Origin of the sequence: uncultured Pseudomonas sp. (assembly GCF_913774235.1) — a bacterium.
Classification (GTDB): domain Bacteria; phylum Pseudomonadota; class Gammaproteobacteria; order Pseudomonadales; family Pseudomonadaceae; genus Chryseomonas.
This window is the reverse complement of sequence record NZ_CAJYDW010000012.1, coordinates 566,643-946,312: the sequence shown is the minus strand read 5'-3', so window position 1 is coordinate 946,312 and position 379,670 is coordinate 566,643. Positions and strand designations below refer to the sequence as shown.

Genomic DNA, 379,670 nt, shown 5'->3' with positions numbered 1-379,670 from the left:
CGTGCTCTACCAACTGAGCTATTCCCGCAATATGGCGTCCCCTAGGGGACTCGAACCCCTGTTACCGCCGTGAAAGGGCGGTGTCCTAGGCCACTAGACGAAGGGGACGAAACCTCTTTCTGCAAGGCCTTTCACCTTGCGTCCACCTGCCAAGAGGCAGCTGGACTATATTTGGAGCGGGAAACGAGACTCGAACTCGCGACCCCGACCTTGGCAAGGTCGTGCTCTACCAACTGAGCTATTCCCGCAATTTTGGCGTCCCCTAGGGGACTCGAACCCCTGTTACCGCCGTGAAAGGGCGGTGTCCTAGGCCACTAGACGAAGGGGACCAGGTAGAATCCCTTGGGATTCTGGCCTACCACTCGGCTGACGCTTGCCGCCGTTGGGAGTGCGCGCATTCTAGGGAGCCTTACCCTGGGCGTCAATAGCTGATTAAATACTTTTCAAATCAACGACTTCGCTCGCGCGACAAAAGGCGGGCAAGCACCATGGAGAAGGGCATGTCCTCAACGATGATTGCAGCGGTAGTAGGGCTCGGGGTGCTGTTGATCATCATGATCGCCTTCGTCAACCAGAAGCTGGAAGCCGGTCGCCTGGAGAAGCAGCGCCTGGTCGCCGACCTCACCGACCGCATCAAGCGTTGCGCCCAGCTGTCCGCCAGCCTGCCCGGCCAGCTGATGACCCCGCCCCTCAAGCAACTGTTCAACCATATCGAACTCGGCATGATCGCCCGGCTCGCTGCCCTGCAGCCGCTGTCGGCCAGCCTAACCTCGCGCAAGACGGAACTGGACGAGGCCATCGCCAAGGGCGATGACATCGAAGTGACCAACGTCGCGCGACCGGTACACACCGAAGCCCGGGTAAAGGAAGTACGCGGCTATATCGAAATGCTGCACGCCCTGGTGGCCCACGCCAGCCAGATCGGCATCCTCGACGGCCAGGAAGCCCAGCGCTGGGTGGGCGAAATGCGCTATCTGCTGACGGTGAGCTACGTGGAGTTCTTCCGCTACCAGGCCGACCAGCAGATCAAGAACGAGCACTTCATCCAGGCGCGACAGGCGTACGAGCGCGCCATCATGCAGATTCGCAAACAACAGCAACCCGAACGCTACACCGAGATGCTGGCCTATCTAGAAGAACAGATCGCCCAGGTGAAACGCCAGCAGAGCGAGCTGGCCGAACAGGCCAGCAGCAGCGCCAACGAGCTGTCGGACAGCGTGGATACGCTCAAGGATGACAGCTGGCGCAAGAAGAACGATTACGAATGAGGGCTTCCCTGCCCTACTGTCTCCCGTTCAGCAGTCGGTAGCGGCCAGGAAGACCGCCACCAGCCGCTCGATCCCCGCCTGATCTGTGGCGCTGAAACGCGCCGGGTTGGGGCTGTCCAGATCCAGCACGCCAATCAGCCGATCATCCTTGACCAGCGGCACCACCAGCTCACTGCGTGAGGCGGCGTCGCAGGCGATATGTCCTGGAAAAGCATGTACGTCCTCGACGCGCTGGGTCTGCCGCTCCCGCGCCGCAGCGCCACAGACGCCCTTGCTGAAGGGAATGCGCATACAGGCGACCTTGCCCTGGAAAGGCCCCAGCAGCAGTTGGTCCTGGCCGTCGACAAGATAGAAGCCGGCCCAGTTGAGATCGGGCACCTCCTGGAAGATGAAGGCCGACAGCTGGGCGGCATTGGCCACCAGGTTGCGCTCGTCGGCCAGCAGTGCCTCGGCTTGCGCCGCCAGCATGGCATAGCCTTCCAGCCCGGCGCCGACGCCCGAGAGTTCTACCGTCATGCTTGCTCCAATAGCTTGAGCCCGACCCACTGCCGGGCGAATTGATAGGCGCAGCGACCATTACGGTTGCCGCGTCCGGACGCCCAGCGGATCGCTTCGCGGTCGGCATCCTCCGACCACTGCAGGGCAAGCCCGGACTTGCCGGCCAGGGTCGTGCACCAATGGCGGACCACGGCGAGGTAGTGATCCTGGGTGAACGGATAAAAGGATAGCCACAGGCCGAAGCGATCCGACAGCGCGATCTTGTCCTCGGCCGCTTCGCTCGGGTGCAGCTCGCCGTCGACATGTTCCCAGTTGGCATTGTCGCTCTGCCGCTCGGCCACCAGGTGCCGGCGGTTGGAGGTGGCATAGAGCAGCACGTTGTCCGGCGCCTGCTCCAGGGAACCGTCGAGTACGCTCTTGAGCACCCGGTAATCGTCACTGCCGGCATCGAAGGAAAGATCATCACAGAACAGCACGAAGCGCTGCGGTTGCCCGGCGATCTGCTCCACGACTCGCGGTAGATCGGCCAGGTCGTCGCGCTCGATCTCGATCAGGCGCAGACCCTGGCCGGCATATTCCGCCAGCAATGCCCGGATCAGCGACGACTTGCCAGTCCCGCGCGCACCCCAGAGCAAACTGTGATTCGCCGGCAAGCCGGCAACGAACTGGCGGGTGTTGCGGGACAGCTGGTCGCGCTGCCGATCGATGCCGAGCAGATCGGTCAGGCGCAATTCGAGATTGACCTCGAGCGGCTGCAGGTAACCACCATGCCCCTCATGGCGCCAGCGCGCCGCATAGCAGTGCTGCCAATCCAGCGGCTCACGGCGATGCGGCAGCAGTGGCTCGAGGCGTTCGAGCACCTGTTGTGCCTGGAGGAGAAAGGCTTCTAGGGAAGAACTCACGAGAAAGATCCTTGACGACTAGGTTGACGGCACAGGCGATCAGTCCGCCTATCCGAACAATATTGTATGACTTTTATCAGGCATCTCGCCCTTCACGACCTACTGCGCCAGCAGCCGCTGGACATGCCGCTCCAGCCGCTCGGGCTTGGTGATGGGCGCGAAGCGCCTTATCCGCCCACGCTCGGGGTCGATCAGGAACTTGGTGAAGTTCCAGCGAATGGGACGCCCTAGCAGCCCGGGAGCCGCACGTTTCAGCGCGGTGAACAGCGGGTGGGCGGCCTCGCCATTGACCTCGAGCTTGGCCATCACCGGAAAGCTGACGCCGAAACGGGTGACGCAGAACGTCTGGATCTGGGCGTCCGCATCCGGTTCCTGGGCTCCGAACTGATTGCAGGGAAAGACGATGACCCGCAGGCCCTGTTCCAGGTAGCGCTGCTGCAGCTCTTCGAGCCCGGCGTACTGTTCGGTGAAGCCACAACGGCTGGCGGTATTGACCACCAGGTAGGCCCGGGCCGGCCAGTCGGCCAGCCGGGCGGACTGGCCATCGGCCATGCGAAAGGGAATCTGCAGGATCTCCGAGGTCACGCGGACTCCCTGGGCTCAAGGTCGAGGGCGACCGAGTTGATGCAATAGCGCAGGCCGGTCGGCGGCGGACCGTCGGGGAAGACGTGCCCCAGATGCGCATCGCAACGAGCGCACAACACCTCGATGCGGTGCATGCCGTGACTGAAGTCTTCCTTCTCCTGCACGGCATCAGGAGCTATGGGCGCATAGTAGCTGGGCCAACCACAGCCGGAATCGAATTTGCTGGTGGAATCGAACAGCGCCAGTTCGCAGCAGGCGCAGCGATAGACGCCAGGGGTCTTGGTGTTGCAATAGGCGCCGGTGTAGGGCGCTTCGGTCGCGGCCAGGCGACAGACACGAAACTGATCGCCGGTCAGGCGCTCGCGCCAGTCTTCCGGGCTACGCTGTACTTTTTCCATGATGACCTCTCTGGATGCCGGCGCATCTTTTGTATCGGGCGATGCGGCCGTATGATTCCCGCTCAGTCTGGCATCCACCCCCGGATGCTGCCAAGCGCCGGTCGGCGTCCGCCTCCATCCCGTCTTTCTCGCCCTTTTTTTCAGGATTCAGTCCACCATGCAGGTCTCCAAGTCGAACAAGCTCGCCAATGTCTGCTACGACATCCGCGGCCCGGTCCTCAAGCATGCCAAGCGCCTCGAGGAAGAAGGCCACCGCATCCTGAAGCTCAACATCGGCAATCCGGCGCCCTTCGGTTTCGAGGCGCCCGAGGAGATTCTGCAGGACGTCATCCGCAACCTGCCCACCGCCCAGGGCTACAGTGACTCCAAGGGCCTGTTCAGCGCGCGCAAGGCGGTCATGCAGTATTGCCAGCAGAAGCGCATCGAGGGCGTGGGCATCGAGGATATCTACCTCGGCAACGGCGTCTCCGAGCTGATCGTCATGGCCATGCAGGCGCTGCTCAACAACAACGACGAGGTGCTGATCCCGGCGCCGGACTATCCGCTGTGGACCGCCGCGGTCAGCCTGGCCGGTGGCAAGCCGGTGCACTACCTGTGCGACGAACAGGCCGACTGGTTCCCGGACCTGGCCGACATGGAAGCCAAGATCACCAGCAACACCAAGGCGCTGGTACTGATCAACCCCAACAACCCCACCGGCGCCGTCTATTCCAAGGAGGTTCTGGAAGGCATCGTCGAACTGGCACGGCGGCATAACCTGGTGCTGTTCTCCGACGAGATCTACGACAAGATCCTCTACGACGAAGCCGTGCACATCTCCACCGCCTCCCTGGCGCCGGACGTGCTGTGCCTGACCTTCAACGGCCTGTCCAAGTCCTATCGCGTCGCCGGCTTCCGCTCCGGCTGGTTGATCGTCTCGGGGCCCAAGCATCGCGCCCAGAGCTACATCGAGGGCCTGGACATCCTCGCCAACATGCGGCTGTGCGCCAACGTGCCCAGCCAGCATGCGATCCAGACCGCCCTGGGCGGCTACCAGAGCATCAACGACCTGGTGCTGCCCAACGGCCGCCTGCTGGAACAGCGCAACCGCGCCTGGAAGCTGCTCAACGACATCCCCGGCGTCAGTTGCGTGAAGCCGATGGGCGCGCTCTACGCCTTCCCGCGTATCGATCCCAAGGTCTGCCCCATCCACAACGACGAGAAGTTCGCCCTCGACCTGCTGCTGTCGGAAAAACTGCTGATCGTCCAGGGCACCGCCTTCAACTGGCCCTGGACCGACCACTTCCGCGTGGTCACCCTGCCCCGCGTCGACGACCTGGAACAGGCCATCGGCCGGATCGGCAACTTCCTCGGCGGCTACTCCCAGTAGGCCACCAAAGCATTTCCGCGTCTTTCACCCGTCTGGCCGCTGCCGCGGCGCCAGACGGCACTGGCCCTCGGCCTCGCTTTGCCGAGTGGGTGGTCGCTTATCCGGGCGACACAGTTTGCAATAGTGGAGACGTTGAATGGATCCGGGCCGAACCTTATATAGCCGGCAGATAAACCTGTGAGGAGCTGTACCCCACCATGATGCGCATTCTGTTGTTTCTGGCTACCAACCTGGCGGTGCTGATCGTTGCCAGCATCACCTTGAAGGTGCTTGGCGTGGATCGCTACACCGGTCAGAACTATGGCAGTCTGCTGGTGTTCTGTGCCGTGTTCGGTTTCGCCGGCTCGCTGGTCTCGCTGTTCATCTCCAAGTGGATGGCGAAGATGAGCACCCGCACCGAAGTCATCAGCCAACCCCGTACCCGTCACGAGCAATGGTTGCTGCAGACCGTCGAAGAGCTGGCCCGCGAGGCCGGCATCAAGACGCCGGAGGTCGGCATCTTCCCGGCCTACGAGGCCAACGCCTTCGCCACCGGCTGGAACCGTAACGACGCCCTCGTCGCGGTCAGCCAGGGCCTGCTGGAGCGTTTCTCGCCTGACGAAGTACGAGCGGTACTGGCCCACGAAATCGGTCACGTCGCCAATGGCGACATGGTGACCTTGGCGCTGATCCAGGGCGTGGTGAACACCTTCGTGATGTTCTTCGCGCGGATCTTCGGCAACTTCGTCGACAAGGCTATCTTCAAGAACGAAGAGGGTCATGGTATCGCCTACTTCGTGACCACCATCGTAGCCGAGCTGGTGCTGGGCATCCTGGCGAGCATCATCGTCATGTGGTTCTCGCGCAAACGCGAATTCCGCGCCGACGAAGCCGGTGCCCGCCTGGCCGGCCCCAACGCCATGATCGGCGCCCTGCAGCGCCTGCGCGCCGAACAGGGTATTCCGGTGCAGATGCCCGACACCCTCAATGCCTTCGGCATCAACGGTTCGCTGAAGAATGGCCTGGCCGGTCTGCTGATGAGCCACCCGCCGCTGGAAGACCGTATCGAAGCCCTGCGTCGCTACGGCCAACGCTGAGCGTGACGTGAAACCCAAGCCCCGGCCTCGGCCGGGGTTTTTCATTGGCGGGTCAGCGCCCTGATGGCCTCAGCCAATCCTTCGCCGGTCAGGGGGAACATCCGCTGCCCCATGAGCTCCCGCAATAGACCGATGGAAGTGCTGAAGTCCCAGCCGTCGCGCGGATAGGGATTGAGCCAGGCAGCCCGGGGAAAGTGCTGGCACAGCCGCTGAATCCAGAGCGCGCCGGGCTCTTCGTTCCAGTGCTCGACGCTACCGCCGGGATGGGTGATCTCGTAGGGTCCCATGCTGGCATCGCCAACGATCACCAGGCGATAGTCCGCCCCGTAACGACGTAGCAGCTCAGCGGTCGGCAGGCCCTCTTCGTGCCGTCGGGCATTGTCCCGCCAGACCCGCTCGTAAACGCAGTTGTGGAAGTAGTAGTACTCCAGGTGACGAAACTCGAGACGGCAGGCACTGAAGAGCTCGCTGCAGAGGCGTACGTGCAGATCCATGGAGCCGCCTACGTCGAACAGTAGCAACACCTTGGTCGCGTTATGGCGTTCCGGGCGATAGCGGACGTCCAGCAAACCGCCCTCCTTCGCCGTGGCCGCCACCGTGGCATCCAGGTCGAATTCGGCCGCGGCGCCCTGCCGAGCGAAGCGCCGCAGGCGGCGCAACGCCAGTTGCAGATTGCGTCGGTCCAGCGGAGCCTGATCATCGAGGTTGCGATAGTCCCGTTGCTCCCACACCTTGGCCGCCCGCCCCTGACGAGTACCGGCCTCGCCGATGCGCACGCCGAAGGGGTTGTAGCCCCCGCTGCCAAAGGGACTGGTCCCCCCGGTGCCAACCCACTTGTTGCCGCCGGCATGCCGCTCACGCTGCTCCGCGAGGCGCTGCTGCAGGGTATTGAGCAACTCATCCAATCCGCCCAATGCCTGCAGCCGCTGGCGGTCCTCTGCGGATAGCAGCCGTTGAAGCTCCAGTCTTAGCCAGTCCGCGGGAATCGCCTTCGTCTCCGACGAGCGCTCAGCTCTGGCCATCTCGCCGGCGAAGACCTGGTCGAAACGGTCGAAGAAGCGCTCGTCCTTGACCAACAGGGTCCGCGCCAACAGATAGAAAGCCTCGGGATCGACCACCGCGATACCGGCATCCAGCGCAGCGTGCAGGTCCAGCAGTTCGCCGATGGAGACCGGAATGCCGGCCGCTCTCAGGCGGGTGAAGAAGTCGAGGAACATGCCGATCCTCAGCTCCGGCGGCGGCGCATGAAAGCCTGGCGTTCGAGCAGTTGCAGGTCCTGCTCGTTCTTCAGCAGGGCGCCGGCCAGGGGGGGCAGGCTACCCTCGCCCTGCAGAGCTGCCTGGGCGGTTTCATCACCCAGCAGCAAGGCCAGCCAGTCCACCAGCTCGGAGGTGGAGGGCTTCTTCTTCAGTCCAGGCACGTTACGCAGGTCGTAGAACAGGTCCAGCGCCTCCTTCACCAGGCGTCCTTGCAGATTCGGGTAATGGACCTGGACGATCCGCTCCAGGGTCTCGCGCTCGGGAAAGCGGATGAAATGAAAGAAGCAGCGGCGCAGGAAGGCGTCCGGCAGCTCCTTCTCGTTGTTCGAGGTGATGATGATGATCGGCCGTCGCTGGGCACGAATGGTCTCGCCGGTCTCGTAGACATGGAATTCCATGCGATCCAGCTCGAGCAGCAGGTCGTTGGGAAACTCGATGTCGGCCTTGTCGATCTCGTCGATCAGCAGGACCACCCTGTCCTCCGCGGTGAAGGCGTCCCACAGCTTCCCCGGCTTGATGTAGTGGGCGACATCCTGCACCCGCGGGTCACCCAGTTGGGAGTCGCGCAACCGACTCACCGCATCGTATTCGTACAGTCCCTGCTGCGCCTTGGTGGTGGACTTGACGTGCCAGGTGATCAGCCGCGCATCCAGGCTGAGCGCCACCTGCTCGGCGAGCAGGGTCTTGCCAGTGCCCGGCTCACCCTTCACCAGCAAGGGACGCCCGAGCTGGACGGCCGCATTGACCGCCAGACTGAGCTCGGTGGTGGCCACATAACGGTCGGTACCCTGAAAAGCCATCGTCGATCCTCATCGCCTCTTTCGCCTGACGATAGCATGCCGCGCCCAGGCTGGACGTCCTCCGGCGCAAGGCCTAGGCTGCGAGCTTTCTGCGCCCGACAGGATTCGCCATGAGCCGCATCTTCGCTGACAACGCCCAGTCAATCGGCAACACGCCACTGGTCTACATCAACCGCCTCGGCCCCAAGGGGGTCACCCTGCTCGCCAAGATCGAAGGGCGCAACCCGGGCTATTCGGTCAAGTGCCGCATTGGTGCGAACCTGATCTGGGATGCCGAAGCCAAGGGCCTGCTCAAGCCTGGCATGAGCCTGGTGGAGCCGACCTCCGGCAACACCGGCATCGGCCTGGCCTATGTCGCCGCCGCGCGCGGCTATCGCCTGGTGCTAACCATGCCCGCATCCATGAGCCTGGAACGCCGCAAGGTGCTCAAGGCCCTGGGCGCGGAGCTGGTCCTCACCGAGCCGGCCAAGGGCATGAAGGGCGCCATCGAGAAGGCCCGGGAGATCGCCGAGAGCGAACCGGACCGTTACTTCATGCCGCAGCAATTCGACAACCCGGCCAATCCGGCCATCCATGAGAAGACCACCGGGCCCGAGATCTGGAACGATACCGACGGAGCCATCGATGTCCTGGTGGCCGGCGTGGGCACGGGTGGCACCCTCACCGGCATCTCGCGCTTCATCAAGAAAACCAAGGGCAAGCCGATTCTTTCGGTGGCCGTGGAACCGGAGACCTCACCGGTCATCAGCCAGACCCTCGCCGGCGAAGAGGTGAAGCCCAGCCCACACAAGATCCAAGGCATCGGCGCTGGCTTCGTGCCGGGCAATCTCGATCTCGCCATGGTGGATCGTGTCGAACAGGTCAGCGATGACCAGGCCAAGCTGATGGCCCAGCGCCTGATGCGCGAGGAAGGCATCCTCTGTGGCATCTCCTGCGGTGCCGCCATGGCCGCTGCAGTCCGGCTGGCCGAGGCCCCCGAGATGCAGGGCAAGACCATCGTGGTCATCCTGCCGGATTCCGGCGAGCGCTACCTATCTACCATGCTGTTCGACGGCCTGTTCGAGGAACAGGAGCTGGTTCAGTAACGTCCGCCAAGGTGCCGATTGGGGCGGTAGCCGCCAATCGGCACAACGGCTACCATCCCCTCGGTTGTCCAGAATTTTCAACGGAGGGAACAAGATGTCGAACACTGGCTATCCGGCGTCCTACTATGCGGCCAGCGCCCATCTCGGGCCCGACCGCCCTTCCCTTCAGGGTAGTCTCAGCACCGATGTCTGCGTCATTGGTGGTGGCTATACCGGCCTGTCCACCGCACTGCACCTGCGGGAGAAAGGCTATGACGTCGTCCTGCTCGAAGCCCAGCGCATCGGCTTCGGTGCCTCGGGTCGCAACGGCGGCCAGATCGTCAACAGCTACAGCCGTGACCTGGACACCGTGGAAAAGAGCGTCGACGCCTCCGCCGCCCAGTTGCTCGGACGCATGGCCTTCGAAGGAGGAGCCATCATCCGTGAGCGCGTGCAACGCTACGGTATCGATTGCGACCTCAAGGATGGCGGCATCTTCGCCGCCCTGAACGACCGGCAGATGGGGCACCTGGAGGCTCAGCAGCGGCTGTGGCAACGCTATGGCTATGACCGCCTGCAATTGCTCGATCGTGACGCCCTGCAGCAATGCGTGGCTTCCGAACGGTATGTAGGGGGTATGCTGGATCTCGGCGGTGGCCATCTTCATCCGCTCAATCTCGCCCTCGGCGAAGCGGCGGCCTTCGAGTCCCTGGGCGGCATCATCCATGAGCATTCTCCCGCGACGCGCATCGACCAGGCTGAACGACCCGTGGTGCACACGTCCCAAGGCCGCGTGACGGCGCGTTTCGTGGTAGTGGCGGGCAATGCCTACCTGGGCAATCTCGTCCCGGAACTGGCCGCCAAGTCCATGCCTTGCGGTACCCAGGTGCTGGCCACCGAGCCGCTGACCGAGGAGCAGGCACGCAGCCTACTGCCCCAGGATTACTGCGTGGAGGACTGCAACTACCTGCTCGACTACTTCCGCCTCTCCGCCGATCGCCGGCTGATCTATGGCGGCGGCGTGGTCTACGGCGCGCGCGATCCGGCCAACATCGAGCGGCTGATCATGCCCAAGCTGGAACAGACCTTTCCGCAACTCAAGGGCATTCGCGCCGAGTACGCCTGGACCGGCAACTTCCTCCTTACCCTGTCGCGGCTGCCGCAGATGGGCCGGTTGGGCAATAACGTCTACTACTCCCAGGGTTGCAGCGGCCACGGCGTGACCTTCACTCATGTCGCCGGCAAGGCCCTGGCGGAAGCTATCGCCGGCCAGGCGGAGCGCTTCGATGCCTTCGCCCAGCTGCCGCACTACCCCTTCCCAGGCGGCCAACTGCTGCGGGTACCCTTCTCCGCCCTGGGCGCCTGGTACTACAGCCTCAGGGATCGCCTGGCGATCTAACCTCCAGCCAAAAAAAAGCCCGGTTTCCCGGGCTTTCTTCTATCAGAGATGCTTGATCTCGGCCTTGGCATCCAGGGCTCGACGATAGGCCGCGAAATCGACCTGTCCGGCCCGCGACGCCAGGTAGCGCCGGTACAGGGCCTTATCCTCGGTGCTGAGGGCTTCCTTGGGTACGCCAACGCCCTGCAGGCGCAGCACCACGAAGTCGCCGTTCTGCAGGCTGACACCGGCGTAGGATGGCTGCTTGCCGCTCTCCGGCTTGGCCATACGGAACACCGCCTGGAGCACCTGGGGATCGATGCCGTCCTGATTGCGGGTGGCCGCCTCGACGGTACGCCAGTCGCCGGCTGGTGCCTTGCCACCGTCGCGCAGGGTCTTGAGCTGCTCTTCACCAGCGGCCTTGGCCACGGCCGCAGCCTTCTCCTGGGTCAGACGGGTGACGATCTCGCCCTTCACCTGCTCCAACGACTGCAGTTGCGGCGTACGATGCTCCTTGTCGCGCAGCACCACCAGGGTTTCCGGATCGAGCTGCAAGGCAGCGCTGTTGGCGCCGTTACGCATGACGTCTTCGCTGAAAGCCGCCTCGATCACCTGGCGGTTGGCGGTGACACCTTCGCCGCCTTCGCGCCCGAAGGGGGCACTGGTCTTCACCTGCAACCCCAGCTCCTGGGCCGGCTGGCCCAGATCGGACGACTCGTAGGCGGAGCTTTCCAGCTTGCGACCCGCCTCGACGAACAGTCGATCGGCATCCTCGGCCTTGAGCTGTTGTTCTAGACGCGGACGGACGCTGGCCAGGGTCGGTACTTCCGGCGCCTGTACGCCTTGCAGCTTGATCAGGTGCCAGCCGAAGCTGGTACGCACCGGTGCGGACACCTGCTGGGGTGCCAAGGCGTAGAGGGCTTCCTCGAAGGCCGGGTCGTAGACGCCACGACCGGCGAAGCCCAAGTCCCCACCATTGGCGGCCGAACCGGGGTCCTGGGAAAACTCCTTGGCGAGCTTGGCGAAGTCCTCGCCCTTGTTCAGGCGCTCCTGGATCTGCTTGATCTTGGCCTTGGCTTGTTCGTCGGTCTGCTTGTCGTTGACCTCGATGAGGATATGCGCCGCGTCACGCTGCTCCGACAGATTGGCGATCTCGGACTTATAGGCAGCCTGCAGACGACTCTCGTCGACCTTGGCCTTGGCCAGGAAATCGCTCTTCTTCAGCTCCACGTACTCGATGACCACCTGCTCGGGGGTCATGAAGTCGTTCTTGTGGCTGTCGTAGTAGGCCTGGATTTCCTCCTGGGTCGGGACGATGCCGTTGCTCGAGGCCTTGACGGTGCGCATGGCGAAGTCGCGAGTCTGGCGTTCGAGGGCGGCGAAGGCCTCGATGTCCGCGTCGGTGACGAAGTTGCTACCGACGATGCCGGCACGCAACTGGCCGATCAGCATCTCATCGCGCAGCAGGTCGCGGAACTGCAGACGGGTGTAGTTCATCTGGCGCACGGCCTGATCGAAACGCTGCGGATCGAAACGGCCCTCGGTCTGGAACTCGGGGGTGTTCAGGATCAGTTGATCCAGCGCCTGTTCGGAGAAGGCGAAGTGATCGGCCTTGGCGGCTTGCAGGATGAGCTGCTTATCGATCAGAGCCTTGAGTGCGGATTCGCGCAGCAGGCGGTCATCCAGCGTGGACGGGTCGAAGCCCTGGCCCAGTTGCTGTTGCAGTTGGCGACGCTGCATTTCCACTGCCTGGGCGAGATCGGTCTGCTTGATCTCGTCACCGTTGACCAGCGCCACGGCGCCCTGGTGGCCGGTCGCGCGGATGATCGCTTCGAAGCCGGTGAGTGCCATCAGCAGGATGATGAATCCTATGATGACTTTGGCAATCCATCCCTGAGAACGGTCCCTGATGTTTTGTAGCATGTTCCCCCCACGAGCTGTGGCCGGACCGGCCATGGCGAAATCGTCGAATACCAAATAGCGAAAAGGCGCATCTCGAGATGCGCCTTTTCGTCGATCAAGGACCTTGCATCCAGCAGGACAGCGGCGCACCCAGAACGAATTCCGGCGGCCCGCCTATCGAGCCCGCAGCGCCATCAGTGGGTACTGACGCGCTCCTTGCCCTCCTGCTCCCGCTTCTCGTCCTTGCTGACGAGCTCCGGACCATCGTCCGGGAGCGGTTCCGGGGTGTATTGCAGCGCAACCTCCAAGACCTCGTCAATCCATTTGACCGGCTTGATCTGCAAGTCGGCCTTGATGTTGTCCGGGATGTCCCGCAGATCACGCACGTTTTCCTCGGGAATGATCACGGTGCGGATGCCGCCACGGTGCGCCGCCAGCAGCTTTTCCTTGAGTCCACCGATGGCCAGCACCTGACCCCGCAGGGTGATCTCGCCGGTCATGGCCACATCGGCGCGTACCGGGATGCGCGTCGCGGCCGAGACCAACGCCGTGCACATGCCGATACCGGCGCTCGGGCCGTCCTTGGGCGTGGCGCCTTCGGGAACGTGGATGTGGATGTCGTGCTTCTCGTGGAAGTCCTTGGGAATGCCCAGGCTGCGACCGCGACTCCGCACCACGGTCAGGGCCGCGGTGATGGATTCGGCCATGACATCGCCAAGGGAGCCGGTCTTGATCATCTGGCCCTTGCCGGGGACAACCGCGGACTCGATGGTCAGCAGTTCGCCACCCACCTGGGTCCAGGCCAGGCCGGTGACCTGACCGATCTGATCCTGCTGCTCGGCCAGGCCGTAGCGGAACTTGCGCACGCCCAGCCAGTGCTCGAGGGAATCCACGGTGACGCTGGCGGTACGCGCCTTGCTCAGGGCGTGCTCCTTGACCACCTTGCGGCAGACCTTGGCCACCTGGCGCTCCAGGCTGCGCACGCCCGCTTCGCGGGTGTAGTAGCGAATGACGTCGCGCAATGCGGCCTCGTCGAACTCCACCTCACCCTTCTTCAGGCCATTGGCCTTGATCTGCTTGGGAATCAGGTAGCGGGTGGCGATGTTGACCTTTTCGTCTTCGGTGTAGCCGGGCAGCCGAATGACTTCCATGCGATCCAGCAGCGGCGCCGGGATATTCATGGAGTTGGCGGTACAGACGAACATGACGTCGGAGAGGTCGTAGTCCACTTCGAGATAATGGTCGTTGAAGGTATGGTTCTGCTCGGGATCGAGTACTTCCAGCAACGCCGATGCCGGGTCCCCGCGCATGTCGTTGCCCATCTTGTCGATTTCGTCGAGCAGGAACAGCGGATTGCGCACCCCGACCTTGGTCATTTTCTGGATCAGGCGACCCGGCATGGAGCCGATGTAGGTACGGCGGTGACCCCGGATCTCGGCTTCGTCACGCACGCCGCCCAAGGCCATGCGCACGAACTTGCGGCCAGTGGAACGGGCGATGGACTCGGCCAGGGAGGTCTTGCCCACCCCGGGCGGACCGACCAGGCAAAGCACCGGGCCACGGACCTTCTTCACGCGCTTCTGCACGGCGAGGTATTCGAGGATGCGTTCTTTGACTTCCTCGAGACCGTAGTGGTCCTTGTCGAGGACTTCCTCGGCACGTCCCAGATCCAGACGGACCTTGCTCTCGGCCTGCCACGGGACATTCACCAGCCAGTCGATGTAGGAGCGCACCACGGTCGCCTCGGCGGACATGGGCGACATCTGCTTGAGCTTGTTCAGCTCAGCAGTGGCCTTGGCCAGGGCGTCCTTGGGCAGCCCAGCGGCTTCGATGCGGCGCTTGAGGTCATCGACCTCGTTGTGCCCTTCGTCGATATCACCCAGCTCTTTCTGGATGGCTTTCATCTGCTCGTTGAGGTAGTACTCGCGCTGGCTGCGCTCCATCTGCTTCTTGACGCGGCCACGGATGCGCTTCTCGACCTGCAGCAGGTCGATTTCCGCATCCAGCAGGGCCAGCACGTGCTCGACGCGCGCACCCAGCTCGGTGATCTCCAGGATCTCCTGCTTCTGCTCGATCTTCAGCGCCATGTGCGCCGCCATGGTATCGACCAGGCGGCTGGGGTCTTCGATGCTGTTCAAGGACGACAGCACCTCGGCGGGGACCTTCTTGCCCAGTTGCACGTACTGTTCGAACTGGCTCATCAGGCTGCGCGAGAAGACTTCGGACTCACGATCCGGCGCCTCGCTGTCATCGATCAGGGTGACCAGGGCCCGTGCGTAATTCTGGTTTTCGACGAAGGAGTCGATCCGCCCACGCTGCTCGCCTTCGACCAGGACCTTGACGGTGCCATCGGGCAGCTTCAGCAGTTGGAGGACGGTGGCGACGGTACCCATGTGGTACATGTCGTCCGCGGCGGGATCGTCATCGCCGGGATTCTTCTGGGCGACCAGCAGAATCTGCTTGTCGCCGGCCATGGCGGCTTCCAGGGCCTCGACGGACTTTTCCCTTCCGACGAACAGCGGGATGACCATGTGGGGATAGACCACTACGTCACGTAGGGGCAGCAGGGGAAGTTCTATCGTCGTAGTCATGGGATACGGGTCTCGGCAAATAATCGGCCGCAGATGCGGTTAAGGCCTCGGTTTTCTCTAACATGAGGTTGACCGCCGCAAAATACAACCGTTGCGGAAATGAAAAAGGGGCCGAAGCCCCTTTTGTCATGCGTCTGGTGCCGCCTTCGCCGGCTCGTTGTTCTCATAGATGAGCAACGGCTGGGAACTGCCATCGATGACGCTCTCGTCGATGACCACCTTGCTGACATCCTTCTGCGAAGGAATCTCGTACATGGTCTCGAGCAGGATGCCTTCGAGGATGGATCTCAGGCCACGGGCGCCGGTCTTGCGCTCCAAGGCCTTGCGAGCGACCGCCTTGAGTGCATCGGGGCGGAACTCCAGATCGACGTCTTCCATCTCGAACAGCTTGGCGTACTGCTTGGTGAGGGCGTTCTTCGGCTCGGTGAGGATCTGCATCAGTGCCGGCTCGTCCAGCTCGTCCAGGGTCGCGATGACCGGCAGACGACCGACGAACTCCGGAATCAGACCGAACTTCACCAGATCCTCGGGCTCGGCATCCCGCAGGGATTCGCCGATCTTCTTGCCCAGCTCCTGGCTGCGCACCTCGGCATTGAAGCCGATGCCGCCACCTTTGGTGGAGCGATTCTGGATGACCTTCTCCAGGCCAGCGAAGGCGCCACCGCAGATGAACAGGATGTTGCGCGTATCGACCTGCAGGAATTCCTGCTGGGGATGCTTGCGGCCACCCTGGGGCGGTACCGAGGCCACGGTACCCTCGATCAGCTTTAGCAGTGCCTGCTGCACACCCTCGCCCGAGACGTCACGGGTGATGGAGGGGTTGTCGGACTTGCGCGAGATCTTGTCGATCTCGTCGATGTAGACGATGCCCATCTGGGCCTTTTCCACATCGTAGTCGCATTTCTGCAGCAGTTTCTGAATGATGTTCTCGACGTCTTCACCCACGTAACCGGCTTCGGTCAGAGTGGTGGCATCGGCGATGGTAAAGGGGACGTTGAGCAGCCGCGCCAGCGTTTCTGCCAGCAACGTCTTGCCGGAACCGGTCGGGCCGATCAGCAGGATGTTGCTCTTGCCCAGCTCGACGTCGTCCTTCTTCTCACGCTGATTCAGACGCTTGTAGTGGTTGTAGACGGCAACCGCGAGGACACGCTTGGCACGCTGCTGACCAATGACATACTGGTCGAGGATGCCACTGATTTCCTTCGGCGCCGGCAGCTTGTGCGCATTGCTCTCGGCCTGGGCTTCCTGGACTTCCTCGCGGATGATGTCATTGCACAGGTCGACGCATTCGTCGCAGATGAAGACGGAGGGTCCAGCGATCAACTTGCGTACTTCGTGCTGACTCTTGCCACAGAAGGAGCAGTAAAGCAGCTTGCCGTTATCGTCGCTATTGCGCGTATCTGTCATTCGATCGATCCAATGGAATGTGCTTACATCAACAAGATGGAGCCAATTGCACGGTTTTTCAAGCCTACCTGCCCAAACGACCGGCGCCTGGGCAGGTGGTCGAGGCGGGGTCAGGCGGGGATGTTGCGCTTCTCGAGGACCTTGTCGATCAGGCCGTAGGCAACGGCTTCGGGGCCACTCATGAAGTTGTCACGGTCGGTATCGCGAGCGATCACGTCCATCGGCTGACCGGTGTGATGCGCCAGCACCTTGTTCAGACGCTCACGGATGGTGAGAATTTCACGGGCGTGAATCTCGATGTCCGAAGCCTGACCCTGGAAGCCGCCCAGGGGCTGGTGGATCATCATCCGCGAGTGCGGCAGGCAGAAACGCTTCTCGGCGGCGCCGCCGGCGAGCAGCAGCGCGCCCATGCTGCAGGCCTGGCCGATGCAGATGGTGGAAACGTCCGGCTTGATGAACTGCATGGTGTCGTAGATCGACATGCCAGCGGTCACCGAACCACCCGGGCTGTTGATATAGAGGTGGATGTCCTTGTCAGGATTCTCGGCCTCCAGGAACAGCAGCTGGGCGACGACCAGGTTGGCCATGTAGTCCTCGACCTGGCCGACCAGGAAGATGACGCGCTCCTTGAGCAGTCGGGAGTAGATGTCATAGGCGCGCTCGCCACGGGCGGATTGCTCCACCACCATGGGTACCAGACCGCCAGCGGCTTGAATATCGGGCATGGATTGCATGTAAGAATTGCGGGACATGTCCTGCACTAGCTCCCTATCTGGATGACCTGTCAAAAACACATAAGCCAGCTCGAGGCTGGCTTATGCGGACTAGCGAGTTCAGGCAGATCAGGCTGCTTGCGGAGCCTCGGCCGGTTTGACCGCGTCCTCGTAGGAGACCTGCTTGTCGGTGACTTTTGCCTGCTTAAGGACAGTATCCACGACTTGTTCTTCCAGTACAACCGAACGCACTTCGTTCAGTTGCTGCTCGTTCTGGTAGTACCACTTCACTACCTGCTCGGGCTCCTGGTAGGCCGCGGCCATCTCTTCGATCAGCTCGCGGACGCGGGCGTCATCGGGCTTGAGCTCGAACTGCTTGACCATCTCGGCGATGATCAGGCCCAGCAGCACGCGGCGCTTGGCCTGCTCGGTGAACAGCTCGGCCGGCAGTTGGTCGGGCTGGATGTTGCCACCGAACTGCTGGACGGCCTGGACGCGCAGACGATCCACTTCGTTGCTGATCAGGGCAGCCGGTACGTCGATCTGGTTGGCGGCCAGCAGACCGTCCATGACCTGGTTCTTGACCTTGGTCTTGAGCGCCTGGCGCAGTTCGCGCTCCATGTTCTTGCGCACTTCGGCACGGAAACCTTCGACGGTGGTCTCTTCCACGCCGAATTGCTTGAAGAAGGCTTCGTTCAGCTCGGGCAGCTCGGGCGCGGCCACTTCCTTGACGGTGACCTTGAACTGCACGGCTTTGCCGGCCAGGTCCAGGTTCTGGTAATCCTCGGGGAAGGTCAGGTCGAGCACGCGCTCGTCACCAGCCTTGGCGCCGACCAGGCCATCTTCGAAACCAGGGATCATGCGACCGGAGCCCAGGACCAGCTTGGTGCCTTCGGCGGAACCGCCGGCGAAGGCTTCGCCGTCCTGGGTGCCGACGAAGTCGATGGTGACCTGGTCGTCGTTGGCGGCAGCGCGGTCAACGGCTTCGTAGCGGGTGCCCTGCTTGCGCAGCACGTCGAGCATCTTGTCGATGTCGGCGTCTTCGACACTGGAGTCCTGACGCTCGATCTCGATGCCGTCCAGGCCCTTCACTTCGAATTCGGGGAAGACTTCGAAGGTGGCGACGTATTCCAGATCCTTGCCCTTCTCGAACACCTTGGGTTCGACGGCGGGGGCGCCAGCCGGGTTGAGCTTCTGCTCGACGACGGCTTCGTAGAAGGTTTCCTGAATGAGATCACCCAAGGCTTCCTGACGAGCCGAGGCTTCGTAGCGCTGGCGAATGACGCTCATGGGTACCTTGCCCGGGCGGAAACCGGGAACCTTGGCGCGTCGGGCAGTCTGCTGCAGACGCTTGTTCACTTCGGTTTCGATACGCTCGGCCGGCACGCCAATGGTCATGCGACGCTCGAGAGCAGAGGTGTTTTCAACGGAAACTTGCATGGATATTCCTCGTGGCACAAGAACAGGCCGGCTTTCCGGCCCCCCAGAATCAAGGGCGACCATTCTAGAGACAGTCTCAAGCGAAGTCACCTGACTTGATCCAGAGCTGCGATTCCCGCCGCTGCAGTAGCGAGCCAGGCGATCACCGAAGGCTGCGGCGCCCAGCCTCAGAGCAGACAGTCCGGTGAAATCAGCCCCTAGCTCGCTGGCCGCGGCGCTCTCGCCGTATGGCAGGGACGAGAAACGGGGCATCACGGGATTGCCAGGACCGACCAGGACCTGGCCTCAACGCCCGGACGCTGAAAGATGGATGATACTGATGCTATTTAAGGCCGCAGTGTCGCATCGCCTGCGGTCACTCGATGGCGGGCAGCGTCTTGCCGCGGATGCGCCGCGCCAGGGAATCGTAGATTTCCCGGCAACCTTCGGCCCAGAAGCGGTCGGGATCGTCCTGGGGCTCCAGGGCGACGGAGAATTCGCCCTCGCGCTCCTTCAGCACGAAGTGATCGTTGGTATAAAAGAACGACAGGCCGATGGCGAAGGTCTGGGGCGTGCCGGCCAGGTCATCGACGATCACCGTGAGGTCATAGCGGGCATAGACCTCCAGTTCGCGCACGATGTTGCCATCGACACGCTTTTCCAGGCCCAGGCCGGCATCCACCTGATCCGCCGGGGTCAGGCCCAGGTAGCGGGTGAAGCAGTCCGGCAATTCCTGCAGGCGGCGCTCCAGTCCCTGCCAATAGGCTTCTTCGCGTTCGGCCGCCTTGCTCAGCGCCTGACTCAATGCCTGATATCGTTCCATTGCCGTTCCCATCTATTCACTGGAGGCCGTCGACGGACGACCGACAGCTCTGAGACCCCAGCCGGGTCCCGGGGTGCCGCACCGATCGGCGACGGGCTTCAGGGCGTGGGCCAGCCCAGTACCGGCGCGCGGGTGTCACCCAGCAGGAAGTCGCGATTGGCGTCGGTGCAGGCACGCAGGTAATCGGTGACCAGGGTGATGCGCCGCAGGCGGCGCAGGTCTTCGCGGTAATAGAGCCAGAACTGCCGGGTGATCTGGATCTGCTCCGGCAGCAGCGCCACCAGGCGCGGATCGGGTTCGGCGACGAAGCACGGCAGGATGGCCAGGGCGTGCCCGCACAGAGCCGCCTGGTACTGGGCGATAACGCTGGTGCTGCGCAGGCCGCTGCTAGCTTCGGGCAGGATCCGCTCCAGATAGAGCAGCTCGGGACTGAAGGCGAGATCATCGACGTAGGTGATGAATCTGTGGCTCTGCAGATCTGCCAGCTGCTCGATGGGCGGATGACGCGCAAGGTAGGCCGGCGTCGCGTAGAGGCGCAGCCGATAGTCGCACAGCTTGCGGCAGACATAGGGCCCGCGTTCGGGGCGCTCCAGGGTGATGGCGATATCGGCTTCGCGGCGCGACAGATTGATGAAGTGCGGCACCGGCAAGACGTCTAGGGCGATGCCGGGATAGCGCTCCTGGAAGAAACTCAACTGGGGCGCGACGAAGTAGCTACCGAAGCCTTCGGTGGCGCCGATGCGCACCTGGCCGGAGGGTGCCAGCCGGGTATCGGAGATCTGCTCGCAGGCCGTCTGCAGGGTACTTTCCAGGGTTTCGGCGTGCACCAGTAGACGCTGCCCTTCCATGGTGAGGCTGAAACCGGTGCTGCGCGACTTTTCGAACAGCAGCGCGCCCAGCGCCTTTTCCAGCGCGGCGATCCGCCGCGAGACGGTGGTGTAGTCGACCCCCAGCCGCCGCGCCGCGGCGCTGGCCTTCTGGGTACGCGCCACTTCGAGAAAGAATCTGAGATCGTCCCAGTCGAGACGCCCAGCCGGGTTATTGGATTTTTGCATATCGGTCGGGCGTTTTTGTCGGAAGCCAGGGGACTTTTGCCGGAACTATACTGCTTACCAGGTCGCGTCACGAGCGGTGATGGCGCGAACCTCTGCTAGCCAACAATAATAAAGAGCAGGCCACCATGACCCACCCTCACGCCCCATCCCGGCGCCAGGCCGGACGCTGCCCTACCCTCCCACCGCTGCAGGTCGCGGAGTATCGCCCATGACGGCCGGCGACGCCTTTCGCGAAGCGCGGGACTTCCTGCTGCGCCACCGCACCGACTACGCCACCGCCGTGCGCGATTTCCGCTGGCCGCAGTTGGAGCAATTCAACTGGGCACTGGACCATTTCGATCGCCTGGCCGAGGAGCAGTCCGGTCCGGCGCTATGGCGACTGGATGCCGAAGGCCGGGAGGAGCGCTATAGCTTCGCCGAGCTGCGACTGGCGTCGAATCGCGCCGCCAATTTCCTCCGCGCTCAGGGTGTTCGCCGCGGCGAGCGCATATTGGTGATGCTGGGCAATGAGGTGGCGCTCTGGGAGACCCTGCTGGGCGCCTTCAAGCTGGGCGCCGTGGTAGTACCTGCCACCACCCTGCTCAGCGACGCCGATCTGCAGGATCGGGTACAGCGCGGGCGCATCGCCCACCTGGTGGTGGGCAGCGCTCACACCGAACGCTGCGCCAGTCTGGATGCTGGCCTCACCCGCATCTGCGTCGGGGCGCCGGTGGCCGGCTGGCAACCCTATGCGCCAGCCGCCTGTGCCAGCGATTTCCTGCCGGATGGCCCGACCCGCGCTACGGATCCGCTGCTGCTGTATTTCACCTCGGGGACCACCTCGCGGCCCAAGCTGGTCTTGCACAGCCACAGCAGCTACCCGGTCGGGCACCTGTCCACGCTCTACTGGATAGGCCTGCAGCCCGGCGACGTCCATCTCAACATCTCGTCCCCCGGCTGGGCCAAGCATGCCTGGAGTTGCGTCTTCGCGCCCTGGAACGCCGGCGCCTGTGTGTTCATCCATGACGTACCGCGCTTCAAGCCCCAGGCGCTGCTGGAGGTGTTGGCGCGCTATCCGGTGACCAGTCTCTGCGCGCCGCCCACAGTGTGGCGCATGCTGATCCAGGAAGATCTCGCGGCCTATCGCGACCGGCTGCAGCTGCGTGAGCTGGTCGGGGCGGGCGAGCCGCTCAATCCCGAGATCATCGACAGCTTGCAGGACGCCTGGGGGCTGACACTGCGCGACGGCTTCGGCCAGTCGGAAACCACGGCGCTGGTGGGCAACACGCCCGGCCAGCCGCTCAAACCCGGCTCCATGGGCCGGCCCCTGCCCGGCTGCCAGATCCAGCTGTTGGACGCCGATGGCCGGGCGGGCGACGACGGCGAGGTAGCGTTGGCGCTCCAGCCACGTCCGGCCGGGCTGATGCTGGGTTACGAAGACAGCCCGGAGAAGACCGCCGAGGTGATGCGCGACGGCCACTACCGTACCGGCGATACCGCGGTGCGTGACGCCGAGGGCTACATCACCTTCGTCGGCCGGGCCGATGACGTCTTCAAGTCGGCGGACTATCGCATCAGCCCCTTCGAGCTGGAAAGCGCGCTGATCGAGCATCCGGCGGTGATGGAGGTGGCCGTGGTGCCGAGTCCCGATCCGCTGCGCCTCAGCGTGCCCAAGGCCTTCGTCATCCTGGCCGCCGGCCACGCGCCTTCGCCCACGCTCGCACAGGAGCTGCTCGGCTTCGCCCGTGGCTGCCTGTCGCCCTACAAGCGGGTGCGGCGCCTGCAATTCGTCAGCGAACTACCCAAGACGCTGTCCGGCAAGATCCGCCGCATCGAGTTGCGCCTGGGCGAGGCCCAGCGCCGCGCCAGCAGCATCGCCGACCTCCACGACTACGCCGAAGAAGACTTCGCCGACCGCCCTGCTCCCGCTTCCGCCGCCACTGCCCAGGAATCCCTGTCATGACCCAGACCGCCATCAAAGAAGTGCCGCTGCTGATCGACGGCCAGTTCGTCACCTCCACCAGTCGCGAAAGCCGCGAGGTGATCAATCCGGCGACCCAGGAGGTGCTGGCGCGGGTGCCCTTCGCCACAGCTGAAGAGGTGCAGCGCGCCGTGGCCAGCGCCAAGGCGGCCTTCGCCACCTGGCGCAAGACGCCCATCGGCGCCCGGGCGCGCATCTTCCTGCGCTATCAGCAATTGATCCGCGAACATATGAGCGAACTGGCCGCGCTGCTCACCGCCGAGCAGGGCAAGACCCTGGCCGACGCCGAGGGCGATGTCTTCCGCGGCCTGGAGGTGGTGGAGCACGCGGCGGCCATCGGCAACCTGCAACTGGGCGAACTGGCCAACAATGTCGCCAGCGGCGTGGACACCTACACCCTGCTGCAACCCCTGGGCGTCTGCGCCGGCATCACCCCCTTCAACTTCCCGGCGATGATTCCGCTGTGGATGTTTCCCATGGCCATCGCCTGCGGCAATACCTTCGTCCTCAAGCCGTCGGAGCAGGATCCGCTGGTGACCATGCGCCTGGCCGAGCTGGCGCTGGAAGCCGGGGTGCCGCCCGGGGTGCTCAACGTGGTCCATGGCGGACCGGCAGTGGTGGATGCGCTGTGCGATCACCCGGATATCAAGGCGCTGTCCTTCGTCGGCTCCACTCGCGTCGGCACCCACGTCTATCGCCGCGCCAGCGAAGCCGGCAAGCGGGTCCAGTGCATGATGGGCGCCAAGAACCACGCGGTGGTAATGCCCGACGCGCCCCGCGAGCAGACCCTGGCCAATCTGGTGGGCGCCGCCTTCGGTGCGGCCGGTCAGCGCTGCATGGCGGTCTCGGTGGTAGTGCTGGTAGGAGAAGCCAACAACTGGGTGCCGGATCTGGTAGCCAAGGCGCGCAGCCTAAAGGTGGGGGCAGGTAACGAGCACGGCACCGACGTCGGCCCGCTGATCTCCTGCCAGGCGCTGGACCGGGTCAGTGGCCTGATCGAACGCGGGGTGAGCGAAGGCGCGACCCTGGAGCTGGATGGTCGCAACATCCAGGTCGAGCGCTATGAGAAGGGCAACTTCGTCGGCCCCACCCTGTTCTCCGGCGTGACCCCGGAGATGACGCTGTACCGCGAAGAGCTGTTCGGCCCGGTGCTCTGCGTGATGCACGCGGCCACCCTCGACGAGGCCATTGCCCTGATCAACGCCAACCCCAACGGAAACGGCGTCGCCCTCTTCACCCGTTCCGGTGCCGCGGCGCGGCGCTTCCAGGAAGATATCGACGTCGGGCAGGTGGGCATCAACGTGCCCATCCCGGTACCGGTGCCGCTGTTCTCCTTCAGCGGTTCGCGGGCCTCCAAGCTGGGCGACCTGGGACCCTACGGCAAGCAGGCGGTGCTCTTTTACACCCAGACCAAGACCATCACCACGCGCTGGCCGGACGAGCAAGAGGTTGGCGGAACCGGGGTCGTCAATACCACCATCACCCTCAAATAAGGGAGTCGCCAGCATGCACATTGGATTTCTGGGACTGGGCAACATGGGCGCCCCCATGGCCCGCAACCTGCTCAAGGCCGGCCATCGGCTGACCGTATACGACGTCTCCGCCGCGGCCCTCGCTGCCCTGCAGGCCGAGGGTGCCGAGGTGGCCGCCTCCCCTGCCGCGGTAGCGGATGGTGGCGCCGAGGTGATCATCACCATGCTGCCCGCGGCCGCCCATGTGAAGACGGTCTATCTGGGCGAAGACGGGCTGATCGCCCACGCCCGGCCGGGCACCCTGCTGATCGACTCCTCTACCATAGATCCACTCAGTGCGCGTGCCGTGGCCTCGGCCGCCGCCGAACGTGGACTGGAACTGCTGGACGCTCCGGTCTCCGGTGGCACCGGCGGCGCTGCGGCCGGCACCCTTACCTTCATGGTCGGTGGCAGCGAAGCCGGGTTCCAGCGGGCCCAGCCGCTACTCGCCGCCATGGGCCGCAACCTGGTGCACTGCGGCGCCAGCGGCAACGGCCAGGTGGCCAAGGTAGCCAACAACCTGCTGCTGGGCATTTCCATGGTCGGGGTGGCCGAGGCCATGGCCCTGGGCACCCGCCTGGGCATGGATGCCAAGACCCTGGCTGGGGTGATCAATACCAGCAGCGGGCGCTGCTGGAGTTCGGAGGTGAACAATCCCTATCCCGATGTCCTGCCCCAGGCGCCCGCCTCCCGCGGCTACCAAGGAGGCTTCGCCGCCGACCTGATGCTCAAGGACCTGGGCCTGGCCACCGAGGCGGCCCGCGCCGTGCGCCAGCCGGTGATCCTCGGGGCGGTGGCGCAGCAGCTGTATCAGAGATTCAGCCGCGCCGGTGGCGGTGGCCTGGATTTCTCGGCCATCATCCAGGACTACTTGGACGGGGACGGTGCATGAGCGAGGCCAAGGTACTGCTGGAAAGACGCGGAGGGGTCGGCTACCTGACCCTGAATCGCCCGGCCGGGCTCAATGCCCTGGACCTGGAGATGGTTCGCGCCCTGCACGGGGCGCTGCATGATTGGGAGTACGACGCCGCCGTGCGGGTGCTCGTGCTGCGCGGCAACGGGCCCAAGGCCTTCTGCGCCGGCGGTGATGTCCGGGCGCTGTACGACAGCTATCAGCGCGGCGACGATCTACACCTGACCTTCTTCAATGAAGAGTACGCCCTCGACCTGGCCCTGCACCGCTATCCCAAGCCGATCCTGGCCCTGGCCCATGGGCTGGTACTGGGCGGCGGCATGGGCCTGGTGCAGGCGGCGCGGCTGCGGATCGTCAGCGAACGGACGCGGATGGCCATGCCGGAGACGGCCATCGGCTATTTTCCCGATGTTGGCGCCAGTCACTTCCTGCCGCGCCTGCCCGACCACCTGGGCCTCTATCTAGGTTTGACCGGCGTGCAGATCGGCCCGGCCGACGCCCTGGCGGCAGGCCTGGCCGACGTCTTCATTCCCGAAGCGGCGAACGCCGAACTGCTGCAGCGATTGGAAGCAGCCACCGCCCAAGGCCCGACCGATCTGGCCGCCCTGCTCCGCGAATTCGCCGCTGCACCCGCCGAGGACGCGCGCCTGACCGATCTGCGCCCGGCCATCGCCGAGCATTTTGCCGCCGCGACCGTCGGTGAGCTGCGCGAAGGTCTCCACGCGGAAAGCCGTCCCGCTTTCCAGGACTGGGCGCGCGAGACGCTCGCCACCCTGGATGCCCGTTCGTCGCTGGCCGTTGCCACCACCCTGGAGCTGCTGCGCCAGGGCAGCGGCCTGTCGCTGGAACAGTGCTTCGCGCTGGAACTGCACCTGGATCGCCGCTGGTTCGAGAAGGGCGAGATCGTCGAGGGGGTACGCGCCATGCTGGTGGACAAGGACCGCACGCCGCATTGGAACCCGGCCCGCTGGGAGGATCTCGATCCCCACCGGGTCAGCGCCTTTTTCGCCGATTTTCGCCACGCCTGAGCGAGACCTCTGCCATGCATGACATCGAACTCACCGAAGAACAACGCATGATCCGCGACCTGGCCCGGGACTTCGCCCGCCGCGAAGTGGCACCGCGTGCTCGCGATTGGGAGAAGGCCGAATGGATCGACGACGCCATCGTCGCGCAGTTGGGCGAACTCGGCCTGCTGGGCATGGTGGTGCCGGAACAATGGGGCGGCAGCTACCTGGACTACGTCGCCTATGCTCTGGCGGTGGAGGAAATCTCCGCCGGTGACGGCAGCCTGGGCGCGCTGATGAGCATCCACAGCTCGGTGGGCTGTGGCCCTCTGTTGCGCTACGGCAGCGCCGAACAGCAGGATCGCTGGCTACCCGACCTGGCGGCCGGCAAGGTGATCGGTTGCTTCTGCCTGACCGAACCTCAAGCCGGCTCAGAAGCCCACAACCTGCGCACCCGAGCGGTGCTGGACGGCGACAGCTGGGTACTCAGCGGCAGCAAGCAATTCGTTAGCAACGGCCGGCGTGCCGGGCTGGCCATCGTCTTCGCGGTGACCGATCCGGAGTTGGGCAAGAAGGGCCTGTCAGCCTTCCTGGTACCCACCGACACCCCCGGCTTTCGCGTCGAACGCACCGAACACAAGATGGGTCTGCGCGCCTCCGACACCTGTGCCGTCACCCTGGACAACTGCCGTATCCCGGCGGCCAACCTGCTGGGCGAGCGTGGCAAGGGGCTGGCCATCGCCCTCTCCAACCTGGAAGGCGGTCGTATCGGCATCGCTGCCCAGGCGCTGGGGATCGCCCGCGCGGCCTTCGAAGCAGCGCTGGGCTATGCCCGCGAGCGCATCCAGTTCGACAAGGCCATCATCCAGCACCAGAGCATCGCCAACATGCTGGCGGACATGCACACCCGGCTCAACGCCGCGCGCCTGCTGATCCTCCATGCCGCGCGCCTGCGCACAGCCGGCCAGCCCTGCCTCAGCGAAGCCTCCCAGGCCAAGCTGTTCGCCACCGAGATCGGCGAATGGGTCTGCTCCAAGGCCATCCAGATCCATGGCGGCTATGGCTACCTGGAGGACTATCCGGTGGAGCGCTACTACCGCGACATTCGCATCACCCAGATCTATGAAGGATCGAGCGAAATCCAGCGCCTGCTGATCACCCGCGAACTCGATCGCTACGAAATGTGAGGGCGTCCGGGATGCTGGCCGTGACCTGTCCAGCAAAAGCCGAAGTTGACATCTCCAGGTCATCTGGACGGCCTGCGACGGGTGCTACGCTCAGGGCTGGGGTCGCGCTGGTACCCCGCTTTCGCCAAGGATCAACGCTATGGCCTCCCTGCTCGCCTGCATCGATGGTTCCCCCCACGCCGAGAGCGTCTGCGATCACTCCGCCTGGCTGTCGCGGCGGCTGGATGCGCCGGTCACCCTGTTGCATGTGCAGGAAGCCGCCGCCAGCGGGCAGAAGGTCGCCAACGGCGCCCCGGTGTTTGTCGACGACGAGGGCAGCGGAACGGCCAAGGCCCTGCTGCTGAACGCCCGCCAGCGCCTGCTGCAGCAGGGACTGACCCTCCCCGCCCAGATCCTGCAGCGCCCCGACGGTCTGATCGACACCCTGAAGACCCTGGAAGCCGATACCCGCCTGCTGGTGATCGGCAAGCGCGGCGAGCGTTCCGGCGCCAATGGCATCGGCAGCCAGCTGGAAGCCGTGGTGCGCGCCGTGCACCGACCGATCCTGGTGTGTTCCGGCCCGTTCAAGACGCCCCGCCAGTTCACCATCGCCTACGATGGCCGGGAAGCCACCCATCAGGGCGTGCTGGCCCTGGCCCGCAGCCCCTTGCTGGCGGGCATGAGTGGCACCCTGCTGCGCGTCGGGGAAGACGATCCCACCCTGCGCAAACGCCTGGAAGACCTGGCGCTGCTGCTGCGCAGCGCCGGCTGCCGCATCGACACCACGGTGGCCAGGGGTGACGTGGAACGCATCGTGCCGCGCCACCTGGACGAGCGCCGCGCCGATCTGCTGATCATGGGCGCCTACAGCCATTCCTCGGTCTGGCGCTTCCTGCGCGGCAGCCGGACTACCCAGCTGCTGCACAAGACCGAGGTGCCGCTGCTGTTGTTGCGCTGAGCGGCAGTCCATCCGTCTGGCACGCGCTTCGTCGGCAAGCCGACAGCCAGGCTCAAGCCTCTGCGCTCGCCGCCGAAGCAGCTTAGGTAGGGTCCGGCCATCCGCCGGACCCCTGGCGCGTCGGTAGGCCCCCATGAGCACCCATGTCATCCATTTCACCGGTCCCATCAACTCCACCAGCTGCGGCCAGCTGATCGCCCACTGCTCCCAAGCGGTCCAGCAGGATGCCTCGCGTATCCTGCTCAAAATCGCCACCATGGGCGGCGATTGCAGCTACGGCTTCACGATGTACAACTTTCTGTTGTCCCTGCCGGTACCGGTGCATACCCACAACTTGGGCACCGTGGAATCCATGGGCAACATCCTGTTCCTAGCCGGTCAGCACCGCACCGCCAGCCGGCACAGTAAGTTCCTGTACCACTCCTTCTATTGGAACCTGAACAATTCGGTCGATCATGCGCGCATGGCCGAGTACGCCATGTGCCTGGATTACGATCTGGACCTGTACGCTCGCATCGTCGCCGAGCGCACCGCCGGCGCGGCGGAAGCCCTGGACATCCATAGCTGCCTCAAGGCCAACGCCCGGCTGCTGAGCCCGGAAGCGGCCCTTACGACCGGGGTCATCCACGCGGTGGACGAATGCGCGCCGCAGCCCGGTGACGTCACCAGCTTCATTCATCTCTGACCGGCAAAAAAAGACCCGAGGGTGATGATCCCTCGGGTCTGGTCTGAAGCGTCACTTATCAGCGGCTGAAGGACACCAGCTTGTTGGGATAGCCGACGCTGGCATCCAGGCGGCTCGTGTCGAGGAAGATCCCGAGGTTGCTGGCACCGCTCTGGACGTAGCTGATCTTGACCACCTGGCCATTGCTCAACCGCACCGAGCCACCTACCTTGAAGCTCGAGCGATTTTCCGCGGTGGCCGGGATCGAGACGGCAGCGGCGCGACGGTAGATGCCGCGGTTCCAGTCGGCGTTGGTGAAGTCATTGATGGCCGAGCTGACGCTGGCAGTGCTGGTCACTCCAGTGGGCGAGACCGTCACCGTCTTCGGATAGCCCACGGCGTTGCCGTTGAAGGGTGCGCCCTCGGTGAAGACGCCCAGGCTGGTGCCGGCCTGTACCGAGGAAATCCGCCGCACCTGGCCATCCGCGGTGGTCAGGTAGGCGCCGGCCTTGAAGGCGGCGCGGTTCACCGCGGTACCAGGTACCGAGACGGCGGCCTTGCTACGGAACACGCCCTTGAGCCAGTCCGGGTTGGTGAAGTCGTTCAGTACCGAGGTCACGGTGCCGGCGGTGGCCGGCGTCTCTACCCCGGCGTTGCTGCCGCTGTTGCCGGAGCTGCCGCTGTTGCCACCGTTGTCCACGACACCGGTATTGCCGCCCGTGGAGCCACTGCTACCCGTACCGCTACTCCCGGTCGAGGGTGTGGTGCTACCGCTGGCGACCGGGCCGATGGCCGTGCAGCTGCTGTCGTCCAGGTACTTGCGCAGGGTCGGCCACTGCGGGCGCTCCTGGCCGTTGATGGGCTCCACCGACATGAAGTAGCTGCCCCAGCCAGGGCCCGCCGCCCAGTAGGACGCCGGGATGCAGTTCTGCTTGAGGTAAGCCAGCATGTTATCCATCAGCAGGTTCCAGCGCGGGTTGTTGTCCGGCACCCCGAATTCACCGATGTAGCCACGCTTGCCGTTCTTCTTCAGCCAGTCGACGAAGGGCTTGACGCGGGTGACGCCGTAGTTGGCATCGAGCTTGTTGACGTCGGTCTTGTCGTAGCTGCCGCCAGCGTCTTCGTCGAAGTAGGAATGTGCCGAGAAGATGATGTTGTTGGCGGGGTCCTTGAGGCCCAGCAGCGCGTCGTTGAACTCCGCCCAACGGGTAGCGCTGGACCAGCCATTGCCCTCGACGATGACCGGCCGCGAGCTGTCCACCGCGCGCACGCCATTGATGCCGTACTGGGCCGCGGTAGGCCAGTAGGCCATGGCGTCGTGGGGCTCGTTCATGATGTCGTAGGCGTACAGCGACGACTGGCCGCTCCACTGCCGCGCGATATGGGTCATGATCTCCTGATAGCGGGCATAGGGCACACCGCTGGTCCCGATCACCTGGCCGCGATAGCGGGCGTAGTTGTGCAGGTCGAGGATGATCTTGATGCCATGCTTCTGCGCGTAGCCGAAGGTCTGGTTCACCAGGGCCACGTAGGCACTGTCCAGCGGCCCGCCCAACTGCGGCTGCAGGCGCTCCCAGATGATGGGGAAGCGGATCAGCTTGACGCCCCGGGCACTCCACTGCTGGAAGTAGGCCTCCACCGGGAAGATGTAGTTGGTGCCGTTGATGCCGGGCAGCACCTGGGGTGCGAAGCCGGCGCCGGACAGGTTCAACCCGACCAGGCTGACGGGTTCCGCCTGGGCGACCGCGGCAGACAGGGCGATGACGGTAGCGACCGCGGCGAGCGGGCGACGGAGGGCGGTGACGAAGGGGCGGATAGGAGTCATGGACAGATACTGCTTTGGGAGGCGTGGCGTCGATGTCCTTTGTGTACGAGCAAAGCCTGGGTTCAAGGTAAGGCCACTGGGACGTGACAAATATCTCTGCGTCCTGCAGTTGGTCTGACTAATACAAGTCATATGCCAGCTATTTTCTGACGCAGGCTTAATTCCACGATCTTCCGCCACGGGCAGCGCTAAAAACACCAGACTAGAGGCGTTGCGTAAAACGTAACCAAATATGCGTGACACAGCGTCGCAGGGCGGAAACGCCGCCTTTGGTGAAAGAATTAATACCTTTAGACGGAAATCTGACGCCAGAGACTAGCCCTTACTCAAGCAGGGAATTTTCTCTTGGCACCGCTTTCCAAGGCTCAGCAACGTCTTGTATATAAGGTCCAGTCATGCGCGCAGAACAGCCGGGAACCCCAGTCTTCCGCCCCACTCTCCTGGTGGTGGACGACGAGCCTCTGGTAGCGGACTTCGTCCGTGAGATCCTCGAACCCGAAGGCTTCAACATCATCGCCGCTGACTCCGCCGATGCCGCTCTGCCGATTTTGGAAAAGGAAGAGGCCAACATCGACATCCTCCTGACGGACATCCGCATGCCCGGTTCCATGGACGGCGCGCAACTGGCAAACCTGGTGTGCCAGCGCTGGCCAGACATGCCCATCATCGTCATGTCCGGCTACGAGACGCCGTCCACGGCGAGCATCAAGTGCAAGGTGCGCTTCCTGCCCAAGCCCTGGTCCATCGGTCAGCTGATCGATACCGTCAACGGCGTCGCCTACTCCGTCACACCCAGCGTTTGACCCTTCGGTCGCAGGTCGCTTGAGGAACCGCGGCGGTGTGAATAGTGTCACATCGCCACCTCAACGATCAGTCTGGCCCGCCATGTACGTCCTGACCCAGCGTTTCGTTTCCTGCCTCAAGAACATCGATTGTCTATTCGGCCCCCTGGCACCCGACGGCGCCCTGCCCGTGCGCATCAGCGATACTGAAGGTCGGCGCTTCGTCACCCTGATACTCGACATCGCCCAATTGCAGGACGTGCGCTATTGCGAGCAACAGGCGCAGCAGGCCCGTCGCTCGCTAGCCCTTTGAGCCACCCTCAGAGTGGCGGTGCCGGTCGCAGCAACACCGCCTTGAGTGAAAAGGCCGAGGTCACGCTGGCCACCCCGGGAATGCAGGTCAGGGTCTCGGCGAGAAAGTGCTGATAGGCCGCAAGATCCTGCACTACCACCCGCAGCACATAGTCCGCATCGCCGGTCATCTGGAAACAGCTCATCACCTGGGGCGCCTTGACGATCTCCCGTTCGAAGGCACGCAGGTAGTCGGTGGATTGCTTTTCCAGGCGTACCGAAACGAAGACACTGACGCTGCCGGCCAGGCGCGTCTCGTCGAGTTGGGCGTGATAGCCCTGGATGTATCTCTCCTCCTCCAGCCGCTTGACCCGGCGTAGCGTCGGGGTCAGCGATAGCCCGATTTTCTGTGCCAGATCGCGCCAGCTTAGGCGACCATCGGCGGACAGGGCATTGAGGATGCGCAGGTCGATGCGGTCCAGACCAGCCATGGTGCAAAACCTCTACTGTTGTTCTTGTAGAGAGTTCAATAGCACCAAAATCTCGCTCTGCCCACCTCGAAATTGCGGCAAAACGGCTAGCAATGCCGGCCTATACTCAGGTGACCCAATAACAAGAATGCCGAGGCCTCCACCATGTGGCACCCTGCATCGCACCCGGACGGCCAACCCGTCCCGCGACCCGTCCGTACCCCCTACCTTCCGGAGGCACGGTCATGAGCGACTACCCTCCCCTGCAGTTGCACGTCCCCGAACCCAGCGGCCGTCCAGGACGCCCCACCGACTTCAGCTACCTGCAACTCTGCCCGGCCGGCCGCGCCGATAAACCGCCGGTGGACGTGGCGCCAGTAGATACCCGCGAGCTGGCTACCCAGCTGATCCGCATCCTCGACGACGACGGCAAGGCTGTCGGCCCCTGGGCCACGGAAGAAGCGCCCGAGCTACTGCTGCAGGGACTGCGCGCCATGCTCAAGACGCGGCTGTTCGATGCGCGGATGCTCAAGGCGCAGCGGCAGAAGAAGCTCTCCTTCTATATGCAGTGCCTGGGCGAGGAAGCCGTCGCCGTCGGCCAGACCCTGGCCCTGCGCCCGGACGACATGCATTTCCCCACCTATCGCCAGCAGGGCATCCTCATCACTCGCGAGGCGCCGCTGGAGGAAATGATCTGCCAGTTGCTGTCCAACGCCCGCGACCCGCTCAAGGGGCGCCAGCTGCCGGTGATGTATTCCTACCGCGACCTCGGCTTCTTTTCCATTTCCGGCAACCTGGGCACCCAGTACATCCAGGCGGTGGGCTGGGCCATGGCTTCGGCGATCAAGGGTGACACCCGCATCGCCGCCGGCTGGATCGGCGACGGCGCCACCGCCGAAGGCGACTTCCACGCGGCCCTCACCTTCGCCCATGTCTACCGGGCGCCGGTGATCCTCAACATCGTCAACAACCAGTGGGCCATCTCCACCTTCCAGGCCATCGCCGGCGGTGAAGGCATCACCCTGGCCACCCGTGGCCTGGGCTATGGCATCGCTGCCCTGCGGGTGGATGGTAACGACTTCCTCGCCGTCCTGGCCGCCTCGCGCTGGGCCGCCGAACGCGCCCGGCGCAACCTGGGACCGACCCTGATCGAGTGGGTGACCTATCGCGCCGGCCCCCACTCCACCTCGGACGATCCGTCTAAGTACCGGCCTGCCGACGATTGGACACACTTCCCCCTGGGCGACCCCATCGACCGCCTCAAGGCGCACCTGATCGGCCGGGGTCTCTGGTCGGACGAACAGCACCAGGCGCTGAGCGCCGAGCTGGAAGCCGAGGTAGCCGCCGCGCAGAAGGCCGCCGAGGCCCATGGCACCTTTGCCAGCGAGCTCTCCCCCAGCGCCGCCGACATGTTCGAGGAGGTCTACCAGGACCTGCCGCCGCACCTGCGTCGCCAACGCCAACAGCTCGGGAAGTGATGCCATGACCATACAACAGGAAACCGACCTGCCGACCCAGGCCGGCAGCCACAGCACCCTGACCATGATCCAGGCCATCCGCTCGGGGCTGGACGTGATGCTCGAACGCGACAACAACGTGGTGGTATTCGGCGAGGACGTGGGTTACTTCGGCGGCGTCTTCCGCTGCACCGAAGGCCTGCAGGCCAAGTACGGCGCCGCGCGGGTGTTCGATGCGCCCATCTCGGAAAACGGCATCGCCGGCGCCGCGGTGGGCATGGGCGCCTATGGCTTGCGGCCGGTGGCGGAGATCCAGTTCGCCGACTACGTCTACCCGGCCATCGACCAGATCGTCTCCGAGGCGGCGCGGCTGCGCTATCGCTCGGTGGGCCAGTTCATCGCGCCGCTGGTGTTCCGCATGCCCTGCGGCGGCGGCATCTACGGCGGCCAGACCCACAGCCAGAGCCCCGAGGCCATGTTCACCCAGGTCTGCGGCCTGCGTACCGTGATGCCCTCCAATCCCTACGATGCCAAGGGCCTGCTGATCGCTTCCATCGAGAGCGACGACCCGGTGATCTTTCTCGAACCCAAGCGGCTCTACAACGGCCCCTTCGATGGCCACCACGACCGCCCGGTGACGCCCTGGTCAGGCCATCCGGCCAGCGCCGTGCCGGACGGCTACTACCGCGTCGAGCTGGAGCGCGCCGCCGTGGTCCGTCCGGGCCAGCAGGTCACGGTGCTGACCTATGGCACCACGGTCTGGGTGGCCCTGGCGGCAGCCGCTGAGACCGGCATCGACGCCGAGGTGATCGACATCCGCAGCCTCTGGCCGCTAGATCTGCAGACCCTCACCGACTCGGTGAACAAGACCGGCCGCTGCGTCGTGGTCCATGAAGCCACCCGCACCTGCGGCTATGGCGCCGAGCTGGTGTCTCTGATGCAGGAACATTGCTTCCACCGCCTGGAAGCACCCATCGAGCGGGTCACCGGTTGGGACACGCCCTACCCGCACGCCCAGGAATGGGACTACTTCCCCGGTCCGGCGCGGGTCGGCGCCGCGCTCAAGCGCGTGATGGAGGTCTGAGATGGGTACCCATGTCATCAAGATGCCCGACATCGGCGAAGGCATCGCCGAGGTGGAACTGGTCAAGTGGTACGTGGCGGTAGGGGATGAAGTCAGCGAGGACCAGACTCTCGCCGATGTCATGACCGACAAGGCCATGGTGGAGATTCCTTCGCCCGTGGTGGGGCGGGTGCTGGCTCTGGGCGGCGAGCCCGGCCAGGTGCTGGCGGTCGGCGCCGAACTGATTCGCCTGGAAGTAGCCGGCGACGGCAACCAGCGCGAGGCCAGTCGTCCCGCACCAGTGGAATCCGCTCCGGCGCCGGCACCCAAGGCGGAAGTGCCCAAGCCTGAACCTCTACCGGCCGCCGTCCCGTCGCACCCTGCGCCCGTAGCCCAGCGCGATGACGACCGACCGGCGTCCCGCCCAGCCCCCGGCAGCCCGCCGCTGGCCTCCCCGGCGGTACGCCAGCACGCCTGGGACCTGGGCATCGAGTTGAGATTCGTCACCGGCAGCGGCCCGGGCGGTCGCATCCTGCACAACGACCTGGAAGCCCATGTGCAGCAGCGTGACGCCGGTCTGCCGCCGACCACCGGTGGTGGCGGTGGGCTGGCGAAGCGCAGTGGCGAGGAACGCATTCCGCTGATCGGCCTGAGACGCAAGATCGCCGAGAAGATGCAGGCCGCCAAGCGGCATATCCCCCACTTTACCTATGTCGAAGAGGTGGACGTCACCGAGCTGGAAGCCTTGCGCGCCAACCTCAACCAGCGCTGGCAGGGTCGTCGTGCCCACCTCACTCTGCTGCCTTTCCTGGCGCGGGCCCTGGTGGTGGCGGTGCGGGATTTTCCGCAGATGAACGCGCGCTTCGACGAGGAAAGCAGCACTGTGACACGCTATGGCGCCGTGCATCTGGGTATCGCCACCCAAGGTGAGCAGGGCCTGGCGGTGCCGGTGGTGCGCCACGCCGAGGCGCTGGATCTCTGGGGCTGCGCCCAGGAGGTGGCGCGCCTTGCCACCGCGGTGCGCGCCGGCAAGGCCAGCCGTGAAGAACTGGGCGGCTCCACCCTGACCATCAGCAGCCTCGGTCCGCTGGGTGGCATTGCCTCCACGCCCATCATCAACCACCCCGAGGTGGCCATCATCGGCGTCAATCGCATCGTCGAGCGCCCGGCCTTCCGCAATGGCCTGGTGGTGCCGCGCAAGCTGATGAATCTCTCCGCCTCCTTCGACCACCGGCTGATCGATGGCCAGGACGCCGCCAGTTTTATCCAGGCCGTGCGCCAACTGCTCGAACAACCCGCCACCCTCTTCCTGGAGTAGCCATGGACACCCGACTCCTCATCATCGGCGGCGGCCCCGGCGGTTATGTCGCCGCCCTGCGCGCCGCCCAGTTGGGCATCACCACCACCCTGGTGGAAGGCGCCGCCCTGGGCGGTACCTGCCTCAACGTCGGCTGTATCCCTTCCAAGGCGATGATCCATGTCGCCGAGGAATATCACCGTGCCTGTGGTCGTGCCGAGCAAGGCTCTCTCGGCATCCGCCACGGCCGTCCGGAACTGGATCTCGGTCAGGCCGTGGCCTGGAAGAACGGTATCGTCGATCGGCTCACCACAGGCGTTGCCGGCCTGTTGAAGAAGCAGGGGGTGACGGTCATCGAGGGTTGGGCGGAGATCCTCGACGGCAAGACCGTGGAAGTGCAGCGGCAAAGCGGCGAGCGCCTGCGCATCCGTACCGAACACCTGGTGCTGGCCATGGGTTCGACCTCCGTGGAGTTGCCCAACCTGCCCTTCGGCGGGCCGGTGATCTCGGCCACCGAGGCGCTGTCACCCTCGGAGATACCCGAGCACCTGGTGGTGGTGGGTGCCGGCTACATCGGCCTGGAACTGGGTATCGCCTATCGCAAGCTGGGTGCCCAGGTCGCAGTGGTGGAAGCCCAGTCGCGGCTGCTGCCGGGGTACGACGCCGAACTCACCGCACCGCTACGCCAGAGGCTGGAACGACTGGGTATCGAGCTGCACCTGAATTGCCGAGTCGCCGGCCTGATGGACGACGGCACGGGGCTGCGGATGACCACCGCCGACGGCCAGGAGCAGGTGCTGCCCGCCCAACGCATCCTGGTGGCTGCCGGACGCCGCCCTCGTACCGAAGGCCTGGAGCGGCTGCCGCTGGACTATGACGGCCGCTTTATCCGGGTCGACGATGGTTGCCGGACCAGCATGACCGACGTCTGGGCCATCGGTGACCTGACCGGCGAACCGCTGCTGGCCCATCGCGCCATGGCCCAGGGTGAGGTGGTGGCGGAACTGATCGCCGGCAAGCGGCGACGCTTCGCCCCGGTGGCTATCCCGGCAGTCTGCTATACCGATCCGGAGATCGTGGTGGTGGGCCTTACCCCCGAGCAGGCCAAGGCCCAGGGTCTGGAAACCAAGGTCGCCAGTTTTCCCTTCGCCGCCAATGGCCGCGCCCTGACCCTGGAGGCGCCGGAAGGCTTCGTGCGGGTGGTGGCGCGCGCCGATGACCATCGCATCCTCGGCTGGCAGGCCACCGGGCAGCAGGTGGCGGAATTGGCCACGGCCTTTTCCCACAGCCTGGAAATGGGCATGCAGCTGGAAGACGTGGCGGCCACCCTGCATCCCCACCCCACGCTAGGCGAGGCGGTGCAGGAGGCGGCGCTGAAGGCGCTGGGCCGGGCGTTGCATCTGTGATCAAGCTACCCCGCACGGTACGCCGTGTGGGGTGATTTCCCTCAGCGATCAGTTAATGCCCGTGGCGGCCTTGCACAAGAGGCCCACCACCACAGGAAGGCCAGCCAACGTCAATCCGTCTCCAGTTGCGCCCTGATCGCCGCCACGTCGATAAGCGAGCGCACCTCGCGGATACGTCCTTCCTCGAAGCGATAGAAGACGTGTTCGCTGAAGCGGACGCGCCGGCCATTCACGGCCAGGCCGAATAGCTCGCCCCGCGGATGGCAATCAAAGTCCAGCTGCGCCGCCAGCCAGGGCGGCTCCACTACCAGTAACCGTGAGACGAATTGCAGATCGGGTATGGCGGCATGATCGCCTTCGAGCATGGCCCGGTAGCCGGCCAGCCCCAGTGAACGGCCGTTATGCTCGACCGCCGGGTCAACATGGAGCTCCAGCTCGGACCAGGCCTGGCGGTTGAGGCAGTCGAGATAGGCCCGATAGCGTTGGCCTAGGATTTCGAGTGACATAGAGAGCTTTCCTAGAAGTGAATGCACCGGAACCGCTGCAGCGATCCAGCGTAACCCTCACTAGCGATGTTCGAACTTCGCCGGCCGCTTCTCGACGAAGGCGGTCATGCCTTCCTTCTGGTCGGCGCTGGCGAACAGCGAGTGGAAGACGCGCCGCTCGAAGCGGATACCCTCGGCCAGGCTGCTTTCGAAGGCGCGATTGACGCTCTCCTTGAGCAGCAGCGTCGCCGGCAACGAACGCGAGGCGATGCCGCGGGCGGCTTCCAGGGTGCGCTCCAGCAACTCATCGGCGGGAAACACCTGGGCGACCAGGCCGGCACGTTCGGCTTCGTTGGCGTCCAGCTGGCGCCCGGTGAGGCACAGCTCCATGGCCTTGGCCTTGCCCAGGGCGCGAGTCAGCCGCTGGGTGCCGCCGATACCGGGAATGACCCCCAGGGTGATCTCCGGCAGGCCGAAGCGTGCCGTGTCGGCGGCGTAGATGAAGTCGCATAGCAACGCCAGCTCGCAGCCACCGCCCAGGGCGTAGCCGGCCACGGCGGCGATCAGCGGTTTGCGTCGTTCGGCGATGCGGTCGGCGACGCGGAAGTAGTCGTCCAGATAGATCTGCGGATAGCCCTGGCCGACCATTTCCTTGATGTCGGCGCCGGCGGCGAAGGCCCTGGCCGAGCCGGTGAGCACCACGCAGCCCACCTCGGGGTCAGCGTCCAGGCGCGCCAGCAAGGCGTCCAGGTCGCTGAGCAACTGGGCGTTGAGGGCGTTGAGGGCCTTGGGCCGATTGAGGGTGATGAGGGCGACCCGCGCCTGGATGTCCAGCAGCAGGGTCGGTTCGGCGGAGGCATCGCTCATGATCTTGTCCTTCTAGTCGTTAAGTTCCAACGCCAGGGCGGTGGCCTCGCCACCGCCGATGCAGATGGCCGCCACACCGCGGCGCAGACCACGCTGACGCAGGGCATGCAGCAGGGTCACCAGGATGCGGGCACCGGAGGCACCGATGGGATGGCCCAGGGCGCAGGCCCCACCCTGCACGTTCAGCCGCTGCGGGTCCAGCCCCAGTGCGTCCTGGGCGGCCAGGGCCACCACAGCGAAGGCTTCGTTGATCTCGAACAGGTCGACATCCTTGAGCTGCCAGTCGATGCGGCCAAGCAGCGTCTGGATGGCGCCGATGGGTGCGGTAGGAAAATCGCTCGGTGCACCGGCGTGGGCGGCGTGGCCGCGGATCGTCGCCAAAGGCGTCAGGCCTTCGCGGGCCGCGGTGCTGGCGCGCATCAGCAGCAAGGCCGCAGCGCCATCGGAAATGGAACTGGCATTGGCGGCGGTCACGGTTCCACCGTCGCGAAAGGCCGGCTTGAGTGTCGGAATGCGAGCGGGATCGGCGCGACGCGGTTGCTCGTCGGTGTCGACCAGCACGCTTTCCTTGCGCCCCCTCACCTCGACCGGGACGATCTCGGCGGCGAAGGCGCCACTGGCCTGGGCCTGGCGCGCCCGCTCGAGGGACTGCAGGGCATAGGCATCCTGGCGTTCGCGAGCTATGCCCAGTCGCGCCGCGCAATCCTCGGCGAAGGTGCCCATCAGGCGACCGGGCTCGTAGGCGTCTTCCAGGCCGTCGAGGAACATGCTGTCGATGAGGGCCCCATGGCCGAGGCGATAGCCGCTGCGCGCCTTCTCCAGCAGATAGGGCGCCCGGCTCATGCTTTCCATACCGCCGGCCACCACCACCTCGGCGCTGCCGGCGCGCAGCAGGTCATGGCCGAGGATGGCCGCCTGCATGCCGGAGCCGCACATCTTGTTCAGGGTGGTACAGCGGGTGCTCTGCGCCAGCCCCGCACCAAGGGCCGCCTGTCGCGCCGGTGCCTGGCCGAGGCCAGCGGGCAGGACGCAGCCCAGGAGCACCTCGTCGACCCGTTCCGGTGACCAGCCACCCTGCTCCAGCACCGCGCGGACCACGGCGCTGCCCAGTTGCGGCGCCGCAAGCGCTGCCAGCTCACCGCCCAGGGCACCCATGGGCGTGCGAGCGGCGGCGACGATGACGACCGGATCTTTCATGCGGATCTCCTAGCGGGGGGCCATGCGCAGCGCACCGTCGAGACGGATCACCTCGCCGTTGAGCATAGGGTTTTCGATGATGTGACGGACCAGGGCAGCGAATTCCTCACCGCGTCCGAGCCTTGGGGGAAAGGGCACATTGGCGGCCAGGGCCGCGCGCACCTCCGGCGTCATGCCGGCCATCATGGGCGTCTCGAATACCCCCGGTGCTATGGTCATGACGCGAATACCCTGCCCTGCCAATTCACGGGCGGCCGGCAAGGTGAGCGAGGCGACCCCGCCCTTGGACGCGGCGTAGGCAGCTTGGCCGATCTGGCCGTCGAAGGCGGCGATGGAGGCGGTGTTGATGATCACCCCCCGCTCGCCCCCGGCATCGGCGTCGCCCTTGGCCATCGCCGCCGCCGCCAGCCGCAGGACATTGAAGCTGCCCACCAGGTTGACGGTGACGATCCGGGCGAAGGCGGCCAGATCGTGGGGGCCGTTGCGACCGAGGATACGCGCCCCGCCGACGATGCCGGCGCAACTGATCGCCCCGTGCAAGCCACCCCAGCGCCCCAGGATGGCTTCGACCGCCGCCGTCAGCGCCTCGGCATCGGTCACGTCGACCGACAGGGCGAAGGCCTGATCGCCGAGGCGTTCGGCCTGTGCCTGCACCGCCTCGGCCTGCAGATCCAACAAGGCCACCCGGGCGCCGGCCGTCACCAATAGCTCCGCAGTTGCGGCGCCCAGGCCGGAACCGGCACCTGTGACGAGGAAGGTTCGCTCATCGATACGCATGCTCGCACTCCAGAAGAGACTGCCCGCATCTTCGATCGCGCCCAGAGGGCGGACAAGGGCCGAATCGCTCACCAGAGCTGAGCGATTCGGCCACCCCTCACCAGGGCAATGCCTGGCCCTGATAGTCGAGGAAGGCGCAACCTGCCTGACCCGCGCGGGATTCGATGACCATCATCAGCCCGGCCACGCTGGCGCTGATCGCCACCGGCGCGCTCGCCCCGCCCAGCTCGGTCTGCACCCAGCCCGGGTGCAGCGCCAGCACCGCGAAGGACGGCTGGCAACCAGCCACCCAACTCTGCAGCAGGCTGTTCAGCGCCGCCTTGCTGGCGCCATAGAGCGGCATCGCTGCGGCGAAGGCCCGGGCGAGCCCGTCACGGTCGGTGGTCTGGTGGACGAAACCGCGGGCTTCGAGGGTGGCGAGGAGGTCTTGCGAGGTGCTGTCCATGGAGGTCTCCCATGGCTGGACGGGGCCAGGGAGACCGGGAGAAGTTGTCTTGACCGAGCCGCCCCAGGCGGTTCGGTCATGCAGCGCAGTACCTACCACCCGCTGTTGGTCAGGTAGTGGTATAGGCGCTGATGGGGCAAAGGAAGATACGCATGGAGCGCCTCGCTACCGGCTCGTCCAGCCGTTGGCAACTCGCTGGTGCACGACCCGACCGCACCGCTCGCTCCGCCGCTTCGACCAAACGTCGTACCTCTGCCCACGCCACTGAACAAACCGCCAGAGTAAGGCTCCGACAGCTGTCCTTTGCCAGCCGTATCGAGATGCAGAGATGAATCCGTCCACTCCCGCCGCTCAGGTGGCCCCTACCGTTTTCGTCATGCCAGGCAGGCCTGGACAGGGAAAAGTCCTTGTGTGAGAGGATCTCGCTGATGAAAAGAATAACGCCGGGCAACCTGATGCTGATCCTGCTTTGCCTTACCGTGCTGGCCTATGCCACCAATCTCATGGGCTAGATCCTGTACGAAAAGTCGCCGAGCGAAAGTCAGGCGAAGCCTTTTTCAACGAAGCATCGCCAAGCGCAGGCATTTTTCGAACAGAACCTAGCCGGGGCCTCCGGGGCAGCTGATCTGGGCAGTTGCCGGACCTGAAACGGCGAATGCCGGTTGCCCTTCGCCACGACCTGGCCTAGCGTTCAGCATTCGACTAGTCAGAAAGCTGCCGTGCAATGCCCAGTCAAACCTCCAGCGCCATCGAAAGCATCGAATTGCTGGCGTCGCTCGACGCCGTCACCACCCTGCTCCGCGTCGTCTGTGACCTCAGCAGGCTGAAATTCGCCGCGGTGGCGGAAGTCTCCGAGCAGCGCTGGACCGCCTGCGCCGTCCACGACCGCCTGGACTACGGCCTGGCGGTGGGTACCGAGCTGGAACTCGAGGCCACCTTCTGCAGCCATGTGCGCTCCTCCCACGACCCGGTGATCATCGCCGACGTGGCACAGGATCCCGCCTATTGCGACCATCCGCTGCCAAAGCTCTATGGCTGGGGCAGCTATGTCTCGCTGCCGGTGTTCCGTCCTAACGGCACCTTCTTCGGCACCCTGTGCGGCTTCGATCGCGTGCCCGCCCCACTGCTCGCCCAGCCGTCCACGATAGTGACACTGGAGGGCTTCGCCCGCCTGCTGGGCGAGCTGATCGCCCGTGAGGAACAGCGGCGCGACGAAACACCCGGCCCGCGCAGCGACAGCGATCTGCACGCGCTTCGCGAACAATTGCTGACCCTCTTCGAGGGCGACCTTCGGCAACCCCTGCAACGCCTTTCGCTGGCCGCGGCCGAGTGGGCCGAGCAACTTCCCGCCGTGCGCCCCTGGCAGGCCGACGTCCGGCGACTGGCACGCCGCAGCGCCGACGGGGCGGATTTCGTCCGCGCGCGGCTGGGACATGGCCCGCTGTTGAAGCCGACACTGGTGAACGGAGTGAACGAAGGCTTCGAGGCGCTGATCGCCGAGCTCGTCGTGCGCCACCTGGACCGTAGCTTCAGTACCGCCCTGCCGGCCTTGCCAGGCGCCCTGCGCCTCGATCTACCCCAGCTGTTGCGCGCCCTGGAGGCGATGCTGGAATTCGGCGTCGCGGGCAGCACGCCCGGAGCCGTCGTCCACCTGCAGGGAGAGATCAAGGAGCGCACCTATCGCGTGCAGGTGGAATACTCGGGCCCGCCACTGGAGCCTGCGACCCTACCCCAACTGTTCCAACCGCGGCTGGTCACCCCAGGGACCGACGGCTCCCCGCACCTGGAGCTCGGGCTCTACCTCGCCCAGGAAATCGCTCGAGGCCATGGCGGCGCCCTTACCGCCCGGACCCAGGACGGCCGCAATCGCCTCACCCTGACCCTACCCACCGCTTTGGACTGAAACCCTTGTCACTACCCTCCCCCCTGCTGGTGATCCGTCACGGCGAAACCGACTGGAATGCCAGCGGGCGCCTACAAGGGCACCAAGACATCCCGCTGAACGCACGCGGCCGCGCCCAGGCCCAAGCCGTGGGCTGCGCACTGCGCGACCGCCTCGATGTGACCACCTTCGCCTGCCTGAGCAGTCCGCTGGCGCGGGCGAGCGAGACCCTGGCGCTGATCTTGGCGCAACTGCCAGGTACGCCGCGCCACCTGGGCACCGACGACCGCCTGATGGAAAAGGCCTTCGGCGAATGGGAGGGCCTCGACGGGCCGACCATCGCCGCACGCTATCCCCGCGAACATGCCGAACGCGCCCGCGAGCCCTACCGTTTCAGAGCGCCAGGCGGCGAAAGCTACGCGGATGTCGCCGAGCGCCTGCGCCCGCTACTGGCCAGCCTCGCCGGCCCCACCCTGCTGGTGGCCCACGGCGGACTGATCCGCAGCCTGCTGGTGGCGACTGGCCTGGCCGCCTCCCAGGAGGCCACCCAACTGGTCATCCACCAGGGCCGCTGGCTTGAACTCGATGCGAGCGGCTATTGCTGGTACAGCGCCGCCGGCTGGGCGGAGGAAGCGGCGGACCCGGAAGCCCGCCTCAGCTCAGCCGCCGGGCGAACTGACTGACCGCTCCCACCACCTGGCGGGCGCCGTCCTGGATCTCGGTGATGCGGACGCCAGCGTCACCCGCCAGTTGCAGTCCCTGCTCCGCCTGCTGCCGGCTGGCCGCCATGTTGGCCACTGCCGTCTGGGCCAGTTGCTGATTCTGCTGCACCACGCCTACGATCTCCTCGGTGGCCTTGCTGGTGCGTCCCGCCAGTTGCCGTACCTCGTCCGCCACCACGGCGAAACCACGGCCCTGCTCGCCTGCCCGCGCCGCCTCAATGGCCGCGTTGAGCGCCAGCAGATTGGTCTGCTCGGCGATGCCGCTGATGGTCTTGACGATGGCACTGATCACCAGCGACTGCTTGCCGAGGTCCTCGATGCCATTGGCGGCGACCTGGATCTCCTCGGCGATGCGGGTCATCACCGCGACGGTGTCCTGCACCACGGCAGCACCCTGGCGTGCGCTCTCGTCGGTCGTCTGGGAGATGTCGAAGGCCACCCGCGCCGCTTCGGCCACGGCCAGCTCCTGCTCCACCTGCTCGGTGATAACGGTGGCGAACTTGATCACCTTGTACAGCTCACCGCGCGTGTTGAGCACCGGGTTGTAGGAAGCCTCCAGCCAGACCGTACGACCATGGCTGTCGATGCGCTTGAAGCGACTGGCCACATAGTCACCGCGATTGAGCCGGTCCCAGAAGGCCCGGTACTCGGCGGATTCGGACTCTTCGCGGCTGCAGAACATCCGGTGATGCTTGCCGACGATCTGCGCCAGCGAATACCCCATGCCCTGCAGGAAGCGTTCGTTGGCGGTGAGCACCTCGCCGGACAGGTTGAATTCGATCACCGCGGTGGACCGCAGCAGGGCGTTGATGATGCCGGAGTGCTCGGTGGAGGTTTCCACCTGAGCGGTCCGGTCGTAGGCATAGCAGCGGATCTGCTTGACCTGGCCCTGGGTATCGCGCACCGGGGTCCAGATCGCATAGAGCCATGCCACGCCGCCGGCTCCCCGCAGCAGGCGATAGATACCGCTGACCTGCCGCCCTTCAGTGAAGCTCTGCTTCAACTCGCGATAGCAGTCCATGCATTTCACGTAGTCAGGAATGAGATCGTCGAGTTTTCGTCCATTCAGGCTACCAGGCGCGTAGCCCAGGCACAGGCCGAAATTCTCGTTGAAATCCTCGATCTGCCCCTGGGCATCCAGCAACAGATGGAGCGAGTCCTGATGGAACGCCGCGCTGACCTGTCGGTGCTCGGCCAGCTCCGCTTCGAGTTCAGCGATACGACGTTTCAGATTATTGTTGAACATGGGATCACCCGGAGAAGGAAGGAACATCCTTTGGTTCGACGCGCCAGGACATTTCTTGACGCCTCGCCGGACGAGTTGTCCGCCCCCGTCCCGCACGCGACGCCGGGCGGCGGTGGACACCCGCACTCCGCCGCCAAACCGCAGCGGCTCTAGCCTGCACCCATCATCTCGGTTGGAAGTTGTTGGTCGCCGTGCACGGCTGGGAAAAGCGCCCCTGACTACCGTTCAGCGAACCGACCAGCGGTCAAGCATGGGTGGCGGCCGTTGGGCAGGTTACGGGCGGCCGCGTCCCCGCTTCGAGGCGGCGCGCCAGGCCGGACAGGTCGATCAGGGTCGCCTGGCGGCTGTTGCCCTGCGCGCCGACACCGACCCAACTCTGTGCACGCAGCGCCGGCGCCAAGCCGCCTTCGAGGGCCGGTTGCCAGCTGCGCGCCAGGGCGTCCTCGCGCAGGCCGGTGAAGGTGTCGATGGCTTCCACCCGCTCGACGACGAAACCCAGCCGCCGGTGCTGTCCCGCGACCACGATCACCTGGTCGCTACTCCGGGTCTCGACGGCCTGCTCGCCCGCCAGGGTCCGCAGGCAGATCAGGGTGATCTGCTGGCCGCGAACCTCCATCATGCCCAGCAGCCGGGGATCGGGCTGCCCCAGGCGCAGGTAGTGCACGGGCAGCGGCAACACCTCGGCCACCTGCTCCAGCGGCACGGCGAACGCCAACCCGGCGAGGAACGTCAGGCAGGGCTGGCGACGAGCCTGGCTGCGCTGCTCGACCAGCAGATTACGGTCGGTCCTGTAGATACGCGCATAGGCCAGCGTGGCCTGCAGACGCCCGAGTGCCAGGTGATCGATCACCACCGCGGCCTCGCCCTGCTGATCGGTGAAGATCCCGCGCAGCAACTCCGGCTGCTGCAGACCGAAGCCGAGCAGTGGCGCGCAATGCGCCGGGTCACGCCGCCACATGCCGAGCAACCGGTCGAAACCGAAGGCCACGCGGTACTCCCCTTGCTCCCCGGCCACCAGCACCAGCAACTGCTGGCGCTGCCTCGGCGCCGAGCCGGCCAGCCCCAACAGCTCGCACAGTTCCAGCACCGGCAACCGCTGGCCGCGCAGCTCGACCTCCTGGCGACAGCAGTCGCTGGCGAATTCGCTGGGGCTCAGCTGCGGCCGGTCTACCAGTTCCTGCACCACCGCCGCATCCAGGCACAGGCGGCGGCCATCGCATTCGAACAGCAAATAGAGCCGCTCCTGGCCACTGCCGGCCCCGGCCAGTTCCCGCCGGTCCCGCCGGTCCCGCGGCGATTCGCTACTGAGCTCGAAATCCGGCAGCGCGACCAGGGCATCCAGGTCGAGCAGATGCACCAGCCGTCCACTGCCTGGGTCGAGGTGGATTCTTCCCAGCAAGCGGCCAGCCGGGCCCTGCAGGCGATCGATCAGCTCTTCTGCCAGCCGCAGCACGTCCACCACGCCATCGACACTCAAGCCGAAGCGACCGCCGCCATGGTGGATCACCGCGACCCGGCGCGGCGTGTCCGGCGGCGGCAATCCCAACAGCCGATGGCCATCCACCAAGGGCAGCGGCCGGCCGCTCAGCTCGAACAGGCCGAGCAACCAGGGCGCAGGACTGGGATGGGCGGTCAGGCGCTCCGGCCAGGACACCACCCGTTCCAGTGCCAGGGCGGGCACGGCGACCTCCAGCTCGCCGATCCGGACCACGCCCTGGGCCAGACTCACGAACGCCCTCCCGATAGCGTCGGGCTCGCCGCAGTGGTCGCCGCATCCAGCTCCTGGATCAGCTGATTCACCCGCGCCGCATCGTCCAGCTGCAGCGCCGTGGAGCCATTGATCGCCTCGATGGACTGCTGGGTCTTGCCCATGCCTTCGGCGATCAGGCCAAAGGCTTCCCCGACACTGCGCGAGATCTCGCTGCCCTGGGCGATGCTCTTCACCGAGTCCAGGATCAGCTTGTTGATCTCCTTGGTCGCCTGGGACGACTTCTCCGCCAGCTTGCGCACCTCGTCGGCCACTACCGAGAAGCCCAGGCCATGCTCCCCGGCCCGCGCGGCCTCGATGGCGGCGTTGAAGGCCAGCATGTTGGTCTGGTTGGCGATGTCGCTGATCACCTGGACAATGTCCTGAATGCCACCCGCGGTGGTGCCTATGGTGTCCATGGCCTCGAGCGAGCGGTTCAATGTCAGCGAACCGCGCTCCGCCTCCTCCAGGGTGCGGCGGGCGATGCGATTGGCTTCGTCGGTGGTCTCGGCGATCTGGTTGATCGAACGGGTCAAGGCATGCAGCGACAGATTCATCTGCTCGATCTTCTGCCGTACGTGCTGCTCCATCTCGACCTGACGGGTGATGTCGGTGGCGAATTTCACCACCTTGTAGACCTGGCCCTCGGCATCGAAGATCGGGTTGTAGGTCGCCTGGATCCAGATCCGCTGGCCGAACTTGCTCAGCCGCATGAAGCGGCCACCGAATACCTCGCCCTGCGCCAGCCGCGCCCAGAAGTCGCGGTACTCGCCCGAAGCGACGTACTCGTCCTCGCAGAAAATACGGTGATGCTGATGGCGGATTTCCTCCAGGCGATAGCCGAGGGTCGCCAGGAAATTGCGGTTGGCGTCGAGGATCTTGCCGGTGAGGTCGAACTCGATCACCGCCTGGCCCCGGTCGATGGCCGCCACCTTGCCGGCGTAATCGCTGTTGCGGATCTGGCTTTCGGTGATGTCCACGGCGAACTTCACCACCTTGCACGGCTTGCCGTCGGCGTCGAAGATCGGATTGTAGGTGGCCTGGATCCAGATCTCCTCGCCGCGGCTATTGCGTCTCTTGTACACCCCGGCGTCGAATTCGCCCCGCGCCAGTTTGTCCCAGAACAGCCGGTATTCTGCCGAGCGGGCGTAGTCATCGGAGCAGAAAATCCGGTGGTGCTTGCCCACCACCTCGTCGGCCTGGTAGCCCAGGGCCAGGAGGAAATTGCGGTTGGCGGTGAGTACCGTGCCGTCAAGGGAAAACTCGGCGATCGCCTGGGACCTGTCGATGGCCGCCACCTTCCCCTCGTAATCGCTGTTGCGCAGCTGGCTCTCGGTCACGTCGCTGGCGAACTTCACCACCTTGTAGGGATGCCCCTCGGCATCGAGGATGGGGTTGTAGGTCGCCTGGATCCAGATCTGGCGGCCATCGCTGGCGCGTCTCTTGTACAACCCAGTATCGAAATCGCCACGCCCGAGCTTTTCCCAGAACAGCCGATAGCCTGGCGAGCGGGCATAGTCCGGCTCGCAGAAGATCCGGTGGTGCTTGCCCCGCACCTCTTCCAGGCTGTAGCCGAGCGCGGTCAGGAAGTTCTCGTTGGCGTCGAGGATGTTGCCGTGCAGATCGAACTCGATCACCGCCTGGGCGCGGTCGATGGCCGCCATCTTGCCCTGGAACTCGGCCGCCTGCAGTTGCGCATCGGTCACGTCGGTGGCGAACTTGACCACCTTGTAGGGTTTACCGTCGACATCGAGAATGGGGTTGTAGGTCGCCTGGATCCAGATCGGTCGGCCATCACGGCGGATGCGCTTGTACACGCCAGAGTCGAATTTCCCCTGGCCCAGCCGATTCCACAGCAGGGCGTAGTCCGCCGACCGCGCGTAGTCGGCTGGACACATGAGACTGTGATGGCGACCGCGCAGCTCTTCCAAGGCGTAGCCAGTCATGCCGAGGAAATTATCGTTGGCCCAGAGCACGTTGCCCTGCAGGTCGAATTCGATCACCGCCTGGGATCTATGGATGGCGGCGATCTTGCCTTCGTACTCAACCGCCTGCAGGCGACTCTCGGTGATGTCGGTGGCGAACTTGATGATGCGCACCGGCCGCCCCTCCGCGTCGAGCAGCGGATTGTAGGTCGCACGGATCCACACCACGCGACCGTCCTTGCGCTGGCGGCGGTAGACGCCGCTGTGGAATTCGCCCCGTCCCAGCGTCTCCCAGAAGCTCTGGTAATCGCCCCTCTCCAACACCTCTGGCGGACAGAACAACCGATGGTGACGGCCACGTACCTCGTCCAGGGCGTAGCCGAAGGTCTGCAGGAAGTTGTCGTTGGCGTGCAGCACCGTTCCCTCAAGATCGAACTCGATGATGGCCAGAGATCTATCCAGGGCCTGGCGCAGAGCCTGATAGGCGGAAGCTACATCGACGGCGGAAGGCTCGGCAGCGGTAGTGGTCATGGGCAGCTCCAAAGAGAGTTCTTGTGCCCAGGCTATCGGCAATTGCGATAACAAATTGAGCAAAGAGCCATCACCGAAGCTTTAATTTTTGCTCATCCAAGTGCGGCAGCCGACGAATGGTCACCAGATGCACGGCGTCGCGTCAGACCACCAGCTTGGCCCCTATGACCATCAGCATGACAGCCAGGCAAGGCCTGAGCACCCCATCCGGTACCCGCCCGGACAGATGACTGCCGAGAAAGATGCCCGGCAGCGAGCCGAGCAGCAGGAAGCCCAGCACGTGCCAATCCAGATTGCCCAGGCCGGCATGGCCCAGCCCGGCCACCAGGGTCAGGGGTACCGCATGGGCGATCTCGGTGCCCACCAGGCGACGGGTAGCCAGCAGCGGATAGAGCATGAACAGCGCCACCGTCCCCAGGGCACCGGCGCCGATGGAGGTAAGGGTAACCATGAAGCCCAGCACGGCACCGGTGAGCACCGTCAGCCCATTCAGACGCCCGGCGCTCAGATGGAAGCCATCACCGGCGTGGCGGCTGGCGAAGGCGAATATCTGCTTCTTGAAGAGGATGGCGCTGGCCGTCAGCAACAGCACGATGCCCAGGGCATGCTTGATGAGCGCATTGGTGGCGTGCTGGTCGCCCGGCAGCAGCGCGAGGGCGCCCAGGGTCAGGGCCGCGGTCGGCACACTGCCCGCGGCCAGCCAACCGGTCACCGACCAGTCGATGTTGCGATTACGCTGGTGAACCCAGACCCCGCCCGCCTTGGTGATGGCCGCGTACAGCAGATCGGTGCCCACCGCCGCAGCGGGATTGATGCCGAACCAGAGCAGGATCGGCGTCATCAGGGAGCCACCGCCCACACCCGTCATGCCGACGATGAACCCTACTACCAGCCCCGCGATGACGAAGCCTAGTACACCTACTTCCATTACCGTCCCGATTGCCGTTGTCGGCTCATTCAGAGGCCGCACAGCATAACCACTAGGGTTATGCCAGCATATATTGAAAAGGTCTTTGCTTATAACTTTTCATTAGGCGCTGGCTACGCCCAAGCGCCGGGTGCGATTACCGCTGCCGGTTCAGGCGAGGTGAGGTTCACGCAGCGGCGGCAAACTGCAGGCTCATCGCCATCAGGGTGCGCGATGAGCAGCGAGATAGGCATCGATCTCGTCCTGACCATACCCCGCTCGGCGGGCATGGGCCTCCACGGCATCCCGGCAGGCAGCCTCGGTGACGCTCTTCGGTAGCGGCGTACCACAGGGCGTCAGAGTCGCCAGGGCAAGAAAGGTCGACAGGTCCTGCTTGTGCTCCTCGGCGACCGGATGGGTTCCCGTCGTCGGGGCATGGGCGGCGACCGGTGGAGCGGTAGTCGCCACCACCGCGGGCTCGCTACCGGTGGAATCGCTCCTGTGCGTGGTCAGCACCGCCGCCACGACCAGCACACCGAATCCCAGACTCAACAGCAACAGCTTGCGCGTCGAATTCCCACTCATGGTCATCATCGTCCCTACTGCTCGATTCCAGTCGCTCATATCCGAATCGATTGAGACCACGAGCGACCGAAAGGTTCTTCCGAAGAAGTCATACAATACTTTTTCAGCCGTATTCAGCCTGGTTGCCGCATGCCACACTCGGAGGTCAAAGGGGACAGGAGGGACTCATGCCGCAGAAGGACTTCACCGATCCACGCCTGCGCCAGCTCGCGGCGGATCTGTCGCTCGCCGACCGCCTCGCGGAAGCCGGCGAGCCAGACCTGAACGCCGAATTGAAGCGCCGCGTCCGCGAGGATCTGGAAAGGGCCCTGCGCGAGGTGGGGCAGCTCAGCGAAGAACAGGCGCTCTGGTTACGTTGGGCGACCAACTGAAAAGATCGCCGGCCGTTTCGTACCTGCACGTCGTTTCGCTGTAACTAACGGCTGCTAGCTTGGGGCTGTTCACCTCCCTGGAGTTCGGTATGAAAGCGGATTACGAAATCAGTGACGACATCGCCCAGGTGGTCGGTGGCACCCTGATGAGCCTGATCCTGTTCAGCAGCGGCGTCATCGGCGGTGCCTTCTTCCTGCTGGGCTGAATCCTCGGGTAGACGCCCCATTCCGACGCCAGGGTAATGACCTGCGTCTCGGATAATCGGCGTCCATCCAGGCGTCGGAAGGTCGCTTCGATTATTTGCAATAACCGTCCCGGGCGTTACTCTGGGGCTATTCGAATAACAAGAAGCGCCGACGCCTGGAGAATCGAACCATGCGAACCCAGCTCACCCGCTCGATCACCCTGTTCGATGGTCGAGGCCTGATACCTTCGACGACATCCCGCATTGCGCCGCGCAGCCAGGACCGCCCTCCGCAGGTTCATTCGGAAAGGACCCTCAACACGCTGCTGCTCGGCTTGTCGCTCACCTACCTTGGCGCCATCTTCAATCCGCTACTCCAGCATCTTTATTAGCCACGCCGAAGTCGGCGCCGGATAGCCTCGACGAAACGCCGAGCCCGAGCCTCGCCTGACCGCTTGTCGGACATCCTGGGTGACTCACGACAGGACCACAATGAACCACGGGAGCCGGCTCCCCTCGACAAGCCGGGGATGACAGTCCGCTCCGGGCGAATCTCAGGCACAAAAAAACCGGCGCTAGGCCGGTTCTTTTGGAGTGCATCTTTGATTGGTGCGGACGGAGAGACTCGAACTCTCACACCTTGCGGCGCCAGAACCTAAATCTGGTGTGTCTACCAATTCCACCACGTCCGCGAGACGCTTAAAGACGAACGCCAGACACGAGGTCTGGCGTTCGCAGAATATGGGGTGGACGATGGGAATCGAACCCACGACACCAGGAGCCACAATCCTGTGCTCTACCAACTGAGCTACGCCCACCATATCGCTTTTGCTTGCCGTCGCCGAACCGCCAATGGCGCGCCCGGCAGGACTCGAACCTGCGACCATCCGCTTAGAAGGCGGATGCTCTATCCAGCTGAGCTACGGGCGCCTGTTCGGCAGCTGCCCTGGCCGAGACTTCATTGGTGTGAAGCCTCTGGCTTTGCCCTTCGTCAGTGACTTGGGCTGTGCTCGGCAAGCGGGGCGCATGTTATAAAGCTCCCGCCTGCCCGTCAACAAATTTCTAAAAAAATTTTAAGCAGAAGAATGAGTTAGCCGCTGCTGAGCGGTCGCTGTTGCCAGCAGGCCCGTCCATGCGAAAATACGCGACCTTTTTCCTGTCACCCCAGAAATCGCCCATGACCGCCCAACTGATCGACGGCAAGTCCATTGCCGCCCGCCTGCGCCAGGATATTGCCCAGCGAGTCTCTCAACGTCGTAGCGCCGGACTGCGCGCCCCAGGTCTCGCCGTCATCCTGGTCGGCGACGATCCGGCCTCACGGGTCTATGTGGCGCACAAGCGCAAGGATTGCGAGGAGGTCGGCTTCGACTCCTATGCCCATGACCTGCCGGCCACCGCTCGCCAGGAAGACCTGGAAGCCCTCATCGATCGTCTCAACGACGACACCAGCGTGGACGGCATCCTGCTGCAACTGCCCCTGCCCGCACACCTGGATGCCACGCCGCTGCTGGAGCGTATCCGCACTGACAAGGACGTGGACGGTTTCCACCCCTACAACCTGGGGCGCCTGGCGCAACGCAACCCCCAACTGCGCCCCTGCACGCCCAAGGGCATCATGACCCTGCTGCACAGCACCGGGGTCGATCTCTATGGCCTGGATGCCGTGGTCGTCGGCGCGTCCAACATCGTCGGTCGCCCCATGGCGCTAGAACTGCTGCTGGCCGGCTGCACCGCGACGGTCACCCATAGATTCACCCGTTCGCTCGAACATCATGTGCGCCAGGCGGACCTGGTGGTGGTCGCCGTCGGCAAGCCGGGGCTGGTCAAGGGCGAATGGATCAAGCCCGGTGCCATCGTCATCGATGTCGGCATCAATCGTCAGGCCGATGGCCGGCTGGTGGGAGACGTGGAATACGAAAGCGCTCGCGAGCGCGCCAGCTGGATCACCCCGGTACCGGGCGGGGTCGGCCCCATGACCCGCGCCTGCCTGCTGGAGAACACCCTCTACGCCGCCGAGCAACTGCACGGCTGACACCAACAAAAAACGGGCCCACAGGGCCCGTTTTTCATTTCTCTGCCGATCAGGGCAGCCAGGACTTCACGCGATCCGGATGCGCGGCGATCCAGGCCTTGGCAGCCTCTTCCGGCTTCTTGCCCTCTTCCACCGCCAGCATCACCTCGTTCACTTCGCCCGGCTGCCAGGCGAATTTCTTCAGGAAGTCCCAGACCGGCTTGGCCTTGGCTTCCAGGGCGGGGTTGACGACGGTATCCACGTGCTCGGAACCGCCGAACACACCCTTGGGATCTTCGAGGAACTTCAGCTTCCACTTGGCGAACATCCAGTGCGGCACCCAGCCCGTCACCACTACCGGCTTCTGGTCTTTCTCGGCGCGGGTCAGTTCGGCGATCATGCCGCTACCCGAACTGGCCACCAGCTTGTAGTCCAGACCGTAGTCCTTGATCGCCTGGTCGGCCTTGAGCATAACGCCGGCACCGGCATCGATACCGACGATGCGGCCACCGAAGTCGTCCTTCATCCCTTGCAGATCGGCGATGGAGTTGGCCTTGACATACTCGGGGACGATCAGGCCGATCTTGGCATCGGGGGTGTTGACGTTCAGATCGACCACCTGGTCTTTCATCTTGTCGTAGTAGGCACCGTGGGTGACCGGCAACCAGGCGGAAAGCATGGCGTCGAGCTTACCGCGAGCGACACCCTGCCACATGATGCCCGCGGCCACCGGCATGAGCTTGACTTCGTATCCCAGATTCTGGCGGATCACTTCAGCTGCGGTGTGGGTCGTGGCCACGCTATCGGCCCAGCCATCGACGTAGCCGATGGTGATTTCCGGCTTGGCCGCCTGGGCCAGGCTCATGGCCGTGGTCAGCGCGACACCCAGTCCCATCCCTAACAGTTTCTTCACCATGCTCATGCAGCAGTCCTCTCGCAGTGGAATTCCGGGCGATCGCCCCACACCAATGATTCGACTTACGCAAGCTGGGCACTACCATCTGCACGACGCATAGCGACCGGTTAACGACAACAGCCGCACTTTCCACGACAGCGGATGTCGCTTGACGCCACGTCCAGACCACTCTGTAATCGACGCCTCGCGAAAAGCTGCGCACGTCGATGCAACCTATCGCCGGCCCGTTGTCTTACTAACGCTCTCAGCCCTCTGAAAGGACTCTGTCCATGCGTCTTCCCCTGCGCGTCGCCGCCCTGCTGGGCGCGCTGCTTTCCGGCCTCTACGGTACCGCGCATGCGGCGAACGAAGTGGATGCCGCCACCTACGGCTATCCGCTGGTGAACCCCTTCGAAGCCACCATCGTCACCACCCCGGAAAAGCTCCGCCCCGAGTTGCCGCCGGAAAGCACCATCGATCAGGACGACTACAGCATCAACCTGAGGCCTGAGCGCGAGCACCAACTCCCTGGCAACTTCTGGCCGGTGAAGAAGTTCCACTACCGGCTCGCCCGCCAGGATCATCCTGCCCCCTTGATCTTCCTCATCGCGGGCACCGGCGCCAACTATTCCTCCAGCACCCAGGAATACCTCAAGCGGCTCTACTACGCGGCTGGCTACCACGTCGTGCAACTGTCGTCGCCCACCAGTTGGGACTTCATGGCGTCGGTCTCGCGCACCGCCACGCCGGGCTATACCCCGCAAGACGCCGAAGATCTCTATCGGGCGATGCAGGCGGTCCGCGCCCAGCATCCCAAGCTACCCATCACCGAGTACTTCCTGACCGGCTACAGCCTGGGCGGCCTGGACGCCGCTTTCGTCTCCTATCTCGACGAGACCCAGCGCAGCTTCAACTTCAAGAAGGTGCTGATGGTCAATCCGCCGGTCAACCTGCTGACCTCGGTGCGCAACCTTGATCGCCTGGTACAGACCGAGGTGAAGGGCGTCACCAACAATCGCACCTTCTACGAACTCATCCTGGCCAAGCTGACTCGCTACTTCCGTGACAAAGGCTACGTCGACTTCAACGACGCCGTGGTCCGCGACTTCCAGCGCTCGCCGGAACGCCTGAGCAACGAAGAGCTGGCGATGCTGATCGGCTCGTCCTTCCGCTTCTCGGCGGCGGACATCGCCTTCACCTCCGACCTGATCAACCGGCGCGGGCTGATTACGCCGCCCACCTACCCTATCAACGAAGGCACCAGCCTGACGCGCTTCTTCGCCCGCTCGCTGCAGTGCGACTTCGATTGCTACATGACCGAGCAGGTGATGCCGTTCTGGCAGAAGAACTTCAAGGGACAGAACCTCGACGACCTGGCGCGCAAGTCCAGCCTTACCGCCCTGGAGGACTACCTGAAGGACAGCGACAAGATCGGCGTCATGCACAATGCCGACGACATCATCCTCGGTCCCGGCGACCTCGGCTTTCTGCGCAAGACCTTCGGCGACCGTCTGACCGTCTATCCCCACGGCGGTCATTGCGGCAATCTCAACTACCGCGTCAATGCCAACGCCATGCTGGAGTTCTTCGCCCGTGGTTAAGTCCCTGCTCGCTCTACTCCTGCTGGCCAGCGCCTCGACCTTCGCCGCCGAATCGAGCCCGCCGCCTTCCTCGACCCTGACCATAGGTTCCGCCACCATGCCCGCCGCGCCAGTGGGGGCCGATGGTTTTACCAACCCGTTGTCCACGCTCAAGTACAACCCGGGCCTGGACCAGCGCGAATTCGAACGGGCCTCGCTGGTGGCCCTGGATATCTATGATCCGTTCGAATCCTGGAACCGCTACGTCTATCACTTCAACTATCGCCTGGACGAATGGGTGCTGCTGCCCGTCGTCAATGGCTACCGCTGGATCACGCCGCATTTCGTCCGCTCGGGCGTGAGCAACTTCTTCAGCAACCTGGGCGACGTCAACAACCTGCTCAACAGCCTGCTGCAGTTCAAGGGCCGTCGCGCCCTCGATACCACCGGCCGCCTGTTGCTGAACACCACCGTGGGCGTGTTCGGCCTATGGGATCCGGCGACCAAGATGGGGCTGATAAAACAGCCGGAAGACTTCGGCCAGACCCTGGGCTTCTATGGCGTCGGCAACGGCCCCTACCTGATGCTGCCGATCCTGGGTCCGTCGAACCTGCGCGACACAGGCGGTTTGGCGGTGGACTTCGCCGCGGAGAGCCAGGTGAACTTCCTCAACGTCAGCGACGAGAGCAGCCGCCACCCGGAGATCATCCTGCTGCGTGGCATCAACCTCAGATACGTGACCGACATGAGATACGGCCAGCTCAACTCACCCTTCGAGTACGAGAAGATCCGCTATTTCTACACCAAGGCGCGTGAACTGCAGATCGCCGAGTGAGGCTCAGGCATCGCCCAGGAAGGCCCGGAGCTCCGGCAACCGGGCCTGGGCATCGGCCCGGCCCAGCGCCATGAGCTCCTGGCAATAGGCGGACTCGAACAGCAGGTAGCTCAGCAGGGCGCTGCCTGACGGCCGATTCACCCCGACACCCCGCAACAGTTGCCGCAGAGCCGGCGGCATGCGCTTACGATGCCGGGCGGCCAGATCGCCGAGCGGCTCGCTCGGTGAGATCACCAGCATCTCGACCGGTCGACACAGGCGCCCGGTCACCGGATCCCCCACCGGCAAGGCATTGCTCAGCAGATTGAGGCGCCGCAGCGTCTCGGTGTCGCTGTCCAGGGCATCGACGAAGGTGCTGTTGAGCAGATGACCACCGATCTGCGCCACGCTGGGTGGCCTGCCCTGCACGCCGCGTTCGTTGCCTCCCGGCGCCCCCAAGCCGATCACCAGGATGCGATCCGCCCCCAGGTGCAAGGCCGGACTGATGGGCGCGGTCTGCCGTACCGAACCGTCGCCCAGGTATTCGCGCCCGATCTTCACCGGCGGGAAGAATAGCGGAATGGCGGTACTGGCCATCAGATGATCCACCGCCAAACGGGCCGGCACGCCTACCCGCCGATGCCGGAACCAGGGATCGAGCGCGCCCTGACTCTGATAGAAAGTCATCGCCTGCCCCGAGGCGTAGCCGAAGGCACTCACGGCCACCGCCCGCAGCGCCCGATGACGCAAGGCCGCGGTGATGCCGGAGAAATCCAGCTCCCGCGTCAGCAAGGCCCGCAGCGGCGTGTTGTCGAGCAGCGCCAGGGGTTCCTGGCGCCAGGCTCCGAAGAGCGTCTGCAGACCGAAGCGCGTTGCCTGGCGCGTCGCTCCGAGCCAGTCGCTGCGATAGATCATCCCGGTCTCCAGGCCCGACCATACCGCCGCCAGGCGCTGCACCGCGCGCCCGAAGTCCAGCGCGCCGCAGCCGAGCACCGCCGCATTGAGCGCGCCCGCCGAGGTCCCGACCAGGATAGGAAAAGGATTGTGCGCGGGAACGCGCAGGGTTGCCGCCACGGTCTGCAACACCCCGACCTGATAGGCCCCGCGAGCCCCGCCACCGGCCAGGATGAGTCCCGTGCGCTGCTCGGGCGATCCGCTCATCTAGCGCCTCTTCTTGGGATAGAGCTTAGGCTCGCCCGGCGGACGCGTCTTGAAGCGCCGGTGTGCCCAGAGGTATTGCTCCGGCAAGGCGCTGACGCAGCGCTCGACCCACTGGTTGATGCGCAGGCAGTCGGCCTCCTCGCTCTCGCCCGGGAAATCCGCCAGCGGCGGATGGATGACCAGCCGATAGCCGGAGCCATCCGCCAGGCGCTCCTGGGTGAAAGGCAGTACCCGCGCACGGCCCAGGCGGGCGAACTTGGTGGTCGCGGTGACGGTGGCCGCGGGAATGCCGAACAGCGGCACGAACAGGCTCTGCTTGGCGCCGTAGTCCTGGTCCGGCGCGTACCAGATGGCCCGCCCGGCGCGCAGCACCTTGAGCATGGCGCGCACATCCTCGCGCTCGATGGCGGTGGCATCCAGGTTGTGGCGCTCGCGTCCGCGCCGCTGGATGAAGTCGAACACCGGATTCTTGTGCTGGCGATACATGCCATCGATGGTGTGGCGCTGGCCGAGCAGCGCAGCGCCAATCTCCAGAGTGGTGAAGTGCAGCGCCATGAGGATCACGCCCTGCCCCTCGCGCTGGGCGGCCTGCAGGTGCTCCAGCCCCTCGATATGGGCCAGCCGGGCCAGACGTTGGCGCGGCCACCACCAGCTCATGGCCATCTCCAGCAATGCCATGGCGCTGCTGGCGAAATTGCGCCGCAGCAGGCGATCACGCGCCTGGTCATCCAACTGCGGAAAGCAGAGTTCCAGATTGCGCCGGGCGATCGCCCGGCGCTGGCCGGCGACCCGGTAGAACACCCAGCCCAGGGCGTCGGCCAAACGCAACAGGACGGCATAGGGCAACTGCACCAGCAGCCAGAGCAGGCCCAGGCCCAGCCAGAGCGGCCAGTAGCGGGGATTGAGGAAGGCTGGGCGGAAAGACGGCCGCTGCATCGGAACTCCTGCATGAAAAAGTCGCGCCATTCTACAGGCCTCGTGCAGTTTTCCCGTAGCCTTCACAGTCAGAACCCCCTTCGCCCGGCGAGGGTTGCGACACGCGGGGCATCCCGTTATAAGTCCCGCCATCCAAGCACAAGTACCCACCATGACCGCAGCCGACCCTTCCGATAGCGACTCCGTCTTCCAGCTCAAGGGCAACATGCTCGCCGTGACCGTCCTGGAGCTTCTCCGCAATGACCTGGGGCGCCTGGACCGGCAACTGACCCAGAAGGTCGCCCAGGCGCCGAACTTCTTCCAGGAAACGCCACTGGTGCTGGCGCTGGACAAGCTGGGCGAGGACGAAGGTCAACTCGACCTCGGCGCCCTCCTCGACCTCTGCCGCCGGCACGGTCTGCGGACCCTCGCCCTGCGCGCCAGTCGCAGCGAGGATCTGGCGGCGGCCAACGAATACGACCTGCCGATCCTGCCGCCCAGTGCCGGCGGCCGCGAACGCCAGATCGAACCGCGCGACCGCGAACCGGCCAAGCCGGTGGAGCCACCCAAGCCGCCGGCACCGACCATCAATCCGACCAAGATCATCACCGCCCCCGTGCGTGGCGGGGTACAGCTGTACGCCCCCGCAGGCGACCTGGTGGTGCTGGCGCCGGTCAGTCCGGGCGCCGAGCTGCTCGCCGATGGCAACATCCACGTCTATGGCCCGATGCGCGGACGCGCCCTGGCTGGCGTCAAAGGTGATACCAAAGCGCGCATCTTCTGCCAGCAGCTGACCGCCGAACTGCTGTCCATCGCCGGCCAGTACAAGGTGGCCGAAGACCTGCGACGCCACCCACAGTGGGGCAATCCGGTGCAGGTCAGTCTGGTGGGAGATGTGTTGAACATCACCCGCCTTTAACGGATACTTCCGCGAATTTTTCGCACTTGGCGGATGCGCCGCCAACGCTCGAACGAAGCGCGAAACGCCTGCAATCTCGTCATCGAGGGCGTCGAGTCGCTTCAGTTATTACTTTCGATCAAGGTGAATCAGTTTGGCCAAAGTACTCGTAGTCACCTCCGGCAAGGGCGGCGTCGGCAAGACCACCAGCAGCGCCGCCATCGGTACCGGTCTCGCCCTGCGCGGACACAAGACCGTCATCGTCGACTTCGACGTCGGTCTGCGTAACCTCGACCTGATCATGGGGTGCGAGCGCCGAGTGGTGTATGACTTCGTCAACGTGATCAACAACGAAGCCACCCTGACCCAGGCCCTGATCAAGGACAAGCGTCTCGAAAACCTGTTCGTGCTGGCCGCCAGCCAGACCCGCGACAAGGACGCCCTGACCCAGGACGGCGTCGAGCGCGTGATCAACGAACTCAAGCAGACCTTCGATTTCATCGTCTGCGACTCCCCCGCCGGCATCGAGAAAGGCGCCCACCTGGCGATGTATTTCGCCGATGAGGCCATCGTCGTCACCAACCCCGAGGTGTCCTCGGTGCGTGACTCCGACCGCATGCTCGGCCTGCTGGCCAGCAAGTCGCGCCGCGCCGAAAAGGGCGAGGAAGCCATCAAGGAGCACCTGCTGCTGACCCGCTACAACCCCGAGCGCGTCACCAAGGGCGAGATGCTCGGCGTCGAGGACGTGGAAGAGATCCTGTCCATTCGCCTGCTAGGCGTGATCCCCGAATCCCAGGCGGTGCTCAAGGCATCGAACCAGGGTATTCCGGTGATTCTCGACGAACAGAGCGACGCCGGTCAGGCCTACAGTGATACCGTGGAGCGACTGCTCGGCAAGGAAGTGGCCTACCGCTTCCTCGACGTGAAGAAGAAAGGCTTCCTGCAACGTCTGTTCGGAGGTGGTAGCGAATGAACATCTTCGACTTCTTTCGCGATCGGAAGAAGCAGAACAGCGCTTCGATAGCCAAGGAACGGCTACAGATCATCGTCGCCCACGAGCGCGGTCGCCACGCCCAGCCGGACTACCTGCCGCAGCTGCAGAAGGACCTGCTGGAGGTCATCCGCAAGTACGTGCCGATCGAGCAGGACCAGATCCAGGTGGAACTGGAGAACCAGGGCAGTTGCTCCATCCTGGAACTCAACATCACCCTGCCCGACCGCTAAGGCGAGCGAAGCAGGACGACGGCGGCCCTCGGGCCGCCGTTGGCGTTTAAGGCGTGTCGAATCCGCGGTGCCTGCAGTGCCGGCCATCGAGATTCGACCCAAGGCCCCCTAGGAATCCCATGCCCCTCTCCAACATCCGTATCCTTCATCAGGACGCTGCCCTGCTGGTGGTAGACAAGCCCACCTTGCTACTGTCCGTGCCTGGCCGCGCCGAAGACAACCGTGATTGCCTGGTGACCCGCCTGCAGGAAAACGGCTACCCCGAGGCGCGCATCGTGCATCGCCTGGATTGGGAAACCTCCGGTGTCATCGTGCTGGCGCGGGATGCCGACAGCCATCGCGAGCTGTCACGCCAGTTCCATGACCGCGAGACGGAAAAGGCCTACACCGCGCTCTGCTGGGGCGAGCCGGAAGCCAACAGCGGCCGGATCGAGTTGCCGCTGCGCTACGATCCGCCGACCAAGCCGCGTCACGTGGTCGATCACGAACTGGGTCGCCATGCCCTGACCTTCTGGCAGGTACTGGAGCGCCACGGACACTACAGCCGGGTGGAGCTCACGCCCATCACCGGTCGCTCCCATCAGCTGCGGGTGCATATGCTGAGCATCGGCCATCCGCTGCTGGGCGATCAGCTCTATGCCCAGGGCGAGGCCCTGGCCGCCTATTCGCGGCTGTGCCTGCACGCCAGTCTGCTGGTGCTCACCCATCCCACCAGCGGCGAGCGGATGAGATTCACGAGCCCAGCGCCGTTCTGATCCATCCCTAGGCACCAAGGTGCCGGCGCCGCCATCCCAGGAGCAGACCTATATGTCGGACTGGACAGCCTACTACGCCGCCACGGCAGGCGGCGGTCCGCGCGACACCTTGCTACACGGCTTGAGCCTCTGGCAGGGCGCGCCCGGAGCCGCCGTTGATCTCGGCTGTGGCACCGGGCGCGATACCCTGGAGTTGCTGGAGCGTGGTTGGGAGGTGCTGGCCACCGACGCCGAAGCCGAGGCGCTGGTCGAACTGCGCCAGCGCGTGCCCGCCGCTCTGGGCTGCCGATTGCACACACGCCACGCCCGCTTCGAGACGCTGGTGCTGGACCGCTACGACCTGGTCAATGCCAGTTTTTCCCTGCCCTTCTGTGCTCCCGCCCATTTCCCCACTCTCTGGGCGCAGATCACCGCTGCGACTCGCCAAGGTGGCCTGCTCTGCGGCCAACTCCTCGGCACAAGGGACAGCTGGGCCAACCGCGGTGTGACGGTGGTGGATGCTGCCGAGCTGGCCGAGCTGCTTCGTGGGTGGGAGGTGCTGCACCACCGCGAAGAAGAAGAGGACGGTCACACCGCCGTCGGCAAGCCCAAGCATTGGCATATCCACCATCTGGTACTGCGCCGCCAGTGACTGCCTAGGTCACCTCGAGCCAGGGCGCTACCCTCGACTCCCCTCGGTACAGAACCTAGACTGGACGCCTTGTCGTCCGGAGTCATCCATGCGTACCGATCAGATCCAAGGCCTCGTCGATTTCCTCGCCAGCTCCCCCACCCCCTTCCACGCCACCGCCAGCCTCGCTCGCCGCCTCGAAGCAGCGGGTTACCAGCGCCTGGACGAACGCGAGACCTGGGCGGTGCAGCCGGGGGGCCGCTATTACGTCACCCGCAACGACTCCTCGCTGATCGCCGTGCGGCTCGGTGGCAAGCCTCTGGAACGCGGTCTGCGCCTCGTGGGCGCCCACACCGACAGCCCCTGCCTCAAGGTGAAGCCGCAACCCGAGCTCTATCGCCAGGGATTCTGGCAGCTGGGCGTGGAGGTCTATGGCGGCATGCTGATGGCGCCCTGGTTCGATCGTGATCTGTCGCTGGCTGGCCGGGTGACCTTCCGCGCCGAGGGCCGGGTACAGAGCCGGCTCATCGACTTCCGCAAGCCGCTGGCGATCATCCCCAACCTCGCCATCCACCTCAACCGCGAGGCGAACCAGGGTTGGGCCATCAATGCCCAGAACGAGCTACCGCCGATCCTGGCGCAGTTGCCCGCAGGCGAACGCCGTGACTTCCGTGCACTGCTGGCAGCCCGCCTGCAGCAGGAGCACGACATCGACGCCGCCGAGGTCCTGGACTTCGAGCTGAGTTTCTACGACGTGCAACCGGCCGCCCTGGTCGGTCTGGACGACGACTTCATCGCCGCCGCCCGCCTGGACAACCTGCTGTCCTGCCATGCCGGTCTGGAAGCCCTGCTGGCGAGCGAGGGCGACGAGAACGCCGTGCTGGTCTGCACCGATCACGAGGAAGTGGGCTCCACCTCCTGCTGCGGCGCCGATGGCCCCTTCCTCGAGCAGGTGCTGCAACGGCTGCTGCCCGCCGGTGATGCCTACACCCGCACCCTGCAACGCTCCCTGCTGATTTCCGCTGACAATGCCCATGGCGTGCATCCGAACTATGCCGAGAAGCACGACGGCAATCACGGACCGCGGCTGAACGCCGGGCCGGTGATAAAAGTGAACGCCAACCAGCGCTACGCCACCAACAGCGAGACCGCCGCCTTCTTCCGCGATCTCTGCCAGCGCGAAGAGGTGCCAGTGCAGAGCTTCGTGGTGCGCAGCGACATGGCCTGCGGTTCCACCATCGGCCCCATCACCGCCGGCCAACTGGGCGTGCGCACCGTGGACATCGGCCTGCCCACCTTCGCCATGCACTCCATCCGCGAATTGGCCGGTAGCCGCGACCTGGGTTATCTGATCAAGGTGCTGACCGCGTTCTACGCCAGCTCCGAACTGCCACTCTGAAGCTCGGCTAGTCCGGCACCTCGACCCTGACCTGGATGGCGTCGTGCCGCCAGAACTCCAGGTCGCAGTCGATCAGGCGCCCCTGCTGATCGTGGTTGATGCGGGTGATGTGCAGCGCCGGGCTACCCTGCGCCACCCGCAGCGCCTGGGCCGCCTCCGGCAACAGCGCCGTGGGCAGGATCTCGAAGCGCACCTCGCCGTAGCGGATGTCGTAGCGGTCCCGATAGAGTTCGGTGAGGGAGCGTTGCAGGTCATGCTCCAGCAGACCGGGAAAATAGGCCGCATTGAGGTAGTGCTCCACATAGAGCACCAGCCGGCCATCCACGCGCCGCACCCGGCGAATCTGGTAGACGCTGGACAACGCCGGCAACTCCAGCAAACGGCAGATCTCCGCCGAGGCCAGCATCTGCCGCGCCGCCAACACCTCGGTCGCCGGTACCCGCCCCTGGGCCTCCACCATGGCATGGAAATGAGTTCGCGCCAGTGGATTGTAGGCCAGCCGCGGCGGGGCGACGAACCAGCCACGCCGTTCTTCGCGATAGATCAACCCCAGGGCCTCCAGCTGCAGCAAGGCCTCGCGCAGGGTGATGCGCGTGGTGGCGAAGAGTTCGCTCAACTGGCGCTCGGATGGCAACTTGCCCATGGCCGGCAGCAGCCCATGGGCGATCTGCTCCCGCAAGGCCTGGCGAATCGCACCGGCGCCTGACGCACTTATTTGGACTAGACCAGTTTCGGATTGGTGCACCCGTTACTCCTCGACTAGGGTTTCGCTTGAGACTAAGACGGCCAGATGACCGTCAGGTGACGGCTGCAGACCCCGTGCCAGCAGTAACAGCGGGCGGATTGCCATCAAATCGTCACACCTGACTCCTAAATTGGCCTGTGTCTTGCTGATCTAGACCAAGCCCTCGAACCTGGAGCACCCGTATGACCCGTCTGCTTGCTTCCTTGTTGGCCACTGCCGTTGCCGTACAGGCCGGTACCGCTTTTGCCGCTACCGCCGATCTCAAAGCCCTCGAAGACGCCGCCCGCAAGGAAGGCGAGGTGAACAGCGTCGGCATGCCCGACACCTGGGCGAACTGGAAAGGGACCTGGGACGATCTGGCCAAGAAGTATGGCCTCAAGCACCAGGATACCGACATGAGCTCCGCCCAGGAGATCGCCAAGTTCGCCGCCGAGGGCGAGAACGCCTCGGCCGACATCGGTGACGTCGGTGCTTCCTTCGGCCCCATCGCCGTGCAGAAAGGCGTTACCCAACCCTACAAGCCCAGCACCTGGGAGCAGATCCCCGCCTGGGCCAAGGACAGTGACGGTCACTGGGCGCTGGCCTACACCGGCACCATCGCCTTCATCGTCAACAAGCAGACCGTCAAGGACGTACCCCACTCCTGGGCCGACCTGCTCAAGGGTAACTACAAGGTCACCATCGGCGACGTCAGCGCGGCCTCCCAGGCGGTCAGCGGCGTCCTGGCGGCAGCCTACGCCAACGGCGGCGACGAGAAGAACATCAAGCCGGCGCTGGACTTTTTCGCCAAGCTGGCCAAGCAGGGCCGCCTGTCCTTCACCAATCCGGTGGTGGCCAACATCGAGAAGGGTGAAGTGGAGGTCGGGGTGGTCTGGGACTTCAACGCCCTGAACTATCGCGATCAGATCGACCGTTCGCGCTTCGAGGTGCTGATCCCGTCCGACGGCTCGGTGACCTCCGGCTACACCACCATCATCAACAAGTACGCCAAGCACCCCAACGCCGCCAAGCTGACACGTGAATACATCTTCTCCGACGCTGGCCAGATCAACCTGGCCCAGGGCTACGCCCGGCCGATCCGCGCCGAGCACCTGACCCTGCCGGCCGATGTCCAGGCCAAGCTGCTGCCCCAGGCTCAGTATGCCAAGGCGCGGCCCATCGCCGACGCCAAGGCCTGGGAAGAGACCGCCAAGCGCCTGCCGCGCCTCTGGCAGGAACACGTTCTTATCAACATGCAGCAGTGACGTCATGAAGGTCATCCTGGTCGTGCTGGACGGACTTGCCCTGAGAGTCGCCGAACACGGACTCGGCTTCCTCCAGGCGCTCTGCCTGGCCGGCCGGGGTCGCCTCTACCGGCTGGAGTGCGAGTTGCCCTCGCTCTCCCGCCCGCTCTACGAGTGCCTGCTCACCGGGGTACCGCCGGTGCGCAGTGGCATCGTCCACAACGGCGTGGATCGGCTGTCCAACCAGACCAGCCTCTTCCACCTGGCCCAGGCCGCCGGCCTCACCACGGCGGCGGCGGCCTATCACTGGGTCAGCGAACTCTATAACCGCAGCCCTTTCGATCGGGCGCGAGACAGACACGTCAGCGACACCGGCCTGCCCATCCAGCACGGTCATTTCTACTACGCCGACCACTACCCGGATTCCCATCTGTTCGACGATGCCGAGCACCTGCGCCTGGCCCATGACCCGGACATCCTGCTGGTGCATCCGATGAACATCGACGACGCCGGTCACAAGCACGGCCTCTCCAGCCCGGAATACCGCAACGCCGCGCGCCGCGCCGACGGCCTGCTCTCCCACTACCTGCCGACCTGGCTGGACGCCGGCTACCAGGTACTGGTGACCGCCGACCACGGCATGAACGACGACCGCAGTCACGGCGGAACGCTGGCGGAGGAGCGCGAAGTCCCGCTATTCGTCTTCGGTGCCGGCTTTTCCCTGGGCGACGCCAGCCCCGCTCAGGTGGAGATCTGCGGCACCGTCTGCACCCTGCTGGGCCTCGTCCACGACAAGCCGCTGTGCCGGGAGCTGCTGGCATGAAGCGCCCCTGGCTCGCCCTGCTGCTGACCCTGCCCTTCCTGCTGGTGTTCGGCGCCTTCCAGCTGGCACCGCTGGCCTGGATCGCCCTCAACAGCTTCAACTCCAGCGAAAGCGGCTGGGGCCTGGGCAACTACGCCGAGATTCTCGGCTCGCCCTTCTACCTGCAGGCCATCCGCTTCTCCCTGGAGATCTCGCTCTGGTCCAGCGTCTGCGGCCTGCTGATCGCCCTGGTCGGCGCCTACTCGCTGACCCGGGTGGACTCGCGGCTGCGTGGCTTCGTGGTGGCCTTCACCAACATGACCAGCAACTTCGCCGGGGTGCCCCTGGCCTTCGCCTTCATCATCCTGCTGGGCATCAACGGCTGCCTGACCCTGGCCCTCAAGCAACTCGGCGTGATCGAGGGCTTCAATCTCTACACCAAGGGCGGCCTGATCCTCATCTATACCTATTTCCAGATTCCCTTGGGCGTGCTGCTGCTGTTTCCCGCCTTCGAGGCCTTGAAGCAGGACTGGCGCGACGCTGCCGCCTTGCTCGGCGCCGGCACCTGGCAGTATTGGCGGCACATCGGCCTGCCAGTCCTCAGTCCAGCACTAGTCGGCACCTTCATCATCCTGCTAGCCAACGCCCTGGGCGCCTATGCCACGGTCTATGCCCTCACCACCGGCAACTTCAACGTGGTGCCGGTGCGCATCGCCGCCCTGGTCTCCGGCGACATCTACCTGGAACCCAACCTGGCCGCAGCGCTGGCCATGCTGCTGGTGGCCTTCATGACCCTGATCACCCTCGTCCATCAATGGCTGCTGCGGCGGAATCGTCATGTCCAGAACTGAGCGCCTCTATCATCGGACAGTGGTCTGGCTGCTGTTCCTGATCCTGGTCGCGCCCCTGGCCGCGACGCTCGTCTATTCCCTGGCCACCCAGTGGTCGGCGACGCTGCTGCCAGCAGGCTTCACCTTCAAGTGGTATCTGCAGCTCTGGAGCGACCCCCGCTTCCTCGCCGCTTTCGGCCGCTCCCTGGCGATCTGCTTCGGTGCCCTGGTGCTGTCCTGCGTGCTGATCCTGCCGACCATGTTCGTCATCGCCTACCACTTTCCGCGGCTGGACGCGCTGATGAACGTGCTGATCCTGCTGCCCTTCGCCGTGCCGCCGGTGGTCTCGGCGGTGGGCCTGTTGCAGCTCTATGCGAGTGGGCCGCTGCCGCTGACCGGCACGCCCTGGATCCTGGTGTTCTGCTACTTCACCATCGCCCTGCCCTTCATGTACCGCGCCATCAGCAACAACCTGCAAGCACTCAATCTGCGTGACCTGATGGACGCCGCCCACCTGCTCGGCGCCAGCTCCTGGCGCGCCGCCCTACTGGTGGTGCTACCCAACCTGCGCACCGGGCTGATGGTGGCGCTGTTCCTGTCGTTCTCCTTCCTCATCGGCGAATTCGTCTTCGCCAATCTCCTGGTGGGGACGCGCTACGAGACGCTGCAGATCTATCTCTACAACCTGCGCAACGGCAGCGGCCACCTGACCAGCGCCCTGGTGATCTCCTACTTCCTCGCGGTCCTGCTGATGACCTGGATCGCCAATCGCCTGAATCGGGAGCGGACATGAGCTATCTCGCGGTCAAGGGACTGCACAAGCGCTACGGCGCCAACACCCTGTTCACCGACATCGAATTCCATGCCGAACAAGGCGAGCTGGTCACCCTGCTCGGTCCCTCCGGCTGCGGCAAGTCCACCCTGCTGCGCTGCCTGGCCGGCCTCACCGAGGTCGACCGCGGCAGCATCGTGCTGGCCGGTCAAGACATCACCCAACTGCCGCCCCAGCGCCGCGGCATCGCCATGGTGTTCCAGAGCTACGCCCTGTTTCCCAACATGACCGTGGCGCAGAACGTCGCCTTCGGCCTGCGCATGCAGCGGCTGGCACAGGACGAAGTCCGCCAGCGAGTGAGCGAGGCCTTGACGCTGGTGGAGCTGGAAGGCTTCGCCGAGCGCTATCCGCACCAGCTCTCCGGTGGCCAGTGCCAGCGCGTGGCGCTGGCGCGCTCGCTGATCGTGCGGCCGCGCCTGCTATTGCTGGACGAGCCCCTCTCGGCGCTGGACGCGCGTATCCGTCGCCACCTGCGCGAGCAGATCCGCGCCATCCAGCAGGAGCTGGGGCTGACCACGGTGTTCGTCACCCACGACCAGGAAGAGGCCCTGACCCTATCCGATCGCATCGTGCTGATGCGCGAGGGCCGCATCGTCCAGAGCGGCGATGCCGAGACCCTCTACACCGCGCCGGTAGACGCCTTCGCCGCCGGCTTCATCGGCAACTACAACCTGCTCAGCGCCGACCAGGCCAGCCGCCTGTTCGGCCAGACCTTCCAGCGCCAGGTGGCAATTCGTCCCGAAGCCATTCGCCTCGGCGTCGCGGGTGGCATCGCCGGACGCATCGTCGGCCACAGCCTGCTCGGCAACGTGATCCGCTACCGGATCGCCACCGAAGCCTGCGAACTCAATGTCGACGTTCTCAATCACGGCCCGACGGCCTTGCAGCCGAACGGCACAGCCGTCACCCTGGCCGTCGATTCCGACAGCCTGAGAGAAGTGGCATGACCCTGGCGATTTTCGATCTCGACGAAACCCTTATCGATGGCGACTGCTCCAGCCTCTGGAGCCAGCAGATGGGAGTGCTCGGCTGGGTCGACCGCGAGTCCTTCGTGCGGCGCGACAGCGAGCTGATGGCGGCCTATGCCCAGGGCGAACTGGCCATGGAAGACTACATGGCCTTCCACCTCGAACCCCTGGTGGGCCGCACGCCCGAGGAAGTGGACTTCGAGGTCGGACCCTGGGTCGAGGACGTCATCGAACCCTTGATCTTCAGCGATGCCATGAAGTGCATTGCCGCCCATCGAGCGGCCGGAGACCGGGTGATCATCGTCTCGGCCTCCGGGGTTCACCTGGTGGAACCCATCGCCGAACGGTTGGGCGTGGAAGAGGTACTGGCCATCGACCTGCAGGTCAGCCACGGCGTCTACAGTGGCCAGGTGGAGGGCGTCATGACCTTCCGCGAAGGCAAGCTGACCCGTCTGCTGGAACTGCTCGGCGGCGACCGCGGCCTGCTGGATACCGCCAGTTTCTACTCCGACTCGCGCAACGACCTGCCGCTGCTCGAAGCGGTGGGCAAGCCGCACGTGGTGAACCCGGACCCGGTCCTGCGCGAGCGCGCGGCCCAGGCCGGCTGGCCGATCCTCAGCTGGCGGTAGCCAACATCGCGGCCATGGGCCGCTCCTACAGGCTCGACGTAACCGTAGGAGCGGCCCATGGCCGCGATGAAGACAGTTGTTCCTACAGCAGACTCAATCCGTAGGAGCGGCCGCATCGGCAGACCACCGCCATGGCCGCGATCACCTCAGGCTTGGAGGATCACTCCAAGCCTTCGTCCAGCACCAATACCACCTTGCCGTTCACCTCGTTGCTTTCCAGGGCGGCGAAGGCGGCCTCGGCGTTCTGTGCGGCGAAGCGCCGTTCGAGGTTGACGCTCAGTTGGCCTTGGGCGAACAGCGGCCAGACTTTCTCCTCCAAGGCCAGCATGGTCTTGGCCTTGAACTCCACCGATCTGTTGCGCAGCGTCGAGCCGATGAGGCGGATGCGCTTGCCGAGGACCTTGGCCAGATCCAGCTCGGCCTCACGCCCACCCATGAGACCGATCAGCACCCAGCGACCGTCCCGGCCCAGTAGGTCCAGGTTGAGCGGTGCATAACCTGCCCCGACCGGATCGAGGATCACATCGAAGGGCGCGAAGTCCCGCAGGCCTTCCAGGTCGGTCTTGCGCAACACTCCACCCTCGGCGCCGAGCCGCTCGCAGTGCGCCAGCCGCTCCTGGGAGCCGACACTGACCCAGCAGGGGTTGCCGAAGGCCTTGCACAGCTGGATGGCCGCCGAACCCACGCCGCTGGCGCCAGCGTGCAACAACACCTTCTCGCCCGGCTGCAGCGCAGCCAGATCGAACAGATTGCTCCAGGCGGTGGCCCACACTTCCGGCAGCGCTGCCGCCTCGATCAACGATAGACCCGCCGGCACGGCCGCGGCCTGGCGACCATCGACCACCACCTCGCTGGCCATGCCACCTCCGGCGAGCAGCGCGCAGACGCGGTCACCCACCTGCCAGCGGGAATCCGCGGTGGTCTCACTGACCACCCCGGCACATTCGAGGCCCAAGGTGGCGGGCGCGCCCGGTGGCGGTGGATAGTTGCCCGCCAATTGCAGCAGGTCGGCGCGGTTCAGGCCCGCTGCCGCCACCTTGATGCGAATTTCTCCAAGCGCCAGCGCGCGAGCGCTATAGGCCTGCCATTCCAGTTGCCCTTCGATACCTTGCAATGCGTTCACGGTGCCTCCATAGTGGCTCAGGCTTTGACGAAAAGCGCCTGCGCCGGCGGGTTCTGCGGGAGTCGAGCGGACCGGAAGACGCGGGGCTGTCACAGCCGTCGCTTCCCAGCGCTCTCAACCTTCAGACCTCAGACCACCGCCAGACGACTTTCGTCAGCGCCCGTCATACTTCCCAGGCCGCGGAACCGCCCGACCCGGGAACGGCCTATAGCCTATTCCTTTCCGTGCATTAGTCGAATACACATGAAGCAGCTCTTGTCCCGTACCGCCCTCGTTGTCCTGCTTGGCGTCAGCGCGACGCCCCTCTTCGCCAAGCCCAACTCACCGGTTAGCGTCGACAAGCTGCAACCCGACCGCGACCAGGTCATCGCCAGCCTCAACATCGTCGAGCTGCTCAAGCGCCACCATTACAGCAAGCCGCCGCTCAACGATGCCCAGTCGATCAAGATCTACGACAGCTATCTGAAGATGCTCGATCCCGCCCGGCTGTATTTCAATGCCGCCGACATCCGCGAATTCGATGCCTCGCGCACCCGCTTCGACGACTACCTCAAGCAGGGCAATCTCGAACCGGGCTTCGCCATCTATCGCCGTTATGCCCAGCGCATGACCGAGCGCCTGAACTACGGCCTGGGGCTGCTCAACGCCGGTATCGGCAAGCTCGACTTCACCGTCGACGAGTCCTTCAACACCAACCGCGAGAAGGCCGCGTGGCCAGCCGATACCGCGGCACTGGACGACCTCTGGCATCGCAAGCTCAAGGACGAGGTGCTGCGCCTGCGCCTGTCCGGCAAGACCGACCAGCAGATCCAGCAGCAGCTGACCAAGAGATACAAGAACCAGCTGGCGCGGCTCAACCAGACCCGCAGCGAAGACGTCTTCCAGACCTACATCAACGCCTTCGCCGAGTCCTACGACCCGCACACCCAGTACCTCTCGCCGGAAAGCGCCGAGAACTTCGACATCAACATGAGCCTGTCGCTGGAAGGCATCGGCGCGGTGCTGCAGAACGACAATGACTACGTGCAGATCCTGCGCCTGGTGCCGGCCGGCCCGGCGGACAAGTCCAAGCAGATCGCTCCGGCGGACAAGATCGTCGGGGTCGCCCAGGGCGACGGCGAGATGGTCGATGTCATCGGCTGGCGTCTGGACGAAGTGGTCAAGCTGATCCGCGGACCCAAGGGTTCCAAGGTACGCCTGGAGATCATCCCGGCGAGCAACGCGCCGAACGACCAGAAGACCAAGATCGTCACCATCACCCGCGAAGCGGTGAAGCTCGAAGAGCAGGCCGCGCAGAAGCACGTGATCGACGTGCCCCACGAAGGCAAGCACTACAAGCTCGGCGTGATCGACGTACCGGCCTTCTACCTGGACTTCAAGGCCTATCGCGCCGGCGATCCGAACTACAAGAGCACCACGCGCGACGTGAAGAAGCTCATCGGCGAGCTGCAGAAGGAAAAGGTCGACGGCATCGTCCTGGACCTGCGCAACAATGGCGGCGGCTCGTTGCAGGAAGCCACCGAGCTGACCGGTCTGTTCATCGACCAGGGCCCCACCGTGCTGGTGCGCAATGGCGATGGCAAGGTCGAGGTACTGGCCGACGACGAAGGCGGCGCCTTCTACAAGGGACCCCTGACCGTCCTGGTCAATCGCCTGTCCGCCTCGGCCTCGGAGATCTTCGCCGGTGCCATGCAGGACTATCACCGCGCCCTGATCGTCGGTGGCCAGACCTTCGGCAAGGGCACCGTGCAGACCATCCAGCCGCTGAACCACGGTGAACTCAAGCTGACCATCGCCAAGTTCTACCGCGTCTCCGGTCAGAGCACCCAGCACCAGGGCGTGCTGCCGGACATCGACTATCCGGCGGTGGTGGATACCAAGCAGATCGGCGAAAGCGCCCTGCCCGACTCCATGCCCTGGGACACCATAGCCCCGGCGGTGACTGGCCTGAGCAATCCCTTCGCTGCCTACCTGCCGGAACTGGTCAAGCGCCACGATGTGCGGGTGCAGAAGGACCCCGACTTCATCTTCGCTCGCGAGCGGCTGAAGCTGGCCCAGGAGCTGGCGGCGGACACCACCGTCAGCCTCAACGAGCAGAAGCGTCGCGCCGAGCAGACCGCCCTGGACAACCGCCAACTGGCAATGGAGAACCAGCGCCGTCAGGCCAAGGGTGAGGCTCCGCTCAAGGAGCTGAAGAAGATCGACGAGGACAACCCGGCGGTCGATGACGACAAGACCATGCCGCAGGACGATGCCTACCTCATGGAGTCGGGTCATGTGCTGCTGGACTATCTCGACCTCAGCCAGACTCCGCCCAAGCGCTGACATCAAAATGTAATATGTCTGTCGTGAAATGCCCGGGGGCCGCCACAAGTGGCCCCCGGGCATTTTCGTTTTCGCGTTCTGACAGGCTGACCATGACACTGAACGACCAGGCTGGGGTGTTGGATCGCATTCTCGCCAACCGGGAGCTGCATTCGCTCTTTCAACCCATAGTGTCCCTGAGCGAAAGACGCATCCTCGGTTACGAGGCCCTGATTCGTGGCGCCTCCAATACGCCGCTGCACTCACCGCTGCCGCTCTACGCCACCGCTCGCCAGGCCGGTCGCCTCTCCGAGCTGGAAATCGCTGCTCGCCAGCAGTCCTGCCAGAGTTTTCGCGAGCTGGCGCTGGATGGCCTGCTGTTCCTCAACGTCTGCCCGGAAACCCTGCTCGAACCCGCCCATCAGCCGGGCCAGACGCTCAAGCTGCTGCAACGCCTGGGTCTTTCCCCGGCCCAGGTGGTGATCGAACTCACCGAGCAGTCGCCCATCGACGATTTCGCCCTGCTGGCCACCGCCCTGCATCACTATCGCGCCATGGGCTTTTCCATCGCCCTCGATGACCTGGGCGCCGGCTATTCCAGCCTGAGAAGCTGGTCGGAGCTGCGCCCGGACTTCGTCAAGATCGACCGCCACTTCATCGAGTCCATCCATCGCGACAAGGTGAAGCGCGAATTCGTCGGCTCCATCCTGAAGATGGCCGAGGCCTCGCGGGCCCAGGTGATCGCCGAGGGCATCGAGACCCACGAAGAGCTGTCCACTCTGGCGAGCATGGGCGTCGACCTGGTGCAGGGCTACCTGCTGGGTCGGCCGACGGCGGCGCCGCCCCGGGAAATCCAGACCTTGCTGCCGGTGATCGCCACCCGCGGTTCCGACCTCGCCGAGGAATCCACGACGGTGGCCAGCCTGAGGGTCGAGCAGGTAGCGGTGGGCCAGGACATGCTCATTCCCGACGTCCTGGAACGCTTTCGCCTGCAACCCAGCCTGAATACCCTGGCCGTGGTGGACGAGGATGATCGCCCCGTGGGGATCGTCCATCACCATGAATTGAGTTCGGCGCTGCTCAAGCCCTTCGCCCACGAGGTGTTCGCCCGCAAGCCCATCGCCCGGCTGATGAACCAGGACTTCCTGGCCACCGAGAGCAGCCAGTCGCTGCAGCAGGTCAGTCGGCTGCTCACCGCCCGCGCCAGGCAGCGGATCGAAGAGGATTTCATCATCACCGAGGACGGCCGCTACGTGGGGGTCGGCCGGGTGATGGACGTGCTGCGACTGATCACCGAGCAGCGCATCCAGCAGGCCAAGCACGCCAACCCCCTCACCCAGTTGCCCGGTAACGTGCCGATCCAGCAGTGCCTGACCCGGCTACTCGAGCAGCAGCGCGAAGCCGTGGTGTGCTACGTCGACATCGACGGTTTCAAGCCCTTCAACGATCTCTATGGCTACGCCAAGGGCGACGAGGTACTGCTCTGCCTGGCGCAGACCCTGTCGGAGCGCCTTGACCCGCAACAGGATTTCGTCGGCCACATCGGCGGCGATGACTTCCTGGTGGTCCTGGGTTCGACGGACTGGCGCCGCCGGCTGAATGGCCTGATGGCGGCCTTCCAGGAGCGCTGCCGGCATTTCTATCGCAGCGAACACCTGGAGGCTGGCTGCTTCCTCGCCTACGACCGTGACGGGCGGCGGCGGGAGTATCCACTGCTGTCGCTGTCCCTCGGCGTGGTTGAATTGGACAAGGACGCCGGCAAGCGGGTAGACGCCAGCGGCCTGGCGGGTCTCGCTTCCGAAGCCAAGCGCAATGCCAAGACGATCCCCGGCTACAGCCTGCACCTGATGCGCGCCTGACCCTCAGGCCTGATGGTGATCGGGGTAGAGGTGCTCGAACACCCGGGTGACTTCGGCGGCGTGCCAGCTGACTGCATCAGCCGCTTGGGGCGCACCTTCCAGCGCCCCCAGGCGCAACGCGCAGTCGAAGAAGCCCTCTCGTGGCAGGCGGCTGCCGCTCTGGCTGACCACCAGGGCGCTGCGCAGCGGCCGCCCTTCGCGGCGGTCGAGGGCGGCCAGGTACTCCAGGGCGGCGGTCAGGGTCATCATGGCGGGCTGCGGTAGCCCCACCCGTTCGATCACCGAGCGGTAGGTCAGCAGGCTACGGCTGCGGCGGGCGCTTTCCAGTTCGTCCAAGAGGGCCAGCCAGTGCTGGCGGCTGATACGTAGGCTCAAGAGCGGTCAGTCCCGCAATTGGTCGAGGGCGACACCCGGTGCGGGACGCTCGTGCTTGTCGGGCAGCGCCGCCAGGGCGGCCTGCTGGGTAGCGGACCTGTTGTCGCGCCAGGCGCGGAAGGCGTCGAGCTCATCACTACATGCCTTGCCGATCCAGGCCAGCACGGCCAGGTCGTCGAGCAGGCCGAACATCGGTACCCAGTCGGGGATGAGATCGATGGGCAGGAGGAAGTAGACCAGACCGCCAGCCACAGTCAGCAGCGTCTTGCGACTCACGCCGCGATACTGGCCACGCCACCAAGCCAGCAGCAACTGGTGGAACAGCCCCAGGGTCTCCCGGGCTTCACCCAGCTTGAGGCCCCGCTTGCTGGTCTTGCGTGCCACGCCCAGCAGCAGCGCAGGCAGGCGCCCGCGGATCAGCAGGCGCTGGGCGAGTCCCAGATAGCGATCAAAATTCTTCGGTGGCTTCATGGGCACCTCGAGCGGTGGAAACACGATTCAGGGGGCCTTCCCTGGCGCGGGGCCGGTACGCAAGGAATCTGATCGCAAAGGGCCGGCAGGGTTTCCGGGCCCCAATGCAAAACGCCCTGCAAAGCAGGGCGTTAGAGGGCGCGAACCGGCTTACTTCTTGGCCGGTGCTTTCTCGGCCGGCGCCTTCTCGGCGGCGGCTGGCGCCTGGTCGGCGGCCGGGGCGTCGTCGGCGTCCGCCGCGGCGGCGTCCTTGATGCCCAGCAGCTCCAGGTCGAACACCAGCACCGAGTTGGCCGGAATCGCCGGGCTCGGGCTCTGGGCGCCGTAGGCCAGCTCGGAAGGGATGTACAGCTTGATCTTCTCGCCGACGTGCATCAGTTGCAGCGCCTCGACCCAACCCGGGATCACGCCGTTGACCGGCAGATCGATCGGGGTGCCACGCTTGATGGAGCTGTCGAATACGGTACCGTCGACCAGCTTGCCCTCGTAGTGCACGGTGACCACGTCAGTCGGCTTGGGCTGCGGGCCGTCGGCCTTCTTGACCACTTCGTACTGCAGGCCGGAAGCGGTGGTGATCACGCCAGGCTTCTTGCCGTTCTCTTCGAGGAATTTCTTGCCGGCCTTGGCATTGTCTTCACTGACCTTGGCCATCTTCTCTTCGGCGCGCTTCTGCAGGGCGGCGAAGGCCTCGGTCAGCTGCTGATCGGTCAGCTTCTGGTCTTTCTTGCCAACGGCGTCTTCGATGCCCAGGGCGACGGCCTTGGGATCCAGGTCATCGATACCTTCCTGGGCCAGGCTCTTGCCCATGTTCAGGCCGATACCGTAGGACGCCTTCTGGGCCGGGCTTTCCAGCTCGACCTTGGGCTTGGAGTCGCAGCCGCTCAGAACCAGACCCACCAGGGCCACCGCTGCTGCCAACCGATACTGTTTCATGTTGATTCCTTATCCGTGCGCACTGTGCGCGTTCAAATAACTGATCGAGCTTACAAGGAGACCTGCTCGCTTGCCATCGCCAGGCCTCTAAATGGCTGCAAAGGATAAGATTTCAAGCTTATGTCTGCCTGAACATTGCGTGAACGGAGTGCGCGCTATGCTTGGCGAGCCACTGCGACCGCCAGCCGCATGGGCGCGACCGGCAGCCCTGCAGACGTTAAACTGGCGCCTTCTTCAGCGCTTGATAGAGACGTTCATGTTCGAGCCCAATGATCTGAATCGTTCACCTCTCGACCTTGCCCAGGAATCACGCAAGGCGGGTGGCTACGGTCTGCTGTACTCGGTGCTGCTGGCCATCGGCATCCTGCTCTACCACCACTGGGTACCGACGGCCTTCCCCGGCAGCCTGCTGCAGATGTCCATGGCGCTGCCCATCATCCTGTTCGTCGGCAGCGCCATCTACTACCTGACCATGGTGCGCAAGTGCGAGCGCCTGCAACGCGAGGAAGACGAAAAGGCTGGCAAGGGCAAGAGCAAACGCCGCTAGCCGTGCTGAACGTCGCCGCCACGACCCGGTCGATTGCAGACGGCGACCGGCGCGGGAGGCGCGATGCTGACCATCACCGATCTGCACAAGAGCTATCCGACACCCCAGGGACCCCTGCCGGTCCTGCGCGGGGTGGATCTGCATCTCGGCCAGGGCGAGAGCCTGGCCCTGATGGGCGAATCCGGTAGCGGCAAGAGCACCCTGCTGCACCTGGTCGCCGGCCTCGACCGCGCCGACAGCGGACGCATCGAGGCGGCCGGGCAGACCTTGTCCGACCTGAACGAAACAGCCCTGGCGCGCTGGCGCCGCGAGGGCATTGGACTGATCTTCCAGCAATTCAACCTGATCGCCAGCCTGTCGGTGGCCGACAACCTCGCCTTCCAGGCCCGCCTTGCCCAACGTCACGATCCGCGTTGGCAGCAGGTCCTGGCCGAACGCCTGGGCCTTGCAGGACTACTAGATCGCTATCCCGAGCAGCTATCCGGCGGCCAGCAGCAGCGCGTCGCCCTCGGGCGCGCCCTGGCCTCGCGCCCGCCCCTGCTACTGGCCGACGAGCCCACCGGCAATCTCGACGAGGGCAGCGGCGACCAGGCCCTGGCGCTGCTGCTGGAGCTGGTCGCCGAGACCGGCTCCAGCCTGTTGATGGTGACCCACAGCGCCCGTATCGCCGGCCGGCTGGATAGAACGTTGCAACTGGAACGGGGCAGGCTGATCCTGGCGGACGAGCGTGGCGCATGAGGTTGCTCTACTGGAGCCTGCACGGCCTGCTCAGCCACTGGCGGCGGCATCCGCTGCAACTGGCCGGGCTGATCGCCGGATTGTGGCTGGCCACCGCCCTGCTGATCGGCGTACTGGCGCTCAATGCCCAGGCGCGGCAGAGCTATGCCCAGGCCAGCGCGCTGTTCGGCGCCGATCAATCCAGCCTGGAAGCCCGCGATGGCGGTCGGTTTCCCCAGGCGCTGTTCGTCGAACTGCGCCGGCAGGGCTGGCCGGTGTCGCCCGTTCTGCAGGGGCGTCTGGCCCTCGCCGAGCGCGAGCGGCCGGTGCCCCTGATCGGCCTGGAACCGGTCAGCCTGCCCGCCGATCGCGGTGTGGCGGCCAGGGCTTCGCCCGAGACGCTGCTGGAGTTCCTAAGCCCGCAGGGCGCTACCTGGATCGCCCCGGAAACCCTGCGTGAATGGCGCCTCCGCGACGGCGCCGTGCTGCACCGCACGGATGGCGAGCCGCTGCCGCCGCTGCGCAGCCGTATCGGCCTGGCGCCCGGCACCCTGGTCATGGACATCGGCCAGGCCCAGCGGCTGCTGGCGGCGCCGGAGCTGTTGTCCCGGCTGATCCTGCCCAAGACCTTCCAGCGCGACCTGCCGCCGCTGGCAGGCCCACCGCTGCAGCGGGTCGAGAGCGACCAGGGCAGCGAGCTCGACCGCCTGACCGACAGCTTCCACCTCAATCTGCTGGCACTGGGCCTGCTGGCCTTCGCCGTGGGGCTGTTCATCGTCCAGGCGGCAGTCGGTCTGGCCCTGGAGCAACGCCGGCCGCTGCTGCGTACCTTGCGCGCCTGCGGGCTGTCGGCCGCGACTCTGGTACTGGCGCTAGCCCTGGAGTTGAGCCTCATCGCCCTGGTGGCCGGCGGGCTCGGCGTAGTCAGTGGCTATGGCCTGGCCGCACTGCTGTTGCCGGACGTGGCGGCCAGCCTGCGTGGCCTCTATGGCGCGGAAGTCGCCGGCACCCTGACCCTGAGCCCGGCCTGGTGGCTCGTCGGACTCGGCCTCAGCCTGGGTGGCGCGCTGCTGGCCGGAGCCGCTGGCCTCTGGCGCGCGGCGCGGCTACCCCTACTGGCCCTGGCCCAGGGCGAGGCCTGGCGTGCCGCCCATGGTCGTTGGCTCAGACGCCAGGCCATGGCCGCCGCGCTGGCAGCCCTGGTCGCCCTCGGCTTGCTGCTGGGCGGCGACAGCCTGGGCAGCGGACTGGCCCTGCTCGGCTGCCTGTTGCTGGCGGCGGCGCTGGCGTTGCCACCCTTGCTCAGCGCCTTGCTCGATCTCCTCCTCGGCAGGGCGCGCCGTCCCCTGCTGCGCTGGTTCCTCGCCGATGCGCGCCAGCAACTGCCAGGCCTGTCCCAGGCGCTGATGGCACTGCTCCTCGCCTTGGCCGCCAATGTCGGCGCCGGCAGCATGACCGAGGGCTTTCGCCGCACCTTCGACGGCTGGCTGGACCAGCGCCTGGCCGCCGAGCTCTATCTGCGCCCCCAGGATGACCGCCAGGGAGCCAGCCTGCTTGCCTGGTTGCCTGGGCAACCCGGCGTCCGCGCGGCGCTGCCGGTCCATGAGGTGGAGACGACCTTGCAGGGCCAGCCCACCACCCTCAGCGGCGTGGTGGACGACGCCCTCTATCGCCTGCACTGGCCGTTGCTGGACGGCTCTGCGGCAAGCTGGACAGCCTTCTTCGCCGGCGACGGCGTGATGCTCAGCGAGCAACTGGCGCGGCTACTGCAGGTCGCCAAGGGGCAGAGGCTCGAACTGGTGGGGAGCCAGGGCCGCTGGGCCGCCCCCATCCTCGCCACCTATGCCGACTACGGCAATCCTCGCGGTCATCTGCTGCTGTCGCAACAGCGGCTACGGACGCTCTGGCCGGACGCCGGCCTGGTCCGCATCGTCGTGCGCATGGCGCCGGAGCAGGTGGACGCCCTGCGCGGCGAGCTGCAGCAACGCTTCGCCCTGGACGCCAGCCGCTCCGTCGACCAGGGTCAGTTGCGCCGCTACGCCGATCAGGTCTTCGAGCGCACCTTCAGCGCCACCGCCGCGCTCAACGCCCTGACCCTGGCGGTGGCCGGTCTGGCGTTGTTCATTGCCCTGCTCGGTCAGGCGCAGCGCCGCCTTGGCCAACTCGCCCCGCTGTGGGCACTGGGGATCGAACGTCCACGGCTGGTCCTGCTTAGCCTTGGGCAACTACTGGGGCTCGCCGTCCTCACCCTGGCCCTGGCCATTCCGTTGGGCATCCTGCTCGCCTGGTGCCTGGTCGCCGTGGTGAACGTCCAGGCCTTCGGCTGGCGCCTGCCGCTGCAGGTGTTCCCCGGACAACTGCTGGCGCTGTCCGCCATCGCCCTGCTGGCGACCCTGCTGGCCGCCGCCTGGCCGCTGCTGCGCCTGCAGCGCAGCCAACCCCTGGACCTACTGCGAGAACTTGGCAATGAACGCTAGGGCGCTGTTGCTCGTCCTCCTCCTGCTCGTCGGTTGCGATGAACAGCCCCCCGCCGAAGGCTTCGCCGGCCTCGGTCAGGGCAGCGAGAACTTCGCCCCGGTGGTGCCGGGCAAGGTCTTCAGCTTTCCCGCCGACCACGGTGCCCATCCGGACTTTCGTATCGAGTGGTGGTACGTGACCGCCAACCTCAGCGATGCCCAGGGCCATCGCTACGGCGTGCAATGGACGCTGTTCCGCAACGCCCTACGACCCGGCGCCGACCAGCCCGGCTGGAGCAATGGCAACCTCTGGCTCGGGCACGCCGGCCTCACCAGCGAGACCCGGCAATTCTCCGCCCAGACCCAGGGTCGCGGCGGCGTCGGTCAGGCGGGCGTGATCGCCGCCCCCTTCTCGGCCTGGATCGACGACTGGCGCCTGACCGGCGACCTCAACGGCCAGGCCCAGGTAACCGCCCGCGGCCCGGGTTTCGCCTATCGCCTGGACCTCGCCGCAACCGGCCCGCTGGTACTCCAAGGCGAAGGCGGCGTCAGTCGAAAATCCGCCAGCGGCCAGGCGTCCTACTACTACAGCCAGCCATTCTTCCAGGCCCAGGGCGAACTGGAGATCGAAGGCCGGCGCGTGCCGGTCAGGGGCCTGGCCTGGTTGGATCGAGAATGGAGCAGCCAGCACCTGGCCGCCGACCAGCTGGGCTGGGACTGGTTTTCCCTGCACCTCGACGACGGTCGCCAGTTGATGCTCTACCGCCTGCGCCAGGCCGACGGCCAGCACTATCTGTTCGGCAACCTGATCGCCGCCGATGGCCACAATCAGCCGCTGCATCCCGGCGACATCCGCCTCGCGCCCCTGGCCACCCACCCGGTAGCCGGACGCCAGGTGCCGGTGCGCTGGTCCATCGCCCTGCCTGGCCAGGGCCTCGAACTGCGCATTGCCGCAGTCAACCCCAATGCCTGGATGGCCCTGGGCACGCCCTACTGGGAAGGCCCGGTCAGCGTCGACGGCAGCGCCCAGGGGGTGGGCTATCTGGAAATGACCGGCTATTAGTGCAGCACATTGGCAAGGAACTGGCGGGTGCGTGACTCCTGCGGTGCGCCGAACAGCTGCGCCGGTGCGCCACTTTCCAGGATGCGTCCACCGTCGAAGAACAGTACCCGGTCCGCCACCTCGCGGGCGAAGCCCATCTCATGGGTGACCACGATCATGGTCATGCCCTCGCGCGCCAGGTCCTTCATGATCGCCAACACCTCGTTGACCGTCTCCGGATCCAGGGCCGAAGTCGGCTCGTCGAACAGGAGCAGCTGCGGCTGCAGGGCCAGTGCCCGAACGATAGCCACCCGCTGCTGCTGGCCGCCGGAGAGCTCCACTGGATAGGCATCGGCCTTGTGCGCCAGCCCTACTCGCTCCAGCAACGCCCGCGCCTGGCGATCGGCCTCGGCAGCGCTGAGGCGTCCCAGCTTGACGGGCGCCAGGGTCAGGTTGCGGAGCACCGTGAGGTGCGGAAACAGGGTGTAGTCCTGGAACACCATTCCTACCTTCTGGCGAAGGGTCGCCAGGGCGCGACGGTCGCCGGCATGCACCGGTACACCGTCCAGCTCCACGGTGCCGGCCGAGGGCTCCTCAAGGCTGTTGAGGCAGCGGATGAGCGTCGACTTGCCCGAGCCGCTGGGACCTATCACCACCACCACCTCACCGGCCGCGACATCGAGGTCCACCCCACGGACGATCTGTTGCTCGCCGAAGCTCTTGGTCAGTCCCCGGACCCTCAGCAAGGTGCTCACTGGGTCAGCGCCCGCAGGTTGGCAGCCAGGCGTGCCTGACTCTGCGCCTGCCGCGCACGCCGAGCCGCTTGTCGTTCCCGCTCCAGGGTGAGGCGTGCCCGCGCAGCCGCCAGGGTCCGCATGAGCGCAGGCGCACCGGGGCCTCCCGGCGATTGCCGCGAGGCGACGTTGGCGGTGGGATCCAGACTGTCACCGACCCGCGCGGCATCCAGCCCCAGGGGCCGCCCGATCACCGCCTGGGCGGCCTGGTCCAGCATGGCGCCGTCGATGGCGTTGGCCGGCAGACCTGCATCCAGCGCCTGGCGCACCACGGCCCCCACCACATGGTGCGCCTCGCGAAACGACAGCCCGCCCTCGCGCACGATGAGATCGGCCAGGCCCGTGGCCGTGGAGAAGTCCAGGGCGCTGCGTTCCAGACCTCGCCTGGCCTGAGGCTCCGCCGTACGCAGTACCAGGTCCAGCAGCTGCAGGCAGCGCAGCGTTTCCGCCGCCGCCTCCCAGAAACCGCGGGTGCCCTCGCGATTGGCATCGCCACTGTGGCTGAAGTGGGTGCCCTTGACCGTCATGGTGGCAGCCATCAGCAATCCGGCGATGTGGCCACTACGGCCCTTGAGGTACTCCAGCACGACCGGATTCTTCTTCTGCGGCATGATGCTGGAGGTGCCGGCGACGCTGTCGGGAAATTCCACCAGGCCGAATTCATGGGTCGTCCAGACGAAGTAATCCTGGGCGACCCGACTCCAGAACACCGCCAAAAGACTCAAATGGGACAGGCCTTCGAGGATGAAATCCCGCGAGGCCACGGCGTCCAGGGCGTTATCCAGATAACCGTCGAAGCCCAGCAGCTCGGCGGTGCGCGCCCGGTCGATGGCGAAGGGGGTACCGGCAAAGGCCGCTGCGCCCAGCGGACTCTGATTCATGCTGTCGAGGGTCGCGGCCAGCCGCAGACTGTCCCGCTCCAGCGCCTGGGCCACGCCGGCCAGATAGAAACCATAGGTGATCGGCTGCGCCGGCTGCAGGTGGGTATGCCCCGGCATCACCGTGGTGGCATGCCGCTCCGCGCCCTCCAGGGCGGTCGCACGGACCTGTTGCAGTGTCTCCAGCAGCTCGGCGAGGACATCCCGCGCCCGCAGGCGATCGAGGGTGGCGAGGATGTCGTTGCGGCTGCGACCGATGTGCAGGCGACCGCCGATATCGGCGCCCAGACGCTCGATCAGCGCGGCCTCGTAGTTGAAGTAGGCATCCTCGCGCAGCGGATCCAGGGGTACTGCCCCGGGGCCTGCCGTCTCCAGTTCGAGGATGCCGCGAGCCAGGGCCGCAGCCTGGGCACGGTCGATCAATCCCTGCTCGGCAAGCATCACCACATGGGCCTTGTTGACGTCGCCCAGATAGGGAAAGCCTTCGGCGAAACCGGCCAGGCGCGGCGCGTAGATGAAGTCGCAGACCTCGGGCGCGGTGGCCTCCCGGAGACGACGGCTGACCTTGGATTCTTGCATGGGATGCCTCACTAGGACGGATTACGGGTCTGCGGACGACCCAGACGCCGCTCGAGGTAGCGACTGAGCCAACTGAGCAGCGAGCAGATGACGAAATAGACCAGCAGCACCGTGCCGTAGACCGTGAAGGCGGGACTGGCACCGGTCATCATGGTGGTACGCTCGATCAGGGTCTGGCCGGTCTTGAGGAACTCGCCCACCCCGACCAGGGCGCCGAGGGAGGTGGCCTGAACCAGCAGGGTGAGCAGCCCCGTGTAGGCCGGGAGAATGGCCTTGAGCGACTGCGGACCCAGGATGTGCAGGTAGATGCGCCAGCGTGGCAGACCTAGCGCCCAGGCACTCTTCCACTGGTGCCGGGGCACGGCCAGCAAGCCACCACGGACGATTTCGATGCCGTTGGCACTGCCCCAGAGCGTCAGGCCGGTGGTGACCGCGGCGAAGGGCGACAGATCCAGCCCGAGAAGGGGTGCGCCGAAGAAGATGAAGAAGACGTTGACGATCAAGGGGATCGAGCGGAATAGCTCCACATAGCTATGGATCAGCCAGCCCAGCCAGCGCTGCGGCAGCGTGGCCAGCACCCCGAACACCACCGAAACCAGGGTGGTGAAGAGCAGCACGACCAGCGCCAGCTGCAAGGTCATCAGCAGGCCCTTGACCACGAAATTCCAGTTTTCCAGAAAGAAGCTCATGGGTGCCTCATTGCCGGAACGGCCGTTGCAGGTGGGCGGACAGCCGTTGCGTTGCCAACGCGAGCACCGCCACCAGGCCCAGGTAAAGCACACAGATGGCGCTGAACATCTCCAGGGCGCGGAAATCCGTGGCAATGCGATCCACCGCGACAAAGGTCAGCTCGGCCAAGCCGATGGCCTGCAGGTAGGAGGAGTTCTTCAGCAGCGAGATGGCGGTATTGAGCACCGCTGGCAAGGCCGTGCGCACCGCGATGGGCAAGGCGATCAGGCAGAAGTACTGCCAGGGCTTGAGATTGAGGGCCAGACTGGCCTCGCGCATGCCCCGCTCCACCGTGGCCAGGCCACCACGCAGATTCTCGATCTGATAGGCACCGGCCCAGAGCGACAGGCAGAGCACCCCCGACCAGAACAGCGATAAGCCCAGACCTATCGCCGGCAGGCCGTAGAAGATGAAGAAGAGCTGCACCAGGATCGGCGTATTGCGGATCACCTCGACATAGAGGGTAACCAACTGTGCCAGCAGCGGGACGCGAAAGAGCCGCACCGCGCCGCCGACGACGCCTATCACCAGAGACAATCCGATCGCCAGCAGCGAAACCTTGAGCGTCATCACCAGGCCGTCGAGCAACGCCGGCCACTGGGCCACGAGATAGTCGAGGTCGAAGTCCATGACCGCGCTCCTAGTGGCGTTCTGCGGGACGCGGCTCTTCGAATACGCTCAGGTAGTAGCTGCGAATGTTTTCCGGCACCAGTCGCTCCACCCAGGGACGAAACAGGTGTTCCTCGTGCATCCGCGCCACCGCGGCGCTGAGATAGTCACGCCACTGCGCCTCGTTCTTGCGCACGCCAATGGCGGCATCGGAGATCTGGAAAGGCTCCCCCACCAGCCGAACGCTATCGTCATGGGCGGTCACCACTACCAGGGTCGCGGCATCATGGGTGTAGGCGTCGACCCGGCCCTGGCGAAACGTCTGCAGCGCATCGGCGGCGCTGTTCATACGCAAGGTCTTGACCTCAGGCTCATGGTCCTCGAACCACTTGGCCTGTACCGAGCCTTTGAGCGTAGCCAGCGTCTTGCCCCGGAGGGCGGCGATGGAATCGATGCCGCTGTCCTTGCGCACCAGCACATCGCTGGCACCCCAACGGTAGGGGGTGGTGAAGTCGATTACACGTTGCCGCTCCGGGGTCACCCCGAGGGTGGCGATCAGCATGTCCACCTTGCGGCCGAGCAACTGAGGCACCCGATTTTCGGCGGTAACACAGGTAAAGCTCACCTTGTCCCGCGAACCCAGCGCCCACTCGGCGATCTGCCGGGACATCTCCACCTCCACACCGGCGAAGTCGCCGTTGCTGTCCTGGTAGCCATAGGGTGGCTGGTCGCAGCGTACCCCGGCGCGCAGCAGGCCAGCCTCGGTGAGGGTGGTGGGTACGGGTGGCAGGGAAGCAGCCTGAGCGAAGCCGACAAGGCCGAGCGCCAGAACGGCTAGGGAAAACGCGCGATACGACATGTTGCCTCCTAGAAGAAAGGTGACTACCGCCGGCAGCGGCCGGAGACAGGACTCTGAGGGCAGATCGGAAGATGCAGCGGGGTCGTCGGTGCTGGCGTTCATCGCGCCTTGGCTCTTTTGTAAGACTTATGGCGTCATGCTGGCAAATGCCAATACGCTAGGCAGGCATACGGATTTGATATGGGGTGAGTGGATGAACATGAAACAGGTGGAGGCTTTTCGCGCGACGATGCTGTCTGGCTCCATGACCGCAGCCGCCGAGGCCCTGCACACCTCGCAACCCAATATCAGCCGGCTGATTGCCCAACTGGAACGCAGCTGCGGTTTCCGCTTGTTCGAGCGTATTGCCGGCCGCCTGCTGCCCACCGAAGAAGGCACGGCCCTGTTTCGCGACGTGGAGCGCGCCTTCGTGGGTCTGGACAGCCTGCAAGCATCGGCGCGCGCCATCGCCCAAGGCGGTATCGGGCGTCTCCGCCTCGCCGCGGTACCCTCGCTGTCCCTTACCCTGCTGCCCCGGGTGGTGCAACGCTTTCGCGAGCGCTATCCGCAGGTGGCCATCACCATCCACACCAGCGATTCGCCTACGGTGGCGCACTGGGCGGCCTCGCAATTCTGCGATCTGGGGCTGGCCTCCTATGTGGGTGAGCAACTGCCGGGCGTGGCGGCGGAGTTGCTCAGCGACGTGCCCGGGGTCTGCGTCTTCCCGCGCGGACATCGTCTGAGCCAACTCACCGCGGTGACACCGGCCGACCTAGCCGGCGAGGAATTCATCTCCCTGGTGCCGGGCGATAGCACCCGCACGCGCATCGATCGCCATTTCCAGGAGCCGGCGGAGCGACGGCGACTGAATCTGGAGACGCCCTACGCCGCCACCATCTGCGCCATGGTCGGCCTCGGCCTGGGCGTCAGCATCGTCAGCCCGCTGGTGGCACAGGACTACCTCCATGCCGGTCTTGACTGGCGCCCCTTCCAGCCGGCGATCCGCTTCACCAGCTACCTGCTGCTGGCCGACCACCGCCCGGCGGGCACCCTGGCCATGGCCTTCGCCGCGGAAACGCGAGCCACTCTTCACGAGGCGGTACGCCAGTGGCAGTGACCGGAACTCCCGGCCCCGCTCCCGCCTCGAATCCATACCTACCCCTGCCGCTGCGCAGGGCTCGTTAGCGTGATAACCGAGGTGTGTCGATGAATGTCAAAGAGCTGAATCAGCAGGTCAAGGCCGGCGCGGTCAAGGAAGTCAACCTGGTGTCCATGGAAGGCGGCTCCTACGTCATCCATGCGCTGGTGGAAGGTACCTCGGTACCGGTCGCCGATGACAAGGGCGCTACCCTGCACGTGGCCTCGGTGGAAGAGGCGCGGCGCATCCTCGACGACGTTAAGGATGTCCGCCTGTTCATCGCCCAGCCGGCGGTCTATGAAGAGATGGTCGGCCAGCCGGTGAGCCAGACCGATTCGCGCGAAGAGATCCCGCTGCGCTCGAAGATCGAAAATCGCTGAGCCGCCCGTCTCAACCGTCGCCGGCGTCCAATGGCCACAGCTCTCCACCCTGACCCCGGGTGTCTTTGACCGACGGCGTCCTCTCGCACTCAGCCCTGGCACGGCGCCTGGCCAGGCAAATTTGTTATATTATAACAAATCCACTATCGCCTGAGGATAACGTCATGTCCGTTGCCACGCCTGGCTACGCACCCGCTCGCTCCAACGAAGAAATCGCCTGTCTTGCCGGCGCCAAGGCCGCCTTGCACACCTGGGCCGCGACCGTCGCCACCCGCGATGTGGAAGCCATTCTCGCGCTCTACGCCCCGGACGCCATCCTGGTGCCGACCCTATCCAACGAAGTCCGGGATTGCCAGGACAGCCGGCGCGAATACTTCCGCAACTTCCTCGCCAACGAAGGGCTGGTCTGCGATATCCAGATCTTCAAGAAGCGCGTGAGTCACAAGCTGAGCACCGTGGTGGTCGGCGGCCTCTATGTGTTTCATTACCGTGAAGGCGATAGCGCCGTGAGCGTCCCTGCACGCTTTCTTTTCACCTTCGAGCAGATCGACGGCCGCTGGCTTATCACCGGCCACCACTCCTCCCGAGAGGCCTGAGCTAGAGCGGTTGCATTTTGTAAAACTGCAATCCTTGCCGAATGTGCGCGAGTTCGAAATCCTGTCCTGGTGACCCGGGCCCCTCTGACGGTGCAAGCCGCCATGTCGAGTCATAGTCTTGAAACTTGACTAAGGAGGGGCTCATGAACGCCCTGCATACATTCTTCTTCGCCGACTTCCTCGGCACCGCCACCTGGATGTGGCTCACCTTCTTCGCCGTCGTCATCGCCCTGCTGGCCTTCGACCTGGGTGTGCTCCACAAGGAGAACAAGCCCATCGAGGTCAAGGAGAGCCTGCTGCTCTCCGCCGGTTACATCACGGCAGGCCTGCTGTTCGCCCTCTTCGTCTGGCAGCTCAAGGGCGCCGATGCCAGTCTCGACTACGTCACCGGCTTTCTCATCGAGAAATCGCTGTCCATGGACAACGTCTTCCTGATGGCGGTGATCTTCGGCTTCTTCGCCATCCCCCGTGAATATCAGCACCGGGTGCTGTTCTGGGGCATCCTCGGGGTAATCGTGCTGCGCGCCATCATGATCGGCCTGGGCGCGGCGCTGATCCACCAGTTCGACTGGATCCTCTATCTCTTCGGCGCCTTCCTGGTGATCACCGGGGTCAAGATGCTGTTCGCCAAGGTGGACGAGGAGCCCAACCTCGACGACAACGTCTTCATCAAGTTCCTGCGCAAGAAACTGCGGGTGACCGATGAGCTGCATGGCGAGCACTTCTTCGTGCGCCAGCCCGACGCCAGCGGCAAGGCGGTGCTCTGGGCTACTCCGATGTTCCTCGCGCTGATCGTGATCGAGTGCGCCGACCTGGTGTTCGCGGTGGACAGCGTACCGGCCATCTTCGCCATCACCCAGGACCCCTTCATCGTCTACACCTCTAACGTCTTCGCCATCCTCGGCCTGCGTGCCCTGTACTTCGCCCTGGCGGCGATGATCCATCGCTTCGCCTACCTCAAGTACGCCCTGGCGCTGGTGCTGGTGTTCATCGGCTGCAAGATCTTCCTGGTGGGCATCATCGGCAAGATCCCGCCGGCGATCTCCCTGAGCGTCACCCTGGGCCTGCTGGCCGGCGGTGTGCTGGTCTCGCTGTACAAGACCCGCGGCGAGGCCAAGCAGGCTTCCGCCCATCGCGATGCACGCGAATCGCTTAACAAACCTTCGTGAGCAAGGAGAAGACGACCATGACACTCAAAGCCTCCCTCGCCCTGGCCAGCATCCTGGTGCTGCTCGGCCTCGGCGGCTGCGACAGCGCCGAGAAGGCGGCCGACAGCTTCGCCACCAAGGTGGAGCAGGCCGCCCGCGAACAGGCCCGGGAAACCCTGGGCGGTACCCTCGACGAACTCAACAAGAAGGTCGACGAGGCCCAGAACCAGACGCGCGCCTGGCTGGATCAGCATCGGCCCAAGCAACAGGAAGAGGCGCAGCAACCCAGAGCCGCCCGGTCGGGGGAAGGGGTGGAGACCTGAGGACTTGCTCGCAATTATCGCGGCCATGGGCCGCTCCTACAGAAGGTGATGCTTTTGTAGGAGCGGCCCATGGCCGCGATAGCCCGTCGACAGAGACGTAGCCACTACAGTACCGCCACGATCTCCTGGCGGTGCACCTTGCCCGCCACCGTCACTTCCACCTCATCGCCCTCCTCCCGGCCAAGCAGCGCCTGCCCCAGGGGCGCGCGTGGCGAGATCACCAGCACCTCATCGGTATCCAGCCTGATCTTGAGTCCTGCCGCATCCGGGCCTAGGAACAGCCAGCGGCTGCCGGTCGGCGTGGCCAGTTCGATCAAGGCGCCAACGCGAATGCCATCGGTCATGGCGGTTGGCGTCAGCGCCCGGTAGGCGGCCAGGGACATTTCAATTTCATGCAGCCGCCGCCGCTGGCCATCGGCGAGATAGGCCGCCTCCAGCCCGCGGGTATCGTACTTGTTCTCGGCCTTGCTCTCGCTGTGGGTAGCCGCCTCGTGGCTGGCCGCCAATTGCTGGCTTATGACGTCGCGGTCGGCTTCCAGCGCCTGGAGAATGAGGGTGAGCAGTCGTGCTTTGTCCATGAAACCGTCGCCGGGGCAAAGGGTGCGAGCCTAAGGCTTATAGCCACGTCCCGCCACCATCCTCATACGCCCGTCCGCCCGCCAGAACCCGCACGCGGGCCGCCGGTCAGTACAAGGCAGGATGTAACAGGACATAACAGATGCGCACCCGTACCGGTCTCACCCTCCTGGCCCGCGGCGGCTATGCCGCCCGCGGCCTCGTCTATCTGATCATCGGTGTGCTGGCACTGCTGGCCGCACGCGGCTCCGGTCAGCCGGCGGACAGCCATGACAGCCTGGAGACTCTGCTCGCCCAGCCCTTCGGGCATTTCCTGGTCGCTGTGGTAGTGGTCGGTCTGGTCGCCTTCGCGGCCTGGCGCATCCTCCAGGCCATACGCGATGTCGATAACCACGGCAGCAAGCCCAAAGGCCTGGTCATCCGCGCCGGCCTGCTGGTGGGGGGCCTCACCTATGGCGCCCTGGCCTTCTTCGCCCTGGGTCTGCTGGTCAGCGGTCTGCGCCAGGGCGGCGGCTCGGGCGGAGAAACCAACGATCTGCTGCAGACAATCCTCGGCTGGCGCTATTCCAACCTGCTGGTGTACGTCGCCGCGCTGATTCCCCTGGGGGTGGGCATCGCTCACTTCGTGAAGGGCTGGAAGGCCAGCTTCGAGCGCTACCTGGAAGCCAGTCCGGAGCAACTGCGGCTGATCCGTCCCATCGGCCGCTTCGGCCTGATCGCCCGCGGCGTGGCCTTCGTCGAGATCGCCGTCCTGCTGGTGGTCAGCGGCTCGCGCTATCAGGCGCTGCATCCGCCGGGCATGAAGGATGCCCTGAACGGCCTGCAGGACCTCCCCTTCGGCGGCCTGATCCTGTCGATCGTGGGCCTCGGACTGATCGCCTTCGCCTGCTACAGCTTCGCGGAAGGCTATTGGCGGCGCATCGACATGGATCTGCCGGACGTGGGCGGGTCGCTACGCCAGGTGCTGCCACGCTAGACCAGGGCCAGCCGCTCGCGCATGGCGCGCCAGTGGCTGCCTTCCCAGAACAGTTTGTCGCATAGCGGACAGTTCAGGAAACGCAGGTGGCGCTCCCGCACCCGCGGCGGGAGTCGCTCGGCGACCTCCTCCAGGGTCACGGCCTGCAAGGGCGAATTGCAGGCCAGGCAGCGCGAGAAGGGCGCGGCCCAGGTACGCAGAGCCAGGCGCTCGTAGAGTTCATGCAACTGTGCCTCGGGACGCAAGGCATGCACGTAGCAGCCATAGACCACCTGCCGGCGCTTGAGCAGCTCGCGATCCCGAGTGAGCAGGATGCGCTCTTCGCGCCGGGCGAGATCGGCCAGGGCGGGATCGGCGTAGGCGTTGTCGTAGAGGGTATCGAAGCCAGCCATGCGCAACCGCCGCGCCAGGGCACCCAGGTGGGCATCGGCGACGAAGCGCGGCCGCCCTGGCGGCTGGTTGCGGATCGGGCCGGACGCCGGGGCAGGATGGACAACGACCTCGTCGCCCTCGCCCAGCCGGCGTGTCAACTCGGCAGGTTCGCCGTTGACCAGCAGCAGTCCGACCTCGGTATGGGGAACGCCGAGGGCCTCGATCTGATGCTTGGCGCTCACCACCGCGGCGCACTCGACCCAGGTCGCCCGTCCCCGATGGGCCGGGGCCAGGAAACGTTCGAGTGTGCCATGGAAGCGGAAACGGGCCTGGGTCATGCCCTCACTATGCCAGCGCTCGACCCGGCCCGGCGTGGCGTCCGATGGATGACCCGCGTCAGGCCTCCACCAGGCTCCACTGCTTGTTCAGCCGCTTATCCGACACCGGCAGCCGCGTCCCCAGCTGCTGGGCCCATAGCGATACCCGGTACTCTTCCAGCATCCAGCGATAGAGTTCCAGGTTGGCGTCGCGCTTGCCCTCCTGGCCATGCTTGGCGGCGCGGGCGCGATACTGTTCCCACAGCCCGGCCAGTTCGCCGCTCCAGACGCGATCGCGCTGCACCTGGCCGCCGAGCTTGTCGAAACGCTGCTCGATGGCCTTGAGGTAGCGCGGATATTCCTTGAGCCATTCCAGCGGGGTATCGCGGACGAAGCCGGGATAGACCAGATTGCCCAGCTGCGCCTTGATGTCGTTCAGGGCGACGGCCTGGGCCAGGTCGATGCGACCCTTGAACTTCTTCTGCAGGCCGTGCCAGAGCTTGAGGATGTCCAGGGTCAGGCGCGCGATGCGTTCGGCCTGTTCGGTCCAACCGGCCTTGCGCCGTTCGGCCAGGGAGGCCAGGCCGGCGCCGTCCCGCGGCAGCTCGGCTTCATCGGCGAGGATGGCGGCGTCCAGGCTGGCCAGCAGGATGTCTTCCACCAGCGCCTCCGGCCGACCCAGTTCGCGGTGCAGCAAGCCCAGCTCGGTGAGCCCGGGCAGCTTGCCGCGCAGGAATTTGGCTTGCTCCGCCAGTTGCTGCAAGAGCAGCCGCTGCAGCGCACGACGATGTTGGTACGCGGCTTCGGCTCCCGTGGAAAAACGGCTTTCGCGGACCGTGCCCTGCTCGTCGACCAGCGCCGGATAGACCGTCATCGATAGCCCGGCCACCTGCTGCTGGGTCTTGGCCGCCACCTCGGCGAAGGCCTTGGCCTCCACCGGGCGCTGCTCCTGGCGTTTCTGCGTCGGCAGGGCCAGGGCCGCCTGGCTTTGCTGGGCGAAGCGCGCTGTCACCTCGGCCAGGTCGCGGCCTTCGCCCAAGGGCTTGCCCTGGGCATCGACCACTTCCAGGTTCATGCGCAGATGGGGGTCGAGTCCGGCCTCGGCTTCCGGCCAGGCCTCGTCCGGAATGCGTGCCCCGGTCATGCGTTGCAACTCGCGTCCAAGCGCCTCGTGCAGCGAGCCTTCGCCGAAGGAAATCTTGTCCAGGGCGGCGCGGACGAAATCCGGCACCGGCACGAAGTTCTTGCGCAGCGCCTTGGGCAGGTTGCGTACCAGGGCCACGCAGCGGTCGTAGAGCAAACCCGGCACCAGCCAGTCGAGGCGCTGCGGCGGCAACTGCGGCAACAGCGGCGCCGGTACCCGCAGAGTGACGCCATCACGCGGATGGGTCGGGTCGAATTCGTAGGACAGCGGCAGGGTCAGCTCGCCCAGACGCAGGGTGTCCGGGTATTGGGCGGCGGTGACCTCGCTGGCTTCGCGGGCGAGAACGTCTTCCTCGCGCATGATCAGCAGGTCGGGCTGCTTGGCGCTCTCGCGGCGATACCAGCTGTCGAAGGTAGCGGTCTGGTACACGTCCGCCGGCAGGCGCGCGGCGTAGTAGTCGAACAGCGTCTCCTCGTCGGCGAGGATGTCGCGGCGCCGCGCCTTGGCTTCCAATTCGTCCAGGCGCTCCAGCAGTGCCCGGTTGGCCGCCAGGCACTTGGCGCGACTGTTGATCTCGCCACGGACCAGCCCCTCGCGGATGAACAACTCGCGGGCAGCGGGCGGATCTATGGGACCGAAATGCACCGGACGGCGCCCGACCACGATCAGGCCATAGAGGGTGACCTGTTCAAAGGCCACCACCTGGCCGCGCTTCTTCTCCCAATGGGGTTCCAGATGGGTCTTCTTGACCAGGTGCCCGGCCACCGGCTCGATCCAGTCGGGCTCGATCTTGGCCACCATGCGGGCGAACAGCTTGGTGGTCTCGACCAATTCGGCGGCCATGATCCAATTGGGCTTCTTGCGGCCGATGACACTGCTGGGATGGATCCAGAAACGGCGCTGGCGGGCCCCAAGGTAATCGCCGTCTTCGCTCTTCTGGCCGATCTGGCTCAGCAGACCGGCGAGGATGGCCTTGTGCAGCGCCGCATAGCCCCGGGCGCGTACCGCCGCCTCGCTGGCCTCGGCCTGCTGCTGGGCCTTGGCATTGACGTGCTTGTCGGTGGTGGGGGCGGGTCTGGTGCGGGCTTCTGCCGGTGCTGGCGCCGGAATGTCGGTCTTGCGCGCCTTGAGCCCCAGCTCGCGGCAGAGCAGATTGAGCTGGCGATGGGCATCACGCCATTCGCGCAGCCGCAGGTAGTTAAGAAAATTCTTGCGGCACCAGCTGCGCAGGGCATTGGAACCCAGCGCCTGGCGCTGCTCTTCGAAGCCCTGCCAGAGATTGACCAGGGCGGCGAAGTCGGAATCCGGGTCCTTCCACTGGGCGTGGGCCTGATCGGCCTGAGTCTGGCGATCCGCCGGACGCTCCCGTGGGTCCTGCACCGACAGGGCGCTGGTGACGATCAACACCTCATCGAGACTGCCCTGCTCCGCCGCTTCCAGCAGCATGCGGCCCAGTCGCGGGTCGATGGGCAGCCGCGCCAGTTGCCGACCGAGCGGCAGCAGGCGGCCCTCGACGTCCACCGCCGAGAGTTCCTGCAGGAGGGTGAAGCCGTCCTTGATCGCCTTGCCATCCGGCGGCTCGATGAAGGGGAAATCCTCGATGCGGCCCAGACGCAGATGCAGCATCTGCAGGATCACCGCGGCCAGGTTGGTACGCAGGATCTCCGGATCGGTGAAGGTCGGCCGACCGAGGAAGTCCTCCTCGCTGTAGAGGCGAATGCAGATACCCGGCTCCACCCGCCCGCAACGGCCCTTGCGCTGGTTGGCGCTGGCCTGGGAGATGGCCTCGATGGGCAGCCGCTGGACCTTGGCTCTATAGCTGTAGCGACTGATGCGCGCCGTGCCACTGTCGATCACGTAGCGGATACCCGGCACCGTGAGCGAGGTCTCGGCGACGTTGGTGGCCAGCACGATCTTGCGACCGGGACGCGGTTGGAAGATCTTCTGCTGCTCGGCTGGCGTCAGTCGTGCATAGAGCGGCAGCACCTCGGTGAATTTGAGCTGGGCCTTGCGTAATACCTCGGCGCAGTCGCGGATCTCGCGTTCGCCAGGCAGGAAGACCAGCACATCGCCCGGGCGCTGGCCGACGCTACGCTCATGGGCTTCGATCTCGTCCAGCGCCTGGAGGATGCCCTGGTCCACCGAGAGGTCGTCCACCAGTCGCTCGCCGTCTTCGTCCACCTCCGAGCTGAGCGGCCGGTACCAGGTTTCCACCGGATAGGTCCGCCCGGATACCTCGACGATGGGTGCGCCGTCGAAATGCTGCGAGAAGCGCTCCAGGTCGATGGTGGCCGAGGTGATGATCAGCTTGAGATCGGGGCGGCGCGGCAGCAGGGTCTTGAGAAAGCCCAGCAGGAAGTCGATGTTGAGGCTGCGTTCGTGAGCCTCGTCGACGATGAGAGTGTCGTAGCGTTCGAGGAAGCGGTCGTGCTGGGTCTCGGCCAGCAGGATGCCGTCGGTCATCAGCTTGATCAGGCTGGCGTCGGTACTCTGGTCCTCGAAGCGCACCTGATAGCCCACCAATTCACCCAGGGGCGAGCCGAGTTCCTCCGCCACCCGGGCCGCCACGCTGCGCGCCGCCAGTCGCCGCGGCTGAGTGTGGCCGATCAGCCCGTGCACTCCCCTGCCCAATTCCAGACAGATCTTGGGCAACTGGGTGGTCTTGCCCGAGCCGGTTTCACCGGCGATCACCACCACCTGATGGCCTTCGATGGCGCGCTTGATCTCCTCGCGCTTGGCGGCGATGGGCAGGGCGTCGTCGTAGCGGATGGTCGGCACGCTGGCACGCCGCGCCGCGACCTTGGCGCAGGACGCCTGGAAACGCTCCAGCCACTGGGCCTCGCGGGCCGGGTCGGGTTGCTTCTGCAAGGCTTGAAACTGGCGTTTCAGGCGCTGGCGGTCGGCATTGAAGGCCTGATCCAGATTGGCGGCGAGACGGGCAACGGAGGGGGTATCGGTCATGAAACTCTTTCGACGGCGGTCGCTTGGACCGGTAAGTGTAAAAGAGTTGGGGGGTGCGGCGGGGCTTTACAAGAAGATGGCTCGGAAAAGAGCCGGTGAAACGGACGCTGCGCGACGAGCGTCGCGCAGCGTGAGGCAGGGATCAGCGCTTGGCCTGGGCAGTGGCCATGTTCAACTTAGCCGGCGGCGTGCGCAGGGCCATGTCGAGGGACTGCAGGGCCTTCCAGGCATCCTGTTGCAGATCGGCCGGATCGGCATGATCGAACTTGACGTTCTCGGCGGCAGGGGGCAACGGCGGACGGCTACCGTAGATCAGCGTATAGAACACCGAGGCGGTCAGGTAGGTACCGGTGAAGGACGGATGGCTGCCGTCGGACAAAAACAGGCCGGGTTGCGGCTGGTCCGCCAGGGCCTTCTGCCAGGCCTGTCCTACCGGAGCCAGCAGCGCGCCGGTCTCCTTGGCCAGGGGGGTATAGACGCTGTCCAGCTGGGCCTGCATGGCCGGATTGTTCTGCCGGGCCCAGGTCAGGTACAGGATCGGCTGGGCACCGTCCTTCCGGGCGAGGTCGGCGATCAGGCGCACGTACTGACGGGTGAGGTCCGGGTTCTTCACCGGCATCATGCTGTGATCCTGGATCACCACATAGTCGTAGTTCGCCTTGGCCAGTTCGTCCTGGACGTCATGGCGCTTCCAGTGCTCTTCGAGACTGGCGCCGTTGAAGGTGATGTGCTTGACGTCCAATGGTCGCGGCTGCCCGGCATCGACGGACATTTGACGGACCATGGCCGGCAGATCGTTGACGAAGGTATAGCTGTTACCCACGAACAGGACGCGGATGGGCTCGCCGGCCTGTGCCTGACCGAGTACGGTGGAGCCGAGCAGCAGGAGGCCCAGTACGGCCTGGCGGACGCGAATTCGCATGGTGAGTCCTCAAGGAAAGAGGTCGGATGGATGACGGCAAACTGCCGCCTGCGGTTTATACCCGAAGCTCTTGCGAAAACCATGCTCGCGGCGTCGGCGCAACGCTACCAGTCGACGAGAGGTAGCGCTGCGGCGGCTTGAGGGTAACGCGGTTACGCCTTCTTGAGCTCGGCGTCACGCAATTCGCGGCGCAGGATCTTGCCGACGTTGGTGGTCGGCAGGCTGTCGCGGAACTCCACCAGCTTGGGCCGCTTGTAGCCGGTGACGTGATCGTGCATGTGCTTGAGCACCTGCTCGGTGGTCAGGGAGGCACCGGGCTTGGGCACCACGAACACCTTGATCTTCTCTCCCGCCACCTCGTCGGGGATGCCGATGGCGGCGCATTGCAGCACGCCGGGCAGTTGCGAAAGCACCTCTTCCAGCTCGTTGGGATAGACGTTGAAGCCGGACACCAGAATCATGTCCTTCTTGCGATCGACGATGCGCAGGTAGCCGTCCGGCTCGATCACCGCGATGTCACCGGTACGCAACCAGCCCTCGGCATCCAGCACCTCGGCGGTGGCCTCGGGGCGCTGCCAATAGCCCTTCATCACCTGGGGCCCCTTGACGCATAGCTCGCCCGGGGTATCGAAGCCCAGGGCCACGCCATCGGCGTCCACCACCTTGCAGTCGGTACCCGGCACCGGTACGCCGATGGTGCCCAGGCGCAGGCGCTCCAGGGGGTTGAAGCTCACCACCGGACTGGTCTCGGTCATGCCGTAGCCTTCGCAGATGCCACAGCCGGTGACCTCCTGCCAACGTTGCGCCACGGTCTGCTGCAGCGGCATGCCACCGGAAAAGGTGACCTTGAGTCCGGAGAAGTCCAGCTGGCGGAAGTCTTCGTTATTGCACAGCGCGGCGAACAGGGTATTGAGGCCGACGAAGCCGTTTAAGCGCCACTGTTTGAGTTCCTTGACCATGGCCGGCAGGTCGCGCGGGTTGGTGATCAGGACGTTATGGTGCCCCTGGGTCAGCATCGCCATGCAGTGAATGGTGAAGGCGTAGATGTGGTAAAGCGGCAGGGGGGCGATCATCACCTGGGCAGCGCCGCCCAGGTACTTGGTCATCAGCACCTGGCACTGCAGCATGTTGGCCACCAGGTTGCCGTGAGTCAGCATGGCGCCCTTGGCGATGCCGGTGGTGCCACCGGTGTACTGCAGCACCGCCACGTCGTCACTGGCCGGATCGGCTTCGGTGAAGTCGACGTGCTCGCCCTTGGTCATGGCATCGACGAAGCGAATGGCATGGGGGATGCGGTACGGCGGCACCATCTTCTTGACGTGGCGCACCACGGCGTTGACCAGCAGCCGCTTGAAGGTCGGCAGCAGGTCCCCGACCTCGGTGACGATGACGTGGCGGATGTCGGTCTGCGGCAGCACCTGTTCGGCCAGGTGGGCCATGTTGGCCAGGCAGACCAGGGCGCGCGCGCCGGAATCCTTGAACTGGTGCTGCATCTCGCGGGCGGTGTACAGCGGATTGGTATTGACCACCACCAGCCCGGCCCGCATGGCGCCGAACACCACCACCGGATACTGCAGCACATTGGGCATCTGCACGGCGATGCGGTCACCCGGCTGCAGATCGGTATGCTTTTGCAGGTAGGCGGCGAACTGCCCGGACAGCTCATAGAGTTCGCGGTAGCTCAGGGTGCGGCCCAGGTTGCTGAAGGCCGGGCGGTCGGCGTAGTTCTGGCAGGCCTCGCGAAATACCGCCATGACGTTGCGATAACGCCCGGGATCTATGTCTGTCTGGATGCCCTCGGGATATTTGTCACTCCAGAAATTCGGCATCATGCAGCCCGCTCCTGCTCTTTGGTTATTGTTCGTGGGAGAGTGCCGGGTCAGCGCTGATCCGGCCCTGCGAGCCTAGCAGTTTTGCCCAGGCCGCAACAGCATCAATATCCGCCCTTGCCGTCATACAGTGACCGACCGGTCTATTACAGTCACGCTATCTTGGCGCTTTTCGCGGCGATGATTAGCCTCGCCGCCCGGGCATGCGTAGAATGCCCCGTTTCGCGGCGTTCGCCGCCTTGCCACTGCTGCCGGAGCGCGTCATGAGCCTGACCGAAAACATTCCTTATGAAGCCCTCGAGATCGGTCAGAAGGTGACAGTCACCCGTACCATCGAACAGCGCGACGTGCTGCTGTTCGCGGCCCTCTCCGGCGATTGCAACCCACTGCACCTGGACGCCGAATTCGCCGCCAAGACGCTGTTCCGCGAGCCCATCGCCCACGGCATGCTCAGCGGTGCCCTGATCAGCGCGGCGGTGGCCTGCAACCTGCCTGGCCCGGGTACGCTCTATGTCGACCAGACCATGACCTTCGAGAAGCCGGTGAAGCTGGGCGATACCCTCACCGTGGAAATCGAGGTGCTGGAGAAGCTGCCGAAGTTCCGCGTGAACCTGGCTACCCGCGTGTTCAACCAGCACGGTGACAAGGTGGTGGATGGCGTCGCCAAGGTCGTCGCCCCGCGTAAGACCGTGCAGGTACAACAGGTCGAGCTGCCCCCCGTCACCGTCGGCTGAGACCGTCCCTCCCCGCTTCAGCTCAGATCGGCCAGACCCCGTTGCAGCGGGGGCTGCAGGCTGAAGTCGCTGAAGGCCACCTCCATGCCGCCACGTTCTGGCGTGCCGCATACCGGACCCACGCGATACTCGGCTGCCGCCGGCAAGCTCGCCAGGCGCAGCAGCGGCCAGCGCTGACCGTCCAGGGAGGCCTGTACCCGCAGGGTGCCCTGGGTCAGGGTGATGCGCAGCCAGAGGTCTTCGCGCTCGCCCAGCGGCATGCCCAAGGCGAGATCCGAGCGGCCCAGGGTCAGGACGCTGAGCAGTTGCGGGGTCTCGTCGAAGTAGCCGATGCCGGCGCGCAACCAGTGCTGTCCGTCGAGGAGGACCATGAGGCCGGCGTAGTCGCCCTGGTTCTTGCAGCGCGCCACTACGCGCACCTGGGCGGTGAAGCCGCTGGTGACCCGCGCGCCGAAGAAATGCCCGCTGTGGCGCTCGGCGCCGTCGTGGGTATGGCGCCAGAAATCACTGTGCCGATCGGTGATGACCCTCAGCCGGTCGGCTTCGGCCAGCCAGGTCTCCGGCTCGTTGGTCCAGTGGCAGATGTCGAACATGGGGCTCTCCTGGCATCCTCGCGCTTGGAGTACGGCGAGCACCGCAAGTTCTAGTGCGGTGCTTCAGAAGTTCGCGCAAGAATTGGCGAGTGATTTTTTGACCTGGGCCAGGCGCCGCGACGAGTCATAGCAGGGCTATGGCGAGGAGTGGCAACGCCGCACAGGCCGAAAAAGCGCCGCCAAAATTGTGCAGTTAACTTCTGAAGCACCACACTAGTACCCGGCTTTGAGAATGGCCGCCGCGATCTGACCCAGGCCGATTTCCTGCTCCACCGCACCGAGCTTCATGGCTTCCTTGGGCATGCCGTAGACCACGCAGCTGTCCTCGTCCTGACCGAGGGTACGGCCGCCGGCCTCGCGGAGTTCCTTGAGTCCCCGGGCGCCGTCGTCGCCCATTCCGGTCATGATGATGCCCAGGGCATTGCTGCCGGCAGCCCTGGCCACCGAGCGGAACAGCACGTCCACCGAAGGCCGGTGCCGGCTCACCGGCGGGCCGTCGATGACGTCCACCAGATACTGGGCACCGCTGCGCTTGAGCAGCATGTGGCGACCGCCCGGGGCGATGAGCACCCGGCCGGGCAGGACGCGATCACCGTGGCGGGCTTCGCGCACCTCCAATTCGCAGAGACGATCCAGGCGCTCGGCGAAGGCGGCGGTGAAGCGCTCGGGCATGTGCTGAACCACCACGATACCCGGGCAGACCCGCGGCAAGGTGGTGAGCACGGCTTCCAGCGCCTGGGTACCGCCAGTAGAGGTGCCCAGGGCGACGATGCGCTCGGTGGTACGGGCCATGGCGGCGCTGCCGCCCGCCGGCAGAATGGCGTCGGCGCTGAGCTTGGGCGGCGGTGCCACGGGCGCGGCGCGGGGTGCGAGTCGCTTGAGGTTGGCCCGCGCGGCGGCCTTCACCGCGCTGACCAGATCATCCGAGGCATCCTTGAGGAACTGCTTGAGGTTGGCCTGGGGCTTGGTCACGATGCTCACCGCGCCCGCAGCCATGGCCTGCAGGGTGGTAGCGGCGCCCTTTTCGGTGAGGGTGGAGCAGATCACCACCGGCGTGGGGCGCTCGGCCATGATCTTCTTGAGGAAGGTGATGCCGTCCATGCGCGGCATCTCCACGTCCAGCACCAGGACGTCGGGCCACTGCTTGCGCATCTTGTCCTGGGCGAACACCGGATCGGCGGCGACGCCTATGACCTCGATGGCAGGGTCCTCGGCGAGACTCTGGGCGAGTACCTGACGCACCACCGCGGAATCGTCGACGATGAGGACCTTGATCTTGTTCATGAGGTAGTTCTCGTGAGCGGCGGAGTGTAGGTCACCTCCACCTGTTGTATGAGTACGCGGCCATCGACGAGGCTGAGGGACAGTTTGCGATGACCGTCGCCCCTGACGTGCGTCCGGATGGAGCGCAAACCGACGCGGGCGAGCTGGGCCAGCGCAGTGTCGACATTGAGGTCGCCGATGTTTTTGACCCGCCCGCGCAGGATCTGCGGAAACATGTTGCCACCGCCGTACAGGTGCACCTGATACCCCGGCAGATCACCACCATGGCGGGCGATGGCGGCCAGCATCAAGTCCAGGGACTCGTCGACGTAATGGCCGTCGGGGGCCACGCCCGGTGCGGGTCGGTGACGGGAGGGTAGCAGCGCATGGGTCATGCCACCCAGGCGACGATCCGGGTGCCAGAACACGAAGGACACGCAGGAGCCCAGGATGGTACGCACCAGCCTGTCGCCCTGGCCGAAATACCACTCGCCAGGACGGAGAAAGAGCTCCGGCGGGCTGGACATCGCCTCAGACCGGTCGCTGGTAGATGGAGGGACTGACCATTTTCAGGGCATCGGTTACGCCATTCAGACTTTCCGAGTGGCTGATGAAGAAGTATCCCCCGGGTCTCAGGGTGCGCACCAGCCGTTCCACCACCTGGCGCTTGGTGGGGATGTCGAAATAGATCATGACGTTGCGCAGGAAGATGATGTCGAAGGTGCCCAGTTCGGGCAGTGAGTTGTTCAGGTTGATCTGCCGGAAGGAGATCCGGGAGGCGAGCCGCGGGTCCACCAGGAAGGTACCTTCGTTTTCACCGACGCCCTTGAAGCAGTGGCGCCGGAGCAACGCGGGTGGAATGCCTTCCGCTTCCGTCAGCGGATACTGCCCCTTGCGCGCCGTGGCCAGCACCCGGGTGCTGAGGTCGGACGCGAGGATTTCCCAGGGTCGCTCACCCAGCCCTTCGGCCAGGGTCATGGCCAGGGTATAGGGTTCCTCGCCCGAGGAGCAGGCACCGCTCCAGAGCCGCAGCGGTTGCCGACGATCCCAGGTCGGCAGCACCTTCTCGCGCAGGAAATCGAAGTGCTTGGGTTCGCGGAAGAAGTAGGTTTCGTTGGTGGTCAGCAGATCCACGGCCATCTGGCATTCCGCCTGGTCGCGCTGGATCAGCTGGAAGTAGGCGTCGTAGCTCGGCGTGCCTCGCTGGCGCACCCGCTTGGCCAGGCGACCGCTCACCAGCGGGCGCTTGGCATCGGACATGCTGATGCCGGCGACCTTGAAGATGAAGCTGCGGAATTGCCGGAATTCGCTGTCACTGAGCGCGGGAAGATCCATCTTGGCCTCGTTCAGGCAGCGGACATGTCGGCGAGCTGGGCGAGGTCGTCCTCACCCAGGACACGGTCCATGTCGAGCAGGATGATGAAGCCTGCACCCTGCTTGGCCATGCCCAGGATGAAGTCGGTACGGATCGAAGCGCCGAAGCGGGGCGCCGGCTCGATGGCCTCGCTGGCCAACTCCAGCACCTCGCAGACGGCGTCGACCACGATGCCGAAGACCTGGGCGCGCTCACCGACCTGGATTTCCAGGACCACGATGCAGCTGCGGCGGGAAGTCTCGGTCAGTTGCTGGTGGAAGCGCATGCCGAGGTCCACCACCGGCACGGCGGCGCCACGCAGGTTGATGACACCGCGCAACGCTGGCGGCAGCATGGGCACCGCCGTGACGGCGCCGTATTCGATGATCTCCCGGACGCAACCGGTAGGTACGCCATAGAGATCACCCGCCAGCTGGAAGGTCAGGAATTGCCGGGACAGCGCCGCGCCGTTCATCAGGCATGCTCCTCGAAGCGGACGAAGCCGTCCGGTGCGGTCGCACCGCGCGCCGCCCGGCGTGGGCGCGACGAGGTAGGCTCGACCGCCGCCAGCGCGGCTTTCTTGAGGGTCTGGCGGGGTACCGCCGAACTGGTCGCAGCCGTGTCGCTCAGGGTGAAGTATTCCATTAGTTGCTGCAGCTGTTCGGCTTGGCCGCTCATCTCCTCGGAGGTGGCCGCCAGCTCTTCGGAAGCCGAGGCGTTCTGCTGGGTGATCTGGCTCAGCTGCATCATGGCGCTGTTGATCTGCTCCACCCCGGCGGTCTGTTCTTCGGAGGCCGCGGTGATTTCCTGGACCAGGTCGGAGGTCTTGTTGATGGAGGGGACCATCTCATCCAGCAGGGACCCGGCGCGCTCGGCCAGGGCCACGCTGCTCTTGGCCACGGTGCCAATTTCCTGGGCTGCGATCTGGCTGCGCTCGGCCAGTTTGCGCACCTCGGCGGCCACCACCGCGAAGCCCTTGCCGTGCTCCCCGGCACGGGCCGCTTCGATGGCCGCGTTGAGCGCCAGCAGGTTGGTCTGGTAGGCGATGTCGTCGACGATGCCGATCTTGTCGGCGATGGTCTTCATGGCCACCAGGGTATCCCGCACCGACTGACCACCCTCGACCGCCTCGCGGGCAGCCTTGCCGGCCATGCCGTCGGTGACCTTGGCGTTCTCGGTATTCTGGGCGATGGACGCCGACATCTGCTCGATGCTGGCGCTGGTCTCTTCGACCGACGCCGCCTGCTCGGTGCTGGCCTGGCTCATGCTCTGAGCAGTGGCGGAGACTTCCTCGGAGGCACTGGCCAGGCCATCGGCCGAGCTGCGCACGTCGCTGATGATCTGCGCCAGGGTGATGGTCATGGTGCGAACCGAGGCCAGCATGCTGGTGGTGTCACCCTCGCGGGTCTTCACCTCGACGGTCAGATCGCCTTTGGCGACGCGTTGCACCACCTCGGCGGCATAGGCCGGCTCGCCACCCAATTGGCGGATCAGGCTGCGGGTGATCAGGTAGCCGAGCAGGATGGACAGGAGCACGGCAACGACGCCGATTACCATCATCAGGTTGCGGGCGTCCACGTAGGCAGCGGCGGCTTCTTCGCCGGAGGCGGTCATGCGTTGGGCTTGGTGCTCGTTGAGCGCGCTGGCCGCCGAGACCAGTTCGGTATTGTTCGGCGCGAACACGTTGAGCAGAAAATCCCGCGCCTGACCACGATCAACATCCAGCAGACGGAAGAATTCGGTGTACTTGTCTTGCAGGCGCTGACGACTCTCGATGACAGCATTGAGCTTGCGCTTGCCCTCGTCGCTCTGTACGCGCCGACCCAGCTCGGCCAAGGTCTCCGCATTTTCGGCGCGCACCCGCTTGATGTCTTCCAGGGTCTTGGTCCTGGCCTGGATATCGGCGCTGTCCTGCAACAGCAGGTTGCGCATCATGCGGCCGGAATCCAGGGTGTTGCGGGTAAGGGTGTTGGCCAGCACGGTCAGCGGGAAGTTGCGCTGCGACATGGTGTCGGCCGCTTCCTTCATTTTTTCCATGTTCAGCATTGCAACGCCCATGACCAGCAACAGCATGAAGATGGCGACCCCGAAACCGACCGCCAGTTTGGTAGAGACGCGAAGATTGTTGAGCATAGGATAAGCGCCTCCAGCGCCGAGTCCGATTGAATAGAGCGGCGGCGCCACGGCGGGCGCCAGATTTAATTTCCGGTGTTGGGTCCTGGGGCCAAGCCCTGGGCCACATTCGCCAACTCCGTGACATCCAGCACCCGCTGGACATCGAGCAGGATTAGGAAGCCCTCGCCCAGCTTGACCATGCCGGCGATGAAGTGGGGTTCCAGACGGCTGCCGAAAGCCGGCGCCGGACGTATCTGCGCCGGTTCGATCTCCAGCACCTCGCTCACCGCATCCACCACCACACCCAGCACCTGGGTGTCTTCGGCATCGGCCACCTCGAGGATGACGATGCAGGTCCGCGGACCGACCCGGGTCGGCGTCCCGCCGAAGCGGGCCTCCAGGTCGATGACGGGCACCACGGCGCCACGCAGGTTGATCACGCCACGGATGCACGGCGGCATCAGCGGCACCTGGGTCAGTTGGCCGAATTCGAGGATCTCGCGCACGACCAGGGTATCCACGGCATAGGTCTCGCCAGCCACCACGAAGGTCAGGTGCTGGTGGCCCAGGGTGTCCTGGGCGATGTCTTCAAGGGTCAGGGCATTCATGTTCCATCACTCCGGGAAGCGGACATAACCAGCCGGCAGACCACCAGCGGCCTTGGGCGCTCGCACGACTGGTTGCGCCGCTCGCGCGGGGCGTACCTGGTCGATGGCACGGTTCAGGTCCTGGGCGGCACGAGTGCCGTCGCCGGTGTGGAAGAAGCCCATCAGGCGTTGCAGTTGCTCGGCCTGGCCGCTCATTTCTTCGGCGGTGGCCGCCAACTCCTCGGAGGCCGAGGCGTTCTGCTGGGTGATCTGGCTCAGTTGCATCATGGCGCTGTTGATCTGCTCTACTCCGCTACTTTGTTCTTCGGACGCGGAGGCGATTTCTTGCACCAGATCGGAGGTTTTGCTGATGGACGGCACCATTTCGTCGAGCAATGACCCGGCGCGTTCGGCCAGGGCCACGCTGCTCTTGGCTACGGTGCCGATTTCCTGGGCGGCCACCTGGCTGCGTTCGGCCAGCTTGCGCACCTCGGCGGCCACCACGGCGAAGCCCTTGCCGTGCTCGCCGGCACGGGCCGCTTCGATGGCCGCATTGAGCGCCAGCAGGTTGGTCTGGTAGGCGATGTCGTCGACGATGCCGATCTTGTCGGCGATGGTCTTCATCGCCACCAGGGTCTCGCCCACCGCCTGGCCACCCTCGCCCGCCTCACGCGCGGCCTTGCCGGCCATGCCGTCGGTGACCTTGGCGTTCTCGGTGTTCTGGGCGATGGAGGCCGACATCTGCTCGACGCTGGCGCTGGTCTCCTCGACCGATGCCGCCTGCTCGGTGCTGGCCTGACTCATGCTCTGGGCAGTGGCGGAGATCTCTTCCGAGGCGCTGGCCAGGGCATCGGCCGACAGACGCACGTCCCCGATGATCTGGTTCAGCTTGTCGACGGTACCGTTGATGGAGTTCTTCAACTCCAGCAGTTGCCCTTGGTAATTACCCTGCACGCTCTGACTCAGGTCGCCCTGGGCCAGGCCGCTCATCACGGCCATGGCCTCGTTGACCGGGGCGACGATGGCGTCCAGGGTGCCGTTGATGCCGGCGACGATGCGGCGGAAGTCGCCCTGGTGGGCACTGGCATCGGCGCGGCTGTCCAGCCGCCCGGCCATGGCGGCCTGGCTCAGCTGGTTGGCGTCCTCGACCAGGCGCTGGATGTTGCTGCGCACCTGTTCGAGGTTGTCGTTGATCACCGCCTTCTGGCCAGGGAAGCGCTCCAGCGGCGCTGACAGATCGCCCTCACCGAAGCTCTTCACGCAGGCCATGGCCTTGCGCGAGTCGTCCAGGTGGCCGGCAACCATGGCATTCACGCCTTCGGCCATGCTGCGGAAGGTGCCTTGGAAGCGCTCTACGGGAATGCGGACAGCGGTCTCGCCACGGTCGTGGGCGCTCGCCATGGTGGTCATTTCCGCCACCAGGCCGCGCAAGGTGTCGACCATGTTCTGCATGGCCGCCATCAGGCTGGTCTTGTCACCGGCGCGCAGCTTGAGGTCATCCGGCAGATCGCCTGCGGACACCCGAGCGGCTACCGTAGCCACTGTGGCCGGCTCGCCGCCCAGTTGGCGCAGCAGGTTGCGGGTGATGAAGAAGCCCAGCAGGCCCACCGCCACCAGCGTGGCCAGGGCGATGACCAGCGCCAGCAACGTGGCCTGGCCCTTGGTCTTGACCGCGACAGCCACACCCTGCTGTGCCAGACCCTGGTTGTAGTCGACGTGCTGGTCGATGGCACCGTTGACCGCATTCAGGACACTCGCCTGGCTGCGCATCAACGCCTGGGCTTCGTCGTTGCGATTCTGCCGCGACAGGGCGATCACCTTGTCGCCCAGGGCGAACAACCCCGCGACCGCAGTGCGATCGGCGGCCAGCAGCGCTCGGTCGCGATCATCCGAGAGGAGGCCTTCGTACTTGCTCAGGCTCTGCTCCAGGCGTTGCTTGGCAGCGGCGATGTCCTGCTCGACAGCGGTCATGGACTGTTCATCGGAAGACAGCACATGGCGGTAGATGGACGCGACATAGTCGGAGCGACTGTCATTGACGTCACCCAAGGCCCGCAGGCTGGGCACGGTGTTGTCGTTACCGTAGTTGGCGGCGTCGAACACCTTCTCGATCTGGTATTGCCCCACCCCGGCCAGTAGCAGGATGCCCATGAGGGCGAAGAGCACCAGCAACAGCATTTTCTTGATGACGGTCATGTCAGCCTTCTCCAAGCAGCCGCCCGCAACGGTCGGCCAAAGTTGAAACGTTAGGAATCGAAGGTGGTATAGCCTTCGGGAATGTTCGCCGAAGTGCCGGTGCGGAGTGTCTGGCCCGGCATCCGGGCGCTCTTGGGCGAGGCAGCGCTGAGCGCGCGCTCCAGGTCCTGCGTCGCTCGGGTTCCTCCGCTATGGAAGAAGCTCATCAGCCGTTGCAGTTGCTCGGCCTGGCCGCTCATCTCCTCGGAGGTGGCCGCCAGTTCTTCGGAGGCCGAGGCGTTCTGCTGGGTGATCTGGCTCAGTTGCAGCATGGCGCTGTTGATCTGGCTCGCGCCACCGCTCTGCTCTTCGCTGGCTGCCGCGATTTCCTGCACCAGCTCGGAGGTCTTGCCGATAGAGGGTACGATCTGGTCCAGCAGGGTGCCGGCACGTTCGGCCAGGGCCACACTGTTCTTGGCCACGTCGCCGATTTCTTGGGCGGCCACCTGGCTGCGCTCGGCCAGCTTGCGCACCTCGGCGGCCACCACGGCGAAGCCCTTGCCATGCTCGCCGGCGCGGGCCGCTTCGATGGCCGCGTTCAGCGCCAGCAGGTTGGTCTGGTAGGCGATGTCGTCGACGATGCCGATCTTGTCGGCGATGGTCTTCATCGCCACGGTGGTATTGCGTACCGCCTCGCCGCCTTCGCCGGCCTCGCGCGCGGCCTTGCCGGCCATGCCGTCGGTGACCTTGGCGTTCTCGGTGTTCTGGGCGATGGAGGCCGACATCTGCTCGATGCTGGCGCTGGTCTCCTCGACCGATGCCGCCTGCTCGGTGCTGGCCTGACTCATGCTCTGGGCGGTGGCGGAGATCTCTTCCGCGGCGCTGGCCAGGGCATCGGCCGACAGGCGTACGTCACCGATGATCTGGTTCAGCTTGCCGACGGTGCCATTGATGGAGTTCTTCAATTCCAGCAACTGGCCCTGGTAGTTGCCTTCCACGGTGCGACTCAGATCGCCCTGGGCCAGACCGCTCATCACGGCCATGGCTTCGTTGAGCGGCGCGACGATGGCGTCCAGGGTGCCGTTGATGCCGGCGACGATGCGGCGGAAATCACCCTGGTGGGCAGCGGCGTCGGCACGGGTGTCCAGCCGACCGGCCATGGCGGCCTGGCTCAGTTGCTGGGCATCGTCGATCAGGCGCTGGATGTTGCCGCGCACCTGCTCGATGTTGTCGTTGATGAAGGCCTTCTTGCCGGGGAAGCGCTCCAGCGGCGCCGACAGATCACCCTCGCCGAAGGCCTTGATGCAGGCCATGGCCTTCTTCTTGACCGCGATGTGACCCGCCACCATGGCATTGATGCCATTGGCGATCTCGCGATAGGAACCCTGGAAGCGTTCGGCATCGATGCAGACGTCGATATCGCCCGCGTCGTGCTCGTGGGACATGTGCTGCATCTCGCTCATCAGCGCCTGGATGTTGCTGCGCAGCTGCTCGATGTTGTCGTTGATGAAGGCCTTCTTGCCGGGGAAGGGTTCCAGCGGCGCCGACAGATCGCCCTCGCCGAAGGCCTTGATGCAGGCCATGGCCTTCTTCTTGACCGCGATGTGACCCGCCACCATGGCATTGATGCCGTTGGCGATCTGGCGATAGGAACCCTGGAAGCGCTCGGCATCGATGCAGACGTCGATGTCGCCCGCATCGTGCTCGTGGGACATGTGCTGCATCTCGCTCATCAGCGCCTGAATGTTGCTGCGCAGCTGCTCGAGGGCGTCGGTCATGTAGGCTTTCTGACCGGGGAGGCGATCCAGCGTGACGGACAGGTCGCCCTCGCCGAAACTCTTCACGCAGGCCATGGCCTTGCGCGAGTCCTCCAGGTGACCGGTCACCATGGCATTCACGTCGTTCGCCAGCCCCAGGAAGGTACCCTGAAGCCGCTCGGTGGACAGGCGGACATCGATGTCGCCCCGCTCGTGGGCGCTGGCCATGCGGGCCATCTCCCCTTCCAGCCCACGCAACCGCCCAATCACGTTGTGCATGGCCGCCAGCAGACTGGTCTGGTCATCGGCGCGTACGGCGAAGTCATCGGGCAACTCGCCCTCGGCGACACGTCTCGCTAGCGCGGTGACCATGGCGGGTTCGCCGCCGAATTGGCGCAGCAGATTGCGGGTGGCGAAACCCAGCAGCACCAGGGCCGCCAGGGTAGCCAGGCCGAGGAACAGCAGGAGCATCGTCGTCTGGCTCTTGGCCTGCAGCGCGACCTGCTGGCCCTGCTGAGCGAGGCTGCGGACGTAGCGGCCATGCTCTTGCAGGGCCTTGCCGAGCGCACTCGACAGGTCCGCCTGACTCCGCAGCAGGGTCTGGGCCTCGGCGGCACGGTTCTGCGTCAGCAGGCTCAGGACCTGTTCGCTCAGCGTGATCAAGGCACTGGCGCTGGCGCGGTCGGCAGCCAAGGACGTCCGTTCGCGGTCATCCGCGACCAGATTGTCATAGTGGGCGAGCCCTTGCTCGATACGCTGCCTGGCGCTGACGACCTGCTGTCCAGCCACTGCCACCTCTGTCGCCTCGTTCGCCAGCGCACCGCGGTACAGGGCCGCTACCAGTTCGGCACGGCTGTTGTCGATCTCTTCGAGTGCCTCGAGGCGCGTGCTGGCACTGTCGCTACCGGAGGTGAGCCCGGTGACGAGCTGTTCGCTCCGATAGTGCGCTACCCCGACCAGCAACAGAACGCCCAAGGCGGCTGCACCCAGCAGGGCTTGTAGTTTTTGTCTTGTAGTCATGGAGGCACTCTCGGAAAGGCCGTACAGGACGGCCGTATAGGGTCAGAGGGGTAGTCAGGACTCGAAGGGGGCGAAGCCTTCCGGCACGTTCCCACTGGTACCGGTTCGCTTGACCGGCAGGCTGGCCCGTGCCGCCCTTGGCCTGGTCGTCGCCAAGGCGCGATCCAGATCCTGCACCGCGCGTGCCTCGCCGGTGTGGAAGAAGCTCATCAGGCGTTGCAGTTGCTCGGCCTGGCCGCTCATTTCCTCCGAGGTAGCCGCCAGCTCTTCCGAGGCGGAGGCGTTCTGCTGGGTGATCTGGCTCAGTTGCAGCATGGCGCCGTTGATCTGGCTCGCCCCACCGCTCTGCTCTTCGCTAGCCGCAGCGATTTCCTGCACCAGTTCGGAGGTCTTGCTGATGGACGGCACGATCTGGTCCAGCAGGGTGCCGGCGCGCTCGGCCAGGGCCACGCTGCTCTTGGCCACGGTGCCGATTTCCTGGGCCGCCACCTGGCTGCGTTCGGCCAACTTGCGCACCTCGGCGGCCACCACCGCGAAGCCCTTGCCATGCTCGCCGGCGCGGGCCGCTTCGATGGCCGCGTTGAGCGCCAGCAGGTTGGTCTGGTAGGCGATGTCGTCGACGATGCCGATCTTGTCGGCGATGGTCTTCATGGCCACCAGGGTCTCGCCCACCGCTTGACCACCCTCGCCCGCCTCGCGCGCCGCCTTGCCGGCCATACCGTCGGTGACCTTGGCGTTCTCGGTGTTCTGGGCGATGGAGGCCGACATCTGCTCGACGCTGGCGCTGGTCTCCTCGACCGACGCCGCCTGCTCGGTGCTGGCCTGGCTCATGCTCTGGGCGGTGGCGGAAATTTCTTCCGAGGCGCTGGCCAGGGCATCCGCCGACAGGCGCACGTCACCGATGATCTGGTTCAGCTTGCCGACGGTGCCGTTGATGGAGTTCTTCAGTTCCAGCAATTGGCCCTGGTAGTCGCCGTTCACGGTACGGCTCAGGTCGCCCTGGGCCAGGCCGCTCATCACGGCCATGGCCTCGTTGACCGGGGCGACGATGGCGTCCAGGGTGCCGTTGATGCCGGCGACGATGCGGCGGAAGTCGCCTTGGTGGGCACTGGCATCGGCGCGGCTGTCCAGTCGCCCGGCCATGGCGGCCTGGCTCAGTTGGTTGGCGTCCTCGACCAGGCGCTGGATGTTGCTGCGAACCTGTTCGAGGTTGTCGTTGATCACCGCCTTCTGGCCAGGGAAGCGCTCCAAAGGAACCGACAGATCGCCCTCGCCGAAGCTCTTCACGCAGGCCATGGCCTTGCGCGAGTCCTCCAGGTGACCGGCGACCATGGCATTGACCCCTTCGGCCATGCTGCGGAAGGTGCCTTGGAAGCGCTCCACGGGGATACGGGCATCGGTCTCGCCGCGGTCGTGTGCCTGGGAGACCTGGTTCATCTCGGCCACCAGGGTCTGGATGTTGCCGCGTACCTGCTCCAGGTTGTCGTTGATCACCGCCTTCTTGCCGGGGAAGCGTTCCAGTGGCGCCGACAGATCGCCCTCGCCGAAGCTCTTCACACAGGCCATGGCCTTGCGCGAGTCCTCCAGGTGACCGGCGACCATGGCGTTGACGCCTTCGGCCATGCTGCGGAAGGTACCCTGGAAGTTCTCGGTCGCGATGCGGGCGTCGGTCTCGCCACGATCATGCTCAGCCGACATCCGCGACATGTCCGCCACCAGTCCGCGCAGGGTCGTCACCATGAGCTGCATGGCAGCCATCAGGCTCTTGTCGTCGCCCTGGCGCAGACGCAGGTCGTCGGGCAGGTCGCCCGCTGCGACCCGTGTGGCGACAGCTGCCACGGCACTCGGCTCGCCGCCCAGCTGCCGCAGCAGGTTGCGGGTGATGAAGAAACCGAGCAGACCGATGCCCAGCAGGGTCGCCAGGGCGATGCCGATGGACAGCAGGGTCGCCTGATGACGGGTCTGGCTGGCGACTTCCGCTTGGGTGGCGCCGAGTTTCTGGTTGTAGGCCCGGTGGGCGTCGAGCATGTCGCCGACATGGACGATGACGTTGCGATTGTCTTCCAGGAGCTGCTTGACCTCTTCATCCCGGCTGGCACGAGACAGCGGAAGCACCTTGGTCGCGAGCTGATTCAGCGCAGCGACAGCCTGGACATCGTCTTGGAGCATGCGCCGATCGGTGTCATCGGAAATCAAGGACTCATAGTTCTTCAGCGCCTCAGCCGTGAGTCGCTGATCCTCGGCCAGTTCTTTCTCGACGGCAGCGGTCGCCACCTCGCCCGTGGCGGCCAGATGCCGGTAGAGGTCGGTGATGATGTCCGCCGAGTGGGCGTCCATGGCGTCGATGGCCAGGATCGACGGTACGGTGTTCTCGTTGCCGTAGTTGGCGCGGTCATAGACCGTCGCCAACTGAACGTAGGCGAACCCGGCCAGCAGCACGATCCCGAGCAGGGCCGACACCACCAGCAACGCCATCCTCTTACTTACAGTCATGTCGAACGTCCTATCAGGAAAGGGTGGCTGCCGCGGCAGCCCGCGCGGCGCCCTGGGATACCTGGCCGATCAGGCCGGGTACGCTGAGGATCAGGGCCACGGCGCCGCTGCCGAGGATGGTGAAGCCACCCAGGCTGCGGTTATGGCCGAACAGCGGCCCCAGGGGTTTGATGACGGTCTGGAATTCGCCGAGCAACTGGTCCACCACCAGGCCGGCACGGCGGCCGGCGTAGTTCACGACCACCACGTTCTGGCGCCGCGGCGGAGTCTCCTCGATGGCGAACAGCTGGCGCAGGCGCAGCACCGGGAGGACCTCGCCGCGCAGGTCCAGGTAGTCGTTGCCACGGCCCTGGGCACCGGTGGCGTCGGTGAGTTCGATGCACTCCTCCACCGCATCCAGGGGCACCACGTAGGTGGCACTGCCGACACCGATGAGGAAGCCGTCGATGATCGCCAGGGTCAGCGGCAGCCGGATGGTCACCCGGGTCCCGCGCCCCTCTTCGCTGGTGAGATCGACGCTGCCGCGCAGGGCGGTGATGTTGCGCTTGACCACGTCCATGCCGACGCCGCGGCCGGACAGGTTGCTGATCTGCTCGGCGGTGGAGAAGCCGGGCTCGAAGATGAGGTTGAAGACGTCGCGATCCGGCAGCACCTGGCCTTCGGCGATGAGGCCCCGCTCGGTGGCCTTGCGCAGGATGCGCTCGCGGGACAGGCCGCCGCCGTCGTCGGTGACCTCGATGACGATGCTGCTGGACTCGTGGTAGGCGTGCAGCCCCACGGTCCCCTGGGCCGGTTTACCCCGCGCCAGACGCAGCTCGGCGGACTCGATGCCGTGGTCCATGGCGTTGCGGATCAGGTGGGTCAGCGGATCGCCGATCTTCTCCACCACGGTCTTGTCCAGCTCGGTGTCACCGCCGCTGATGCTCAGGGTGATGTCCTTGCCGAGTTCCTTGGAGACGTCGCGCACCACGCGCTGGAAGCGGTTGAAGGTGGTCCCTATCTGGACCATGCGCAGGGTCAGGGCGGTGTCGCGCACCTCCTCGACCAGTCGCGACAGCACCCCGGTGGATTCCACCAGCTCGGCCAGGCCGCTCTGCTGGGCGATGAGCTGGGTTCCGGCACCGGCGATGATGAGCTCGCCGATGAGGTCGATGAGCTGGTCGAGCTTGGTCGCGTCGATGCGGATCAGTTGATTGTCGCCCGCAGGTGCGCTGCGCTGTTCCTTGACCTTGCGCTGCTTGTTCAGCGCCGCGTCTATCACCGGCGGATTGACCAGGTGGGCTTCGAGCAAGGCCTCGCCGATGGGCTGCCGCGGCAGGTCCGGATTGGACTGACGACGTAGCACGTCGTCCAGTTCATGGGGCGTCAGGGTGCCGCAGCGCACCAGGATCTCGCCCAGGCGCAGATCTTCCTCGGGCAGGTCTTCGATCAGCTTGCAGTAATCGCTGCTGCGGCTGTGGGGCGGCAGGATGCGAATGTCGCTGTCTTCACGAACGAACTCGAAGGCCCCTTCGATGGTTTCCTTGTCGGCGTCGCTCTCGAAGGCCACTTCGAAGCCCAGGTAGCAGGTCTCGGGGTCCATTTCGGCGGCGGCGGGGATGGCGTCGACGAGGGTGACGATATTGACGATGCGGCCGAAGCTGTTGAGGTAGCGCACGAAGGCCAGGGGGTCCATGCCGTTGCGCAGCATGTCCGGCCCGAAACGCAGCGACAGGTGCCAATGGCTCGCTGCCACGCCGTCAGGCGTGAGAATGGGTGCCCGCGCCGCGCTAGCCGGGGCGCTGGCTTTGGCGCCCGTCGGGGTGAGGTAGTGTTCCAGCCGCTGTACCAGCGCGGCACCGGCCGCCTGGAAGTCGGCCTCGGGCTCGCTGCCGGAGGACACCCGGGCGATCAGCCCGTTGAGGTGATCGCAGACTTCCAGGAACAGCGCGGACAGCGTCTCGTCGAACGCCAGCTCGCCGCTGCGGATGCGGTCGAGCACGCTTTCGGCGACATGGGTGAAGGCGACGACATGATCCAGGCCGAACAGCCCCGCCGAGCCCTTGATGGTGTGGGCCGCACGGAAAATGGCATTGATCAGCTCCATGTCCTCCGGCGCCTGCTCGATCTGCAGCAGCGCCGTCTCCATCTGCACCAGCAGTTCCTCGCTCTCGGCGATGAAGGTCTTGAGAATCTCGTCCATGTTCATGCGGCCACCTCCTCGGTCGGGGTGGGCATGAAGAACTGGGTCAGACCGGCCAGCTCCAGCAATTCGGTGATCGCCGGGCTGGGGTCGATCAGCTCCAGAGCGCCGCCCAGATTGCGCGCTTCCCGCTGCGCCAGCAGGAGCAGCTGCAAGCCGGCCGAGTCGAACTCGTCGACCTCGGCCAGTTCCAGGGCCAGGGTGACACCGGCGGCCAGGGGCTCCATCAGCAGCGGCTTGCTGTCCGCTGCGGTGTAGATGGTCAGGGGCCCGGAGAGGGGTAAGCGAGTACGAACGACGTCGTTCATGGGCAACCTCCGCGGGCTATCAGGGCATGATCAATTTGGAAACCGCCGCCAACATCTGCGCCGGCTGGAAGGGCTTGACCATCCAGGCCTTGGCGCCGGCGGCCTGGCCGGCGGCCTTCTTGGTGGCGTCCGATTCGGTGGTCAGCATGATCACCGGGGTGAACTTGTAGGCCGGCAGCTTCTTGGCCGCGGTGACGAAGGTGATGCCGTCCATGTTGGGCATGTTCACGTCACTGATGATCAGGTGGATCTTGCGGCCATCCAGCTTGGTGAGGGCGTCGCGGCCGTCACAGCCTTCGATGACGTCATAACCGGCACCCTTGAGGGTCATGGCGACCACCTGGCGGATGGAAATGGAGTCGTCGACGATCAGAATGGTCTTGTTGCTCATAGCGGGAGCTTCCCTGTTAGAAGAAGGTGATATCGGATTCGGCGGTGGCGGCGGGACGTTTGCCGTGGTGTACGGCGACCTGCTCGGCCATGGTGTAGGTGCGGGCCAGCTCGGCGAGCCAGGCCTTGGTATCGAGAGGAGGCAGCGCTTGGCCGTTGGCCGCTAGGGCGCGCCGTTCGGCGACCAGGCGCTCCAGACGGGCCTGGTCGTCACGGACGTGGCCGAGCATCTGGCTGACCCGATCCTGGAATTGCAGGGCGACCAGGACCTCGGCGATGGCGCCACCGACGGCCGAGGCGTTTTCCGCCAGGGCATCGCTACGCTCGACCACCTCGCGGGTGGTGCCACCGAAGGCACCGATGACCTGCTCGATGGTCTCGCCGGACTGGTTCAGGGTGCCGGTATCGCGCTCGGCATGGCGCTGCGACAGTTCGAGGGTGCGAGCGATGGCGCCGTTCACGGTCTCCACGGTCTCGCCGATCTTCTGGCCGGTATCGCCGGACAGGGTGGAGAGCTTGCGCACCTCGTCGGCGACCACCGCAAAGCCGCGACCGGCCTCGCCGGCGCGTGCCGCTTCGATGGCGGCGTTGAGCGCCAGGAGGTTGGTCTGGCGCGCCACGTCGCCGACGTCCTTGGCCATGCTCTTGAGCTGCTCGGTGAGCGAGGCCAGGCCGTTGACCTCGTTGAGCAGGGCACCCTTGCTGGAGAGCGCCTCGCGCAAGGACTGCAGGATGCCGTCCAGCTGGTTCTGGCTGGCGGCCATCAGGTTCACCAGGCGATCACCGCCGCCCTGGTCGTTGCCCGCCACGCTCTCGATACGGCCGGCCAGCTCGGCGAAGCGGCTGGTCAGACTGACGATTTCCTGCTCGGTGTGAGCACGCGCGGCCTCGATCTGCTCGGACCACACGGGAAGCACGGCGATGCAGAGATTTTCCAGCGCCTCGTCGCGGGCCAGGCTGAGTTCCTCGCCTACCGCCTGGGCAGCCTGCAGCTCACCCTGCAGGGTGGCGGCGCGCTGGTATTGCCAGATGGCGGCGCCTGCCGCCAGGGCGATCTGGACGCCACCGAGGACGAGGGTCGTGGTCGAGAGCCCGGCAACGCCGAACAGCGAGAATACCGACGTTGCACCCAGAACGGCTGGCGTCAGCAGGAAGGGTGGAACTCGGATGTCTGAAATATGTGTGGCCACTGTCAAGTACCGGTCTAGACGCCCTAAAGCGAGAGAGTGTGACCGGGTTATCACGGCTTGGCAGGGAAAACTTTAGGGAACTCGAAAAATAAATTAATAATATCAAAATGATATTGTTTCTAAATGATTCTAAAACTCATCGCGGCGCCTGGCGCGCGCTAGCCGATGAGCCACCGCCCCCGCCTCCACCAGGACTTCCTGCACATAAGCCAGATGCCGGTTGGCTGCCTCCCGCGCGGCCTCGGCGCGTCCGTCGACAATGGCTTCGTAGAGTGCCCGATGCTGTTCGAGCAACCGCTCGCGGGTTTCGCCGCGCTGGGCATGCATGCCGCCGATGTTGGTCACCATGTGGTGCCGGAGCAGCTCGAAAAGACTGCGGATGCTGTGTAGATAGACGGCATTGTGACTGGCCTCGGCGATGGCCATGTGAAAGGCCGCATCGGCCTCCCCCTCCTCTTCCCGACTGATGGTCTCGCGTCGGCGGTAGCAGTCCTCCAGGCGTTCCCAGGCCAGCTTCAGCCGCGCCAGATCCGGCTCGGTGGCCCGCTGCGCGGCGTAATAGGCGCAGGCGCTCTCCAGGGTGTGGCGAAACTCCAGCAGATCGCGCCGCGTCTCTTCGCGGCTCTCCAGCAAAGGCAACAGCGGATCGGTGAAGGCGCTGTTCAGGGCTTCGGTGACATAGGTGCCGCCGCCCTGCCGACTGAGCAGCAACCCGCGCGCCACCAGTTTCTGGATCGCCTCGCGCAGCGACGGTCGTGATACCCCGAAGCGCTCGGCCAGGGCGCGTTCGGCCGGCAGGCGCTCGCCGGGTCGCAGTGAGCCTTCGGCGATCAGCGCTTCCAGATGCTTGACGATGTCGTCCGACAGACGACGTTGCTTGACCGGTTCGAAACCCATGAAAAACCTCGAGAAAAGCCCGTGGGCGGCGGCCCGGGACACCGCTGGGCAGCCGCTGGCCGACTAAAGTCGCAGCCCGTCGATTTGACAGGCGCAAAGACCCCGCTTAACGTGCGTGAAGTCGCCCTTGTAAATTGGTCTTACCAATTTTTGCCACAGGTCGCGATGCCGTGCAACCCCGTCCTGCCGCCTCCCTACAAAAACAATCAAGGAGCACCCGATGGAAACCTGGCAACAAGTCTATCTACCGCTCGGTAGCCTGGGCCTTTCGGCCTTCGTCGCCGCCCTACCGATCCTGTTCTTCTTCGTCGCCCTCGCCGGCCTGCGTCTCAAAGGCCACGTGGCCGGCGCCCTGACCCTGGCGATCGCCCTGGTCATCGCCCTGTTCGTCTACCACATGCCGGTGGACAAGGCGCTGGCGTCGGCCGGTTACGGCTTCCTCTACGGCCTCTGGCCCATCGCCTGGATCATCGTCACGGCGGTGTTCCTCTACAAACTGACGGTCAAGTGCGGCCAGTTCGACATCATCCGCAGCTCGGTGCTGTCCATCACCGATGACCAGCGTCTGCAGGTGCTGCTGATCGGCTTCTGCTTCGGCGCCTTCCTGGAGGGTGCGGCCGGCTTCGGCGCGCCGGTGGCCATCACCGCCGCGCTGCTGGTGGGCCTGGGCCACAATCCGCTGAAGGCCGCCGGCCTCTGCCTGATCGCCAATACCGCGCCGGTGGCCTTCGGCGCCCTGGGCATCCCCACCATCGTCGCCGGCCAGGTGACCGGCATCGACGCCTTCAAGATCGGCGCCATGACCGGTCGCCAGCTGCCACTGTTGTCGCTGCTGGTGCCCCTGTGGCTGATGTTCATGATGGATGGCATGCGCGGCCTGCGGGAAACCTGGAAACCGGCGCTGATCTGCGGCGGCACCTTCGCGGTGTTCCAGTACCTGACCTCCAACTTCATCGGCCCGGAACTGCCCGACATCACCTCGTCGCTGGCGGCCATGATCGCCCTCACCGCCTACCTGAAATTGCGTCAGCCGCAGCACGCCACCGCCGGTGCCACCACCGTGGTCGGCGGCGGTGGTGCCGCCATGCTGGGCGGCGGGGTTGGCTTCGGCAGCGGCGGTCGCCTGCCGCCGGAGCACTCCCTGGGCACCGTGATCAAGGCCTGGTCGCCCTTCCTGATCCTCACCGTGGTGGTGACGATCTGGACCACCAAGGCCTTCAAGGCGCTGTTCGCCAGCGGCGGTGCCCTCTATGCGCTGGTGATCAATGTGCCGGTGCCCTACCTGGACAAGCTGGTGCTCAAGGCGGCGCCCATCGTCGCCACGCCCACCCCCATGCCGGCGGTCTACAAGCTCGACCTGCTGTCGGCCTCGGGCACCGCCATCCTGATCTCGGCGCTGATCTCCATGGCCATCTTCCGCATCAAGCCCTCGACCGCCCTGGGCGTGTTCAAGGAAACCCTGGTGGAGTTGCGCAAGCCGATCCTGTCCATCGGACTCGTGCTGGCCTTCGCCTTCGTCGTCAACTACTCGGGCATGTCCACCACCCTGGCCCTGCTGCTGGCCGGTACCGGCGCACTGTTCCCCTTCTTCTCGCCGCTGCTGGGTTGGCTGGGGGTGTTCCTGACCGGTTCAGATACCTCGTCCAACGCCCTGTTCGGCTCGCTGCAGGCCACCACCGCGCACCAAATCGGCGTCTCCGACACCCTGCTGGTAGCGGCCAACAGCTCCGGCGGTGTGACCGGCAAGATGATCTCGCCGCAATCCATCGCCGTGGCCTGCGCCGCCACCGGCATGGTGGGCAAGGAGTCCGACCTGTTCCGCTTCACCGTGCGCCACAGCATCGGCTTCGCCGTGCTGGTCGGGTTGATCACCCTGGCGCAGGCCTATGTGTTCACCGGCATGCTGGTGCACTGATCGCGCGGTTCCCGGCGGCGGCTCCGGTCGCCGCCGGTTCTCCTTACAACCGGGCCAACCCGGAGTGACGCCTGATGAACGACCTCTTCCATAACGCCGCCCCCAACGCTACCCGTACCGCGCCGCCCCTGGCGCCGCCGCGGACCTATCCGCACGAGAAACCGACCCAGGTCTATCTGTTCGGCACCTGCGTGGTGGACCTCTTCTATCCCGAAGCCGGCATGGACAGCATTCGCCTGCTGGAGCGCGAAGGCATCCGCGTGCATTTCCCCCAGGCGCAGAGTTGCTGCGGCCAGCCGGCCTATACCTCGGGCTACACCGAGGAAGCCCGCGCCGTCGCCCGCACCCAGCTGGCATTGTTCGCCGAGCCCTGGCCGGTGGTGGTGCCCTCCGGCTCCTGCGCCGGGATGCTGCGCCATCACTATGCCGAGCTGTTCGCCGACGAGCCGGAGACCCTGCGTCAGGTGCAGGATCTGGCCGAGCGCACCTACGAGCTCGCGGAATTCCTGCTGCACGTCTGCCAGGTCGACTACCAGGATCGCGGCGCTCCGACCAAGGTGGCGCTGCACACCTCCTGCAGCGCCCGCCGCGAGATGCAGACCCATGTGCACGGCCGCGCCCTGCTCGGCCAGCTAGAGGCCGTGGAGCGTGTCGACCATGACCACGAAAGCGAATGCTGCGGCTTTGGCGGCACCTTCTCGGTGCGGATGCCGGACATCTCCGGTGCCATGGTGGCGGACAAGACCCGTGCCCTGCAGGACAGCGGCGCGGCCCAGGTGCTCACCGCCGACTGCGGGTGCCTGATGAACATCAACGGCGCCCTGGAAAAGCAGCGCGCCGCCCTGCGTGGCGAACACCTGGCGAGCTTTCTCTGGCGCCGTATCGGAGGTGCCACATGAACGAGATGCTGAAGATCCCCCTCACCGACGTCAGCGAAGCGCCTCCCTTTAAGACCCGTGCGCGGCAGGCCCTGGGCGACGACCAGCTCAGGCGCAACTTCCGCACGGCCATGGATTCGCTGATGACCAAGCGCCTGGCCAGCATGAGCGATGCCGACGAGCGCGAGCGCCTGCGCGAACTGGGCAATCGCACCCGTGCCCGGGCGCTGTCCAAGCTGCCGGAGCTGCTGGAACGCCTGGAGGCTAACCTCACGCGCAATGGCGTCCAGGTGCACTGGGCCGAGACCACGGCCGAGGCCAACGCCATCGTCCAGCAGATCGCCGAGCGCCATGCGGCCAAACTGCTGATCAAGGGCAAGTCCATGGTCAGCGAAGAGATGGACATGAACCACGTCCTCGGCGCCCAGGGCATCGACTGCCTGGAGTCGGACATGGGCGAGTACATCATCCAGCTCGCCGGCGAGAAGCCGTCGCACATCATCATGCCGGCCATCCACCTCAACCGGCAGCAGGTCGGCACCCTCTTCCACGAGCATCTGGACGAGCCCTACACCACCGACGTCGACGAACTCATCCAGACCGGCCGGCGGGTGCTGCGGCAGAAATTCTTCGAGGCCGACATCGGCATCTCCGGGGTCAACTTCGCCGTCGCCGAGACCGGCACCCTGCTGCTGGTGGAAAACGAGGGCAACGGGCGGATGTCTACCACGGTGCCGCCGGTGCACATCGCCGTGACCGGCATCGAGAAGGTGGTGGAGAATCTGCGCGACGTGGTGCCGCTGCTGTCGCTGCTGACGCGCTCCGCCCTGGGCCAGCCCATCACCACCTACGTCAACATGATCTCCGGGCCACGCAAGGCCGAGGAACTGGACGGCCCGCGCGAGGTGCACCTGGTGCTGCTGGACAATGGTCGCAGCCAGGCCTTCGCCGACAGCGAATTGCGCCAGACCCTCAACTGCATCCGCTGCGGCGCCTGCATGAACCACTGCCCGGTCTATACCCGCATCGGCGGCCATGCCTATGGCGAGGTCTATCCCGGCCCCATCGGCGCCATCATCACCCCGCACCTGGTGGGTCTGGAGCGCGCGCCCGATCATCCCAGCGCCTCGTCGCTGTGTGGCGCCTGCGGCGAAGTCTGCCCGGTCAAGATCCCGATTCCGGCGCTGTTGCGGCGATTGCGCGAGGAAAACGTCAAGGCGCCCGACGCCGAGCCGCACCTGCTGCGCGGCCAGGGCAGCAAGTTCTCCGCCCGCGAGCGCTGGACCTGGCATGCCTGGCAGAATCTCTATACCTCGCCGCTGCTCTATCGCGGCTTCAGCTATCTGGCCACCCGCTTCGGCCGCTTCACCCCCGGCCAGCTCGGCCCCTGGACGGAGCACCACAGCGCACCCAAACCTGCCCGTCGCTCGCTCCACGAGCTGGCTCGCGACCACCTGGAGAAACGCCCATGAGCGCCCGCGACAACATCCTCGCCAAGCTGCGCGGCAGTCTGCAGGGCACCCAGCCGCTGGCCGATAACTTCGACGAAGCCCTGGTGACCGAACCCTGGCGCTATCCACCCGCAGAGCGCATCTCCCGCCTGCGCACCCTGATGGAGACGGTGCATACCGAAACCCACCTGACCACCACGGCGGACTGGCCGGCGCTGGTCGAGCGCGTCCTCGCCGAGCGGGGTCTGGACCAACTGCTGATCGCCCCTGGCACGCCCCATGGTGCGCGCCTGGTGGAGCGCTGGCAGAGCGATGGCCAGCCGCGCTGGAAGGCCTACGACCGCCCGGTGGAAGAATGGAAGGCCGAGCTGTTCAACGACACCCCGGCCAGCCTCACCGGCACCCTGGGCGCCCTGGCTTCCACCGGCAGCCTGGTGCTCTGGCCGGATCGCCAGGAACCACGCCTGATGAGCCTGGTACCACCGCTACACATCGCCCTGCTCCGGGCCAGCACCGTGGTGGACAACTTCTACGAACTGCAGCGACAGCACCGCTGGCAGGACGGCATGCCGACCAATGCCCTGCTGATCTCCGGGCCGTCCAAGACCGCCGACATCGAGCAGGTGCTGGCCTATGGCGCCCATGGGCCGAGGGATCTGGTGGTGCTGATCGTCGAGGATGAGTGATGGGTTGTGCCCCCTCACCCCAACCCTCTCCCCCTAGGGAGAGGGGGCAGTTTCGTTAAACGCGGGAATCTGGCCTTAACCCCGCGTGGAAAACGCTACGCGGTTTTCCACCCTACGGCGGGCATGCGAGGGTGAAAAACGGCACAGCCTTGTCCACGAATTCACCGATCTTCCGGGCGCAACTGAGCCGACAATCCCTGGCTCACTCCACCTGCCCGATCCGCTGCTCATCCGGCCAGAACAGCGCCGCCTGCCCTAGGCGGCGTCCCTCGGCATCGACCAGATTCCACACCACGCCCGCATGGATCATGAATGGCCGCCCCGTCCGGTGCACCCGCCAGCCGGCATAATCCGTGGCGAAACCCTGGCGACCCACCGTTTCCATCAGCACCTGCCGCGCCGCCCGATCCTTCGGCGAGGCGCTCAGCCGTGAAGGCATGCCGATGAACTCGGCCCGGGAATAGCCAAAGCAGCAGAGGGCCTGGTGGTTGGCGTAGCAGAACAGCGGATCGCCTTCGCTGCCGTGGGCCAGCAGGGCATAGGGCGCCCGCTCATGCAGCCAGGCAGGCAGGTCGGCCTCAGGCAAGTCGACAGGACGCGGCAGCGGCTGGCCGAGCCAGTGGCGGTAGGAGGCTTCCACCAGCGGAAGCAGGCTGAGATCGGTCGTGGACAAAGGGGCGGCTCCTGGGTGGTGGAACCCACGCATTCAAGAGCAAGCCGGCGAGCTTGGGAAGCCCGGGGCCACCGCAGCAGGACGCTGCGGTGGCCAAGGCGGCGCGGTTTACTTCACCGCGGTGAGGTCGATGCGCACCACGCTTTCCGGCGCGGTGTTCATGTATTCCTTGTCGAAGGGCGTCTTCACCGTCGCATACAGCGTCTGGCCATCAGGGCTGACCAGCAGGCTGTTGGGATTGGGCTTGAGGTCGTAGGCCTTCTTCTCGGCGTAGGTGGTGGCGTCGAGGATCAGCAGCCGACCGCTTTCGCGCTGGGTGATGTACAGCTCGTTGCGTTTGGTATTGAGCTTGATCGCCAGGGCATCGCCCACCGCCAGGCGCTTGATCACCTTGCCGCTGCGGATATCGAAGACCAGCACGGTCTTGGCTTCGGAATTGTCGGTGACGAACAGTTGATGGTTCGCCCGATCCTCGGCCAGGTTCAGCAGCAGGTACTTGCCGCCGTCGCCCGGCGTCCAGCGCTGCTCGATCTTGCGGGTACGCGGATTGATCACCAGCACTTCGCCGCTGCCGTTGGCCGCATAGAGACGCCCGGTGTCCTCCGAGTACAGCAGCCCGGTCACCCATTTGCCGGCATTGGGGATGCGCGCCTTGAGGGTCAGGGTCTTGGCGTCCACCACCCAGATCACGCCCGGATCGCCGACGCCGCCGACATAGAGGTTGCCGTCGAGAAGGATGACCTGGCGCGGATTGACCGGATGGCCGTCGCGGCCCATCTCGTTGAACTTCAGGCGCTTCTCCACCTTGCCGGTACGCAGGTCGATGCGCGTCAGGCCGCCGTCCAGGGAGTTGGTGACGAATAGGGTTTCGCCAGCGGCATCGGTGGTCAGGGCGAAATTCTTCAGGTCGGTGTGGATCTGCCCGGTGATGGCCAGGGTCGCCGGATCGAGCTGGTAGATCACCCCACCGGTGACGCCCTTGGTCAGTTGCGCGGTCGCGGCATAGACTGCTTGCTTGGCCGGGCTGTAGGCCAACTCGTAAAGGCCATAGCCGAGCTCGATGCGCTTGAGTTCGGCGGGCGCCTGGGGCGCGACAGGTTGCGCGGCGACGGGAGCGGGCGCGGGTGGCGGTGGCGTCGGTGCCTCCGGGCGATTGGAACAGGCCGCCACTGCCAGCGACAGCAGCGCCAGGGCGCCCAGCGTCGAGACCTTGTTGAAAGACACCGCCATTTGCTTCTCCTAAGAATCAAGTACGAGGGATCGCTGCGATCACGAAATGATAAACGTTCGCACTATGCCTAAGGAGCAAAGGTCAGACAAGATCGAAGAATTTCAATCTCTTGCCTGGTTGGAGTCGCCGTCCCCTACCCCGCCGCTCTGGTCCAGGGCTTTGAGCCGCCCCTGCCGATCCAGCCGAAATCGCGAAAAATCCTCGGCCAGGTGCAGCTCGCCCGAGTAGTGAGCCGCGGCTTCCTGGCGCAGCTCCTCGATGGACGGCGACCGCCCAGGATCGGCCTGATAGCGCGGGCTGAAATGAGTCAGCAGCAAGGCCGGCAACCGCTGCGCCTCCGCGAAACCAGCGATACCCGCGGCGCTGCTGTGGCCCCAGCTCTGGCCGGTCTTGTCCACCTGTGCCTGGGTATAGGTCGCTTCGTGGACCAGCACCTGGGCACCGTGGCAGGCCTCGGCCAGCAGCCCGGGATCGTCGTTATCGCCCGCTACCACCAGCCGCCGCTCGCCGTAGGCGGCCTGCAGGAAATCGGCACTGAGCAGCAGGCGCCCTTGGTGAATCACGTCTTCTCCCGCCTGTAGCCGTCCCCACAGGGGGCCGCGGGGCACCTGGGCAGCGGCCAGGGCAGAGGGATCGAGGCGCTGCGGTCGACGGGTCTCGCGAAAGCGGAAGGCGTGGCTGGGCACACGGTGGGAAAGCGCAAAGGCATCGATGTCCCAGCCGCCCAGGGCCAGGCCGGTGAAGTCTTCCAGGGCGTGGAACTGCATCTCGAACGGCAGATGCAAGGCGGTCAGCGCCTGGGTGGCGGCGAGCCAGGCCTGTACCGCTCGGGGAGCGATCAGGACCAGCGGCTGGCTGCGTCCGGTCATGGCGGCGCTGGCCAGCAGCCCCGGCAGGCCATAACAATGATCGCCATGGACATGGGTGATGCAGAGGGCGCGCAGATCCGCTGCCGACAGCGGCGTACGCAAAAGTTGATGCTGGGTGGCCTCGCCGCAGTCGACCAGGAACCAGCCCTTGCCCTGGTCCTCGATCAAGGCGACGGCCGAGACGTTGCGCCGCCGGGTCGGCACGCCGGCGGAGGTGCCGAGAAAGAGGATGTCCATGGACACTCCGCAAAACCGGCAGTCTAGCGCGATCGGCCAGGTGTCGCTCTAGCAACAGCGCTGGTACAGCCGTGCTGTCCCCGAGGCAGCACGCGTGCGGAAAAGCCTGTCAGATCAGGCCCTGGAGGGCTGGCAATACTCTTGCAATGGCTCTGGCGTAGACCTTTTCATCCGCCGAGGATCATCATGAATCTGCCCGCTCGTCATCTGCCCCCCACCCGCACCGATGCGCCCGACTACGAACGCCTGGCCGCCCGCTTCCGGCCGATCTTCGAGCGCATCGCCGAGGGTGCCCTGGAGCGCGAACGTACCCGCACCCTGCCCTACGCCCCCGTCGCCTGGCTGAAGGAAGCCGGCTTCGGCGCCGTGCGGGTGCCGGTGGAGTTCGGCGGCAGCGGCGCCAGCCTGCCGCAGCTGGTGCACCTGCTGATCGAACTGGCGGCTGCCGACAGCAACCTGCCCCAAGCCCTGCGCGGCCATTTCGCCTTTGTCGAGGATCGCCTCAACGCCCACGCCAGCGCCTCCCAGCAGGTCTGGTTCGAACGCTTCGTCGCTGGCGAGCTGGTGGGTAACGCCTGGACCGAGATCGGCACCGTCAAGCTCGGCGAGGTGATCACCCGCGTCAGCCAGCAGGATGGCGAGTGGCGCCTCAATGGCACCAAGTACTACAGCACCGGCAGCCTGTTCGCCGACTGGATCGACGTCTACGCCCAGCGCGACGATACCGGTGGCGACGTCATCGCCGCCATCCGCACCGACCAGCCGGGCGTGCGCCAGTCCGACGACTGGGACGGCTTCGGCCAGCGCACCACCGCCAGCGGCACCTCGGTGTTCGAGGACGTGCGGGTGGAGCCGGAAAACCTCATCGACTTCGCCACCCGCTTCAAGTATCAGACCGCCTTCTACCAACTGGTGCTGCTGGCCGTGATCACCGGTAGCGGCCAAGCCGCCGTGCGTGACTTCGCCAAGGCGGTGAAGGCGCGCACGCGGGTCTACAGCCATGGCAATGCCGACGCGGCCAGCGCCGATCCCCAGGTACAGCAGGTGGTGGGCAAGGCCTCGGCCTTCGTCTATGCCGCGGAGGCGGCCACCCTGAGCGCAGCGGCAGCGGCCCAGGTCGCCTATGAGGCGCGCTATGCCGAGGATGCCGCCGCCGAGCACCAGGCCAACATCGCGGCCGAACTGGAATCTGCCCAGGCGCAGTCAGCGGTGGCCGACCTGGTGTTGCGCGCCACCAGCGACCTGTTCAACGCCCTGGGGGCTTCGGCGACCAGCCTGAGCAAGGGACTAGACCGGCACTGGCGCAATGCCCGCACCGCCGCCTCGCACAATCCGCTGATCTACAAGGAACGCATCATCGGCGCCTGGGAGATCGAGGGGACGGAACCGCCCTACGTCTGGCAGATCGGCGGCGGCAGCAAGCAGGGCTGACGTCCAGCCGTCGTTCAAGGCAAAACGGCAACCCGCGGGTTGCCGTTGCGTCAGCCGACCCCGCGCGGGATCAGTTCGACAGTTGCCGGGCGAACCGCCCTACCGCCCCGACCACCCGCTGGGCGCCATCCTGGATCTCCACGATCACCTGCCCGGCCTGACCGGCCAGTTCCAGCCCCTGCTCGGCCTGGCGGCGACCGCTCTCGATCACCGTCACCGCTTCGCTGGCCAGTTGCTGGTTCTGCTGCACCACCCCGACGATCTCCTCGGTCGCCTTGCTGGTGCGCGACGCCAGTTGCCGGACCTCGTCGGCCACCACGGCGAAGCCGCGGCCCTGTTCGCCGGCCCGGGCGGCCTCGATGGCGGCGTTGAGTGCCAGCAGATTGGTCTGTTCGGCGATACCACTGATGGTCTTGATGATGGTGCCGATCACCTGAGACTGGTTGTCCAGCGCCTCGATGCCCTTCACCGCTTCCTGCATCTGATCGGCCAGGGCGCGCATCACCTCCACCGTCTGCTGCGCCACCACCGCGCCCTTGCGGGCGGTGTCGTCGGTCTGCTGGGAGGTCTCGAAGGCCACGCTGGCAGCCTCCGACACCGCCTGTTCCTGCTCGACCTGCTCGGTAATCACGGTGGCGAACTTGACGATCTTGTACAGCCGGTCGTGGGCATCGATCACCGGGTTGTAGGACGCCTCCAGCCAAACATCCCGGCCGTGGGCGTCCAACCGCTTGAAGCGGTCGACGACGAACTCGCCGCGGCGCAGCCGCGCCCAGAACTGCTGGTAGGCCTCGGAATTGGCCTCCGCCGGCTCGCAGAACAGCCGGTGGTGCTTGCCCTTGATCTGCGTCAGCGAGTAGCCCATGGCCTGCAGGAAACGATCATTGGCGTCGAGTACCTCGCCCTCGAGGTTGAACTCGATGACCGCCGTGGAGCGACGCAGCGCCTTGAGCAGGCTTTCGTGCTCGCGGGACGTCTCTATGGTGCGGGTCAGGTTGTTGCAGAACAGCCGGAAGCGATTCACCTGGCCCTGGCTGTCGTGAAAGGGATGCAGGATGCCGCGGAGCCAGGCTTCGCGCCCGTCGCCACGCGTGAGGCGTAGAGCGCCACTGAAATGCTCGCCACGACTCAGACTCTGCTGCAGACGACGGCTGTGTTCCTCGTTCTTGATGTGCGCCGGGATCAGGTCGGTCAGGGGCCGGCCAACCAGGTCCGCAGCCCGTAGGTCCATTTCCTTCTCGAAATTGGCGTTCACCGAGGTGATGTAGCCGCGGCCATCCAGTTCGGCACCGATCATCTCGGCGTTCAGCTCCTCCTTCAGTCGCAAGAAGGAGTTCGACTGCTCGCGCAGGCGCTGCAGTTCCTGCTTTAGTTTCTTATAGAACATCGCGCGCACCTGCTGGGCGTATTGACTAGCCGTGGTATCGCCTCGCCCGACCAATCCTTTAGCGCGGTGAAGGGGGGGAAGACCGAGTGGCCGCTTTACACGATGGGTGGCCAGCCGCGGGCAGACTATTACGTAATAACCAAAAAATATTTCATATCCAGGTTTGCGCGGCTTTAAGTTCTAACGCCTGCAGACCTGCCAACCGACAAGAGTCGCCATGACCTATCCCGCGCTGGAAATCCTCACGCCCCTGCTATCCACCTTCGCCGCCACCGCCGTCGAGCGGGATCGCCAGGGCGGCACGCCCAAGGCCGAGCGGGACGCCTTGCGCCAGAGCGGCCTGCTGGCCCTGAGCATTCCGCACGAGTTGGGCGGCCTGGGCGCCCCCTGGGATGAAACCCTGGAAACCGTGCGCCAACTCGCCCGGGTCGACAGTTCGCTGGCCCATGTCTTCGGTTTCCATCATCTGCTGCTGGCGACCGCCCAGCTGTTCGGCCAGCCGGCGCAGTGGCGACCCTGGCTCGAACGCACCGCCCGCGAGGCGCTGTTCTGGGGTAACGCGCTCAACCCGCTGGACCGCCGCACCCTCGCCCGCCGGCAGGGCGATGCCTGGCAGGTGGATGGGCAGAAGAGCTTCTGCAGTGGCGCCCTGGATTCCGATCTGCTGCTGCTCTCGGCACTGGAACACGACGACCAGGGCCGCTTGCTGATCGCCGTGGTACCGACCGGGCGTGCGGGTATCCAGTTGTTCGATGATTGGGATAACAACGGCCAACGCCAGACCGACAGCGGCAGCGCCCGTTTCGACGCCGTACGCGTCGAAAACGATGAATGGCTGCTCGAGCCCGGTCCGCTCAGCACCCCCTTCGCCTGCCTGCGGCCGCTGCTGGCCCAGCTGATCTTCGCCAACATCTTCCTGGGCCTAGGCGAAGGCGCCTTCGCCGAAGCCCAGCGCTATACCCGCAACCAGGCTCGTCCCTGGTTCAAGTCCGCGGCCGCCAGCGCCAGCGAAGACCCCTACGTCCTGCGTCACTACGGCGAATTCTGGGTCGCCCTGGAGAGCACCCGCCTGCTGGTGGAGCGCGCCAATCGCGGCTTCGCACAGGCCTGGCACCAGGGGACGGCGCTCTCCGCGGCGGCACGCGGCGAGCTGGCCATCGCCATCGCCACCGCCAAGGTCGCCGCCAGTCGCCATGGCCTGGATCTCACCAGCCGGCTATTCGAGGTCGGTGGTGCTCGTGCCACTGCCGGGGCGCTGCGGCTGGATCGCTACTGGCGCAACCTGCGCACCCAGACCCTGCACGACCCGCTCGACTACAAATTGCACGAACTGGGCGACTGGGCGCTGAACGAACGCCTGCCCACTCCCAGCTTCTACTCCTGAAGAGGACTTGCCCATGACCCTGCTGACCCTGACGCGCACCCCCGAGGTGCCTCGCTACCGGGCCACCGCTCAGGTCTTCACCGATCCGCGCTCGCGGGAGCTGCTCGCCCACTTGGAAAAGATCGCGCCCAGCGAGGCCAGTGTCCTGGTGATCGGCGAGACGGGCACCGGCAAGGAGCTGATCGCGCGCCACATCCATGCCCTGAGCCACCGCCACGCCGGCCCCTTCGTCGCCGTCAACTGCGGCGCCTTCGCCGAGAGCCTGGTCGAGGCCGAACTCTTCGGCCATGAGAAAGGCGCCTTCACCGGCGCCCTGGGCGCCCGTGCCGGCTGGTTCGAGGAGGCCAATGGCGGCACCCTGTTCCTCGACGAGATCGGCGACCTGCCGCTGTCGGTGCAGGTCAAGCTGCTGCGGGTGCTGCAGGAGCGCGAGGTGGTACGCCTCGGCTCCCGGCGCAGCATCCCGCTGGATGTCCGCATCATCGCCGCGACCAACGTGCCGCTGGAACGCGCGGTAGCGGAAGGCACCTTCCGCGAAGACCTCTGGTATCGCCTCAACGTGGTCAGCCTGCCGCTGCTGCCGTTACGCCAGCGCCAGGGCGACATCCTGCCCTTGGCCCGCCACTTCCTCCATGTCTATGCCCAGGCGCCGGTGGCCCTGAGCCCGGCGGCGGAGCGGCGCCTGCTGGACCACCCCTGGCCCGGTAACATCCGCGAACTGGAAAACACTCTGCAGCACGCCCTGCTGCTCAAGCCCCAGGGCGTGCTGCAGGCCGAGGACCTGCACTTCGTCCAGCGTACTGCACGTACGCCGAGCCAGCCCCAGCCGCCGGCCCAGGCGCCCACCGAGGCCCTGCTCACCGAGGCCTTCGCGCAACTCTTCGAAGAGCAGCCCGAGGCCCTGCACGAACGTGTCGAGGACGCCCTGGTCCGCGCCGCCTATCGCTTCTGCCACCGCAACCAGGTCCATACGGCGCGGCTGCTCGGACTGAGTCGCAACGTCACCCGCGCCCACCTGATCCGCATCGGCGAACTGGTGGTCAACCATCGGCGTCCGCTGGCACCCCGGCCGGAACGCGAGGTGCAGTTTTCCATCTGACCGCCGGGACGGCGCAACCGGGGTACCCGCCCGGCGAGGGTATCCCTACACTGGCGTTTTCGTCCTGAGAGGTCCGCCATGACCACCCGTACCCTGCTGCATCGTCATCCCGCCCGCCGCGATGACATCGGCGATCTCCATACCCGCCGTCCCCTGCCGGGGCCCGGCCTACCCCATCTGGATCCCTTCCTCTTCCTCAACCACCACGGCCCCCAGGTCTATCCGCCACACAACGCCGGCCTGCCCTTCGGCCCCCACCCGCACCGCGGCTTCGAGACGGTGACCTTCATCCTCGCCGGCTCCCTGGCTCACCGCGACAGCGGCGGCCACGAGAGCGTCATCGACGCGGGCGGCATCCAGTGGATGACCGCCGGCAGTGGCCTGGTGCACGCCGAGCTGTCCCCGGCCAGCTTCAAGCGCGACGGCGGCGAGCTGGAGATCCTGCAGCTGTGGGTCAACCTGCCGGCGCGGCTCAAGTTCACACCGCCGGCCTACCATGGCGTCTCCGCCGGAGAAATGCCCCTGATCGAGGCCGATAGCGGCCGGGTACGCCTCCGCCTGGCGTCCGGTACGTACCAGGACGTCCAGGGCGCCGTGCGCACCCCGACGCCCATCACCTTGATGACCGTCGAACTCGCGCCGGGCGGCGTCGCGACCCTGCCGGCCCCGCCTGGCAACTCGGTGTTCTGCTATGGCGTGCGCGGCACCGTGCAAATCGCCGGACGCGACGAAGCCCCCTGGCAACTCTTCGAATTCGCCGATGACGGCGATCACATCGAACTCGCCAGCCGGGATGGCGCCGTCCTGCTCTACGGCTATGCGGCGCCCTTCGCCGAGCCCATCGTCGCCCACGGGCCCTTCGTCATGAACAGCGCCGAGGAGATCCGCCAGGCAATCCGCGACTACCAGGCGGGGCTGTTCGGTGAGGTACCGGACTGAGTCCTCGGTCATCCGCCCTGACCGTCGAAGGTCCGCTCGACGCCCCGGATTCTCACTGCAACTGGCCTCGGGGCTCGCTAGAATCCACATTTTTTCGAGGACAGCGACATGGACAACGGCCTGAAGATCCAGGATCTGCACGAGGGCGACGGCAAGGCCGTGGTCAAGGGCGCCCTGATCACCACTCACTATGAAGGCTGGCTGGACGACGGCACCCTGTTCGATTCGTCCCGGGCCAAGGGGCGCCCCTTCCAGTGCGTCATCGGCACCGGACGGGTAATCAAGGGCTGGGATCTGGGCCTGATGGGAATGCAGGTAGGCGGCAAGCGCCGGCTGGAAGTGCCAGCAGCCCTGGCCTATGGCGAACGCCAGGTCGGTGCGCTGATCAAGCCACATGCCAACCTGACCTTCGAAATCGAATTGCTGGAAGTGCTGACCCGGGACGATTGAGGGCGGGCCACCAACAGAGTCACGGCGGAAAGCGCCTCAGCCGGGGGCCTTGACGTTATTGCGCACCAGCTCCAGCTGGGCTTCGAGCGAGCTGAGCCGGGCATATTTCTTGGTATAGATGACGAACTGTTCCTGGAAGCTCTGGCGACTCCGATCCAGCTCCTGACGATGGTTGCGAATCTGCTCTTCCAGATTCTGCACCCGCTGCTGGGTGGTTTGCGTCATGGCACCTACTCCTTGTGCGAAAAGTGTCGTTTCCGACTCTAACCGCGGGTCGATAAGTCGAGCTATAGCCATTCGTCGTCCTTGCGAACCCTGTTCCAGAGCCACTTCACAGTGGCCTTTGGCCGCCAGCGGATGCGAAAAGTCCGACTACGCCCCTCCTTTCCGTCAATACGAACGGCGATGAAACCAGTAGCCTCATCGCCGTTCACCTGCAGAGCGTTACCCTCAACGCGGTCCTATCGCGGTACAGCTGTTGCTCGCATCCACGTACTTCTTCAGCGTGGGCCATTGCGGCCGCTCGGCCCCGTTCACCGGCTCCACCGCCAGTGGCGAGGAACCCCAGCCCGGGCCGGCGGCCCAGTAGGTCAGCGGCATGCAGTTCTGCTGCAGATAGGCCAGCAGATTGTCGGCAGCCGCCAGCCAACGGCTGTCACCCGCCGGCACCCCGAACTCCGCGATCATGCCGCGCTTGCCATTGCGCTTGAGCCATTCGACGAAGGGCTTGACGCGATTGACCCCCACCTGCGGATCGAAGCTGCTCATGTCCTGGGCCGCGTAGTTGCCGCTGCCGTCCTGGTCCAGGTAGACGTTGGCCGCATAGATCAGGTTGTTGGCCGGGTCCTTCAGATTCAGCAGAGCGTTGCTGACGCCCGGCCAGTTGGCCGCGCTACCCCAGGCGTTGCCCTGGACGATCACCGGATGGGTACGGTCCATGGTACGGACGCCATCGATCCCGGACTGCGCCGTTACCGGCCAGCCACTGTCGGCGCCATTGGGCTTGCCCATGATGTCATAGCCATAGAGTGCGGCATGGTTGCCCCACTGGTAGGCCAGGCGATACATCAGATCCCAGTAGTTGAAGTTGGTGACGGTTCCGGTACCGATCAGGGTGCCCTTGTAGCGGCCGCCGTTATCCAGTGCCAGGATCACCTTCATGTTGTACTTCTTGGCCAGCTCCAGTACCTGGGTGATCTGCTGGGTGTACCCCTGCTCCAGGCTGCCGAAGAAGCGCGTCTGCAGCCGTTCCCAGATCACCGGGAAGCGGATCAGCCGCACGCCCTTGGCGCTCCACTGCTGGAAGTTCGCCTCACCGGGCATGATGTAGCTGACGTTGACCACGCCGGGCAACACCTGGGGCGCGAAGGCGGCCCCCGAGAAGTTCAGGCCAACCAGGTTCAGCTTGTTGGCGTTCGCCGGTGTCGTACTGGAACCCGTGGGCGTCGAGGACGATCCGCTGGGCGTCGGCACCGTGGTGGTCGGCGTGGTGCTACCAGTACTGGCGGCGGGGGTGTTCACGGCCGGCGTTACATTGCCTGCGCTGCTGCCCGAGCCGGAACCCGAGGTGCTACCCGAGCTGCCGGTCGACCCCGTCGTGGTGCCACTGCTGCCGGTACCCGGCACGCTGACGGCCGCGCCGGAGGTGGTGGCACCGGTGCGCAAGGTCTTCGGATAGCCGAAGAGATTGCCATCCAGCTGCGGGCTCTCGATGAACACGCTCATGTTGCTGCCCACGACCTGGGCGTAGGTCACCTTGTAGCTCTTGCCATCCGCCGGGGTGATGAGGGCGCCGACCTTGAAGGCGTCCACGTTCACCGCCGATGCCGGGATGGAGAAACCGGCAGCCTTGCGATAGACGCCGTGCAGCCAGTCTTCGTTGGTAAAGTCGTTGATCGAGGTCGTCACGCCGGTAGTGGTCGAACCGCCCGTGCTGCCAGTCCCAGCTGCAGCACCCGTGCCTGCTGTGCCACCACTGGTGGAGCCGGAGCCGCCGGTGCTGCTGCCCGCACCACTGTTGTTGCTGGAACCGCCCGCCGTACCCGTACCGCTGGCCGGCGTGGTCGCCGCGCCACTGCCCAGGGGGCCGATGGCGGTACAGCTGCTGTCGTCGATGTACTTGCGCAGGGTCGGCCACTGCGGGCGGTCGACGCCATTGATCGGCTCCACCGACAGGAAATAGTTGCCCCAGCCCGGGCCAGCAGCCCAATAGGTGGCCGGAATGCAGTTCTGCTTGAGATAGGCCAGCATGCGATCCATCAGCGGCAGCCAACGGGGATCGTTATCCGGCACGCCGAACTCGCCGATCATGCCCTTCTTGTTGTTCTTCTTCAGCCACTCGACGAAGGGCCGCACGCGCTCCACGCCGTAATCCTGGCTGAGCTTGCCGACGTCGATCCCGGTGTAGTTGCCGCCGGCGCTTTCGTCGAAATAGGAATGCGCCTGGAAGACCAGGTTGTCAGAGGGGTCCTTGAGCGCCAGTAGGGCGTCGTTCCACAGCGGCCAGCGGGTCGCCTCCGACCAGCCATTGCCTTCGATCATGATGATCCGGGTCTTGTCCACCGCGCGTACGCCATCGATGCCGTACTGGGCCGCGATCGGCCACTGCGCCATGGAATCGTGGGGCTCGTTCATGATGTCGTAGGCGTACAGCGACGGCTGATTGCTCCAGCGCTGGGCGATACGGGTCATGATCTCCTGATAGCGGGTGTAGGGGACCGCGGCACTGCCGATCACCGAACCGCGATAGAAGGTGTAGTTGTGCAGGTCGAGGATGATGCGCATGCCGTACTTCTGCGCGTTGGCGAAGGTCTCGTCCACCAGGGCGGCATAGGTCGGGTCCAGCGGACCGCCCAGCACCGGCTGCAGTCGCTCCCAGATGATCGGGAAACGGATCAGCTTGATGCCCTTGGCGCTCCACTGCTTGAAGTAGGCCTCCACCGGGAAGATGTAGTGGGTACCGTTGACCCCTGGCAGCACCTGGCCGGCGAAGCCGGCGCCGGAAAGATTGAGCCCCACCAGGTTGACCTGTTCGGCCTTGACGGTGGGCATGATCGCCAGAGCGGCGACGAGGGGCAGCGCGCGCGCTGTCCAGCGGGGGAATTTCAGGAAGGATGGTTTCATCATCACCAACTGCGCTAGATCGACACGTGAACGCACTCCCTGAACAACGGCCGATATGAAGTGAGAGAAGGACCTCGCTGACAATCTTCAGCGAGACGACGCCTCCAGGCATGTTCACTCATTCAAGCGATATGCCAACTTCCCTCCCCAACCCCTGCGGCCAGCATTTAGCCACTACATAAAATACATACAAGCTATTGATTTATAAAGTTTTATTAATATAACCGTTCGTCAGCGAGACGATTGAAGTAACACGGCAGCCACAATCGAAACGGAACTTGTGGTCGGGTCGTCAGTTTTTTTTCCACATTTCAGCGACAGCGGCCAAAAAGTTCCCGAAGGTGCCAAAAAAAGTAAGTCACCAAATAACGATAACTGCGTCACATATATCTGTACGGGGAACCGACGTCCCGGTCAGCCGGTCACGGCTACATCCCCTGCTCAGGAACCCACCATGGCCGCCCTCACCCTCGCCACCTACAACGTCAACGGTATCCGGGCGCGACTTCCCATCCTCCTCCAGTGGCTGGAGCGGGAGCAGCCGGATATCGTCTGCCTGCAGGAACTCAAGGCCAAGAGCCTCGATTTCCCGCAAGCGGAGCTGGCAGCGGCGGGCTACGACGCACTCTGGGAAGGCCAGCCGTCCTGGAACGGTGTCGCCATCCTCGCGCGTGGCGACCAGCCCCTGGAGATCCGTCGCGGCCTGCCGGGCTTGGCGGACGATCCCCAGCGGCGCTATCTGGAAGCGGCGGTGAAGGGCATCATCGTCGGCTGCCTCTATCTCCCCGACGGCAATCCCTGGCCAGGGCCCAAGTTCGAATACAAGCTGGCCTGGTTCGAGCGCCTGCTCGAGCATGCCCAGGGGCTGCTGGACAGCGGCCATCCGGTGGTCCTGGCCGGCGACTACAATGTCGTCCCCACCGACCGCGACATCTACGATCCGAAGTCCTGGCGCAAGGACGCCCTGCTGCAACCGGAGAGCCGCGCCTGTTTCCAGCGCCTGCTGGACCAGGGCTGGCTGGATGCCCTGCGCGCCCGCCATCCCGACGCGGCGATCTACACCTACTGGGATTACTTCCGGCAGCGCTGGCAACGCAACGCCGGGCTGCGCATCGACCACCTCCTGCTCAGTCCGTCGCTCGCGCCCGGCCTGCAGGATGCTGGCGTGCATCGCTGGGTGAGGGATCTGGAGAAGACCAGCGATCATGCGCCGACCTGGATCAGCGTCGCGGCGCCGACCTGAGGTGCTTTACGCGTCGCGGAGCAGGTCGTTGGCGTTGAGCAGGGCGTAGAGAATTTCTGGACGCTGCGTCAGGCCACGGCGAACGGCGGCCGGGATCGACTGATGCAGCTTGCGGCACAAGCCCGGACGTGGCTGTAGCTCGATCGACAAGCCCCGGGCGCTGCGCACCTCTCCGGGCCCCGGCGCGATCTCCAGGCAGATGCCCAGTTGCTCCTGCAGCCGCTGTTGCAGCCGTTGCAGATCGGCCAGGCTGCTGACCGCCTCGAGGCGCTGGAGCAGCCGCAGCTCCTCCTGGCGATTGAGCAGCAAGGGCCGCGCATCGCGAGTCGGATCGGCCAGTACGGCATCCCGATCACAGCTACAGACACCGGGCGGACAGGGAGCACGCAGAGAGGCCATCGCAACCTCCGCCGCGCTAGGCGCGATAGGCCCAATGGACCAGGCCGAAGCCCAGCGCCGTCATCGCCAGCGAACCGCTCAGATGGGCTCCCACGGTGGCCAGCGCCCAGCCGGGCTTGCCTTCCTGCAACAGGGTGATGACTTCCGCGGAGAAACTGGAGAAGGTGGTCAAGCCGCCACAGAAGCCCGTGGTGATGAGGGTACGCCAGACCGGGTCCAGATCCGGCACCTTGGCGAACCAGGCCAGGGCCAGACCGATGACCAGGCAGCCGATGAGATTGACCGCCAGGGTGCCCAGGGGCAACGCCGGAAAGAGCCCATTCAACTTCAGGGCGAACAACCAGCGCAGCACGCACCCCAGGGCGCCGCCCACGATCACCGCCAGCAGAGAAAAAGCCAAAGCAGCGCCTCTTAACCTAAGGATTGATCGGCAGGAACAGGAGCACCAAGCTCCGGCGTTCCTGGTCAGGCCACGATTCTATACCGCCGCCACCTGCCGGATGATCCTCATTTCAAATAGCAAAATGCGATAAACGAATGAAAAATACTTATTTTTAGCTATAAATCTACACCGCTATCATGGGACTTTGCGTTGTAGTGATACCGGCATGCCTACCACCTCTTCCGACCTGTTGATCGTTCCCGCGGAACAACAGAGCAACCTGACCATCCGCGCCAAGGCGCTGGCCTTCGCCGATCCCCGCTCACGGCACCTGCTCGCGCAGCTCGATGAGCTGGCCCCCCAGGTACAGCCCGTAGTGCTGACCGGCGAATGGGGGACCGGCCGCGAATTGCTCGCCCGCCGACTGCACGAGCGCAGCGGCCGCACCGGCTTGTTCAGCAGCCTGAACTGCGCCTCTCTGAGTCGGCGCCATGGCGCCGCCGAGTTGTTCGGCTATGTTCCGCGCGCCTACGCCGGCACCTCGGGCAGTCGCGTGGGCTGGTTCGGTACCGCCAATGGCGGCAGCCTCTATCTGGACGAAATCGCCGACCTGCCCCGGGAGCTGCAGCAGGAACTGGCGAGGGTTCTGCACGATGGCAGCATCCTGCGTCTGGGCAGTAGTCAGCGTACCGAGGTCGATGTGCGCCTGATCGTCGGCTCCAGCGTGGAGTTGGCACAAGCGGTCGAGGCCGGGCATTTCGAGATCCGGCTGTGGGAGCTCATCGGTCCGGGGCTCGTCTCCATCCCGCCGCTGCGTGAGCGTCCGGCCGACCTGCTGCCCCTCGCCCGCCATTTCCTCGCTCAGCACGCTGAACGTCTTGGCTGCGCGCCACCCGCCCTGACGTCCGACGATGAAAACGCCCTGATCGCCTATCCCTGGCCAGGAAACATCCGCGAACTTGAACAGGTTCTCCATACCGCGCTGCTGACCGCCTCGACGACAGGGCTACAGCTTGGCAAGCTGCTCACGCGCCTGTAACGGCGCTGAACTACACCGACGAACGGCAGTCCTAGCCGCGTATCCAGTCCACCGGGTGAACCATGACCGCCACGTCCGCCAGATCGATGCCCACTCCGCCATAGCCAGCGGCCTCATTCTTCCTCAGGAAGATGATCGGAACCTAGAATTGTCACCAATGGCGGCAGGCCTCGGTTCGCGTGGGAAAAGCCCCAAGGCTTTTCGAGCATCGATTTTCGGACGAACGCCTTCCGCTGAAGGCGTCCAGGCAAGCTTTCATGAATATTGTGATCACCGGCCGTTCCGGCCAGGTTTCGCGTGCCCTGCAGCGCGAGTTCGGCGGCACCCATTCGCTCACCGTCATCGGCCAGGCAGAGCTCGATCTGAGCCAGACCCATCGGCTGCGCGACACCTTTGATCGACTGACTCCCGACCTCGTCATCAATGCGGCGGCCTATACCGCCGTCGACCAGGCCGAACGGGATGTCGACCGTGCCGCCGCCATCAACGCCCAGGCGCCACAGATCCTGGCCGAATGGGCCCGCGAACGGGATATCCCCTTCGTGCACTACTCGACCGACTACGTCTTCGACGGCAGCCGCGGCCGCCCCTATACCGAGGACTGCCCACCCGCGCCCCTGAGCGTCTACGGTCGCTCCAAGTTGGCCGGGGAGCAGGCCGTGCTGGCGGCCGGGGGGCGAGCCCTGGTGCTGCGCACCTCCTGGGTCTACTCCCACGACGGTCCCTGCTTCTTCAATACCATGCGCCAGTTGCTCGCCGAGCGCGACGAGCTGCACGTCGTGGACGATCAACTGGGCGCGCCCACCTGGGCCCCCACCATCGCCCGAGCGACGCGCCATCTGGTCGAGCGTCTTGTCGAACGCCGGGACAGCAGCGGGCTCTACCACCTGACCAACGCCGGCCAGACCTCCTGGCACGGATTCGCCCACGCCATCGCCGAACGCCTGGCCGAACGCGGCGAGCTGCGGGCCCGCCTCTATCCCACCGCCACCGACAACTATCCGACCCCCGCGACCCGGCCTCGCTACTCGCGCCTGGATTGCAGCAAGGCCCAGGCGCTACTGCCCTTCGCCCTGCCCGACTGGCGCGAGGATTTCGCGCGTTGCTGGGCCCGCGTCGCGGACGAGGCTTCCGGGCGCTGACGACCAGCGGTGGCGACCGGTCCGCGATCCGGCAACGCCAGGCGCGGGCGCTTCGCGCTTCCCCACCTGGGCAGGCTTTGATGATCCCGGACCGGATGGCCCTGGCGGGTGGTGAGAGTGCTGCTGTCATCGCTCACGGGGTCTCCTGCGGTTCACCGCGAACACAGGAGTGACCGACCACCGTGCCAGCTATCCATCGACAGACGAGCTGGCGCTCAGCGAAACGACGCCACGGCCAGCGACCATCTGGAGCTCTAGCGAGTACCTCTCGTCCGTTCGACGGAAAAAGGCTCTGACCGCGCTATCGATCCCATCCAGACTCCCCGTAAGCAGTCGATAAGACACTTGGCGATACTCTCGAACAAGCAGCCGTCCGGAGGCCCCAATGCCCGAAGAAGACTACGACAGCGAACCGCTCCCCAGCGTCCGGCGAGTACCGGCCGCCGACCTGAATGAAATGGCCGTCGCCGTCGCGGCGGCCATCTCCATGTGGGCGCTCGCCACCCTGATCACCTTGGCTGCCGGTCATCACGGCAGCGGCCCCACAGATAGGGTGAACCTGCTGACACTGGCGGCGGGGATACTGGGTTTCGCCATTCGGCGCTGGCAACTTAAGCCGCGGCAACGCCGGCTGAACAGGCGCAGACTCCTGTCCTAGAGGGAATAATCTGCCAACTTGTTCTCATCTCGAGCGGAACTGGCTATCATCCAGAGCTTGAAATCATGGCAGGGATGCTCATGTCTTATCTGGTCTTGACCCGCCGCACCAACGAAGTCATCAACCTCTCTCTCAAGCCAGGGGCCAATGAAGAACAGGTGCTGGATCAGCTGTTCAATGGCGGCATCAATGTGCGCATCCTGAAAGTTCAGGGCGACCGCGTTCAGGTCGGCATCCAGGCGCCGGCCGACATCAGCATCATGCGCCAGGAACTGCTGCCGTTCTGAGCTGAGGTTCAGACCGGCCCGGGGTTGTGGGCATACTCGAAGCGCCCTTCCAGCCCTCGCCATTCCACGCCCTGCCAGAGTTCGGGTGCCAGCGTGCCGTCCGCTCGCAGGTCCGCCCGATAATGGGCGAAGAACGGCTGGCCATCGCGCAGCACGATGACGTTGTGGCGCTCTTCGATCTGGGCGATGAGATCCAGGACCGCCTCCGACGCCCGGCCACCGCTCAGGCAATAGCAGCTGCCGTACTGATGCAGCATGCTCTGGAAGCGGTAGCGATAGAGGGTGCAGCGATCGGTCTCGAGGTGCACACTCTGCCCCCTGGCGTCCTGCAGGGCATGGTGGACGCAATGCTCGCAGTCCTCGAACTCCTGACGGGACTCGACCCACTCGCCGAGAAACTGCTTCTTCCACCGCCAGACCAACAGCCCACGATCTTCAGGCCGGGAATACACGCTGACCTTGTAGAACATCGCTCGACTCCTCTTTTATTGTTATTCGCTGCAGCCACACCTGGAAGCCAGGCGTGCAGGGCCGCAGCCCGTGCTCTAGTGCACACTTCCAGCATCGCTCGATTCCAGCGAGCCGTCCAGATATCGAGCAGCCCTGCGCCTGCCGTCCGGCGGTACCGGTCCTGTGCACGGACGCAATATGTCTCACTGCGCAGAAGGGCATGTATCGCCATGGCCTCGCTCGGCGCCAGTGCGACTGATCGCACCCAACGGCGCGCCAGAGCGGCCAGGCAGAGGCGGTGGAGCGATCACCGAGCCAAATTACGGCCAATAAAAAACCCCGAAGTGCCTGGCACGCTCGGGGTTTTCGGATATGGCGGAGAGATAGGGATTTGAACCCTAGGAGCCATTGCTGACTCAACGGATTTCGAATCCGTCCCGTTCGACCACTCCGGCATCTCTCCAACGCGGCGCATCATACCAGCCATGCATGCAAAAGCGAACAAGCAATTGCAAAAAAAGCTCTGGTATCAGCGGCTTGCGTTTAGAGCGGGACGCCCAGGCGTTGGGCGACCTCTTCGTAGGCTTCGATCACGCCGCCTAGGCCCTGGCGGAAGCGATCCTTGTCCATCTTCTTGCGGGTGGCCTTGTCCCACAGGCGGCTGCCGTCAGGGCTGAATTCGTCGCCCAGAACGACCTTGCCATGGAACAGACCGAATTCCAGTTTGAAATCCACCAGCAGCAGACCGGCGTCGTCGAACAGCTGCTTGAGGATGTCGTTGATGCGGAAGGTCAGCGCCTTCATCTCGGCCAACTGGTCGAGGGTGGCCCAGCCGAAGGCCTGGACGTGGCTTTCGTTGACCATGGGATCGTGCAGGGCGTCGTTCTTCAGGAAGAGTTCGAAGGTCGGCGGAGTGAGCTCCAGGCCCTCTTCCACGCCCAGGCGGCGTACCAGGCTACCAGCGGCGAAGTTACGGACGACGCACTCCACCGGGATCATGTCCAGCTTCTTGACCAGGCACTCGTTGTCGCCCAGCAGCTGTTCGAACTGGGTCGGGATGCCGGCGGCTTCCAGCTTCTGCATGACGAAGGCGTTGAACTTGTTGTTCACCATGCCCTTGCGCTCGAGCTGTTCGATGCGCTCGCCATCGAAGGCAGAGGTGTCGTTGCGGAACAACAGGACCAGGCGGTCGGGATCGTCGGTGGTGAATACCGACTTGGCCTTGCCACGGTAGAGTTCTGCGCGTTTTTCCATCTTGGACTCCGGTTCGAATGGCTTGCAGGCTGTGGACGAACGCAGGTGAGACGAGCGGTTCGGGACGAGTACAGCCGGGAAGCGCAGTTTACATAGGATCGGGGATCTTTTGGCCGTGCAGCGAGGCGTGGCCACTAAAGAAAACTCGACTGGCAGCTCAGGCGATGGCCTGCCACGCCAGCCCCTGCTGCTGGTCGGCGATCTGCAACCAGTCCGCATCGCAACCCAGTACCTGGGTAAAGCAGGCGCGGGCCAGCCAGGGATTGTTGTTCTTCTCGCTCAGGTGGGCGAGCACCAGGTGCTGTAGGCCTGGACAGGCCAGGTCCAGCACCAGGTCGGCCGACTGCCGGTTGTTGAGATGCCCGCGCACCCCGCCGACTCTTGCCTTGAGATGATAGGGATAGGGGCCGTTGGCCAGCATGGCACTGTCGTGATTGGCCTCGATCACCAAGGCATCGAGCCCACGGTAATGCTGGAGCACACCCGGCGTGGCTTCACCGAGATCGGTGAGCACGCCCAGGCGCTTGCGGCCATCGTCGAAGACGAACTGCGTCGGCTCCAGGGCGTCATGGGAGACCTGCACCACCGTCACCTCCAGCGCATCCAGCACCAGCCGCTCGCCATCCACCAGCAGGCCCTGAGCCGCCACCGGCTTGCGCAGGCCACGCCCGGTGCCGGCGCTGTAGTAGACCGGCACCCTGTGCTTGCGCGCCAACAGCTCGACGCCCTGGACATGATCGGAGTGTTCGTGGGTGATCAGGACGGCATCCAGCTGGGCAGGTACCACACCCAGCCGGGCCAGGCGACGCTCGGCTTCCCGCAGGGAGAAGCCGCAGTCGATCAGGACGTAGCTGTTATGGCTGTGCACCAGGGTCGAGTTGCCCCGACTGCCGCTGCCCAGGATTGCGAAGCGCATACTGCATGCTCGTCTGAAGCTTCTTCAGCACGCCTTCGGCGATATCCTGGGGTGCTGCGGTGTTGATGGTCTTGTCCAGGGTGACCTGAACGGCATTGCCGACCTGAGTGAGACGGACCTGGAAGCGCCGTGCGCGGGCGTCTTCCTCTTCCTTGGTCTCGCCCTTGCCGAACAGACGACCGAAGAAGCCCGGCTTGCGCTCGTCCGGCTTCTGCGCGCCCTCGGCGAGGTTGACGTAATACACGCCCAGGCTGCGATCCATGTCGTCGACGCGGATGTCGGCGCCTTCGATGGCGCGGCCGACGCTGGACCAGGCACGGTTCAGGTCGCTGTCCAGCACCAGCATGGGCACGCCGCTACCGTCGACCTCGTAGGTGACGCGCTCGGGGGTATCGTAGCCGCCAGCGGCCAGCAGGGACACCGAACCGCCACCCTCGGCGTTGCGATCCAGACCGGCCAGCACCTGATTCAGCAGGGCATCGTCGAGCGCCGAGCTGTTCTGGCTGCTGGACCAGGACGGATCGCTGGAGCTGCCCTGGCTGCGGGTCTGGGTCTGAACGAAGATTTCACTGCTGCCGGACTGCACGCCCGGCTCGATGCGCAACCGCGCGCGCAGCTCCTTGCCAGGCTCCAGGCGACCGTTGGTACTCAGGGCACGGGCCAGCGGCGTGGTCAGCTCGGTGGGCGACTGCCAGGCGGTGATCAGCTCACCCGTCTGCGGACGCTCCTCGGCAATGCGGAAGCCGTTATCGGTGAAGTACTGACGGGCCGTCGGCCAGATAGTGGCCGGGACCTTCTGCGCGGCGAGCCAACGGGCATTGCCGCTGCGCTGGACGCTGAATTGCTCGCTGCCACTGCCCTGGACGCTCAGCGCCTGGGGCCGCGGCACTTCGAAGCCATAGGAACGGTTCTGGGTGTCTGCCACGTTGGCCGGAACCGGCAGCAGCGGGTCCAGCGGCTTGGACTGCAGATCGGTCGGGACCTGCATCGGACCGGTTTCGCGGGCCTCGAGGTAGTCGTTGCCGCGATCACGGAAATAGCCGTGTTCGCCCCACAACCAGCTGCAACCACTGGCACTCGCCACGGCCAGGCCCAGCGTCGTCAATCCGAGAATACGTTTCATCGCCTGCTTCCTAATCACGCCAGCACTCCCGCCTGACGCAGGGCCTGACGTACCACTTCATGGCAGCGCGAGCTGAGCCAGGTCAGGGGCAGACGGATACCGGCGTCGATCATGCCCATTTCATGCAGGGCCCACTTCACCGGGATCGGATTCGATTCGATGAACAGATTCTTGTGCAGCGGCATGAGCTTCTCGTTCAACGCGCGTGCGGTGTCAGCATCGCCACGCATGGCGGCGGCGCAGAGGTCGCTCATCGCCCGGGGGGCAACGTTGGCGGTCACCGAGATGTTGCCCTTGCCGCCCAGCAGCATGAGCTCGGCCGCGGTGGCGTCGTCACCAGAGTAGACCAGGAAATCCTTGCTCACCCGGGAGAGGATGTCGCGTGCCCGGGCCAGGTCGCCGGTGGCTTCCTTGATGCCGATGATGTTCGGCACCTTGGCCAGGCGCTCGACGGTCTCGGCCAGCATGTCGCAGGCGGTACGGCCCGGCACGTTGTAGAGGATCTGCGGGATGGCGACGGTTTCGGCGATCATGCGGAAGTGCTGGTAGAGCCCTTCCTGGGTCGGCTTGTTGTAATAGGGCACGACCAGCAGGCAGGCATCGGCCCCGGCGTCCTTGGCGGCGCGCGTCAGGTCGATGGCCTCGCGGGTGGAATTGCCACCGGTGCCGGCGATGACCGGAATGCGGCCCTTGACCTGCTCGACCACATGACGGATCACGGCGACGTGCTCGTCGACATCGACCGTCGCCGACTCGCCCGAGGTGCCCACCGCGACGATGGCGTCGGTGCCTTCGGCGAGATGGAAGTCCACCAGCTTGGTCAGGCTATCCCAATCGATACGCCCCTGGGCGTCCATGGGGGTGACCAGCGCCACCATACTCCCCGCAATCATGCAACCGCTCCTGCCGGAAAAAGAGAGCGGTAATGGTACTGACGCCTCTGCGCCAGCACAAGCAACGCGCCCCGACGGGCATTCCCCCCGCGAGCGCTTTTCGCTACCCTTTCGCCTTTGCTAGTGTGCTGTTTCAGAAGTTAACTGCACAATTTTGGCGGCGCTTTTTCGCCCTGGGCGTTGTTGCCACTCCTCGCCATAGCCCTGCTATGACTCGTCGCGGCGCCTAGCCAAGGTCAAAAAATCGCTCGCCAATTCTTGCGCGAACGTCTGAAACACCACACTAGTCGTATCCCCCTGCCAGGAACCCCAATGTCCGCTACCCCCCCGATTCGCGAACAATTTCTCGTCATCAGTGCCATGGGCGCCAATCCCATGGAGCTGACCAACGCGCTCTTTCGCAGCTGCATGGACAATCGCTGCGCCGTGGTCAGCAGCCGCCTGAGCCGGCACGGAGAATACAGCGCGTTGATCCTGCAGGTCTCCGGCAACTGGGATGGCCTGGCGCGCCTCGAAGGCAGCCTTGCCGGCCTCGGCAAACGCCACGGCTTTACCGTGGGGGTCACCCGTAGCGCCGCGCTGGAGAATCGTCCCCAGGCCCTGCCGTACGTCGTTTATGTCAGCGCCGCCTATCGCCCCGACATCCTCAACGAACTCTGCCAGTTCTTCGCCGACCACAAGATCGAGGTGGAGAACCTGGTGTGCGACTCCTACCAGGCGCCCCAGACCGGCGGCACCATGCTCAACGCCACCATCACCGTTACCCTGCCCGCCGGCACCCAGATCAGCTGGCTGCGCGACCAGTTCCTGGACTTCGCCGACGCCCTGAACCTCGACGCCTTGATTGAGCCCTGGCGACCGCAGAACAACTGAACCTCCGGAGGATCTGTCCATGAGCGTGACCCTCGACCAGCCGCTTCCCACCTTCCAGGCCCAGGCCACCAGTGGCCTCGAGGTCTCGCCTGACAGCCTGCGCGGTCGCCAGACGGTGTTGTACTTCTATCCAAAGGACAACACCCCGGGTTGCACCACCCAGGGCCAGGGCTTTCGTGACCTGCACGAGCAGTTCGCCGCCGCCAACACTCAGATCCTCGGCATTTCCCGCGACAGCCTGCGCACCCACGAGAACTTCCGCACCAAGCAGGGCTTCCCCTTCGAGCTGATCAGCGACAAGGACGAGACGCTGTGCAATCTCTTCGCGGTGCTGCAGCCGAAGAAGCTCTATGGCAAGGAGTACATCGGTGTGGATCGCAGCACCTTCCTGGTGGATCGTGACGGCGTGGTGCGCAAGATCTGGCGTAACGTGAAGGTGCCTGGCCACGTCGCCGAGGTACTGGCTGCCGCCCGGGCGTTGAACGAGGCCTGATCAGGCCTTGCGCAGCCAGTAGCGGAAGGTTTCTCCTGCCACCTCTTCGCCCACCAGGGCATGACCCGACAACTTGGCGAAGGTGCGAAAATCCCGTTGCGAGCCGGCATCGGTGGCGATTACCACCAGTACCTCGCCAGGCGCCAGCCGATTGAGTTCCAGCTTGGCCTTGAGCAGCGGCATGGGGCAGCTCAGACCGCTGGCGTCCAGCTGGGCGGTCACGGCGCCGGTGTAGGGTTGGCTCATCTCGGCCATGGGCTTCTCCGGTACGGGGTACGACAACGCCCGCGCTTGCTAGGCACTCGGACGGCGGGCGGCTAAAGTAGCGCTTTTGCGACCATGAGTCATGCCATGAAAGTCCTGCGCCCCGCCCTGCTGTCCCTGGCGCTGCTTACCGCGCCGTTCCTGGCGCACGGCGCGAACGACCTGCCCTCGCTGGGCGACGCCAGTTCTTCGATCGTTTCGCCCGAGCAGGAGTTTCAGATGGGCCGCGCCTGGCTGAGCATGTTGCGCGGCCAGGTACCGACCATCAACGATCCGCAGCTCAAGCAATTCGTCGAACAGACCGTTTACAAGCTGGCCGAGACCAGCGACCTGCAGGATCACCGTCTGGTCTTCATCCTGATCAAGGACCCCGAGATCAACGCCTTCGCCGCCCCCGGTGGGGTGATCGGGGTGAATGGCGGGCTGTTCCTCAAATCGGAGACCGAAGCCGAGTACGCGGCGGTCATGGCCCACGAGTTGGGTCACCTGATCCAGCGCCACTTCGCCCGCGGGGTGGAAAACCAGCAGCGTATGCAACTGCCGCTGATGGCCGCCCTGCTCGCCGGCATTGTGGCCGCGGCGGCGGGCAGCGGCGATGCCGGGATCGCCGCCATCGCCTCGACCCAGGCGGCGGCGATCCAGAGCCAATTGCGCTTTTCCCGGCTCAACGAGCAGGAGGCCGACCGGGTCGGCATCGTCAACCTGGAGCGTGCCGGCTACGATCCGCGCGCCATGCCGGAGATGTTCGGCCGGCTCGCCCGCCAGTACCGCTATGACCGCACCCCACCGGAGTTCCTGCTGACCCACCCGGTCACCGACAGCCGGATCGCCGATACCCAGGCGCGCGCCGAGCGCTTTCCCAAGGGCGGCGTCGAGGACAGCAAGCGCTTCCAGCTGATGAAGGTGCGCGCCCAGATGTACTTCGAGGAAACCGCCGGCCTGCTGGTGAAGCGCTATCGCGCCCAGTTGCAGGACAACCCGGACAACGACGCCGTGCGCTACGGCCTGGCCATGGGCCTGACCCGCCAGGGCCAGCTCAACGAGGCCCGCGACACCCTGGCACCGCTGCTGCGCAAGGCCCCGGACGACGTCAGCTACAACCTCGCCCAGGTCGACCTGGACATCACCGCCAATCGCCTGCCTGAGGCGCAGAAGCGGGTCCAGCGGCTGATGGAGCTCTATCCGGGCGATTTGGCCGTGACCCTGGCCCAGGTGGACATACTCAATCGGACCCAGAAGGCCAAGGACGCCAGCCAGTTGCTGGACAAGCTGCTCAAGCAGCGGCCGATCGATCCGGACATCTGGAATCTGGCCGCGGACATTCGCGGCCAGGCTGGTGATCTGATCGGCGTGCACCAGGCCCGCGCCGAATACTTCGCTCTGACCGGCGACTACAAGCAGGCCATCCAGCAGTTGGGCTTCGCCAAGCAGCGCGCGGCCAGCAACTACCAGCTCGCAGCGCGGATCGACGCTCGCCAGCAGGAGATGATCGCCCAGCGCAAGCTGAGCGAAGAGATCCTACGCTGAGTCTTAGGCGTTGCCCTTGACCCGCAGCTGCATGGCCTGGGTGAAGTCGAGCATGCGCTTGAGCGGCTTGACCGCCTTGGGAATCAGCGCCGGATCGACCAGCACCTCGCCGGAGCCGTCGAGCAGGCAGTTGAGGGTGCGCTCGAGGGTGTTCATCGCCATCCAGGGGCAATGGGCGCAACTGCGACAGGCGGCGCCGTTGCCGGCGGTAGGTGCCTCGATGAAGACCTTGTCCGGGCAGGCCTGCTGCATCTTGTAGAAGATGCCGCGGTCGGTGGCGACGATGAATTCACGATTGGGCAGCGTCTGGGCGGCCTTGATCATCTGGCTGGTGGAACCGACGTGGTCGGCCAGCTCGATCACCGCCTCGGGCGATTCCGGATGCACCAGGATGGCGGCCTCGGGGTAGAGGCGCTTGAGGTCTTCCAGCTGGCTAGCCTTGAATTCCTCGTGGACGATGCAGGAGCCTTCCCAGAGCAGCATGTCGGCGCCGGTCTCACGTTGGATATAGCGACCCAGATGGCGATCGGGCGCCCAGAGGATGGTCTCGTCGTTGTCCATCAGGTGCTCGACGATGTCCAGCGCGCAGCCGGAGGTCACCACCCAGTCGGCCCGGGCCTTCACGGCAGCGGAGGTATTGGCGTAGACCACCACGGTGCGCTCGGGATGCTGGTCGCAGAAGGCGGAGAATTCCTCCACCGGGCAACCCAGGTCCAGGGAGCAGGTGGCTTCCAGGGTCGGCATCAGCACCCGCTTTTCCGGGTTGAGGATCTTGGCCGTCTCGCCCATGAACTTGACCCCGGCCACCACCACGGTGGACGCCGGATGACGATTGCCGAAACGGGCCATTTCCAGGGAGTCGGCCACACAGCCACCGGTTTCCTCGGCCAGGGCCTGGATCAGCGGATCGGTGTAGTAGTGAGCCAGCAGCACCGCGTTCTGCGCCTTGAGTTCGCGGGCAATGGCGGTCTTGTAGGCCGCGATCTCGTCCGGCCCGAGCGCCTTGGGCTGCTTGGCGGCCAGATGGGCCTGGACCAGGAGACGTTCGGAAATCTGCGCCATGGCGGGTACCTGAAAACGAGGATCGTCAAGGCCGCGAATCATAGCAGCATCCTTGCCGACTCCCTACGGTCGAGCGGGACGATGATCGTCGAGGGGCGCCCATCTGTCAGCACTGCCTGAACCGGCAAGATGCGAGCCATCCCCTTAGCCGTCGTTCCTGCGCCCCACCAGCCATCTCACCGTCTGCAAGATGGCTCACGCTGGCCTGGCGGGCAGTCAGAGAACCTGCAAACGTTCCGCCTCCAGCCTCACCCGGGCGCCGTAGGGCCAGGCCTGGTTTTCCGGGCCATGACCGCTGGGCAGCCCGCGATAGAGTGCGATGCCCCGCGGGGCCAGCCATTCGGCGAAGATCTCGTCCAGCGATTGCTCGACATTGCGAGGCGGGCAATCGGTGAAGGTGCCCAGGCAGACTGCGCCGATGCGGTGCTCGGTCAGGCTACCCAATACCTGGCAGAGGCTGCGCTCCAGGCGATAGAAGGGTTCGCCGACGTCTTCGAGCATGAGGATGGCACCGTCATGGGGCCGCAAGGCGGCGGCGGTGCCGACCACGCTGGCGAGGGTGGTCAGGTTGCCACCGATCAGTTCACCTGCGGGGACGTGGGCCGGACCGGCCAGTCGCTCCAGGCTCCAGGCCGGGCGCGCGCCGGCGCACAGTTCCAGCACCGATTCCAGCGAGCGGGTCCGCGCCGCCTGGGCGGTCGGGTCTGCTTCGGTGCGCCCCCAATCCAGTGCACCAGGCCCATGAATGGCGGTAAGGCCGCGGCGATGGAAGGCTTCCAGCAGCACGGTCAGGTCCGAATAGCCGATCAGCGGGCGGCCCTTGCTGCTGGATAGCCGCGACCAGTCCAGCCAGGGCAGCAACTGGGCGGAGCCGTAGCCGCCGCGCAGGCACCAGACGGCATCCACGTCGGCCTGGCTGAAGGCCCAGTGCAGGTCCGCCGCCCGCGCTTCGGCGGTGCCGGCCAGGTAGCGATGCCGCTCCAGAGCATGCTCGCCGAGCAACGGTTCGATGCCGGCGGCCTGCAACCGCGCCATCGCGGCCTCGACCAGCTCCGGCTTCACGGCACCAGCCGGGCTGACCAGCGCCACTCGCCGCAGCGGGGTCATTCCAGCACCTCCACCGGCATGCCGGCTTCGATGACGCCGCGCCCCAGCGGGATGACGTTCATGCCGAACAGCATGCGGTTGTCGACGAAGCGGTATTCGCGCAGCGCCGTGAGAGGCTGACGATCGGGATCCTTCTCGCCGGTCAGCGGATCCTGGGTGACGACGATGCAGCGCGAACACGGACAGGCGACGGCGAAGTCGACGCTGCCGATACGCAAGCGCTGCCAGCCATCCTCGGCATAGGCGGCGGCGCCCTCCACCACCAGATTCGGCCGGAAACGCAGCATTTCCAGGGGCTTGCCCACTCGCGCCACGAGATCGGCCAGGGAGGCCTCGCTGGTCAGTAGCAGCGGAAAGCCATCGGCGAAGTGCACCTGCTGGCCGGGTTCGGCGAAATCGGTATTGATCTGGCGGGCAAAGGGTGCGGCGATGTGCACCAGGCGGCAGCGACGACCGAGGAAGTCGCTCAGCCAGGCATCCGCTTCAGCAGCGACGGGCGCTTGCAGGGTATCGCGCCAGATGGTCACGCCCAGGCGCTCGCCCTTGGGGTCGGGAACCGACACCTCGATCGGCTCACGGCCGGGCGCGCTCAGACGCAGGCGATCGGTACCCAGCCAGCGGGCTTCGATATGATTCATTTGCGCCAGTTGGCGCAGCGTCAGGAAGCGACCGCTGTCGGCATCCACCACCATCCAGCGCCGGTCACCGACCAGACCCAGGGCGTCCACCTCGGCGCGCGCCAGGGTTTCCACGGCCGTCGACTTGACGGGATAACGGTAGAGGGCACTTAGGTGCGACATGGGCGCGGCTTCCTGGCGGCGGACAAGGGCCGCCAGTGTAAGGGAGGTGCCGGACCGGCGAAACCGCAGGGATCAGCTCTCTTCGGCCAGCGCCAGGCGCCGGCGGACTTCCTCGACCAACAGATCGGGCTGGAACTTGGACAGGAAGGCGTTGCAACCCACCTTCTTGACCATGGCTTCGTTGAAGCTGCCCGACAGGGAAGTGTGCAGCACCACGTAGAGGTCGGCGAGGCGAGGGTCCTGGCGGATCTCGGTGGTCAGGCGATAGCCGTCCATTTCCGGCATCTCGGCATCGGTCAGCACCATCAAGAGCTTGTCGGTCAGCACCAGGCCTTCATCGGCCCAGGCCTTGAGCTTGCGCAGGGCTTGCAGGCCGTCGGTGGCGATGTGGAATTTCAAGTCCAGTTGCACCAGGGTATCGCGCAGCTGACCAATGGCGGTGCTGGAGTCATCCACCAGCAGCACCTCGCGACCGCGGGCCTTCGCCAGCAAGGGATCGGCCAGGCGCTCCTGGGAGACCTTGACGTTGTAGGGGACGATTTCGGCCAGCACCTTCTCGACATCGATGACCTCCACCAGCTTGTCTTCGATGCGGGTGATGGCGGTCAGGTAGTGCTGGCGCCCGGAGCCGCCAGGCGGTGGCTGGATGCTGTCCCAGTTCAGGTTGATGATGCGGTCGACGCCGCCCACCAGGAAGGCCTGCACCGAGCGGTTGTACTCGGTGACGATGATGGTGCTGTTTTCATCGGGGGTGATGGGGCGCATGCCGATCGCAGCCGCCAGGTCGATCACCGGCAGGGTCTGGCCGCGCAGATGGACGACCCCGCAGACCACCGGATGGCGCTTGGGCATCAGCGTCAGGCGCGGCAGCTTGAGCACCTCCTGCACCTTGAACACGTTGATGGCGAACATCTGCCGGCTGGACAGCTGGAACATGAGAATTTCCAGGCGGTTCTCGCCGACCAACTGGGTCCGTTGATCGACGGTATCGAGAATGCTGGCCATGGAAAATCCACTCCAAAGATAGGTCAGGTGAAAGGCTATCGGCGGCGCTCGCCGAGTCTTTAGCCCCGAAAACGACGAAGCCGCCTGAACAGGCGGCTCCATCGACCTACAAAGCCCTCAGGCGCGCGGCAGGGTCACGCCGCGCTGCCCCTGATACTTGCCACCGCGATCCTTGTAGGAGACCTCGCAGGCCTCATCGGATTGCAGGAACAGCATCTGGGCCACACCCTCGTTGGCGTAGATCTTCGCCGGCAGGGTGGTGGTGTTGGAGAACTCCAGGGTCACGTGGCCTTCCCACTCGGGTTCCAGCGGGGTGACGTTGACGATGATGCCGCAGCGGGCATAGGTGCTCTTGCCCAGGCAGATGGTCAGGACGTCGCGCGGGATGCGGAAGTATTCCACGGTGCGCGCCAGGGCGAAGGAGTTCGGTGGGATGATGCAGACGTCGCTGACCACGTCGACGAAGCTCTTGTCATCGAAGTTCTTCGGGTCGACCACCGCCGAATGGATGTTGGTGAAGACCTTGAATTCGTTGGCGCAGCGGACGTCGTAGCCGTAGCTGGACACCCCGTAGGAGATCACCCGGCTGTCGTCCGCGCCGCGCATCTGGCGCTCGACGAAGGGCTCGATCATGCCGTGCTCCTGGGCCATGCGGCGAATCCACTTGTCCGATTTGATGCTCATGGCAGGTCTAGCTCCGGGGCGAAAAAATTGACCGCGCATTCTAGTGGATAGCGGCGCGGTCTCAAAGACGAACGGACGAAATCAGTCGTCGCTGACGGTGATGGTCGGCATGCCGCTACCGGCCTGGCCACCCTGGGCGATGCGTGCTCCGACCTTGCGCGCCAGCTCCTGGTAGATCAGCGCGATCTGGCTGTCGGGATCGGCGATGGCCGTGGGGCGACCGGCATCGGCCTGCTCGCGGATGGCCATGGCCAGCGGCAGCGAGGCCAGCAGGTCCACGCCGTACTGCTCGGCCAGCCGGCTACCGCCACCTTCGCCGAACAGGTGCTCGGCGTGGCCGCACTGGGAGCAGATGTGCACCGCCATGTTCTCCACCACCCCGAGCACCGGGATGTTGACCTTCTGGAACATCTCCACGCCCTTCTTGGCATCCAGCAGCGCCAGGTCCTGGGGGGTGGTGACGATCACCGCGCCGGCCACCGGCACCTTCTGCGCCAGGGTCAGCTGGATGTCGCCGGTGCCCGGGGGCATGTCGATCACCAGGTAGTCGAGGTCATTCCAGGCGGTTTGGGTAATCAGCTGGATCAGCGCGCCGGAAACCATCGGCCCGCGCCAGGCCACCGGGGTCTTGTCGTTGGTCAGGAAGGCCATGGACATGACCTCGACGCCATGGGCCTGCAGTGGGATGAACCACTTTTCGTCACGCACCTCGGGACGGGTGCCCTCGGCGAAGCCGAACATGATGCCCTGGCTGGGGCCATAGATGTCGGCGTCCAGCACGCCCACCCGGGCGCCTTCGCGCGCCAGCGCCAGGGCCAGGTTAGCGGCGGTGGTGGACTTGCCCACCCCGCCCTTGCCCGAAGCCACGGCGATGATGTTCTTGACGTTGCCCATGGCTTCCAGCTGCGGCTGGGCGGCGTGGGGGGCGATGGTGCAGTCGATCTGAATCTCTGCGGTCTCGACCCCGGGCACGTTCTCCAGCGCGGTCTTGAGCACCTGGGCCAAACCACCCTTGAACAGTCCGGCGGCATAGCCCAGCTCGAAGCGGGCACGCACGCGGCCGCCATCCAAGGCGAGGTCGCGTAGGGCGCCGGCGCTGAGCAGGTCCTGTTCGAGATAGGGATCATGGTACTGGCGCAGCGCGGCCTCGATGGCCTCGCGGGTCGGAGCGGTCATGCAGACTCCCGGAAACAGCGGATAGGAAAAAGCGGCTGCCGCCTATGCTACCCACTGTCCTTGCTAAAGCCTATCCACGCGGCGCTACACTCCGGGCTTATTTCCCTCTCGCGGAGCCCCGTGTGAACACCCCTTCCCTGCACATCAGTTCCACCTTCGACAGCGGCGCCGTCGAGGTGCTGTCCCTGGCCGACCCCGCCGACATCCGCCTGCGCATCCGCCCGGACACGGCCTCGCCCTTCACCCAGTGGTTCCACTTCCGCCTGGAAGGCGCCCGCGGCCTGCCCTGCCAACTGAGCTTCGACAACGCCGGCGAGTGCGCCTACCCCGACGGTTGGCGCGACTATGGCGTGGTAGCCAGCTATTGCGGCCAAGAGTGGTTCCGCATCCCCACCCGCTACGACGGCAAGACCCTGAGCTGGACGGTCACCCCAGAGCACGACAGCCTGTTCTTCGCCTATTTCGAACCCTATCCGGAGAGCCGTCACCTCGCCTTCATAGGCGAAGCCCAGCGGCACCCCGCCGTCCGTCTGGAAACCGTGGGGCGGTCGCTGCTGGGGCGCTCGCTGGACCTGCTGCGCATCGGCACGCCAGGCACCGGCAAGAAGAACATCTGGATCATCGCCCGGCAGCATCCCGGCGAGCCCATGGCGGAATGGTTCGTCGAAGGGCTACTGCGCCGCCTGCTGGGTATGGGCGAACACCAGGGCGATCCGGTTGGCGCCAAGCTGCTGGAGCACGCGGTCCTGCACGTAGTACCGAATATGAACCCCGACGGCTCGGCGCTGGGCAACCTCAGAACCAACGCCGCCGGTGCCAACCTCAACCGGGAATGGCTGGAGCCGGACGAGCAGCGCAGTCCTGAGGTGCTGGCGGTGCGCCGCGCCATCGCCGCCACCGGCTGCGATCTGTTCCTCGACATCCACGGCGACGAAGCCCTGCCCTATGTCTTCGTCGATGGCTGCAATGGCCTGCCCAATTTCGGCGAGCGCGAAGAAGCCGAGCAACAAGCCTTCCTGCAACGCTTCCTGCGCGCCAGCCCGGATTTCCAGACCAAGTACGGCTATCCCCGCGGCCACTTCGGCAGCGAGACCCTGAAGCTCGCCACCAAGTACGTCGGCCATACCCACGGCTGCCTGGCGCTGACCCTGGAGCTGCCGTTCAAGGACAACGCCAACGATCCGCGCCCGGACGTCGGCTGGAACGGTGCCCGCAGCGCTGCCCTGGGTGCGGCCATGGTGAGCGCCCTCCATTGGCACTTGGCCGATATCTGAGTACCGACCTGCCCTCGCCCGTCCCCCACGGATGAAACCGACCGGCCATTTCGCTATGATGGTCGGTCACCTTATCAGCGTCGCGATCCAGCCAAGACCATGACCGAGCCCCGCAAGATTCTCGTCACCAGCGCCCTGCCCTACGCCAACGGTTCCATCCACCTCGGCCACATGGTCGAGTACATCCAGACCGACATCTGGGCCCGCTTCCAGCGGCTGCGCGGCAACCAGTGCACCTACGTCTGCGCCGACGACGCCCACGGTTCGGCCATCATGCTGCGCGCAGAGCGCGAGGGCATAACGCCCGAACAGCTGATCGACAACGTCAAGCGCGAGCACAGCGCGGACTTCGCCGACTTCGGCGTGGCCTTCGACAACTTCCACTCGACCCACGCGGAAGAGAACCGGGAACTGTCCCGCGCCATCTACCTGAAGCTGCGCGAGAACGGTCACATCGCTACCCGTCCGGTGACCCAGTACTTCGACCCGGACAAGCAGATGTTCCTGGCCGACCGCTTCATCAAGGGCACCTGCCCCAAGTGCGGCAGCGCCGACCAGTACGGCGACAACTGCGAGAAGTGCGGCGCCACCTACGCCCCCACCGAGCTGAAGGACCCGAAGTCGGCCATCTCCGGCGCGACCCCGGTGCTGCGTGAATCCGAGCACTTCTTCTTCAAGCTCCCCGACTTCAGCGACATGCTCAAGGGCTGGACCCGCGGTGGTGCCCTGCAGGAGTCGGTCGCGAACAAGATCGCCGAATGGCTTGACGCCGGCCTGCAGCAGTGGGACATCTCCCGGGACGCGCCCTACTTCGGCTTCGAGATCCCCGACGCCCCGGGCAAGTACTTCTATGTCTGGCTGGATGCGCCCATCGGCTACATGGCCAGCTTCAAGAACCTCTGCGACCGCCGCGACGACCTGGACTTCGACGCCTACTGGAACAAGGACAGCACCGCCGAGCTGTACCACTTCATCGGCAAGGACATCGTCAACTTCCATGCGCTGTTCTGGCCGGCCATGCTCGAAGGTGCCGGCTATCGCAAGCCGACCGCGCTGAACGTCCACGGCTTCCTCACCGTCGACGGCCAGAAGATGTCCAAGTCCCGTGGCACCTTCATCAAGGCGCGCACCTACCTGGACCACCTCAATCCCGAGTACCTGCGCTACTACTTCGCCGCCAAGCTCTCGCGTCACGTCGAAGACATCGACCTGAACCTCGAAGACTTCGTGCAGAAGGTCAATTCCGACCTGGTGGGCAAGGTGGTCAACATCGCCAGCCGTTGCGCCGGCTTCATCCACAAGGGCAATGCCGGCCTGCTGGTGGACGCCCAGGCCGCGCCCGAGCTGGAAGCCGCCTTCCGCGCCGCCGCGCCGAGCATCGCCGAGGCCTACGAGACCCGCGACTTCGGCCGTGCCATGCGCGAGATCATGGCCCTGGCCGACCGGGCCAACGCCTGGATCGCCGACCAGGCACCCTGGAGCCTGGCCAAGCAGGACGGCAAGGCAGACGAGGTCCAGGCCATCTGCGCCCAGGGTATCGAGCTGTTCCGCCAGTTGGTGATCCTGCTCAAGCCGGTATTGCCCAACCTGGCCGCTGCCGCCGAGGCCTTCCTCAACGTCGCGCCCCTGACCTGGGCCGACCTCGACACCCGCCTGGCCAACCATCAGCTCAACGCCTTCCAGCCCCTGCTCACCCGCATCGAACCCGCCAAGGTCCAGACCATGATCGACGCTTCCAAGGAAGACCTGGCCGCCCAGGCCGCGCCCCAGCCCGCCGGCAACGGCGAACTGACCAAGGCCCCGCTGGCCGAGACCATCGACTTCGATACCTTCTCCAAGGTCGATCTGCGCATCGCCCTGATCGAGAAGGCCGAATTCGTCGAAGGCGCCGACAAGCTGCTGCGCCTGACCCTGGACATCGGCGATGCCAAGCGCAACGTCTTCTCCGGCATCAAGAGCGCCTACCCCGAGCCGAGCCAGCTCGAAGGCCGCCTGACCCTCTACGTCGCTAACCTGGCGCCGCGTAAGATGAAGTTCGGCGTCTCCGAAGGCATGGTCCTGGCCGCCGGCCCCGGCGGCACCGAGATTCACCTGCTCAGCCCCGACAGTGGCGCCAAGCCCGGCCAGCGGGTGATGTGATAGCGACGGCGCCTCAGGGCGCCGTTCTTCTCCCTGTTATGACCATGAACGCTCAAGCCCAACTCATCACCGCCATCGACGCCCTGCTGCCTCAGACCCAGTGCGGCAAGTGTGGCCATCCCGGTTGCCAGCCCTATGCGGCGGGTATCGCCGCGGGCGAGGCGCACAACAAGTGCCCGCCCGGTGGCACGGCGACCATCCTCGAACTTTCGGCCTTGCTCCAGCGGCCGGCGCTGCCGCTGGACTCGCCCTATCCGGTGACGCCCAGCCAGCGTGCGGTGATCCGCGAGGATGAGTGCATCGGCTGCACCAAGTGCATCCAGGTTTGCCCCACCGATGCCATCCTCGGCGCGGCCAAGCTGATGCATACGGTGATCGAGAGTGAATGCAGTGGTTGTGAGCTGTGCCTGGCGCCCTGCCCGGTAGACTGCATCGATCTGGTGGCGGTACCGGCCCCGGTTGACCGCCCAGCGGAGCGTCGACGCGCGCAGTACTTTCGGCGCCGCTTCGACGCCCGCCAGGTGCGCCTGCAGCGCGACCGCGATCGGCTCGAGGCCGAGCGCCAGCGACGTCAAGCGCCTCCTGTAGCCTCCCCAGCGGCGGAGCAGCCAGCCGCGACGGAGTCTTCGCTCAAGCCCTTGAAGATCGCCGCGGCCATGGCCCGCGTCGCCCTGCAAAAGGCCGAGCGGCAACTGGCCCAGTACGGTACGCCCGCCCTGGAGGCCCAGGTACAGCAGTTGCGCGAAGCGGCCGAGCAGGCCCAGGCCGCCCTGGACAAGGCTCAGCAAGCGCCTGCCATCGCCAGCGCATCGGTCTCGGCAGTGCCGGCTGCCAACCCCGCCGCCCTCAAACAGGCACGGGTCGCCGCCACCCTGGCCCGCGCCCAGCTCACTAAGGCCGAACGGGCCTTTGGTGCCACTCCCTCACCCGAGCAGAGCACCCAGCTGGAAACCCTACGCAACGCTGCTCAACAGGCCGCCCGTCACCTCGCCGCCTTGGAAGAACACACCACGCCATGAACGCCGCCAAACGCCTGGAGATCTTCCGTCGCCTGCACGAAGACAACCCCGACCCCAAGACGGAGTTGTCCTATGCCTCGCCGTTCGAACTGCTGATCGCCGTGATCCTCTCCGCCCAGGCCACCGACGTCAGCGTCAACAAGGCCACCGCCCGTCTCTATCCGGTGGCCAATACGCCCCAGACCATCTTCGATCTCGGCGTGGAGGGGCTGTCGGAGTACATCAAGACCATCGGCCTCTACAACAGCAAGGCCAAGAACGTCATCGAGACCTGCCGGCTGCTGCTGGAACGCCACGGCGGCGAGGTGCCCGAGACCCGCGAGGAATTGGAGGCGCTGCCCGGTGTGGGTCGCAAGACCGCCAACGTGGTGCTCAACACCGCCTTCCGCCAGGTCGCCATGGCGGTGGACACCCATATCTTCCGGGTCAGCAACAGAACCAACCTCGCTCCAGGCAGGAACGTGGTGGAAGTCGAGCTCAAGCTGCTCAAGGTTGTACCCAAGGACTACCTACTGGATGCCCATCACTGGCTGATCCTCCACGGCCGCTACGTTTGCCAGGCGCGCAAACCCCGTTGCGGCAGCTGTCGTATCGAAGATCTCTGCGAATACAAGGCGAAAACATCGGACGATTGAAAAAGGGCTTACCAAAGCCCTTCCGCGATTGAAAAAATCTTTTTTACCGGCTTCCGCTTTGTCGCTATAAGGTCGGCGAAAAGGTTCGCAGCCCCGTCGATGACTGGCGTGTGACCCTGTCCAGCCTTGCAGGAGTTACCCATGGCCGAAGACAAAAGCGACATCGATGTAGACGAAGATTTCGAGAGCGATGGCGAGGCGCCCGAAGCCGTCGAGCCCGTCGTCAGCAAGACCAACCTGACCAAGCGCCGGCTGATCGACAACATGCTCGAAGAGCGCCGACTGAAACGGCAAATCTCCGAATATGACTTCGATCTGTGAGCCATAAAAAAAACCCAGCCTAGGCTGGGGTTTTTGCACGCTGGACCACCCTTACAGCAGGGTACGGCCCTTGCCTGCGGCAATGCGCATGCGCAGGGCATTGAGCTTGATGAAGCCTGCAGCGTCCGCCTGGTTGTAGGCGCCGCCGTCCTCTTCGAAGGTGGCGATGTTGGCGTCGAACAGCGACTCGTCGGACTTGCGACCGACGACGATGACGTTGCCCTTGTACAGCTTCAGGCGCACTACGCCGTTCACATTGGCCTGGGAGGCATCGATCAGCTGCTGCAGCATCAGGCGCTCGGGGCTCCACCAGTAGCCGGTGTAGATCAGGCTGGCGTACTTGGGCATCAGCTCGTCCTTGAGGTGAGCCACCTCGCGGTCGAGGGTGATGGACTCGATGGCGCGGTGCGCCTTGAGCATGATGGTACCGCCGGGCGTCTCGTAGCAGCCACGGGACTTCATGCCGACGTAGCGGTTCTCGACGATGTCCAGGCGACCGATGCCGTTCTCGCCGCCGATGCGGTTGAGTTCGGCCAGCACGGTGGCCGGGCTCAGCTCCTTGCCGTCGATGGCGACGATGTCGCCATTGCGGTAGGTCAGCTCCAGGTAGGTCGGAGTGTCCGGCGCGGCTTCCGGGGACTTGGTCCAGCGCCACATGTCCTCTTCGTGCTCGGTCCAGGTGTCTTCCAGCACGCCGCCCTCGTAGGAGATGTGCAGCAGGTTGGCATCCATGGAGTACGGCGACTTCTTCTTGCCGTGGCGCTCGATCGGGATCTGGTGCTTCTCGGCGTAGTCCATCAGCTTCTCGCGGGACAGCAGGTCCCACTCACGCCAGGGTGCGATCACCTTGACGCCTGGCTTGAGCGCGTAGGCGCCCAGCTCGAAACGCACCTGGTCGTTGCCCTTGCCGGTGGCGCCATGGGAGATGGCGTCGGCGCCGGTCTCGTTGGCGATCTCGATCAGGCGCTTGGCGATCAGCGGGCGGGCGATGGAGGTACCCAGCAGGTACTCGCCTTCGTAGACGGTGTTGGCACGGAACATCGGGTAGACGAAGTCGCGGACGAATTCTTCGCGCAGGTCGTCGATGTAGATTTCCTTGACGCCCATGGCCTTGGCCTTGGCGCGTGCCGGTTCGACTTCCTCGCCCTGGCCCAGGTCAGCGGTGAAGGTCACCACTTCGCAGTTATAGGTATCCTGCAGCCACTTGAGGATCACCGAGGTGTCCAGGCCGCCGGAATACGCCAGGACTACCTTCTTCACATCCGCCATGCCGTTCGCTCCCGTGTGTTGCGTTGAGTCGGAAAGCGACAATTCTACTGGTCGCCTCGCTGCTTTTACAGGGGCGCGACGCACTCTGATGTCTGGGCGACATGCGGTTGGGACGGATCAGCCCTTGGGCTTGGGCGGCGGTGCCGGAGTGGGCGCCGGCGGCTCAGCGGGATTGGCCGCTGTGCTGGTAGGGGTCGCCGACGCCGGGGCGCTACTCGGCGGCACCCGCGAGAACACCAGGGTCACCCGCCGGTTCAGCGCTCGATTGGCCTTGCTGTTGTTGGGCGCCACTGGATATTGCTCGCCGAAGAAGCGCAATTCGATCTGCTCCGCAGCGAAGCCCTTGGCCTTGAGATACTCCATCACCGCGATGGCACGCAGGCGCGATTCCTGACGATTGTCCAGGCGCGTGCCCTGGTTGTCGCTATAGCCGGAGACGATGACGTGATTGACCGTCGGATCGGCTTTCAGGTAGTCGTCGATGAGGTCGAGCTTGGCCTTGGCCACGTCGTCCAGGGTATCGCCGCCACCGGGAAAATTGATCTGCGAGCGGCGGATCTGCTCGAAGTTGACCGCCAGCAGCTTCTGGGTGCAGGCCTGGAATTGCTGGTAAGCCGGTTCGAAACGCACTGGCAACAGCCGCACCTCGACCCGGTCGTCCAGGGCGCCTGAGCGACTCACCTGAGGCATGCGCCCCTCCATCAATCCCACCAGCAGCCGCTGAGCCTGCTGCGCGCTGGTCGCCAGGGCCTGTTCGCCTTCCACCACCTGCACCGAACCTAGACTGATGTCGCCCAGCCCCGGCTTCCAGGGCACTGCCGCCGCCTTGAGAGTAGCGCTGCCGGCCGGCAGCCACTGGCCGCTGGGGCGCAGCTCGAACACCGTGGCCTCGCCGGCGCGGCGCAGGAAGCCGCCACTGCCGAAGCGCGGGATGGCCTGTACCAGCCGACAGGCGAAGATATCGCCCTCCACCTTCCATTCCACGCTCTCGAGCCGGCTCTGGAAGGTCGTCCCCCAGGCCGGTACGGCGAGCAGTAGGGTGGTGAGGATGAGGGAGTGCGGGCGCACGGCGAGGCTCCGGGAGCGAAAGGTACTTGGGCTTCTTATCGGTCGGGCAGGCGGAAAACTTGAGTACCGATGGGCCTCACGGGTGCCGGCTATCCGCCTTTTCCGGTAGCATTTCCCTACTTTCCCGCAGCCTGGAATCCCGCATGACCGACCGGATCACCCTCGCCCGTCCCGACGACTGGCACATTCACCTGCGCGACGGCGCCGCCCTGCAGCAGACCGTCGCCGACGCCGCCCGCGAATTCGGTCGCGCCATCGTCATGCCCAACCTGGTGCCGCCGGTGCGCAATGCCGAGCAGGCCGCCGCCTATCGCGAGCGCATTCTGGCAGCACGTCCGGCCGGCAGCCGCTTCGAGCCGCTGATGGTGCTTTATCTCACCGACCGTACCAGCCCGGAAGACGTCCGCACGGCCAAGGCCAGCGGCTTCGTGCATGCCGCCAAGCTCTATCCGGCCGGCGCCACCACCAATTCCGATTCCGGCGTGACCTCGCTGGACAACCTCTTCCCCACCCTGGAAGCCATGGCCGAGGTCGGCCTGCCCCTGCTGGTGCATGGCGAGGTCACCCACGCCGAGGTGGACGTCTTCGACCGCGAGAAGAAATTCATCGACGAGCACCTGGTGCGCATCGTCCAGCGCTTCCCGACGCTGAAGGTGGTCTTCGAGCACATCACCACCGGCGACGCCGCAGCCTTCGTCCGCGAAGCCCCGGCCAACGTGGGCGCCACCATCACCGCCCACCATCTGCTGTACAACCGCAACCACATGCTGGTGGGCGGTATCCGGCCGCATTTCTATTGCCTGCCGATCCTCAAGCGCAACACCCATCAGAGCGCCCTGCTGGACGCCGCCACCAGCGGCAATCCGAAGTTCTTCCTGGGCACCGACTCGGCGCCCCACGCCCGTCATGCCAAGGAAGCGGCCTGCGGCTGCGCTGGCTGCTACACCGCCTACGGCGCCCTGGAGCTCTATGCCGAGGCCTTCGAGAGCCGCAATGCCCTGGAGCGCCTGGAAGGCTTCGCCAGCCACTTCGGCGCGGACTTCTATGGCCTGCCGCGCAACACCGAGACCGTCACCCTGGTCCGCGAGGACTGGCAGGCGCCCGCGTCCCTGCCCTTCGGCGATCACGAGGTGATTCCCCTGCGTGCCGGCGAGACCCTGCGCTGGCGCCTGGAGGTAGGCGCATGAGCATGGACGAGACCTTCAGCGACGAACTGGACGCCAGCCAGCCGATGTCCGATTCGCGCATCCCCATGGCGCGACGCTTCCGCGGCTATCTGCCGGTGGTGGTGGACGTCGAGACCGGCGGCTTCAACGCCGCCACCGATGCCCTGTTGGAAATCGCCGCCACCACCGTGGCCATGGACGACGAAGGCGTGCTCTATCCGGACCACACCTACTTCTTCCGCGTCGAGCCCTTCGCCGGTGCCAACATCGAGCCGGCAGCCCTGGAATTCACCGGTATCAAGCTCGACCATCCGCTGCGCATGGCGGTCGGCGAAGAGCAGGCGCTCAGCGAGATCTTCAAGGGCGTGCGCAAGTCGCTCAAGGCCAGCGGTTGCAAGAGAGCCATCCTGGTCGGCCACAACAGCAGCTTCGACCTGGGTTTTCTCAATGCCGCGGTGCTGCGCTGCGGCCTGAAGCGCAATCCCTTCCACCCCTTCTCCAGCTTCGACACCGCGACCCTCGCCGGCCTTGCCTATGGCCAGACGGTACTGGCGAAAGCCTGCCAGGCAGCCGGGATCGAGTTCGACAACCGTGAAGCCCACTCGGCCCGCTACGATACCGAGAAGACCGCCGAGCTGTTCTGCGGCATCGTCAACCGGTGGCGTGAAATGGGCGGCTGGGTCGATCTCGATTGACCACTCGTCGCCTGAACCGCCTTTGATGAGATTTTGTCGCCTACAACTTTGACAATCATTCTCATTGTCATTAGCTTTGGCGGCACCTCCACTCATTCAGCAGGCGATCCATGTACGTGTGTCTTTGCCGTGGCGTGACCGACAAGCAGATTCGTGAAGCCATCTATGACGGCTGCTGCAGTTATCGGGAAGTTCGGGAAAGCACCGGTTGCGCCACCCAATGCGGTAAATGCGCCTGCCTCGCCAAGCAGGTGGTCAAGGAGACCCTTGGCGAGCTGCATGGTGCCCAGCAGCTCGCCTATGCCCTGGACGTTCCCCGCGTCTGAACGAATTTTTTGATGAAAGAGCCGGACCTTGTGTCCGGCTTTTTTATTGTCTAATCAACCGCTTACGCAAAGGATGGAAAAGCTTTCGATTACCGTTCGATTTTCGTCGATTTTTCAACGACTTAAGCTTTTGACAAAGGCCTTTTCGACGCTCAGACTCGCGGCAATCCCACCCCATTCGCAGGTCAGGCCATGAAAGGCGATATCACCGTCATCCAGCATTTGAACAAGATCCTCGGCAACGAACTGGTCGCCATCAACCAGTATTTCTTGCATTCGCGGATGTACAACGACTGGGGTATCCGCAAGCTCGGCCACCACGAGTACAAGGAATCCATCGACGAGATGAAGCACGCCGATCGCCTGATCGAGCGCATCCTGTTCCTGGAAGGCCTGCCCAACCTGCAGGACCTGGGCAAGCTGATGATCGGCGAGAACACCCAGGAGATGATCCAGTGCGATCTGCGCCTGGAGATCAGTGCCGTGGCCGACCTGCGCGAAGCCATCACCTATTGCGAAAGCGTGCGCGACTACGTGAGTCGCGACATGCTCAAGGACATCCTCGAATCCGAGGAAGAGCACATCGATTGGCTGGAGACCCAGCTGACCCTGATCGCCAGCGTCGGCATCGAGAACTACATCCAGTCGCAGATGCACGACGACGACGATTGATCGACGCGCATCCATAAAAAAAGCCCGCCTAGTGCGGGCTTTTTTTATGGGCCAGGAACCTCAGGCGTCCTTGGTTTCCACGGCTTGCTTGATCAGGGTCTGCAGCTCGCCCTTCTCGTAAAGCTCGGCCAGGATGTCGCTACCGCCGACCAGTTCACCGCCGACCCACAGCTGCGGGAAGGTCGGCCAGTTGGCGTACTTGGGCAGATTCGCGCGGATTTCCGGGTTCTGCAGGATGTCGACGTAGGCGAACTTCTCGCCGCAGGCCATCAGTACCTGGGCGGCACGGGACGAAAAACCGCACTGGGGCGCGTTCGGCGAACCCTTCATGTAGAGCAGCACGGGATTGTTGGCAATCTGGTCTTTGATGGTATCGATGATGTCCACGATGCACCTCGCTAATACGGTGGGACGATTGTAACGGAAAGGCCCGTCAGACGCCGGAATTTCCATGCGGGCGTGCCTGTGCCGATGACCTCGAATGGGTAATCGACCGCGTGCCGGCCACACCGTTCGCGACAGCGCACCGATCAATGGCCGGCAAACTTTGCCACCGGGCCTGTGGTCAGGTTAAGGGTAGGCGCCGCTCGGTGCGCCCGTTCCAAGATCCCAGGAGAACTTCATGAGCCTGTTCAGCAAGATCCTTTCCAAGCTTGGCATCGGCGAAGCCCAGGCGGACACCCCCGCCGCAGCGCCCTCCACCAGCGCGACCGACACCGCCACGCCGGCTGGCAGCACAGCTCCGGCTGGTGGCGCAGCGCCCATCAGTCAGGTGGATGTCACCGCCAAGCTCGATGCCCTGGCCGCCCAGAAGGGCGAACAGCTCAACTGGAAGACCTCCATCGTCGATCTGCTCAAGCTGCTCGACCTGGACAGCAGCCTCGCTGCTCGTCAGGAGCTGGCCAAGGAGCTGAACTGCCCTGCCGACAAGCTGGGCGATTCCGCCCAGATGAACATGTGGCTGCACAAGGCCGTTCTGCAGAAGCTCGCCGATAACGGCGGCAACGTGCCGGCCGATCTGCTGTAAGACTCGCCGAGAGCTTGGCCCCCATCGCGCGCCCGATCTGCCGGAAAAGCTCAGGCGTGCGATGGTGGTAAAATGCGACATGAACTTATACCATTTCGCCTTTGGTCTTTCCGCCGTTCGAAACGGCATGGTCTCAGGTTCGCCGCGCCCCCGATGGGCGGCCGTTACCGGGATGGGACGCTAGGGTAACGAAATGACGGTTCGCCATTTTCTTTCTTTCATGGACTGTTCCCCCGCGGAACTGCGCCAGCTCATCAACCGCGGCATCGAACTCAAGGCCCTGCGCAGCCGGGGCGTCCTGCACGAGCCCTTGCGCAACCGTGTTCTGGGCATGATCTTCGAGAAGGCCTCGACCCGTACCCGCCTCTCCTTCGAGGCCGGCATGATCCAGCTCGGCGGCCAGGCGATCTTCCTGTCTTCCCGCGATACCCAACTCGGCCGCGGCGAACCGGTACCGGACAGCGCCCGGGTCATGTCCAGCATGCTCGACGGAGTGATGATCCGCACCTTCGCCCACGAGATGCTCACCACCTTCGCTGCCAACTCCAAGGTACCGGTGATCAACGGTCTGTCGGACGATCTGCATCCCTGCCAACTGCTGGCCGACATGCAGACCTTCTTCGAATACCGCGGTGACATCCAGGGCAAGACGGTGGCCTGGATCGGCGACGGTAACAACATGTGCAATAGCTACATCGAGGCGGCCGAACAGCTGGACTTCCAGCTGCGCATCGCCTGTCCGGAAGGCTACGAACCCAATCCGCGCTTCCTCGCACGTGCGGGCGACCGCGTACGGGTGGTGCGCGATCCGCGCGAAGCCGTGGCTCAGGCCCACTTGGTCAGCACCGATGTCTGGACCTCGATGGGCCAGGAAGAGGAAACCCGCCTGCGCCTGGCTGCGTTCAAGCCCTACCAGGTAACCGCGGAGCTGCTCGACGTCGCAGCACCCGATGTGCTCTTCATGCACTGCCTGCCGGCCCATCGCGGCGAAGAGATTAGCCATACCCTGCTCGATGATCCCCGCGCCGTGGTCTGGGACGAAGCCGAGAATCGCCTGCACGCGCAGAAGGCCCTGCTGGAATTCCTCATCAAGCCGCCGCTGCACGCCTGATCGAGGCAGAGGCTTCGGGCATAGCTGATTACCCGAAGCCTCTCACTCAGAGCAGCAGGCGCCCGCTGAACACCGTCACCGCGCGTCCGGCGATACTGACGCGATCCCCATCCAGACGACACCAGAGCTGCCCACCCCGGGCCGACAGCTGCTGGGCGGTGAGCATCCGCTTGGCCAGTCGTCGCGACCAGTAGGGAATCAGGCTGCAATGTGCCGAGCCGGTGACCGGGTCTTCAGCCACCCCCACCGCCGGCGCGAAGAAGCGCGACACGAAATCGACCTCCTGGCCGCGGGCCGTGATGATGATGCCCTGCCAGGGCAACCGGGCGATGGCGGCCAGGTCCGGTGTACAGTCACGCACCGCCTGCTCGGACTCCAGCAGCACCAGCAATTTATCGGCCGCCAGGGCATCCACCGGCGACACCCGCAGTGCCCGCTCCAGCTCAGGCGTAACCCCCAGCTCCGAGGGCACCAGCGCAGGAAAATCCAGCGCCAGCAAACCGCCTGGCTCACGGAACACCCTCAGGGTGCCGGACTGGCTGATGAACTCCAGACGATCACCCGCCTCGCCGTAGATCTCGAACAGCACGTGCGCCGAGGCCAGGGTGGCGTGGCCGCAGAGCGGTACCTCTACCCGAGGTGTGAACCAGCGAATCCGCCAGGTATCTCCCTCACGGACCACGAAGGCGGTTTCCGAAAGGTTGTGTTCGGCAGCGATGCGCTGCAACAGCTCGTCGGCTGGCCAGCTCTCCAGGCGATACACGGCGGCGGGATTGCCACGGAAGAACTGATCGGTGAAGGCATCGACCTGATGGAAGTCTAGGGGCATGCACGCTACCTGAGCAGAGAGGAAGAACGGCGAAAGTCGGTGCTGCCCAGCGTCCCGCCTGGGCTGGGCCGGCGGCGATGGGCAATAGCTCAGACCTGGCAACGTGGAATTCGTCTCGCGGACCCATATGACCAAGGTAGCAGCCACCGTCGCCTTGGCAATGAATTGTCGAACGTCGTCACTGTTTTTGCGCTCAGGAGCTTTGACAGCTTTCGAATTTGAAATTAGATTTTCGGTTGCGAACAAATAGCTATCCAGCTACCCCTTAATAAATACAACAACACGAGGCTCCCCAATGAGTACTCCCCTCGCTCCAACCTTACGCGGTCAATGTATCGCCGAGTTCCTCGGCACTGCCCTGCTCATCTTCTTCGGTACCGGTTGCGTGGCCGCGGCGAAGGTCGGCGGTGCGACGCTTGGCTTGTGGGAAATCAGCATCATCTGGGGCGTCGGCGTGAGCATGGCGGTCTATCTCGCCGCCGGGGTCTCCGGCGCGCACCTCAGCCCTGCCGTCACCATCGCCCTCTGGCTGTTCGGCGGTTTCGAAAGACGCAAGGTCCCGGCCTACATCCTGGCCCAGGTTGCCGGCGCCTTCTGCGGCGCGGCGCTGGTCTACGGCCTCTACAGCAGTCTGTTTTTCGATTATGAACAGGCGCACCACATGATCCGCGGCAGCCAGGCGAGCCTGGAGTTGGCCGGCGTCTTTTCCACCTATGCCAATCCTTCGCTGTCGATCGGTCAGGCCTTCCTGGTGGAAACCGTCATCACGGCTATCCTACTGGCGATGATCATGGCCCTCACCGACGACGGCAACGGCCTGCCCCGCGGCCCGCTGGCACCCCTGTTGATCGGCCTGCTGATCGCCGTGATCGGCGGCTCCATGGGTCCGCTGACCGGCTTCGCCATGAACCCGGCACGGGATTTCGGGCCGAAGCTGATGACCTTCTTCGCCGGCTGGGGCGAAATCGCCTTCACCGGTGGCCGCGACATCCCCTACTTCCTGGTGCCGATCTTCGCGCCCATCGTCGGGGCCTGCCTGGGCGCCGCCGGTTACAAGGCGCTGATCTGCCGACACCTCCCCGGCCTGGCCTCGGGCGCCTGCGACGTGCCGGCCAAGGCCGAGGCTGCCGCCCCTGAAGTCTCCAGCGCTTCCAAAGCGTCCTGATCGCTGCGAATCACAATAAGGAATACGACCATGACCGACCAGAACAAGCAGTACATCGTCGCGCTCGACCAGGGCACCACCAGTTCCCGTGCCATCGTGCTGGATCGCAACGCCAACGTGGTGACCATCGCTCAACGCGAATTCGCGCAGATCTATCCGCAAGCCGGCTGGGTCGAGCATGATCCGATGGAAATCTGGGCCACCCAGAGTGCCGTCTTCGTCGAAGCCCTGGCCCAGGCCAGTATCAGCAACGACCAGGTAGCCGCCATCGGCATCACCAACCAGCGCGAAACCGCCATCGTCTGGGACAAGACCACCGGCCGCCCCATCTACAACGCCATCGTCTGGCAGAGCCGCCAGAGCACCGCGATCTGCGACCAGCTCAAGCGTGATGGCATGGAAGACCATATCCGCAAGACCACCGGTCTGGTGATCGACCCCTACTTCTCCGGTACCAAGATCAAGTGGATCCTCGACCATGTCGAGGGCAGCCGTGAACGCGCCCGTCGCGGCGAGCTGCTGTTCGGCACCGTGGACACCTGGCTGATCTGGAAGATGACCCAGGGCCAGGCCCATGTGACCGACTACACCAACGCCTCGCGCACTCTGCTGTTCGATATCCACAAGCGCGAGTGGGACGCCACCATGCTGGAGGTGCTGGATATCCCCCGCGAGATGCTGCCGGAGGTGAAGTCCTCTTCCGAGGTCTATGGCCAGGCGCATCTGGGTAGCGGCCAGACCACCGGCATCCCCATCGCGGGTATCGCCGGCGACCAGCAGGCGGCGCTGTTCGGCCAGATGTGCGTAGAGCCCGGCCAAGCCAAGAACACCTACGGCACCGGCTGCTTCCTGCTGATGAACACGGGTGAAAAAGCCGTGCAGTCCCAGCACGGCTTGCTCACCACCATCGCCTGCGGCCCGCGCGGCGAGGTCAACTATGCCCTGGAAGGCGCCATCTTCAATGGCGGCTCCACCGTGCAGTGGCTGCGTGACGAACTCAAGGTGATCAACGATTCCCTGGATTCGGAATACTTCGCCACCAAGGTGACCGACAGCAACGGCGTCTACCTGGTACCCGCCTTCACCGGCCTGGGCGCCCCCTATTGGGACCCCTATGCCCGCGGTGCGCTGTTCGGGCTGACCCGCGGCGTCAAGGTCGACCACATCATCCGGGCCACCTTGGAATCCATCGCCTTCCAGACCCGTGATGTGCTGGATGCCATGCAGCAGGATGCCGGCGAGGCGCTCAAGTCGCTACGCGTCGACGGTGGCGCCACCGCCAACAACTTCCTGATGCAGTTCCAGGCGGATGTCCTCGGCACCCACGTCGAGCGCCCGGTAATGAAGGAGACCACCGCCCTGGGCGCCGCCTACCTGGCGGGCCTGGCTACCGGCTTCTGGAGCAGCCTGGACGAACTGCGCAGCAAGAGCACCATCGAGCGCGTCTTCGAGCCGGCCTGCGATCCGAGCAAGCGCGATCATCTCTACAAGGGCTGGAAGAAGGCGGTCGAGCGCACCCGCGGCTGGGCACTCGACTGAGTCGAAGCTGATCCGGACGCTGCCGGCATCTGCCTGATGGCGTTCCTGACGACACCCAACCAGACCGGCGTCTTCCGACGCCGGTCTTGCTTTGCGCGACAAGCGCTTTTCACTGGTAAAGACCTCCGGCATCCTCTGTGAATTTACTCGATCACCTCAAGGAAGCCGCAATGAGCCTGGCGCCTCGCCAACAGCAGATTCTCGAACTGGTCCGTGAGCGCGGCTACGTCAGCATCGAAGAACTGGCGCAACATTTCTCCGTCACCCCCCAGACCATCCGTCGCGACATCAACCAGCTCGCCGAAGCCGGCCTGCTGCGTCGTTACCATGGCGGCGCCGCCCATGATTCCAGCGTGGAAAACACCGAGTACAGCATGCGTGCCGGCCAGATGCGCGAAGAGAAGCGCCTGATCGCCGAAGCCGTGGCCGCCGCGGTGCCCGACCATGCCTCGCTGTTCATCAACATCGGCACCACCACCGAAGCCATCGCCCATGCCCTGCTCGGGCATCGTAGCCTCAAGGTCATCACCAACAATCTGCACGTGGCGAACATCCTCAGCGCCAAGGACGACTTCGACGTCCTCATCGCCAGCGGCAAGGTACGCAGCGATGGTGGCGTGGTCGGCCAGGCCACCGCCGACTTCATCAAGCAGTTCAAGGTCGACTACGCCCTGGTCGGCATCAGCGGCATCGACGAGGACGGCACCCTGCTGGACTTCGACTACCAGGAAGTCTGCGTCTCCCAGGCCATCATCCACAACGCCCGCCAGGTGTTTCTCGCCGCCGACTCCAGCAAGTTCGGCCGCAACGCCATGATTCGCCTGGGCAGCCTGGAGCAGATCGACCACCTCTTTACCGAGCGGGAGCCCTCCCCGGCCTTTGCCCGCTGTCTGAGGGAGTGGCAGGTGAAGGTGGAAGTGGCACGTCCGCGCTGACGCCCCTGGCGACGACCATTCGTCGCCAAACCTTCGCATGTATTCGTTTTTTTTCGTTTTAGCGGTCTCAGAAGAGGAGTCCAGCTAGAACAGGCATTTTCTCTGGGCTATTATGTTCGAAACCGAATAATTATGTTCGTTTCAAAGGAGGCTCCATGGCCCAGGCACCTAGCGCAACTTCTCCTACCTACGATCTCGCCGTGATTGGCGGCGGCATCAATGGCGTGGGCATCGCTGCCGATGCTGCGGGCCGGGGGCTGTCGGTGTTCCTTTGCGAACGTGACGATCTGGCGAGCCATACCTCCTCCGCCAGCAGCAAGCTGATCCACGGCGGTCTGCGCTATCTCGAGCACCACGAATTCCGCCTGGTGCGGGAAGCCCTCGCCGAACGTGAGGTGCTACTGGCCAAGGCGCCCCATATCGTCAAGCCAATGCGCTTCGTGCTGCCGCATCGACCGCATCTGCGTCCGGCCTGGATGATCCGTGCCGGCCTGTTCCTTTATGACCATCTGGGTAAGCGGGAAAAGCTACCGGGCTCCCGTGGTCTGAAGTTCGACGCCCACGGACCGCTCAAGGCCGAGATCAAGCGCGGTTTCGAATACTCCGACTGCTGGGTGGACGACGCCCGCCTGGTGGTGCTCAATGCCATGCAGGCACGGGAGAAAGGTGCCGAGATCGTCACCCGCACCCGCTGCGTCAGCGCGCGCCGCGTGGACGGCCAGTGGGAAGTGGAACTCGAGGGGCCGGCAGGTCGCCAACAGATTCGCGCCAAGGCCCTGGTGAACGCCGCCGGCCCCTGGGTAGCCAGCTTCATCCGCCAGGATCTGCAACAGAAGTCGCCCTATGGCATTCGCCTGATCCAAGGCAGCCACGTCATTGTGCCCAAGCTGTACGAAGGCGAGCAGGCCTACATTATGCAGAACGAAGATCGTCGCATCGTCTTCGCCATTCCCTATCTCGGCCAGTACACCATGGTCGGCACCACGGATCGTGAATACCAGGGCGACCCGGCCAAGGTGGCCATCACCGAGCAGGAAATCGACTACGTACTGGGCGTGGCCAATGCGCACTTCCGCAAACAGCTCAGCCGCGACGATGTGCTACACAGCTTCTCCGGTGTTCGTCCGCTGTGTGACGACGAATCGGACAATCCTTCCGCCATTACCCGCGACTACACCCTGTCGTTGGCCGAAGAACAGGGTGCACCCCTGCTCTCGGTATTCGGCGGCAAGCTGACCACCTATCGCAAGCTCGCCGAATCGGCGATGGCTCAGTTGCAGCCCTACTTCCCCACCTTGGGCGGCAGCTGGACCGCCATGGAGCCGTTGCCCGGCGGCGAAGCCATGACCACGCCCCAGGCACTGACGCGCGAATTGCTGGACAAGGTCAGCGGCCTGACGCCTGCCCTGGCACAGCGTTGGGCGACCACCTACGGCAGCCGGGTCTGGACGCTACTGGGCGATGCCCGCTCGGTAGACGAGCTGGGTAACGTGCTGGGCGCCGACCTGCACGTACGCGAGGTGGAATACCTGCAACGTCACGAATGGGCGACCAGCGCCGATGACATCCTCTGGCGACGTACCAAGCTGGGCCTCACCTTCACCGCGGCCGAGCGTTCGGCGCTGGAAGCCTTCCTCGCCCACTCCACACCGCTGATCCAGGCCGCCAAGGGCAGCAACGCTGCCTGATCACCGACAGTACTGACTGGAGCCTCCTTCGACGTTCCGGTCAGTTGCGTAAACGGCGATCTGAGACGGCGCCAACTTCGGGCATAGGCAGCAACATGAAAAACGTTCATGATGAGCTGTCACTCTCTGTGCCCGAGCCATGTTCGAACTCCGCCATCTCAAGACCCTGCACGCGTTACGCGAATCCTCCAGTTTGGTGGAAGCTGCAGAGCGCCTGCATCTGACGCAGTCCGCCCTCTCGCACCAGTTCAAGGAGCTGGAAGAGCGCCTAGGCACGCCCCTGTTCATCCGCAAGACCAAGCCCATCCGCTTCACCAGTGCCGGCCTACGCCTGTTGCAGACCGCCGATGCGGTGCTGCCCCATCTGCGCAGCGCGGAGCGGGACCTGGCACGCCTGGTCGGGGGCACGGCGGGCCGGCTGCACATGGCCATCGAATGCCACAGCTGTTTCCAGTGGCTGATGCCCACCATCGATCAATTTCGTGATTCCTGGCCGGAAGTGGAGCTGGACCTGGCGTCAGGCTTCTCTTTTGCCCCCCTGCCGGCGCTGGCGCGGGGCGATCTGGATCTGGTGGTGACGGCTGATCCGGTGGACCTGTCCGGGGTGACCTATGTGCCGCTCTTCACCTACGAGGCCCTGCTGGCGGTAGCCAACCAGCATCCCCTGGCGCAGCGTGCCTACATAGTGCCCGAGGACCTGGCCCAGGAAACCCAGATCACCTATCCGGTGGAACGGGACCGTCTGGACATCTTCACCCGCTTCCTCGATCCGGCCGATGTCGAGCCGCTGTCGATTCGCACGGCGGAGATGACGGTGATGATGCTGCAACTGGTGGCGTCGGGCCGTGGCGTCTGCTGCCTGCCCAACTGGGCGATCCACGAATACAGTTCGCGCGGCTACGTCACGGCGCGGCGGCTGGGCGAGAAAGGTCTCTATGCCACGCTCTACGCGGCGATCCGCGAAGACATGCTGGAGGCGCCTTTCATGCAGGATTTCCTGCTGACGGCCAAGGACACCTCCTTCGCCACGCTCGAAGGGGTCAGCAGCGCGCGCTGAACCGGCGCGCTGCCATTCGGCCCTACTTGCTGTTGCCACCCGGGAAGCCGGCGAATCTCTTGTTGAAGCTCGAGACGCGACCTTCGACCTTCATCTGGCGCTGCTCACCAGTGTAGATGGGGTGGGAGGCACTGGACACGTCGAGGCTGATATAGGGGTAGGTCTGGCCCTCGTACTCCTGGGTACGGTCGCTCTCGGCAGTGGAGCGGATCAGGAAGTAGGTGTCCGAGGTGGTGTCATGGAACAGCACCGGACGATAGTTGGGATGGATACCGGGTTTCATATAGCGTCTCCTGCTTTGGGCACCTGTGACGGAATGTCCTCGGCGCGCCCAATAAAGATACATTATAACATATATCAGAAGCTCTTGCAGCCCTGCCTGTGACGTCAGCGACAGCTCTGGGCCTTGCCATGGAACCATCCGCCGCGCTTGGGGCTCGTAACCTGAGGCCCTGACTGGCGGCAGCTCCACGTTCCATGAGACCCGTCGCCGGTCGATGCGTGCGGCCAGGCCGCTGGCTTCCGGCAGACGACCTGCCCTCCCCCGGCCCCTGGCCGCACGCCCAAAGCCCTGCATTGGCTTCTCAAGGATCACGAGAAGTCCACACGCATCGGATGCGCACGCCGAGTCCGGGACTGGACTCGATGCGCCGCATCCCAAGGATTCAAGAGGCACAGAACCATGTGCGGCATCGCCGGAGAGCTTCGTTTCGATCATCAACCCGCAGCCCTGAGCGCGGTGGAGCGCATCACCCATCGCCTGGACCAGCGTGGACCCGACGCCTGGGGCTTCCACAGCCAGGGACCGGTCGCCCTGGGCCATCGGCGGCTGAAGATCATGGATCTGGCGGAAGCCTCGGGCCAACCCATGATCGAGCCCGAACTGGGCCTGGCCATGGTGTTCAACGGCGCCATCTACAACTACCCGGAATTGCGCAGCGAGCTCGAAGCCAAGGGTTATCGCTTCCATTCCGGTGGCGATACCGAGATCCTGCTCAAGGCCTACCATGCCTGGGGCAAGGACATGCTACCCAAGCTCAACGGTATGTTCGCCTTCGCCATCTGGGAGCGCGATAGCGGCCGGCTGTTCATCGCCCGCGACCGCCTGGGCATCAAGCCGCTGTACCTGTCGCTCACCGACCAGCGCCTGAGATTCGCCTCCAGCCTGCCGGCGCTACTGGAGGCCGGAGATATCGACACCCGCATCGATCCGGTCGCCCTCAACCACTACCTGAATTTCCATGCCGTGGTCCCGGCCCCGCGTACCATCCTGCAGGGGGTGCAGAAGCTGCCACCGGCGACCTGGATGACCTTCGACGCCTCCGGTAAGCAACAGCAGGAAACCTGGTGGAACCTGGACTACGGTCCCCACGAGGACGAACGCCGCTTCACCCTGGATGACTGGGCAGAGCGCGTCCTGCACGGCCTCAAGGATGCCGTGGCGATTCGTCAACGGGCCGCGCGGGAAGTGGGCGTGCTGCTGTCCGGCGGTGTTGACTCCAGCCTGCTGGTCGGCCTGCTGCACGACTCGGGCGTCAAGGACCTGCTGACCTTCTCCATCGGCTTCGAAGATGCCGGTGGCGAACGTGGCGATGAATTCCAGTACTCGGACCTGATCGCCAATCACTACGGTACCCGCCACCGCCAACTGCGCATCGCCGAAGACGAGATCATCCAGCAGTTGCCGCGGGCCTTCTCCGCCATGAGCGAGCCCATGGTGAGCCATGACTGCATCGCCTTCTACCTGCTGTCGCGGGAGGTCTCCAAGCACTGCAAGGTGGTGCAGAGCGGCCAGGGTGCGGACGAGCTATTCGCCGGCTACCACTGGTATCCCCAGGTGCATGGCGCCGCCGATCCCTTCGCCGCCTATCGTGCCGCCTTCTTCGACCGGGACTACGCCCAGTACACCGCTACCGTGCAGGCCGGTGTGCGCCTGGAGGAAGATGCTGCCGAAGCCTTCGTCCGCCAGCACTTCGCCAAGCCGGGTGCAAGTGCCGGAGTCGACAAGGCCTTGCGTCTGGATAGCACCGTGATGCTGGTGGACGACCCGGTCAAGCGGGTCGACAACATGACCATGGCCTGGGGCCTGGAAGCCCGGGTGCCCTTCCTCGACTATCGCCTGGCCGAACTCTCGGCACGCATCCCCGCCGAGTTCAAGCTGGGCGATGGCGGCAAGCAGGTACTGAAAGCGGCGGCGCGCAAGGTCATTCCCCATGAGGTGATCGACCGGCCCAAGGGCTATTTCCCGGTGCCGGGCCTCAAGCACCTGGAAGGCAATACTCTCACCTGGGTCCGCGAACTGCTGCTGGACCCCAGCCAGGATCGCGGCCTGTTCGAGACCGCCGAGATCGATCGCCTGCTGACCAATCCGGCGGATCGCATCACGCCCCTGCGTGGCTCCAAGCTCTGGCAACTGGCGGCGCTCAACCTCTGGCTGAGCGAACACGGACTGTGAGGGTGCAAGACGCATGAAAGCCACGAGCTACAACCAACGCCTCCAGCGCGCCCAGACACCCTCCTACGAACGTCTGCAGGCGCGCCTGGCGGAAGGCGACCATCCCGACTGCCAGCCGCTGTGCCTGCACTGTGGCTGGGGCCGGTTGCTGGTGGGCCACACCTATCCCGACCCCGCCAGCCTGGCCAAGGAGCTGCTGGCCGAAACGCCGGGCGAGCGCGACATCGCCCTCTACGTCGCGGCGCCGCACCAGGTGCTGGCCCAGGCGCCGCAGCAGCTGTTCCTCGATCCTTCGGATACGCTGCGCCTCTGGTTCAGCGACTATCGCCCCGCCCGCCGCATCTACCGCGGCTTTCGTATTCGCCGTGCCTGCTCCGAACAGGACTGGAGCGAGATCAACCGCCTCTACCAACAGCGCCACATGCTGCCAGTGGATACCGAGCGCCTCACGCCCCGGCACAAGGGCGGCCCGGTCTATTGGCTGGCGGAAGACGACGACAGTGGCGCCATCATCGGCTCGGTGATGGGCCTGAATCACGTCAAGGCCTTCCAGGACCCCGACGGCGGCTCCTCGCTCTGGTGCCTGGCGGTCTCGCCGGACTGCAGTCGTCCCGGCGTCGGCGAGGCGCTGGTCCGCCATCTGGTCGAACACTACGCCAGTCGCGGCCTGGCCTACCTGGACCTGTCGGTGCTGCACGACAACCAGCAGGCCAAGCGCCTCTACGACAAGCTGGGCTTCCGCCCGCTGCAGACCTTCGCCATCAAGTGCAAGAACGGCATCAACCAGACGCTGTTCCTCGGCCCCGGCCCGGGCGCCGATCTCAATCCCTACGCCCGGATCATTGTCGACGAAGCCCTGAGACGCGGCATAGAAGTCCAGGTGGACGACGCCGAAGGCGGCCTCTTCACCCTTATCCAGGGCAACCGGCGCATCCGCTGCCGCGAATCCCTCACCGACCTCACCTCTGCCGTTACCATGACCCTCTGCGCCGACAAGGTGCTGACCAGTCGCACCCTGGCCCGTGCCGGGCTGCGGGTGCCGGAGCAACGGCTGGCAGGCACTGACGACGAGAACGCCGCCTTCCTGGAGAAGCATGGCGCCCTGGTGGTCAAGCCGGTCAACGGCGAGCAAGGCAAGGGCGTGGCCGTGGATATTCGTGACGCCGAGCACCTCGCCGCCGCCATCCAGGCGGCTCGTCGCTACGATGATCGTGTATTGCTGGAGAGCTTCCACCAAGGCCTCGACCTGCGCGTGGTGGTGATCGGCCACGAGGTAGTGGCCGCGGCCATCCGCCGGCCGGCGGAAATCGTCGGTGACGGCCAGCACAGCGTCAGAGAATTGATCGAAGCCCAGAGTCGCCGGCGCCAGGCCGCCACCGGCGGCGAGTCGCGCATCCCCATGGACGAGGAAACCGAGCGGGCCATCCGCGGCGCCGGCCATGATTGGGACAGCGTGCTACCCACCGGGACCCACCTGGCGGTACGCAAGACCGCCAACCTGCACACCGGCGGCATCCTCGAAGACGTCACCGACAGTCTCCATCCGGTGCTGGCCGACGCCGCCATTCAGGCGGCCCGGGCACTGGATATCCCGGTCACCGGCATGGACCTGCTGGTCCCCGCCGCTGACTCGCCCGACTACGTCATCATTGAAGCCAACGAAAGACCGGGCCTGGCCAACCACGAACCGCGCCCCACCGCCGAACGCTTCATCGACCTGCTGTTCCCGCTGTCCCGGGAGGTTCCGCTATGACCCAACTACCCGAACCAGATCTGGATTACCTGCGCAAGGTCCTGCTGGACATGCTGGCGATCCCCAGTCCCACCGGCTTCACCGACACCATCGTCATGTACGTCGCCGAGCGGCTCAACGAACTCGACATCCCCTTCGAGCTGACCCGCCGCGGCACCATCCGCGCCACCCTCAAGGGCCACAAGGAAAGTCCGGATCGCGCGGTCTCCGCGCACTTGGACACCATCGGTGCCATCGTGCGCGAGATCAAGGACAACGGCCGCCTGGGCCTGGCCGCGGTCGGCCACTGGTCGAGTCGCTTCGCCGAAGGCAGCCGCGTCAGCCTGTTCACCGACGATGGCACCCTGAGGGGTAGTGTGCTGCCGCTACTGGCGTCCGGGCATGCCTTCAACACCGAGATCGACAAGATGCCGGTGAGCTGGGACCACATCGAACTACGACTGGACGCCGTGACCAAGAGTCGCCACGAGACGGAGCAACTGGGCGTGCAGATCGGCGATTTCGTCGCCTTCGATCCCCTGCCGGAATTCACCGACAGCGGCTATATCAGCTCGCGCCATCTCGACGACAAGGCCGGTGTCGCGGCCCTGCTCACCGCATTGAAGATGCTCAAGGAATCTGGCCAGACGCCACCGATCGACTGCCATCCGCTGTTCACCATCACCGAGGAAGTCGGCTCGGGTGCGGCGGGTGCCCTGCCCTGGGACGTCAGCGAATTCGTCGGCATCGACATCGCCCCGGTGGCACCGGGGCAACGTTCCGACGAGCACCGCGTCAGCGTGGCCATGCAGGATTCGGCGGGCCCCTATGACTATCACCTGTCGCGGCACCTGCTGCGGCTGGCCGAGCGCAACGACATCCCGGTACGGCGCGACCTGTTCCGCTACTACTACAGCGATGCCCACTCGGCGATCAGCTCCGGGCAGGACGTAAGGGTCGCCCTGCTGGCCTTCGGCTGCGATGCGACCCATGGCTACGAGCGCACCCATATCCTCAGCCTGGCCGCACTCAGCCAGCTGCTGACCGGCTACATCCTCAGCCCGCCGGTGTTCGACAGCGATGCCCAGCCCGCCGATAGCTCCCTGGAGCGCTTCGGCCACCAGTTGCTGCCGGAAGACACCCACCTAGACAACCAGACGCAGCTGCCGCCGCTGGAAGAGGTCGTCGGCGACGGCAGCAAGTAGCGTTCGAGTACGGCGCCTGGGGTATCCTGGGCGCCTTTTTTCAGGCAGTTCCCAATGATCATTCCCCACGACCAGCTCGCCGCCGCCACCCTCGACAATCTGCTGGAAGACTTCGTCACCCGCGACGGCACCGATAACGGTGACGATACGCCCTTGGCGACCCGCACCCAGCGTGCCCGTCGGGCATTGGAAACCGGCGAGGCCGTGATCCTCTTCGATCCGGACAGCACCCTCTGCCAGTTGGTGCTGCGCCGCGACGTGCCGCGCGAACTGCTGGACGACTAAACCGCCCCTCCGGCAAGCTTGCTGGCCTTTCCAGCCAGCAGCCCCCTATGCGCCTAGACGACCTCGGCCCTCGGTTATGCATCCTGGGGCCTTCCAACAGTGGCAAATCCACCCTGGCCGACGCCATAGGCCGGGCGCGCGACCTGCCGGTGGTACATCTCGATCAGCTTTACCACCTGCCCAATACCGACTGGCAACCACGGCCGACGGTGGAGTTCATCGCCTTGCACGACGCCGCCATCCAGGCGCCACGCTGGGTCCTGGACGGTAACTACAGCAGCTGCCTGCCGCAACGCTTGGCGCAGGCCACCGGCCTGATCCTGCTGGACGCTCCGACCCCGCTCAGCCTGCTGCGCTATCTAAGGCGTTGCTGGTTCGACCAGGACAGGTGTGGCGCCCTGGAAGGTGGCCGGGACAGCGTCAAATGGCAGATGCTGCAGTACATCGTCGGCACCGCCCGGACCAACCGACAGCGCTACCGCCAGTTGTACGCCAGCCTGGAGCTGCCGCGCCTGGCGTTGGGGCCTGCCGAGCTCGATGCCTTCTATCATCGCGAAGGCCTGGAGCGATAAGCGCTCGTCTCGAGCAGCTATCAGGTGGTAGCGCGCGGCACCAACAGGATCACCAAGGCTCCCGCCACGCACAGCAGCCCTCCGGCCAGGTCCGTCCAGGTCGGCCGGGTGCGTTCGACCAGTGCCAGCCAACCCAGGGACGCCACGACATAGATACCGCCGTAGGCGGCATAGGCCCGCCCCGCGTAGGCTGCCTCGATCCGCGTGAGCAACAACGCGAAGAGCACCAGGCTGGCCAGTCCCGGGGCTATCCACCAGGGGCTGCGATCCAGCCGCAGCCAGAGCCAGAAGGCGTAGCAGCCGGCGATCTCGAACAGCGCTGCCAGTAGAAACCAGAGGTAGTTCAGCATCGCGCGGTACCGTCCTCCTGGCGATAGGGCAACGCCTCGGCAGCTTGGCGCGCATAGGCACGGACCCCGGCGCGCTCCTGGTCGAGAAAGTCCGCCACCGCCTCTCGCAGGCCCGGATGCACCAGGTAGTGCCAGGAGTGGGTGAGGGTCGGCTCGAAGCCGCGAATCAGCTTGTGCTCGCCCTGGGCCCCGGCGTCGAAGCGCTGCAGCCCTTCGGCGATGGCGTACTCGATACCCTGGTAGAAGCAGGTCTCGAAATGAAGGCAGTCGAACTCCTGTAGGCAGCCCCAGTAGCGGCCGTAGAGGGTCGTTTCATCCTTGAGATAGAAGGCCATGGCCACGGGCCGATTGCCTTGGTGGACGAGCACCACGCGGATGGCCTGGGGCAGGCGCTCGGCCAGCAGGCTGAAGAAGGCCCGCGTCAGGTAGGGATCCTGGCCGCGCACCTCGTAGGTATTGGCGTAGCAGGCATAGACGAAATTCCACTCCGCTTCGCTCAACTCGCTCCCCGTGCGCCAATCGAAATTCACGCCGAGGCCGGCCACCTGATCGCGCTCCTTGCGCAGTTGCTTGCGCTTGCGCGAGGTCAGGGCCGCGAGGAAATCGGCGTAGTCCCGGTAGCCGCGGTTGTGCCAGTGAAACTGACAGCCGATACGCGCCAGCCAGCCCTCGCGATTCCGGAGCAGGTCGTCGGCCTTGGGATCGGTGAAGTTGACGTGCAGGCTGGACAGCTCCAGACCGGCCAGGCTGCCCGTGGTGGCGTCGAGCAGGGTCGCACAGGCGGCCGGCTCACCCAGCAGGCGCGCGCCCTGCACCGGCGAGAAGGGCACGGCAGCCAGCAGCTTGGGATAGTAGTCGATCCCGGCGCGGCGGCAGGCATCCGCCCAGGCCCAGTCGAAGACGTATTCGCCATAGGAGTGCAGCTTGAGATAAGCCGGCATCGCGGCCAGCAGCTGTCCCTCGGCGTCCTTGAGGATCTGGTGCGCCGGCTGCCAGCCGGTACCCTTGCCGAGGCTACCGCTGTCTTCCAGGGTGGCGAGGAACTCATGGCGTAAAAACGGCTGGTCGTCCGCCAGCAGCGCGTTCCACTGGTCCGCGGGCAATTGGGCCAGGCTGTGCAGATACTCGACGATCATCCCACTCCCCTCGCTTGGACTCGACGTACAGGTCTAACACAGTTGAGCGCCGCGATGGGCATCTGGGAAAGACCCTGACGACTGGCTTTCGTGCGGACGAAAAAAAACCGCCGTGAGGCGGTTTCCTTCGAGTGTGGCGTCCCCTAGGGGACTCGAACCCCTGTTACCGCCGTGAAAGGGCGGTGTCCTAGGCCACTAGACGAAGGGGACGAAACCTTCTACCGATTTCCCCCGCAGGCGAAACCGAAATTTGGTGGAGCTAGACGGGATCGAACCGTCGACCTCTTGCATGCCATGCAAGCGCTCTCCCAGCTGAGCTATAGCCCCGTCGGTCAGGACGGGGCGCATGTTAAGAGGCCTCGTCCTCACTGTCAACACCAAAAAGCAAAAAAGCTGCTAGTAACAGACACTTATGCCCTGCTCCGGTCAAATCGCCCGGGACAGGGCCGCGCGTTGGGCGCGTGCCGCCAACAGATAGGCGAACTTGCCATCGCTGGCTGACAGCTTGCGCAGAACCTTCTTGTCCAGGGCGCGATAGGCACCCATTTCCAGCGCCGTACGTCCCGAGCTGCCGATCACCATACCGGGATTGGCCACCATCAGTCTGGCGGCCTGCTCCACGGCTTTGGCGTAGCTCTTGCGGTCGTTCAGGTCGTCATCCTGTAGCGGCAGCAGCATGCGCAGCCACTCGGCCCAATAGAACTCGAGGAACTCCGAGGGCAGGACCCGGCCGTCAGGCGTGCGCGGTTTGTCGTAGCCGATCTGCCGGGTGAAATACACCAGGGCCCGGTAGGGATCGTTCGCCATGGCGTTCAAGCCGAGGGACAGGGGCAACTGCTCGGGGAGGATCGGCCGGCCCTGGAGGTCCTTAAGCCAGGCCTTGCGCTCGTCGAGCAGGCGAATCCAGAACTCCGCCGGGCTGGCGCTCTGGCTGAAGTCATCGGTCACCCGCACCCAGACCCAGGTGTCGGGACCACCCCCGGGCTGCTCCCAGAAGGCGGAAAAGGTGTGATGGCCATCGGTGAGATAGGGCTGCTGCCCCGGCCCGATGACGACGGTCTTCATCTCGTCGGGATAACTGCCGGGAGGCCGGGCACCCAGGCTGTCGTCCGCCGAGCGCAGGGTGGTGGCGGGCTGGAAGCCACCGCTCAGATGCTGGCCGTTGGCTTCGCAGTAGTCGTCGAACAGCTTGCGCCGGTCGCTGGCGTACTTGCCGAGCTTATAAAGCACCTGGTCGTGACCGATGGCGGGCTGGGTGGGGCGCAGCTGTCGCAGCTGTACCCTAAGCAGGTGTCCTGGCTGCACGTGGCCTCCCTATTTCTCGCAGACGTCTTCCCAGGTCCGACAACGGTCGGCCAGGGAAGACTCCTGCCGCCGATCAGACCTTGCGCAGCACCACGCTGCCGATGGAGTAACCGGCGCCGAAGGAACTGAGCACCCCCAGGCTACCGCTGGCCAGGTCTTCATGATGCAGATGCAGCGCGATGACCGAACCGGCCGAGCTGGTATTGCCGTAGGTATCCAGAATCACCGGTGCCTCGCCGGCCTCGGGCTCGCGCCCCAGCAGACGTTTGACGATCAGGTGGTTCATCGCCAGGTTGGCCTGGTGCAGCCAGAAGCGCGAGACCCGCTCAACCGGAATGTCCAGTTCGGCCAGGTGATTGGCGATCAACTCAGCCACCAGCGGGCAGACTTCCTTGAACACCTTGCGGCCTTCCTGGACGAACAGCTTGTCCGGGTTGCTCATGCCCTCCTCCGCCGCCCGGTTGAGGAAACCGAAGTTGTTGCGGATGTTGTTGGAGAACTGGGTGAAGAGGCGCGTGCCGAGGATCTCGAAGCGGTGCGCCGAGGTCGCCTGGCCGGCGCGCTCCACCACCAGGGCGGTGGCGGCGTCGCCGAAGATGAAGTGACTGTCGCGGTCGCGGAAATTCAGGTGGCCGGTGCAGATTTCCGGATCTATCACCAGCACCGCCCGCGCCTGGCCCAGTTGCACGGCGTTGGCGGCGGTCTGCAGGCCGAAGGTCGCCGAGGAACAGGCGACGTTCATGTCGAAGCCGTAGCCCTGGATACCCAACGCAGCCTGGACCTCGATGGCGACCGCCGGATAGGGACGCTGCAGGTTGGAACAGGCGACGATGACGCCATCGATGTCGGCAGCGGTCCGCCCGGCACGCGCCAGGGCCTCGCGGGCCGCGGCGACGCCCATCTCGCAGAGGATCGAAGGCTCGTCGTTGCTGCGCTCGGGGATGCGCGGCACCATGCGTGCCGGGTCGAGGATGCCGGCCTTGTCGACCACGTGGCGACTGCGGATGCCGGAGGCCTTCTCGATGAAGGCGGCGCTGGACTCCGGCTGGGGGGCCAGGGTGCCCTGGGCGATGGCTTCGGCATGCTCGGCATTCCACTGGCCAGCCCACTGGTTGAAGGAGGCAACCAGTTCGTCGTTGGAGATGCTTTCGGGCGGCGTATAGAGCCCACTACCGCTGATGACCGCGTGCTGCACGGCTATTCCTCTTGTTGTCAGGATGACGCCGTGCCAGTTTGCCGTAAATCGGGGGTGGACGCCCGTGCAATCTCAGCGCCGGTTGGCCGCCTCGGCCGCCCGCAGCACGTCGCTGCCCACCTCGCTTTCGTATTTCTTGATCAAGGGCGCCACCGCCGCCCGCCAGGCCTCGCGCTCTACCGGTGTCTGCACCAGGATCTTGCTGGTGTTGGCGGCCACCACACGCTCGCGGGCCTTGGCATTGATGGCTTCCGCATCGCGGTTCACCGAGAGCGTCACCTCGTCGAGGATGGCTTCCAGCTCCGCGCGGATGCCGAACGGCAAGCCATTCCAGAAGCTGGTATTGGTGATGACCATGTAGGTCAGGAAGCTGTGGTTGTCTTCGACGATATAGGGCTGGACGGTGTTGAGCTTCTGTCCCAGCAGGTTGGACCAGGGATTCTCCGCGCCCTGCACCTTGCCGGTCTGCAGCGCCGCGTAGACCTGGGAGAACGGTAGCTTGACCGCCTGAGCACCTAGTTGCTGGAAATAGGCGGCGAGAACGTCGGACGATTCGACGCGAAAGGTCAGGCCCTTGAGGTCGGCCGGGGTCCGGATATCACGGGTGGCGGAAAGCTGCCGACCGCCGTTGTTCCAGTAACCGAGTCCGGTGATGCCGTGCGTTACCAGGCTGCCGAGCAATTCGCGGCTCTTGTCGCGGCGCTGGAAGCGCTTGACCGCATCCAGGTTGTCGAACAGATAGGGGAGATCATAGACCTGCAGCCCCTTGGCCATGCCATTGAGCTTGGACACCGACGGCGCGAGCAGCTGCACCCGGTTGGTTTTCAGGGCTTCGAGTTCGTCGGCATCGCCCACCAGGGTGGAGTTGGGATAGACCTCGATCTTCACCTGCCCACCCAGCCGCTCCTGCACGAGCTTCTGGAACTGCAGCGCACCGCGCCCCTTGGGAGTGTCGTCGTTCACCACATGGGCGAACTTGATGACGACGGGGTCGGCGAGCACCGGCCAGGCGGCGCCACCGAGCAGCATGCCGGCCAGGGCAGCGAAGAAGATCTTGATCATGGGAATCCCTGCGATTGACGGTCCATCAGGTCGCACGCCAGCGCACGAGTGGTGCGGTTGCGACGCCCTCACCTTAGCAGCCACGGGACGGGATGCTGATCAACGGGACGGGCTAGTACGACGAATGTGCCGGAAAGCAGGATCAAGGGTAAAAAAGCGCCGTGAGAACGGCGCCAGAAAATGATCAGGGCGAAATGGGATCACTGGCGGGAAAGGTTTCCTCGACGGATTCGTCGAGCTGCTCTTCGCTCACCTCGTCTTCGTCGTCGACGGGCGGATCCTGGGATTGTTGCTGGGCGAATACGGTGTTCATGGCGCTTCTCCGGGCGATGCTTGGCGGAATGACCAGGCAGGAAAGCCTGCCCTTCTGGTTAGTCCCGGCGATGCAGGCGGACGTTCAGCTCGTCGACGATCGGCGCCCAGTCGGCGTCCTCCATGATCTCGTCCTTCAGGAAGGCCTTTTGCGCGGGCGACCAGAAGTCCGCTTCCGATACCTTCACCGCTTCCGGCAGCGGGGAGTGACTGGCGATGAAGGCATCTATGCTGGCAGGGTCCGAATCGAGACCCAGTTGTTCGAACAGTGTCGTCAGGTCGTGAACGGGCAATTCCATGGCGGTCTCCAGGTAGGTGTCGAACGGTAAGACTTGGCATCTAGAAAGACGTCAGCCTCAAGCGGTTCCCCGGCCTTAATAATTCCTTCAGCGTCACGCCTTAAGGTTGGCCCACGTTCACCCCAACCAGGGCCTTTGCCATGTCGCTTGTCTCCTCCTCGATCCAGTTCACCCCCGCGACGCGTCGCATCCTCGTCACCGGTGCCACCGGTTTTCTCGGCGGCGCCGTCACCCAGCGCCTGCTGGAACTGGGCCACGTCGAGGGGCTGAGGTTCCTGGTCCGCGCGGCCAACCAGGCGGAAGGCCTGGAGCGCCTCCTGCAGAATCTGCGCATGCACGATGTCGACGAGCGTCTCGCCGCCCTGCTGCAGCCCGAGCAGATCCTCTGTGGCGACCTGCTGGACACCCAGTGGATCGACGCGGCCCGCCCGCAGCTGACGGCGCTGGACGAGGTCATCAATTGCGCGGCGGTGGCTTCCTTCTCGCGTAACCCGAAAATCTGGCCGGTCAACGTCGACGGCACCTTCGCCCTCGCCGAGGCCTGCGCCCAGTCCAAACGCCTGAAGCGCTTCCTGCACGTGAGCACCGCCATGGCCTGTGGGCCCCAGCGCCAGTCGCCGGTCGCCGAGACCTGGGATTTCCCGGAGCCCGAGCAACAGCTGGTGGACTACACCGCCTCCAAGGCCGCCATCGAGCTGAAACTGCGCAACGAACTGCCGCAGCTGCCGCTGGTGGTCGCCCGCCCGTCCATCGTGGTCGGCCATCGCCGCTCCGGCTGCAAGGCCTCGGGCAGCATCTTCTGGGTATTCCGCATGGGCTTCGCCCTGGAGCGCTTCACCTGCGGCCTCGACGAGCAGATCGACGTCATCCCGGTGGACTATTGCGCCGAGGCGCTGGTGGAGCTGGCCCTGAAGCCCGCGCTGAACCATAGCCTCTACCACATCTCTGCCGGACACGCCGGCGCCTGCACCTTCGGCGAGATCGACCAGGCCTATGCCGGCGCCATGGGCGATGCCCCGGTGGGCGAGCGCTATCGCCAAGTGGACAGTGCCGACCTCAAGGAGCTGGCGGCGGACTTCAACGAGCGCATCGGTCCAGCCAACCCGCGGCTGGTGTTGCGTGCCCTGAAGCTCTACGGTGGCTTCGCCGACCTGAACTACCTGTTCGACAACCAGCGCCTGCTGGAGGAAGGCATTGCCGCCCCGCCCCGCTTTACCGACTACCTGGACGTTTGCGTGAATTCCTCCCGCGACATCAGCATTCCCGCCCAGATGCAGTGGGACTTCAAGTAACCCTGCCGGCACTGTGAAATCTTTTGTAAAACTCTTCTAAAGCCCCCACCAGAGCTGCCGATAGCCTGGTGGCGGGTTGTGTCTAGGGTAGGTCGATGGAAGCGACTGTAGCCGCTTTCTCGATCCGCTCGAATCCCGCGGACCTTTCACTCCGGGGATAGAACAATGACAATCCTGCAACGTGTCGCCGGCGGTTTCGGCCTCTTGCTCCTGGTACTGCTCGGCATCGTCGCGGTCAGCTACCGCAGTACCGCCTCGATCCAGGATCGCCTTGCGGTCATCACCAATCAGTCCGCCCCTCTTGGCCGCACCACCAGTGAACTCGGTGTGCGTATTCTCAGCGCCAACCAGGCCATCCTGAGCCTGCTGGCCGTCCGCAGCGAGGCGGACGTCGCCGTCTCCCTCAAGACCTTCGATGAACAGATCAAGCGCTACGAAGAAGCGCTCGGCCAGATTCCGGCATTGCTCGAAGGTTATCCGCAGCTGGCTGCCACCCTGCAGCAGGAAAAACAACTGGGTCAGGCCTATGCGGACCAGGGCCGTCAGCTGGCGCGGTTGCAGCAGGAGGTCCTGGCGGCACGGGACAAGGTCCTGACGCTACAGGGCTATGCCACCCCCGAAGGTGATCGCCTGGCGCGTTACCTGCAAAGTTATGCCGCGCGGCTGAAGGCTACCGACGGCGCCGAAGCGGCGCGTTTGGCCGAGCTGCTGCTGGTGGAGACGGCCAAGGCCTATGGCGGATTCGCCACCCAGGCGATCAAGCCGGACCAGGCCCAGCTGGAGCGTACCCTCAAGGGGCAGACCGACGTGATCCGCGACCGACTCAAGGCCCTGGCCGAGGCCGACCCTCGGGCGGCCCGCTATGTCGGGGTGATGGTCACCGGCCTGCTACACGAACTCGAAGCCCCGGATGGGCTCTATGCGGCCTACCGCCAGCAGGACGCCCTGCAGACGCGCCTCAATACCCAGCGCCAAAGCACCGAGCAGGCGCTGAACGCCGTACTGGCAAAACTGGGAGAACTCAGTACCCAGGCCGTGGACATGGCGTCCCAGAGCAAACAGGACACCGATGCGACCGTACATGCCAGCCGCCTGGTGCTGCTCGCCGCCAGCGCCGCCGCGGTGGCCGCTGCCCTGTTGATCGGCCTGTGGGTAGCGCGCGGCCTGCGTCGTCCGCTACGGCGCTTCCGCGAAGCCCTGCGTCAGGTCACCGCCGGTGATCTACGGGTGCGCTTCGATACCGGCAGCCGGGATGAATTCGGCGAGTTGGGCGGCTATCTCAACGAACTGACCGAGATGCTGCGCGGCACCTTCGGTGAGCTGACCCGATCCGCCGATGACCTGGCGAGTACCGCCGACACGAACGCGGCCGTCAGTAGCCGTACCACGGCGGCCGTGCAGGCTCAGACCCAGCACCTGGAGTCGACGTCCTCGGCGATGACCCAGATGGAAAGCACTGTCCAGGAAGTCGCCCGGCGTGCCCACGAGACCCGCGAAACCGTCGACCAGACACTTGGCCTCACCCAGCGCGTGCAGGCCACGGTCAGCGACACCATCAGCGGCATCCAGCAGCAGGCCGAACAGATCCAGCGCGCCGCCAGCGCCACCCACGAACTGCAGGGGTATGGCCAGAACATCGACGGCATCGTCGATGCCATTCGTACCATCGCCGAACAGACCAACCTGCTGGCCCTCAATGCCGCCATCGAAGCGGCCCGCGCTGGCGAGCAGGGCCGTGGCTTCGCTGTGGTGGCGGACGAGGTGCGCTCCCTGGCCAGCCGGACCCAGGGTTCCACCAGCGAAATCCAGCAGATGATCGAGCAGATGCAGCAGAAGATTCAGTCGGTGGTGAGCGTCATGGGCACCAGCCAGGCGCTATCGGACGACTGCGTGCAGCGTGCCTCCGGCTCCCAGCAGGCGCTGCAGGTGATGAGCGAGGCGGTGGCGACCATCCGCGAGATGAACGTGCAGATCGCGACCGCCACCGAGGAGCAGAGCGCCACGGTGCAGGAGACCAGCCGCATGATGGTACACATCAGCAATGCCGCCACCCAGGTGGCCCAGGGCGCGGAGGACACCGCGCGCAGCAGTGACGGCCTGGCGCGGATGGCCCAGGCACAGCGCCAACTCCTGCATCGCTTCAGCGTCTGAAGGGACCTTGCCATGACTCCTATTCGTTTCCGCTCCCTGCTCGTCGCCGTCCTCGCCGGCACCTGGCTGGTCCCGACCTTTGGGGCGACGCCCCTGATCGGTATCGCCAGTGCCAAGAGCGACAACTTCCAGAACCTGTTGCGCAGCAGCATGGAACAGCATGCCAGCCAGCTCGGCGCCGATACCTTCGTGATGGATGCCAACAACGATCCGGTCCTGCAGCAGCGTCAGGTGCGCAACCTGATCGCCGCCAAGGTCGATGCCCTCATCGTGGTGCCGAGCGTCATCAGAGCCGCGCCGGACCTCCTGCGCGAGGCGACGACCGCCGGCATTCCCATCGTGCTGCTCAATCGCCAATACCTGCCCGAGCAATGGCCAGCCAAGGCCGCCTATGTCGGCTCCAACGAGCTGGAGTCCGGCACCCTGCAAATGGAAGAGCTCGCGCGGCGGGCGCACTATCGGGGCAAGGTGGCGATCCTGGTAGGCGACCCCGACAATCCGTCCTCGCGGATGCGTACCGAGGACGTGGAGAAGGTGGTGGCCAAGTATCCCGAGATGCAGGTGGTACAGAAGACCACCGCCAACTGGGAGCGCAACCAGGCCACCGATGCCGTCACCGACTGGCTGAAGAAGGGCGTGGCCTTCGACATCATCGCCGCCAACAACGACGAGATGGCCCTGGGCGCCATTCGTGCCCTGGAAAAGGCGGGCAAGAATCCCAAGGACACCCTCATCGGCGGCATCGACGCCACCCCCGAGGCGCTACAGGAACTGCGCTCCGGCAAGCTGGCGGTGACCGTGCTGCAGGATGCCAAGGGCCAGGGCGGTACCGCTATCGACGTGGCCCTGGCCATGGCCCAGGGCCAGCCGGTAGCGGAACACGTCAGCTGGATTCCCTTTCGTCTGATGACGTCCGACAGTCTCGAACAATCTCAGTGACCGAGGCGTAGCCACCGCGGGCATCGCGCAGCATGGTGCGCAGATTGCCCTCGATGGTGGTGCAGATGGTGCCCATGGTGATCTGGTGGCGACTGCGCTGAAAGGGGCTCTGCAGATCGGTGCCGACCTTCTCCAGGGCCAGGAACATGAAGCCCACTACGGTGGACGCCAATGGCGTGTACCACTCGAGGCTTTCCACCAGGCCGATGGGCATCAGCACGCAGAACAGGAAGATGAACAGCCGGGGGAAGTTGACGTAGGGATAGGGCAAGGGCGTATTGGCGATACGCTCCATGCCGCCCTGCCAGTTGGACATGTCGACGAAGGTCGCCTCAAGGCGCTCCAGGCGGATGCTGTCCAGTCGTCCCGCGCGATACTCAAGGGCGATGAGGTTGGCCGAGCCGCTCAGGATGGCGTTGGCGAAGTTGTTGGTTTCCTTGCGCATCGCCCACTCTTCCTTGCCCAGGTAGTTGCGGACCTCCTTGGGCAGCGGATCGCCGCTGAGCTGGCAGGCCAGGCAGCGCACATAGGCGAGGTGGCGCTCGATCAGCACCGTCTTGATGGCGTTGAACTGCTCGTCGCCGTCGTCGATCAGCGTCAGCACCTGACGGCCGAAGCTGCGCGAGCTATTGACCATGCCACCCCAGAGGGTGCGCGCCTCCCACCAGCGCTGGTAGGCGCTGGTGTTGCGAAAGCTGGTGAGCACGATGAGCGCCGAGCCGATCAGGGTCAGCGGGATATTGGGCAGTTGGGCACGGTGGTCGACGAAGATCATGTAGTCGACGGTCACGGCGATGTCCCAGAGCAGTAGCCAGAACACCGACCAGCCGACATAGGAGAAGGTCTGCCGAAGGAAGGTCACTTTGCGGTCGATAAAACCCACGTTGATATCCCTTGTCGCCTGAAGGAGAAGGTGCCCGCATACGAACCCAGGGACAGGCTCAGGTTCAGCGGAGCTCTCTGGAACGAGGCTCGCCGCGCATTCCTGGCAGCCAAGCCGGGCTTTTCTTTTCCGGATGTGAAGCCTTGTCGGGAGGCGCAGGAAAGGCTGTCAGGTGGACGCGCGATAGGTCCGGCAGGGGACTGTTCACCGATCCTGAGCGGATATCGACCTGTTCAGCGAACATCCACCCCGGATCGCGGTCCGACGGACAGGATGCCCTCCCCGGAGCACTGCCATGACCGCCACCCCGCGCGTTCGTCTGGATGTCTGGAGCGATTACGTCTGCCCCTTCTGCTATCTGGAACTTCCCCAGCTAGCGCGCCTGCAGGAGGAATTCGGCGACCGGATCGCCATCGAGTGGCATGCCTTCGAACTGCGCCCCGAACCCACTCCAACCCTCGATCCCGCTGGCGAGTACCTGCGGCGGACCTGGGATCGCGCCGTCTATCCACTGGCGGCCGAGTACGGCATGGTGCTGCGCCTGCCCCCGGTGCAGCCGCGCAGTCGCCTGGCTCTGGAAGCGGCGGAGTTCGCCCGTGAGCACGACCGCTTCGAAGCCTTCCATCTGGCGGTGTTCCAGGCCTTCTTCGAAGAAGGACGCGATATCGGCGACCTGGCGGTGCTCACCGATCTGGCGCACCGCGTCGGGCTAGACGCCCAGGCCCTGGAGCGCAGCCTTGCGGCAGGCGACTACAGTGACCTGGTACTGCACGCCGAGGATCGCGCCGAGACACTGGGGATCACCGCCGTACCGACCCTGTTGCTGCGCTCGGCCCAGGCCCCCATCGAAGACGCCCAGGCGCTGGATGGCGCCCTGCCCTTCGCCGACCTGGCCGCGGTCGTGCGTGGGCAGCTCGCCGCCGCGGAGGCTAGCGTTGCGCCGCCGGCTCCAGTTCCGGAAACAGCACCTCGGTGAAACCGAAACGGGCGAAGTCCTGAATCCGCGACGGATAGAGGCGGCCGATCAGATGATCGTATTCATGCAGGACCACCCGCGCGTGGAAGCCCTCGGCTTCCCGATCCACGGGGCGGCCGTCGCCGTCCACGCCCTGGTAACGGATGCGCCGCGCCCGGGGCACCTCGCCGCGTAGACCGGGAATGGACAGGCAACCCTCCCAGCCCAGTTCCTCGGTGGCGTCCAGTATCTCGATCCGGGGATTGAGCAGCGCCTGCCGAGGCACGGGTGGCGCATCCGGATAACGCGCGTTGCGCTCGAAGCCGAACACCATCAACTGCAGGTCCTCGCCGATCTGCGGCGCGGCGAGGCCCACCCCACCGGCGGCGGCCATGGTGTCGAACATGTCCTGGATCAGCGCGCGCAGCTCGGGCGAGCCGAGTCGCTCGGCGGCTACCGGCGGGGCGATCCGCAGCAGGCGTGGATCACCCATCTTCAAAATGTCGCGAATCATGCGAGGATTCCTCCCTTGGCTGGTCTCGTGACCGGCGTTCGCCAGGAGCTTAAACCAGATGTCTTCCCTACTGCTCGCCAGTGCGCTCGGCCTGAGCCTCAGCGCACCCCTCGCCCTGGCCGAGGAGGCCGCTCTCGCCGCCCGCCTGGACCCGATCCTGGAGCGTGCCATCGCTCAGCAGCGCATCGTGGGTACGGTAGTGATGGTCGCGCGCCATGGCCGGGTGGTGTATCACCGGGCGGCGGGCTTCGCCGATCGTGAGACGCAGCGCCCCATGCGAGAGGACGAGCTGTTCCGCTTCGCCTCCCTGACCAAGCCGGTGGTGGCCGTCACCGCGCTGCGCCTGGTCGACCAGGGTCGTCTGGATCTGCAGGCGCCGGTGACTCGTTACCTGCCCTACTTCACCACGCGCCTGACCGACGGCACCCCGGCGGTGCCGACCCTGGCACAATTGCTGAGCCACACCTCGGGGCTGCACTACGGCTTCGGCGAAGACCCGGACGGGCCCTATCATCGCGCTGGCGTGTCCGACGGACTCGACGGCGCCACCCTCACCCTCGAGGACAATCTGCGTCGCCTGGCCGGCGTCCCCCTGGACTTCCCACCGGGTAGCGCCTGGCGCTATTCCCTGGGTCTGGACGTGGTAGGCGGGGTGCTGCAGGCCGCCAGCGGCGAGACACTGCCGGAGGTGGTGCAGCACGAGGTGGCCGCACCCCTGGGCCTGCGGAGCCTGAGCTTCCATGTCGAGGACGCTACCCGCCTGGCGACCGCCTATCGCGATGGTTATCCACGACCCGAACCCATGAGCGAGCCCTATCTGCTGCCCTTGCCCAAGGGCGGCATCCTCTATTCGCCGGCGCGGGCGCTGTCGACCGCGGCCTTCGCCTCGGGTGGCGGTGGCATGCAGGGTAGCGCCGGTGATTACCTGGCGTTCCTGGAGGCGGTACGCCAGGGCAAGCTGCTGTCACCCGCCAGCCAGCGGCGGTTCATGGAGGATCAGATTCCGCAGCTGCAGCGCGAGGATGCTCCGGGCTGGGGCTTCAGCCTCGGGGCGGCGGTGTTGCGTGATGCACGAGCGGCGAAGACGCCCCAGAGTCCCGGTACCCTGCAGTGGGGCGGGGTCTACGGCAATGCCTGGTTCATCGATCCCGTCCGCGAGTTGAGCGTGGTGATCCTCACCAACACGGCCATCGCCGGCATGACCGGGCCCTTCCCCGATGCCATCCGCGATGCCCTCTACGCCGACTGACCGGCCTCCAGCCGCGCCTGCAAGGCGCGCAACTGCTCCTGCAGCGCGGCATGTTCCCGCAGCAGGGCCTGGTAGTCATCGGTGACGGCATCGGTGTCGATGTACACCTGCTCGATGAATTCCTTCTCCACCAGGGTGCGCGACAGCTTGGCCCGCTCCTCTTCGAGACTTTCGCGCAGGACCTCCAGCTCGTGCTGGACCTCTTCGTCCACTGCCGGCGGCTCCGCAGCGGACGGCGGGACAGCGGCAGACCGTTGTCGCAGTTGTTCCAGCTCCGCCTTCAGTCGTTCTACGGTGACCTTGAGGCCATCACGCTCGCGTCTGGTCTCCGTCAGGTAAGTCTGGATCAGCCCATGCTCCTGGGATAGGCGCTGAAATTTGGCCTCGGCACCCCGCATCTCGCGATTCTGGCCGTGCAGGCTGGTCACCAGCTTGTGCGCGCGATCCAGCTTGGACTTGAGATCGTCCAGCTTGAATTCGAGGTCTTCACGGTTGGAAAGAAGCTCATCGATCTGCGCCTGGTTGGTCTTCTTCCAGTCGGGATAAGCCTCTCCGTCGACCTCGTCGAGCCGCCCCATCAGGTCCAGGCTGTCACTCATGGCCTGGCCGAGCGGCAGCACATCCTGCTGCTGGGCGCTCTGGATCAGGTTGGCGGCCGCCTGGGCCTGGCTGTCAGGAGTGAGCTCTGCGGCGCTCGCCGCGGTCGGCCCGGCGCTCACCGCGTCTTCGGGCTGGGCAGCGTCCGACGGATGCTCGTCCGCTTCGCGGGTCCGGGGAAAGAGGCGCTGCCAGAGCAGTGTCAGGACGAGCCCGATCAACAGGACGTTGGAGCCGGTGACCAGCAGAAAGCCCCATTCGACGAGCCGGTAATCCGCCATGCCGCTCAGCTCAGCAGCAGCGCGATGAAGCCGTCGCCCAGCCCCGGGAAGGACAGGCTGAAATCGGCACGGCCGTTGTTCTGGCGCCACAGGCTGTAGAGCTTCTCGAAGGGTTTCTGCACCAGGTGGCTGGTGCCCAACGCCAGCGGCGAGCCGCCTTTGCCGGCGGAAATCATGCCGCTCAGATCGGCCAGGAAGGCCGCCGCGTTCTCGTACATTTCCCGGCTCAGGGTCGCACTGGCGATGGCCGAATGGATGGCCACGGGCGAGAACCCGGCGAGCGAACCGCCGAGGATGCAGGCCGCGTTGAGATCCAGCAGGCACACGGCTTCCAGCGCCTTGCTCTGTGGGTGGCTGTAGATGCCGATCAGGTAGGGCAAGGCGAGGCGATCGACCGGGATCGGTGCCATGGGCTCGATGTGGCAGACGATGGACGACAGCCCGAGCAGCTTCTGGATGACCTGGGTGTCGGGATTGAAGCGGGTCGGCAGTGGCAGACTTTCCCGCTCGGAAGCCTGGATGGCCCGCTCGGCGCTGGCCCCGTCCTGGAGCACCGTCAACACCGCCTGCTGCAGGGTTTCCTGGGTGAAGGGCTTGGTCACGACGAAGGCCGCACCGTTGCGATACGCCTCCTCGACATGGCGTGCCGAGGACTCGGTGGTGACGAAGCCCACCTGGATCTCGGGCCCGGCGCTCTGACGAATCGCCTGCAGCAACTCCAGGCCGGTCATGCCCGGCATGTGCCAGTCGGTCAGCACCAGGTTGGGCGTCCAGTCTTCCAGCAGCGCCAAGGCTTCCTCGCCGGTAGAGGCCGTGCGCAGCTCGCTGTCCTTGTACCCGGTGTTGGCCAGGATGCGCTTGATGATGGTCTGAACCGCTCGGCTGTCATCTACCACGAGGAATTTCATGACACTTTCCTTCCCTGCCCTGCATACGTCAGATTATTCCGCGGCCAGCATACGCCAGGCATGCCCCTTTGGATCAGGAATTCGATAGCAGTTGGCTAGCATCGACCGAACGGTAAGCTCGTCGCGATGACACGTCATCGGTCAGCGAAACGCTTTCTTTAACCAGGGGCAACGGCAATTCCAGCGTCGCGCAGAATAGCCCGAGCAGTTCCAGCTCGGGAATGTTCACCCTGTTGTCCGCTTCGATCAACGACAACAACCCCTCCAGCACCAGAGTGCGCGCCTCTGGTACCAACAGCATAAGACCAGCAAGGGCGCGCTCCAGGGCTGGACGCCAAAGCGCCGGTGGCGCGTAGGCGACATGGCGTCCCGGGAAGGTCGTGGCCATTGCGTGCAGGAACGCCCGCTGCGCCGCCGGAAAACGGTCATGGGCCTGTGCGGCCACCACCGCGTAGAGCGCGACGACGGCCGCCTCGCCCTGGGCGAGGGTAAGACGACCGGAGGGGCGCTGACGGGCTGGGGCCAGACTGGCGACCAGTTGCCGCTGCAGCACCCTGGCTAGGCAATAGCTGCTCAGATCGTCCGCGGCGTGTGGCTCCAGACGGGCCTTGAGCGCTACCAGTACCTCGCGCAGCTTCGCCCGCGGCAGTTGCCGCAAGGCCGGAAAGGTCAGTTGCGCCAGGGGTAGCCGTAGGGCGGGATGCAGATCGGCAAGGTTACCGGCCAGCACGGGGGGCAGGGTCGGGGCAGGCGCCCCGGCCAGGTGCAGGAGCAACGGCCAGGCCACGTCGGGCTGCCGCGCGCCCTCGCGCAACGCCAGGGGCAACTCCGCGAGCAGGTCAGCGGCCGCCGCGACCGAGGGCAGCTCCGCCACGGATGCCGCGGTGGCCGGGTCGGCCCTGACCACCGGCGGTGGCTCGCCCGCGACATAGGCCTTGCCCACCGGAAGGCTGGCCTCGGCCCGCAGCCGCTGCAAGTCGGCCGCCGAAAAGGACGGATCGAGCTGCTGGATACGCTCGAGCAGCGGCGGATGGGTGGCGAACCAGGAGGCCCCGGCGTCCCCCACCAGCATGTGGGCGACGCTGCGCGCCGCAGGGTGGTAGAGCCGCCCCTGCAGAGGATGCGCAGCGATCTTCTGCAGGGCACCGGCGAGCCCCTGGGGATAGCGGGTGAACTGCACCGCCGAGGCATCGGCCAGGCGCTCCCGCGAACGGGACACCGCGGCCTGGATCAACAGCGCGCAGCCCAGTCCCAGGGAGCCGCAGATATAGAGGGTCAGGCCGAAGACCACCTCGAACAGGGTGGAGGCCTGCAGCGATCTCTTGCCCGAATGACGGGAGCGGGTGACCAGCAGTTCGCGGCCCAGGTCGGCGAGCAGACTGATGCCATGCAACCAGCCGATCAGCCGTAGATTGAGGCGCATGTCGCCATTGAGCAGATGGCTGAATTCATGGGCGACCAGGCCTTGCAGCTCGGCGCGATCCAGCCGCTCCAGGGCGCCACGGGTTACGCAGAGCACCGCGTCGGCCGGACCGTAGCCGGCCACCAGGGCATTGATGGCCGGCTCGTCGGCCAGCAAGTAAAGACGCGGCACGGGGACGGCCGCGGCGATGGCCATCTCCTCCACCACGTTGCGCAACCGCTGGGCATCGGCTCCGCCGAGTTCGTCCAGAGACGTGGCGCCCAGTGCCGTCACCACCGCCGCGCCGCCCTGGCGGGCGAGCTGGCGGATTTTCCACAGCGAGGCACCGGTCAGGACCAGCAGCAGGCCCAGGGCGGTGAGCAGCTGGGCCGTCCCTACCCCACCCAGGCGCGCCACCACGCCTGGCGACAAGGCCAGGGGTGCGACGCTCCCCCCTACGGCAGCGAGACCGAGCAGCACCAGGGCGAACAGCAGGAAGCACAGCCGCGTCCGGCGGCGGGCCACAGACTGGTCGAGTACGAAGCGCACCGGCTCAACCCAAACTGATGCGTGGTGCCTGGCGGGAAACGCCCTCCTCCAGCGGCAGCGGCTGGGCCTGGACGAAGGCGAAGCGGGCCGCGAGCAGATTGCCGGGGAAGGTCTCGCGGCGGTTGTTGTAGTCCATCACCGCATCGTTGTAGGCCTGGCGGGCGTAGGCGATGCGATTCTCGGTGGACGCCAGCTCTTCGCTGAGCTGCTGCACGTTCTCGCTGGCGCGGAGTTCGGGATAGCTCTCGCTGACCGCCAGCAGCCGGCCGAGGGCTTGGCCCAACTGGTTCTCGCTGGCGCCCAGGGCTTGCAGGGCGGCTGGATCGTCCGGGTGGGTCTTGGCCTTCTGCAGGCCGAATTCCGCCTGCTGGCGCGCGGCGATCACCGCGTGGAGGGTTTCGCGCTCGTGGCGCAGATAGCCCTTCACTGCTTCCACCAGGTTGGGCACCAGGTCATGGCGGCGGGTGAGCTGGACGTCGATCTGGGCGAAGGCATTGCGACAGGCATTGCGTGCCGTGACCAGGGCGTTGTATAGGCTGACGGCGAACAGGCCGATGGCCACCAAGGCGGCCAGCAACAGCAGCAGTTTCATCGAATCGTCCTTGAGCTATACCGGAAGTCCCGAGTCTAGGGACTTCCGCCCACCCGCAGTCGACAGCGCGACGGATGTGGCGGTTGAGCGGATGGCTGGTGCGGACGACCCGCGAGCGGCCCTCAGGACGGAGCTGGCGCGTCGCTGTCGGTCGGCGTGCGCGGTCCCGCGCCCACCTTGCGGCCGGGGTGCAGCTCCGCCATCAAGGCATCCCGCTCCAGGCGAACCTGGGCAAGGGTGGTCTGGGTCCGGGTCAACTCTTCCTGCAGGCGCTGGGCCTGGGCCTCGGACGCGCGCAGTTCACGATTCTGCGCACGCAGTCCGGTCACTACCTTGTGGGCACGGTTGAGCCGCATGACCATGTTGTCCACCTTGAGCTCCAGGGCTTCACGGTGCGACAGCAACTCCTCGACGTAGGGGTCTTCGCTCTTCTTCCAGTCGGGGTAATTCTCGTCGTACACCTCCTCCGGGCCCTCGTCGAAGAGGTCGACATTACGATTCGGCGCGGGGCTGCTGGGCAGCGGCGGCGCATCGGCCGGCGGGGCCGCGATCTCGGCAGGGACGACCGGTGACGGGGCCTCGTCCTCGCTCTCGACCTTGGCGGCGGCATCGTTGGCGAAATGACGCTGCCAGAGCAGGAACACGACGAGGGCGATCAGCAGGATGTTGCACAGGGTTATCAGGACGAATCCCCAATCCATCAGCTGTGCATGGCTCATCTACCGCTCCCTTCGTTGCGCCGCAAACACCGGCCGGCCAGTCTTGTGATAATAGGCGCCATTCGGCGCCAAAATCGACTGGCGCGCGGCCAGCCAGCGCCGACCCATCCGGAACCCGCGCCGAAGACACTATGAATACAATGATCGCCTGGAGTCATCCTCCGCAGCCGAGCGGAGGATTGGCGGGGATGACCTGTCTGTCACCCGTGGCAGCTTAGGCGCTCGGCCAGGCGCCTTGGCTATCGGAGAGCGCCGATAGCCAGTGCTGCGGACCTGGGACGGCGGCGTCAGGCCAGGCTCTTGCTCACCACCTCGTAGACATCGCTGGACAGCTCGCCGCTGGCCAGGATGCGTTCCAGCTCGGCACGCATCAGTGCCTGGCGCGCCGGGCCGTACTTCTTCCAGCGGGTCAGGGGCGTGAGCAGCCGCGAGGCGATCTGCGGGTTGAGGCGGTTGAGGGTGATGATCTGGTCGGCCAGGAAGCGATAGCCGCTGCCGTCCTCGGCGTGGAAATTGACCAGGTTGGCGTTGGCGAAGGCCCCGATCAGCGCCCGCACCTTGTTGGGGTTCTTCAGGGTGAAGACCGGATGCTCCATCAACGCCTGGACGCGCGCCAGGCCACCGGGCAGCGGGCTGGATGCCTGGACGCTGAGCCAGGTGTCCATGACCAGCGGATCGGCCTTGAACTCTTCGAAGAAGCGCGCCAGGACGTCGGCCTTTTCCTGTTCGAAACTGGAATTGACCAGGGCGCTCAGGGCAGCCAGGCGCTCGGTCATGTTATCGGCGTGCTCGAACTGCTCCAGGGCGGCGTCGCGCGCCTCCGGCTCTTCCAGCAGCATCAGGTAGCCGAGCGCGGCGTTTTGCAGGCTGCGGCGGGCGATATGGTCGGCGCTGGCCTGGTAGGGCGTGGTACGCGATTCCTCGCGAGCACGGCGATAGCGCTGCCAGAGCACGTCACGCAGGGACTCGGCGATGGCGCGGCGCGCCTGACGACGGGCGCCATGGATGGCGATCGGATCGGCCTGCTCGGCCAGCTCCACGAGATAGGCTTCGGCCGGCAGCGAGAGCATCTCGGCGACCATGGCCGGATCGAGGGACTCGTCCGCTGCGACGGTACGCAGGGCCTCCACCAGCCGGGTGTCCAGCGCTTGGCCGGCGATCATGTCCTGCAGCACCTGGACGGCCAGCTGCTGGCCGGCATCCCAGCGGTTGAAGCCGTCGCTGTCGTGCTGCATGAGGAAGGTCAGCTGCTCGCGGCTGTAGGGAAAGCTGAGCTTGACCGGGGCGGAGAAGCCCCGCAGCAGCGAGGGCAGCGGCCGCTCGGGTACGTCGACGAAGGTAAAGCTCTGCTCGGCCTGGGTGACCGACAACACTCGGTCGGTGCCCTGGGCGGCGGCTTCGCCTTCCAGGCGCAACGGCAGCTCGCGGCCCTGGCCATCCAGCAGGCCCAACTGGACCGGAATGACGAAGGGCTCCTTGGTCGGCTGGCCCGGGGTCGGCGGGCAGCTCTGGCGGAAGGTGAGGCTGTAGGTCTTGGCCGCGGCATCGTAGTGCTCGCTGACCGCCAGGCGTGGCGTACCGGCCTGGCTGTACCAGCGTTTGAACTGGCTGAAGTCGACGCCATTGGCGTCTTCCAGGGCCTTGACGAAGTCGTCGCAGGTGACCGCCTGGCCGTCATGGCGCTCGAAGTAGAGATCGGTGCCCTTGCGGAAGCCCTCCGGGCCCAGCAGGGTGTGCAGCATGCGCACCACCTCGGCGCCCTTCTCGTACACCGTCAGGGTGTAGAAGTTGGAGATCTCGATGAAGTGGTCCGGGCGCACCGGGTGGGCCATGGGCCCGGCATCCTCGGCGAACTGGTTGGTGCGCAGGAAGGCCACGTCCTCGATGCGCTTGACCGTGGGCGAGTTCATGTCGGAACTGAAGCCGGCGTCGCGGAACACGGTGAAGCCTTCCTTGAGCGACAGCTGGAACCAGTCGCGGCAGGTCACGCGGTTGCCCGACCAGTTGTGGAAGTATTCGTGGGCGACGATGGCCTCGACCCTCTGGTGGGCGGCGTCGGTGGCGGTCCGCGGGCTGGCCAGCACGGCACTGGAGTTGAAGATGTTGAGCCCCTTGTTCTCCATGGCGCCCATGTTGAAGTCGTTCACCGCGACGATCATGAAGATGTCCAGATCGTATTCGCGGCCGTAGACCTCCTCGTCCCAGCGCATGGACTTCTTCAGGCTGTCCATGGCGTGCTGCAGCTTGCCGATGTTTTCCGGCTCGACGTAGATGCGCAGGGCCACGTCGCGACCACTGCCGGTGCGATAGCTGTCTTCCACGCACCAGAGGTCACCGGCGACCAGGGCGAACAGGTAGGCCGGCTTGGGGAAGGGATCTTCCCAGGTGGCCCAGTGGCGGCCGCCCTCGGCGTCGCCGCTGGCTACCGGATTGCCGTTGGAGAGCAGGATCGGGTATTTGGCCTTGTCGGCTTCCACCGTGGTGGTGAAGACGCTCATCACGTCCGGCCGGTCCAGGTAGTAGGTGATCTTGCGGAAACCTTCGGCTTCGCACTGGGTGCAGAACATCTTGCCGGAGACGTACAGGCCTTCCAGGGCGGTGTTGGTCTCCGGATGGATGCGCACCGAGGTCTTGAGCACGAAGGCTTCGCCCCGCGGCTGCAGGGTCAGGCTGCCGGCCTCGACCTGGTAATCACCAGCCGCCAGGGTCTGGTCGTCCAGGGACACCGCCAGCAGTTCCAGTTCCTCGCCGTGCAGCACCAGCGGCGGCAGACCTGCGCCCCGCGCCGGATTGCGCTGCAGGCGCAGCTCGGCGTGCACCAGGGTTTGGTCGTCGTGCAGCTCGAATCTGAGGCGGGTTTCCTCGATGAGGTACTCGGGCGCCTGGTAGTCCTTGAGGTAGATGGTCTGGGGCTGGTCGGTACGCATGGGCTTACATCCTTACTCGGAAACGGACACGGCCAGCTGATAGGCCGTGTACTTGCGAATGTTGATCACGCCGGTGTCGAACATCAGGTATTGACCCTTGATGCCCAGCAGCGTGCCTTCCACTACCGGGGTCTTTTCCAGATCCTGGCTGACCACCTTGGTGGGATAGACCGTCACCGGATAATGGATCTCGATGGGCGCCATGTCGACCACCGGCTGGATCGCCTGCAGGCCGAAGCGGCCCTGGAGATCGTCCAGACCCTGGGCGCAGGCATCGAAGATGCGCTCGCGCACCGCCACCAGATCTTCAGGTGCGGCGACGCCCTTGAGCATGGCACGCCAGTTGGTGCGGTCGCCCACCTGGCTGCGCAGCAGGTCTTCCACCAGGCCGGACTGCTGGCGGGTGGCGACCCTCAGGATCGGTAACGCCTGGTAGGCGCCCTGGTCGATCCAGCGGGTGGGCAGCTGGGTGGCGCGGGTGATGCCCACCTTGAGGCCCGAGGAATTGGCCAGGTAAACCACGTGCGGCACCATGCAATAGGTCTCGCCCCACTCGGGCTCGCGGCAGGTGCCGTGTTCGTAATGGCACTTCTCCGGGCTGACGATGCAGCTGTCGCACTGGGCCAGGGCGGTGAAGCAGGGATAGCAATAGCCCTGGCTGAAGCTCTTGCGCGTCTTGCGGCCGCAGTGGGTGCAGTGGATGGCGCCCAGGTATTCGAGCCGCACGTGGCGGCCGATCAGCGGATTGACCGCCACCTCGCGATCATCCAGGCGGAAGGCGTAGTTCACGGGGTTGGCCAGGGTCACGGCCATTTTGCGCAGGGCACCACGGCCCAGTTCGGTCATCACGGTGGTGTTTCTCTAGTCTATAAAAAACGCGAGGCGCCTCTTCGTTACCGAAGGGCACCTCGTCGGGCAATGCGCGGACAATCAGTGAATGGCGTCGGACTTGAACAGGATGTTCTCGATGGGTACCGATTTGGAGGCGCATTCCTGGGGGCCCATGTAACCGGTGCGCTGGTCCTCGGGCAGGTGCTTGGCCTCGTAGGCGATGACCGCCTGCAGACATAGCTCCACCTGGTCACGGCTCAGCTTGCGGCCATCGGGCCATTTGCCGATTTCTACGGCCAGCTTGAGGCCCTCGTAGATATCGGGGGTAATGTTTTCCAGCATCTGGGCGAAGGACGTCGACATGGGTCGCTCCGGACTCTAGTGAACCGCCAGTTTACCGGGCTACCGGCAACGGTGCACCTTGCGTGGGTCAATGAGGGGCATAGGTGGTGCTAGATGGTGACGAAGCGGATCGTGGCGATGCGCCGATGCGACCGCTCCTAAAGGTTTGGATGGACCTCGGGATTATCGCGGCCATGGGCCGCTCCTACAGCTCAGGCCCACTGTAGGAGCGGCCCATGGCCGCGATTCCCTGCTGCTACCCTCAACGCTCAGCGAACTCCAGGATCACATTGCCGCAGTGCTCTGGTGCCACCAACAGACGGCCGTCCCGCTCGACGCCCGCCAGGCCACCCGCCGCGAGCACCTCACGCACCCGCGCCAGGCTGGCCACCGTCACCCGGATGGCGATGGCATGGGGCCGCTCGACTCGCGCCTGGGGCAGGCCTACCGCGCCATACTCGGCGGCGGCCTGCTCGGGCGTCAGGGCGCGCAACAGGCCGCAACCGCTGTCGACCTGGAGCACCCCGGCGACCTGGCCGACCGCCTCCTCACCGTAGATCAGCCGCCAACGGGCGGCCAGTCGCTCGGGCTCGGCCGCCACGTAGGTCAGGGCCGCGATGCCCAGGGCACCGTTGGGATGCTGCTGCCATCCCGGCACCCAGATGAGCTCGGGGCGATGCTGGTGGCAGATGAAGTTGGAGACGTCCGGCAGCTCGTCGTCGAGGAACAGGCCGAGGGAGACCACCGCCTCGCCAGGGCTGCCATCGGGAAGGCGCATGGCGCGGCGGAAGTCGATGCGGCCCTGGCTGGCGAGGCCCCGCGCCACCAGCTCGGCATGGTCGCCATCGCAGTCGGTGCTGTGCAACGCCACCAGGGATATGCCCTCCTCCCGCGCCAGGAATTCGCCGAGCCGGCGTCCGAAGCAGAAGCCGTCCACCGCCCCGGTGCCGAACTTGGCGGGGTCGGCCACGCCGATCAATTCGATGAAGTTGCTGGGAAACATCATCAGGCTGGTGACGGTACCCCAGGGATGGTAGCTGACCGGCGACGGCGCGAAGCCCAGGCGCCGGTAGTTCGCCAGGGCTGCCGCATGGTCCCGCACGCTGACAAGGGGATGATCGATACCGAAACGTCGTTGGGCCAGGGCCATCAGACCACCTCCGCGGCTTGCAGGGCACCCAGGGCGGCGGGGACGGGGCCCAGGTCGCGCGCCGGTACGCCACCAACGACCCGCCCCGCCGGCACCGGGCGGGTCACCACGGCGCCGGCCGCCACCAGGGCGCCGAAGCCGACTTCGATATTGCCCAGCACCGTGGCGCCCGCGCAGACCAGGGCACCACGGCGAATCTTGGGATGCCGGTCGCCGCTCTCGTTGAGGGTGCTGCCGAGGGTGACGCCGTGCCAGAGGCTGACCTCGTCCTCCACCACCGCCGTCTCGCCGATCACCAGGCCCAGGCCATGGTCGACGAAGAGACCGCGGCCCAGCCGCGCCGCCGGGTGCAGATCCAGCCCCCAGGCGGTGGCGGTCCAGTTCTGCAGCAGCACTGCCGGATGCCGCTCGCCGGCCTGCCACAGCCGGTGGGCCAGGCGCTGCACCTGCACGGCGAGAAAGCCACGAAATTCAAGGAAGCCGCAAAGCTCGTCCGGGCAGGCCGGATTGATGAGTGCCAGGCGCTCCAGATCGGCGGTGGCGGCCGCGAGGATGTCCGCGTCGAGCAACTCGGTGAACCAGTCCTGCAACTCCACCCCGGCGGCAGGTTGCGCCAGCCCCAGCGCCAGGCGATCGGCCAGGGCGGCGGCGAAGGAGCCATGCCGCAGGATACGGGTATGGAGATAGGCCGCCAGGCGCGGCGTACGTGCCGCCTGGTCCTGGGCCTGCTGCTGCAGCCGTGGCCAAAGTGCCGTCATAGATTCCGCTCCCTGTGTGTCTTAGGCAGTCGGCCGAGTATGGTCTGCGCATCCATCGCCACCAATAGCCGATCCGGGCGCCTGTGTTGCCCAGAGCGCAACGCTGCTGAACCCTGGAACGCAGCGGCCATCAGAGAGGAAGCGCTTTCTGGAGACGTCATGCCTGCCTACCACTCCCTCGTCCTCGCCGGTGTCGAACTCTGGCTGCTCGCCGAAAAGGCCATCTATTGGCCAGCCCGGCGCGCGCTACTGGTGGCGGACATCCACTTCGGCAAGGCCGCGGCCTTTCGTGCCCTGGGCCAGCCCGTGCCGCACGGGACCACGGCCGGCAACATCGCGCGCCTGGACGGCCTGCTGGAACGCTACGACTGCCGGGAGATCATCTTTCTCGGGGACTTTCTGCACGCCCCGGAATCCCGCGCCCCGCTCACTCTGGATACGCTGGAGCGCTGGCGGGAACGCCAGGCCCGGCTGCGCCTGCTACTGATCCGCGGCAATCACGATAGACGCGCCGGGGACCCGCCAGCCACCCTAGGCATCGACGTGGTAGCCGAGCCCCTGGAGCTGGACGGCCTGTCACTGCAGCACGAACCTGATCCTCATCCGCGCCTGCCGGTGCTGGCCGGCCACATCCATCCTGCCTTCCGCTTGCACGGCCGTGGTCGCCAGGCGCTGCGCCTGCCCTGTTTCTGTCTGGAGAACGATCAGGTCCTGATCCTGCCGGCGTTCGGCGACTTCACTGGCGGGCACCTGCTGGCACCTGATCCGGCGCGGCGTTTCTTCGTAGTGGGGGATGGGGGTATCTGGCCCCTGCGCCAGGGCCAGACACCCTAGTGGTCAGCCTTCCTCGGTGATCCCGGTGATGGTGATGCCGTGGCGCTCCAGCAGCGCCACCGTGGGCTCGTCGTAATCCCGCGGGACTTCGCTGTCGTCGTAGTCTTCCAGGGCATCGTCGCGAACGATCTGGGCGATGCGCTCCATGTCGGGCTTCTGCTCGGCCTCGGTGGACACCACCGAGGTATTACCGTCGCTGTTGCTATAGGCGATTTTCCACTTCGACATCTCGAGGCTCCTCTCTTGGAAACGGCGTTCAAGAGGTTAGAGGGCAAGATGCCGAGGAATTCGCCCTAGCGGGGACGAAAGACGATGTCGAGCAGGCCCGCCAAGGCGCCGTCGGCACAATCCGCCGCGGCCAGGGCGTCGCGCGCCTGCTTGAGATGGCTCTGCAGCTGGCGCAGGGCATGCTCACGACCCAGCAGGCTGACCAGGGTGGACTTGTCGCCGTCCTTGCCGGCGTCCTTGCCCAGGCCCTTGCCGTCATCGAGGTCGTCGAGCAGTTGGAAAGCCAGGCCGAGCTGGCAGGCGAAGACGTGCAGCGCCTCGCGCTGGGCAGTGCTAGTGACCAGGGTCAGGCCGGCCATGCCCAGGGCAGCGGAGAACAGCGCCCCGGTCTTGAGCTGATTGGTGAGGGCGATGGCATCGGCCGGGCGCGCCTGCCGTCCCCCGTGCAGATCGTGGTACTGGCCGCAAACCAGTCCGGCGGTGCCCACGGCGTCGGCGAGTTGGCAGACCAACTGGGTGCGGATCTCCGCCGGTACTCCTTCCAGCCCAGCCACCAGGCGCAGGGCATGGCTGAGCAGGGCCACGGCGGCCAGCATGGCGACGTCCTCGCCGTACTGCACGTGCAAGGTCGGCCGGCCACGGCGCAGGCGGGCGTCGTCCATGCACGGCATGTCGTCAAGGAACAGCGAGGCGGCATGCACCATCTCGACCGCGCAACCCAGATCCAGCACCGCCTCGTCGGGTTGCCCGAGATCTTCGGCGGCGAGGATCATCAGCAACGGCCGCAGCCGTTTGCCGGGCGCGAGCACCCCGCTGCGAATGGCCTCGGCGACCGGATCGTCGCCGGCCGGCAACAGCTGTGCCAGACGCTCGTCGATACGGGTACGCTGCCATTGCAGGGTGGCGGCAAAATTGTCTGTCGCGTTCGGCACTAATACGGTCGCCATGAGTCGAGATACTCCAGGTGTAGGACCGACGAACGGTCGCACCTCGGTGGATTAGGTCCTTCGCACAGCGAACCCGTCGTCCCCTACCAGACCACAAAGACCGACGAAAGGTCACTCAGGGCGGACTCTAGAAGACATGGTGGATTGGGAACTGGCAAGTCGCAAGAACGACCATCTGGATATCGTGCTGGATCCCCACAAGGCCCGCAGCGCCGTCACCACGGGCTTCGACACCCTGAGGTTCGCCCATTGCGCCCTGCCCGAACTCGACCTCGATGACATAGAGCTCGGCACCCGGCTATTCGACCGCCCGCTAGCGGCACCTTTGCTCATCAGCTCCATGACCGGCGGCCCGGAGCGGGCGGCCTCGATCAACCAGCACCTGGCGGAAGCCGCCCAGGCCCTGGGTATCGCCCTGGCCGTCGGCTCCCAGCGCATCGCCCTGCAGCAAGGTGGTGACCAGGGCCTGACTGGCGAACTGCGCCGGCTCGCACCAGACGTGCCACTGCTGGCCAACTTCGGCGCAGCGCAGCTGGTAGCCGGCTACGGCCTCGACGAAGCCCGGCGCGCGGTGGAGATGATCGAAGCGGATGCCCTCATCATCCATCTCAATCCGCTGCAGGAAGCCGTGCAGGCCGGTGGCGATCGCCGCTGGCACGGCATCCTGGGTGCCTTGGAAAACCTGGTTACACATCTCTCCGTGCCGGTGGTCGTCAAGGAAGTGGGGGCAGGCCTGTCCGGCCGGGTCGCCCGCCAGTTGCTGGACGCTGGCGTGGCCGTGCTGGACGTGGCCGGTGCCGGCGGCACCAGCTGGGCGGCGGTGGAAGCCGAGCGCGCCCGCGACGAACAGCAGCGTGCCATCGCCCGCGCCTTCGCCGACTGGGGCATCCCCACCGCCGAGAGTCTGCGCCAGGTGCGCGCCGCCTGCCCGCAGGCGACCCTGATCGCTTCGGGTGGCGTCCGCGATGGCATCGACGTGGCCAAGGCCATCCGCCTCGGTGCCGACCTCGCCGGCCAGGCGGCCGCCGCCCTGCCCGGTGCCACCCAGTCGACCGAGGCGGTGATCGCCCATTTTCGCGTGGTCATCGAACAATTGCGCATCGCCTGCTTCTGCACCGGCTCGGCCGATCTGGCGCAGTTGCGCCAGGCCGAGCTGCTGGACGCCAACGCGCTGCAACGCCCATAGTGAAGGCCAGTCGACCGGACGCCGCCATGCATGTCGCCCTGATCTCGCCGCCGCTGCCAAGCCATCTGTCCACCCATCTGGTGCTGGGCGAGGCGCTGGTGCAGCTCGGTCATCGCGTCACCCTGCTGCACCAGGCCGACGTCGGCGACCGCCCGCGGCCGCCCGGCATCGATTTCCAGGCCATAGGCGCCACCAGCCATCCGCGCGGCAGCCTGCCACCTCTGCTCGCCCGCACCGCCAGCCGCCAGCCCTGGGCGGTGTTCGGGGTGATCGCCGACATGGCGCGCAATACCGACCTTTTTTGCCGCGAGGGCCCGGCCGCCCTGCGTGACCTGGGTGTCGACTGCCTGATCGCCGACCAGATGGAGCCCGCCGGTGGCCTGCTGGGGGACTATCTCGAGCTGCCCTATGCCTCCCTGGCCTGCGCGGTGCCGATGAATCGCGAGCCCGACCTGCCGCTGCCCACCCTGCCCTTCGCCTATCCCAAGACCGAACGCGACCGCCAGATCGTCCAGGGGGCGACCCGGGTGTTCGACCTGATGATGGGCAGCCAGGGCAAGGTCATCCAGCGCCATGCCCTGGCCTTCGGACTCGGCGAGCGGCGCACGCTGGACGACTGCTTCTCGCCCTATCTGCAGCTGAGCCAATGCCTGCCCGGCTTCGACTTTCCGCGTCGTGCCCCACCACCGCATTTTCACGAGGTGGGGCCGCTGCGCTCGCCCAGCGTCCAGCAGCAGCGCTTCGACCTGGAGATAGATCCGCAACGCCCCTTCGTCTTCGCCTCCTTCGGCACCCTGCAGGGCAGCCGGCTGGCGCTGTTCCGCCGGGTGGCCCAGGCCTGTCGCCAGCTCGGTGTGCAGGTGCTGATCGCCCACTGCGGCCGGCTCGACGGCACCGCCGAGCGGCGCCTGCTGGACGACGGCGCCACCTGGGTGACCGACTTCGCGCCCCAGGAAGCCGTCATCGCCCGCGCCGATGCCGTCATCACCCATGGCGGCTTCAATACCGTGCTGGACTGCCTGGCCGCCGGTAAACCCATGCTGGCGCTGCCCATGGTGTTCGACCAGCCGGGCATCGCCCGCCGCCTGGAGCGGGTCGGCGCCGGTATTTGCCTGGCGCCGCGGCTGGCGACCAAGGCTCGCCTGACCCAGGCCCTGGGCGCGGTGCTGGCCGATCCCGACTATCGGCGAGCGGCCGAGCGCTTCGTGCCCATCGCCGCGACGGCCGGTGGCGCCAGCACGGCAGCACGATTGGTGGACGGCCTGGCGGCGCGAGGACGGGATCGTGCGTCCTGACCTGCTGATCGTTGGCGGCGGCCTGGCTGGTGGCCTGCTCGCCCTGCGCCTGGCCGAAACCCGTCCGGAGCTGGATTGGCGGCTGGTGGAGGCCGGCTCGCAGCTGGGCGGCAACCATACCTGGTCCTTCCACCAGCCGGATCTCACCACCTCCCAGCACGCCTGGATCCATCCCCTGGTCGCCTACCGCTGGCCGGGCTATGAGGTGCGTTTTCCCAAGCGGCAGCGCCAGCTGAGCAGCGGCTACGCCAGCATCAGCGCCGAACGTTTCCATGAGGTGCTGAGCGCCCGGCTGCCGGCCGAGCGCCTGCTGCTGGGGCGCGAGGTGCTGCGTTTGCAGGACGATGGCGTGGTCTTCGCCGACGGCTACACCCTAGCCGCCGGCGCGGTGATCGATGCTCGGGGGCCGCGGCCCGATCCGGCGCTCTGGCTCGGCTATCAGAAATTCCTCGGCCAGGAGGTACGCCTGGCGCGCCCCCATGGCCTGACCGAACCCATCGTGATGGACGCCACCGTCGACCAGCTGGACGGTTATCGCTTCGTCTATACCCTGCCGCTGGCACCCGACCGCCTGCTGATCGAGGACACCTACTACGCCGACGGCGAGAGCCTGCCGGTGGAGCGCCTGCGCCAGCACCTGGCCGACTACGCCCAGCAGCAGGGCTGGACCATCGCCGAGGTGCTACGCGAAGAACAGGGCATCCTGCCCATCACCCTCGGTGGCGATGTGGACAGCTACTGGGACAACATCACGGCCGGCGCACCCATCGGTCTGGCTGCCGGGCTGTTCCACCCCACCACCGGTTACTCGCTGCCCGAAGCGGTGCGCCTGGCGGAGCACCTGGCCGCCCAGCCCTTCAGCTCCAGCACGGCGCTGCGCGCTACCCTGCGCCACTACGCCAAAGGGCGCTGGCAACGGCAGGGCTTCTTCCGCCTGCTCAATCGTATGCTCTTTCTCGCCGGCCGCCCCGAGCACCGGGTGCGCGTCATGCAAAGGTTCTACGGCCTCGGCGAACCCCTCATCCAGAGGTTCTACGCCGGCCGCCTCACCACCTTCGACCGGCTGCGCATCCTTTCCGGCAAACCGCCGGTACCGCTGAAACCGGCGCTGGATGCCGCCCTGGCCCGTCCTCCCCAGTTCAAGGAAGCAACATGACCCAAGGTAAGGCCCCCAAGCGGGCCATCGTCATCGGCGCTGGCTTCGGCGGTATCGCCCTGGCGGTGCGCCTGCAGTCGGCCGGCATCGCCACCACCCTCATCGAGGGCCGCGACAAGCCCGGTGGCCGCGCCTACGTCTACCAGGATGCCGGCTTCACCTTCGACGCCGGTCCCACCGTCATCACCGATCCCTCGGCGCTGGAAGAGCTGTTCGCCCTCAGCGGCCGGCGGATGAGCGACTATGTCGAGCTGCTGCCGGTCAGCCCCTTCTACCAGCTGTGCTGGGAAGACGGCACCCGCTTCGACTACGTCAACGACCAGGCCCGGCTGGACGAGCAGATCCGCGCCCTGGAGCCGGACGACGTGGCCGGCTACCAACGCTTCCTGGCCTATTCCCAGGCGGTGTTCGAGGAAGGCTATCTGCGCCTCGGCGCCAAGCCCTTCCTCAAGGTCGGCGATATGCTCGCCGCCGCGCCGAAGCTGGCCCAGCTCACCGCCTGGCGCAGTGTCTACACCCAGGTGTCGGGGTTCGTGAAGAACGAAAAGCTGCGCCAGGCGCTGTCCTTCCATACCCTGCTGGTGGGCGGCAATCCCTTCGCCACCTCCTCAATCTATGCGCTGATCCATGCCCTGGAGCGCAAGTGGGGCGTCTGGTTCGCCAAGGGTGGCACCCACGCACTGGTTCAGGGGCTGCTGAAGCTGTTCGCCGACCTCGGCGGCGAGCTGCGCCTGAACGCGCCGGTCGAACGCATCCTCACCGAAGGCAATCGCGCCACCGGCGTCTGCCTGGCCGACGGCAGCCAGGTCGCTGCCGACCTGGTGGCCTCCAATGCCGACGTGGTCCACACCTATCGCAAGCTGCTCGGCCACCACACCCATGGCGTGGTCGAGGGCAACCGCCTCAAGCGCAAGAGACACAGCATGTCGCTGTTCGTCATCCACTTCGGCCTGAGCCAGCCGCCGGTGGGTCTCGAACACCATATGGTCTGCTTCGGCCAGCGCTATCGCGGCCTGATCGACGAACTCTTCAAGGGCCCCGGCGTACCGGACGACTTCTCGCTCTACCTGCATTCGCCCTGCGTCACCGATCCGTCCCTGGCGCCGCCCGGCCACAGTGCCCACTACGTGCTGGCGCCGGTGCCGCACCTGGGCAATGCCGACGTGGACTGGAGCGTGGAAGGCCCGCGCCTGCGTGACAAGATCCTCGCCTATCTGGAAGAGCGCTACATGCCCGGCCTGAGCACCAACCTGGTCACCTCACGCATCTTCACCCCGGCCGATTTCCGCCAGGAGCTCAATGCGCACCTGGGCTCGGCCTTCTCCCTCGAACCCATCCTCACCCAGAGCGCCTGGTTCCGGCCGCACAATCGCGATACCGTCATCCCCAACCTCTACCTGGTCGGCGCGGGCACTCACCCCGGCGCCGGCGTGCCGGGCGTGGTGGGTTCGGCCAAGGCCACCGCCAGCGTCATCCTCGAGGAGCACGGTTAGCCATGACTGCCAGCCATGATGTCGTCGACCACGCCGAACAGAGCATCGCCGTCGGTTCCAAGAGCTTCGCCGCCGCCGCCAAGCTGTTCGCTCCCGAGACCCGCGAGAGCGCGGTGCTGCTCTACGCCTGGTGCCGGCACTGCGACGACGTCATCGATGGCCAGGAGCTGGGCCATGGCCAGATCGAAGGTGACCGTCTCGGCGGCCGAGCGCGGTTGGCCGAGCTGGAACGCCTGACCCGCGCCGCCTACACCGACGCGCCCCTGCGGGACCCGGCCTTCGCCGCCTTCCAGCGCGTGGTGCAGCGCCACGGCATTCCCCTGGCCCTGCCCCTGGACCACCTGGCCGGCTTTCGCATGGACGTGGAGGAAAGGGTCTATGTAGAGCTGGAAGACACCCTGGAGTACTGCTACCACGTCGCCGGGGTGGTGGGCGTGATGATGGCGCGGATCATGGGCGCCGAGGACGAAGAAACCCTGGATCGCGCCTGCGACCTGGGCCTGGCCTTCCAGCTCACCAACATCGCCCGCGATATCGTCGAGGATGCCCGCATCGGCCGCGTCTACCTGCCCCGGCGGTGGCTCGACGAAGTCGGTGTCCCGCCCGCCGAGTTAGCGGCGCCGCAGCATCGCGAAGCCGTGGCACAACTGGCCGAACGACTGGTGCGCCTGGCCGAGCCCTACTACGACTCGGCACGCCAGGGCATCGCCGCCCTGCCGCTACGCTCGGCCTGGGCCATCGCCACCGCCCGGGGCGTCTACCGCGAGATCGGGGTGCAGGTGCTGCAGCTGGGCGCCCATGCCTGGGATCAGCGCGTCAGCACCAGCACCGCCGACAAGCTGCGCCTGGTCTGTCGTGGTGCCGCCCGGGCCATGCTGTCGCGGCACCAACGCAGCGAGCCGCGTCCGGCCGACCTCTGGACCCGGCCGCGCCGCTGACGTCGGCCGTCTTGCGTCAGTCACATTTCTGCGCACCTTGGGGGTGCACGCCAGCAAACTTTTATGCGATAAACGGGTCGGATTAAAGCGACCCTCCACGGGCCGCGGATGGATGGATGCCCGAGCCAGAGCGCCGCATCCAGTAGTCAGCCTTCGAGTATGGGATTTGCACATGCACAAGACGGAAACGGCTGTTTCGCACGAACTTTTCGCTGCCCCGGCTTCACTCCTTGCCCTTGGCCTTTCCGGCACCGTTCAGTCCGCCTACAAACCTGAATTCTTCAACGCCACCCAGTGGCGCGCCCTGGTCGCCCTGTGCGTCCACCTGCAGGCCGATAGCGAGCAGGCCGATACCCGCCTGCCGGAATTCATCGACCGCCACATGCTTACTCCTTATGCCCATGGCGATCGCCTGAACGTCGTCGATCCCTTCGACGAGCAGGCCCAGGTCCAGCAAGGCGCCAATTTGCGCGACCTGCTGCGCGATGGCCTGGCAGTCCTGGATGCCTATTGCGTCGAGCGCCTGGGTGCCGGCTTCGCCGATCTGGCTGCTGGCGAGCAGGCCGAAGTGGTCGCGGCTGCCTCCGCCGGTACCCTCAATCCCCCGGCCAAGGAATTCATCGACCTGCTGCGTAACGAGAGCGAGCGCAGCCAGTATGCCCACTCGCTGTTCGCCGCCTACGACACCCCCGCCGTCGCCTGACCCCGGTAAGCGCCTCCCCGGAGGCGCTCCACTCCTCGCCTAGTCCACGCCTTCCTGCACCTGGTCCCGCGCCTTGCGTTCGCGCGAGGAATCCAGCGCACCACCATGTATCTCGCGCAGTTGCTGCTTGAGTCGTTGGGTGGTCGGTGCCAGCAGGAAACCGAAGGACACGCAGCCATCCCGGCCGTCCACCGCATGGTGCATGCGATGCGCCTGGTAGAGCCGTTTCAGATAACCGCTGCGCGGGACGTAGCGAAACGGCCAGCGCTGGTGCACCAGGCCGTCGTGAGCGATGAAATACAGCAGCCCATAGAGGGTCATGCCGGCGCCGATCCACTGCAGCCGCCAATAGCCGGCGTTGCCCAGGGCGATCAGCAGGATCGCCAGGCCGGCAAAGACGATGGCATAGAGGTCGTTCTTCTCGAACCAACCAGTGCGTGGCCGGTGGTGGGACTCATGCCAGCCCCAGCCCCAACCGTGCATGATGTACTTGTGCGACCACCAGGCGAAGGCTTCCATGCCCGCCACGGTGGCCAGCACGATTCCCGCGTTGATCAGTAGCTCCAAGGTACCCTCCGCAGGCGCCTGCTCAGGAAGTGGCCGCCGGGGCGGCCAGCGTGCCGGCGGTGGCGCCCAACAGGGGAGAATCCACCGGCAGGTAGACCTGCAGGATACCCGGACGCACTTCGAATCTCACCCGCTCGCGCTTGACCGGTTCGCCGTCGAGGTTCATGTCCAGGCCCTCGGCGGCTTCCAGCTCCACCCAGGGCAGGCGTGCCCGCACGAACATCTCCTCGGTGCTGAAGCCCTTGCTGAGAAATTCGCCCAGGGTGCCGAGCACATCCTGGGACGCTGGCAGGATGCCGATGTCGAGCAGGCCATCGTTGACCAGTGCGGTCGGGCAGAGCACGTGCCCGCCGCCGGCCTGGCGGCCGTTGCCGATGCCCAGGGCCAGGAATTCACCCTCCCATTCGAAGCCCGGTCCGCGGAAGCGACCGTGGGCTGAATGCACCTCGGCGAAGCGGGTCAGGCCGGTCAGCAGATAGGCCGCACCGCCCAGCAGGCGCTTCAGTTCACCGGGGGTGTTGGCGGTCACCTGGGAGCCGAAGCCGCCGGTAGCCATATTGAGGAACAGCTGACCCTCGGCCTCCACCAGATCGATGGTACTGACCGGTCCATCGAGCAGCGCCAGTGCCGCCGCCGGCTCCAGGGGTACCCCGGCGGCATTGGCGAAGTCGTTGGCCGTGCCCAGCGGCAACAGCCCCAGGCGCGCCTGGCTCTGGTTCAGGGCCATGGCCTCGGCCACCGCCCGCAGGGTGCCGTCGCCGCCCGCCGCCACCAGGGTGCCGTAACCCTCGCGGGTCGCCTGCTCGACGAAGCGCGCGGCGTCGTCTTCTTCCCAGGTCACCCGTACGTCGACTCGGTGACCGGCGGCGCGCCGGGCGAGGACCGCCTCGCGCACCGCCTCGTTGCCGGTTTCCTTGCCATTGAGGATGACCAGGGCTGCATCAGCCAGGGTGCCTGTAGTCGTCATGATCGTCGTCCAAGGTTGGCGCTGCGCAGCGAGATGCCGCCGCAGGCGCCGGGCGCTGCCCGGCATGCGAATCTGGAGACTAGGACTGTGCCCCGTCGGCCACGTTCAGTCCAACCGCCGCTGCGCTACGCCTTGAACAACTCGGCCAGGGGAATGAAGCGCACCGGATCGTCCACGGCGAAGGTACGGTCTTCGCGAATCTCCACCAGGCCATGGGCCCAGGCCGCGGTCTGCAGCACGTTGGAACCCTGGTTGCGGTGGGGCACGGCGCGGCCGTCCTCCAGCCGCGCCCGCTGGTATTCGCGGCGTGCGCCAGCGCGCGGCCAGTCGAACCCTGCCGGCACCTCGACACTCAGCGGCGCCACCTCGATCTTGCCGGCCCGCCGCAGCAGGTAGGGCCGCGCCAGCAGGCCGAAGGTCACCAGGGTCGAGGCCGGATTGCCCGGCAGGCCGATCACCGGGATGCCACGGAAGCGCCCACAGGTCAGGGGCTTGCCGGGCTTGAGCGCCAGCTTCCACAGGGTCAGCTCGCCCTCGGCGCGCAGGGCCTGGCCAAGGAAATCCGCCTCGCCCACCGACACCCCGCCGGTGGACAGGATCAAGTCGGCCTGCAGCGACGCCAGGCGCTCCCGGGTCTGGGCCAGGTCGTCCGGCAGGATGCCCTGATCCGACACCTCGCAACCCAGGCGCCGTAGCCAGCTGATCAGCAGGGCGCGATTGCTGTTGTAGATCTGCCCCGGCCCCAGCGGCTGGCCCGGTGCGACCAGCTCGTCGCCAGTGGAGAGCACCGCGACCTTGAGGCGGCGATAGACCTCGACCTGGGCCCGCCCGAGGGAGGCGGCCACCCCCAGTTCGACCGGACCCAAGGCCGTGCCGGCGGACAGCACCTCGTCACCCACCTTGACCTCGTTGCCCCGGCGCCGGATGTTGCGCCCCGGGCGCAGCAGCTCCAGGAAACGCACCCGGCCATCGTCCAGCACCTCGACGTTTTCCTGCATCTCCACGCAATCGGCACCGGCGGGCAGCGGCGCACCAGTGAAGATCCGCGCGCAGGTGCCTGGCTCCAGGGCGGCAGGCGCCTGGCCGGCGAAGATGCGCTGGGACACTCGCAGTGGCTCGCCCTGCCAGTCGTCCAGGCGCAGGGCATAGCCGTCCATGGCACTGTTGTCCCAGGGTGGCAGGTCCAGGTCGGCGATCAGGGGCGCCGCGAGGATGCGGCCGTCGGCCTCTTCCAGAGCGACACGCTCCAGGGGCAAGGGGCCGTCTTCGGCGGCCATGGCCAGTAGTCGGGCCAGGGCCTCTTCCAGGGACAGCAGGCTCATCCGCGCGGCCCGCAGGGTTCGGCCTGCTTGAGATGCGGCACGAAGTTGCAGGGCCGATGGCGGTTGTCCAGCTGCTCGCCGAGGATGCCATCCCAGGCGGTGCGGCAGGCATTGGTGGAACCCGGCAGGCAGCAGACCAGGGTGCCATTGGCGAGACCGGCCAGGGCGCGGGACTGCACCGTGGAAGTGCCGATGTCGGCCACGGAAATCTGCCGGAACAGCTCACCGAAGCCATCCACCTGCTTGTCCAGCAGGCAGGCGACCGCCTCGGGGGTGCTGTCGCGCCCGGTGAAGCCGGTGCCGCCGGTGATCAGTACCACCTGCACCTGGTCATCGGCGATCCACTGGGCGACCTGGGCGCGGATCTTGTAGAGGTCGTCCTTGAGCAGCACCCGGGCAGCGAGGAAATGGCCGGCGGACTCCAGGCGGTCGACGAACAGCTGACCGGAGGTGTCGGTCTCGAAGGTGCGGGTGTCGCTGACCGTCAGCACGGCGATATTCAGCGGTACGAAAACCGCCTCGGCTTTGTGGCTCATGTGCGTGGATTTCCGAAGTGGGCAGGGAAAGAAGGCATGCAGCGGAAGACCACCGGAAGGGCTACGGGTTTCGGCGAACCGGCCAGCACCAGCACGGCGACCGCTAGCGCCGGCGACCTGCAAAAGCCCGTGGGGTCTGGAAAACCACAGCCTAGAGGAAAAGCCGCCGCCCCTTCAACCGAAGAGGCACGGCGGGTCAGGACTCAGCGCTGGCGCTGCTCGCCTTCGGCATGGGTGTCCCATTTGATCGGCAGCGGATCGGCGATGGTATTGGCGTCCTGGCTGAAACGCCCGTATTGCGGCGCGATGTTCGGGTCATCCGCCCAGGTCGCCTGCTGGGTGAAGGTACCGGCCTTGCGGTCGAATTTGAGGACATGCTGAGCCGTCTTGTTGCCCCAGTCCGGGGACGGCAGGGAGATGAACACCACCTCGTACTTATCGTCGGTCAGCTTGCCGTGCACCACGTAGACGCCGTAGTGCTCCTCGCCGGGAGAGATGATCTTGTAGACGCCGTTGTCGTAGTAATAGAGGGTAGCGTCGGGATAGGGCTTCTTCTCGTACAGCTTTTCGTAGAACAGCTTCTGCCGGATGGTCGGCTTGCCGAAGGTGACCTTGACTGAAGGGGGTTCACCGCCGCCGGCCCCGAAGGCCGGTGGCGCAGCCAGGGCCAGGACGGACAGCAGCATCGTCTTCATCGTTTCCAAACTCCTTCTGGGCAGGGACTCCCCAAGCAGGGGATCAAAGGTGTCTAGTACCGGCTTTTCAGCCGGCGCGCCCGAGTCTAGCCCAGCACCGTGGTGGTGCAAACCCGCCACGCGGCCCCTTATCGCTGCGCGAACTGGGCTAGCATGGCCGCCGGATTTCCCCCAGGGCACGCGCCCAGACGCTATTCGAGGTTCCCTGCATGTCGCTGCTGCCCGCCTCCATCCTAATCCTCGCCGGAGGCCGCGGCCAGCGCATGGGCGGGCGCGACAAGGGGCTGGTGGAGTGGCAGGGCCAACCCCTGGTCGCCCACGTCCAGGCCGCGGTACGCCCCCTCACCGACGACCTGGTGATCTCCTGCAACCGCAACGCCGAGCGCTATGCCCAGTGGGCCGACCAGCTGGTGGCCGATGACGAGCCGGACTATCCAGGGCCCCTGGCCGGCATCCTCGCCGGCCTCGTTGTGGCTCGCCATGATTGGGTGTTGCTGCTGCCCTGCGATGCCCCGCGTATCGATGCCGTCCTCGCCGAGCAGTTGCTGGCGGCCGCCCAGGCGAGCCAGGGGCCGGTCATGGCACGCCAGGGTGGCTATTGGCAGCCGCTGTTCACCGCCCTGCCCCGTCGGCTTCTGCCGGCCTTGCGGGAGGCCTGGGCCAGCGGCGAGCGCAGCCCCCGGGGGGCCCTGCTGCCCCTCGGCCTCACCGCCGTGGACTTCGCCGAGGAGGACCTCCGACTCGCCAACTTCAACGATCCTGCAGCCTTGGAGCGTGCGCCTTGATCACTGCGGCAAGCAGGGCTGACGGCGTGACCGCCCGGTTCCCGGACGAACTCGGCCCCTGCCCGGCGGTCCTAAGCCCCGCTTGGTTGCCAAGAAAGGAGACCACCCCATGAACAAGCACCTGCTCCCCGCCGCCCTGCTGGTCGTTGCCAGCGCCCTGCTCGCCGGCTGCTCCACGCCCAGCGTCATCACCCTCAACGATGGCCGCGAGATCCAGGCCACCGATACGCCCAAGTACGATGAAGACTCGGGCTTCTATACCTTCAAACAGCTCGACGGCAAGCCGACCCGCATCAACAAGGACCAGGTCCGGACCATCAAGGAGCTGTGATTCCGGCCCGGCGCGTTTTTTTCACCTAACCCCTTGTGCTTGCATGAGTTTTAGGTAGAATGCGCGCCATCCATCACGGAGCGTAGCGCAGTTTGGTAGCGCGTCTCGTTCGGGACGAGAAGGTCGCTGGTTCGAATCCAGTCGCTCCGACCAATTTGATCCCCAAGGATCACCCCAAGGCCCGCCTAGTGCGGGCTTTGTCGTTTCTAGGGTTTGGCTTTTTGCGTTGTCGCCTCGCCTCGTTTTTTTCAAAAACGGCGGCTCGCGACACGGGAACACCGGAAGCGTCCCGTTGGCGCCTCGATGGCGAAGCACTGGTAACAATCGCGGCGCTCGACCTCACGGCCTGCGAACTGACCGGCCGAGCAACGTAATCGCGCTGAACCGCCAGCGGGCCGAGGCCCAGGCGCTGCTCAGGCAGCAAGGCCAGCAGCGCAGCGCCTAGCTCTTCCTGGCCAGCAACAGGCCGCCTACTGGCGGCCTTTCTCTTTCACGGCCTCAATTGCCGCACTTGCTATCGGAAGAGCAGCACGAAGCAGCCAAAGCGCGGGTTTCGGGTTCAGCGATGACAGCTAGCGCCTCACCTCCGCAGCATGTAGGCGCCGACGTCTCTTGCATGGAAGCGGCTTGAATCTCTTGCGTTGGCTCTCCCTGCGCTTCCGAACCAAGACGCCACGCGCCGTAGGCCTCACCACTAACCTGCCAGGCCGAGTGCAGGAACAGCGCGGCGATGGCAAGACCGACCAGGACGTCTGGCCAGAGGCTGCCAGTGACAGCAACAAGGACGGCGGCCAGCATCACACTGGTGTTGGCGACCAGATCGTTCCGTGAGCAGATCCAAGTGGACCTCATGTTGAGATCGTCCGCGCGATGGCTGTACAGCAGATAGAAGCAGTAGGTGTTGGCTAGGAGCGCGACGAGTCCGATAGTGCCCATCCAGTCGGCCTGGGGCACCTCCTGCAGGATCACCTTGCGCACGGCGTCCGCAATTACCAGCAAGCCAAACAGCAACATGAAACCGCCTTTCACCAGGGCGGCACCGGCGCGGGCTCTATCGCTGCGATGCAGCACAAACAGTGTCAGGGCATAGACCGATGCATCGCCGAACATGTCCAGGGAATCCCCCAGCAGCGCCGTTGAGCCGGCCAGCCAGCCTGCAGTGAACTCCACCCCGAACATGACGGCGTTGACCACCAGCACGATGTAGAGGACGCGACTCTGCCGACTCCGCAGCTGAGCCAGCTCTCCGGCTTTGTTTTCGCAGCAACTGTCCACGGCAACCTCTCTGCAACTCTCAGGATTTGGCTTAGGCTGAGAGTTATAGTCGCTATAAGGTCAATGCCATGAACGCCTCTGCCTACACCATTGGTCAGCTAGCAAAGGCCACGGATACCAAGACCGTCACCATCCGCTACTACGAAAAAGAAGGCTTGCTCCCGACCTCAATGCGCTCAGCATCTGGCTACCGGCTGTACGGCCCAGCCGAACGGGATCGGCTGCTCTTCGTCAGACGTGCTCGCACCCTGGGCTTTAGCCTAGACGAAGTACGTGAGCTACTCGGCCTAGCGGATCGGCAGCAGGCGCCTTGCGATGCCGTGGATAGTCTGGTTGCAGAACACCTGCAACAGGTGCGGCAGCGGCTTGCCGACTTGCAAGCCTTGGAGGGCGAATTACAGCGTCTGTTGGCGTGCTGCCACGGCGGGACCATATCGGAATGCCGAATCATCGAATCCTTGGCTGGCGTCTCGACAGGAGGGGGGTTTGGCGGTGCCCTGACAGCGGCCGGCAATCGCTGCGTTCCCAGGTGAACGCCACCGGCCATCAAAGCCTCATCACCTGGCGCGCGCTGTCGTCCCCCCGCCACGCCTGCGGGCTAAACATGTCGGTTTTTCTGCAGTCCTGCACTACCGCTGATGGAGCCTGGCACCTGGGCTCGAATGGCATACGATGGGCGCAAGAAACCCTGCGAAACCCTGCAGCACCACTGATCGAAGCTTTAGCCAATCGCATCCTCGACTGGATCACATTTCCTTCATATGCTGGGAGCGCTAGCCGGACACCAGGCTTTCACAGCGACTATTTATTGGAAGAGAACAATGACAGAACAGGGAAACGCCGCCACGCGCCTCAGCGGTCTCACACTTGATAACGATTGGGTTGTAGGAGAGATGCTGCTAACAGGACGACGCGGTATTGGTTCAGGCGGTTATTTTTCAGTTTCCTATTCAGTTTCGAAAGGAAATCAGACGGCCTTTCTAAAAGCCTTCGATATTTTTCAGGCTATGGAGCGCGCTGTACAGCACCAACAGTCAGTCACAACCGTCATGCTGAAACAGCTTCAGGCTTATGAGTTCGAGACAGAGCTTCATAGATCGTGCTTAAAAATGAAGCGCATTGTTCGAATTTTGGACCAGGGTCAAAAGATGGTAACTCCTCTTCCGAACGAACAGTTCAGCACAGTTCCTTATATGATCATGGAGCTAGCTGACGGCGGGGACGTCAGAAGTTACATACAGAGAGCCAGTGCGATTGACCTTGCAATGAAGCTTTATTATCTGCGAGACGTCGCTTCTGGACTATTGCAGCTCCACAGCGCCAATATCGCCCACCAAGACCTTAAGCCATCTAACATAATGATCTTCAATGGCGACTCAGCCAAAATAGGCGATCTTGGAAGAGCTAGCCAACAGCAAAGCTTCGGGCTGCACGATGCCTTGACGATCGCAGGCGATCGGGGATATGCACCGCCAGAGCAGACATACGGCGTTACTTTAGCAGAATGGATCGATCGCCGACAAAAGTGCGATCTTTATCAGTTCGGCTCACTTATCAGCTTTTTAATATTCGGCACAACAATAAATGCCGCTCTGAAAATTCGAATTCCTCGCGAGATTCTCCCTCCTGTTTGGGGTGGTGTATGCCAATCGTACGAACAAGCTCTCCCTTTCTTAGAGCAAGCATTTAACGAAATACTTATGGATTGGAAAAGTCAGTTACCTACTGGTATTGGTAGCGAAATAATTGAAGTAATTCAGCAGTGCTCAAACCCCGACTACAGAGTTCGGGGCTCAAGAAAGACGATGAGGCAATCTGTACCAAGCCTCGGTATAGATCGTTTTGTGAGTCAAATCGACCGCCTTGCGACTAAAGCATCAATACAGGCACGTACGAAGGCGAACTGAGAGCCATCATGAAAAGCTTAGATAGCAAGCGTGAAATTGTTCCTGCCTGGTCGAAATCAAAAGACGCATCGAAGACACGCGAAGTAAACTCAATCAAGAACAAAAAATCAGAGATAGCGTTCACCGACAGCACTGACGAGATCTTAAAAGAATTTAAACGAAATCAGGAGACCGGCATTGCAGCGGAGCTGCTTAATATTGCACTTATAGAAGACCGGCCTGACGAAGCCCTTATGGCTGCGGAAGCCTTAGTAGGTAGCCCAACAACTCCAATACCGATTCAAAATCTCAGCAGAAAGTTATTAAATCTGCCTCCAATAGGAGAGCAACAGCTATTAGTTTCTGAGGTGGCAACACTTAAACGAAGAATAGCAAACAACAATCGAGACCCCCTTGCCTGGGTCGATCTGTCTAGACATTACGCTGTTAGCGGCAATCATGAAAAAGCAGAGCGAGCTATGCTTATCGCTCTTCAGCTCAACAATGGCCATAGATGGATTTCTAGAGTTGCATCGAGACTATTTGTGCAACTCAACGATCCAGACAAGGCTCACTACTACCTCCATAGAAATCCGAATTTAAGATCTGACCCATGGCTGATTGCTTCAGAAATGGCTGTATCACGGATTTCAAAGCGCCCTCTGAAGCTTTGGAGCCTGGCAAAAAAGCTGTCGGAATCCAAGATTACACCCATACATCTATCAGAACTTAATAGCTCAATCGCGACGTCTGAATTCAATGACGGGGCAAACAAGAAAGCAAAACATTATTTCCAACAATCCCTTATTGACCCGACACAAAATTCCTTGGCCCAAGCAAAATGGGCGGAACGCCACTCAAGTTTAGCCTTAACAAAGCTAGTAAGCCCGCTAGTTGGGGATGGTACTGGCTCACATGAGGTGAAATACTGGGAGTCCTATAACAGCGGGGACGTCCATCAAGCTTATTCCCACGCAAAGTGCTGGTTTGATGAAGAGCCATACTCAGCAACAGCAGCAAACTTCTTGATACATACCGCATCTGTACTCAATCAGCTCGAAGTACTTTATGAAACTGCTGATCGCGCGAGACACGCTAATCCTGACAACACAACCGTTCAGCTAAACTTCATATACGCATGGGCCGCAACAAAAAACTTAAAGAAAGCATCCCTAAAGGATCACGCTGATACCGAGAGGTATCTCAAATTCCTCAAAGCCGTTCTGCATGGGGAAAATAAAGACGATGCCGCACATTCAGCTGCAAACGCTGGAATGTTGCTCTATCGCTCAGGACACGAAGAATACGGGCGATCCTATTACGAACATGCGGAAATGTTTTTCAAGAAAAATAGCCCAGCTACCCAACCGATGCTTATCCTAAACCATGCTAGAGAGGCATTGATAGCTGAAGTACCGTGGGCAACTGAGGTCCTGCAACATGCGAAGGATGTACTGGAGACTGATAAAGCCATTTGCACACCAGCATTAAAATTCTATCTAGACACAGTAGAAGCACTAAGCTCCGAACCAGGAAGTTGGAGAGAAAGATTTTCTCGCCCAATACTACCACCAGAAGCTAAAAAACCGGATCGAGAGAGCACCATCATCAAGGTTGCATCTGACTTTAGCTCTATGTTCTGGCTACCTGAAAAGATTTCTGCGCCCTCAGAAGTTAAGAAATTACTTGACCCCGACCGAAAGCTAAAATAAGCACTGCGGATTTGTCATGTAAAATCTAATTGAATCGCCTGCGTGATGCCGAGTTTCCACCTTCGTCTTCACTAAGCCTAGCTGAGCCACTAAAGTCCCCTTCGTCAATATCGATAGGGCCTAGTAGGAGCATGTTTGGAGCAGTGTATGCCTATGTGTATGCCAACTCTGTCATCCGGAGCAAGAAAGCAGCTGGAATGCGGCTTACAGCCATAGGTTTTGACGTAGTCGCTCGACCAATTTGATCCCCAAGGATCACCCCAAGGCCCGCCTCGTACGGGCTTTGTCGTTTCTGAAGTTTGCTCCCTGCGCCCCTAGCTAAGGCGCCGCCCTCCTTCCCTACCGCCTCCCCAACGCCAACTTCGCCGCGAACAGCAGGAAGACCACCCCAGTCGTCCGATCCAGCCAGCGGATCACCGCCGCCTTGCGTAGAACTTCGCCCAGGGTACGGGTAGCACCGATCAAGATCAGGGACCAGAGCAGCCCCAGCACCACATGGATGGCGACCAGGCCGAAGGTCCAGGCGATCAGCGGTTGGCCTTGGGGAATGAACTGCGGCAGGAAGGAGACGTAGAAGATGCCGACCTTGGGGTTGAGCACGTTGCCGAGCATGCCCTTCACGAACCAGTTGGCGGTCGTGCTGCCCTCGCCTGCCGTGGGCGCGATGGCGGTGCGGGGGCGCAACAGCAGGTTAAGGCCGAGCCAGCAGAGGTAGGCGGCGCCGCAGTACTTGAGCAGGGTGTAGGCCAGCTCCGAGACCGCCAGCAACGCGCCCAGGCCGAAAGCCACGGCGGCGCCCCAGAGCAGGCAGCCGACGTTGATGCCCAGGGCTGCACGCCAGGCCTGGCTGCGACCTTCGACGGCGGCGGTGCGCAGGACCAGGGCGGTATCCAGGCCTGGGGTGAGGGTGAGCAGCGCGGCGGCCAGGGTGAAGGCCAGCAGGTTGTCGGCGATGGACATGGCAGGGCTCGTTTCGACTATGGAGACGAAACCCTAGCACGGGGCCGCGGACGGCCCTGGTCTTCTACCTACTGGCGAAGGGCCGCGCTGGGCGGCCGTGGGGTACCTGGCTCAGCCTGCGGCGCGGAAGGCTGGCTCGTGCTCGGCCACGTAGCGGGCGGCGGCGCGGCGGGCTTCCAGTTCGAAGGCCTGGGGATTACGGTCGACGATGCGCTCCAGGGTGCCGCGCGGGATGCCGTCGGCCTCGAAGTCGGTACGGCACAATAAGGCGCCGGCGTGGCAGACGTTACGCTCGACGGCCTCGATCAGGCCACCGGCGCGCAGGCTCTTGACGATGTTGTGGGGCAGCCGGCGAGTGCGACGCAGGGCGGCGGTAGCCGTGGCCAGCACGTCGAGGATCTCGTCTTCCAGCGGACTGAAGGGGCCGTTGCCGAGCTTGCCCTTCTGCTGGAGGTAGCGGCGGGAGAGCAGATGGCCCTGGCGTTCGAGGGCGGCGCTGGCGGCCATGTCCAGCCGACCGCGGCTTTCCAGGCTGCGTTCCAGTGCGATGAGGAATTCCCAATCGGTGATCTGGGTAATCTGGGTAATGACTGCGTCCATGAAGCGCTCCTTGCCAGTCGGGAATAGATGGCACATTGATAGCGTTCAGGGGGTTTTGTTCCCTGCTTGGCAGGCCAGCCGACGAACGTAACAGCTTTTTGCTGCAGGTGTTCGGTTTCCACCGGCAGCCAGGTAGAAATCAGCACAGAAGCCTTGGGGCGTGGGTAGTTCGACCGGGGAAATCGGTAGCGATTGAGTAGCCTTCCGCCCGAACACTAGCGACGGGGCAGCAGGCTTTCGACCAGCTGGCTGAGGTCGGCCACGCTCCAGGGCTTGGGCAGGAAGGCGGCACGCCGCGGCAAGATGGCGAGGTCCTGGTCGATGTAGCCGGAGATGATGATGAAGGGCACGGTGGGCCAGCTCACAGCCGCCAGCTGGGCGAAGGCGAGGCCGTCGAGGGTGCCGGGTACGTTGACGTCGGCGATGACCAACTTGGTATCGCTGCCCTGGTGGTCCATGTGCGCCAGGGCATCGTCGCTGGAGGCGACGGCGACCACGTTCAGCCCCTGCTCGGTAAGGATTTCGGTCAGCAGCTCGCGCTGCCCCGGATCATCCTCCAGAACAAGAATTTGTCTTTGTATATCAAGGCTTCTTGGCTTCATGGCAGCTCAGACATCGGATAAGTGAGAGATTCTCCGCGAACCGCCTTAACGGTCGCCTGAAGCGAGTGAGCGGTACGCTGGCAGATGGCCGTCAAAGCCGCGCGCCGCCTGGCTTTCAGCCCGGAAAGCGACGTGCCAGAGGCGCTCGAAGAGGGGAGCGATGAAGTTTTTTCGCCGCTCGGCTGTCCTAGGGGCAAGACGCCAATTTTGTCGCGCAAGGATTTCTCAGACGTGAGCCAGATGCCACAGTCCCGCAAGGCGCGGGTCGACAATTCAGCGACGAGCGATGTTTCGCACGAGGGCAAGAACATCTTCTTCGCCGCGGTGGAAACCACCCGGATGCCCATGCTGGTCACCGATCCCAAGCAGCCCGACAACCCGATCATCTTCGCCAACAACGCCTTTACCGAGATGACCGGCTACCAGGTGGACGAGTTGCTCGGGCAGAACTGTCGCTTCCTGCAGGGGCCGGAGACCGACCGTTCGGTGGTCAGCCAGATCCGCGAGGCGGTGGAGCAGGAGCGGGAGATCTCGGTGGAGATCATCAACTACCGCAAGGACGGCTCGACCTTCTGGAACGCCCTGTTCGTGTCGCCGGTGTATAACGACAACGGCGAGCTGACCTACTTCTTCGCCTCCCAGCTGGACGTTAGCCGGCGCCGTGACGCCGAGGACGCCCTGCGCCAGGCACAGAAGATGGAAGCCCTGGGACAACTCACCGGCGGCATCGCCCACGACTTCAACAACCTGCTGCAGGTGATGGTGGGCTACATCGACATCATCCAGCGCACCGCGGAAAAGCCCAGCGTCGACCAGGAGCGGGTGCTGCGCAGCGCGGCCCATGCGCGGTCGGCCGCCGAGCGCGCCAGCACCCTCACCCAGCAGTTGCTGGCCTTCTCGCGCAAGCAGAAGCTGGAAGGCCGGGTGCTCAACCTGAACAACCTGATCCGCACCTCCCACGAACTGGCCGAGCGGACTCTGGGCAATGTGGAGATCCGCACCCAGCTGGAAGGCGAGCTGTGGAATTGCCGCATCGATCCGACCCAGGCCGAGGTGGCGCTGCTCAACATCCTGATCAACGCCCGGGATGCCCTGGCGGATCGCGCGCACCCCAGCGTGGCCATCGAGACCCGTAACGTCGAGGTCCGCGAGCTGGCCACCATGTCCTACGACGGCCTGCTGCCCGGGCGCTACGTGAGTCTGGCGGTGACCGACAACGGCCACGGCATGCCCGCCAGCATCCGGGACCGGGTGATGGACCCCTTCTTCACCACCAAGGAGGAAGGCAAGGGATCGGGCCTGGGGCTGTCGATGGTCTATGGCTTCGCCAAGCAGTCCGGCGGTACGGTGCGCATCTACTCGGAAGAGGACGTTGGCACCACCATCCGCCTCTACTTCCCGGCGGACGACAGCCATATCACCCACCCGCACGCCGAGCAGCGCACGGAACGCCGCAGCGGTACCGAGCGCATCCTGGTGGTGGAAGACCGCCCGGACGTCGCCGAGCTGGCCAAGCTGGTGCTGGAAGACTATGGCTACACGGCGCAGATCGCCTTCAACGCCAGTGAGGCGCTACGCATCCTGCGCGAGAACGAGCGACCCTTCGACCTGGTGTTCACCGACCTGATCATGCCGGGCGGCATGAACGGGGTGATGCTGGCGCGGGAGGTGAAGCGCCTGCATCCGGACACCAAGGTACTGCTCACCACGGGCTATGCGGAGAACTCTCTGGAGCGCACCGACATCGGGGGCTCGGAATTCGACGTTATCTCCAAGCCATACATGCCCAACGACCTGGCACGCAAGGTACGCCGGGTGCTGGACGGCCCGAACGGCATCGCCTGATGCATCCACGACGGCAGGCGGGTTAAGGTAGGCGGCTAACCTTTGTAGGAAGCTGCCATGACTGCCCAGATCCGCCCCGCCCGTCGCGAAGACGCCACCCGCATCCATGCCCTGATCGTCGAACTGGCCGATTACGAGAAGGCCGTCCACGAGGTGCTGGCCAGCCCGGCACAGATCGAAGCCACATTGTTCGCCGCCGACACCCCCACCCGGGCACTGGTGGCTGAGCATGAGGGCGTGGTGGTGGGCTATGCGGTGTATTTCTACAGCTACTCCACCTGGCTGGGGCGTAACGGCATCTACCTGGAAGACCTCTATGTGAGCCCCAGCGCCCGCGGCACCGGCCTGGGCAAGGGCCTGCTGCGCGAGCTGGCGCGCGAGGCGGTGGCCAATGACTGCGGCCGCCTGGAATGGAGCGTGCTGGATTGGAACACCCCCGCCATCGATTTCTACGAAAGCCTGGGCGCCGCGGCGCAGAGTGAGTGGGTACGTTATCGCCTGGACGGCGCGGCACTGCGGGATTTCGCGGAGAGTGGACGTTAGGCTCGTCGCCTGCAGTGAAGCGCAGTGAATCTGCCCTGGCGGAGAGTCTTATCGCGGCCATGGCGGTCCGCCGATGCGGCCGCTCCTACAAAAGCATCGCCCCCCTGTAGGAGCGGCCCATGGCCGCGATCCCGGTAAGCCGTGGCATGGAAAACAGCACAGCCTTTTCGACTGGGGACTTTGCTGCGAGGCGCCCCCTCACCCCAGCCCTCTCCCTGAGGGAGAGGGGGTTAGCCGTGCAGGCGTTCAGCTCCATCACCCCGGCAAACCAAGGAGCAGCCGTACATCTGCCGTAGAAGCGGCCGCATCAGCGGACCGCCACGGCCGCGATCCCAGTAAGCCGTGGCATGGAAAACGGCACAGCCTTTTCGGCTGGGGACTTTGCGGCGAGGCGCCCCCTCACCCCGGCTCTCTCCCTCAGGGAGAGGGGGTTAGCCGTGCAGGCGTTCAGCTCCATCACCCCGGCAAACCAAGGAGCAGCCGTACCCGTGCCGTAGAAGCGGCCGCATCAGCGGACCGCCACGGCCGCGATCCGGGTGAGCCGTAGCGTGGAAAACGGCGCAGCCTTTTCCGCTGGGGATTTTGCTACGAGGCGTGCCCTCACCCCGACCCTCTCCCTGAGGGAGAGGGGGTTAGCCGCGCAGGCGTTCAGCTCCATCACCCCGGCAAACCAAGGAGCAGCCGTACCCCTTCCGCAGGAGCGACCGCATCAGCATTCGCTCACTTCCGTAGGAAGATCCGCATTGGCGAACGGTAAGGCCCGCGGTCCGTTAAACGTCCGCGAACTCCACCTCCGCCGGCCGCCGTTGCATCAGCACCTTGCCGTGGCGGATGGAATACAGCGGCAGGCCCTGGCTGCGGACCATCTCGTAGTCGCTGTCGGCCGACAGTATCAACAGGTTGGCCGGCCGGCCGACTTCCAGGCCGTAGCGGTCGCCCAGGGACAGCGCCTTGGCGCTGTTGACGGTGACCAGGTCCAGGGCCGATTGCAGGTTGCGATAGCCGAGCATGTGGCAGATGTGCAGGCCCGCCTCCAGCACCCGCAGGATGTTGCCGTTGCCCAGCGGATACCAGGGGTCGACGATGGAATCCTGGGCGAAGCAAACGTTGAGGCCGGCTTCCAGCAGCTCGTTGACCCGGGTCACGCCGCGGCGCTTGGGAAAGGTGTCGAAGCGGCCCTGCAGGTGGATGCTCTCGGTCGGGCAGGAGATGAAGTTGATGCCGGCGTGGGTCAGCAGGCGGAACAGCTTGGCGCAGTAGGCGTTGTCGTAGGAGCCCATGGCGGTGGTGTGGCTGGCGGTGACCCGCGAGCCCATGCCACGGCTGCGCGCCTCCTCGGCGAGTACCTCCAGGAAGCGCGAATGGGGATCGTCGGTCTCGTCGCAATGGACGTCCACCAGGCAGCCGGTGCGTTCGGCCAGGTCCATGAGGAATTTCACCGAACTCACGCCCTGGTCGCGGGTGTATTCGAAGTGGGGAATGCCGCCGACCACGTCGGCGCCCAGGCGGATGGATTCCTCCATCAGCTCGCGGCCATTCTTGAAGGACTCGATACCCTCCTGGGGAAAGGCGACGATCTGCAGGTCGATCAGGTGGCCGGTTTCCTCGCGGACTTCGAGCATGGCCTTGAGCGCGGCCAGCGAGGGATCGGTGACGTCCACATGGGTGCGCACGTGCTGGATACCATGGGCGGCCAGGGCCTGGATGGTGCGCTTGGCACGGGTCTTGGTGTCTTCCTGGGTGATGGTGGCCTTGCGCTCGCCCCAGCATTCGATGCCTTCGAATAGGGTGCCACTCATGTTCCAGCGCGGCTCGCCGGCGGTGAGGGTGGCATCGAGGTGGATATGCGGCTCGACGAAGGGCGGCACCACCAGGTTGCCAGCGGCGTCGAGGTCGTCGGGACCCACCGCCGGCGGCATCAGCTGTTCGGCGATGGCGGCGATGCGCCCACCTTCGAGGCGGATGTCGTACAGGCCTTCGCGGTCACGCAGACGGGCGTTGAGGATGCGCATGGTCGATCTCCCTAGAGCGAGGCAGAGGCGGTAGTGCGCCCCCGAGTCAGCCCATTGAACACGCCATAGGCCAGCGCCGCCACCCCGATGCCCACCAGCGGTGCTACCCAGGGTGAGCCGAAGGCGGCGACGGTGCCCAGGCCGTAGGCGGCCAGGCCCGGCCAGTTGTAGCGCGGCAGGCGAGCTTCGGCGAGCAGTGGATAGCGACCGCGATGGCGCAGCCAGTAGTCGGCGACGATCACGCCACCGATGGGCGGGATCACGGTGCCGAGCAGCACCAGATAGGGCACCAGCAGGTCGTACATGCCCAGCAGTGCCAGGGCGGTACCGATCAGGGCGCCGGCCAGGGTCACCGTCTTGCGTCTGTCGGTCCGCACCAGGTTGCAGCCGGCGACGGCGAAGTTGTAGATGGTGTTGTCCTGGGTGCTCCAGATGTTGAGCAGCAACATGGCCAGGGCGGCGGTGGCGAAGCCCTGCAGCATCAGCACCTCCACCACGTCGGGTTGCTGGTAGACGATGGCGCCATAGGCGCCGATCAGCACCATCAGGCCATTGCCGATGAAGAAGCCGATCAGGCTGGCAAGGACCGCCACGCGCGCGGAGCGGGCGAAGCGCGTCCAGTTGGTGGCCTGGGTGGCGCCGCTGACGAAGGTGCCGAACACCAGGGTGATGGCGGTGGACAGGTCCAGACTGGCACTGGGTTGGATCGCCAGCAGACCGTCGAGGCCGCCGGCCTTGCTCGTCGTCACGCTCATGGACAGGATCAACAACACGGCCATGGCCGGCACCGCGATCCAGGAAAAGATTTCCAGGCCGCGATAGCCGATATAGGCGGTGGCGCAAAAGCCCAGGCCGAACACGGCCATCAGCGCCAGTACCGCGCCCTCCTCCAGGCCGAAGTACTTGCCCAGCACCACCGCCGCGGTGGCCGTACCCCAGGCGTACCAGCCGATCTGGGTGAAGCCGAGGATGAGGTCGCACAGCTTGCTGCCACGCTCGCCAAAGGCGAAGCGTCCCATCAGTACCGAGTTGAGCCCGCTGCGACAGGCGATATGGCCCAGGGCGGCGGCATAGCGCCCCAACAGCAGATTGCCGATGGCGATCACCAGCAGCAGATCGGCGAAGCCGAAGGCCACGCCCAGTTTGCCGCCGGCGAACATGGTGGCGGTGAAGAAGGTGAAGCCCAGCAGCACCATAGCCAGGGAGGCCAGGCCTTTGCGGGCGTGGGGCGGGACTTCGCTCAGGGGATAGTCGTTGCCTGGTGCTTCGCTCATGACGGGTTCCTCGGGATGGACATGCCTGTCTCCTAGCAGTGCCTGTGCCAGGCAGCGCGAGGCGCCGTGCCAGACCGACCGGGGTCGAACGACGCAGCGGCAGGTGGCCCGCCTTTGGTGCACCCCGCTGCGTTCCTGCCTTGGCCGGGAGCGCCCAAGTGTGAGACGGTTGCCGCGGCTGTCTCACAAGGAAAAGATCATGACCACGCCGCGCCTCGCCGTTCTGGGTTCCGGTCTCATGGGCATCGGTATCGCCGTGCACCTCGCCCGCCACGGTCATGCCGTGCGCGTGCAGGACGTCGACCCCGCCCGCCTCGCCGAGGTGCCGGCCACGGCCCGTACCCTGCTCGCCGAGCTGCAAGAAGCCGGGATCACGGTGGACACCGAGGCGGTCATCGCCCGTCTCACCACCACGACCGAGCTGGCGGATCTTGCCGGCTGCGACCTGCTGTTCGAAGCCATACCCGAACGCCTGGAGCTCAAGCATCGCCTCTATGCCCAGCTCGAAGACCTGCTGCGGCCCGATGCCCTGATCGCCAGCAACACCAGCGGCCTGCCGCCGGACGAACTGGCCGCCCGCCTGCGCCACCCCGAGCGGCTGCTGATCGCGCACTTCTGGAATCCGCCGCACTTCATTCCCCTGGTGGAGCTGGTGCCCGGCACCGCCACCCTGCCCGCCCACCTGGAATCCGTGCGATTGCTGCTGGAGGCTGCTGAACTGGAAGCCGTGGTGCTGCAGCGGGCCATTCCCGGTTTTGTCGGCAATCGCCTGCAATTCGCCCTGCTGCGCGAAGCCCTGCATATCGTGCAGAGCGGCGCGGCCGATGCCGCGACGGTGGACCGGGTGATGCGCGCCTCCCTGGGCCGGCGCTATGCCATGGTCGGTCCGCTGGAGGCGGCGGACATGGGTGGCCTGGATACCTTTCGCGATATCGCCCGCCACCTCTGGCCGACGCTGGCGCGGGACGAGACACCGCTACAACTGCTGGAAGACCAGGTAGCCGCTGGCCGTACCGGGCTGCGCAGCGGCCATGGTTTCTATGACTGGGACGCCGCGCGGCGCGAGCGCATCGTCCAGCGGCGCCTGCACCAGCTGCGCCATGCGTTGAAGCCATGAGCGCCACGCCACCCGGCCTGCCGGGACTGGACGACTACGCCGGCATCCGCCAGCGGGCGATCCGCTCACTGTTCGAGATCATCGAGCAGACCAGCAACGGCACGGTGATCGTCGACCGCGAGGCGCGCATCGTCTGGATCAACCAGAGATACGCCCAGCACTTCGGCCTGCCGGATGCCGCCGCCGCCATCGGCCAGCCGGTGGAGCAGATCATCCCTCACAGCCTGTTGCGTGAGGTGGCGCGCAACGGCCAGCCGATCCTGCTGGACATGCTGGAGACTCGCAGCGGACCGCTGGTGGTGATGCGCCTGCCGATCCATACCGACGAGGGCGAATTGATCGGCGCCATCGGCTTCGCTCTGTTCGATCAGTTGCAGCAACTGGCGCCCCTGGTGACCCGCTACCTGCGCATCCAGGAGGAACTGGCCACCACCCGGCGCTCGTTGCAGCATGCGCGCACCGCCAAATACGGCTTCGGCCACTTCGTCGGCAGTGGCCCGGCCAGCCTGGAGGTCAAGCGCCGGGCCCGCCGCGCCGCCGCCAGCGCGGCCGCGGTGCTGCTGCTGGGCGAGACCGGTACCGGCAAGGAATTGCTGGCCCATGCCATCCATGGCGCCTCGCCGCGCGCCGGGCGACCCTTCGTCAGCATCAACGCTGCCGCCATTCCCGAAAGCCTGCTGGAAGCGGAATTCTTCGGCACCGCGCCGGGCGCGTTCACTGGTGCCGAACGCCGGGCGCGTCCGGGCAAGCTGCAGATCGCCCAGGGCGGCACCCTGTTTCTCGATGAGATCGGCGACATGCCCCTGGCCTTGCAGGCCAAGTTGCTGCGGGTGCTGCAGGAAAAGGAATACGAGCCCCTGGGCTCCAACGAAGTCCTAGCCTGCGACGTGCGGATGATCGCCGCTACGTCGCGCGATCTGGAGGCCGCCGTGGCCGAGGGACGCTTTCGCGCCGATCTCTACTATCGGCTCAATGTGCTGCCGATCCGCATACCCCCGCTGCGCGAACGCCTGGACGACCTGGCGGTGCTGGCCGAAGCCATCCTCGACAGCCTGCCCCAGGTGGGTGGACAGCCGACACCCGAGCTCACGGCGGACGGCCTGGCCCTGCTGCAATGCCAGCCCTGGCCTGGCAACGTGCGCGAACTGCGCAACGTGCTGGAGCGCGCCGTGCTGCTGGGGGACGACAGCCAGCTGGACGCTGCGGCGCTGGCGGAGGCCATGGGCGTTTCGCCCCCCATGCCGACGACGACCGAAACGGTCAGACATCCGACTGGCGAAACCTATGCCGAAGCCCGCCAGCGTTTCGATCGTGACTTGCTGCAGGGCACCCTGGCCGCCTGTGGTGGCAAGGTGGACGAAGCGGCCCGGCGCCTGGGTCTGGGGCGGTCTACGCTGTACAAGAAGCTGGTGGCACTGGGACTGACGTCTCTCAATTGAGATCAGTCTCCAAAAAGAGACTTTATGTAGGAGCGGCCCATGGCCGCGATTGACAATCTATAGCGGCCCTGGGCCGCGATGGACAATCTCTCGCGGCCAGGGGCCGCTCCTACAGGGTCCAGCTTTTGAGAAAACTTGCTGGCGATCGGTAACCATTGAAATAAAATTTGTTTAAAAACAATAACTTATAAACCTGGCACGGTTCTGGCTCCTGTGTTCGAGCGATCTCCGCATCGCCCCAATAACAACAAGAACCGCTTCGCCCCAGGCGAAGCTCTAGGAGAAGCCATGAGTGTCCTGATCGCACTCGCTGCCCTGGCGCTGCTGATGTTCGCCGCCTACCGGGGTTTCAGTGTCATCCTCTTCGCCCCCCTCGCCGCCCTCGGCGCCGTCCTGCTCACCGATCCGTCCGCCGTGGCGCCCGCCTTCACCGGGGTGTTCATGGACAAGATGGTGGGCTTTCTCAAGCTGTACTTCCCGGTGTTCATGCTGGGCGCCCTGTTCGGCAAGCTGATCGAACTGTCGGGTTTCTCCCGTGCCATCGTCGCCGCGGCTATCCGCCTGCTCGGCCGTGAAAGGGCCATCCCGGTGATCGTCACGGTCTGCGCCCTGCTCACCTACGGCGGCGTCTCGCTGTTCGTGGTGGTCTTCGCGGTCTACCCCTTTGCCGCCGAGATGTTTCGCCAGAGCGACATCCCCAAGCGACTGATCCCGGCGACCATCGCCCTGGGCGCCTTTTCCTTCACCATGGACGCCCTGCCCGGCACGCCGCAGATCCAGAACATCATTCCCACCAGCTTCTTCCAGACCACCGCCTGGGCCGCGCCCTGGCTGGGCCTGGCCGGTTCGCTGTTCGTCATCGCCGTGGGCCTGACCTATCTGGAAAGCGCCAAGCGCAAGGCCCGACGCAACCAGGAGGGTTACGCCAGCGTGCCGCTGCGCAACGAGCCCGAGACCTCCGCCGACCTGCCGCTGCCCAATCCCTGGCTGGCCCTGGCGCCGCTGGTGCTGGTGGGCGTACTCAACCTGCTGCTGACCCGCTGGATTCCCGACTGGTACGGCGCCACCCATAACCTGGCGCTACCCGGCATGGCCAAGCCGGTGACCCAGGAGGTGGCCAAGCTGACCGGCATCTGGGCGGTGGAAGGGGCGCTGCTGGCGGGCATCCTGCTGGTGCTGGCCACCGCCTTCGGCGCCATCCGCGGGCGCCTGGCCGAAGGCAGCAAGACCGCCGTCTCCGGCGCGCTGCTGGCGGGGATGAACACAGCGTCGGAATACGGCTTCGGTGCAGTGATCGCCGCCCTGCCCGGCTTCGTGCTGTTCGCCCAGGGCCTCAAGGCCATCCCCGATCCACTGATCAACGAGGCGGTCAGCGTGACCCTGCTGGCCGGCATCACCGGCTCGGCCTCCGGTGGCATGAGCATCGCCCTGGCCGCCATGAGCGACACCTTCATCGCCGCCGCTCATGCCGCGAACATCCCCCTGGAGGTGCTGCACCGGGTAGCGGCCATGGCCAGCGGCGGCATGGACACCCTGCCGCACAACGGCGCGGTCATCACCCTGCTGGCGGTGACTGGCCTGACCCATCGCGAAGCCTATGGCGGCATCTTCAAGATCACCCTGATCAAGACCGTGGCGGTGTTCTTCGTCATCGCCCTCTACTACCTGACCGGCCTCGTCTAAGGAGACAAGCATGGACCTCACCGGCAAGACCGCCCTGGTCACCGGCTCCACCAGCGGCATCGGCCTGGGCATCGCCCAGCGCCTGGCCGCCGCCGGTGCCACCCTCATCCTCAACGGCTTCGGCGATCCCACCGCGGCCCAGGCCAGCCTGCCCGACCGTAGCGGCTTCCATGGCGCCGACCTGTCCAAACCGGAAGAGATCGCAGACCTCTTCGCCTACGCCCAGCGCGACTTCGGCGGCGTGGACATCCTGGTCAACAACGCCGGCATCCAGCACGTGGCACCGGTGGAGGACTTTCCAGTGGAACGCTGGGACGCGGTGATCGCCCTCAACCTTTCGGCGGTGTTCCACACCACCCGCCTAGCCTTGCCGGGCATGCGCGAGCGCGACTGGGGCCGCATCGTCAACATCTCCTCGGTGCACGGCCTGGTGGCTTCCACCGGCAAGGCCGCCTATGTCGCCGCCAAGCATGGCGTGGTGGGCCTGACCAAGGTCACCGCCCTGGAAACCGCCCGCACCGGCATCACCTGCAACGCGCTCTGCCCGGGTTTCGTGCTCACCCCGCTGATCCAGCAACAGCTGGACAGCCGTGGCAGCGACCCGGACCAGGCGCGTCGCGACCTGCTCAGCGACAAGCAGCCGTCGCAGGAATTCGTCACCACCGAGCAACTGGGCGAACTGGCGCTGTTCCTCTGCAGCCAGGCCGCCGCCCAGGTGCGCGGCGCCGCCTGGACCATGGACGGCGGCTGGACCGCCCAATAAACGACCCGAGGATTTCCATCATGAACAAGCTCTATCCCAATGCGGCGGCCGCCCTCGACGGGCTGGTGCGCGACGGCATCACCCTGGCCGTGGGTGGCTTCGGCCTCTGCGGCATTCCCGAGGCGCTGATCGCCGCCCTGCGTGACACCGGTGCCCGTGAACTGACCGCCATCAGCAACAACGCCGGGGTGGATGGTTTCGGTCTGGGCCAACTGCTGGAGACCCGGCAGATCCGCAAGATGATTTCCTCCTATGTGGGTGAGAACAAGGAATTCGAACGCCAGTACCTGGCCGGCGAACTGGAACTGGAATTCACCCCCCAGGGCACCCTGGCCGAGAAGCTGCGCGCCGGTGGCGCGGGCATTCCGGCGTTCTACACCCGCACCGGCTACGGCACCCTGGTCGCCGAAGGCAAGGAAACCCGCGACTTCAATGGCCAGCCCCATGTGCTGGAATTGGCGCTGACCGCCGACGTGGCCCTGGTCAAGGCGCAGCGCGCCGACAAGGCCGGCAACCTGGTCTTCAACAAGACCGCGCGCAACTTCAATCCGCTATGCGCCATGGCCGGTCGCGTCTGCGTCGCCGAGGTGGAGGAGCTGGTGGAAACGGGCGAGCTGGACCCCGACCAGATTCACCTGCCCGGCATCTTCGTGCAGCGCCTGATCGTCAACGCCAGCCCCGAAAAACGCATCGAGAAACGTACCCTGAGCGAGGAGAAGTAAGATGGCCTGGACCCGTGAACAGATGGCGCAACGCGCCGCCCGGGAGCTGCAGGACGGCTTCTACGTCAACCTCGGCATCGGCTTGCCGACCCTGGTGGCCAATTACATTCCCGCCGGCATGGACGTCTGGCTGCAGTCGGAAAACGGCCTGCTCGGCATCGGCCCCTTCCCCACCGCCGAAACGGTCGATCCGGATCTGATCAACGCTGGCAAGCAGACCGTCACCGCCCTGCCCGGCAGCAGCTACTTCGACAGCGCCACCAGCTTCGGCATGATCCGCGGCGGTCACGTGAACCTGGCCATCCTCGGCGCCATGCAGGTGTCGGAGCAAGGCGATCTGGCCAACTGGATGATCCCCGGCAAGATGGTCAAGGGCATGGGCGGCGCCATGGACCTGGTGGCCGGCGTGCAGCGTGTGGTGGTGCTGATGGAGCACACCGCCAAGGGCGCGCACAAGATCCTGCCGGCCTGTGACCTGCCGCTGACCGGGGTCGGCGTGGTCGACCTGATCATCACCGACCTGGCCGTGCTGGAGGTGACCGAAAGCGGTCTCAAGCTGGTGGAGTTGGCCGAAGGCGTCAGCCTCGATGAACTGCGCGCCGCCACCGGCGCCGCTATCCAGGCCTAGAGGAGACCCGGAACATGCAAGACGTCGTCATCGTCGCCGCCACCCGCACCGCGGTCGGCAGCTTCCAGGGCTCCCTGGCCAATATCCCCGCCGTGGAGCTCGGCGCCACCGTCATTCGCGCCCTGCTGGAGCAGACCGGCGTGGCCCCAAGCCAGGTGGATGAGGTCATCCTCGGCCAGGTACTCACCGCCGGCGCCGGCCAGAATCCGGCGCGCCAGGCAGCGGTCAAGGCTGGACTACCTCACGAAGTGCCAGCCCTGACCCTCAACAAGGTCTGCGGCTCCGGCCTCAAGGCGGTGCAGCTGGCCGTCCAGGCGATCCGCTGCGGCGACGCCGAGATCGTCGTCGCCGGCGGCATGGAGAACATGAGCCTGGCGCCCTATGTGCTGCCCAAGGTACGCACTGGCTTGCGGCTGGGCCATGCCGAGCTGGTCGATTCGATGATCAGCGATGGCCTCTGGGATGCCTTCAACGACTACCACATGGGCCAAACCGCGGAGAACCTGGTGCAGAAGTACCAGCTCAGCCGCGAGGCCCAGGATGCCTTCGCCGCCCGCTCCCAGCAGCGCGCCGCAGCGGCGGTGGAGTCCGGGCGTTTCCGCGAGGAGATCACCCCGGTGGCCATCCCCCAGCGCAAGGGTGAGCCGCTGCTGTTCGACACCGACGAAGGCATCCGCGCCGACACTACCGCCGAAGGCCTGGCGCGGCTGCGTCCGGCCTTCACCAAGGACGGCAGCGTCACCGCCGGCAACGCCTCCAGCCTCAACGACGGCGCTGCCGCGGTGCTGGTGATGAGTGCGGCCAAGGCCAAGGCACTGGGGCTGACGCCGCTGGCGCATGTCGCCGCCTATGCCAGCGCCGGGGTGGACCCGGCGATCATGGGCATCGGCCCGGTCTCGGCGACCCGCAAGACCCTGGAAAAGGCCGGCTGGCAGTTGGCCGACCTGGACCTGATCGAAGCCAACGAAGCCTTCGCCGCCCAGGCGCTGGCGGTGGGCCAGGAGCTGGAGTGGGATGATGAGAAGGTCAACGTCAACGGCGGCGCCATCGCCCTCGGCCATCCCATTGGCGCTTCGGGTTGCCGGGTGCTGGTAACCCTGCTCCATGAATTGCGCCGCCGTGAGGGTCGCCGGGGTCTGGCGACCCTGTGCATCGGTGGCGGCCAGGGCGTGGCCTTGGCGGTAGAGCGGCGGTAGTCGATTGATGATTTTATCGCGGCCATGGGCCGCTCCTACAGTGTGTCCGTATCTGTAGGAGCGGCCCATGGCCGCGATATGCCCCCAACGCGTGGAAAAGGCTGCGCCGTTTTCCACCCTACTGCTGATGTTCTTCTTAAAAACAACAACAAAAGGATCCACCATGAGCTCAACCCCTTCCCGTGATTCGCGTAGCGCGCGGTTCGCCCTGGCCTGCTCCAACTGGGCCGAGCGCTGGTTTCCCGATTCCTGGGTATTCGCCGTCCTCGCCGTGGCCGTGGTGGCCCTGGCCGCCCTGGGCATGGGCGCGCCGGCGGCCAAGACCGCCAAGGCCTTTGGCGACGGTTTCTGGAGTCTGATTCCCTTCACCATGCAGATGGCCTTCGTGGTCATCGGCGGCTACGTGGTGGCCAGCTCCGGGCCGGCGGCGCGATTGATCGAGCGCCTGGCGCGAGTACCCCGTACCGGACGTGGCGCGGTGTGCTGGGTGGCCCTGGTGGCCATGCTCGCGTCGCTGCTCAACTGGGGCCTGAGCCTGGTGTTCGGCGGCCTGCTGGTGCGTGCCCTGGCCCGCCGCGAAGAACTCAAGATGGACTACCGCGCCGCCGGCGCCGCCGCCTACCTCGGCCTGGGCGCGGTCTGGGCGCTGGGGCTGTCGTCCTCGGCGGCGCAATTGCAGGCCAACCCGGCCAGCCTGCCACCGTCGATCCTCGCCATCACCGGGGTAATCCCCTTCAGCCAGACGCTGTTTCTCTGGCAATCCGGCGCCCTGCTGCTGGTGCTGCTGGTGGTCTCGGCGGTGATCGCCTATGTCACCGCGCCGGGTCCGGACAGCGCCCGCGATGCCCGCGCCTGTGGCGTCGACGTCACCCCGGCGCCCAAGCCCGCCGCCACACCGACCCGTCCAGGGGAGTGGCTGGAATACAGCCCGGTGCTGATCATCCTGCTGGTGCTGCTCGCCGCCGGTTGGTTGATCCAGGAATTCGCCAGCAAGCCGGCCATCGAGGCCATCTCCGGGCTGAACACCTACAATCTGCTGTTCATCACCCTGGGCGCCCTGCTGCACTGGCGGCCACGGCACTTCCTCGACGCCGTGGCCCGCGCGGTGCCGGCCACCACCGGGGTGCTGATCCAGTTTCCGCTGTATGGCTCCATCGCTGCCATCCTGACCAAGGTCAATGGCGCCGATGGCCAGACCCTGGCGCACCATATAGCAGCATTTTTCACCCAGATCGCCACCCACGATACCTTCGCCCTGCTGATGGGTGTCTATTCGGCGCTGCTGGGGTTCTTCATCCCCTCGGGCGGGGGCAAGTGGATCATCGAAGCGCCCTATGTGATGCAGGTGGCTAACGACCTGCAGTATCACCTGGGCTGGGCGGTGCAGATCTACAATGCCGCCGAGGCGCTGCCGAATCTGATCAATCCGTTCTACATGCTGCCGCTGCTGGGCGTGCTGGGGCTGAAGGCGCGCGACCTGGTCGGCTTTTCCTTCGTGCAGCTGCTGGTCCATGCACCTCTGGTGCTAGTGCTGCTCTGGCTATTGGGGGGAACCTTGGCCTATCTGCCGCCGGTACACCCGTAGCTCGGGTGGGGCGCAGACGGTAAAGCGGGAGGGGTGAAGCGGGAGCCGGCTGAATCTCAGCCGGCGATGGCCAGGCGGGTGCTGTCGATGATGGCCTGCAGGCGGCTCGGGTTGCTGTATTCGTCGCGGTAGATCCGGCGGGTGTGCTTGGCCACACCATGCTCATTGACGACGATGAAGGAAAAACCACGCTTGCTCTGGGCGTCGATGACGCAGCTCATCGGCGCGAAGGCGGCGCTGAGGGCATGCATGGCGTTCTGGGCTTGGGCTTGTATGTTCATGACTCAGTTGTAAACCTCGCGTGTGACGCTGCTATGACAAGGGTCTCGACCGATAGTGCCTAGTCCTTGAATTTATTGTTAGCAATAGACGTGCCGGAATGTAACAGAGCCCTCCGGCACGTCCTGATTTCCTACTTGCCAGCGGCCTGCTTACGGCGCTTGGCCCGCCGCGAGAGCATGTTCAGCCCCTCGATCAGCGCCGAGAAGGCCATGGCCGCATAGATGTAGCCCTTGGGCACATGGGCGCCGAAACCTTCGGCGATCAAGGTCATGCCGATCATGATCAGGAAGCCCAGCGCCAGCATCACGACGGTGGGGTTGTTGTTGATGAAGGTGGCCAGGGGATTGGCCGCCAGCAACATGACGGTCACCGCCACCACCACGGCGATCACCATCACCGGCAGGTGTTCGGTCATGCCCACCGCGGTGATGATGCTGTCCACCGAGAACACCAGGTCCAGCAACAGGATCTGCACGATGGCCGAGCTGAAGCCCAGGGTCGCTACCTCGCCACCCTGGGTCAGGGCGCTGTCGGGCTCCGGATCGACGTTGTGATGGATCTCCTTGGTCGCCTTCCACAAGAGGAACAGGCCGCCGGCGATGAGGATCAGGTCCTTCCAGGAGAAACTCTTGCCGAAGACTTCGATGACCGGCTCGGTGAGCTGGACGATCCAGGCGACGGTCCCGAGCAGGCCCAGACGCATGATCAACGCCAGGCCGATGCCGATGCGGCGGGCGTTGTGCTGTTGGTGGGCGGGCAGCTTGTTGGTGATGATGGAGATGAAGATCAGGTTGTCGATGCCGAGCACCACTTCCATGACGATCAGGGTGGCCAGGGCGATCCAGACGGTGGGGTCGGCGGCGAGTTGTAGCAGATAGTCCATTGCGGCGCGGTTCCAGAGGTAGAAGAAAGGCCCGACGCGAGGTCAGGCCACAGGTCTCACCATCAGAGCCTTGGCCCCGTGAAATGCTCGTGAAGGCCTCTGCCGCAATTGTTTCAAACTGTCGCAACGCTGCGCCGCTGGACGAAACGGGCCACGTAGTCGTCGGCCGGCTGGCCGAGGATGTCCGCCGGCGTGCCCACCTGCACCAGGCGGCCATCGCGCAGGATGGCGATACGATTGCCCAGGCGCAGGGCTTCGTCCAGGTCATGGGTAATGAACACGATGGTCTTGTGCAGGCGTTGTTGCAGCTCCAACAGTTGGTCCTGCATTTCGGCGCGGATCAGCGGATCGAGGGCGGAAAAAGCCTCGTCCATCAGGATGATCTCGGTGTCCGCCGCCAGGGCCCGCGCCAGGCCGACCCGCTGGCGCATGCCGCCGGAGAGCTGGTGCGGCCACTTGCGCTCGTAACCGCTCAGGCCCACCACCTCCAGCCAGTGCAGCGCCCGTTCGCGCCAGACCGCCTTGGGCTCGCCGCGTACCTTGAGGCCGTAGGCGACGTTATCGAGCACCCGCCGATGCGGCAACAGGCCGAAGCTCTGGAACACCATGCTGATGCGCTGGCGGCGCAATTCGCGCAGGGCCGGCAGCGGCAGCTCGAGGATGTCCTGGCCATCGATGAGGATGCGCCCGCTACTCGGGTCGATCAGCCGGTTGAGGTGGCGCACCAGGGTCGACTTACCCGAACCGGACAGCCCCATGATGACGAAGATCTCGCCCTCGGCGATCTCCAGGGAGAGATCGTCCACCCCCACCACGCAGCCGGTGCGGGCGAGAATCTCGGCCTTGTCGTGTCCCTCGCGCAGCAGCGCCAGGGCCGCCTGCTCGCGCTTGCCGAAGATCTTGGAGACCCGCTCGACGACGATCTTCATCGCTCCACCTCGTGGCGCTGGCGACCATAGGCCTGGGTGATGCGGTCGATGACGACGGCGAGGATGACGATGGCCAGGCCCGCCTGCAGGCCCTTGCCTACGTCCAGGGTCTGGATGCCCACCAGCACCTCTTCGCCCAGGCCGCGGGCGCCGATCATGGAAGCGATCACCACCATGGACAGCGCCATCATGGTGGTCTGGTTGATACCGGCCATGATGCTCGGCAGGGCCAGCGGCAATTGCACGCCGAACAGCTGCTGCCAGCGACTGGCGCCGAAGGCGTTGACCGCCTCCATGACCTCGCGGTCGACCTGACGGATGCCCAGGTCGGTGAGGCGGATCAGCGGCGGCGCGGCATAGATCACCGTGGCGAAGATCGCCGGCACCTTGCCCAGGCCGAACAGCATCAGCACCGGGATCAGATACACGAAGCTGGGCATGGTCTGCATGATGTCCAAGAGCGGCATCAGCACCAGGCGCAGGCGCGCGCTGCGGGCGCAGAGGATGCCCAGGGGCACGCCGATGACCACCGCGATGGCGGTGGCCACCAGCACCAGGGCCAGGGTCTGCATCAGCTTGTCCCACAGCCCCAGGGCGCCGACCAGGAACAGCAGACCGGTGATCACCAGCGTCGGCAGCACCCGGCGGGTGGCGTGGCCGGCCAGCGCCGCGACGATCAGCAGGATGGCCCACCAGGGCGTGCCGCGCAGCAGCCCTTCGAGCCAGACGATGGCCTGCAGCAGGGTGTCGGAGATGGCGCGGAAGACATCGCCGTAGCGGGTCACCAGCCAGTCGACGCCGCGATTCACCGCATCGGCGAAGGAAAAGGTCAGGCCCTCGGGGAACATCCTAGAGCGCCGCCTGGATCTTGCTGCGCGCCGCAGCGTCGGTCACCCAGGCCTGCCAGAGTTCGGGGTGGGCCTTGAGCAGCGCCTTGGCGGCGGCGGGCGCGTCCTGCTTGGCTTCGGCCTGCTCGGCCAGGGTGCGGTTGAGCAGTTCGATGGGTACGTTGACTCGGCTCAGCACGGCGACCAGCTCGGGAGCGCCGTCGTGGAAGGGCTTGGACAGCCCGGCCTGCACCTGGATGCGCTTGGCTTCGCCGTCGCGGGGCTTGAGTTGCACCATGTCGACGCGGCCCAGCAGCGGCGTCGGCGACCAGTAGTAGGTAAGGATCGGCTGCTTGCGCTTGGTGGCCGAGATGATGGCCGCATCCAGTGCCGGCCCGGTGCCGGGGCGGAAGTTGGTGTATTTGTCGCTCAGGCCGTAGCTCTGCAGCATCTGGGTATTTTCCAGTTCGCAGGTCCAGCCCGCCGGACAATTGTAGAAGCGGCCCTTGCCCGGCTCTTCCGGGTCGCGGAACAGCTCAGCGTATTGGCCCAGGTCGGCGATGGTCTTGAGCTTGGGCGCCTTGGCGCCCTCGCCTTCCACCAGGTAGCGCGGCACGTACCAGCCTTCGGTGGCGCCCTCGATAGGCGCGCCTACGCCAATGACCTTGCCGGCGGCGGCGGCCTTGTTCCAGGCCTCGCTGCGGCCGATCCACTCCTCGGCGAACACCTGGATGTCATCGTTGGCCAGCGCCTGCTCCAGGGTGATGGAGTTACCGGGGATGCTATCTACCTTGCAGTCATAGCCGTGCTGCAGGACGAAGCCCATCAACTCGGTGAGCAGCATGCCACTTTCCCAGTTGACCCCGGCGAACTTCACCGGCTTGCTGGCGCACCAGTCGGCAGCCTGGACAGAGCCGGCGGCGAGCAGGCCAAGGGACAGGCCAGCGGCCAGGAGGGAACGGCGGGGAAAGACTGGGGGCATGGAGAACTCCGTCTGCACTGGGCGGGCCAGGGCGGCAGAGCCGGTCCGCTGGCGATCCTAGCTTGGTCAGCGCCGCGGGCTCAGGGTTCAGCGCCAGGGTTTACGGCGACCCTCGACGGGTTCACGGGCACTGAACGAGGCTACCCGGCGCCTGCCGACTTGTTCGGTAAGCCGCGGCGCCCGATACGACGACCGTTGCGCTCGAACTTTGCCCGCTTGGGCCTCTTCTATCGAAGACACCCTCGCGGAGCCGATCATGCGTATCCATCACCTCAACTGCGGCTGCATGTGTCCCCTGGGCGGGGCGCTGTACGACGGCTTCAGCCGTGGGCTCGCCGCCCATCTCGCCTGCCATTGCCTGTTGGTGGAAACCGACCAGTCCGGGCTGGTGCTGGTGGATACCGGCTTTGGCGAAGCCGATCTCCGGGAGCGCGGTCGGCGGCTCAGCCCTTTCTTCCGCTTGATGAATCGCATCCAGTACGACCCTGAGCTCAGCGCCCTGGCGCAGCTTCGTCGGCTGGGCTTCCGACCGGGCGATGTCCGCCATATCGTGCTGACCCACCTGGATTTCGATCACGCCGGCGGGCTGGACGACTTTCCCCAGGCCCAGGTCCATGTGCTGCAGCGCGAATGGGATGCCCAGCGCCAGCGCCACAGCTTCATCGGCCAGCGCCGCTACAGCCCGGCGCAGTGGCAGGGTATCCGACACTGGCATTTCCACGAACCGCGGGGCGAGGCCTGGCAGGGTTTCGCCAGCGTGCGCGACCTACCCGGTCTGCCGCCGGAGATCCTGATGATCCCCCTACCCGGCCACACCCCGGGCCATGCCGGTATCGCCATCCAGCACGAGGGCGGCTGGTTGCTGCACGCGGGGGACGCCTATTTCTACCGTGACGAGATGGGGCACCCCGACCGCCGCTGTACGCCGGGGCTGAGGTTCTATCAACGATTGATGGAAGCCGACCGTGCCAGCCGCCTGGAGAACCAGGCGCGCCTGCGCGAACTCTCCCTGCGCCAGGATCTGGGGCTGACGCTGTTCTGCAGCCACGATCTGGTGGAGTTGCGGCGATTGCAGGAGGGGGGCGGGTGTAAGTTGGATGGATTACCCGGCTAGCGACTCTTCATCGCGGCCATGGGCCGCTCCTACAAGAGGTGATGCTTTTGTAGGAGCGGCCGCATCGGCGGACCGTCATGGCCGCGATAGGTCGTAGAGCGGGTTGAGCGTAGCGAAGCCCAAGGCTACCCAACTAGGCAATCACCGGATACCCCTGCTCCACCGCCTCTCGCCGCCAGTCCAGCAGCGGCAGATAGGTGCTCTCATCCACCGCCGCGAAACCCTCGATGACGAGAATGCGGGCAAGCTTGGGCTGGGTGACCAGGGTATCGCTCAGGGCCGCACGCAAGGCCTCAACTTCCGCGTCGGACCGACTGGACGCGGTGATGAAGGGCAGCGTCGGACTCGACCGCGTGCGCTGCAAGAGACGCAGGCCGGCGACGCGCCCAGGCTCGGCGCGCTGCAGGTAGCCGTAGGTCACGGCGTCCACCGCAGCCACATCGGCATGCCCTTGCTGCAACAATGCCAGGCTGTTGGCATGGCTCTCGCTGACGATCACCTCGCCGAAGAAGCGTCCGCGCTCGGCCAGGGATGCCACGGCGTGGCGCAGCAGATTCATGCCGGTATTGGAATCCAGGCCGTTGAGCGCCACCCGCTTGCCGCGCAGGTCTGCCAGGCTACTGGCGTCCAGCGTCTCGGGAACCAGGATGAAGGCGCAGTGCTCGGCGCCGACGCAGCCGTCGAAGGTGTAGCGCGGTGCCGCGACCAGGCGGACCTGACCGCGCAGGCGGGTCGCCCAGGGATAGCCGCAGGTCTGGGCCAGCAGCAGCTCGGGATGGGTCCAGAGCGCTGGCAGCTCCTCCGGTGCCGGTTCGAGGGTCGACTCAAGGCATAGGGCCACGGCCGCGGCTAGTTGGCGATAGGCGTCGCGTACCTCGGCAGGCTCGACGTACATGGTAAGGGCAGCGACGGTCATGGGCGGCTCCAACACGGAAAACCGTCATTATCCCTCATGCAGCCCTTAGAGCGCCGCCTTCACCCGCGCGGCGTTGTCCGCCGGCAGCCAGGTCGTCCAGATTTCCGGATGCTCCTTGAGGAAGCGCTTGGCGACGACCGGGGCGTCTTCGTGTTTTTCGGCCATTTCCGCGAGGATGCCGTTGAACTGGTCGAGGGGGAATTCGACCTTCTCGAACAGCGCCACCAGCGCCGGGGCCTTGTCGTGGAGGTCGCGGGAGACGCCGATGGTGATCTTGGCCGGTAGCGAGCGCGAGGGCAGCGGATTGGGATTCTTCGGGTCCGACAGGGTTTCCCAGGCCTTCTCGCTGAAGGGCGGCTCTTCCAGCTGGACCAGCTTGTAACGCCCCATCAGCGGCGTCGGCGACCAATAGTAGAAGAGCACCGGCTCGCCACGACGCATGGCGGTGGCGATGGCGGCGTCCAGCGCGGGGCCGGTGCCGGTGCGGAAGTTGGTGTAGCTGTCGGTCAGCTTGTAGGCCTTGAGCTTCTGGCTGTTGACGATCTCGCAGGTCCAGCCGGTGGGGCAATTGAGAAAGCGCCCCTTGCCTGGCTCCTCCGGATCGCGGAATAGCTCCTTGTAGCGTGGCAGGTCGGCCACGCTCTTCAGGTCCGGCGCCTTGGCCGCGATGCCGCGGGCAGGATCGCCCTTGACCAGGTATTCCGGCACCCACCAACCTTCGGTGGCACCCTTGACCGTCTCGCCCACGGCGAACACCTTGCCGGCCTTTTCCGCCGCACGCCAGGCCGGACTGCGCCCGGCCCACTGCTCACCGGTGACCTGGATGTCGTTCTGCGCCAGGGCGTTCTCCAGGGTCACGGTATTGCCCGGCACCGCATCGGTCTGGCAGCCATAGCCCTTCTCCACCAGTAGCCGCAGCACCTCGGTGGTGAACATGCCGCTCTCCCAGTTGGGCCCGGCGAACTTCACCGTCTGCGGATAAGGACAGCCGCCCTCGGCGGCAAAAGCCAGCGGGGCGAGGGCGAAGGAGCTGGCGAGGGTCAGGGCGAGACGCAGGCGCATGGGCGATTCTCCAACGAGGTCTGGCGACGAGGACGTGGGCCTTTCGACCCCCGCCGCCGTCAATCGTCCCGCCGTGCAGCCGCTATTTCACAGCGGACCGCCATCGGCCGTCTTGCGTAGGCCGGCGATCACGGTTTCGCCGGTTTCCTCGGCCAGTTCGGCGTACCAGGCCTGGGTCGCTTCCGGATCGTGGCCATGGGTGATCTCGCAACGCTTGCGGGCCCGCTCGACGATGCCGGCGACCCTCTCCAGCCGGGCCTTCTCGTAGGCTTGCAGGGCCGCCAGCGGCTCGGCCGCGGCTTCCAGGCAACGCGCCAGCACCCAGGCATCCTCCATGGCCTGGCAACCGCCCTGCCCCAGGTCCGGCGCCATGGCGTGGGCCGAATCCCCCAGCAGCGCCACCCGGCCGCGGACAAGATTGGGCAAGGGCCGGGTATCGTGGATCTCCACCCGGGCGACGCCCTGGGGGTCCAGCCGCTCGATGAGCCGTTGCACCGGTGGCGCCCAGCCGGCGAAGTGCTCGGCCAGTTCCGCGCGGTAACGACTGCGGTCATTGGGCGTGCCCTTGGGCAGCGGCACGTCGAAGAAGAAATAGAATTCGTCACCCCCCATGGGCATCAGCGAAACGCGCTGGTGATCGCCGACGAATTGCGCCCATTCATGGGCCTCGGCCAGATCAGGTGCGATCCTTACCCGGCCGTTCCAGTTGACGTAGCCGCAGTAGTCGCGGGTGATCGCCTGCCCCACGACCCGATCCCGCAAGCGCGAGTGGGTGCCATCGGCAGCGATCAGCAGGTCGGCGCGCTCCTGGCGACCATCGCTGAGCCGGACCGTCACCCCCTGTGCGTCCTGCTCGAAATCTTCGCAGCCGACGCCGAGGGTCACCCACTCCGTGCCCACGGCGTCGAGCAGCAGCTGCTGGAGGTGCGCCCGGGCGATGGGTCGCGCCGGTAGGCCGACCGCTTCATAGAGCGGCAACAGACTGAAGCGCGTGAGCAACTGCCCCTGGCGGTCGTGGTAACTCATGGTGCGCATGTCGCCGCTCACGGCAGCGATGGCCGACCCCAGCCCCAGGCGTTCGAGTACCCGGACCCCATTGGGCCAGATGGAAATGGCCGCGCCGATGGGGGCCAGCTCGCTGGCACGCTCGTAGAGGCGTACCCGATGACCGGCCTGGCGCAGTGCCAGGGCAGCGGAAAGACCGCCCATGCCGGCGCCGGCGATGATGATGTCGAAGGAAGGCATGGCGGATCTCACGTGACGGTAACAGTGCTGCTGAGCAAGCAAAATCCTGACCAACTGGTCAAGTATCGCTTTTTCGGCCGATCTCCTTCGCGGTCGAGGCGGAAAATGCACCGAGCTGGTGCTGCGAAGACCATTGGTCGCTTCGTTTCGACGCACCCTGCCCTTCGTCGGCTCGCATGACGCATTCCAGAGCTTTTCTATACTCATAAGAGTGTCGCCAGATGCATTCCAGCTTTAGCGTTCGCCATCCATGAAGGCCCGCTGCCGGCGACCACGGCGGGTGAGGAGCAGAATCATGATCAATCATGTCTGGGGCCTGCTGGCCCATCCCGATCGCGAGTGGCAACAGATTCGTCGTGAGGGGGAAACCGTCGGGCATTTCTTCGCCCACCACGTCGCCTTCCTGGCGGCCATTCCCGTCGTAGCCTCCCTGGTAGGTACCACCACCTTCGGCTGGCGTTTCGGCGGTGGCGAGGCCCATGTGCTGGATTTACCAACGGCCGTGGTCCTGGCGGTGATCAGCTATGCGCTGATCATGGCCGCCGTGGTAGCCATGGGTCATGTGATCCATTGGCTGGCGCGGCGCTATCCGGATCGGCCCAGTGCCAATCGCTGCATTCTCTTCGCCGGCTACGTGGCCACGCCCATGCTGCTCAGCGGCTTGGTGGGCTTCTATCCGCTGGTATGGCTGTGCGCCATGGCCGGGATCGTCGGACTCGCCTATTCGGCCTATCTGCTCTACACCGGTATTCCCGGCTTCCTCAACATCGACCAGCGGGAAGGCTTCATCATGTCGGGCTCGACCCTGGCCATCGGGGTGCTGGTGCTCGAGGTGCTGATGGCGACCACGGTGTTGATGTGGGGCTATGGTCCTGGGCTGTTCGGCTGAGAACGCGAGCCAGCCTCAAGGGCATTCGAAAGGAAACAGGGCCAGGTCGGACGCCGACCTGGCCCTGTTCGTCTCAGCGGGAGAAACCGTAGAGGTCCATCGCCAGGATGCGATGGGCGATGCCATCGTGATGGATCTTGAATTCACCCTCGGACGCAGCGGCGCCCAGGGCGACGAACAGCGGCAGCAGGTGTTCGTCGGTGGGATGGGCCTGCCGGGCATAGGGTGCCTGTCGGCGGTAATCCAGCAAGGCGGGCAGATCCCGTTCGCGCAGGCGCTCCTGGATCCACCCCTGGAACGCCTTGACGTAGGCGGGCGAATCCTCACCGCCGCGGCGGAAGTCACCGAGGTTGTGGGTCAGGCTGCCCGAGCCGATCAGCAGGGTATCCGCCGGGAGCAAGGGCGCCAGGGCCTGGCCCAGGGCGAAATGATAGTCCGGTCCACGGTCGGCGCTCATCGACAGGGGCACCACCGGAATCCGGGCATCCGGATAGAGATAGCGCAGCGGCACCCAGGCACCGTGGTCCAGCCCCTGCTCAGCGGTACGCGCCTCCCAGCCCTGCTCGCGCAGCCCCTGCGCCAGAGTTTCGGCTAGCGCCGGCGCACCGGGCGCCGGGTAGCTCAGGCGATAGAGCGCCTCGGGAAAGCCATAGAAGTCGTGAATGGTGGCGGGACGTTCGGCGGTGCCGAACACCGGCACCGGGGTGTCGAAGTGTGCCGAGACCACCACGATGGCCGCCGGGGTCGGCAGCGTCTGCCCTAGGGTGCGCCAGGCCTGCCCTGCCGCACCGGCATCGAGCGCCTCCATGGGCGAGCCATGGGAGATGAACAGTGTGGGAAGCGACATGGCGACTACCTCGCGGGAATAAGGATCAGGATTGCTTGCGGGCATCCCAGGATGGCCGACCGGCGCCCAGCAAGGCCAAGGCGGCGGCGGTCACGGCGAGGAACACCGGGTATTCCCAACCACCATGGGGATTGGTGAAGGACCAGCCATTGCCGAAGTGTACGGTGGCGGCGACGAACAGCTGGACGGCAGCCACCGCCGCGACGGGACGCACCCAGGCACCAAGAATCAGCAACACACCGGCACCCAGTTCGAAGAAGGTGACCGGATAGGCCAACCAGCCGGGAAAGCCTACCGAGGCGAAGAAACTGGCCGTACCCGGCAGGGTGAACACCAGCAGCTTGGTCAGGCCATGGGCGAGGAACATGGCGCCCAGGGCAAGACGCAGCAGGAGGGCGGCATAGGGAGCGGTGGAAGCGGTCGAGGTGGTCATGACAGGTCTCTACTACAGGAAGGATAGGCTCATTTTCCTGTTTCCAGAGCGCGAATAAAGTAGCAAGCTGCGAATGGACTGTGCACATTATGGAAACAAAAATGGACACCCTTCGTTCGTTGCAGGCCTTCGTCAAGATCGTCGAACTCGGCAGCCTGACCGCCGCCGCCGAGCGCCTGGAGCTGTCACGCTCGGCCTTGACCAAGCATCTGGCGGCCCTGGAGCGACACTACGGCACACGGCTGCTGCAACGTACGACCCGCACCCTGAGTCTCACCGAAGCCGGGCGCACGCTCCACGAAGGCATAGTTCCGCTGTTGGGCGATCTGCAGGCGCTCGAACACCGTCTGCAGGAAGGTCACGAGCGCCCGCGGGGACGCCTTAGGGTGAGTGCGCCCCTTACCTTCGGGGTGCGTCACCTGGCGCCGCTGGTGAGCAGCTTCCTGCATGAGTACCCGGACCTGGCCATCGACCTGGAGCTCAGCGACCGCCAGGTTCGGCTGGTCGAGGAAGGCTTCGATCTCGCCCTGCGGATTGGCGATCTGAGCGACTCCAGCCTGGTGGCGCAGCCGCTGGGCGCGGTGGAGCTGCATGTCTGCGCGGCGCCTACCTATCTGCAACGCCACGGACGACCGGACCACCCGAGCGAACTCGGCCAGCATCGCTGCCTGCTCTACAGCTACGCCAGCGATGGCGACACCTGGCAGTTCCAGCGCGGCGAGGAGCATCTGCAGGTGAAGGTCGCCGGACACCTGCGGGCGAACAACGGCAGCGTGCTGCACCGGGCGGCGCTGGACGGGCACGGCATCATCCGCCAACCGGACTTCCTGGTTAACGAAGACATCGCCAGCGGCCGTCTGGAACGACTGTTCCTCGCCTGGCACACCCAGGCCATCGCCATTCATGCGGTTTATCCGCACCGCCGCCTGGTGCCGGCCAAGGTCAGGGTGTTCATCGCCTGGCTGCAGCGACATCTGGCCGCACCGAGCAACGGGGAAACACTGCCGTAGGTCGGCGCCGAACGGTCGTTGCCGGGGGCTTCGCAGCCTGCGGGCGCTTGCCTAGAATCAGCCCCTGTCCCGCCGGCACCGCCGGTTTCTGCGATGGCTTTCGTGCATGTCGACCGAGAATCCTTGCCTTAGCTGTGGCGCCTGCTGCGCCTATTTCCGCGTGTCTTTCTATTGGGGCGAATGCCAATCGGCAGGCGGCCTGGTGCCCGATAACCTGACGGTGGCCGTCACTCCACACCTGGCAGCGATGCTGGGTACCGAGCAGAAACCCGCGCGCTGCACGGCTTTGCTGGGCGAGATTGGCGGCTGCACGCGCTGCACCATCTATGAAAATCGCTCCAGCACCTGCCGTGAATTCACCGCGGCCTGGGAAGACGGCGAGCCCAATCCACACTGCGATGCGGCCCGGGCGGCTTACGGTTTGCCGCCCTTGACACCGCCTTTGCAGCCACATCTTTCCCCGGACCGGGTCGCCTAAAGGAAACCAAACGGTCCTCGGCGCTGCCCAAAAACATGAAGGTTGGGTTGTAAAGCTTAGAAAATGCAGTACGGATCAGGTTTTCACGCCCCTGCTTGATGGAATACCCTATCGCTCTTTCGCCCGCTATGCGTATCCTGTAGCGCCGAACAACAAGGCTGCTTCAACCGGCCACGCAGAGGCTTACAAAGGCTCTACGCAAGGCAAAGCTGCCGCTATACTGCCTGGCCAATACTCACACATGGAGTTTTTACATGAATAAAGCTGAGCTGATCGACGCCATTGCCGCGTCTGCCGACCTGCCCAAGGCCACCGCTGCCAAAGCCCTGGACGCCTTCACCACCGCGGTGACCGACGCCCTGAAGCAAGGCGACAGCGTTAGCCTGGTCGGTTTCGGAACTTTCGCAGTGAAAGAGCGCGCTGCTCGCGAAGGCCGCAACCCGCAGACCGGCGCTACCATCAAGATCGCCGCTGCCAAGCTGCCCGGCTTCAAGCCCGGCAAAGGCCTGAAAGACGCCGTCAGCTAAGACTGCGTGGTCGATTCTTGTCTTCCGGGCGCTTTCGGGCGCTCTGGAAGACAGTCCCTCCGCAAGTCCGCAAGAATATAGCCCCGCCGCGACACCCCTCTCAGCTTCACCCGCTCCAGTCACCTCCCCTCGTTTGCCGCCGTTTCGCTAATGAAAATCCCGACTCGACACCATGAGTTCGTCGAGCAGCGGACTCAGGTCGGTCAGCCGACCGGCGATCAGGTGCTGTACTCCCGCTTTCCGCTCCAGATGCCCTTCGACCTGTAGCAACCGTGCCTGCAACAAAGGCCGCCGCTGCTGTTCGCCCACCGCGCGCCAGACCACCACGTTGAGCATGCCGTGCTCGTCTTCCAGGGTGACGAAGATAACGCCGCTGGCCGTGCCCGGTCGCTGTCGACCACGCACCAGCCCCGCCACCCGTACCCGGCTGCCGGGTGAAATGTCCGCCAGCTGGCTGAAATCCCGACAGCGACGGCTGTGGAGTTCACCGCGCAGCAGGGCCAGGGGATGAGGTCCCAGGGTGGTGCCCAGAGTGCGGTAGTCGGCATGGACCTCTTCGGCGACGCTGGGTGTGGGCAAGGTCGGGCGCTCCTCCACCGCACTGCCGGTCGCCTCGAACAGCGGCAGTTGCCGTTCCACCCCCGCCACGGCCCAACGCGCCTGGTGTCTATCACCGACCAGGTCCCCCAGGGCACCGGCGTCGGCCAGTTGCCCTCGTGCCCGGGCATCCAGCTCGGCCCGTCGACAGAGTTCTTCCACATCGCGAAAGGGTTGCGCGCCGCGCACGGCGACCAGGCGGCGCCCGACCGCTTCCGCCAGGCCCTGCACCAGGCGCAGCCCCAGCCGGATCGCCGGCTGCTGGCCAGCGCCCGCCTCCAGCCGGCAATCCCAGTCGCTGATCTGTACCGTCACCGGGCGCACCTCGATGCCATGGCGCCGGGCGTCCTGCAGCACCTGGTCGGGACTGTAGAAGCCCATCGGCCAACTGTTGACCAGGGCGCAGGCGAAGGCAGCCGGCTCGTGGCATTTGAGCCAGGAACTGGCATAGGTCAGCAAGGCGAAGCTGGCGGCATGGGACTCTGGAAAGCCGTAGCTGCCGAAGCCCTTGATCTGTTCGAAGAGGCGCGCGGCGAATTCCGGGCGATAGCCACGGGCGACCATGCGATCGTGCAGGCGCTGGCGATGGGGTTCGAGGCCGCCATGGCGTTTCCAGGCGGCCATGGAGCGCCGCAACTGATCGGCTTCGCCCGGCGAATATTCGGCGGCGATCATGGCGATCTGCATCACTTGCTCCTGGAACAAGGGCACGCCCAGGGTGCGCTCCAGTGCCGGGCGTAGTTCGTCATGGGGATAGTCCGCGACTTCTTCCTTGTTACGGCGCCGCAGATAGGGATGCACCATGTCGCCCTGGATGGGGCCGGGCCGGACGATGGCCACCTCGATCACCAGGTCGTAGAGCGTCCTGGGCCTGAGGCGCGGCAGCATGGCCATCTGGGCGCGGGACTCGATCTGGAATACTCCGACCGTATCGGCACGGGAGATCATGGCGTAGGTGGGCTGATCCTCCTGGGGCAGGCTGGCCAGGGTCCAGCGCTGACCGCGCCAGTCGGCGACCAGGTCGAAACAGCGGCGCAGCGCGCTGAGCATGCCCAGGGCGAGGATGTCCACCTTGAGCAGGCCCACGGCGTCGAGGTCGTCCTTGTCCCACTGGATCAGGGTGCGCTCGGCCATGGCGGCGTTCTCCACCGGCACCAGGGTCGCCAGGGGCGCCGCGGAGATGACGAAGCCACCGGGATGCTGGGAAAGGTGCCGGGGGAAGCCGATCAACTGGCCGGCGAGGATGAGCACCCGCTGCAGCAGCGGGCTGTCCGGGTCGAAGCCGGCTTCGCGCAGCCGCGGCGGGCCGGGGATCTCGTCAGTCCAGCGCCCGGCGCAGCCGGACAAGGCATTGAGCTGATCGAGCGGCAGCCCCAGGGCCTTGCCGACGTCTCTCAGGGCCCCGGCGGCGTGATAGGTGCTGACCACCGCGGTGAGCGCGGCCCGCTCGCGACCATAGCGGCGGAAGACGTACTGGATGACCTCTTCGCGGCGCTCGTGCTCGAAGTCGACGTCGATGTCCGGCGGTTCGTCGCGCTCGCGGGAGATGAAGCGCTCGAACAGCAGGTTGCCAGTGAGCGGATTCAATTCGGTGATGCCCAGGACGTAGCAGACCACCGAATTGGCCGCCGAGCCGCGGCCCTGGCAGAGGATGTGCTGGCGGCGGGCATAGGCGACGATGTCGTGCACAGTGAGAAAGTAGTTCTCGTAGCCTTTCTCGGCGATCAGCGCCAACTCCAAGGCTACCTGCCGGGCGACCCTGTCCGGCACGCCGTCCGGCCAGCGCCAGGCCAGGCCGCGGCGGGTCAGCTCGGCCAGCCGGGAACGGGCCGTCTGGCCAGCGGGTATCACCTCCTGGGGATACTGGTAACGCAGTTCGCCCAGGTCGAAGCGGCAGCGCGCGGCGATCTGCAGGGTTTCGGCGCGCAAGGCGGCGGGATAGAGTTCGGCGAGCGCTGCCAGTGGCCGCAGGTGACGCTCGCCATTGGGATAAAGCCGATAGCCGGCTTCGGCCACCGGCAGATGATGACGAATGGCGGTGAGCACGTCCTGCAGGGCGCGGCGACCACGACTGTGCATGTGCACGTCGCCGCACGCCACCAACGGCAGCTGCAGGTGTTCGCCCAGCACCCGGAGTTGTGCCAGTCGGGCGGCGTCGTCGACCGAGCGCAGCAATTCCACGCCGATCCAGAGGCGCTCGGCAAAGCGCCCCTGGAGCCAGGCACCCTCCTCGACCGAGGGAGTGCTCGCGGGTAGCCAGATCGCCAGCAACCCGGGCAGCGCCTGGTCGAGATCCTTGCGGCTCAGCTGATAGCGTCCCTTGGGCGCCCGGCGCCGTGCCTGGGTGATCAGAGCGCAAAGCCTTTCGTACCCTGGCAGATCCTCCACCAGCAGCACCAGGCGCAGGCCATCGTCCAGGGTCAGTTCGCTGCCGACGATGAGAGGCAGCCCCACGTCGCGGGCGGCCTGCCAGGCACGGACGATACCGCTCAGGGTGCATTCGTCGGTGATGGCCAGCGCCCCATAGCCCAGGGCCTTGGCCCGTTCGAACAACTCGTGTGCACTGGAGGCACCCCGCTGGAAACTGAAGTTCGACAGGCAGTGCAGCTCGGCATAGCCGCTCATGCGAACCAGCCCTGAATCCACCAGGGCGCCTCCTCGCCGTAGCGGCGGAAGGCCCAGGCCTGGCGCCCATCGGTCACCTCGATGCGATAGTAGTCACGACGCTGATCGCCACCGTCCCACCAGCCGCTCTCGATGCGTTCGGGACCGCTGAGGATACGCCTGGGCTGGCCATCGAGAACACGCGGCTCGTGCAGCAGCCATCCCGGACGCTGGCCGGGCAGCGTCCCTTCCAGCGGGCGCTCGGGCCGCCAGACCAGGGCGCGCTCGGGCCGGTGATCCGCCTGGATGCCGAGGCCGAGTACCGCCTCTTCGCCCAGGCGTGCGCGCAGTCGCTCGCGCAGCACCTCCCAGCTCACCGCCTGGGCCGGACGCTCGTCGAACAGACCGTGGCGCTCGGGGACGAAGACCGGCAGTTCCTCGCTCTCCAGACGCAGCGCCAGCACCGGTGCCACCACCTGCAGTTGTTCCAGGCGACCCCGGGCAAATTCGAACAGCAGGGCCGCCTCCCGCTCGGGAGCCAGCAGCCCGACCGTGAGCGCGGTGGCCGGCCCCTGGCGATGCTCCAGCCAGAGCAGGAAGCGCTGCACACCCCGGTCGCGGCTGGCCAGCCAGGCGGCCAGGTCGGCGGTGAGACGGCGCAGGGGGAACAGCAGCGCCTGGTGCGATTCCACCTCGAAGTTGAGTTCCACTCGCGCCTGGAACCGAGCCGGCGGGCGGTAGCTGTCCAGCGCCAGGCTGCGCTGGCCGTGCAGCAGGTCGAGTTGCTGCAGCAACTCGGGGGTGAAGCGCCGAGCCAGTTCGGCCCTTGGCAAGGCCAGCAGTTGCGCCAGCCGACGCAGGCCCAGGCGCGCCAGGGCCTGGGCCTGCTGGGGGGCGAAGCCGGCACGCTCCACCGGCAGACGGGCGAGCAGCGCCGGCAGGTCGTCCAGGGAGGCGACCAGACCATCGGCGACATTGGTCAGCATCCGCGCCGCCACCGGATTCGGCGCCAGGGCCAGGCGATGACGAAAGCCCAGGGCCTGGAGCTCCTGGCGCAGGCGCCGTTCCAGACGCGGCCAGGGCCCCAGCAACGGCAAGCTGGATTGCACCTCCAGCAGCAAGGCCCGCGGATAGTGGCGGCTCACCTGGGAACTGAAGCCGTAACCCCAGGCCGCCAGCAGTGTCTCGGCACTCTCGATGAGCGCCGGATCGTGCAGTTGCTGTTCGAAGTCGCGGGTCAGGGCCTGGGCAGCGGCCAGGGTCTGGCCAGGGCGCAACCCCAGGGCCCGGGCGGCCGGATTGACCGCCTGCAACAGGCGCCGCTGGGGCGGCCCGGAGAGCAGCACCAGCGGTCGCTCCGGGTCCGGATGGCGGCGCAGCACGGCATCGAGCGCCAGCTGCGGAAAGAGGATGCAGGCCCAACGCATGGCCGCCTCAAGCGCCGTCGGCCAGACTGAGGACGCCCGGCTGGCCGCCCCGGCATTTGAGGATGTGCACCCGCTCCAGGGGCGCCCGCAATTGCAGGCGCAGGGCAGCGGGCGAAGGATTCTCCTGCGCGGCGGCCGGACGCAGGGCGAAGGCCAGGGTACGACCGCTCTCGGCGGCGACCTGCAGCCGTCGCAACTGGCGATCATCGGCACGTTCGGGCCAGCAGAGCACCGCGCCGAAGCAACCGGACCTCAGACACTGTTCAGCGGCCCACAGCACCTCGGCACCCTGGGCGCGGACCACTACCAGGGATTCCAGGGCGACGCCGGCCGCCTGCCAGGCCAGCGGATAGGGCGACAGTGGTGGGCCGACCAGGGCGATGCGCTCGGCAGCCTGGCTCAAACGGGCCAGGGTCGGCCAGAGCAGTTGCAGCTCACCCTGGCCAGGTCCGGCGAGCAGCAGCTCGGTGAGCGCCGCCTCCGGCCAGCCGGCACCGGGCAGATGGGCATCGAGCGCCGCGACGCCCGTGGGCTGCCGGCTGCGCCGCGCCTCGGCGCTGGCCTGCCCCTTCCACAGCCGTCGCTCCTCGAACAGCCGGGCCAGGCTGGCGCCGCCGCTCATGCCGCCGAACTCGCAAGGGTGTTGTCCATGGCCAATGCCTCTTTCTGTATATTTATACAGTATTAGTATTGGCGGGGTTCCTGGCCGCGGTCAAGTCGAACCGGCGAGTCGGCGGACGAACGTGCCCTGGTTCAGATCCAGAGGATCACGCCGACCAAGGCGCCCAGCAGCAGCCACTGCTCCAGGTAGTAGCGGAAGCGATTGCGCTTCTTCAACGCCTTGCCACGCTGGCGGATGCGATGGAGATACTTGAAGGCGCGATTGAGACCACCGGTCCTATCGCCGGCCTCGTTGGGCGAGGCGGCCGAGGCCAGCAAGGTACTGCTGACCCAGCGGTTGAAGGCGCCAGCCCAGCGATAGCGCAGCGGGCGCTCCACATCGCAGAACAGGATGATGCGATCCTGCTCGGTGCCGTTCTCGGCGTAGTGGATGAAGGTTTCATCGAACACCACCGCCTGGCCATCGCGCCAGTGATAGCGCTGGCCGTCCACCTCGATGAAGCAGCGCGGATCGTTGGGCGTGACCAGACCCAGGTGATAACGCAGCGAGCCGCCATAGGGATCGCGATGTCGCACCAGCCGGGCCCCCGGCGGCAGCTCGGCGAACATGGCGGCCTTGACCGTACCCAGCCCCCTGAGCAGTTCAGTGGTCCGCGGACAGAGCTGCATGGCGGAAGGATGGCTATCGCCATACCACTTCAGGTAGAAGCGTTTCCAGCCACTCTTGAAGAAGGAATTGAAGCCGGCGTCATTGGGCTCGGCGGATTTCTTGATCTGGCCGACGTGCAGCAGAGTCAGGGCCTCGTCGCGAATGAGCTGCCAGTTGTCTTGCAGCACCTGGAGTTCGGGAAAGCGCTCCACCTGGTGATAGGGCGCGTTGGGTACCCGCGAGGTGAGGAACATGAAGGCATTGAGCGGCGCGAGGAAGGTGGAATGATCACCGAGCTGGCGCAGGAAAGGATGGCGCACCCGTCCGCGGAAGTGCACCAGCAGCACACAAAGGATGAACACGCCGATCACGAACCACTTCACGAGCCGTTGCCTCAGGACAGCTGTATCGGGATGTTATACGCCGCACGCCCCGCCCGGCCTAGCCCTACAGTCCGACCTTTTCCTGAACGGCCGCTGACCAGGCCACCGCGACGCTGGGAGGCCAATCGACCATCTTGTATCCTCGAGGTGACCATTCAGGTACCCGGGGTGCCTCCTCATGCGTTCGCTGCTGTTTGGACTGCTGCTCGCCAGTGGCGCCGTGGTGGCCCAGGATGTCTACAAATGCGTGGACGACCAGGGCCGCACGACCTATACCCAGAGCGCCTGCCCGCCCGCTAGCCAGGTCACCACCATTCCGTTGCAGAGCCTGCCCGACAGCAACGGTTTCACCCCGCCACCGCGCCAGGCGGTGACCCCGGTCCCGGCGGCACCCCAGCAGATCATCGTGGTACCGGCACCGGCTTCCAGCCGCCAACGCCCGGCTGACGACATCACCATCGTGGGCGGCTCTTCTTCCCGCAGCAGCCAGCAGACCGAGGTGCGCGGCTCAGGGGTCATCTATCAGCCCTACCCGGTCTATATCGATCGCCGGCCGCGCAACGAAACCTGGCACATGGTGCCCCATCCGCAGGCGCCCCGGCCGCCTGCTCCACCGCCCTCGCCACCGCTGCCGAATGGTATCCCGATCGACCGCTGAGGGCGGCGCGACCGGGCGCTCGGCTACAGCTTGTGCAGGAAGTTGACGACGAACTTGTGCCCCTCGGTGCGGTTCTCGGCGTCCTGCTCGAAGTAGCTGTTGAAGGTGATCAGGTTCTGCTTGGAAAAGGCGTAGGTGAAGCCCGGCCCCCAGGCCCAGACCTTCTCGCGGCGACCGCTCACGTCATGGCCATCCACCTGGGTATCGGTGATCTGCCTGAGCCAATAGCCGCTCAGGCCGATGCTAAGCCGGTCGTTCAGCGCGTACTGGGTGGCGAAGTTGGCATGCAACGCCTGTCCGGCTTGGGTGTCGGAGACAGCGCCGAAGCTGCGCAGCGGCTGGTCGTTCTTGCCGTTCCACAGGTACCAGAAGCGCCCGGTGACCGACCACTGGGGCGTCAGCCAGTAGGTGGTGGCGTAGTAAGGGTTGAAGGACCAGAAGTTGCTGCCCGGATTGATCGCCCGGTCACGGTCGTAACGACCGGTAGGAGCGACGATCTCGGCTTCGATGCGTTGCGCCCAGCGCGGACCGCCATCGGGCCGGGTGGTGGTGGGCAGTTGCAGGAAGGCGCCCAGGGTCAGGTCCCCTACCCCTTCGCGGGCACTGAGGGCCTGGCCGCCGAGGCCATCGTCGACATCGGCATGGGCCAGCCAGGGCAGGATGGCGGTGAAACCCGGCATGGCGCCATTGGCCAGCGGCTGACCGACGTAGATGATCTGGCTGACCGGAGCGAAGGTGGTCAGCTCCTGCTTGGGCAACGGCAGCTTGCGGCCGTCCTGGTCGTTGAAGCGGCTGGTCTTGCCATAGATCAGGTACTCCTCCCAGTACCAGCCGGGACCGTCCGGGGCCGGGGCGCCATCGTAGAAACTGGTGGAGCCGAGGTTGAGACTGGGCAGGTCGTAGGCCTGGACCAGACTGGAGCCGAGGCTGGCCGCAGCCAGCAGACTGAAGCGAAGCGAGGTGCGCATGACGTCATCCTTGGATTGTTCTTGTTGTGGGAAAACGCGGGCCAGCGCCTGGGCGGGCGCGGGCTTCCGGGTCAGACGTAGCTGGCCGCCAGGCCGCCATCCACCGGCAGGTTGGCGCCGTTGATCCAGCGTGAGGCGTCGCTGCAGAGGAAGGCGATCACCGCGGCCACCTCGTCGGCCAACGCTGGGCGCAGCATGCGCTGGCTGTCGCGGGCGACGCGCTCTTCACCGAGCATGCTGACGAAGTCGCCGAGGATGGGGGTGAACACCGGACCCGGCGCCACGCAATTCAGGCGCACGCCGAATTCGCGGAGCCAGGTCTGGGATTGCACGAAACTCCAGACGATGAGCGCCTCCTTGAAGTACTGGTAGCAGGTGGCCTGCGCCACCGGATGGGCTTCCAGCCAGGCCTGGGCCGCGGCGAAGTCGGATATTTGCGCCAATTCGCGGTGCAGCTCCAGACGCTGCGGCCATTCCGCACCGAGGATGGAGGCGACGTTGACGATGGCGCCGCCCTGCCCCAGCCGCCCGACCAGTTGCTGGCTGAGCAGGCGCAGGCCGAGATAGTTGACCCGCGCCACGGTTGCCGCCGGCGCCGTGCCCGGTACCCCGGCGATGTTGCACAGGCCATGCACACGTTCCGGCAGGCGGCTGACCAGGGTGGCGATGCTGTCCGGATCGCCCAGGTCGGCCTGGTGGAAGGCATCCAGGCTGAGCTGGGGTTGGTTGCGGTCGACGCCGATCACCGTGGCGCCTTGAAAGCGTGCCAGCCGCGCCAGTTCGGCACCGATACCGGAAGCTACGCCTGTGATCACCAGGGTCTTGCCATTCAGGATCATGGGACTTTCCTCTTGTTGTTATTGGTAGTGAAAGCTGAGCTAGAAGGGATAGCATGGCGGCTCGTTATGCTCGGTCACCCACTGCCACTGGCTGTAGTCGTCCCAGTTGCACAGGCCGCCGACGCTGCCGCCGTTGCCGGACTGGCCACGACCGCCGAAAGGGTTGACCACCTCGTCGTTCACCGTCTGGTCGTTGAGGTGCAGCATCCCGCAGTCCAGCCGCGCACCCAGGGCGCGGGCGCGGGCCAGGGAGCCGGAGAGCACGCCCGCCGCCAGGCCGTAGGGAGTGCGATTGGCCAGCTCGACGGCCTCGTCCTCGTCGGCGAAGGTGACCACGCTGGCCACCGGCCCGAAGACTTCCTCGTCGAAGGCGCGCATGCCGGGGCGGACGCCGCTGAGCACGGTCGGCGCATAGAACAGCCCTTCGTGACGACCGCCCTGCTCCAGGCGAGCCCCTGCGGCCAGGCTGTCCGCGACGATGCCCTGGACGCGCTGCAATTGCTGGGCGTTGATCAGCGGGCCGAGCTGGGTGGTGGGTTCCAGCGGATCGCCCAGACGCAGGGCAGCGGCGCGGGCCACCAGGCGCTCGGTGAAGGCGGCGGCAAGGCGCTGGTGCACCAGGATCAGCCCGGTGGCCATGCAGATCTGGCCCTGGTGCAGGAAACTGCCCCAGGCGGCGCAGCCGACGGCGCGGTCGAGATCGGCATCGTCCAGCACGATCAGCGGATTCTTGCCCCCTAGCTCCAGGGCCACCTTCTTCAAATGACGCCCGGCGGTTTCGGCCACCTGGCGGCCGGCCTGGGTCGAGCCGGTGAAGGCGATCATCCGCACCTGGGGATGGGCGCAGAGCGCCGCACCGGCGTCGGCGCGACCTGGCAGTACCTGCAGCACACCCTTGGGTAGCCCGACCGCCTCGAACAACCGGGCGATCAGGATGCCGCCGCTCACCGGCGTCTGGTGATCCGGCTTGAGCACCACGGCATTGCCGCAGGCCAGCGCTGGCGCCACGGAGCGTAGCGAGAGGATCAGCGGGAAATTGAAGGGCGAGATCACCCCCACCACGCCGTGAGGTAGCCGGCGGGCATAGGACAGGGCACCGCGCTCGCTGGGCAGGACCACGCCATGGGGTTGCAACAACTGGCCGGCGACCTGCTGCAGGATGACCCCGGCCTCACGCAATTCCAGCTCGGCCTTGGGCAGAATGCCGCCGGTTTCCCGGGCGATCAGCGGTGCCAGCTCGGCACGATTCAGCTCGAGGTGCGCGGCGGCGGCCAGGAACAACGCGGCCCTTTGCCGAGCCGTCCAGCCGGCCCAGGCCGGTTGCGCCCGGGCCGCCTTGCCGCAGGCCTGGTCGATGTCGGCGGCGTTGGCGAGGCCCGTACGATGCAGGGGTCTACCGCTGGCGGGTTCGCTGACCTCCAGGGTACCGCCTTGGGGGGTGATCCAGTCGCCATCGAAAATCCGCTCGCGCCAGGACGCACCGTCCAGGAACGACGTGAGGTGTTCGCTCATAGCCTTCTCCTTGTTGTTATCGGCCCGCGGTGGGCCCAAGGAGTGGAGCAAAGGCTGTGCCCAACACCGGGCTGGAGGAAAAAGGCCAATGCCATCAAGCGCTTGCTGCCGTGAGCAGGCAACCGAGCCAGGCCAGAGCGGCGAAAGCCTTGCTCAAACCATAAAGTTATGAGGTATAACCATCTTCTCGATTGCGCATTTGCGCAGTTCTCCCGAGAGGTCGTGCCATGACCCTGTCCGAACGTCTGTCCCTCAGCGATCTGCAACAGGCCGCACCCGGCTTCCAGCGTGGCGACAGCGCGGCCTGGAACGACAGTGCCAGCCCGACCCAGGCGGAGCTGGCGGAGTGCCTGTTCTTCTCCCCAGGCGATGGGCGCATCTGGCTCAACGACCAGCGCATGCTGCTGATGCATGCCTCCTCCTTCGGTGCGCTACGCCGCGAGCTGATCGGCGCCCTGGGTCAGGAACGGGCCCGTGGCCTGCTGACCCGGGTCGGCTATCTCTCCGGGGTGCGCGATGCCGAGCTGGTGCGTCGGCGCTGGCCGAACGCCGACGCGGCGGCCATCTTCGCCGCCGGGACCCGGCTGCATGGCCTGGAAGGCCTGGTGCGGGTCGAGCCGCTGCATTTCGAATTCGACATCGAGCAGGGTCGCTACGGCGGCGAATTCCTCTGGCATCACTCGGCCGAATGCGACGAGCACCAGATCGCCCATGGCCAGGGCAGCGACCCGGCCTGCTGGATGGAAACCGGCTACGCCATCGGCTACGTCAGCAGCCTGTTCGGCCGCCTGGTGATCTTTCGCGAAGTGGAATGCCGGGCCATGGGTCATGCCGTCTGCCGGGTGGAAGGCCGCAATGCCGAACGCTGGCCCGACGTGGCAGAAGACCTGCGCTTTCTCAACGCCGCCGGCGCCGACATGCCCGACACCACCGCGGAGCGGTTGCCCGCCCTGCTGCCCCTGGCCGCCGCCGACCAGCCGCTGGTGGGCGCCTCGGCCGCCTTCAACACGGCCTTTCGCGCCCTGCAGCGGGTGGCCCCCACGCCAGCCACGGTCCTGCTCACCGGCGAATCCGGCGTGGGCAAGGAACTGTTCGCCAGCCACCTGCACCGTCTGAGCCGGCGCGCGGATGGTCCCTTCGTCGCCCTCAACTGCGCGGCCATCCCCGAGAATCTCATCGAGGCCGAGTTGTTCGGCGTGGAGCGCGGCGCCTTCACCGGTGCCAATCAATCCCGCGCCGGACGCTTCGAGCGGGCTCAGGGCGGTACGCTTTTTCTCGACGAGATCGCCTGTCTGAGCCTGCCTGGTCAGGGCAAGTTGCTGCGTGCCCTGCAGGAGCGTGAGATCGAGCGGGTCGGTGGCAGCCGCACCCTCCAGGTGGACGTACGGGTGATCGCCGCCACCAACCTGGACCTGCGCGAGGCGGTGCGCCGCGGCGACTTCCGCGAAGACCTCTTCTATAGACTCAACGTCTATCCCATCGGCATCCCGCCGCTACGGGATCGGCGCGATGACGTGCCGCTGCTGGTGGATCTGTTCCTGCGCCGCTTCTGCGCCGCCTACGAACGGCCACCGGTAGGCCTGACCATGCGCGCCCTCAAGGCGCTGCTGCGCTACGACTTTCCCGGCAACGTGCGGGAATTGCAGAACCTGGTGGAGCGCGGCGTGATCGCCAGCGATCCCGGAGAGCTGATCGACCTGCCGCATCTGTTTCGCGGTGAACCCCTGCCGGACGATCTCGCCGCACCCGCGCCCACGGCGGATTGGCTGACGCGCCTGGGCGTGGACGCAGACCGTCCGCTGCACCTGGGCCAGCTCGAAGCCGAGTTGCTCGACGAAGCCCTGGCACTCAGCCGTGGCAACGTGGCCGCCGCGGCGCGCTTGCTGGGCCTGAGTCGCGCCCAGTTCGCCTATCGCCATCAGCGCGCGAGGCGGCACGGAGCGCGGGAACTGGATTAGAATGATGCAGTTGTCTCCTCCCTTCGCCACCACCGACGGAAGCCCTTCCCGCCGATGAGTTCGCCCAACGACGCCGTGCCCCGCGACAATGCCACCCCCTGGCTGGATACCGCCGTAGGCTATGCCCTGCGCCGCGCCCAGATGAAGATGTTCCAGCACCTGGTGGATAGCCTCGCCAGCTACGACCTGCGCCCCGCCCAGTTCACCGCCCTGGTGATCCTGGAACAGGAGCCGGGCCTGATGCAGGCCGACCTGGCCCGGCGCCTGGCCATCGAGCCACCGCAACTGGTCCTGCTGCTGAACAAGCTGGAACGCCAGGGCCTGGCCGAGCGCGTACGTGGCACCCAGGACCGTCGCGCCTATGCCCTGCACCTCACCGACCAGGGTCGCGCTCTGGTGGGCGAACTCAAGGAGCGCGCCGCTGCCAGCGACCGCGCCGCCAGCGCCTCGCTGGACGATGCCGAACGCGCCGAACTGTTGCGCCTGTTGCGCAAGCTCAATGGGGATCTGGGTTAAGGCGCCAAGCACCTGCCTGGCTGCCCCCGCTCTCCTTGGGAGAGGGCTGGGGTAAGGGAAGCCAGCAGCCCAAGCTCCTTGGGCTTCGCCACGCTCAGCCGCCCCCTACACCCTAGGCGACCCTATCCCGCTCGCGGATAATGCCTCTCCAACGCCCGCTCAGGAGACATCCAGGTTGAACACCCCTCGTCCGCGCCCGGAAGTTGCCGGCGTCGCCTCCGCCGACCGCGTCCTGACCGTGCTCACCGCCTTTCGCATCGGCGATTCGGCGCTGAGCCTCGCCGAGCTGACCACCCGCACCGGGCTGATCAAGAGCACCATCATGCGTCTGCTGGTCTCGCTGGAGACCTTCGGCCTGGTCACCCGTCTCGCCGACGGTCGCTACATGCTGGCCAGCGAAGTGGTACGGCTTAACGCCATCTACCAGGACGCCCACGACGTGGAGCGCCACATCATGCCGCGCCTGCATCAGCTGACCGAGGAAAGCGGCGAGACCGCCTCCTTCTATGTGCGGCACGGTGCCTATCGCCTCTGCCAGTACCGGGTGAATTCGCCCCATAGCCTACGGCTGCACCTGCAACCCGGCGACATGCGCCCCATGGACGAAGCGGCCAGTGCCCAGGCCCTGCAGACGCCCTATGGGGTGGCCAAGGCCGGTCTGACGCCCTTCTACTCCTGCGGCGCCACCGATCCCCATGCCGCGTCCCTGGCCCTGCCGATCTATGGCGCCCAGGAAGAGCTGCTTGGCGCCCTGGTCATCTCCGGTCCGGCCAACCGCCTCACCCAGGAACGCGCCCGCGCCCTGCACAGCATACTGAGCGCCGTCGCCGACGAGCTGACCCGCAGCCTGGGCGGCAAGCCGCTCTACGGCCCGACCGTCAAAAGTCGTACAGACTGACCGGGTTGTCGCGCAGGATGGCGGTGCGCGCCCGTTCATCGGGTGCCCAGTCGGCCAGTAGGTCGAAGAGATGCCCGTCGTCCGGCTTGTTGCCAGTCGCCACCGTGGGGTGTGGCCAGTCGCTGCCCCACAGCAGCCGCTCCGGATGGCGGCGCACCAGCTCGCGGGCGACCGCGCCCACATCAGCGTAATCAGGCGGACCACTGCGCGACCTAATGTAGGGCCCCGACAGCTTGACCCAGGTACGGCCACCGTCCAGCAGCCGTCCCAGCACGGCGAAGGCCGGCGACTGCACGCCTTCAGGCTGGGGCACATGGCCGAGGTGATCGATCACCAACCGTGCCGGCAGCCGTTGCAGGCGACTCTCGAGTTCCAGCAGCTGATTGCCCGGCGCGACCACCTGGACATTCCAGCCCAGCTCGTCGACCCGTGCCGCCAGGGGCTCCAGATCGGCCAGGTCGGCGCCGCCGTAGCTGAGGTTGAAGCGGATGCCGCGCACCCCGGCCTTGTGCAGGTCCTGCAACTCGGTATCGGTGATGCTTCGGTCGATCACCGCCACGCCCCTTGCCTGGCCACCGCTGCGCGCCAGGCCGTCGAGCAGGCAACCATTGTCGGTGCCATAGGTAGACGGCGTGACGATGACCATCCGCTGCAGCCCCAGCAGGGCCTGCAATTGGTGATAGTCGTCCAGGGAGGCATTGGGCGGTAGCAGCTTGGCGCCCGGCGCTGCCGGGTAGCGGTCGTCATAGAGATGCATGTGGCAGTCGACGCTGCCGGCCGGCGGCTTGAGCCGAGGTGCCGTCTGGATACTGGAAAAGGGGGCGGCGGCCTGGGCGCCCAGGGCATTGAACAGGCACAGGGCGGCACCCGCTTGGGCGCTCGCTTGCAGGAAGCGCCGACGATTGAAGGTCATGCTGGAATCCTCGGGAGGCTGCCGGCCCAGGCGGGCCGGCAGTGATCGCCACTAGCCGGCGTTGGTCGCGACGGTCTGGGCTTCGGCCTTGGCGCGCGCCGCGGCTTTACGCCCCATCACCAGCACCAGCAGGCCGCTGATGGCGCACAGGGTGGCCAGCGGCAGGACGGCCAGGGCATGGCTGTGGGTGGCGCCGTGGATGGCGCCATAGACGTTGACCATCACCCCGCCGCCGATGAGGTTGGCCAGGGCGCCGATGGCGGCCAGACCCGCCGCCGCGGTGGAGGACGACAGCCAGCCCGAGGCCAGTGCCCAGAACGGCCCCTTCATCGAATAGGCCCCGATCAGTACCAGACTCAGCAGGATCACCGTGGCCGCCAGCGACGAGGTGAACATGCCCGCCAGCAGGCCCACGGCGATCAACAGCATGGTGAGCGAGGTGTGCCAGCGACGCTCGCCGGTGCGATCCGAACTCCTGCCCCAGAGCACCATCGCCACCGAGGCCAGGCCATAGGGAATGGCATTGGTCAGGCCGACCTCCAGGTTGGACAGGCCAAAGGACTTGAGCAGTTGCGGTGCCCAGACGCTCATGGTGGTACCGGCCGCAGAGGCGCCGGAATAGATCAGCGCCATCACCCAGATGTCCTTGTGCTTGAGCAGCTGCCACAGGGAGATATGGCCGATGCTGGTCTTGCGATTGCGCTCCTCGGCCAGCTTGAGGGTCAGCCAGCTGCGCTGCTCGTCGCTCAGCCATTTGGCCTGCTCCGGGCGGTCGGTGAGCACGAACAGGCAGGCGATGCCCAGCAGTACGGCGGGGATGCCTTCCAGGATGAACAGCCAGTGCCAGCCACGCATGCCCAGCCAGCCATCCAGACTCAGCAGCAGGCCGGAGAGTGGCGAGCCGAGGAAGTTGGCGCCGGGAATCGCCACCATGAAGAGCGCGACCATGCGCGCCCGGTAGTTGGACGGCAGCCAGTAGGTGAGATACAGCAGCACCCCGGGAAAGAAACCGGCTTCCGCGGCGCCCAGCAGGAAGCGCATCACGTACAGCGAATTGGCGCCCTGGACGAAGGCGGTGCCGGCCGAGATCAGCCCCCAGGTGATCATGATCCGGGCGATCCAGAGGCGCGCGCCGAAGCGCTGCAGCGCCAGGTTGCTCGGCACCTCCACCAGGAAATAGGAAAAGAAGAACAGGCTGCTGGCGAAGCCGAAGATCGCCGGCGTCAGGCCGAGATCCTGGTTCATCTGCAGCGAGGCCATGCCGATGTTGCCGCGGTCGATGATGGCGATCAGGTAGCAGACGATCAGGAACGGCAGGAGGCGCCAGGCGACGCGGCGCATGGTCGCGCGTTCCAGTTCGCTGACCGGGGACGTGGGGGTAGTCATGAGAGTTCTCCGTCTTATTGTTGTGGAGAAAGACGGGCAGCCTGGCTGGCGGCTGCCCCGTCGCAGCAGGCGCTAGGCAGCCGTTAGGTGGCGGTTGACCACCGCGCGTGATTCCACCGTCCTGCCCTGCCAGCAATCGAGCACCTGCTGCACCGCCACCAGCCCGACCCGGTCGCGGGCCTCGGTGGTGTTGGCGCCCACGTGTGGCGTGGCCACCAGATTGGTGAGGCCCCAGAGGGCGCTGTCGGCCGGCGGTGGCTCGGGATGGAAGGTGTCCAGGCCGGCCCCGCCGATCTGGCCGTCGCGCAGCGCTGCGACCAGCGCCTGGGTGTCGATCAACTCGCCGCGGGCGGTATTGATCAGCAGGCTGCCGGGACGCATCCGGGCGAATTGGGTGGCGCCGAACAGGTGGCGGTTGGCCTCGGTCAGGGGGCAATGCAGGCTGATGACGTCGCACTCGGCCAACAGGTTGTCGAAGCTCTCCTCTCGGCGCACGTGGTCACGCACGGGCAGGGTCTGGAGATAGGGATCATAGACCCGGACCTGCATTCGCAGCGGCGCCACCAGATCCATCAGCACACTGCCGATGGCGCCCAGGCCCACCAGGCCGAGGGTCTTGCCGAACAACTCGGTGCCGTTGGACTGGGCCTTGTCCCAGTGCCCGGCGTGCATCCGCGCGTTCAGCCAGGGGGTCTGCCGCGCCACGCTGAACATCAGGGCGAAGGCATGCTCGGCCACCGACTGGGCATTGGCGCCCAGCGCGATGGTGACCGGAATCCCGCGGTCGGCGGCGGCCTGCAGATCGATGGTGTCGTAGCCCACGCCGTGCTTGGCGATGATCGCCAGCTTGGCTGACGCCTCGATCATGGGCCGGGTCAGCTTGCCCTGGCGGACAATGATGGCATCCGGCTGCTCCTGGCGGATCAGAGCGAGCAGGTCGTCATGGGGCATGTAGGGCGCGGTCGGGATGACCTGGACGTCATGGGCGGCGGCCAGGGCCATGGCTTCGGGAGCCAGTGCTGGACCGGTGAGCAGGATCTTGCGGGTCATCGGAGTACCCCTTGTTGTTATGGACGGGCACAGCGCCTAAGGCGAGCGATCTGTCTCAGAACCTACCATAATGAAACGTCATTGCAAATTTTATCTTGAAGCCTGCAAAAAGGCCTGATCGAAGGACTTGAATCCTTAAAAACGAAATGCAATTCTGAAATTAGCCAGCTAACACCTGGCGGCATCCGACAATTCCCACAAGAGAAATGCCCATGACCATCGGCTTCAGAGTGCTCAATGCCCAACGCAAGGTCGCGGCCGACTGGGTCGCGCGCTACCGCGACATCCCGGTCGCCAACGTCAGCGACTCCATGCACCGCATGACCGCCGGCGGCTCGCGCCTGAGACCCATGCACCGCCAGGGCCTGCTCGCCGGCCCCGCCCTGACCGTCAAGGCGCGTCCAGGCGACAACCTGATGCTGCACTACGCCCTGGACATCGCCGAGCCGGGCGACGTCGTCGTGGTGGACGCTGGCGGCGACCTGACCAATGCCCTCATCGGCGAAATGATGGTGGCCTACGCGGTCAAGCGCGGCGTCGCCGGCATCGTCATCAACGGCGCCATCCGCGATGCGGCCAACATCGGCGCAGGCGACTTCCCGCTGTTCGCCGCCGGCATCTCCCACCGCGGTCCCTACAAGGACGGCCCGGGCGAGATCAATGTGCCCATCGCCATCGATGGCATGGTCATCGAGCCGGGCGATCTGATCATCGGCGATGACGATGGCCTACTTTGCGTGCCCTACGATCAGGTCGCCGAGGTATACGACCGCGCCACCGCCAAGCACGCTGCCGAAGAGAAACAGATGCGGCAGATCGCCGAAGGCACCAACGACCGCAGCTGGGTCCTGGAATCGCTCAAGAAGAAGGGCTGCGCCCTGCCTTGCCCGTGAAGGGGGTCTGTAGTTGAGCAGGGAGAAGAGTGGCGCCAGGCGTGAGGGATAGTGGCAGCGACCCGAGGCAGCGTCGGTTTGACTTCGCTGCGCTCAACCGCAACCTACGAATCCAGGCCCTACGCCCAGCGCGGGCCCAAGCGCCCCTCTCCCTCTGGGAGAGGGTTGGGGTGAGGGAAACCCCAGGGCCCCGAACTACGCCCGAATCAACAGCGGCGCCGTGCCCCCGTAACAGGCCGCGACCCGTTCCGCCCGATGGGTCAGGACGCTGCGCTGGTTGAGCGAGCCCTTGTCGGTGATCTCGCCACGGTCGGCGGACGGCGGTTCTTCCTGCAGGGCGATCCACTCCAGGCGACTGGCGTTGCCCGAGGCATCCTTATTGAGACGCTTGAGCCAATCGGCGAACCACTGTTGTACCGGGGCGCTGGCCAGCACCGTGGCAACGTCGGCCGTGTCGTCCAGCCCGGCCAGTTGCCGGCAGTCCGCCAGGCGCGGGAAGACCAGCAGCCCCAGACACTCGCGATCCGGCGCCGCCACCACCACGTCCTGCACCAGCGGCGTACCCTCCAGCACCGCACGGTTGCGTAAGGGACCGACGCTGACGAACACCCCGGACGACAGCTTGAAGTCCTCGGCGATGCGGCCGTCGAACATCAGGCCCAGTTGCGGATTGGCTGGATCGACCAGCTTGAGCGCATCGCCCGAGCAGTAGAAACCCTCTTCGTCGAAGCAGGCGGCGGTCTGTACCGGATCGCGCCAGTAGCCAGGCATGATGTGCGGACCGCGGAAGCGCCCTTCCAGCTTGCCATCCACCGGCACCAGCTTGAGTTCGCACCCCGGCGCCGGTACCCCGACGTAGCCGGCCACCGACAGCGGACCGGTGGTGAAGGTGCAACTGGGCGAGGCCTCGGTCATGCCCAGGCCGGCCATCATGCGGATGCGTTCGCCGCAGTGGGCCTCGGCGATACGATCCAGGCGATCCCAGACGCTTTGCGACAGCCCTGCCGCGGCAAAGAAGAACAGCCGCATGCGGGCGAAGAAGCGCTCGCGCAATTCGGCGTCGCGCTCCAGGGCATTGGCCAGCTCTTCCCAGCCACGCGGCACCGTCAGGTAAGCGGTGGGCGACACCTCGCGCAGGTTGCGCAGGGTCTCGCCGAAGCCCTGGGGCGTCGGCTTGCCTTCGTCCAGATAGAAGGTGCCGCCGTTGTAGAGCACGATCCCCAGGTTGTGGCTGCCGCCGAAGGTGTGGTTCCAGGGCAACCAGTCCACCAGCACCGGCGGTTCTTCGCCGAACACCGGGAAGGTCTGCAGCAGCATCTGCTGGTTGGCGCAGAGCATGCGCTGGGTGGTGGTCACCGCCTTGGGCAGCTTGGTGGAGCCGGAGGTGAAGAGAAACTTGGCGATGCTGTCCGGCCCGGTGGCGGCGAAAGCCCGGTCGGCCGCCGCCTCGTCGCCGCGACCGAGCAACGACTCGAAGGCCAGGGTGCTGCGCCCCTGTACGCGACCGCGGGTCGCGATCACCGGCACCTCAGGCGGCAGTACCGCGTCCAGCGCCTTCTGGAAGGCCGGGCCGTCGCTGACGAACACCAGTCCTGGCTGCAACAGGCCACAAACATGGCGCAACTTGGCGTGATCTTGGGACAGCAGCGCGTAGCCCGGCGACACCGGGCAGAAGGGAATGCCGGCATAGAGCGCCGCCATGGCCAGTTGCAGGTGCTCGGGATCGTTACCGGAGAGGATCGCCAAGGGGCGCTCGGCCGATAGCCCGAATTCCAGCAGCGCAGCCGCCAGTCGGCGCACCCGCTGCAACATCTCGGCGTAAGAGAACTCCCACCAGGCACCGCCCGCCTCCCGGGCGGCGAAAAAGGTGCGCGTCGGCGCCAGCTCGGCCCAATGCAACAGCCGATCCAGCAGCCGCGGCGGCGGCGGAATCAGGGTTTCCTGGGAGGCCATATAGAGCAGACCACCCCGCTCTTCGACCGTGACGCCGGGCTGCCCCAGGGCCACCGGGCGATAGCGCAGCGGCCGATCCGCGGGCGCGCGGGTTTGCGTGACGTGGCTCACCTTGAATTCTCCTCTGGGCTGGCGCCCGCAGGCGCCTCTTATTGTTGTAGCGGCAGGAGCTAGGAAAAGCGGACGCTGATCAGATCGGGTAGTGGCGCGGCCCCGTCTGCAGCGTCACCCAGCGCAACTGGGTGAAGTGCTCGATGGAGGCGCGCGAGCCGAAGCTGCCGTAGCCGCTGGACTTGACCCCACCGAAGGGCATCTGAGCCTCGTCGTGCACCGTGGGGCCGTTGATGTGGCAGATGCCACTCTCCACTCGCTGGGCCAGCGCCAGGGCGCGGGCGGTGTCGCGACTGAAGATGGCGGACGAAAGCCCGAATTCGGAATCGTTGGCCAGGCGCAGCAGGGCTTCGTCGCCCTCGGCGCGGATCACCACCGCCACCGGTCCGAAGGACTCCTCGGCATAGAGCTTCATCTCTGCGGTGACGCCATCCAGCAGGGTCGGCTGCAGGATGCTGCCGTCAAGCCCGCCACCGCAGACCAGCCGAGCACCCTTGCCCACGGCATCGTCGATCAGCGCCTTGATGCGGGTGCCAGCGCTGGCATCGATCAGCGAGCCCAGCACCGAATCGGGCGCGCTGGGATCACCGGCCTTGAGGGTGCGTACCTTGGCCGCCAGGCGCTCGACGAAGGCGTCGGCGATGCGGCTGTCCACCAGCAGGCGCTCGGTGGACATGCAGATCTGTCCCTGGTTGAAGTAGGCACCGAAGGCGGCCGCCGCCACGGCGGCGTCCAGATCGGCGTCTTCCAGCACCAGCAACGGTGCCTTGCCGCCCAGCTCCAGCACGGCGGGCTTGAGATGGCGCGCCGACAGCTCGCCGACGATGCGCCCGACGCGGGTAGAGCCAGTGAAGTTGACCCGCCGCACTGCCGGGTTGGCAATCAGTCGCTCGACGATGGCCGGGGCATCCTCCGGGGCGTTGGTGACGACATTGACCACACCGTCACCCAGACCGGCGTCCTGCAGCACCTGACCGATCAGCCGATGCACGCCAGGACTTTGCTCGGACGCCTTGAGTACCACGGTGTTGCCGCAGGCCATGGGCATGGCCAGGGCGCGAGTACCCAGGATCACCGGCGCATTCCAGGGCGCAATGCCCAGCACCACGCCACAGGGCTGGCGCAGCGCCATGGCGAAGCTGCCGGGGACGTCGGAAGGTATGACCTCGCCCTGGATCTGGGTGGTCATGGCCGCCGCCTCGCGCAGCATGTTGGCGGCCAGGTGGACGTTGAAGCCGTACCAGTTGGCCATGGCGCCAGTCTCCCCGGCCAGGGCGACGAATTCGCCACTGCGCGCGGCCAGGCCATCGGCCGCCGCCAGCAAGCGGCGACGGCGCTCACCGGGCGGCAGCGCCGCCCAGGCGGGATAGGCGGCCTGGGCCGCGGCCACCGCGGCATCGGCATCATCCAGGGTGGCAGCGGCCACCGTGGAGACCACTTCGCCGGTCACCGGATGGCAACGTTGATAGCTGCGACCGTCGCCGGCCGGGCGGCTGGCGCCGCCGATGAGCAGGGATACCTCGACCATGACGCTACCTCTTCTTGTCTTTATCGGTACTACAAGGGTATTGCCAGAGATTCAGCGCTTGTAGGTCTGCAGACCCGGCTTGATGCTCTTGTCGTCGAGGAATTGCTTCATGCCCTGCTCGCGACCGCCTTCCGGATCCTGCAGGCGGGACTGGTCGAGCTTGGCGTAGAGGTAGTCCTCGTTCTGCTCCCAGGTGAGTTCGCGGCAGCGCTTGAAGCCGACCTTGGCGGCGCGCAGCACCACCGGGTTCTTCTGCAGCAGCTCCTGGGCCAGGGCGGTGGTCACCTCGCGCAACTGGGCGCGCGGCACGCTCTGGTTGACCAGGCCCATGGCCGCGGCCTCGGGACCACTGAAGGTCTTGCCGGTCATCACATAGTAGAGGGCGGTGCGGTGGCCCACGGTATCGGCCAGGGCCTTGCTCACCAGGTTACCCGGCGGGATGCCCCAGTTGATCTCGGACAGGCCGAAGGTGGCCTCGTCGGCGGTGATGGCCAGGTCGCAGGCCACCAGCGGGCTGAAGCCACCGCCGAAGCACCAGCCGTTGACCATGGCGATGGTCGGCTTGGCGTACATGCGCAACAGCTTCCACTGCCACTGGGAGGCCTCGCGGCGGATCTTCTCTTGCAGGATCTCGGGGCCGGCATCGGTCTCGCGGAAGTATTCCTTGAGGTCCATGCCCGCGGTCCAAGCATCGCCGGCACCGGTCAGCACCAGCACGCCCGCGCTGGCGTCCTGTTCCAGGGTCTCCAGCACCTCGACCATCTCGCGGTTGAGGGTGGGACTCATGGCATTGCGTTTCTCGGGGCGATTGAGTGTCACCCAGGCGATACCGTCCTCGATGTCCACCTTGACTGTCTGCCAGCGTCCGTCGTAGCTGCCCATGGCGTGTGCCTCTTGTTGTTTGTGGGGTATGGAGGAGAAGCTACGCCGAGCATTTAGTTATGTCAATTAACTATTTGTCCAGCTTGAACGATCTCGATGAACGATGGGGACGATCCGGCAGACAGGATCCAATGGCAGAGGAGACGACAACGCCATTCGTCCTGATAGACGCCTTGTCCGCAGAATCACATTGACAGGAATGATTAACCCTCATAACCATTGGATCCAATAGACAACAACAAGAGGTCCCGATCATGTACCCGAAGAACGCCTGGTACGTCGCCTGTACCCCCGACGAAGTCCAAGACAAGCCCCTAGGTCGCCAGATCTGCGGCGAACCCCTGGTCTTCTATCGTGACGCCAACGGCCAGGTGGTGGCCCTGGAAGACTTCTGCCCGCACCGTGGTGCGCCGCTATCCCTGGGCTTCGTTCGCGAGGGCACCCTGGTCTGTGGCTACCACGGCCTGGAGATGGGCTGCGGTGGCAAGACCTTGGGCATGCCCGGCCAGCGCGTCGGCGTCTTTCCCGCGGTGCGCCCCTACGCCGCCGTGGAGCGCCACGGCTTCGTCTGGGTCTGGCCGGGCGACCAGGCCAAGGCCGATCCAGCACTGATCCCGTATCTGGAATGGGCCGAAAGCCCCGACTGGGCCTATGGCGGCGGCCTGTACCATATCCAGTGCGACTACCGGCTGATGATCGACAACCTCATGGACCTCACCCACGAGACCTACGTCCACGCCTCCAGCATCGGCCAGAAGGAGATCGACGAGGCGCCGCCGGCCACCCGCGTCGAGGGCGACGAGGTCATCACCAGCCGGCACATGGAAAACATCTCCGCCCCGCCCTTCTGGCGTATGGCCCTGCGCGGCAACGGCTTGGCCGACGACGTGCCGGTGGATCGCTGGCAGATCTGCCGCTTCACCCCACCGAGCCACGTGATGATCGAGGTAGGCGTGGCCCATGCCGGCCATGGCGGCTACCACGCCCCGGCGGCGGTCAAGGCCGCCAGCGTGGTGGTGGACTTCATCACCCCCGAGACCGAGACCTCCATCTGGTACTTCTGGGGCATGGCGCGCAACTTCAAGCCGGAGGATGCCGAACTCACCGCCAACATCCGCGAGGGTCAGGGCAAGATCTTCAGCGAAGACCTGGAGATGCTCGAACGCCAGCAGCAGAACCTGTTGCGCTATCCCGAGCGCGGCCTGCTCAAGCTCAACATCGATGCCGGTGGCGTGCAATCGCGGCAGATCATCGACCGCCTGCTGGCCGCCGAACAGGCCGCCACCGGCATCCCGGTCCGGCAGATCGCCTAGGAGATACGCCATGCTCGATCTGATCGTCACCGCCGTGCAGCGCGAAGCACCCGCCATCCTGGCCTTCGACCTGGCTCGCGCCGATGGCGGCCCCCTCCCCGGCTTCACGGCCGGCGCCCACCTGGAAGTCACCCTGGGCGATGGCCTGATCCGTCATTACTCCCTGTGCGCCACGCCCGAAGCCGCCCCAACCCGCTATCGCATCGCAGTGCTGCTGGTTCCCGACTCCCGTGGCGGCTCCCAGGCCATGCATCGGCTGCAGCTCGGTGACCACCTACAGGTGAGCGAGCCGCGCAATCTCTTCGCCCTGGTGCCGAGCGCGCGTCGTACCCAGCTGTTGGCCGGCGGCATCGGCATCACCCCGCTCCTGGCCATGGCCGAGCAGCTCCACCAACAAGGCGCCCATTTCCAGCTGCGCTACCTGGTGCGGGATCGCGACCATGCGGCCTTCATTCCCTGGCTCAAGGCACGGCCCTATGCCGACCGGGTCAAGGTCCACTTCGACCAGCAGGATCCGGCGCTAAGGCCCAACTTCCAGCACCTGCTCGGCCCAGCGGCGCCGGATGACCACCTCTATGTCTGCGGCCCGGCCGGCTTCATGGCCGCGGTGGTGGACGCCGCCCAGGCCCAGGGCTGGCAACCCGGACAAATCCATCGCGAATTCTTCGCCGCCGATCCCGCCGCCCAGGGTGAGCAGCGGCCCTTCGAGGTGGAGCTGGCGCGCAGCGGCCGCCGGGTGCAGGTACCGGCCGAACGCAGCGTGGTCGAGGTTTTGGCGGACCTGGGCGTCGTCCTGCCGGTGTCCTGCGGCCAGGGCCTCTGTGGCACCTGCCTGACCCCGGTGCTGGCCGGCGAGCCCGAACACCGCGATCTCTTTCTCTCGGCAACCGAGCACGCCGCCAACGACCGCTTCACCCCCTGCTGCTCCCGCGCCAAGGGCGAGCGCCTGGTGCTTGACCTTTGACCCCCCGAACCCACCCTACCACCCCCTCTCCCTCAGGGAGAGGGCCGGGGTGAGGGGCCCTACTACACCAATACCTTCATCTCCCCAGCCTCCCCCTCTTCCCCGCCAAACCACCGCGCATAGCCCAAGGTCGCCTGGGCATGCTCGCGCATGATGCCCTCGGCACGGGCACCCTGGCCGCGCACCAGGGCATCGAATAGCGCATGGTGCTGCAGATGGGCGAAATTGAAGCGGCGGTATTCGCGCTCGAGATTCTGCGCATCTACCGCCAGGGCGCTCACCGAGGCGAAGGGCAGATGCTCGTGGCGTCCCAAGGCCACGGCGATGGCCGGATTGCCACTGGCCGCGACGATGGCCTGGTGGAAGCCGCGATTGAGATCGTGGTACTCCTCCAGATCCTCAAGCACCACGTGTCCCTTGGCGAACAGCCGGTCACCCCGGCGCAGACAGTCTTCCAGCACCGCACGAGTTTCAGCATCCAGGCCCCGCTCAGCCGCCTGGCGCGCGGCCAAGCCTTCCAGCACACCGCGCACCTCCACCGCCCCCTCCAAATCCGCACTCGTCAGCGCGCGTACCTGGTAGCCGCGGGCACCGCTGCTTTCCAGCAAGCCCTCCTGGGCCAAGGTACGGAGCGCTAGGCGCACCGGCATGCGCGACACGGCGAAGCGCTCGGCGGTGGGGATCTCCGCCAGGCGCTCGCCCGCCGCCAGTTCGCCGGACAGGATCATCTGCCGCAGCGCGGCCAGTACGCGCTGTCCCGGTTTGCTCATGGCTGGGCCTCTCCTTCTTTGATCTCGGCCAGCAGCCACTGGCGAAAGGCCTGTAGCGACGGCAGCCCCTCGTTGCGCGGCGGATAGACCAGGTAATAGCTACGCCGACTGACTAGGGGCGTACCGCAGGCCACCAGCTCGCCCTGGGCCAGTTCATCCTCCACCAGCACCCGCGGCACCAGGCCAATACCGATGCCGGCACGCACCGCCTGGATCAGGTGCGAAGTCAGCTCGAAACTTGGCCCCGGCCGCATCGCCCGGTGCGGCAACTCATGATGGACGAACCATTCGCCCCAGGCCTGGGGATTGTTGGCCACGCCGAGCAACAGTTGCCCGGCCAGGGTGGCAGGTGTCGCGTCCGGCAACTCGGCCAGGGTGGCCGGACTGGCGATCACGACCAGTTGCTCGGCCTGCAGCGGATGGGCGCGGAGCCCCGGCCAGTCGCCACTGCCGACACTGATGGCGGCATCGATCTCGCTGGCGGCGAAGTCCACCGCCTGGATGCGCGAATGCAGGTGCACCAGCATGCCGGGGTGGGCGGCATAGAAGCTGCCCAGACGCGGCAGCAGCCACTTGGAACCGAAGGTCGGCAGCACCGCCAGGCGCAGGGTGCCCTGGCCGGAGGCGAAGGCCATGGCCTGCAGGGTGGCGCTGCGGATCTGCCCCAGGGCCAGGCCCAATTCGCGGCTGTAGGCGCGGCCCACGTCGGTGAGCACGATCTGCCGGCCCTCGCGACGGAACAGCGTCAGCCCCAGCAACTGTTCGAGCGCCTGCACCTGGCGGCCCACGGCGCTCTGGGTCAGCGACAACTCCTCCGCCGCCCGGGTGTAGCTCTCATGGCGCGCCGCCGCCTCGAAGGCCAGCAGCAGCGACATGGACGGCGTCAGCCGACGGTGATTCATTCAGGTTCTTCCGGCATAGGCGGCGGAATCTTCGGTTGTGGCCCCGCCGCACTCTGGTGAGAATGCCTACTATAGCCAGAAAAGGTCGACGCCATTCCTTCGCTGGGTGAAGGAAACAGCCGTCTACCGCCAGAGAGCCTGCCTGATGAACATGATCGCCCGCCTGCCGGCCCCGGCGCCCCTCGCCGCCGCCTACACCGACTTCCTCACCGCCCTCGCCGCCAGTGGCTTCCAGGGCGAGATCGCGCCGGATTACGCCAATCGCACGGTCATGGCCACCGACAACTCCATCTACCAGCGCCTGCCCCAGGCGGCGGTCTTTCCCAAGGACAGCGCCGACGTCCAGCGTCTGGCTCAACTGATGGGCGAGTCGCGCTTCCAGGGCGTGGTCCTGACCCCGCGCGGCGGCGGCACCGGTACCAACGGCCAGTCGCTCACCGACGGCATCGTGGTCGATCTCTCCCGTCACCTGAACCAGATCCTCGAGATCAATGCCGAGCAGGGCTGGGTGCGGGTCCAGGCTGGGGTCGTGAAGGACCAGCTCAACGCGGCGCTCAGGCCCCATGGGCTGTTCTTCGCGCCGGAACTGTCCACCTCCAACCGCGCCACCATCGGCGGGATGATCAATACCGACGCCAGCGGCCAGGGCAGCGTGACCTACGGCAAGACCCGCAACCATGTGCTGGAGCTGGACGCCTACCTGATCGGCGGCGAACGCCTGGAGAGCCGCCCGGTGGACGGCGCCGAGCTGGACGCCCTCTGCGCCCGGCAGGATCGCACGGGCGCCGTCTATCGCTGCGCGCGGGACATCGCCGAAAACCAGGCCGAGCTGATCGAGGCGCGTTTTCCCAAGCTCAACCGCTGCCTGACCGGCTATGACCTGGCGCACCTGATCGAGCCCGATGGCTGCTTCAACCTCAACAGTGTGCTCTGCGGCGCCGAGGGCTCCCTGGCCTTCATCGCCGAGGCCAAGCTCAACGTCCTGCCGATTCCCAAGTATTCGGTGCTGGTCAACGTCCGCTATGGCAGCTTCATGGACGCCCTGCGCGACGCCCGCGCCCTGATCGAATTGAAGCCGCTGTCCATCGAGACAGTGGACTCCAAGGTCCTGCTGCTGGCCATGCAGGACATCGTCTGGCACAGCGTGGCGGAATATTTTCCCGAGGACGTCGAACGCCCCACCCTGGGCATCAACCTGGTGGAATTCAGCGGCGACGATCCCGAGGCCGTGGACGCCCGTGTCCAGGGCTTCCTCGACCACCTGCGCCAGGATGCCACCGTGGCACGCCTGGGCCATACCCTGGCCGTGGGCCGCAGCGCCGTGACCCGCGTCTACGCCATGCGCAAGCGCGCCGTGGGCCTGCTCGGCAACGTCCAGGGCGAGATCCGTCCGCAGCCCTTCGTCGAGGACACCGCGGTGCCGCCGGAACGCCTGGCCGATTTCATCGCCGAATTCCGCGCCCTGCTCGATGGCCACAACCTGCAATACGGCATGTTCGGCCATGTCGACGCCGGGGTGCTGCACGTGCGCCCGGCCCTGGACCTCAAGGACCCGCGCCAGGCGGCGCTGGTGCGTCCGATCTCCGACCAGGTGGCCGAACTGACCCAGAAATACGGCGGCCTGCTCTGGGGCGAACACGGCAAGGGCGTGCGCTCGGAATATGCGCCGGCCTTCTTCGGCGACCTCTACCCCGCCCTGCAGGCACTCAAGGGCGCCTTCGATCCGCACAACCAACTCAACCCCGGCAAGATCGCCACCCCACTCGCCAGCGGCGCCGAACTGCTGAAGATCGATGGCGTGACCTTGAGAGGCGAACTGGACCGCACCCTCGACGAGCGCGTCTGGCAGAGCTACGGCACCGCCATGCACTGCAACGGCAACGGCGCCTGCTACAACTACGATCCCGACGACGCCATGTGCCCCTCGTGGAAGGCCACCCGCCAGCGCATCCACTCGCCCAAGGGCCGGGCCTCGCTGATCCGCGAATGGCTGCGGCTGCAGGGCCAGGCCGGTATCGATGTCCTGGCGCCGGCACCCCGAGGCGCGCTGAATTGGCTCAAGGCCCTGCCCCAGCGCTGGCGCAATGGTCGCCAGGCCGAGGCGGACTTCTCCCATGAGGTCTACGACGCCATGGCCGGTTGCCTGGCCTGCAAGTCCTGCGCGGGGCAGTGCCCGATCAAGGTCAACGTGCCGGAATTCCGCTCGCGCTTCCTCGAGCTCTACCACAGACGCTACCTGCGCCCACTGCGCGACTACCTGATCGGCTCCCTGGAATTCAGCCTGCCGCTGTTCGCCCGCGCCCCGGGGCTCTACAACGCCGTCATGGGTGCAACGCCGATCCAGCGGCTGTTCGCCGAGCGCATCGGCATGGTCGACAGCCCTCTGCTCAGTCGCTTCGACCTGGTGCCGGTCATGCATCAATGGCAGGTGCAGATCGCCACGCCCGAGCGGCTGCTGGCCTTGAGCGATGAAGAACGCGCCAACACCGTGGTGGTGGTACAGGATGCCTTCACCCGCTACTTCGAGACGCCGCTCACCGCGGCCTTCCTGGAGCTTGCCGCTCGCCTCGGCCAGCGGGTGTTCCTCGCCCCCTATCGCGCCAACGGCAAGCCGCTGCAGGTGCAGGGCTTCCTCGGCGCCTTCGAGCGCACCGCGCGGCGCAATGCGGCCCAGCTCGCCAGCCTGGCCGGCTTCGGCGTCAAGCTGGTCGGCCTAGATCCGGCCATGACCCTGGTCTATCGCCAGGAATACCCCAAGGTCCCCGGTATCGCCCGGATGCCCGAGGTGCTGCTGCCCCAGGAGTGGCTGCTGCAGGTGCTACCGAAAGAGCAGAAGGTAGTCGGCGACAAGGTCTATCGCCTGCTCGGCCACTGCACCGAGAAGACCAACGCCCCGGCCAGCGTCAGCCAGTGGCAGCAGGTATTCGAGCGCCTGGGCCTGGGCCTCAAGCCGGAAAGCACCGGCTGCTGCGGCATGTCCGGCACCTACGGCCACGAGGCGCGCAACCTGGCCACTTCCAAGACCATCTACGACCAGTCCTGGGCCCGCGCCGTGGCGGCCCCAGCGGAACAGGGTGAAGCCCTGGCCACCGGCTATTCCTGCCGCAGCCAGGTCAAACGCCTCGACGACCGTCGTCTACGTCATCCGCTGGAAGCGGTGCTGGATGCGGTGAGGGGTCTAGCAGGATAGTTCTTCATCGCGGCCATGGGCCGCTCCTACAGAGGTATCCGTACCTGTAGGAGCGGCCCATGGCCGCGATCAGAGCCCGATCATGGGAGCGGCCGCATCGGCGGACCGCCATGGCCGCGATCATGGCCCAGCGCGCAGGGTGGAAAACCGCGCAGCGTTTTCCAAGCGCAGTTGCCCCAGACCAAGACGCAAACACCCTCGCCCCAAGCAATCTATATAAAGAAGGAAAAATCCAAGAAAGCCCGACCAGAAAAATCGCGCCCAAACGAAAAAGCGGCCACTAGGGCCGCTTCTCGATGGTTGCTGGCGTTCAGGACCAGACAACCTTTGAATGGCGCAGCGGACGGGACTCGAACCCGCGACCCCCGGCGTGACAGGCCGGTATTCTAACCGACTGAACTACCGCTGCGCATTACCTCGAGTGGTGGGTGATGACGGGATCGAACCGCCGACCCTCTGCTTGTAAGGCAGATGCTCTCCCAGCTGAGCTAATCACCCGTTTGCTCTCGAAGTGGGGCGCATTCTACGGAGGGGCCTCCCACCTGGCAACCCCTTTTTGAAAAAAAATTTCCCAGCACTTCCAAAGGCTTAGCGCTGCTCCCAAGGCAGCGGAGAAAGTACGCATTCCCGACCACCATCGCTGATCCGGGGTTGGCCTCCAGGGCGAGCGACGCGGATAATGCGCGCTTCGTTTTTGGGAGTGACACCATGTGGTTCCGTAATCTGCTCGTCTACCGTCTCACCCAGGAAGTCGCCTTCGAGACCGAAGCCCTCGAAGCCGCCCTCGCCGCCAAGCCCGCCCGCCCCTGCGCCAGCCAGGAGCTGTCCACCTATGGATTCGTCGCCCCCTTCGGCAAGGGCCCGGACCTGCCGCTGGTGCACGAAAGCCAGGGCTTCTTCCTGATCGCCGCGCGCAAGGAAGAACGCATCCTGCCCAGCAGCGTGGTCAAGGAGGCCGTGCAGGAGAAGGTCGACGAGATCGAAAACCAGCAGATGCGCAAGGTCTACAAGAAGGAGAAGGAGCAGATCAAGGACGAGATCGTCCAGGCCTTCCTGCCGCGCGCCTTCATCCGCCGCCAGACCACCTATGCCGCCATCGATCCCAAGCAGGGCTGGATTCTGGTGGACGCCTCCAGCGCCAAGCGCGCCGAGGACCTGCTCTCCACCCTGCGCGATGCCCTGGGCTCGCTGCCGGTACGTCCACTGGGCGTGAAGCAGGCCCCCATGGCCACCTTCACCGACTGGGTCAAGGCCGGTGACGCCACCCACGGCCTGTTCATCCTCGATGAGTGCGAGTTGCGCGATGCCGGTGAAGACGGCGGCGTGGTCCGTTGCAAGGGCCAGGACCTCACCAGCGAAGAAATCCAGAATCACCTGGGCGCCGGCAAACTGGTCACCAAGCTGGCGCTGGCCTGGCAGGACAAGCTGGCCCTGCTGCTGGACGACAAGGTCACCATCAAGCGCCTCAAGTTCGAGGACCTCCTGCAGGACCAGGCCGAGCAGGACGGTGGCGAAGACGCCCTCGGCCAGCAGGACGCCAGCTTCGTGCTGATGATGATGACCCTGGCGGAATTCCTGCCACAGCTGATCGAGGCGCTCGGCGGCGAAGAATTACCGCAAGGATTGTAAGATCGACCAAGGCCGGCACAGACCGGCCTTTTTTCTGCCTCTTATAAAAAGGAGTTCGTCATGCGCGCCCTGGCCGCCTTCAGCCGTTTCGTCGGCAATACCTTCGCCTTCTGGGTGCTGTTCGCCGCCCTGCTGGCGTTCTTCGCTCCCGCCGTGTTCAAGCCGCTGAGCGTGGCCATCGTGCCGCTGCTGGGGGTGATCATGTTCGGCATGGGCCTGACCCTCAAGCTGGAAGACTTCGCCGCCCTCGGTCGGCACCCTTGGCGGGTGCTGCTGGGCGTGGTGGCCCACTTCGTCATCATGCCGGGCGTGGCCTGGGGGCTGTGCCAGCTGTTCCACCTGCCGCCGGAGATCGCCGTGGGCGTCATCCTGGTCGGCTGCTGCCCCAGCGGGACGGCGTCCAACGTCATGACCTGGCTGGCCAAGGGCGACCTGGCGCTGTCGGTGGCCATCGCTGCCGTGACCACCCTGCTCGCCCCGTTGCTGACGCCCGCCTTGATCTGGCTGCTGGCCTCCACCTGGCTGCCGATCTCCTTTGCCGGGCTGTTCTGGTCGATCCTACAGGTGGTGCTGCTGCCCATCGCCCTCGGGCTGATTGCCCAGCGGGTCCTGGGCAATCGCGTCGGCGCCCTGGTCGAGGTGCTGCCGCTGGCCTCGGTGGTGAGCATCGTGGTGATCGTTGCCGCGGTGGTGGCCGCGAGCCAGGCGCGCATCGCCGAATCCGGGCTGCTGATCATGGCGGTGGTGATCCTGCACAACGGCTTCGGCTTCCTGCTCGGCTATCTCACCGGCAAGTTCTGCAAGCTGCCGGTGGCCCAGCGCAAATCCCTGGCCCTGGAAGTCGGCATGCAGAATTCCGGGCTCGGCGCCGCCCTGGCGACGGCGCATTTCTCTCCGCTGGCCGCGGTGCCTAGCGCCCTGTTCAGCGTCTGGCACAACATCTCCGGGGCGCTATTGGCCACCCTCTTCCGCCGTTTCAAGGACGACGACGCGCGCCCCTGAAGCCTCGTGCCACACCTGCCGGACCAGCGCCTGGCAGGTGTCCTCGGTAAAGGGCTGCGGCCGGGCGACGCCATAGCCTTGGGCGTAGTCGATCCCCAGCACGCCGAGGGCCGCGATCACTGCCTCGTTCTCGGCGAATTCGGCAATGGTCTTCTTGCCGGTGAGATGGCCGAGCTGGTTGATCGCCTCGACCATGGCGCTATCCACGGCGTCCTCCAGCAGGTGGCGGACAAAGCTGCCGTCGATCTTCAGGTAGTCCACCGGCAGGTGCTTGAGATAGGTGAAGGACGACATCCCGGCGCCGAAGTCGTCCAGGGAGAATCGCACCCCCAGGCCGCGCAACTCGTCCATGAACAGCCGCGCCGCATCCAGATTGGCCACCGCGCTGGTCTCGGTGATCTCGAAACAGATGCGCGCCGGCGCAATCTGCCAGCGCTGCAGCTGCTGCCTGACGAAATCGGCCAGTCCCACCTCACCCAAGGAATGCCCGGACAGGTTGATGGCCAGGGTATCGAGCAGCCCGTCGGGCAGCTCGGCGAAACGCGCCAGCGCCGCCGCGATCACCCAGCGATCCAGGTCGGGCATCAAGCCATAGCGCTCCGCGGCCGGGATGAAGGCGCCCGGCGCGATCAGCCGCTCGCCCTCCTCCAGCCGTATCAGCACCTCCACGTGGCGATCCGCAACGGTCTCCTGGCCCAGCCCCAGAATCGGCTGGACATACAGCCGAAACCTATCCTCGGCCAGCGCCCGGTGCAGACGCTGCACCCAGGCCATCTCGCCATGGCGCTGATCCAGCTCCACATCGCCAGGGGCAAAGACCTGGACGCGATTGCGCCCCTTGTCCTTGGCCGCGTAGCAGGCCAGATCGGCCAGGCGCAGAGCCTCCTCCGGCGTCAACAGCTGGCCCCCCAGATGCACCACCCCGATGCTCAGGCCCACCCGGAAGTTCTGACCCGCCGCCTCGAACTGCTGGGCACCAATACAACCGCGCAGCCGCTCCGCCAGGGCCTCGGCTTCGCCCGGGTTACGCCCCTCCAATAGCACCCCGAATTCGTCACCCCCCAGCCGCGCCAGGCAGTCGCCCTCGTCCAGCTGGCTGCCCAGCGAGGTGCACAGTTGCCGCAACAGCCGATCGCCATGGAAATGCCCGGAGGTATCGTTGACGATCTTGAACTGATCCAGATCGATGAACAGCAACGAGGCCTGGCTCAGGTCGTCCCGCGCCAGCAGCCGCTCCAGCCGGGTTTCGAATTCCCGACGATTGAGTAGCCCGGTCAAGGCATCGTGGCTGGCCTGCCAGGCGAGATCGCGCAGGAAGGCCCGTTCCCGGGTCTGGTCGTGCATCACCAGCACCACCCCGGCAGCGGATTCGCCAGCCGGCAGGGCGGTCACTGTCAGGGCCACGGGAAGGCGCGCGCCATCGGTCAGCACCAGCTGCTGCGCCAGGGGTTCGGCGCCCTGCAGCCATCTCTCGCTCAACAGCCGCTCAGCCAGAGGTTCGGTGGACCCCTGTTGGTCTTCGGTCTGGATATCGAACAGCTGGGTAACGGGGGTGCCGACGACGAGCGTCGGCTGCCGCAACAACCGCTCCGCGGCGGGATTGTGATAGAGCAGCCGGCCCTGGGCATCTACCGCGAGCACGGCATCGCCGATGGAGGCGAGGATCACCTGGACTCGCTGCTTTTCCGCCTGCAGGGCGCGCTCGGAGCGCCAGCGCTGCTGCACCAGGAGATGCATGCGCCAGACGGTCAGCAGTACCAGCAGCGCCCCGACCAGGACGTTGGCGACGAGCAAGCCCCAGACCAGTTGGCGCGAGGCCAGGCCGAGCCGCTCCGAGAAGGCCACCGTCTCCGGCATCATCCGGTCGTGCAGATCCAGCAGCTGACGCTTCAGCGGGATCAGCAGCGGGCCAGGCCCCTGCAGCTTGATCAGCTCGAAGCCGGTCCTTGCCAGCGCCTGAAATTCGTCCAGGTAGGGGTCGGTGGCCTGCCAGCGAGCGATCACCCCTTGGAACGGTTCGACGTGGCGGGCCAGTTGGAAGAGCCGGATGAGACCCTCGATGTCGTCCGGGTCGTTGCCGGCCAGCCGCAGCAGCCGTGCGGCCTCCTCCCGGCTACCGTAGCTATCCAGCTCGTAGCGAGCGGCGCGATCGAGATCGTTGACGCTGATCGAGGCCAGGTACGCCTGGTAGGCGTCCGGACGACCCTCGTCGAGATAGGCGCCCAAGGAGAGCATGGCGTTGCCCAGGCTCTTGCTCCACAGACTTTCCGCCGAAACGTAGGCGCGTACCGTCGACAGCAGTTGCAGGCTGACGATGGCGACCAGGGCCTGGCACGACAGGATGATGACGAAGGGCCAGACCACCTTGAACGTGCGCAGCGCAGAGGAAGGCGAGAGTGGAAACATGCAGCGGTCCGCGGATGAGTGCAGGCGAATTCTTGCCATTGAGCAAGAATGTCGACCGCCCTGCGGAAAACTGAGGGGTAGCTAACGACCAGCGTTGGAATACCGGCGCCAAGGTCGCGACGTAGAGCTATCGCGCGGACACCACCAGTGGCCCGTCCCGACGAACGGTAACGGAGTCCGGGTCGATCAGTTGAAGGAGGCTTCCAGGCGCGCCTTCACCTCGGGCCATTCGCGATCGGTGATGCTGTACATCACGGTGTCGTCCAAACGGCCATCAGCCAGCCGACGATGATTGCGCAACAAGCCTTCGCGCACGGCGCCGAGCTTCTCGATGGCGCCCTGGGATCTGAGGTTGGTGGCGGCGGTCTTGAGCTGCACCCGGACCAGCTGCCAGTGCTCGAAGGCATGCCGCAGCATCAGGTACTTGAGGTTGCCGTTGAGGCCGCTGCCATGCTGCTCCTGGTCGAGCCAGGTCCAGCCGATCTCGGCGGCCGGCAGGGCGGGCAGGAAGTCGGCGAAACGGGTAGTACCCACCAGCCGATCGGCCACCCGCACGGCGAAGGGCAGCGACCGCCCCTCGCGCTGCTCGGCCAGCGCCTGGCGATACCAGTCCGGTCGCAGCGGTCCGCTGAGATAGTGCAGCGCCTCGCGATTGCGCTCGGCCAGGCTGACCAGCTCCAGCACGTCCGCCTCCGCCAGGGGGTCCAGGCGCAGCGCACCACGTTGCAGGGAAATGGGCTGCGCTTGGAACATGGCGGTCTCTCTCGCTTGAATCAGCCCGCCAACCTAACAGGGCCGGCGGCCGGGCTCAACCCAATGTCGCCGTACAGATCCGCAGACCTGACGTCTGGTGGCCCAAGGTGCGACACTTTGTCCGGGCGCGACGGGCGCCTGGAACGTTCGGAGCCGCCATGTCCCTGCCCAGTGGGCTGATCATCACCGTTACCCTCGGCTATCTGGCGCTGCTGTTCGGCATCGCCTTCTATGGTGACCGCCGCCCACCACTCCGGCCGCGGATGCGCGCCTGGGTCTACAGCCTGTCGCTGGCGGTGTACTGCACCAGCTGGACCTTCTTCGGCGCCGTGGGCCAGGCCGCCGATCAGCTCTGGTCGTTCCTACCCATCTATCTGGGCCCCATCCTCTTCCTGCTGCTGGCGCCGCAACTGGTGAAGAAGATGGTGCTGATCAGCAAGAAGGAGAACATCACCTCCATCGCCGACTTCATTGCCGCTCGCTACGGCAAGTCCCAGACCCTGGCCATCGTGGTCGCCCTGATCTGCCTGGTCGGGGTACTGCCCTATCTGGCGCTGCAACTCAAGGGCATCGTCATCGGCGTCAACTTGCTGACCGGCATCAATGCCGAGACCCAGGGTACCCGCGCCCAGGACACCGCGCTGTTCGTCTCCCTGGTGTTGGCGGTCTTCGCCATCCTCTTCGGCACCCGCAACCTCGACGTCACCGAGCATCACCGCGGCATGATGCTGGCCATCGCCTTCGAATCCCTGGTCAAGCTCGCCGCCTTCCTCGCCGTGGGCCTCTGGGTCACCTACGGACTGCACCAGGGTTTCGGCGATCTGCTCGAGCGCTCGCAGCAGGCGCCGCAACTGCAGAACTATTGGCGTGAGACCCTCGACTGGCCGGGTCTGCTGATCCAGACCGGCGTCGCCTTCATCGCCGTGATGTGCCTGCCGCGCCAGTTCCACGTAACGGTGGTGGAAAACACCGATACCCGGGACGTCAACCTGGCGCGCTGGGTGTTCCCGCTCTACCTGGCGCTGGCGGCGCTGTTCGTCATACCCATCGCCCTGGCCGGCCAGCTGCACCTGCCAGGCGGCGTGCTGCCCGACTCCTTCGTGATCAGCCTGCCACTGGCCCAGGAGCGTCCCTGGCTGGCCTTGCTGGCCTTCCTCGGTGGCGCCTCGGCCGCCACCGGCATGGTGATCGTCGCCTGCGTGGCGCTTTCCACCATGGTTTCCAACGACATCGTGCTGCCCTGGCTGCTCAGGCGCCGCGGCCAGGTGGAAAGCCCCCACGAGGTATTCAGCCACTGGATGCTCACGGTGCGCCGCGCCAGCATCGTGGTCATCCTGGTGCTGGCCTACTGCAGCTATCGCCTGCTGGGCTCCAGCGCCAGTCTCGCCACCATCGGCCAGATCGCCTTCGCCGCCATCGCCCAACTCGGCCCGGCCATGGTCGGGGCGCTGTTCTGGAAGGCCGCCAATCGCCGCGGGGTCTTCGCCGGGCTCACCGCCGGTGCTCTGCTGTGGGGCTATCTGATGGTGCTGCCGGTGGTCGCCGTCAGCCTACAGTGGCCGCTGGACGGCTTCCCCGGCCTGGCCTGGTTCGAGCACCCTGACAGTGGCTGGACCCTGCAGCCCACCACGGTCGGCGCCCTGGTCTCCTTGGCCGGCAATTTCCTGCTGTTCACCCTGGTCTCCCTGCTGTCACGGACCCGGGTCGCGGAATACTGGCAGGCCGGGCGCTTCATCGCCCAGTATGCCCTGCCCAAGCCACGCAATCGCGCCCTGCTGGCGGTCAAGCTGGAAGACCTGCGCCTGCTCGCCGCCCGCTTCGTCGGGGATGAGCGTGCCCGCCTCAGTTTCAGTCGCTTCGCCGAACAGAGTGGCCTGACCTACCGGCCCGGCAGCAATGCCAACAGCGAGTGGATCGCCCATACCGAGCGCCTGCTCGCCGGGGTGATCGGCGCCTCCTCGGCCCGCGCCGTGGTCAAGGCCGCCATCGAAGGCCGCGACATGCAGGTCGACGACGTGGTGCGCATCGCCGACGAAGCCTCGGAGGTGCTCGAATTCAACCGGGCGCTCTTGCAGGGCGCCATCGAGAACATCTCCCAGGGCATCAGCGTGGTGGACCAGTCGCTGCGCCTGGTCGCCTGGAACCAGCGCTACCTGGAACTGTTCGACTATCCCGAGGGCATGATCCAAGTCGGCCGGCCCATCGCCGAGATCATCCGCTACAACGCCCTGCGCGGCCTCTGCGGCCCGGGCGATCCCGACGAACACGTGGCCCGGCGGGTGGAGCGGATGCGCCAGGGCATTCCCCACACCTCCGAGCGCACCTTTCCCAATGGCCGGGTGATCGAGCTGATCGGCAGCCCCATGCCCGGCCGTGGCTTCGTCATGAGCTTCACCGACATCACCGCCTTCCGCGAGGCCGAGCGCGCCCTGCGCGAAGCCAACGAAGGCCTGGAACAGCGCGTGGAGGAACGCACCCGCGAGCTGTCCCAGCTCAACCAGGCGCTGGTGGAAGCCAAGGCTCATGCCGAAGCGGCCAACCAGTCCAAGAGTCGCTTCCTCACCGCGGTCAGCCACGACCTGATGCAGCCGCTCAGCGCCGCCCGCCTGTTCACCGCCGCCCTCGCCCATCAGGACGGCCTGGCCCGCGAGGCCCAGGAACTGGTGCGCAACATGGACAGCGCCCTCAGGTCCAGCGAAGACCTGATCGCCGACCTGCTGGATATTTCGCGACTGGAAAACGGCCGCATCCTCGCCAACCCGGCGCCCTTCGCCCTGGCCACGCTGTTCGATGCCCTCGGCGTCGAATTCAAGGCCCTGGCCCAGGACCAAGGCACCAGCCTGCGCATCCGCAACAGCCGGCTGGTGGTCAACAGCGACAGCAAACTACTGCGCCGGGTGCTGCAGAACTTCCTCACCAACGCCCTGAGATACGCCGACGGCCGGGTGCTGCTCGGTGTGCGCCGGCAGGCGCAGCACGTGAGCCTGGAAGTCTGGGACAGCGGCCCCGGCATCCCGCCGGACAAGCTCGACCTCATCTTCGAGGAGTTCAAGCGCCTGGACAGCCACCAGACGCGCGCGGAAAAGGGCCTGGGGCTGGGCCTGGCCATCGCCGATCGCCTGTGCCGGGTGCTCGGCCACGAACTGTCGGTGCGCTCCTGGCCAGGCCATGGCAGCGTCTTCAGCGTCAAGGTGCCCCTGGCCCCCCTCGTGGCGGTCCAGGCGGCAGCGGCCGCCGAGGCCAGCCAGCCGCTGCCGGGTGACCCAGTGCTGTGCATCGACAACGAAGACAGCATCCTGCTGGGCCTGCGCAGCCTGCTCGGGCGCTGGGGCTGCCAGGTCTGGACCGCACGCAGCCGGGAAGAATGCGCGGCCCTGCTGGAACAGGGCGTGGTACCGCGCCTGCTGATCGTCGACTACCACCTGAGCGACGCCGATACCGGCCCGGAGGTCGCCGAGTGGATCCGCCGAACCCTCCGTCAGGACATCCCCGGCATCGTCATCAGCGCGGACGGCCGCCCCGAGTGCCTGGCCAGGGTGCGCGCCGCGCGCCTGGACTTCCTGCCCAAGCCGGTCAAGCCAGCCTCGCTGCGCGCGCTACTGAGTCGACAGCTGGCGCTTTCTGGCTGAAATCGACCCGCCAAGAGAGACGCCACAGTCGCCTGCGCCAGGAAGCTTTCGTTCAGTGTCCATTAAGGTTGCTGCGCCTCGGCCCAGCTGAACAATCCACAGCTTCTGTTGATAACTTTGTTGAAAACATGGTGGAAAAGAACCCTGAGCCTTGCTCCGCGGGCTCCCGCAACAAGTTGATCATTTTTTGATCACTTTAATAAAGTCAATATAATCAATGATTTAATTCAAAACAGCGGTTTTTTAAGGAGAGCGCACCGCTGTCGAAGGGGCTTGACAAGCGTTAGCACAGGTTGTGCACAACTCGACAGCGACATGACCGACGGCCGTCATCGATCCGTCGCAAGGTTGTCAAGTAATCGTGAAACAAATTTTATCAGCCACCGCCTCGCCGCTTAGCGGCACGACGACCCTGGACTAGAGCCCGTCGAACCCTGAAGGCACCGGCCAATCGCCATCCTTGTTCTGTGCCGGTCATCGGGTAGACTGGCGCCTTTTGCCAAAGGCTGTCGTGGCGACGGCCAACCTGTCACCCCAGGCATGGACGCGCCAGCCTTTCTGGAATCGATCAGTACATGAATGTCTTCATCGCGGGTCAACACGGACAACTCTCCCAAGCCCTCCAGGCGCTGCTGGCCGAGCAGGCCCAGGTCACCGTGGTCGGTCGTGCCCAGGTGGATTTCACCCGGCTGGACGAGCTTCGCCAGCGGGTGCTGGCCGCGCGACCGGACGTCATCATCAATGCCGCGGCCTATACCGCGGTGGATGCCGCCGAGAGCGATGCCGAGACGGCTACCCTGATCAACGAGCGCGTACCGCGCGTCTTCGCCGAGGCGGCCCAGCAGTTGGGCGTACCGCTGGTGCACTACTCCACCGACTACGTCTTCGATGGCACCCAGGAAGGCCGCTATCGCGAGGACGCCCCCACCTGCCCACTCAATGTCTATGGCCGCACCAAGCTGGCCGGTGAGAACGCCGTACGGGACGTCGCCGAGCGTCATCTCATCCTGCGCACCAGTTGGGTGTATTCCTGGCAGGGCAACAACTTCCTGCGCACCATGGTGCGCCTGCTCAGCGAGCGGGACGAATTGAACATCGTCGCCGACCAGGTGGGCGCCCCTACCTGGACCCGCACCATCGCCGACGCTACCCAGCGTCTGCTGGCGCGCAGCGAGCAGGACGAGCTCTGGGGGACCTATCACCTGACCTCCACCGGCGAGACCTCCTGGTTCGGTTTCGCCGAGCAGATCGGCCAGCGCCTTCGTGAGGAAGGCTTGCTCAAGGCCCGGCTCAATCCCATCCCCAGCAGCGCCTATCCCACGCCAGCCTACCGCCCGAAGAATTCGCGCCTGTCCACCGACAAGCTGGCCGGGGTATTGGGCCAGCCGCTGCCCGATTGGCAGAGCGCCTTCGCCGAGTGCTGGGCGGAGCGGACAGGACAGGTGGGCGGCTGAAACGGGCCGTCGGTCATACTTCTGAAGATTGATCCAGAACTACGTCCGCCCAGCGAAGTCAATGGCTCTGACCCCGCTCATGCCAGTCAGGTACGCCATGGATAATCCTTTCCAACTCATCGCCGCGGCTTTCGAGCAAGACTATCGGGTCAATTTCCGTATCGAGCGCCTCGACGGCAGCGTCAGCCTGACGCTGTCCGACGACACGGGTATCAAGGTGAAACGCCTGATCAGCAAGCAGCAGTTGCACGACCGGACGCGCCTGGCACGGCTGATCGACAGCATCCGCCTCGGCATGGCGATAGACGCGGGACAGGGCGTCACGGCGCTGCTGGCCAACGGCGGCAATGGCGCCAATCGCCTGTCCGTCGCGAACTGAATCAGGATGAGAGGCACACAAACCATGGACGGTGTCAGTCTGCTGTATCCGACGAACCCCGCTGCCCTGTTCGATGCTCCCCTGCCCGGTACCGAAGCCGCCGAGGCTTCCGTCTACCAGCTGACCTGCGCGCGACTCGATGAGCAGCTGGCACCGCTGAAGGTCTGGCCCACCCTGCCGGATCGCTTCGGCCGCTTCTCCTTCACCCTGCTCGACAGATGCGGACGCATCCTCTATCGCTCGCCGGCACTGCGCCAAGCGCTGTATCGGGAAGAGGAATTGCTCAATGGGATCATCGCCAATGCACGGCTGGCCGCTACGCAGGCAGGCCAAGGCTTCCCCTCCTGGGGTGTGGCGGATATCGCCTGCCCCATGTACAGCGCGCCCGCCGCACTATTACCGTGCGCCAGCTGTCGCCTGCTCAAGTGCAAGAGCTAACCCAATAGGTTTTACGATTCGCTCAGCCGCCGCTTGGCGCGGGACTGTCGTTCAGCGTTCGAGACCAACGAATGCGGGCGCATCCGTACTGCAAGTCTCGGTCTGAACCTCTTCTCGGCAGTTATTACTCCGAGTATCTCAGCATGTTGGCGCCGGTGGCGCGCAAGACGGCCATCGATTGCGGAGCCAGCGCGCCGGCACGCAGGGAAACGTCCTTGCGCACTTCGTCGATCACCGTCTTGAGCAGCTGGCTTTCACCGAGTTGCCGAGCGCTGATCACCCGATTGACGCGGGCGTCGTCGCACTGCTGGTCTTGTACTGTCAACACGATGCTGCCGTCGGGACGCGGTGCCGTCACCGAGCATTTATAGGTACTGAAAGCGGCCGTGAGTCTATCGATGGCGTTTTCCATTCTTCCCCCTTTTATTTGTCTAGAAGTGCATGGACGATGAAATACGACGCAACTGACAGTGATAAAAACAGCAAAGTTCTCGTCGGGGACTTGAATAAGTCGACCAATGGCGCTAGCGCTTGAATTTGTGAGCCACGGCGGCTATTGAGTAAGCGCCCGGAACTTTTCCAGCGAAGCGCAGCGCGACGCGGCAGCGCGGGCCTGAAGCGTAGCGTTGCCGACAGCGACCAGCCGCGGGCGGGCTCTGGCGCGAGGAACCTTTGCTCCGGGCGCTCACTCGAAAGGGCTGAAACGGATACCCAACATCTGACAGGAGCGTGCCATGACCGACAAAATCCCTCCCGTGATCAAAGACGAGCTCGCCGCCGACATCGACAAGCAGGCGCACACGCACAACGCCGAGCGGGTCCGTCGTCATCTCGGCGAAGCCGAGCAGGCGCTTACCGATGAATTCCACACCCTGCTGGCCGATGCCGAGCAATTGCTCAAGCACACCGCCAGCATCGCCGGCGAGCAGGCTGACGAGCTGCGCGCCAAGCTGAGCTCCAGCCTGGAGCGCTCCCGCGAGGTGCTCAAGACCAAGCAGGAAGACCTCTATCGCCAGGGGGTCGCCGCCAAGGAGACCACCGAGGAATACGTGGTCGACAATCCGTTCAAGGCCCTGGGCATCGCCGCCGGTGTTGGCTTTCTGATCGGCCTGCTGGCTTCGCGCCGCTGAGCCTGGGGGATGTCCATGGATACCTCACCGCCACGAGAGCTACCGGACGAAGCGCCCAAGCCCTCGGTCAAGCGCCTCGCGGGTGCCGTGGTCGGGTTGTTGCAGAGTCATCTCGAGTTGCTGGGAATCGAGGTGCAGGAAGAGAAGGTCCGTACCTTCCAACTGTTCCTCTTCACCGGGCTTAGCCTGATTTTCGGGCTGCTGGTGCTGGTGGGTGTTTCCGCGGCGATCATCATCGCCTTCTGGGATACCCATCGCATGACTGCCACCCTGGCGCTGTGCGGCTTCTATGCGGTGGCGCTGGTGATTTGCATCGTGCGGGCCCTGAGCCTGGTCAAGGGCGCAGCCCCCTTCCATGCCACCCTGGAAGAGTTGAATCGCAACCGGGAGCGTCTACTGCCATGAATCAGCCACTGACAGCCGCCACGAGTCGTGAGAAGCGCAAGGAGCTGGTAAGGCTACGCATGGAGATGTATCGCCAGCAGCTGATCTATAACGCCCAGCCGCTGCACAACCCCATCAGCCTCATTGGCGATCTGATTCGTCCCAACAAGGACAAGGTCGCCAGCACGGCGAAGAAGCCGCTGATGCTGGGGGCCACGGTGTTCCTCTCGCTGTTCGGCAAGCGTCTCGGAGCGGTAGGCCGCCTCGCCCGTATCGGGCTGGCACTCTACCCCATCGTCAATCGCCTGCAGACGCGGCATCGCGAACAGCAGCAGACGGACCATCCGCTACCACCTCCGCGCTGAACCAACGGCTCCCTAGGGGGCCGTTCGGTTTTGTGGCATCCTTCTCGCATAGGTTTTCCCTTTACCCGGCACGAGCATTACTGCCGCAGATAAGGACTCCCTCGTGTTGCAAGGCCAGCCCGCTGCCTTCTTTCAACCCTTCATCGACACTGCCACCGGCCGTATCGCCGGCGTCGAAGCCCTCGGCCGCCTGCGCCAACCCGACGGTTCCTATGCCTCGGTCGGCCCCTTGTTCGCCGATCCTAGCCTGGCGACCGACGATCTGCTGCAGCTCGACCGCGTGCTGCGGGACGACGCCCTACGGCGCTTCGCCGCCGCGCCGGATGACTGGTTCCTGAGCCTCAATCTCTCGCCCCTTTGGATCAGCCAGCTGGAGCCCGGCGCCAGCCTGCCCAGCCTCTCGCAGCTGGAGCGCTCCGGGATCGCCCCCCACCGCATCGTCTACGAGATCACCGAAGCCGCAGGCGATCTGCCCCGCCTGATCGAAGCGGTGGCACGCTATCGGGCGATGGGCATCCGCATCGCCATCGACGACTTCGGTTCCGGCTACTCGCAACTGGATCGGGTGTTCGACCTGCAGCCCGACATCCTCAAGCTGGACATGCGGCTGTTCCAGGCGGCTGCCCGTGGCGGCACCCGCGGCGATGCGGTCAAGGCCCTGGCCCAGATGGCCGAAAGAACCGGCTGCTGGCTGATCGCCGAGGGCGTCGAGACCGAGGCCGAACTGGACTTCGCCCTGGAGTGCGGGGCGCGCTATGTCCAGGGCTTCCTCTTCGCCGAGGCTACCGCCGAACTCGCGGCCAGCGAACAGTACCAGGCGCGCTTCGCCGCCCTGCGCACCCGCTTCGTCGACACCAAGCTGGCCGAGCAGACCCGCATGCTGGAACTGCGCCAGCGGCTGGCCGACTTCATGCTCCGCCTGAAACCCTGGGCAGAACAGGGCGGACCGCTGAGCGCCCTCCCCGATCCCCATGAGTTTCCCGGCTTGCTGCGCATCTACCAGTGCGATCGCAGCGGTACCCAGATCACCCCCAACCTCGAATGGAACGGCATGTTCTGGCGCGAGAATCGGCGCTACCTCAACCACAACTGGTCCTGGCGTCCCTACTTCTATGCCCTGCTGGCCGAGGGCTGGAACGAACGTCGCCTGACCCTTTCGACGGTCTATCGCGACGCCACCACCAACCAGTACTGCCTGACCGCCAGCCAGTTCCTGGAAAGCGGCCAGCGTCTGTTGCTCATCGACTTGGATGCCAGCCTGCTGCCCGGTTTTGCAAGTGAGGGGTGATGATCGTATGTTGCCGAGGTCAGAACGCAGAAGCGCTTAACGGCAATCGCCGGCGCTCCCCCTACCGGTGATAGCTCGAGGACGGCCTTGGACTGGCAGACACTTCTTATCCGCGAACGGCTGGGCAAACCCCTGCACAGCCCGGATGAACTGGGGCGCAGCCCCTTTCACAAGGACCACGACCGCATCATCTTCTCCGGCGCCTTCCGCCGGCTGGGCCGCAAGACCCAGGTGCATCCCGTCACCAGCAACGATCACATCCACACCCGCCTGACCCATAGCCTGGAAGTCAGTTGCGTCGGACGGTCGCTGGGCATGCGCGTCGGCGAAAGCCTGAGAGGCGCCCTGCCCGACTGGTGCGACCCCAGCGATCTCGGCATGGTGGTGCAGTCCGCCTGCCTGGCCCACGACATCGGCAATCCGCCGTTCGGCCACTCCGGCGAAGACGCCATCCGCTACTGGTTCACCCAGGCCGCGGGCCGCGGTTGGCTGGACGACATGAGCGAGCCGGAACGCCAGGACTTCCTGCATTTCGAAGGCAACGCCCAGGGCTTCCGGGTGCTGACCCAGCTCGAATACCACCAGTTCGACGGCGGCACCCGCCTCACCTACGCCACCCTCGGCACCTATCTCAAGTATCCCTGGACCTCCCGCTATGCGGCGGCCCCGGGCTACAAGAAGCACAAGTTCGGCTGCTACCAGAGCGAACTGCCGCTGCTGGAGCAGATCGCCGAGAAACTCGAACTGCCGCTCCTCGGCCCGGAGCGTTGGGCTCGGCATCCACTGGTCTACCTGATGGAGGCCGCCGACGACATCTGCTACGGCCTCATCGACCTGGAAGACGGCCTGGAGATGGAGCTGCTGGACTATGCCGAGGTCGAGGCGCTGCTGCTGGGCCTGGTCGGCGACGACCTGCCGGAAACCTATCGGCAACTGGGCCCCAAGGATTCGCGGCGGCGCAAGCTGGCCATCCTGCGCGGCAAGGCCATCGAACACCTGACCAACGCCACCGCCCGCGCCTTCGTCGACCAGCAGGAAGCCCTGCTCGCCGGCACCCTGGGCGACGACCTGGTCGAGCACATGGCCGGTCCGGCCAAGCTCTGCGTGCAGCGTGCCAAGGCCCTGGCGCGGGAGAAGATTTTCCACGACAAGCGCAAGACCCTGCACGAGATCGGCGCCTACACCACCCTGGAAATCCTGCTCAATGCCTTCTGTGGTGCGGCTCTGGAACAGCATCGCGGCCGCGAACCCTCGTTCAAGAGCCGGCGCATCCTCGACCTGCTGGGCAACAGCGCGCCCGATCCTTCCTGGACGCTGCACCAGGCCTTCATGCGGGTGATCGACTTCATCGCCGGCATGACCGACAGCTACGCCACCGCCATGGCGGCCGAGATGACCGGGCGCTCCAGCCAGGTCTGAGGAGCGCAGATGGCCACCGCTAAGCGAACGCGCAAGGGGCCGGGCAGCCGCTGGCTGGCTGCTCAGGGCTGGAAGGCCTTTCCCTTCCAGCGCGAGGTGACCGGCGCCATCGCCGCCGGGGAATCCGGACTGCTACACGCCACCACTGGCTCGGGCAAGACCTACGCCGTCTGGCTCGCCGCCCTGGATGCCTTCGTGGCGCCCAAACCCCTTACCGCCAAGGGTCTGCCCAGCAAGCGCAAGCAGGCACCGCCGCCGCTCACGGTGCTCTGGCTGACACCCATGCGCGCCCTGGCGGCGGACACCCTGCGCGCCCTGGAACGGCCGGTACTCGATGAAGAGCTGGAGTGGACCCTCGGCCTACGCACCGGCGACACCGGCAGCAGCGAGCGAGCCAAGCAGAATCGTCGCCTGCCGACGGCCCTGGTCACCACCCCGGAGAGCCTGTCCCTGCTGCTGTCCCGCGAGGATGCCCAGGAAGCCCTGGGCCAGGTCCGCCTGGTGGTCATCGATGAGTGGCACGAGCTCCTGGGCAACAAGCGCGGCACCCAGACACAACTCGCCCTGGCGCGCCTGCGGCGCTGGAATCCCGGCTTGCTCACCTGGGGCCTGTCGGCCACCCTCGGCAACCAGGCCCATGCCTTGGACGTCCTGCTGGCCGGAGCACCCGGCCATCTGGTGCAGGGCCGCCAGGACAAGCGCCTGCAGGTCGACACCCTGCTGCCCGAAGGCGGCGTCGAGCGCTTCGCCTGGGCCGGCCATCTGGGCATGCGCCTGCTGCAACAGGTGATCCGCGAACTCGACGACAGCCCTACCACCCTGGTCTTCACCAATACCCGCGCCCAGACCGAACTCTGGTACCAGGCCTTGCTGCAGGCCCGTCCCGACTGGGCCGGCCTGATCGCCCTGCACCACGGTTCCATCGAGAAACAGGCGCGCGAGTGGGTGGAAGCCGGGCTCAAGAACGGCCAGCTCAAGGCGGTGATCTGCACCTCCAGCCTGGACCTGGGCGTGGACTTCCTGCCAGTGGAGCGCGTGCTGCAGATCGGCTCGCCGAAGAGCATCGCCCGCCTGTTGCAACGCGCCGGCCGTAGCGGCCATGCACCGGGGCGCGCCTCCCGTGCCACCCTGGTGCCCACCTATAGCCTCGATCTGCTCGACGCCGCGGCCGCGCGCCGGGCGGTGACCGCCGGCGAGATCGAAGCGCGCAGCGCCCCGCTCAAGCCGCTGGACGTCCTGGTCCAGCACCTGGTGACCGTGGCCCTCGGCGGCGGCTTCACCCCGAACGACCTGCTGCCGGAGATCCGCAGCGCCTGGGCCTACCGCGAGCTCAGTGAGGGCGAATTCGCCTGGGCCCTGGCCTTCGTCCGCACCGGCGGTGCCTCGCTGTCGGCCTATCCCGATTACCGCCGTGCCGAGCCGGATGCCGAGGGGATCTGGCGCGTCCCCGACAAACAGCTGGCCAAACGGCATCGCCTGGGCATAGGCACCATCGTCAGCGAGACCAGCCTCAACGTGCAGTTCTGGGCCAAAGGTGGCGGCGGCAATCGCCTGGGCAACATCGAGGAAGGCTTCATCGCCCGCCTCCGCCCCGGTGATCACTTTCTCTTCGCTGGCCGTACCCTGGAACTGGTGCGGGTGGAGAACATGACGGTCTATGTGCGCCGGGCCAGTGGACGCAAGGCGGCCATCCCACGCTGGAGCGGTAGCCGCATGCCGCTCTCTGGCACCCTGGCCAAGCACGTCCTGGCGCTGCTGGAAGAGGCCGAGGCCGATCGCTACGACAGCCCGGAAATGCGTCTGCTGCAGCCACTGCTGGACATCCAGCGGCAATGGTCGGCCCTGCCCAGCGCCCACTACCTGCTCGCCGAGACCCTGGAGTCCCGCGAGGGCTCGCACCTCTTTCTCTACCCCTTCGCCGGGCGCCATGCCCACCTGGGGCTCGCCAGCCTGCTGGCCTGGCGGCTGGCCCAGCGACGACCTTGCACCTTCTCCATCGCCGTCAACGACTACGGCCTGGAACTGGTCTCGCCGGTCAGCCTGGACTGGCCACAGCTGCTCGACGCCAGCCTCTTCACCACCGACGACCTGCTCGGTGACATCCTCGCCAGCCTCAACGCCGCCGAACTGGCCCAGCGCCGCTTCCGCGAGATCGCGCGAATTTCCGGGCTGATCTTTTCCGGCTATCCCGGCGCCCACAAGAGCAATCGCCAGCTGCAAGCCAGCAGCAGCCTGTTCTACCAGGTGTTCCGCCAGTACGACCCGGACAACCTGCTGCTCGGCCAGGCGCAGAATGAAGTGCTGCGCCAGGAACTGGATGCCGACCGCCTGCAGCAGACGCTGCTCCGCACCGGCGCCCTGCCGCTACGCCTGGTCGCCCTGGAGCGACCCTCGCCGTTCGCCCTGCCGCTCATGGTCGAGCGGCTGCGCGAGAGTCTGAGTTCGGAGAAGCTGGCCGACCGCATCACCCGTCTGGTCGGCGACCTCGAACGCGAAGCCGGACCGGACGAGCGCGCCCGCGCCTTCGACCCCGAGTCCCTGGTTCAGCCCCACCATGACAGCGACCTGACACCGCGGCGCGCCGCTAGTCCGCGGCGTCCTCGCGAACGGAAATCCGGTCGTCCTCGATGACGATGCGGCCCTGGCGATAGAGATGGCCGATGGCCTTCTTGAAGTTGCCCTTGCTGACACCGAACAGTTGATGGATCAGCGCCGGCGGACTGGCATCGCTGACCTCCAGCACGCCACCCCGGGCCTTCGCCAGATCGACGATCTGCTCGGCCAGATCGGCGCCGGCCGCGGCGCCCTGGGGCTGCAGCGTCAGGCTGATCTTGCCGTCCGCCCGCACCTCACGGATGAAGCCGCGCTCGCGCTGCCCCGGGCGCAGCGGCTTGAACGCCTCGTTGCGATGCACCAGGCCCCAATGCTTGTTGTCGACGATGACCTTGTGACCCAGGTCGGTCTGCTCGACCACCAGGAGCGGCACCGGCTGGCCGACCTTGTAGCGTGGCGGTTCACGGTCCAGGTAGCGATCCAGGCGGGCCGTGGCGACGATCCGCCGGGTGCGGGCGTCCAGGTGCACGTGCACTACGCAGTGATCGCCGACCTGCAGCGGGCGCTTCTCTTCGGAGTGCGGTAGCAGCAGATCCTTGGGCAGGCCCCAATCGAGGAAGATACCGACCCGTTCCACTGCCACCACGCGCAGGCTGGCGAAGCCGCCGACCTGCACCCGCGGCTTCTCGGTGGTGGCGATCAGGCGATCCTCGCTGTCCAGATAGAGGAAGACATTGAGCCAGTCGCCTTCGGCGCAGGGCTCGTCGCGCGGCGCATAGCGACGGGGCAGCAATACCTCGCCGTCGCTGCCGGCATCGAGGAACAGGCCGATGGGAGTGTTACGCAAGATCTGCAAGCTGTTGAAGCGACCCAGCAAGGCCATGAGTGGAGACTCCTGTAGAAAACGGACCATTTTACCGCGCCCATCAAAGCCGCTGTCTTGATAGGTAAAATTCACCGAAAAACAGTCGCACGGGGCAACGGAAAGGGTTAGAGTGCCCGCACTGTGTTGCTCGTGTACCGAAAATCGACCTGGTTCGTCTCGATCCACTTTACGGCTCGGTTCTTTGACTCTTTGCACTCAGTCGCGGCCTGGGCGGTCCAGTGCCGTTGTCCAACTTTGTTCAAGGAGAAATCCATGTCTACTCGCCAAACTGGCACCGTCAAGTGGTTCAACGACGAGAAAGGCTTCGGCTTCATCACCCCCCAGAGCGGCCCGGACGTCTTCGTTCACTACCGCTCCATCCAGGGCAACGGTTTCAAGAGCCTGCAAGAAGGCCAAGCCGTTTCCTTCCTGGTCGTGCAAGGCCAGAAAGGTCTGCAGGCCGATGAGGTGCAGGTGATCTAATCACCCGCCTTCTCGAAAAAAGCCCAACCCTCGGTTGGGCTTTTTTTTGGTCCATCGGTAGCTGTGCGCTACCTATCGTCAACGTCGCTTAGGGATGAGGTACGTTTCTTGAAGACTCCAGCCGCTCTGCTCTGCCTCCTGCTGCTCGCCGGTTGCGCCGCCTTTCCCGGCGATGAACTCCCGTCCCAGCCGTTCCGCGCCCCGGTAAGCGAGCAACAACATCGCCCCAACGTCCTGGTGGAATTCAACTTCTACCGTGGCGAAGCCCAGGACAAGGACGCCACCTCCATCGCTGTGGCTCGCGAAGGCCTGAAGCCCAAGTTGCGCGAGGTGCTGGAGCGCTCCGGCCTGTTCGAGCGCATCACCCTGGTGCCCGAGCCCGGCAGACCCGACGACGCCCTGCTGCGCCTCAAGCTCTACAACAGCACCTCCTACGCCGCCGCCATCGCCAGTGGCCTGATCACCGGTGCCACCTTCTTCCTGGTCCCCGGCACCGCCAAGGACGACTATGTGCTGACCGCCGAATGGCTGGCACCCGGCAGCCAGGCGCCCGAGCGCGTGAAGAACGCGGCCTCGGTCCGTACCTGGATGGGCGTCTGGTTCCTGCCGCTGGCCGCCAGCCATTCGGCCGGCACCGCCATCGAGGAAACCTTCGCTCGCCAGGTCAACGACGCCCTCAAGCAGTTGCAGGCCAACGGTGCCTTCGCCGACCGCTCCTCGCCCGAGGGGAACGGCGCTACGCCGGCACAGGTCACACCTTGACCGGCAACCACGCAGACGAGGATTCCATGGCCGAAGAACAGCGCAAAGCCGACGAACGCAAGCTGCCCAAGGACGAGAAGCCCCTGCGCAGCGAGCATGCCAAGACCGATGACGGACGCGATCCGCCGTCGCCCAACAGTCCGGACCGGACCAAAGACGCCACGGGCTACAACTGATCCGACGCTTTTGCGAAACGACCGCCGCGGCGGTCGTTTCTTTGTCCGCACCGCATCCTGCGGGATTGGCTCGTTCCTCCCTCCTTACTGCATAATGCCCACACTCCGACGTCTATCGGCCCCTTTCCTCTTCAGCTCGGCCGATACCCTGCAAAGGTGTGTGTTCCCATGCGAAATCCCTTCCGCTCCCTGGGCCTGCTGCTGAGCTGCTGCGCCCTGGGCTTTTCCCTGCCCGTCAACGCCGATACCTCCTTCCTGCCCCCGCGGATCGAGAAGGCCATGCAGACCAACAAGATTCCCGGCAGCGATCTGTCGCTGGTGATGCTGCCCCTCGATGGGCCGGGCGAGAACGACTATTACAACGCCGACGTCTCCGTGAATCCGGCGTCGACCATGAAGCTGATCACCACCTATGCCGCCCTGGAACTGCTCGGCCCCACCTACCAGTGGAAGACCGAGTTCTACACCGACGGCACCCTCAAGGACGGCATCCTCAACGGCAACCTCTATCTCAAGGGCGGTGGCGATCCCAAGCTGAACATGGAGCGGCTCTGGCTGCTCATGCGCGACCTACGCGCCAACGGCGTGCTGGAAGTCACCGGTGACCTGGTGCTCGATCGCGGGCGCTTCGTGAAGCCCGAGTTGCCGGCCTTCAACGACGATGGCGAAGACGAGAACAAGACCTTCCTGGTCGGCCCGGACTCGTTGCTGGTGAACCTGAAATCGGTGCGCATGGTGGTGCGCTCGGCGGATGGCCGGGTCAGCGTCTCCATGGACCCGCCGCTGACCAACGTCAACATCGACAACCAGATGCGCGCCACCGCCAAGAGCGGCTGCCCGGCCTGGCCGGACGTGCGCTTCAACCCGGTACCCCAGGCCGATGGCAGCACCAGCCTGGTGGTCAGCGGCCAGTTGCCGGATGGCTGCAACGCCCAGAGCTATCTCTCCCTGCTCGATCACCCCGCCTACACCGCCGGCGCCGTGCGGGCCATCTGGCAGGAACTGGGTGGCACCATCAAGGGCCGCACCCGCGAGGGCAGCGTGCCGCGCAACGCCGAACTGCTGGCGCGAGCCTTCTCGCCCGATCTGGTCGAGATCATTCGCGACATCAACAAGTACAGCAACAACACCATGGCGCAGCAGCTGTTCCTCTCCATCGGCGCGCAATTCCGCACCTCGGCGGATGCGGACGACGGTAAGGCGGCGCTCCGGGTGATTCGCCAATGGCTGGCGCGCAAGGGCATCAATGCCAGCCACCTGATCATGGAGAACGGCTCGGGGTTGTCGCGCACCGAGCGGGTGAGCGCCCGGGAAATGGCCGAGATCCTCAGATCGGCCTGGCAGAGTCCCTATGCGCCGGAGTTCATCGCCTCCCTGCCGCTGGCCGGCATGGATGGCACCCTGCGCAAGCGCATGAAGAACTCGCCGCTGACCGGCCAGGCGCACATGAAGACCGGCACCTTGAACAACGTAAGGGCCCTGGCGGGCTTCGTACGGGACGCCAACGCCCGCAGCTGGGTGGTGGTGGCCATTCTCAACAGCAACCGTCCCTGGGGTGCCTCCTCGATCCTGGACGAGGTGGTGCTGGACCTCTATCTGCGCAGTCGCCAGGACGGCACCGTCGCCAACTGAGGCGCAAAACAAAACGGGAGCCTGTTCGCACAGGCTCCCGTTTTGTTTACCACACTCGGCAAGGCAGGCCGGAACGCTGACGTTACCGCGATGCACCGCTATGGGCAAGAACTTTGTCTAAAGCACCATTTCGGGGCATTTCCTGACCTAGCTCTGAGCTAGATCATGCCCAGCAACAGCAGCACCAACAGGACGACCAGAATGGCGCCCACGATGCCAGACGGGCCGTAACCCCAACTGCGCGAGTGCGGAAACACCGGAAGTCCGCCGATGAGCAGGACCAGCAGCACCAGAACCAGGATGGTCGAGAGAGTCATCTGCCATTCTCCAAGAAGTCCAGGAATCGGCCATCGTCGCAACATCAGGATACGAAGCGATGGGCTTATTCCATGGACCCCCGCTGGCTACGGAAAAATCCCGTTGCGGGTGACCAGACTGCGGATTTCCTCTTCAGGATCAGTCACCGGTCCATGAAAAAGCCCAGATCGATGGCTCGATCCGGGCTTTGGCCTAACCGGGCAAACCGTCAGTGGGCGACGGCACCGCTGGCACCCAGGCCGGTCTGGGATCTGACGAACTGCGGGTAGAAGCGCGCCCGCTCTTCCTCGGCGGCCGCCGACTTGTCGGTGATGGAGAAGAACCAGATACCGATGAAGGCCACGGCGATGGAGAACAGCGCCGGGTACTCATAGGGATAGATCGGCTTGGCATGACCAAGGATGGTCACCCAGATGGTCGGGCCGAGCACCATCAGGGCCACCGCGGTGATCAGGCCGAGCCAGCCACCGATCATGGCACCGCGGGTGGTCAGCCGCTTCCAGTACATCGAGAGCAGCAGGATGGGGAAGTTGCAGCTGGCGGCGATGGAGAACGCCAGACCCACCATGAAGGCGATGTTCTGCTTCTCGAAGAGGATACCCAGGGCGATGGCGACCACGCCCAGGGCGACGGTGGTCATCTTGGAGACGCGGATCTCGTCCTTCTCGTTGGCCTTACCCTTCTTGATGACGCTGGCGTAGAGGTCGTGGGAGACCGCCGAGGCACCGGCCAGGGTCAGGCCGGCCACCACCGCCAGGATGGTGGCGAAGGCCACCGCCGAGATGAAGCCGAGGAAGATGCTGCCGCCCACGGCGTTGGCCAGGTGCACCGCCGCCATGTTGTTGCCGCCCAGCAGGGCGCCGGCGGCGTCCTTGAAGGCTGGGTTGGTGCTGACCAGCAGAATGGCGCCGAAGCCGATGATGAAGGTCAGGATGTAGAAGTAGCCGATGAAGCCGGTGGCGTAGAACACGCTCTTGCGGGCTTCCTTGGCATCGCTGACGGTGAAGAAGCGCATCAGAATGTGCGGCAGGCCGGCGGTGCCGAACATCAGCGCCAGGCCCAGGGAGAAGGCCGAGATCGGGTCCTTCACCAGGCCACCGGGGCTCATGATGGCCTCACCCTTGGGATGCACGGCGATGGCTTCGGCGAACAGCCGGTTGAAGTCGAAGCCGACGTGCTTCATCACCATGAAGGCCATGAAACTGGCGCCGGACAGCAGCAGCACCGCCTTGATGATCTGCACCCAGGTGGTGGCCAGCATGCCGCCGAAGAGCACATAAAGCACCATGAGGATGCCTACCAGCACCACGGCGATGCTGTAGTCCAGGCCGAACAGCAGCTGGATCAGTTTGCCGGCACCGACCATCTGGGCGATCAGGTAGAGCGCCACCACCACCAGGGAGCCACAGGCGGACAGGGTCCGGATGTCCTTCTGCTTGAGCCGATAAGAAGCCACGTCGGCGAAGGTGTACTTGCCAAGGTTGCGCAGGCGTTCGGCGATCAGGAACAGAATGATCGGCCAGCCCACCAGGAAGCCGATGGAGTAGATCAGGCCATCGTAGCCCGAGGTGAATACCAGGGCGGAAATACCCAGGAAGGAAGCCGCCGACATGTAGTCGCCGGCGATGGCCAGGCCATTCTGGAAGCCGGTGATGCGACCGCCCGCGGCGTAGTAGTCGGCGGCCGAACGGTTACGCTTGGAGGCCCAGTAGGTGATGCCCAGGGTGGCCCCGACGAAGGCCACGAACATGAGGATGGCATGCAGGTTCAGCGGCTGGCGCTGCACCGCGCCACTGATGGCATCGGCCGCCCAGAGCGAGGGTGCGAGGCCGAGCAGACCGGCGGCTAGGAGAAGACGTCTCATGACTGCACCTCCCGGAGGATTTCCCCGTTGAGCCGATCGAACTCGCCATTGGCCCGGCGTACGTAGATGCCGGTCAGGATGAAGGCCGAAAGGATCAGACCGACGCCGAGCGGGATCCCCCAGGTCATCGCGGTTTCCGCATGGATGCGGGTACCGAGGACCTTGGGCGCGAAGGCGATCAGCAGGATGAAGGCGGAATAGAGTCCGAGCATGATGGCGGAAAGCGTCCAGGCGAATCGCTCGCGCTTGGCCACCAGTTCTTTGAAACGCGGACTGGCTTCAATCCGCCGGTAGGTGCTGTCATTCATTATTGTTGTTCCTTACAGCATGACGGGAGCGTCGAGCTCTACTCTAGGCCCGCCCGGTAAGGCTTCCAGACGACTTTAGTCGTACCCCTCCAGGCCTCAGTAATCCCAGAGCCGACGCCAGCCCTGCAGCGGGTGGTGACCCTCGCCATCGAGCACCGAAACGCTGGCCGTCATTCCCGCACTGAGGTGGATATCCGCGGGGACGTCCAGCAGCTCGATACGCACCGGGATGCGCTGGGCCAGGCGCACCCAGTTGAAGGTCGGCTCGACGTTGGCCAGCAGTTGGGCATCGTTGGCCGCGTTGCGGTCGGTGATACCGCTGCTGATGCTCGCCACCCTTCCCTGCAGGGGCGCAGCGTGATTCATCAAGCGCACCTGCACCGCATCCCCAGGATGGATATGGGGAATCTTGGTCTCCTCAAAGTAGGCCATTACGTAGAAGGAGCGGGTATCCACCAGGGCCATCACCGCCTGGCCGGTCTGTACGTAGTTGCCCCCGGCGAACCTGAGGTTGGTGATGCGCCCTTCCCGCGGCGCCAGCACCCGACTGCGGTCCAGGTTGATCTGGGCCAGGTTGACGTCGCTCAGGGCCTCCTGGTACTGGCTGCGGGCCACGGCGACGTTGACCTGAGCCGTCTCACGATCCTCGGCGCTGATGGCGCTGGTGCCCAGTCGCAGGCGGCGCGCGGCCTCGCTCTCGCGCAGGCGCAACTGCTGCTGGCGGGTCTCGGCCACCGCCTTGGCATGCTCCAGATTGGCCTGGTAGCGCTGCTGGTCGATCTGCATCAGCAGGTCCCCGGGCTTCACCAGCTGGTTGTCCACCACCGCCAGGCGGGTGACCCAGCCGGACACGTCGGGCGCCACCACCACCACATCGGCGCGAACCCGCGCATCCCGTGTCCAGGGCGTATAGAGATAGAAGTGCCACAGCCAGCTGCCGGCCAGTACCGCGAGCAGTACCACGACCAGGGTTACCGCCACACGCAGGGTCTTGTGCATCGCCGTCTCGATCCTCTTGTTGATGGTGCTCAGGTAGCCAGGACGGCGACGATGCCGGCCAGCCAGAGCACGAACAGGGCGCAGCCGAACAGAGCGCTGTGCCACAGGTAGCGTCCCAGCCCGCTGCGCTGCAGCAGCCACAGGGACAGCGCGGTCAGGAGCAGGGCCAGGACGCCATAGACGAACAGCGGCCCGAGATAGACCCCGCCGATCGCCCACTCATGCAGATTCATAAGCGCCCTCCTCCTGCTCCGCCTTCAGACAGCAGCCGCGCCAGGTCTGCTGGAGTTGACCGATGGCGCCGCGGGCGAGCCGATGGGGCTCATCGTCCAGCGCCCCCTCCAGGGCCAGGCGCAGGCGACTCGCGGCCTCGTCCAGGGCGCCTGGCTTCAGGGCGCCGAAGCCCACCGCCAACTGCTCGGCGAAACGCGCCAAAAAAGCGTCCCGGGCCTGCGCCACCTCGCCCTGGGCACCGGCCAGGCAGGCGCGCAGGTGCAGCAGCTCATTGCCCAGATCGAGCGCCAGCAGCCCCTGCTCCCAGCGCCGGCGCTCGCCGACCGGCAGTTGCTCGATATGCCGTGCCAGCAGCAGCAGGCGATCCGCCATGCGTCCACCGAACCAGGTCTCGGCGTTGGCCAGGGGTACCCTGGTCAGGCGCTGCAGGTCGTAGGTGGTGGCTTCCAGGATGCGGCGACTGGTACGCCGTGGCGTGCGCAGGCTGATCAGCCGAAACATCAGCACTGCGAAGCCGACGCCGATCAGCAGACTTTGCAGCTGATTGAGCAAGGCCGCCATGTCCACCTGCCCCTGGTTGCTCGGCGAAACCAGAACCAGCAGGTGAATGGCGAAGGCCGTCGCCGTGCCCACCACCGCCGGCGGGCCGGCCATCCCCAGGGCGGCGAAGAACAACGGCACCCCCAGCACCAGGCAGAGCAAGGGATAGCCGGAAATCTGCGGCAGCAGCACCTGGCTGATGAGGATGGCGACCGGGGCGGCGTAGAGGATGCCGCGCAGGAAGCCGAAGCCGATGGTGACGGCGTTGTCGCGATTGGCGAACAGACTGCAGATCACTCCGGCCATGAGCATGGCGCCCGGTGCCGAGGGCCAGGCGCTGGCCAGCCAGAACACACCCACCCCGAGCAGCGCGCTGGCGCTGCGCAGGCCGTAGAGCAGCGCCGTCTGCAGATCGCGATGGCGGGCCAGGGCCGAAGGCGCCACGGCGCTGAGCTGCGCCGTATGGACGCTGTCCAGGGCGCGACTGGCCAGCAAAATCTTGTCCAGCAGGATGGCGAAACGGGCCAGTAGGTAGCGCTGATCGTTGTCCAGCTCCGGAGCGGTGCCTGCAGCCGCTCTCAGACGCTGCAGGAGGGCTTCCAGGGCGGCAGCCTGGGGGTCGACCAGGGTCGCTAGCAGTTCGTCGCGCCAGGGCTGCAGGGCGGCCCTGCGGGGCTCGTCCAGGCCACGCCACTGGCGCATGGCACCGCGGGCGGTGCGCAGTAGACTGAGCAGGTCGCGCGAGAGCAGACGCAACGCCCTCGCGCGTTGCCGACCGCGCTGACCTTCGAACCAGGTGTGGTCGCGCTGAGCATCCACCGCCACTACCTGACCGAGCATGGCGAGCAGGCCCTGGGTGGCATCCTCGGCCCCGGCCAGCTCTGCCCGCGCCGCCGCCACGCCCTGCTCCCAGGTCCGCCGCGCCTGGGCGGCCAGGGTCTGCTCGACCCGCTGTGGCCAGACCAGGGCGCTCACCGCCGAGGCCACCACGATTCCCAGGCAGATCTCGGTACAGCGGGCTACCGCCTGGTCGAACACCGTCAGCGGATGGGCGATGGCCGGCAGGCCGATGATGGCGACCGTATAGCCGGCCAGCACGAAGCCGTAGGAGAAGTGGTTGCGCAGCAGCGTGGAGGCAGCCGTACAGAGCGCCATCCAACTGGCCAGGGCGAGCAGGAACAGCCAGGGCATCTGGGCGAACAGCCCCATGAGCACTACCGCCATGCAGGTGCCGACCAGGGTGCCGAGCAGGCGGAACAGCCCCTTGGCCACCACCATGCCCGACAATGGCTGGGACACGATCATCACCGTCATGCAGGCCCAGACCGGTTGTTCGAGACTGAAACGAAAGGCCAGCCACAGCGCCAATCCGGCGGCGAACAGGGTCTTGCCGGCAAAGACCAGTGCCGCGGGCGTGGGTGCGAGAAAGACCGTCCAGGGTAGGCGCACTGAGGTTCTTGGCTTGCCGGAGATCCAGCATAGGCCGCGCTGTGCAGGCTAAGTTCCGGCCGCTGCAGCAGACGAAAAAAAGGCGACCCGGGGTCGCCTGAAGTGCCTTGCGTGCTCGAGCGACAACGCTCCGTCGTCACTACTCCTTGCAGACTAGACGAGTTGCGGCCGGCGTTCTTGATCGAGATCAAGGTTGACAGGGTTTTGCCCGGTCATGCCGAGCAGGCGGTCGATCAGCGCGCAATCGGATTCGCGCCGCACCTGGGCGAACAGGGTCGCGGCCTCGGGATAACTGCGCGTCAGCATGCCGAGCCATTGCTTTAGCCGTCCGGGGGCGTAGCGCGGTGCCAGTTTGCGCTGGGCCATCAGCCAGAAACGCTGCACCAGCGGCAGGATCTCGACCCAGCCCAGGGGGCGCACCTCCTCACCGCGCACGGCCGCGGCGATCTGCAGCGCCAGGTCCGGGCGCGAGACCAGACCACGACCCAGCATTACCGCGGCCTGGCCGCTGACGCTGCGGCAGCGCCAGTAATCATCCAAGGTCCAGATCTCGCCATTGGCCAGTACCGGCACGGCGACCCGGTCGGCCACCCGCGCCACCCACTCCCAGTGCGCCGGCGGACGATAGCCCTCGACCTTGGTCCGTGCATGGACCACCAGTTGCGCCGCGCCGCCATCCGCCAGGGCCTCGGCGCAGGCCAGGGCGCTGTCCGGGCTGTCGTAGCCCAGACGCATCTTGGCAGTCACCGGAATGGCCGCCGGCACGGCCTGGCGGACGCTCTCGACGATGCGGTTGAGCAGTTCGGGCTCCTTGAGCAACACCGCCCCGCCGCGGGACTTGTTGACGGTCTTGGCCGGGCAGCCGAAGTTGAGATCGATGACCGGCGCGCCCAGGGTGCAGGCAAAGGCGGCGTTGTCGGCGAGGCAGGCCGGATCCGACCCCAACAGTTGCACCCGCATGGGCGTACCCGAGGGCGTCCGTGCGCCCTGCGCCAGCTCCGGCGCCAGCTTGGCAAAGGCCGCCGCGGGCAACAGGCGGTCGCAGATGCGGATGAATTCGCTCACGCACCAGTCGAGTCCACCGACCTCGGTCAGCAACTCGCGCAGGATGTCGTCGACGAGACCCTCCATGGGCGCCAGGGCGATCTCCATGGTTAGCTCCCCTCCCCCGGCAAAGCCTGGCCGTAACCGGCCAGGAACTCGGCCGGCATGCGCTTAGGCTTGCCGGACGAGAGTTCGATGCAGACGAAGGTCGTCCGGGCGCGCAGCAAGGTCACGCCATCGGCGGGGCGCTGCAGCTGGAACTGGCGCGTCATGCGCAGGCGGCGATCCCAGTCCACCAGCCAGGTGCCCAGTAGCAACTCGTCATCCTGGCGGCCACTGACGAGGTAATCGATTTCGTGGCGGACGACGGCCATCGCCCGATCCAGCCGCTGGAAGGTCGCCAGATCCAGCCCCAGGGCGCTGGAGTGTTGCCAGGCGCATTGCTCCAGCCAGGTCACGTAGGCGGCATTATTGGCATGCCCCAGACCGTCGATGTGCTCGGCACCGATCCGCAGCGGCATAAGGTGCGGAGCGGGTCTGTCCCACTGCATGATGCAACCCTCACTGGCAAGGCAATATTCGGATAAAGGTGAGGCTTCGAAGAATTCGTTGGCCGTGGCTATCGGGTCCAGCCCAAGCAAATAAATACGACGCTATAGCCAGTCCCGCCAATAAACCCACAACCTTGGAGTCTGGAGCAATAAACCCTAATCCATGGGCAATAAAAAAGGGCCTGCATCGCTGCAGGCCCTTCTTCATGTTTGGCGCACTCGGGAGGATTCGAACCTCCGACCGCTCGGTTCGTAGCCGAGTACTCTATCCAGCTGAGCTACGAGTGCGTTTCGGTGCGTTTAGCCAGAACACCGCTGGTACTGCTGAAGCCAGAGGCTTCGTCGATTTGGCGCACTCGGGAGGATTCGAACCTCCGACCGCTCGGTTCGTAGCCGAGTACTCTATCCAGCTGAGCTACGAGTGCGTTGAAGCTGCGTATTCTAGCTACCGTTTCTGATGTGTCAAGCAAATTTGCTTGTTTATCAGGTACTTACCTTCGAGGTCAGTACAGCGGAGCCAGATCTTGCAAATGGCGGTGAGGGAGGGATTCGAACCCTCGACACCCTTTTGAGGTGTACTCCCTTAGCAGGGGAGCGCCTTCGGCCACTCGGCCACCTCACCGCAACGGGGCGAAACTATATCGAAGGTTTGCCCATTTGCAAAGAGAAAAATTCAAAAAAAATCAGTGGTTTGGTTCTTGGTCCTTTTCCTTCTGGATGCGCTGGTAGATTTCCTCGCGATGAACCGCGACTTCCTTGGGCGCGTTGACACCGATGCGGACCTGGTTGCCCTTGACTCCCAGCACCGTCACGGTGACTTCGTCACCTACCATCAGGGTCTCACCAACCCGACGAGTCAAAATAAGCATTCCATTCTCCTTAAGCTTTAACCCAGTCTGCACGAATAACCCGGAACGATCCCTGAATGGACCCTCTAGTCGCTATTGACCTGCATTCATGCAAGGAAAGTTCCGCAGCCTGGGCGATAGATGAGACCCCTGTGGCAGGGGCCTCGCTTCATGGTCACTCGGCGCCGCGTGCCGGGGCGTCGAGTTCGAAGGCGGTGTGCAAGGCGCGCACGGCCAGCTCGAGGTATTTCTCCTCGATCACCACCGAGACCTTGATCTCGGAGGTGGAGATCATCTGGATGTTGATGCTCTCCTTGGCCAGGGCTTCGAACATCTGGCTGGCCACGCCGGCATGGGATCTCATGCCCACGCCGACGATGGACACCTTGGCGATCTTGGTGTCGCCCACCGACTCCCGCGCGCCAATCTCGACGCCGGTGCGCTTGAGGATCTCCAGGGCGCTCTGGTAGTCGTTGCGGTGCACGGTGAAGGTGAAGTCGGTGGTGTTATCGTGCGCCACGTTCTGCACGATCATGTCGACTTCGATGTTGGCGGCACTGATCGGGCCGAGGATCTTGAAGGCCACGCCGGGGGTATCCGGCACACCGCGAATGGTGAGCTTGGCTTCGTCACGGTTGAAGGCGATGCCGGAGATGATCGGCTGTTCCATGGATTCCTCTTCATCAAGGGTAATGAGGGTGCCCGGACCCTCCTGGAAGCTGTGCAGCACACGCAGCGGCACGTTGTACTTGCCGGCGAACTCCACCGAGCGGATCTGCAGCACCTTGGAGCCGAGGCTGGCCATTTCCAGCATCTCTTCGAAGGTGATCTTGTCCAGGCGCTGGGCCTGGGGCACCACACGGGGGTCGGTGGTGTAGACGCCGTCGACGTCGGTGTAGATCTGGCACTCGTCGGCCTTCAGCGCGGCCGCCAGGGCCACGCCGGTGGTGTCGGAACCACCCCGGCCCAGGGTGGTGATGTTGCCCTGCTCGTCGACGCCCTGGAAGCCGGCCACGACCACCACCTTGCGCGCCTTGAGGTCGGCACGGATGCGCGCGTCGTCGATCTGCTGGATGCGCGCCTTGGTATGGGCGCTGTCGGTGAGGATGCGCACCTGGCTGCCGGTATAGGACACCGCCTGGACGCCGCGCTTGAGCAGCGCCATGGCCAGCAGGCCGATGGTGACCTGTTCGCCGGTGGAGACCATGACGTCCAGCTCACGCGGATCGGGTTGCTCCATGATCTGCTTGGCCAGGCCGATCAGGCGATTGGTCTCACCACTCATGGCCGATACCACCACCACGATCTCGTCGCCCGCTTCATGGAAGCGTTTCACCTTGTCGGCGACCTGCTCGATACGCTCCACCGTACCCACCGAGGTACCGCCGAATTTCTGTACGATCAATGCCATTGCTTGCTGCCCGTCCGCAGAAAAATCTGATTTACATTGTTGGATGAGGTGTCGGGCCGCCCTCCCCTGGCCGCCCGCGCCCGCCGTGGAAACCTTAGAGGCTTTCTCCGGCGTATTGGCCCGCACAGGCCAGGGCGGCTTCGAGTTGGCTGGCATCGGTGCCGCCACCCTGGGCCATGTCCGGACGACCGCCACCCTTGCCGCCGACCACCGCCGCGGCGCGCTTCATCAGCTCGCCCGCCTTGAGTTTGGCGGTCAGGTCGGCGGTGACACCGGCCACCAGTACCACCTTGCCGTCGGCTTCGCCGCCCAGCAGGATGATGCCGCTGCCCAGCTTGTTCTTCAGTTGGTCGACCAGCGCCAGCAATGCCTTGCCATCAAGGCCGTCCAGGCGCGCACTGAGGACCTTGACACCCTTGACGTCCACCGCCTGGTCGACCAGGTCACCGGCAGAGGCACTGGCGGCCTTGGCCTTGAGCTGCTCGATTTCCTTTTCCAGCTGGCGATTGCGCTCAACCAGCGCGGCCAGCTTGTCCAGCACGTTGTCGCGGCTGCCCTTGAGCAGGCTGGCGGCTTCGCGCAGCTGCTCTTCGGCGCCATTCAGATAGGCCAGGGCCGCGGTGCCGGTGATGGCCTCCACGCGACGCACGCCGGAGGCCACGCCGCCTTCGCTGACCAGCTTGAGCAGGCCAATGTCGCCGGTCTGGGCGACGTGGGTACCGCCGCACAGCTCGACGGAGAATTCACCGCCCATGCCGACCACGCGTACCACGTCGCCGTACTTCTCGCCGAACAGCGCCATGGCGCCGCGGGCCTTGGCCTCGTCGATGGCCATGACTTCGGTGGTGACCGCGCTGTTCTTGCGGATCTCTTCGTTGACGATGGCCTCGATGCGCTTGAGCTCTTCGGGCTTGATGGCCTCGAAGTGGCTGAAGTCGAATCTCAGGCGCTGGTCGTTGACCAGGGAGCCCTTCTGGTGGACGTGATCGCCCAGCACCTGGCGCAGCGCGGCGTGCAGCAGGTGGGTGCCGGAGTGGTTCAGGGCGATGCCCTGGCGGCGGCCAGCGTCGACCTGGGCCATCAGCGCGGTGCCGACATTGAGGCTGCCCTTGGTCACCACGCCGTGGTGCAGGAAGGCGCCTTGGGTCTTGGTGGTGTCGCGCACGGCGAAGCTGACGCCGGCGCTTTCCAGGGTACCGGTATCACCGACCTGGCCACCGGACTCACCGTAGAACGGCGTCTGGTCGAGGATGACCACGCCCTCCTCGCCTTCGGCCAGGCTGTCCACTGGCTGGCCGGCGCGGTACAGGGCGACGATGGTGCCCGAGGCACTGGTGGTGTCGTAACCGAGGAAGCGGGTCTCGCCCTCGACCTTGACCAGGCTGTTGTAGTCCACGCCGAAGGCGCTGGCGGAACGAGCCCGCTCGCGCTGGGCCTCCATCTCGCGTTCGAAACCTGCCTCGTCGAGGGTCAGGTTGCGCTCGCGGGCAATGTCGTTGGTCAGATCCACCGGGAAGCCGTAGGTGTCATAGAGCTTGAACACCACGTCACCGGGGATGGTGTCGCCCTGGAGTTGCGCCAGATCCTGCTCGAGGATCTTCAGACCCTGTTCCAGGGTCTTGGCGAACTGCTCTTCCTCGGTGCGCAGCACGCGCTCGATGTGCGCCTGCTGCTGGACCAGCTCGGGATAGGCCTGGCCCATCTCGGCCACCAGGGCGCCGACGATCTTGTGGAAGAAGGTGCCCTTGGCACCCAGCTTGTTGCCGTGGCGGCAGGCGCGGCGAATGATGCGGCGCAGCACGTAGCCGCGACCTTCGTTGGACGGCAGCACGCCATCGGCGATCAGGAAGCTGCAGGAGCGGATGTGGTCGGCCACCACCTTGAGCGACGGGGCGTCGTCGTTGGCGCAGCCGATGGCCTCGGCCGAAGCCGCCAGCAGGTTCTGGAACAGGTCGATCTCGTAGTTCGAGTGCACTTGCTGCAGCACGGCGCTCACCCGCTCCAGGCCCATGCCGGTGTCGACGCTGGGCGCCGGCAGCGGATGCAGGACGCCATCGGCGGTGCGGTTGAACTGCATGAAGACGTTGTTCCAGATCTCGATGTAGCGATCGCCGTCTTCTTCCGGGGAGCCGGGCGGGCCGCCCCATATCTCGGGACCGTGGTCGAAGAAGATCTCGGTGCAGGGGCCGCAGGGACCGGTGTCGCCCATGGTCCAGAAGTTGTCCGAGGCGTAGGGCGCGCCCTTGTTGTCGCCGATGCGCACCATCTGCGCCTCGGGCACCCCGACTTCCTTGGTCCAGATGTCGTAGGCCTCGTCATCGGTGGCATAGACGGTGACCCAGAGCTTTTCCCGGGGCAGGCCCAGCCAGTTCGGCGAGGTGAGGAATTCCCAGGCGAAGGTGATGGCGTCGCGTTTGAAGTAGTCGCCGAAGCTGAAGTTGCCCAGCATCTCGAAGAAGGTGTGGTGACGCGCCGTGTAGCCGACGTTTTCCAGGTCATTGTGCTTGCCGCCGGCACGCACGCATTTCTGGCTGGTGGCGGCGCGGGTATAGCTGCGCTTTTCCATGCCCAGGAAGCAGTCCTTGAACTGGTTCATCCCGGCATTGGTGAACAGCAGGGTCGGATCGTTCGCGGGGATCAGCGAACTGGAGGCGACGCGGGTGTGCCCCTTCTCTTCGAAGAAGCGGAGGAAGGCTTCGCGGATTTCGGCGCTTTTCATATTCATTCCAGACAATGGGCTTTTCGACGCGCGTGACGGGCATCCGACCTGGATCGCAGACGAGACGAACGAAGCGGGCGCCGCAGACGCGGCACGTGCGGAAAACGGACACGCATGCCTGGGAGTATATCGACGCCCGCGCCCCGGTGTCGCCCCGGTTGCGCAGGAAAAACGTCGTCGAAAGACTTAGCCGCGGCGGTAGGCGGCGAAAGCGGCGATCACGGCGGCGATATCGGCCGCGCTGACGTCCAGATGGGTGACCAGCCGCAGCCGCGGTGCCGGGCTGATGCGGATGCCGCGCTCGGCGAGGAAGGCCTGCAGGGCGGGCGCCGCGTCGCCCAGGGCGAGATAGACCATGTTGGTCTGCACCGGCTCCACCTGGTAGCCGAGTTCGGCCAGGGCATTGCCGAGTTGCGCGGCGTGGGCGTGATCCTCGGCCAGGCGCTCGACATGATGGTCGAGGACATGGAGTCCCGCCGCCGCCAGCAGGCCGGCCTGGCGCATGCCGCCGCCGACCACCTTGCGCCAGCACCGCGCCTTGGCGATAAGGGCGGCATCGCCGCAGAGTACCGAGCCGACCGGGGCACCGAGACCCTTGGACAGGCAGACCGACACCGAATCGAAATGCTGGCTGATCTCGCGCACGGGCACGCCCAGCTTGACCGCCGCGTTGTACAGCCTGGCACCGTCCAGGTGCAGGGCCAGGCCGTGCTCCCGGGTAAAGGCTCGCGCTGCCGCCAGATAGTCCAGCGGCAGCACCTTCCCATGCATGGTGTTTTCCAGTGCCAGCAGCCGGGTACGGGCGAAGTGGAAGTCGTCGGCCTTGATGTAGCTGCGCACCAGCTCGAGGTCCAGGCTGCCGTCGGCGGCCATCTCGATGGGCTGCGGCTGGATCGAACCCAGCACCGCGGCGCCACCGCCCTCGTATTTGTAGGTATGGGCCTGCTGCCCCACCAGGTACTCGTCACCCCGCTCGCAATGTGCCAGCAGACCCAGCAGGTTGCTCATGGTGCCGCTGGGCACGAAGAGTCCCGCGGCCAGGCCGAGATCGCCGGCGAGGCGCTGTTCCAGGCGCGTGACGGTGGGGTCTTCGCCGTAGACGTCATCGCCGACCTCGGCCTCCAGCATGGCCTGGCGCATGGCCGGCGTGGGCTGGGTGACGGTATCGCTACGCAGGTCGATCATGGCTACCTCTAAGCTGGGACCACGATGAGCCCAGCGCGCAGGCCGACGGCGACCTTGGGGTTGGGAAAGATGATGCGCGCATCGGCTTCGTCGACGATCCAGCGCTCGCTGCCATCCTCGGCCAGCAGCGAGCCCTGGCGCAGCGGCGAGAAGTTGGCCACGTCGTCGGCCAGGTGCAGTTGGAAGCGCGGGCTGGACTTGTACACCTGCCGCGCCACGCGAAAGCGCAGCAGTGACGAATCCGGCGGCGGCAATTCGGCTTCGCGACCTTCGATCAGGGCTTCGAGCATCAGCCGCAGGCGGCTCAGGTCCAGCTCGCTGTTCTCGCCGAAGGGGCGGGCCTGGCCTAGCTCCAGGGTCAGGGCTTCGGCCTGGCATTCGGCATAGGTGTAGGCGCTGAAGGTAATGCCGGGTTTGTCGTAGAGCAGCACGGCTTCGATGCCCGCGGCTTCGAGGCGCTGCAGTTCCGCTTCCGAATGCTGGCGACCGGCGCTCCAGGGATAGAGGGCGAAGCGCGGCAGCGCCGAGGCACGCAAGGCGGTGTGCAGGTCGTAGTGCAGGCGGGCACGCCCGGGCTTGCTGAAGAATTGCGCGGACAGCCGCTCGAGATCGTTGGCGCGTTGCGCCTCCGGGCCTTCGGCCTGGGCGTGGCGACCATTGAACAGGCGATTGAGATCCTGCTCCAGGTAGCGGGTCCCGCGTCGCATGGCGTCGGGATTGCCGAACATGAAGAGCAGGCGACTGGCGGGGCGCAGGGCACCGCTGGCGATGGCGCCGAGCAGGTCGTCGAGCAGCTCCATGGGCGCCGTCTCGTTGCCATGGATACCGGCCGAGAGCAGCAGGTCCATGCCGTTGTCCCGCGCCAGCGGCGGCGTCACTTCCAGGACGCCCTCGGTCAACCAGTGGAGACGGGTACCGTCGGCGGTCAGTTGAATCTTCTCGGTCGGCTCGCGGCCGGCCAGGGTCAGGTCCAGCAGGCGGCCAAGGGCCAACCGATAACGTTCAGGTGCAGCCATGCTCTACTCCACTGAGCGACGTGTCGGGGCTAGATACTCAATGATCGTGGCCGCAACCGCAATCGGCGTCATGGACATGATTCTCATCGCCGTCGTCGGCGAAGGTCTCGAAAGCGATGGATAGGCCAAGGGCATTCAGGGCCTGGGGCCGCAGCACCAGCACCGGGGTCTGGTCTTCGTCGTCCTGGGAGTCGGCGAAGATATTGAGGCCACCGGCACCATCGGCTTCCAGCCAGAGGTCGCGGCCGGCCAGACGGATGGCCAGGCGCTGGACCTGCAGTTCCTGCTGCTGGTCGGTGGTGGATTCGAGGACGAGGTCGAGACGATGGCTCATGGAGGCTCCGGGCATCAGGGCAATTGGAAGGGATAGACCGAGCCGAGGCCCAGCAACTGCGTCAGCTCGTCCAGGGCGGTGCGGACCTCGCCCAGCAGCTGCGGATCGGCGAGGTCGGCCGGGTCCAGGCGATCACGGTAGTGGCGATCCACCCAGTCCAGCAACTGGGCGTGCAGCGCCGGGGTGAAGCGCACCCCGGGGTTCACCGCGGCCAGTTCCTCCGCCTTGAGCGCTACCCGCAGCCGCAGGCAGGCGGGCCCCCCGCCGTTCTGCATGCTCTGCTTCAGATCGAAGACCTTGACCTCGCCCAGCGGCCCCTGGCCGCTCACCTGGGCCTGCAGGTAGTCCCAGACTGCGGCGTTCTGCCGGCATTCGTCGGGCACCACCAGCAGCGCGCCCTGACCGGGCCGGTCCAGCAACTGGCTATTGAACAGGTAGGAGCGCACCGCATCGCCGACGCTGATCTCGCTGCGGCGCACGCAGAGCCGCTGCAACTCGCCGCCGCGCCGCGCCAGTTTCTCGCTCAGCTCGTCGAGGATGCGCGGACTGTCGAGGAAGGCGTCCTCGTGATGAAAGAGTACCTGGGCGTTGCCCACCGAGATGACGTCGTTGTGGAAGACGCCCTGGTCCACCACCGCGGGATTCTGCTGGGCGAAGACCACGCCCTCCTCGTCCAGGCCGTGGAGCCGGGCGATGGCCTGGGAGGCTTCCAGGGTCTGCCGCGCGGGGTAGCGGTGGGGCTCGGGATAGCGCGGATCGAAGGCGCTGCGGCCGAAGACGAAGAATTCCACCCCCGGCGCGCCATGATCACGACTGAATCTCGTATGGTTGGCCGCGCCCTCGTCGCCGAACTGGGCCACCGAAGGCAGCGGCGCATGGTGCTGGAAATGCTCGGGATCGCGGAACATCGCCTGGAGGATGCGTGCCGTGGTGGCCGGCTCCAGGCTGCGGTGGAACTTGCAGGCCAGGTTGGCCGGGGTGAAATGCACGCGGCTATCACGGGTGTCGGCGCTCGGGCTGACGGTGGCGGCGTTGGCCGTCCACATGGCCGAGGCGGAGCTGGCGGAAAGCAGCAACGGCAGGGCTTCACGCGCGGCGCCTTCCAGCACCTGGGCATCGCTGCCGGCGAAGCCGAGGCGGCGCAACGAGGCGATGTCGGGTCGTTCGTGGGGTGCCAGCACCCCCTGTTCGAAGCCCAGCTCCATCAGCGCCTGCATCTTGGCCAGGCCCTGACGCGCCGCTTCGCGCGGATTGGAACGCAGCTGCTTGCTGGCCTGGGACGCCACGTTGCCGTAGGACAGGCCGGCATAGTTGTGGGTCGGGCCGACCAGGCCGTCGAAGTTGACCTCCCGAGCAGCGCGGGCGACGTGACTCATAGCGGTAGTCCTGGGGGCAGTTGGGTGGGCAGGTGCAAGGCGTCGCTTTCCAGCGAGGCGACCGGGAAGGCGCAGTAGTCCGCGGCGTAGTAGGCGCTGGGCCGGTGGTTGCCGGAGGCGCCGATCCCACCGAAGGGCGCCGCACTGGCCGCGCCGGTAAGGGGACGGTTCCAATTGACGATGCCGGCGCGCACGCCCTGCCAGAAGGCTTCGTAGGTAGCGGGATCGTCGGCCAGCAGGCCAGCGGCGAGGCCGAAGCGGGTAGCGTTGGCCAGCGCCAGGGCTTGGTCGAAAGCGCCATAACGCTGGACTTGCAGCAGCGGGCCGAAGACCTCTTCGTCAGGCAGCTCGGCGATCGCCGAAACATCCAGGATACCCGGCGTGAGTAGCGCGCGACCCGGCTCCGGCTGACGCATCTCCAGCAGGGCGCGCGCGCCCTGAGCCAGGCGCTGGGCCTGGGTGCGCAGCAGAGCCTCGGCGGTCGCCAGGGAGATCACCGTGCCCATGAAGGGTGCCGGCTCGGCGTCGAAGCGATCAACGGTGAGCTGGCTGCTCACGGTCACCAGGCGTTCCAGCAGCGCGTCGCCCCAGGCGCCCGCGGGCACGATCAGGCGGCGGGCGCAGGTGCAGCGCTGTCCGGCGGACAGAAAGGCCGACTGGACGATGGTCACCACGGCCGCGTCCAGGTCGGCCACGGGCGCCACCACCAGCGGGTTGTTGCCGCCCATCTCCAGCGCCAGCAGCCGCTGGGGACGCTCCGCGTTGAGCCGATGCAGGGCGGCGCCGGTGGTGCTGGAGCCGGTGAAGAGGATGCCGTCCAGGCCGGCATGGCCAGCCAGGGCTTCCCCGGTGGCGCGACCACCCTGGACCAGGTTGAGCACCCCGGCCGGCAGACCGGCGGCGATCCAGCAGTCCAGGGTCAGGGCAGCGAAGCGTGGGGTCAGCTCGCTGGGTTTGAACACCACCGTATTGCCGGCCAGCAGCGCCGGCACGATGTGGCCGTTGGGCAGATGGCCCGGAAAATTGTAGGGCCCCAGCACCGCCAGGACCCCGTGCGGCCGATGGCGGGTCACGCTGCGGGCATCGGCCAGGGCGGTGGAACGCTCGCCGCCGCGGGCCTCTTCGGCCTGGGCGGAGATGGCCACCTTGGCGATCATGCTGCCGAGTTCGGTATCGGCCTCCCAGAGTGGCTTGCCGGTTTCCTCGCCCAGGGCACGCGCCAGCTCCGCACGGCGTTGCTGCAGCACCTGGGCGAAGGCCTGCAGGACGTCCAGGCGCGCGGCCCGGCCGCGGCGTTCCCAGGCGGGAAAGGCCAGGCGCGCGGCCGCGATGGCCTGGTCGACATCCACAGCGCTCGCCGCGGCGCCTTCCCAGAGCACCGCGCCGGCATAGGGATCCAGCGAGGTAAAGGTCTCGCCTTGACCGGGGCGCCACTGGCCAGCGATGTACAGGCTATCCATGACGTCTCCTCAGGGCATCAGCCGCACGGCGCGCACCTGGGCACCCGCCATCAGCCGCAACTCGCGAGCGGTCGCCAGATCCACCACGAGGGTGCCGGAGGCCAATCGCGCGCGGGCGCTGGTGATGCGGCAGTCCTGGCACTTGCGGTTGTGGATCAGGTAGACCTCGGCGTCGTCGCCCGGCGTGCCCACCGCCAGCACCAGGCGCTGGCTGTCGCGGATCGCCCGGACCTTGGCGGTCTCGGCTTCCAGGGTGGGGCCGGCGTCGAAGATGTCGACGTAACCCTGGTAGTTGAAGCCCTCGGCCTCCAGCAGCCGGCGGGCAGCTTCGGTGTCCGGGTGGACCCGGCCGATCACCTGGCGGGCCTCGGGCGTGAGGAAGCAGGTGTAGAGGGGGAAGCGCGGCATCAGCTCGGCGATGAAGCCGCGATTGCCGATGCCGGTGAGGTAGTCCGCCTGGGAGAACTCCATCTTGAAGAAGTGCCGGCCCAGGCCCTCCCAGAACGGCGACTGGCCATTGTCGTCTGACATACCGCGCAATTCGGCGATGATCCGCTCGGCGAACAGCTCGCGGAATTCGGCGATGAACAGGAAGCGCGACTTGGACAGCAGCCGCCCGGCCGCGCCGCCCCGGCGATCGGCGCGCAGGAACAGCGAGCACAGCTCGGAGCTGCCGGTCATGTCGTTGGCGAGGAATAGCGTGGGGATCTGCCGGTGGATATCCAGCTCGCGCGAGGCGCTCACCGTCAGGCCGACGCGGTAGTTGTACCAAGGCTCGCGCAGGCCGAGGGCGGCGGCGATACCGGCGATGCCGATGACTTCGCCGTCGTCCTCCAGGGCGAAGAGATAGTCCGCATCGGCGGGCTGGGCCTGCTGCAGAAAGCTGCGCTCGGCGTTCTCGACGCGCTGCAGCAGGCGCTCCTCGCTGGCCGGCAGGGTGGTGAGACCGGCGCCGGCCGCTTGCGCCAGCTGCAACAGCGCGGGGACATCGGCACGGGTGACGGGACGGACGATCATCGGACCTCCAAAGACGCTAGGGTCGGCTACAGCGCTACCAGACGAACCCGGTCGCCTTCGGCGATCTCCAGGGCGGCGATCTGCTCGGCGGAAAGGGTGACGGCTGCGCCTGGTACCCAGTGCAGCGGCGCGGCCAGGGCCCGGAAGTTTTCCAGGCCATCGTTGGCGACGAGGAACCAGGGCGTATCGTCGCGCGCCGCCGGCCCCTCCTGCACCGGTGCCAGGCGGCTCTCGACGATGGAGCGGATGGCCGTAGTGCGGGCGTGCAGCGTCGGACCGCCATCGAAGATGTCGATGTAGTTGTCGGTCTCGAAGCCTTCGCGACTGAGGATGTCGAAAGTGATCTGCGCCCGCGGGTGCACCTGGCCCATGGCCTCCTGGGCACTATCCGGCAGCAAGGGCACATAGAGCGGATAGGTCGGCATCAGCTCGGCGAGGAAGGTACGGCTCTTCTGGCCGGACAGGCGTTCGGCGGAGGCGTAGTCGAGGTCGAAGAAGTTGCGCCCTACCCCGTTCCAGAACGGCGATTCGCCGGCTTCGTCCGACAGGCCGACGATCTCCACCACCACGGACTCGGCGAAGCGCTCCGGATGGGCGGCCATGAACAGCAGCCGGGCACGGGAATTGAGTTCGGCATGGGGCGTGTCCAGCAGCGGGCGCTGGACGTAGAAACTGCTGAGGACGCTGTTGCCGGTGAGATCATGGCAGAGCGACAGCACATGGACCTTGTTGTGGATCTTCAACTCGCGCGAGGCGTGGATGAAGGTCTCGTTGCGGAAACTGTAGAAGGGCTCGGAGAAGCCGGCCGAGGCGACGATGGCCGAGCAGCCCAGCAGCTCGCCAGTGGCGCTGTCTTCGAGTACGAAGAAATAGCTCTCCTCGCCATGGAAGCCCACCTCGGCCGCCAGCGACGCCTCGGAGGTGCGGATCTTGTCGCGCAGCCGCTCGGGGTTGTCGGGCAGCGAGGTGACGCCGACCGGGCTATCCGCGGCGAGCCGCTGGACCAGGGGCAGATCCGCGGCCCGCGCAGGGCGCATTACCAGCATGAGAACTCCTTGTGTACGGATCCATCCCTGGATGCCAGCGGTACGCGTCCCGCGTCCGGAGATTAGCCTTGGGTGAGGCGCGCCAGGGCGCGATCCAGCCGCGCCAGGCCTTCGTCGATGTCCGCCTCGGGGATGATCAGGCTCGGCGCGATACGCAGCACGTCCGGACCGGCCTGGAGGATCATCAGGCCCTCTTCGTTGGCAGCGGTGACGATGTCCTTGGCGCGCCCCTTCCAGGCGTCGTTGAGCACGGCACCGAGCAGCAGACCCAGGCCCCGTACCTGCTGGAACAGGCCATAGCGGGCGTTGAGGCGCTCGAGGCCGGCGACGAAGCGCTCATGCCGGGCGGCGACGCCGGCCAGGGTGTCCGGCGTGGCGACGATGTCGAGCAGCGCAGCGCCCACGGCGCAACCCAGCGGATTGCCGCCGTAGGTGCTGCCGTGCACGCCAGCGCTGAAGTGTTGGGCGACCTTCTCGGTGGTCAGCATGGCCGCCAGCGGGAAACCACCACCCAGGCTCTTGGCGCTGGTGAGGATGTCCGGTACCACGCCGTAGTGCTGGTAGGCATAGAGATGGCCACTACGGCCCACGCCGCTTTGCACCTCGTCGAAGATCAACAGGGCGCCATGGGCATCGCACAGGCGGCGGGCGCCTTCGAGGTAGGCCTGGTCGGCCGGTAGCACGCCGCCCTCGCCCTGGATGGGCTCGAGGATGACCGCGCAGGTCTTGTCCGAGACCACGGCTTCGAGAGCAGCCAGGTCGTTGTAGGGTACGTGGCGAATGCCTTCGATCTTGGGACCGAAGCCATCGGAATACTTGGGCTGGCCACCGACGCTGACGGTGAACAGGGTCCGCCCATGGAAGCTGTTGGTGGCAGCGACGATCTCGTAGCGGCTGCCGCCGCTGACGTCGTGGCCATAACGCCGGGCCAGCTTGCAGGCCGCTTCGTTGGCTTCGGCGCCGGAGTTGGCGAAGAAGACGCGGTCGGCGAAGGTATGGTCCACCAGCTTGCGCGCCAGGCGCAGGGCGGGTTCGTTGGTGTAGATGTTGGACACGTGCCAGAGCTTGTTGGCCTGTTCGGTCAGCGCCTGGACGAGCGCGGCGTGACCGTGCCCCAGGGCGCTGACGGCGATGCCGCCGGCGAAGTCGACGTATTCACGCCCGGCCTGGTCCCAGACGCGAGAGCCTTCTCCTCGCACCGGAATGAACGCGGCAGGGGCGTAGGTCGGAACCATCACCTCATCGAAGGCGGCGCGTTGCACATTGGGTTGAGAAGCGGACATCGGGGTTTCTCCTGCCGATCACGGCGGTCGCTGGAAGGGATTGTAGGACGAGCCTTGGGTGCGGCATTGCGCCAAGGCGACAACTATTTACGGGCGAAAACGCAAACGGGCGTCCGACTCGCAGTCTAGCGAGTCGGACGCCCGCTCTGGAAGGGCGAGGGACGTACCCGGGCGGCTACGTCCGTGGCTTCGTCTGCAAGGTCACCACCTGGGTCACCTCGTAGACAGGCGCAGGGCTCAGTTGGGCGCGACGCGGCTGGTGCCGTTGACGGTCATGATGCGCACCCGCTCGCCGACGCGGAACATCTCGCCTTTGTTGACTGCCTGCACATAGGCACGGGTGCCGCCATCGTCTTCTTTCACGGTGATCTCGACGCCATTGGCCTTGGTGAAGCCCTCTTCGGTCGCCGCACCCAGCAGGCCGCCGGCCACCGCACCGATGATGGCGGTGACGAAGCTGCCGCGGCCGCCACCGATGGCGCTGCCGCCGATGCCACCCACCACCGCACCAGCACCGGCACCGACCGGCGACTTGGTGCCCTCGATGGTGACCGGGCGCAGGGCGGTAATGGTGCCGGTGCGCACGGTCTGGACCTGACGGGCCTCGTCGCGCGAATAGACGTCGCCGGACTGGTCGGATGCACAGCCGGCCAACAGGGCGACGGCGGTCAGGGCAGCGGCGAGTTGCAGGATTCTGTTCATGGAGCTACTCCGAAGGCAGTTGAAAGACCGGAAGCCGCACCCGACGGGTCTGGGTCGCGGATCGCTACTATCCTTGACCCAGGGCACCCGGGGAGGTTTCCGGCGACTGTAGCGAGGGTACCTTGCGAAAGCCTTAAGGAGCCAGGCGCTGCCGGTGCCAGCCCGCTTCGCCGCGCCGGTAGTCGAGGCGGTCGTGCAGGCGGCTGGAACGGCCCTGCCAGAATTCGATGCGCTGGGGCTTGAGGCGATAGCCTCCCCAGAACGGTGGCCGGCTGGGCTCGCCGTCGGCGAAGCGCTGCTGCACCTCGGCCAGGCGCTGCTCCAGGGCATGGCGATCGGCGATGGCCTCGCTCTGCGGCGACGCCCAGGCGCCCAGGCGGCTGCCCAGCGGGCGCACCCGGTAGTAGGCGTCTGATTCTTCCGCGGAGACCCGCTCCACCAGCCCCTCGATGCGCACCTGGCGCTCCAGCGCCGGCCAAAAGAAAGTCATGGCGGCACGCGGCTGGGCGGCCAGTTGCTGGCCCTTGGCGCTATCGTAGTTGGTGTAGAAGACGAAGCCCTGGGCATCGACGCCCTTGAGCAGCAGCACCCGGCAGTGGGGCTGCCCCTCGTCATCGACGGTGGCGAGCCAGCAGGCATTGGCTTCGACGGGAGGCTGCTCGGTGCGTACCGCCTCTTCGAACCACTGACCGAAGAGGGCATAGGGATCGGCGGGTGCCTGCTGTTCGGTCAGGCCGTCGCGGGTGTAGTCGCGACGCATATCGGCGAGGGACGGTGACATGGTGGTCTCCAACGTGGATCGTCAGCGACCTAGCTTAACCAAGTCCCGCCCCGCTCGCCTGCTCCAGGACAAGCTTACCTGACTTAGCGAGAAGCCAGGGACTGCAGACTGGCCAGCACCGTGGCGCGCGGCTGGATCAACACCTCGACCCGGCGATTGGCGGCGCGGCCAGCGGCGGTGGCGTTATCGGCGCGCGGATGGGCGGCGGCCAGGCCGCGCACGATCAGGCGATTGCCGCTATAGCCGCTGAGCCGGAAGATCGCCGCCACGGCCTGGGCACGCTGCAGGCTGATCTTGTCGTTGAGCGCCGCGGCGCCGGTGCTGTCACTGAAGCCGAGCACGATGACCGCGCTGTCCTCGTCGACGCTGACCGACTTGGCCGAGCGGGACAGCGGGCCGAGCATCACCGGCAGCAGCATCTCGGCGCGATCCGGGTTGAAGGAGCCATCCACCGGCGTCACCAGCACCAGGGCATCGTCGCGGCGCTCGACCTTGACGTTGCTGCCGGCCACGGCGACGCGGAGTTTCTGCTCGTGCTCGTCCAGCCAGGCCTTGCTGACCTTGACCGGCACCGGCTTGAGTTCTTCGGCCTTGGCGACCGGCTTGGCGTCCTCACCGCCGAACGGCCACCACCAATGGCTGGCCTTCTCGCCGCTGGCGGCGGCAGGCTCCGGCTTGGCCGCCGGTGCCTTGGCCACGGCCTTGGGTTCAGGCTTGGCTTCGGCCGCCTTGGCGACCGGCTTGGCCGGTTCGGCCGGCTTGTCGGCAGCGCCGAAGGGCCACCACCAATGACCGCCGCTGGCAGCGGTGGCGGCCTGGGCATCGCCCGGCTTGGCAGCGGCCGAGGACTGGGCGTCCTGGCCTTGGAACGAACTACAGGCGGATACGCCCAGGCAGAGAATCAGGGTGGTGGATTTGATCAGCTTCATGCAAGGTTTCCCATCGGCGAACCGGAGGACGGAGGAATCCGGCGTCCCGGCTAGAGCCGGTGACGCGAGTGAACTTAAAGTAGTTTCGAGATTGTGGCCGCAAAGCTACGGCTGGCAAAGCGGTGGAGTCACGAATTTTGCAGATTGGCCGACCAGCGGCAGCTTTAGGCTGGATGCTTTGCCGTCTGGCTGGCCTTCCCCGGCAAGCTCGACTGGGCACAGTTGCTGCCCAAGCCGGTCGCGGTGTTCCTCGGCAACCTGGCGGGTGGCGCGGTCTTTGTCGGCCTGAGGCCTATCGGCCGAGCCGCGAGACCAGCGGGACCGATGGCAGCCAGCCGGCCTGATCGGCGCGGTCGGCGGATTGCCGGATCGCTCGGACCCGGCCAGGACTCATGAGGCCAGTTGGCGAGCGATGACCAGGCGCTGGATGTCGCTGGTGCCTTCGTAGATCTGGCAGATGCGGGCGTCGCGATAGATCCGCTCCAGCGGATAGTCGTTCAGGTAGCCGTAGCCGCCCAGGGTCTGCAAGGCCGCGGAGCAGACACGCTCGGCCATCTCCGAGGCGAACAGCTTGGCCATGGAGGCTTCGGTCAGCGCCGGCCGCCCGGCATCGCGGAGGGCCGCTGCATGCAGCACCATCTGCCGCGCCACGGCGATCTCGGTGGCCATGTCGGCGAGACGGAAGGCCACCGCCTGATGCTCGACGATGGGCTTGCCGAAGGCCTGCCGCTCGCGGGCGTAATCCCGCGCATAGTCGAAGGCGGCGCGAGCCATACCGACCGCCTGGGCGGCGATGCCGATGCGCCCACCCTCCAGGTTGGCCAGGGCGATGCGATAGCCCTCGCCCTCCTCCCCCAGCCGATAGGCTGCCGGCACCCGCACCTCGTCGAACTGGATCTGGCAGGTGTCGGAGGCGTGCAGACCCAGCTTGAGCTCGACGCGCACCACCTGGTAGCCGGGGGTATCGGTGGGCACCATGAAGGCGGAGATGCCCTTCTTGCCCGCGGCCGGATCGGTGACCGCGAAGACCAGCACCAGCCCGGCCTGGCTGCCGGAGGTGATGAACTGCTTGGCGCCGTTGATGACGTAATGGTCGCCGTCGCGCCGCGCCCGGGTGCGCAGGTCGCTGGCATCGGAGCCCGCCTGGGGTTCGGTGAGGGCGAAGGCGCCGAGCATCTCGCCGCTGGCCAGGGGCGTGAGGAAACGCTCTTTCTGCTCATCGGTGCCAAAGCGGGCGATGGGCACGCAGCCCACCGAGTTGTGCACGCTCATGATGGTGGAGCAGGCGCCATCACCTGCGGCGATCTCTTCCAGGGCCAGGGCATAGGCCACGTAGCCGGTGTCGCAACCGCCCCAGGTATCCGGTACCAGCATCCCCAAGAAACCCAGCTCGGCCATCTCGCTTAGAGCCTCGCGGGGAAAGCGACTCTCCCGGTCCCAGTCGGCGGCGAAGGGCCTGAGTCGCTCCTGGGCGAAGCGCCGGGCCAGGTCGGCGATGTGCTGTTGTTCTTCGGTGACCAGCATGGACGACTCCTCGACGTTGGCGACCGCCAGGAGCGAGCGCTGCCGCGGGCAGCGAGGGCGATCGACGGGCTCGACTCTAGCGTGTCGGTCCGTCCGTACAATGGCCTAAAGTGGCAGCCAGGCTGAGCGGTTTGGACAGTCAGGCCGGTGCGGCACCGGCCAGGATCAGCTGGCGATAGTGGCCGGGGTTGGTCCCGGTCCATTTGCGAAAGCCCTTGTGGAAGGCGCGGGCATCGGAGAAGCCCAGCGCCACGGCGATGTCGTCCAGGCTGCGGCCCTGGTCGGCCAGCCAGGCGATGGCGCGCTCGCGGCGGACGCTGTCCTTAAGCGCCTGGTAGGACTGCCCCTGCTCCGCCAGCCGGCGGCGTAGCGTGGCCGAAGACAGGTGCAGCGCCTGTGCCATGACCTCGCCGGTCGGCCACTGGTCACCAGGCAGCTCGCGCAGTCGCGCCTTGAGGCGCTCGGCGAGGCTGTCGGGGTCGCGGTAGCGCTGCAGGATGTTGTTCGGTGCCCCGGTAAGGAAACGCGCCACGTCCGCTGGCGTCCGGCGCACCGGGGCATCGAGCACCTCGGCGGCGAAGATCAGCCGGGTCTGCGGCTGGCCGAATCTAAGGTTGTCGAAGAACAGCACCCGGTAGTCGTCGGTGAAGGCCGGCTCGGGGCAGCACAGCTCCACTGCCAGCAAGGGGATCCGGCGCCCGATCAACCAGCAGGCCAGGCCATGCACGATCAGCCAGTAGGTGAAACAGGTGAAGGCCCGCGTCTGCTGTCCCTCGGGCTCGCGCAGCTGAATGGACGCCAGGCTGCGTTGCCGGACCAGGTGCGCCTCCCGCTGTTCGAAGCCGAGGTTGAGGAAGCCCAGGACCAGTTCCAGGGCATCGCCCAGGCGGGTCTGGGTCAGGCTCAGGCGGCAGAGGTAGGCGAAGCTGCCAGAGCGCAGGCGGCGCGAATCCATGCCGAAGAACTCGTCATCGAAGCGCAGTGCCAGGCGGCGCCAGAAGCGGCCGTAGAAGGCGACCGGGACCCGCGGCTCGGCCAGGCAGGCGGGGTTCAGGCCCAGTTCGAGGAGCAGGTCCGCCGCCGAGCGCTCGGCGGTGACGTAGGCGGCCAGGGCCTCGTGCAGCAATTCGGTGGCGATGGTGCCGCGCGCCGGTGCGCCAGAGGTCATGGCAGACTCCCTTCGGAAGGTTGATGGCACCGGCGCCGCTACCCGGCCGGTCCCGGCAGCCGATCAGCTAAGCATAACCGGGCGCCAGGTGCCAAAGGTCGGGGCGACTACCGAACCTCAGAGGCAGTCCTTCACCGCCCTGGCCAGAGCCTGGGCGCGCGGGTCCATCAGCACATAGGGCCCCAGGGTGTTGGTGACGAAGCCGAAGGCCACCTCGCGCTCGGGATCGGCGAAGCCGGTCGAGCCGCCCGCGCCCGGATGACCGAAGGCCTGGGGGCCGAGGCCGTAGGTGGCGTTGGCCTGGTCTGGCTGATCGAGCATGAAGCCCAGGCCGAAGCGAGTCGGGGTCAGCAGGGTGCGATCCTCACCCTGGCTGTGCTCGCCCAAGGCCTCGCTCAGGGTTTCCCACTCCAGTAGATCGCCCGCCAGCAGGCCGGCATAGAAGCCGGCCAGGCTGCGCGCATGGCCGTGGCCGTTGGCCGCTGGCTGTTCGAAGCGACGCCATTCGGGCTTGTTGGTGCTGGTGAGCACCCCGGAGGGATTGCCGAAGGCCAGGGTCGGCAAGGCGGCCGGCTCGCTCATGGTGGTCTTGAGCAGGCGCTGCGCGGCGGCATCGCCCAGTACACCCTTGCCGCGGACGATATGGGCGACGCGCTCGTCCTCGCTCGCCGGCAGGCCGATGTGGAAATCCAGGCCAAGCCGTTTGGCGGTGCGCGCCACGATGGCCTCACCGGGGGCGCGGCCATCGGCGCGGCGGATCAACTCGCCGAGCAGCCAGCCGAAGGTGATGGGGGCATAGCCATGGGCGGTGCCAGGCGTCCACCAGGGGGCCTCGGCGGCCACGGCGGCGCTCATCTGCGCCCAGTCGTAGAGAGCATCGCCGGCCAGGCGCTCGCGTAGCGCCGAGACGCCCGAGCGATGACTGAGCAACTGGCGCAGGGTGATCTCGGCTTTGCCGGCGGCAGCGAACTCCGGCCAGCGCTCGGCCACCGGGGCGTCGAGGGCCAGCTTGCCCTCCTCCACCAGCTGCAGCGCCGCCACCGAAGTGAAGGCCTTGGTGCAGGAGAAGAGATTCAGCAGGGTATCGGTGTGCCAGGGCGTCTGGCCGTCCTTGTCGGCCAGGCCACCCCAGAGGTCCAGCACGGTTTCCCCGCCGACCTGGACGCACAGCGCCGCCCCCCGGGTCTGGCCGGCGGCGAGCAGGTCGGCGAAGGCCTCGCGGACGGATTCGAATCTCAGGTCGTGATAGCCGTGGACGGTCATGGGGGCTCCTGGGGGTATTAGGTGTTTACCGATAGCGCTGACAGGGAGTTTGGATAGGATCGCGGCCATGGGCCGCTCCTACGGTTAGGGTTACCTGTAGGAGCGGCCGCATCGGCGGACCGCCATGGCCGCGAATGCCCCTTACTGAATCTCCCGCCGAAACGGCGGCAGGGCGTTGAGGATGGCCTTGCCGTAGCGCTGGGTCACCAGGCGGCGATCCAGCAGCGAGATGGTGCCGCTGTCCTGTTCGGTACGCAGCAGTCGGCCACAGGCCTGGATCAGCCGTAGCGAGGCGTCGGGCACGGCGATTTCCATGAAGGGATTGCCGCCGCGCGCCTCGATCCATTCGGCCAGGGCGGCTTCCACCGGATCGTCCGGCACGGCGAAGGGGATCTTGGCGATGACCACGTGCTCGCAATAGGCCCCGGGCAGGTCGACGCCCTCGGCGAAGCTGGCCAGGCCGAACAGCACGCTGGCCTCGCCGTCGTCGACGCGGTTCTTGTGCTTGTTGAGGGTCTCCTGCTTGGACAGGTTGCCCTGGATCAGCACCCGCTTGCGCCAGTCGCGCTCCAGGCCATCGAAGACGTCCTGCATCTGTCGCCGTGAGGAAAACAGGACCAGGCTGCCCCGCGCCCCTTCGAGCATGGCCGGCAGCTCGCGGACGATGGCCGCGGTGTGCTCGGCGGCGTTGCGCGGATCGGCCTTGAGGTCGGGTACCCGCAGCACGCCCGCCTCGGCATGGCGGAAGGGACTGGGCACGATGGCGGTGGCCGCCGAACGCGGCAGGCCGGATCTCATGCGGAAGCGATCGAAGGTACCCAGGGCGGTCAGGGTCGCCGAGGTCACCAGGGCGCCGTAGGCGACGTTCCACAGGTGCCGACGCAACATGTCAGCCGCCAGGATGGGACTGGCGTTGACCTCGATGTCGTACAGCGAACCGGTCTCGGCCAGGGTCATCCAGCGCGCCATGGGTGGGCTGTCTTCCGGGTCTTCACAGGTGAAGGCGGTCCACAATTCCCAGTTGCCCTGGGCGCGGGCCAGCAGGCTACCGAACAGCGGATACCACTCCTCCGCCTGGTAGCTGGCCAGGCCAATGCTGGACTCGCCATCCATGGCCTGCTTGAGTATCTCTGTCAGGCGGGTGAACAGATCGGTGAGCTTGGCGAAGCCCTTCTTCAGCTCGATGCCCATCTCGCGCAAGTCTTCGGGGATCACCCCGCCGACGAAGCGATGGCGTGGCCGCTCGCGACCTTCCATGTCCTCGCCGGCACGGAAATCGGCCAGGGCCTCGCAGGCGCTGAACATGAATTGCTGCTGCGTCCTGATCTCCCGCGCCAGCTCCGGCACCTGCTCCACCAGGCGGCCGAGATCGCCCGGCAAGGGATGCTGGGCCAGCAGCTTGGTGAGGTTCTTGGCGATCTGCTCCAGCCACTCGGCGGTGGATCTCAGCCGGGTGAAATGGGCGAAGTGGCCGATGGCCTTGTCCGGCAGGTGGTGGCCTTCGTCGAACACATAGAGGGTGTCGCGCGGATCGGGCAGGATGGCGCCGCCGCCGAGGGCCAGGTCGGCCAGCACCAAGTCATGGTTGGTGACGATGACATCGACCTTGGTCATGCCCTCGCGCGCCTTGTAGAAGGCGCACTGCTGGAAATTGGGGCAATGGCGATTGGTGCACTGGCTGTGGTCGGTGGTGATGCGTGACCACTGGACGTCCTCGATGGCCTCCGGCCAGCTGTCGCGGTCGCCGTCCCAGCGATTGCCGGCCAGGCGCTCGATCATCTTGCCGAACAGCTCGTTGGACGCCTCGTCGATGTCGATCTTGAAGCCATCTTCGGCGAACAGCTGGGCGGTGGCGTTCTGCGCCTGGCCTTCCTGCAGCAGCATGTCCAACTTGGACAGGCACATATAGCGACCACGCCCCTTGGCGAGCGCGAAGCTGAAGGACAGGCCGCTGTTGCGCAGGATGTCCGGCAGGTCCTTGTGCACGATCTGCTCCTGCAGCGCCACCGTCGCCGTGGCGATCACCAGGCGCTTGCCCGCGGCCTTGGCCGCGGGAATGGCGGCCAGGGCATAGGCCACGGTCTTGCCGGTACCGGTACCCGCCTCCACCGCCACCACCGCCGGCTCGCCTTCGCGATGGCCCTCTTCGTCCTGGGCGATGGCACCCAGGCCCTTGGCGGTTTCCGCGATCATCAGCCGCTGGCCGTAGCGCGGCTTGAGCGACTTGGCTTCGAGGAAACGCGTGTAGGCGCCCTGGATCTGGGTCTTGAGTTCGGTGCTGAGCATGCCTGGTTCCGGGCGATGGCAAACAAGCGCCCCGTCCGGCGGACGAGCGCTGTATGCATCTACAGTAATGGATCTAGGGCGCTATGATAACGCGCCTGTCGTCAGGATGCGCCTAACGTTGAGGTCGCAGCCTCAGAACCGGTTCAAAGGCTGCTGCGCGTCGGCCAAACCGCGTTGGAAATAGCTTCGGAATGCTCATTTACCACTCGTAAACTCCGCTTCCTCAGCTATTTCCGCCTTGTTTGACTCTAGCTCGCGAGCCTTTGAAAAGGCTCTTAGAACGCACCCGGCAACTGCGGCGGCAGGCGATGGAAGGCGCCGAAAACCAGCAGGCTCAGGCGGTCGAGCCAGGGGTGGCGACGCAGGCGCAGGGCGCGGCGGCTGGCGAAGAGTTCTCCCAGGTGCAACAGCAGCAGGGCCAGGGCGACCAGGGCGAGCAATTGGGGGAAGGGACGCGCGAGGGGCAAGGCAAGAGCGGCGGCTGCAGCGAGCCAGAACAGCAGAAGAAGGATTTTGCCGGTAAGGGACAGGGTTTTCATGGATTCCAGCAGGAGAACGAGATGGATCGGACCATAACGCCTGTGGCTGGAAAAAGTAAAGGCGGCGGACCGAAGTCCGCCGCCTTTGCATCACTCGCGGTCGATCTGGATTTCGACGCGGCGGTTCTGGGCACGCCCTTCGGCGGTCTCGTTGGTGGCGACCGGGTTGGATTCACCCAAGCCTTTCACCGAGACGATGCTGGCGGAAGGCACGCCGGCCTGGATCAGGTACTCGCTGACCGACTTGGCACGACGCTCGGACAACCGCTGGTTGTAGGCGTTGGTGCCGACGCTGTCGGTGTAGCCGGTGATGGACAGGCGGGTACTGGCCGCTTCGCCACGCAGACGCCCGGCGATGCCGTCGAGCTGAGCCTGGTCACGCGGATTGATCTTCGCGGAGTCGAAGGCGAAGTGCAGGTCACGCGCGGTGATCACTTCCTGCTTGGGCAGCGGCGCCGGAGCGGGGGCCGGTGCGGGCGCCGGAGCTGGGGCGGGAGCCGGTTCCATGCGAGCGACCTGCTCGTTGCCCTTGCCATGTACCCAGCAATAGGCGCCGGCGGTGGTGCCGAAGCCCAGGGCTGCCATGCCCGCGACGTTGCCGTTCTGGGTGGCGCCAGCCGCGCCGCCGACCAGGGCGCCAACGGCCGCACACACGGGCCAATCGGATTTCTGTACGCCGCCCGCGCAACCGGCCAGCACAGTGCTCGCCAGAATGAGGGGTAAAGCTGTCCTTGCGATGCTCTTGCTCATGAAGGGGTCTCCTATAGACCAGGTACCGCGAGTTGTGCTCGTCTTTGGCTTTATTGCGCTGTCAGACTAATGGTGGCGTACACGTCTTGACAACGCTGGTTGCTTAGTCAACACAGATTTAATTAGGGTTCCCTTAATGGCAAATTTATTCTCATCCCGTACCCCACAGCAGGCTCTGGCAAGCCTGTTGGCGCATCATCAGCCGTCTCGCCTGCTTTGCGTGGCGCGTGAGCCCCTGCCCGCGCTGCAGGCCTATGTCGACGCCCACCCCCACTGCCGCCTGGTACAGGCCTCGGTACCCCTGGGCGATACCGCCCTGCTGGCCGAACGCTACGACCTGGTGGTCGTCGCCGATTGCCTGGAACACCTGCCGCTACGCCAGGGCCGCGAACTGCTGGGCGGCCTGCGCAATTTCAACACCTCGCGGCTGGCCGTGCTGGTGGACCTGGCGGCCAGCGAATGGCAGGCGACGGATTTCTATGCCCTCGCCCTCCAGGCCAGCGAGCGCTTCGCTCGCGACGGCCAGGTAGTCACCCTGTTCAGCTATGATCTGCATGACTACAAGCAGGTCCCGGACTGGCTCAATGCCAAGTTCTGGGCCAATCCGCAGAATTTCGGCAAGTACTGGTGGTGAGATGGATTCCTTGGCCCCCTGCCCCTGTGGCTCGGACTGCGCGCTGCGCGACTGTTGCGGCCGTTACCACGCCGGCACGCCAGCACCCGATGCCGAACGGCTGATGCGCTCGCGCTATAGCGCCTACGTGCTGGGGCTGATCGACTATCTGGTGGCCACCACCGCTCCGGCGCAGCAGCAGCGGCTGGATCGGGAGGCCCTGACGGCCTGGAGTCTGGGCAGCCGCTGGCAGGGCCTGCAGGTGTTGGAGCATCGCACCGAGCCCGACGACCCGGCCCATGCGCGGGTCGCCTTCGTGGCGCGGTGGGAAGACGGGCGTGGCGCCCATCGCCATGAAGAACGCTCGGGCTTCGTCCAGCGTGACGGCCGCTGGTTCTTTCTCGATCCCACGGTACGCCCCCTGCCGGGCCGCAATGATGCCTGCCTGTGTGGCAGTGGCGCGAAATTCAAGAAGTGCTGTGCCGACTATCTCTAGCGCGTTCTAGCGCGGGCCGAGGTCACTCCCTGACCAGCGTCAGGTGATCCGTATCCGGTACCGCCACGGGCAGGGCCTCTGCGGTCGGGCCCAGGTCGCTGCCGACCGGGGCGAGACTCAGGTGCGAGAGATCGACCCGCGGGGGCGCCACGGGCGCAGCCTGGTCCTGGAGATCGGCGCCCACCGGGGCCAGGCCGAAGTCCGGCGCCTGAACGTCGACGAAGGCGGCCATCACGACATCCCGGGGTGCCACGGACAACGTTCCCTGGGCGGCGGGCACCGCCGGGGCGGCCGCTGCAGTCACCGGCGCCGCCGCGGCGATTGGAGTGGCAACCGGGGTCGGGGTGTCGGGTGCCGACTCGACGGTCTCGGCCATGGGCACCACCTCGACCAGGGCCCCGGCCTGGGCCAAGGTAGCGCGGTAACGCTCGGCGGTGGCGGCATCCAGACGGTTCTTGATGATCATGCGGCGACCGGAAAAGAGCACGGCGATGCGCTGTTCATCAGCTTGAAACAGGCGCATCAGATTCTGTCGCGTCTGCTGGGCGTCGGCGCCGGCGATCAACTCGCCCTGGAAGGCGATTTCGTAGAGAGCAGCGGACATGACGACCTCCTCGGTCACGGCGAGAGGCGCAGGATGCAACGCCGGGCGCGAACGGTCCAGCCCACGGCGTCATCAGGAGCCGAGGTTTTTTTGTTAGCCTGTGCCGAAGCGGTCCCGACTTGCGCAGCAATCGGTGCTCGTTAAACTGCGCAGAAAACGGGAGTGCCGCATGCTTCGCCAGGCCTTGATTCTTACCCTGCTGGGGGTGCTGCTGAGCGGCCTCGGCGGCTGTACCTACATCGGGCGCAACTACGACGAACCCCAGGTGGAGCTCACCGGCGTGGAACTGATCCGCGCACGGCTGTGGAGCCAGGACTTCGTGCTGCAGTTCCGCGTCCAGAATCCCAACGACCATGCGCTGCCCATCCGCAGCCTGGCCTACACGGTCTACCTGAACGACCTGTTGCTGTCCCAGGGCACGGCCGGTCTGCACGCCTCGGTGCCGGCCCATGGTCAGCGCAGCTTCGCCGTGCCGGTGCAGACCAACCTGTGGCGCTACGTGAAGGACGTGGGGCGCATGCTGGAAGACACCGACCAGCCGATCAATTACCGCCTGCGCGGCCTGGTCAAGACCGGCTGGCTGTTCGGGCGCAGTGTCCATTTTTCTCGCCAGGGACAATTCGTGCCTGGCGCCTACATCCCCGGAGTCATGAAATGAACCAACACGTCCACGGTCCCGATTGCAATCACGACCACGATCACGACCATGGCCATGCGCACCACGTCCACGGCCCGCATTGCAATCATGGCCATGCCCAGGAACCGGTGCGCAATCCGCTGAAGGAAGTGGGTCGCAACGATCCCTGCCCCTGCGGCAGCGAGAAGAAATTCAAGAAGTGCCACGGCGCCTGATGGCGCTGTGAATACCGGGTGAGGCCCTGGCCTCACCCCATACGCGACCCTGGCGCGTTACCAGGGCTGTCCGCCGCGCTGCGATTCCAGCCGCCGGATGAATTCCTCCAGCACCAGGGCGTAGAGATCGTCCTTGAGTACCAGGTCTTCCACGCCGCAGTCGATGTTGGGATTGTCGTTCACCTCGATCACCGCCAGCTTGTCGCCTGCCTGTTTCAGGTCCACGCCATAGAGGCCATCGCCGATCAGGTTGGCGGTGCGCACGGCCAGTTCCACCACCGCATGGGGCGCATCCTGCACGGCCAGGGTGCGGAAATCGCCGCTGACCTCGGTGGCGCTGGCACTGTGGTCGTAGATCTGCCAATGGCCCTTGGACATGAAGTACTGGCAGGCGAAGATCGGCTCCTGGTTCAGCACCCCGATCCGCCAGTCGTATTCGGTGTAGAAGAATTCCTGGGCGAGCAGCAGCACCGAGCGCTCGAACAGCTCGGCGCTGGCCTTGCGCAGCTGCGCCTGGTCTTCGACCTTGATGACGCCACGGGAAAAGGAGCCATCGGGGATCTTCAGCACCAGCGGAAAGCCCAGGCGCTCGCCCAAGCCTTCGAGCTGGACGGGATTGTCCTTGTAGAGGATCTCGGTGGCCGGCATGTCCAGTTTGTGGGCGCGCAGCAGGTCGGCCAGGTAGACCTTGTTGGTGCATCTGAGGATGGAGCGCGGATCGTCCATCACCACCAGGCCCTCGCTTTCGGCCTTCTTGGCGAAGCGATAGGTGTGGTGATCGATGGCGGTAGTCTCGCGGATGAACAGGGCGTCGAATTCGCCCAGCCGCGCATAGTCCTTCTTTTCGATCAGCTCGACGTCCAGCCCCAGGTGCTTGCCGACCCGCACGAGGTTCTTCAGTGCCTTGGCATCGGACGGCGGGAAGGCTTCCTTGGGGTCATGCAGGATGGCCAGGTCGAAGCGGTACTTCTCGCGCCGTCCGGGCTTGAGCCAGACGCGGCGGCTGAAGCGGTCGAGGGCGTTGGCGAAGAGGTCTTCCTGGGTTTCGTGCAGCTTGTGGATACTGCCCAGCTTGAGGCCGCCGATGTGCCAGCCGGCGCGGTCGCGGCGGAATTCCACCAGCAACAGGGGACAAGGAAAGGCCTCGAACAATTGGCGCGCCAGATCCTGCAAGGGTTCGATGTCGGTGGTGCCGAAATAGAGCGTGAGGGTGAAGCCGTCGGCGCTGCCATAGGGATGGCCGGCCAGGGCCTTGGTCAGCAGCTTGTCGAGATCCTCCAGGGCCAGGCCGTAGAGCGCCTTGCGCGCCAGCTCGCTGATGGTGCGGACCGAGGGGATGACCTTGTGCCCCCGGGCCTCGGCCAGCAGCGAGCAGTAGTAGCCGTGGCCCAGGTACTTCTGGCTGCGGCAGAGGTTGATGACCTGTACCCGCTTGCCGTTGTCCTGTTCGTTGGATTGCTCCAGGTATTCCTGGGCGGTGATGACGTCTTCACTGGGATAATAGGACGACCAGTCTTCCTTGCGTTCCACGACGATATACAGCTTGCTCACTGGACCTCCTCGATACGGGACGTGGTCGCGGCGGAAACCCGGATGCCGCCGGACCACTCCAAAGGTTGTAACGCGGGCGCTATTAACCGTTGCTTAACCGTGGCAGGCTGCCCGCTCCGCTCCAGGAGAATCCTTCGCGATGAGTTTCATGCTCAGGCCCGCCGGGCTAGACGATCTGGCGGCGCTGGTCGATCTGGAAGCCCGCTGCTTCAGCTATGACCGTCTTTCCCGCCGCAATTTCCACTGGATGCTCACCCGCGCCAACGCCGTGCTGATCCTGGCGGAGAACGGAACGCAGGTCGCCGGCTACGCCCTGGTGCTGTTCCACCAGAACACCTCCCTCGCCCGTCTCTATTCCATCGCCGTGGACCCGGCCGCCCGCGGCCATCGCCTCGGCCAGCGCCTGCTGGACGCCGCCGAGGCCGAGGCGGTGGAGCGGGATTGCGCCTATCTGCGCCTGGAGGTGCGACCGGACAATGCCGCCGCCATCGCCCTCTACGAACGTAACGGCTACCTGCCCTTCGCCACGGTGGAGGACTACTACGAGGACCACAGCCAGGCGCTGCGCTTCGAGAAGCGCATCCGTCAGCCGCGCGAGGGCCAGGCCCGCCCGGTGCCCTTCTACCGCCAGACCACCGACTTCACCTGCGGCCCGGCCAGTCTGCTGATGGCCATGGGCGCCCTGCAGCCCGGGCGTCCGCTGGAACGTCGCGAGGAACTGCGGCTGTGGCGCGAAGCCACCACCATCTACATGACCGCCGGCCATGGCGGTTGCGGCCCCCATGGCCTGGCCCTGGCCGCCCTGCGCCGGGGCTTCAAGGTCACGCTACAGGTGAATACCCGTGGCCCGCTGTTCCTCGACGGGGTACGCAGCGAAGAGAAGAAGGAGGTGATGCGCCTGGTCCACGAGGATTTCAGCGCCGAGGTCAAGCAGTCACCCATCGAGCGCCTCTACCGGACGCGGCTGGACATCGCCCACTGGGTCAACCAGGGTGCCTTCCCGCTGGTGCTGATCAGTTCCTTCCGCCTGACCAAGGCCAAGGGGCCGCACTGGGTGCTGGTCACCGACTGCGACGAGGATTTCGTCTACCTGCACGACCCCGACGTGGACCACAGCCAGCACCGGCGCGAGCTGGATTGCCAGCACATCCCGGTGTCCCACGCCGAATTCGACAAGATGAGTCGCTTCGGCCGCGGCAAGCTGCGGGCGGCGGTGATCCTGCGTACTGGCTGAACCCAGGGTTGCGATGGACGTCCAACAGGGCCAGGATCAAGACCAACAAGAACGACAGGTCGACCCATGAGTCAGTCCTTACGCAAGAGCAGTCCCTCCTATGAATTGATGGAGGACCTGAGCGGCCACTCGGTGATCTACCGCGAGCACGGCTTCCCCTGCCCGCTGGTGCGTTGGCACTTCCACAAGGAATACGAATTGCACCTGATCGTGGCCAGTTCCGGCACGGCCTTCATCGGCGACTATATCGGCAACTTCTATCCCGGCACTCTGTTCCTAACCGGCCCCAACCTGCCGCACAACTGGATCAGCCGCATCGCCGAGGGCGAGGTGGTGGTCAAGCGCGACATGCTGGTCAACTTCACCGACGAGACGGTGGACAACGCCACCGCGGTGTTCCCCGAGCTCAGCGGCCTGGCGCCCCTGCTGGAGCGGGCGCGCTACGGCATCGAATTCCATGATCCCGAGCTGATCGGCAGGGCCGGTGACTTGCTGCAACGCATCGCCGACAGTGGCGGCGCCACCCGCCTCGGGCATTTCCTGGTGCTGATGGAGGCACTGGCCACCTCGGAGCGCTACCAGTTGCTATCCGGCGTAGTGGAGCCCGGTACCGCCAGCGAACAGGCAGTGGATCGCACCAACCGGGCGCTGAATTTCATCTTCGATCACTACCAGCGCGACTTTAGCCAAGAGGAAGCGGCCGAGCACCTGGGCATGACGCCCACCTATTTCTCGCGCTTCTTCCGCCAGGCCACGGGGCGCACCTTCGTCGAATTCGTCAACAGCCTGCGCATCAGCAAGGCCTGCGAGATGCTGTCCCACAGCCGCATGCCGGTGACGGACATCTGTTTCGAAGCCGGCTTCAACAACATCTCCAACTTCAACCGGCGCTTTCATCAGCTCAAGGGCATGACGCCGCGGCAGTATCGGAGTCTGACGGCGCAACGGCTGACCGAACAGAACGCCTGAGCCGAGCCCTAGCAACGCATGTTCGGTTATGATCGAACGACCGATCTTTACCGACCGAGGACAGAGCCACCATGAGCGAACCCTACACTCCCCCACGCGTCTGGACCCCTACCACCTCTGGCGGCAACTTCGCCAGCATCAACCGGCCCGTCGCTGGCGCGACCCATGACAAGGATCTGCCGGTCGGCGAGCATCCCTTCCAGCTGTATTCCCTGGGCACGCCCAACGGCATGAAGGTGACCATCCTGCTGGAAGAATTGCTGGCGGCCGGACATAGCGACGCCGAATACGATGCCTGGCTGATCCGCATCGGCGAAGGCGAGCAATTTTCCAGTGGCTTCGTCGAGATCAACCCCAACTCCAAGATCCCGGCGCTGGTGGACCGCCGCGGAGCCGAGCCGCTGCGCGTCTTCGAGTCCGGCGCCATCCTGCTCTATCTCGCCGATAGCTTCGGCGCCTTCATTCCCAAGGATCATGCTGGCCGTACCGAGACGCTGAACTGGCTGTTCTGGCAAATGGGTTCGGCGCCCTTCCTGGGCGGTGGCTTCGGACATTTCTACGCCTATGCGCCGGAAAAGCTCGAATACCCGATCAACCGCTACGCCATGGAAGCCAAGCGCCAGCTCGATGTGCTCGACCGGCTGTTGGCCGAGCGTACCTATGTGGCGGGCGAGGAATACGGCATCGCCGATATCGCCATCTGGAGCTGGTACGGCAACCTGGTACTGGGCCAGCTGTACAACGCCGCGGAGTTTCTTTCCGTGCAGGACTATACCCACGTCCAGCGCTGGGCCAAGGCCATCGCCGCGCGCCCCGCCGTGCAACGCGGCCGCCGTGTCAATCGCACCTGGGGCGAGCCCGACGAGCAAGTGGCCGAGCGGCATTCGGCGGCGGATCTGGACTGACGCTTTTTTGAAGCGGCGGGTGCCGTTGGGCTTCGCTGCGCTCAATGCTAGGGCGGTGCCTGATCGCGGGTAGCCGGATCTGAAGCCAGTCTTGGGGTTCCTGATCGCGGCCATGGGCCGCTCCTACAGGCATGGCCGCCACCGTAGGAGCGGCCCATGGCCGCGATTGGAAGGCCGACCTCGTGCGGTGTTTCAGCAGTTATCTACATAGTTTGGCAGCGCTTTTTCCGGCAACGGCGGACCGGCCGGCCTGCGTTGTCACTCCTCAGCCCCTGGCACGCTCTTAGTAGCGAACCGGGCAAAAAGCGCTCGCCAACTCCTGCGCGAGTGTCTGAAACACTTCATTAGCAGGCGCTGAGCGCCTTTCCATATTTCCTGCACATTTGCCCAGCAGCCTGACCTCCATCTCAATCAGGTCTGGCAGGCATGAGCAGGAAATCCCGCATTCTCGTCGTCGTTGTCTTGGTCGGTGCCGCCGTGGCGCTGGGCCTCAGGCTGCATGAGCGTTCGAGCGACGCAGGCACTAACGCGCACGGCAACCATGGCGGCCGGAGCTGGGGGGCAAATGCCGGACAGGCGCAGCCGATTACCGTCGCGGTGGGCCAGGCCGGGCATGCCGACGTACCCGTCACCCTCACCGCCCTGGGCACCGTGGTGGCCAATGCCAGCGTTACCGTGACCACCCGGGTGGCCGGCCAGCTGGAGCAGGTGTTCTTCACCGAAGGCCAGCGGGTGAAGAAGGGCCAGCTGTTAGCGCAGATCGATCCGCGGCCCTACCAGGCCACCCTCGACCAGTACCGCGGCGACCTGGCGCAGAACCAGGCGCTGCTCAAGAGCGCCCAACTGACCCTGGAGCGCTACCGCCGGCTGGTGGCCAAGGACTCCCTGGCCAAGCAGGAGCTGGATACCCAGGTGGCCACCGTGGGCCAGTACCAGGGCGCGGTGCAGGCCGACCAGGCACAGATCGCCGCCGCCCAGTTGAATCTGCAGTACGCCCGCATCACCGCGCCGCTGGATGGCTACGTCGGCCTGCGCCTGGTGGACCCGGGCAACTACCTGGCGGCCGGCGACACCACCGGCATCGTCAGCATCACCCAGACCGATCCCATCGCCGTGACCTTCAGCCTGCCCCAGGCGATGCTTGCCAGCCTGCTGCCCAAGGTCCGCCAGGGCCAGGCGCTACCGGTCACCGCGCTCGGCCAACTGGACAGCACGACGCTGGCCGAGGGCACCCTGAAGTTCATCAGCAACGAGATCGATACCAGCACCGGCAGTCTCAAGCTCAAGGCCCTGTTCGCCAACCCGGACGAGAAGCTGTACCCCAACCAGTTCGTCAACGTGCGCCTGCAGACCGACACCCTGAAGAACGCGGTGGTGGTTCCTGCCGCCGCCGTGCAGCTGGGCAGCGATGGCAGCTTCGTCTATGTGGTGGGCGCCGATGACAAGGTGCAAAGACGCGGCGTGACCACCGGGCCGGCGTTGGGCGACCGAGTGGCCATCACCCAGGGGCTCGCGGGCGATGAACGGGTGGTCATCCGCGGTATCGATCACCTGCGCGACGGGGCCCAGGTACGGGTGGAAGGCGCGCCGGCAGCGGATGCCCGCCGATGAATCCGTCGCGGCTGTTCATCCAGCGGCCGGTGGCCACGGTGTTGCTGATGGTGGCGGTGCTGTTCGCCGGCATCCTCGGCTATCGCCTGCTGCCCATCTCGGCGCTGCCGGAGGTGGACTATCCCATCATCCAGGTGACCACCCTTTACCCCGGCGCCAGCGCCAAGGTGCTGGCCACCGCGGTGACCGCGCCCCTGGAACGCCAGCTGGGGCAGATGGCCGGCCTGGCGCAGCAGTACTCCACCAGCTCGGCCGGCGCCTCGGTGATCACCCTGAAGTTCGACCTGAGCCTGTCGCTGGACGTCGCCGAGCAGGAGGTGCAGGCCGCGATCAATGCCGCCAACAGCTTCCTGCCCAACGACCTGCCCAATCCGCCCACCTACAAGAAGGTCAACCCCGCCGACGCCCCGGTACTGACCCTGGCCGCCACCTCCGACAGCCTGCCGCTGACCCAAGTGCAGGACCTGGTCAACACTCGCCTGGCGCTGAAGCTGTCGCAGATCTCCGGGGTCGGGCTGGTGAGCCTGGCCGGCGGCCAGCAGCCGGCGGTACGCATTGACGTCAACCCCAAGGCCCTGGCCGCCCACGGCCTGACCCTGGAAGACGTCTACACGGTGGTCAACGCGGCCAACGTCAACGGCTCCAAGGGCGGCTTCGATGGGCCCGACCACTCCATCACCATCGACGCCAACGACCAGCTGCGCAGCGCCGCCGAGTATGGCGAGCTGGTGCTCAGCTACGAGCACGGCGCCGCCCTGCGCCTCAAGGACGTGGCCACTACCGAGGAGGCGCCTGAGAACGCCTACCTGGAGGCCACCGCCAACGGCCGCCCGGCCATCGTCATCAACATCCAGCGCCAACCGGGGGCCAACGTCATCGGCGTGTTCGACGCCATCCAGGCGCAACTGCCCAAACTGCGCGCCGCCCTGCCCGATAACGTGCAACTGACGGTGCTGGCCGACCGCACCCAGACCATCCGCGCCTCGCTTGCCGACGTGCAGTTCGAGTTGCTGCTGTCCATCGCCCTGGTGGTGATGGTGACCTTCCTGTTCCTGCGCAACCTCACCGCCACCCTGATCCCCAGCCTGGCGGTACCGCTGTCGCTGGTGGGCACCTTCGGCGTCATGTACCTGGCGGGTTTCTCGCTGAACAACCTGACGCTGATGGCCCTGACCATCGCCACCGGCTTCGTCATCGACGACGCCATCGTGGTGGTGGAGAACATCGCCCGCCACCTGGAAGAGGGCGAACCGCCGCTGCAGGCGGCACTGCGCGGCTCGCGGGAGATCGGCTTCACCATCATTTCCCTGACCTTCTCGCTGATCGCCGTGCTGATCCCGCTGCTGTTCATGGGCGATGTGGTGGGCCGGCTGTTCCGGGAATTCGCCATCACCCTGGCGGTGGCCATCCTGGTCTCCATGTTCGTCTCCCTGACGCTCACCCCGATGCTTTGCGGCCGGCTGCTGCACCACGTGCCGCTGGAGCGCCAGAGCCGCTTCGCGCGCTGGGGCGAACACCAGTTCGAGCGCCTGGTAGCGGGTTACGACCGCACCCTGAGCGTGGTGCTGGACCATCAGCGGCTGACCCTGCTGGTAGCGGTGGCTACCGTGGCGCTGACCGCCCTGCTCTACCTGCTGGTGCCCAAGGGCTTCTTTCCCGCCGAGGACACCGGGCTGATCGTCGGCTTCACCCGCGCGTCGCAGGATGTCTCTTTCGACGCCATGGCGCGCCGCCAGCAGGCGCTGGTGCAAAGGGTGCTGGCCGATCCGGCGGTGGCCACGGTCACCTCCAGCATCGGCGTGGACGGCACCAACGCCACCCTCAACCAGGGCCGCCTGCAGATCCAGCTCAAGCCCTTCGACGAACGCAGCGACCGTGCGCCTGCCATCATCCAGCGCCTCAAGCAGGCCGCCGCGGACGTCGCCGGCATTCGCCTGGACCTGGTGGCCAACCAGGAGCTGACGGTGGACGACCAGCTCACCCCCAGCCAGTACCAGTTCACCCTTGACGACGCCGACGGCACCCAGCTGGCTGCCCTGCTACCGCGGCTCATGCAGCGCCTGCAGGCACGGCCGGAGCTACGCGACGTGCTCGACGACCTGGAAGACCAGGGACTGACCGCCCAGGTGGAACTGGATCGCACCGCCGCCGCGCGTTTCGGCATCACCGCTGCCGACGTGGACACCGCCCTGTACAACGCCTTCGGTCAACGGCTGATCTCCACCATCTTCACCCAGGCCAACCAGTACCGGGTGGTGCTGCAGGTGCCCGGTGCCTTCCGGCAGACCCCGGCGGCCTTCGGCGACATCTACCTGGCGCCCGCCACGAGTTCGACCGCTAGCACCGGCACCAGTACCAGCACAAGCACCGCTGCCACGACCACCACCAGCGCCCCCAAGGGCCTGGTACGCCTCACCGACATCGCCCGTATCGAGCAGCGTCCCGGCGCCCTGGCGCTGACGCGCCTGGGGCAGTTTCCGGCGGTGACGCTGTCCTTCAACCTGGCCGACGGCTATTCCCTGGAACAGGCACAGCAGGCCATCGCCCAGAGCCTGGCCGAGGCCCAGGCGCCGAGTAGCGTCACCCTGAGGTACCAGGGCGCCGCCCAGGCCTTCCAGCAGGCCGCTGGCAATACCCTGTGGCTGATTCTGGCCGCGGTGGTGGTGATGTATATCGTGCTGGGGGTGCTCTACGAGAGCTTCATCCACCCGGTGACCATCCTCTCCACCCTGCCCTCGGCGGCCATCGGCGCACTGCTGCTGCTGTTGCTGACCGGCACCGAGTTCTCCCTGATCGCCCTGATCGGGGTGGTGCTGCTGATCGGCATCGTCAAGAAGAACGCCATCATGATGGTGGACTTCGCTCTGGAGGGGCGCCAGCAACTGCACCTGGCGCCGCGGGCGGCCATCCACCGTGCTTGTCTCTTGCGCCTGAGACCTATCCTGATGACCACCCTGGCCGCCCTGCTCGGCGCCCTGCCGCTGATGTTCGCCAGTGGTTCCGGCGCCGAACTGCGCCGGCCGCTGGGGCTGGTAATCGTCGGCGGGCTGCTCGTCAGCCAGGTGCTGACGCTCTACACCACCCCGGTGATCTACCTGGCCTTCGATAGCCTCGGCGAGCGGCTGGGACGGCGCTGGCAGCGGAGCGAAGAGCGATGAACCCCATCCGCCTGTTCGTGCTCAAGCCGGTCGCCACCCTGTTGCTGAGCCTGGCGGTGCTGCTGCTCGGCCTGCTCGGCTACGCCCAGTTGCCGGTGGCGCCGCTGCCCAAGGTGGACTTCCCCACCATCGTGGTCACCGCCAGCCTGCCCGGCGCCAGCCCCGAGACCATGGCCGCCACCGTGGCCACGCCGCTGGAGCGCAGCCTCGGCCAGATCGCTGGGATCACCGAGCTGACCTCCAGCAGCAGCCAGGGCTCCACCACCCTGATCCTGCAATTCGACCTGTCGCGCAACATCGACGGCGCCGCCCGCGACGTCCAGGCCGGCATCAACGCCGCGCGCAGCCTGCTGCCCAGCGGCATGCCCAGCCTGCCCACCTACCGCAAGGCCAACCCCACGGAATCACCGATCCTGATGCTGGCGCTGACGTCCAAGACGCGCAGCCCGGGCGAACTCTACGACCTGGCGTCGAGCATCCTGCAGCAGAAGATCGCCCAGGTGCAGGGCGTCGGCCAGGTGTCGATTCGCGGCAGCTCGCTGCCGGCGATCCGCATCGACCTGCAACCCCAGCAACTGGCCCATGCCGGCATCGCCCTGGACAGCGTGCGCGCGGCCATCGCCAACGCCACCACCCATGGCGCCAAGGGGGTGCTGCACGCCGAGGGCCAGACCTGGTCCATCGACAGCAACGGCCAGCTGGAGCAGGCGGCAGACTATGCGCAGCTGATCGTCGGTTACCAGGAGGGCGCCGCGGTGCGGCTGAGCGACGTGGCGCGGGTCTATGCCACGGTGGAGGACGTCTACGTCAGCGGCTCGCTCAACGGCCAGCCCTCGGTGACCCTGGCCGTGACCCGCCAGGCCGGTGCCAACATGCTGCAGACCCTGGACGCCATCAAGGCCCAGCTGCCGGCCTTGCAGGCCCTGGTACCCGGCGACGTGGACCTGGTGCCGGTGATCGATCGCTCGGCCAGCATCAAGGCCTCGCTGCATTCCACCGAGGAGACCCTGCTGGTGGCGGTGCTGCTGGTGATCGGGGTGGTCTTCGTCTTCCTGCGTGACCTGCGCGCCACCCTGGTGCCGGCGCTGGTCCTGCCGCTGTCGCTGATCGGCACCTGCGCGGTGATGTACCTGCTCGACTACAGCCTGGACAACCTGTCGCTGATGGCGCTGATCATCGCCACCGGCTTCGTGGTGGACGATGCCATCGTGGTGCTGGAGAACGTCACCCGCCATCGCGAACTGGGCCGCGGGCCGTTGCGCGCGGCGCTGGTCGGCGGGCGCGAAGTGGCCTTCACCGTGCTGTCCATGACCCTGTCGCTGATCGCCGTGTTCATCCCACTGCTGCTCATGGGCGGCATCGTCGGCCGGCTGTTCCGCGAATTTGCCGTGACCCTCAGCGTGGCCCTGGTCATCTCCATGCTGCTGTCGCTGTCGCTCACCCCCATGCTCTGCGCCCGGTTGCTGCGCGAGCGGTCGCCCGACGCGCCGGTGCCGCCGGCCTATCGCCTGATCGAAACGACCCTGGCGCGCCTGCAAGCCGGCTACCTGCGCGGCCTGGACTGGGTCTTGCGGCATCCGCTGCTGACCCTGGCGAGCCTGGCGCTGACCGTGGTGCTCAATGTCTATCTCTATGTGGTGGTGCCCAAGGGCTTCTTCCCGGACCAGGACACCGGGGTGATCATGGGCGCCATCCGCGCCGACCAGAACATCTCCTACCAGGCCCTGTCGCCCTTCGTGCGGGAAATCGCCGCCCAGTTGCGTCGCGATCCCGACGTGGCGGCGGTGATGGCCTCCACCGGCGGTGGGATGTTCGGCTCGCGCAACTCGGCGCAGTTCTTCATCCGCCTCAAGGACTACAGCGAGCGCCAGGACAGCGCCCAGCAGATCGCCAATCGCCTGAGCCTGGCCGGTAGCCGCCACGCCGGTATCCAGCTGTTCCTCATGCCGGCCCAGGATCTGCGCGTCGGCGGGCGCAGCGCCAACGCCACCTATCAATTCAGCCTGCAGGCCGACGATCTCGACGAACTGCGCAGCTGGACGCCCAAGGTGGAAGCCGCCTTCAAGACCCTGCCCGAACTCACCGGGGTGGATTCCGATGCCCAGAACGGCGGCCAGGAGGTGCGTCTGGAGATCGACCGCGCCGCGGCCAGTCGTCTGGGGGTGAGCGTCAAGGACCTCGACACCCTGCTGGACAACGCCTTCAGCCAGCGCCAGGTAGCGACCCTCTATCGCACCCTCAACCAGTACCACGTGGTGCTGGGGCTGGCGCCGAACTACACCCAGGACCCGCAGGTGCTCAAGCAACTGTACGTGGTGACCAGCAGCGGCAGCCAGGTCCCGCTGGCCGCCTTCGCCCGCTTCACCGGCGGCAACGCGCCCCTGGCGGTGGCGCACCAGGGCCAGATGGCCACCAGCACCCTGGCCTTCAACCTGGCCGATGGCGTCTCCCTGGAGCAGGCCCAGACGGCGATCAAGGCGGCGCTGGTCAAGGTCGGCCTGCCGCGGGAGATCCAGTCCGGCTTCCAGGGCACCGCCCAGGCCTTCGCCACCCTGGTCGCGCAGATCCCCTGGCTGGTGGCGGCGGCCCTGGCGGCCATCTACCTGGTGCTGGGCATGCTCTACGAGAGCTACATCCATCCGCTGACCATCCTCTCTACCCTGCCCTCGGCCGGGGTCGGCGCCCTGTTGCTGCTGCTGGCCACCGGCACCCAGCTGACCCTCATCGCCCTGATCGGCATCCTGCTGCTGATCGGCATCGTCAAGAAGAACGCCATTCTGCTGGTGGACTTCGCCCTGGTGGCCGAGCGCGACCGCGGCCTCTCACCCGAGGCCGCCATCCGCGAGGCCTGCCGACTGAGATTCCGGCCGATCCTGATGACTACCCTGGCGGCCTTCTTCGGCGCCCTGCCGCTGGCCCTGGGCAGCGGCGGCGACGACGAATTGCGCCGGCCCCTGGGCCTGGCCATCGCCGGCGGCCTGGCCCTGAGCCAGGTGCTGACCCTCTTCACCACCCCGGTGGTGTTCCTCTGTCTCGACCGCCTGAGCCGCGCCAGCCGCCGGTTCTGGCACCAGCGTCTGCGCCGCACCGCGGCCTGAAGGTAACGACCATGCCCCTCCCGCGCCTCCTGCCCCCGCTGCTCCTGCTGACCCTGCTCGCCGGCTGCACCGTCGGGCCCGACTACCAGCGGCCCAGCGCCCCGGTCTCGACCCAATTCAAGGAGGCGGCCGGCTGGAAGGCCGCCAGTCCGCGCGACGACCAGGCCAAGGGCGCCTGGTGGCAGCGCTACGACGATCCCCAGCTCAGCGCCCTGCTGGCCCAGGTAGAGGTCTCCAACCAGAACGTCGCCCAGTACCAGGCGCTCTATCGCCAGGCCCGCGCCCTGGTCCGCGAGAGCCGTGCCGAGACCCTGCCCAGCGCCACCCTGGACGCCAAGGCGACCCGCAGCGAGAACGGCAGTAGTTCCAGCGGTTCCAGCAACTCCAGCAGTTCTACGGCGGGCGGCGCCACGGTGAGGAACGCCGAAAGCCTGAGTCTCGGCCTGAGCTGGGACTTGGATCTCTGGGGCAAGCTGCGCCGCACCCTGGAAGAAGACCGTGCCAGTGCCCAGGCCAGCGCCGCGGAGCTGGCCAACGCCACCCTCAGCGCCCAGGCGGAACTGGCCCAGGACTACTTCCAGCTGCGCGTGCTGGATCGGCGCCTGGCGCTCTACGACCAGACCCTGGCCGACTACCGGCGCTATCTCGCGGTGATCCAGAACAAGTACGACGAACAACTCGCCTCTCGCGCCGATCTCGCCCAGGCGCGGACCCAGCTGGAGAGCGCCGACGCCAACCGGCTGGCCCTGACCACCCAGCGCGCCCAGCTGGAACACGCCATCGCCCTGCTATTGGGCAAGCCGCCGGCGGACTTCACCCTGGCCGTCGATCCCCGGTGGCAGGCCCGGCTGCCGGAGATTCCCGCGGGCCTGCCCACCGAGCTGCTGGAGCGCCGCCCCGACATCGCCCAGGCCGAGCGCCAGGTGGCCGCGGCCAACGCCGCCATCGGCGTGGCCACCGCCGCCTACTATCCGGACCTGACCCTGAGCGCCAGCGGCGGCTACCAGAGCAGCCTGCTCGGCGAGCTGTTCAAGACACCGAGCCGCTTCTGGTCCCTGGGCCCGACGCTCTCCGGCACCCTGTTCGACTTCGGCGCCACCCGCGCCGGCGTCGACCAGGCTCGCGCCGCCTACGACGCCAAGGTCGCCAGCTACCGGCAGACGGTACTCACCGCCCTGGGCGAGGTGGAAGACGACCTGGTGGCCCTGCACGTGCTCGGTCCCGAACTCGCCGCCCAGCGCCGCGCCGTGGCCGCCGCCCGTGACTCGGCCAGCGTGACCCGCGACCAGTACGAGGCCGGCATCATCGACTACCTGGACGTGGCCACCACCCAGGCGACCCAGCTCAGTCAGGAGCAAAGCCTGCTGCAACTGGAATCCAGTCAGCTGGTGACCAGTGTCCAGCTGCAGATGGCCCTGGGCGGCGACTGGCAGGCCGCGCGCCTGGCCGACGCCCCCTGAGAACCTGTTCTCGATCTCGCGAGCTAGAGACAAACAAGGCCTGGGCGGCCCCGCGAAAATAGCTGAGGAAGCGGAGTTTACGAGTGGTAATGAGCATTTCGACCGGGCTGGCGACCCAGGCCATTTTCAACGCCGTTTGGCCGACGCGCAGCAGATCAAGAATAGGTTCTGACAGCTACCCGTGGAGCTGCTAGCGTGCCCTTACCTTCCGTCGCCGAGATCCGCATGGGCCTGCTGCGTCTATCCCTCTCCGCCAAGGTCTTTCTCGCGGCCCTGGCGCTCTGCGCCTTCGCCGTGCTGGGCATGGCCTGGGCCTCCTACCTGAGTTTCTCGCGGGACTTCCTCGGCTATCTCAACGGCCAGGCCGAACAGCGCCTGGATGCCCTGGTGCCACGCTTCGAACATGCCTATGCCGAGCATGGCAGCTGGGATTTCCTGCTCAACCAGCACCCGCCCGAGGCCTGGATCCAGCTGCTGCGACCGGAATTGCCCGCGAATACCACCACGCGACCCTCCCCGCCGGTGTCGGATCTCACCGGCGCCTTTCTGCGCTTCTCGCTGCTGGATGCCGAGCATCGCTACCTAATCGGCTTTCGCGACCTGCCGCCCCAACCGCTGCTGCGTGCCCTCCACTGGCAGGGTCGGGTGGTCGGCTGGCTGGCGCTGACCCCCTTCGAGGCGGTCATCAGCGACGGCGACCGCCGCTTCCAGCAGAGCCAGATCCGCTCCAGCCTGGTGATCGCCTTCGTCTGCCTGCTGCTGGCCGCCGCTCTGGCCTGGTGGATCGCCCGCACCCTGCTGCGCCCGATCCGCACCGTGGCCGCCGCCACCCATCGCCTGGCGGCCGGCGACTACGGTATCCAGCTACCCATCCGTTCCGCCGACGAGGCTGGTCAACTGGCCCAGGACTTCAACCGCATGGCCAGCGTCCTGGCCAGCAACGAACGCCAGCGCCGCGCCTTCATGGCCGACATCTCCCACGAGCTGCGCACCCCGCTGGCGGTGCTCAGGGGTGAACTGGAAGCCATGGAAGACGGTATCCGCCCCCTGGATGTCAGCGGCCTGAAGTCGCTGCAGACCGAGGTCGGTTCGCTGAACAAGCTGGTGGACGATCTCTTCGAGCTGTCCCTCGCCGAGGTGGGCGGCCCCACCTACCGCCACGAGGCCGTGGACCTGGCAACGCTGCTGGCGCTGACCGTCGATGCCTGGCGCCCGCGCTATCGCCAGGACGGCCTGGAATTGCGGCTGGAGCTGCCGGACGCGCCCCTGATGATCCGCGGCGACGAGGCGCGCCTCGGCCAGCTGTTCTACAACCTGCTGGAGAACAGCCTGAGATACACCGAGGCCCCTGGGCGGGTACACCTCGCCGCGCGTCAGGTCGGCAACCTGCTGCAGGTCGATCTGCAGGACTCCGCCCCCGGCGTACCGGCGGCCGACCGCGAGCGGTTGTTCGAACGCTTCTATCGCGTCGAGGGCTCGCGTAGCCGGCGCAGTGGCGGTGCCGGGCTGGGCCTGGCCATCTGCCGCGGCATCGCCGAGGTGCACGGAGGGCACCTGCAGGCGCATGCCTCTCCCCTCGGCGGCCTCTGGCTGGAGGTCTGCCTGCCCGCCCTCGACGACCGGAGCCCGGCATGAGCGAGACCATCCTGCTGGTGGAAGACGAACCCAAGCTCGCCGCCCTGTTGGGTGACTACCTCAAGGCCGCCGGCTTCACCTGCGAGTGGCACGCCGACGGCGAACAGGCCCTGGCCGCCATCCGCGCCACGCCGCCCGACCTGGTGCTGCTCGACCTGATGCTGCCCGGCCTGGACGGCCTGGAGGTGTGTCGCGCGGTACGCGCCTTCAGCGCCCTGCCGATCATCATGGTCACCGCCCGGGTCGACGAGATCGACCGGCTGCTCGGCCTGGAACTGGGCGCCGACGACTACATCTGCAAACCCTTCAGCCCACGCGAGGTGGTGGCCCGGGTCAAGGCCGTACTGCGCCGCAGCAGCACGCCGACGGGCCTGCCGACACCCAGCGGCCTGCAACTGGACGCCGAGGCCTACCAGGCCAGCTTCAATGGCCACCCGCTGGAGCTGACCCCGGTGGAATTCCGCCTGCTGGCGACCCTGGCCAAGCACCCCGGCAAGGTGCTCTCCCGCGATCAGTTGCTCAACCACCTGCACACCGACTACCGCATCATCACCGACCGCACCGTCGACAGCCACGTGCGTAACGTCCGCCGCAAGCTGCACCGCCTCGACCCGGACTGCGAGTTGATCCGCTCCATCTATGGTGTGGGGTATTGTCTGGAGACTTGAACCGCTCAGGCTGCCGGTGACCAGACCGCACTCGCCGACCCCAGCCGAGTCGCCGGCCGTTCCCAGTACAGGCGCAGGTCACCGATCCGCAGCGGCGGGCGCAAGCGGAGCGCCGGGCCCCAGGCGGTGGGCTCGGGGGCAGTGTCGAAGTCGGCGTCCTGCACACCGGTGTAGAACGGCTCGCGGGCCACGGCGGGATGCTCGCTCAGCAGGCAGGCGGTCCGTGCCAGCGACAGGCGTGCCCTGAGGACAAGTCCCTCGCGCAGGCGGCCGGTGAGGCCGCGGATGACCGCGGCCGCCATCAGGTAGCCGGTGGCATGGTCGAGAGCCTGCACCGGCAAAGGCACCGGTTGCTCCGCCTGCTGCCAGTCGCGACCGGCCGCGGCGATGCCGCAGGACATCTGCACCAGGCTGTCGTAGCCCCGCCGCAGCGCCCAGGGCCCGCTCCAGCCGTAGGCGCAGAGGGACACGTCGATCAGCGCGGGATTCAGGGCCCGGCGCTCGGCGCCGCCATAGCCGAGCCGCTCCAGGGCGTCGGCGCGATAGCCATGGACCAGGACGTCCGCCTCGGCCAGCAGCCTCTCGAACACCAGCCGGTCGGCCGGCCGGCGCAAATCCAGTCGCGCGCACCTCTTGCCCAGGGTCACCTCCGGTGCCTGGGCTGGCTCGTCCCACCCCGGCGGATCGAGGCGCAACACCTCGGCGCCCAGGCCGGCCAGCAGGCGGGTGGCGATGGGGCCGGCGAGGATGCGGGTGAGGTCGAGGACACGAATGCCCTGCAAGGGACGTTGTGGATCGGGCCGCCAACCGCTTGCGATATCGGCGCCTGTCCATTCCTCGGCGATCAGCGGTTCGGCGCGAACGGCCTGCCCTTGCGGATGCGCCTGCCACTCCGCCTGGGTGCGCAACCGCGCCGCACAGCCACCGGCCGCGACAAGAGCCGCTTCCAGGGCCTCAGTTGACCAGCCGGCCATGGCCTCGGCGACGGCCTCCCGAGCGTTCGCACACTCCAGTACAGCCAGGGCGCGCTCCCGGTGATGAGGCGCGTTGGCATGCAGTCTCAGCCAGCCATCGCGGGTGCGATAGTCCCCGGTGACCGGGTCCCAGACCTCTGGCAATGCCCAATCCAGCGGGCGCAGTGACGTCTTGAACCAAGCAGCGGCGAGGTGGCGATCCACCTGCACCGGGGCCGACGAGGCGCCCGCGCCCAGCAGGTCGGCGGTAGCCAGACCGGTTGCCGCGATCGCCGCCGCGGCGAGATCGCTGACGGGGAAACAGGAGGCGAGGCTGTCGTCGCCCTGGACCTGAACGTCAGTGGCCAGGGCCGACTGCAGCCCAAGGGCCGTGATCATGTCGCCGAGCAGGGACTCCAGGACGGCCGGTGCATGGGTGGGATCGGACAAGGACGTATCCTCCGTGGCGGAACGCTGCCTCCACAATAGCCCTACTGGCCATGGCCGGACATCGACGTTCATCCGGCGACCGTCCAGCCCGCCAAGGGGACAAAGCAGCGGCTGCCAGGGTCTCCCCCTTCATCCCCAGTCAATAATCACCGGGAGTCCCCATGACCGAACGACAGCTACTCATCGCCGGCGCCAGCGGCATCATCGGCCAGGCGGTATTGGAAGCCTTCGCCAAGGCCGGCTGGTCCATCACCACCGTTGGCCGCTCGCAGGATGCGCCGAGTCGCTTTCCCCATGTGACCGCCGACCTGCTGGACGTCGGCAGCCTGGCCGCCGCCAAGGACAGGTTCGCCGACGTGACGCACCTCTTCTACAGCGCCCTCAAGCCCAACCCGGCCCCCGGTGTGGAAGCCGACGAGAACGCCGCCATGCTGGAGAATCTGGTGGCCGCGGTGCGTAGCGCGGGAGCGCCCCTAGAGCGCATCACCTTCGTCCAGGGCGGCAAGATCTATGGTGCACACCTGGGCGTTTACAAGACGCCGGCGCGGGAAGACGACAGCCGCCACTTCCCGCCCAATCTCTATTTCCGTCACGAAGACTTCGCCCGCAGCCTGGAGGCCGAAGGTATCCGCTGGACCGCCCTGCGGCCCGACATCGTCATCGGCCACTCGCTGGGCTCGGCCATGAACCTGGGCAATCTGATCGGCCTCTATGGTGCCCTCTGCAAGGAGACCGGCACCGCCATGCAGTTCCCCGGCCCGGAGCAGGCCTATCGCGGCGCACTAGTCAACGTCACCGCCGCGCCGCTGCTGGGCGAAGCGGCCGTCTGGGCGGCCGAAGAGGAAAGGGACGGTGCCTTCAACCTCACCAATGGCGACGTCTTCCGCTGGAGCCACGTCTGGCCCAAGCTGGCCGCCTGGTTCGATTTGGAAGTGGGCGAGCCCCAGCCGATTTCCCTGGACCAGCGCCTGACTGCGCTCAAGCCGGTCTGGCAGGCCCTGGCCCAGCGCGAGAACCTGGCCGAAACCGATCCCCAGCGGATCGCACCCGGTGCCTTCGGCGACTTCATCTTCCATGTCGAGAAGGACGCCATCTTCGACGTGACCAAGGCACGGCAGGCCGGTTTCCACAATATGGTGCTGCGCTCGGACGAGGTGCTGCTGGCGCACCTGGAGGACATGCGTCGACGCCGGCTGATCCCCTGAGCCTTGCCCGGGGAAAACGCCAGGGACGGCGTGCGGTCTCATCCCGGTCGCCTCGCCAATTTCACAGGAGTCCCCGATGTACACCGACACCCTCAGCTGGGGCCAAGGCCCGCGCATCTTCGAAGTCTTTCTCGAACCCACCTGCCCCTTCTCGGTCAAGGCCTTCAACAAGTTCGACGACCTGCTGGCCCAGGCTGGTCCAGAGCGAATCACCCTGAAGATCCGTCTGCAGTCCCAGCCCTGGCACCTGTTCTCCGGGGTGGTGGTGCGCTGCGTCCTGGCCGCCGCCACCCTGGAGGGCGGCAAGGAAAGCGCCAAGGCGGTGCTGGCCGCCGTTGCCGCCCACCGCGAGGAATTCGAGTTCCAGGACCACGCCACCGGTCCCAATCGCGACGCGACGCCCAACGACATCATAGCGCGACTGGAAGGCTATACCGGCCTGGCACTGGCTGAGGCCTTCGCCCAGCCCGACCTGCAGCAGGCCATCAAGTGGCACTGCAAATACGCGCGGCAGAACGGCATCCACGTGTCGCCCACCTTCATGATCGACGGCCTGGTGCAACCGGATATCAGTAGCGGTGATTCGGTCGCGGACTGGATCGCCCGGCTGAAGTGACGTCAGCGCCACCATTCGTCTGATCTTCTACCGATAGATGGTACGGAGTCTTCGCTGGGGCCTAGGTAGAAAGCGGACTACCCGAGCCTGTCCCTCAGGACTGCTTCTCATCAATGGTAGTACTCGTCGGCAAGAGCAAATTACGCATCACCAAGAAAACCAGACGCGCCGGCCTTCTGGCGCCACGTGGCCGGTAAAATCTCTATAGCTTGGTATTACCAAAATAAATACGAAAATTCATATGGAAAGCATTTGGACGGATGAATCCACGTAAAAGCCATGACACCCATATAAAAAAGATATTACAGAAGCTGAGCGAGCCACCAATAACCTGATGACATTTTCTATAACAAAAGGACGGTCATCATGTTCCTGCGCAAGATTAGGTTGACGCCACGAGCGGTTTTCATCTTTTCGATTATCGTAACAATCGTATTTGCGCTAGGCATCGCTGCCATCGTGCAGATGGGCAAACTCAGAGAGTCCGAACAGATCGTGGAAAACGACTGGATGGATAGCGTGCGTCAAGCCGGGCTCATCAGCTCCAGCATGCTCCGGCTACGGCTGGAAAGTCTCAGGGGTACTACCACGAGCGATGCGCAGCTGCGCCAGAAGGTCCTGGACGACTTTCCCAAATACCGCAAAGGCCTGGTGGATAGCGTCGCGCAATATGATCGCCTGGTTTCCAGCGAAGAAGAACGGAGACTCTATGAGCAGGTTCGTAGCTCCGCCGATAGCTACCAACAGCTGCTGGAGCAATTCGAAGCCCTGTTCCGCAGCGGCGACAATGCCGCGGCCCTCAACCTGATCAACGGCAGCATCCGCCCGGTCACTGACAGCATGCAGCAACAGTTGCAGGCGCTTATCGAATTCAACGACCGCGGCGCCGAACAGGCCGGTATCGAGGCTGAGGCCATCTATTCGATGGGCTTGAGACTGGTCATCGGGCTGATCGCGGCCACCTTGCTGGCCACCTGCATCCTGGCGTTCCTACTTATTCGCAGCATTACCGGACCGATAGGCGAAGCCTTGCGCATCGCCCAGCGCATCGCCAGCAAGGACCTTTCCGCACACATCACCGTCTCCGGTCGCGACGAAGCCGCCGGCCTGCTGACCGCCCTTGGGCAAATGCAAGGCAACCTGAAAACCACCATCAGCCATCTCTCCGAGAGTTCGACCCAGTTGGCCGCCGCCGCCGAAGAGATGACTGCGGTGATCGATGAGGGCAACCGCGGCCTGGTCCGCCAGAACGACGAAGTCAATCAGGCGGCAACGGCAGTCACCGAGATGAGCGCCGCCGTCGATGAGGTGGCGCGCAATGCCGAGCAGACCGCCGAAGCCTCGCAACGTACTCAGGATCTTACCCATGTCGGGCTGGAGCACGTCGGCTCCACCCTGACCGCCATCCGCGACCTGAGCCAGAACGTGGGCGATACCAGCGAACAGGTACAGGCCTTGTCGACCCGAGCCCAGGAAGTCAGCTCCGTGGTCGAGGTGATCCGCTCCATCGCCGAGCAGACCAACCTCCTCGCCCTCAACGCCGCCATCGAAGCGGCGCGTGCCGGCGAACAGGGCCGGGGCTTCGCCGTAGTGGCCGACGAGGTGCGAGCCCTCGCCCACCGTACCCAGCAGTCCACCCGCGAAATCGAACAGATGATCGGCGCCATGCAAAGCGACTCCCAGCAGGCGACCCACGCCATCCAGAACAGTCGGCAGATGGCCAGCCAATCGATCCAGGTAGCCCAGAACGCCAGCGGCGCCCTGACGCAGATTGCCGAGGCAATGGCGGCCATCAACGAACGCAACGCCCTGATCGCTACGGCCGCGGAAGAGCAGGCCCAGGTCGCCCGGGAAATCGACCGCAACCTGACCAGCATCAAGGACCTCTCGCACCAGACGGCGGCGGGCAGCCACCAGACCGCCACCGCCAGCAACGACGTCTCGCGACTGGCCGTGGGCCTGCGCCGCGTGGTCGGCGAGTTCGTGCTCTGACCGATCAAGCCGAAGGGCTGCCATACCTGGAGCGCCCGCACGCTGGACGCTAGGATGAGCGCAATAGCGTAGCCAGGAGCGAGCCGAGACCCCGGCTCGCTACATCCCTTCCGACTTCCCCGAGACATTCATATGAGCCCTCGCTCGCCTGAAATCCAACCACAGCACCGGCTCGCCTCGAGCGAACGCCTGAGCGTCGTTCCACAGGTAGGCGCTGCCGCGGTGGAGACCCCGTCCTGGCAGCCCTGAGCGTCTACCTCGGGCTAGCCGCCCTCGCCTTCGGGGCGGCGACGCTGCTGCCGCTGCAATCGGAAGCGGCCCTGGCCGGGCTGTTGCTGACCGAGCGCTATGCAACGATGGCGCTGCTGCTGGCCGCTACCCTGGGCAACGTGGCCGGCTCGACGCTGAACTGGTGGCTGGGTCGCCATCTCGAACGCTTTCGCGAGCGGCGCTGGTTTCCCCTCACCCCCGAGCGTCTGGTGCGCATCCAGGGTGCCTATCGGCGCTACGGCTGGTGGTCCCTGCTACTGAGCTGGACGCCGGTGATCGGTGACCCCCTCACCCTGGTCGCCGGCGTGATGCGTGAACCCCTGTGGCGCTTCCTGCTGGTGGTGACCCTGGCCAAGGCGATCCGCTACGGCGTGGTCGCCTGGCTCGCCCTGGGCTGGAGCTGATAAGACAGCCCTTCCTCCTTGGCGATGAAGCTGCCTAGCCGGCTTGACGTCTGCCACGTGCCAGCCAACGCGCCTCGACGGCGGCGAGGTCGACGCGGGGAATCAGCTCGGCGGGAATACGGCTGCGGGTCGACAGATTGAACACCCGGCGACCGGACGCCTGCATCACCGTCTGCATGACCTGCAGGCCCGGCAGGATGCGACTGTGCAGATGCTGCTCCAGACCGCAGGGCGACGCCGGACTACGGCCGTCCTCGTAGAAGCGCGGCGCCTGGGTATCGAGATCGACTCCAGCCAGGTAGATCTCGCTGAAGCCCAGGTGGTAGGCCAGCTGCAGGGCGATGAAGGCCACGGTGCGGACATCGAAGATGCCGTAGTCCAGGTCACGACTGAAGCCGATGTCCCGGGCGCGACGACTGAACAGCGTGGAGGCCCGCTGCGCCTGCTCCTGCTCGACGCCCAGGTGATGCTCCAGGCGGGTGGCCGGGGCGCGGTGCAGGGCATGGGCCTTGGCAGCGAGGTCCGCTGGTAGCGCCTGGATAGCTTCCGGCCAGAGCGCCAGGCGCGCCGAGTGTTCGAGCCCCTGGCGGTAGAGGTCGGGTTGCTGCAAAGCGAAACTCAGGTCGCTGCAGACATAGAACAGCGGGCGCAGGGCACTGCCCGCCAGCTTGGCGATGGCGCCGTTCATGGTGATGAGCGGAATGTCCTGCCAGGCCGCCAGGTCGAGCGCCCCCGCGGAGGGCCCCGAGGCGAGCAGCAGGACCGGGCCGCGATAGCGGTTGCGCCAGGCGGCGAAGGCGCCAGCCATCGGGCTCTCCGGCCTGGCCGATTGAAACGAGAGGGGCGACAGGTACAAGACGCGACTCCAGACCAATGAAGGACGAGGCACGCGCCCGGTAATGACGAGACCGAGCACGCCTTGCGGCCACAGCCGGATCGCCGCTCAGCGAACGACACTCAGGTCTGGCCTATAACCTGACCAATTGTGCGCGCCCGAGGGGTAGAGGGATTTCTCGCCAAAGTAAAAGTCTGTCGCGATCTTGTATCCACCCATATACAAAGCCTGGCGCCGTGCCAGTATCGGCCTGCCTGCCCGTGCCAGGCCGACATTACAGAGGGTCTTGCTAGGAACCGCGGTAGGTGCTGAAGCCGTAGGGGCTGAGCAACAGCGGGATATGATAGTGCTGCTCCGGCTGGGTGACGTCGAACACCACGGGGATCTCGGGGAAGAAGGCGCTGCGGCCCTGCTGGCGATAGTAATCACCGGTCTTGAAGACCACGCGGTATTCCCCCTTCTCGAAGGTCTTTTCCTTGGGAAACAGTGCCGGCACCCGGCCCTGCTCATTGGTGACCTCTTCCGCCAGCGGTTGCCAGCCCTGCCCCACCTGACGTTCCAGGGTCACATGCACCCCGGCCGACGGCTTGCCATCTTCCAGGTTGAGCACATGGACACTCAGGGGATTGGGTGCGGCGACCGCAAAGCCGGACAGGGCCAGGCCGGACAACAGAACGAACGTCTTCATGGAGATCTCCTTCAAGGATGGGAGGTGAGATTGAGGTGTTCAGCGGCCGCCAGCGCACAGCGCTCGTCCGCCCCGCCCCCGCCGGCCCCGGCGATGCCCAGGGCGCCGACCAGTTGGTCGCCCTCGTATAGCGGGATGCCACCGCCCAGCAGCAGCAATTCGGGCAACGTGGTGAGATTGGCCGCGTCCGGGTTCTGCCGGGCACGCTCGGCCAGCGCCTGCGAGGGGGTACGGGTGGACAGCGCGGTGAAGGCCTTGCGCCGCGCGGCCTCGGCGTTGTGCGGCCCGACGCGGGTATCGCGTTGCAGCAGGATCGTCTGGCCGCTGCGGTCGAGCACCGCGAGGGCCGCGCTGCAGGGCGCGGCTTGCGCCAGCCGCTGAGCGGCGGCGAGGTCGAGATCAGGGTGCTGCGGCAGGGCCGCCTGCGCCTGACCGAGCAGGGTGGCGGCCAGCAGCGCAGCGGCATGAGCAGAAAGAAAGCGCGACATGATTCGAGGTCCGGGGAAATGACCTCGCCAAACTATCCTGATCGATCGGTCAGGAACTGGTACTCCAGCATGACAATTTTGTCAGGTTGCTCAAGGAGATGGCTGCCATCCCCGGAGTGCGCTCCCCCTTCGACCAGCCGGTCTTCGCTGGCGGCCCGAGCCAACCCCGAGGAGTGCCCTGTGCTTAGCCGTTCCTGGGCCCGCGCTGACTGATCGCCGCGGAGCGGCGGAGGCCCTCGCCTGGCAACTGGTCGCTCACTGCCGCAAATCTTCCCAAGGAGTATTGATCGATTAGATCAAAACGTGCTTTATTGTGATCAGAACAATCACAAGGTAGGCATGACCATGAAATTCCGCGGCATCGTTCCCGCCCTCGTCACCCCGTTCGACGCCCAGCAGCGTGTCGATGAAGACGCCTTGCGCGGTTTGATCGAAAACCTGATCGGCGCTGGCGTCCACGGCCTGTTCGTACTGGGCACCAACGGCGAATTCTTCGCCCTCTCTGAAGCCGAGAAGCTGCGTATCGCCGAGCTAACGGTGGACGCCGCAGGCGGCCGCGTCCCCGTGGTGGCCGGTACCGGTGCCTTCGCCACTCACGAAGTGATTGAACTGAACAAAAAGATGGCAGATCGCGGCGTCGATGCCCTATCGGTCATCACGCCCTACTTCAATGCCGTCAGCCAGAAAGAGCTGATCACGCATTACGAAGCCATCGGCGATGCCTCTTCGCTGCCGCTGATGCTCTACAACATTCCGGCCAAGACCGGCATGTCCATCGGCATTGGCGCCGTGGCCACCCTGAGCCAGCATCCGCAGATCAAGGGCATCAAGGACAGCGCCGGCAATTTCGACGCCCTGGTGCAGATGCTGAAGTACCGCAGCGACGACTTCGCCGTCTTCGCCGGCACCGACTCCCTCATCTACTGGAACCTGCTGGCCGGCGGCGATGGCGCCGTGGCGGCCACGGCCAATGCCGTGCCCCAGGTCGTCATGACCATCTGGAACGCCTTCCAGGCCGGCGACTACGCTACCGCCCGCGCCGCCCAGGAAAAGCTGCGGCCGCTGCGCGATGCCTTCGCTCTGGGGACCATGCCGTCGGTACTGAAGAAGGCCGCCGACCTGCTCAACGTCCCGGTCGGCCCCTGCCGGGCCCCGGTCGCGCCGCTGGATGAAGCCACGGTGCACAAGCTCGAAGGCCTGCTGGCCATCTACCGCGACTGATCCGGAGCGCTCATGTCCCTCTATCATTTCCAGACCGTCAAACACCTGGTCCATGGCGCCGGCGCCCTCGATCAGCTCGGCGACAAGCTCGCCCTCCTCGACGTCCCGCTACGCCGCGTGGTGCTGGTCACCCAGAACGCCATGCATGGGCTGGGCGTGACCGAGCGGGTCAAGACGCAACTGGCCGCCCGCGATATCGAAGTGGCCGTGATCGACAACGTCGAGATCGAACCCACCCTGGAGAACATCGAGCAGGTCTTCCGCGAGCAGGTCGCGCCGCGCCAGCCCGACGCCCTGCTCGCCATCGGCGGCGGCTCTGTGCTGGACGCCGCCAAGCTGTTCGCGGTCATGCTCACTAACGAGCAGTCGCTCAGATCCATGCTCGGCATCGACCAGGTCGCTCGCGCCGGACTGCCCACCGTGCTGGTACCGACCACCGCCGGCACCGGCTCGGAAGTCACGCCCAATGCCATCGTCACCCTGCCCGACGAAGAGCTGAAGGTAGGCGTGGTCAGCCGCCACCTGCTGCCGGCCCTGGTACTGCTCGATCCGCTGTTGACCCTGAGCCTGCCCAAGGCCATCACCGCGGCTACCGGGATGGACGCCTTCACCCATTCGCTGGAGTCCTTCATCTCCAACAAGGCCAACCCGGTCAGCGATACCTTCGCCCTGGAGTCCATGCGCCTGATTGCCGGCAGCATCGTAGAGGCCTACCAGCAGCCGGACTCGGTGCGCGCCCGCAGTGACATGCTGCTCGGCTCCACCTACGGCGGCGTGGCCCTGACCGCGGCGGGTACGGCCGCGGTCCATGCCCTCGCCTATCCACTCGGCGGCAAGTTCCATGTCACCCACGGGGTGGCCAACGCCATGCTGCTGCCCCACGTCATGGCCTTCAACCTGGACAGCTGCGCACCGCGCCTGAAGCGCGCCGCCGTGGTCTGCGGCCTGGCCCGCGAGGAAGACAGCAATGAGGCCGCCGCACACAAGCTGATCGAGCAGATCGCCGCCTGGACCGCCACCCTGGAAATCCCCCAGGACCTGGCCGCCTTCGGCGTGCGTGAGGAGCACCTGCCAGAGATGGCGGTGGCGGCCTCCAAGGTCACCCGGCTGATGGTCAACAATCCCAAGCCGCTGAGCCTGGACGACATCCAGGCGCTGTACCGGCGGTTGCTGCCATGACCCGCCTGCTGATCCTGGCCGACGATCTCAGCGGCGCCGCCGACTGCGCCCTGGGCTTCGCCAAGACCCAGGCGACCCGGGTGCTGCTCGACGCTAGTACCCTGGACGCCCTGGCACCGGTGACGGCACTGGATCTGGACAGCCGTCGACTGAAGGCACGTGCGGCGGCCGCGCGCCACGCCGCACTGCTCGAGCATCCGACGTTGGCTGGCGCCGCGCTCTACAAGAAGATCGATTCCACCCTGCGCGGCAATGTCGCCGCCGAGGTGGCTGCGCTCGCCCCGCGCGGCCTGGCCCTGGTGGCACCGGCCTATCCGGCCCTGGGCCGCGTTACCCGCGGAGGCATCCAATACCTGGACGGCGTACCGGTCGACCAGACCGATGTCTGGCGCAACGAGGGCCTGACCGGCAGTGCCGACCTGGTCGCTCAACTCACCGATCAGGGTATCAGCTGCGCCCGGCTGGACCTCGCCACCCTGCGTCAGCCGGTGGCCCTGGCCGCCGCCCTCCGCCGCGCCCTGGACAGCGGTCTGCCCGCGCTGGTCTGCGATGCCGAGCGCCAAACGGACCTTGAGGCGCTGGCCCGGGCCTCGGCGCCGTTCGCGCAAAAAGTGTTCTGGGTCGGCTCGGCGGGTCTCGCCGAAGCGCTGCCGGTTGCCCTGGGCCTGGTGGGTACCGCCCTACCTCACCCGCGGAGCGACGGTCCGGTGCTGACGGTGGTCGGCAGCATGTCGCGCCATTCCCAGACCCAGGCCGAGTACCTGGCGGCCGGTAGCCCGCAACACTGGCAACGCCTGGCACCCGCCTGGCTGCTGGAGTCGCAGCGCTCCGCCGAGCGTACCGCGCTGGCCACGGCCCTGGCCCAGCGCCTGGCCCGCGGCGAGGACGTCCTGGTCAGTCTCGATCAGCAGGCGCGAGATCCGCGTCAAGCCGTGGCCTTGAGCCAGGCCCTGGCCGAGCTGCTGCAGCCCGCCCTGCAGGAGGCCACCGCCCTCATGGCCACCGGTGGCGAGACCGCTCGCGCCCTGCTCGCCCGGGCCGGCATCACCGCGCTGGACCTGCACGGCGCCCTCGCTCCCGGGGTGGCCCTGGCCAGCACCCGCTGGCGTGACCGCACCTTGAAAGTCGTCACCAAGGCCGGCGGCTTTGGCCAACCCGACACCCTCCTCGACGCCTGGCGCCAGCTGCGCGCCAACCTACCCGCACCGGCCGCCACGGCCTCCCTGCAGAAGGAAGCCCATCATGTCTGAACGTCCCGTCATCGGCATCACCATGGGTGACGCCACCGGCGTCGGTCCCGAGATCATCATGAAGTCCCTGGCCCATGCCGCGGTCTACGACAGCTGCCGGCCGCTGGTCATCGGCGACGCCGGTCGCCTGGAAGACGCCAATCGCATCGTCGGCGGTCGCCTGCAGGTCAATGCCATCGAGCGCCCCGATCAGGCACGCTTCCAGCCCGGGGTGGTGGACTGCATCGACCTCGGGCTGATCCCGGCCGACCTGCCCTACGGCAAGCTGTCCGCCCTGGCTGGCGACGCCGCCTATCGCTATATCGAACGCACCGTGCAGCTCACCTCGGCCGGTGAACTCGATGCCATCTGTACCGCGCCGCTGAACAAGGAAGCCCTGCACGCGGGCGGCCACATCTTCCCCGGTCACACCGAGCTGCTGGCGCATCTCACCGGTACTGAAGAGGTGTCAATGATGCTGATGACGCCGATCCTCAAGGTCATCCACGTCACCACCCACATTGGGATCATCGATGCCATCGCCCGCATCGAGCCAGGCCTGGTCAAGCGCACCATCGAACGCGCCCACGCCACCCTGCTGCGCGCCGGTATCCAGGACCCGCTGATCGCCGTCTGCGGCATCAACCCACATGCCGGCGAGAACGGCCTGTTCGGCTACGGCGAGGAGGAAACCAAGATCCAGCCGGCCATCGACGAGCTGCGCGCCCGCGGCTGGCGCGTGGAAGGCCCGCTGCCCGCCGACACCCTGTTCTTCCGCGCCGGGCGCGGCGACTTCGACTGCGTGGTGGCCATGTACCACGACCAGGGCCACGGCCCGGTCAAGGTCATGGGCCTGGAGGCCGGGGTCAACGTCACCGTCGGTCTGCCGGTGATCCGCACCTCGGTGGACCACGGCACCGCCTTCGACATCGCCGGCAAAGGCATCGCCGACGAGCGCAGTCTCATCGAGGCGCTGCGCCAGGCCACCGAACTCGCCAGTAGACGCCGCGCCAGCCAGGCCGCCATCGCCTGAGGAACGACTACTTCTCCCGTAACGCCAGTGCTATCCAACAACAACAACAGGAATCACTCGCATGCAAACCTTCGACGTGCAAAGCACCGCCATCATCGTCGGGATGGTGGTGGTCTACATCCTCTTCACCACCTGGCTGAGCATCCGCCTGCGCAGCCGCACCAGCGGCGAATTCATGGTCGCCGCGCGCAGCATGCCGGCCTTCGTGGTGGGCATCCTGATGATGTCGGAATTCATCGGCGCCAAGTCCACCGTGGGTACCGCCCAGGCCGCCTTCGAGAGCGGCTTCGCCGCCTCCTGGTCGGTGATCGCCGCGGCCATCGGCTTTCCGCTGTTCGGCCTGCTGATGGCGCGCAAGCTCTACGCCTCCGGCGAATTCACCATCTCCGGCTTCATCGCCCAGAAATACGGGCTGTCCACCAAGCTGATGGTGTCGATCATCATGATCTACGCCCTCTTGCTGGTGAACGTGGGCAACTACGTCAGCGGCGCCGCGGCCATCGCTACGGTGCTCAAGATCAACCTGCCCACCGCGGCCTTCATCACGGCCATCGTCAGTACCCTGTACTACGTCTTCGGCGGGCTGAAGAGCGTGGCCTACGTCAGCATCCTGCACACCTCGGTCAAGTATGTGGGCGTGCTGATCGTCCTGGGCGTGGCCCTGCACATGACCGGCGGCTTCACCCCGGTCATGCAGCACATGCCGGAGCATTACTTCACCTGGGACGGCGCCATCGGCGGCAGCAAGATCGTTGCCTGGATCATCGGCACCGTCGGGGCGATCTTCTCCACCCAGTTCATCATCCAGGCGATCTCCTCGACCAAGGATGCCCGGGCCGCACAACGCTCCACCTTCCACGCCTCGCTACTGTGCATCCCCATCTCCCTGGCGCTGGGCTTCATCGGGGTCGCCTCCAAGTACCTGCATCCGGAGATGAGCAGCCTCTACGCCTTGCCGGTCTTCCTGCAATCGATGCACCCGGTACTGGCCGGGGTGGTGACCATTTCCCTGGTGGCCTCCATCTTCGTCAGCGTCAGCACCGTGGCCCTGGCCATCGCCTCGCTGGTGGTGCGCGACTTCTACGTGCCGCTGCGCAAGCCCACGCCCGAGCGTGAATTCAAGGCCACCCGGGTGATCTCCCTGATCATCGGCTTCGTGCCGCTGTTCTTCGTCTTCTTCGTGCCCGAGATCCTCAACCTGTCGTTCTTCACCCGAGCGCTACGGCTGTCCATCGCGGTGATCGCCATGATCGCCATCTACCTGCCGCTGTTCGCTACCAACCGCGGCGCGACCCTGGGCCTGCTGGCCTCGACCATCACCACCAGCGCCTGGTATCTGCTGGGCAATCCCTATGGCATCGACAACATGTACGTTGCCCTGGCGACGCCTGCCATCGTGGTAGTCATCGAACGTCTCTTTCCCCAGCCCGCCGCCAAAGCCGCTCCTGCCGAGGTCCCCCATGTCCACCACTGAAATCGCCATCACCGGTCGCCAAGACGCCTTCCTGCCTACGCCCTATCCGCAGAACCACGCCGCCAACCTGCTGGCCCGGCCCGACGGCACTCTGCTGTGCACCTGGTTCGCCGGCACCCAGGAAGGCAAGGCCGATATCTCGGTCCTGCTGAGCCGCCGCGATCCGAAGACCGGTACCTGGAGCGAGCCCGTGCAACTGTCGGACGACCCGACCCGCTCCGAGCAGAATCCCATCCTGTTCCAGGCGCCGGGCGGTCCGCTGTGGCTGCTGTGGACCGCGCAAGTAGCCGGCAACCAGGACACCGCCATCGTCCGCCGCCGCCTGTCCACCGATGGCGGCCACAGTTGGGGCGCCATCGAGACGCTGATCGACACCCCCGGCACCTTCGTTCGCCAGCCGCCGGTGGTGCTGGCCAACGGCGACTGGCTGCTGCCGATCTTTCACTGCATCGCCCGCCCCGGCGAGAAGTGGGTGGGCAGCCATGACACCAGCGCCGTGCTGATCTCCAGCGATCAGGGCCGCAGCTGGACCGAGCATGCCGTGCCCGAGAGCACCGGTTGCGTGCACATGAACATCCAGGCGCTCGGCGACGGCAGCCTGCTGGCACTGTTCCGCAGTCGCTGGGCCGACTTCATCCACGTTAGCCGCTCCCAGGACGGCGGTCGCAGTTGGAGCGCGCCCACCCCAACGGCCCTGCCCAACAACAACTCCTCCATCCAGTTTATCCGCCTCGCCAGCGGCGAACTGGTGGTGGCCTACAACCCCACCAGCGCCGCCGACTACAGCGAACGCCGCGCCTCGCTCTATGACGAGATCGACGACGGCGACAGCCGCGTCGATCCGGTAGCGAAGGACGGTGAGCGCAGCGCTGTCTGGGGCGTGCCGCGCGGCCCCATGAGCCTGGCTGTCTCCACGGACGAGGGTCACAGCTGGCGGCGCCTGGACGTCGAGGCTGGCGATGGCTACTGCCTGACCAACAACTCCACCGAGAAACTCAATCGCGAGTACTCCTACCCCAGCCTGGTGCAGACGCCTGATGGAGACCTGCACCTGGCCTTCACCTACTTCCGCCAACGCATCAAGCACGTCCGGCTGCCACTGGCCGCGCTGCGTTGAAGGAGACGGCGATGACGACCCAGCCTCATGCCCTGGTCACCGGCGTCAGCTCCGGCATCGGCGCGGCCATCACCCAGCGCCTGCTCGCCGAAGGCTGGCGGGTGACCGGCCTCAGCCGCCGCCCGCCCGAGCACTCCCATCCGGCGCTGACCTGGCTCGGCGTCGACCTGGCCGATGCCCAGGCACTGGATGCCGTGCTGGCCGATATCGAACCACTGGACGCCATCATCCACGCCGCCGGCTTCATGCGCACCGCGCCGCTGGGCAGCCTGGACCCGGCCGACGGCGCCGCCATGTGGCACCTGCACGTCGCCGTGGCCAGCCGCCTGGTGGATCGCCTGATCAAGCGCCTAGCCACAGGCGGGCGCATCGTGCTGATCGGCAGCCGCACCATGCAGGGTGCGGCCGGACGCAGCCAGTACGCCGCCACCAAGGCGGCCCTGGTCGGCCTGGTGCGCTCCTGGGCGTTGGAGTTGGCTTCGCGTGGCATCACCGTGAACCTGGTGGCGCCCGGCGCGACCGAGACGCCCATGCTGCGCGACCCGGGCCGGGCCGGCACCCCGCCCCGCTTGCCCCCACTGGGCCGCTACGTCCAGCCCGAAGAGGTCGCAGGCCTGACCGCCTTCCTGCTCGGCCCGGACGCCGGCGCCTTCACCGGCCAGACGCTGACCGTCTGTGGTGGCGCCTCGCTGTGAGAAAGATGAGGCGCTACTGCGCTACAGTAGCGCCGTCTCTCTCGCTGGAACGCCCATGAAGGTCGCCAAACGTCGCCAAGCCATCCTCGAACTGGTCCTGGCCGGTCACACCAACGTCGAAACCCTCTGCCGGCATCTGGAAGTGTCGGAAGCCACGGTCCGCCGCGATCTCACCGCCCTGGCGGAAGAAGGCCGGATCGTCAGAACCTACGGTGGCGCGACCCATATCGGCACCCGCGAGCCCGAGCCGTCGCTGGAACAACGCAGCAGCCAGTCCGGCCCGGAAAAGGCCCTCCTCGCCCGCGCCGCCCTCGCCCATATCAAGGATCACGACACCCTGCTGCTCGACGGCGGCACCACCACCGCCGCCCTGGCCAAGCTGCTCAGCGAAAGACGCGGCCTACACGTCATCACCAACAACCTGCTGGCGGTCCCCCTGCTGCGCGACCTGCCGGAAGGCCACGTCACCCTACTCGGCGGCGACCTGCGCCCCGGCAGCATGTCCACCTTCGGCCCGGCGGCCTTCACCATGCTGGAGCGGCTGTCGGCCGATAAGGTCTTCCTCAGCGCCGACGGCGTAGTCGCCGGCCGCGGCCTCTGCGAAGCCAGCCCCGAGCAGGCCTACCTCAAGGAATTGATGATCCAGCAGGCCGCCGAGGTCTTCGTGCTTGCCGACTCGACCAAGCTGGGTCGTGATCGCCAGCAGCACTGGACGCCACTCAAGACGGACTGGACGCTGATCACCGATGCCACGGTGGGTGAGGTGCTGGCGCCGTTCAGGCAGCAGGGGTTGGTGCGGGTCGAAGTGGTGTCCTGAGTGTTACGACGCTGTTCGTCACAAAGAACGGTTGGAGCGTGCTCGCCTAAAGACGATCATGCTTGCGTTTAAGGACTGTAGCGGCCCAGTGCGCTGGAGCGAGGCTGATCCCCTAAGACCCTTAGTAATTTTCGATATGCACAAAATCTGACTGACGATCTGTTATGCCGGGAAAAAAGCACCTGCGCTTATCGTTTCGCACCCTGTGCTGGCCCGATGACTTTTCGATAATTGATCGTTCGCAGCATGGCAATGCTTCGTGCTGCGATAGTCTCATTGATGCTTGGGTGTATCCCGACGTCGCCGCGCCTCTTCATGCATATTGACCGGAGTTGCACTCAGAACACGCATTACCATCGCCGAGAGGAAACGGCCTGGGTCTAGCTCTTCTGGCGTTTCGTCTGTGCGAATTGCCACCTTTGGCAGCAGCATTAGCTGTCGGTCAATTTCAGATTCTGGAGCATCGACTGGGAGATCTTCCTCCGTATCCAATTCAGGTCCTGGCTCTGGGACGCCTTCGTGCGGCTCTTCTCCAGTGTCAGGTATTTTGGTGTCGTCTGAATAATCCATCAATACGAGACAAGTTGCGTGATATGCGTCGTCCTCCTGTCCGAGCTTGGCAAGCAGGTCGAACAACCATGCTGCCGTACGAGGCTCCTTTTCCAAAATATCGGAGCGAAGCCCAAACACGAATCCTAGTGCAGCAAGGGGATGCCTCAGGCGCAAGTTCTTGGCGTCGCCATAGGATTCTTCAATCCTATTTGGCGCGTTCTTGCCGTAGGAGGAATCCATACGTTTGGTCGATATCAACAGCTCAGGTCCCGTCACCCAGTCTGTGATAATGACGTCAACCTGCTTGAGGTAGTTCTTACCAAGAATGGACGCACTAGAAGATGTGACATCACGGATTGAAGCTGCTTTCCTAAGCCGCTCCGCCACAACGTCACCTACCTTACGAGGCAACTCATTTAGCAACGCAGCAACAGGCGCTGGGAGGATGCGTGGATGGACCGGCCTAGGCCAAGCCTGATCTTTACCGAAGCCCGCCCGTCGTAGTTCATAGCTCAACCAGACATCCAGCGCTAAGGCAGGTACCCCTGACTGAGTCTCAGCCTTAAGATAGAGAGGGACCCCAAGCAATTGAACGAGCGTGTCGTAATCCGGCTCGAAGCGCAGCTGCCCATCGAGACACTTAACCCAAGGATTACTGTGAGTACCATCGGGAGCGGCGAGATGAACGATTCGGTCGAAAAGAACCCAAGCTTTTGCTTTTGCAGATTTTCTAGCGGCCACTGGCAGATCTCATTGTGCGGCGTCCGGCAAGCTCTGATCGCGCTTGCCGGATGTGATCGATTTGTGTTGTGGACAAACCCCCACAACCTAGGAGAACAACTTGGTCGACGACTTCTACAGCATCGAGCAATCTGCCTTTCTCTAAGAGGTCAGCGACCCGTTGCTTGATTGGCTGAAGTTTTTCGGCAAGCGCGTATACTAAATCTGGCGAGGGTACTGCCCAGATATCCGCTTCCTTAGGCTCAATCTTTAAGATTCCCCCACCATATGCGCGACCTACGATTTCTGCATGGAACAGCGTTACCGAATTAAGGCTTGCGAGGGGCAAGAATTCTCGACCAATATCGCGATATTCTTTCTTAAGATAAACACCATGAACCGAATTAAGGTGATATACTCCGGCATCATTTACTGCTAGCCGAGGAGTATCTGCGTTCATACAAGTCAAGAAAAGGTCAGCCGGGGGCACGAGTGGTACGCGATACCATACCTTACGAATACGGCACTTGTATGCAGTATCCACACCGGCTCTATGGCCAACTTCGATATATGCCGCTGCTTTTGCTGATGGAGGATTGCTTGGATAAAAAAGATAGGTTGCCAGGCCTTCTCGACCAAGCTTAGCGAGCATTTTTTTGCAGAGTGACAGGCCACGCAGGTGAGAGCTTCCAGGCGGAGAAAGGCGTAGCAACTCGTTGTGGCGTAGGCCAAGTTCTTTTACACGCTGGGGCGAAAGTGTGAAGTATTTATTGTTGCCCGTAACGATGCCAAGAGTCGTGTCTCCCCAAGCCTCCAAATTAGTAAACTGACCTCGCTTAAGCAGCTTATGCAGCGGATCAATAGCTTTAGGATTAATGAGACTGCTCGTCCACTTGGCTGCGGGGTCGGTCGGCGTCCAGGTAAGGCCCGCATCAAGCGATGCAAGACCAGCAGAGTTCTTTGTTTGCTGGATAGTTGCGTATTGAGCGGGACCTTCGAGATAACCCTCGGCCAAAAGTAATACGACATCAGCCTCGGCCTCGGGGAACACCTGCTCGTTAAAAAGCACAAGCTGCAAGTGGCGGAAGCGGTCAAAAAGAAAGTGACGCACGGGGGCTGCATAGTTAACTGAAAGCAGTTCGGCTGGAAGAACAAGTCCGAGACGACCACCTCTCTTCAAAAACATCGAAGAGTGTATGGTGAACGCCGCCCAACTAGAGGCGAGGCCAGTGAGCGACACCCCACCTCGGAGTGCAGCCTCCCGCGAACGAGCTCGCATTTCGCCCGAAAAATCCTGATATCGGATGTAGGGGGGATTGCCAATAACAGTATCAAAAACCGGTTCAGGTGTAAGGGAAAAAAAATCGCTATTCCGAATTCTAGCTTCACCACCGACTTCCCGGACGCGCTGCTGTGCGATTCGCGCGCTATGGTCATGAATTTCAACACCATCAACACTCGGACGTACCTCCATGCCTTTTGTTAGTTCGCGAATACGGTGCACCGCGGCTACAAGGAAGGCAGCATCACCTGCAGAAGGCTCCAATACGAGGTCGTTAGGCGAGCGAATGGCCCAGTTCGCCACATATCGAGTGATCTCGTCGGGAGTAAAGAAGGCACCTCTCTCCTTACGAAGAGTAGGAGTGTCGTCGGGATCGTTGAAGGGAACGAGCATCAATTGCAAATCCTGCGAAACGGAGTTAACGACCTAAGTGGGAGTGCGTACTGCGCTGACCTTTCTGAGAGAGAATTAGATTATCGCTTTGACTATACAGCACGAGAGAGCCCTTCTTTGAGCCCAAACGGTGACTGCCGGTTTATCCAGACAAACGGAGGAAAGCTGGACTGTGGTCGAAGGAGAAATGCCTAGCCCCGCGTTCCAAGACCTCCCCGAGGCCGCCACAGACATAAGGCGAGGAGTGATTGAATAGATGTCGCTACACCCCGCCCCAACTGGATGGCCAGGTAGCCAACAGGCTCAACAGAACCCTTAGCATATTAGTGCAGACAAACAGCCAATGCGATCAAATCGAAGTGATCTGGCAGGATACGGCGTCTGGCCTCAAGATCACCACAATCGCCAGCTAATTTTGCTTGGGTTTTGATTGGAGTCTAGAAACGAAAAAGGCCCAAGCCACTAAGTGCTTGAGCCTTCTCGTTGATTTGGTCGGGACGGAGTGATTCGAACACTCGACCCCTTGCACCCCATGCAAGTGCGCTACCAGGCTGCGCTACGCCCCGACTGTGTTCCCCTAGGGAACGGCGTGCATCTTACTGCAACACTTTGATTAACGGAAGCTTTTTTTCACTTTTTCAGTACGACGAGGACTTCTTCGAGTTCGCTGATCATCTGGCGGATGAGCTGGTGGTACTGCGAACCCTCGTCGCGGGTCTCGTCGCCCTGGGTGAGGCGCTGGCGCGCCCCGCCGATGGTGAAGCCTTCGTTGTACAGCAGTGCACGGATCTGGCGGATCATCAGCACGTCATGGCGCTGGTAGTAGCGCCGGTTGCCGCGGCGCTTCACCGGGTTGAGCTGGGGAAATTCCTGCTCCCAGTAGCGCAGCACGTGCGGCTTGACCAAGCACAGGTCGCTCACCTCACCGATGGTGAAGTAGCGCTTGCCCGGTATGGGCGGCAGCTCGTCGTTATGACTTGGTTCCAGCATAGGCCTCGACCCTGGCTTTAAGTTTCTGCCCGGGGCGGAAGGTCACCACACGGCGCGCCGTGATGGGTATCTCCTCCCCCGTCTTGGGATTGCGTCCGGGGCGCTGGCGCTTGTCGCGCAGGTCGAAGTTGCCGAAACCGGACAACTTGACCTGCTCGTTGCTTTCGAGCGCATGACGAATTTCTTCGAAGAACAGTTCGACCAATTCCTTGGCTTCACGTTTGTTCAGACCGAGCTCTTCAAACAGACGTTCGGCCATCTCAGCTTTCGTCAGGGCCCCCATGCGCTATTTCCTTAACGTGGCGTTGAACCTTCTTTCCAGAGAAACGAGGATTTTCTGCGTCGTTTCGTTGACTTCTTCATCGGTTAATGTGCGCGATGGATGTTGCAAGGTCAAGCCGATGGCGACGCTTTTTCTATGTGGATCAATACCTTTGCCTTGGTAGACGTCGAACAGACGCAGCTCCTTGAGGCCTTCGCCGGCGTTCTCGCGGATGTCGGCCAGGAGGTCATCGGCGGCTACGGTTTCGTCCACCACCAGCGCCAGGTCACGGCGCACTTCCGGGAAGCGCGACAGCTCGCCAAAGCGCGGCAGGGTACCGGCGGTCAGGGCATCCAGGGCCAGCTCGAAGAGGAACAGCGGACGATCCACGTCCAACTCGCGCGCCACCTCCGGATGCAGGGCGCCCAGGTAGCCCACCGGCTGCCCTGCCCGCTCGATCAACGCGGTCTGCCCCGGGTGCAAGGCCGGATGCTCGCCTGCCACGAAGCGGAAGTCGCCGCCTGCACCAGCCTGAGCCAGCAGCGCCTCGACATCGGCCTTGACGTCGAAGAAGTCCACCGCCTCCCGACCGGACGACCAGCTCTCCGGCAGACGCGAACCGCAGACCGCACCAGCCAGGACGTTTTCCTGGACCAGGTTATCCAGCTGACCGACGAATCTCAGCCCCGACTCGAACAGCCGGACGCGGTCCTGCTGGCGATTGAGGTTGTATTGCACGGCCTTGACCAGGCCCGGCCACAGCGAAGAGCGCATGGCAGCCATGTCGGTGGAGATCGGGTTGGCCAGCATCACCGGCTCGGCTTTCGGAGCGAACAGACGGAAGGTCTTTTCGTCGATGAAGCTGTAGGTGATGGCCTCTTGGTAACCGCGGGCCACCAGTAGGCGACGCAGTTGGCTCAGTTCACCCTTGCTTTCGGGCAGGGGCTGCGGCGCCAGGCGGGCCTGGGGGAAACGGATCGGCAACTGGTTGTAGCCATAGAGGCGGGCCAGCTCTTCGATCAGGTCCACCTCGATGCGGATGTCGAACCTGTGGCTGGGTACGCCTACTTGCCAGCGACCGGCTTCCAGCCGTGCCACGGCCAGCCCCAGGCCGCTGAGCAGCCGCTCGACCTGGGCATCGTCCAGGGTCAGGCCCAGGACACGCTCGATGCGCTCGGCGCGCAGCAGGATCGGCTCGACCTGCGGCAGGTGCTCGGCACTCACCGCCTCGATCACCGGGCCCGGTTCGCCGCCGACGATATCGAGCAGCAGGCGGGTCGCCCGCTCCATGGCCTTGCGTGCCAGCTCGAAGTCCACGCCCCGCTCGAAGCGGTGAGAGGAGTCGGTGTGCAGACCATAGGACCGCGCCTTGCCGGCCACGGCGATGGTGTCGAAGAAGGCGCTTTCCAGGAACAGGTCGCGGGTACCGGCGGCGACACCACTGTGCTCGCCACCCATGACGCCAGCGATAGCCAGGGCGCGTTCGTGGTCGGCGATCACCAGGGTGTCGTTGCGCAGTTCGATGTCCTGGCCGTCCAGCAGCACCAGGCGCTCGCCGGCATCGGCCAGGCGTACGCGGATGCCACCCTTGATCTGGTCCAGATCGAAGGCATGCATGGGCTGGCCCAGCTCGAGCATCACGTAGTTGGTGACGTCGACGGCCGCATCGATGCTGCGCACGCCGCTGCGGCGCAGGCGCTCGACCATCCAGTCCGGCGTCGGGCGGGACAGGTCGACATTCTTGACCACGCGACCCAGGTAGCGCGGGCAGGCCTGGGGTGCCAGCACCTCGACCGGACGGGTCTCCTGGTGCACGGGCGCTACTGGCTCGACCTGCAGCGGCTCGACGGTGGCGTTGTACAGGGCCCCCACTTCCCGCGCCAGACCGGCGATGGACAGGCAGTCGCCGCGGTTCGGCGTCAGGTCGACGTCGATGATGGCGTCGTCCAGCTGCAGGTAGCTGCGGATGTTCTCACCAACCGGGGCGCCCGCGGGCAGCTCCAGCAGGCCACTGTTGTCGTCGCTGATCTGCAGTTCGCTGGCCGAGCAGAGCATGCCGTGGGATTCCACGCCGCGCAGCTTGGCCTTCTTGATGGTGAAATCACCCGGCAGGGTAGCGCCGACGGTGGCGAAAGGCACCTTGAGGCCGGCGCGGACATTGGGCGCCCCACAGACCACTTGGAAGGACTCCTGGCCGTTGCTCACCTGGCAGACGTTGAGCTTGTCGGCATCGGGATGGCGCTCGACGGAGACCACCTCGCCGACGATGACGCCCTGGAAGCTCCCGGCCGCCGCTTCGACGCCGTCCACTTCCAGGCCGGCCATGGACAGCCGGGCAACCAGATCCTCGTGCGTAGCCGCGGGGTTCACCCAGCTACGCAGCCATTGTTCACTGAATTTCATAGGACTCCCGTCTGGCAGCTAGCGGAATTGCGCCAGGAAGCGCAGATCGTTGTCGAAGAAGAGGCGCAGGTCGTTGACCCCATAGCGCAGCATGGCCAGGCGCTCGGCGCCCATGCCAAAGGCGAAGCCCTGGTATTTCTCCGGATCGATGCCGGCCATGCGCAGCACATTGGGGTGAACCATGCCGCAGCCCAGCACCTCGAGCCAGCGCGAAGCCGGCTCGCCGTCGCGGCTCGGACGACGGATGTCCACCTCGGCCGAGGGCTCGGTGAAGGGGAAGTAGGACGGACGGAAGCGCACTTCCAGCTCTTCCTCGAAGAATTCGCGCAGGAAGGTCACCAGGGTGCTCTTGAGATCGGCGAAGCTGACTTCTTCGTCGATCACCAGGCCTTCGACCTGATGGAACATGGGCGAATGGGTCTGGTCGCTGTCGCAGCGATAGACGCGCCCCGGACAGATGATGCGGATCGGCGGCTGCTGGCTCTCCATGGTACGGATCTGCACCGGGGAGGTGTGGGTACGCAGCAGCATGTTGGCGTTGAAATAGAAGGTGTCGTGCATCGCCCGCGCCGGGTGGTGGCCGGGGATATTGAGCGCCTCGAAGTTATGGTAGTCGTCTTCGATCTCGGGACCGGTGGCGACGCCATAGCCGATGTTGGCGAACAGGCGCTCGATACGTTCCAGGGTACGGGTGACCGGATGCAGGCCGCCAGAGGCCTGACCGCGCCCGGGCAGAGTCACGTCGATACGCTCCGCGGCGAGGCGAGCGGCCAGCGCGGCCTGCTCCAGCGTCGCCTTGCGGCTGTTGATCGCGTCCTGGACACGTTCCTTGGCGGCATTGATCAGGGCGCCGACCTGGGGCCGCTCCTCCGCCGAAAGGTTGCCCAGGGTCTTCATGATCTGGGTCAGCTCACCCTTCTTGCCCAGGTAATTGACCCGGAGCTGTTCCAGGGCATTGGTGTCTTCGGTGTGCCGCACGGCCTCCAGGGCTTGGGAGACCAGCGCATCCAGGTTTTCCATCTAGGGACTCCAGATACAAAATAGGGGAAGAGCTATGAGGCTCTTCCCCTATCGATAACGTTGCTTCGCGCCAGAGGCGCGAGATTGCCGGGGGGCTTAAGCCAGCGAAGCTTTAGCTTTCTCGACAATCGCAGCAAACGCCGCTTTTTCGTTCACGGCCAGATCGGCCAGTACCTTACGGTCGATCTCGATGGCCGCTTTTTTCAGGCCGGCGATCAGACGGCTGTAGGACAGACCGTTGATACGAGCACCAGCGT

At 65.6% G+C, this 379,670-nt stretch carries 354 protein-coding genes and 16 tRNA genes (1 of these 370 only partly in view); 170 read left to right on the top strand and 200 right to left on the bottom strand.

Annotated elements, in window-relative coordinates; all coding sequences use genetic code 11:
• Positions 1-32: 32 nt before the first annotated feature.
• The 3 genes from QZ471_RS13970 to QZ471_RS13960 form a co-directional block, all read right to left on the bottom strand.
• Positions 33-108, bottom strand: a tRNA-Glu gene (locus QZ471_RS13970).
• A 64-nt stretch (positions 109-172) separates the two neighbouring features.
• A tRNA-Gly gene (locus QZ471_RS13965) sits at positions 173-248 on the bottom strand.
• 5 nt (positions 249-253) lie between these two features.
• A tRNA-Glu gene (locus QZ471_RS13960) sits at positions 254-329 on the bottom strand.
• A gap of 171 nt (positions 330-500) precedes the next feature.
• Here QZ471_RS13960 and QZ471_RS13955 point away from each other — a divergent pair.
• Positions 501-1,268, top strand: coding sequence for a hypothetical protein (locus tag QZ471_RS13955; RefSeq protein WP_295464664.1), 768 nt, complete (start codon positions 501-503; stop codon positions 1,266-1,268).
• 27 nt (positions 1,269-1,295) lie between these two features.
• Here QZ471_RS13955 and QZ471_RS13950 read toward each other — a convergent pair whose 3' ends face one another.
• The 4 genes from QZ471_RS13950 to msrB form a co-directional block, all read right to left on the bottom strand.
• On the bottom strand, positions 1,296-1,784 hold the full coding sequence (locus QZ471_RS13950; protein WP_295464662.1) for a GAF domain-containing protein: 489 nt from the start codon (positions 1,782-1,784) through the stop codon (positions 1,296-1,298).
• Positions 1,781-2,668: an ATP-binding protein gene (locus QZ471_RS13945; protein ID WP_295464660.1), complete on the bottom strand. Its 888-nt coding sequence runs from the start codon at positions 2,666-2,668 to the stop codon at positions 1,781-1,783. The genes QZ471_RS13950 and QZ471_RS13945 overlap by 4 nt, the downstream gene beginning before the upstream one ends.
• A gap of 99 nt (positions 2,669-2,767) precedes the next feature.
• On the bottom strand, positions 2,768-3,220 hold the full coding sequence (locus QZ471_RS13940; RefSeq protein ID WP_295464724.1) for a glutathione peroxidase: 453 nt from the start codon (positions 3,218-3,220) through the stop codon (positions 2,768-2,770).
• 29 nt (positions 3,221-3,249) lie between these two features.
• On the bottom strand, positions 3,250-3,651 hold the full coding sequence (gene msrB / locus QZ471_RS13935) for a peptide-methionine (R)-S-oxide reductase MsrB (protein WP_295464657.1): 402 nt from the start codon (positions 3,649-3,651) through the stop codon (positions 3,250-3,252).
• A gap of 157 nt (positions 3,652-3,808) precedes the next feature.
• On the opposite strand from msrB, the gene QZ471_RS13930 reads away from it, so the two are divergent.
• The gene (locus tag QZ471_RS13930) at positions 3,809-5,020 is read left to right on the top strand and encodes a pyridoxal phosphate-dependent aminotransferase (protein WP_140215581.1); all 1,212 of its coding nucleotides are present in this window, start codon (positions 3,809-3,811) and stop codon (positions 5,018-5,020) included.
• 197 nt (positions 5,021-5,217) lie between these two features.
• On the top strand, positions 5,218-6,096 hold the full coding sequence (gene htpX / locus QZ471_RS13925; protein ID WP_145012731.1) for a protease HtpX: 879 nt from the start codon (positions 5,218-5,220) through the stop codon (positions 6,094-6,096).
• 41 nt (positions 6,097-6,137) lie between these two features.
• On the opposite strand, the gene QZ471_RS13920 is transcribed toward htpX, so the two are convergent.
• Positions 6,138-7,313: a VWA domain-containing protein gene (locus tag QZ471_RS13920; protein WP_295464652.1), complete on the bottom strand. Its 1,176-nt coding sequence runs from the start codon at positions 7,311-7,313 to the stop codon at positions 6,138-6,140.
• Positions 7,314-7,321: 8 nt separating this feature from the next.
• Positions 7,322-8,155, bottom strand: a complete 834-nt coding sequence (locus QZ471_RS13915) for a MoxR family ATPase (RefSeq protein ID WP_295464649.1) — start codon at positions 8,153-8,155, stop codon at positions 7,322-7,324.
• Positions 8,156-8,265: 110 nt separating this feature from the next.
• Between QZ471_RS13915 and cysK the strand changes: the two genes are divergently transcribed.
• Entirely contained in the window at positions 8,266-9,240 is a 975-nt protein-coding gene (cysK, locus tag QZ471_RS13910) for a cysteine synthase A (protein WP_295464647.1), read from the top strand.
• A gap of 94 nt (positions 9,241-9,334) precedes the next feature.
• Positions 9,335-10,618, top strand: coding sequence for an FAD-binding oxidoreductase (locus QZ471_RS13905; RefSeq protein ID WP_295464645.1), 1,284 nt, complete (start codon positions 9,335-9,337; stop codon positions 10,616-10,618).
• A gap of 42 nt (positions 10,619-10,660) precedes the next feature.
• Here the strand turns inward: QZ471_RS13905 and QZ471_RS13900 are convergent, their stop codons facing one another.
• From QZ471_RS13900 to QZ471_RS13870, 7 genes are all read right to left on the bottom strand, one after another.
• Positions 10,661-12,520 carry a SurA N-terminal domain-containing protein gene (locus tag QZ471_RS13900; RefSeq protein WP_295464643.1) on the bottom strand — a complete coding sequence of 620 codons (1,860 nt, stop codon included), beginning with the start codon at positions 12,518-12,520 and terminating at the stop codon, positions 10,661-10,663.
• A gap of 173 nt (positions 12,521-12,693) precedes the next feature.
• Positions 12,694-15,090 (bottom strand): endopeptidase La, encoded by a 2,397-nt coding sequence (gene lon / locus QZ471_RS13895; RefSeq protein ID WP_295464641.1) that lies wholly within the window; start codon positions 15,088-15,090, stop codon positions 12,694-12,696.
• 126 nt (positions 15,091-15,216) lie between these two features.
• Positions 15,217-16,497: an ATP-dependent Clp protease ATP-binding subunit ClpX gene (gene clpX, locus QZ471_RS13890; RefSeq protein WP_295464639.1), complete on the bottom strand. Its 1,281-nt coding sequence runs from the start codon at positions 16,495-16,497 to the stop codon at positions 15,217-15,219.
• A 110-nt stretch (positions 16,498-16,607) separates the two neighbouring features.
• Positions 16,608-17,249: an ATP-dependent Clp endopeptidase proteolytic subunit ClpP gene (gene clpP / locus QZ471_RS13885; RefSeq protein WP_007162222.1), complete on the bottom strand. Its 642-nt coding sequence runs from the start codon at positions 17,247-17,249 to the stop codon at positions 16,608-16,610.
• A 90-nt stretch (positions 17,250-17,339) separates the two neighbouring features.
• The gene (tig, locus tag QZ471_RS13880) at positions 17,340-18,650 is read right to left on the bottom strand and encodes a trigger factor (protein ID WP_295464634.1); all 1,311 of its coding nucleotides are present in this window, start codon (positions 18,648-18,650) and stop codon (positions 17,340-17,342) included.
• 355 nt (positions 18,651-19,005) lie between these two features.
• Positions 19,006-19,452, bottom strand: coding sequence for a hypothetical protein (locus QZ471_RS13875; protein ID WP_295464632.1), 447 nt, complete (start codon positions 19,450-19,452; stop codon positions 19,006-19,008).
• Between the two features lie 98 nt (positions 19,453-19,550).
• Positions 19,551-20,507: a LysR family transcriptional regulator gene (locus QZ471_RS13870; RefSeq protein ID WP_295464630.1), complete on the bottom strand. Its 957-nt coding sequence runs from the start codon at positions 20,505-20,507 to the stop codon at positions 19,551-19,553.
• A 208-nt stretch (positions 20,508-20,715) separates the two neighbouring features.
• Here QZ471_RS13870 and QZ471_RS13865 point away from each other — a divergent pair, with 208 nt between their 5' ends.
• The 7 genes from QZ471_RS13865 to QZ471_RS13835 all read left to right on the top strand — a co-directional run bounded on the left by QZ471_RS13865 (position 20,716) and on the right by QZ471_RS13835 (position 28,707).
• Positions 20,716-22,449, top strand: a complete 1,734-nt coding sequence (locus QZ471_RS13865) for an AMP-binding protein (RefSeq protein ID WP_295464628.1) — start codon at positions 20,716-20,718, stop codon at positions 22,447-22,449.
• A complete protein-coding gene (locus QZ471_RS13860; protein ID WP_295464626.1) occupies positions 22,446-23,960 on the top strand; it encodes a CoA-acylating methylmalonate-semialdehyde dehydrogenase in 1,515 nt (504 codons plus the stop codon). The genes QZ471_RS13865 and QZ471_RS13860 overlap by 4 nt, the downstream gene beginning before the upstream one ends.
• Before the next feature lie 13 nt (positions 23,961-23,973).
• Positions 23,974-24,870: a 3-hydroxyisobutyrate dehydrogenase gene (gene mmsB, locus QZ471_RS13855; protein WP_295464624.1), complete on the top strand. Its 897-nt coding sequence runs from the start codon at positions 23,974-23,976 to the stop codon at positions 24,868-24,870.
• Positions 24,867-25,919, top strand: coding sequence for an enoyl-CoA hydratase/isomerase family protein (locus tag QZ471_RS13850; protein WP_295464622.1), 1,053 nt, complete (start codon positions 24,867-24,869; stop codon positions 25,917-25,919). Before mmsB ends, QZ471_RS13850 begins: the two co-directional genes overlap by 4 nt.
• 14 nt (positions 25,920-25,933) lie before the next feature.
• Complete coding sequence (locus tag QZ471_RS13845; RefSeq protein ID WP_295464620.1) at positions 25,934-27,085, top strand: acyl-CoA dehydrogenase family protein; 1,152 nt, start codon at positions 25,934-25,936, stop codon at positions 27,083-27,085.
• Between the two features lie 139 nt (positions 27,086-27,224).
• The gene (locus QZ471_RS13840) at positions 27,225-28,022 is read left to right on the top strand and encodes a universal stress protein (protein WP_295464618.1); all 798 of its coding nucleotides are present in this window, start codon (positions 27,225-27,227) and stop codon (positions 28,020-28,022) included.
• 133 nt (positions 28,023-28,155) lie between these two features.
• Positions 28,156-28,707: an ATP-dependent Clp protease proteolytic subunit gene (locus tag QZ471_RS13835; RefSeq protein ID WP_295464617.1), complete on the top strand. Its 552-nt coding sequence runs from the start codon at positions 28,156-28,158 to the stop codon at positions 28,705-28,707.
• Positions 28,708-28,765: 58 nt separating this feature from the next.
• Here the strand turns inward: QZ471_RS13835 and QZ471_RS13830 are convergent, their stop codons facing one another.
• Positions 28,766-30,511: a glycoside hydrolase family 5 protein gene (locus QZ471_RS13830; protein ID WP_295464615.1), complete on the bottom strand. Its 1,746-nt coding sequence runs from the start codon at positions 30,509-30,511 to the stop codon at positions 28,766-28,768.
• 395 nt (positions 30,512-30,906) lie between these two features.
• Here QZ471_RS13830 and QZ471_RS13825 point away from each other — a divergent pair, with 395 nt between their 5' ends.
• Together QZ471_RS13825 and QZ471_RS13820 are read left to right on the top strand one after the other, a co-directional pair.
• Positions 30,907-31,314 (top strand): response regulator, encoded by a 408-nt coding sequence (locus tag QZ471_RS13825; protein WP_295464613.1) that lies wholly within the window; start codon positions 30,907-30,909, stop codon positions 31,312-31,314.
• Between the two features lie 82 nt (positions 31,315-31,396).
• Complete coding sequence (locus QZ471_RS13820; protein ID WP_295464611.1) at positions 31,397-31,606, top strand: hypothetical protein; 210 nt, start codon at positions 31,397-31,399, stop codon at positions 31,604-31,606.
• Positions 31,607-31,613: 7 nt separating this feature from the next.
• Here the strand turns inward: QZ471_RS13820 and QZ471_RS13815 are convergent, their stop codons facing one another.
• Complete coding sequence (locus QZ471_RS13815) at positions 31,614-32,075, bottom strand: Lrp/AsnC family transcriptional regulator (RefSeq protein WP_027597697.1); 462 nt, start codon at positions 32,073-32,075, stop codon at positions 31,614-31,616.
• A gap of 224 nt (positions 32,076-32,299) precedes the next feature.
• Here QZ471_RS13815 and QZ471_RS13810 point away from each other — a divergent pair, with 224 nt between their 5' ends.
• From QZ471_RS13810 to lpdA, 4 genes are read left to right on the top strand one after another with little or no spacing between them, the layout of a single operon-like run.
• Complete coding sequence (locus QZ471_RS13810; RefSeq protein ID WP_295464607.1) at positions 32,300-33,532, top strand: thiamine pyrophosphate-dependent enzyme; 1,233 nt, start codon at positions 32,300-32,302, stop codon at positions 33,530-33,532.
• A 4-nt stretch (positions 33,533-33,536) separates the two neighbouring features.
• Entirely contained in the window at positions 33,537-34,595 is a 1,059-nt protein-coding gene (locus tag QZ471_RS13805) for an alpha-ketoacid dehydrogenase subunit beta (protein WP_295464605.1), read from the top strand.
• A gap of 1 nt (position 34,596) precedes the next feature.
• A complete protein-coding gene (locus tag QZ471_RS13800; protein ID WP_295464603.1) occupies positions 34,597-35,892 on the top strand; it encodes a dihydrolipoamide acetyltransferase family protein in 1,296 nt (431 codons plus the stop codon).
• A gap of 2 nt (positions 35,893-35,894) precedes the next feature.
• Positions 35,895-37,277, top strand: a complete 1,383-nt coding sequence (gene lpdA, locus QZ471_RS13795; RefSeq protein ID WP_295464601.1) for a dihydrolipoyl dehydrogenase — start codon at positions 35,895-35,897, stop codon at positions 37,275-37,277.
• Between the two features lie 110 nt (positions 37,278-37,387).
• Here lpdA and QZ471_RS13790 read toward each other — a convergent pair whose 3' ends face one another.
• The 5 genes from QZ471_RS13790 to QZ471_RS13770 all read right to left on the bottom strand — a co-directional run bounded on the left by QZ471_RS13790 (position 37,388) and on the right by QZ471_RS13770 (position 41,048).
• Positions 37,388-37,783 (bottom strand): ester cyclase, encoded by a 396-nt coding sequence (locus QZ471_RS13790; protein WP_295464599.1) that lies wholly within the window; start codon positions 37,781-37,783, stop codon positions 37,388-37,390.
• 60 nt (positions 37,784-37,843) lie between these two features.
• On the bottom strand, positions 37,844-38,629 hold the full coding sequence (locus tag QZ471_RS13785; protein ID WP_295464597.1) for an enoyl-CoA hydratase: 786 nt from the start codon (positions 38,627-38,629) through the stop codon (positions 37,844-37,846).
• 12 nt (positions 38,630-38,641) lie between these two features.
• On the bottom strand, positions 38,642-39,826 hold the full coding sequence (locus QZ471_RS13780; protein ID WP_295464595.1) for an acetyl-CoA C-acyltransferase: 1,185 nt from the start codon (positions 39,824-39,826) through the stop codon (positions 38,642-38,644).
• 9 nt (positions 39,827-39,835) lie between these two features.
• Positions 39,836-40,603: an SDR family NAD(P)-dependent oxidoreductase gene (locus tag QZ471_RS13775; RefSeq protein WP_295464593.1), complete on the bottom strand. Its 768-nt coding sequence runs from the start codon at positions 40,601-40,603 to the stop codon at positions 39,836-39,838.
• A gap of 97 nt (positions 40,604-40,700) precedes the next feature.
• Positions 40,701-41,048, bottom strand: a complete 348-nt coding sequence (locus QZ471_RS13770) for a hypothetical protein (RefSeq protein ID WP_295464591.1) — start codon at positions 41,046-41,048, stop codon at positions 40,701-40,703.
• 724 nt (positions 41,049-41,772) lie between these two features.
• On the opposite strand from QZ471_RS13770, the gene QZ471_RS13765 reads away from it, so the two are divergent.
• Together QZ471_RS13765 and QZ471_RS13760 are read left to right on the top strand one after the other, a co-directional pair.
• Positions 41,773-42,951, top strand: coding sequence for a GAF domain-containing protein (locus QZ471_RS13765; RefSeq protein ID WP_295464589.1), 1,179 nt, complete (start codon positions 41,773-41,775; stop codon positions 42,949-42,951).
• Positions 42,952-42,956: 5 nt separating this feature from the next.
• A complete protein-coding gene (locus QZ471_RS13760) occupies positions 42,957-43,613 on the top strand; it encodes a histidine phosphatase family protein (protein ID WP_295464587.1) in 657 nt (218 codons plus the stop codon).
• On the opposite strand, the gene QZ471_RS13755 is transcribed toward QZ471_RS13760, so the two are convergent.
• From QZ471_RS13755 to QZ471_RS13735, 5 genes are all read right to left on the bottom strand, one after another.
• On the bottom strand, positions 43,585-44,898 hold the full coding sequence (locus tag QZ471_RS13755; protein ID WP_295464585.1) for a PAS domain-containing methyl-accepting chemotaxis protein: 1,314 nt from the start codon (positions 44,896-44,898) through the stop codon (positions 43,585-43,587). The two genes, QZ471_RS13760 and QZ471_RS13755, sit on opposite strands and share 29 nt — an antisense overlap.
• A gap of 244 nt (positions 44,899-45,142) precedes the next feature.
• The gene (locus tag QZ471_RS13750) at positions 45,143-46,627 is read right to left on the bottom strand and encodes a chemotaxis protein CheW (RefSeq protein ID WP_295464583.1); all 1,485 of its coding nucleotides are present in this window, start codon (positions 46,625-46,627) and stop codon (positions 45,143-45,145) included.
• A complete protein-coding gene (locus tag QZ471_RS13745) occupies positions 46,624-49,101 on the bottom strand; it encodes a PAS domain-containing methyl-accepting chemotaxis protein (RefSeq protein WP_295464581.1) in 2,478 nt (825 codons plus the stop codon). Before QZ471_RS13745 ends, QZ471_RS13750 begins: the two co-directional genes overlap by 4 nt.
• Positions 49,102-49,243: 142 nt before the next feature.
• Positions 49,244-50,029 carry a sulfite exporter TauE/SafE family protein gene (locus QZ471_RS13740; RefSeq protein WP_295464579.1) on the bottom strand — a complete coding sequence of 262 codons (786 nt, stop codon included), beginning with the start codon at positions 50,027-50,029 and terminating at the stop codon, positions 49,244-49,246.
• 201 nt (positions 50,030-50,230) lie between these two features.
• Positions 50,231-50,593, bottom strand: coding sequence for a hypothetical protein (locus QZ471_RS13735; RefSeq protein WP_295464577.1), 363 nt, complete (start codon positions 50,591-50,593; stop codon positions 50,231-50,233).
• A 167-nt stretch (positions 50,594-50,760) separates the two neighbouring features.
• Here QZ471_RS13735 and QZ471_RS13730 point away from each other — a divergent pair, with 167 nt between their 5' ends.
• The gene (locus tag QZ471_RS13730; RefSeq protein WP_295464575.1) at positions 50,761-50,964 is read left to right on the top strand and encodes a hypothetical protein; all 204 of its coding nucleotides are present in this window, start codon (positions 50,761-50,763) and stop codon (positions 50,962-50,964) included.
• 376 nt (positions 50,965-51,340) lie between these two features.
• Positions 51,341-51,541 (top strand): hypothetical protein, encoded by a 201-nt coding sequence (locus QZ471_RS13725; protein ID WP_295464573.1) that lies wholly within the window; start codon positions 51,341-51,343, stop codon positions 51,539-51,541.
• Positions 51,542-51,756: 215 nt separating this feature from the next.
• Here the strand turns inward: QZ471_RS13725 and QZ471_RS13720 are convergent.
• The 3 genes from QZ471_RS13720 to QZ471_RS13710 form a co-directional block, all read right to left on the bottom strand.
• Positions 51,757-51,841 (bottom strand) — tRNA-Leu (locus tag QZ471_RS13720).
• A 50-nt stretch (positions 51,842-51,891) separates the two neighbouring features.
• A tRNA-His gene (locus QZ471_RS13715) sits at positions 51,892-51,967 on the bottom strand.
• A 35-nt stretch (positions 51,968-52,002) separates the two neighbouring features.
• Positions 52,003-52,079, bottom strand: a tRNA-Arg gene (locus QZ471_RS13710).
• A gap of 247 nt (positions 52,080-52,326) precedes the next feature.
• Here QZ471_RS13710 and folD point away from each other — a divergent pair.
• Positions 52,327-53,181 (top strand): bifunctional methylenetetrahydrofolate dehydrogenase/methenyltetrahydrofolate cyclohydrolase FolD, encoded by an 855-nt coding sequence (gene folD / locus QZ471_RS13705; protein WP_059232362.1) that lies wholly within the window; start codon positions 52,327-52,329, stop codon positions 53,179-53,181.
• Between the two features lie 49 nt (positions 53,182-53,230).
• Here folD and QZ471_RS13700 read toward each other — a convergent pair whose 3' ends face one another.
• Positions 53,231-54,082 carry a glycine betaine ABC transporter substrate-binding protein gene (locus tag QZ471_RS13700; RefSeq protein ID WP_295464571.1) on the bottom strand — a complete coding sequence of 284 codons (852 nt, stop codon included), beginning with the start codon at positions 54,080-54,082 and terminating at the stop codon, positions 53,231-53,233.
• 263 nt (positions 54,083-54,345) lie between these two features.
• Here QZ471_RS13700 and QZ471_RS13695 point away from each other — a divergent pair, with 263 nt between their 5' ends.
• Positions 54,346-55,656 (top strand): serine/threonine protein kinase, encoded by a 1,311-nt coding sequence (locus QZ471_RS13695; protein ID WP_295464569.1) that lies wholly within the window; start codon positions 54,346-54,348, stop codon positions 55,654-55,656.
• A gap of 76 nt (positions 55,657-55,732) precedes the next feature.
• Complete coding sequence (locus tag QZ471_RS13690) at positions 55,733-56,470, top strand: VacJ family lipoprotein (protein WP_295464722.1); 738 nt, start codon at positions 55,733-55,735, stop codon at positions 56,468-56,470.
• Between the two features lie 3 nt (positions 56,471-56,473).
• Here QZ471_RS13690 and QZ471_RS13685 read toward each other — a convergent pair whose 3' ends face one another.
• Entirely contained in the window at positions 56,474-57,610 is a 1,137-nt protein-coding gene (locus tag QZ471_RS13685) for a patatin-like phospholipase family protein (RefSeq protein WP_295464567.1), read from the bottom strand.
• On the bottom strand, positions 57,611-58,546 hold the full coding sequence (locus QZ471_RS13680) for a lipid A biosynthesis lauroyl acyltransferase (protein WP_295464565.1): 936 nt from the start codon (positions 58,544-58,546) through the stop codon (positions 57,611-57,613). It abuts the gene before it with no gap.
• A 151-nt stretch (positions 58,547-58,697) separates the two neighbouring features.
• On the opposite strand from QZ471_RS13680, the gene minC reads away from it, so the two are divergent.
• The 6 genes from minC to QZ471_RS13650 all read left to right on the top strand — a co-directional run bounded on the left by minC (position 58,698) and on the right by QZ471_RS13650 (position 63,411).
• Positions 58,698-59,444, top strand: a complete 747-nt coding sequence (gene minC / locus QZ471_RS13675; RefSeq protein WP_295464562.1) for a septum site-determining protein MinC — start codon at positions 58,698-58,700, stop codon at positions 59,442-59,444.
• A gap of 133 nt (positions 59,445-59,577) precedes the next feature.
• Positions 59,578-60,396: a septum site-determining protein MinD gene (gene minD / locus QZ471_RS13670; RefSeq protein ID WP_295464561.1), complete on the top strand. Its 819-nt coding sequence runs from the start codon at positions 59,578-59,580 to the stop codon at positions 60,394-60,396.
• Positions 60,393-60,647, top strand: a complete 255-nt coding sequence (gene minE / locus QZ471_RS13665; protein WP_059232354.1) for a cell division topological specificity factor MinE — start codon at positions 60,393-60,395, stop codon at positions 60,645-60,647. Before minD ends, minE begins: the two co-directional genes overlap by 4 nt.
• Positions 60,648-60,766: 119 nt before the next feature.
• Positions 60,767-61,402 (top strand): RluA family pseudouridine synthase, encoded by a 636-nt coding sequence (locus tag QZ471_RS13660; RefSeq protein ID WP_295464558.1) that lies wholly within the window; start codon positions 60,767-60,769, stop codon positions 61,400-61,402.
• A gap of 52 nt (positions 61,403-61,454) precedes the next feature.
• Positions 61,455-62,033: a class I SAM-dependent methyltransferase gene (locus QZ471_RS13655; RefSeq protein WP_295464556.1), complete on the top strand. Its 579-nt coding sequence runs from the start codon at positions 61,455-61,457 to the stop codon at positions 62,031-62,033.
• Between the two features lie 88 nt (positions 62,034-62,121).
• A complete protein-coding gene (locus tag QZ471_RS13650; protein WP_295464554.1) occupies positions 62,122-63,411 on the top strand; it encodes a M18 family aminopeptidase in 1,290 nt (429 codons plus the stop codon).
• Between the two features lie 7 nt (positions 63,412-63,418).
• Here QZ471_RS13650 and QZ471_RS13645 read toward each other — a convergent pair whose 3' ends face one another.
• Positions 63,419-64,126 (bottom strand): UTRA domain-containing protein, encoded by a 708-nt coding sequence (locus tag QZ471_RS13645; RefSeq protein WP_295464720.1) that lies wholly within the window; start codon positions 64,124-64,126, stop codon positions 63,419-63,421.
• A gap of 212 nt (positions 64,127-64,338) precedes the next feature.
• Between QZ471_RS13645 and QZ471_RS13640 the strand changes: the two genes are divergently transcribed.
• From QZ471_RS13640 to QZ471_RS13615, 6 genes are read left to right on the top strand one after another with little or no spacing between them, the layout of a single operon-like run.
• Positions 64,339-65,400 carry an ABC transporter substrate-binding protein gene (locus QZ471_RS13640; protein WP_295464552.1) on the top strand — a complete coding sequence of 354 codons (1,062 nt, stop codon included), beginning with the start codon at positions 64,339-64,341 and terminating at the stop codon, positions 65,398-65,400.
• Between the two features lie 4 nt (positions 65,401-65,404).
• The gene (locus QZ471_RS13635) at positions 65,405-66,202 is read left to right on the top strand and encodes an alkaline phosphatase family protein (protein WP_295464550.1); all 798 of its coding nucleotides are present in this window, start codon (positions 65,405-65,407) and stop codon (positions 66,200-66,202) included.
• On the top strand, positions 66,199-67,032 hold the full coding sequence (locus QZ471_RS13630; RefSeq protein ID WP_295464548.1) for an ABC transporter permease subunit: 834 nt from the start codon (positions 66,199-66,201) through the stop codon (positions 67,030-67,032). The genes QZ471_RS13635 and QZ471_RS13630 overlap by 4 nt, the downstream gene beginning before the upstream one ends.
• Positions 67,019-67,804, top strand: coding sequence for an ABC transporter permease (locus QZ471_RS13625; RefSeq protein WP_295464546.1), 786 nt, complete (start codon positions 67,019-67,021; stop codon positions 67,802-67,804). The genes QZ471_RS13630 and QZ471_RS13625 overlap by 14 nt, the downstream gene beginning before the upstream one ends.
• Positions 67,801-68,790, top strand: coding sequence for an ABC transporter ATP-binding protein (locus QZ471_RS13620; RefSeq protein WP_295464544.1), 990 nt, complete (start codon positions 67,801-67,803; stop codon positions 68,788-68,790). The genes QZ471_RS13625 and QZ471_RS13620 overlap by 4 nt, the downstream gene beginning before the upstream one ends.
• Positions 68,787-69,440, top strand: coding sequence for an HAD family hydrolase (locus QZ471_RS13615; protein ID WP_295464542.1), 654 nt, complete (start codon positions 68,787-68,789; stop codon positions 69,438-69,440). Before QZ471_RS13620 ends, QZ471_RS13615 begins: the two co-directional genes overlap by 4 nt.
• A gap of 160 nt (positions 69,441-69,600) precedes the next feature.
• Here QZ471_RS13615 and QZ471_RS13610 read toward each other — a convergent pair whose 3' ends face one another.
• Positions 69,601-70,563, bottom strand: a complete 963-nt coding sequence (locus QZ471_RS13610) for an NAD(P)H-quinone oxidoreductase (RefSeq protein ID WP_295464540.1) — start codon at positions 70,561-70,563, stop codon at positions 69,601-69,603.
• A gap of 243 nt (positions 70,564-70,806) precedes the next feature.
• Between QZ471_RS13610 and QZ471_RS13605 the strand changes: the two genes are divergently transcribed.
• The gene (locus QZ471_RS13605) at positions 70,807-72,888 is read left to right on the top strand and encodes a carboxy terminal-processing peptidase (RefSeq protein WP_295464538.1); all 2,082 of its coding nucleotides are present in this window, start codon (positions 70,807-70,809) and stop codon (positions 72,886-72,888) included.
• A 92-nt stretch (positions 72,889-72,980) separates the two neighbouring features.
• The gene (locus QZ471_RS13600) at positions 72,981-74,726 is read left to right on the top strand and encodes a bifunctional diguanylate cyclase/phosphodiesterase (RefSeq protein ID WP_295464536.1); all 1,746 of its coding nucleotides are present in this window, start codon (positions 72,981-72,983) and stop codon (positions 74,724-74,726) included.
• A 3-nt stretch (positions 74,727-74,729) separates the two neighbouring features.
• Here QZ471_RS13600 and QZ471_RS13595 read toward each other — a convergent pair whose 3' ends face one another.
• The 3 genes from QZ471_RS13595 to QZ471_RS13585 all read right to left on the bottom strand — a co-directional run bounded on the left by QZ471_RS13595 (position 74,730) and on the right by QZ471_RS13585 (position 76,505).
• A complete protein-coding gene (locus QZ471_RS13595) occupies positions 74,730-75,101 on the bottom strand; it encodes a hypothetical protein (protein WP_295464534.1) in 372 nt (123 codons plus the stop codon).
• A gap of 6 nt (positions 75,102-75,107) precedes the next feature.
• Entirely contained in the window at positions 75,108-75,572 is a 465-nt protein-coding gene (locus QZ471_RS13590; protein WP_295464532.1) for a DUF1232 domain-containing protein, read from the bottom strand.
• Between the two features lie 150 nt (positions 75,573-75,722).
• Entirely contained in the window at positions 75,723-76,505 is a 783-nt protein-coding gene (locus tag QZ471_RS13585; protein ID WP_295464529.1) for an FKBP-type peptidyl-prolyl cis-trans isomerase, read from the bottom strand.
• Between the two features lie 256 nt (positions 76,506-76,761).
• Here QZ471_RS13585 and QZ471_RS13580 point away from each other — a divergent pair, with 256 nt between their 5' ends.
• The 4 genes from QZ471_RS13580 to QZ471_RS13565 all read left to right on the top strand — a co-directional run bounded on the left by QZ471_RS13580 (position 76,762) and on the right by QZ471_RS13565 (position 81,288).
• A complete protein-coding gene (locus tag QZ471_RS13580) occupies positions 76,762-77,052 on the top strand; it encodes a hypothetical protein (protein WP_295464527.1) in 291 nt (96 codons plus the stop codon).
• Positions 77,053-77,115: 63 nt separating this feature from the next.
• The gene (locus QZ471_RS13575; protein WP_295464525.1) at positions 77,116-77,790 is read left to right on the top strand and encodes an ABC transporter ATP-binding protein; all 675 of its coding nucleotides are present in this window, start codon (positions 77,116-77,118) and stop codon (positions 77,788-77,790) included.
• Positions 77,787-80,246: an FtsX-like permease family protein gene (locus tag QZ471_RS13570; RefSeq protein WP_295464523.1), complete on the top strand. Its 2,460-nt coding sequence runs from the start codon at positions 77,787-77,789 to the stop codon at positions 80,244-80,246. The genes QZ471_RS13575 and QZ471_RS13570 overlap by 4 nt, the downstream gene beginning before the upstream one ends.
• A complete protein-coding gene (locus QZ471_RS13565) occupies positions 80,236-81,288 on the top strand; it encodes a lipocalin-like domain-containing protein (RefSeq protein WP_295464521.1) in 1,053 nt (350 codons plus the stop codon). Before QZ471_RS13570 ends, QZ471_RS13565 begins: the two co-directional genes overlap by 11 nt.
• Here QZ471_RS13565 and QZ471_RS13560 read toward each other — a convergent pair.
• Genes QZ471_RS13560 through QZ471_RS13540 form a run of 5 tightly spaced genes read right to left on the bottom strand, consistent with a single transcriptional unit; the run spans position 81,285 to position 85,715 of the window.
• Positions 81,285-82,022, bottom strand: a complete 738-nt coding sequence (locus tag QZ471_RS13560) for an amino acid ABC transporter ATP-binding protein (RefSeq protein ID WP_295464519.1) — start codon at positions 82,020-82,022, stop codon at positions 81,285-81,287. The genes QZ471_RS13565 and QZ471_RS13560 overlap by 4 nt on opposite strands.
• The gene (gene argH, locus QZ471_RS13555) at positions 82,019-83,518 is read right to left on the bottom strand and encodes an argininosuccinate lyase (protein WP_295464517.1); all 1,500 of its coding nucleotides are present in this window, start codon (positions 83,516-83,518) and stop codon (positions 82,019-82,021) included. Before argH ends, QZ471_RS13560 begins: the two co-directional genes overlap by 4 nt.
• 11 nt (positions 83,519-83,529) lie before the next feature.
• Positions 83,530-84,207: an amino acid ABC transporter permease gene (locus QZ471_RS13550; RefSeq protein WP_295464515.1), complete on the bottom strand. Its 678-nt coding sequence runs from the start codon at positions 84,205-84,207 to the stop codon at positions 83,530-83,532.
• Between the two features lie 7 nt (positions 84,208-84,214).
• Positions 84,215-84,877, bottom strand: coding sequence for an amino acid ABC transporter permease (locus QZ471_RS13545; RefSeq protein ID WP_295464513.1), 663 nt, complete (start codon positions 84,875-84,877; stop codon positions 84,215-84,217).
• Positions 84,878-84,887: 10 nt separating this feature from the next.
• Entirely contained in the window at positions 84,888-85,715 is an 828-nt protein-coding gene (locus tag QZ471_RS13540; RefSeq protein WP_295464510.1) for a transporter substrate-binding domain-containing protein, read from the bottom strand.
• Between the two features lie 193 nt (positions 85,716-85,908).
• Between QZ471_RS13540 and QZ471_RS13535 the strand changes: the two genes are divergently transcribed.
• The 5 genes from QZ471_RS13535 to QZ471_RS13515 all read left to right on the top strand — a co-directional run bounded on the left by QZ471_RS13535 (position 85,909) and on the right by QZ471_RS13515 (position 89,279).
• Positions 85,909-86,811 carry a LysR substrate-binding domain-containing protein gene (locus QZ471_RS13535; protein WP_295464508.1) on the top strand — a complete coding sequence of 301 codons (903 nt, stop codon included), beginning with the start codon at positions 85,909-85,911 and terminating at the stop codon, positions 86,809-86,811.
• A gap of 89 nt (positions 86,812-86,900) precedes the next feature.
• Positions 86,901-87,212, top strand: a complete 312-nt coding sequence (locus QZ471_RS13530) for a DUF6482 family protein (RefSeq protein WP_183630417.1) — start codon at positions 86,901-86,903, stop codon at positions 87,210-87,212.
• Positions 87,213-87,376: 164 nt separating this feature from the next.
• On the top strand, positions 87,377-87,808 hold the full coding sequence (locus tag QZ471_RS13525; RefSeq protein ID WP_295464504.1) for a nuclear transport factor 2 family protein: 432 nt from the start codon (positions 87,377-87,379) through the stop codon (positions 87,806-87,808).
• Positions 87,809-87,951: 143 nt separating this feature from the next.
• Positions 87,952-88,977: a TerC family protein gene (locus tag QZ471_RS13520; RefSeq protein WP_295464502.1), complete on the top strand. Its 1,026-nt coding sequence runs from the start codon at positions 87,952-87,954 to the stop codon at positions 88,975-88,977.
• 17 nt (positions 88,978-88,994) lie between these two features.
• Positions 88,995-89,279, top strand: a complete 285-nt coding sequence (locus QZ471_RS13515; RefSeq protein WP_295464500.1) for a hypothetical protein — start codon at positions 88,995-88,997, stop codon at positions 89,277-89,279.
• A 104-nt stretch (positions 89,280-89,383) separates the two neighbouring features.
• On the opposite strand, the gene QZ471_RS13510 is transcribed toward QZ471_RS13515, so the two are convergent.
• Positions 89,384-89,857, bottom strand: a complete 474-nt coding sequence (locus tag QZ471_RS13510; RefSeq protein WP_295464498.1) for a GreA/GreB family elongation factor — start codon at positions 89,855-89,857, stop codon at positions 89,384-89,386.
• 140 nt (positions 89,858-89,997) lie between these two features.
• Here QZ471_RS13510 and QZ471_RS13505 point away from each other — a divergent pair, with 140 nt between their 5' ends.
• On the top strand, positions 89,998-90,831 hold the full coding sequence (locus QZ471_RS13505; RefSeq protein WP_295464496.1) for a DUF1206 domain-containing protein: 834 nt from the start codon (positions 89,998-90,000) through the stop codon (positions 90,829-90,831).
• On the opposite strand, the gene QZ471_RS13500 is transcribed toward QZ471_RS13505, so the two are convergent.
• From QZ471_RS13500 to QZ471_RS13485, 4 genes are all read right to left on the bottom strand, one after another.
• The gene (locus QZ471_RS13500) at positions 90,828-91,541 is read right to left on the bottom strand and encodes a Mut7-C RNAse domain-containing protein (RefSeq protein ID WP_295464494.1); all 714 of its coding nucleotides are present in this window, start codon (positions 91,539-91,541) and stop codon (positions 90,828-90,830) included. The genes QZ471_RS13505 and QZ471_RS13500 overlap by 4 nt on opposite strands.
• Positions 91,542-91,599: 58 nt before the next feature.
• On the bottom strand, positions 91,600-95,625 hold the full coding sequence (gene hrpA, locus QZ471_RS13495) for an ATP-dependent RNA helicase HrpA (RefSeq protein WP_295464492.1): 4,026 nt from the start codon (positions 95,623-95,625) through the stop codon (positions 91,600-91,602).
• Positions 95,626-95,767: 142 nt separating this feature from the next.
• On the bottom strand, positions 95,768-96,547 hold the full coding sequence (locus QZ471_RS13490; RefSeq protein ID WP_295464490.1) for an SGNH/GDSL hydrolase family protein: 780 nt from the start codon (positions 96,545-96,547) through the stop codon (positions 95,768-95,770).
• A 152-nt stretch (positions 96,548-96,699) separates the two neighbouring features.
• The gene (locus QZ471_RS13485; protein ID WP_295464488.1) at positions 96,700-98,379 is read right to left on the bottom strand and encodes a long-chain fatty acid--CoA ligase; all 1,680 of its coding nucleotides are present in this window, start codon (positions 98,377-98,379) and stop codon (positions 96,700-96,702) included.
• A 260-nt stretch (positions 98,380-98,639) separates the two neighbouring features.
• Here QZ471_RS13485 and QZ471_RS13480 point away from each other — a divergent pair, with 260 nt between their 5' ends.
• Positions 98,640-99,110: a MaoC family dehydratase gene (locus QZ471_RS13480; RefSeq protein ID WP_059228007.1), complete on the top strand. Its 471-nt coding sequence runs from the start codon at positions 98,640-98,642 to the stop codon at positions 99,108-99,110.
• Between the two features lie 17 nt (positions 99,111-99,127).
• On the opposite strand, the gene QZ471_RS13475 is transcribed toward QZ471_RS13480, so the two are convergent.
• The 15 genes from QZ471_RS13475 to QZ471_RS13405 all read right to left on the bottom strand — a co-directional run bounded on the left by QZ471_RS13475 (position 99,128) and on the right by QZ471_RS13405 (position 117,434).
• Entirely contained in the window at positions 99,128-99,703 is a 576-nt protein-coding gene (locus QZ471_RS13475; RefSeq protein ID WP_295464486.1) for a DUF1349 domain-containing protein, read from the bottom strand.
• 213 nt (positions 99,704-99,916) lie between these two features.
• The gene (locus QZ471_RS13470) at positions 99,917-100,987 is read right to left on the bottom strand and encodes a chemotaxis response regulator protein-glutamate methylesterase (protein ID WP_295464484.1); all 1,071 of its coding nucleotides are present in this window, start codon (positions 100,985-100,987) and stop codon (positions 99,917-99,919) included.
• Positions 100,984-101,427, bottom strand: coding sequence for a chemotaxis protein CheD (locus QZ471_RS13465; RefSeq protein ID WP_295464482.1), 444 nt, complete (start codon positions 101,425-101,427; stop codon positions 100,984-100,986). The genes QZ471_RS13470 and QZ471_RS13465 overlap by 4 nt, the downstream gene beginning before the upstream one ends.
• 70 nt (positions 101,428-101,497) lie before the next feature.
• On the bottom strand, positions 101,498-102,301 hold the full coding sequence (locus QZ471_RS13460; protein ID WP_295464479.1) for a protein-glutamate O-methyltransferase CheR: 804 nt from the start codon (positions 102,299-102,301) through the stop codon (positions 101,498-101,500).
• Between the two features lie 11 nt (positions 102,302-102,312).
• Positions 102,313-102,795 carry a chemotaxis protein CheW gene (locus tag QZ471_RS13455; RefSeq protein WP_295464477.1) on the bottom strand — a complete coding sequence of 161 codons (483 nt, stop codon included), beginning with the start codon at positions 102,793-102,795 and terminating at the stop codon, positions 102,313-102,315.
• On the bottom strand, positions 102,795-104,453 hold the full coding sequence (locus QZ471_RS13450) for a methyl-accepting chemotaxis protein (RefSeq protein ID WP_295464475.1): 1,659 nt from the start codon (positions 104,451-104,453) through the stop codon (positions 102,795-102,797). Before QZ471_RS13450 ends, QZ471_RS13455 begins: the two co-directional genes overlap by 1 nt.
• A 65-nt stretch (positions 104,454-104,518) precedes the next feature.
• The gene (locus tag QZ471_RS13445) at positions 104,519-105,043 is read right to left on the bottom strand and encodes a chemotaxis protein CheW (protein ID WP_295464473.1); all 525 of its coding nucleotides are present in this window, start codon (positions 105,041-105,043) and stop codon (positions 104,519-104,521) included.
• A gap of 6 nt (positions 105,044-105,049) precedes the next feature.
• Positions 105,050-107,218 carry a methyl-accepting chemotaxis protein gene (locus QZ471_RS13440; RefSeq protein WP_295464472.1) on the bottom strand — a complete coding sequence of 723 codons (2,169 nt, stop codon included), beginning with the start codon at positions 107,216-107,218 and terminating at the stop codon, positions 105,050-105,052.
• Between the two features lie 50 nt (positions 107,219-107,268).
• Positions 107,269-109,974, bottom strand: coding sequence for a methyl-accepting chemotaxis protein (locus QZ471_RS13435; RefSeq protein ID WP_295464470.1), 2,706 nt, complete (start codon positions 109,972-109,974; stop codon positions 107,269-107,271).
• Between the two features lie 54 nt (positions 109,975-110,028).
• Complete coding sequence (locus QZ471_RS13430; protein WP_295464469.1) at positions 110,029-112,467, bottom strand: methyl-accepting chemotaxis protein; 2,439 nt, start codon at positions 112,465-112,467, stop codon at positions 110,029-110,031.
• A gap of 13 nt (positions 112,468-112,480) precedes the next feature.
• On the bottom strand, positions 112,481-114,655 hold the full coding sequence (locus QZ471_RS13425; RefSeq protein ID WP_295464467.1) for a chemotaxis protein CheA: 2,175 nt from the start codon (positions 114,653-114,655) through the stop codon (positions 112,481-112,483).
• Complete coding sequence (locus QZ471_RS13420) at positions 114,652-114,957, bottom strand: STAS domain-containing protein (RefSeq protein ID WP_295464465.1); 306 nt, start codon at positions 114,955-114,957, stop codon at positions 114,652-114,654. Before QZ471_RS13420 ends, QZ471_RS13425 begins: the two co-directional genes overlap by 4 nt.
• Before the next feature lie 19 nt (positions 114,958-114,976).
• Complete coding sequence (locus QZ471_RS13415) at positions 114,977-115,348, bottom strand: response regulator (RefSeq protein ID WP_059227685.1); 372 nt, start codon at positions 115,346-115,348, stop codon at positions 114,977-114,979.
• Between the two features lie 16 nt (positions 115,349-115,364).
• On the bottom strand, positions 115,365-116,537 hold the full coding sequence (locus QZ471_RS13410) for a methyl-accepting chemotaxis protein (RefSeq protein ID WP_295464463.1): 1,173 nt from the start codon (positions 116,535-116,537) through the stop codon (positions 115,365-115,367).
• Between the two features lie 129 nt (positions 116,538-116,666).
• Entirely contained in the window at positions 116,667-117,434 is a 768-nt protein-coding gene (locus QZ471_RS13405; RefSeq protein WP_295464460.1) for an FCD domain-containing protein, read from the bottom strand.
• A gap of 220 nt (positions 117,435-117,654) precedes the next feature.
• On the opposite strand from QZ471_RS13405, the gene QZ471_RS13400 reads away from it, so the two are divergent.
• The 4 genes from QZ471_RS13400 to QZ471_RS13385 all read left to right on the top strand — a co-directional run bounded on the left by QZ471_RS13400 (position 117,655) and on the right by QZ471_RS13385 (position 122,364).
• Positions 117,655-119,349, top strand: a complete 1,695-nt coding sequence (locus tag QZ471_RS13400; RefSeq protein ID WP_295464458.1) for a lactate permease LctP family transporter — start codon at positions 117,655-117,657, stop codon at positions 119,347-119,349.
• A 74-nt stretch (positions 119,350-119,423) separates the two neighbouring features.
• Complete coding sequence (locus QZ471_RS13395; RefSeq protein ID WP_295464457.1) at positions 119,424-120,248, top strand: (Fe-S)-binding protein; 825 nt, start codon at positions 119,424-119,426, stop codon at positions 120,246-120,248.
• Positions 120,245-121,699 (top strand): LutB/LldF family L-lactate oxidation iron-sulfur protein, encoded by a 1,455-nt coding sequence (locus QZ471_RS13390; RefSeq protein WP_295464455.1) that lies wholly within the window; start codon positions 120,245-120,247, stop codon positions 121,697-121,699. Before QZ471_RS13395 ends, QZ471_RS13390 begins: the two co-directional genes overlap by 4 nt.
• On the top strand, positions 121,696-122,364 hold the full coding sequence (locus QZ471_RS13385) for a lactate utilization protein C (RefSeq protein ID WP_295464453.1): 669 nt from the start codon (positions 121,696-121,698) through the stop codon (positions 122,362-122,364). Before QZ471_RS13390 ends, QZ471_RS13385 begins: the two co-directional genes overlap by 4 nt.
• A 202-nt stretch (positions 122,365-122,566) precedes the next feature.
• Here QZ471_RS13385 and QZ471_RS13380 read toward each other — a convergent pair whose 3' ends face one another.
• From QZ471_RS13380 to QZ471_RS13370, 3 genes are all read right to left on the bottom strand, one after another.
• Positions 122,567-123,037: an MEKHLA domain-containing protein gene (locus QZ471_RS13380; protein WP_295464451.1), complete on the bottom strand. Its 471-nt coding sequence runs from the start codon at positions 123,035-123,037 to the stop codon at positions 122,567-122,569.
• Between the two features lie 108 nt (positions 123,038-123,145).
• Positions 123,146-124,267 carry a YncE family protein gene (locus QZ471_RS13375; RefSeq protein ID WP_295464449.1) on the bottom strand — a complete coding sequence of 374 codons (1,122 nt, stop codon included), beginning with the start codon at positions 124,265-124,267 and terminating at the stop codon, positions 123,146-123,148.
• Positions 124,268-124,369: 102 nt separating this feature from the next.
• Positions 124,370-125,374: a ribonuclease Z gene (locus QZ471_RS13370; protein ID WP_295464447.1), complete on the bottom strand. Its 1,005-nt coding sequence runs from the start codon at positions 125,372-125,374 to the stop codon at positions 124,370-124,372.
• Positions 125,375-125,560: 186 nt separating this feature from the next.
• Here QZ471_RS13370 and QZ471_RS13365 point away from each other — a divergent pair, with 186 nt between their 5' ends.
• Positions 125,561-126,805, top strand: a complete 1,245-nt coding sequence (locus tag QZ471_RS13365) for an acyl-CoA dehydrogenase family protein (protein WP_295464445.1) — start codon at positions 125,561-125,563, stop codon at positions 126,803-126,805.
• A 70-nt stretch (positions 126,806-126,875) separates the two neighbouring features.
• Here QZ471_RS13365 and QZ471_RS13360 read toward each other — a convergent pair whose 3' ends face one another.
• Complete coding sequence (locus QZ471_RS13360) at positions 126,876-128,192, bottom strand: PAS domain-containing methyl-accepting chemotaxis protein (RefSeq protein ID WP_295464444.1); 1,317 nt, start codon at positions 128,190-128,192, stop codon at positions 126,876-126,878.
• Positions 128,193-128,409: 217 nt separating this feature from the next.
• On the opposite strand from QZ471_RS13360, the gene QZ471_RS13355 reads away from it, so the two are divergent.
• From QZ471_RS13355 to QZ471_RS13340, 4 genes are all read left to right on the top strand, one after another.
• Positions 128,410-129,576 (top strand): acyl-CoA dehydrogenase family protein, encoded by a 1,167-nt coding sequence (locus QZ471_RS13355; RefSeq protein ID WP_295464442.1) that lies wholly within the window; start codon positions 128,410-128,412, stop codon positions 129,574-129,576.
• Positions 129,577-129,589: 13 nt separating this feature from the next.
• Positions 129,590-130,675, top strand: a complete 1,086-nt coding sequence (locus tag QZ471_RS13350; protein ID WP_295464440.1) for a sigma-54 dependent transcriptional regulator — start codon at positions 129,590-129,592, stop codon at positions 130,673-130,675.
• A 78-nt stretch (positions 130,676-130,753) separates the two neighbouring features.
• Positions 130,754-131,614 carry a pirin family protein gene (locus QZ471_RS13345; RefSeq protein WP_295464438.1) on the top strand — a complete coding sequence of 287 codons (861 nt, stop codon included), beginning with the start codon at positions 130,754-130,756 and terminating at the stop codon, positions 131,612-131,614.
• Between the two features lie 108 nt (positions 131,615-131,722).
• Positions 131,723-132,064 carry an FKBP-type peptidyl-prolyl cis-trans isomerase gene (locus QZ471_RS13340; protein WP_295464436.1) on the top strand — a complete coding sequence of 114 codons (342 nt, stop codon included), beginning with the start codon at positions 131,723-131,725 and terminating at the stop codon, positions 132,062-132,064.
• Positions 132,065-132,100: 36 nt separating this feature from the next.
• Here the strand turns inward: QZ471_RS13340 and QZ471_RS13335 are convergent, their stop codons facing one another.
• Both QZ471_RS13335 and QZ471_RS13330 read right to left on the bottom strand, forming a co-directional pair.
• The gene (locus tag QZ471_RS13335; protein WP_295464434.1) at positions 132,101-132,289 is read right to left on the bottom strand and encodes a hypothetical protein; all 189 of its coding nucleotides are present in this window, start codon (positions 132,287-132,289) and stop codon (positions 132,101-132,103) included.
• A 225-nt stretch (positions 132,290-132,514) separates the two neighbouring features.
• On the bottom strand, positions 132,515-135,190 hold the full coding sequence (locus tag QZ471_RS13330) for a cellulase family glycosylhydrolase (protein WP_295464432.1): 2,676 nt from the start codon (positions 135,188-135,190) through the stop codon (positions 132,515-132,517).
• 451 nt (positions 135,191-135,641) lie between these two features.
• Between QZ471_RS13330 and xth the strand changes: the two genes are divergently transcribed.
• Positions 135,642-136,430 (top strand): exodeoxyribonuclease III, encoded by a 789-nt coding sequence (gene xth / locus QZ471_RS13325; protein WP_295464430.1) that lies wholly within the window; start codon positions 135,642-135,644, stop codon positions 136,428-136,430.
• A gap of 6 nt (positions 136,431-136,436) precedes the next feature.
• Here xth and QZ471_RS13320 read toward each other — a convergent pair whose 3' ends face one another.
• Positions 136,437-136,829 (bottom strand): hypothetical protein, encoded by a 393-nt coding sequence (locus QZ471_RS13320; protein WP_295464428.1) that lies wholly within the window; start codon positions 136,827-136,829, stop codon positions 136,437-136,439.
• A 16-nt stretch (positions 136,830-136,845) separates the two neighbouring features.
• The gene (gene crcB / locus QZ471_RS13315; protein ID WP_295464426.1) at positions 136,846-137,229 is read right to left on the bottom strand and encodes a fluoride efflux transporter CrcB; all 384 of its coding nucleotides are present in this window, start codon (positions 137,227-137,229) and stop codon (positions 136,846-136,848) included.
• A gap of 208 nt (positions 137,230-137,437) precedes the next feature.
• On the opposite strand from crcB, the gene QZ471_RS13310 reads away from it, so the two are divergent.
• The 4 genes from QZ471_RS13310 to QZ471_RS13295 all read left to right on the top strand — a co-directional run bounded on the left by QZ471_RS13310 (position 137,438) and on the right by QZ471_RS13295 (position 140,337).
• Positions 137,438-138,250, top strand: coding sequence for a sigma 54-interacting transcriptional regulator (locus QZ471_RS13310; RefSeq protein WP_295464424.1), 813 nt, complete (start codon positions 137,438-137,440; stop codon positions 138,248-138,250).
• A 257-nt stretch (positions 138,251-138,507) separates the two neighbouring features.
• A complete protein-coding gene (rfbD, locus tag QZ471_RS13305) occupies positions 138,508-139,392 on the top strand; it encodes a dTDP-4-dehydrorhamnose reductase (RefSeq protein WP_295464422.1) in 885 nt (294 codons plus the stop codon).
• A 385-nt stretch (positions 139,393-139,777) separates the two neighbouring features.
• Positions 139,778-140,050, top strand: a complete 273-nt coding sequence (locus QZ471_RS13300) for a hypothetical protein (RefSeq protein WP_295464420.1) — start codon at positions 139,778-139,780, stop codon at positions 140,048-140,050.
• An 80-nt stretch (positions 140,051-140,130) separates the two neighbouring features.
• Positions 140,131-140,337, top strand: a complete 207-nt coding sequence (locus QZ471_RS13295; RefSeq protein WP_295464418.1) for a carbon storage regulator — start codon at positions 140,131-140,133, stop codon at positions 140,335-140,337.
• Between the two features lie 8 nt (positions 140,338-140,345).
• On the opposite strand, the gene QZ471_RS13290 is transcribed toward QZ471_RS13295, so the two are convergent.
• From QZ471_RS13290 to dapA (QZ471_RS13265), 6 genes are all read right to left on the bottom strand, one after another.
• A complete protein-coding gene (locus QZ471_RS13290) occupies positions 140,346-140,807 on the bottom strand; it encodes a hypothetical protein (protein WP_295464416.1) in 462 nt (153 codons plus the stop codon).
• Positions 140,808-141,160: 353 nt separating this feature from the next.
• Positions 141,161-141,250: transfer RNA gene (locus QZ471_RS13285), tRNA-Ser, on the bottom strand.
• Between the two features lie 80 nt (positions 141,251-141,330).
• On the bottom strand, positions 141,331-142,041 hold the full coding sequence (gene purC / locus QZ471_RS13280; protein ID WP_059227632.1) for a phosphoribosylaminoimidazolesuccinocarboxamide synthase: 711 nt from the start codon (positions 142,039-142,041) through the stop codon (positions 141,331-141,333).
• 157 nt (positions 142,042-142,198) lie between these two features.
• Entirely contained in the window at positions 142,199-142,957 is a 759-nt protein-coding gene (locus tag QZ471_RS13275; RefSeq protein WP_295464413.1) for an MBL fold metallo-hydrolase, read from the bottom strand.
• A complete protein-coding gene (gene bamC / locus QZ471_RS13270; RefSeq protein ID WP_295464411.1) occupies positions 142,896-144,080 on the bottom strand; it encodes an outer membrane protein assembly factor BamC in 1,185 nt (394 codons plus the stop codon). Before bamC ends, QZ471_RS13275 begins: the two co-directional genes overlap by 62 nt.
• 14 nt (positions 144,081-144,094) lie before the next feature.
• Entirely contained in the window at positions 144,095-144,973 is an 879-nt protein-coding gene (dapA, locus tag QZ471_RS13265; protein WP_059227626.1) for a 4-hydroxy-tetrahydrodipicolinate synthase, read from the bottom strand.
• Positions 144,974-145,285: 312 nt separating this feature from the next.
• On the opposite strand from dapA (QZ471_RS13265), the gene QZ471_RS13260 reads away from it, so the two are divergent.
• Together QZ471_RS13260 and QZ471_RS13255 are read left to right on the top strand one after the other, a co-directional pair.
• A complete protein-coding gene (locus QZ471_RS13260) occupies positions 145,286-145,846 on the top strand; it encodes a glycine cleavage system protein R (RefSeq protein ID WP_295464409.1) in 561 nt (186 codons plus the stop codon).
• A gap of 19 nt (positions 145,847-145,865) precedes the next feature.
• Complete coding sequence (locus QZ471_RS13255; RefSeq protein WP_295464406.1) at positions 145,866-146,339, top strand: peroxiredoxin; 474 nt, start codon at positions 145,866-145,868, stop codon at positions 146,337-146,339.
• On the opposite strand, the gene QZ471_RS13250 is transcribed toward QZ471_RS13255, so the two are convergent.
• Positions 146,340-146,594, bottom strand: coding sequence for a sulfurtransferase TusA family protein (locus QZ471_RS13250; protein ID WP_295464404.1), 255 nt, complete (start codon positions 146,592-146,594; stop codon positions 146,340-146,342).
• A gap of 96 nt (positions 146,595-146,690) precedes the next feature.
• Here QZ471_RS13250 and QZ471_RS13245 point away from each other — a divergent pair, with 96 nt between their 5' ends.
• Positions 146,691-148,130 carry a M48 family metalloprotease gene (locus tag QZ471_RS13245; RefSeq protein ID WP_295464402.1) on the top strand — a complete coding sequence of 480 codons (1,440 nt, stop codon included), beginning with the start codon at positions 146,691-146,693 and terminating at the stop codon, positions 148,128-148,130.
• Positions 148,131-148,133: 3 nt separating this feature from the next.
• Here QZ471_RS13245 and nadA read toward each other — a convergent pair whose 3' ends face one another.
• The 6 genes from nadA to apbC all read right to left on the bottom strand — a co-directional run bounded on the left by nadA (position 148,134) and on the right by apbC (position 153,964).
• The gene (nadA, locus tag QZ471_RS13240) at positions 148,134-149,192 is read right to left on the bottom strand and encodes a quinolinate synthase NadA (RefSeq protein WP_295464400.1); all 1,059 of its coding nucleotides are present in this window, start codon (positions 149,190-149,192) and stop codon (positions 148,134-148,136) included.
• Between the two features lie 216 nt (positions 149,193-149,408).
• Positions 149,409-150,299: an LD-carboxypeptidase gene (locus tag QZ471_RS13235; protein WP_295464398.1), complete on the bottom strand. Its 891-nt coding sequence runs from the start codon at positions 150,297-150,299 to the stop codon at positions 149,409-149,411.
• Positions 150,296-151,099: an MOSC domain-containing protein gene (locus QZ471_RS13230; RefSeq protein ID WP_295464396.1), complete on the bottom strand. Its 804-nt coding sequence runs from the start codon at positions 151,097-151,099 to the stop codon at positions 150,296-150,298. The genes QZ471_RS13235 and QZ471_RS13230 overlap by 4 nt, the downstream gene beginning before the upstream one ends.
• Before the next feature lie 72 nt (positions 151,100-151,171).
• Entirely contained in the window at positions 151,172-152,104 is a 933-nt protein-coding gene (locus QZ471_RS13225; RefSeq protein WP_295464394.1) for a chemotaxis protein CheV, read from the bottom strand.
• A 117-nt stretch (positions 152,105-152,221) separates the two neighbouring features.
• Positions 152,222-152,788 (bottom strand): dCTP deaminase, encoded by a 567-nt coding sequence (gene dcd, locus QZ471_RS13220; protein WP_007162761.1) that lies wholly within the window; start codon positions 152,786-152,788, stop codon positions 152,222-152,224.
• A gap of 81 nt (positions 152,789-152,869) precedes the next feature.
• The gene (gene apbC, locus QZ471_RS13215) at positions 152,870-153,964 is read right to left on the bottom strand and encodes an iron-sulfur cluster carrier protein ApbC (protein WP_295464391.1); all 1,095 of its coding nucleotides are present in this window, start codon (positions 153,962-153,964) and stop codon (positions 152,870-152,872) included.
• A gap of 122 nt (positions 153,965-154,086) precedes the next feature.
• On the opposite strand from apbC, the gene QZ471_RS13210 reads away from it, so the two are divergent.
• The 5 genes from QZ471_RS13210 to QZ471_RS13190 all read left to right on the top strand — a co-directional run bounded on the left by QZ471_RS13210 (position 154,087) and on the right by QZ471_RS13190 (position 159,352).
• Positions 154,087-155,238, top strand: coding sequence for a M14-type cytosolic carboxypeptidase (locus QZ471_RS13210; protein WP_295464389.1), 1,152 nt, complete (start codon positions 154,087-154,089; stop codon positions 155,236-155,238).
• A gap of 99 nt (positions 155,239-155,337) precedes the next feature.
• Entirely contained in the window at positions 155,338-157,377 is a 2,040-nt protein-coding gene (metG, locus tag QZ471_RS13205) for a methionine--tRNA ligase (protein ID WP_295464387.1), read from the top strand.
• Between the two features lie 44 nt (positions 157,378-157,421).
• Positions 157,422-158,396 (top strand): RnfABCDGE type electron transport complex subunit B, encoded by a 975-nt coding sequence (locus QZ471_RS13200; RefSeq protein ID WP_295464385.1) that lies wholly within the window; start codon positions 157,422-157,424, stop codon positions 158,394-158,396.
• Complete coding sequence (gene nth / locus QZ471_RS13195) at positions 158,393-159,031, top strand: endonuclease III (RefSeq protein WP_295464383.1); 639 nt, start codon at positions 158,393-158,395, stop codon at positions 159,029-159,031. Before QZ471_RS13200 ends, nth begins: the two co-directional genes overlap by 4 nt.
• A gap of 141 nt (positions 159,032-159,172) precedes the next feature.
• A complete protein-coding gene (locus tag QZ471_RS13190) occupies positions 159,173-159,352 on the top strand; it encodes a PA3496 family putative envelope integrity protein (RefSeq protein ID WP_295464381.1) in 180 nt (59 codons plus the stop codon).
• 51 nt (positions 159,353-159,403) lie between these two features.
• On the opposite strand, the gene QZ471_RS13185 is transcribed toward QZ471_RS13190, so the two are convergent.
• Together QZ471_RS13185 and QZ471_RS13180 are read right to left on the bottom strand one after the other, a co-directional pair.
• Positions 159,404-160,621 (bottom strand): argininosuccinate synthase, encoded by a 1,218-nt coding sequence (locus QZ471_RS13185; RefSeq protein WP_295464379.1) that lies wholly within the window; start codon positions 160,619-160,621, stop codon positions 159,404-159,406.
• Between the two features lie 117 nt (positions 160,622-160,738).
• Positions 160,739-161,689 carry an OmpA family protein gene (locus QZ471_RS13180; RefSeq protein WP_295464377.1) on the bottom strand — a complete coding sequence of 317 codons (951 nt, stop codon included), beginning with the start codon at positions 161,687-161,689 and terminating at the stop codon, positions 160,739-160,741.
• A 143-nt stretch (positions 161,690-161,832) separates the two neighbouring features.
• On the opposite strand from QZ471_RS13180, the gene pyrC reads away from it, so the two are divergent.
• The 4 genes from pyrC to bfr all read left to right on the top strand — a co-directional run bounded on the left by pyrC (position 161,833) and on the right by bfr (position 164,548).
• Positions 161,833-162,876 carry a dihydroorotase gene (pyrC, locus tag QZ471_RS13175; protein ID WP_295464375.1) on the top strand — a complete coding sequence of 348 codons (1,044 nt, stop codon included), beginning with the start codon at positions 161,833-161,835 and terminating at the stop codon, positions 162,874-162,876.
• Entirely contained in the window at positions 162,873-163,550 is a 678-nt protein-coding gene (rnt, locus tag QZ471_RS13170) for a ribonuclease T (protein WP_295464373.1), read from the top strand. Before pyrC ends, rnt begins: the two co-directional genes overlap by 4 nt.
• Before the next feature lie 110 nt (positions 163,551-163,660).
• Complete coding sequence (locus tag QZ471_RS13165; protein WP_058760977.1) at positions 163,661-163,876, top strand: bacterioferritin-associated ferredoxin; 216 nt, start codon at positions 163,661-163,663, stop codon at positions 163,874-163,876.
• A 192-nt stretch (positions 163,877-164,068) separates the two neighbouring features.
• A complete protein-coding gene (gene bfr / locus QZ471_RS13160) occupies positions 164,069-164,548 on the top strand; it encodes a bacterioferritin (RefSeq protein ID WP_059227587.1) in 480 nt (159 codons plus the stop codon).
• Positions 164,549-164,608: 60 nt separating this feature from the next.
• Here bfr and grxD read toward each other — a convergent pair whose 3' ends face one another.
• Complete coding sequence (grxD, locus tag QZ471_RS13155; RefSeq protein ID WP_007162748.1) at positions 164,609-164,935, bottom strand: Grx4 family monothiol glutaredoxin; 327 nt, start codon at positions 164,933-164,935, stop codon at positions 164,609-164,611.
• Between the two features lie 235 nt (positions 164,936-165,170).
• Here grxD and QZ471_RS13150 point away from each other — a divergent pair, with 235 nt between their 5' ends.
• Both QZ471_RS13150 and argF read left to right on the top strand, forming a co-directional pair.
• On the top strand, positions 165,171-165,575 hold the full coding sequence (locus QZ471_RS13150) for a DUF3597 domain-containing protein (protein ID WP_295464368.1): 405 nt from the start codon (positions 165,171-165,173) through the stop codon (positions 165,573-165,575).
• Between the two features lie 193 nt (positions 165,576-165,768).
• Entirely contained in the window at positions 165,769-166,686 is a 918-nt protein-coding gene (argF, locus tag QZ471_RS13145; protein ID WP_295464366.1) for an ornithine carbamoyltransferase, read from the top strand.
• A gap of 46 nt (positions 166,687-166,732) precedes the next feature.
• Here argF and QZ471_RS13140 read toward each other — a convergent pair whose 3' ends face one another.
• The gene (locus QZ471_RS13140) at positions 166,733-167,515 is read right to left on the bottom strand and encodes a PhzF family phenazine biosynthesis protein (protein WP_295464364.1); all 783 of its coding nucleotides are present in this window, start codon (positions 167,513-167,515) and stop codon (positions 166,733-166,735) included.
• A 295-nt stretch (positions 167,516-167,810) separates the two neighbouring features.
• On the opposite strand from QZ471_RS13140, the gene QZ471_RS13135 reads away from it, so the two are divergent.
• The 5 genes from QZ471_RS13135 (at position 167,811) to metR (ending at position 173,899) form a co-directional block, all read left to right on the top strand.
• Entirely contained in the window at positions 167,811-168,680 is an 870-nt protein-coding gene (locus tag QZ471_RS13135; RefSeq protein ID WP_295464362.1) for an MIP/aquaporin family protein, read from the top strand.
• A gap of 30 nt (positions 168,681-168,710) precedes the next feature.
• Entirely contained in the window at positions 168,711-170,219 is a 1,509-nt protein-coding gene (gene glpK / locus QZ471_RS13130) for a glycerol kinase GlpK (protein WP_295464360.1), read from the top strand.
• A gap of 170 nt (positions 170,220-170,389) precedes the next feature.
• The gene (locus tag QZ471_RS13125; protein ID WP_295464358.1) at positions 170,390-171,154 is read left to right on the top strand and encodes a DeoR family transcriptional regulator; all 765 of its coding nucleotides are present in this window, start codon (positions 170,390-170,392) and stop codon (positions 171,152-171,154) included.
• Positions 171,155-171,309: 155 nt separating this feature from the next.
• A complete protein-coding gene (glpD, locus tag QZ471_RS13120; RefSeq protein WP_295464356.1) occupies positions 171,310-172,842 on the top strand; it encodes a glycerol-3-phosphate dehydrogenase in 1,533 nt (510 codons plus the stop codon).
• Positions 172,843-172,981: 139 nt separating this feature from the next.
• Positions 172,982-173,899 carry a transcriptional regulator MetR gene (gene metR, locus QZ471_RS13115; protein ID WP_295464354.1) on the top strand — a complete coding sequence of 306 codons (918 nt, stop codon included), beginning with the start codon at positions 172,982-172,984 and terminating at the stop codon, positions 173,897-173,899.
• 22 nt (positions 173,900-173,921) lie between these two features.
• Here metR and QZ471_RS13110 read toward each other — a convergent pair whose 3' ends face one another.
• Positions 173,922-174,182, bottom strand: coding sequence for a type B 50S ribosomal protein L31 (locus QZ471_RS13110; protein ID WP_059227567.1), 261 nt, complete (start codon positions 174,180-174,182; stop codon positions 173,922-173,924).
• Positions 174,183-174,581: 399 nt separating this feature from the next.
• Here QZ471_RS13110 and QZ471_RS13105 point away from each other — a divergent pair, with 399 nt between their 5' ends.
• Genes QZ471_RS13105 through QZ471_RS13085 form a run of 5 tightly spaced genes read left to right on the top strand, consistent with a single transcriptional unit; the run spans position 174,582 to position 180,148 of the window.
• Positions 174,582-176,354 (top strand): N-acetylglutaminylglutamine amidotransferase, encoded by a 1,773-nt coding sequence (locus QZ471_RS13105; protein WP_295464351.1) that lies wholly within the window; start codon positions 174,582-174,584, stop codon positions 176,352-176,354.
• 13 nt (positions 176,355-176,367) lie between these two features.
• A complete protein-coding gene (gene ngg, locus QZ471_RS13100; RefSeq protein ID WP_295464349.1) occupies positions 176,368-178,107 on the top strand; it encodes an N-acetylglutaminylglutamine synthetase in 1,740 nt (579 codons plus the stop codon).
• Complete coding sequence (locus QZ471_RS13095; RefSeq protein WP_295464347.1) at positions 178,104-179,291, top strand: osmoprotectant NAGGN system M42 family peptidase; 1,188 nt, start codon at positions 178,104-178,106, stop codon at positions 179,289-179,291. The genes ngg and QZ471_RS13095 overlap by 4 nt, the downstream gene beginning before the upstream one ends.
• A gap of 54 nt (positions 179,292-179,345) precedes the next feature.
• Complete coding sequence (locus QZ471_RS13090) at positions 179,346-179,576, top strand: YheU family protein (RefSeq protein ID WP_295464346.1); 231 nt, start codon at positions 179,346-179,348, stop codon at positions 179,574-179,576.
• Between the two features lie 47 nt (positions 179,577-179,623).
• On the top strand, positions 179,624-180,148 hold the full coding sequence (locus QZ471_RS13085; RefSeq protein ID WP_295464344.1) for a hypothetical protein: 525 nt from the start codon (positions 179,624-179,626) through the stop codon (positions 180,146-180,148).
• 20 nt (positions 180,149-180,168) lie between these two features.
• Here the strand turns inward: QZ471_RS13085 and QZ471_RS13080 are convergent, their stop codons facing one another.
• The 9 genes from QZ471_RS13080 to QZ471_RS13040 form a co-directional block, all read right to left on the bottom strand.
• Positions 180,169-180,498: a YnfA family protein gene (locus tag QZ471_RS13080; protein WP_295464342.1), complete on the bottom strand. Its 330-nt coding sequence runs from the start codon at positions 180,496-180,498 to the stop codon at positions 180,169-180,171.
• Positions 180,492-181,634 (bottom strand): GNAT family N-acetyltransferase, encoded by a 1,143-nt coding sequence (locus QZ471_RS13075; protein ID WP_295464340.1) that lies wholly within the window; start codon positions 181,632-181,634, stop codon positions 180,492-180,494. Before QZ471_RS13075 ends, QZ471_RS13080 begins: the two co-directional genes overlap by 7 nt.
• 134 nt (positions 181,635-181,768) lie before the next feature.
• Positions 181,769-181,844, bottom strand: a tRNA-Glu gene (locus QZ471_RS13070).
• Between the two features lie 41 nt (positions 181,845-181,885).
• A tRNA-Ala gene (locus tag QZ471_RS13065) sits at positions 181,886-181,961 on the bottom strand.
• A 99-nt stretch (positions 181,962-182,060) separates the two neighbouring features.
• Entirely contained in the window at positions 182,061-182,939 is an 879-nt protein-coding gene (locus QZ471_RS13060; protein ID WP_295464338.1) for a ParB/Srx family N-terminal domain-containing protein, read from the bottom strand.
• A 73-nt stretch (positions 182,940-183,012) separates the two neighbouring features.
• Positions 183,013-184,134: a beta-ketoacyl-ACP synthase III gene (locus QZ471_RS13055; protein ID WP_295464336.1), complete on the bottom strand. Its 1,122-nt coding sequence runs from the start codon at positions 184,132-184,134 to the stop codon at positions 183,013-183,015.
• 72 nt (positions 184,135-184,206) lie between these two features.
• A complete protein-coding gene (locus QZ471_RS13050) occupies positions 184,207-185,196 on the bottom strand; it encodes a DctP family TRAP transporter solute-binding subunit (RefSeq protein ID WP_295464334.1) in 990 nt (329 codons plus the stop codon).
• A gap of 184 nt (positions 185,197-185,380) precedes the next feature.
• Entirely contained in the window at positions 185,381-185,509 is a 129-nt protein-coding gene (locus tag QZ471_RS13045) for a hypothetical protein (RefSeq protein ID WP_295464332.1), read from the bottom strand.
• Positions 185,510-185,567: 58 nt separating this feature from the next.
• On the bottom strand, positions 185,568-185,807 hold the full coding sequence (locus QZ471_RS13040) for a DUF2789 domain-containing protein (protein ID WP_295464330.1): 240 nt from the start codon (positions 185,805-185,807) through the stop codon (positions 185,568-185,570).
• 140 nt (positions 185,808-185,947) lie between these two features.
• Here QZ471_RS13040 and cprA point away from each other — a divergent pair, with 140 nt between their 5' ends.
• The 3 genes from cprA to QZ471_RS13025 all read left to right on the top strand — a co-directional run bounded on the left by cprA (position 185,948) and on the right by QZ471_RS13025 (position 190,189).
• Positions 185,948-187,099 carry a cationic peptide resistance protein CprA gene (cprA, locus tag QZ471_RS13035; protein WP_295464328.1) on the top strand — a complete coding sequence of 384 codons (1,152 nt, stop codon included), beginning with the start codon at positions 185,948-185,950 and terminating at the stop codon, positions 187,097-187,099.
• A gap of 165 nt (positions 187,100-187,264) precedes the next feature.
• A complete protein-coding gene (locus QZ471_RS13030; RefSeq protein WP_295464326.1) occupies positions 187,265-189,250 on the top strand; it encodes a methyl-accepting chemotaxis protein in 1,986 nt (661 codons plus the stop codon).
• A gap of 12 nt (positions 189,251-189,262) precedes the next feature.
• Positions 189,263-190,189: a substrate-binding domain-containing protein gene (locus QZ471_RS13025; RefSeq protein ID WP_295464324.1), complete on the top strand. Its 927-nt coding sequence runs from the start codon at positions 189,263-189,265 to the stop codon at positions 190,187-190,189.
• Here QZ471_RS13025 and QZ471_RS13020 read toward each other — a convergent pair.
• On the bottom strand, positions 190,134-191,072 hold the full coding sequence (locus QZ471_RS13020) for a bestrophin family ion channel (RefSeq protein ID WP_295464322.1): 939 nt from the start codon (positions 191,070-191,072) through the stop codon (positions 190,134-190,136). The genes QZ471_RS13025 and QZ471_RS13020 overlap by 56 nt on opposite strands.
• 295 nt (positions 191,073-191,367) lie before the next feature.
• On the opposite strand from QZ471_RS13020, the gene QZ471_RS13015 reads away from it, so the two are divergent.
• A complete protein-coding gene (locus QZ471_RS13015) occupies positions 191,368-192,048 on the top strand; it encodes a DsbA family oxidoreductase (protein ID WP_295464320.1) in 681 nt (226 codons plus the stop codon).
• Here QZ471_RS13015 and def read toward each other — a convergent pair.
• Positions 192,002-192,541 carry a peptide deformylase gene (def, locus tag QZ471_RS13010; protein ID WP_295464318.1) on the bottom strand — a complete coding sequence of 180 codons (540 nt, stop codon included), beginning with the start codon at positions 192,539-192,541 and terminating at the stop codon, positions 192,002-192,004. The two genes, QZ471_RS13015 and def, sit on opposite strands and share 47 nt — an antisense overlap.
• 58 nt (positions 192,542-192,599) lie before the next feature.
• Between def and QZ471_RS13005 the strand changes: the two genes are divergently transcribed.
• Positions 192,600-193,790 carry a serine hydrolase domain-containing protein gene (locus tag QZ471_RS13005; RefSeq protein WP_295464316.1) on the top strand — a complete coding sequence of 397 codons (1,191 nt, stop codon included), beginning with the start codon at positions 192,600-192,602 and terminating at the stop codon, positions 193,788-193,790.
• Here QZ471_RS13005 and QZ471_RS13000 read toward each other — a convergent pair.
• From QZ471_RS13000 to QZ471_RS12955, 10 genes are all read right to left on the bottom strand, one after another.
• The gene (locus QZ471_RS13000; RefSeq protein WP_295464314.1) at positions 193,778-194,668 is read right to left on the bottom strand and encodes a hypothetical protein; all 891 of its coding nucleotides are present in this window, start codon (positions 194,666-194,668) and stop codon (positions 193,778-193,780) included. The two genes, QZ471_RS13005 and QZ471_RS13000, sit on opposite strands and share 13 nt — an antisense overlap.
• A gap of 5 nt (positions 194,669-194,673) precedes the next feature.
• Positions 194,674-195,576: a response regulator gene (locus QZ471_RS12995; protein ID WP_295464312.1), complete on the bottom strand. Its 903-nt coding sequence runs from the start codon at positions 195,574-195,576 to the stop codon at positions 194,674-194,676.
• 73 nt (positions 195,577-195,649) lie between these two features.
• Complete coding sequence (locus tag QZ471_RS12990) at positions 195,650-197,527, bottom strand: M48 family metallopeptidase (RefSeq protein ID WP_295464310.1); 1,878 nt, start codon at positions 197,525-197,527, stop codon at positions 195,650-195,652.
• Between the two features lie 4 nt (positions 197,528-197,531).
• Complete coding sequence (locus QZ471_RS12985; RefSeq protein ID WP_295464308.1) at positions 197,532-198,119, bottom strand: LemA family protein; 588 nt, start codon at positions 198,117-198,119, stop codon at positions 197,532-197,534.
• Between the two features lie 122 nt (positions 198,120-198,241).
• Positions 198,242-198,838, bottom strand: a complete 597-nt coding sequence (locus QZ471_RS12980; protein ID WP_295464306.1) for a hypothetical protein — start codon at positions 198,836-198,838, stop codon at positions 198,242-198,244.
• A gap of 287 nt (positions 198,839-199,125) precedes the next feature.
• Positions 199,126-201,765: an aminopeptidase N gene (pepN, locus tag QZ471_RS12975; RefSeq protein ID WP_295464304.1), complete on the bottom strand. Its 2,640-nt coding sequence runs from the start codon at positions 201,763-201,765 to the stop codon at positions 199,126-199,128.
• A 12-nt stretch (positions 201,766-201,777) separates the two neighbouring features.
• Entirely contained in the window at positions 201,778-202,611 is an 834-nt protein-coding gene (locus tag QZ471_RS12970; RefSeq protein ID WP_295464710.1) for a DUF2797 domain-containing protein, read from the bottom strand.
• 84 nt (positions 202,612-202,695) lie between these two features.
• A complete protein-coding gene (locus QZ471_RS12965) occupies positions 202,696-202,959 on the bottom strand; it encodes a DUF1315 family protein (RefSeq protein WP_007162881.1) in 264 nt (87 codons plus the stop codon).
• 241 nt (positions 202,960-203,200) lie between these two features.
• Entirely contained in the window at positions 203,201-204,091 is an 891-nt protein-coding gene (locus tag QZ471_RS12960) for a VOC family protein (protein WP_295464708.1), read from the bottom strand.
• The gene (locus QZ471_RS12955; RefSeq protein WP_295464299.1) at positions 204,088-204,846 is read right to left on the bottom strand and encodes a serine acetyltransferase; all 759 of its coding nucleotides are present in this window, start codon (positions 204,844-204,846) and stop codon (positions 204,088-204,090) included. Before QZ471_RS12955 ends, QZ471_RS12960 begins: the two co-directional genes overlap by 4 nt.
• Positions 204,847-205,005: 159 nt before the next feature.
• Here QZ471_RS12955 and pdeM point away from each other — a divergent pair, with 159 nt between their 5' ends.
• Positions 205,006-205,680: a ligase-associated DNA damage response endonuclease PdeM gene (pdeM, locus tag QZ471_RS12950; RefSeq protein ID WP_295464297.1), complete on the top strand. Its 675-nt coding sequence runs from the start codon at positions 205,006-205,008 to the stop codon at positions 205,678-205,680.
• Between the two features lie 3 nt (positions 205,681-205,683).
• Here the strand turns inward: pdeM and QZ471_RS12945 are convergent, their stop codons facing one another.
• Together QZ471_RS12945 and QZ471_RS12940 are read right to left on the bottom strand one after the other, a co-directional pair.
• A complete protein-coding gene (locus QZ471_RS12945) occupies positions 205,684-205,908 on the bottom strand; it encodes a hypothetical protein (protein WP_059226118.1) in 225 nt (74 codons plus the stop codon).
• 65 nt (positions 205,909-205,973) lie between these two features.
• The gene (locus tag QZ471_RS12940; protein ID WP_295464293.1) at positions 205,974-206,855 is read right to left on the bottom strand and encodes a polyprenyl synthetase family protein; all 882 of its coding nucleotides are present in this window, start codon (positions 206,853-206,855) and stop codon (positions 205,974-205,976) included.
• 136 nt (positions 206,856-206,991) lie between these two features.
• On the opposite strand from QZ471_RS12940, the gene fni reads away from it, so the two are divergent.
• The 6 genes from fni (at position 206,992) to QZ471_RS12910 (ending at position 213,626) form a co-directional block, all read left to right on the top strand.
• Positions 206,992-208,041, top strand: coding sequence for a type 2 isopentenyl-diphosphate Delta-isomerase (gene fni / locus QZ471_RS12935; protein ID WP_295464291.1), 1,050 nt, complete (start codon positions 206,992-206,994; stop codon positions 208,039-208,041).
• Positions 208,042-208,067: 26 nt separating this feature from the next.
• The gene (locus QZ471_RS12930) at positions 208,068-209,336 is read left to right on the top strand and encodes a glycosyltransferase (RefSeq protein WP_295464288.1); all 1,269 of its coding nucleotides are present in this window, start codon (positions 208,068-208,070) and stop codon (positions 209,334-209,336) included.
• Positions 209,326-210,492 carry a lycopene beta-cyclase CrtY gene (gene crtY, locus QZ471_RS12925; RefSeq protein WP_295464286.1) on the top strand — a complete coding sequence of 389 codons (1,167 nt, stop codon included), beginning with the start codon at positions 209,326-209,328 and terminating at the stop codon, positions 210,490-210,492. The genes QZ471_RS12930 and crtY overlap by 11 nt, the downstream gene beginning before the upstream one ends.
• Positions 210,489-211,985 carry a phytoene desaturase gene (locus tag QZ471_RS12920; protein WP_295464284.1) on the top strand — a complete coding sequence of 499 codons (1,497 nt, stop codon included), beginning with the start codon at positions 210,489-210,491 and terminating at the stop codon, positions 211,983-211,985. Before crtY ends, QZ471_RS12920 begins: the two co-directional genes overlap by 4 nt.
• Before the next feature lie 2 nt (positions 211,986-211,987).
• Positions 211,988-212,923 (top strand): phytoene/squalene synthase family protein, encoded by a 936-nt coding sequence (locus QZ471_RS12915; protein WP_295464282.1) that lies wholly within the window; start codon positions 211,988-211,990, stop codon positions 212,921-212,923.
• A 172-nt stretch (positions 212,924-213,095) separates the two neighbouring features.
• A complete protein-coding gene (locus QZ471_RS12910; protein WP_295464280.1) occupies positions 213,096-213,626 on the top strand; it encodes a gluconate 2-dehydrogenase subunit 3 family protein in 531 nt (176 codons plus the stop codon).
• Positions 213,627-213,665: 39 nt separating this feature from the next.
• On the opposite strand, the gene QZ471_RS12905 is transcribed toward QZ471_RS12910, so the two are convergent.
• From QZ471_RS12905 to QZ471_RS12885, 5 genes are all read right to left on the bottom strand, one after another.
• Complete coding sequence (locus QZ471_RS12905; protein WP_295464279.1) at positions 213,666-214,193, bottom strand: sterol desaturase family protein; 528 nt, start codon at positions 214,191-214,193, stop codon at positions 213,666-213,668.
• A gap of 22 nt (positions 214,194-214,215) precedes the next feature.
• A complete protein-coding gene (yegS, locus tag QZ471_RS12900) occupies positions 214,216-215,160 on the bottom strand; it encodes a lipid kinase YegS (RefSeq protein ID WP_295464277.1) in 945 nt (314 codons plus the stop codon).
• 125 nt (positions 215,161-215,285) lie between these two features.
• Positions 215,286-216,482, bottom strand: a complete 1,197-nt coding sequence (glp, locus tag QZ471_RS12895; protein WP_295464276.1) for a gephyrin-like molybdotransferase Glp — start codon at positions 216,480-216,482, stop codon at positions 215,286-215,288.
• Positions 216,479-217,018 carry a molybdenum cofactor biosynthesis protein B gene (gene moaB / locus QZ471_RS12890; RefSeq protein WP_059226110.1) on the bottom strand — a complete coding sequence of 180 codons (540 nt, stop codon included), beginning with the start codon at positions 217,016-217,018 and terminating at the stop codon, positions 216,479-216,481. The genes glp and moaB overlap by 4 nt, the downstream gene beginning before the upstream one ends.
• Before the next feature lie 203 nt (positions 217,019-217,221).
• The gene (locus tag QZ471_RS12885; RefSeq protein WP_295464274.1) at positions 217,222-217,713 is read right to left on the bottom strand and encodes a hypothetical protein; all 492 of its coding nucleotides are present in this window, start codon (positions 217,711-217,713) and stop codon (positions 217,222-217,224) included.
• A gap of 209 nt (positions 217,714-217,922) precedes the next feature.
• Here QZ471_RS12885 and mobA point away from each other — a divergent pair, with 209 nt between their 5' ends.
• The 3 genes from mobA (at position 217,923) to QZ471_RS12870 (ending at position 218,982) form a co-directional block, all read left to right on the top strand.
• A complete protein-coding gene (mobA, locus tag QZ471_RS12880; protein WP_295464272.1) occupies positions 217,923-218,498 on the top strand; it encodes a molybdenum cofactor guanylyltransferase MobA in 576 nt (191 codons plus the stop codon).
• A gap of 109 nt (positions 218,499-218,607) precedes the next feature.
• On the top strand, positions 218,608-218,829 hold the full coding sequence (locus QZ471_RS12875; protein WP_059226108.1) for a YgdI/YgdR family lipoprotein: 222 nt from the start codon (positions 218,608-218,610) through the stop codon (positions 218,827-218,829).
• A gap of 76 nt (positions 218,830-218,905) precedes the next feature.
• Positions 218,906-218,982 (top strand) — tRNA-Pro (locus tag QZ471_RS12870).
• Between the two features lie 345 nt (positions 218,983-219,327).
• On the opposite strand, the gene QZ471_RS12865 is transcribed toward QZ471_RS12870, so the two are convergent.
• Positions 219,328-220,104 carry a cation diffusion facilitator family transporter gene (locus QZ471_RS12865; protein WP_295464269.1) on the bottom strand — a complete coding sequence of 259 codons (777 nt, stop codon included), beginning with the start codon at positions 220,102-220,104 and terminating at the stop codon, positions 219,328-219,330.
• Between the two features lie 68 nt (positions 220,105-220,172).
• Here QZ471_RS12865 and QZ471_RS12860 point away from each other — a divergent pair, with 68 nt between their 5' ends.
• The 3 genes from QZ471_RS12860 to QZ471_RS12850 all read left to right on the top strand — a co-directional run bounded on the left by QZ471_RS12860 (position 220,173) and on the right by QZ471_RS12850 (position 223,702).
• Complete coding sequence (locus QZ471_RS12860; RefSeq protein WP_295464267.1) at positions 220,173-220,637, top strand: helix-turn-helix domain-containing protein; 465 nt, start codon at positions 220,173-220,175, stop codon at positions 220,635-220,637.
• A gap of 288 nt (positions 220,638-220,925) precedes the next feature.
• Positions 220,926-222,011, top strand: a complete 1,086-nt coding sequence (locus tag QZ471_RS12855) for a protein kinase (RefSeq protein ID WP_295464266.1) — start codon at positions 220,926-220,928, stop codon at positions 222,009-222,011.
• Between the two features lie 8 nt (positions 222,012-222,019).
• Complete coding sequence (locus tag QZ471_RS12850; RefSeq protein WP_295464264.1) at positions 222,020-223,702, top strand: hypothetical protein; 1,683 nt, start codon at positions 222,020-222,022, stop codon at positions 223,700-223,702.
• 339 nt (positions 223,703-224,041) lie between these two features.
• On the opposite strand, the gene QZ471_RS12845 is transcribed toward QZ471_RS12850, so the two are convergent.
• The 3 genes from QZ471_RS12845 to QZ471_RS12835 form a co-directional block, all read right to left on the bottom strand.
• Positions 224,042-224,662, bottom strand: a complete 621-nt coding sequence (locus tag QZ471_RS12845) for a LysE family translocator (RefSeq protein WP_295464262.1) — start codon at positions 224,660-224,662, stop codon at positions 224,042-224,044.
• Between the two features lie 111 nt (positions 224,663-224,773).
• The gene (locus QZ471_RS12840; protein ID WP_295464260.1) at positions 224,774-225,262 is read right to left on the bottom strand and encodes a hypothetical protein; all 489 of its coding nucleotides are present in this window, start codon (positions 225,260-225,262) and stop codon (positions 224,774-224,776) included.
• Between the two features lie 215 nt (positions 225,263-225,477).
• Complete coding sequence (locus QZ471_RS12835) at positions 225,478-225,864, bottom strand: response regulator (protein WP_295464258.1); 387 nt, start codon at positions 225,862-225,864, stop codon at positions 225,478-225,480.
• A 240-nt stretch (positions 225,865-226,104) separates the two neighbouring features.
• Here QZ471_RS12835 and QZ471_RS12830 point away from each other — a divergent pair, with 240 nt between their 5' ends.
• Both QZ471_RS12830 and QZ471_RS12825 read left to right on the top strand, forming a co-directional pair.
• Positions 226,105-227,709, top strand: a complete 1,605-nt coding sequence (locus tag QZ471_RS12830; protein WP_295464706.1) for a histidine kinase famiy protein — start codon at positions 226,105-226,107, stop codon at positions 227,707-227,709.
• Between the two features lie 57 nt (positions 227,710-227,766).
• The gene (locus QZ471_RS12825; protein ID WP_295464256.1) at positions 227,767-228,252 is read left to right on the top strand and encodes a GNAT family N-acetyltransferase; all 486 of its coding nucleotides are present in this window, start codon (positions 227,767-227,769) and stop codon (positions 228,250-228,252) included.
• A gap of 770 nt (positions 228,253-229,022) precedes the next feature.
• On the opposite strand, the gene codA is transcribed toward QZ471_RS12825, so the two are convergent.
• Both codA and codB read right to left on the bottom strand, forming a co-directional pair.
• Positions 229,023-230,264, bottom strand: coding sequence for a cytosine deaminase (gene codA / locus QZ471_RS12820; protein WP_295464254.1), 1,242 nt, complete (start codon positions 230,262-230,264; stop codon positions 229,023-229,025).
• 11 nt (positions 230,265-230,275) lie between these two features.
• Positions 230,276-231,538, bottom strand: coding sequence for a cytosine permease (gene codB, locus QZ471_RS12815; RefSeq protein WP_295464252.1), 1,263 nt, complete (start codon positions 231,536-231,538; stop codon positions 230,276-230,278).
• 199 nt (positions 231,539-231,737) lie between these two features.
• On the opposite strand from codB, the gene QZ471_RS12810 reads away from it, so the two are divergent.
• The 8 genes from QZ471_RS12810 (at position 231,738) to QZ471_RS12775 (ending at position 240,671) form a co-directional block, all read left to right on the top strand.
• On the top strand, positions 231,738-232,655 hold the full coding sequence (locus tag QZ471_RS12810) for a 3-hydroxyacyl-CoA dehydrogenase family protein (RefSeq protein ID WP_295464250.1): 918 nt from the start codon (positions 231,738-231,740) through the stop codon (positions 232,653-232,655).
• Positions 232,652-234,094 (top strand): sigma 54-interacting transcriptional regulator, encoded by a 1,443-nt coding sequence (locus tag QZ471_RS12805; RefSeq protein ID WP_295464248.1) that lies wholly within the window; start codon positions 232,652-232,654, stop codon positions 234,092-234,094. Before QZ471_RS12810 ends, QZ471_RS12805 begins: the two co-directional genes overlap by 4 nt.
• A 288-nt stretch (positions 234,095-234,382) precedes the next feature.
• Positions 234,383-235,777, top strand: coding sequence for a GntP family permease (locus QZ471_RS12800; protein ID WP_295464246.1), 1,395 nt, complete (start codon positions 234,383-234,385; stop codon positions 235,775-235,777).
• Between the two features lie 10 nt (positions 235,778-235,787).
• Positions 235,788-236,540 carry a 3-hydroxybutyrate dehydrogenase gene (locus QZ471_RS12795; protein WP_295464244.1) on the top strand — a complete coding sequence of 251 codons (753 nt, stop codon included), beginning with the start codon at positions 235,788-235,790 and terminating at the stop codon, positions 236,538-236,540.
• 20 nt (positions 236,541-236,560) lie between these two features.
• Positions 236,561-237,262 (top strand): CoA transferase subunit A, encoded by a 702-nt coding sequence (locus tag QZ471_RS12790; RefSeq protein WP_058773972.1) that lies wholly within the window; start codon positions 236,561-236,563, stop codon positions 237,260-237,262.
• Position 237,263: 1 nt separating this feature from the next.
• Complete coding sequence (locus QZ471_RS12785; protein WP_295464241.1) at positions 237,264-237,890, top strand: CoA transferase subunit B; 627 nt, start codon at positions 237,264-237,266, stop codon at positions 237,888-237,890.
• A gap of 14 nt (positions 237,891-237,904) precedes the next feature.
• Positions 237,905-239,086, top strand: a complete 1,182-nt coding sequence (locus QZ471_RS12780; protein ID WP_295464239.1) for an acetyl-CoA C-acetyltransferase — start codon at positions 237,905-237,907, stop codon at positions 239,084-239,086.
• Positions 239,087-239,249: 163 nt separating this feature from the next.
• The gene (locus tag QZ471_RS12775) at positions 239,250-240,671 is read left to right on the top strand and encodes a TIGR00366 family protein (protein WP_295464236.1); all 1,422 of its coding nucleotides are present in this window, start codon (positions 239,250-239,252) and stop codon (positions 240,669-240,671) included.
• A 56-nt stretch (positions 240,672-240,727) separates the two neighbouring features.
• Here the strand turns inward: QZ471_RS12775 and QZ471_RS12770 are convergent, their stop codons facing one another.
• From QZ471_RS12770 to QZ471_RS12750, 5 genes are all read right to left on the bottom strand, one after another.
• Positions 240,728-240,952 (bottom strand): hypothetical protein, encoded by a 225-nt coding sequence (locus tag QZ471_RS12770; protein ID WP_295464234.1) that lies wholly within the window; start codon positions 240,950-240,952, stop codon positions 240,728-240,730.
• Between the two features lie 131 nt (positions 240,953-241,083).
• Positions 241,084-241,836, bottom strand: a complete 753-nt coding sequence (locus tag QZ471_RS12765) for a TerC family protein (RefSeq protein ID WP_295464232.1) — start codon at positions 241,834-241,836, stop codon at positions 241,084-241,086.
• Between the two features lie 113 nt (positions 241,837-241,949).
• On the bottom strand, positions 241,950-242,765 hold the full coding sequence (locus tag QZ471_RS12760; protein WP_295464230.1) for a glycine betaine/L-proline ABC transporter ATP-binding protein: 816 nt from the start codon (positions 242,763-242,765) through the stop codon (positions 241,950-241,952).
• Positions 242,762-243,613: a proline/glycine betaine ABC transporter permease gene (locus tag QZ471_RS12755; RefSeq protein ID WP_295464228.1), complete on the bottom strand. Its 852-nt coding sequence runs from the start codon at positions 243,611-243,613 to the stop codon at positions 242,762-242,764. The genes QZ471_RS12760 and QZ471_RS12755 overlap by 4 nt, the downstream gene beginning before the upstream one ends.
• A gap of 1 nt (position 243,614) precedes the next feature.
• Positions 243,615-244,574, bottom strand: a complete 960-nt coding sequence (locus tag QZ471_RS12750; protein ID WP_295464226.1) for an ABC transporter substrate-binding protein — start codon at positions 244,572-244,574, stop codon at positions 243,615-243,617.
• 256 nt (positions 244,575-244,830) lie between these two features.
• Between QZ471_RS12750 and QZ471_RS12745 the strand changes: the two genes are divergently transcribed.
• Positions 244,831-245,688, top strand: a complete 858-nt coding sequence (locus tag QZ471_RS12745) for an MBL fold metallo-hydrolase (protein WP_295464224.1) — start codon at positions 244,831-244,833, stop codon at positions 245,686-245,688.
• Positions 245,689-245,821: 133 nt separating this feature from the next.
• On the opposite strand, the gene QZ471_RS12740 is transcribed toward QZ471_RS12745, so the two are convergent.
• The 3 genes from QZ471_RS12740 to hpxO all read right to left on the bottom strand — a co-directional run bounded on the left by QZ471_RS12740 (position 245,822) and on the right by hpxO (position 248,911).
• Positions 245,822-246,604 (bottom strand): PhnD/SsuA/transferrin family substrate-binding protein, encoded by a 783-nt coding sequence (locus QZ471_RS12740; protein ID WP_295464222.1) that lies wholly within the window; start codon positions 246,602-246,604, stop codon positions 245,822-245,824.
• Positions 246,605-246,649: 45 nt separating this feature from the next.
• Positions 246,650-247,666: an ABC transporter substrate-binding protein gene (locus QZ471_RS12735; protein WP_295464220.1), complete on the bottom strand. Its 1,017-nt coding sequence runs from the start codon at positions 247,664-247,666 to the stop codon at positions 246,650-246,652.
• Between the two features lie 87 nt (positions 247,667-247,753).
• Positions 247,754-248,911 (bottom strand): FAD-dependent urate hydroxylase HpxO, encoded by a 1,158-nt coding sequence (gene hpxO, locus QZ471_RS12730; protein ID WP_295464218.1) that lies wholly within the window; start codon positions 248,909-248,911, stop codon positions 247,754-247,756.
• 295 nt (positions 248,912-249,206) lie between these two features.
• Here hpxO and QZ471_RS12725 point away from each other — a divergent pair, with 295 nt between their 5' ends.
• On the top strand, positions 249,207-249,800 hold the full coding sequence (locus QZ471_RS12725) for a Yip1 family protein (RefSeq protein WP_059227340.1): 594 nt from the start codon (positions 249,207-249,209) through the stop codon (positions 249,798-249,800).
• A 73-nt stretch (positions 249,801-249,873) separates the two neighbouring features.
• On the opposite strand, the gene QZ471_RS12720 is transcribed toward QZ471_RS12725, so the two are convergent.
• Together QZ471_RS12720 and QZ471_RS12715 are read right to left on the bottom strand one after the other, a co-directional pair.
• On the bottom strand, positions 249,874-250,647 hold the full coding sequence (locus tag QZ471_RS12720; protein WP_295464216.1) for a class III extradiol ring-cleavage dioxygenase: 774 nt from the start codon (positions 250,645-250,647) through the stop codon (positions 249,874-249,876).
• Between the two features lie 25 nt (positions 250,648-250,672).
• Positions 250,673-251,080: a DoxX family protein gene (locus QZ471_RS12715; RefSeq protein WP_295464214.1), complete on the bottom strand. Its 408-nt coding sequence runs from the start codon at positions 251,078-251,080 to the stop codon at positions 250,673-250,675.
• 101 nt (positions 251,081-251,181) lie between these two features.
• Here QZ471_RS12715 and QZ471_RS12710 point away from each other — a divergent pair, with 101 nt between their 5' ends.
• From QZ471_RS12710 to QZ471_RS12700, 3 genes are all read left to right on the top strand, one after another.
• Positions 251,182-252,090, top strand: coding sequence for a LysR family transcriptional regulator (locus QZ471_RS12710; RefSeq protein ID WP_295464212.1), 909 nt, complete (start codon positions 251,182-251,184; stop codon positions 252,088-252,090).
• A 106-nt stretch (positions 252,091-252,196) separates the two neighbouring features.
• Positions 252,197-252,568, top strand: coding sequence for a YkgJ family cysteine cluster protein (locus QZ471_RS12705; protein ID WP_295464210.1), 372 nt, complete (start codon positions 252,197-252,199; stop codon positions 252,566-252,568).
• Between the two features lie 254 nt (positions 252,569-252,822).
• Positions 252,823-253,095: an HU family DNA-binding protein gene (locus tag QZ471_RS12700; RefSeq protein WP_007159052.1), complete on the top strand. Its 273-nt coding sequence runs from the start codon at positions 252,823-252,825 to the stop codon at positions 253,093-253,095.
• 147 nt (positions 253,096-253,242) lie between these two features.
• Here the strand turns inward: QZ471_RS12700 and QZ471_RS12695 are convergent, their stop codons facing one another.
• From QZ471_RS12695 to lpxO, 4 genes are all read right to left on the bottom strand, one after another.
• On the bottom strand, positions 253,243-256,317 hold the full coding sequence (locus QZ471_RS12695; protein ID WP_295464704.1) for an error-prone DNA polymerase: 3,075 nt from the start codon (positions 256,315-256,317) through the stop codon (positions 253,243-253,245).
• The gene (locus QZ471_RS12690; RefSeq protein ID WP_295464205.1) at positions 256,314-257,723 is read right to left on the bottom strand and encodes a DNA polymerase Y family protein; all 1,410 of its coding nucleotides are present in this window, start codon (positions 257,721-257,723) and stop codon (positions 256,314-256,316) included. The genes QZ471_RS12695 and QZ471_RS12690 overlap by 4 nt, the downstream gene beginning before the upstream one ends.
• Before the next feature lie 7 nt (positions 257,724-257,730).
• Positions 257,731-258,345: a translesion DNA synthesis-associated protein ImuA gene (imuA, locus tag QZ471_RS12685; RefSeq protein ID WP_295464203.1), complete on the bottom strand. Its 615-nt coding sequence runs from the start codon at positions 258,343-258,345 to the stop codon at positions 257,731-257,733.
• Positions 258,346-258,476: 131 nt separating this feature from the next.
• A complete protein-coding gene (gene lpxO, locus QZ471_RS12680) occupies positions 258,477-259,376 on the bottom strand; it encodes a lipid A hydroxylase LpxO (RefSeq protein WP_295464201.1) in 900 nt (299 codons plus the stop codon).
• Between the two features lie 178 nt (positions 259,377-259,554).
• Here lpxO and QZ471_RS12675 point away from each other — a divergent pair, with 178 nt between their 5' ends.
• Positions 259,555-260,034, top strand: coding sequence for a DUF4124 domain-containing protein (locus tag QZ471_RS12675; RefSeq protein ID WP_295464199.1), 480 nt, complete (start codon positions 259,555-259,557; stop codon positions 260,032-260,034).
• 23 nt (positions 260,035-260,057) lie between these two features.
• Here QZ471_RS12675 and QZ471_RS12670 read toward each other — a convergent pair whose 3' ends face one another.
• The 3 genes from QZ471_RS12670 to QZ471_RS12660 all read right to left on the bottom strand — a co-directional run bounded on the left by QZ471_RS12670 (position 260,058) and on the right by QZ471_RS12660 (position 263,353).
• On the bottom strand, positions 260,058-261,002 hold the full coding sequence (locus tag QZ471_RS12670) for a transporter (RefSeq protein ID WP_295464197.1): 945 nt from the start codon (positions 261,000-261,002) through the stop codon (positions 260,058-260,060).
• A gap of 71 nt (positions 261,003-261,073) precedes the next feature.
• Positions 261,074-261,841, bottom strand: coding sequence for a coniferyl-alcohol dehydrogenase (locus tag QZ471_RS12665; protein WP_295464195.1), 768 nt, complete (start codon positions 261,839-261,841; stop codon positions 261,074-261,076).
• A gap of 39 nt (positions 261,842-261,880) precedes the next feature.
• Entirely contained in the window at positions 261,881-263,353 is a 1,473-nt protein-coding gene (locus tag QZ471_RS12660) for a benzaldehyde dehydrogenase (RefSeq protein ID WP_295464193.1), read from the bottom strand.
• 227 nt (positions 263,354-263,580) lie between these two features.
• Here QZ471_RS12660 and QZ471_RS12655 point away from each other — a divergent pair, with 227 nt between their 5' ends.
• From QZ471_RS12655 to QZ471_RS12645, 3 genes are all read left to right on the top strand, one after another.
• Positions 263,581-265,311, top strand: coding sequence for a sigma-54-dependent Fis family transcriptional regulator (locus tag QZ471_RS12655; RefSeq protein WP_295464191.1), 1,731 nt, complete (start codon positions 263,581-263,583; stop codon positions 265,309-265,311).
• A 54-nt stretch (positions 265,312-265,365) separates the two neighbouring features.
• Positions 265,366-265,827, top strand: coding sequence for a MarR family transcriptional regulator (locus tag QZ471_RS12650; RefSeq protein WP_295464188.1), 462 nt, complete (start codon positions 265,366-265,368; stop codon positions 265,825-265,827).
• A gap of 175 nt (positions 265,828-266,002) precedes the next feature.
• A complete protein-coding gene (locus tag QZ471_RS12645; RefSeq protein WP_295464186.1) occupies positions 266,003-266,725 on the top strand; it encodes a helix-turn-helix domain-containing protein in 723 nt (240 codons plus the stop codon).
• Here QZ471_RS12645 and QZ471_RS12640 read toward each other — a convergent pair.
• The 3 genes from QZ471_RS12640 to QZ471_RS12630 all read right to left on the bottom strand — a co-directional run bounded on the left by QZ471_RS12640 (position 266,706) and on the right by QZ471_RS12630 (position 270,074).
• Positions 266,706-267,638, bottom strand: a complete 933-nt coding sequence (locus tag QZ471_RS12640; RefSeq protein WP_295464184.1) for an amidohydrolase family protein — start codon at positions 267,636-267,638, stop codon at positions 266,706-266,708. The genes QZ471_RS12645 and QZ471_RS12640 overlap by 20 nt on opposite strands.
• 51 nt (positions 267,639-267,689) lie before the next feature.
• A complete protein-coding gene (locus tag QZ471_RS12635) occupies positions 267,690-269,024 on the bottom strand; it encodes an MFS transporter (protein ID WP_295464182.1) in 1,335 nt (444 codons plus the stop codon).
• 72 nt (positions 269,025-269,096) lie between these two features.
• On the bottom strand, positions 269,097-270,074 hold the full coding sequence (locus tag QZ471_RS12630; protein WP_295464180.1) for a hydroxyacid dehydrogenase: 978 nt from the start codon (positions 270,072-270,074) through the stop codon (positions 269,097-269,099).
• A 212-nt stretch (positions 270,075-270,286) separates the two neighbouring features.
• Here QZ471_RS12630 and QZ471_RS12625 point away from each other — a divergent pair, with 212 nt between their 5' ends.
• The gene (locus QZ471_RS12625; RefSeq protein ID WP_295464178.1) at positions 270,287-270,967 is read left to right on the top strand and encodes an RraA family protein; all 681 of its coding nucleotides are present in this window, start codon (positions 270,287-270,289) and stop codon (positions 270,965-270,967) included.
• A 195-nt stretch (positions 270,968-271,162) separates the two neighbouring features.
• On the opposite strand, the gene QZ471_RS12620 is transcribed toward QZ471_RS12625, so the two are convergent.
• From QZ471_RS12620 to QZ471_RS12610, 3 genes are all read right to left on the bottom strand, one after another.
• Positions 271,163-273,031, bottom strand: coding sequence for a feruloyl-CoA synthase (locus QZ471_RS12620; RefSeq protein ID WP_295464176.1), 1,869 nt, complete (start codon positions 273,029-273,031; stop codon positions 271,163-271,165).
• Positions 273,032-273,110: 79 nt separating this feature from the next.
• A complete protein-coding gene (locus QZ471_RS12615) occupies positions 273,111-274,559 on the bottom strand; it encodes an aldehyde dehydrogenase (RefSeq protein ID WP_295464173.1) in 1,449 nt (482 codons plus the stop codon).
• Positions 274,560-274,610: 51 nt separating this feature from the next.
• Complete coding sequence (locus QZ471_RS12610; RefSeq protein ID WP_058764786.1) at positions 274,611-275,441, bottom strand: p-hydroxycinnamoyl CoA hydratase/lyase; 831 nt, start codon at positions 275,439-275,441, stop codon at positions 274,611-274,613.
• 254 nt (positions 275,442-275,695) lie between these two features.
• On the opposite strand from QZ471_RS12610, the gene QZ471_RS12605 reads away from it, so the two are divergent.
• A complete protein-coding gene (locus QZ471_RS12605) occupies positions 275,696-276,754 on the top strand; it encodes an aromatic ring-hydroxylating dioxygenase subunit alpha (RefSeq protein ID WP_295464169.1) in 1,059 nt (352 codons plus the stop codon).
• Between the two features lie 10 nt (positions 276,755-276,764).
• Complete coding sequence (locus QZ471_RS12600; protein WP_295464167.1) at positions 276,765-277,718, top strand: PDR/VanB family oxidoreductase; 954 nt, start codon at positions 276,765-276,767, stop codon at positions 277,716-277,718.
• A gap of 62 nt (positions 277,719-277,780) precedes the next feature.
• Here the strand turns inward: QZ471_RS12600 and QZ471_RS12595 are convergent, their stop codons facing one another.
• Positions 277,781-278,488 (bottom strand): GntR family transcriptional regulator, encoded by a 708-nt coding sequence (locus QZ471_RS12595; protein WP_295464165.1) that lies wholly within the window; start codon positions 278,486-278,488, stop codon positions 277,781-277,783.
• Positions 278,485-279,390 (bottom strand): LysR substrate-binding domain-containing protein, encoded by a 906-nt coding sequence (locus QZ471_RS12590; protein ID WP_295464163.1) that lies wholly within the window; start codon positions 279,388-279,390, stop codon positions 278,485-278,487. Before QZ471_RS12590 ends, QZ471_RS12595 begins: the two co-directional genes overlap by 4 nt.
• Positions 279,391-279,541: 151 nt before the next feature.
• On the opposite strand from QZ471_RS12590, the gene QZ471_RS12585 reads away from it, so the two are divergent.
• Positions 279,542-282,580 carry an FAD-binding and (Fe-S)-binding domain-containing protein gene (locus QZ471_RS12585; RefSeq protein ID WP_295464702.1) on the top strand — a complete coding sequence of 1,013 codons (3,039 nt, stop codon included), beginning with the start codon at positions 279,542-279,544 and terminating at the stop codon, positions 282,578-282,580.
• Positions 282,581-282,912: 332 nt separating this feature from the next.
• Here the strand turns inward: QZ471_RS12585 and QZ471_RS12580 are convergent.
• Together QZ471_RS12580 and QZ471_RS12575 are read right to left on the bottom strand one after the other, a co-directional pair.
• A tRNA-Asp gene (locus tag QZ471_RS12580) sits at positions 282,913-282,989 on the bottom strand.
• A 13-nt stretch (positions 282,990-283,002) separates the two neighbouring features.
• Positions 283,003-283,078 (bottom strand) — tRNA-Val (locus tag QZ471_RS12575).
• Positions 283,079-283,288: 210 nt separating this feature from the next.
• Here QZ471_RS12575 and rdgC point away from each other — a divergent pair.
• Together rdgC and QZ471_RS12565 are read left to right on the top strand one after the other, a co-directional pair.
• The gene (rdgC, locus tag QZ471_RS12570; protein WP_145005529.1) at positions 283,289-284,209 is read left to right on the top strand and encodes a recombination-associated protein RdgC; all 921 of its coding nucleotides are present in this window, start codon (positions 283,289-283,291) and stop codon (positions 284,207-284,209) included.
• A 60-nt stretch (positions 284,210-284,269) separates the two neighbouring features.
• Positions 284,270-285,211: a bile acid:sodium symporter family protein gene (locus tag QZ471_RS12565; protein ID WP_295464159.1), complete on the top strand. Its 942-nt coding sequence runs from the start codon at positions 284,270-284,272 to the stop codon at positions 285,209-285,211.
• On the opposite strand, the gene QZ471_RS12560 is transcribed toward QZ471_RS12565, so the two are convergent.
• Both QZ471_RS12560 and QZ471_RS12555 read right to left on the bottom strand, forming a co-directional pair.
• Positions 285,161-287,617, bottom strand: a complete 2,457-nt coding sequence (locus tag QZ471_RS12560) for an EAL domain-containing protein (RefSeq protein WP_295464157.1) — start codon at positions 287,615-287,617, stop codon at positions 285,161-285,163. The genes QZ471_RS12565 and QZ471_RS12560 overlap by 51 nt on opposite strands.
• A gap of 186 nt (positions 287,618-287,803) precedes the next feature.
• The gene (locus QZ471_RS12555; RefSeq protein ID WP_295464155.1) at positions 287,804-288,370 is read right to left on the bottom strand and encodes a GNAT family protein; all 567 of its coding nucleotides are present in this window, start codon (positions 288,368-288,370) and stop codon (positions 287,804-287,806) included.
• Between the two features lie 158 nt (positions 288,371-288,528).
• Here QZ471_RS12555 and QZ471_RS12550 point away from each other — a divergent pair, with 158 nt between their 5' ends.
• From QZ471_RS12550 to QZ471_RS12535, 4 genes are all read left to right on the top strand, one after another.
• A complete protein-coding gene (locus QZ471_RS12550; protein ID WP_295464153.1) occupies positions 288,529-291,999 on the top strand; it encodes a PAS domain-containing hybrid sensor histidine kinase/response regulator in 3,471 nt (1,156 codons plus the stop codon).
• Positions 292,000-292,574: 575 nt separating this feature from the next.
• Positions 292,575-293,453: a dTDP-4-dehydrorhamnose reductase gene (gene rfbD, locus QZ471_RS12545; protein ID WP_295464151.1), complete on the top strand. Its 879-nt coding sequence runs from the start codon at positions 292,575-292,577 to the stop codon at positions 293,451-293,453.
• 97 nt (positions 293,454-293,550) lie between these two features.
• Positions 293,551-293,832, top strand: coding sequence for a DUF3509 domain-containing protein (locus QZ471_RS12540; RefSeq protein WP_295464149.1), 282 nt, complete (start codon positions 293,551-293,553; stop codon positions 293,830-293,832).
• A gap of 24 nt (positions 293,833-293,856) precedes the next feature.
• Complete coding sequence (locus QZ471_RS12535) at positions 293,857-294,270, top strand: hypothetical protein (RefSeq protein WP_295464147.1); 414 nt, start codon at positions 293,857-293,859, stop codon at positions 294,268-294,270.
• 124 nt (positions 294,271-294,394) lie between these two features.
• Here QZ471_RS12535 and QZ471_RS12530 read toward each other — a convergent pair whose 3' ends face one another.
• Positions 294,395-294,682 (bottom strand): DUF3509 domain-containing protein, encoded by a 288-nt coding sequence (locus QZ471_RS12530; RefSeq protein WP_059227258.1) that lies wholly within the window; start codon positions 294,680-294,682, stop codon positions 294,395-294,397.
• Between the two features lie 322 nt (positions 294,683-295,004).
• On the opposite strand from QZ471_RS12530, the gene QZ471_RS12525 reads away from it, so the two are divergent.
• The 6 genes from QZ471_RS12525 to QZ471_RS12500 all read left to right on the top strand — a co-directional run bounded on the left by QZ471_RS12525 (position 295,005) and on the right by QZ471_RS12500 (position 301,487).
• Positions 295,005-295,400, top strand: coding sequence for a DUF883 family protein (locus QZ471_RS12525; RefSeq protein ID WP_295464144.1), 396 nt, complete (start codon positions 295,005-295,007; stop codon positions 295,398-295,400).
• Between the two features lie 15 nt (positions 295,401-295,415).
• Positions 295,416-295,805: a phage holin family protein gene (locus QZ471_RS12520; protein WP_059227254.1), complete on the top strand. Its 390-nt coding sequence runs from the start codon at positions 295,416-295,418 to the stop codon at positions 295,803-295,805.
• Entirely contained in the window at positions 295,802-296,149 is a 348-nt protein-coding gene (locus QZ471_RS12515) for a hypothetical protein (RefSeq protein WP_295464141.1), read from the top strand. The genes QZ471_RS12520 and QZ471_RS12515 overlap by 4 nt, the downstream gene beginning before the upstream one ends.
• 103 nt (positions 296,150-296,252) lie before the next feature.
• On the top strand, positions 296,253-297,437 hold the full coding sequence (locus tag QZ471_RS12510) for an EAL domain-containing protein (protein WP_295464139.1): 1,185 nt from the start codon (positions 296,253-296,255) through the stop codon (positions 297,435-297,437).
• A gap of 87 nt (positions 297,438-297,524) precedes the next feature.
• Positions 297,525-298,856: a deoxyguanosinetriphosphate triphosphohydrolase gene (locus QZ471_RS12505; RefSeq protein WP_295464137.1), complete on the top strand. Its 1,332-nt coding sequence runs from the start codon at positions 297,525-297,527 to the stop codon at positions 298,854-298,856.
• Positions 298,857-298,865: 9 nt separating this feature from the next.
• Positions 298,866-301,487, top strand: coding sequence for a ligase-associated DNA damage response DEXH box helicase (locus QZ471_RS12500; RefSeq protein ID WP_295464135.1), 2,622 nt, complete (start codon positions 298,866-298,868; stop codon positions 301,485-301,487).
• Here QZ471_RS12500 and QZ471_RS12495 read toward each other — a convergent pair.
• On the bottom strand, positions 301,441-302,292 hold the full coding sequence (locus QZ471_RS12495; RefSeq protein ID WP_295464133.1) for a S1-like domain-containing RNA-binding protein: 852 nt from the start codon (positions 302,290-302,292) through the stop codon (positions 301,441-301,443). The two genes, QZ471_RS12500 and QZ471_RS12495, sit on opposite strands and share 47 nt — an antisense overlap.
• A 255-nt stretch (positions 302,293-302,547) precedes the next feature.
• Between QZ471_RS12495 and QZ471_RS12490 the strand changes: the two genes are divergently transcribed.
• The 4 genes from QZ471_RS12490 to dacB all read left to right on the top strand — a co-directional run bounded on the left by QZ471_RS12490 (position 302,548) and on the right by dacB (position 305,327).
• Complete coding sequence (locus QZ471_RS12490) at positions 302,548-302,757, top strand: cold-shock protein (RefSeq protein ID WP_007159089.1); 210 nt, start codon at positions 302,548-302,550, stop codon at positions 302,755-302,757.
• 108 nt (positions 302,758-302,865) lie between these two features.
• Complete coding sequence (locus QZ471_RS12485; RefSeq protein ID WP_295464131.1) at positions 302,866-303,519, top strand: hypothetical protein; 654 nt, start codon at positions 302,866-302,868, stop codon at positions 303,517-303,519.
• 26 nt (positions 303,520-303,545) lie between these two features.
• Complete coding sequence (locus QZ471_RS12480; protein ID WP_167371465.1) at positions 303,546-303,695, top strand: hypothetical protein; 150 nt, start codon at positions 303,546-303,548, stop codon at positions 303,693-303,695.
• Between the two features lie 168 nt (positions 303,696-303,863).
• Complete coding sequence (gene dacB / locus QZ471_RS12475; RefSeq protein WP_295464129.1) at positions 303,864-305,327, top strand: D-alanyl-D-alanine carboxypeptidase/D-alanyl-D-alanine-endopeptidase; 1,464 nt, start codon at positions 303,864-303,866, stop codon at positions 305,325-305,327.
• Between the two features lie 158 nt (positions 305,328-305,485).
• Here the strand turns inward: dacB and QZ471_RS12470 are convergent, their stop codons facing one another.
• The 31 genes from QZ471_RS12470 to QZ471_RS12320 form a co-directional block, all read right to left on the bottom strand.
• Positions 305,486-305,644: a DUF3309 family protein gene (locus QZ471_RS12470; RefSeq protein WP_007159093.1), complete on the bottom strand. Its 159-nt coding sequence runs from the start codon at positions 305,642-305,644 to the stop codon at positions 305,486-305,488.
• A 209-nt stretch (positions 305,645-305,853) separates the two neighbouring features.
• Entirely contained in the window at positions 305,854-307,509 is a 1,656-nt protein-coding gene (locus tag QZ471_RS12465; RefSeq protein ID WP_295464126.1) for a cation acetate symporter, read from the bottom strand.
• Positions 307,506-307,817: a DUF485 domain-containing protein gene (locus QZ471_RS12460; protein ID WP_295464124.1), complete on the bottom strand. Its 312-nt coding sequence runs from the start codon at positions 307,815-307,817 to the stop codon at positions 307,506-307,508. The genes QZ471_RS12465 and QZ471_RS12460 overlap by 4 nt, the downstream gene beginning before the upstream one ends.
• Before the next feature lie 96 nt (positions 307,818-307,913).
• Positions 307,914-308,816, bottom strand: a complete 903-nt coding sequence (locus QZ471_RS12455; RefSeq protein ID WP_295464123.1) for an HlyD family secretion protein — start codon at positions 308,814-308,816, stop codon at positions 307,914-307,916.
• A 29-nt stretch (positions 308,817-308,845) separates the two neighbouring features.
• Entirely contained in the window at positions 308,846-309,049 is a 204-nt protein-coding gene (locus tag QZ471_RS12450) for a DUF1656 domain-containing protein (RefSeq protein ID WP_295464121.1), read from the bottom strand.
• Positions 309,036-311,039, bottom strand: coding sequence for an FUSC family protein (locus QZ471_RS12445; RefSeq protein ID WP_295464120.1), 2,004 nt, complete (start codon positions 311,037-311,039; stop codon positions 309,036-309,038). Before QZ471_RS12445 ends, QZ471_RS12450 begins: the two co-directional genes overlap by 14 nt.
• Positions 311,040-311,192: 153 nt before the next feature.
• Entirely contained in the window at positions 311,193-312,191 is a 999-nt protein-coding gene (locus tag QZ471_RS12440; protein WP_295464119.1) for a tRNA-dihydrouridine synthase, read from the bottom strand.
• A gap of 2 nt (positions 312,192-312,193) precedes the next feature.
• Entirely contained in the window at positions 312,194-312,634 is a 441-nt protein-coding gene (locus QZ471_RS12435; RefSeq protein ID WP_295464118.1) for a thioesterase family protein, read from the bottom strand.
• Between the two features lie 211 nt (positions 312,635-312,845).
• Positions 312,846-312,922: transfer RNA gene (locus QZ471_RS12430), tRNA-Arg, on the bottom strand.
• A 60-nt stretch (positions 312,923-312,982) separates the two neighbouring features.
• A tRNA-Arg gene (locus QZ471_RS12425) sits at positions 312,983-313,059 on the bottom strand.
• Positions 313,060-313,165: 106 nt separating this feature from the next.
• A tRNA-Ser gene (locus tag QZ471_RS12420) sits at positions 313,166-313,256 on the bottom strand.
• 61 nt (positions 313,257-313,317) lie between these two features.
• On the bottom strand, positions 313,318-313,503 hold the full coding sequence (csrA, locus tag QZ471_RS12415; RefSeq protein WP_007159101.1) for a carbon storage regulator CsrA: 186 nt from the start codon (positions 313,501-313,503) through the stop codon (positions 313,318-313,320).
• 154 nt (positions 313,504-313,657) lie between these two features.
• Positions 313,658-314,893, bottom strand: coding sequence for an aspartate kinase (locus QZ471_RS12410; protein ID WP_059227222.1), 1,236 nt, complete (start codon positions 314,891-314,893; stop codon positions 313,658-313,660).
• A gap of 94 nt (positions 314,894-314,987) precedes the next feature.
• Positions 314,988-317,612 carry an alanine--tRNA ligase gene (gene alaS / locus QZ471_RS12405; protein WP_295464111.1) on the bottom strand — a complete coding sequence of 875 codons (2,625 nt, stop codon included), beginning with the start codon at positions 317,610-317,612 and terminating at the stop codon, positions 314,988-314,990.
• Positions 317,613-317,798: 186 nt separating this feature from the next.
• Positions 317,799-318,797 (bottom strand): low-specificity L-threonine aldolase, encoded by a 999-nt coding sequence (gene ltaE / locus QZ471_RS12400; protein WP_295464109.1) that lies wholly within the window; start codon positions 318,795-318,797, stop codon positions 317,799-317,801.
• 8 nt (positions 318,798-318,805) lie between these two features.
• The gene (gene astE, locus QZ471_RS12395; protein WP_295464107.1) at positions 318,806-319,813 is read right to left on the bottom strand and encodes a succinylglutamate desuccinylase; all 1,008 of its coding nucleotides are present in this window, start codon (positions 319,811-319,813) and stop codon (positions 318,806-318,808) included.
• A gap of 37 nt (positions 319,814-319,850) precedes the next feature.
• On the bottom strand, positions 319,851-320,147 hold the full coding sequence (locus tag QZ471_RS12390; RefSeq protein WP_295464105.1) for a GTPase: 297 nt from the start codon (positions 320,145-320,147) through the stop codon (positions 319,851-319,853).
• A 14-nt stretch (positions 320,148-320,161) separates the two neighbouring features.
• Positions 320,162-321,523 carry an N-succinylarginine dihydrolase gene (astB, locus tag QZ471_RS12385; RefSeq protein WP_295464103.1) on the bottom strand — a complete coding sequence of 454 codons (1,362 nt, stop codon included), beginning with the start codon at positions 321,521-321,523 and terminating at the stop codon, positions 320,162-320,164.
• Complete coding sequence (gene astD / locus QZ471_RS12380) at positions 321,520-322,983, bottom strand: succinylglutamate-semialdehyde dehydrogenase (protein WP_295464101.1); 1,464 nt, start codon at positions 322,981-322,983, stop codon at positions 321,520-321,522. Before astD ends, astB begins: the two co-directional genes overlap by 4 nt.
• 9 nt (positions 322,984-322,992) lie before the next feature.
• Entirely contained in the window at positions 322,993-324,000 is a 1,008-nt protein-coding gene (gene astA / locus QZ471_RS12375; RefSeq protein ID WP_295464099.1) for an arginine N-succinyltransferase, read from the bottom strand.
• A 26-nt stretch (positions 324,001-324,026) separates the two neighbouring features.
• Complete coding sequence (gene aruF, locus QZ471_RS12370; RefSeq protein WP_295464097.1) at positions 324,027-325,046, bottom strand: arginine/ornithine succinyltransferase subunit alpha; 1,020 nt, start codon at positions 325,044-325,046, stop codon at positions 324,027-324,029.
• A gap of 62 nt (positions 325,047-325,108) precedes the next feature.
• A complete protein-coding gene (locus QZ471_RS12365; RefSeq protein WP_059227203.1) occupies positions 325,109-326,329 on the bottom strand; it encodes an aspartate aminotransferase family protein in 1,221 nt (406 codons plus the stop codon).
• A 237-nt stretch (positions 326,330-326,566) separates the two neighbouring features.
• Entirely contained in the window at positions 326,567-327,031 is a 465-nt protein-coding gene (locus tag QZ471_RS12360; RefSeq protein WP_295464094.1) for a hypothetical protein, read from the bottom strand.
• A 133-nt stretch (positions 327,032-327,164) separates the two neighbouring features.
• Entirely contained in the window at positions 327,165-327,812 is a 648-nt protein-coding gene (gene pdxH / locus QZ471_RS12355; protein ID WP_295464092.1) for a pyridoxamine 5'-phosphate oxidase, read from the bottom strand.
• Between the two features lie 83 nt (positions 327,813-327,895).
• Positions 327,896-328,741 carry an OmpA family protein gene (locus tag QZ471_RS12350; protein WP_295464089.1) on the bottom strand — a complete coding sequence of 282 codons (846 nt, stop codon included), beginning with the start codon at positions 328,739-328,741 and terminating at the stop codon, positions 327,896-327,898.
• 390 nt (positions 328,742-329,131) lie between these two features.
• A complete protein-coding gene (locus QZ471_RS12345) occupies positions 329,132-330,265 on the bottom strand; it encodes an acyl-CoA dehydrogenase (RefSeq protein WP_295464087.1) in 1,134 nt (377 codons plus the stop codon).
• A 139-nt stretch (positions 330,266-330,404) separates the two neighbouring features.
• Positions 330,405-331,433: an AraC family transcriptional regulator gene (locus QZ471_RS12340; protein WP_295464085.1), complete on the bottom strand. Its 1,029-nt coding sequence runs from the start codon at positions 331,431-331,433 to the stop codon at positions 330,405-330,407.
• A 117-nt stretch (positions 331,434-331,550) separates the two neighbouring features.
• Positions 331,551-332,696: a serine hydrolase domain-containing protein gene (locus tag QZ471_RS12335; RefSeq protein ID WP_295464083.1), complete on the bottom strand. Its 1,146-nt coding sequence runs from the start codon at positions 332,694-332,696 to the stop codon at positions 331,551-331,553.
• A 141-nt stretch (positions 332,697-332,837) separates the two neighbouring features.
• Positions 332,838-334,982 carry an ATP-dependent DNA helicase DinG gene (gene dinG, locus QZ471_RS12330; protein WP_295464081.1) on the bottom strand — a complete coding sequence of 715 codons (2,145 nt, stop codon included), beginning with the start codon at positions 334,980-334,982 and terminating at the stop codon, positions 332,838-332,840.
• A 275-nt stretch (positions 334,983-335,257) separates the two neighbouring features.
• A complete protein-coding gene (locus tag QZ471_RS12325; protein WP_295464079.1) occupies positions 335,258-335,521 on the bottom strand; it encodes a DUF1145 domain-containing protein in 264 nt (87 codons plus the stop codon).
• A 90-nt stretch (positions 335,522-335,611) separates the two neighbouring features.
• On the bottom strand, positions 335,612-336,271 hold the full coding sequence (locus QZ471_RS12320) for an OmpA family protein (protein ID WP_295464077.1): 660 nt from the start codon (positions 336,269-336,271) through the stop codon (positions 335,612-335,614).
• A gap of 136 nt (positions 336,272-336,407) precedes the next feature.
• On the opposite strand from QZ471_RS12320, the gene QZ471_RS12315 reads away from it, so the two are divergent.
• Both QZ471_RS12315 and QZ471_RS12310 read left to right on the top strand, forming a co-directional pair.
• Positions 336,408-336,905 (top strand): DUF6231 family protein, encoded by a 498-nt coding sequence (locus QZ471_RS12315; protein WP_295464075.1) that lies wholly within the window; start codon positions 336,408-336,410, stop codon positions 336,903-336,905.
• A 1-nt stretch (position 336,906) separates the two neighbouring features.
• Positions 336,907-337,380, top strand: coding sequence for a YchJ family protein (locus QZ471_RS12310; protein ID WP_295464073.1), 474 nt, complete (start codon positions 336,907-336,909; stop codon positions 337,378-337,380).
• 22 nt (positions 337,381-337,402) lie between these two features.
• On the opposite strand, the gene QZ471_RS12305 is transcribed toward QZ471_RS12310, so the two are convergent.
• Positions 337,403-337,984, bottom strand: a complete 582-nt coding sequence (locus tag QZ471_RS12305; RefSeq protein ID WP_295464071.1) for a hypothetical protein — start codon at positions 337,982-337,984, stop codon at positions 337,403-337,405.
• Between the two features lie 169 nt (positions 337,985-338,153).
• On the opposite strand from QZ471_RS12305, the gene QZ471_RS12300 reads away from it, so the two are divergent.
• On the top strand, positions 338,154-338,642 hold the full coding sequence (locus tag QZ471_RS12300) for an LEA type 2 family protein (RefSeq protein ID WP_295464069.1): 489 nt from the start codon (positions 338,154-338,156) through the stop codon (positions 338,640-338,642).
• Positions 338,639-338,836 carry an SEC-C metal-binding domain-containing protein gene (locus QZ471_RS12295; protein ID WP_058762382.1) on the top strand — a complete coding sequence of 66 codons (198 nt, stop codon included), beginning with the start codon at positions 338,639-338,641 and terminating at the stop codon, positions 338,834-338,836. Before QZ471_RS12300 ends, QZ471_RS12295 begins: the two co-directional genes overlap by 4 nt.
• Before the next feature lie 57 nt (positions 338,837-338,893).
• Here the strand turns inward: QZ471_RS12295 and QZ471_RS12290 are convergent, their stop codons facing one another.
• The gene (locus QZ471_RS12290) at positions 338,894-340,387 is read right to left on the bottom strand and encodes a RimK family protein (protein WP_295464066.1); all 1,494 of its coding nucleotides are present in this window, start codon (positions 340,385-340,387) and stop codon (positions 338,894-338,896) included.
• Between the two features lie 139 nt (positions 340,388-340,526).
• On the opposite strand from QZ471_RS12290, the gene QZ471_RS12285 reads away from it, so the two are divergent.
• The 9 genes from QZ471_RS12285 (at position 340,527) to QZ471_RS12245 (ending at position 355,125) form a co-directional block, all read left to right on the top strand.
• Positions 340,527-341,621: a GNAT family N-acetyltransferase/peptidase C39 family protein gene (locus QZ471_RS12285; protein WP_295464064.1), complete on the top strand. Its 1,095-nt coding sequence runs from the start codon at positions 340,527-340,529 to the stop codon at positions 341,619-341,621.
• Positions 341,622-341,687: 66 nt separating this feature from the next.
• The gene (locus QZ471_RS12280; protein ID WP_295464063.1) at positions 341,688-342,590 is read left to right on the top strand and encodes an AraC family transcriptional regulator; all 903 of its coding nucleotides are present in this window, start codon (positions 341,688-341,690) and stop codon (positions 342,588-342,590) included.
• 71 nt (positions 342,591-342,661) lie between these two features.
• The gene (gene yghU, locus QZ471_RS12275; RefSeq protein WP_295464061.1) at positions 342,662-343,495 is read left to right on the top strand and encodes a glutathione-dependent disulfide-bond oxidoreductase; all 834 of its coding nucleotides are present in this window, start codon (positions 342,662-342,664) and stop codon (positions 343,493-343,495) included.
• Positions 343,496-343,921: 426 nt separating this feature from the next.
• The gene (locus tag QZ471_RS12270; protein ID WP_295464059.1) at positions 343,922-345,106 is read left to right on the top strand and encodes an MdtA/MuxA family multidrug efflux RND transporter periplasmic adaptor subunit; all 1,185 of its coding nucleotides are present in this window, start codon (positions 343,922-343,924) and stop codon (positions 345,104-345,106) included.
• Positions 345,103-348,264 carry an efflux RND transporter permease subunit gene (locus tag QZ471_RS12265; RefSeq protein ID WP_295464057.1) on the top strand — a complete coding sequence of 1,054 codons (3,162 nt, stop codon included), beginning with the start codon at positions 345,103-345,105 and terminating at the stop codon, positions 348,262-348,264. The genes QZ471_RS12270 and QZ471_RS12265 overlap by 4 nt, the downstream gene beginning before the upstream one ends.
• On the top strand, positions 348,261-351,362 hold the full coding sequence (locus QZ471_RS12260) for an efflux RND transporter permease subunit (protein ID WP_295464055.1): 3,102 nt from the start codon (positions 348,261-348,263) through the stop codon (positions 351,360-351,362). Before QZ471_RS12265 ends, QZ471_RS12260 begins: the two co-directional genes overlap by 4 nt.
• Before the next feature lie 11 nt (positions 351,363-351,373).
• Entirely contained in the window at positions 351,374-352,822 is a 1,449-nt protein-coding gene (locus QZ471_RS12255; RefSeq protein WP_295464053.1) for an efflux transporter outer membrane subunit, read from the top strand.
• Positions 352,823-353,056: 234 nt separating this feature from the next.
• Entirely contained in the window at positions 353,057-354,457 is a 1,401-nt protein-coding gene (locus QZ471_RS12250) for an ATP-binding protein (RefSeq protein WP_295464700.1), read from the top strand.
• The gene (locus tag QZ471_RS12245) at positions 354,454-355,125 is read left to right on the top strand and encodes a response regulator (RefSeq protein ID WP_295464051.1); all 672 of its coding nucleotides are present in this window, start codon (positions 354,454-354,456) and stop codon (positions 355,123-355,125) included. Before QZ471_RS12250 ends, QZ471_RS12245 begins: the two co-directional genes overlap by 4 nt.
• Before the next feature lie 5 nt (positions 355,126-355,130).
• On the opposite strand, the gene QZ471_RS12240 is transcribed toward QZ471_RS12245, so the two are convergent.
• A complete protein-coding gene (locus QZ471_RS12240) occupies positions 355,131-356,528 on the bottom strand; it encodes a CoA transferase (RefSeq protein ID WP_295464049.1) in 1,398 nt (465 codons plus the stop codon).
• A 161-nt stretch (positions 356,529-356,689) separates the two neighbouring features.
• On the opposite strand from QZ471_RS12240, the gene QZ471_RS12235 reads away from it, so the two are divergent.
• The 4 genes from QZ471_RS12235 to QZ471_RS12220 all read left to right on the top strand — a co-directional run bounded on the left by QZ471_RS12235 (position 356,690) and on the right by QZ471_RS12220 (position 361,015).
• Complete coding sequence (locus QZ471_RS12235) at positions 356,690-357,733, top strand: NAD-dependent epimerase/dehydratase family protein (protein WP_295464047.1); 1,044 nt, start codon at positions 356,690-356,692, stop codon at positions 357,731-357,733.
• A gap of 76 nt (positions 357,734-357,809) precedes the next feature.
• Positions 357,810-358,349: a thioredoxin domain-containing protein gene (locus QZ471_RS12230; RefSeq protein ID WP_295464045.1), complete on the top strand. Its 540-nt coding sequence runs from the start codon at positions 357,810-357,812 to the stop codon at positions 358,347-358,349.
• Positions 358,350-358,715: 366 nt separating this feature from the next.
• The gene (locus QZ471_RS12225) at positions 358,716-360,341 is read left to right on the top strand and encodes a methyl-accepting chemotaxis protein (RefSeq protein WP_295464043.1); all 1,626 of its coding nucleotides are present in this window, start codon (positions 358,716-358,718) and stop codon (positions 360,339-360,341) included.
• Positions 360,342-360,577: 236 nt separating this feature from the next.
• Positions 360,578-361,015: a YqaA family protein gene (locus QZ471_RS12220; protein ID WP_295464698.1), complete on the top strand. Its 438-nt coding sequence runs from the start codon at positions 360,578-360,580 to the stop codon at positions 361,013-361,015.
• 34 nt (positions 361,016-361,049) lie between these two features.
• On the opposite strand, the gene QZ471_RS12215 is transcribed toward QZ471_RS12220, so the two are convergent.
• From QZ471_RS12215 to QZ471_RS12205, 3 genes are all read right to left on the bottom strand, one after another.
• Positions 361,050-361,823: a lipopolysaccharide biosynthesis protein gene (locus tag QZ471_RS12215; protein WP_295464041.1), complete on the bottom strand. Its 774-nt coding sequence runs from the start codon at positions 361,821-361,823 to the stop codon at positions 361,050-361,052.
• 316 nt (positions 361,824-362,139) lie between these two features.
• Positions 362,140-362,538 (bottom strand): hydroxyisourate hydrolase, encoded by a 399-nt coding sequence (gene uraH, locus QZ471_RS12210; protein WP_027602718.1) that lies wholly within the window; start codon positions 362,536-362,538, stop codon positions 362,140-362,142.
• Positions 362,539-362,549: 11 nt separating this feature from the next.
• Positions 362,550-363,026 carry a heme-binding protein gene (locus QZ471_RS12205; protein WP_295464038.1) on the bottom strand — a complete coding sequence of 159 codons (477 nt, stop codon included), beginning with the start codon at positions 363,024-363,026 and terminating at the stop codon, positions 362,550-362,552.
• A gap of 345 nt (positions 363,027-363,371) precedes the next feature.
• Here QZ471_RS12205 and dapA (QZ471_RS12200) point away from each other — a divergent pair, with 345 nt between their 5' ends.
• The 8 genes from dapA (QZ471_RS12200) (at position 363,372) to QZ471_RS12165 (ending at position 371,791) form a co-directional block, all read left to right on the top strand.
• Positions 363,372-364,247 (top strand): 4-hydroxy-tetrahydrodipicolinate synthase, encoded by an 876-nt coding sequence (gene dapA, locus QZ471_RS12200; protein WP_363287217.1) that lies wholly within the window; start codon positions 363,372-363,374, stop codon positions 364,245-364,247.
• A 12-nt stretch (positions 364,248-364,259) separates the two neighbouring features.
• Positions 364,260-365,426, top strand: coding sequence for an iron-containing alcohol dehydrogenase (locus QZ471_RS12195; RefSeq protein ID WP_295464034.1), 1,167 nt, complete (start codon positions 364,260-364,262; stop codon positions 365,424-365,426).
• Positions 365,423-366,676: a four-carbon acid sugar kinase family protein gene (locus tag QZ471_RS12190; protein ID WP_295464032.1), complete on the top strand. Its 1,254-nt coding sequence runs from the start codon at positions 365,423-365,425 to the stop codon at positions 366,674-366,676. The genes QZ471_RS12195 and QZ471_RS12190 overlap by 4 nt, the downstream gene beginning before the upstream one ends.
• Positions 366,669-367,688: a 4-hydroxythreonine-4-phosphate dehydrogenase PdxA gene (pdxA, locus tag QZ471_RS12185; protein ID WP_295464030.1), complete on the top strand. Its 1,020-nt coding sequence runs from the start codon at positions 366,669-366,671 to the stop codon at positions 367,686-367,688. The genes QZ471_RS12190 and pdxA overlap by 8 nt, the downstream gene beginning before the upstream one ends.
• Positions 367,689-367,749: 61 nt before the next feature.
• Complete coding sequence (locus QZ471_RS12180; RefSeq protein ID WP_295464028.1) at positions 367,750-369,162, top strand: sodium:solute symporter family protein; 1,413 nt, start codon at positions 367,750-367,752, stop codon at positions 369,160-369,162.
• Positions 369,149-370,279, top strand: a complete 1,131-nt coding sequence (locus QZ471_RS12175) for an exo-alpha-sialidase (RefSeq protein WP_295464026.1) — start codon at positions 369,149-369,151, stop codon at positions 370,277-370,279. The genes QZ471_RS12180 and QZ471_RS12175 overlap by 14 nt, the downstream gene beginning before the upstream one ends.
• Before the next feature lie 11 nt (positions 370,280-370,290).
• Positions 370,291-370,974 (top strand): SDR family oxidoreductase, encoded by a 684-nt coding sequence (locus tag QZ471_RS12170; protein WP_295464024.1) that lies wholly within the window; start codon positions 370,291-370,293, stop codon positions 370,972-370,974.
• Positions 370,975-371,029: 55 nt separating this feature from the next.
• Positions 371,030-371,791, top strand: a complete 762-nt coding sequence (locus QZ471_RS12165; protein ID WP_295464022.1) for a DeoR/GlpR family DNA-binding transcription regulator — start codon at positions 371,030-371,032, stop codon at positions 371,789-371,791.
• Between the two features lie 273 nt (positions 371,792-372,064).
• Here the strand turns inward: QZ471_RS12165 and QZ471_RS12160 are convergent, their stop codons facing one another.
• From QZ471_RS12160 to rplT, 8 genes are all read right to left on the bottom strand, one after another.
• The gene (locus QZ471_RS12160; RefSeq protein WP_295464020.1) at positions 372,065-373,084 is read right to left on the bottom strand and encodes a hypothetical protein; all 1,020 of its coding nucleotides are present in this window, start codon (positions 373,082-373,084) and stop codon (positions 372,065-372,067) included.
• Complete coding sequence (locus QZ471_RS12155; RefSeq protein WP_295464018.1) at positions 373,074-374,738, bottom strand: N-6 DNA methylase; 1,665 nt, start codon at positions 374,736-374,738, stop codon at positions 373,074-373,076. The genes QZ471_RS12160 and QZ471_RS12155 overlap by 11 nt, the downstream gene beginning before the upstream one ends.
• A 489-nt stretch (positions 374,739-375,227) precedes the next feature.
• Positions 375,228-375,304 (bottom strand) — tRNA-Pro (locus tag QZ471_RS12150).
• A gap of 64 nt (positions 375,305-375,368) precedes the next feature.
• Entirely contained in the window at positions 375,369-375,728 is a 360-nt protein-coding gene (locus QZ471_RS12145) for a MerR family transcriptional regulator (protein ID WP_058762407.1), read from the bottom strand.
• Complete coding sequence (ihfA, locus tag QZ471_RS12140) at positions 375,709-376,011, bottom strand: integration host factor subunit alpha (protein WP_007159196.1); 303 nt, start codon at positions 376,009-376,011, stop codon at positions 375,709-375,711. The genes QZ471_RS12145 and ihfA overlap by 20 nt, the downstream gene beginning before the upstream one ends.
• Before the next feature lie 3 nt (positions 376,012-376,014).
• On the bottom strand, positions 376,015-378,393 hold the full coding sequence (gene pheT, locus QZ471_RS12135; RefSeq protein WP_295464014.1) for a phenylalanine--tRNA ligase subunit beta: 2,379 nt from the start codon (positions 378,391-378,393) through the stop codon (positions 376,015-376,017).
• Positions 378,394-378,411: 18 nt separating this feature from the next.
• On the bottom strand, positions 378,412-379,413 hold the full coding sequence (gene pheS, locus QZ471_RS12130) for a phenylalanine--tRNA ligase subunit alpha (protein WP_295464012.1): 1,002 nt from the start codon (positions 379,411-379,413) through the stop codon (positions 378,412-378,414).
• A 96-nt stretch (positions 379,414-379,509) separates the two neighbouring features.
• On the bottom strand, positions 379,510-379,670 hold the end of the coding sequence (rplT, locus tag QZ471_RS12125) for a 50S ribosomal protein L20 (protein WP_058762410.1). The gene runs 196 nt beyond the window's last position; only the last 161 of its 357 coding nucleotides appear in the window; its start codon lies beyond the right edge, outside the window; the stop codon is at positions 379,510-379,512.

Excerpts from the sequence above, each read along its gene's own strand:
- QZ471_RS13955 (WP_295464664.1), top strand. The coding sequence starts at position 501 with ATGTCCTCAACGATGATTGCAGCGGTAGTAGGGCTCGGGGTGCTGTTG.
- QZ471_RS13950 (WP_295464662.1), bottom strand. The coding sequence starts at position 1,784 with ATGACGGTAGAACTCTCGGGCGTCGGCGCCGGGCTGGAAGGCTATGCC.
- QZ471_RS13940 (WP_295464724.1), bottom strand. The coding sequence starts at position 3,220 with ATGGCCGATGGCCAGTCCGCCCGGCTGGCCGACTGGCCGGCCCGGGCC.
- msrB (WP_295464657.1), bottom strand. The coding sequence starts at position 3,651 with ATGGAAAAAGTACAGCGTAGCCCGGAAGACTGGCGCGAGCGCCTGACC.
- QZ471_RS13930 (WP_140215581.1), top strand. The coding sequence starts at position 3,809 with ATGCAGGTCTCCAAGTCGAACAAGCTCGCCAATGTCTGCTACGACATC.
- htpX (WP_145012731.1), top strand. The coding sequence starts at position 5,218 with ATGATGCGCATTCTGTTGTTTCTGGCTACCAACCTGGCGGTGCTGATC.
- QZ471_RS13920 (WP_295464652.1), bottom strand. The coding sequence starts at position 7,313 with ATGTTCCTCGACTTCTTCACCCGCCTGAGAGCGGCCGGCATTCCGGTC.
- QZ471_RS13915 (WP_295464649.1), bottom strand. The coding sequence starts at position 8,155 with ATGGCTTTTCAGGGTACCGACCGTTATGTGGCCACCACCGAGCTCAGT.
- cysK (WP_295464647.1), top strand. The coding sequence starts at position 8,266 with ATGAGCCGCATCTTCGCTGACAACGCCCAGTCAATCGGCAACACGCCA.
- QZ471_RS13905 (WP_295464645.1), top strand. The coding sequence starts at position 9,335 with ATGTCGAACACTGGCTATCCGGCGTCCTACTATGCGGCCAGCGCCCAT.
- QZ471_RS13900 (WP_295464643.1), bottom strand. The coding sequence starts at position 12,520 with ATGCTACAAAACATCAGGGACCGTTCTCAGGGATGGATTGCCAAAGTC.
- lon (WP_295464641.1), bottom strand. The coding sequence starts at position 15,090 with ATGACTACGACGATAGAACTTCCCCTGCTGCCCCTACGTGACGTAGTG.
- clpX (WP_295464639.1), bottom strand. The coding sequence starts at position 16,497 with ATGACAGATACGCGCAATAGCGACGATAACGGCAAGCTGCTTTACTGC.
- clpP (WP_007162222.1), bottom strand. The coding sequence starts at position 17,249 with ATGTCCCGCAATTCTTACATGCAATCCATGCCCGATATTCAAGCCGCT.
- tig (WP_295464634.1), bottom strand. The coding sequence starts at position 18,650 with ATGCAAGTTTCCGTTGAAAACACCTCTGCTCTCGAGCGTCGCATGACC.
- QZ471_RS13875 (WP_295464632.1), bottom strand. The coding sequence starts at position 19,452 with ATGGAACGATATCAGGCATTGAGTCAGGCGCTGAGCAAGGCGGCCGAA.
- QZ471_RS13870 (WP_295464630.1), bottom strand. The coding sequence starts at position 20,507 with ATGCAAAAATCCAATAACCCGGCTGGGCGTCTCGACTGGGACGATCTC.
- QZ471_RS13865 (WP_295464628.1), top strand. The coding sequence starts at position 20,716 with ATGACGGCCGGCGACGCCTTTCGCGAAGCGCGGGACTTCCTGCTGCGC.
- QZ471_RS13860 (WP_295464626.1), top strand. The coding sequence starts at position 22,446 with ATGACCCAGACCGCCATCAAAGAAGTGCCGCTGCTGATCGACGGCCAG.
- mmsB (WP_295464624.1), top strand. The coding sequence starts at position 23,974 with ATGCACATTGGATTTCTGGGACTGGGCAACATGGGCGCCCCCATGGCC.
- QZ471_RS13850 (WP_295464622.1), top strand. The coding sequence starts at position 24,867 with ATGAGCGAGGCCAAGGTACTGCTGGAAAGACGCGGAGGGGTCGGCTAC.
- QZ471_RS13845 (WP_295464620.1), top strand. The coding sequence starts at position 25,934 with ATGCATGACATCGAACTCACCGAAGAACAACGCATGATCCGCGACCTG.
- QZ471_RS13840 (WP_295464618.1), top strand. The coding sequence starts at position 27,225 with ATGGCCTCCCTGCTCGCCTGCATCGATGGTTCCCCCCACGCCGAGAGC.
- QZ471_RS13835 (WP_295464617.1), top strand. The coding sequence starts at position 28,156 with ATGAGCACCCATGTCATCCATTTCACCGGTCCCATCAACTCCACCAGC.
- QZ471_RS13830 (WP_295464615.1), bottom strand. The coding sequence starts at position 30,511 with ATGACTCCTATCCGCCCCTTCGTCACCGCCCTCCGTCGCCCGCTCGCC.
- QZ471_RS13825 (WP_295464613.1), top strand. The coding sequence starts at position 30,907 with ATGCGCGCAGAACAGCCGGGAACCCCAGTCTTCCGCCCCACTCTCCTG.
- QZ471_RS13820 (WP_295464611.1), top strand. The coding sequence starts at position 31,397 with ATGTACGTCCTGACCCAGCGTTTCGTTTCCTGCCTCAAGAACATCGAT.
- QZ471_RS13815 (WP_027597697.1), bottom strand. The coding sequence starts at position 32,075 with ATGGCTGGTCTGGACCGCATCGACCTGCGCATCCTCAATGCCCTGTCC.
- QZ471_RS13810 (WP_295464607.1), top strand. The coding sequence starts at position 32,300 with ATGAGCGACTACCCTCCCCTGCAGTTGCACGTCCCCGAACCCAGCGGC.
- QZ471_RS13805 (WP_295464605.1), top strand. The coding sequence starts at position 33,537 with ATGACCATACAACAGGAAACCGACCTGCCGACCCAGGCCGGCAGCCAC.
- QZ471_RS13800 (WP_295464603.1), top strand. The coding sequence starts at position 34,597 with ATGGGTACCCATGTCATCAAGATGCCCGACATCGGCGAAGGCATCGCC.
- lpdA (WP_295464601.1), top strand. The coding sequence starts at position 35,895 with ATGGACACCCGACTCCTCATCATCGGCGGCGGCCCCGGCGGTTATGTC.
- QZ471_RS13790 (WP_295464599.1), bottom strand. The coding sequence starts at position 37,783 with ATGTCACTCGAAATCCTAGGCCAACGCTATCGGGCCTATCTCGACTGC.
- QZ471_RS13785 (WP_295464597.1), bottom strand. The coding sequence starts at position 38,629 with ATGAGCGATGCCTCCGCCGAACCGACCCTGCTGCTGGACATCCAGGCG.
- QZ471_RS13780 (WP_295464595.1), bottom strand. The coding sequence starts at position 39,826 with ATGAAAGATCCGGTCGTCATCGTCGCCGCCGCTCGCACGCCCATGGGT.
- QZ471_RS13775 (WP_295464593.1), bottom strand. The coding sequence starts at position 40,603 with ATGCGTATCGATGAGCGAACCTTCCTCGTCACAGGTGCCGGTTCCGGC.
- QZ471_RS13770 (WP_295464591.1), bottom strand. The coding sequence starts at position 41,048 with ATGGACAGCACCTCGCAAGACCTCCTCGCCACCCTCGAAGCCCGCGGT.
- QZ471_RS13765 (WP_295464589.1), top strand. The coding sequence starts at position 41,773 with ATGCCCAGTCAAACCTCCAGCGCCATCGAAAGCATCGAATTGCTGGCG.
- QZ471_RS13755 (WP_295464585.1), bottom strand. The coding sequence starts at position 44,898 with ATGTTCAACAATAATCTGAAACGTCGTATCGCTGAACTCGAAGCGGAG.
- QZ471_RS13745 (WP_295464581.1), bottom strand. The coding sequence starts at position 49,101 with ATGACCACTACCGCTGCCGAGCCTTCCGCCGTCGATGTAGCTTCCGCC.
- QZ471_RS13740 (WP_295464579.1), bottom strand. The coding sequence starts at position 50,029 with ATGGAAGTAGGTGTACTAGGCTTCGTCATCGCGGGGCTGGTAGTAGGG.
- QZ471_RS13735 (WP_295464577.1), bottom strand. The coding sequence starts at position 50,593 with ATGAGTGGGAATTCGACGCGCAAGCTGTTGCTGTTGAGTCTGGGATTC.
- QZ471_RS13730 (WP_295464575.1), top strand. The coding sequence starts at position 50,761 with ATGCCGCAGAAGGACTTCACCGATCCACGCCTGCGCCAGCTCGCGGCG.
- QZ471_RS13725 (WP_295464573.1), top strand. The coding sequence starts at position 51,341 with ATGCGAACCCAGCTCACCCGCTCGATCACCCTGTTCGATGGTCGAGGC.
- folD (WP_059232362.1), top strand. The coding sequence starts at position 52,327 with ATGACCGCCCAACTGATCGACGGCAAGTCCATTGCCGCCCGCCTGCGC.
- QZ471_RS13700 (WP_295464571.1), bottom strand. The coding sequence starts at position 54,082 with ATGAGCATGGTGAAGAAACTGTTAGGGATGGGACTGGGTGTCGCGCTG.
- QZ471_RS13695 (WP_295464569.1), top strand. The coding sequence starts at position 54,346 with ATGCGTCTTCCCCTGCGCGTCGCCGCCCTGCTGGGCGCGCTGCTTTCC.
- QZ471_RS13685 (WP_295464567.1), bottom strand. The coding sequence starts at position 57,610 with ATGAGCGGATCGCCCGAGCAGCGCACGGGACTCATCCTGGCCGGTGGC.
- QZ471_RS13680 (WP_295464565.1), bottom strand. The coding sequence starts at position 58,546 with ATGCAGCGGCCGTCTTTCCGCCCAGCCTTCCTCAATCCCCGCTACTGG.
- minC (WP_295464562.1), top strand. The coding sequence starts at position 58,698 with ATGACCGCAGCCGACCCTTCCGATAGCGACTCCGTCTTCCAGCTCAAG.
- minE (WP_059232354.1), top strand. The coding sequence starts at position 60,393 with ATGAACATCTTCGACTTCTTTCGCGATCGGAAGAAGCAGAACAGCGCT.
- QZ471_RS13660 (WP_295464558.1), top strand. The coding sequence starts at position 60,767 with ATGCCCCTCTCCAACATCCGTATCCTTCATCAGGACGCTGCCCTGCTG.
- QZ471_RS13655 (WP_295464556.1), top strand. The coding sequence starts at position 61,455 with ATGTCGGACTGGACAGCCTACTACGCCGCCACGGCAGGCGGCGGTCCG.
- QZ471_RS13650 (WP_295464554.1), top strand. The coding sequence starts at position 62,122 with ATGCGTACCGATCAGATCCAAGGCCTCGTCGATTTCCTCGCCAGCTCC.
- QZ471_RS13640 (WP_295464552.1), top strand. The coding sequence starts at position 64,339 with ATGACCCGTCTGCTTGCTTCCTTGTTGGCCACTGCCGTTGCCGTACAG.
- QZ471_RS13635 (WP_295464550.1), top strand. The coding sequence starts at position 65,405 with ATGAAGGTCATCCTGGTCGTGCTGGACGGACTTGCCCTGAGAGTCGCC.
- QZ471_RS13630 (WP_295464548.1), top strand. The coding sequence starts at position 66,199 with ATGAAGCGCCCCTGGCTCGCCCTGCTGCTGACCCTGCCCTTCCTGCTG.
- QZ471_RS13625 (WP_295464546.1), top strand. The coding sequence starts at position 67,019 with ATGTCCAGAACTGAGCGCCTCTATCATCGGACAGTGGTCTGGCTGCTG.
- QZ471_RS13620 (WP_295464544.1), top strand. The coding sequence starts at position 67,801 with ATGAGCTATCTCGCGGTCAAGGGACTGCACAAGCGCTACGGCGCCAAC.
- QZ471_RS13615 (WP_295464542.1), top strand. The coding sequence starts at position 68,787 with ATGACCCTGGCGATTTTCGATCTCGACGAAACCCTTATCGATGGCGAC.
- QZ471_RS13605 (WP_295464538.1), top strand. The coding sequence starts at position 70,807 with ATGAAGCAGCTCTTGTCCCGTACCGCCCTCGTTGTCCTGCTTGGCGTC.
- QZ471_RS13600 (WP_295464536.1), top strand. The coding sequence starts at position 72,981 with ATGACACTGAACGACCAGGCTGGGGTGTTGGATCGCATTCTCGCCAAC.
- QZ471_RS13590 (WP_295464532.1), bottom strand. The coding sequence starts at position 75,572 with ATGAAGCCACCGAAGAATTTTGATCGCTATCTGGGACTCGCCCAGCGC.
- QZ471_RS13585 (WP_295464529.1), bottom strand. The coding sequence starts at position 76,505 with ATGAAACAGTATCGGTTGGCAGCAGCGGTGGCCCTGGTGGGTCTGGTT.
- QZ471_RS13580 (WP_295464527.1), top strand. The coding sequence starts at position 76,762 with ATGTTCGAGCCCAATGATCTGAATCGTTCACCTCTCGACCTTGCCCAG.
- QZ471_RS13575 (WP_295464525.1), top strand. The coding sequence starts at position 77,116 with ATGCTGACCATCACCGATCTGCACAAGAGCTATCCGACACCCCAGGGA.
- QZ471_RS13570 (WP_295464523.1), top strand. The coding sequence starts at position 77,787 with ATGAGGTTGCTCTACTGGAGCCTGCACGGCCTGCTCAGCCACTGGCGG.
- QZ471_RS13565 (WP_295464521.1), top strand. The coding sequence starts at position 80,236 with ATGAACGCTAGGGCGCTGTTGCTCGTCCTCCTCCTGCTCGTCGGTTGC.
- argH (WP_295464517.1), bottom strand. The coding sequence starts at position 83,518 with ATGCAAGAATCCAAGGTCAGCCGTCGTCTCCGGGAGGCCACCGCGCCC.
- QZ471_RS13550 (WP_295464515.1), bottom strand. The coding sequence starts at position 84,207 with ATGAGCTTCTTTCTGGAAAACTGGAATTTCGTGGTCAAGGGCCTGCTG.
- QZ471_RS13545 (WP_295464513.1), bottom strand. The coding sequence starts at position 84,877 with ATGGACTTCGACCTCGACTATCTCGTGGCCCAGTGGCCGGCGTTGCTC.
- QZ471_RS13540 (WP_295464510.1), bottom strand. The coding sequence starts at position 85,715 with ATGTCGTATCGCGCGTTTTCCCTAGCCGTTCTGGCGCTCGGCCTTGTC.
- QZ471_RS13535 (WP_295464508.1), top strand. The coding sequence starts at position 85,909 with ATGAACATGAAACAGGTGGAGGCTTTTCGCGCGACGATGCTGTCTGGC.
- QZ471_RS13530 (WP_183630417.1), top strand. The coding sequence starts at position 86,901 with ATGAATGTCAAAGAGCTGAATCAGCAGGTCAAGGCCGGCGCGGTCAAG.
- QZ471_RS13525 (WP_295464504.1), top strand. The coding sequence starts at position 87,377 with ATGTCCGTTGCCACGCCTGGCTACGCACCCGCTCGCTCCAACGAAGAA.
- QZ471_RS13520 (WP_295464502.1), top strand. The coding sequence starts at position 87,952 with ATGAACGCCCTGCATACATTCTTCTTCGCCGACTTCCTCGGCACCGCC.
- QZ471_RS13515 (WP_295464500.1), top strand. The coding sequence starts at position 88,995 with ATGACACTCAAAGCCTCCCTCGCCCTGGCCAGCATCCTGGTGCTGCTC.
- QZ471_RS13510 (WP_295464498.1), bottom strand. The coding sequence starts at position 89,857 with ATGGACAAAGCACGACTGCTCACCCTCATTCTCCAGGCGCTGGAAGCC.
- QZ471_RS13505 (WP_295464496.1), top strand. The coding sequence starts at position 89,998 with ATGCGCACCCGTACCGGTCTCACCCTCCTGGCCCGCGGCGGCTATGCC.
- QZ471_RS13500 (WP_295464494.1), bottom strand. The coding sequence starts at position 91,541 with ATGACCCAGGCCCGTTTCCGCTTCCATGGCACACTCGAACGTTTCCTG.
- hrpA (WP_295464492.1), bottom strand. The coding sequence starts at position 95,625 with ATGACCGATACCCCCTCCGTTGCCCGTCTCGCCGCCAATCTGGATCAG.
- QZ471_RS13490 (WP_295464490.1), bottom strand. The coding sequence starts at position 96,547 with ATGCGAATTCGCGTCCGCCAGGCCGTACTGGGCCTCCTGCTGCTCGGC.
- QZ471_RS13485 (WP_295464488.1), bottom strand. The coding sequence starts at position 98,379 with ATGATGCCGAATTTCTGGAGTGACAAATATCCCGAGGGCATCCAGACA.
- QZ471_RS13480 (WP_059228007.1), top strand. The coding sequence starts at position 98,640 with ATGAGCCTGACCGAAAACATTCCTTATGAAGCCCTCGAGATCGGTCAG.
- QZ471_RS13475 (WP_295464486.1), bottom strand. The coding sequence starts at position 99,703 with ATGTTCGACATCTGCCACTGGACCAACGAGCCGGAGACCTGGCTGGCC.
- QZ471_RS13470 (WP_295464484.1), bottom strand. The coding sequence starts at position 100,987 with ATGAACAAGATCAAGGTCCTCATCGTCGACGATTCCGCGGTGGTGCGT.
- QZ471_RS13460 (WP_295464479.1), bottom strand. The coding sequence starts at position 102,301 with ATGGATCTTCCCGCGCTCAGTGACAGCGAATTCCGGCAATTCCGCAGC.
- QZ471_RS13455 (WP_295464477.1), bottom strand. The coding sequence starts at position 102,795 with ATGAACGGCGCGGCGCTGTCCCGGCAATTCCTGACCTTCCAGCTGGCG.
- QZ471_RS13450 (WP_295464475.1), bottom strand. The coding sequence starts at position 104,453 with ATGCTCAACAATCTTCGCGTCTCTACCAAACTGGCGGTCGGTTTCGGG.
- QZ471_RS13445 (WP_295464473.1), bottom strand. The coding sequence starts at position 105,043 with ATGAATGCCCTGACCCTTGAAGACATCGCCCAGGACACCCTGGGCCAC.
- QZ471_RS13440 (WP_295464472.1), bottom strand. The coding sequence starts at position 107,218 with ATGACCGTCATCAAGAAAATGCTGTTGCTGGTGCTCTTCGCCCTCATG.
- QZ471_RS13435 (WP_295464470.1), bottom strand. The coding sequence starts at position 109,974 with ATGACTACAAGACAAAAACTACAAGCCCTGCTGGGTGCAGCCGCCTTG.
- QZ471_RS13430 (WP_295464469.1), bottom strand. The coding sequence starts at position 112,467 with ATGACTGTAAGTAAGAGGATGGCGTTGCTGGTGGTGTCGGCCCTGCTC.
- QZ471_RS13425 (WP_295464467.1), bottom strand. The coding sequence starts at position 114,655 with ATGAACATGGACGAGATTCTCAAGACCTTCATCGCCGAGAGCGAGGAA.
- QZ471_RS13420 (WP_295464465.1), bottom strand. The coding sequence starts at position 114,957 with ATGAACGACGTCGTTCGTACTCGCTTACCCCTCTCCGGGCCCCTGACC.
- QZ471_RS13415 (WP_059227685.1), bottom strand. The coding sequence starts at position 115,348 with ATGAGCAACAAGACCATTCTGATCGTCGACGACTCCATTTCCATCCGC.
- QZ471_RS13405 (WP_295464460.1), bottom strand. The coding sequence starts at position 117,434 with ATGGGTTTCGAACCGGTCAAGCAACGTCGTCTGTCGGACGACATCGTC.
- QZ471_RS13400 (WP_295464458.1), top strand. The coding sequence starts at position 117,655 with ATGGAAACCTGGCAACAAGTCTATCTACCGCTCGGTAGCCTGGGCCTT.
- QZ471_RS13395 (WP_295464457.1), top strand. The coding sequence starts at position 119,424 with ATGAACGACCTCTTCCATAACGCCGCCCCCAACGCTACCCGTACCGCG.
- QZ471_RS13390 (WP_295464455.1), top strand. The coding sequence starts at position 120,245 with ATGAACGAGATGCTGAAGATCCCCCTCACCGACGTCAGCGAAGCGCCT.
- QZ471_RS13385 (WP_295464453.1), top strand. The coding sequence starts at position 121,696 with ATGAGCGCCCGCGACAACATCCTCGCCAAGCTGCGCGGCAGTCTGCAG.
- QZ471_RS13375 (WP_295464449.1), bottom strand. The coding sequence starts at position 124,267 with ATGGCGGTGTCTTTCAACAAGGTCTCGACGCTGGGCGCCCTGGCGCTG.
- QZ471_RS13370 (WP_295464447.1), bottom strand. The coding sequence starts at position 125,374 with ATGGACATCCTCTTTCTCGGCACCTCCGCCGGCGTGCCGACCCGGCGG.
- QZ471_RS13365 (WP_295464445.1), top strand. The coding sequence starts at position 125,561 with ATGAATCTGCCCGCTCGTCATCTGCCCCCCACCCGCACCGATGCGCCC.
- QZ471_RS13360 (WP_295464444.1), bottom strand. The coding sequence starts at position 128,192 with ATGTTCTATAAGAAACTAAAGCAGGAACTGCAGCGCCTGCGCGAGCAG.
- QZ471_RS13355 (WP_295464442.1), top strand. The coding sequence starts at position 128,410 with ATGACCTATCCCGCGCTGGAAATCCTCACGCCCCTGCTATCCACCTTC.
- QZ471_RS13350 (WP_295464440.1), top strand. The coding sequence starts at position 129,590 with ATGACCCTGCTGACCCTGACGCGCACCCCCGAGGTGCCTCGCTACCGG.
- QZ471_RS13345 (WP_295464438.1), top strand. The coding sequence starts at position 130,754 with ATGACCACCCGTACCCTGCTGCATCGTCATCCCGCCCGCCGCGATGAC.
- QZ471_RS13340 (WP_295464436.1), top strand. The coding sequence starts at position 131,723 with ATGGACAACGGCCTGAAGATCCAGGATCTGCACGAGGGCGACGGCAAG.
- QZ471_RS13335 (WP_295464434.1), bottom strand. The coding sequence starts at position 132,289 with ATGACGCAAACCACCCAGCAGCGGGTGCAGAATCTGGAAGAGCAGATT.
- QZ471_RS13330 (WP_295464432.1), bottom strand. The coding sequence starts at position 135,190 with ATGATGAAACCATCCTTCCTGAAATTCCCCCGCTGGACAGCGCGCGCG.
- xth (WP_295464430.1), top strand. The coding sequence starts at position 135,642 with ATGGCCGCCCTCACCCTCGCCACCTACAACGTCAACGGTATCCGGGCG.
- QZ471_RS13320 (WP_295464428.1), bottom strand. The coding sequence starts at position 136,829 with ATGGCCTCTCTGCGTGCTCCCTGTCCGCCCGGTGTCTGTAGCTGTGAT.
- QZ471_RS13310 (WP_295464424.1), top strand. The coding sequence starts at position 137,438 with ATGCCTACCACCTCTTCCGACCTGTTGATCGTTCCCGCGGAACAACAG.
- rfbD (WP_295464422.1), top strand. The coding sequence starts at position 138,508 with ATGAATATTGTGATCACCGGCCGTTCCGGCCAGGTTTCGCGTGCCCTG.
- QZ471_RS13300 (WP_295464420.1), top strand. The coding sequence starts at position 139,778 with ATGCCCGAAGAAGACTACGACAGCGAACCGCTCCCCAGCGTCCGGCGA.
- QZ471_RS13295 (WP_295464418.1), top strand. The coding sequence starts at position 140,131 with ATGTCTTATCTGGTCTTGACCCGCCGCACCAACGAAGTCATCAACCTC.
- QZ471_RS13290 (WP_295464416.1), bottom strand. The coding sequence starts at position 140,807 with ATGTTCTACAAGGTCAGCGTGTATTCCCGGCCTGAAGATCGTGGGCTG.
- purC (WP_059227632.1), bottom strand. The coding sequence starts at position 142,041 with ATGGAAAAACGCGCAGAACTCTACCGTGGCAAGGCCAAGTCGGTATTC.
- QZ471_RS13275 (WP_295464413.1), bottom strand. The coding sequence starts at position 142,957 with ATGCGCTTCGCAATCCTGGGCAGCGGCAGTCGGGGCAACTCGACCCTG.
- bamC (WP_295464411.1), bottom strand. The coding sequence starts at position 144,080 with ATGAAACGTATTCTCGGATTGACGACGCTGGGCCTGGCCGTGGCGAGT.
- dapA (WP_059227626.1), bottom strand. The coding sequence starts at position 144,973 with ATGATTGCGGGGAGTATGGTGGCGCTGGTCACCCCCATGGACGCCCAG.
- QZ471_RS13260 (WP_295464409.1), top strand. The coding sequence starts at position 145,286 with ATGTCCGCTACCCCCCCGATTCGCGAACAATTTCTCGTCATCAGTGCC.
- QZ471_RS13255 (WP_295464406.1), top strand. The coding sequence starts at position 145,866 with ATGAGCGTGACCCTCGACCAGCCGCTTCCCACCTTCCAGGCCCAGGCC.
- QZ471_RS13250 (WP_295464404.1), bottom strand. The coding sequence starts at position 146,594 with ATGGCCGAGATGAGCCAACCCTACACCGGCGCCGTGACCGCCCAGCTG.
- QZ471_RS13245 (WP_295464402.1), top strand. The coding sequence starts at position 146,691 with ATGAAAGTCCTGCGCCCCGCCCTGCTGTCCCTGGCGCTGCTTACCGCG.
- nadA (WP_295464400.1), bottom strand. The coding sequence starts at position 149,192 with ATGGCGCAGATTTCCGAACGTCTCCTGGTCCAGGCCCATCTGGCCGCC.
- QZ471_RS13235 (WP_295464398.1), bottom strand. The coding sequence starts at position 150,299 with ATGACCCCGCTGCGGCGAGTGGCGCTGGTCAGCCCGGCTGGTGCCGTG.
- QZ471_RS13230 (WP_295464396.1), bottom strand. The coding sequence starts at position 151,099 with ATGTCGCACCTAAGTGCCCTCTACCGTTATCCCGTCAAGTCGACGGCC.
- QZ471_RS13225 (WP_295464394.1), bottom strand. The coding sequence starts at position 152,104 with ATGGCCAGCATTCTCGATACCGTCGATCAACGGACCCAGTTGGTCGGC.
- dcd (WP_007162761.1), bottom strand. The coding sequence starts at position 152,788 with ATGAGCATCAAATCGGACAAGTGGATTCGCCGCATGGCCCAGGAGCAC.
- apbC (WP_295464391.1), bottom strand. The coding sequence starts at position 153,964 with ATGACCGCTCCGACCCGCGAGGCCATCGAGGCCGCGCTGCGCCAGTAC.
- metG (WP_295464387.1), top strand. The coding sequence starts at position 155,338 with ATGACCGAGCCCCGCAAGATTCTCGTCACCAGCGCCCTGCCCTACGCC.
- QZ471_RS13200 (WP_295464385.1), top strand. The coding sequence starts at position 157,422 with ATGAACGCTCAAGCCCAACTCATCACCGCCATCGACGCCCTGCTGCCT.
- nth (WP_295464383.1), top strand. The coding sequence starts at position 158,393 with ATGAACGCCGCCAAACGCCTGGAGATCTTCCGTCGCCTGCACGAAGAC.
- QZ471_RS13190 (WP_295464381.1), top strand. The coding sequence starts at position 159,173 with ATGGCCGAAGACAAAAGCGACATCGATGTAGACGAAGATTTCGAGAGC.
- QZ471_RS13185 (WP_295464379.1), bottom strand. The coding sequence starts at position 160,621 with ATGGCGGATGTGAAGAAGGTAGTCCTGGCGTATTCCGGCGGCCTGGAC.
- pyrC (WP_295464375.1), top strand. The coding sequence starts at position 161,833 with ATGACCGACCGGATCACCCTCGCCCGTCCCGACGACTGGCACATTCAC.
- rnt (WP_295464373.1), top strand. The coding sequence starts at position 162,873 with ATGAGCATGGACGAGACCTTCAGCGACGAACTGGACGCCAGCCAGCCG.
- QZ471_RS13165 (WP_058760977.1), top strand. The coding sequence starts at position 163,661 with ATGTACGTGTGTCTTTGCCGTGGCGTGACCGACAAGCAGATTCGTGAA.
- bfr (WP_059227587.1), top strand. The coding sequence starts at position 164,069 with ATGAAAGGCGATATCACCGTCATCCAGCATTTGAACAAGATCCTCGGC.
- QZ471_RS13150 (WP_295464368.1), top strand. The coding sequence starts at position 165,171 with ATGAGCCTGTTCAGCAAGATCCTTTCCAAGCTTGGCATCGGCGAAGCC.
- argF (WP_295464366.1), top strand. The coding sequence starts at position 165,769 with ATGACGGTTCGCCATTTTCTTTCTTTCATGGACTGTTCCCCCGCGGAA.
- QZ471_RS13140 (WP_295464364.1), bottom strand. The coding sequence starts at position 167,515 with ATGCCCCTAGACTTCCATCAGGTCGATGCCTTCACCGATCAGTTCTTC.
- QZ471_RS13135 (WP_295464362.1), top strand. The coding sequence starts at position 167,811 with ATGAGTACTCCCCTCGCTCCAACCTTACGCGGTCAATGTATCGCCGAG.
- glpK (WP_295464360.1), top strand. The coding sequence starts at position 168,711 with ATGACCGACCAGAACAAGCAGTACATCGTCGCGCTCGACCAGGGCACC.
- QZ471_RS13125 (WP_295464358.1), top strand. The coding sequence starts at position 170,390 with ATGAGCCTGGCGCCTCGCCAACAGCAGATTCTCGAACTGGTCCGTGAG.
- glpD (WP_295464356.1), top strand. The coding sequence starts at position 171,310 with ATGGCCCAGGCACCTAGCGCAACTTCTCCTACCTACGATCTCGCCGTG.
- metR (WP_295464354.1), top strand. The coding sequence starts at position 172,982 with ATGTTCGAACTCCGCCATCTCAAGACCCTGCACGCGTTACGCGAATCC.
- QZ471_RS13110 (WP_059227567.1), bottom strand. The coding sequence starts at position 174,182 with ATGAAACCCGGTATCCATCCCAACTATCGTCCGGTGCTGTTCCATGAC.
- QZ471_RS13105 (WP_295464351.1), top strand. The coding sequence starts at position 174,582 with ATGTGCGGCATCGCCGGAGAGCTTCGTTTCGATCATCAACCCGCAGCC.
- ngg (WP_295464349.1), top strand. The coding sequence starts at position 176,368 with ATGAAAGCCACGAGCTACAACCAACGCCTCCAGCGCGCCCAGACACCC.
- QZ471_RS13095 (WP_295464347.1), top strand. The coding sequence starts at position 178,104 with ATGACCCAACTACCCGAACCAGATCTGGATTACCTGCGCAAGGTCCTG.
- QZ471_RS13090 (WP_295464346.1), top strand. The coding sequence starts at position 179,346 with ATGATCATTCCCCACGACCAGCTCGCCGCCGCCACCCTCGACAATCTG.
- QZ471_RS13085 (WP_295464344.1), top strand. The coding sequence starts at position 179,624 with ATGCGCCTAGACGACCTCGGCCCTCGGTTATGCATCCTGGGGCCTTCC.
- QZ471_RS13080 (WP_295464342.1), bottom strand. The coding sequence starts at position 180,498 with ATGCTGAACTACCTCTGGTTTCTACTGGCAGCGCTGTTCGAGATCGCC.
- QZ471_RS13075 (WP_295464340.1), bottom strand. The coding sequence starts at position 181,634 with ATGATCGTCGAGTATCTGCACAGCCTGGCCCAATTGCCCGCGGACCAG.
- QZ471_RS13050 (WP_295464334.1), bottom strand. The coding sequence starts at position 185,196 with ATGATCAAGATCTTCTTCGCTGCCCTGGCCGGCATGCTGCTCGGTGGC.
- QZ471_RS13045 (WP_295464332.1), bottom strand. The coding sequence starts at position 185,509 with ATGAACACCGTATTCGCCCAGCAACAATCCCAGGATCCGCCCGTCGAC.
- QZ471_RS13040 (WP_295464330.1), bottom strand. The coding sequence starts at position 185,807 with ATGGAATTGCCCGTTCACGACCTGACGACACTGTTCGAACAACTGGGT.
- cprA (WP_295464328.1), top strand. The coding sequence starts at position 185,948 with ATGTCGCTTGTCTCCTCCTCGATCCAGTTCACCCCCGCGACGCGTCGC.
- QZ471_RS13030 (WP_295464326.1), top strand. The coding sequence starts at position 187,265 with ATGACAATCCTGCAACGTGTCGCCGGCGGTTTCGGCCTCTTGCTCCTG.
- QZ471_RS13025 (WP_295464324.1), top strand. The coding sequence starts at position 189,263 with ATGACTCCTATTCGTTTCCGCTCCCTGCTCGTCGCCGTCCTCGCCGGC.
- QZ471_RS13015 (WP_295464320.1), top strand. The coding sequence starts at position 191,368 with ATGACCGCCACCCCGCGCGTTCGTCTGGATGTCTGGAGCGATTACGTC.
- def (WP_295464318.1), bottom strand. The coding sequence starts at position 192,541 with ATGATTCGCGACATTTTGAAGATGGGTGATCCACGCCTGCTGCGGATC.
- QZ471_RS13005 (WP_295464316.1), top strand. The coding sequence starts at position 192,600 with ATGTCTTCCCTACTGCTCGCCAGTGCGCTCGGCCTGAGCCTCAGCGCA.
- QZ471_RS13000 (WP_295464314.1), bottom strand. The coding sequence starts at position 194,668 with ATGGCGGATTACCGGCTCGTCGAATGGGGCTTTCTGCTGGTCACCGGC.
- QZ471_RS12995 (WP_295464312.1), bottom strand. The coding sequence starts at position 195,576 with ATGAAATTCCTCGTGGTAGATGACAGCCGAGCGGTTCAGACCATCATC.
- QZ471_RS12985 (WP_295464308.1), bottom strand. The coding sequence starts at position 198,119 with ATGAAACTGCTGCTGTTGCTGGCCGCCTTGGTGGCCATCGGCCTGTTC.
- QZ471_RS12980 (WP_295464306.1), bottom strand. The coding sequence starts at position 198,838 with ATGAGCCATGCACAGCTGATGGATTGGGGATTCGTCCTGATAACCCTG.
- pepN (WP_295464304.1), bottom strand. The coding sequence starts at position 201,765 with ATGCGTACCGACCAGCCCCAGACCATCTACCTCAAGGACTACCAGGCG.
- QZ471_RS12970 (WP_295464710.1), bottom strand. The coding sequence starts at position 202,611 with ATGACCGAACTGGGCCGTGGTGCCCTGCGCAAAATGGCCGTGACCCTG.
- QZ471_RS12965 (WP_007162881.1), bottom strand. The coding sequence starts at position 202,959 with ATGTCGACGTCCTTCGCCCAGATGCTGGAAAACATTACCCCCGATATC.
- QZ471_RS12955 (WP_295464299.1), bottom strand. The coding sequence starts at position 204,846 with ATGACGGCACTTTGGCCACGGCTGCAGCAGCAGGCCCAGGACCAGGCG.
- pdeM (WP_295464297.1), top strand. The coding sequence starts at position 205,006 with ATGCCTGCCTACCACTCCCTCGTCCTCGCCGGTGTCGAACTCTGGCTG.
- QZ471_RS12945 (WP_059226118.1), bottom strand. The coding sequence starts at position 205,908 with ATGTCGAAGTGGAAAATCGCCTATAGCAACAGCGACGGTAATACCTCG.
- QZ471_RS12940 (WP_295464293.1), bottom strand. The coding sequence starts at position 206,855 with ATGGCGACCGTATTAGTGCCGAACGCGACAGACAATTTTGCCGCCACC.
- fni (WP_295464291.1), top strand. The coding sequence starts at position 206,992 with ATGGTGGATTGGGAACTGGCAAGTCGCAAGAACGACCATCTGGATATC.
- QZ471_RS12930 (WP_295464288.1), top strand. The coding sequence starts at position 208,068 with ATGCATGTCGCCCTGATCTCGCCGCCGCTGCCAAGCCATCTGTCCACC.
- QZ471_RS12920 (WP_295464284.1), top strand. The coding sequence starts at position 210,489 with ATGACCCAAGGTAAGGCCCCCAAGCGGGCCATCGTCATCGGCGCTGGC.
- QZ471_RS12915 (WP_295464282.1), top strand. The coding sequence starts at position 211,988 with ATGACTGCCAGCCATGATGTCGTCGACCACGCCGAACAGAGCATCGCC.
- QZ471_RS12910 (WP_295464280.1), top strand. The coding sequence starts at position 213,096 with ATGCACAAGACGGAAACGGCTGTTTCGCACGAACTTTTCGCTGCCCCG.
- yegS (WP_295464277.1), bottom strand. The coding sequence starts at position 215,160 with ATGACGACTACAGGCACCCTGGCTGATGCAGCCCTGGTCATCCTCAAT.
- glp (WP_295464276.1), bottom strand. The coding sequence starts at position 216,482 with ATGAGCCTGCTGTCCCTGGAAGAGGCCCTGGCCCGACTACTGGCCATG.
- moaB (WP_059226110.1), bottom strand. The coding sequence starts at position 217,018 with ATGAGCCACAAAGCCGAGGCGGTTTTCGTACCGCTGAATATCGCCGTG.
- QZ471_RS12885 (WP_295464274.1), bottom strand. The coding sequence starts at position 217,713 with ATGAAGACGATGCTGCTGTCCGTCCTGGCCCTGGCTGCGCCACCGGCC.
- mobA (WP_295464272.1), top strand. The coding sequence starts at position 217,923 with ATGTCGCTGCTGCCCGCCTCCATCCTAATCCTCGCCGGAGGCCGCGGC.
- QZ471_RS12875 (WP_059226108.1), top strand. The coding sequence starts at position 218,608 with ATGAACAAGCACCTGCTCCCCGCCGCCCTGCTGGTCGTTGCCAGCGCC.
- QZ471_RS12860 (WP_295464267.1), top strand. The coding sequence starts at position 220,173 with ATGAACGCCTCTGCCTACACCATTGGTCAGCTAGCAAAGGCCACGGAT.
- QZ471_RS12855 (WP_295464266.1), top strand. The coding sequence starts at position 220,926 with ATGACAGAACAGGGAAACGCCGCCACGCGCCTCAGCGGTCTCACACTT.
- QZ471_RS12850 (WP_295464264.1), top strand. The coding sequence starts at position 222,020 with ATGAAAAGCTTAGATAGCAAGCGTGAAATTGTTCCTGCCTGGTCGAAA.
- QZ471_RS12845 (WP_295464262.1), bottom strand. The coding sequence starts at position 224,662 with ATGTCCATCGCCGACAACCTGCTGGCCTTCACCCTGGCCGCCGCGCTG.
- QZ471_RS12840 (WP_295464260.1), bottom strand. The coding sequence starts at position 225,262 with ATGGACGCAGTCATTACCCAGATTACCCAGATCACCGATTGGGAATTC.
- QZ471_RS12835 (WP_295464258.1), bottom strand. The coding sequence starts at position 225,864 with ATGAAGCCAAGAAGCCTTGATATACAAAGACAAATTCTTGTTCTGGAG.
- QZ471_RS12830 (WP_295464706.1), top strand. The coding sequence starts at position 226,105 with ATGCCACAGTCCCGCAAGGCGCGGGTCGACAATTCAGCGACGAGCGAT.
- QZ471_RS12825 (WP_295464256.1), top strand. The coding sequence starts at position 227,767 with ATGACTGCCCAGATCCGCCCCGCCCGTCGCGAAGACGCCACCCGCATC.
- codA (WP_295464254.1), bottom strand. The coding sequence starts at position 230,264 with ATGCGCATCCTCAACGCCCGTCTGCGTGACCGCGAAGGCCTGTACGAC.
- codB (WP_295464252.1), bottom strand. The coding sequence starts at position 231,538 with ATGAGCGAAGCACCAGGCAACGACTATCCCCTGAGCGAAGTCCCGCCC.
- QZ471_RS12810 (WP_295464250.1), top strand. The coding sequence starts at position 231,738 with ATGACCACGCCGCGCCTCGCCGTTCTGGGTTCCGGTCTCATGGGCATC.
- QZ471_RS12805 (WP_295464248.1), top strand. The coding sequence starts at position 232,652 with ATGAGCGCCACGCCACCCGGCCTGCCGGGACTGGACGACTACGCCGGC.
- QZ471_RS12800 (WP_295464246.1), top strand. The coding sequence starts at position 234,383 with ATGAGTGTCCTGATCGCACTCGCTGCCCTGGCGCTGCTGATGTTCGCC.
- QZ471_RS12795 (WP_295464244.1), top strand. The coding sequence starts at position 235,788 with ATGGACCTCACCGGCAAGACCGCCCTGGTCACCGGCTCCACCAGCGGC.
- QZ471_RS12790 (WP_058773972.1), top strand. The coding sequence starts at position 236,561 with ATGAACAAGCTCTATCCCAATGCGGCGGCCGCCCTCGACGGGCTGGTG.
- QZ471_RS12785 (WP_295464241.1), top strand. The coding sequence starts at position 237,264 with ATGGCCTGGACCCGTGAACAGATGGCGCAACGCGCCGCCCGGGAGCTG.
- QZ471_RS12780 (WP_295464239.1), top strand. The coding sequence starts at position 237,905 with ATGCAAGACGTCGTCATCGTCGCCGCCACCCGCACCGCGGTCGGCAGC.
- QZ471_RS12775 (WP_295464236.1), top strand. The coding sequence starts at position 239,250 with ATGAGCTCAACCCCTTCCCGTGATTCGCGTAGCGCGCGGTTCGCCCTG.
- QZ471_RS12770 (WP_295464234.1), bottom strand. The coding sequence starts at position 240,952 with ATGAACATACAAGCCCAAGCCCAGAACGCCATGCATGCCCTCAGCGCC.
- QZ471_RS12765 (WP_295464232.1), bottom strand. The coding sequence starts at position 241,836 with ATGGACTATCTGCTACAACTCGCCGCCGACCCCACCGTCTGGATCGCC.
- QZ471_RS12760 (WP_295464230.1), bottom strand. The coding sequence starts at position 242,765 with ATGAAGATCGTCGTCGAGCGGGTCTCCAAGATCTTCGGCAAGCGCGAG.
- QZ471_RS12755 (WP_295464228.1), bottom strand. The coding sequence starts at position 243,613 with ATGTTCCCCGAGGGCCTGACCTTTTCCTTCGCCGATGCGGTGAATCGC.
- QZ471_RS12750 (WP_295464226.1), bottom strand. The coding sequence starts at position 244,574 with ATGCCCCCAGTCTTTCCCCGCCGTTCCCTCCTGGCCGCTGGCCTGTCC.
- QZ471_RS12745 (WP_295464224.1), top strand. The coding sequence starts at position 244,831 with ATGCGTATCCATCACCTCAACTGCGGCTGCATGTGTCCCCTGGGCGGG.
- QZ471_RS12740 (WP_295464222.1), bottom strand. The coding sequence starts at position 246,604 with ATGACCGTCGCTGCCCTTACCATGTACGTCGAGCCTGCCGAGGTACGC.
- QZ471_RS12735 (WP_295464220.1), bottom strand. The coding sequence starts at position 247,666 with ATGCGCCTGCGTCTCGCCCTGACCCTCGCCAGCTCCTTCGCCCTCGCC.
- hpxO (WP_295464218.1), bottom strand. The coding sequence starts at position 248,911 with ATGCCTTCCTTCGACATCATCATCGCCGGCGCCGGCATGGGCGGTCTT.
- QZ471_RS12725 (WP_059227340.1), top strand. The coding sequence starts at position 249,207 with ATGATCAATCATGTCTGGGGCCTGCTGGCCCATCCCGATCGCGAGTGG.
- QZ471_RS12720 (WP_295464216.1), bottom strand. The coding sequence starts at position 250,647 with ATGTCGCTTCCCACACTGTTCATCTCCCATGGCTCGCCCATGGAGGCG.
- QZ471_RS12715 (WP_295464214.1), bottom strand. The coding sequence starts at position 251,080 with ATGACCACCTCGACCGCTTCCACCGCTCCCTATGCCGCCCTCCTGCTG.
- QZ471_RS12710 (WP_295464212.1), top strand. The coding sequence starts at position 251,182 with ATGGACACCCTTCGTTCGTTGCAGGCCTTCGTCAAGATCGTCGAACTC.
- QZ471_RS12705 (WP_295464210.1), top strand. The coding sequence starts at position 252,197 with ATGTCGACCGAGAATCCTTGCCTTAGCTGTGGCGCCTGCTGCGCCTAT.
- QZ471_RS12700 (WP_007159052.1), top strand. The coding sequence starts at position 252,823 with ATGAATAAAGCTGAGCTGATCGACGCCATTGCCGCGTCTGCCGACCTG.
- QZ471_RS12695 (WP_295464704.1), bottom strand. The coding sequence starts at position 256,317 with ATGAGCGGCTATGCCGAGCTGCACTGCCTGTCGAACTTCAGTTTCCAG.
- QZ471_RS12690 (WP_295464205.1), bottom strand. The coding sequence starts at position 257,723 with ATGCGTTGGGCCTGCATCCTCTTTCCGCAGCTGGCGCTCGATGCCGTG.
- imuA (WP_295464203.1), bottom strand. The coding sequence starts at position 258,345 with ATGAGCGGCGGCGCCAGCCTGGCCCGGCTGTTCGAGGAGCGACGGCTG.
- QZ471_RS12675 (WP_295464199.1), top strand. The coding sequence starts at position 259,555 with ATGCGTTCGCTGCTGTTTGGACTGCTGCTCGCCAGTGGCGCCGTGGTG.
- QZ471_RS12670 (WP_295464197.1), bottom strand. The coding sequence starts at position 261,002 with ATGCGCACCTCGCTTCGCTTCAGTCTGCTGGCTGCGGCCAGCCTCGGC.
- QZ471_RS12665 (WP_295464195.1), bottom strand. The coding sequence starts at position 261,841 with ATGATCCTGAATGGCAAGACCCTGGTGATCACAGGCGTAGCTTCCGGT.
- QZ471_RS12660 (WP_295464193.1), bottom strand. The coding sequence starts at position 263,353 with ATGAGCGAACACCTCACGTCGTTCCTGGACGGTGCGTCCTGGCGCGAG.
- QZ471_RS12655 (WP_295464191.1), top strand. The coding sequence starts at position 263,581 with ATGACCCTGTCCGAACGTCTGTCCCTCAGCGATCTGCAACAGGCCGCA.
- QZ471_RS12650 (WP_295464188.1), top strand. The coding sequence starts at position 265,366 with ATGAGTTCGCCCAACGACGCCGTGCCCCGCGACAATGCCACCCCCTGG.
- QZ471_RS12640 (WP_295464184.1), bottom strand. The coding sequence starts at position 267,638 with ATGACCTTCAATCGTCGGCGCTTCCTGCAAGCGAGCGCCCAAGCGGGT.
- QZ471_RS12635 (WP_295464182.1), bottom strand. The coding sequence starts at position 269,024 with ATGACTACCCCCACGTCCCCGGTCAGCGAACTGGAACGCGCGACCATG.
- QZ471_RS12630 (WP_295464180.1), bottom strand. The coding sequence starts at position 270,074 with ATGACCCGCAAGATCCTGCTCACCGGTCCAGCACTGGCTCCCGAAGCC.
- QZ471_RS12625 (WP_295464178.1), top strand. The coding sequence starts at position 270,287 with ATGACCATCGGCTTCAGAGTGCTCAATGCCCAACGCAAGGTCGCGGCC.
- QZ471_RS12615 (WP_295464173.1), bottom strand. The coding sequence starts at position 274,559 with ATGGTCGAGGTATCCCTGCTCATCGGCGGCGCCAGCCGCCCGGCCGGC.
- QZ471_RS12610 (WP_058764786.1), bottom strand. The coding sequence starts at position 275,441 with ATGGGCAGCTACGACGGACGCTGGCAGACAGTCAAGGTGGACATCGAG.
- QZ471_RS12605 (WP_295464169.1), top strand. The coding sequence starts at position 275,696 with ATGTACCCGAAGAACGCCTGGTACGTCGCCTGTACCCCCGACGAAGTC.
- QZ471_RS12600 (WP_295464167.1), top strand. The coding sequence starts at position 276,765 with ATGCTCGATCTGATCGTCACCGCCGTGCAGCGCGAAGCACCCGCCATC.
- QZ471_RS12595 (WP_295464165.1), bottom strand. The coding sequence starts at position 278,488 with ATGAGCAAACCGGGACAGCGCGTACTGGCCGCGCTGCGGCAGATGATC.
- QZ471_RS12590 (WP_295464163.1), bottom strand. The coding sequence starts at position 279,390 with ATGAATCACCGTCGGCTGACGCCGTCCATGTCGCTGCTGCTGGCCTTC.
- QZ471_RS12585 (WP_295464702.1), top strand. The coding sequence starts at position 279,542 with ATGATCGCCCGCCTGCCGGCCCCGGCGCCCCTCGCCGCCGCCTACACC.
- rdgC (WP_145005529.1), top strand. The coding sequence starts at position 283,289 with ATGTGGTTCCGTAATCTGCTCGTCTACCGTCTCACCCAGGAAGTCGCC.
- QZ471_RS12565 (WP_295464159.1), top strand. The coding sequence starts at position 284,270 with ATGCGCGCCCTGGCCGCCTTCAGCCGTTTCGTCGGCAATACCTTCGCC.
- QZ471_RS12560 (WP_295464157.1), bottom strand. The coding sequence starts at position 287,617 with ATGTTTCCACTCTCGCCTTCCTCTGCGCTGCGCACGTTCAAGGTGGTC.
- QZ471_RS12555 (WP_295464155.1), bottom strand. The coding sequence starts at position 288,370 with ATGTTCCAAGCGCAGCCCATTTCCCTGCAACGTGGTGCGCTGCGCCTG.
- QZ471_RS12550 (WP_295464153.1), top strand. The coding sequence starts at position 288,529 with ATGTCCCTGCCCAGTGGGCTGATCATCACCGTTACCCTCGGCTATCTG.
- rfbD (WP_295464151.1), top strand. The coding sequence starts at position 292,575 with ATGAATGTCTTCATCGCGGGTCAACACGGACAACTCTCCCAAGCCCTC.
- QZ471_RS12540 (WP_295464149.1), top strand. The coding sequence starts at position 293,551 with ATGGATAATCCTTTCCAACTCATCGCCGCGGCTTTCGAGCAAGACTAT.
- QZ471_RS12535 (WP_295464147.1), top strand. The coding sequence starts at position 293,857 with ATGGACGGTGTCAGTCTGCTGTATCCGACGAACCCCGCTGCCCTGTTC.
- QZ471_RS12530 (WP_059227258.1), bottom strand. The coding sequence starts at position 294,682 with ATGGAAAACGCCATCGATAGACTCACGGCCGCTTTCAGTACCTATAAA.
- QZ471_RS12525 (WP_295464144.1), top strand. The coding sequence starts at position 295,005 with ATGACCGACAAAATCCCTCCCGTGATCAAAGACGAGCTCGCCGCCGAC.
- QZ471_RS12520 (WP_059227254.1), top strand. The coding sequence starts at position 295,416 with ATGGATACCTCACCGCCACGAGAGCTACCGGACGAAGCGCCCAAGCCC.
- QZ471_RS12515 (WP_295464141.1), top strand. The coding sequence starts at position 295,802 with ATGAATCAGCCACTGACAGCCGCCACGAGTCGTGAGAAGCGCAAGGAG.
- QZ471_RS12500 (WP_295464135.1), top strand. The coding sequence starts at position 298,866 with ATGGCCACCGCTAAGCGAACGCGCAAGGGGCCGGGCAGCCGCTGGCTG.
- QZ471_RS12495 (WP_295464133.1), bottom strand. The coding sequence starts at position 302,292 with ATGGCCTTGCTGGGTCGCTTCAACAGCTTGCAGATCTTGCGTAACACT.
- QZ471_RS12490 (WP_007159089.1), top strand. The coding sequence starts at position 302,548 with ATGTCTACTCGCCAAACTGGCACCGTCAAGTGGTTCAACGACGAGAAA.
- QZ471_RS12480 (WP_167371465.1), top strand. The coding sequence starts at position 303,546 with ATGGCCGAAGAACAGCGCAAAGCCGACGAACGCAAGCTGCCCAAGGAC.
- dacB (WP_295464129.1), top strand. The coding sequence starts at position 303,864 with ATGCGAAATCCCTTCCGCTCCCTGGGCCTGCTGCTGAGCTGCTGCGCC.
- QZ471_RS12470 (WP_007159093.1), bottom strand. The coding sequence starts at position 305,644 with ATGACTCTCTCGACCATCCTGGTTCTGGTGCTGCTGGTCCTGCTCATC.
- QZ471_RS12465 (WP_295464126.1), bottom strand. The coding sequence starts at position 307,509 with ATGAGACGTCTTCTCCTAGCCGCCGGTCTGCTCGGCCTCGCACCCTCG.
- QZ471_RS12460 (WP_295464124.1), bottom strand. The coding sequence starts at position 307,817 with ATGAATGACAGCACCTACCGGCGGATTGAAGCCAGTCCGCGTTTCAAA.
- QZ471_RS12455 (WP_295464123.1), bottom strand. The coding sequence starts at position 308,816 with ATGCACAAGACCCTGCGTGTGGCGGTAACCCTGGTCGTGGTACTGCTC.
- QZ471_RS12450 (WP_295464121.1), bottom strand. The coding sequence starts at position 309,049 with ATGAATCTGCATGAGTGGGCGATCGGCGGGGTCTATCTCGGGCCGCTG.
- QZ471_RS12440 (WP_295464119.1), bottom strand. The coding sequence starts at position 312,191 with ATGGAGATCGCCCTGGCGCCCATGGAGGGTCTCGTCGACGACATCCTG.
- QZ471_RS12435 (WP_295464118.1), bottom strand. The coding sequence starts at position 312,634 with ATGCAGTGGGACAGACCCGCTCCGCACCTTATGCCGCTGCGGATCGGT.
- csrA (WP_007159101.1), bottom strand. The coding sequence starts at position 313,503 with ATGCTTATTTTGACTCGTCGGGTTGGTGAGACCCTGATGGTAGGTGAC.
- QZ471_RS12410 (WP_059227222.1), bottom strand. The coding sequence starts at position 314,893 with ATGGCATTGATCGTACAGAAATTCGGCGGTACCTCGGTGGGTACGGTG.
- alaS (WP_295464111.1), bottom strand. The coding sequence starts at position 317,612 with ATGAAAAGCGCCGAAATCCGCGAAGCCTTCCTCCGCTTCTTCGAAGAG.
- ltaE (WP_295464109.1), bottom strand. The coding sequence starts at position 318,797 with ATGATCGACCTGCGTAGCGATACCGTCACCCAGCCCACGCCGGCCATG.
- astE (WP_295464107.1), bottom strand. The coding sequence starts at position 319,813 with ATGGCTGCACCTGAACGTTATCGGTTGGCCCTTGGCCGCCTGCTGGAC.
- QZ471_RS12390 (WP_295464105.1), bottom strand. The coding sequence starts at position 320,147 with ATGAGCCATCGTCTCGACCTCGTCCTCGAATCCACCACCGACCAGCAG.
- astB (WP_295464103.1), bottom strand. The coding sequence starts at position 321,523 with ATGAGTCACGTCGCCCGCGCTGCTCGGGAGGTCAACTTCGACGGCCTG.
- astD (WP_295464101.1), bottom strand. The coding sequence starts at position 322,983 with ATGGATAGCCTGTACATCGCTGGCCAGTGGCGCCCCGGTCAAGGCGAG.
- astA (WP_295464099.1), bottom strand. The coding sequence starts at position 324,000 with ATGATCGTCCGTCCCGTCACCCGTGCCGATGTCCCCGCGCTGTTGCAG.
- aruF (WP_295464097.1), bottom strand. The coding sequence starts at position 325,046 with ATGCTGGTAATGCGCCCTGCGCGGGCCGCGGATCTGCCCCTGGTCCAG.
- QZ471_RS12365 (WP_059227203.1), bottom strand. The coding sequence starts at position 326,329 with ATGTCCGCTTCTCAACCCAATGTGCAACGCGCCGCCTTCGATGAGGTG.
- QZ471_RS12360 (WP_295464094.1), bottom strand. The coding sequence starts at position 327,031 with ATGAACAGAATCCTGCAACTCGCCGCTGCCCTGACCGCCGTCGCCCTG.
- pdxH (WP_295464092.1), bottom strand. The coding sequence starts at position 327,812 with ATGTCACCGTCCCTCGCCGATATGCGTCGCGACTACACCCGCGACGGC.
- QZ471_RS12350 (WP_295464089.1), bottom strand. The coding sequence starts at position 328,741 with ATGAAGCTGATCAAATCCACCACCCTGATTCTCTGCCTGGGCGTATCC.
- QZ471_RS12345 (WP_295464087.1), bottom strand. The coding sequence starts at position 330,265 with ATGCTGGTCACCGAAGAACAACAGCACATCGCCGACCTGGCCCGGCGC.
- QZ471_RS12340 (WP_295464085.1), bottom strand. The coding sequence starts at position 331,433 with ATGACCTCTGGCGCACCGGCGCGCGGCACCATCGCCACCGAATTGCTG.
- QZ471_RS12335 (WP_295464083.1), bottom strand. The coding sequence starts at position 332,696 with ATGACCGTCCACGGCTATCACGACCTGAGATTCGAATCCGTCCGCGAG.
- dinG (WP_295464081.1), bottom strand. The coding sequence starts at position 334,982 with ATGCTCAGCACCGAACTCAAGACCCAGATCCAGGGCGCCTACACGCGT.
- QZ471_RS12325 (WP_295464079.1), bottom strand. The coding sequence starts at position 335,521 with ATGAAAACCCTGTCCCTTACCGGCAAAATCCTTCTTCTGCTGTTCTGG.
- QZ471_RS12320 (WP_295464077.1), bottom strand. The coding sequence starts at position 336,271 with ATGAGCAAGAGCATCGCAAGGACAGCTTTACCCCTCATTCTGGCGAGC.
- QZ471_RS12315 (WP_295464075.1), top strand. The coding sequence starts at position 336,408 with ATGGCAAATTTATTCTCATCCCGTACCCCACAGCAGGCTCTGGCAAGC.
- QZ471_RS12310 (WP_295464073.1), top strand. The coding sequence starts at position 336,907 with ATGGATTCCTTGGCCCCCTGCCCCTGTGGCTCGGACTGCGCGCTGCGC.
- QZ471_RS12305 (WP_295464071.1), bottom strand. The coding sequence starts at position 337,984 with ATGTCCGCTGCTCTCTACGAAATCGCCTTCCAGGGCGAGTTGATCGCC.
- QZ471_RS12300 (WP_295464069.1), top strand. The coding sequence starts at position 338,154 with ATGCTTCGCCAGGCCTTGATTCTTACCCTGCTGGGGGTGCTGCTGAGC.
- QZ471_RS12295 (WP_058762382.1), top strand. The coding sequence starts at position 338,639 with ATGAACCAACACGTCCACGGTCCCGATTGCAATCACGACCACGATCAC.
- QZ471_RS12285 (WP_295464064.1), top strand. The coding sequence starts at position 340,527 with ATGAGTTTCATGCTCAGGCCCGCCGGGCTAGACGATCTGGCGGCGCTG.
- QZ471_RS12280 (WP_295464063.1), top strand. The coding sequence starts at position 341,688 with ATGAGTCAGTCCTTACGCAAGAGCAGTCCCTCCTATGAATTGATGGAG.
- yghU (WP_295464061.1), top strand. The coding sequence starts at position 342,662 with ATGAGCGAACCCTACACTCCCCCACGCGTCTGGACCCCTACCACCTCT.
- QZ471_RS12270 (WP_295464059.1), top strand. The coding sequence starts at position 343,922 with ATGAGCAGGAAATCCCGCATTCTCGTCGTCGTTGTCTTGGTCGGTGCC.
- QZ471_RS12265 (WP_295464057.1), top strand. The coding sequence starts at position 345,103 with ATGAATCCGTCGCGGCTGTTCATCCAGCGGCCGGTGGCCACGGTGTTG.
- QZ471_RS12260 (WP_295464055.1), top strand. The coding sequence starts at position 348,261 with ATGAACCCCATCCGCCTGTTCGTGCTCAAGCCGGTCGCCACCCTGTTG.
- QZ471_RS12255 (WP_295464053.1), top strand. The coding sequence starts at position 351,374 with ATGCCCCTCCCGCGCCTCCTGCCCCCGCTGCTCCTGCTGACCCTGCTC.
- QZ471_RS12245 (WP_295464051.1), top strand. The coding sequence starts at position 354,454 with ATGAGCGAGACCATCCTGCTGGTGGAAGACGAACCCAAGCTCGCCGCC.
- QZ471_RS12235 (WP_295464047.1), top strand. The coding sequence starts at position 356,690 with ATGACCGAACGACAGCTACTCATCGCCGGCGCCAGCGGCATCATCGGC.
- QZ471_RS12230 (WP_295464045.1), top strand. The coding sequence starts at position 357,810 with ATGTACACCGACACCCTCAGCTGGGGCCAAGGCCCGCGCATCTTCGAA.
- QZ471_RS12225 (WP_295464043.1), top strand. The coding sequence starts at position 358,716 with ATGTTCCTGCGCAAGATTAGGTTGACGCCACGAGCGGTTTTCATCTTT.
- QZ471_RS12215 (WP_295464041.1), bottom strand. The coding sequence starts at position 361,823 with ATGGCTGGCGCCTTCGCCGCCTGGCGCAACCGCTATCGCGGCCCGGTC.
- uraH (WP_027602718.1), bottom strand. The coding sequence starts at position 362,538 with ATGAAGACGTTCGTTCTGTTGTCCGGCCTGGCCCTGTCCGGCTTTGCG.
- QZ471_RS12205 (WP_295464038.1), bottom strand. The coding sequence starts at position 363,026 with ATGTCGCGCTTTCTTTCTGCTCATGCCGCTGCGCTGCTGGCCGCCACC.
- dapA (WP_363287217.1), top strand. The coding sequence starts at position 363,372 with ATGAAATTCCGCGGCATCGTTCCCGCCCTCGTCACCCCGTTCGACGCC.
- QZ471_RS12195 (WP_295464034.1), top strand. The coding sequence starts at position 364,260 with ATGTCCCTCTATCATTTCCAGACCGTCAAACACCTGGTCCATGGCGCC.
- QZ471_RS12190 (WP_295464032.1), top strand. The coding sequence starts at position 365,423 with ATGACCCGCCTGCTGATCCTGGCCGACGATCTCAGCGGCGCCGCCGAC.
- pdxA (WP_295464030.1), top strand. The coding sequence starts at position 366,669 with ATGTCTGAACGTCCCGTCATCGGCATCACCATGGGTGACGCCACCGGC.
- QZ471_RS12180 (WP_295464028.1), top strand. The coding sequence starts at position 367,750 with ATGCAAACCTTCGACGTGCAAAGCACCGCCATCATCGTCGGGATGGTG.
- QZ471_RS12175 (WP_295464026.1), top strand. The coding sequence starts at position 369,149 with ATGTCCACCACTGAAATCGCCATCACCGGTCGCCAAGACGCCTTCCTG.
- QZ471_RS12170 (WP_295464024.1), top strand. The coding sequence starts at position 370,291 with ATGACGACCCAGCCTCATGCCCTGGTCACCGGCGTCAGCTCCGGCATC.
- QZ471_RS12165 (WP_295464022.1), top strand. The coding sequence starts at position 371,030 with ATGAAGGTCGCCAAACGTCGCCAAGCCATCCTCGAACTGGTCCTGGCC.
- QZ471_RS12155 (WP_295464018.1), bottom strand. The coding sequence starts at position 374,738 with ATGCTCGTTCCCTTCAACGATCCCGACGACACTCCTACTCTTCGTAAG.
- QZ471_RS12145 (WP_058762407.1), bottom strand. The coding sequence starts at position 375,728 with ATGCTGGAACCAAGTCATAACGACGAGCTGCCGCCCATACCGGGCAAG.
- ihfA (WP_007159196.1), bottom strand. The coding sequence starts at position 376,011 with ATGGGGGCCCTGACGAAAGCTGAGATGGCCGAACGTCTGTTTGAAGAG.
- pheT (WP_295464014.1), bottom strand. The coding sequence starts at position 378,393 with ATGAAATTCAGTGAACAATGGCTGCGTAGCTGGGTGAACCCCGCGGCT.
- pheS (WP_295464012.1), bottom strand. The coding sequence starts at position 379,413 with ATGGAAAACCTGGATGCGCTGGTCTCCCAAGCCCTGGAGGCCGTGCGG.